Source organism: Variovorax sp. MSC1_012, from assembly GCF_023667525.1.
In the GTDB taxonomy this organism is placed as follows: Bacteria; Pseudomonadota; Gammaproteobacteria; order Burkholderiales; family Burkholderiaceae_C; genus Variovorax; species Variovorax beijingensis_B.
This window is the reverse complement of the sequence record NZ_CM174443.1, coordinates 904,949-1,352,122: the sequence shown is the minus strand read 5'-3', so window position 1 is coordinate 1,352,122 and position 447,174 is coordinate 904,949. Positions and strand designations below refer to the sequence as shown.

Here is a 447,174-nt window from a genome sequence, read left to right as displayed (position 1 = left end):
ATGCAGGCGCCTTCAGGGTCAACGGCAAGCCGGCCGCCATCAGCGTGACGCGGTCGCAAACGGCTGCCACGTCCTGGTTCATGCGGCCCAGCGCATCGACGAAGGCGCGCGTTTCGCGGCCGAGCGGAATCACGCCCAGGCCGATCTCGTTGCCCACCAGCACCACGGGCCCGCGCGCTTCGCGCAGCGCCATGAGCAGCATCGCGGCATGCGCGGCCGGCGTGCGCGTGACCGGCTGCGCGGTCTCGGAGCGCAGCGGCATCAGCAGGTTGGTGAGCCAGAGCGTGAGGCAGTCGACCACCACCAGCGTGTCGGGCGAACTCTGCGTGACGATGGCGCGCGCCAGCTCGACCGGTTCTTCCACGGTCCGCATGGCGGGCACGCGCCGGGCGCGGTCGGCCTGGTGGCGCACGATGCGCTCCTGCATCTCGTCGTCATGCGCCTGCGCAGTGGCAATCAGCACGGCGCGCCGCATGGCAGGCGTCTCGGCCAGCCACTCGGCGGCGCGCTGTTCGGCGCGGCGCGACTTGCCGCTCTTCTGGCCACCGAGGATGAATTCGTGTTCAACGGGCATGCGCATCGGCCTCCGGGGTTTCGCGTTCGAGCTCGATCGGCATCGCACCGAACAGCCTGGCCGTGGCTTCGGGGCTGGACGCGAACCACGCATGAAAATAGCTTGCCCGCACCGGGCCGTGCACATAGAAGGCCTCTCCCGCGCGGGCGTCCACGCCCGGCCTGCCGGTGAAGGCCGCCGGCACCAGCGGCGTTTCGCAACTCGAATAGTGAAAGGTGTGGCCGCGCAAGGTGTGGGCGCCGAGCTTGAGCTGCTGAGGACCAAGGCCCGCGAGCCGCTTGTGCATCGCCACCCGGCCCGGCAGCAAGCCCCAGAGCGCATGCGATGCGCCATCGGCCGTTTCCAGGTGCTCGAACAGCGACATCATGCCGCCGCACTCGGCCCATACCGGCTTGCCCGCGGCGGCATGCGCGGCCAGCGCGATGCGCAACGGGCTGCAGTTGGAGAGCGCCTTCGCATGCAGCTCGGGATAGCCGCCAGGCAGCCAGATCGCATCGCATGCGGGCAGCGTATCGCCGGCGAGCGGAGAGAAGAACACGACCCGCGCGCCGAGCGCCGCAAGCACGTCGAGGTTGGCCGGATAGATGAAGGCAAAGGCCGCGTCGCGCGCGACCGCGATGGTGCGCCCCTGCAATAGCGGATCGATGTGCGCCGGCAGCTCGGCCAGCGCAGCTTCGAAACGCACTTGCGGCCATTCGGCAAGCAGCCGTTGGCCGAGGAGCGTGGCGGCCATCGCGTCGGCAGCCGCATCAAGCCGCGCCGTCGCGTCGCCGAGTTCATGCGCGGCGACCAACCCCAGGTGCCGCTCGGGCAGTTCGAAACCGGGGCCGCGCGGCAGGCTGCCGAGCCATTGCGCCGGTTCGCGCAAGGCCTCTTTCAGCATGCCGGCATGCCGCTCGCCCGCCACGCGGTTGGCCAGCACGCCGGCCCAGGGCAGCGCGGGACGGAAGTTCTGCAAACCGTAGGCCAGTGCGCCGAAGGTGCCCGCCATGGCCTGTGCATCAATCACGGCCAGCACCGGCAGGCCGAAGCGCTCGGCCAGGTCCGCCGCGCTGGGGCTGCCGTCGAACAGGCCCATGACGCCTTCGACGATCAGCAGGTCGGCCTCGGCCGCGGCCGCATGCAGCCGCCGGCGGCAGTCGGCCTCGCCGGTCATCCAGAGGTCGAGCGAATGCACCGGCGCGCCGCTGGCAAGCGCCAGCCAGTACGGGTCGAGGAAGTCGGGCCCGCACTTGAAGACCCGCACGCGCCGACCCTGCCGCGCATGCAGGCGCGCCAGCGCGGCCGCCACGGTGGTCTTGCCCTGGCCCGAGGCCGGCGCCGCCACCAGCACGGCGGCGCAGGTGTGCGCAGCGATCGGTTCGCTGTTGGCGCGGGGCTGGCTTATTGCGGTGTCCACTTCAGGCCGATGTAAGCGTTGCGGCCGCCGGTGGCGTAGCCGCGTGCAAGCGTGTAGTCCTTGTCGCCCACATTGTCGACGCGGGCCACCAGGCCGATGTCGCGCGTGATCTGCGTGCTGGCCACGAGGTTCAGCACGGTGTAGCCGCCCAGCTTGCGGGTGTTGGCCGCATCGTCGAAGCGCTTGCTCGACGATTGCAGCTCGGCGCCCAGCGTCCAGCCGGCAATGCGCCAGTCGGCGCCGAGCGTGCCGTGGCGGCGCGCGCGGCGTGCCAGCAGATGGTCGGTGTCCAGGTCGCGCGGGTCCTGGAAGTCGAGCGATGCGCGCAATGTCACGTCGCCGATGCGGTGGCCGCCCGACAACGTCACGCCCTGGTAGCGGGCGCGAGCGGTGCTGGCATAGCAGCCGAAGCCGGAACGGCAGTTGGTGGCCGAGCCGTCGAACACGATCAGGTTCTCGACGCGGTTCTGGTAGACGACGATGCCAGCATGCGTGCCGCCGTCGGTGTACTGCAGGCCCAGCTCCACGTTGCGGCTCGACTCGGGCTTGAGGCTGGCCACGCCGTATTCGCTGAAGCGCTGGTACAGCGTGGGCGCGCGGAAGGCGGTGCCGGCCGAGACGGTCGCGCGCAGCCGCGGCGTGATCGCGTAGCCGTAGGCGGCGCTGCCGGTGGTCTTGCCGCCGAATTCGCTGTCGTTGTCATGGCGCACATGCAGTTGAAGCGAATGCGCGCCCTGCACGAAGCCGTAGCCGAGCGAGACCGCATCCTGCGAGCGCTTGCTCGAGAACAGGCCGCTGCTGGTGGTGGGCGCATTCTCGAGCGCGTCTTCGCGGCGCTCGAGCGTGGCCGTCACCAAGTGCGGGCCGAAGCGGAACTCGTTCTGAAACAGGTAGCCGCGCAGATTGGTTTCGGTGCGGTAGAACGAAGGCTGGGTCTTGTAGACCGACTGCGAATCGGTGACCTGCACGCGCGTGCTGTAGATGTCGTTCCACTTGGCCGACCACGAGAGCCCGGCCGTGCGCAGCGTGTTGTTCGAGATGTCGTTCTTGAACAGGATCGGCGGCCGGGTCCTGAAGCTCACCGGCGGGTCGTAGCCGGCTTCCATGTCGCTGTACAGCAGTGTGGCTTCCAGCCGCTGGTTCGGCGTGAGCTGGTAGCCCAGCCGCAGATTGCCGGCGTTGCTGCGATAGCCGTCGCGGTCGGGGCTGGTGAAGCCGTCCTTCGAGGGTGTGCGCTTGTCCATCGGCAGCACGTTGAAGCCCCGGCTTTCCTCGTGCGCAACGCCCAGCGAGTAGTCGAAGGCGCCCGACTTGCCGCTCACGCCCGCCTCCGCCTTGCGCAGGCCATGGCTCCCGAAGCCGATGCCCGCGTAGGGCGCCACGCCCTCTTCGCCGCGTTTCGTGAAGAGCTGGATCACGCCGCCCACCGCATCGGAGCCGTACACCGCGGCGGCCGGGCCGCGCAGCACTTCGATGCGGTCGATCTGCGAGAGCGGAATGCTTTCCCAGCCGGCGCCGCCGGTCGATTGCGAATCGACGCGCACGCCGTCGATATAGACGGCCGTGAAGCGCGTCTCGGCGCCGCGGATGTACAGGCTGGTGGTGTTGCCCACGCTGCCGTTGCGCGTGATCTCGATGCCCGGCAGGCGCGCCAGCACGTCGGCCACGCCGACCGCGCCGCTGCGCTCGATGGTCTGGCGGTCGACCACGGACACGTCGCCCACCAGGTCCGACAGCGGCTGCGGCGTGCGGTTGGCGGTGACCACGGTTTCGCCGAGTGCCGGCGCACCCTGCTGCGCATGTGCGACGGCCGGCAGTTGAAGCAGGGCCATGCCGCCGAAAGCGGATGCCAGCGCGAGCGGCAGGCAAGCAAGGCGGCGGCGTGCAGGCGCACGGCCGAGAGAGAGGGAGCCACTGGAAGTCATGAATGGAGCGAACGAACGTCTATGCCCGTTGCCGGCTTCCCCGCCGGCGCTTGGACGCAATGGCTGCCTTGCGCGCCGAATCGAAAATCGATCGCGCATGCGGCAGCCGCCTCGTTGGCCGGTATCCGGGCTGGCAGTGCGACCTCACCGCCTTCCCAGGCGCCTGTTTCAGGGCACCCAGTGGCTTGATGGATGAGGTTGACGCTTGCGGCGTCGACTGCTTGACCGTTGCGGGGGCAGCGCAGGCGGCTTCGGCCTTGTTCCGTTTCCGGGGGGCGTTCACTCCTGCTTCCCGTTGAACCGCGACGTGTGAACCACGCCGCAGGCACCAACGCGCAGGATTTTAGGGCCTGCGCCAACGCAGTAAGCCAAAAGTTGCGCCGCCTGGCGTCCGCCGGGGAAACTACAATCGCCAACCATGCCCGCCTCTAGCCCCATCGACCAGATCGCCGAGCGTGTGGAACGCCTGCTCGTGCGTCATGAAGAGGTGCAGCGCACCAATGCGCTGCTGCAGGAGCAGGTCGAAGCGCTCACGCGCGAGCGCGACGCGCTGAAGTCGCGGCTGGCCGCGGCCCGCACGCGCCTCGATGCGCTGCTCGAGCGGCTGCCGGCCGAACCACCTTCCCAAGATTCCCCCGCATGAAGCAGATTGAAGTTCAGATCATGGGCCAGAGCTATCTGCTCGGCTGTCCCGAAGGCGGCGAGGCGCAGCTGCGCGAAGCCGTCGAGCGCGTGGACTCGGCCATGTGCAAGATCCGCGATGCGGGCAAGGTGAAGGCGCGCGACCGCATCGCGGTGCTCGCTTCGCTGAACCTGGCTTTCGACCTGGCGGCCCAGCAAGCGGCCGCTGCGGCCGCGCCGGCTCCCGTGGCCGCATCGCCCGCGGCAGACGCCGGCGACGCCGATGCCAGGGCCGCCCAACTCATTCAAAAACTCGATCAAGCCCTCGCGGGCGATGACCATTTACTCTGAGCGGAAGCATCCGGCCCGTCCGGGGCGTAAAATCCGAACTGTCTGCGGTGCGCGTCGGGCTTAATATTTCCTTGTTCCAATGCTCTCCGGAGCCGGGCTTGGTACATCGCTTGACGGGTGTGATCATCTCGCGTCAGATGAACCCGAAGTCTTGCTGCCCTCGCCCACCTGAACCCTGGTTCAGGATGCGGGTTCGGCGCCCACTTGCAGACACCTTTTTCCGTTCATACGGCCCCTGCATGCGCTGCACGGGGCCGTTGCTTTTTTTCAAGGCTCCGCTGCGTGACTTCCCTGCTCGACCCCCTCCTGATCGCCGAACTGGCCGCACTCGGCCTGGGGACCGGTTTCCTGGCGGGGCTGCTGGGCATCGGCGGCGGCATGCTCATGGTGCCGTTCATCACGATCATCATGGGGCACCGCGGGGTGGCCTCCGATCTTGCCGTGAAGATGGCGATCGCCACCTCGATGGCCACGATCATCTTCACCTCGGTATCCAGCGTGCGTGCGCATCACAAGCGCGGCGCGGTGCGCTGGGATATCGTGCGGCGCCTGGCGCCCGGCATCGTCATCGGCAGCTTGCTGGGCAGCCTGGGCGTGTTCGCGCTGCTCAAGGGCACGGTGCTCGCCATCGTCTTCGCGCTGTTCGTGGGCTTCTCGGCCACACAGATGTTCCTCGACCGCAAGCCCAAGCCCACGCGCCAGATGCCGGGCACCGCGGGGCAGCTGTCGGCGGGCGGCGCCATCGGTTTCATCTCGGGCCTGGTCGGCGCGGGCGGCGGCTTCGTCAGCGTGCCGTTCATGACCTGGTGCAACATCTCCATCCACAACGCCGTGGCGACCAGCGCCGCGCTCGGCTTTCCGATCGCGGTGGCCAACGTGCTGGGCTACGTGGTGAGCGGACAGTCGGTGCAGGGCCTTCCGGCCGGCGCGTTCGGCTACATCTGGCTGCCCGCGCTCGCGGTCATCGCGGTGTGCAGCGTGCTCACCGCGCCCCTGGGTGCGAAGGCGGCGCACAACCTGCCGGTGAAGAAGCTCAAGCGCGTCTTTGCGAGCATCCTGTATCTGCTGGCGGCCTACATGCTCTGGAAGGGCCTGCAAGGCTGAGAGCAGCGTATTGAAAGCCCCTCGGCTCTGGGGTGAGACCCATTGCGATGCCCGGGCCCCGGTCGTATAACGGGCTCATGAAAATCCTCATCGCCGTCGACGGTAGCGCCTATACGCAAAAGGCGCTCAACTACCTGCTTGCCAACCGCGCCATGTTCGTGGAGGGCCATGAGCTGGTCATCGTGCATGTCTGCACCGGCATCTCTGGCCACGTGGCGCGCCACCTCAGCAAGGAGGTGATCACCGACTACTACGCCGAGGAAAACGCCAAGGTGCTCGACCCCGTGGCGACATTGCTGACGGAGAACGGCGTGAGCAACTACACGATCGACAAGCGCCATGGCCATGCGGCCGAGGAAATCCTCAAGTCGGCGGCCGCCGCGCATGCGCAGCTGATCGTGCTCGGCACCCATGGCCACGGCATCCTGGGCCGCGCGCTGATGGGATCGGTGGCCACCAAGGTGATCTCCGAGACCGACACCTCGGTGCTGCTGGTGCAGTAAGCAGGCCGCAAACTCTCATCCCCTTCTATTGCACGCGCTGCTGCCGCCACTCGCGCGGCGAGCAGCCGAAGCGCTCGCGGAACGCGCGGCTGAAATGCGCCGCATCGCTGAAGCCGCGGCCGTAGGCGATGTCGGCCACGGGCCGGCCGGCCAGGCGCGGCTCGAGCAGATCGCGGCTGCAGGCCTCGAGCCGGCGCTCCCAGATGTACTGCGAAGGCGTGAGCGGCTCGCTCTTGAAGACGCGGTGGATGTGGCTCGCCGAGACGCCCAGCTGCTGCGCGAGGCTTCCCACCGAAAGCGAAGGGTCCGCCAGCTGTTCGTCGATGCGCCGCTTCACGCGGGCCAGGTGATAGGTCGTGAGGCTGCTCAGGCCCGGTGAGCGCGCCGCGGGCAGCGTCTGCAGCCCGGCGACAAGAATGCTCTGCACGCCGTTGGCCACTGCCAGGGCCGAGGCCGGCTGCAAGGTGCCGATGTCCTCGCGCAGCGTGCGGAGCATGCCCAGCAGCAGGTGCCCCGCGCCCTCGCGCCCCGACACGGTGGTGGCCGTCAGCGCTTCGGTGTCGTGGAGTTCGCTGCGCAGGCGTTCGCCCGGCAGCTTGAGCACGATCTGCTCGAAGCTGTCGTCGAACAGCAGCTGGTAGGGCCGCGTGCTGTCGTACAGCGCAAAGTCGCCTGCCGCCAGCACGGCGTCGCGACCGTCCTGCCGCACCACGCCCTGGCCGCGCGCCTGGATGCTGACCAGAAAACAATCGTCGCTCGAACGCGAGATGTGGCCCGGCGTGCGCATCACCTTCTGCGGCCCCGACCTGACCACCGACACGTCCAGGCTCGGCAGCGTGTGCTGGCGGATGCTGCCCTCGAAATTGCCCGTGTCGCCTTCTTCGCGCACCGGGTCGCATCCGAGCTGCACGTAGACGTTGCAGATCATGTCGGTCCAGTAGGCGAGCCGCTGGGCGCGCGGGACGGCGTCGGTGCTGAGCAACGGGGTCATCGGGGTTCCTTCGGAAGTCGGCATGCAACGCTGGAACAAGAACGCCGCAAGTTCGGGTCAAGGCGTTTCGCGGCGGCGAATCTACGCTTGAAGCAACCCGCATGCCACCGCGCAAACCCGGTGCGAGGTGTGCGAAGTTGTTTCTTTCATCACCCCGCTTCTGGAGACCCCGCCATGCCCGCCACCGTTCACCCCAAGCTCCGCGTCGCCGCCGTGCAGGCAGCGCCCGTGTTCCTCGATCTCGACGGCACCATCGACAAGACCATCGACCTCATGGCCCAGGCCGCCGGCCAGGGCGTGAAGCTCATCGCCTTTCCCGAAACCTGGGTGCCCGGCTACCCCTGGTGGATCTGGCTCGACTCGCCGGCCTGGGGCATGCAGTTCGTGCAGCGCTACCACGACAACGCGCTGGTCGTGGGCTCGGCCGAGTTCGACCGCATCAGGGACGCCGCGCGCAAGCACAACATCTGGGTTTCGCTCGGCTACAGCGAAAAGGGCGCCGGCAGCCTCTACATTGCGCAGGCGCTGATCGACGACCAGGGCCGCACGGTGCAGACGCGCCGCAAGCTCAAGCCCACGCACGTGGAGCGCACCGTGTTCGGCGAAGGCGACGGCTGCGACCTGGCGGTGGTCGAGACGCCTATCGGCAACATCGGATCGCTCTCGTGCTGGGAGCATCTGCAGCCGCTCAGCAAGTACGCGATGTATGCGCAGAACGAGCAGATCCACTGCGGCGCCTGGCCCAGCTTTTCGCTCTATCGCGGCGCGGCCTATGCGCTCGGCCCCGAAGTCAACAACGCCGCGAGCCAGGTGTATGCGGCCGAGGGCCAGTGCTTCGTCGTGGCCCCGTGCGCCACGGTTTCGCAGGCCATGAGCGACTTGATGTGCACCGATGCCGGCAAGCAGCAGATGCTGCGCGTGGGCGGCGGCTTCGCGCGCATCTACGCGCCCGACGGTTCGCCGCTGGGCACGCCGCTGGCCGAAGACCAGGAAGGATTGGTGATCGCCGACATCGACCTGGGAATGATCGCGCTCTCCAAGGCGGCCGCCGACCCGAGCGGCCACTACTCGCGGCCCGACGTCACGCAACTGCTGTTGAACAAGACGCGCCGCGAGCCCGTGGTGCTGCAGCGCGCGCCCGAGGTCGAGGGCGGCGCCTTCGAGGCCGTCGTCGCCGCACCCGAGGCGGCAGCGGCGGCCGCGCGCCAGCAGCCGCTGGCGGCCTGAGTACCGGAGCCACGCCATGGAATCCGCCATTGCCGAGCACCTGAAGTGCCACCGCACGCGGCATCGCCGCGTGGAGGACGACTATGCGCCGCCCTACCCCGCCTGGTCGGCGCGCGCACCGGGCGCGGTCCGGCAGGTTGTGATGGGCTATTTCGGCGTGCAGTCGCGCGGCGCCGGGTTGCAGGGCCGCGCATGCGCGGCGCTGATGAAGACCGCAGCCGCTTTCGCCCTGCCCGACGGCCCCGGCCACCACGACCTCGCACACCATGTCGACGCTGCGGGCTACGACAACATGGTCGCCATCGCCTATTGGAACGACCCTGCCGCCCATGCGCGCTGGTGCGCAACGCCCGAGGTCGATGCCTGGTGGCGCTCCGAGGAACGGCTGGCGGACGGCCTCGGACACTTCCGCGAAATCGTTGCGCCGCGCGCCGAGCATTTCGAGACCATGTTCAACACGCCCGACCGCCTCGAAGGCGTGGGCGTGGTGATGGGCGGCGTGAGCGGCGAACTGCAGGAGCATGGCTACTGGGGTTCGATGCGCGACCGCATTCCGCTGTCGCAGACCGATGCGATGGCGCCCTCGGGCACGCGCGCCGTCATTGCCGGCGCGCCGGCACCGGGCCAGCGCGTACGCATCGCGGGCCACGAGAACATCGCGATGATCCGCTCCGGCCAGGAGTGGGCCGACACCACCGGCCAGGAACGCACGCTCTACCTGGGCGAGATGGAACCCGTGCTGCGCGAAGGCATGGACTTCCTGCGCGACCAGGGCCTTCACATCGGCTGCTACAGCAACCGCTACATGCACCACCTCGATGCCAAGGGCGCGCCGCTGGAGAAATCTTTCGGCCTGAGCTTCTGGCGCTCGCTCGCCGACATGGAGCGCTGGGCCGAGTCGCATCCCACGCACGTCGCGATCTTCGGCAGCTTCATGCGCTACGTGCAGGCGCTGAATTTCCAGCTGCAGCTGCGCGTGTACCACGAGGTGTCGGTGCTGAAGGCCGACGAGCAGAGCTACGAGTACATCAACTGCCATGCGGGCAGCGGGCTCATGAACGGACTGGGCCCGGCATAGAAGGAGCGCCTCCGGAATTTGCCTTAGGATGCGCGGCCCAATCCAAAGGCAAGGACCCCAACCATGTGGAGCGATCTCGACCGCCTCGTCGAAGCCTCGATGCAGGAATGGAAAGTACCGGGACTCGCGCTGGCCGTCATCCAGGACGGCGAGATCGCCGTGCTCAAGGGCTACGGCGTACGCGACACCGACACGGGTCTGCCCGTGACCATCGACACGCAATTCCTGCTGTGCTCGATCACCAAGTCGTTCACCGCGGCCGGACTCGGCCTGCTGGTGGACGAACGCAAGCTCGACTGGGACCAGCCGGTGCGCGAGGTGATTCCTGAATTCCGCCTGCATGATCCAGTGGCAACCGAGCGGCTGACCGTGCGCGATCTGCTGTGCCACCACAGCGGGCTCCCGCGGCACGACTGGATCCACATGCCCGGCGACCTGAGCAACGGGCAGATGCTGGCCGCGCTCAGGCACCTCGCACCGAACAAGGACCTGCGCGACACCTTCCAGTACTCGAACCTCGGCTACCTGGTCGCGGGCATGGTCACCGAGCGCATCAGTGGGCAGAGCTACCAGGACTTCACCACCGGCCGCCTGATGAAGCCGCTGGGCTTCAGCCATTTCGGCTTCTCCATCGAGGAGCTTGCGGCCGCCGAAGACGCGGCCCGCCCCCATGCGATGGATGGCGACGAGCGCTACCGCACGCCGCTGTCGCCGATCCGCGCCACGCCGGCCGGCGGCATCAACGCCTCGCTGGCCGATCTTTCGAAGTGGGCGCGCTTTCTCCTCGACGGCAAGGCGCAGGGGCAGCAATTGCTTTCGACCCAGGCGCTGCGCGAAATGACGACTCCGCGCGTGCACATGGGACGCTCCCCCTACGCCGAGATCGGCGACTCCCACTACGGCCTCGGCCTCTTCTGCGAGCAGTACCGCGGCGAACGCACGGTCGCGCACTCGGGCTCGTGGACCGGCTGGAGCACGCTCATGACAATGCAGCCCGAGCGCCGCGCAGGCGTCGTGGTGCTGACCAACCGCACGCCGGGCAGCGTCCACGCGATCCTCACCTATGCGATGCTCGACCGCATCTGCGGCCGCGAGCCGGTCGACTGGTTCGGGCGCCTGGCACCCAAGCGCCGGCAGGCCATCGAACAGCAGGCGCTCGACCGGAAGGCGGGCGCGGAAGTCCGCAGGAGCGGAACCCAACCGAGCCATCCGCTCGATGACTATGTCGGCGACTACGAGCACCCGGCCTACGGGCGCCTGCGCATCGACAGGGAAGCGAACGGGCTTGCCTGGCGCTGGCGCGGTGTCCAGGAGAAGCTCGAGCACCGCCACTACGACGTGTTCATCACCCCCGACCGCCCGACGGTGATGCACCCCAGCAACCGGACACTCACCTTCCGCTACGACCGGCAAGGCCGCATCGATCGCATCGAGATCCCGTTCGAGGAGATGGTGGACGACATCGTGTTCCTCCGCGCCCCGGCCGGCGACGTGCTGGACCCGGCGTTCCGGCAGCTGTGCGCCGGCGACTACCTGCACAGCGGCCGCGTGATCGAGGTCAGGCTCGATGCGCGCGGCGAGCTCGGCATGACGATCCCGGGCCAGCCGAGCTACCGCCTGCTGCCGGCCGATGGACGCAGCTTCCGCCTCGACACGCTCGAGGGTTTTGGCGTGGAGTTCCGCCGGCCTTCGCCCGACGCGGTGGACGCGCTCATCTTCCACGAACCCCGCGTCACCGCGCTCGCGCCAAGGGTGGCAGGGCCCTAGGCGAACAGCCCCTTGTGCTGCTCCCGCAGCAGCGCCTTCTGCACCTTGCCCATGGTGTTGCGCGGCAGCTCGGGCACGACGAAGCAGCGCTTGGGAATCTTGAAGTTCGCGAGCTTCGACTTGAGCTCCGCCACGATGGCATCGGGGTCGAGCGGCCTGCCCGCCTTGGCGATGACGATGGCCACGCCCACCTCGCCGAAGTCGGGGTGCGGCACGCCGACCACCGCACTTTCGGCCACGCCGGGCAGCTCGTTGATGTAGCCCTCGATCTCGGCGGGATAGACGTTGTAGCCGCCGCTGATGATCAGGTCCTTGCTGCGTCCGACGATGGTGACGTAGCCGCGGCCGTCGATCTTGCCGACGTCGCCGGTCTTGAAGAAGCCATCGGCGGTGAACTCTTCCTTCGTTTTCTCCGGCATGCGCCAGTAGCCCGCGAAGACGTTCGGACCGCTGACCTGGATGTTGCCGATCTCGTCGGTGGTGCAGTCGCGGCCGACGTCGTCGCGTACGCGCAGCCGCACGCCCGGCAGCGGGAAGCCGACCGTGCCGCCGCGGCGCTCGCCCTGGGCGGGGCTGTAGGGGTTGGAGGTGAGCATGATGGTTTCGCTCATGCCGTAGCGCTCCAGGATGGTGTGGCCGGTGCGCTCGCGCCATTCGTCGAAGGTCTCGATGAGCAGCGGCGCGGAGCCGGCGATGAAGAGCCGCATGCTGCGCACCGCCTCGCGCGTGAGGCCGGGCTCGGCCAGCAGGCGCACATAGAGCGTGGGCACGCCCATGAACACGGTCGCCTCGGGCAGCTTCTCGACCACGCGTCTGGGGTCGAACCTGGAAAACCAGATCATCTTGCTTCCGTTGAGCAGCGCACCATGGAGCGCAACGAAGAGTCCATGCACATGGAAGATCGGCAGCGCGTGGATCAGCACGTCGCCCTCCGTCCAGCCCCAGTAGTCCTTGAGCACCTCGGCATTCGACAGCAGGTTGCCGTGCGTGAGCATCGCGCCCTTGCTGCGGCCGGTGGTGCCGCTGGTGTAGAGGATGGCGGCCAGGTCGTCTGTGCTCTTTCGCGCCGCTTCATGCCGGTCGCTGCATTGCGCGGCAAGCTCCAGCAGCGTGCCGGTGCGGTCGTCGTCCAGCGTAAACACATGCCGGGTACCCGCCGCACTCGCGATCGGCCCGACCCACGCGGCATTGCGGCTGGTGCACACCACCACGGCTGGCTCGGCGTTGCCGATGAAGTACTCGATCTCCGCGCTCTGGTAGGCGGTGTTGAGCGGCAGGAACACGTAGCCGGCGCGCAGCGTGGCGAGATAGAGGATCATCGCCTCGACCGATTTCTCGACCTGCACCGCGATGCGGGCGCCCTCCTCCAGCCCGAGCGCACCGAACAGGTTGGCCATCATCGCGCTGGCGCGGTCGAGGTCTTGCCACGAATAGAACAGGCCGTTGTCGGTTTCGACGGCCGTGCGGCCGAGGTCGGCGGGAAAGGCCGCGCGCAGGGCGGCGAACAGGTTGGAATTGGCTTTCGTCTTCATCGGGACAGGTACTACTTCGGAAATTCGGTGTGCGCCGGGCGTGCGAGCTTGCGACCGCGCGTTACTCCAGCTTGGCGCCCGAGGCCTTCACCACCGTGGCCCAGCGCTTGATCTCGGAGTTCACGAAGCCGCCGTACGACGCCATCGTGAGGTTCGGGATCTCCGAGCCATTCTGGGCCCAGATGGCCTTGAGCTCGTCGCTCGCAAGGGCCTTCTTCATCTCGTCGACGATGCGCGCCTGCAGGTCGGCCGGCGTGCCCTTGGGTGCCCACAGGCCGTACCAGGTGGTGACCGTGTAGTCCGGCAGCCCGACCTCGGCCGCGCAGGGCACGTCGGGGAACGCCGGGTTGCGCTTGCTGCCGGCAACCATCAGCGCCTTGATGCGCCCGCCCTTGATGTGCTGGGCCGAAGAGCCGAGGCCGTCGAACATCAGGTCGACATTGCCGGCGATCAGGTCGGACAGCGCCGGCCCCGCGCCACGGTAGGGAATGTGCGTGATGAAGGTGCCGGTCTGCAGCTTGAACAGCTCGCCCGCCAGGTGGTGCGAGGTGCCCGCGCCGGCCGAGCCGTAGTTGAGCTTGCCGGGGTTGCGCTTGGCGGCGGCAACGAATTCCTGCAGCGTATTGGCCGTGACGCGGCGCGGATTGACCACCACCACCTGCGGCACGTTCGCCAGCAGCATCAGCGGCACGAAGTCTTTCTCGAGGTCGTAGTCGAGCTTGGGGTAGATCGACGGCGCGATCGCGTGGTGCACCGCGCCCATGAAGAGCGTGTAGCCGTCGGGCTGGGCCTTGGCGGCGATGCTGGCGCCCACGGTGCCGCCCGCGCCGCCGCGGTTGTCGATGACCAGCGTCTGCCCGGCCACCTTGGCGAACTGTGCCGAGAGCGGGCGCGCGAAGGCATCGGTGCCGCCGCCGGCCGGGAACGGCACGACCATGTTGACCGGCCGCGTCGGCCAATTACCTCCCTGCGCGCCCGCGCCGCCGCACAGAACGGCTGCCCCGGCTGCGGCCAGGCGCAGCACGTCGCGTCGCTGAAAACTCTGAGTCATCTGTCATCTCCTGTCGTTGTAGATTGCCGCACCATGCGGGCCGGTGCATCACGCGCCGGACTTCTTTCCAGAACTCAGCCTTTTTTGAAGAACAGGCTTTCCACATCCCCCGAAACCGCCACCTTGCCCTCGGCGATCCATGCCCGATGCTTGTCGAGGCGCTTGAGATCGTAGAGGTAATTGACCATCAGGCCGTACGACTGCTTCAGCCCCTTGGGCGACGGATCGCCGGCCCAGTTGAGGCGCTCCACGCGTGCGCCGTTGCCCAGGTGAAAGCGCGCCACGGGATCGGCCGGCGCGCCGTCGACCAGCGCGTGGCCCAGGTATTCGGCCGCGGCCTGCAGCAGCCACTGGCGCAGCGGCGACCTGGCATCGAGCGTGGCGGGCGCCTCCACCGCGGCGAGCAGCCGCTCGGCGGTCGGCGGCAGCGAGCCGACGAGGCGGCCGAGCTCGGCCTCGCGCTTTTCGTCCAGGCGCGGCAGCAGCTCGGCGGCATTCCTGGCGAGCCAGCTGCGAAAGCCCGGGATCGGCGACAGCGTGGCAAAGGTCTTCAGGCGCGGCAGCTCTTCCTGCAGTGTCTCGACCACGCGCTTGATGAGCGAATCGCCGAAGCTCACGCCGCGCAGCCCATTCTGCGTGTTGCTGATCGAATAGAAGATGGCGGTGGTGGCCTTGGCCGGCTGGATCGGCACCGCGGCCTCGTCGAGCAGCGGCATGATGCCGTCGCTGATGCGGTCGACCAGCGCCACCTCGACGAAGATCAGTGGCTCGTTGGGCAGCCGCGGATGGAAGAAGCCGTAGCAGCGGCGGTCGCTGTCGTCGAGCCGGTTCTTCACGTCGGTCCAGCTCTTGATGTCGTGCACGGCCTCGTAGCGGATCAGCTTCTCGATCAGCGATGCCGGCGAATGCCAGTCGATCCGGCGCAGTTCGAGGAAGGCCACGTCGAACCAGGTGGAAAACAGATGCTCGAGTTCGGCATCGAGCGCGATCAGGCGCTTGTCCGACTTGAGGAATGGCAGCAGCTCGGCACGCAGGTCGACGAGGAAGCGCATGCCCTCGGGTTCGACCGCAAAGCGCTGCAGCAGGCGCATGCGCGGCGACACCAGCGCGCGCCGCAGCCGCAACTCGGCCTGGCCTTCGTCGGGCGTTCCCACGGCGGCCTGGTGCTGGTCGCGCGCCGACTTGAGCTTGTGCGGATCGGCCGCGAAATGCTCGCTCATCAGCGCCCAGTAGTCGCGCCGCTCCTCGGGCGTGGCGGCGGCGTATTCGCGTGCAATGGCATGGGCCCGGCGCCCGCCCTCGACCTCGCTCACGCGCGGATCGATCACCGCCTGCAGCGCCGTGAGCACGCGGCGCAAGGCACGCGGCGACAAGGCTTCGTCGGCCTTGCGCAGCGTGGCCTGCAGCCGCTCGGCGGTCGAGCGCATGCTGGGTTTCGCGGCCGTCCTGGGTGCGCCGCGGGCCGCACCATCGGGTGCCACGGGCACCTTGGCAGCGGACTTTTCGCCGGACTTCTCGCCAGAGCGCAGTCGCGCCTGGAACCACTCGGTCGCACTCATCGACAAACTCCAATGCTGTGGGATGCAGGGATGCCTTCTTCTTTCAGGCCGTTCACGACATCACCCTGGATTTCTGTTGCCGCGCCACCGCGCGCAGCGCCTCGCGCTGCCGTGTCAGGTGGGTACGCATGGCCGCGTCCGCGCCCTCGCTGTCGCGCGCCTTGAGCGCGGCGAACACCGCCAGGTGCTCCGACAGGCTCTGCTCGAGCCGGCCCGGCGCATGCAGCTGCTGAAGCCGCGCCAGCTTGAGAATTTTGCGCAGATCGCCAATCACCTGCGCCAGCCACCTGTTATCTGCCAGCTGGATGATGGCCTCGTGGATCAGGTGGTTGGTGGCGTAGTAGTCGTTGATGCGCTTGGCCTTGGCGTGGCGCACCAGCCGTTCGTGCAGCACGTCGAGCTCGCTCAACTCCGCATCGCTCGCATTGCGTGCTGCCTCGTAGGCGCAGCGGCCTTCGAGCAGCGCGATGACGGGAAATATCTCGTCCAGATCGCGCTCCGTCACCTCGCGCACGAAGCAGCCGCGCCGCGGCTCGTGGCGCAGCAGGCCTTCGGCCGTGAGCACCTTGAGCGCCTCGCGCAAGGGCGTGCGCGAAATCGACAGCCGCTCGCACAGCGCGGCCTCGTCCAGGAAACTGCCCGGCACCAGCGCGCCCGCGAAGATCTGCTCGCGAAGCGTGGCTGCGACTTCGTCGTGCAGGGAGTTGGGGACCAGGCGCATGGCGGCTGAAGGAAATCGATTGCGTAATTTTCTGTAATTACGCGTAATTGTGAGGCGCGCTCGCAGGGGCCGCAAGGCCGCACACCTCGCGTGCGGCCCGTGCTTACCCTGAGGACCCGATGCTCAGGCGCTCGCCGGCCGGCGGCGCTGCGCAGCCCAGATCCACAGGCCGATGCCGAAGATCACCATCGGCACGCTGAGCCACTGCCCCTGGCTCAGGTTCAGCGCGCGCAGGCCCAGGAAGTCGTCGGGCTCGCGGAAATACTCGGCAATGAAGCGCAGCACGCCGTAGCCGATCATGAACACCGCGGCCACCTGCCCTTGCTTGCGTTCCTTGCGGGCGTAGAGCCACATGATGGCAAACAGCAGAAGCCCCTCGAGCAGGAACTGGTACACCTGCGAGGGATGGCGCGGCAGCATCGAGCCGCTCTGCGGAAACACCATGCCCCAGGGCAGGTCGGGGCTGCTGAAGCGGCCCCAGAGCTCGCCGTTGATGAAGTTGCCGACGCGGCCCGCCGCCAGGCCCGTGGGCACGCAGGGCGACACGAAGTCCATCACCTGCCAGAACGGCCGCGCGCGCGAACGTGCGAACCAGACCATCGCGCCGATCACGCCAAGCAGGCCGCCATGGAAGCTCATGCCGCCCTGCCACACGTAGAGGATCTCGAGCGGATGCGAGAGATAGAACTCGGGCTTGTAGAACAGGCAATAGCCGAGCCGCCCGCCCACGATCACGCCCATCACGCCCAGGAAGAGGATGTCCTCGATGTCCTTGCGCTGCCAGGCGCCCTGGCCGACCAGCGAGCGGTACGGTTCGTGGCGCAGCCGGCGCGTGCCGAGAAAATAGAACAGCGCGAACGCGGCCAGGTAGGTCAGGCCGTACCAGTGGATGGCCACGGGCCCGAGCTGCAGGGCGACAGGATTGATCTGCGGATACATGAGCATCCGCGGATTGTGCCCGGCCCAAATGTCGCGGCCGGCGCGGGGACATTCAGGGCGATGTCAGCGCCCGAACTTCCACCACAGCAGTGCCGCCACGACCGCCGGCACGGCAAAGACCAGCAGGAAGATCGGCAGTTCCTCAGCCACCGAATAGCCGGCCTTGATCACGCCCACGGCCATGTTGATGCCGGCGCCGATGAACCATGCCGGAATGAACCACTTGGCGGCCGCGGCCAGCGCCAGCGACGAGCCGTCGCCGATGAAGCGGCCGGCCAACAGAAACACCACCAGCAGCACGAAGCCGCCGCCCATCACCATGATCGTGTGCATATCGCTTGTTCTCCGTCCGGCATCTTGCCCCCTGTTTTTTTCACAGCGCTGTCCCCATGACACCGGCGCAGATCCGCCGCGAAACACCGCGGAACCGACTTTGCCGGGCCGCTGGTGTTGCCCCCGGCGAGGGGGTTGGCGAAGCGACACGAAGTGCGCGGAGCTTGGGGGAGATCCATCTCAGCGGGTGGTGTAGCCGCCATTGGCAAAGATCGTCTGGCCCGTGATCCACCAGCCTTCGGTGACCAGGAAACGCACGATGGGCGCGATGTCCTCGATGTCGGTCAGGCCCTTCTTCGAGAACTTGCTGAGCGCCGCCGCGCTGCTGTGGTATTCGACGGCTTCCTTGCTTTCCTGGCCATAGAAGAACGGCGTGTCCATCGGTCCGGGGCCGATCGCATTGACCGAGATGCCGCGCTCGCCAAACTCCTTGGAGGCTGCGCGCGTGTAGTGCTCCACCGCCGCCTTCGAGGCCGGATAGATCGCATAGAACGGCGTGTAGGCCGCGAGAAGCGAGCTCACCAGCGACACGATGCTGCCGCCATCGGCCAGCGTGCGTCCGGCCTGCTGGATGAAGAAGAACGCGGCCTTGGCGTTGGCGTCGAAGCTCTTGTCGTAGTCGGCTTCGGTGACATCGAGGATCGGCTTCTTGATCACCACGCCCGCGGTGTTGATCGCGATGTCGACCTGCCCGAAGTGCTTCACAGCCTGGTCGAACAGCCTCACGTTGTTCTCCACTACGGCAAGGTCGCCCTGCACCAGCAGCGTGCCGGCGCCCTTGGCCTCGAGCTCGGCGGCGGTCTTCTCGGCATCCTTGCGCGAGGCGTCGCTGTTGTAGTGGATGGCGATGCCGCGGGCGCCGCCGTCGACCAGTTGATGGCCGATGAGCGCGCCGAGGTTCTTGCCGCCGCCGGCGATGACGGCGACCTTGTTCTGGAGAGTGCGTGCGGACATGGAATGACCTCCTGCTGAAGAGCGTTGATGTGAATCGGGAAGCTTCAGTCTATTGATCGCCAGTTCCGGAATAAATCAACAATCCGACGCTAGACTGTTCGTAGAATCACAAACAATCCAGCCACCACGCATGGACCGCATCGATCTTCTCAAGGTGTTCCTGCGCGTGGCCGAAACCGGCAGCTTCACGCGTGCGGCCGATCGGCTCGCGCTGCCGCGTGCCACCATTTCCACGGCGGTGCAGCAGCTCGAGGCGAAGCTGGGCTCGCGCCTCCTGCACCGGACCACGCGGCGCGTCGGCCTTACGCCCGACGGCGAAGTGCTGCTGGAGCGGGCCCGCACGCTCGTGGCCGACATGGAAGACATCGAGCAGCAGTTCCTGCCGTCGCGCAGCCAGGTGAGCGGACGGCTCAAGGTCGATGTGCCGAGCCGCATCGCGCGGCGGCTCATCGCGCCGGCGCTGCCGGATTTCTTCGAGCGCTACCCGGCGATCGAGCTCGAGCTCGGCTCCAGCGACCGTGCCGTGGACCTGGTGTTGGAAGGCGTCGATTGCGCGCTGCGCGTGGGTCCGCTGGCGAGCAGCAGCCTGGTGGCGCGGCCGCTCGGGCATTTCACGCTGATCAATTGCGCGAGCCCGGCCTACCTGGCGCGCCATGGCACGCCGCGCACGCCGGCGGACCTGCCGGAGCACATCGCGGTCAACTACGCCTCGCCGACCAGCGGCCGCGCGGCGCCGTGGGAGTGGCTGCGCGACGGTGAAACCGCAATGCTGCGCATGCGCAGCCAGGTGAGCGCGAACAACGCCGAGACCTACATTGCCTGCGCGCTGGCGGGGCTCGGGCTGATCCAGATCCCGGCCTACGACGTGCGCGAACACCTCGCGGCCGGCAAGCTGGCCGAGGTGCTGCCCGAGGCGCGCGCCCAACCGCTGCCGGTGCACCTGGTCTATCCGCACCGGCGCAATCTTTCGCGCCGCATGCAGGCCTTCGCGGGCTGGCTCGAGATGCTGCTCGCCGCGTCGCTCGATGCGCCCGAAGCACCGCGGCCGGCCGGCGCACGAACGCCGCGCAGGTAGGCGGGCCTACGTCGCCCGCGCCCGCCCCGTGCGCTCGCGCACGAATTCCACGAAGCGCGCCAGCGCCGGATGCGCGGCCTGCGCGGGCCACACGAGGCTGGTTTCGCAGGCCGGCAGCGCCACGCGGCGGCGGCCCGTGCCCTTGAACTCGCCGGCCTGCCGATAGACCACCCCGGCGCGCCGGAATTGCATCACGCTGTGCGGCACCCAGGCCACGCCGATGCCGCCCGAGACGAGGTTGACAATGGTCTGCATCTGGATTGCCTCCTGCGCCACCTGCGGCGTACGGCCCGCCGCGTGATAGAGATCGAAGACGGCATCGTGCAGCGACGGCACGATGCGGCGCGGAAAGATCACGAGCGGTTCGGCCAACACTTCCGCCAGCGGCACGGGCCGCGCACGCGCGAGCCGGTGCTGCGCCGGCAGCGCCAGCACCAGCGCCTCTTCCTCCACCGGCAGGCGCGCCAGTCCGGGCGGTGCGGCGCCCGGCGAGTGCAGCATCAGGCCGGCATCGATCTCGCCGCGCGCGAAGGCCTCGAGCTGCACGTCGCCCGTGGCTTCGACCAGCTCGAGCGCCACCTCCGGGCAGCGCACGCGGAACTCGCGCACCCAGGCCGGCAGCTGCTCGAAACCGACCGTCGAGACAAAGGCGATGCGCACGCGCCCCACCTGCCCCGCCGCCGCCGCGCGCGCCCGTGCCGGCAGCGCCTGGGCGCGCGCCAGCAGTTCGCGCACGTCGGGCAGCAGCGCCTCGCCGGCCGGCGTGAGCGCGACGCGCCGGCGCGTGCGGTCGAACAGCACCACGCCCAGCGTTTTCTCGAGCTGGGCAATGGCCTGCGTCACCGGCGGCTGGGTCATGTGCAGCCGCAGCGCGGCGCGGCCGAAGTGCAGCTCCTCGGCCACGGCCACGAACTGGCGCCAGGCGCGCAGGTCGATCAAGGCATCTTTCATATGCCAAGCATATCAATCGGCGCACGAAAATGGATTGGAATGAATCAATGAGAAGTCCGATACTTGGAATTCCCCTCGATCTCCCCCACGACACAAGAGACACCATGGACACCAAGCCAATCCAGATCAACCGCCGCAGCGCCAACATCGTCGAAGGCAAGAGCCGCGCGCCCAACCGCTCGATGTTCTACGCCATGGGCTACGAAGAGGCCGACTTCAAGAAGCCGATGGTCGGCGTCGCCAACGGCCACAGCACCATCACGCCCTGCAACTCGGGCCTGCAGAAGCTGGCAGACGCGGCCATCGCGGGCATCGAGGAAGCCGGCGGCAACGCGCAGGTGTTCGGCACCCCCACCATCTCCGACGGCATGGCCATGGGCACCGAAGGCATGAAGTACTCGCTGGTGAGCCGCGAGGTCATCTCCGACTGCATCGAGACCTGCGTGGGCGGCCAGTGGATGGACGGCGTGCTGGTGGTCGGCGGCTGCGACAAGAACATGCCCGGCGGCCTCATGGGCATGCTGCGCGCCAACGTGCCGGCCATCTACGTCTACGGCGGCACCATCCTGCCGGGCCGCTACAAGGGGCAGGACCTCAACATCGTGAGCGTTTTCGAAGCCGTGGGCCAGAACGCCGCCGGCAACATGAGCGACGAGGACCTGCACGAGATCGAGAAGCGCGCCATTCCCGGCACCGGCTCCTGCGGCGGCATGTACACGGCCAATACCATGTCCAGCGCGTTCGAGGCGCTGGGCATCTCGCTGCCCTACTCGTCCACCATGGCCAATCCGCACGACGAAAAGGCCAACTCGGCCAAGGAATCGGCCAAGGTGCTGATCGAGGCCATCAAGAAAGACATCAAGCCGCGCGACATCGTGACCAAGAAGGCCATCGAGAACGCGGTGGCCGTGATCATGGCCACGGGCGGCTCCACCAACGCGGTGCTGCACTTCCTGGCCATTGCGCACGCCGCCGAGGTCGAGTGGACCATCGACGACTTCGAGCGCATGCGCAAGAAGGTGCCGGTGCTGTGCGACCTGAAGCCCTCGGGCAAGTACCTCGCGGTCGACCTGCACCAGGCCGGCGGCATCCCGCAGGTCATGAAGGTGCTGCTGAACGCGGGCCTGCTGCACGGCGACTGCATCACCATCACCGGCCAGACGATCGCCGAAGTGCTGAAGGACGTGCCCGACGTGCCGCGCGCCGACCAGGACGTGATCCGCCCGATCGACAAGCCGATGTACGACGAGGGCCACCTGGCCATCCTCAAGGGCAACCTGTCGCCCGAAGGCGCGGTCGCCAAGATCACCGGCCTCAAGAACCCGGTCATCACCGGCCCGGCACGCGTGTTCGACGACGAGCAGTCGGCGCTCAAGGCCATCCTGGACGGCAAGATCAAGGCCGGCGACGTGATGGTGCTGCGCTACCTCGGCCCCAAGGGCGGCCCGGGCATGCCCGAGATGCTGGCACCCACGGGCGCGCTGATCGGCGCGGGCCTCGGCGAAAGCGTGGGCCTGATCACCGACGGCCGCTTCTCGGGCGGCACCTGGGGCATGGTGGTCGGCCACGTCGCGCCTGAAGCGGCGGCCGGCGGCACCATCGCCTTCGTGAACGAAGGCGACTCGATCACCATCGATGCGCACAAGCTGGTGCTCGAACTCAACGTGCCCGAAGCCGAGCTGGCCAAGCGCCGCGAAGGCTGGAAGCCGCCGGCGCCGCGCTACACGCGCGGCGTACAGGCCAAGTTCGCGTTCAATGCCTCCAGCGCCAGCTCGGGCGCGGTGCTCGACAAGTTCTGAAGCCGGTCAAAACATCATCCACGCGCCGTAGCCGAAGGCCAGGAAGCCGAGGCCCACGATCGCGAGGATGCTGCGGAACTCGAACTCCATCGCCGGCGGCAGGCTCTGCACGATGAAGTGCAGCAATGCGCCGGTGCCGATGGTCATGAAGCCCGCGCCGAGCGCCCTTCCCAGGCGTTCGTCCGGGTAGAGAAAGCAGACGGCAAAGCCGGCCACGAACACGAGGTTGGCCAGCACGGTGCCGCGCGTGCACCAGCGCTGCTGGGCAGGCGTGGCCGTGCGCTGCGGCGGCACTGCGCGGCCATGGGGCCGCCCCTCCTTGATCGCCATGCCGGTGAAGAACAGCCCGAACATCATCGGGAACAGGCCGAAGAGGCCCAGGCCCCAGACGGCTCCCCACATGTTCTGGAAATCGGCCACCAGGGCCTGCGCAGGGTCGGCCAGGCTGTAGCGCACCTCCACCGGATCGCCCCACTCCTTGTCCGGCAGCCCGCCGCCGAGCCCCTTGACGCGGCGCTTCTGCCCGTCGGCGGTGGTGTATTCGACGATGGGTGCGCGCGAGACCGTCGTGCGGCCGTTGCTGTCCTTGCTGCGCTCCTCCACGAATTCGACCAGGCTGCCCTGCACGCTGGCGGTGCCCGCGATCGACTGGTAGCGATGCCAGCCGATGGTTGCGGCCGCATAGAGGCCGGCGCAGCCGATCAGCAGGGCTCCGACCCCCACGCCCCAGAAAAGATTCCTGAGCCATCCCGCCAGCCCGCCGATGGCCGGCCCGACGAGCAGCGAGAGCCCGAAGACGAGCATCGCATGGCGGGTCGCTTCCTCGTCCATGTCGCGGCGCCGCGAGGCGTGCGGGCTGGAGGCCGCTAGTTGCGCTGCCGATCAGCGCTTGGGGCGCTGGCCCTTGCTGCCCGGCAGACCCATGTTGCTGCGCTGGCGGTCGATGCGCGCCTGCTTGCGCGCATCCTCGCGCTCGACGACCTTGCGCTTGGTGTAGCCCGACCAGTCGGCCCATGCCCACCATGCCACGGCCATGGCAAAAGGCGACAGCACGATCCACCAGCTCCAGCCGGCCACCATGCCCACCTCGAAGTACTTGAGGCCCACGCCGAGCAGGCCCAACAGCAGAAAAAGCATCGCGAATCCCTCCGGGTTTTGTTGGCAACGCTTCCGGACGCCGGTGCACGGCGCTACCTACAATCGCGTTGCATCGAATGTAACCCAGCCATTACGAATAAAGCCCCATGAAAAGACTCCTGTCATTCGCGGTTCTCGGCCTCGGCCTGGCGGCGCCCGCCTTTGCCGACCTGGCGCTGGCAACCTCGAAGAACTGCATGAGCTGCCACGCGGTGGACCGCAAGGTGCTCGGCCCCGCCTTCAAGGACGTGGCCGCCAAGTACAAGGGCAATGCCGGTGCCGTCGACATGCTGGCGGCAAAGATCATCAAGGGCGGCTCGGGCGTCTGGGGGCCGTTGGCCATGCCGGCCAACAACCAGGTCAGCGAAGCCGACGCCAAGAAGCTGGCGGCCTGGGTGATGCTGGCGCGCTGAGACGAGCGCTCGTCAGATCCGCGGATCGATGTCCGTAGGTAGCGGCTTGCGCTCGATGCGGTCCTCGAGCTGGCCGATGTGCGCGGCCACGGTGTTGTCGGATTGCTCCGAGCGCTGGCGGATCACGCTCTCGACCTGCCCCAGCCGCGTCAGCAGCGCGGCATGCCGATCGGCGTTCTGCGCCATGTGCTTGGTTTCCTGCGCTTCGAGGAAATTGCGCAACTCGGTGAAGCGCGAGGCCTCGGCCTTGTCGGCCAGGTCGCGCTGCACCTGCATTTCCCTGTTGTGGCGCTTGGCGTCGAGCAGCACCGAGCTGTGCAGGTACAGAACGTAGACCAGGAAGAACACGCCGAGGGCCACCGTCAGCCCCAGCATCATGAGGCCCAGCGGCGCCGACACGGTCATGAAGCCCAGCGACACCGGCACCGGTGACGAGAGCGTGCCCCAGTTGAGCGCGGCGAGCGCCGCGATCAGCAACAGGATGACGAACAGGAAAGCAGATCTCACGCCCATGGGGGCCTCCTTCGTAAAGATCGAACACAGTGAACCCGCCATGCACGTCGAGGTGCATGGCAACTGCGCAGGTTTTACCTCAGGCCGCGGGCCGCAATGGCCCCTGCTTCCCGTTAACGGCCATGTCCTACAAATCGAATCAGTTGGTCTGTGACAACTGTTCCAGAATCGCCGGATTTTCCAGCGTGGAGATGTCCTGCGTGATGGCCTCGCCCTTGGCGATGCTGCGCAGCAGGCGCCGCATGATCTTGCCGCTGCGCGTCTTGGGCAGGTTGTCGCCGAAGCGGATGTCCTTGGGCTTGGCGATCGGGCCGATCTCCTTGGCCACCCAGGCGCGCAGCTCGTTGGCGATCTGCCTGGCCTCCTCGCCGCTCGGGCGCGAGCGCTTGAGCACCACGAAGGCGCACACCGCCTCGCCCGTCACGTCGTCCGGCCGCCCCACCACCGCCGCCTCGGCCACCAGGTCGGTCTTGGACACCAGCGCCGATTCGATCTCCATCGTCCCCAGCCGGTGGCCCGAGACGTTGAGCACGTCGTCGATGCGCCCGGTGATGCGGAAGTAGCCGCGGTCTTCGCTGCGCACCGCGCCGTCGCCGGCCAGGTAGATGGTGCCGCCCATCTCCTCGGGGAAGTAGCTCTTCCTGAAGCGCTCGGGGTCGTTCCAGATGGTGCGGATCATCGAGGGCCAGGGCCGCTTGATGACCAGCATGCCGCCCGCGCCGTGGGGCAGGTCCTTGCCGGTCTCGTCCACGATGGCCGCCGCGATGCCCGGCAGCGCCAGCGTGCACGAGCCCGGCACCAGCGGCGTGGCGCCCGGCAGCGGCGTGATCACGTGGCCGCCGGTCTCGGTCTGCCAGAAGGTGTCGACGATCGGACATTTCTCATGGCCGATATTGCGGTGGTACCACATCCACGCTTCGGGGTTGATGGGCTCGCCGACCGAGCCGAGGATGCGCAGGCTGTCCAGGTTCCAGTTCTTCGGGTGCACTTTCTCGTCCGATTCGGCGGCCTTGATGAGCGAGCGGATGGCGGTGGGGGCGGTGTAGAAGACGCTGACCTGGTGGCGCTCGATCATCTGCCAGAAGCGCCCGGCGTGCGGGAAGGTGGGGATGCCCTCGAACACGACCTGGGTGGCGCCGGCGGCCAGCGGCCCGTAGGCCACGTAGGTGTGGCCGGTGATCCAGCCGATGTCGGCGGTGCACCAGAAGACGTCCTCGGGCCGGATGTCGAAGGTCCAGTCCATGGTGAGCCGGGCCCACAGCAGGTAGCCGCCGGTGGCGTGCTGCACGCCCTTGGGCTTGCCGGTGGAGCCGGAGGTGTAGAGGATGAAGAGGGGGTGCTCGGCGTTGACGGGCACGGGCGGACACTCGGTGCTCTGGCCGGCCAGCGCCTCGGCGAAGGTCTTGTCGCGGCCTTCGACGCGGCTCCAGGCGCTGGGGGTGCGCTCGTAGACGAAGACGGTCTGGATCGATTCGCAGCCGCCGAGCGCGATGCCGTCGTCGACGATGGCCTTGAGCGGCAGCTCCTTGCCGCCGCGCAGCTGGTAGTTGGCGGTGATGACGGCCACGGCGCCGGCGTCGATGATGCGCTCCTGCAGGGCCTTGGCGGAGAAGCCGCCGAACACCACGCTGTGGGTGGCGCCGATGCGCGCGCACGCCTGCATGGCGACCACGCCCTCGATGGTCATGGGCATGTAGATGATGACGCGGTCGCCCTTCTCGATGCCGGCGGCCTTCAGGGCGTTGGCGAACTGGCTCACGCGCGCGAGCAGCTCCTTGTAGCTGACGCGGGTGACGGCGCCGTCGTCGGCCTCGAAGACGATGGCGGTCTTGTGTTCGACGGGGGTGCCGATGTGGCGGTCCAGGCAGTTGGCGCTGGCGTTGAGCTCGCCGTCGCCGAACCATTGGTAGAAGGGGGCGTTGGATTCGTCGAGGGTGCGGCTGAAGGGCTTGGTCCAGCTCAGGTTCTCGCGCGCCAGGCGGCTCCAGAAACCTTCGAAGTCCTGTTCGGCCTCCTGGCACAGGGCCTCGTAGGCGGCCATGCCGGCAATGCGCGCGCCGGCGCTGGCGCGGGCGTCGGGGGGGAACACGCGGTTCTCGACCAGGACGGATTCGATGTTCTTCGATGCGCTGCTGCTCATTTTCTTGTCTCCTTGATCTAGGTGCGGCCGTAATGTCGGCGGGCCCACTTACGGGCCACTGACGGTTGCGATGTTAGGGCCTGTTCACCCTGCCAGCGGAGATCGCGTTGTTCGGCAAAGGGGCTGGCTGCAAGGCGCCCGTGCGCAGCAAGGCTTGCGCCTTGCAAGCGCGGGCAACGCCGCAGACGGCCCCTTTGCCGAACAACCCGGAGGGAAGGCATGCCAAAGCGGCCAACTCCGCGTTGCACTCCTTGCGTGTGCCGACGCACACGCCGCGTCGTGCGCCTTGATTTGTCCGCTTTGGCAAGCCTTCGCGACTCCGTTGGCAGGGTAAACAGGCCCTCGCAGGGTTATCACGAGTCGGACATGGGGGCACCTCTAGAATCGCCAGTCGTTTCCAATCATCCTCTCCATGTCCGCTCCCGAATCCTTCGACCGCCCGAATACGCCTGTTCCCGCCCGTGCTTCCCCGCTTCGGCCGCTGCCCAAGCTGATTTTCGCGAGCCGCTGGCTGCAGCTGCCGCTGTACCTGGGGCTGATCGTGGCGCAGGCGGTGTACGTGGTGCACTTCCTGGTCGAGCTGCTGCACCTGGTGGAGGCGGCCTTCGGCAGCAAGGAGGCGCTGCAGGCGCTGATCACCAGCATCGGCTACAAGACGACCGCGCCGGTGGGCACGCTCAACGAAACCGTGATCATGCTGGTGGTGCTGGCGCTGATCGACGTGGTGATGATCTCCAACCTGCTGATCATGGTGATCGTGGGCGGCTACGAAACCTTCGTGAGCCGCATGGACCTCGAAGGTCACCGCGACCAGCCCGAGTGGCTGAGCCATGTGAACGCCTCGGTGCTCAAGGTCAAGCTGGCCACCGCCATCATCGGCATCAGCTCGATCCACCTGCTGAAGACCTTCATCAATGCGGACAACTACACCGACCGCGTGCTGATTGCGCAAACCGTGATCCACATCGCCTTCCTGTTCTCGGCCATGGCCATTGCCTACACCGACAAGCTGATGAACGAGGCGGCCACTACCAGCACCCGTCATTGAGCAAGATCACGCAGCTGTGCCCCGGCGAGGCTGCGACGAGGCATCCCATGCCGGCACCTCGGTGAATCGCCCGGCCAGGAAGTCGAGCATCGTGCGCAGCGTGGCCGGCATGTGCTTGCGCGAGGCGTACACCGCGTACATGCCGACGACCTGCGGCTCGAATTCGGGGAACAGCCGCACCAGTTCGCCCGCCTGCAGCAAGCCGGCGGTCAGGTAGGTCGGCAGCATCGCAATGCCGGCCCCGGCCCGCGCCAGATGCATCAGGCTCGCGGCATCGTTGGTCGACAGGTTGCCGCCGACAGCCACAGAAACGGGCGTGCCGTCTTCCTTGCGCGTGAAATTCCAGAGGCTGCGCCCGAAGTACGAGTGCGTGAGGCAGTTGCGCTGGGCCAGTTCCTCCACGCGCAGCGGCTGCCCATGCTCCTTCAGGTAGGCGGGTGAGGCGCACACCACCGAGCGGCAATCGGTGAGCCGCCGCGCAATGAGGTTGGGATCGATCTCGACCGCCACGCGGATCGCCAGGTCGATGCGCTCGTCCACCAGGTTCACCGCCCGGTCCAGCAGCACCAGGTCGACGGCCACGCCGGGATAGAGCCGCACGTAGTCGGCCACCGCATCGGCCAGCTGCGCCTGTGCAAACGAGGTGCTGGCCGTGATGCGCAACTGGCCGCGCGGCGCCTCGGCCGGCTGCCGCACGGCCTCCTGCATGTCGCCAGCGAGTTCGAGCACCTGGCGGCAGCGCGGCAGCAGTTCCTCCCCCGCCGCCGTGAGGCTCAGCCGGCGCGTCGTGCGGTGCAGCAGGCGCGCGCCCGTCCATTGCTCGAGCTCGGCCACGTAGCGCGTGACCACCGGGCGCGAGAGGTCGAGCTTGTCGGCCGCGGCCGAAAGGCTGCCCGCATCCACCACGGTGACGAACACGCGCATTGCATTCAATCGGTCCATTCGAACGATTTTAGGAACAAACAAGCGCGCAATTCGAGGTATTTCTTTCGAAAGCAGAAACCTAAGATGCGGTTCATCCCAACCACTTTCTGGAGCCATTCAATGAGCCACATCGCCATCATCGGCGCCACCGGACGCGCCGGCGGCCGCCTTCTCGACGAAGCCCTGCGCCGCGGCCACACCGTGACGGCCATCGCGCGCAAGGCGAGCGAAAAACTCTCGGGCCGCGCCAATGTGAAGGCTGTGGACCTCGACGTGCTCGACGGCGCCGCGCTCGAAAAGGCACTGGCCGGCCACGATGCCGTGTTCAGCGCCGCGCACTTCTCCACCGTGCCGCCCGCGGCCATCATCGAACCGGCCAAGCGCGCAGGCGTGAAGCGCCTGCTGGTGGTCGGCGGCGCCGGCAGCCTGTTCGCGGCGCCGGGCCTGAAGGTGATCGACACGCCGAACTTCCCCGAGGCGTACAAGGCCGAGGCCTCGGCCGGCGGCGTGTTCCTGGAGGCGCTGCGCAACGAGAAGGAACTCGACTGGACTTTTCTCTCGCCCTCGGCCGAGTTCGTCGAAGGCGAGCGCACGGGCAAGTTCCGCCTGGGCAAGGACGACCTGCTCGTGAGCGCCGAAGGCCGCAGCTGGATCACCTTCGAGGACTACGCGATCGCGTTCATCGACGAGCTCGAGAAGCCCGTTCACTCGCGCCAGCGCTACACGGTCGGGTACTGATCGCTCAACGGCCCGTCATGTTCTCCGGCACCACCCACTGGTCGAACTGCTCGGCCGTGAGGTGGCCCGAGGCAATCGCGGCTTCGCGCAGGCTGGTGCCCTCCTTGTGCGCCTTCTTCGCGATGTAGGCCGACTTGTCGTAGCCGATGTGCGTGTTGAGCGCGGTCACCAGCATCAGCGAACGCTGAACCAGTTCGGTGATGCGCTCGCGGTTCGGCTCGATGCCCACCGCGCAGTGGTCGTTGAAGCTCACCATGCCGTCGGCCAAGAGGCGCACGCTCTGCAGGAAGTTGTGCGCCACCATCGGACGGAACACATTGAGCTCGAAGTTGCCCGAGGCGCCGCCGATGTTGATGGCCACGTCGTTGCCGAACACCTGCGCGGCCAGCATGGTGACGGCTTCGCTCTGCGTCGGATTGACCTTGCCCGGCATGATCGACGAGCCGGGTTCGTTCTCCGGAATGCTGAGTTCGCCGATGCCGCTGCGCGGGCCGCTCGCGAGCCAGCGCACGTCGTTGGCGATCTTGTTCATGCTGGCGGCAAGTGTCTTGAGCGCGCCGTGGGCATGCACCAGCGCGTCGACGCTGGCCATGGCTTCGAACTTGTTGGGTGCGGTCACGAAAGGCAGGCCTGTAAGCTTTGCGAGTTCGGCGGCCACCTGCTCGGCATAGCCCTTGGGCGCATTGAGCCCGGTGCCGACGGCCGTGCCGCCCAGCGCCAGTTCGCACAGGTGCGGCAGCGCGGCGCGCACATGCGCCTCGCCATGCGCGAGCTGCGCCACGTAGCCCGAGAACTCCTGGCCCAGCGTGAGCGGCGTGGCGTCCTGCAGGTGGGTGCGGCCGATCTTCACGATGTCGGCAAAGTCCTTCGACTTCTGCTCAAGCGTGCCGCGCAGCCTGGCGATGGCCGGTAGCAGCTTGTGCGTGATGGCCTCGACCGCCGCCACGTGCATGGCGGTGGGGAACACGTCGTTGCTTGACTGGCTGCGGTTCACGTCGTCGTTCGGGTGCACGAGGCGCCCTTCCCCGCGTTCGCCGCCCAGCAGTTCGCTCGCGCGGTTGGCCAGCACCTCGTTGACGTTCATGTTGGTCTGCGTGCCCGAGCCGGTCTGCCACACCACCAGCGGAAACTCGCCCGGATGCTTGCCCGCAATGACTTCGTCGGCCGCGGCCACGATGGCCTTGGTTTTTTTCTCGTCCTGCAGGCCCAGCGCGTGGTTGACCACGGCCGAGGCACGCTTGACCTGCGCCAGCGCCTTGATGATCTCGCGCGGCTGCTGCTCGCCGGAGATGTCGAAGTTCTGCAGCGAGCGCTGCGTCTGCGCACCCCACAGCTTGTCGGCCGGCACGTCGATCGGTCCGAAGGTATCGCGCTCGGCACGGGTCTTGGGGGAAGTCGTCATGATGAAAAAAGCTCCGCAGTCTTGGATGATTGCGCCCGCTCGCCGGGCGCGACGCCGAGTATGGCCTTGATAAGAATAGCTCGCATCTGGCGAGGCTTTTGGCTCCGGACGCGCAGCCCACGATAAGCCCCGGGGTTGACGCGCGTCATGTCAAAAAGTTATAATTGCGCTCTTCAGACGACCAACAAGTCATGTTGGTTGCCCTTGCGCTACTCGCGGATCACCGAATCCCGTCGCGGCGCAAGGCTCTCTCCGCCGGGCCCTGCCCGGCAAACCGGCCGGATCTTTTTTTCGGCCCCATTGCCACGTCACGCTCATCCAGGCGGCGCCCCTCGACCAGGCCCGTCGCTCTGCGAATGAAGCATCCGGCGGGCACTGGCTTCGTCGCCATGTCGTCTTCAGTGCCTGCTGGCAGCCCTCGAGGCTCGCCGGGCCATTGCACGCGCCTTTTCATGCGCACTCTGTTCGGCAGTCCCATCGGCTGATGGCGTGGCCGCTGCCGTCCTCCGGGGCGGTGCTGTGTCCAACCTTTACACAAGGAGTCCCGGCGTATGGCCAAAGGAATTCTCATCGACCATGTCTTCAAGGTGTTCGGCGACGCGCCCGAACAGGCGCTCGAACTGGTCCGCCAAGGTTTTTCGAAGAAGGAAATCCTCGCGCAAACGGGCCAGTCGATCGGCGTGTTCGATGCCACCTTCGAGATCCAGGCCGGCGAGATCTTCGTCATCATGGGCCTCTCGGGTTCGGGCAAGTCGACGCTGGTGCGCCTCTTGAACCGCCTCATCGAGCCGACCGCCGGGCGCATCGTGATCGACGGCGCGGACATCAACGAGCATTCCGACGCCAGGCTGCGCGCACTGCGCCGCAAGGACATCAGCATGGTGTTCCAGTCCTTCGCGCTGATGCCGCACATGACGGTGCGCGAGAACACCGCCTTCGGCCTCGAACTGTCGGGCACCAGCAAGAAGGAGCGCCTCGCGCAGGCCGACCTGGCGCTCGCGCAGGTGGGCCTCGCGGGCTGGGGCGACAGCTATCCCGACGAGCTTTCCGGTGGCATGCAGCAGCGCGTGGGCCTGGCGCGCGCGCTGGCCTCGGACCCGTCGATCCTCTTGATGGACGAGGCCTTCTCGGCGCTCGACCCGATCATCCGCACCGAGATGCAGTCGGAACTGCTGCGGCTGCAGAAGGAACAGCGGCGCACCATCGTCTTCATCTCGCACGACCTCGACGAGGCCATGCGCATCGGCGACCGCATCGCGATCATGAAGGACGGCCAGGTGATCCAGGTCGGCACGCCCGACGAGATCCTGCGCAGCCCCGCCGACGACTACGTGCGCAGCTTCGTGCGCGGCGTCGATGCGGCGGCCGTGTTCAAGGCGGCGGACATCGCGCGCAAGTCGCTCACGGTGGTGTGCGAGCACCCCGAGCGCGGCGCACGCGCGGCACTCAAGCTGCTCGAAGACCAGGACCGCGACTTCGCCTACGTGACGAGCCCGAACAAGCGCTTCCTCGGCGTGGTGTCGGCGGACACACTGCGCGGCGCGCTCGACGGGCATTCAGGCTCGCTCGGGCTGCAGCATGCATTCATCGACGACCTGCCGCGCATCGATGCCGAAGCACCGGTGGCAGGCCTGATCGGCCAACTCGCGCAGGCGCCGTGCGCGCTGCCGGTGGTGGCGAATGACGGCCGCTTCTGCGGTGCGATCAGCAAGACGACGCTGCTCAAGTTCCTGGACCGCGACACGCCGCCGATCGAGCCCGTCCTGCCCAACGCCGCACCCGCGCTCGCCGCCGAGCCGCACTGAATTCACGAAGGACGCCTGAACGATGAACGACAACACACTTCCTTCCGACCTGAGCACGCCCGCCACCCCCACCTCCGTCGATCCGTGGGAAGCACTCTCGGCCGCGCCCGACACCTCGACCACCAGCGCCTGGCTCGACGCCCCCGCCGACGCGGCTCACCAGCTGGCCGGCTCAGCCGATGCCACGGCCAGCGGCTTGCAGCTGCACCGCCTCTGGGATGGCTCCCTGCCCGTCGAATCCTGGATCAACCAGGGCCTCGGATGGGTGGTCGAACATTTCCGCCCCTTCTTCCAGACCGTGCGCCTGCCCATCGACAGCACGCTGAACTGGGTCCAGAGCCTGCTGACCGGCCTGCCGACGCTCGCGATGATCGCGCTGATCGGCCTGTTCGCCTGGCAGTTCGCTGGCCGCGCGCTCGCCATCGGCACCACGGTGGCGCTGCTGCTCGTGGCCATGCTGGGCATCTGGCCCGAGGCCATGGTGACGCTGTCGCTGGTGCTGACCTCGCTGGTGTTCTGCATGATCATCGGCCTGCCGCTCGGGGTGCTGCTGGCCAGCAGCGACCGCGCACAGCGCCTCATGCGCCCGGTGCTCGACGCCATGCAGACCACGCCCGCCTTCGTCTACCTGGTGCCGGTGGTGATGCTGTTCGGCATCGGCAACGTGCCGGGCGTGATCGTGACCATCATCTTCGCGCTGGCGCCGCTGGTGCGCCTGACCAACCTGGGCCTGCGCCAGGTGCGGCCCGACCTGATCGAGGCCGCGCGTGCCTACGGCGCCTCGCCCTGGCAGATGCTGGTGAAGGTGCAGCTGCCGCTGGCCATGCCGTCGATCATGGCGGGCATCAACCAGGCGCTGATGCTGTCGCTGTCGATGGTGGTGATCGCCTCGATGATCGCCGTCGGCGGCTTGGGCCAGATGGTGCTGCGCGGCATCGGCCGGCTCGACATGGGCCTGGCGACCGTGGGCGGCCTGGGCATCGTGCTGCTGGCAATCTCGCTCGACCGGCTCACGCAGGCCATGGGCAAGTCGCGCCGCAGCGCCGGGCGCCGCTGGTGGCACACCGGGCCGGCCGGCCTGGCACTGCGCCTGTTGCAGCGCCTCGTCGGCACGCCCTCCCGCAGTGAAGGTGCGAACGAGCCCGTTCCCGCCCTCGCCACGCAAGCGCAATAAGCCGTCACGCAGGAGTTCAACGCATGAAGAAAAGAACCAGTCTCATCATCGCCCGCGGCCTGCTGGCGCTCGGCTTCGTCGCCTTCGGCATGGGCGCACAGGCCGCCAATGACCTGCCCGGCAAGGGCGTCACCGTGCAGCCACTCAAGAGCTCACTCGCCGAAGAGGCGTTCCAGACGCTGCTCGTGATGCGCGCGCTCGAAAAGCTCGGCTACACGGTCGAGCCCATGAAAGACCTCGAACCCGCCACCGAGCACCTGGCCATCGCCAACGGCGACGCCACTTTCATGGCAAACCACTGGAGCCTGCTGCACGCCGACTTCTACAAGAACAGCGGCGGCGAGGCCAAGCTGTGGCGCAAGGGCGTGTACTCGGACGGCGCGGTGCAGGGCTACCTGATCGACCGCAAGACGGCCGAGCAGTACAACATCAGCAACATCGCACAGCTGAAGGATCCGGCCATCGCCAGGCTTTTCGACGCCGACGGCGACGGCAAGGCCGACCTGACGGGCTGCAACCCGGGCTGGGGCTGCGAACTCGCGATCGAGAACCACCTGACGGCCCATCAGCTGCGCGACACCGTCACACACAAGCAAGGCAGCTATGCCGCGCTGATGGCCGACACCATCGCCCGCTTCAAGCAGGACAAGCCGGTGCTGTACTACACGTGGACGCCCTACTGGGTCAGCGCGGTGCTCCGCCCGGGCGCAGACGTGGTGTGGCTGCAGGTGCCCTCCTCGCCTTTCTCGTCTTCCCGGGGCGGCAACGCGGACACCCAGCTCCCCAACGGCAAGAACTACGGCTTCCAGGCCAACCAGGAGCAGATCGTCGCCAACCGGGCCTTCGTCGAGAAGAATCCGGCCGCCGGCAGGCTGTTCGAGGTGATGAAACTGCCGATCGGCGACATCAACGCCCAGAACCTGCGCATGAGCCAGGGCGCCAGCACGCAGCAAGACCTGGAGCGCCACACGGACGGCTGGATCCAGGTGCATCGGCCGCTGTTCGATGGCTGGATCGAGGAAGCCCGGGCCGCCGCAAGGTAGAACGCGGCGGCTGAGATAATCGGGGGGCGTTTCCACACTCCAAAAAAACACCCCCCACCATGACGACCACGATCCAGCAGACCGACCTGATCGAATCGATCAGCGCCGCGCTGCAGTACATCAGCTACTACCACCCCGCCGACTACATCGCCCACCTGGCCCGCGCCTACGAGCGCGAGCAGAGCCCCGCCGCCAAGGACGCCATCGCGCAGATCCTGACCAACAGCAAGATGAGCGCCACGGGCCACCGCCCGATCTGCCAGGACACCGGCATCGTCAACGTGTTCCTCAAGGTGGGCATGGACGTCCGCTGGAGCGGCTTCACCGGCAGCCTGGACGACGCCATCAACGAAGGCGTGCGCCGCGGCTACAACCACCCCGACAACACGCTGCGCGCCTCGGTCGTGGCCGATCCGCAGTTCGACCGCAAGAACACCAAGGACAACACGCCCGCGGTGATCTTCACCGAGATCGTTCCGGGCAACACCGTCGAAGTGACGGTCGCGGCCAAGGGCGGCGGCAGCGAGAACAAGAGCAAGCTGGTCATGCTGAACCCCGGCGACAGCGTGGTCGACTGGGTGCTCAAGACCGTGCCCACCATGGGCGCCGGCTGGTGCCCGCCGGGCATGCTGGGCATCGGCATCGGCGGCACGGCCGAGAAGGCCGCGCTGATGGCCAAGGAAAGCCTGATGGACGACCTCGACATGCACGAGCTGCAGGCCAAGAAGGCCTCGGGCGTCGAGCTCAGCAAGGTCGAGGCGCTGCGCATCGAGCTGTACGAGAAGGTCAACGCGCTGGGCATCGGCGCGCAGGGCCTGGGCGGCCTGGCCACCGTGCTCGACATCAAGATCAAGATGTACCCCACGCACGCAGCCAGCAAGCCGGTGGCGATGATCCCCAACTGCGCGGCCACGCGGCACGCGCACTTCGTGATGGACGGCAGCGGCGCGGTCTACCTCGACCCGCCCTCGCTCGACCTCTGGCCCGACGTGAACTGGGCGCCCGACGAAAAGAAGAGCAAGCGCGTCGACCTCGACAAGCTCACGCCCGCCGAAGTGGCAAGCTGGAAGCCCGGCGACACGCTGCTGCTCAACGGCAAGATGCTCACCGGCCGCGACGCCGCGCACAAGCGCATCCAGGACATGCTGGCCAAGGGCGAGAAGCTGCCGGTCGACTTCACGAACCGCGTCATCTACTACGTCGGCCCGGTCGATCCGGTGGGCGACGAGGCCGTGGGCCCGGCCGGCCCGACCACCGCCACGCGCATGGACGGTTTCACCGAGATGATGCTCGCGCAAACCGGCCTGATCGCGATGATCGGCAAGGCCGAGCGCGGCCCGGTCGCCATCGAGGCCATCAAGAAGCACAAGAGCGCCTACCTCATGGCCGTGGGCGGTGCCGCCTACCTCGTGAGCAAGGCCATCAAGACCGCCAAGGTGGTGGGTTTCGAGGACCTGGGCATGGAAGCCATCTACGAATTCGACGTGGTCGACATGCCCGTGACGGTGGCGGTCGATGCCGGCGGCACCAGCGCGCACATCACCGGCCCGGCCGAGTGGCAAAAGCGCATTGCGAGCGGCGAGTTCAAGACCATCATGATGGAAGAGGCTTGAACAACCCGGTCGGCGTCTTCGACAGCGGCGTCGGCGGGCTCAGCGTGCTCGCCGCGCTGCGCGCCGAGCTGCCGCAAGAGCGCTTCGTGTACTTTGCCGACACCGCTTTCGCGCCCTATGGCGAGCGCGGCGACGGCTACGTGATCGAGCGATCGCGCAAGGTGGCGGAGCAACTGATGGCCGAGCACGGCATCAAGGCGCTGGTGGTGGCCTGCAACACGGCCACCACGGCCGCGATCCACCTGCTGCGCGCCGAGCATCCGGCCTTGCCCATCGTGGGCCTGGAGCCTGCGCTCAAGCCCGCCGTGGCGACCAGCCGAACCGGCCATATCGCAGTGATGGCCACGCGCGGGACGCTGGCCAGCGCCAGGTACGCGGCGCTGCGCGGCTCCTTCGCAGGATTGGCCAATGTGCGCGCCGTGCCCTGCGACGGGCTTGTGAAGGCGATCGAGGGCTTCGACACCGCGGCCATTGCGGAACTCTGCGCCCGCTACATGGCCGAAGCCGGCCCCCTCGGCGATGGACCTGGCCAAGTCGATACCGTGGTGCTCGGCTGCACCCACTACCCGCTCGTGAAAAATGAGCTTCAGCGCCATGCGCCGCCAGCGCTGCGCTTCATCGACACCGGCGCGCCGGTCGCGCAGCAGGCCCGGCGCGTGCTGGCTTCGCTCGGCCGCCTCGCGCAACGCGGCGAAGGCGGGCTGGTCCTGCAAGGCAGCGGCGACGCGGCCGTGCTCGAAGCCGCCGCCGCGCACTGGCTGCAACAGCCCCAAGGCAGCTCGGTGGCCGCCGCAACCGCCGCCTGAAGCCGATCCGACACCATGCATCTTCTTTTGCGCTGCGCCCTGCTGCTGCTCGGCCTCTCGGCAGCGGGCCTCGGCCATGCGGCCTGCGAGAGCGGCCTCGCCGAACGCATGCATGCCAAGCTCTATCCGAGCCGCCTGCTCGACGAGCGGCTGGCCGCCTGCAAGCTCTGGCCGGCATTCCCGGGCCGCAGCATCGTGGTGCTGCCCGTGCCGCGCGAAACCAGCAGCACGGGCGCCAAGGTCTTCGACCTCGAGCTGCTGCTGATCCAGCGGCCCGACAACGGCAACACCGAGCGCGACACGGTGATCGGCCGCATCTTCCAGCCCGAGGCGCTCGACGAAGACGCCGCCACCGCCATCCAGGACATCCGCATCGACACCTCGCGCTATGTGCTGTCATCCGACACGCGCGCCTTCGGGCTGCGCGTGCGCTACCGGGGCACGGCGCCGGGCAGCACGGTGGCAAGCGAAACCATCCGCCTTTACGTGCACCACGGCAGCAAGCTGCGCCAGGTGCTGCAGGAAGTCGAGCTCGACCACGACAGCGGCGAATGGGACAGCAGCTGCACTGGTCGCTTCGAGCAGCTTCGCACGATGCTTTCGGTCGGCAAGTCGGCGAGCAACGGCTATGCCGATCTGCAGCTGTCGCGCACGCTGGTGCAGAGCCGCGCACAGATGCAGGAGGACCAGGGCTGCACCGAAAAGGCCATGCCCGCGCGCTTCAATACCGTGACGCTGCGCTACGACGGCGAGCGCTATCGCGTGCCGAAGTCTCTGCAGCAGCAGATGCCCTGATCTGCTGCGGCGCTTATCGGCTGCGCAGCGCCGCTTCCCTGCCGCGCGCCATGTCGATCGGCAGCAACAGCAGCAGCCCCGCAATGAACAGCGCCGCGGTCGAGAGAATGGCGATGCGCTGGTTGCCGCCCGCGACCCAGGTGATGGCGCCGAACATCAGCGGACCGATGATGCCTGCGAGCCGCGTGGCAAAGGTCCAGAGCCCGAAGAACTCCGCAAGCTGCCGCGGCGGCGCGAGGTAGCCCGTCATCGCGCGGCCGGCCGACTGGCTCGAGCCCATCGAGAGCCCCGCGATGGCGGCGGCCCACCAGAAGGTGCCCTTGGTGGTCGCCATCGCGGCAATCACGCAGACCGCGATCCATGCCACCAGCGTGCCGGCCAGCGAGATCTTGTGGCCGACACGGTCTTGCACGTAGCCGAAGCCGAAGGCCCCGACGGCGGCCGCAACGTTGAGCACGAAGATCAGCACCATGGTCTCGCTCGCCACGAAACCGATGACCTGCTCGGCATAGATGGCCGCGAGCGTGATGGCCACCGCCACGCCGCCCTGGTAGCAGACGGTGCACACCAGCAGCTGCATGAAATCGCGGTAGGCGCGGGCCTGCCTGAAGGTGGTGCGCAATTGCTGCCACGCGCCCACTGCATTGCCGGGCGCGCGAGGCCGGGCGCGCTCGGGCAGGAGCGCAAAGGTGGCGCAGGCGGCACCACCGTAAATGGCCGCCGTGATCAGCATCGTGACCGGAACGAAGTGCGACGCAGCCAGGCCTTTGGCCTGGGCAGACAGCACGTAGGCCAGGCACAGCCCGAGCGCCAGCATGCCGCCGACGTAGCCGAAGCTCCAGCCCCATCCGCTGACCTTGCCCATGCCCTCGGCGGTCGCGAGTTCAGGCAGGAAGGCGCCGGTCAGCGACTCGCCGTAGGAATAGAAGGTGTTGGAGACGATGATCAGCGCCATCGCGACCGCGACGCCCATGGCCCCCGAGAAGCTCGGCGTGAGCGCGAGCGCGGCTGTCGCGACAACGCAGCCCAGGGTCGCCACGGCGAGCACGCGCTTCTTGGCTGCGCGCCGGTCGGCCCAGGCGCCGATCGCGGGCATCGAGAGCATGACAACGGCATAGGACGCGCTGAGCGCCGCAGTCCAGGCGAAGGCGGCCCACGGCGCGCCCTTGGCGATGCCGCCCACGAAATAGGCGGCAAACACGGCCGTGATGACGACCGTGGTGTAGCCGGAATTGGCAAAGTCGTACATGGCCCAGCCGAACACCTCGCGCTTGCGCACGCCGGGATTCAGGGCTGAAGACGAAGACAGCGCCATGCAGCGATGGATGGTCAACCGGGCGCCGGACGCTGCCTTGGCCCGATCGGGTCAGTGCAGGTGGCGTGGGCGGCGGCCGCCGCCATGCCCACCGCCGCTGCCACTGCCGCCGGTGCCGCGCGGGCGCTTGCCGATTTCGAGCGAGTTCACGAGCGCATCGAAGCGGTCGCTGAAGAGGCGGTCGATCTCTGACACCACGCCGCCGAGCTCGGCGCCATCGAAGTGGCGCTCCATCAGGTTGACGACGTCTTCCACCAGCAGGTCGCGCTGCACCTGCATGATCGCGGCCGGATTGGGGCCGACGAACAGCATCAGGAAATCGTCGCGCGACTCTTCGTCAGGATCGCCCTCTTCCTCGTCGAAGTCGGTGTCGTAGAAGGTGACCTCGATCGCGGCACCGCGCTCGGACAGTTCGTTCAAGGCCATGCACATCTCGTCGAGCGCCTGGCGAAAGTCTTCGTCGCCCGGCACCGTCCAGCAGATCTGGAGCATGTGGTCCTTCTGCTCGAAACGGATGCCGGGTTCTTCTTCGTAGGTGCTCGTCGCCCCGTCGGCCAGCGACTTGGCGCCTGCATAGGCCCACAGCGGCTTGAGCGCTTCCTGGATCTGGTCGAAGCCGACGTCGGTACGCAAGGGCACGTCGCCGTGCACATGGATTTCAAATGGAGCGTTATAACGAGGCATGGAGTGCTCCCTTGTCTAAATGTGGTGCCCGGAACGGGGGTCGAACCCGTATGCCCCGATTAAGGAAGCGGCGGATTTTAAGTCCGATGTGTCTACCAATTTCACCATCCGGGCCTCGAGTTGAACATCGACGATAACCCAAACGAAACGGGCCCCGGCAACGCAGGTTGGCGGGGCTGGTTTTTTCGGTGGAGGGTGGATCGAACTTGATCAGAGGGAGAGGGTGGAGGCGCGACCCGGAGTCGAACCGGGCTAGACGGATTTGCAATCCGTTGCATAACCGCTTTGCTATCGCGCCACGCTGCTGAAAACGAAATCGAATTCGCGAAAAAAAGGGAAGCAGTGCTTCCCTTTTTCAAAACTGGAGCGGGAAAAGAGTCTCGAACTCTCGACCTCAACCTTGGCAAGGTTGCGCTCTACCAACTGAGCTATTCCCGCGTTTCGAGCCTCGAATTATAGAACACTTTTTCGGGGCTCGGCAAGTTCTGCCAATCAATGTTTGACGGAACCCTCTGAAGCCGGCGCGCCAGCGCGCTGCTTGGCCAGCTCGGCCACGGCGGCCGCGGAGGCGGCAACCTCCTCGTCCGACAGCGGCTCGGGCATTTTCTCGAGCGCGATCTCCAGGACCTTGTCGATCCACTTCACGGGCACGATCTCGAGTCCATTCTTCACGTTCTCGGGAATGTCCTGCAGGTCTTTCGCGTTCTCTTCGGGAATCAGCACGGTCTTGATGCCGCCGCGCAATGCGGCCAGCAGCTTTTCCTTCAGGCCGCCGATGGCCGTGACCTCGCCGCGCAGCGTGATCTCGCCCGTCATGGCGACGTCTGCACGCACGGGAATGCCCGTGAGCGCCGATACGAAGGCGGTGGTCATGGCGGCACCCGCGCTCGGCCCGTCCTTGGGCGTTGCGCCATCGGGCACGTGGATGTGGATGTCGCGCTTCTCGAACACCTCGTCCTTGATGCCCAGGCGGCGCGAGCGGCTGCGCACCACGGTGCGTGCAGCTTCGACCGATTCCTTCATCACGTCGCCGAGCGAACCGGTGCGGCTGATCACGCCCTTGCCGGGCATGGTGACCGCTTCGATGGTGAGCAGGTCGCCGCCCACCTCGGTCCAGGCCAGGCCGACCACTTGGCCCACCTGATTCTGCTTCTCGGCCAGGCCGAAGCTGTACTTGCGCACGCCGAGGAAGTCGTTGAGGTTGGCGCCGTCGACCACGACCTTGGGCGTCATCTGCTTGAGCAGCAGGCCCTTGACCACCTTGCGGCAGATCTTGGAGAGCTCGCGCTCTAGCGAACGCACGCCGGCTTCACGCGTGTAGTAGCGCACGATGTCGCGCACGGCCTCTTCGGTGACGAGCAGTTCGTCTTCCTTGACGCCGTTGTTCTTCAGCTGCTTGGGCAGCAGGTACTTCAGCGCGATGTGCGTCTTCTCGTCCTCGGTGTAGCCCGAGAGGCGGATGACTTCCATCCGGTCGAGCAGCGCCGGCGGGATGTTCATCGAGTTCGAGGTGGCGACGAACATCACATCGGAGAGGTCGAAGTCGACCTCGACGTAGTGGTCGCCAAAGGTGTGGTTCTGCTCGGGGTCGAGCACTTCGAGCAGCGCGCTCGAAGGGTCGCCGCGGAAGTCGGTTCCCAGCTTGTCGATCTCGTCGAGCAGGAACAGCGGATTGCGCGTGCCGATCTTGTTCAGCCCCTGCAGCACCTTGCCCGGCAGCGCGCCGATGTAGGTGCGGCGGTGGCCGCGGATCTCGGCCTCGTCGCGCATGCCGCCGAGCGCCATGCGGGTGTACTTGCGGCCCGTCGCCTTCGCGATCGACTGCCCGAGCGAGGTCTTGCCCACGCCGGGCGGGCCCACGAGGCACAGGATGGGCGCCTTGACCTTGTCGACGCGCTGCTGCACCGCGAGATATTCGAGGATGCGGTCCTTGACCTTCTCCAGGCCGTAGTGGTCGGCATTGAGCACGGCCTCGGCATTGGCCAGGTCGTGCTTGATCTTGGTCTTCTTGCTCCAGGGCAGGCCGACCAGCACGTCGATGTAGTTGCGCACCACGGTGGCCTCGGCCGACATGGGCGACATCAGCTTGAGCTTCTTGAGCTCGCCCTCGGCCTTCTTGAGCGCCTCCTTGGGCATCTTGGCGAGCTTGATCTTCTTCTCGATCTCCTCGATGTCCGCGCCCTCTTCGCCCTCGCCGAGCTCCTTCTGGATCGCCTTGACCTGCTCGTTGAGGTAGAAGTCGCGCTGGTTCTTTTCCATCTGGCGCTTCACGCGGCCGCGGATCTTCTTGTCGACGTTGAGGATGTCGACCTCGCGCTCGAGCTGGCCGAACAGGTTCTCCAGGCGCGACTTGACGTCGTCCAGGTCGAGCACGGCCTGCTTGTTGTCGAGCTTGAGCGGCAGGTGCGCGGCGATGGTGTCGGCCAGGCGGCCCGGATCGTCGATGCTGGAGATCGAGGTGAGGATCTCGGGCGGGATCTTCTTGTTGAGCTTGACGTACTGGTCGAACTGCTGCATCACGGCACGGCGCAGCGCCTCGACCTCGGTGCCCTTCTCGCCGCTCGCGGCCGCCTCGACGGGCGTCACGTTGGCCGAGAAGTGGGTCTCGCCGTCGTCGATGCGGTTCACGCGGGCGCGCTGCTGGCCCTCGACCAGCACCTTCACGGTGCCGTCAGGCAGCTTGAGCATCTGCAGGATGGTCGAGACGCAGCCCACCTCGAACATGTCCTCGACCGAGGGCTCGTCCTTGGCGGCGGCTTTCTGGGCCACCAGCATGATGCGGCGCTCGGCTTCCATCGCCAGTTCGAGCGCCTTGATGCTCTTGGGGCGCCCCACGAACAGCGGGATCACCATGTGAGGGAACACGACCACGTCGCGCAGCGGCAGCAGCGGCAGGTCGATCGCGTCGGCAGGCAGGGGGGTATGACCGGACATGAATATCCTTTGATTGATCAGGCAAAGATGGATGGGTGTTCGGGCATTTCAAGCCCGCGCACCCGGTCTTTGTCGAAGGCGCCGGACGCCTTGTGGAAAAGAGCCGGCGCCGCGTTCACTCAGGCCTTCTTGGCCGCTTCGCGGTACACGAGCAGCGGCGGCTTGTTTTCATCGATTGTGGATTCCTCGACCACAACCTTGTCGACGTTGGTGGCATTCGGCAGCTCGAACATGGTGTCGATCAGCGACTGTTCGAGAATCGAACGCAGCCCGCGCGCGCCGGTCTTGCGGGCCAGCGCCTTGCGTGCAATGGCCTTGAGGGCCGCCGGGCGGATCTCCAGGTCGACGCCTTCCATCTGCAGCAGCTTGGTGAATTGCTTGACCACCGCGTTCTTGGGCTCGGTCAGGATCTGCACCAGCGCGTCTTCGCTGAGCTCGGCCAGCGAGGCCACCACGGGCATGCGACCCACCAGTTCGGGGATCAGACCGAACTTGATCAGGTCTTCGGGCTCGACTTCGCGGAACACCTCGGTGATGCTGCGCTGCGCCTTGCTCTTGACCGAGGCGCCGAAGCCGATGCCCGAGGCTTCGGTGCGGTTCTCGATGACCTTCTCGAGGCCGGCAAAGGCGCCGCCGCAGATGAACAGGATGTTGGTCGTGTCGATCTGCAGGAAGTCCTGGTTCGGGTGCTTGCGCCCGCCCTGGGGCGGCACGCTGGCCATGGTGCCTTCGATGAGCTTGAGCAGCGCCTGCTGCACGCCCTCGCCCGAGACATCGCGCGTGATGGACGGGTTGTCCGACTTGCGCGAGATCTTGTCGATCTCGTCGATGTAGACGATGCCGCGCTGGGCGCGCTCGACTTCGTAGTTGCAGCTTTGCAGCAGCTTCTGGATGATGTTCTCGACGTCCTCGCCCACGTAGCCGGCCTCGGTCAGCGTGGTGGCGTCGGCCATCACGAAGGGCACGTCGAGCATGCGCGCGAGCGTTTGCGCGAGCAGCGTCTTGCCCGAGCCCGTGGGGCCGATCAGGAGGATGTTGCTCTTGCTGAGTTCGACGTCGTCGCCCTTGGCCTTTTCCTTGTGCCGCAGGCGCTTGTAGTGGTTGTAGACCGCCACCGACAGCATGCGCTTGGCCGGCTCCTGGCCGATCACGTAGTTGTCGAGGTTGGTCTTGATTTCCAGCGGCGTGGGCAGGTCGCTGCGCGCCTCGCGCGCCTCTTCACCGGCCGGGAGCTCGTCGCGGATGATTTCGTTGCAAAGGTCGATGCACTCGTCGCAAATGAAGACCGAAGGGCCCGCGATCAGCTTCTTGACCTCATGCTGGCTCTTGCCGCAGAACGAGCAATAAAGCGTTTTTTCGCTGGAAGAGCCTTTTTTTTCGGCCATGGACAGGTGCCTCGTAACGGGGTGGGGACAATGATAACTAAACAAAAACGGCGTTTCCCGTGTGGAAAACGCCGGTTTTTGCCTTTTTGGCGCCGCCGGCGCCGCGGCACGGGCTCAATTGATCAGCTGCGCTTCGCAATGACCTGGTCCACCAGGCCGTAGTCCTTGGCTTCGTCGGCCGTGAGGAAATAGTCGCGTTCGGTGTCCGACTTGACTTTTTCGAGCGGCTGGCCCGTGCGTTCGGCCAGGATGCGGTTCATCTGGTCCTTGGTGCGCAGGATGTCGCGGGCATGGATCTCGATGTCCGTGGCCTGGCCGCGCGCGCCGCCGAGCACCTGGTGGATCATGATCTTCGAATTGGGCAGCGAGAAGCGCTTGCCCTTTTCACCGGCCGCCAGCAGGAAGGCGCCCATGCTGGCCGCAAAGCCGATGCACATGGTGGAAACGTCGGGCTTGATGAACTGCATGGTGTCGTAGATGGCCATGCCGGCGCTCACGCTGCCGCCCGGGGAGTTGATGTAGAACGAAATGTCCTTGTCCGGGTTTTCGCTCTCGAGGAACAGCAGCTGCGCCACCACGAGGTTGGCAGTCTGGTCGTTCACCTCGCCCACCAGGAAAATGATGCGCTCCTTGAGGAGACGCGAATAGATGTCATAGGACCGCTCGCCGCGGCCCGACTGCTCGATGACCATCGGGATCATGCCGAGGCCTTTGATTTCCTGTGCGCTCATTGAATTGCTCTCCGGAAAAGGGTTCGTTCGCTGTTCGAATTTACTGTACGCCTGAGTGAAATGGGGCTCGTGCCGCAAAGCACAAGCCCCATTGGCATTGCAGGCGGCGGCGGATCAGCCCTGCTGCGCCATCAGCTCGTCGAACGACACCGACTTTTCCTTGACCTTGGCCTTGCCGAGCACGAATTCGGTCACGTTGTTCTCGATGACCACGGCCTCGACTTCGGCCAGGCGGTTGTTGTCGCTGAAATACCAGCGCACAACGTCGGCCGGCTTTTCGTAGCTGGCGGCCAGTTCGTCGATGTGGGCCTTGATCTGCTCGGGCTTGGCCTGCAGGTTGTTGGCGCGCACCAGTTCGGCCACCACCAGGCCCAGGCGCACGCGGCGCTCGGCTTGCGGGCGGAACACTTCGTCGGGAATCGGGGCCTTGTCGGCGTCCTTGATGCCGCGCTGCTTGAGCTCGGCGCGGGCGCCTTCGACCATGCGGTTCACTTCGGACTGCACGCTCGCGTTGGGCAGGTCGAGCTCGGCGTTGGCCACCAGGGTGTCCATCACGGCGTTCTTGTTGCGCGCCAGCAGGCGGAACTTCACTTCGCGCTCGAGGTTCTTCTTGATGTCGGCGCGCAGGCCCTCGACCGTGGCTTCGGCAATGCCGAGCGACTTGGCGAGCTGTTCGTTGACTTCGGGCAGGTGCGAGGCTTCGATCTTCTTCACGGTGACCATGAAGTCGGCCTGCTTGCCGGCCACGTCCTTGCCGTGGTAGTCGGCCGGGAACGAGAGCGGGAAAGTGCGGCTGTCGCCGGCCTTCATGCCGCGCACGGCGTCTTCGAATTCCTTCAGCATCTGGCCTTCGCCGACGATGAACTGGAAGTCTTCGGCCTTGCCGCCCGGGAAGGGCTCGCCATCGATCTTGCCTTCGAAATCGACCGTCACGCGGTCGTCGTCCTGGGCCACGGCGTCCTGCGCGCGCTGCGCGAAGGTGCGGCGCTGCTTGCGCAGGATGTCCAGCGTCTTGTCGATGGCGTCGTCGCCCACTTCGGCCGAGAGCTTCTCGACTTCAGCGCCCGACAGGTCGTTGATCTTGACTTCGGGGAACACTTCGAAGACGGCGTCGAAGGCGAGCTGGCCTTCGGGCGACTCTTCCTTCTCGGTGATGCGGGGCTGGCCGGCCACGCGCAGCTTGGCTTCGTTGGCGGCCTGCGAGAAGGCTTCGCCGACCTTGTCGTTCATGACTTCGTAGTGCACCGAGTAGCCATAGCGCTGGGCCACGACGTTCATCGGCACCTTGCCGGGACGGAAGCCATCCATCTTGACGGTGCGCGCGAGCTTCTTGAGGCGCGAATCGACTTCGGACTGGATGGTGCCGACCGGCAGGGTCAGCGTGATCTTGCGTTCGAGCTTCTCGAGAGTTTCAACGGTCACGGTCATGGTGTCTTCCTTGTGAGGGGTGTGGCTGGTGCGCGGGGCCGGACTCGAACCGGCACGTTCTTGCGAACGTCAGGACCTAAACCTGGTGCGTCTACCAATTTCGCCACCCGCGCTTGCCAAATTTTTCAGGTGAATGCAAAGGCGGACGGCCCTGGTGCCGCGGCCACCCGATTGCCAGATGCCCGCCGCCCAAAGACCGTCCGCCTGAAATCGGTCAACCGCGTATTTTAAGCGCTAATCGGGAGCTCTTTCGGCTCCCGCTTGACGCGGAAGGCAGCGGCGTACATTGCCGGCAGCGCCAGCAGGGTCAATACGGTCGCCACGATCAGCCCGCCCATGATGGCCACTGCCATCGGCCCCCAGAACACGCTGCGGGAGAGCGGAATCATCGCCAGCACCGCCGCGGCCGCCGTCAGCACGATGGGCCGCAGGCGCCGCACGGCCGATTCCACGATCGCATCCCAGGCCGGCACGCCGGCCGCGCGGTCGCTCTCGATCTGGTCGATCAGGATCACCGCGTTGCGCTGGATCATGCCCATCAGCGCGATCACGCCCAGCAGCGCCACGAAGCCGAACGGCCGGTTCAGCAGCAGCAGCGCACCGGCCACGCCGGCAATGCCCATCGGGCCGGTGATGAACACCAGCAGCGAGCGGCTGAAGCTGTGCAGCTGCAGCATCAGCAGCGTGAACACCAGGAACAGCATGATCGGCACGCCCGCCACGATGGACGCCGAGCCCTTGCTGCTTTCCTCGACCGCGCCGGCCACCTCGATGCGGTAGCCGCCCTCGCCGGCCGCATGCCAGCCGGCCTCGAGCTGGCGCAGCTTCGGCAGCAGCTGCTCGGTCACCGTGGCGCCCTGCAGGCCTTCGACCACGTCGCCCTGCACCGTGATGGCGTAGTCGCGGTTCTCGCGCCACATCACGCCGGGTTCCCAGCTGAACACGGGCCGGGCAATCTGCGTCAGCGGAATCGAACGGCCCGAAGCCGTGGGCAGGTAGGCGTTGCCGATGTCCGAGATGGCCTCGCGCTCGTCGGCCGACTGGCGCAGCACGATGTCGATCAGCAGGTCGTTCTCGCGGTACTGGCCCACGGTGGTGCCCGAGAACATCGTCTTGGAAGCCTGGGCGATCGCCTGGCTGGTCACGCCGAGCGCGCGCGCCTTGGCCTGGTCGACCTCGAGACGGATCACCTTGACCGATTCGTTCCAGTTGTCGTTGACGCCGCGCATGTTGGCGTTCTCGCGCAGCACGGCCTTGACCTCGTCGGCATGCGCGCGCAGCTGGGCAGGATCGGTGCCGATCACGCGGAACTGCACCGGGTACGGCACCGGCGGCCCGTTGGGCAGCAGCTTCACGCGGCCGCGCACCTCCGGGAATTCCTGCGCCAGCAGGGCCGGCAGCTTGATGCGCAAGGTCTCCCGCACCTTCAGATCCTTGGCCAGCACGATGAGCTGCGACACGTTGGTCTGCGGAAAGACCTGGTCCAGCGGCAGGTAGAAGCGCGGCACGCCGGAGCCGATCCAGGTACTGACCGTCTTCACGCCCTCTTCCTTCATGATGCGCTGCTCGACGCGCTTGGCAACCTCTTCGTTGGCCGCGAACGAGGTGCCTTCGGGGAACCAGATGTCTACCATGATCTCCGGCCGGCTCGAATCCGGGAAGAACTGCTGCTGCACCTTGCCCATGCCGAAGATGCCGAGCGCGAAGATCAGCACCGTGGCGCCGATGGTCAGCCAGCGGTGCTGCACGCACCAGTTCACCGCGCGGCGGAAGTTGTTGTAGAACGGCGTGTCGAAAAGCTCGTGCGGCGGCGCATCGGGGTCGTGCGGCTTCACCTTGAGCAGCAGCGTGCCCAGGTAGGGCACGAAGTACACCGAGACGATCCACGACAGCACCAGCGCAATCACCGTCACCGCGAAGATCGCAAAGGTGTATTCGCCCGTCACCGACTTGGCGATGCCGATCGGCAGGAAGCCCGCCGCGGTGATGAGCGTGCCGGTCAGCATGGGCTTGGCCGTCACGTCGTAGGCAAAGGTGGCGGCGCGCACCTTGTCGTAGCCCTCCTCCATCTTGCGCACCATCATCTCGACCGCGATGATCGCGTCGTCCACCAGCAGGCCGAGCGCGATGATCAGCGACCCCAGCGATATCTTGTGCAGCCCGATGCCGAAGTAGTTCATGGACAGGAAGGTCACGGCCAGCACCAGCGGGATCGTGATGGCCACCACCAGCCCCGGGCGGATGTCGATGTACCAGCCGAAGCGCCCGCCCTTGTGCAGGCCCAGCGAGATGATGCTCACGGCCAGCACGATGGCCACGGCCTCGATCAGCACGCCGACGAATTCGTTCACCGAGCTGGACACCGACACCGGCTGGTCCTGCACCTGGGCGAGCTTCACGCCGGCCGGCAGGCGCTGGTCGATCTGCGCGGTGGTGGCGCGCAGCGCCTTGCCCAGCGCGATGATGTCGCCGCCCTTGGCCATGGAAACGCCGAGCGCGACGACCTCCTTGCCCTGGTGATGCACCTTGACGGCCGGCGGATCGATGTAGCCGCGGTGGATCTCGGCAATGTCGCCGAGCTTCAGCTGGTTGCCCGAGCTGCCGCGGATCGGCATCTCACGCAGTTGCTCCACGCTGGTGAACTGCCCGCCCACGCGCACCTGCACCACGTCGAGCGGCGACTGGATCGTGCCCGCGCTTTCGATCGCGTTCTGCGAGCCGAGCTGGGCAAGCACCGCGTTGAAGTCCAGCCCCAGCTGCGCGACGCGCTTCTGCGAGATCTCGATGTAGACCTTCTGGTCCTGCACGCCGAACTGGTCGACCTTGGCCACGTCCTTCACGCGCAGCAGCTGCTGGCGCACCTCGTCGGCCAGGGTCTTGAGTTCGGCCTGACTGAAGCCTTCGCTCTCCAGCGCGTAGATCACGCCATAGACGTCGCCGAAATCGTCATTGAAGAAGGGGCCCTGCACGCCCGGCGGCAGCGTGTTGCGCATGTCGCCGACCTTCTTGCGCACCGTGTACCAGACGTTGGCCACGTCGGCGGCCTTGGACGAGTCCTTGATCTGGAAGATGATCTGCGACTCGCCCGGCTTCGAATAGCTGCGGATCTTGTCGGCATACGGTGCCTCCTGCAGCGTGCGCTCGAGCTTGTCGGTGACCTGCTCAGCCACCTGCTGCGCGGTGGCGCCGGGCCAGTAGGTGCGAACCACCATGGCCCGGAAGGTGAACGGCGGGTCTTCATCCTGGCCGAGCTGGAAGTACGCGAAGGCGCCCAGCACCATCAGCACCACCATCAGGTAGCGCGTGAGGGGCGCGTGGTCCAGCGCCCATTTGGAAAGATTGAAGCCGGCGGGCTTGGCGGTGGTTGCTGCGCCTTCCGTCATTTGGAAGCACCTGCAGCGATCTCCTTCTTGGTGGCCGCCACGGCCTCGACCGGCTGCGCCGATTCCTTCGCGTTGGCGGCCGCCGCTGCAGCCTCCTTCGACTGGTAGATGGTGACCTTCTGCCCCGGCGAGAGCACATGCACGCCCGCGGCCACGACCATCATGCCGGGCGTGAGGCCGGCGCCGATCACGGCTTCGTTGCCGTCGGCCGTCGCCACCTGCACCGGTTGCGAGCGCACCGTCATGGTCGACTTGTCGAGCACCCAGACCGCCGTGCCCTTGCCTTCCTGGCGCAAGGCGCTGGTCGGCAGCTTCATGACCGCGCCGCCGGTGCGTGCCAGCGCCTGCGGACGGGCATACACGGTGGCGCCGAGCGCCGGCGAGGTGGCGGCATCGATGGCCACCTTGACCGCGTAGGTGCGCGTGACCGCGTCGGCGCTGGCCGCCACTTCGCGCACCTGGCCCTGCAGCTCGCTGCCGCCCGACCAGCCGCGCACCGTGACCGGCGAGCCGGGCTTGATCAGCGCGGCGCGGTCTTCGGGTACCGCGAACACCACGTCGCGCGCGCCATCCTGCGCAATGCGCACGACGGGCGTGCCCGCCTGCACCACCTGCCCCGGCTCGGCCTCGATGGCGGTGATGATGCCGGCCACGTCGGCCACCAGCGTGGTGTAGCTGGCCTGGTTGCCCTGCGAGGAAAGCTGGGCCTGCGCCTGCTCGAGCTGTGCCTGCGCGGCCTTCCAGGTGGATTCGCGGCGTTCCAGCTCGGCGCCGCTGATGAAGTTTTGCGCACGCAATTCGGTATAGCGCTTGAGATCGGCCGCCGCGAGATCGCGGTTAGTCTGGGCCGCTGCCAGCTGCGCGCGCGCCGCTTCAGCGGCGAGCCGGTAGTCCTGCGGATCCAGCTGGGCCAGCACCTGGCCGGCCTGCACGTGCTGGCCGAGCTCGGCCTGGCGCTTGGTGATCTTGCCCGCCACGCGGAAGCCCAGCCGCGATTCGACGCGCGCCCGGACCTCGGCCGAAAACTCGGGCTGGGCCTCGAAATCGCTGGTGCCCACGGTCACCAGCTTGACCGCGCGCACAGGTTCCTCGGCCGGCTTCGACTGCGAACAGCCGGCCAGGAACAAGGCGGGAAGCAGCAGCCAGGCGGCACTGCGGGCAAGAGGAGAAAAGCCGGAGGAGGCAGTCATGAGACACCCTAGAAAGGTCGAACCCGGTCATTACTGACCCACTGGTTAGTAATTTAGGGTAAACCTCAGGGACTGTCAATCGCGATTCGGGGGTCGTCAGGTCCTCTGCCCCATTTCGACCAGCCGGTTGTCCGGCAGCTCGAAATAGTCCGAGGCCCGGCCCGCATTGCGCTGCAGCCAGCCGAAGAGCGCGCGGCGCACGGGGTTCATGCCGGGCAGGTGCTCCTCCCCCACCGAGGCGCGCGAGACGAAGTAGGAGGTGGTCATCGAGTCGATGGCCAGCGTCTTCTGGTAGGCCAGGATGCGGATGAACTCGGGCACGTCGGGGCGCTCCATGAAGCCGTGGCGCGCCGTGACCACCCAGATACCGTCCATCAGCTGTTCGGCCTCGATGCGCTGGCGCGCGTCCATGCGCGGCGTGTCGCAGGCCAGCACCCGCAGCACGATCACCTGCTCGTGCAGCACCTGGTTGTGCTTGAGGTTGTGCAGCAGCGCGTGGGGCACGGTGGCCGCATCGGCGTTCAGGAACACGGCCGTGCCGCGCACGCGGTGCGGCATGTTGAGCGCCAGCGATTCGAAGAAGATCCTGAGCGGCATGCTTTCGGCCGCGGCCGCCTCCAGGCCCAGCCGGCGGCCCTTGGCCCAGGTGGTGAACAGCAGCATCACGCCCGCGGCCACGGCCAGCGTGAGCCAGCCGCCGTCGGCAACCTTGAGGCTGTTGGCGAGCACGAAGGTCAGGTCCACGGCGGCGAAAGCCGCCACCCCGAGCACCACCGCCACCCTGTTCCAGCGCCAGAGCCCCCAGGCCACGACGCCCGCCAGCAGCGTGGTGGTCACCATCGTGATCGACACCGCGATGCCGTAGGCCGCCGACAGCGCACCCGAACTGCGAAAGCCCAGCACCAGCAGCAGCACGCCCGTCATCAGCATCCAGTTGACGACCGGCACGTAGACCTGGCCGATGGCCGAGCCCGAGGTCTGCACCACGCGCATGCGCGGCAGGTAGCCCATGCGCATGGCGTGGACGGTCAGGGAAAAGGCACCCGAGATCACGGCCTGCGACGCGATGACGGTCGCCATCGCGGCCAGCACCACCATCGGCACGACGCCCCATGGAGGAAAGAGCCGGAAGAAGGGATTGTCGACGGCTGCGGGCTGCGCCAGCACCAGCGCGCCCTGGCCGAAGTAGTTCAGCACCAGTCCGGGCAGCGCGATGAAGAGCCAGGCGAGGCGGATCGAGCGCGCACCGAAGTGCCCCATGTCGGCATAGAGCGCCTCGCCGCCGGTGAAGGCAAGAAACACCGCCCCCAGCACCGCCAGCGACTGCAGCCGGTGCTCGACCAGGAAGCCGATGGCCCGGCGCGGATCGAGGGCCGCCAGCACCTGCGGATGCTGCAGCACCTGCCAGCCGCCCGCGACGGCCAGCACCAGAAACCACAGCAGCATGACGGGCCCGAACACCTTGCCCACCGCGCCGGTGCCCTTGCGCTGCACCGCGAAGAGCCCGAGCAGGATCAGGATGGTGATCGGAATCACCACCCGCTGCAGCACCGGCGCCTGCACCTCCAGCCCCTCGACCGCCGACAGCACCGAGATGGCCGGCGTGATGAGGCTGTCGCCATAGAACATGGCCGCGCCGACCAAGCCGAGCACCCCGATCCCGTTCCACACCCAGGGCCGGGTCCGCGGCCCCGCGACCGCGCTGCGCGCGAGGGCCTGCAGCGCCAGGATGCCGCCCTCGCCGTCGTGGTCGGCGCGCAGCACGAACACCACGTACTTGAGCGTGACCACGAACATCAGGCCCCAGAAGATCAGCGAGAGCAGACCCAGCACCGCATCGGGCGTGAACGCCACGCCGTGGTCCGGGTTCAGCGTTTCCTTGAAGGCATAGAGCGGCGAGGTACCGATGTCGCCGAACACCACGCCCAGCGCCGCGATCGTCAAGCCCGCCCCCGCCGCATGAGGCGCCTCGCCTGGCGCTGGACTCGGAGCGGAGGGAACCTGCGTCGGTGCATTCATGAATGAAAAAGAAGTGGGGTGTTGGCGACGCCACGAGCATAGTCCGCGCCACGCGTCGCGGACAATCGCCGCGTGTCTGCACCACCCCACATTGCCGCGCCACCGGCGCACTACGAGAATTTCCCCGTGGCCTCCTGGCTGTGCCCGCCCCATCTGCGGCCGCCGATTGCCGCGATCTACCATTTCGCGCGCACCGCGGACGACATCGCGGACGAAGGCGATGCCTCGCCCGGCCAGCGGCTGGCCGATCTTTGCGCCTACCGCGAAGAGCTGGCAGCCGCCGCGCGCGGCCAGGTGGCGGCCTCCTCACGCTGGCCCCAGGTGTTCGGCCCGCTCGCCCACAGCATCGCGCAGTTCAAGCTCCCGGAACAACTGCTCGCCGACCTGCTGAGCGCCTTCATGCAGGACATCGAGAAGACCCGCGACGGCGGAAGCTACGCCGACCGCGCCGAACTGCTCGACTACTGCCGCCGCTCCGCCAATCCGGTCGGCCGCCTGCTGCTGCATCTGTATGGCGTGCACGACGCGCAGGCGCTGGCGCAAAGCGATGCCATCTGCAGCGCGCTGCAACTCATCAATTTCTGGCAGGACCCGAGCGTGGACCTGCCGCGCGGGCGCTTCTATCCGCCGCTCGCCGACTGCGCGCGGCGCGGCCTGACGCGCGAGAGCTTCAAGGTCTTCATGCCGCTGGCCGAAGCGCCGCCCCCGCAGGAAGCCATCAACCTGATCGCCGTCGAAAGCGCCTGGGCGCGGGAGCTGATGGCCGAAGGCGCGCCGCTGGTCCATCGCCTGCCGGGCCGCGCCGGCTGGGAGCTGCGCTTCGTCGTGCAGGGCGGCCTGCGCATTCTCGACAAGATCGAGGACCTGGGCTTCGACACCTTTTCGCAGCGCCCGAAAATCGGCAAGGCCGACGCCCCGCTGCTGGTCTGGCGGGCCCTGCGGATGCGGAGACAATTGCCGCCCATGAAAGCGCCCCTCCGATGACTCCCGAGCAATACGTACAGGACAAGGCCGCCGCCTCGGGCAGCAGTTTCTATTACGCGTTTCTGTTCCTTCCCAAGCCGCGGCGCGCCGCGATCACGGCCTTCTATGCCTTCTGCCGCGAGATCGACGACGTGGTCGACGAGGTCAGCGACCCCGGCGTGGCCGCGACCAAGCTGGCCTGGTGGCGCACCGAGGTGGCGCAGTCGTTTGCGGGACCGCCGCGCCATCCCGTGATGCAGGCGCTGGTGCCGCATGCCACCGCCTACGGCATCGAGCCGGCCCAGCTCAACGAGGTGATCGACGGCTGCCAGATGGACCTCGACCAGACCCGCTACCTCGACTTTCCCGGCCTTGCGCGCTACTGCCACCTGGTGGCCGGCGTGGTGGGCGAAGTCGCCGCGCGCATCTTCGGCCAGACCGACCCGCAGACCACCGCCTATGCGCACAAGCTCGGGCTGGCGCTGCAGCTCACCAACATCATTCGCGACGTCGGCGAGGACGCGCTGCGCGGCCGCATCTACCTGCCCGTGAACGAGCTGCAGAAATTCGACGTCAAGGCGCACGAGATTCTCAACCGCGTGCATTCGGAACGCTTCGTCGCGCTCATGAAGTTCCAGGCCGAGCGCGCGCATGCGGCCTACGACGAAGCCCTCGCCCTGCTGCCCGCCGCGGACCGCCGCGCCCAGAAGCCCGGCCTCATGATGGCCAGCATCTACCGCACGCTGCTGCGCGAGATCGAGCGCGACGACTTCCAGGTGCTGAACCAGCGCGTGAGCCTGACGCCGGTGCGCAAGTTCTGGCTGGCATGGAAAGTCCAGGCGCTGGGGAGGATATGACCCGCGCCGAGGCCGTGCGGAAGTCCCGGGCCCGGCAACGGGGCGGCGAGGCGCCGGCATGAAGGTCGCCGTCATCGGCGCCGGCTGGGCCGGGCTTGCCTGCGCCGTCGAAGCCACGCGCCTCGGCCATGCCGTGACGCTTCATGAAGCGGCGCACATGGCGGGCGGACGCGCGCGGCGGGTCGACCACATGCACGGGCTGGTGCTCGACAACGGGCAGCACATCCTGATCGGCGCCTACGCCGCGACGCTGAAGCTGATGCGCGAAGTGGGCATCGATGCCGGCCAGGCGCTGCTGCGGCTGCCGCTCTCGCTGCGCTTTGCCGATGGCGGCGGCCTGAAGCTGCCGCGGCTGCCTGCCCCGCTCGATCTGCTGGCCGGCATCTTCACGGCGCGTGGCTGGACGTGGCGGGACAAGTCCACGCTGCTGCGCACCGCGGTGCAATGGCGCCTCGCCGGATTCCGCTGCGCCGCCGGCACCACCGTGGCCGCGCTCTGCACCGGCCTCACGCCGCGCGTGATGGAGGAGCTGATCGAGCCGCTGTGCGTTTCCGCGCTCAACACGCCGATCGACCAGTCGAGCGGCGAGGTGTTCCTGCGCGTGTTGCACGACGCCCTCTTCAGCGGCAGCGGCGGCGCGGACCTGCTGCTGCCGCGCGTCGACCTGGGCGCGCTCTTTCCCGACGCGGCCCTGGCGTGGCTAGCACAGCACGACGCAACGCTGCGCATCGGCACGCGCGTGCACGCCATCTCGCCCGAGGGCGCGGCATGGCGGGTCGACGGCGAGCGCTTCGACCACGTCGTGCTGGCGTGCGCGCCCTGGGACGCGGCGCGGCTCGTGCGCGCGTCCGGCGCGGCGGCGCAGCGCTGGTGCGAAACCACCGAGGCGCTGCGCTTCGAGGCCATTGCCACCGTCTACGTGCGCGGCGCTTCGCCGCTCGCGCAGCCGATGCTGGCCCTGCGCAGCCATCCCGCCACCGCACCGGCGCAATTCGTTTTCGATCGCGGCCAGCTCGGCGGACCGGACGGCGTGCTGGCCATGGTCGTGAGCGCAAACGAAACGCCGCGCGAAACGCTGGAGCAGCAGGTGCTTGCGCAAGCCGCCGTGCAGCTCGGCCAGAAAGCGCTGCAGATCGTGCAGACCGTGGTCGAGAAGCGCGCCACCTTCGCCTGCACGCCCGCGCTCGCACGGCCGCCGATGCGCATCGCACCCGGCCTGCACGCCTGCGGCGACTACACCGAAGGCCCCTACCCTGCCACACTCGAAGGCGCGGTCCTGAGCGGACTGGCCGCTGCCAAGGCATCGACAACACCATGACCGAACTGCGCTACCTGGATTTCGACTACAGCGAAGACACCGAGGGCCACGGCACCTTCGATGCCATGGCCTCGACCGTGCCTGCAAGAACAGACGAAGTGCTGGCCGAGATCGCGCAGGTGCTTGCCTGGACCGATGCCACCTTTCCCGATGCGCGCGGCGCGCTCGACGACGGGGCGGCCTGGGACTTCGACCTGCAGCAGACCCGCGAGGCGCCGGAGCTGGACACGGTGACCTTCTCGCTCAGCGGCACGCAAGATTTCTGCGCGGCGCTGCGCGCGCGGTTCAGCCTGGACTGACGCCCTCCCTGTCCCTACGGAAAGAACCATGGTCACCTGCTACCTGCGCTACATCGTCGATCCCTACAAGCTCAAGGAATTCGAGCACTACGGCAAGCTGTGGATTCCGCTGGTCGAGAAGTTCGGCGGCCAGCACCATGGCTACTTCATGCCGTCGGAAGGCGCGAACAACGTGGCACTCGCGATGTTCAGCTTTCCCAGCCTGGCCGCGTACGAACAGTACCGCGCCGATTCGATGCAGGACGCCGAATGCCAGGCCGCCTTCAGATACGCCGCGGACACCCGGTGCATCCTGAGCTACGAGCGCAGCTTCTTCCGGCCGGTCTTCTCCTAGCTCAGGCGCCGAGCGCCACGCACAGCGCGTGCAGGTTCGGCACGATCAGCTGCGGCCGCGCGCCATGCACCCACGGGCGCTCGTCGCGCACCAGCCAGGCCGCCTGCATGCCGGCGTTGAGCGCGCCAACCACGTCGAGCTCCGCGTCGTCGCCCACGTGCAGCACGTCCTTCGGCAGCAGGCCGACCGACGCGGCCGCAGCACGGAAGATCGGCGCATGCGGCTTGCCGCTGCCGAAGGCGCGCGCGTTGAACGCGGTGCGGAACCAGCGGCCGACGCCGGTCTGGTGGATGTCCGCATTGCCGTTCGAAACCGCCACCAGCGGATAGCGTTCGCTGAGCCACTTGAGGGCCGGCAGCGCGTCTTCGTAGAGCGTGACGCGCTGGCGTTCGGCAAAGAAGGCGTCGAAGGCCGGATCGGCCAGCGCCGGGTCTTCGCCCGCATGCCTGAGTGCCGCGCGAATCGACTCGCGGCGCAGCGCGCTCAGGTCATGCGCGAGGTCGGAGCGCTCCTTGGCGGTGGCTTCGCGCAGTTCGCGCAGCACGCCCGGCGTGAGCAGCAGCGACGCGGTCTTCGGTGCCTCGCGCAGCAGCCATTCCTGCAGCACGGTCTCCGCGCGCTCGATGGTCGGCCAGATCGGCCAGAGGGTGTCGTCCAGGTCGAGCGAGATCGCCGAGATACGCTTGATGTCGAGAGGCGCGGCGCTTGCCGGTGCCGTGGAAGCGGAGGTCATGCCCGAGAATATCGCATGCCTCAAGACAACGGGAACCGCGGTTCCATCGACCCCGCACGCGCCATCGAACGCACCGCCATCCTCTGGTGCAACCTGGGCTCGCCCGATGCCCCCACCGCGGCCGCCGTGCGGCCCTACCTGGCGGAGTTTCTGGGCGATCCGCGCGTGGTCGAGATTCCCAGGCTGCTCTGGGCGCTGATCCTGCAGGGCATCATCCTGCGCGTGCGGCCCGCCAAGTCGGCCGCCAAGTACGCGAGCATCTGGATGGCAGAGGGTTCGCCGCTGAAGGTGTGGACCCGCAAGCAGGCCACGCTGCTCGCGGGCTGGCTCGGCGAGCGCGGGCACCGCGTGGCGGTGCAGGATGCCATGCGCTATGCGAGTCCGTCGATCGCTTCGCGCCTTGATGCGCTGCAGGCCGAAGGCGCCACGCGCGTGCTGGTGCTGCAAGCCTATCCGCAGTATTCGGCCACCACCACGGCCAGCGTGATCGATGCGGTGAACGACTGGAGCCGCGGCCAGCGCCGCATTCCGGAGTTCCGCTTCGTCAACCAGTACCACGACGACCCGGCCTACATCGAGGCGCTGGCGCTCGGCATCGAAGCGCACTGGAAGCGCGAAGGCCGCGGCGAGCTGCTGCTGATGAGCTTCCACGGCATTCCGGTGCGCAACATTGCGCTCGGCGATCCCTACCAGGCCCAGTGCCTCGAGACCGCGCGCCTGCTCGCGGCGCGGCTGGGCCTCGCGGACGACCGGTACCGCGTGACTTTCCAGTCGCGCTTCGGCCGCGCCAAATGGCTCGAGCCCTACACCGAGCCGACCCTGCGCGAACTCGGCGCAAGCGGCGTGAAGCGCGTCGACGTGGTGTGCCCGGGCTTTCCGGCCGACTGCCTGGAGACGCTCGAAGAAATTGCCATGGAAGGCCGCGAAGCCTTCCTGCATGCGGGCGGCGAAGCCTTCAGCTACATCCCCTGCCTCAACGACAGCCCGGCGTGGATCACCGCGCTGGCGGGCATTGCCGAGCGCAACCTGGCGGGCTGGCCCACCCGGTCCGCCACTACCGCTCAGAACTTGCCCAGGTAGTCCATCTTGCCGATCGGCATGCCCTTGTGGCGCAGCACGCCGTAGGCGGTGGTCACGTGGAAGAAGAAGTTGGGCAGCGCGAACTGCAGCAGGTAGCGCTGCGCGGTGAAATGCGCCTCGCGCTCGCGCACCTTGATGCTCACGGGGCGCTCCTCCTGGCCGTCGACCAGCGCGCGGTCCACGGTCGCGAGAAAGTTCTGCGTCTTCGCGATGCGGGCCAGCAGCTCGTCATAGGTCTTTTCCTCGTCGGGAAAACTCGGCGCCGTGATGCCCGCGATGCGCGCCACGCCGAGCTTCGCGGCATCGCTCGCGCGCTGGATCTGGCCGGCCAGCGTGAGCATGTCCGGTGCGAGCCTCGCGTCCACCAGCGTGGCCGGATCGACGTCGTTGGCCCGGGCATGCGCCAGGCTCTTCTCGAGCAGGTGGGTGAGCTGGCCGAGCCCGCGGGAGAAGACCGGCACGGAGAGGTCGTACATCGAAAGCGCCATGGCGTGGATCCTTGTGGTGGGAAGTCGGCGGCGATTGTCTCGCCGACGCGCGCCTAGCAGCCGGCGGCCCGGATAAACCCTTCGATCAGCTGCAGTTGTTCGGGCACGTTGAGCGCGGGCGCGTGGCCGCACCCCTGGATTTCGACGACCTTCAGCAAGCCGGCGGCGCCCGGCCCCCGCTGCTGCATCTGCTGCGTCACCTCGGGCAGCACCAGGTCCGACTCGGCGCCGCGCAGGCACAGCACCGGCGCCTCGATCACGTCGTAGTGCGGCCAGATCAGGTAGTCGTTGTCGTGCGCGCTGAACTGCCGGACCATCGCCGGGTCGTAGTGCGGCGTCACGCGGCCGTCGGGCAGGCGGCGCGTGGAGCTTTCGGTCAGCCGGCGCCACTGCGCATCGCTGAGCCAGCCATAGGGCTTGTAGACGGTGCGGAAGAACGCCTCCAGTTCGGCCACCGTGTCGAACGCGGGCGGCTCGCCGGCATAGGCGCGGATGCGCTCGATGGCCGCCTGCGCAAGCTGCGGCGCGTTGTCGTTGAGCGTGAGGCTCGCAATGCGTGCTTTCATGCGCGGCTCGAACAGGCCCGACGCGCAGACCGTGCCGATGGCACCGCCCATGGAGGTGCCGACCCAGTGCACGCGGTCCAGGTGCAGTTCATCGCACAGCGCGCCGGCCATGCGCGCATAGAACGAAAGCTGGTATTCGTCGTCGGGCAGCGGGCTCCACTGGCTCAAGCCGCGGCCGATGGTGTCGGGGCAGATCACGCGGAAGCCGCGCGCTGCAAAGTGCTGCGCCAACTCGTCCATGTCGCGGCAGGTGCGCGCGAGGCCGTGCCAGGCAATGACGACCGGCGCGTCGGGCGCGCCCCAGTCGAGCCAATGGATTTCGCGGCCCGCAAGCTGCGCATAGTGGGAAGACGGAACGGGAAGATCGTTGCTCATCGCGCGGCCCTCGCCCTGAGCTTGCCGACGATGCCGGTCGGAAAGTAGTAGACCGAGAGCACGAACAGCACCCCCAGCCACAGCAGCCAGCGGTCCGGCGACAAGAGCGCTGCGAGCCACGGCAGCCCGCTCGCGGCCTCGCTGCCCACGCGCAGCAGGTCCTGCAGATAGCTCTGCGCCACCACGAACAGCACCGCGCCAATGGCCGCGCCGTAGATCGTGCCCATGCCGCCGATCACCACGATCAGCAGCACGTCGATCATGATCTCGAAGCTCAGCGACGTGTCGGGCCCGTTGTAGCGCAGCCAGATCGCGAGCATGGCGCCGGCCAGCGTGGCAAAGAGCGCCGACAGCACGGCCGCCGTGGTGCGGTACACCACCACGCGGTAGCCGATGGCCTCGGCGCGGAACTCGTTCTCGCGGATGGCCTGCAGCACGCGGCCGAAGGGCGAATTCACGATGCGCAGCAGTGCGAGCACCAGCACCACCGCAGCCACGAAAAGCAGGTAGTAGCACAGCAGCCGGCCATCGAGCGAGACGCCGAGGAAGGGCTCCTCGGAGAACTCGAAGCTCGGCGAGATCAGTTCGGGCAGCTTGAAGGTCAGGCCGTCCTCGCCGCCGGTGAAGTCCGACAGCTGCGAGGCCAGCGTCTGGAAGGCCGAGGCCACCGCCAGCGTGATCATCGCGAAGAAGATCGCGCGCACCCTGAGCGAGAACAGCCCGATCGCAAAAGAAAGCACCAGCGAGACCGCGAGCGATGCCGCGAGTCCGAGCAGCACCGCGCCCCAATTGGGCCCGAGCCGCGACGCCGAAATGGCGATGCCATAGGCGCCGATGCCGAAGAACATGGTGTGCGCGAAGCTCACGATGCCGGTGTAGCCCAGGAGCAGGTCGAAGCTCGCGACCAGCACCACGAACACCAGGATCTTGGCCGCCACGCTGAGCGCCTTCACGCCCGGAAAGATGAACGGCGCGAAGGCCAGCGCGATGAACAGCGCCACCAGCAGCAGCGCCAGCAGGCGGCTTCGGGGCATGTCGTTGGAGAGAAGTCGTTTCAGGAACATGGCGTCTTCTTCCTCAACGGTTCGCCACCGGATACACGCCCTGCGGACGCCACAGCAGCACCGCCACCATCAGCAGGATGCTCGCGAACTGCGTGAGCGTGGGCAGCAGGAAGCCGATGTAGTTGGTCATGAGCCCCACCAGCAGCGCACCGATGAGCGCACCGCCCGTCGAGCCGAGCCCGCCGATGATGATCACGATGAAGATCAGCACGTTGACCTGCGCGCCCATCTGCGGCACCAGGTTCTGCTGGAACAGCCCCCACATCACGCCGCCCAGGCCGGCCAGTGCGCTACCCACCACGAACACGCCGACGAACAGCCGGCCGATGCGGTAGCCCAGCGACTCGACCATCTCGCGGTCCTGCACGCCGGCGCGGATCAGGAGGCCGATCTTGGTGCGCGCGAGCGTCCATGCGAGCAACCCGAACACCACCACGCCCACCGCCACCGCGAGCAGCCGGTACTTGCTGATGGCCGCGTCCGCCACGAACAGCGAGCCGCGCAGCGCCTCGGGCAGCGGCAGAGGAATCTGCGCCGGGCCCCAGATCACCTTGATGAGCTCCTCGCCGATGATCATGCCGCCCATGGTGATGAGGATCTGCTTCAGGTGCTGGCCGTACACCGGCCGCACGATGAAGCGCTCGAACGCAAGGCCGACCGCACCGGCCACCGCCATGGCGACCAGCATCGCGGGGAACACGGCAACGAGGTTGCGCCACAGTTCGCCCGAGCCCGTCCAGTCGCCCATCAGGCCGAGCACGCTGCTGGCCACGAAGGCACCGAGCGCGATGAACACGCCGTGGCCGAAGTTGAGCACGTCCATCAGCCCGAACACCAGCGTGAGGCCCGACGCGATGATGAAGATGATCATGCCCATCGCGAGCCCCGCGACCGTGAGCGTGAGCCAGGTCGAGAACGAGCCCGTGAGCGGCAGTGCGACAAGCGCGAGGATCGGGGCGAGGAGCAGCGGCTTCCAGTCGAAGTCCAGTGCCTTCATTGCAGTGCCCCCTTCTCTTGCTCCTTCCCCCTCTGGGGGAAGGCTGGGATGGGGGCTGACGGCACTTGCAAGGCCGCGCTGTATCGAAGGCCGCGAGCCCCCACCCCAACCCTCCCCCGGAGGGGGAGGGAGAAAAACGTCGAATACTTCATAAAGCCAGTCCAAGCAGCGATTGCTGCAGTTGCGCATCCGCGGAGAACGCCGCCATGCCGCCGCTGTGCACCACGCGGCCGTTGTCCATCACCGCGACGTTGTCGCCCAGGCGCTGGGCGAAGTTGATGTTCTGCTCCACCAGCAGGATCGTCACGCCGCTGGCCTTGAGCTCGGCGAAGGCGTCGATCATGTTGTTGATCATCACGGGCGCAAGGCCCTTGCTGGGCTCGTCGATCAGCAGCAGCTCGCGCGGCTCGACGATCGCACGCGACACGGCGAGCATCTGCTTCTGCCCGCCCGAAAGCTTGCCGGCCGGATGGTTCCAGAACTTCTCCACCGCGGGAAAGAGCTTGAAGATCCACTTCAGGCGCGTGTCGTCGATCTCTGCGGCGTTCCTGGCGCCGCGCGCGGCGAGCAGCATGTTCTCCTTCACCGTCAGGTCGGAGAAGATGCCCATGCTCTCGGGCACGTAGGCAATGCCGAGGCCGGCGATCTGCGGCGTCTGCATGGCGGCAATGTCGTTGTCACCAAAGCGCACCCGGCCCTGCGACGCATGCCAGAGGCCCATGATGGTCCGAAGCGTGGTCGTCTTGCCTGCGCCGTTGCGGCCCAGCAGCATGGTGAGCTGGCCCCGGGGCACGGCCAGGTCGACGCCGTGCAGGATGTGGTACGCCCCGATGTGCGTGTGCACGCCTTCGAGGGTCAGCAGATTCTGAGTGCTCATCGGTCTTGCTCCTTCCCCTTCCGGGGGAAGGTTGGGATGGGGGCGAGCGGCGCTTCGAAGGCCGCGGCGATTTGAAGGCCGCCTGCCCCCACCCCTGCCCTCCCCCGGCGGGGGAGGGAGAAATTCATCAACGCCTTCATGCAACCTCCTTCGCAATGCCCAGGTAGGCCTCTTGCACCACCGGCGAGGCAATCACCTCGGCCGGCTCCCCATCCGCCACCAGCGTGCCGTTATGCAGCACGATGATGCGGTCCGCGAGCTCGCGCACCACGTCCATCTTGTGTTCGACCAGGAGGATGGTCTTGGTCTTGTCCTGCTTGAGCTTGCGGATCAGGTCGAGGATGACCGGCGCCTCGGCCGCGTTCATGCCGGCCGTGGGCTCGTCGAACATGAAGACCTTGGGTTCGAGCGCCATCAGCAGCGCCACCTCGAGCTTGCGCTGGTCGCCGTGCGGCAGGCTCGCCACCGTCGCATGCTCGCGCGACTTCAGCGCCACGTCCGCGAGGATCTGGTCGGCGCGCTCGGTCAGCGCCTTGTGGTCGCTCCAGATGCTCCACAGGTTGAGCCCGCGGCGGTGCGCGCCCTCGCGCGTGGCCTGCACCGCCAGGCGCACGTTCTCCAGCACCGTGAGGTTCGGGAACAGGTTGGTGAGCTGGAAGGCCCGTCCCAGCCCCGCGTGCGTGCGCGCCGACGGCGACAGGCCCGACAACAGCTGCCCGTCGAGCGACACCGTGCCCGCGCTCGCCTTGAGCTGGCCCGAGATCAGGTTGAAGTAGGTGGTCTTGCCCGCGCCGTTGGGGCCGACGATGGCTGTCAGCGTGCCCGGCGCGAAGGCGCAGCTCACGCCGTTGACGGCCACGTGCCCGCCGAAGCGGATGGTCAGGTCTTTGGTCTCAAGCATCGTGGGTCATGGCAAATAAAAAAACAGGTACCGATCGGCCTCAGCAGGTGCCGATCACGTAGTAGTTGGGCCCGGTCTGCTTGAGCGTTGTGGTCACGTAGACGTTCCACAGGCCCATCGACTGCCCCGAGCCGTAGGCATAGGTGAGGCCCCACAGCGCGTAGGCGCGGCCCGCCACGGTGTGCGCGTAGTTGCTGGCGGTGAAGCAGGTTCCGCCGCCACCGCTGCCAGCGAGCGTGGTGCCCGTGGCCGCGGCCGACATTGCGCCTTGCGCGTTGCCGGCGTCCAGCGCCGCCACGGTCCAGCTGTAGGTGGTGGACGGGGCCAGGCCGGTGTCGGTGTAGTTGGTGCCGGCCACCGGCGCCGCGTTGACCTTGCTGCCGCCGCGGTAGACGTTGTAGCCGCTCGCACCCGAGACGCCCGCCCAGCCGACCACCATGCTGCTGCTGGTCGCGCCCGAGGTGCCCACGCCGGTGGGCGCCGGCAGCGACGAGCCGCCGCCGGAGCCGGTCACGCGGTCGACCATGGCCTTGAGCGCCGCCATCTGCGGGCCCGACTTCTTCGCGTAGTTCGCGTTGTCGTAGCCCCACCAGTCCCAGCAGCTGTTGGTGGCTGCGGTGCTGGTCTGCGGGTAGATCAGCACGATGTTGTTGGTGTCGGCCCAGCGGTTGTAGCCGGTCTTCTTCACGTACTGGTCGGCCACGTCGGTGTAGTTCTGCTTGCAGCCATGCAGCACCAGGTGCACGCGGCACGACGCTGTGGTGCAGGCCTGCGGCACGTAGATCCAGCCGGTGGCGGCCACGCCGTGGCCAGTGATGAATTCCGACTGGTTGAACTCGGTGAAGCTGCCGCCCAGCGTGCCGTTGTTGCGCGGATTCAGCGGCCCGTAGAGCTGCGTGAGAATCTCGCCCGCCAGATCGAAGCCGCAGTTGTTGATGTAGGGCGCGGCGGTGGTGCTGCAGGCGCCGCCGTAGTCGTCGGTGACCATCGCGTGGCCGGCGCCGATGTTGTTCCTGTAGACCGTGTTGGCCGCGGGCACGAAGCTCTGGTAGTAGGTCTTGAGGTCGTCCATCACCGCCGGCTTGACGGTGTTGTCCGAAGTGCCGGAGAACAGGTAGAGCCTGGAGCCCGTCATGTTCGACACCGGGTCGATCGCACCGCTGGCGGCCCAGCTGTTGGTGGTGTTGACCAGCGTCGACACCGGAATGCTGCTGCCGTGCGCCATGCAGCGCCCGGTGGCATTGAGCACCGAGCCCTCGGCGCAGTAGTACGGCCCGCCGGCCACCACGCCGGCGCCGCGCTTGAAGGTGGCCGAATAGGCCACATGCAGCTGCACGGCCATGAAGCCGCCCGCCGAGAGCCCGGACACGCTCACCTCCGCCGGATTGGCGCCCAGCGCCGGCAGCGGCACTGCCGCCGTCGCGGCCTGCCCCGCCGCCATCATGATCGCCGCAACCGCGGCCCATCCCTTCCAGTTTTTCCATCGCATCGCTGCCATCGCTGTCTCCTTCTGTTGTAGGTGTATCGAACGCTTGCTGGATTGCTGACGAATCGGCCGTCGACTGCGCCCGCCCGCGCCTCGGCGGCGCAGGCTGACGCTTCGCCCGGTGGCCATTCCGGGGCGAAGGAAGTGCGGCCTCAGGGCCGCGGCTGCGGATTGGCGCTCAGCGCTTGTTCTTGATGGGGATGTCCATCTCTTCAGGCTTGATCTCGCGCACCAGTTCCGGCACGCCCCAGGCGAATGCCGGATCGGCCTTGATCTTGAAGTGGTACATCGACTGCATCGCCTGGTGGTCTTCCTTGCGGAAGGTCATCTTGCCCTTGGGCGTGTCGAAGCTCATGCCCTCCATGGCGCCGATGAGCTTGTTGGTGCCGGTGTCGCCGCCCGTCTTCTTGAGCGCGGTGACCACTGCCATCGCGGCCGAGAAACCGCCGGCCGTGAAGAAGTCCGGCGGCGTCTTGAATTCCTTGTAGTGCGCCGACACCAGCGCCTCGTTGACCGGGTTCTTCGGAATGCCGAAGTAGTAGTACGCGGCGCCTTCCATGCCCGGCAGGTTCTTGTAGGCCGCCATGGCCGGCAGGATGTTGCCGCCGGTGGCGATCTCGATGCCGTAGCGCTTCAGGTCGAGATCGACGATCTTGAAGGGGTTGCCCGCGCCGGCCCAGACGATCCAGATGATCTTGCGGCCCGGCTGGTCCTTGAGCTTGTCGATCAGGCGCTGCGCACCCGCCGTGAAGTCGGTGGTGGCGGGCGGCAGGTACTCCTCGTGCACCAGCTTCGCCTTCTTGAGCGCGGCGCCGAAGGCCTTCACGCCGTCGCGGCCGAAGGCATTGTCCTGCGCGAGCGTGGCCACCGTCACGCCGGCCTTGTCGATGGCCACCGCGTTGCTGATCGCGTCCTGGCTCGAATTGCGGCCGGTGCGGAAGATGTATTTGTTCCACTTGTCGCCGGTGATCGAATCGGCGACGGCCGGCTCCACGATCAGGATCTTCTTGTATTCCTCGGCCACCGGCAGCATGGCCAGCGCCACGCCCGAGGCCGTGGGACCGACGGCCAGCGCGGCCTTGTCGTCGGAATACGCGGCGGCGAGCAGCGACTTGCCCAAGTCGGGCTTGCCCTGGTCGTCCTTCTCGATGACCACGAGCTTCTTGCCGTTGACCGTCATCGTGCCGCCGGTGGCGTAGTCCAGGCCCATCATCAGGCCGGTCTGGGTCTGCTTGCCGTAGGCCTCGAGCGGACCGGTCTTGCTGTAGATGTGGGCGATGCGGATTTCGTTGGACTGGGCCCAGGCGGGGGCTGTGGCGGCGCAGGCGGCGAGTGCGGCCAGGGCGACAAGGTGGCGATGGTTCATTCTTTGTCTCCTGAAATAGGTGACTGAATATTGCACACTTCGTGCCATCTGCTAACCCCTTGATACCAAACACTTCTTCATTCGGAAGATGCGTCTATCGACTAAATTCAGAACACTTGACGTGTCTGAATTTCAATCAACTGTCTATTTATCGGTCAGGGTTTTCTCGGAGACCTGGCGCTCCGCGATCCAGTGCTGGAACTGGCGCTCGGCCTGCATGCGGAACTCGTTGCGCGCGTGATTGCAGGCGGCGTGCGCGAGCCGGCGGTGTTTTTGCGAGCGCACGCCGCCGAGCGTCGAATCGATCAGGTGCTCGATGGTCGCGGACTCGGGCCTGCCGTGCGGCTCGTCGAAGTCCATCGCAAGACCGCACCAATGGCAGTTGGGGCCGAAGGTGGAACGCAGGGCGCGCACGCTCACAGGCTCGCTCGCTCCGGGCCGATACGGCACACGAGGCTCGGCGGCTTCACGCCGGCCGCTCCTGGTTCGTCATGCGCTCGTAGAGCGTTGCGCGCGAAATGCCGAGCAGCCTCGACGTTGCCAGCTTGTTGCCGCCCGTGGCCGCAAGCGCCGCGGCAATCGCCTTGCGCTCCAGTTCGGCCACCTGCTGCGCAAGCGGCCGCAGCAGCAAGGCCTTTTCGTCGGCGTCGTGCGCGCTCTGCAGGGTGGCGGGCAGTTCGATCTGCTCCAGCCCCGCTTCGCGCAGGATGCGCTCGAGCTGCGCGGCGTCGATGCGCTGCGAGTCGCTGCGCATCGTGACCTGCTCCAGCACGTTACGCAGCTCGCGGATGTTGCCGCGCCAATGCTGGCCGGCGAGCAGCGCGAGCGCATCGGGCGTGATCTCGGGCGGGGCCTCGCCGCTGCGCAGCGCCATGTCCTCGCCCAGCGCCTCGACCAGCGCCGGAATGTCGCTGCGGCGCTCGCGCAGCGGCGGCACGCGCAAGGGCAGCACGTTGAGGCGGTAGTACAGGTCCTCGCGGAACTGGCCGCGGCGCACCAGCTCGGGCAGGTCGCGCGAGGTGGCGGCAATCACGCGCGCATCGAAGGGCACCAGCTTGTTGGAGCCGAGCGGCTCGATCTCGCCCTCCTGCAATGCGCGCAGCAGCTTGGCCTGCAGGCCGAGCGGCATGTCGCCGATCTCGTCGAGAAAGAGGCTGCCGCCATCGGCCAGCTTGAACTTGCCTTCGCGCCCTCGCCTGTCGGCGCCGGTGAAGGCGCCAGGCGCGAAACCGAAGAACTCGGCCTCCAGCAGCGTGTCCGGCACGGCCGCGATGTTGACGCTGACGAACTGTCCCTTGGCCCGCGCCGAGGCCGCATGGATCGCATGCGCGAGCAGCTCCTTGCCAGTGCCCGTTTCGCCCAGCAGCAGCACCGGGCTCGCGGACTGTGCGGCGCGCCGCGCATGGCGCTTGACCTCCACCGCGGCCGGGCTGCTGCCGATGAAGCTGGCAAAGGTGTACTTGGAGCGGCGCTGCCCGTCGGCCGCGTGCTGGTAGAGCGGGTTGTTGCGCTGGGTGGCGAGCTCGCGCCGCGCGTCGTCGAGGTCGCGCTGCAGCAGCGCGAACTTGCTGATGAGCGGCTGCAACGTGGTTTCCGGCTGGTCGAACAGCACGATGCCGATGGCGCCGATGACTTCTCCCGCCCGCCCCTCGCGCCCCTCGCGCCCATCGCTCTCGGCGCGCAGCGGAATGCGGCTGACCACGAAGGTGCCCGCCTTGTTGTTGAGCAGGTCGACCAGGATCGGCTCGCCGGTCTCGAGCACGCGCCGCATCTGCGTGTTGGGAATGACGTCCTCGACCATGTGGCCCAGGAACTGGTCGATCGACGAAAAACCCAGCGCCGGCAGGAAGCGGCGATAGCCTTCATTGACCCACACGATGTGCCCGCTGCGGTCCACCAGGAACATGCCCTGGCTGATGCTCGAGAACAGATGGAACATCGAACGAGCGGCCAGCGCAAGGATGCCTTCGGCGTCCAGAGGCAGGGCGGGCGATGCGGCGGCAGGCGGAACGGCGGACATGGGCGAATCGTAGCGCGCATCATTCGGCCACCCTTCGAGCCCAGATGCGGCGACCCCGCCGCGAGGGACGCCTAACGAGGCGGGGTCATCCAGTGAAGTGCGAGCAGCGGCACCAGCAGCGCCGGCGCGAACAGCCAGATCCAGAGCAGCGCAGACGGGTGCGGTGCCAGGACCAGGAGACCGACGAGCCAGACCGAAAGCAGTTTCGACATGCGTTTGACTGTACGGCATTGACCAGCCATAGTGCCGCGCTCACTGACGGCGAACACCTGGATTCGGGGCATCAGAAAAATGCTCAAAAAGCACATCCGCCACCGATGCGAAGAAAGCCCTCATGCGGCCATAAGTAAATCAAACGTTTGATTAGCTGCGTGGTCTAATCGCCAGCATGAGCGCCTCCGCCCTGCAAGCACTTTCCGCCCGCGCACCGCGCAGCGACGGCGTCGAAGCACGCCAGCGCCTGCTCTACGCCGCCCTCGCGCTGTTCGCCGCCAACGGCTACGCCAAGACCTCGACCCGCGAGATCGCGCGCGCCGCGGGCGTGAACATCTCGGCCATCAGCTACTACTTCGGCGACAAGGCCGGCTTGTATGCCGCCACCTTCGGCGAGCCGATGGGCGGCAACGCGGGCGATTTCATCTCGCTTTATGCCGCACCCGAGCTGCCGCTGGAAGAGGCGCTGCAGATCTTCTTCACCCGCATGATCGAGCCCCTGAAGCAGGGGGAGATCGTGCGCCAGTGCATCCAGCTGCACCTGCGCGAAATGCTCGAGCCGACCAGCCAGTGGGCCGAGGAGATGGAGCGCGACATCAAGGGCCCGCACAATGCCATCGCCGGCGTGCTGTGCCGGCGCCTGGGCATCGCGCGGCCCGACGACGACGTGCACCGGCTGACCTTTGCCATCACCGGCCTCGCGATGCAGCTTTTCGTGAGCCAGGACCTCGTCGAGGCGATACGCCCTTCCTTGCTGAACACGCCACGCAGCGTGGACACCTGGGCGCAGCGCCTCACCGGCTATGCCGTTGCGCTGGTCGAGGCCGAAGCCCTGCGCCGCCAGGCCACGGCCAGGCCCGCGGCCGCACCTGCCCGTTCCGGGAGAAAGAAGACATGAGACGACTCCGATCGATTGCCACCCTCTGCCTGCCGCTGGGCCTTGGGCTCGGGCTTGCCGGCTGCGGGTTCACGAGGCCGCCCGCCGCCGTCGAGGCGCCCCTTCCCGCAAAGTGGCACGCACCGCTGCCGCACGGCGGCTCGCTCGCATCGCTGGCCGACTGGTGGCGCCAGCTCGACGACCCGCTGCTGGTCGAGCTCATTGCCGCGGCCGAGGCCGCGAGCCCCAATGTCGCGAGCGCCGCGGCCCGCGTGGCCGAGGCGCGCTCCACGCGCATTGCGGCCGGCGCGGCGCTGCTGCCCAACCTGGACGGCACGGCATCGGCAAGCCGCGGCGTCTCGGGCTCTTCGCTCGGCTCGGGCGGCACGAGCGGCTCGTCGAGCGGCAGCAGCCTCTCCGCGATCGCGCCGCTGACCACGCTGCAGGCCGGCCTGCAATCGCAATGGGAAATCGACCTGTTCGGCCGGCTGCGTGCCGATCGCGATGCGGCGCTTCGCCGGCAGGAAAGCGCCGATGCCAAGTGGCACGAGGCGCGCGTTGCGGTGGCGGCCGAAACAGCCAACGCGTACTTTGCAGAGCGCGCCTGCCAGCAGCAGCTGCGCGTATCCGAATCCGATGCCAGGTCGCGCGGCGAAACCGCGCGGCTCACCGACCTGTCGGCGCGCGCCGGCTTCACGGCGCCGGCCGATGCCGCGCTCGCACGCGCCAGCGCCTCCGACGCCTCGGGCCGCCTGACCCAGCAGCGCGCGTTGTGCGCGGTGCAGCGCAAGGCGCTGGTCGCGCTCAGCGGCATCGACGAAGCGGCGCTGGAGCAGAAGCTGGCCGCCTCGCCGACCCAGCGCGCGCTGCCGGCGGTGGGCAGCATCGCAAGCGTGCCGGCACAAGCCATCTCGCAGCGGCCCGACGTCTATTCCGCCGAACTCGGCGTGGCAGCCGCCAGCGCCGACGTGGGCTCGGCCGAGGCCGCACGCTATCCGCGCCTGTCGCTTTCGGGTTCCATCGGCCGCATGCAGATCCGCACCAGCGGCTTCCGCGAATCACTCGACACCTGGACCGTGGGGCCGGTGTCGCTGACCGTGCCGCTGTTCGACGGCGGCACGCGCGCCGCCAACTCCGATGCGGCCAAGGCCCGCTACACCGAAGCGGTGGCGCTCTACAGGGCCAACGTGCGGCTGGCGGTGCGCGAAGTGGAAGAGGCGCTGGTCAATCTGGACAGCACCAACGCGCGCGCCACCGATGCCGATGCCGCCGTGCAGAACTACCAGGCCTCGTTCGACGCTACCCAGGCGCGCTACCAGAGCGGCCTGGCCAGCTTGTTCGAGCTCGAGGATTCGCGCCGCACGCTCTTTGCCGCGCAGACCGCGCGCGTCTCGCTGCAGCGCGAGCGCACCGAAGCCTGGGTGGCGCTCTACCGCTCGATGGGCGGCGGCTGGGCCCGCCCCGAATCGCCCTCAATGACCTCCAACCCGGCCGCCAAGGTCGCGACGTCGCCATGAAAAGAATCAAACGCTCCACCCTTGCCATCGCGCTGCTGGCGCTGGTCGTCATCGTCGCCGCGGCCGTGTGGCTGACCCGCAAGCCCGCGAACGAAGCCGGCACGCCGGCCGCCGCCGCCAAGGGCAAGGACGCCACGCCCGCTTCCCGGCCGACGCTGACAGTGACCGTGGCCAAACCCGAAGCCACCGAGCTGACCCTCACGCTCGCGGCCAACGGCAACGTGGCGGCCTGGCAGGAGGCCAGCGTGGGCTCCGAATCCAGCGGCCTCAAGCTCGCCGAAGTGCGCGTGAACGTGGGCGACGTGGTGAAGAAAGGCCAGCTGCTGGCCGTGTTCTCGCCCGAGACGGTGCGCGCGGACATCGCGCAATCGCGCGCCTCGCTCGCCGAGGCCAGGGCCACCGCGGCCGACGCCGCGGGCAATGCGGCACGCGCCCGCACGCTGCAGGCCACCGGCGCACTGAGCCAGCAGCAGATCAACCAGTACCAGACAGCCGAGCAGACCGCCAAGGCGCGCGTCGAGGCCGCCGAAGCCGTGCTCGCAGCGCAGGAAGTGCGCGGCCGCAACACGCAGGTGCTGGCGCCCGACGACGGGGTGATCTCCTCGCGCACCGCCACCGTCGGCAGCGTGGTGGCTGCCGGCACCGAGCTGTTCCGCCTGATCCGCCAGGGCCGGCTCGAATGGCGCGCCGAAGTCACCTCGGCCGAGCTCAGCCGCATTGCCGTGGGCACCACGGCCTTCGTGGTCAGCGCGAGCGGCGCGCAAGTGCGCGGCAAGGTGCGCAGCATCGCGCCCACGGTCGATCCGCAGACCCGCGCAGCGCTGGTCTATGTCGACCTGCCGAACGTGCAGCAGAACACCGGCATCAAGGCCGGCATGTTCGCGCGCGGCGACTTCGAACTGGGGCGCAGCTCCGCACCGACCGTGCCGCAGAGCTCCATCGTTCCGCGTGACGGCTTCAACAACGTCTTCGTGCTGCAGCCCGACAACCGCGTGGCGCAGCTGAAGGTGCAGACCGGCCGCCGCGTCGGCGAGCGCGTGGAGATCACCAGCGCATTGCCCGAGGGCGCGCAGATCGTGGTGCAGGGCGCCGGCTTCCTGAACGACGGCGACCTGGTGCGCGTCGTGGCGGCAGCGGCCCCCGCAGCTACCGGCGCCCGGCCCGCCGCAGCGCCGGCCTCGGCCGCCGCGGGCGGCCAGGGCAACGGCGAAACGAGGGCGCGCCCATGAACGTCTCCGCATGGTCCATCCGCAACCCGATCCCGGCGGTGATGCTGTTCGTGCTGCTCACCTTCGGCGGGCTGCTGTCCTTCAACGCCATGAAGGTGCAGAACTTTCCGGACATCGACCTGCCGACCGTGACGGTCTCGGCGTCGCTGCCCGGCGCCGCGCCTTCGCAACTGGAGACCGACGTCGCGCGCAAGCTCGAGAACTCCATTGCCACGGTGCAGGGCCTGAAGCACATCACCACCAAGGTGCAGGATGGCGCGGCCACGCTGATCGTCGAGTTCCGCCTCGAGAAGCCGGTGCAGGAAGCCGTGGACGACGTGCGCTCCGCAGTGCAGCGCGTGCGCGCCGACCTGCCGGCCGACGTGCGCGACCCGGTGGTCACCAAGCTCGACTTCGCGGCCCAGCCGGTGCTGGCCTTCACCATCGCCTCGTCGCGCATGGATGGCGAGGCGCTGAGCTGGTTCGTGGACAACGACGTCACCAAGAAGCTGCTCGCGCTGCCCGGCGTGGGCGCGGTGAACCGCGTGGGCGGCGTCACGCGCCAGGTGCACGTCGACCTCGACCCGGCCAAGCTGCAGGCGCTGGGCGCCTCGGCGGCCGACATCTCGCGCCAATTGCGCCAGGTGCAGACCGAAAGCGCAGGCGGCCGCATCGACCTGGGCGGCAGCGAGCAGCCGGTGCGCACCCTGGCCACCGTGCAGTCGGCCGACCAGCTGGCCGACATGCAGATCGCGCTGTCCGACGGCCGCCGCATCCGGCTCGACCAGGTGGCGCGCATCAGCGACACCATCGCCGAGCCGCGCGCCGCGGCGCTGCTCAACGGCAAGCCGGTGGTCGGCTTCGAAGTGGCGCGCAGCCGCGGCGCGAGCGAGGTCGAGGTGGGCCGCGCGATCCAGAAGGCGCTGGCCGAGCTGCGCGCGCAGCGCCCCGACATCGAGCTGACCGAGGCCTTCAATTTCGTCGAGCCGGTGGAAGAGGAGTACGAGGGCTCGCTGCACCTGCTGTACGAGGGCGCGATCCTGGCCGTGATCGTGGTGTGGCTGTTCCTGCGCGACTGGCGCGCCACCTTCGTCTCGGCCGTGGCGCTGCCCATGTCGGTGATACCGGCCTTCATCGGCATGCACCTGCTGGGCTTTTCGGTCAACGTGATCTCGCTGCTCGCACTCTCGCTGGTGGTCGGGATATTGGTGGACGACGCCATCGTGGAGGTGGAGAACATCGTGCGCCACCTGCGCATGGGCAAGTCGCCCTACGAGGCGGCCATGGAGGCGGCCGACGAGATCGGGCTGGCGGTGATCGCCACCACCTTCACGCTGATCGCGGTGTTCCTGCCCACCGCCTTCATGAGCGGCGTGGCCGGCAAGTTCTTCAAGCAGTTCGGCTGGACGGCCTCGCTGGCGGTGTTCGCGTCGCTGGTGGTGGCGCGGGTGCTCACGCCGATGATGGCGGCCTACCTGCTGAAGCCGGTGGTCGGTGCCGAGAAGGAGCCGCGCTGGCTCACGGCCTACATGCGCGCCGTGGAATGGAGCACGCACCACCGCTTCAAGACGATGGTGCTCGCCACCCTCTTCTTCTTCGGTTCGCTGGCGATGATTCCGCTGCTGAAGACCGGCTTCATTCCGCCGGACGACAACTCGCAGACGCAGATCTACCTGTCGCTGCCGCCCGGCTCCACGCTCGCGCAGACCACCGCGGCCGCGGAGGAAACGCGCCACCGCGTGATGAAGATCGACCATGTGCGCAGCGTCTACACCACCGTGGCCGGCGGCAGCGCGGGCGGCGATCCGTTCGCCAACTTCGGCACGCCCGAGACGCGCAAGGCCACGCTCACCATCAAGCTCGATGAGCGCGGCGATCGTCCGCGCAAGCAGGTGATCGAGAACCAGATCCGCGCCGCGCTCGAAACGCTGCCCGGCGTGCGCAGCACCGTGGGCCTGGGCGGCTCGGGTGAAAAATACATCCTCGCGCTCACCGGCGAAGACCCCGCCGCGCTGGCCAGCGCCGCCAGCGCGGTCGAGAAGGACCTGCGCACGGTGCCCGGCCTCGGCAACATCACTTCCACCGCGAGCCTGATCCGCCCCGAGATCGCCGTGCGCCCGGACTTCGCGCGCGCCGCCGACCTGGGCGTGACCAGCTCGGCCATCGCCGAGACGCTGCGCGTGGCTACGCTGGGTGACTACGACCAGGCGCTGGCCAAGCTCAACCTCGCGCAGCGGCAGGTGCCCATCGTGGTGAAGCTCGAGGACTCGGCGCGGCAGAACCTCGACCTGCTCGGCCGCCTCTCGGTGCCCGGCACGCGCGGCCCGGTCATGCTGAGCCAGGTGGCCTCGCTCACGATGGAAGGCGGCCCCGCCGTCATCGACCGCTACGACCGCTCGCGCAACGTCAACTTCGAGATCGAACTGTCGGGCGTGGGCCTGGGCGATGCCAAGACCGCGGTCACGGCGCTGCCCTCGATCCAGAAGCTGCCGCCCGGCGTGCGCGTGACCGAGGTGGGCGACGCCGAGGTGATGACGGAGCTGTTCGCGAGCTTCGGCCTTGCGATGCTTACGGGCGTGCTGTGCATCTACATCGTGCTGGTGCTGCTGTTCAAGGACTTCCTGCATCCGGTGACCATTCTCTGCGCGCTGCCGCTGGCGCTCGGCGGCGCCTTCGTGGGTCTCCTGATCGGGCAGAAGGCGCTGTCGATGCCGTCGCTGATCGGCCTGATCATGCTGATGGGCATTGCCACCAAGAACTCGATCCTGCTGGTGGAATACGCCATCGTGGCGCGCCGCGACCACGGCATGAGCCGCTGGGACGCGCTGCGCGACGCCTGCCACAAGCGCGCGCGGCCCATCATCATGACCACGCTCGCGATGGGCGCCGGCATGCTCCCGATTGCCGTGGGCTTCGGCACCGCCGATTCGAGCTTCCGCTCGCCGATGGCGATGGCGGTGATCGGCGGGTTGATCACTTCCACCGTGCTGAGCCTCCTGGTGGTGCCGGCGGTGTTCACCTACGTGGACGACATCGAGCACTGGATCCGGCGCACCGTGCGCAAGCTGCGCGGGCAGCCGGCCGATCCGCATATCGACGACGACCTGGTCGAGACGCCGCCCCGTCCCGCGGCCTGAGCGGCTGCGAGTCCCTCCTCCTCGCCATCATCGGCAGGAAGAGGGAGCGGGCGGCGAAGGGCTGCCCGTTCGGCCGGGGGAATAGGCTGCATGGTGGATTCCGCCCACGGGCGGCGCTTCGAATAATCCGGTGCCTGTACACACACAAGGCACCGGCATTGCGCGGCGAGACCTCCATGATTCGACCCACCCTGCGATTCGGCTCACACGGCGCCGACGTTTCACTGCTGCAATCGGCCCTGAACCTGTGGACGGCCTCCAGGCTTGCGCAGTTGGTGCCCGACGGGCAGTTCGGACCCAAGACCACTTCGAAGGTCAAGGAGTACCAGGGATTCTGCAAGCTCGTGCCCGACGCCATCGTCGGGCCGAAGACCTGGGGCATGCTCGAAGCGCTGATCGCCCAGCTCATCGGAATGGCGACGCCGCCGCCCGGCGACAAGCCGGCGCCGGCTCTGGGCGACAGCGTGGTCGCGGCGGCGGAGGCGGCGCTGCTCAGGTGGGGATGGACGACCTCGTCCCAGCCCGGCCCGAGCAATGAGCGCATTGCCGCGGCGCTTTGCGCCAATCCGGCGAGCCCGCAGCGTCCGCGCCAGGGCGGCATGGGCCTGCAGAAAATCTTCCAGGACGCGAACGCCGCCGGCGCCTACATCAGCCGCTGCCCCACCATCACCGCGGCGGCCGTGTCGAAGTGGCAGGAAATGGACGCCGGCAATTGGCGCAACGCCAACGACCTGTGCGCCTGGTGCGGCATCTTCTGCATCTACGTGTACCGCACCGCCGGCGTCCATGTGCCGGGCGGCTGGGCCCAGCACGGCAAGAACGTGTTCGACAGCACGGTGTTCCGCCGGATCACCGACTATTCGGCCGTGTTTCCGGGCTGCATCGGCGTGGTGAGCGGCATCGCCCCGGGTGGACGCAACCACCACTTCATCGTCACATCGAACGGCAACGACCGGATGGAGAGCATCGACGGCAATGCCTTCGGCCCCGACCGCAACGACAAGAGCAAGGGCAACAAGAGCGTGATCGCGCGCAACGAGTACAGCTACGCCGCGCTCAGGCAGGAGACGGCGTACTTCCTCGCGCCCGTGTCGGCGGCTTGAAAAAGAAAAAAGCCGCGGGGCCAACAAGGCACCGCGGCATTCCAGCTCAGGCCGCGAGCCTGGCCAGCTTGCGTTCGCTCATGCGCTTGGCAACGCGCGGCAGCACCAGCACGGCCACGATGATCACCACCAGCGCGATAGACATCGGCCGCTGGAAGAACACCGCGGCGCTGCCCTCACCGATGGACATCGCGTTGCGCAGTTGCGCTTCGGCCAGCGGCCCGAGGATCATGCCCACCACCACGGGAGCGGTCGGGAAGTCGAAGCGCCGCATCGCCACGCCGAGCAGGCCGATGCCGTAGAGCAGGAACAGGTCGAATGCGCTCTGGCGCATACCGTAGGCCCCCACCGTCGCAAAGATCAGGATGCCGGCGTAGAGCTGCGGCTTGGGAATCTTCAGCAGCTTGACCCACAGGCCCACCATCGGCAGGTTCAGCACCAGCAGCATCACGTTGCCGATGTAGAGCGAGGCGATCAGCGCCCACACCAGCGCAGCCGAAGTGGTGAACAGCTGCGGCCCCGGCTGGATGCCGTAGTTCTGGAACGCGCCCAGCAGGATGGCCGTGGTGTTCGACGTGGGAATGCCGAGCGTGAGCAGCGGGATCAGCGCCGCCGTCACAGTGGCGTTGTTGGCGGCTTCGGGGCCGGCCACGCCTTCGATGGCGCCCTTGGTGCCGAACTCGGCCTTGGCTTCTGCATCCTTGGCCAGCTTCTTTTCGGTCGCATAGCTCAGGAAGGTCGGAATCTCGGTGCCGCCGGCTGGAATGCAGCCGAACGGCGTGCCGATGGCAGTGCCGCGCAGCCATGCCGGAATCGAGCGCTTCCAGTCGCGTCCCGTCATGTGGACGCGGGTCAGCTTGTTCTGGCCCTCGACCACCTTGCCCTCGTAGAGCACGGCGTACAGCACCTCCGCCACCGCGAACAGGCCCACGGCCACCAGCACGATCTCGATGCCGTCGAGCAGCTCGGGAATGCCGCCGGTGTAGCGGCCCTGGCCCGAGATCTGGTCCAGGCCGATGCAGCCGGCCGCCAGGCCGATGAACAGCGCCGTCATGCCGCGCAGCGTGCTCTTGCCGAGCACCGCACTCACCGTGGTGAAGGCCAGCAGCATCAGCAGGAAATACTCGGGCGGCCCGAGCTTCACGGCGAACTCGGCCACGAACGGCGCGAACAGCGTGACGATCACGGTGGCGATGGTGCCGGCCACGAAGGAGCCGATGGCGGCGGTGGCGAGCGCCGCGCCCGCCCTGCCGCTCTTGGCCATCTTGTTGCCTTCCATCGCCGTCACCATGCTGGCCGTTTCGCCGGGCGTGTTGAGCAGGATGGAGGTGGTCGAGCCGCCGTACATGGCGCCGTAGTAGATGCCCGAGAAGAAGATCATCGAGGCCGTGATGTCGACCTTGCCGGTAATGGGCAGCAGCATGGCCACCGCCACGGCCGGGCCGATGCCCGGCAGCACGCCCACGGCCGTGCCCAGCGCGCAGCCCACCAGGCACCAGAGCAGATTGACAGGGGTGATCGCCGCGGCGAAACCCGCCATGAGTGCGTTGAAGATTTCCATGTCAGATCCAGCCGGTGGTCGTGAGGCCCGGCAGGTTGATGGCCAGGAACTTGGTGAACATCCAGAACACGGGCGCCGAGATGAGTGCGCCGGTCAGGAGGTCGATGGCCCAGGTGCGCGGCTGGCTGGCCGACGGCTGGCCGCCCGCTCGGCGCAGGCCCTGCACCGCCAGCACATAGCACAGCGTGCAGCTCAGGATGAAGCCCAGCGTGGTGATCAGCGCCGCGTTGAGCAGCAGGCCGGCCGATACCCAGACGAAGCCCGGCCAGTAGGCATGCTCTGCGCCCGTAGGTGCATCGAGCTCGCGAAAACCGCCGGTGCGCGCTTCCCAGAGAATCCACGCGCCGCACAGCGTGAGCACGCCCGACACCAGCCAGGGCAGGAAATTGGGACCGACGCCGCCGTAGCCGGCCTCGGAAGAAATGCCGATGGCGCCGAAAGCCAGCGCCAGCCCGGTCAGCAGCACGCCGGCCCCGACCAGGGTTTGCGGCCACGTGGCCGTGGGGGGCGGCGCGGCCAAGGAGTCTGGAGTTGTCATTTTTTCTCCCGGGATGTGGAACTGGATTTGAAAACGGCACGCTGTCGTCTCTTTCGAGGACAGCGCGCCGTGAGGCGGCCAGTGGTGCGAGCCAGGTTCAGATCATGCCGGACTTGGCCATGATGGCGCGCAGGCTCGCGAAGTCGTCATCGACGAACTTGGCAAAGGCCTCGCCCGAAAGCACGGCCGGCGTCCAGTCGTTCTTCTTGAGCGATTCGGCCCACGACGGGCTCTTGAGGGCGGCCAGCACCATGTCGGTCAGCGCCTTGCGCTGCTCTGCGCTGATGCCGGGGGCGCCATACACGCCGCGCCAGTTGCCGATCTCCACGTCGATGCCCTGCTCCTTGAGCGTGGGCACGTTGATGCCCGGCAGGCGCTGGGCCGACGTGACCGCAATGGCCTTCATCTTGCCGGCGGCGATGTATTCGGCGAACTCGCTGTAGCCGCTGCCGCCGATGGTGACGTTGCCGCCCAGGATGGCGGCCGTGGCCTCGCCGCCGCCGCGGAAGGCCACGTAGTTGATCTTGGACGGATCCGCGCCGACCTTCTGCGCGATCATGGCCGCGGCAATGTGCTCGGTGGAGCCGCGCGAACCGCCGCCCCACTTGACGCTGCCCGGGTCCTTCTTGAGCTGCTCGACCACGTCCTTCATGGTCTTGAACGGCGAGTTGGCCGGCAGCACGAACACGTTGTATTCGGTGGTCATGCGCGCGAGCGGCGTGGCCTGCGAGAGATTGACCGGCGGCTTGCCGGTGATGATGCCGCCGAGCATGACGGAGCCCATCACCATGAGTGCGTTCGGATCGCCCTTGGAGCCGTTCACGAACTGGGCCAGGCCCAGCGCGCCGGCGGCGCCGCCCTTGTTGTCGTAGGTGACCGTGTCGGCCAGCTTGGCTTCGGTCAGGGCCTTGCCCAGCGCGCGGCCCGTGGTATCCCAGCCGCCGCCCGGGTTGGCTGGAATCATCATCTTGACGTTGGCTGCGGCGCGTGCCGACAACGGCAGGGCTCCGGCGGCGGCCAGCGCGGCCAATGACTTCAAAAAGGTGTCGCGACGCATCGTTGTCTCCTGAGAACTAAAGAAAACCTGACTTGGACCTGAGCCGCTATCATGCGCCGCCCTGCTGTCAGTTGGCTGTCCACCGGACTGGGGAAAACACCGAAGTACCATTCCCCCACCACACCCCATGAAGCTGCTGCTGGTCGAAGACGATCCCTCGATGCAGGTCACCCTGCAGCGCGCCCTCGCCCGCAGCAAGATCGATGTGCGCATCTGCGGCGACGGCGCCCTGGCCGTCGAGCAATGGCGAGAGCTGGAGCCCGACGTGGTGGCACTCGACCTGAGCCTGCCCAATCTCGACGGCCTGCAGGTGCTGGCCCAGGCGCGCGCCGCGGGGCTGCGCACCCCCGTGCTGTTGCTCACTGCCCGTGGCACGGTCGGCGACCGCATCATGGGCCTGAATGCCGGCGCCGACGACTACCTGCCCAAGCCCTTCGATCTCGACGAACTGGAAGCGCGCATCCGCGCATTGCGCCGGCGCCACCAGAATGCCGGCGCCGACGCGGGCCCGAACCCGCAGGAAGTGGGCGGGCTGCGCTTCGAACCCGAAAGCGGCGCCATCTATCACAAGAGCGGCATCCTGGAACTCACGCCGCGCGAACTCGCGCTGCTCAAGGCGCTGATGATGAAGCCCGGCCATGCGGTGAGCAAGGAGCGGCTCTTCGAACTCGTGTTCCCGGGCGAGACCGAAGTGCAGTACGAGGCCATCGAGGTGGTGGTGTATCGGCTGCGCAAAAAGCTCGCGGGCACCGGCGCTGCGCTGATGACGCTGCGCGGGCTGGGCTACCTGCTGCGCGCCGAGCCATGAAGAAGGCCCTGTCGCTGCGCGCGAGGCTGCTGTTCGGCATTCTCGCGCCGGTGGCGCTGTTCATCGTGATCAACAGCGTGAGCCTGTACCGTCAGAGCCTGGCCGCGGCCACCACGGCCTACGACCGCACGCTGCTCGCGTCGGCCAAGACCATCGGCGAGCAGCTCGACGTGGAAGGCTACGACGAGAACGCGCGGCTGCGCGCCATCGTGCCCTATTCCGCGCTCGAGGCCTTCGAGGCCGACAACCGCAGCCGCCTTTTCTATCGCGTTTCCGCGCTCGACGGCGAGATGGTCTCGGGCTTTGCCGAGCTGCCGTTCTGGCGCGGCCGCATCCCCGACCGCGGGGCCTATGCGGCCCTGGTCGACTTCTACGATGCGCGCTTTCGCGACCAGCCGGTGCGGGTGGCGGTCATGCTGCAGCCCGTCGCCAGCGCGCGCGGCCGCGGCATGGCCGTGGTGCAGGTGGCCGAAACCCTGGAGCTGCGCGAAACGCTGGTGCGCAAGCTGCTGGTGGACATGCTGTGGCGCCAGCTGCTGCTGATGGGCGTGATCGCGCTGGTGACCGTGCTGGTGGTGCAGCGCGCCACGCGGCCGGTGCGTGAGCTCGGCGAAGCCATCGAGAAACGCGCGGCCGACGACCTTTCCCCCATCGACGCGCCCGATGCGCCGCGCGAGCTGCGCCCGCTGGTCGACGCCACCACCGAGGTCATGGGCCGGCTGCAGCGCCTGCTCGACCACCAGAAGCGCTTCGTGCGCGACAGCGCCCATCAATTGCGCACGCCGCTCGCGGTGCTCAAGGCGCAGGTGCAGTCCGCGCGGCGCGGCGACGTGCCGCCCGAGCAGGCGCTGGGCGAGATCAGCCAGACCGTGGAGCGCGCCACCACTCTCGCCAACCAGATGCTGTCGCTTGCCAAGGTCGAGCAGCTGCGCCAGCAGCCGGAGTCGGTGCCGCTGGAACTCGGCGAGGTGGTGCGCCAGATGGCGCTGGACCTGTCGCCGCTGATCGCCGACAAGGCGCTCGACTTCGAACTGGCGATCGACGGGCCCGTCACGGTGCGCGCGCACCGATGGATGCTGCAGGAGCTCACGCGCAACCTGCTGCACAACGCCATCAAGCAGAGCCCGCGCGGCGGCGCCCTTTCGGTGAGTGTGCGCAGCGAAGGCCAGGAAGCCGTGCTGACCGTACGCGATGAAGGGCCCGGCATTGCGGCCGAACTGCGCCAGCGCCTGTTCGCGCCGTTTTCCGCCGGCGACACGGCCAGCGGCTCCGGGCTGGGCCTGGCCATCTGCCGTGAGATCGTGCTCGCGCTCGGCGGGCGCATCAGCCTCGACAACCGCAGTACGCAGGAAAATTCCGCACACGTCATCGGTCTCGATGCTGTCGTGCGGCTGCCTGTCTACCACCACAATCCCTGAACATATGGATCGCCTGCGCATCGACAAATGGCTCTGGGCCGCCCGCTTCTTCAAGACGCGCTCCCTGGCCGCGGATGAAATCGGCAAGAACCGGGTGCAGGTCAACGGCGACGTCGCCAAGGCCTCGCGCGAGGTCAAGCCGGGGGACACGGTGGCCATCCGCCTGGGCGCCGTGACGCGAACTGTCACGGTGCGCGGCCTGAGCGGCCAGCGCGGGCCGGCGCCGGTGGCGCAGCAGCTTTATCAGGAAACGCCGGAAAGCATTGCCGCGCAGGCGGAAATGCGCGAGCAGCGCCGCATGGGCAGCGAGCCGGCGCTGGCCATCGAGCAGGGCCGGCCCACCAAGCGCGACCGGCGCGAGCTCGACGGCGCGGCGCGGCATGCCGAATGGGACAGCCGCTGGAGCGCTTCCATCGATCCGGACGAGAGCGAACGCTGACCGGGCGCCGATCGCGTACGCTGCGTGCTTTTGCACGGAGTCCGGATTCATGGCCAGCTTCAAGAAGTACCGCGTCGACAGCAAGTTCAAACTTTCGCAGGTGGACCCCGGCGAATCTCCGTTCCTGGACGGCGACGAAGCCGCCCAGTTCGCCGAGATCGATACCCTGGCCATCGAACTCGACGAAATGCAGAACCTGCTGCATGCCGAGGGCCGCCGCAAGGTCCTCCTGGTGCTGCAGGGCATGGACACCAGCGGCAAGGACGGCGCCGTCCGCTGGGTCTTCTCGCGCACCTCCCCGCTGGGCGTGCGCGTCACCGCCTTCAAGGTGCCCAGCGACGACGAGCGCGCGCACGACTACCTCTGGCGCTGCCATGCGGTGGTGCCGCGCAGCGGCGAGATCGCGGTGTGGAACCGCAGCCACTACGAGGACGTGCTGGTGCCCGTGGTCGAAGGCTGGATCGACAAGGCCGAGACCCAGCGGCGCTACGCGCAGATCAACGATTTCGAGCGCCTGCTCGTCGAGACCGGCACGGTGATCGTCAAGTGCATGCTGCACATCGACAAGGACACGCAGCGCGAACGCCTGCAGGCGCGCATCGACACGCCCGGCAAGCAATGGAAGTTCAATGTGGGCGACCTCGAGGTGCGCACCAAGTGGAACGCCTACCAGCAGGCCTACGACAAGGCGCTGCGCGCCACCTCGACCGAGCACGCGCCCTGGTACGTGATACCGGCCAACAACAAGCGGCACCGCAACCTGATGATCGCGCGGCTCCTGATGAAGATCCTGCGGCAGATGAAGCTCAAGGCGCCGCCCGCCGACCCGGCCCTCAAGGGCATGCTCATCAAGTGACGAGCGCCGGCCTCAGGAGGAGCGCCGGACGGCCGGGGACTGGCCCAGCACGCGGCACTTGCCGAATTCGCAGCGCACGGCCCAGGCCGTGCCGTTCGAGCAGGGCACGCTGTACGACTCGTAGCCCGGGCCCTTGGCCGTGAGTTCGGCGCGCGGCTGGATGCTGCACTGCCCGGCCCTCGCAAGCACTTCGGCGTTGTAGGTGTCGACCCCGGTCCTGCGCGGCGCCATCGCCACTTCCGGATTGAAGGCATGGCCGTAGAAGGTGTCGCGCACGTTCGGGTCGAGGTTGCGGTAGCCTCGCTTGGCCATGCAGTGCACCACCGCGATCTGCTGGTGCTCGGCAATCAGGTCTGCGCTGGGCCGGTAGGACATGTCGATCACCGCAGCCGAAATGCCGGTATACGAGGCCGCTGCCACGATGCCCTGTCCATGCACCGTGATCAGGCCCAGGCCCAATGCGAGCCACATGGCGTCGCCGGTTTCGCTGCGCGCGGTGATCCGCATCGCCGCCGTGCGGCAATCGGCCACGTCGCTGTCATAGCGGGCCCGGTCCACGCCTTCCATGGCGACCATGGGCACGTACGACAGCCCCGATCCGGTGCCGGGTTGCGTCGGCGTGGGCGGCGTGCTGGCGCACCCTGCCAACGCAACAACGGCGCACACGATGCTCAGCAGCAGCTTCATGGAGATCCCTCGTCCTCTTCGCGATAGTTCAGGCGATTTAACCATACAGATGGTTACTTTTGAGCCTGCTTTGTCGCAAAGTTGCGACGGACGAGTTGCTGAGTGCTTTTTGCTGACAGTGGAACAGAGCCCCTGCTACCTGGACCGCGCGGCCGTGCGGCGCTTGCCGGCCGGCGCGGGGCGAAGCGATTCGAAGGCCTCGGGCAGCGACAGCACGCGGCCGCAGTTCACCGCCTGGTAGCCCGGCAGCCGGTTCACGGCGCTCTGGTAGGCCTCGCTCTGCAGGATGTCCAGCATCCGCCGCACGATGGGCGCGGCGAGCGAGCGCTCCTCGCACAGCAGGAAATAGCGCTCCACCTGGTTGGAGATGAAGTCCAGCTTGAACTGGCGCGCCGGCGTTTCCACACCGTAGCCCGCATCGGCCATGCCACTGGCCACGAAAGCCGCGACCGCGGCATGCGTGAACTCGCACTGCTCGTAGCCCTTGATGGCTTCGGGCGCGATGCCCTGCTCGCGCAGCTGCAGGTCGAACAGGTAGCGCGTGCCCGAGCCCGCCTGCCGGTTGATGAAGCGGACATCGGGACGCGCCAGGTCGGCCAGCGTGTAGATCTTCTTCGGGTTGCCGGGCGCCACCATCAGGCCCTGGTGCCGCGTCGCCATGCCGATGACTTTCTGCGTATCGGCGTTGAGCCACGAACCGTAGTGGGTGACGGCTTCGGCCTCGAACGCGCCGAGCGGCACATGGAAGCCCGCCACGTCGCAACTGCCGTGGTGCAGCGAGGCCACGGCTTCTTCGCTGCCGCAGTAGCGCAGGTCGCCCGGCACTTGCGCCGCAGCCAGGAATCCGTGCAGCGCCTCGATGGCGAAGCCATGGCTGGCGTGGATGCGCAGCAGCGTGGGCGCGGTGGGAATCAGCTTCTCGATTTCCGCGCCCAGTTCGGAGGCCAGTGAATCCAGCAGCGGCGACAGGCGCGCGGTGATGCGGCGGTCGGCCCACACCAGCTTTTCACCGAGCGGCGTGAGGCTGGAGCCCTTGCCGCGCTGCATGGCCACCAACGGCTGGCCGAACATGGCTTCGCCCTGGCGGATGAGCTCCCATGCATGGCGGTAGGACACGCCGGCTTCCGAGCAGGCACTCGACAGGCTGCCGTGCTCCAGCACCTTCACCAGCAGTTCGATCACCCGCGGCGCCAGGGCCGCGCCGTCGGGTTGGCGAATGGTCCATTGCGGCTTGATGTGCACTTCATGCATAAGTTTCGGCTTTTCAAAGCATATTTAGTGTGCTGAACAGCTCATATTGTGGCACTCGATGCTGCTCCATACACTCGCGCAACCACGAGTACGCAACTCCATATTTAGGAGATTGAAAGCATATGACAAACCTGGGCATCGCGGCATCCATCGCCGCCGCGCACAAGGACATGCCGGGCGGGCTGCTTCCCGCACTGCACGGCATCCAGGACGCGCTGGGGCATGTTCCGCCCGACGCGGTCCCGCTCATCGCAGAGCAGTTCAACCTGTCGCGCGCCGAGGTGCATGGCGTGGTCAGCTACTACCACCACTTTCGCTCTGCCCCGGCGGGCCGGCTGCTGGTGCAGGTCTGCCGCGCCGAAGCCTGCAAGGCCATGGGTGCGGACGCGCTGCTCGAGCATGCAAAAAAGCGCCTGGGCTGCGACGTGCACGGCACTTCGGCGGACGGCCAGTGCTCGCTGGAGCCGGTGTCCTGCCTCGGCCTGTGCGCCTCGTCGCCGTCCATCGCGGTGAACGATGAGGTGCATGCGCGCATCACGCCCGCGCTGTTCGACGAAATCGTCGAGGAAGCGCGGAACGCATCATGACCGTCACCCTCTATGTCCCGCGCGACTCCGCGGCACTGGCGGTCGGCGCCGAGCGGGTTGCCAAACAGATCGCGGCGGAGGCCCGTGCGCGCAATGCGGATGTGCGCATCGTGCGCAACGGCTCGCGCGGTCTCTTCTGGCTCGAAACGCTTGTCGAAGTGCAAACACCGCAAGGCCGCGTGGCATACGGTCCGGTTACGCGCGCTGACGTGGCCGGCCTGTTCGACGCGGGCTTTCTTGGCGGCGGCGCGCATGCGCTGAACCTGGGTCTCACGGAAGAGATGGCCTACCTGAAGAAGCAGGAGCGCCTGACCTTCGCCCGCATGGGCGTGACCGACCCGGTGTCGGTGGCCGACTACGAGGCGCACGAAGGCTTTGCAGGGCTGCGCCGCGCGCTGGCCCTGGCACCGGTGCAAATCGTGCAAGAGGTGCTCGACTCCGGATTGCGCGGCCGCGGCGGCGCCGCCTTTCCGGCCGGCATCAAATGGAAGACCGTGCTGGCTGCAGTGGCGCGTCAAAAATACATCGTCTGCAATGCGGACGAAGGCGACTCGGGCACGTTCTCGGACCGCATGACGATGGAAGGCGATCCGCTCATGCTGGTGGAGGGCATGGCCATCGCCGGCATTGCAACGGGCGCGACCGTGGGCTACATCTACGTTCGCTCGGAATACCCGCATTCGATTGCCACCCTGAACGAGGCGATCCGCAATGCGGAGCAGGCAGGCTTTCTGGGAGACGACATCCTGGGCTCGGGCCACAGCTTCCGCCTGATCGTGCGCAAGGCGGCCGGCGCGTACGTGTGCGGTGAAGAGACCGCCCTGCTCGAAAGCCTGGAAGGCCGCCGCGGCATCGTTCGCGCCAAGCCGCCGCTGCCGGCGCTGCAGGGTCTGTTCGGCCAGCCGACCGTGATCAACAACGTGATCACGCTGGCGTCGGTGCCCCTCATCCTGGCGCGCGGCGCGGACTTCTACAAGCACTACGGCGTGGGCCGCTCGCGCGGCACGCTGCCGTTCCAGCTGGCCGGCAACATCAGGCATGGCGGCCTGGTCGAGAAGGCCTTCGGCCTGAGCTTGCGCGAACTGCTCCACGACTTCGGCGGCGGCAGCGCCAGCGGCCGGCCGATCAAGGCGGTGCAGGTGGGCGGCCCGCTGGGCGCCTATGTGCCCGAATCGCAATGGGACCTGCCGCTCGACTACGAGGCCTATGCCGCCGTCGGCGCGGTGGTGGGCCACGGCGGCATCGTGGTGCACGACGACACGGCCGACATGTCGCAGCTGGCCCGCTATGCGATGGAGTTCTGCGCGATCGAATCCTGCGGCAAGTGCACGCCTTGCCGCATCGGCTCCACGCGCGGCGTGGAAGTCATCGACAAGATCACCAGCAACCAGAACCGGCCGCAGCAGGTCATTCTGTTGCGCGACCTGTGCGACACGATGCTGCACGGATCGCTTTGCGCCATGGGCGGCATGACGCCGTACCCGGTGCTCTCGGCCATCAATCACTACCCTGAGGACTTCGGCATCGAAGCCCCCGACCGCGCTGCGGCATGACCGGCAAGACGAACAGCAACCATCTTGTATGACCAACTCAAGCTGCCACCGCAAAGTCGTCGCGCCAAGGTTGCCTGGTTCTGGCAATGGCGTTGAGGATGATGAGCAGCTTGTGCATGCATGCCACCAAGGCGACCTTCTTTGGCTTGCCTGCGGCCAGCAGGGCCGCATAGAAGGCCTTGAGCACGGGATTGAATCGCGTGCCTACCAAAGCGGCGACGTACAGCACGCGGCGCACGTCCGCGCGTCCACCGAAGATGTGACGCTGTCCGCGCAAGGTGCCCGAGTCGCGGTTGACTGGAGCCAGGCCCACCAGGGAAGTGATCTGCTTGCGGTTGAGCTTGCCCAGTTCGGGCAATTGCGCCAGCAGGGTGCTGGCCGTGGTCGGCCCCACCCCCTTGACCGAGGTCAGCAAACGCGCCAGGTCTGCGTGATGTGCGTGCACGTGCTCGCGCAGCTCGCCGTCCATGTCGTGAAGCTGGGCGGCAATGGCATCCATGATCGCCAGGATGCTGGCCTTGGCCTTCGGATGAGCCAGTGCAAGGCGTTGGCGTTCGGCCACGAGCATGGCCACCAGCTGGCGTCGGCGGGCCACCATGGCGGTGAGCTCACGCTGCTGCTCGTCGGCCAGCGCGCGTGGCTCATGGCCCTGGGCGTCCAGCAGTTCGGCGAATCCGCGAAGCATCTGCGCGTCGATTCGATCGGTCTTGGCCAGCTTGCCCATACAGCGCGCGAAGTCGCGCGCCTGTCGCGGGTTAATGACCGACACGCGCAGACCAGCGGCTGCCAGCGCGAGCGCCAGACCCTGCTCATGGCCACCGGTGGCCTCCAACAGGATCAGGCGAGGTGCCAGCGGCACGAGCACCTGACACAACTCGGCATGACCGGCCTCGTCGTTGCCCAGGTTCAAGGTCTGTGTCTCGCCACTGGCGGCCACCTCGAAGCTGGCCTTGGCGATGTCGATGCCTACGTAGACAGGTTCACTCATGACAGTTCTCCGGCTCCCAGCCTTATGAATACGAAATGTGTTCGATCAACCATTCGGGATGCAGCAGAACAAAGAGACCACCACCGCGCGCCCTGTGCTGTAGGTCGAGCTCGGGCTCGCAGGAGACCCAGGCTGCGCGGTGGCGAGTCAACCCGTTCACTGATCGACGTGCTTTGCAGCACCTCGAGCAATGAAGTTTGAACTATTCGAAAGATATAAGGAGACACATCCCATGCTGAACCCATCGCAAGACATCGACTACGGCACGCCCAGACGCGAATCGACCGAAGAAGTCACGCTCGAAATCGACGGCATGCCGGTGACGGTGGCCAAGGGCACTTCGCTGATGCGCGCGGCGGTCGACGCGGGCGTGCAGGTGCCCAAGCTGTGCGCGACCGACAGCCTGGAGCCCTTCGGCTCCTGCCGGCTCTGCCTGGTGGAGATCGACGGACGCAAGGGCTATCCGGCTTCGTGCACCACGCCGGCCGAAGCCGGCATGAAGGTGCGCACGCAGAGCCCGAGGCTGCAGGAGCTGCGCAAGGGCGTGATGGAGCTCTACATCTCCGACCATCCGCTCGACTGCCTCACCTGCGCCGCCAACGGCGACTGCGAGCTGCAGGACATGGCCGGCGTGACCGGGCTGCGCAACGTGCGCTACGGCTACGACGGGGCCAATCACCTGAAAAGCGCCAAGGACGAATCGAACCCGTACTTCACCTACGACCCCGCCAAGTGCATCGTCTGCAACCGCTGCGTGCGCGCCTGCGAGGAAACGCAGGGTACCTTCGCGCTCACCATCAGCGGCCGCGGCTTCGAGTCGCGCGTATCGCCGGGGCAGGACCAGCCCTTCATGGAATCCGAATGCGTGAGCTGCGGCGCCTGCGTGCAGGCCTGCCCCACCGCCACGCTGCAGGAAAAATCGGTGATCTGGCTGGGCCAGGCCGAGCACAGCGCCATCACTACCTGCGCCTATTGCGGCGTGGGCTGCGGCTTCAAGGCCGAGATGAAGGGCAACGAAGTGGTGCGCATGGTGCCGTGGAAGGACGGCAAGGCCAACGAAGGCCATTCGTGCGTGAAGGGCCGCTTTGCCTGGGGCTACGCCACCCACAAGGACCGGGTGCTCAAGCCCATGATCCGCAGCAAGATCACCGACCCGTGGCAAGAGGTGAGCTGGGACGAAGCCGTCAATTATGCCGCCAGTGAGTTCCGCCGCATCCAGGCCAAGTACGGCACCGATTCCATCGGTGGGCTCGTGTCCTCGCGCTGCACCAACGAAGAGGGCTACCTGGTCCAGAAGCTGGTGCGCGCGGCCTTCGGCAACAACAACGTCGACACCTGCGCGCGCGTGTGCCACTCGCCCACCGGCTACGGGCTGAAGCAGACCATGGGCGAATCGGCCGGCACGCAGACCTTCAAGTCGGTCGAGAAGTCGGACGTGATCATGGTGATCGGCGCCAATCCGTCCGACGGCCATCCCGTGTTCGCGTCGCGCATGAAGAGGCGCCTGCGCGCCGGCGCCCGGCTGATCGTGGTCGACCCGCGCACCATCGACCTGGTGAAGTCGCCGCACGTCAAGGCCGACCACCACCTCAAGCTCAAGCCAGGCACCAACGTGGCGGTAATCAGCGCCATGGCGCACGTGATCGTGACCGAAGGTCTGGTCGACGAAGCCTTCGTGGCCGAGCGCTGCGAGCCCAAGTCGTTCAACGAGTGGCGCGAATTCGTTGCGCGCCCCGCCAACTCGCCCGAGGCCATGGAAGCAGTGACCGGCGTGCCGGCGGCCGAGCTGCGCGCTGCCGCGCGGCTGTTTGCCAAGGGCCACGACGGCAAGCGCAATGCCGCCATCTACTACGGCCTGGGCGTGACAGAGCACAGCCAGGGCTCGACCATGGTGATGGGCATTGCCAACCTCGCCATGGCCACCGGCAACGTGGGCCGCGAAGGCGTGGGCGTGAATCCGCTGCGCGGCCAGAACAACGTGCAGGGCTCTTGCGACATGGGATCGTTCCCGCACGAACTGCCGGGCTACCGCCATGTGTCCGACAGCACCGCGCGCGGCAGTTTCGAATCCGCATGGGGCGTGGAACTGCGACCCGAGCCGGGCCTGCGCATTCCCAACATGTTCGATGCCGCCATCACCGGCAGCTTCAAGGGCCTGTATTGCGAAGGCGAAGACGTGGTCCAGTCGGACCCGAACACCCAGCATGTGGCCGAGGCCATGATGGCGATGGAATGCATCGTCGTGCAGGACCTGTTCCTGAACGAAACCGCCAAGTACGCGCATGTGTTCCTGCCGGGCGCGTCGTTCCTGGAAAAAGACGGCACCTTCACCAACGCCGAGCGGCGCATCTCGCGCGTCACCAAGGTGATGCCGCCCAAGGCCGGCTATGCCGACTGGGAGGTGACGCAGCTGCTCTCCAATGCGCTCGGCTATCCCATGAACTATGCGAGCGCCGAAGAGATCATGAACGAGATCGCCGCGCTCACGCCCACCTTCACGGGCGTGAGCTACGCCAAGCTCGCGAAGCTCGGCAGCGTGCAATGGCCCTGCAACGAGGCCGCGCCGGAAGGCACGCCGACAATGCACATCGGTGAGTTCGTGCGCGGCAAGGGCAAGTTCATCATCACGCAGTACGTGCCGACCGACGAGAAGGTCACGCGCATGTACCCGCTGATCCTGACCACGGGGCGCATCCTCTCGCAATACAACGTGGGCGCGCAGACCCGCCGCACCGACAACAACCAATGGCACAGCGAGGACCGGCTGGAAATCCATCCGGCCGACGCCGAGGACCGCGGCATCGCCGAGGGCGACTGGGTCGGCATCAGGAGCCGCGCCGGCGAAACCGTGCTGCGTGCCACCATCACCGAGCGCGTGCAGCCGGGCGTGGTCTACACCACCTTCCACTTTCCCGAATCGGGCGCCAACGTGATCACCACCGACAACTCCGACTGGGCCACCAACTGCCCCGAGTTCAAGGTGACCGCGGTGCAGGTGATGCCGGTGATGCAGCCTTCGCAATGGCAGCAGGAGTACAGCCGGTTCAACGCGCTGCAGGAAGAACTGCTGAGCAAGCGGCTCGGTGAAGCGGCAGAAACAGCGGTGGCCAAATGAACCTGGCCGACATACCGCTGCGGCCGGGAGGCGCCGAGCTGCTGCCCGTGCGCGGCGTGCGCGCGCGGCAGGCTTTCGACAACCGCGACTGGGTGGCCGTGGAGGTGCCGGTGGCGCTGGAGTTCAATGGCATCGCACACGCCGTGATGCTTGCAACACCCACCGACCTGGCCGACTTTGCACTCGGCTTCGCGCTCAGCGAGGGCATCCTGCTTGGCCGCGGCGAGCTCTACGGCATCGAGGAAGAGTACGGGCCCGAGGGCATCACCCTGAAGCTCGACGTCGCAAGCGCGGCCTTCGCCAGATTGAAGGAGCGGCGCCGCTCGATGGCCGGCCGCACAGGCTGCGGGCTGTGCGGCACCGAAAGCCTCGCGCATGTCGCGCGCACGCTGCCGGCTTTGCCGCCGGGCCCCTCGCTCTCGAAGACCGCTGTCGCCCGCGGCATGCGGGAGCTTGCATCGCTGCAGGTGCTGCAAAAAGTGACTGGCGCCGTGCACGCGGCGGCCTGGTGCACAGCAGAAGGCGAGGCCCTGCTGGTGCGCGAAGACGTTGGCCGGCACAACGCGCTGGACAAGCTGGTGGGTGCGCTTGCCAAAAGCGCAGTGGCCGCTTCCACCGGCTTCATCGCCGTGACTAGCCGCGCGAGCTTCGAGATGGTGCAGAAAACCGTTGCCGCCGGCGTGCCGCTGCTGGCCGCGGTGTCGGCCTCGACCTCGCTGGCCACGGCGATTGCGCAGGACGCGGGCCTGACGCTGGCGGGCTTCGTGCGCGGCGACGACCTGGTCATCTACACCCACTCGTGGCGGCTCAACGGCCTGCCCGCCAACGCCTGAGGTTTCTTGCAATGCACGTCGACCAGCTGATCCGCATGGTGAACCAGATGGGCAGCTTCTTCGAAGCCATGCCCAACCGCAGCGAAGCCCTTCACGACCTTGCGCTGCACCTGAAGCGCTTCTGGGAGCCGCGCATGCGGCGCGAGCTGCTGGCGCACCTGGACGCCTGCGGACCGGGCGAGCTGAACCCGGTGTCGGCCGAGGCGATCCGCGTGCACCGGGCGCTGCTCGAATAGCAGCGCCGCACAGCGCCTACTGCAGCGCCGCCGGCTTGATCCGCGACGCCATGCCCGCGGTGCCGAAGGCCTGGAAGCGGTCGATGCAGACGTCGCGCGCGGCCGCGGTCGCCTCCTTCAGGAACTTGCGCGGATCGAATTCGCTGCGGTCCTGGCCCATCGCGCGGCGCATGGCACCCGTCATCGCGAGCCGGATGTCGGTGTCGATGTTGACCTTGCGCACGCCATGGCGGATGCCTTCCTGGATCTCCTCCACCGGCACGCCGTACGTTTCCTTGATGTCGCCGCCAAAGTCGCGGATCACGGCCAGCCATTCCTGCGGCACCGACGAAGAGCCGTGCATCACGAGGTGCGTCTTCGGAATGCGCGCATGGATCTCCTTGATGCGGTCGATCGCGAGGATGTCGCCGGTCGGCTTGCGGCTGAACTTGTAGGCGCCGTGCGAAGTGCCGATGGCAATGGCCAGCGCATCCACGCCGGTGCGCGACACGAAGTCGACCGCCTGCTGCGGATCGGTCAGCAATTGGTCGTGCGACAGCACGCCCTCGGCGCCGCTGCCGTCTTCCTCGCCGGCCATGCCCGATTCGAGCGACCCGAGGCAGCCCAGTTCGCCCTCGACCGAGACGCCCACCGCATGCGCCATCTCCACCACGCGGCTCGTCACGCCCACGTTGTAGTCGTAGCTCGCGGGCGTCTTCGCGTCTTCCATCAGCGAGCCGTCCATCATCACGCTGGTGAAGCCCGACCGGATGGCCTGCATGCACATCGACGGGCTCGCGCCGTGGTCCTGGTGCATCACGATCGGGATCTCGGGGTACATCTCGGCGGCCGCCTCGACCATCTTGCGCAGGAAGGGCTCGCCCGCGTATTTGCGCGCACCCGCCGAGGCCTGCAGGATGACCGGGCTGCCGGTCTTGCGCGCGGCCTGCATGATGGCCTGGATCTGCTCCAGGTTGTTGACATTGAACGCCGGCACGCCGTACTGGTGCTCGGCGGCGTGGTCCAGCAATTGGCGCAGCGAAATCATGGCCATGAGAAGCTCCTGTGGATGTGGGGAATCGGTAGCGAGGGCGTCATTTCCTGCGGTCCTGGAGCGCCTTGACCGCGGGCAGGCTCTTGCCTTCGAGAAATTCGAGGAATGCGCCGCCCGCCGTCGAGACGTAGTCGATGCACTCCTCCACCTCGAACTGGTTGATGGCAGCCACCGTATCGCCGCCGCCCGCGAGCGAGAACGCATCCATCCGCGCGATCGCGTTGGCCAGCGTGCGCGTGCCGTGCGAGAACTGCTCGATCTCGAACACGCCGAGCGGGCCGTTCCAGACGATGGTCCTGCACTGGCCGAGCATCGCGACGAGCTGCGCCACCGACTCAGGGCCGAAGTCCAGGATCATGTCGTCGGGCGCCACGTCGGCCACGGCCTTCACGGTCGCCATCGCGTTTGGCGAGAACTCGGTGGCCGTGACCACGTCGGTCGGCATGAAGAGCCGCGCACCGCGCGCCGCGAGCGCTGCGGCTACGGCGCGCGCGGTGTCCACCATCTCGGGTTCGCACAGCGACCGGCCGACCGGATGGCCCGCCGCGAGCAAGAAGGTGTTGGCCATGCCGCCGCCCACCACCAGCCACTCGACCTGCGCCGCGAGCGATTCGAGAATCGACAGCTTGGTCGAAACCTTGGCGCCGCCGACGATCGCCGCGAGCGGCCGCGCCGGGTTCGCGAGCGCACGGCCGAGCGCATTGAGTTCCGACGCCATCAGCGGACCGGCGCAGGCAATGGGCGCGAGCCGTGCCAGCGCCTCGGTGGTGGCCTCGGCGCGGTGCGCGGTGCCGAAGGCATCGTTCACGTACACGTCGCACAGGGCCGCCATGCGCCGCGCCAGGGCTTCGGCATTGGCCTTCTCGCCGACGTTCGCGCGGCAGTTCTCTAGCAGCGCCACCTGGCCGGGCGCAAGGTCGAAGGGACGATCGAGCCAATCGCCGATCAGCGCCACCGGCGCGCCCAGCAGTTCGCCGAGCCGCTCCGCCACCGGCGCCAGCGATTCGCCCGGTGCAAGCTGGCCTTCCTTCGGGCGGCCCAGGTGCGAAGCGACCATCACGCGCGCCCCTTGCGACAGCGCGTGGCGGATGCCGCCCAGGCTGGCGCGGATGCGCGTGTCGTCGCTGATGCGCCCCGAGGCATCGAGCGGCACGTTGAGATCGCAGCGGATGAACACGCGCTGCCCGCGCAGGTCGATCTGGTCGAGCGTGTTGAAGCTCATGCGGCCTCTTTCAGGCTGGCCAGCGCGGCGTTCGCAAGCAGTCGGCGGGCGCGTTCGGCCACCACTTCGGCCGTGAGGCCGAACAGCTTGAAGAGCGCTCCGGCCGGCGCCGATTCGCCGAAGCGGTCGAGCCCGACCACGTCGCCGTATTCGCCGACGAATTTCCACCACAGGCCCGTGCTGCCGGCCTCCACCGCCACGCGCGGCAGGTGGCGCGGAATCACCGCGTGGCGCCACTCGGCGTCCTGGCGTTCGAACACGTCCATGCATGGCACGGACACCACGCGCGCCTCGATGCCCTGCTGCGCCAGCAGGGCCGCGGCGGCCAAGGCCACGCCCACTTCCGAGCCGCTCGCCAGCAGGCAGACGCACTCGGCCTCCGGGCGGCGCAGCACATAGGCGCCGCGCGCAATCGACTCGATGCGCTCATCGCCGTCGCCGGCATGCGGCAGCGCCTGGCGCGTCAGCAGCAGGCAGCTCGGCCCGTCGACGCGGCGCAGGGCCTGGCGCCAGGCCACGGCCGTCTCGGTGGCATCGGCGGGGCGCCAGACGTCGACATCGGGAATCAGCCGCAGGCTCGAGGCATGCTCCACCGGCTGGTGCGTCGGGCCGTCCTCGCCGAGCCCGATCGAGTCGTGCGTGAAGACGTAGATGACCGGCAGCTTCATCAGCGCCGACATGCGCACGCCGTTGCGCGCGTAGTCGGAAAAAGTGAGGAAGGTACCGCCAAAGGGACGAAAGCCGCCGTGCAGCGCGAGCCCGTTCATGATGGCCGCCATGCCGAACTCGCGTACGCCGTAGTGCACGTGGTTGCCGGTGCCCGTGCCCTTGAGCGCGCGATGGCCCTTCCAGTCGGTGAGGTTCGAACCTGTGAGGTCGGCCGAGCCGCCGATCAGTTCCGGCATCACGGGGCCGACCTCGTCGAGCACCTGCTGCGACGCCTTGCGCGTGGCGACCGATGCCTTGTGCTGTTCCGCGCCGGACGCGGCCGAGGCCAGTGCCGCTTCGGCCTTCGCAGTGAGGGGCGCATCGGTGCGATGGCGCCGCAGCAGTTCGCGCGCGAGCGCCGGATGCTCCTGTGCATAGGCGGCGAAGCGCACTTGCCAGGCCTTGTGCAGCGCGGCGCCCGATTCGCGCGCCGACCAGGCCTGCGCAATATCCGCCGGCAGCTCGAAGGGCGCGGCGCTCCAGCCGAGCGCCTGACGCGTCAGCGCGATCTCGGCATCGCCCAATGCCTCGCCGTGCGCCTTCGCGGTACCGGCACGGTTCGGCGAGCCCTGGCCGATGCGCGTCTTGCAGCACACCAGCACCGGCCGGTTCGAAGCCGTGGCGCTTTCAATGGCTGCATCGAGCGCCGCGGCGTCATGGCCGTCGACGCCGCGCAGCACGGTCCAGCCGTAGGCTTCGAAACGGCCCGGCGTGTCGTCGCTGAACCAGTCGCCGACCTCGCCGTCGATCGAGATGCCGTTGTCGTCGTAGAACGCCACCAGCTTGCGGAGCTGCCAAGTGCCCGCGAGCGAGCAGGCCTCGTGGCTGATGCCTTCCATCAGGCAGCCGTCGCCCAGGAACACATAGGTGCGGTGGTCGATCACCTCGTGGCCGGGCCGGTTGAATTCCTCGGCCAGCAGCTTCTCGGCCAGCGCCATGCCCACCGCATTGCTGATGCCCTGCCCCAGCGGCCCGGTGGTGGTCTCCACGCCGGGCGTGATGCCGACCTCGGGGTGCCCCGGCGTGCGCGAATGCAGCTGGCGGAAGCGCCGCAGCTCCTCCATCGGCAGCGCATAGCCGCTCAGGTGCAGCAGTGCATACAGCAGCATCGACCCGTGGCCGTTGGAAACGACGAAGCGGTCGCGGTTCATCCAGCGCGGATCGGCGGGATCGTGCCGCAGGCGATGCCGCCACAGGGCTTCGGCGATGTCGGCCATGCCCATCGGCATGCCCGGGTGGCCCGAGTTGGCGGCTTGCACCGCGTCCATGGCCAGCGCGCGGATGGCGTTGGCGCACTGCGTGCGCAAGGCGAGGTTTTCAATCGTCATGCGAAGGTCCGGTTGGTTCGTCTTTTGCGTGAGGTGTTGGTTCGGAGCGCCCGCGCCCTAGATCGCGTAGGCCTTCTTGCGGCGCTCCATGAGGCGCAGGATCATCGGCGTGAAGATCAGCTGCATCGCGAGCTCCATCTTTCCGCCCGGCACCACCAGCGTGTTGGCGCGCGACATGAAGGAGTCGTGCAGCATGCTCAGCAGGTACGGAAAGTCGAAGCCGATCGGGTTGGCGAAGCGGATCACCACCAGGCTCTCGTCCGGGCTCGGAATGGTTCGCGCAATGAACGGGTCGGAGGTGTCGACCACCGGCACGCGCTGGAAGTTGATGTGGGTGCGCGTGAACTGCGGGCAGATGTAGTGCACGTACTCGTTCATGCGGCGCAGGATCACGTCGGTCACGGCTTCGGTCGAATAGCCGCGCGTGTTCTTGTCGCGGTGCAGCTTCTGGATCCACTCGAGGTTGATCACCGGCACCACGCCGATCAGCAGATCGACGTGGCGCGCGATGTCGACCTTCCCGGTGGTCACGCCGCCATGCAGGCCCTCGTAGAACAGCAGTTCGCTGTCGGGCAGCGTTTCCCACGGCGTGAAGGTGCCGGGCTCCTGCTTGTAGGGCGCCGCCTCCACCGCGTCGTGCAGGTACTTGCGGCTCTGGCCGACACCCGCTTCGCCGTAGTCGCGGAACAGCGCTTCGAGTTCGGCGAACAGGTTGGCGTCTTCGCCGAAGTGGCTGAAGTTCTGGTTGCCGGCGGCCTCGGCCTCGGCCATGGCCACCTTCATGGAATTGCGGTCGTAGCGGTGGAAGCTGTCGCCTTCCACGATCGCCGCCTTGACGCTCTCTCGGCGGAAGATGTTCTCGAAGGTCCGAGTGACGGACGTGGTGCCCGCGCCGGACGAGCCGGTGATGGCAACGATGGGATGTTTGGCTGACATGGTGGCCTCGGGGAGATGAAGAATTCGTGCGGGCGGCAGGGCCTCGTTGTTCAGGCGGCGGTCGCGAACAGGCCGCGCTTGCCGAACAGCGGCGCCTGGTAGGTGTCCTGCGGCTCCTCGCTGTGGTAGGCCTCCACGCGCGCCACCTCGTCGGACGACCCGAAGACGAAGCCGATGCGCTGGTGGATCGACTCCGGCTCGACCGCCATCAGGCGGCGCCGGCCGGTGCTGGCCATGCCGCCGGCCTGCTCGATCAAGAACGAGATCGGGTTGGCCTCGTAGAGCAGCCGCAGGCGCCCGTCGCGGCCCGATTCCTTGCTGTCGCGCGGGTACATGAAGACGCCGCCGCGCATCAGGATGCGGTGCGTCTCGGCCACCAGCGAGGCGATCCACCGCATGTTGAAGTCGATGCCGCGCGGGCCTTCCTTGCCGGCCAGGCATTCGTCGACGTAGCGCTTCACGGCCGGTTCCCAGAAGCGGCTGTTCGAGGCGTTGATCGCGAACTCGCTGGTCTGCCGCGGAATGCTCAGGTTCGGATGGCTCAGCACCCATTCGCCCAGTTGCGGATCGAGCGTGAAGGCATGCGTGCCGTTGCCCAGCGTCAGCACCAGCATGGTCGAGGGGCCGTAGATCGCGTAGCCGGCGCCGACCTGCTCGGTGCCGGGCTGCAAGAAGTCTTCAGGCTTCGCGTCGGCCTCTGGCGTGGGCGCGCGCAGGATCGAGAAGATGCTGCCCACCGCCACGTTGACGTCGATGTTCGACGAACCGTCGAGCGGATCGAACAGCAGCAGGTACTTGCCGCGCGGGTACTGCTGCTGCGGCGGCAGGTAGGGCTCTTCCATCTCTTCCGAGACCATGCCCGCCACGTGGCCGCCCCACTCGTTGGCGCGCAGGAACATGTCGTTGCTCAGCACGTCGAGCGTCTTCTGTTCCTCGCCCTGCACGTTCTGCGTGCTCGCGCTGCCGAGCACGTCGCCCAGCGCGCCGAGCGCCACCTTGCGCGAGATTGCCTTGCAGGCAAGGGAGACGTCGGTGATGAGCGCGTTGAGCGCGCCCGTGGCACCGGGGTGGCGGCGGCGCTCCTCGATGATGTACTGGGTCAGCGTGGCCTTGCCTGCAATGGGCATGATCGTCTCCTGGTTGAATCAAAAAATCCGGGTCGTCACTTCTTCGTCTCGGCGGACCGCAGCGCGCGACTCGCATGCCCTCAGCAACAGTTGTTGCGGCGTCGAGACGCGCCACGCGCGCGCCGCTTCGCCCACATTCGCTGCTGCATGGCCGCCATAGCCCCAGGCCACCAGCGCCGCCGGACAGCCCGCGGCCTGCGCCGCGAGCAGGTCGGCCGGGCCGTCGCCCACCATCAGCAGCCGCGCGGGTTCCACACCCAACTGGCGCGCCGCGGCCTGCAGCAGGAGCGGCGCGGGTTTGCGCTGTGCCGCGGTGTCGGCGCCATGGACCCCCGCCATTGCCGACAGCAGACCCGCTGCATCCAGCACGGCGCGTGCCAGCGGCGTCGGCTTGTTCGTGACCACCACCATCGGCAGCGTGCGGCGCAGGCCCGCGACGAGTGCGGCAATGCCCTCGAACACGCTGCCGAACTTCAAGGGCGCCGCCAGCGTGGCGGCATCGAAGGACTTGCGCAGCCGGCCACGCAGCGCCTCGCTGCCGCCGAGCCCGTGCTCGCGCAGCGCCTGCAGGATCAGCGCATCGGGTCCGTCGCCGATCCATGCGCGCACGGTGTCCAGCTCGAAGCAGGCCAGCCCGGCTTCCTCGAGCGCGCAGTTCAGCGCCTGCCGGATGTCGGGCGCGCTGTCGACCAGCGTGCCGTCGAGGTCGAAGGCGATCGCATCGATGCCGTGCAGCTCTTCTTTCGTCATGCGGGACGCCCTTCCATCGACTCGCGGCCCTGCAGCGCCTGCGCGCGGATGGCGCTGATGGCTTCGCGGTAGCGGCCGCCGTTGAACACGGCCGAGCCCGCCACCAGCGTGTCGGCCCCGGCGGCGCCGATGCGCGCGGCGTTGTCGGGCTTCACGCCGCCATCGACCTCCAGCCAGATCTCGCGCCCGCTCGCATCGATGCGGCGGCGCACCGCCTCGATCTTCGGCAGCACGCTCTCGATGAAGCTCTGGCCGCCGAAGCCCGGGTTGACCGACATCAGCAGCACCAGGTCAAGCTGGTCCAGCACATGGTCGAGCACCGCGAGCGGCGTGGCGGGGTTGAGCACCAGGCCGGCCCTGCAGCCGCTGTCCCGGATCAGCCGGATGGTGCGGTCGATGTGCTCGCTGGCCTCGGGGTGGAACGAGATGATCGAGGCCCCGGCCTGCGCGAACATCGGGATCAGCGCATCGACCGGCTTGACCATCAGGTGCACGTCGATCGGCACCGTCGCATAGGGCTTGATGGCCTCGCAGACCAGCGGACCGATTGTCAGATTTGGAACATAGTGGTTGTCCATGACATCGAAATGGATCAGGTCGGCACCGGCCTCGATGACCGCCGTGACCTCGTCGCCGAGCCGCGCAAAGTTTGCCGACAGCAGGCTTGGCGCGATGCGCATGGCGTTTTTTGTGTTCTGCATCTAGGAGTTCTCGCGGTAAAGCGCCTGCACGGCATTCAATGGCGGGACCACGGTGGCCATTTGCAGCAGTTCGTCGATGCCGAGCCACGCCGCGGATTCGAGGCGCCCGCCAGGCTCGCCGGCCAGCGGCTGGCCGGGGTCGCCCAGGCTCGGCAGCACCAAGCCGGCGCCGCTGAAATCGCTGCCCTCGGTCCAGAAGGTGGGTGTGACCAGCGTCCAGAGGCCGGCGCCCAGGGCCGAGCGCAGCCCGTTGGGCGAGTCCTCGATGGCAATGGCGCGCTCGGGCGGCACGCCCAGCGTGTCGAGCGCCAGCAGGTAGATGTCGGAGGCGGGCTTCTTCGCGCGCACCTGGTCGCCGCAGGCAATCACGTCGAACATCGTGAGTCCGCGCGGGCCCAGCGTGGCCTGCAGCAGCGCGTCGATGTTGACGGCGGTGGTGGTGCTGGCAATGGCCAGGCGCAGGCCGGCGCGCTGAGCCTCCTCCAGAAAGCGCAGCACGCCGGTGCGCAGCTCGATGCCGCCGCGCCGCGCGATGTCGGTGTAGTGCTGCGTCTTGGCGGCATGGATGGCCGGCACGCGTTCGTGCAGCCGTTTCTTCTCGGATGCGCCCAGCGGCAGCGAATCGATGTAGGCCTTCATGCGCTCCTTGCCGCCCGTGACCGCCAGCAGCGCGCGGTATTCGGCCTGGCTCCAGTGCCAGCCGAGCCCGAGCTGCTCGAAGGCCAGGTTGAAGGCCATGCGGTGCACTTCCTCGGTGTCGGCCAGGGTGCCGTCGACGTCGAAGACCAGGGCTTCGATGCTCATCTTTTTTCTCCTTCGGCCTGCGCGGCTTCCGCTGGCGGATTGAAGACGCGGCTGGCCAGGATGTCCTGCGCCTGCAGCGTGCAAAGCTGCTCGCGCGTCAAGGCCTCTTCGCTGCCGAACAGGCGCGTGGCGTGGCGCAGCCGGATGCGGTCGAGCGCGTTGCGGATCGATCGCGCATTCGCAAAGTGCGGCTGCCGCCGGCGCAGGCTCACGTAGCGCGAGAAGGTGGAGGCCGCGCCGTCGTCGAAGCTGTAGTTCAGCCGCCCCAGCATGAGTTGCGCGATCTGCATCAGCTCGGCCTCGCTGTAGTCCGGAAAGTCGATGTGGTGCGCAATGCGCGAGGCCATGCCCGGGTTGCTGCCGAAGAAGGTCTCCATGCGGTCCTTGTAGCCCGCAAGAATCACGACGAGGTCGTCGCGCTGGTTCTCCATCACCTGCAGCAAAATCTCGATGGCCTCTTGCCCGTAGTCGCGCTCGTTCTCGGGCCGGTAGAGGTAGTAGGCCTCGTCGATGAACAGCACGCCGCCCATCGCCTTCTTGATCACTTCCTTGGTCTTGGGCGCCGTGTGGCCGATGAACTGGCCCACCAGGTCGTCGCGCGTCACCGCCACCAGGTGGCCCTTGCGCACATAGCCCAGCTGCTTGAGCACCTCGGCCATGCGCATCGCCACCGTGGTCTTGCCGGTGCCCGGGTTGCCGGTGAACGACATGTGCAGCGACGGCGGCTGCGACTGCAGCCCCTGTTCCTGGCGCAGCTTGTCGATCAGGAGCAGCGCCGCGATGTCGCGGATGCGGCCCTTGACCGGCGCCAGCCCGATCAGCTCGGCGTCGAGCTGGTCGAGCAGCGCTTTCACGCCCGACGACTCGAAGAGCTGCCTCGGCGCCGTGGCCGTGGCCGTGATGGCGGGGGTTTCGGTGGCGTCCATGCGTGGCTCCGGCATCTCCGTACGGGGTTCGATCAGTAACGGCTGCCTTCGGGCCGCGCCTGCACCGCATAGCTTTCGATGCTGTAGCGGATCGTGCGGCCCGGCTCCTCGGAGCGGATCAGGCGGAAGCCCGGTTCGTTCGACGGCCGGTTGACGATGAAGGACATCACGACCGACTCGGTGCCGTGCGTCGAGTCGAAGGCCGTCACGCGGATGTACTGCTGCGGAAATGTCTTGCGGCAGGCCGCGAGTTCGAGCATGACGCCGGCCGCATCCTTGATGTCGAACATCGGGTTGCCGAACATCTCCCAGAAGGTGTTGCGCGGATGCGGGTCGTCGGTGTATTCGAGGCCGATGGCCCAGCCCTTGTCGAGGCAGTACTCGACCTGGCGACTGATCTGCTCGTCGCTCAGGTCGGGCAGGAAGGAAAAAGTGCCTTGTGTGATTCGCATGTCTGTTGCTCCTGGAACTGGAAGACGGGTTCAGGCCACCGACGGCGTCGGCACGTAGTCCGAGGTATCGGTGGAGGCATAGTTGAATGAGATCTCGCCCCAGGTGTCGAGCGCGGCCGCCAGCGGCGTGCACCACTTGGCCGCGTCGCGCAGGATCTGCGGCCCCTCGTTGGCGATGTCGCGGCCCTCGTTGCGCGCCAGCACCATGGCTTCGAGCGCCACGCGGTTGGCGGTGGCCCCGGCCTGGATGCCCTGCGGATGGCCGATGGTGCCGCCGCCGAACTGCAGCACCACGTCGTCGCCGAACAGGTCGAGCAGCTGATGCATCTGTCCGGCATGGATGCCGCCCGAGGCCACCGGCATCACCTTGCGCAGCGCGCCCCAGTCCTGGTCGAAGTAGATGCCGCGCGGCAGGTCCACCAAGGTGCGCGTGTCGCGGCAGACGTTGTAGTAGCCCTGCACCGTCATTGGGTCGCCCTCGAGCTTGCCCACGGCCGTGCCCGCATGGATGTGGTCCACGCCCGCCAGGCGCATCCACTTGGCGATGACGCGGAAGCTCACGCCGTGGTTCTTCTGGCGCGTGTAGGTGCCGTGGCCCGCGCGGTGCAGGTGCAGGATCATGTCGTTCTGGCGGCACCAGTGGCTCATCGACTGGATGGCCGTGTAGCCGACGACCAGGTCGATCATCACGATCACCGAACCCAGCTCCTTGGCGAACTGCGCGCGGCGGTACATCTCTTCCATGGTGCCGGCCGTGACGTTCAGGTAGCTGCCCTTGACCTCGCCGGTGGCGGCGCTGGCCTTGTTCACCGCGTCCATCACGAACAGGAAGCGGTCGCGCCAGTGCATGAAGGGCTGCGAGTTGATGTTCTCGTCGTCCTTCATGAAGTCGAGCCCGCCGCGCAGGCCTTCGTACACCACGCGGCCGTAGTTGCGGCCCGAGAGCCCGAGCTTCGGCTTGGTGGTCGCGCCCAGCAGGGGCCGGCCGAACTTGTCGAGCCGCTCGCGCTCCACCACGATGCCGGTCGGCGGGCCGGGGAAGGTCTTGACGTAGGCCACCGGGAACTTCATGTCCTCCAGCCGCGCGGCCTTCAGCGGCTTGAAGCTGAAGACGTTGCCGATGATGGAAGCCGTCACGTTGGTGATGGAGCCTTCCTCGAACAGCGAGAGGTCGTAGGCCACATAGCAGAAGTACTGGCCCGGGTTGTTGGGCACCGGCTCGACCTTGTAGGCCTTGGCGCGGTACATGTCGCAGGCGGTGAGGCGGTCGGTCCACACCACGGTCCAGGTGGCGGTGGACGATTCGCCCGCCACCGCAGCGGCGGCCTCGATGGCGTCCACGCCTTCCTGCGGCGTGATGCGGAAGAGCGCGAGGATGTCGGTGTCCTTGGGCACGTAGTCGCCGTCCCAGTAGCCCATCTGCGCGTACTTCAGCACACCGGCCGAGTAGCGCTTCTTGGCGTCGGTGATCTGGATTGCTTCGTTCATGTTGCCCATGGAGTGCCTCTCGAAAAGAAGGGGTTTGGTGCTGTCTGGTGAAGTGAATGTAGGCCGCGTAAAAGATAAAGAAAAATTAAATCTTTTGACATTCACATTTGCGAAACCTAATATCTTCAAATGCCTCTTTCCAAGCATGCGAGCTTTCGCCAGCTCGCCACCTTCCACGCCGTGGCGCGGCTCGGCAGCGTTTCACTTGCTGCAGATGAAATGCACCTGACGCAACCCGCGGTGTCGATACAGATCGGCACACTCGAGGAGTCGGCCGGTACGCCGCTCTTGCAGCGCACGGGCCGCGGCATCCGGCTGACCGAGGCGGGCGAGTTGCTGGCGGGCTATGCCGGCCGCATCCTCGACCTGTGGCGCGAGGCCGGCGACGAAATGGCCATGCTGCAGGGCGTGTTCTCGGGCACCTTGCGCGTGGGCGCCATCACCACGGCCGAGTACCTGCTGCCGCCCATCCTGGTGAACTTCGCCAAGGAACATCCGAAGGTGAAGGTCAAGCTGCAGGTCGGGAACCGCGACGAGATCGTGCGCATGCTCGCGGGCCAGGAGATCGACATCGCCATCATGGGCCGCCCGCCCGCGGAGCTGAAGACCGACTCCAGCGCCTTCGCCAAGCACCCGATGGCCTTTCTCGCGGCGCCGTCGCATCCGCTGATGTCCGCGGCCAAGCCGAGCATCGCCCTGCTCTCGGACACGCGCATGCTGGTGCGCGAGCGCGGCTCGGGCACGCGCACCACGGTCGAACGCTTCTTCAAGGACCACGGGCTGCCGCTACGCATCGGCTCCGAGCTGTCGAGCAACGAGGCCATCAAGCAAATGTGCGCCGCGGGCTTCGGCATTGCGTTCTTGTCGATGCACACCTGCGTGCTCGAGATGAATGCGGGCCTGCTGGGCGTGCTGCCGGTGCCGGGCAATCCCGTGGTGCGCGACTGGTACGTGATGCACCTGGCCTCGCGGCAACTGCCGCAGGTGGCGCTGGCGTTCGAGGAGTATTTGCGCACGCATGGCCAGGCGCAGATCCAGCAGCAGCTCGGCACGCTGCCGGCGCTGCGGGCCGCTACAAAGAAACGCAGCGCGCGGCGCGCGGCCTGAGCCTTCCGGCGCGCTGGTTCAAACGCCCAGCTGCACCCGCATGCCGATCCACACGGCCCGCGGCGCACCGGGCGCCACGAACTGCGCATTGCGCCATGCTTCGGGCGCCGCCACCACGCCGCTCGCATCGAAGCCGTTGCGGCCCAACTGGCCCGCGCTGGCGTAGCGGCGGTTGAAGACGTTCGCCACCTTGGCAAAAAGCTCCACGTTGGGCCCGAGCTTCCAGCGCGTCGTGAGATCGAGCAGCGCGTAGCCGCCGATGCGGCCGCTGCCACTGAAGTCGGCCCCGTCGGGCGCGTGCAGGCCGTTCTCGTTGCCGCGCACCGTCTGCTTCGAGTACACGCGGTACTGGGCACCCAGGGTCCAGTCGGGCGTCACGCGCCAGTCGACGTTGAGCTTGAGCGAATGCGCCGGCAGCCCTGGCAGGCGGTCGCCGCGGCGCACCGCAATCTCGCCCTCGCCCGTGCAGGCGGGGCTGGTTTCGGCGCTGCTGTTCGCTTCGGCCACCAGGCAGGCCGGCGAGTCGTATCTCGCGCGCAGGTAGCTGTACGACAGCGACCAGTCGACACGGTCGGTCTGCTGCGAAAGGCCGAGCTCCACGCCCTGGCGCAAAGTGCGCCCGAAGTTGCTGAAGTAGCCGCGCGAGAGCCCGCTGCTGACGAACAACAGGTCGTCCTTGTTGACGGTGCGGAACACCGAGGCATTCCACCGCATGCCGGACTCGAGCGTGCCGCGCAGTCCGGTTTCGAGCGTCTGCGACACCACCTGCTTGAGCGGCGGATCGGACTGCAGCGCGTTCGGCAGCACGCAGGCGTTGGCCGGATCGGAGCAGCCCAGCTCGATGGGGCTCGGCGCTCGGCTGCCCTGGCTCCAGCCCGCATAGGCCGTGAGCCGCGGCGTCGCCTGCCAGGTGAGCCCGATGGCGGGATTGAACTTCTTGTAATGGCCTTCGCCATCGAGCTGCGTGGAAAGCCCGAGCAAGGCGCGCCCATCGTCGCGGGTGCTCACGCGGGTGTCGTTGTAGCGGCCCGAGAGACTCAGCTGCAGGTTCGGCCGCAGGCTCACCAGGTCGGAAAAATAGATGCTCGCGGTGCGGCTCTTGCCCGCGAGCAGCGCGTCGACTTCGGCCTCTTCCTGCGGCACCACCGCGCGCGTGCTATCGAGCAAGCCTTCGGACTCGGTCTGCCGGAAGTGCGTGCGCGCACGGTCCAGCGAGGCACCGAAGGTCAGCTGGTGAATGCCCGCGGTGTAGGTGGACTGCAGCGCGACGCCTTCGCCATGCTGGCGCGTGTAGGTGCGGTTCTCCACGCCTGTGGCTTCCACTTCAGGCGGCTCGAAATCGTCGTTGAGATCGCCGTTGAGCGTGCTGTAGCGCGAACGCCGCGTGTAGGCCGTCATGGAGATCGTCTGCACGTCGCTCAGGCGGTAGCTGGCATTGAGCGTAAGCATCGACATGCGGTTATCGGTGCGGTCCGGGCGCGTGTACACCTGCTTGCGGTTCTGCATCAGCATCGATTCGGGCAGCAGGCCGTTGCCGATCATCCGGTTGTCGCCATGGGTGAAGCTCAGGTCCCAGGAGAGTTTTCCGCTGTCCTGCCCGACCTTGGCGAACAGCTGGCGCACGCGCGAGGGCGAGAAGTTGCGCCAGCCGTCCTCGTTGAGGCCGCCGAGCGCGAGGAACAGGTGACCGCCTTCGGCCAGCTTGCGGCCATGCGTGAGCTCGGTGCTCACGCGGCCGAAGGACCCGGCCTGCAGCTCCAGCCCGGTGCCGGGATGCGTGTCGCCCCGCTTGGTCTGCAGCGACAGCGCACCGCCGAGCGTGTTGAGGCCAAACAGCGGGTTGGAGCCCGGCAGCAGCGTGATGCTCGAGATGGCGGCCTTCGGGACCAGGTCCCAATTCACCACGTCGCCGAAGGGCTCGTTGATGCGCACGCCGTCCTGGTACACCGACAGGCCCTGCGGCGTGCCCAGCACCGGGCTCGCGGTGAAGCCGCGGTAGTTCACGTCGACCTGGAACGGATTGCCCTGGATCTCGTTCACGTTGACGCTGGGCAGCTGCGTGGCCATGAAGTCCGGCAGGTTCAGGCTCTGCGCGCGGCGCAGGTGCTGGCCGTCGGCGGTCTGCACGTTGGACGGGATCTGGTCCTTCGGCACCTCGATGCCCGGCACGGGCGTGGTGCCGACCACCTCGACGGCCGGCAGGCTGCCCGCCCGGGCCGCGATGGCCTCTTGCGCCTGTCCGGGCATCGGGCAGGCAGCGGCGGCCACGGCAAGGCCGATCAGCCGGCGGGTAGTGGGCGATTTCGGTCGGCTCATAGTGTTCCCCCTCAAGTGCCGGTGCGCGTGAGGCCCAGCTTTTCGACGATGGCGCGCTCCTGCGCGAAGATTTCGCGGCACGACTGCGCATAGGCCTCCGGCCCGAGGTAGTCGACCTCCTGGTCGTACTTGGCGAGTTCGTCCTTGAAGCGCTGGTCGAACATGGCCTTTTTGAAAGCGTCGTGCAGCACCGTCACCACGCCGCGCGACAGGCCGCGCGGACCGGCCAGCCCGTAGGGCGACTTGGCCACGATGTCGAAGCCGAGCTCGCGCAGCACGGGCACCTGGGGCCAGCGCTTCGAACGCTCGCCGGAGAAGATCGCCAGCAGCCGCAGCGTGCCCGCATCGACCGCGGGCCCGAAGCCGGTGGAATTGACGCCGGCCATCACCTGCCCGCCCGCAATCGCGTTGAGCTGCTCGGCCGTGCCCTTGTACGGCACGTGGATGTAGCGCAGGCCGCGCGCCGTGAACAGCTCTTCCAGCACCATGTGCGGCGTGGTGCCGATGCCGTTGGTCGCAATGGTCAGCTCGCCGGGCCGAGCCCGCGCGAATGCGAACATGTCTTCAAGCGACCGCACGGAGCTGCCGGCCGCGACCAGCATGCCGAAGGTGACGCTGGACACCTGGATGATCGGCGTCACGTCGCGGATCGGGTCCCACAGCACCTTCTGCGTGTGCGGCGCGCGGAACACCGGCTGCGGCATCTGGGCGATGGTGTAGCCGTCGGGCCGCGCCTGCTGCAGCACCGGCATGGCCAGCGTGCCGCCGGCGCCGCCGCGGTTTTCGGTCAGCACCGGCTGCCCGAGCGACACCGAGGCCAATTCGGCCAGGATCCGCAGCGAGATGTCAGTGGCGCCGCCCGCGGGCCAAGGTACCCACAGCGTGACGGGCCGCGAGGGAAAGGGTTCGGTCGACGCGGCCGCACGCCCCAGCGGCAACGCACCCGCCACCAGCGCGGCCGCTTCCTGCAGCCAACGGCGCCGGGTGGCAGCGCCCCGCCCATTCATGGCCCGCCTCCGCCGCGCTTGGTCAGGCCGCCGAAGCCGCGCTGCGGGTCGTAGCCCCAGCAGGCCAGCCCGAAGAAAACGACCAGGCAGCCCAGCACCACATAGGGCGCCAGGCCCGGGTCCTTGCCGTAGAGCGCAAAGCGGATCCACTCCACCGCGTAGGTGAAGGGATTGAAGCGCGCCAGCTGGTACACCCATTCGGCGCCCGACTCCTGCAGCTTCCACAGCGGATAGAGCGCGGTCGACAGGAAGTACATCGGAAAGATGACGAAGTTCATCGTGCCCGCGAAGTTCTCCAACTGCTTGATGTGCACCGACAGCAGCAGCCCGAGCGCGCCCAGCATGAGCGCGCCGGCCGACAGCGCCACCAGTGCATGCAGGCCGGAAAGCGACAGCAGCGGCAGCTCGGTGCCGATCAGCGCCGCCACCACCACGAACACCAGCGCCTGCAGCACCGACAGCAGCGCGGTGGCGCAGAGCTTGGAGAACAGCAGCCAGGGCCGCGGCAGCGGCGCGGTGAGCAAGAGGCGCATCAGGCCCATCTCGCGGTCGTAGACCATGGCCAGCGACGACTGCATGCCGTTGAACAGCAGCACCATGCCGACCAGCCCCGGCACGATGTAGACGTCGTATGGGATGTAGGTGTCGTAGGGCTCGACGATCGCCACGCCGAACACATTGCGAAAGCCGGCCGCGAACACGGCCAGCCACAGGAGCGGCCGCACCAGTGCCGACACCAGCCGGCCGGTCTGCTGCGAGAACTTGTAGAGCTCGCGCAGCATGATGGCGCGCATCGCCTGCAGCGCATGGCCCAGCCCGCGACGCGCCAGCGGTTCGGCCTGTTCGCCCGCGGGCTTTTGCGTTTCTAGCGCGCGTTCGGACATAGCTTCTCCGGTGCATCGGCACCCAGCGTGTCGAGCACGTTGCGCGCATGCAGCACGCCTTCGGCCGGCGCCTGCGCGATCACGCCCTGCCCGTCGGTCAGAAGCATGGGCTGGCGCAGCTGGCCGTCCCAGGCGCGGAAGCTCAGGGTGGTGCCCTTGGAGCCGTCGAGCGTGCTCTTGCCGATGGCCTGGGCCCAGGCCGCGTTCGGCCCCTTGGGCGCGGCAATGGCCACGGCCGCCAGGGCCTTGCCGGCCATCCATGCGGCCCAGTCCTGCGCGGTCATCGGGCGTTTCGCGGCCTTGGCGAAACGGCGCGAGACCTGCGGCGCGCCGTAGCGCTCGAACTGCGCATGCCAGGCCAGCGCCACCAGCCCGCCGTCGCCCACCACCGGCCGCGGCAGCACGGTGCGGTAGGGCAGCGTGCGGGCGAATTCGCCGTCGCTGTCGACCACCCACACGGCGTCGTAGCTGTTGCCGGCCGTGAGCAGCAGCGGGTTGGCCAGGTCGCGCTCGCGCGGGTCGGCCGAGAGCTTGAACGGCTTGCTGGCCACCACCTGCAGGCCGTAGCGCTTGATCGACGCCTGCGCGGTGGCCGCGCGCAATGCGTCCTGCGGGCTGCCGCCCACCAGCAGGAGCAGCTTGCTCCATTTGCGCGACACCAGCGTCTGCGCCAGCGCATCACTGCGCATGCGCTCGCTGGGAGCCAGGTGGAACATGCGGGCGCGGCAATCCTGCTGGCGCAGCCGGTCGGAGGCGTCGCTCAGGTTCAGCACCGGCAGCTTCACGGCATCGGCCACCGCCAGCGTCCATGCGGCGGGCAGATCGGTCAGCAGCACCGCCGCGCCGTTCTTCTCGGCTGCCACCGCGGCGGCGCGCGCGGCCTCGACGGACGCAGCCGGCGCGACGGCCAGCGCCACTTCGGCGCCAGCTGCTTCCAGTTCGAACTTCGCCTCCTCGAGCGCGACCTCGAGCCCTTCGGAGAGCGGGCCGCCCGGGTGTCCCAGATAGGAACGCTCCAGGCGGGAGCGCTCCAGGCGCGGATCGTCGTCCGGCGTGATCAGCGTGGCCTTGAGCACGGCCGCGCCCGCCGCCACCGGCGCCACGAGCGCCACGGCCATCAACCACGCGCCCGCAAACCATGAAGCCGTTGCGCGCATCCTCATTCGACGATCACGAGCCCATAGGGCACGCGCCCTACCGGAACACTCTTGATGGCCTTGGCGCCGGCCACGTCGACCACCGTCACGTCGTCGCTCAAGCCGTTGACCACGTAGAGCCGCGCCTGCGCCTTGTCGAGCGTGACGTTCCAGGCCCGCTTGCCGACCAGCACCAGCGAGCCGACCTTGCGGTTCGCCACTTCGATGAAGGCCACGTGGTTGGCGCGGCCAAGGCCCACGAAGGCCCGCTTGCCGTCGCTCGTCATCTGGATGCCCACGGGCGTGATGTCCTCCGCGCGCGCGCCCTTCACCTCGAACTTCAGCGTGTCGATCACCTCGTGGGTGGCGGTGGAGACGATGCTGACGCTCGCGCCCAGTTCGTTGGTGATCCACAGCTCCTTGCCGTCCGGCGTGATGGCCATGCGGCGCGGGCGCTTGCCCGCCTTGATGTTCTTCACGACCTTGCCGGTGGCCGTGTCGATCACATGCACGAGGCTCGCCACCTCCGACGTGACGTACAGCGTCTTGCCGTCGGCGCTGACCTTGACGCCCTCCGGCTCCGCGCCCACCTTGACCGAGCGCAGCTTCTTGCCGCTGGCCGTGTCGATGAAGCTGGCCTCGCCGGCATCCTCGTTGGAGACGTAGATGACCTTGCCGTCCGGCGACAGGTCGAAGGCCTCGGGCTCGTCGCCCAGCGCGATGCGCCGCACCGACTTGCCGCTCGCGGGGTCGATCAGGTCGGCCTGGTTGGAGTCGGTGCAGGCCACCATGATCTGGCGCTCAGGGGTCAGCTGGATGTGGCGCGCGCGCTTGCAGGTCGGGATCGTTCCCTTCACCGCCAGCGTGGCAAGGTCGATCATCGTCAGCGCGTTGTCCTTCTCGCTCGAGACATAGGCGGTGCCCTGCGCCAGCACGCCGCCGCTGGCAGCGGCGAGCACAAAGGCGCCAGCAGCGGCGCGGACCAGCGCGCCAGGCGCGAGGAAAGAAGGTTGCGGCATGCGATGTCTCCATTCTTGTTGGTTCGGATTCGTCACGTATCAAGCGGTGCGGGCGATGAAGCCGGCCTCCAGGCTGGCGCCGCCGAGCTGGCGGCCCACATCGGCCGGCGTGCCATCGGCCAGCAGCGATCCCTTGTGCAGTACCAGCACGCGGTCGGCCTCTTCGGCCTCCTCGACCCGGTGCGTGGCCCACAGCACGCACACGCCGCGCTCGCGCACGTCGGCATGCAGGGCGGCCAGCAGGTCCTGGCGCGATCTGGGGTCGAGGCCGACGGTGGCCTCGTCCATCAGCAGCACGGCCGGCCGGTGCAGTCCCGCGCGCGCCAGTTCGACCTTGCGGCGGTTGCCGCCCGAGAGCTCGCGCACCTTGCGGTCGAGGTCGGCATCGATGTTCAAGCGCTCGCAGGCCGACGCAATGCGCGCGGCCGCGAGCCGCCGCGGCAGGCCATGCAGGTCGGCCTGGAACAGCAGGTTGCGCCGGATGCTCAGGTCCAGGTCGAGCGACATCTGCTGGAACACGACGCCGATGTGCCGCAGCGCCGCGGTCGCCGAGCGGCGCAGCGAATGGCCGGCCACTTCGACCTCGCCTTCGTCGGCCGCGAACATGCCCGTGAGCACCTGGAACAGCGTCGACTTGCCCGCGCCGTTGGGTCCGAGCAGTGCCACGAACTGGCCCGCGGGCAGATGCAGCGACAACGACTGCAGCGCCGTGCGCGTGCCATAGCGCTTGGTTAGGTCGATGGTTCGCAGCATGTAGGACGATGGGGTCTGCCGGGCTTGGGGTGTCTCAATGGTATTTGCCGTTTGCCTTCGATCCGCAAATTCCGTGCCTCTGGCGGTCGAGGGTTTTCACTGTGATGAGTCCCTACTCATTTGCCCGCGCAAGAGCCGCTGCAGCGCGGGGCAAGCCCTGGCCGCTCGACATCCGTGACTTCGCACGAGACACTTTGCGTCAAATTTGATGCGCACACGATGCAGGGCCACGGCAATGGGTGGCGCGCAGCGCCGGACAGCGCATCGCACGCTCGGGATTTCCCTAGGTTCGGATCGCGTCGCGGCACGCCGCCTCGTGCACGCCTCTCCCGAGTGGCGCCACGTGTCCTCGCATGGAGCGCGCATGGGACTTCGAACTGCTCCGCGCTGGAACTGGCAGGCATGGATGTTGCGGACCGCAGCATTCGCCAAGGTGATCGAAAGATCCGCAGGCTGCCGCCATGACCATGTTCAAAACCCACTGAAATGTGAGGAGACATCTATGAAGTTTTCCAGGCAGATCGCCGGCCGTCTCGTACGGCATATCGGCGTCGCGATGTTGGCTCTTCCGGCCTTGGCGCTAGCCAATGCCGACGTCGAGAAAAACATCGCCAACTCGAAGAACTGGGCCACGCAAGCGGGCGATATGTTCAACCAGCGATACAGCAAGTTGAATCAGATCACCAAGAGCAACGTGGGCAAGATGCAGGTCGCGTGGACCTTCTCCACCGGCGTCCTGCGCGGCCACGAGGGTTCGCCCCTGGTGGTCGACGGCGTCATGTACCTGCACTCGCCGTTTCCGAACAAGGTGTTCGCGCTCGACGTGGAAACCCAGAAGATCCTGTGGAAGTACGAACCCAAGCAGGACCAGTCGGTGATCGCGGTCATGTGCTGCGACACGGTGAACCGCGGGCTCGCCTATGCGGAAGGAAAGATCTTCCTGCAACAGGCCGACACCACCCTGGTGGCGCTCGACAGCAAGACCGGCAAGGTGGTGTGGACGGTGAAGAACGGCGACCCGAAGGTCGGAGCCACCAACACCAACGCACCCCACGTCTTCAAGGACAAGGTCATCACCGGCATCAGCGGCGGCGAATTCGGCGTGCGCGGCTTCCTTGCGGCCTACAACATCAAGGACGGCAAGCTGGCGTGGAAGGGCTTCAGCACCGGCCCCGACGAAGAAATGCTGATGGACCCGGCCAAGACCATGACCTGGACCGACGGCAAGCTCGCGCCGGTGGGCAAGGACTCTTCGCTGAAGACCTGGAAGGGCGACCAGTGGAAGATCGGCGGCGGCACCACCTGGGGCTGGTACAGCTACGACAAGGCGACCAATTCCGTGTACTACGGCACCGGCAACCCGTCGACCTGGAACCCCTCGCAGCGGCCCGGCGACAACAAGTGGTCGATGAGCATCTTCTCGCGCGACGTGGACACCGGCAAGGTCAACTGGGTCTACCAGATGACGCCGTTCGACGAGTGGGACTTCGACGGCATCAATGAAATGATCCTGGCGGACATCAACGTCAAGGGCAAGCCGACCAAGGCACTGGTTCACTTCGACCGCAACGGCTTCGCCTACACGCTGGACCGCGTGACCGGTGCGCTGCTGGTGGCCGAGAAGTACGACCCCAAGGTGAACTGGGCCACGCACGTCGACATGAAGACCGGCCGGCCGCAGGTGGTGGCCAAGTACTCGACCGCACAGAACGGGGCCGACGTCAACACCAAGGGCATCTGCCCGGCGGCGCTGGGCAGCAAGGACCAGCAACCGGCCTCCTACGACCCCAACACCAAGCTCTTCTACGTGCCGACGAACCACGTCTGCATGGACTACGAGCCGTTCAAGGTCGAGTACACGGCAGGCCAGCCGTACGTGGGCGCCACGCTCTCGATGTACCCCACGCCGGGCAGCCATGGCGGCATGGGCAACTTCATCACCTGGGACGCAGGCACCGGCAAGATCGTGCAGACCAAGGCCGAGAAGTTCTCGGTGTGGAGCGGTTCGCTGAACACCGCCGGCGGGATCTCCTGCTACGGCACGCTGGAGGGCTACCTCAAGTGCGTGGATGCCAAGGACATCAACAAGGAGCTGTTCAAGTTCAAGACCCCGTCCGGCATCATCGGCAACGTGTTCACCTATGAGCACAAGGGCAAGCAGTACGTCGGCGTGTTCTCGGGCATTGGCGGCTGGGCCGGCATCGGCATGGCTGCAGGCATCGACCCCGAGAAGAGCACCGAAGGCCTGGGCGCCGTCGGCGGCTACAAGGAACTGAGCCAGTACACCGAGCTCGGCGGCTCGCTGACTGTCTTCGCGCTGCCCAACTGAGGCGTTACTACCGAGGCGTCATCGAATAGTTAGACGCAACATGCGAACCGGGAGAGCACTCGCTCGAGGACTCTCCCCCACGCACTTTCAAAAGATATCGGAGACCCAGGAGCCATGAAATTTCGTAAGTCAACGTTGCTGCCTTCCCTCGTTCTGCTCGCCGGCGTGGCCTGCACACTGGCCTTCGCCGCGCCGGACCCAGCGCCCTACAAGGTCACAGAGGGATACAAGGTGGACCCCGAAACCATGAAGGGTTTCCGCACCTGGCGCTCCGCGGCGTGCGACCGCTGCCACGGACCCAACCAGGAAGGCATGGTGGGACCGTCCCTCATCAACAGCCTCAAGACGATGAAGAAGGAAGAATTCATCAAGGTCGTGCGCGACGGCAGGCTGGACAAGGGCATGCAGAGCTTCGGCAACAACCCCGCGGTGATGGACAACATCAACCAGCTCTACGCCTACCTCAAGGGCCGGTCCGACGGCGCCATCACACGCGCACGCGTGGAAGAAAACAAATGACCGCCCGGCCGCGCGCTGGCAGGCCCTTCTCCTTCGGCGCCCGCCTGCGGGCGGGCCTCCTCAGCGCGGCATGCTGCTGCGCGCTGGTTCCGGCCCTGGCCCAGGAGACGCCGCCGCGCAAGGCGCTGCGCGTCTGCCAGGATCCCAACAACATGCCTTTCTCCAACACCAAGGGAGAGGGCATCGAGAACCGCATTGCCGAACTGTTCGGCAAGGCGCTGGGCCTGCCGGTCACGTACTACTCGTTCCCGCAGCGGCTGGCCTTTTTCCGCAACACGCTGCGCTTCAAGCTGCCGGGGCAGGATTACCCCTGCGACATCGTGATGGGCGTGCCCGTCGGGCTCGACGAGGTCTCGGTCACCAAGCCCTACTACCGTTCGACCTATGCGCTGGTCTTTCCCAAGGGCAAGGGCATGGACAACGTGGCCTCGGCGGAAGACTTCCTCAAGCTCGACCCGGCCAAGCTGAAATCGCTGCGCATCGGCATCTACGACCGCTCGCCGGCTTCGCAATGGCTCAACAAGCACGGCCTGCTCGAACAGGGCGTGCCCTACAAGCTCATGAGCGCCGACCCCGCGCAGTATCCGGGCGAAATCGTCGAGAAGGACCTGGCCGAAGGCAAGCTCGATGCCGTGGTCGTCTGGGGCCCGATCGCGGGCTTCTTCGCCCGGCGCGTCAAGAATCCGGCCCTGGTGGTGGTGCCGCTCAAGTCCGAAAAAGGCCTGCGGCTCGACTACCAGATGGCGATGGGCGTGCGCTACGGCGAGCGCGAATGGAAGCAGCAGGTCGAGGGGCTGATCGAGTCCAAGGCGCCCGAGATCCAGGCCATCCTGAAGGAGTTCGGCGTTCCGCTGGTCGACGCATCGTTCGGGGCTCCCACCAACTGAGTTGCCGTTCTTCTTTCCCATGCGCTTCGCCATCGCCGCTTCGCTCTGCGTCCTGCTCTTGTCTTCCCCGGCCCTGAACGCCGAGCCCGACAAGCGCGACTTCTCGCCCGCCGAACGCCTGCTGTTCATGACGCCGCAGCTGAAAGGCCTGCAGGCGCCCATGCTGCTGCGCTACACCTTCGGCAAGACCGGCAGCTTCGAGGAAGCGTTTGCCGACAGCGTGACCGTGTCCCTGAGCACCAAGGACGACGGCCGCTGCTGCGATGCCAAGGGCGTGTTCCTGAGCGGCGCACGCAAGCTGCAGGTGCCCGACGTGCCGGCCGCCGAGGGCAATCCCGTGATCCTCTATTTCCTGGAGCACGACGTGCGCGAGATGAAACGCCTCACGCGCGGCTCCGAGTATCACTTTCGCAAGCGCATCCGCATGGGGATCTACCAGGGCGCCGAAGTGCGCGACGTGTCGCTGCGCTACCAGGGCCGCGCCATCAAGGGCAAGGAAATCGTCTTCAGCCCCTTCCTGGACGATCCGAACCGGCCGAAGTACGAACGGTTCGCGAAGAAGAGCTACCGCTTCACGCTCTCCGACGCGGTGCCGGGCGGCGTCTACGGCATCCGCACCTCCATTCCGGGCGACAGCGCCGCGGCCCAGCCCCTGCTCGTCGAGGAACTCCTGATCGACGGGGCCAAGGCGCCGGCGCGCTAGCGCCGCCTTTCACGAAATTCCAGCGAACGCCATGAAAAAAACAGTCCGCCTTCTCTTTTGTCTTCTGGGCCTTCCGATGGCCGTGCATGGCGCGCCGCACGCGAACGACTTTCCCACGGTGGACCGCGTGCTGTACGTGCAGGAATGCATCGCCGCGCATCCGGACGCAGGCAACTTCGAGATGACCAACAAGTGCTCGTGCGCGCTCGACTCGCTCGCCCGGGAAATCAGGTACGACGAGTACGTGCAGCTGAGCACCGCCGCCAAGGCCACCACCATCGGCGGCGAGCGCGGCGGCTACATCCGCGACTCGGAAAAGCTGCAGGCCGATATCAAGCGCTACAAGGCGCTCCAGGCCAAGGTGACCAAGGGCTGCTTCATCGGCCCTGCCACCGCGCGCTGAGCCGCATCCCGGGCCGATCGATCGCCATGACGGGTATCGCGACACCTGTGCACGCCGGCGTTGCGGCGATGCTGCTGTGCACCGCGGCCTGGGCCTCGCCGTTCGCCTACATCACCAACCAGGGCAGTCACGACGTGTCGGTGATCGACCTGGCCTCGCAGCAGGTGGTGGCCACCGTTGCGGTGGGCCGGTCGCCGGCCGGCGTGGTGGCGTCGAGCCGCGCCGGCCGGGTCTTCGTCTCCAACCCTGACAGCAAGACCATCTCGGTCATCGACATGCGGCAGCAGAAGGTCGTGAACACGCTGTCGGCCGGCGACGGGCCGGTGGGCATCGACATCTCGGCCGACGGCCGGCGCCTGTACGTGGCCGACTGGTACAGCAGCCGGCTGCTGGTGTACGACGCGCAGGCCGGCGATGCCTCCAGGTTCCTGGCCTCGATCACGGTCGGCCGCGCGCCTGCTGGCGTGGCTGCGCATCCCGATGGCACCACCGTTTTCGTGGCCGAGCGCGACGACGACAGCGTGGCCGTGGTCGACACCGCGTCGCGCCGGGTGCTGGCGCGCGTGCGCGTCGGCAGCCATCCGTTCGCACTGCTCTACGACGCGCCGCGCTCGCGGCTCTATGCGCTCAACGTGCAGAGCAACGACGTCTCGGTGGTCGACATGCGCGATGCGCGCCGGCCGGCCGTCATCGACACCGTGAAGGTGGGCAAGGCGCCCTATGGCGCGGCGCTGGCCCGGGGCGGTGCACTGCTCTACGTGACCAACCAGCACGAAGACTCGGTCAGCGTGATCGACGCCGCCTCGCTGAAGCTGCTGCGCACCCTCCCCGGCTTCGCCTACCCCGAAGGCATTGCTGCGCACGGCGACCGCGTCTACGTCGTGAACTGGATGGACGACAACGTGCAGGTGCTGGACGCCGCGAGCGGGCAGAAGCTAAAGACCATTGCCACGGGGCGGAACAGCCGCGGCTTCGGTGCCTTCATCGGCGCGCCGATGGAACCCTGACGCATTCTTCTTTGACCGATCTTTTCTCCACCTCATCACGGATATTTCCATGCTGACACACCCTTCCGGCCGACGGGCGCTCTCCGTTCTTCTCGCATCGATCCTGCTTGCCGCATCGGCGCCGAGCCAGGCCCACGGGCCCACGCGCCAGAAGGTGAGCGAGAAAGTCACCATCGAGGCCCCGGCCGATGCCGTCTGGGCCAAGATCAAGAACTTCAACGCGCTGAAGGACTGGCATCCGGCCGTGGCCGACAGCGCGGCCGACAAGGGCAATGCAGAAGGCTCGGTGCGGACCGTGAAGCTCAAGGCCGGCGGCACGCTGGTCGAGACGCTCGAGGGCTACGACGACGCGAAAATGAAATACAACTACCGCGCCAAGGACGGCGGTGCGCTGCCGGTCACCAACTACACCTCCGTGCTCTCGGTCGTGGCCGACGGCGGCAAGTCGATCGTCGAATGGCGCGGCGCCTTCTATCGCGGCTTTCCCAACAACAATCCCCCGCCCGAGCTCAACGACGAGGCGGCGCTCAAGGCCGTGACCGACGTCTACCGCGGCGGCCTCGCCCACCTCAAGAAGATGATGGAGTCGAAGTAGCCCCCGGCACCGGACACCATCATGGGCACCGAAGAACAACTCGAAGACTGGCGCCGCCTCGCGCTGCGCGTCGAAGGCGAAGTCGCGAAAGCAGTGATCGGCCAGGCCGAGACGATCCGTCTCATCAACGTGGCACTGTTCGCGCGCGGCCACGTGCTGCTCGAGGGCGACGTGGGCGTCGGCAAGACCACGGTGCTGCGCGCCTTCTCGCGCGCCATCGGCGGCGACTTCGAGCGCGTCGAGGGCACGGTCGACCTGATGCCCGGCGACCTGGTCTATCACACCTATGTGGATGCCGAGGGCCGGCCGCGCATCGACCCGGGGCCGCTGCTGCGCCACGGCGAGCGCCTGGTCACATTCTTCTTCAACGAGATCAACCGGGCCCGGCCGCAGGTGCAGTCGCTGCTCTTGCGCGCGATGGCCGAGCGCACGGTGTCGGCCTTCGACCGCGAGTACAGCTTTCCGCACATGACGGTGTTCGCCGACCGCAACAAGGTCGAGCGCGAAGAGACCTTCGAGCTGGCTTCGGCGGCGCGCGACCGCTTCATGTTCGAGCTGAACATGCCCAAGCCGGCCGACCGCGGCATCCGCCAGTCGCTGGTGTTCGACACCGCCTACCACGACACCGAGAGCCTGATCGACAAGGTGGCGCCGGCCATCCTGCCCTGGGACCGGCTCAATGCCATCGCCGCGCAGGTGCAGCGCAGCGTGCGCGCCAGCGAGACCATCGAGCGCTATGTGCTCGACGTGTGGGAGGCCACCGAGGTTCCGCAGAAGTTCGGCATCCGGCTCGACGGCGTGGACATGGACCGCCTGATCCTGGCCGGCGCCAGCCCGCGCGGCATGAGCGCATTGCTGCGCGCGGCGCGCACGGTGGCCTGGCTCGAAGGCCGCTCGCACCTGGAGCCGGCCGATCTGGCGGCGGTGCTGCCCTCGGTGCTCGGGCACCGCGTCTTCTTCACGCCGGTGTACGAGCTGCGCCGCGCAGAACTCTCGGAAGCACTGGTGGCACAGATCATGGACAAGATCGCCGCGCCCTGATGCCATGGACCGGGTCGACGAATTCCACTACCAGCTGCCGCGCCGCTTCGGCGGCTGGCGCCCGGGCGCGCAGCGCGGGCTGAGTCAGGGCAGCGGACAGGAATTCGCCGCGCACCGGCGGCTGTTCGACCATCCCGACCCGCGCCGCATCGACCTGCGCGCGAGCGTGCGCGATGGCCGCGGCGACTGGCTGGTGCGCATCCACCGGCTGCGCGTGGCGATTCCCGTGCACGTGGTGGTCGACGTTTCGGCCTCCATGCATTTCGGCGCCGAGCGGCGCAAGCTCGACGTGGTGGCCGACCTGGTCGAGGCGCTGGGCTACAGCGCCTTTCGCGCCGGCGACACGGTCGGCCTGCTGGCTTTCGACCAGCACGAGCGCGAGGATCTTTTCGTGCCCGCGCGCCACAGCCGCGGCAACGGCAGCCTGATGGCGCGAATGCTGCGCGAATGCGATGCGGCCACCGGTGCGCCGCCCACGGACGACCGCGCGCTGGCGGGCCTGCGCCGTGCCACCGAACGGCTGGTGGGCCGCGGCGGGCTGGTGTTTCTCGCTTCCGACTTTCACTGGCCGATCGGCACACTCGGCGAGCTGCTCGAACAGTTCTCGCCCGCCTGCGTCGTTCCGCTGGTGGTCTGGGACCCGGCCGAAATCGAACCGCCCGACGCCCGCGCGCTGATCGCCCTGCGCGACGCCGAAACCGGCGCGCGGCGCAGCCTTTGGATGCGCGATTCGCTGCGCAAGCGGTGGCGCGAATCGGTCGCGGTGCGCCGCGCCGAACTCACCGCGCTGTTCAACGCGCACGGCATGCCGCCCTTTCACCTGCAGGGCCGCTTCGACGCCGAGGCGCTCACGCGCTACTTCCTGGAGACGGCGACATGAACGCGGCAATGAACCGGGTCCACGCCGCGGTGCTTACGCTGGCACTGGCTGCCATGCACGCCGGTTTTGCGTGCGCCGCCGATCCCGCGGCGCCGGCCGCATCCCCCACCATCGAGCAGCCGCGCAGCTTCGGCCATGTGCTCGGCGATGTGCTCACGCAGCGCGTGCTGCTCGAACGGCAAGGCCGGCCACTCGAGCCCGGCGTGCTGCCCGCTGCGGCGCGCATCGATCTCTGGCTCGAACGCAGGCCATCGCACATCGAAACCGATGCACAGGGTAGGCGCTGGCTCGCCATCGAGTACCAGCTCATCAATGCACCGCGCGCGCTGACCGCCATCTCGCTGCCGGCCCTGACGATCGCCACCGCCTCGGGCCCGGCGATCGCGCTGCCCGCATGGCCGGTCAGCATCGGACCGCTGACGCCGGCGGAAGCCTTCGGCCAGGGCGACCTGCAGCCGCTGCGGCCGGACCGCCCCGTCGCGGCGCTTGCCACCCATCCCATCGAACAGCATCTGAAGCTCTCGCTTCTTGCGCTGCTCGCGGTACTGCTGGCCTGGCTCGCCTGGTGGGCCTGGCGCAACATGCGCGAAGCGCAGCAGCTTCCGTTCGCGCATGCCTGGCGCGAGCTCAAGCGCATCGACGATCCGGCAAGCCCCGAGGCTTGGCGCGTGCTGCACCGCGCGCTCAACCGGAGCGCCGGCCGCGTCGTGCACGGCGCCAGCCTGCCGCAGCTGCTGGCCGATGCGCCCTACCTGCGCCCGCTGCAGCCGCGGCTGGAAGATTTCTACCGCGAGTCGACCCGGCGCTTCTTCTTCGCCGAAAGCGCCGCCGCACCGGCGCAGCCCCAGGCCGCCTATCCGCTCAAGCCGCTGTGCCGCGCGCTGCGCAACGCGGAAAAGCGCCACCGGCATTGACCGACAGGCAGACCGAGCCATGCGCTTCGACCTCGCCCAGCCCTGGATGCTCGTGCTGCTGCCGCTCGCGCTGCTGCCGCTCTTGCGCAAGCGAAGCGACACGCTGGGCTTCTCGTACGTGGCCTGGTTGCCGGCCGACCGCGTCGGCCGCCTGGTCGGCTTTCTGTGGCGCGCGTTCGCGGTCGGCGCCATGGCTTTCACGGTGCTCGGGCTCGCGGGGCCGGGGCAATCGGGTGCCGTGGTCGAGCGCGCCGGGCGCGGTGCCGAGGTGCTGATCCTGATGGACCGCAGCAGCAGCATGGACGCGACGGTGCACACCAACGGCCTGCAGACCGCGGGCCGCATGTCGCAGGAGCCCAAGGCCAAGGTCGTGCGCGACCTGCTGAGCGAGTTCGTGGCCAAGCGGCCCGACAACCGCTTTGCCTTCATGACCTTCAGCACGGTGCCGATCGCAGTGGTGCCGTTCACGCAGAAGACCGACACGGTGCAGGCCGCGCTTGCCGCCTCCGCCATCGGCCGCGGCCTGCCCGAAACCCGCATGGGCGTGGCGCTGCTCGCCGCCATCGAGGAATTCGAAGGCCGCAGCTATTCGGGCAGCCGCGTGATCCTGATCGTTTCGGACGGCGGCGCGCAGCTCGACGAGCCGACGCGCCAGCGCATCCACGCCGGCCTCGCGCGCGAGAAGATCGGCCTGTACTGGATCTACGTGCGCAGTGGCCCGAACTCGCCCAACCTCAACACCGAGACGGTCTCGGCCTACGGCCTGGGCGAGGAACTGGCGCTGCACCAGTTCTTCAAGACGCTGGGCACGCCCTACCGGCTCTACCAGGTCGACGACTCCACCGCGATGGCCGCCGCCATGGCCGAGATCGACCGGCAGCAGAACTTCCCGCTCACCATTCATGAGCGCGTGCCGCGGCGCGACCACGGCGCCGCGTTCTACCTGGCAGCGATGCTGTGCTGCGCGGGCCTGCTCGCCTGCCGCGCCGTGCAGCTGCAAAGCTGGCGGAAAGAAAGCCCATGAAGCGACGCGCGGTTCACCTGGTCTTCGGCGTGCTGAGCCTGTGCTGCGTGGGCGTGGCGCTGGAGCGCGGGTTGCGGCTGCGCCAAACGATGAGCCTCAACACGGAAATCGCGCGCATCGCCGCCGGGCCGATCGGCAAGGAAGCAACGACGGCACCGCTTTCGGCCCCGCGCGAACTGCAGCTGGCACAGGCGCTCGCCCTCTCGAAGGCCGGCGCGCACGATGCCGCCCTCAAGGGTTACGCGAGCCTGATCCAGGCCGGCGAGCGCGATCCCGTCGCGCAGCAGGCGCTGTTCAACCTGGGCAACATGTACCTGCGGCAAGGCATGGCGCAGGACGCCGGCGCGCTGCCGCTGTTCGAACTCGGCAAGCAGCGGTTGCGCGACCTGCTGCGCGCCGCGCCTGAGGATTGGGACGCGCGCTACAACCTGGAGCGCGCGCTGCGGCTCGCGCCCGAAGACCACGAAGCCTTCTCCGCCGAGCAGCAGCCGGCGCACGAGCAGCGCCGGGTCCGCGTGCCGGGCTTCGTCGCCGGAGACCTGCCGTGAGGCCGACGCCGCAGCAGCAGTGGCACGCCGCCTGGCGGCGCATCGGTGGCAGCACCGGCAGCTGGCCGCTGGTGCTGGCCCTGCTGCTGCTGGCGCTCGCGGTCTGGCCGCCGCGCGTGCAGCTGCAGCGCCCGGTGTTCAACTGGCAGGTCAGCTTCGACATCACGCAGAGCATGAATGTCGAGGACGTGGAGCTGGACCGCGCGGCCGTGAGCCGCCTCACGCTCGCACGCGCCGCCATGCGCGAGGTGCTCGGTGCACTGCCCTGCGGCTCCAAGGTGGGCTGGAGCGTCTTCGCGGACTACCGCTCGCTGGTGATCCTCGCGCCCGTCGAGGTCTGCAGCCACTATGAAGAGCTGCTGGCCTCGCTCGAGCGCATCGACGGCCGCATGCGCTGGGCCAATGCCAGCAATGTGAGCAAGGGCGTGACCTGGGCCGTGCGCGGCGCCCGCAGCGTGGGGCCCGACACCCACTTCGTCTTCATCAGCGACGGGCAGGAATCGCCGCCGCTGCGCATCAACGAGACGCCGCCCATGACGGACATCAAGCCCGGCGAGGTCCAGGGCTGGCTGATCGGCGTGGGCGGCGACGTGCCGGTGCCGATTCCCAAGACCGGCAGCAACGGCGAGCCCGCCGGCTACTGGCGGGCCGACGAGGTGGTGCAGGGCTCGGCCATCGGCAGCGCGCTGAACCACGAACACCTTTCCGAATTGCGCCAAGACCACCTGCGTGCACTGGCCGAACTGGTCGGCGTGAACTACCGGCGCCTGAACACGCCCGAGGCACTGAAGACGGCCATGCTCGACCGCCGCTACGCGCAGCATCTGCCGGCCGACACGGATCTCCGGTGGATTCCCGCGCTGCTGGCGCTGTTGCTGCTGTCATGGCGGTTCGCTCCGGATCTGGGCTGGCTGCGCGAACGGCGGCCGAGGAAACGGGAAAAGAAGGCGATCGATCGCACCCTGCCGCCGCGCGGCCTCACGCGTCCGGCGTGACGAGCGCTGCGGAAAGCCGCCGCGAATTGGCGGGATCGCGGAACACCAGCGGATGTTCCGTCGGCGCCGCCGGGTCGCGCGCGGCTGCGCGCTCCACCGCCTCGACCACGCGGTGGTGGTCCGGGCTCTTCGCGCACACCGGATCGGCCGCGGCCGCGTCCTGGGCCAGCAGGTAGGCCTGGCAGCGGCAGCCGCCCAGGTCCTGCTCGCGCTGGTCGCAGCTCGCGCAGGGCTCCTTCATCCAGCCGGTGCCGCGGTAGCGGTTGAAGCCTTCGGAATCGAACCAGATCTCGCGCAGGCTGTGCGCCTTCACGTTCGGGAATTCGAGGCCCGGCAGCATCTTCGCGGTGTGGCAAGGCAGCGCGGTGCCGTCGGGCGCCACGGTGAGGAACATGCTGCCCCAGCCGTTGACGCATTTCTTGGCCTTGCCCTCGTGGTAGTCGGGGGCCACGAAGAAGATCCGCATGCGCTCGCCGAGCCGCTTGCGCCAGGCGTCGGTCACCTCCTCGGCATGGCGCAGCTGCTCGTGCGTGGGCAGCAGCTGGTCGCGGTTGACGAAGGCCCACGAGTAGTACTGGGTGTTGGCGAGCTCGAGGTACTCGGCCCCCATCTCGTGCGCCATCTCGATGATGCGGTCGATGTGGTCGATGTTCATGCGGTGGATCACCACGTTCAGCACCATCGGCCAGCCCTGGTCCTTGATGATCTTCGCCACCCGGTTCTTGAGTTCGAAGGTCTTGGTGTGCGAGAGGAAGTCGTTCATCTCGCGCGTGGAGTCCTGGAACGACAGCTGCACGTGGTCCAAGCCCGCGGCCTTCAGCGCGGCTGCGCGCTGCGCCGTGAGGCCCACGCCCGAGGTCAGCAGGTTGGTGTAGTAGCCCAGGCGCGCGGCCTCGGCAATGATGATCTCGAGATCGTCGCGCAAAAGCGGCTCGCCGCCCGAGAGGCCGCACTGCACCGCGCCGAGCTCGCGGCCTTCGCGCAGCACGCGCAGCCAGTCCTCGGTGCCGAGTTCGTTCTCTTGCTGCGCGAAGTCGACCGGGTTGAAGCAGAACACGCAATGCAGCGGGCAGCGGTAGGTCAGCTCGGCCAGCAGCCAGAGCGGCGGTCCGGGGCGCGGCGGCGCGGTGGTCATGCGGGGTCCCAGCGCAGCCAGTTCTGCTGCGCCGCCAGTTCGACGAAGCCGCGCACCTCGGGTTCGAGCCCGGTGGTGTCGAAGGCCTGTTCCAGGTCGGCCACGATGGCTGCGACGCTGCGCTCGCCGTCGCAGCGCTTCATGATCTCGCCCGCGCTGCCGTTGAGCCGCACCATGCCTTCGGGGTAGAGCAGCACATGGCACTCTTGCGCCGGCTCCCATTGCAGGCGGAAGCCGGGGCCGACGCGAGGTTTGCTGTCGGCGGTGAGCATGGCCTTGTTCGCGGTCATTGGAGTACCTTCGTGCTTCGCACTGCGGTGCGAGCTTGCTTGGGGCGGCCCGGCGCGGCGCTCATGCGCCGTTCACCCCGTAGCGCGTCGCCATCGCATCGTTCATGGCCCACAGGATGTCGAGCTTGAACTGCAGTACCTCGAGCGCGCGCTCCTGCAGCGCGCGGGTGTCGAAGTGGTCGAGCGTGATGGCCAGGCCCTGCTCCACGTCGCGTCGCGCCTGGCTCACCCGGTTGCGGAAGTAGCCGAGGCCCGCCGGCTCGATCCACGCATAGTGCTCGGGCCAGGTGGCCAGGCGCTGCTTGTGGATCTCGGGCGCGAACAGCTCGGTGAGCGAGGAGCACACGGCCTCCTGCCATGGCGCGCGGCGCGCGAAGTTCACGTAGGCATCGACCGCGAAGCGCACCGCCGGCACCACGTGGCGCAGGTCGCGCACTTCTTCGCGCGTCAGCCCCACGGCCTCGGCCAGGCGCAGCCAGGCCTCGACGCCGCCTTCGTCCTTGATCCCGCCGAGCTCGAAGCCGTCGTGGTCGAGGATGCGCTGCACCCAGCCGCGGCGCACCTGCTGGTCGGGGCAGTTCGAGAGCACGGCCGCGTCCTTGATCGGGATCGCGATCTGGTAGTAGAAGCGGTTCGCCACCCAGCCGCGGATCTGCTCGGGCGTGGCCCGGCCGCTGTTGAGCATGACGTTGAACGGATGGTGGATGTGATAGCTGCGGCCGCGCTCGCGCAGCTTGGCTTCGAACTCCTCGCGGCTCCATGCCGGGCCGGTTTTGTCGCTGTCAGCGGCTGGGCGAAGCGGGTCCTGGATCCTGTCGGCATGCATGGTGGGGCTCGGTGCTTTCAGAGTTGGATCGTCATACCGTCCTCGCAGGGCTCGATGCCTGCGCGCCGCAGCGCCGCATGCTCGTCGGAGTCCTCGTCGAGGATGGGATTGGTGTTGTTGATGTGGATCAGCATGCGCCGCGCAGTGGTGGCGGGCAGCTTCGACAGCCACTCGATCATGCCGCCCTCGCCCGACTGCGGCAGGTGGCCGATCTCGCGCGCGCGCTTGCTGCTCACGCCCAGGCGAACCATCTCGTCGTCGGTCCAGAAGGTGCCGTCGACCATGACCGCGTCGGCGCTGGCCATGGCGTCGAACACGGGCGGCGTGATCGCCCCCAGGCCCGGCGCGTAGAACAGGCTCTTGCCGCTCCTGCGGTCGAGGATGGTCACGCCGATGTTGTCGCCCGGCACCTGCTGCTCGCGGTGCGGCGAGTACGGCGCGGCCTTGCCGGTCAGCGCCATCGCGCGGAAGCTCAGGCCGGGCACACCGGGCACTTCGAAGGAATTGCCGTCGAGCGTGATCGCGTGGCGCGCCACGCCGCAGTAGTGCGACAGCACGCGCAGCACGGGATTACCCTCGCTCAGGTCTTCGGCGACCGGGTCGGTGCACCACAGCGGCAGCGGCGTGCCGCGCTCGCGCAGCATGAAGAGGCCTGTGGCATGGTCGACCTGGCCGTCTATCAGCACCACGCCCGCGATGGCGGTGTCGCGCATCGCGCGTGCCGGTTGCAATATGGGGCTGCTGCGGATCTGCTCCAGGATGTCGGGCGAGGCGTTGAAAAGCACGCCGTCCACGCCCTCGTCGGGACGCACGAAGATCGACGACTGCGTGCGCGGCTTGGCGCGCACCGTGCCGTTGCGCACGCCGGCGCAATTGGGGCAGTTGCAGTTCCACTGCGGAAAGCCGCCGCCGGCGGCCGAGCCCAGGACGGTGATGCGCATCGGGAGAGAAGTGGATGACGTGTCGGTCGGATGAAAACAACCCGCCCCGGACGCACCGGGGCAGGCTGTCGAGGAGTTGCCGCGTCGTACGCTTTCCCATCGCCCAAACCCAACGCAACCAGCCCGTTGCACCCGCGGAACTGGCTCTGCCAGGCCGCCGGGTGCGCCCCCCAGTGGGGGGAGGCTGCTACACGAAGTGAGCAAGCAACGGGGGGCGTCCAATCAACGAGCGCTGACGTACATCGTGATCTCGAAGCCGAAGCGAAGATCGGTAGCCGTCGGGGTTTCCCACTTCATAGGGTGTCTCCTGCAAGGTTGCACAGCGCCATATGGCGGCTGCGGGAACTTCGTGTGCTCCGGTACTCATCTTGAACCCATGAACCACCGAGACCCAGCCATGAAATCATGATTCGCACTTCATGATTTTCATGAATAGCGGCAACAGGGCCACCGCGTACCATGGCCCTCGTGCTTCCCACCGGCCTGTACCCCGAACCTCCTCCCTGGCGCACCCACGCATTGGAGGTGCCGCATGGCCATGTGCTGCATGTAGAAGAAGGTGGCAATCCGGAAGGCATCTGCGCCGTGGTCCTGCACGGCGGGCCCGGCTCGGGCAGTTCGCCGCTGCTGCGGCGCTTCTTCGATCCGGCGCGATACCGTGTGATCGGCATCGACCAGCGCGGCTCCGGCCGAAGCCGCCCGCGCGGCGCGACGGCGCACAACCGCACGGCCGACCTGCTCGAAGACCTGCAGCGCGTGCGCGAACAACTCGGGGTGCCGCGCTGGCTGGTGGTCGGCGGCTCTTGGGGCGCCACGCTGGCGCTGGCCCATGCGGTCTTCGAGCCGCAAGCGGTGGCGGCGCTGCTGCTGCGCGCGGTGTTCCTGCCAACTGCCGAAGAGATCGGCGCCTTCTTCCAGGACAGCGCCGGCCGCGCACCCGCCGCGTGGGCGCGCTTCGCGTCCGTGGCGCCGGCCGGCGAGCGCGGCGACATGCTGGGCTTCCTGGCCCGTGGCCTGCAGCAGGCATCGGCCGATAGCGATGCCGCACTGCCCCGTCAGCTCGCGCTCGCCTGGTGGCGCTGGGAGCAGACGCTGGCGCGCGGCGCGGGCGCGGCAACCCGCGAGCCGCCGACCGACGAACCCGACCGCGAAAAGCTCGATGCATTGGTCGACCGCTACCGCGTGCAAAGCCACTACCTGCAGCACCGCTGCTGGCTCGATTCACCCCCGCTGCTGGATCGACTGGCGGCACTGCCCCGCGTGCCTACCCTGCTGCTGCATTCCCGCGACGACCGCATCTGCCCGCCGCACGGCGCACAGGCCGTGCACGATCACATTGCGCACAGCCAGTTGCAATGGGTCGACGGCGCGGGCCACGATCCGGCGCACCCGGCCATGGCCTCTGCCATGGTCGCCGCGCTCGACGGCTACGCGCGGCACGACCATTTCGGCCACGCGCCCGCGCCATGACGCTGCGCCTGAAGATCAACCTGATCGTCAGCCTGCTGACGCTGCTGTTCGTCGCGGCCATGCTCGCGCTGCAGATGCGCGCCATGCGCGAATCGGTGCACGAGGAAGTCGTGGCGGCCAATCGCGTGGCCGCGCAACTGCTGAACCGCACCGCCTGGCTCTATGCGGCCCAGGGCACGCCGGCCATGCTGTCTTTCCTGCAGGGCGTCGGGCGCGTGCGCTCCAACGACATCACGCTGCTCGACAGCGAGGATCGCGTGCTGTACAGCTCGCCGACCTCGGTCTACAAGGCCGGCCGCGACGCGCCGGACTGGTTCGCCGGCCTTGTCTCGCCGCCGCCGTCGCAGCTGTCCATCGCCTTCCCGGGCGGCCGGCTGATGGTGAATTCCAACGCGTCGCGCGCCGTGCTCGACGCATGGGACGACTTCGTTCTGCTGATGCTCAGCGCGCTGGGCCTGTTGGCGGTCGTCAATGCGGGCGTGTTCTGGCTCGTGGGCCGCGCGACGCGCCCGTTCGCGGACATCGTGCATGCGCTGAACCAGCTCGAGAGCGGGCGCTTCGATGTTTCTCTGCGCGCCCTGCCCGGCACCGAGGCGGCGGCCATCGGCGCTGCCTTCAACCGCATGGTCGGCATGCTGCAGCAGCACATCGAGACCGAACGGCGCGCGGTCCGCGCCGAGAGCCGCCTGTCCGAAAGCCGCGAGCTCGGCCGCTGGGTCGACCAGAAGATCGAGCAAGAGCGCCGCCTGATCGCGCGCGAGCTGCACGACGAACTGGGCCAGTCGGTCACCGCAATGCGCAGCATGGCCCTGTCGATCGCGCAGCGCGTGCAGGCACTCGATCCGCAGTCCGAGCAGGCGGCGCGGCTGATCGCCGAGGAGTCGGGGCGGCTCTACACGGCCATGCACGGCATGATCCCGCGCCTGACGCCGCTGGTGCTCGACAAGTTCGGGCTGGTGGCCGCGCTCGAGGACCTGGTCGAGCGAACCCGCAACAGCCATGGCGGCGTGCAGGTCGAATGGCATCTGGAGATCGAGCTCGACCGCCTGCGGCTCGACACCGACACCGCGCTGGTGCTGTACCGTGCCGCGCAGGAAGGCATCACCAACGCGCTGCGGCATGGCGAGGCTCGCCATATCGTGCTGGCCCTGCAGGGCGGCGAACAGACGGTGAAGCTCACGCTGACGGACGACGGACGCGGCCTGCCCGGCCCTGACGCCGCCAGGGAAACCAGCACAGGGCACTATGGCCTGCGCTGGCTGGCCGAGCGCATCGACAGCCTGGGCGGCGACCTGCGCCTTGAACCCGCCGCGCCCAGCGGTGCCCAATTGACGGTGCGCCTGCCCTTGCCGGCGGCCGCCGCGGAGAACACATGACCCAGGCGATTCAGCCGATTCGAGTGATGCTGGTGGACGACCATGCGCTGGTGCGCATGGGCTTTCGCATGCTGCTGGCCGACGCGCAGATCGAAGTGGCGGCCGAGGCCGACACCGGCGAGCAGGCCTGCCAGGACTATCCGCAGGTGCGGCCCGACGTGGTGGTGATGGACCTGTCGATGCCCGGCATGGGCGGCCTGGAGGCGCTGCGCCGCCTGCTGGCCCACGACCCCAAGGCGCGCGTGCTGGCGCTGTCGGCGCACGAGGACACGATCCATCCGCGCCGCGTGCTGCGCGCCGGCGCGCTCGGCTACCTGGCCAAGCGCAGTGCGCCCGATGCGCTGATTGCCGCGGTGAAGGCCGTGGCGCGCGGCGACCGCTACATCGATGCCAACACCGCGCAGGCGCTGGCGACGGCGCAGATCGAGGGCGAGGCCAACCCGGCCGACTTGCTCAGCGAGCGCGAGTTCTCGGTCTTCATCCAGCTCGCGCGCGGCATGACGGTGGCGCAGATTGCCGGCACGCTGAACCTTTCGCTCAGCACGGTGGGCTCGCACCTGTACCGCGTCAAGCAGAAGCTGGGCGCCACCAACCAGGCGGAGCTCACGTGGGTGGCGCTGCGCTGGGGGCTGATCCAGGTCTAGCCGCTCCGCTGCGTTCGTTCGATGATCGGCCAGCCGGCCTCGACGGCCCGGGCGCGCAAGCGATCGTCGGGCGCCACCGCCACCGGATCGGACACGGCGCACAGGAGCGGCAGGTCGCTGGCCGAATCGGAATAGAACCACGACTGCTCGAGTGCTTCGAGCCGCGTGCCGTGCGTGGCGAGCCACTGGTTCACGTGCATCAGCTTGTGGACGCCGAAGCACGGGTCGCCGTCGATGGCGCCATCGAGCGTGTCGTCGATCACCAGGGAGCGCGTCGCCAGCACGTCGGCCACGCCGAACACGCGGCCGAAGGGCTCGGCGATGAAGCGGGTGGTGGCAGTCACGATGGCGCAGACATGGCCCGCATCCTGGTGGCACCGCACCAGCGCGCGCATCGGCTCGGGCACCCGCGGCGCGATCTCGACCTCGAACTCCGCCGCCCATTGGCGCAGCGCAGCCATGCCGAAGCTCGCGAGCGGCGCGACGCTGACCCGGTGCAGCTCGCGGATGTCCAGCGTGCCGTCCACGTACTGCTGGCAGTAGCCCAGATAGACCGTCTCCGCATCGGCCGGCAGCACGCCGCGCGCCACCAGGAAGCGCGTCCAGGCCATGCCGCTGTCGAACGGAATCAGCGTGTGGTCCAGGTCGAACAGCGCCAGCTTCATCGGCAAGCCCGGTCGAGCGAGGCGCGGGCCCTGCTTCTCAAGCGGCGGCCGCCTCGTGCGGCTGCGCTTGCCGAACCAGCTGCGCCGGCAGCACGCCGCGCAGCGCATTGCACACCACCAGCTTCTGTGCGGCCTCCAGGTCTTGCCGGTACAGGCTGCCTTCGGTGGCCTCCCAGATCGAGTCTTCGATCAGCACGCCGCGCATCACGCCCGGCAGCGCGCCGTCGGCAACCGGCGGCGTCCACCAGCGTCCGTCGATGCGCGCGAACACCGTGCTGCGCCCGCCTTCGACGAGCCGGCCGTCCTCAGTGAAGAACAGGCTGTCGAAGGCGCCGGCGCGTTCGGCCGCGCGCACGCCGGCATCGTAGTGCTGGCGCACGGTGGTCTTGTAGGCGGCCAGCGGGTTCGCATTGGGCAACCGCTGGTCGGCAATCAGCAGCTTCACTGCGCCCGGGGGCAAGGGCGGCAGCGGCGAATGCGTCACGCCGATGCGCCCGCCGTGCGCCAGCGCGAGCCGCAGGCGCGAGGGCTGGCCCGGCGCGAGCGCGGGCAAGGCCTCCCGCAGCGCCTGCATCGCGACATCGCGATCGAGCCGGAAGCCCAGCGCGCGCGCGCTGCGCGCCAGCCGCGCGAGGTGGCGGTCCAGGTAGCGGATGCCTTCGCCGGGCGTGGCCAGCATGGTCTCGAAGAGCTCGAAGCCGGGATCGAGCGCGGTGAGAAAACGCGCCTTGAGCAGGCATTCCTCGAATTCGTCGGCCGCAATGCTGTCCTGCACGATGCCGGCGCCAATGCCCAGACGCAGTGGCCGCAGGCCCTTCTGCTGCGCGCCCAGCGTGAGGGTGCGGATCGCCACCGACAGGCAGAAGTCGCCGATGGTCGTGCCTTCAGCCGGCGCATCGATCCAGCCGATCGCGCCGCAGTAGAGGCCGCGCGGCGTGCTTTCGAGTTCGCCGATCCATTCCATGGTGCGGTGCTTGGGCGCGCCCGTGATGGAGCCGCAGGGGAACACCGCGCGCAACAGCTCGGGCATGCCGACGCCTGTGCGCAGCCGTGCCTGTATGGTCGAGGTCATCTGGAACACCGTGGCGTAGGGCTCGATGGCAAACAGCGTCGGCACCTTGACGGAACCGATGCACGCCACGCGGCCGATGTCGTTGCGCAGCAGGTCGACGATCATCACGTTCTCGGCACGGTTCTTGGTGTCGACCGAGAGCCGGCGCGCCATCTCGCTGTCGCCCTCGGGCGCATCGGCGCGGGCCGCGGTGCCTTTCATGGGGCGCGCGGTGAGCACGCCCGCGTCGTGGCGCAGGAAGAGTTCGGGCGAGCACGAGAGCACGTGGGTGACGTCGCCCTCCCCCGTCTTTGAATTGGCTTCGGGCAAGGCGATCAGCGCGCCATAGGCCACGGGCTGCCGCTCGCGCAGGCGCCGGTACAGCGCCACGGGCGAGCCATAGCCCTGGCCCTGCAGCCGGTAGGTGAAGTTGACCTGGTAGGTTTCACCCGCGGCGATGGCGTCGTGGATGCGCGCGATGGCTTCGGTGAAGGCCGGCTCGTCGATGCTGGGCTGCAGGTCCATCACGCCGACGGGCTGCGGCGGATCGGCCTCGCCCGCCTCGAGCTGCTCCAGCCAGCTGGCAACCTCGTCCGCCGAAAGCTTGGCGCAGTCGCGGAACATCAGCACGCGCAGCGCCGAGGCATCGTCAGCCGCAAGCCGTGCATGCCCTGCATGCTGCAGCCTGGCGCCCCATTCGTAGTCGGCCAGCAGCACCGCGTGCAGGCCCTGCCGCAGGTCGGCATCGACCCGCGCCCAGGCCGCATCGAGATCGGCCGGGTCGGCACAGCGGTGCTCGCGCACGAACCCGGTGTGCAGCCGGCTGGTGGGCCGCGCGGGCGTCGAGCCGCAGTCGTCTAGGAGCGCGAACGAAGGCAAGGTCAGCTCCAGTCGTCCATGTCGTGCTTGATGCGGTGGCGGTTGGCGATCAGCTCGTCCACCGACGGCTCGTTGTTCAGCGCGCGCCGGATCGCGAGCCTGGTGGCTTCGTAGTTGGTGCGGTACATGTCTTTCTTGTCGAGGTTCTGGTCCTTGGCGCAGCGCGGATCGATCCACACCAGGCTGATGATGCACAGCGTGTTGGCATGTTCCCGGGGAATGATGCCATCGATCAGGCAGTCGACCACCGCATCGGCGGTTGCGCTCTGCACCACGCCGCCGAACAGGTCGATGTTGGCCACGTCCTTCAGCGTGACCTTGGGCACCATGATGGTCGCGGGCCGCACGAGCTGGTTGCAGGCGCGGATGGCGAACATCGCGGTGTGGCCCTTGCTCTGCGCCATCATGTTGGCGAAGGCCTGGCCCACGGGGCCATCGGTCGCGCCGATCAGGATCTCGGGCATGGCGTCGGTGAACTGGCCTTCCTTGGCAAGGACGGTGGCTTCGCCGGCGTGGAAAAGATGGGGATGCGTCATGGAAAGGAATTCAGGAGTGGTTTGAAGAAAGAAAGAAAGGCCGTGACGAATCACAGGCACATGACGAGTTCGCCTTTGCCGTCGGCCGAAAGATCGCCCAGGTGGCGTTCGATGCGGCGCGCGGGCAAGTCGCTGAACGGTCCGCCGTGCCGTGCCAGATCACGCGACAGCAGGGCCCAGAAGACCGGTGTTGCAGTCCGGTTCGGCACGAAGGTCAGCGCCGCCTCGATGCCTTGCGGCAAGGCGGCATCGGGTCCGGCAAAGACGATGCTGCCGCGGCGCATGCCGTAGCCCGCATGCGCGCCGGCTTTGCCGCCGACCGCAATCGTGCCCGCCACCATGCGCGAGCCCAGGAACGCGCCCGCATCGCCATGGACCAGCGCGGACCCGCGGCGCATGCGGTCGCCGAAGCGCTCGCCCGCATGGCCATGGACCACGAGGGTGCCGCCGCGCATGCCGTCCATGCTGCCGGGCAAGGTGCTGGCCGCGAAGTCGCCGACATCGCCTCTCACCTCGATGCTGCCGCCGGCCATTTCGCAGGCGGCCAGCAGGCCGGCGCTGCCATCGATCTGCAGCGCGCCGCCGCGCATGCAGCCGCCCGCATAGTGGCCCGCGTCGCCTTCGACGCGGATGCGCCCGCTGTCCATCTGCCAGCCGATTCGGTCGAAGCGCCCGAGATCGCCTTCGAAGCGAAGCGCGCCCTCTTCCGTGCCCGGCGCGACATCGAACAGCTCGGCCAGCGCCAGCAGCGCGTTGCCATGGCCCACGCGCAGCTGCCCGACCTGCGCAAGCGAAAGCTCCGCGAGTGCCGCCGGCGTGATGCCGCGCAGATCGACACGCAGCGCCGGCGCCCGCCGCAGCCTGAAGTGCCATCCGCTCATAAGGCAACCTCCGCGCTACGCGCTGCGGTATTCGCCTTGGGAGCGGCCCGGCGGCTCATGGCGCATCTCCCGCCGCGCCCAGCAGCTTGTGCAGATGGAAATGGAACGGCCCGAGCTTGCCGCCGTAGTTGCCGGCCGAAATGCGCAGCAGACCGCCCGCCGGGCCGATGGCAATGGCCGCTTCCATGCCCACGCGCATGGCGGCGCCCACGTCGGCCTCGGTCAGGCCGTCGATCACGATTTCCATCACGCAGCCGATCTCCTGTGGTGCGGACGCGCCGCCCGCCAGTTCGCTGTGCGCCACCAGCCCGACGAGGCTCGGGCAAAAGGCATCGTTGGTCGAGGCGTTGAGGTTCGCGTAGCGGCTGCCGACCTTCGAGCCCGAGCGCACCACGCCGCCCGGAAACGGCATCACCACGTTGGGCAGCCGCTTCATCGCCGCCACCGCGGCCTCGGCGGCGGCCAGTGCGGCATCGGTGTCGCGCGCCAGCAGCAGCAGGTTGCCGCCGCCCACGGCCTTCACCACGGGCGTGTCTTCCTGCGCGACGAATTCGCCGTCCATCACCGGCACGCGCCAGTAGCGCACGCCGTCGATCACCTTCGAGATCTGCCAGCCGTCGCCGAAGAAGCGCAGGTTCTTGCCGAGCGCGGCCACGTCGCTGCCGGGTGCGCCGCGCGGCAGGCCCGCGAACACCGCGGTGGTCGGACAGGTCAGCACGCACTGGCCGACGCGGCGCTCGAGCTGCTTGCCGAGCTCCTTGCCCGACATCGAGAAGATCAGCACGCTCACGCCGGGCCGGCCGTCGGGCGATTCGTCCGGCGCGATCTCGCGCTCGATGCCGGCCTCGCAGCCGCAGGCGATCACCGAAGTTGCAAAGCCGGTGGCCGACACCGCCGCATGGCGCGCCCAAGCCATGTTGTGCGCCGTGATGAGGATGCGCGTGGCCTTCATCGGAAAGGCCTCGGCAAAGGTTTCGTCGATGACGACGCCGTTGCGCTCCAGGGCTTTCACGACGACGACTCCTTGAAGCACTCGGCCGGCAGCAGGCGCCCGCCGTTGCAGCACTGGCACAGCTCGTCGTGCCCGATGGCGATGTGGTCGAAGTTGACCGAGCCCTGCGCCGCAAGATGCCGGCGCAGCCGCTTCTCGATGCCGCGGTCGTAGTCGGGTGCGACGAAGTGCGTGCCGCCCACCGGCGCCGCCGTGACGCGGCCCGCGCGCGAGACCAGCACGCCGTCCTTGAACACATATTCGGGTGTCGCGAACATGGCCTCGCGGTCGGCGTTCTCGCGGTACACCGCGATGTCGGCCGCGGCGCCCGCGCCCAGGTGGCCGCGGTCGCGTAGGCCCAGCAGCCGCGCAGGGCCGGCGCGGGTCATGATCGCGATCTCGTAGAGCGAGAGCTCGCGCGTGATCGAGCGCAGCGCGGCCTGCGCCGCCACTTCTGGATGCAGCTTGGCGAGCTGCTCCTCGCGGAAGCTCCGGTCCATCAAGAGGCGAATCAGGTGCGGGTAGCTCGTGAACGGACCGCCGTTGGGATGGTCGGTGGTCAGCACCACGCGCCATGGGTCGTCCACCAGCAGAAAGATCTCCAGCCCGATCACCCATTGCAGCGCATTCACGTAGCTCTGTTCGCGGTAGCGGAACGGCACCACGCCGCAGCCGGCCTCGCACTCGATGTCGACGCCGATCCACTTGCGCGGATCGGCCAGGCCCGACTGCGCATGCTGGCGCATGGTGTCGCCCGAGGCCGTGACCGTCTGGCCGAACATGATCTGGCCGACGTCGATGCTGACGTTCCTGTTCGCATTCACCACCTCGGCGAGCTGCAGCGCGGCCGAGGAGAATTTCTTCGGCCCCTCGGTGCCATAGGCGTGGAACTGGATGTGCGTCAGGTGCCCGGGCAATCCGTCGAGCGCCGCGATGGTGTCGAGCGTGGACTGGATGTTGCCGGCCACGCCCAGGTTGCTGCCGTGGATGTGCAGCGGATGCGGCACGCCGAGCTCGCGCAGCGCACGCGCCAGCGTGTGCACCACCTGCCGCGGCGTGACCTGCCAGTGCACGTGGTTCTCGTCGACGTCGAGCCTGCGCTGGTTGAACTTGAAGGCCGAGATGCCGCCCGGGTTCACCACCTTCACGCCCATCGCCTTGCTGGCGTTGATGGTCCAGCCCGCATAGTCGCGGATGCGCTCGAAGTCCCAGCCCTCGGCCAGCATGCGCAAAAACAGCTCGTCGTTGCCGAGCATCACGTAGGCGCCGTGGTCGAGGATCGGCGTGTCGCCCATCTCCATGTGCGCGTGGCGCGCGTTGCAGGCCATCATGGCCGGCTCGAAGGCCGCCGTGTAGCCCATCTCGACATAGCGGTAGCCGGTGGCCAGGGTGCCGGGCGTGCAGGTGCCGCACGAGGCGAGCTCGAGCACGTTGTCGGGCAGCGCAATGGGGTTGGCGTTGGCGCGATGGTCTTCGGGCAGCAGCATGCGCGCGAGGTTGACCTTGCCACCGCCGATGTGGGTGTGCATGTCGATGCCGCCGGCCATCACGATGCAGCCGCCAATGTCGATCTCTTCGGTGGCGGCTTCGTTCGGCGCGAGCTCGACCATGCGGCCATCGCGCACGTACAGGTCGCGCACCTCGTCGCGGCCGTTCACGGGATCGATGACACGGCCGCCGCGCAAGCGCAGTGTCGTCGTCATTGCACGCGCCCTTTTTTCAATGCCTGCACCGCCTGCGTCAGTCGCCGGACCACCTCGCCCACGCTCGGCAGCTTGTCTTCGTACACGGGCCACAGCGGCAGCAGCACAGAGCCGTCGGTGCGGAACAGATGGCCTGCGGAGCCGATGCCGGGTGTGGACACGGGAATGAATACCAGCCCGTGCGCATCCCGCGGCAGGGGCATGCCGGGATGGCCGAGCACAATGCGCGGCATGCCTGCGGCTGGCGGCGCCGGCTCGGGGCCGTAGCTCGACACCCACAGCAGCGTGTCGGCCGCGCGATCGGCCAGCAGGCGCTCGGCATCGAAGCACAGCGGCTCATGCTCCAGGCCCATCGGCCCGGCGCGCGAACGCAGCGGCAGGCCCGAGAGCCAGGCGAACACCTGGTTCACGGTGGAGGCACCGTCGCCACCGCCCAGCGGCAGCGAGGCCGCGCGCGTGCTTCGGTTGAGCGTGGCAACGATGCGCTGGATCGCCTCGACGATCAGCGCGCCCTGCGCCGGCAGCCGGCCCGATTCATACACCAGCACCGCATAGCGCGCCGCCTGCAGCCGCGCCGAAAGCGCCGCCAGGTCGGGCGGCACGCGGGCATCGTCCTTGGAAACACGGCCCGCGACGAGCGCCGCGAGCAGCGCCACGGTGTCGAACAGGTCGCCGTGCAGCGGCAGCGTTTCCACGGCCACGCCCTCCCGCTCCGCCACGCCGATGCGGCGGAAGAACTCCGGGTAGTGCGCCGCCGGTTCCTCGGTCATGCAGACGACCAGGTCGGCGCGCGTCTTCGCTTCCGCCAGCGTGGTGCTGAAGCCGCCGCGGTCCTGCAGCGCGCGCAGGCCATGCATCAGCGCCTGCCCCTGGGCGGGGTCGCAGATGGCGCCGGTTTCGCAGGCCAGCGCATAGAGCGCCCGGGCGCCCGCGACATCGGTGCCGAGGCCGCCGAACAGGGGCTGGCGGCTGGCCGCGAGCAGCGAGGCGGCCTTGCCGAGCGCCGTGTCCAGGTCGCACTCTTGGCCGTCGACCCGGGGCTGCGCCGCGCCGGCTGCGGCATCGAAGTTGGCGAGCGCCTTGCGCGCGCGCGGGCAGTCGCTGCCCACGAGCTTGAGCGGCGTGCCTACCTCCACGCCGAAGGTATCGCACAGCAGGGGGCAAAAGGGGCAGGTCCAGGGGGCATTGCCGACTGGTGCGGCAGTGTCGGGTTGATTCATGGGCAGGCCACCACGCAAGCCATGTGCCATTCACCCGCAGGGCCGCCGCGCCTTGGGACCGGGCCCTGTTGACACACACGAAGTGAGACAGAGTGTTGCGCTTTTGGCGGTCAATGCGTGCCGGCAACGGCCGGCAACAGTGCAAGCGAGCCCGCCGGTGGATGGCACGGTTCGTGTGTACAGCGGGCGGATGGCACGCCTCACCCACCCTCGTCGCACCGGCTTCGGCAGATCAGCGGCGTACGCGTGGCAATTGCAGGTCGTGCAGCGCGCTGGCCACCAGCCAGGCATCGGCGCCGGCGGCGCTCGCGCGCGCCAGGTCGTCCTCGCTGCGGATTCCGCCAGCACCGATCACCATGGCGCCCGGCGCCAGGCGCCTCACTTCCTGCAGCGTTTCCAGGTCGGGGCCGGCGCCGGAGCCGACGCGCTCCAGCGTCATCACGATCAGCCGCTTCGGCCACAGTTCCACCGCGTCCCAGCAGCCGGCGGCATCGAGCCGCTGGCCATCGCGCCGGTCCAGCGACAGCGCCGCCCCGGGGTCACCGGCCGTAGCCTCGAAACAGCGCTCCAGCGCCTCGCGCGAACGCAGCGATTCGCTGCCGAACACCAGCACGATGCGCGAGGCGTAGGGCGCCAGCTGTTCGCGCAGCGCCTGGCCGGCCGGTGCATCCGCAAGGCCGGCATCCAGCCAGAGCTCGATGCCCGGCAGTGCCCGCAGCAGATCGGCCAACACGGCGATCTGCACCGCCCCGCCCTGCAAAGCGTCGAGGTCGGCCACATACAGCTGCCGGGCCGCGCAGTGCTCGCACAGGATGCGCGCCACCGTCACCGGATCGCTGCTGGCGCACAGCGCCGAAACGATCGGCCGGTAGGCCTTGCGGTCGCCGCGCACGGCCCGCACCACCTGGCCCTTCAGCAGGTCGACGACAGGGATCAGGTTCAGTTCGGAAGTCATGGGGAAGATGGGGAAGAGCCCGGAAAGTGGATGATGAAATGACGAAACGCGTTTTTGTTTACGAGTATCTCAGCGGCGGCGGCTGGAGCGACTACGGCGACGACGCCGCAGCCGACGAGCTGCTGCCGCTGGGCCTGTCGATGCGCGATGCCATGGTGGCGGACCTGGTGCGCGCCGCCGATTGTTCGGTCTCCGCGGCGGTCTGCGAACCGGGGAACACCCTGCCTGCAGGCGCCGTGCCACTGCGGGCCCGCGCCAACGAATCGGCCTTCGACTTCGTCGCGCGGCAGAGCGCTCTGCATGACCTCGTGTGGCTGGTGGCGCCCGAGACGGACGGCCTGCTCGCGCGTTTCCAGCGCACGGTGGGCCATGCGCGCTGGCTCGGCTGCAGTGCCGAGGCCATCGAACTCACGGCCGGCAAGAACGCCACGCTCGCGCATCTGGCCGCCCACGGCGTGCAGACGCCGCTGGCCTTTGCCGATGCGCCCGATATCACGCGCTGGGTAGTGAAGCCCGACGATGGCGCCGGCGGCGTGGCCACCCACGTGCACACCCGCCACGCCGATGCGCTCGAAGACCAGGCCCTGCGCGCGCAGGCTGGCGCCACCTTGACGCTCGAGCCGTGGATCGAGGGCGAAGCCCTGAGCCTCTCGCTGCTGTGCACGGAGCAGAATGCCGAAATGCTGAGCATCAACCGCCAATGCATTTCGATCGATGCGCACGGCAGGCTGTCCTTCGACGGCGTGAACGTCGACGCGGTGGGCCGCGGCGATCCGCGCCGGCATGACCTGGCTGCGCTGGCCATGCAGGTGGCGCGCGCCATCCCCGGGCTGCGCGGCTTCGCGGGTATCGACCTGGTCTGGCATCCGCAGCACGGGCCGGTGATGATCGAGATCAATCCGCGTGTGACCTGTGCCTATGTCGGGCTCTCGGCGGCGCTCGGCCGCAACCTCGCAGCGGAGCTGCTGGCGGACCGCCTGCACGGCAGCGGCACCCAGGAACGGGAACTTGCGCGTGCCGTCGCCTGAACGCACCACCATCGGCTGGGACATCGGCGGCGCCCATGTCAAGGCCTGCCTGCTGCAAGGCGGCGACGTGGTCGACGTGGCGCAGTGGGGCTGTCCGCTCTGGCAGGGCCTCGACCATCTGGCGCGTGCGCTGCAGGCCGCGGGCACGCGCTGGCCCATGCTTGCGTCCGCACGGCATGCCGTCACGATGACGGGCGAGATGGTCGACCTTTTTCCGGACCGCGAAGCCGGCGTGCGCGGCATTGCCGCGGCACTGGCGGCCGCGCTGCCCACGCGGCCGGGCGCGCTGCATTTCTTTGCCGGCGATGCGGGCTGGTGCACCGCGGCGGATGTCGCGCGGCACTGGGAGCACATCGCCTCGGCCAACTGGCTCGCGACCGCTCGGCATGCCGCGCTCGTTTTCACCGAGGGCGTGCTGGTCGACATCGGCAGCACCACCACCGACCTGATCGCCTTCGGCAACCAGCGCGTGCTGACCACCAGCCGCACCGACGCCGAGCGCCTGGTGAGCGGCGAGCTCGCCTACCACGGCGTGGTGCGCACGCCGGTGTGCGCATTGACGCAGCGCATCGAATGGCGCGGCCAGGCAAGGCACGTGATGAACGAGTTCTTCGCCACCACGGCCGACGTCTATCGCCTGTGCGGCGAACTCGATCCAGCGCACGACCTGCACCCCAGCGCCGACAACGCAGCCAAGAGCCTGCCGGCCACGCGCCAGCGCCTTGCGCGCATGGTGGGACTGGACGAACGCGACGCATCCGCTGAAGAATGGCTGGACCTCGCACACGCCTGGCGCTCGGCGCAGGTCGAAGCCATCGGTGCGCAGCTGCGCCGTGTGCTGGCGGCGCATGCGCTCTCGCGCGATGCCGTGGTGGTGAGCGCGGGCTGCGGCGCCTTCCTGGTGCCCGGCCTGGCCGCCGCCGCGGAGGGCGAAGGCGCGGGCGCCGTGCCGCGCCGCTTTGCCGCCTATGGCGCCGACGTGGCGAACGTGGCCCGCCATGCGCCCGCGGGCACCGCCGGCTGGACGCAGGTGTGCGCACCGAGCGTGGCAGTGGCCGCGCTGTTCGAAAGGGAGCACGACTGATGTGGGTGGTCAAGATTGGCGGCAGCCTCTGTGCCGACCCGGTGCTGCCGCAGTGGCTCGATCTGCTGACGCAGATTGGCGGTGGCCGCGTCACGGTGGTCTGCGGCGGCGGCACCTTTGCAGACGAAGTGCGGCGCGTGCAGGCGCACTGGCAGTTCAACGACCTGGCCGCCCACAACATGGCGGTGCTGGCCATGGCGCAGACGGCCTACCAGCTGCATGCGCTGAACCCGGCGCTGCAGCTTGCCACGCGCAAGACCGAAATCCCCGACCTTCTGCGGCGCGGAAAAACCGCGCTGTGGCTGCCGCTCGAACTGCGGCGCGACAAGCCGGACGGCCGCACCAGCTGGGACGCCACGTCCGACACCATCGCGCTCGACCTCGCCAAGCATCTCAATGCCGAGCAGCTGGTCCTGGTCAAGTCATGCACCATCGATCCACAGATGACGCTCAACGAGCTTGGCGATGCCGGCGTGGTCGACCAGCAGTTTGCCGAACGCTCCGGCGATGCGGCGTTTCCGATCACCCTGCTTCACAAGAACCAGCTGGCGACCATGCGTGCGCTGTTGCTGGGCGAGGCCACCTTCGCCCCGCGCTGAAGTTCAGGCCGGCACAGGCTCCACGGCCTCGCCGTGCAGCAGCGCGGCCAGTGCCGCCAGCCGCTCCGGGCAAAGGGCCGCCTTGCGGTCGCCCACGCAAACGGCGCTGCGAAACCCCGCAAAGTCCGGCGCCAGCGATTGCAGCAGCGGAACATGCGCCGTGCGCAGCGCGCCCGCCACACCGGCCATTTGCCCCGCGGCGCGCACCTGGGCCAGGAAGGCGCGCAGGTCGGCCATCGGCACGGCATCGAACAGGCTGCCGGCCTGCTTGTCGGCGGTGTCGACCATGAGCCCGGGAAAGCCGAGCGTGCAGCCATGCGCGGTCAGTGCGGCATCGAGCCCGTGGTCGCCGATGAAGACCGGTACCACCGGCCAGCCGCAGGCCGCGAGCGCATCGAGCACCGCGAAGGCTTCAGGCCCACGCTCGATGCCGACCTTCACGTAGTCCACGCCGCAGGCACCGACCGCGTCCACCCGCGCCAGGATGGCATCCGGCGCATGCATGGGCAGGTCGCCGATCGTCGCGCTCACGGGCAGGCCGATGCCGTGCCCGCGCAGCGCACTCACGATGGCGACTATGGCTGCCACCGGCAGGCCGCCCAGTGCGCCTTCGTTGGGTTCCTTCAGATCGATGAAGTCGGCGCCGCCGCGGGCCGCGAGCAGGGCTTCGTCCACGCTGCGCACGCTCACCAGCATGCGCGTCGTCATGATGTGCGCTCCCGGGCAGCGGCGCGGTGCTGCGCGACCGCGGCGCGCAGCCACTCCCAGGCCTCGCGTTCCTCGGGGCCGGCTGTCTTGTCGATCGCGATCTGCAGGTAGGTCATTTCGGTTTCCACTTTCTCGGGAGGGAGCATGTGCAGCCGGCTCACCAGCACTGCCCCTTCGACCACCGCGGCCTGCGCGCGGTTGAAGCCGGCAAACGGCGCATGCGTGGCCTCGTGCACGGCCACCATGCGCAGCACCGGCCGCTGCACGTCGTCGCGCTGCTCGGCCAGTTCGAGTTCGACGTGGCGCAGCGCAGCGGCGAGCCGCACGCCTTCGATGCGCTCGGCCGGCAGCGTGGGCCACACCTTGCGGCCCGTGACACAGCCCGCGAACACACGCGTGTCGCAGACGATGTTGAGCACCGCATGGCCGGTGGCCACGATGTTGTCGTGCGTGGTCGAGGGCTTGAACGGCATCAGCAGGATGCCGCCTTCCTGGTAGCGGATTCCCATCGGCGCCACGTGCGGCTTGCCGCCGGGCGCCACGGTGGTCACCACGGCTTCGAAGATCTGGTCGTTCATGTGGGTGATGGCGCGGTGGTGATGGTGGTGCTCGTGGCGTCGCTCTCTGCCGCGCTGTTCTTCTTCGATGTCTTCATGGTGGTTCCCGGCGCGCACCAGCGCGCGAGGTCTTCGGTGACCCGCGGCGTGGCGCAGCCCCAGTCGAGCGGCTGGTCCTGCACGTAGCGCTTGCCGAGCTGCCAGGCGATCTCGGCCCGCGCCAGTTCCACGCCCATGTAGAACGCATGGTCGGCGTCGTCCTGCAATTGGAGCTGCGGCCAGAGTTCGAAGGCGCCCTGCGCGAGCCGCATGCCGTCGCGGTTGTAGACGTGCAGGCCGAGCGGCGAAATCTGCACGCGGAAGTTGGGGTCGCGCACCTGCGAGGCGATCTCGCCGATTTCTTCGGGCGTGTCGGGGAACGGATGCTTGGCGTGCACCGTCATCAGCGCATCGCTCATGCCCTTGGGCAGCGTGGCGTTGCGCGCCGCGGCGTGCATGATGCGGCGCGCCCAGTCGGCCTCGCTCACCGCGCGGCGCGCATGCTGGCTCACCTGCGTGGTCAGCACCGCCGCCACGTTCAGCTCGGCGGCAATGCCGAACAGCACCGCGTTGATGCCGCTGGTGTCGGCCTCGGTGAGCTCGGTGAGGTTGCCCACGCCCAGCATGATCGGCGCGTCGGGAAAGCGCTCGCGCAGCCGGTGGTAGCGCACGATCGAGGCGGTCAGGCCGAAGGGTATCGGGTCGAGGATCGAATCGGCCAGGAAGGCGCGGCCGCGGCGCTGCATCTGCTCGACGGCTGCATACAGCGACGCTTCGTCGGCCGGAACGCGCGGTATCAGCACGGGCGTGGCCGCGACCTCGTCGGCGATCCACAGGGTGTCGAGCGTGAGGCTCAGCAGGTAGTCGGCGCCGGCCTTGCCGCCGAGCAGCAGTTCCTGCGTATCGCTCGAATCGACGCTGACCTGGAAGCCCGCGGCCCTCAGCGCCTGCACGCTTTCGGCCAGGTGGTCGAAGCGCGTCTCGGGCAGGCAGCCCAGATCGATCACGTTGGCGCCGTCGGCCGCGAGCTGCTGCGCGCGCTCGATGATCTGCGCCACCGAGAGCCGCGGCGCGTCGACGATCTCGGCAAAGATCGCGACCTCGTACTCGTCCAGGTCGACCGCGCGCGCGCTGCGGTTGAAGTGGCGCGGCAGGTCTTTCAGCTCTTGCGGGCCGCGTTCCACCGGAACGCCGAAGTGAAGGCTCAGGGCCTCGACGTCGCCGCGGCAGCGGCCCGGCACCATGATGCGGTCGGCGCGGCGAGGCGCGGCGCCCTCGCCTTCGCCCTCGGTGAACACGGGGGCCGCAACGCGGCGGCGGATCATGTCGGCCGTCATCAGCGCCGCCACCTGCAGACCGATCTCGCGCACTTCCCATGTGAACGGTGCCGCCTCGATCCCGGCCAGCACCCGCGTGAGGCTGGCTTGGGCGAGGCGCCCGGTCAGGAAGACGATGTGTTCCATGCGAGAGAAAGTTCCTTCAGGCGCGTGTCGAGCGCGGTCTCCAGTTCGGCCGGTGAACAGACCACCTGGCAAAAATCGATGCCGCGCAGCCGCTCCACGTTGTCCAGTTCGATGCGCCGCGGGCGCAGCGTGACCCAGTCATGCGGCGACTTGGTCACCACCACCGGTTCCGTATCGCATGCAAACACGATGCCAGGAATGCCGAGCTTGCCGGCCTGCGCAAACATGTTGGTCGGCAGCGAGTCGCTGATGCCGAATGCGCACTTGGCCACCGTGTTGCTGGTGGCCGGCGCCACCACCACCGTGTGATAGACGTCGTCGTAGAGCATGCCCACCGGCACGCCGCTGGCGGTCTTGTCGCGGAAGACGCGGAAGCGCGGCTTCAGCGCCTCGATCTGCAGCTTGTAGATCGGCAGCACCTCCTCGGCAGCGGCCGAGAGGAACAGGTCGACCGAGGGCAGCCGCGCCGCAATGGCAAGCGATTCCTCGAGGAAATGGCCCGAGCCCGTGACACACCAGGCCAGCCGCGAGCGCGGCGGCGACGCGGGCAGCGGCGCTTCCCCGTCTTCGGCGGCCAGCGCGGCGCCGCGTGGGTCGATCTTGCCCGTGCCCGTCGGCTCCCCGTTCGTCATGTCTGCGAGCCTTCAGGCTCAATCGGGTGGAGAGATCTCGATGTGAAGCTTGTGGAGTTTTCGGTACAGGGTGTTGCGGCTGACATCGAGCGCCTTGGCGACGTTGCTCACGTTCCAGCGATGCTGCTCGAGCATCTGCAGCAGCACCTGCCGCTCGTTGGCCTGGATCGGGTTGAGTTGCTTGATGGCCGGTGCCGGATCGGACGGCGCTGCATCGGCGGCGGCATCGACCGGTTCGGACGCTGCAGCAGCATGGGCCAGCGCGGGCAATGGCGACGGCGCCGTGCGCACCGCCAGCGAAGGCAGGTGCTCCCGCGTGATGGTCTTGCCGTCGGCCAGCGCAGCGGCGCTGCGCAGTACATGGCGCAATTGCCGCAGGTTGCCGGGCCATGAATAGGCCATGAGCAGGCGCTCGGCCTCTTCGCCGAGCCGGCTGTCGCTGCCGCCTTCGTCCTTGAGCACGTCGTGGATCAGGTCGCGCTTGTCGCTGCGGTCGCGCAGCGCGGGCAGGTCGAGTTCGATGCCGGCCAGGCGGTAGTAGAGGTCTTCGCGGAAGCGGCCTTCGCGCACCAGGCTCGGCAGGTGCTGGTGGCTCGCGCTCACAAGCTGGAAGTCCACCGGATGGGTGTCCTCGGTGCCCAGCGGCGTGACCTGGCGCTCGTCGAGCACGCGCAGCAGGCGGGCCTGCAGCTCCAGCGGCATGTCGGCGATCTCGTCGAGGAACAGCGTGCCGCCATCGGCCTGCAGGATCTTGCCGCGCCGCCCGCTGCGCTGCGCGCCGGTGAAGGCGCCGGCCTTGTAGCCGAAGAGTTCGGATTCGATCAGCGTCTCGGGCAGGCTCGCGCAATTGACCGCGACGAAGGCGCCCTCGGCATGCGGGCTGCTCTCGTGGATGGCGCGCGCGAACACCTCCTTGCCCGAACCCGTTTCGCCGCACAGCAGCACGGGGGTTCGGCGCGCGACCACGCGCCGCGCGGTGTCCAGGTGCGCGACGAGCCGCGCGTCCTTGAAGGTGCGAACGCTCGGCGCACGCGCGGCCGTCGGCCGCAGCGGCGCACGGAAGGCTTCGGCACCCGTCTCCGCCACCATCGAAGCCGTGCCAGCCGCGCCGGCCGCACGCGCACGCGCCGGCGTCGCGGCATCGGAGGCCGGTCGCCGCGCCACAGCGAAGAAGCGCAGCGCCGCATTGGCCCGGTAGGCCACCACCGGATGGAATGAAGAAGAAAGGCTGCGCTGGACGATGTCTTCGAGCGAGGTCTGGAACAGATCGTCGATGCGCTGCGTGCGGATCTCGTCCATCGACTGCAGGCCGAGCTGGAACAAGGCGCTGCGATTGGCCGCAAGAATGCGCCCATCGTCGCCGACCGCAAGCTTGCCCTCGTGCAGCGTGTAGACGAATTCGGGCCGGCTGTGGAAGTGCAGCGGATGCGCATTCGAGAAGCGCTTGTCGATGAGCCGGTTCTCGATCATGCGCGCCGTCATGCCCAGGAGCACCAGCACGTGCTGCTGCATGAGGCTGGAGCGGCTGGTCACGTCGAGCACCGCGATGATCTCGCCGGACGGATCGAACACCGGCACCGCCGAACACGTGAGCTGCGTGAAGTGGCTGAAGAAATGTTCTTCGCGCCGCACGGAGATCGGATGCGCCGCCGCCAGGCAGGTACCCATGCCGTTGGTGCCGGCTTCGGCCTCGCCCCACATGCCACCGGCGCGCAGGCCCATGGGCTCCGCTTCGGCGGCGAACTCGGGCGAGGACACCATGTGCACGATCACGCCGTCGGTATCGGTGAGCACCACGGCGGACTCGGCGTCCGCGAGCTGTTGGTAGAGCGTGGTCATCTCGTAGCGTGCGCACTCGATGACGTCGGCATGCTGGTTACGCCGACTCTGCAGCGCCGACGATGCAATGACCACCGGTTCGCGCGGGCGGCCCGGATCGAGCTGGTACTGGTTCAGGCAGCGGCTCCACGACCGCGTGACCAGATCGTTGCCCTCTTCGTGAAAGCCCCGCCTCACCACGTCGAGCACACGGTCAGCGTGTCGATCGCCCTGCCTCAGCGTCAATGTCATTGGAGTTCTCCGGCGCGTTCCATCGTGTCTCCTTGGTCGGCCCATTGTTGTGCCTGCCGGCTTGCCGCGCACCCGGTGAAACACCAAGCATTGGCAATGCCGGAGCGGGTCCGGTCTCTGGCCTGCATTTTGCGTTGACGAATCTCGCCGGGGTGGGCTTGCATGCCGCCAGACACACTTTCAAACATATTCGATCACCACTGGAGACAGCACTTGAACAACAGCCCGCGTCCTTCCGTCGCCCGCCTTTCCTCCTCGAATGCCTCGCCTGCCTCGAATGCATCGCCCGACGCGGCCGAGGCACCGGCGCCCATGGACCTGATCTTCATCGAGGGCTTCAGCGGCCAGACGGTGATCGGCATCCACGACTCCGAGCTGCATCATCCGCAGCCCCTCTTGATCGACGTGCACGCCGGCGTGCCCCGCGCACGCGCCTGCGACACCGACCGCATCGGCGACACCATCGACTATGGCGTGGTGCGTGAGCGGCTGGTGCGGCTCATGGCCGAGCACCGGCTGCAACTGCTTGAGGCCTTTGCAGAGGCCATCGCCGACATCCTCATCGACGAGTTCGGCGCCAGCTGGGTCCGCGTGAAGGTCGTGAAGCCGCGCAAGTTCGATGATGTGCAGGCCGTGGGCGTGCAGATCGAGCGCCACGCGCCCACGCACCGCGCCTCGAAGCTGGTGCACGGCGCGACCGTGCTGAACTTTCTTGCGAGCGGCATGGTGCCCGCCAAGCACTGAGCGTTCACGCTTGCCGCGCGATGCGGCAGCAAGAAAAAAACCGACGCGGTTCACGCGCCGGTTTTTTGTTTTGCGGCTCAGAGGTGGGCCGCGAACGGGTGTGCCGTGGTGCCCTTCTTGTCGACCACTTCCGCGGCCGTCGGCGAGCCGGCCACGGCGCGCTGGATGGCCTCGCGGGTGGCCTGGTAGTTGTAGTCCTGGATCTTCTTGTCATCGTCGGCAAGCCAGTGGATGAACACGCCGACGCAGATGAACAGGTTGTCCGCCTCCGCCATGGGGATGGTGCCATCCTCGACGCTGTCGGCCACCGCCAGCGCCACGGCGCGCTGCGCCGGCCCGAACATCTGCACCGCCTGCTTGGCGCCCTTGATGGTCACTTTGTTGAACATCACGGTGGCCGGCTTGGTCAGCAGGTTGGGAGCCACGACTGCGAGCAGCGAAGTGAAGCCGTCCTTGTTGTTCGTCAACGCATTCGCGAAGGCGGTCTCGGCAGCGCTGCCGCGCGGTCCGATGATCAGGTCGATATGGGCTACTTCGTTGCCGTCGCCAACGAGCGATTCGCCCACCATCAGTCGATCGATTTTTGCCATGGTTTCGAGTCTCCTCTCAGAGGTCCAAGGTGATTAGGGTCAATACGACACCGGTCAGGAAGACCAGCGCAAAGCCATGGGTATCACGATCCGTGCCATCCATTCGCCCAGCCCGAAAGCAGCAGCGCGGCCACGGTGAAATCGGCGCTGGTCCCGGGGTTGACGCCTGCGGCCTTGAGTGAAAGGTCCCAGGCGGCGAAGCCGGGGTCGGCGTCGAGTGCCACGCCCGCGCCGGCACGCTCCTGCCAGGCCTGCGCCGCCGTCATGACAGTCTGTGCCACGCGCTCGCCGTGTTTTCGAACAATGTGTGAATCAGGAAAGGCGCTCAGACAAGCCAGGTAAAGCCGTTGGACGAAAGCCACAGTGGCGGTATCGGGCGATGCACTGGCATCGGTCGGCGCTTCGCCGCAGCCCGCCGGTTGCACCGGTTCCTGGAACGCGAGCGCGAACAGGTCCGCGAATCCGTCGCGGTACTGGCGCGCGATGAGGTCGCGGTCCGCGGCAAGCGCCATGGCGGCACGCAGGTCGACGCTGGGCGTATCGCGCACGTCCTCGGCCGGCGCGGTGCCCAGGCCACCGGGATGCGCCTGCGCAATCGCGCGATAGGCGGCGCGCGCATCGTCGATGTCGAGCGTGGCCAGCACCGACTCCACCGCCGTGCGCAAGGCTGCGGGGGTTCCGGCGTGCGGGTGCTGCTCCACCGCGAGCGCGATGGGCGCGCACAGCAGCAGGATGCCGAGGTTGGTGTTGCACCCCGCCACCGCCCAGGTGGCCGCCACGGCCGCTTCGATGCGCGCGCCCACGCGCAAGCCGGGCTCGAACAGCGCACCGGCCGCGGCCTCCGCGCTGGCAACGAACATCGAGGCCTCCATGCCGTGGCCCGGCGAAGCCTGGCTCACGTTGCCGGGCTTGCGCACGGCCACGTCGAGCCAGCAGGCCCGCAGGAAGCAGGCCCGCGCGCGCTCGATGGCCGCCTGCCGCGCGTTCGTCATCATCAAGCGCGGCGCTCCGGCAACGGCAGGATCTGCTGCACGAGGCTCCGCGCCTGCGCGAGCTTGCGGTCGAGCAGGTCGTCGACGATGGCGCGCGCGATGTTGAAGCCCGTCGCGCGCTGCAGTCCCTGCCAGGCGGCCACGCCGTTGACCTCGAGCACCTGGATCTTCGGCCCGCTGGCCGCGGCGATGAGGTCCACGCCCGCGTAGTCCATGTCCAGCGCCTGCGCCGCGCCTTCGGCCAGTTGCGCGAGCGCGGGCTCCAGCACGGCCGGCTCGCAGCGCGCGCCCTGGGCCACGTTGTGGATCCAGTGCGTGCTGACGCGCCGCATCGCGGTGACGGCACGCCCGCCCACCACCATCACGCGCCAGTCGAAACCCGGCGAGGCCATGGGCGGGACGAAGCGCTGCAGATAGGCCAGGCCCGCGTAGCGCGCATCGATGTCGGGCATCGGATGATGGACGCCGTCGACCTCGCCCACCAGCTGCAGGTTCTTGCCCTGCGAGCCGAACAAGGGCTTGAGCACCAGCGCATGGCCCGCGGCCATCTCGCGCATGGCGATTCGCCGCGCCTGCGCCGCCGATTCGGTGGCCCAGGTGGCGGGTGCGGGAATGCGCGCGGCATGCAGCAGCAGGCTGGTCATCGACTTGTCGACCGTGCGCTCGATGGCGCGCGCATCGTTGTAGACCGGCACGCCCAGTTCGCGCAGGGCATGCAGCACGCCCAGGCGCTTGGTGACCTGCTCGAAGCTTCCGCCGGCAATGCCGCGCACCAGCACCGCATCGGGCAGCTCGCGGCCGTAGCCGGGAATGACCAGGCCATGCCATGCCGCGGTGGTGTCGATGTTGCAGTCGGCCAGGTCGACGCAGCGCCCCACCGCGCCGCGTGCGCGCAGCGCGGCCTGCAGCTGGCGCGTGTGCCAGCCGATCTCGTCCGTCATGATGGCGATGCGCACGGTCAGGCCTCCTGCAGCCAGAGGCGCTGCAGCAGTGCCATGTCGGGCGCGCCGCCGTGCCAGGTGTTGCCGCTGTCGACATTGCTGACCCACACCTCGGCCGGTGCGAACAAGGCGCCGTCGATCTTGTAGAAGTCGTACTCGACCTCCTTGAAGATCTCGGCGAACGAGCGCCCGTGGTCGCGCGAGTTGCGCGACGGCAGCGCACGCGCCAGCTCGCGTGCCGCGCCGTCGTCGCCGCGGACTGTCAGGTGCACGCGGCCGCCGTACAGGATGGCGTCGTTGGTGCGGCCCATGGCCTCGACGCCATCGGCGCTCGGCGACGGCAGCGGCGCGGTGCCGGCGCCATCGACGATGTTGGCGAGCGCAAAGCCCAGCTCGTGCGCCTTGTGCAGCGCCACCTCGAGCACACGCGCCACCACTTGCGTCGTGCCCGCGAGGCTGGTGGTGGGCGTGAGGATCAGGGTCAGCGCTTCCGCAGCCAGGCCGCAATCGCGCAGCAGCTTGTCGATCACGATCTTCGGCGGCGCGCGATCGACTTCCAGCACCAGCACACCGCATGGCGCATGGTCGCGATAGTCCAGTTCGGCAAAGAGTTTTTCCTTCACCGCCAGCGCGCGCGCCGGCCCCGAGCCGAGCGAAAAGAACTTCTTGCCGCCGGTCTCCTCCTTCGTGGCCGCGAGGCTCCAGCCGGCGTATTGGCTGCCAAGGCAGGCCAGCACCGGCTGCGAGCTGCGCACGTCGAGCCACGTGGGCCAGCCTTCAGCGGCGCTGCCGCTGCGCAGGTTCACATGCCCCAGCCCGCCCATGCAGATCTCGCCGATCTGCAGGCCGGCCGCCACGCTGCCGCGCGTCTCGATGCCGGCATCGACGATACGCGCGCCGCTCTCGTCGCGGCGCACTTGCAGCCCGAACGCATCGGCATCGGCCAGCAGGCGCTCGACCAGCGGGCGGGCCAGCAGGTTGACGCTCAGACCCGAAACGGCCACAGGCGGGGAAGTGTTGCTCATGCCTTGGTCTCCAGTGATTGCAGCAGCCGCTCGCGGCCTTCGTTCAAGCGGGTGCGCACCTGCTGCGCGCTGCTGCCGCTCGCGGTCAGGGTGCACAGCGGGTCGTCGATCTCGAAGCGCTGGCCGGCTTCTGGCAGATCGCGAATGCCGGGCCATGCGGCAAGGCGCTGCGCCGCAGCCGCATCGAGCTGCAGCGGCTGCCGCGCGAACACGATCTCGATGCCTTCGACCTCTTGCGCAGCCGATGGCACCTGCGACGGCAGCTCGCCATGCAGGCAGGCACGCAGATGCGCCTGCATCACGCCCGGTGAACCGGCGCGCGCCTTGTAGAGGCTCATGCTGGCCGGTGGCCTCGGGTTGACCTCCAGCACGCCGATCGCGTCGCCGTCGCGCATGAAGTCGAGGCTGCACAGGCCGCGCAGTTCGAACTCCACGGCCAGCGCGCGCGCGATGGCCGCCACGCGGCGCGCGATGTGCTCTGCCACGGGCACCGGCCCGACGGCGCCGCAGAACACGAAGGGCCGCGTGCCGAAGCGGCGCACGGTCTGCTCGTTGAAGCCGAGCACATGCACGTCGCGGCCATTGGCGATGAAGGTGGCCGACATCGGCAGCCCGGCCATTTCGCGCTGGAAGTAGTGGTGCGAAGACGGCGGCTCGTCGATCGACCACGGCGCATGGCGCACATGCCAGCCGCCGCAGCCGTGCGCGTCCTTCATGAGCCATCCCGCGGGGTCCTCGGGCGGCTGCAGCAGCACTTGCGGAAAGGGGATGACCTGCGCGGTGAGAAAGCCGAAGAAGGCCGCCGGATCGCGCAGGCGGCGCACAGCCGCGGGCGCGGTGCCGATCAGCGGCAGCACGGCCGCGCCCTCTTCCAGCAATTCGGGCTCGCCTTCGAAGCCGCTGCCCGCGATCCAGCCCTGCACCGGTTCGCTGTCCTCTGCGAGCGTGCGCAGCGCGGCCAGCACGTTGGCAGCATCGATCTGCAAACTGCCGGACGCGCCAATCGGCATCCAGCGCGAAGCCGCTCGGCGCGTGTCGACATCGCCGAACAGATCGAGCGCGACCACCTTGAAGCCATCGCTTGCCGCCGCCTCGGCCATGGCGCGCGCGGAGATGGCGGCGACGGCGATCGTCTGCATGGTTCCCGCTGGCTTCAAGCCGTCTTTCCGGCCTGCTCGACCAGGAACGCGCGGGCCACCGCAAAGGCCTCGGGGAAGCTCAGCACCTGGGCTTTTTCGGCCTCGCACATCTGCACCAGCAGCCGATGCTGCGTCTGGTACTTGACGTTGCCCACCGCCAGCGCGCCGATGGCCACGGCCTGCGTGCCGGCCAATGGCTTGGCGTCGTCCATCACGCCGACGCCGGCAATGCCTTCGGGCGGCACGGCGTTCACGTCGGCCGCCACCTTGAGCCGCGTCGCGGCGCCGAGCGCCTCGCTCGATACGACCTGCACGCCCGCGGCCGCACAGGCCAGCAGCACGTCGGCATCGGCGATGGAGCGGCGCACCGCGTCGGGGTCGCCGCCCGAGAGGCCGTGCAGCTTCACGCCGAAGCGCTGCCCGGTTTCGTCGGCCGCTTCCTGCGCCGCGTCGATGCCGTTGCGGCTGGACAGGTACACCTCGGCACCGGCCCCTGCCGCGATCACGCCCGCCACGCGGCCCACCGGCCCCATGCCGCCGAGGATCACCACGCGCTGGCCTTCCAGGCCCTGCCCAAGGTGGCGCTTGAGCGCGGCCTCGACGCAGGCCACCATGGCCGCGGCCGTGGTGTAGGCGCCGCTCGGATCGGCCATCGCCGAGACGATGAAGGGCTTGACCATCGAGGTTCGTGCGCGCTCGAGCATGTCGGCCGCCAGCTGCGCATCGCGCCCGCCGATGAAGATGCCGGTGCGCGCCACGCCCTTGGGTCCGCGCGAGAAGATGGTGTCCTGCGTCAGCCCGGTGATGCGGTCCAGGCCCACTTCGCAGTAGGGCACGATGATCTGGTAGCCGGCGTCCGCTGCCATGTTGATGTCGAACGGGCTCATCTGTTGGCCGGGGGTGAACATGTGAAGGATGCGGGGACGTTCCATGAGGGCCTGCGTTGGTTGATATTGATGTGTGGAAGGTTGAGGGCGGGTGCTCTTCGGCTGCAACGGCTTCAGCGGTTGCGCGGCTCGGCGGCACGACCCCGCACCACCGCCCCGCGGTTGCGGCCCGAGACGATGCGCAGCTCCAACCGCGGATCGAGCTGCCCGGAGGCACGCGCCGCATCGACCAGCATCTCGGCCCGCACGTGCGAAGTCACGATCGCAAAACTCGTTGGGCCCCATGAACTCTGGCCGATGGCCGCGTCGTGCCCGCGGCTCGCATCCGCGAACCAGTGCATCAGCCGCCCGACCGCAGCGCTCGTGTAGATGCCGCCCTGCGCCGGCGCAAAGTGCTCGCCGAGCAGCTGCTGCATGCGGTTGATGCCCGCGGCAAACGGCGCGAACTCCGCACGCGCGGCGCCGGGCAGCACCCGCATCAGCACCTGATGGCAGATCTCGGCCGCGCCCGCCTGCGGCAGGGGCGGCAAGGCCGCGATGGCTTCCTTCTCCGCGCCGCCCGACAGGCCCTTGTGCGTGGGATCCTGGACGACGATGACGCGCCATTCCTCCGGAAACTCGATGCGCGACAGCAGCGGTGCGGGCAGCCCGTCGGCGCCCGGACCGCCATCCAGGAGCAGGCCGCCGCTGTCGAAACCCGCAATGCCGACTCCCGAGCGCAGGCCGCGCCCGAGCCAGTGCGCCAGCGTGCCCGTGTCCAGGTCGAGCCCATGCCATTCGGCAAAGGCCCGCCCGATCGCCGACGCCAGCTGCGTGCCCGAGCCGAAGCCCGCATGCGGCGGCAAGGCGTGGCGCAGCCGCAGCGCCAGCGGCGCGTGGCGGCCGCTGCGCTGCTTCAACACCGCCAGATAGTCCGCCGCGCGGGCCAGTTCCGCCTCGCCGGCCGGCGTGTCGGCCGCCAGCTGGTCCGAGGACGCGGACGCCGACAGCTCGAGGTCGGTGGTGAAGCCGTCGATCACCAGCCCCAGGCTGCCGAACGCGCGCCCCAGCGAGCCCGAGGGGTCCAGAAAGCCCAGGTGCAGGCGCCCGGGCGCGCTCACGCCTACCGTGCGAACGCTCTGGTCGAGCCTGGAAGCAAAGGCGAGGTCGGCGGAGGTCATGGGCGGCGGCGGGCGATGAGGCGAGGTCATGGACCCGCTTGTCATAGCAAGGGCCGTTCCGTCCATGCGCCCAGAGGGGGCACCGGGGCCAGGGCGCGTTCAAGAGGCCGGCGATGTCCCAGGAGCGGGACAATGTGTCACGGCGTGCGGGCCGCGGCGGGGATGGCTGCTGCGATGCAGCGCCCCAAATGAAAAACGCCCCGTGAGGGGCGTTTTTGTTTGCTATCTGGCGGAACCGGAGGGATTCGAACCCTCGATGAGGCTCTACACCCCATACTCCCTTAGCAGGGGAGCACCTTCGGCCACTCGGTCACAGTTCCTGAAAGAAGCCGAGATTATGCCACCATCAGGCGGCCGGTTGGTCCAGATCGAAGGCTTTGTGCAGGGCGCGCACGGCCAATTCCATGTATTTTTCGTCGATCACGACCGAGGTCTTGATCTCGCTGGTGGAAATCATCTGGATGTTGATGCCCTCCTCGCTCAGCACGCGGAACATCTTGCTGGCAACGCCCACGTGGCTGCGCATGCCGATGCCCACGATGCTGACCTTGCAGATCTTGGTGTCGCCCACGATCTCGGTCGCGCCCAGCGAGGGCATGACCTTCGACTGCAGCAGGTCGACCGTCTTCGCATACTCGTTGCGGTGCACGGTGAAGCTGAAGTCGGTCCGGCCGTCCTTGCTGAGGTTCTGGATGATCACGTCGACTTCGATGTTGGCGTCTGCCACGGCACCGAGGATGTGATACGCGATGCCCGGCTTGTCGGGCACGCCGAGCACCGAGATCTTGGCTTCGTCGCGGTTGAAAGCGATGCCGGATACGACGGCTTGTTCCATGTTTTCGTCTTCCTCGAAAGTGATCAGCGTGCCGGACTTGGCCTCTTCATTGATGTCGATGTCCCACGGCGTGAAGCTCGAGAGCACACGCAGCGGCACCTTGTACTTGCCGGCGAATTCCACCGAGCGGATCTGCAGCACCTTGGAGCCCAGGCTCGCCATCTCGAGCATCTCTTCGAAGCTCACGGTCGAGAGGCGGCGCGCATCGGGCTCCACGCGCGGGTCGGTGGTGTAGACGCCGTCGACGTCGGTGTAGATCAGGCACTCGTGCGCCTTCATCGCGGCCGCAATGGCCACGGCCGAGGTGTCGCTGCCGCCGCGGCCCAGCGTGGTGATGTTGCCGTCGTCGTCCACGCCCTGGAAGCCGGTGATCACCACCACCTTGCCGGCGTCGAGGTCGGCACGCACGCGCTCGTCGTCGATGCTCTCGATGCGCGCCTTGGTGTAGGAGTTGTCGGTGCGCACCGACACCTGCCAGCCCGCGTAGCTCACGGCTTCCATGCCTTCGGCCTGCAGCGCAATGGCCAGCAGCGCGGAAGAAGCCTGTTCGCCGGTCGAGGCAAGCATGTCGAGCTCGCGCCCGTGGGCCTCGCTCGGTTTGCTCGGCGCCAGTTCCTTGGCCAGGCCGAGCAGGCGATTGGTTTCGCCGCTCATGGCACTCGGGACCACGATCATCTGGTGGCCGGCGCGCGCCCACTTGGCGACGCGCTTGGCGACATTCTTGATGCGCTCGGTCGAGCCCATCGACGTACCGCCGTATTTGTGAACGATCAATGCCATGGATGAATTCAGAGAAATGGGAAGGGCCGCCGCTGCACTCCCGAGTGCCAGCGCGGCGCCCTGCAAGCCGTCAGCGCGAAGCCTTGGGCGAGGGCCCGGAATTGTACCAATGCAGCAGGTCGCCCCTGCGCTGGGCGAATCCATTGGCCACCTTGAGGTGGATCCGGTGGCCGCGGGTGGTGCAGGCGCGAACCTGGTCCAGCAGCTGGTCGAGCTGGGCCGCGCTGGGCGCGCAGCCGTGCGCCTGCATCAGCCAGTGCCGCAGCACATTGGCCTGCCGCGCGCGCGAAAGCGCCTGCAGCGCGGCGATGCGGGGCGGGCTGCCCACCACGGCCAGGTCTTGCGCCGCGAGTTCGCCCAGCAGCTCCTGCGCCTGCGCGGCATGGCCGATGCTGCGCGCGAAGGTGGCACGGAACTGCGGGAAGGTCCGCTCCAGCGCGGGCAGCAGCACGGCGCGAATCCGGTTGCGGGTGTAGCGCTCGTCCTCGTTGGTCGGGTCTTCGATCCAAGGCAGGTCGACACTTTTGAGCCACGCCCGGATGTCGGCCCCGGGCACGGCCAGCAGCGGGCGGTAGATGTCCAGCCCGTTGCGCCGCGCATGCGCCGGCATGGCCGCGAGTCCCGGCAAACCGGCGCCCCGGGAAAGGGCCAAAAAAAGCGTTTCGACCTGGTCGTCGGCATGGTGCCCGAGGACTATCGATTCGATAGCGCCAAGCGCCGTATCCGTGCACGCCATGGCTGCAAAGGCGTCGTAGCGGGCGCGCCGTGCCGCATCTTCGGGGCTGTCGCCCTGCGCATGGCGCGCGTCCACACGGTGCACCGCGAGCGGCACGCCCAGGCGTTCGCACACGGCCGCGCAATGGCGTTCGAAATCATCGGCCGCGGCCTGCAGGCCGTGGTGCACATGAAAGGCAAGCACCTGTCCGGGCCAGGCCGAGGCGCAAGCGGCCAGCAGCGCCGTGGAATCCGCACCGCCGCTGAAGCCCACCGCCAGCGGCAGATGCGCCGGCTCGAACGCGGCCATGGCGCGTTCGAAGGCTTCGTTCATGGAAGGAGCAGCGCGCTGGCTTGTTTACCTGCCGGTGTCGGCCTTGGTGTCGTTGAAGCGCCCGTAGCTCTGCAGGCGTTCGTAGCGGCGCTCGAGCAGTTCCTTCGGCTTCAGGTCGCTGACCTGGCGGAAGGCGTCGTTGAGCGCGCGCTTGAGGAAAGCGGCCATCTGGCGATGGTCGCGGTGCGCGCCGCCGACCGGCTCGTTCACGATCTTGTCGACCAGGCCCAGCGCCTTCAGGCGGTGCGCGGTGATGCCGAGCGCATCGGCCGCTTCCTGCGCCTTGTCGCTGGTCTTCCAGAGAATGGAGGCGCAGCCTTCGGGGCTGATGACCGAGTAGATTGAATACTGCAGCATCACGAGCTGGTCGCCCACCGAAATGGCCAGCGCGCCGCCGGAGCCGCCTTCACCGATGATGGTGACGATGATCGGCACCTCGAGCTGCGCCATCTCGTAGATGTTGCGGCCGATGGCTTCGGACTGGCCGCGCTCCTCGGCGTCGATGCCCGGATAGGCGCCGGGCGTATCGACGAAGGTGAAGACCGGCAGCTTGAACTTCTCGGCCGTCTTCATGAGGCGCAGCGCCTTGCGGTAGCCCTCGGGCTTGCTCATGCCGAAGTTGCGCGCGGTGCGCTCCTTGGTGTCGCGCCCCTTCTGGTGGCCGAGCACCATGCAGGGCGTGCCGTTGAAGCGGGCCAGGCCGCCCACGATGGAGAGGTCGTCCGAAAAGTGCCGGTCGCCGTGCAGTTCGACGAAGTCGGTGAAGATCTCGTTGACGTAGTCGAGCGTGTAGGGCCGCTCCGGATGCCGCGCGATCTTGGTGATCTGCCAGGGCGTCAGGTCGCTGTAGATGTCCTTGGTGAGCTGCTGGCTCTTCTTGCCGAGCTGGTCGATTTCCTCCGAGATGTCGACCGCCGATTCGGTCTGTACATAGCGCAGTTCTTCGATCTTTGTTTCGAGTTCAGCAATGGGCTGCTCGAAGTCGAGGAAGGTTCGTTTCGCCAACGTCTTCTCCTGTTGTTCAGTATGCGACCGGTACCGGGTCGAGCGATCGCCAAATATACCAAGTCGCCACGCTGCAATACGGGGCCCAGGCCACGGCAACGTCGCGGGCATCGCTGCGGCTCACGGGATCGCCCGAAAAATAATTGACGCTGATGCCGTTGAGCAGGCCCAGGTCGTCGACCGGCAGCACGTTGGGGCGCATCAGGTGGAAGATGAGGAACATCTCGGCCGTCCAGCGGCCGATGCCGCGGATGGCCACGAGTTCATCGATGATGAGCTCGTCGGCCATGTCCTTCCAGGCGTCGACATGCACTGCGCCCGAATCGAAATGAATGGCCAGGTCCACCAGGTACTCGATCTTGCGCGCCGACAGCCCCGCCGCGCGCATGTCGTCGACCTTGAGCTTGAGCACGTTGGCCGGGGTCAGCTTGCGCGGCAGCACCGCGAACTTGTCCCACACGGTCTGCGCGGCCTTTACCGAAATCTGCTGGCCCACGATGCTGCGCGCGAGCGTGGTGAACGCGTCGCCGCGCGACTCGAGGCAGGCATCGCCGAACTTCGGGATCAGCCGCTTCATCACGCGGTCCTTCCTGGACAGGTGCTTGCAGGCCTCTTCCCAATAGTCCGGCGTGAAGATCTGGACCGCCGGATTTTTCGAGGAAGCAGGCATGGGATTCGTGGTTCCGTTCACTGCGCTGCGGCCCAGGTTGTGCCGGTGGGCGAATCCTTGAGCACGATGCCCTGCGCCAGGAGGTCGTTGCGGATGCGGTCGGCCTCGGCGAAGTTCTTGGCGGCCTTGGCGGCCGCTCGCGCATCGATCTGCGCCTGGATGGTGGCCTCGTCCAGCGTGGTGCCTGCGCGCAGGAAGGCACGCGGGTCGCCCTGCAGCAGGCCCAGCGAACCGGCCAGCGCCTTCAGCAAGCCGGCTGTTTCTGCGGACTTGGTGCGGTTGACCTCGCCGGCCAGCTCGAACAGCACGGCGATGGCCTCGGGCGTGCCGAAGTCGTCGTCCATGGCGGCCTTGAAGCGCGCGGCATAGGACTGCGTCCAGTCGATCATTACTGCGGCCGGAGCGACCAGATCGAGCGCGGTGTACAGGCGCTTCAGCGAATTGCGGGCGTCGTCCAAGTGTGCGTCACTGTAGTTGAGCGCGCTACGGTAGTGCGTGCGCACCAGGAAGAAACGCAGGCTCTCGGCGTCGTACTTCTGCAGCACCTCGCGGATGGTGAAGAAATTGCCCAGGCTCTTGGACATCTTCTCGTTGTCCACGCGCACGAAGCCGTTGTGCACCCAGAAGCGCGACAGCGGCTTGCCGTTGGCGCCTTCGCTCTGCGCGATCTCGTTCTCGTGGTGCGGAAACTGAAGATCAGCGCCGCCGCCATGGATGTCGAAGGTTTCGCCGAGAGTGGCGCAGCTCATGGCCGAGCACTCGATGTGCCAGCCCGGCCGGCCGGTGCCGTAGGCGCTTTCCCATTTGGCGTCGGCAGGCTCGGTCGGCTTGGCAGCCTTCCAGAGCACGAAGTCGAGCGGATCCTGCTTGCCGTCGAGCACGGCAACACGTTCGCCCGCATGCAACTCGTCGAGCGACTTGCCCGACAGCTTGCCGTAGCCCGGGAACTTGCGCACCGCGTAGTTCACGTCGCCGTTGTCCGAACGATAGGCCAGGCCCTTTTTCTCGAGCTTCTCGATGATGCCCAGCATCTGCGGCACGTATTCGGTGGCACGCGGCTCGATGGTGGGTGGCTCGATGCCGAGCGCGCCGATGTCCTCGTGCATGGCTGCGATCACTTCGTCGGTCAGCTGACGGATGGTGATGCCGCGCTGCACCGCGCGCGCAATGATCTTGTCGTCGATGTCGGTGATGTTGCGCACGTAGGTCACGGCGTAGTCGCTCGCCCGCAGCCAGCGCTGCACCACGTCGAAGGCCATCATCATGCGGGCATGGCCGATGTGGCAGAGGTCATAGACCGTCATGCCGCACACGTACATGCGCACCCGGCCCGGTTGCAATGGGGAGAACTCCTCCAGTTCACGCGAAAGCGTGTTGTAGATGCGCAGACTCATGAGGCTCGGAAAGCGTCGCTTCGCGCTCGTGCGGCACGGGCGAACGACGGTGTATTTCAGGGGTGACGGGACAGTGGCCACGAGGGGTTGGACATGGCCCCTCGGCTACAATGCACCGCAGTATAAACGGCTGCTGCCGTGTACATTCCGGGTGTTTTCGAAGCCCGCATTTCCCACTCCTGCCGAGGCTTCATGAAGCACGTCGCGTTCTCCAAACTCTCCATCGCCTTTGCACTGCTCTTCAGCCTGTGGGGTTCGGCTGCCTACGCCAACGACTACGACGACGTGAATACCCTGCTGCGCCAGGGCAAGTCGAACGAGGCGCTCGCCAAGGCCGATGCCTACATCGCCGGCAAGCCGCGCGATCCACAGATGCGCTTTCTGCGCGGCGTGATCCTCACCGAGCAGAAGAAGCAGAACGAGGCCATTGCCGCGTTCACGCAGATGACGCAGGATTTCCCGGAGCTGCCCGAGCCCTACAACAACCTGGCCGCGCTCTATGCAGCGCAGAGCAAGTTCGACCAGGCGCGCGCTGCGCTGGAGCAGGCACTCAGGCTCAACCCCAACTACGCCACCGCGCACGAGAACCTCGGCGACGTGTATGCCCGCCTGGCGGCCCAGGAATATGTGCGGGCGCAGCAATTCGCCAGCACCAACGCCAGCGTGGCGCCCAAGCTCTCGCTGATCCGCCAGATCTTCACGCCCAAGGCCGAGGCCGATGCCGCGGCCCTGCCGGCGGCACCGCCTGAAGCCCGCAAGCCGGTCGGCCGCGTCAGCAAGTAGCGACAGCACCCTGGCCGCGGCCGCTTGCATTGCCCGGCCCGCGCCCCACATCATTCGCATTCGGAGCCATCCTTGACGATCCAATCCCCTTCCCTGTCCATTCGCTTCAGCCGCCGCGGCGCGCTCCTGCTGGCCGCCTCGCTCGCACTTGCCGGCGCCGTCCATGCGCAGCCCGGCCCGCGCGTGAAGCTCGCCACCTCGGCCGGCGACATCCTGGTCGAGCTCGACCAGGCCAAGGCGCCCCAGACGGTCGAGAACTTCCTGCAGTACGTCAAGGACAAGCACTACGATGGCACCGTGTTCCACCGCGTGATCGACGGCTTCATGATCCAGGGCGGCGGCTTCACGGCCGACATGCAGCAAAAACCCACGCGCGCACCCATTCCGCTCGAAGCCGGCAACGGCCTGAAGAACGACCGCTACACCATCGCAATGGCGCGCACGGGCAATCCGAACTCGGCCACCTCGCAGTTCTTCATCAACGTGAAGAACAACGATTCGCTCAACGCGCCCAATCCCGACGGCTACGGCTACACGGTATTCGGCCGGGTGGTGGCCGGCACCGAGGTGGTCGACAAGATCCGTGCCGTGCAAACCGGTAACAAGGGCGGCATGCAGAACGTGCCGCTCGAGCCCATCATCATCAAGTCCGCCGCACTGGCGAAGTAATCTCCTCCGAACATCCGAAAGAAGGACTCCCTCATGAGCAACCCCAAAGTCGAACTCCACATCAAGAACTACGGCGTGATCACGCTCGAACTCGACAGCGCCAAGGCGCCGAAGTCGGCCGAGAACTTCGTCAGCTATGTGAAGAACGGTCACTACGACAACACCGTGTTCCACCGCGTGATCCCGGGCTTCATGGTGCAGGGCGGCGGCTTCGAGCCCGGCATGAAGCAAAAGCCCACCGGCGCCGAAATCGAGAACGAAGCCAACAACGGCCTCAAGAACGACAACTACACCGTGGCCATGGCCCGCACGAGCGCACCGCACTCGGCCACCGCCCAGTTCTTCATCAACGTGGCCGACAACGGCTTCCTGAACCACACCGCTCCCTCGGCCCAGGGCTGGGGCTACGCGGTGTTCGGCAAGGTCACCGGCGGCACCGACGTGGTGGACAAGATCAAGGCCGTGAAGACGGGCCGCAAGGGCTTCCACGACGACGTGCCGCTCGAGGACGTCGTGATCGAGAAGGCCGTCCTCGTCGCGGAATAACGCGCGGACCGGCGAACGAACGCGGCGCGGCACGGGCATGGCGGAACATCCGGTTTTCAAGGAACTGCTCGCCCCGCCCGCGTGGCGCACCGTCGACCTGATCTCCGACCTGCACCTGCAGGCTGACGAGCCCGCCACCTTCGAGGCCTGGCGCGGCTATCTGCAGACCACGCCGGCCGATGCGCTCGTCATCCTGGGCGACCTGTTCGAAGTGTGGGTGGGCGACGACGCAGCCGCCCTGCCCGGCTTCGAGGCCGAATGCGCCGAGCTGCTGCGCCGCACGGCCGAGCGGCTGCCGGTGTACTTCATGCACGGCAACCGCGACTTCCTTGTGGGCCCGGCGCTGGCCGCCCAATGCGGCTTCACGCTGCTGGACGACCCCACGGTGCTGGTGCTGCGCGGCGAACGCTGGCTGCTGAGCCACGGCGACATCCTTTGCCTGGACGACACCGACTACCTCAAGTTCCGCGCCCAGGTGCGCACGCCCGAATGGCAGGCCGCGTTCCTGGCCAGGCCGCTGGCCGAGCGCCGCGCGCTCGCGCGCTCCATGCGCGCGCAAAGCGAAGACCGCAAACGCAATCCCTCGGCCGTCTGGGCCGACGTGGACGGCGGCGCCGCGCGCCAGTGGCTGCAGCAGGCGCGCGCAGGCACGCTGGTGCACGGCCACACGCACCGCCCGGCCGATCACGACCTGGGCGACGGCCTCAGGCGCATCGTGCTCAGCGACTGGGACGCCGCGGCCCATCCGCCGCGCGCGCAGCTGCTGTGCCTTTCCACCGCCGGCGCCCAGCGCGTCGACCTGCGCTAGCGCGGGTATGTTCAAGTGGCTGCGCCGGCTGCGCGCCCTGCCCCCCATCCCTGACGACGCCTGGCAGGCCACGCTGGCGCGCTATGCCTTTCTTGGCGAGCTTCCGCACGACATGCAGCTGCGGCTTCGAACCCTCTCGGCCGAGTTCCTGCGCGACAAGGAATTTCATGGCACCCAGGGCTTCGTCATCACCGACGAGGTCGCCCTGGCCATCGCCGCGCAGGCGGTGCTGCCGATCCTCAACCTGAAGGGCGGGCTGGACTGGTACGACGATTTCGTCGGCATCGTGGTGCACTCGTCGGAGGTCGTCGCGCGGCGCAAGATCGTCGACGAAGCGCAGGTGGTGCACGAATACGACGAGGTAGTGGCCGGCGAGGCCATGGACCGCGGGCCGGTGATGCTGAGCTGGCAGGACGTGCTCGCGAGCGGCATCACGACGGGCGGCGGCTACAACGTCGTGATCCACGAATTCGCCCACAAGATCGACATGCGCGCAGGCGACGCCGACGGCTGCCCGCCGCTGCCGCCCGGCTTTGCGGGCAAGCGCAGCGCACGCGAGGCCCGCGCCGCCTGGCTCGCGGTGCTGCAACCTGCTTACGAGGACTTTCGCGAGAAGACGATCCTGGCCGAGCGCTTCGGCGCGGAGCCGCCGTGGCTCGATGACTACGGAGCGGTATCGATCAGCGAATTCTTCGCGGTGGCCTGCGAGGCCTACTTCGTGAACCGCGCGACCTTTGCACGGGATTTCCCCTCGGTGCTCGCGCTCTTCGACGAATTCTTCGGGCGCGGCAAGACCTGATCGCCGCGCGCGGCCGGGCAAAAGAAAAGCGCCCATGGGCGCTTTTCCTTTTTTGGCAGGACGATCCGGCCTACTTGCGCAATAGTGCCTTCAGCGCGTTCTGCAGGCGGCGCGCGCTGGCCGCATCGTGCGCGGCAGCCAACACCTTGCCGGCATCCTGTCCCCAGGTCTGGGCCGGCGCCGGATCGCCGCGCTTGGTCAGCAGCTTGAGCTGCAGCGCGCGGCGCGCTTCGAGCTGCTCGGCCGGCGTTGGCACTTCGGCGGCCATTTCGAGGCGCAGCAGTGCTTCGGCGGCTTCATCGGGCGCAGCCTTGGGCGCCGAGCCGATGGCCTGGGACCAGCCGCTGCGCACTGCGGGCGTGACCGCGCGTCCGAGTTCCTGCACGCTGGGCAGCCGCGAGGCGTCGCGCTGCTCCCATGCGCCAAGCACCTGCGTCAGCGCTTCGCCGTGAGCCTGGGCCGCGAGCTTGCGCAGTGCGAGGTCGGCGCGCTCGAGCGCTTCGCGCTGGGCGCGGAAAGCCGCGTCGCCGAGCCGCGGACCACGGTCCTCGAAGCGCGGCGGACGGTCGCCGAAGCGTCCGGCCGGTGCACCGCGGTCACCGCGGCCATCTGGACGCGGTGCGCCGCGATCGCCTGGGCGGCCAGGGGTGCCCGGTCCCGGACGGGCACCATCGCGCCGGTCGCCGAAGCGGCCGCCTGCACGGCCTGCGGGCATGGCCTCGGCTTTCTTGTTGCCGGGACGGTCGTCGCCGCGCACCGCGACCACGGGCTTGGGAGCGGGCTTTGGCGGTGCGGGCGGTGCCTTGGCTTCTTCGGCCGCGGCAGCTTCGCCGGCCTCATGTGCCGCGCCGTCGGAGCGCGCCGATGCGTCGGCGCCGTCGGCCGGCGCAACGAGGTCCGGGGTGGCCGCGGCATGGGCCGGAGCGGGCGTGCCCGGCTGCGCTTCCGCGTCGCTCGAGCCCGGCGCCTGCTCGGCGCTTTCGCCGAACTCGGCTGCGGCCTGTCCGGGCGCAACCACTTCGGTGGCGCCCACGGCGGGACCGTCGCTGGAGGGCTCAGGCTTCGCGGCAGGTGCCGGCGCAGGCGGAGGCGCTTCGCCACGCAGCGCGGCTTCGAGCCGCGCGATGGCGGCGCGGATCTTCTGCACATCGCCGCCAGCATTGGCCGCGTCCAGCGCCTTGGAGGCCTCGAGCACATGGCGGTCGTGCTCGCTCATTGCAGAGGAGACCTTCTCGCGTTCGGCCGTCTTGCGGTTGAAGGCTTCGTCGATGGGCGCGCGGAACGCGTCCCACAGCTTTTGCTCATGGCGGCGGTCGAGCGGCACGCTCTGGGCCTCGGCCTGCCAGCGCTGCTGCAGCGCCTTGACGGCATCGATGCGCAGCATGGGCTGGGCGCCGAGCTCGGCCGCCTCCGCGATCATGGCCTGGCGCCGTTCGATGCTGGCCTTTTGCGCCGCCTCGAAGGGTGCGCGCGCGGCACCGAAAGCCTCGTTCCACTGCGGCTGCAGCTCGGCAAAGACTTTTTCGCCCACGTGGCCGGCATCGCGCCAGCGGTCGGCAAACTGGTGCAGCGCGCGGTTGTGCGCCTTCAGGTCGGTGGCGCCGGCATGCTCGGCCGCCCAGGCCCGCACCTCTTCGATCAGTGCCACGCGGTGCGCGCGGTGCTCCGCCGCATCGGCACGAACCTTCTCGAGCCAGGCCTCGACCACCTTGTGGGCTTCGTTGCAGGCTTCGTCGAAGCGCTTCCACAGCGCATGGTTGGGTACACCGCCCTGGTCGGCCTGCTTCCACTGGTCGCGCAGCGAGCGCAGCGTTTCCTGCATCTTGCGGCCGCCGAGCGCCTGGCCCTCGGGGCGCTTGAGCAGGCCTTCGGCCTTGGCGACGAGGTCTTCGCGCACCTTGTCGGCACTCCAGCGCTGCCAGCCTTCGAGTTCGCCGGCTGCGACCAGCGCCGCATGCACGCGCGCTTCGAGCGGTGCTTCGACCAGCTTGCCGTGTTCCTTCAGCACCGCGCGCAGTGCGGCGGCCGCGCCGGCGCTGGCCTTGCCGTGGCCTTCGGCAGTTTCCTGCTCGAGCTTGGCCAGGGCCGCCAGCACGGCGTCCTGCGCCGCTGCGCGCACGGCCGGGTCGACCTTGGGTGCGGCAGGCTTGGCGGGCGCCGCCTTGGGTGCGACGACTTCGCCGCGCGCGGCGCGAAGCTCGTCGGCCCACACCGGCACCGGCGGCAAGGGGGCCGCAGCGTCGGCGGCCGCGGCCTGCGCCTGGGCCAGCGCCGCATGGAACGCATCGGAGACGACCAGCAACTGCGCCTTCGACGATTCGAGCTGCGGTGCAAACCTGGCGTCCAGGCTGTTCCAGTTGGCATCGGCCGTGATGTCGGCCGCCTGCTGCTGCCAGTGGGCCACGTCGGCGCGCAGCGATTCCTCGGCGGCCTGGGCGTCCTGCCAGCCCTTGGTCGACAGCACTTCGAAGCGCTGGGCCAGCAGCACGGCGGCCTCGCGGTGCACCTGGGCACGGTGCTGCAGGTCTTCGATGCCCTTGACGCGTTCGGCCAATTGCACCTTGAAACCCGCGAGCGGTTCGCGCGACAGGGGCGCGCCGGCCTTGGCGGCGTCGCGCTGCCAGGCGAGTGCATCGGCGATGTTGAGCTTGGACTGGCCCAGCAGCGCCTCGGCCTTTTGCGCCCATTCGGCGGCAATGGCCTCCTGGCCCTTGGCGCGCTTGAGTTCGTCGAGCTTTTCGCGCAGCAGGCGCGCCGCGCCCTTGTCGCGGCCGCTCAGCTCCTTGAAGACTTCCTGCATCTGCTCGGGCGCGGGGTTGCCCGCGAGCCAGTCGCGGATGCGCGCGGCGCGCTCGCCCGAAGTTGGCGCGGTGAAGGCGCCGCCGGTGAGCGTGTCGAGGGCCTGGAGGTCGTGTGGCTTGGAAGAAGTAGAGGTCACTTGCGCGAAATCGTTGTCTGAAGAGAGAAAGCGAAGGCGCCGGCAAAGGCCGGCGCACATCGACATTTTCACCCAGTTGTGGCGGGCGGTTGAATTCCATGCCGCAACCGCAGCCAAATGGCTGCTGGAAGCGGTCACGGATGGCTATCTATATGGCGAGGCGGGGCGGGAAACCAAGTGAGCGTTTGTCACTTCATGGCCAGGTCGAGCTCGGCGCCGGGCTTCCAGTCGTCACCGCTCGCCTTGGTCTTCACGGCGCCGAGGAACAGGCGCTCGCTCGGCAGCTTCTGGGCCAATAGGTAGTCGCGCACCACGGCGCCGCGCTCCACGGCCAGTTGCCGGATCGACTCCTCGTCGACCGGAATGCTCGCGAGCAGCAGGTTTTCCATTTCCTTCACCGGCAGGTCCTTGGCGAGGCCGACCATGTTGCGCGGCTTGGTGATGTCCGCGCGCTTGTACACGGCGGCCAGCAGCTCGGGGTATTCGGCATCGGTCACCGGCGGCACGTCGGTGCCCGCCTGGCCGCCGCGCACCGCCAGGCGCCGCTTCTCGGCCTGGGCGAGCTGGCGCAGGCGCTGGCGCTGGTAGGCGTCGCGCTCCTTTTCGAGGCTGGCCGTGCCGACCACCGTCATCCGCAGGTTCGGACGCTCCGTCAGCGCCTTGACGACCTTGTCCAGGCTCTCCTTGGCAGTGGCACTGAGCACGGCGCTCCCGGGCTCGAAGGTGATGGTGCTCGACTCGCCGCTGCCACCGCCGAGTCCGCCGGTCAGCAGGCTGAACGGCGAGGTCACGGCCTTGACGATCAGGTTGACCACCGCCTTGAAGATCAGCGGGCCGATGCTGAACTGCGGATCGTTGAGCGAGCCCCTGAGCGGCAGGTCCACGTCGATCACGCCGTTGCGGTCGGCCAGCAGCGCCACCGCGAGCCGCACCGGCAGGCTGTTGGGCGCGCCCTGCACTTCGTCGCCGAATTGCAGCTGGTTGAGCACCAACTTGTTGGAGGCCGTGAGCTGGCCATCGGGTGCGATCTTGTAGTTGACGTCCATGCTCATCTTGCCGCGCTCGATGCCGTGGCCGGCGTAGCGCACCGAGTACGGCGACAGCGGCGCCAGGTCGAGATCGCGCATCTTGGCGGTGATGTCGAGTTCGAGCGGCTTGGCCAGCGGGTTGAGCTTGCCGGTGATTTCCAGCGCGGCGGTCTGCTGCGCCTTGCCCCGCAGTTCCAGGTCGGCCAGCGCGGGGCGGCCGCTTTCGCCCTTGGGCGGGTTCGACGAGAAGGAACTGAGCTTGCCGGTCAGCTCGCTCAGGTCGGCCGAATAGTTGGGCTTCACGAACAGGTCGGTGAAATCGACCCGGCCGTTGACCAGGCTCATCGGGCCGAAGTTGATGACCGGCTTGGGCCCCGAATCGGCCTCGGCCTGCGCGGTTGCGACGGGCGCCGTTGCCGGCTCTGCCGGCTCGGAGCCGCCGCCGACCATGGCCTCGGCCGACACCGGCGCACCGCCGCCGCCCGAAGGCTGCTGCGGCCCGCCGCGCGTCGTGGTGGTGGTTCCGCCAGGGCTGCGGCGGGACTTGACCTCCGCGCTGGCCACGGCGGCGGCATTGGCGTCCGCCTCCCCCTTCTTGGTGAGGTTTACCAGGTTGAGCCGCCCGGTCGGGTCGACGATCACGCGGGCGAAGAAATCGGTCAGCGTGGTTTCCCGCACGTCCACCGCCGGTGCGGCGTTGGGCGCCATGCTCACCTGCAGGCCGCGCAGGCTCAGGGTCTTCCAGCTCAGCAGCTGGTTGGTGTTGCGGTCGAAGCCCGGCGACTGGGTCAGCGAGATGCTGTTGGCGCGGAAGTCGTCCAGCGCCGTGTCCCCGGCCAGCTTGATCGTCATGCCGGACGGCGCGCTTGCATAGCGCACCGTCCCCTTGTAGCTGGCAAAGGCGCGGCGGATGTCGACGTTGAGCGCGTCGGCATAGTAGGCCTTGAAGGCATGGGCCGGGAACGAGGCCACTTCGAGCCGGCCCTCGGCCGAGAGCGGCTTGAGCACCACGTTGCCCTTGTAGTCGAAGCGGCCCGGCTCCGAACGTCGGGAACCGATGCGCCCCGAAACCTGCAAGGGTGAGACCGTGGCGGTTTCGGGCGCGACCTTCTGCGCCTTCAGGCTGAATGCCGTGATCTCGACGGCCACCGGCGTGGCGCTGGCCTTGTCGGCATAGGAAAGCGTGCCGTTGTCGACCGCCAGGGTGCCGATGGTCAAGCCCCAAGGCTTGGTGTTGGCGCCGGGCGGTGCCGTTTCGGGGCCCGAGCCGGCGGGCTTGGGCGCGGCCGCCTTGGCCTGCGCCTTGCCGCCGCCGGCCGGCGTCTTGAGCCAGCGCTCGAACATCCAGCGCTTTTCGCTGTCGCGCTCGACCTGCACCTTCGGGTTGGTGGCGGTGAACGAGGCCACGTCGAGCGTGTGCTTGGTCATGTCGACCTCGGCATCGATCAGTTCGAAGCGGCCGACGCTTGCCAGCGCGGTCTTCGCCTGGGTGAGCGCCAGGCCGTCGACGGCCAGGCGCCGCGCCTTGAACCGGAGGTCGGGCTGGGTCCAGGCGATGTCGATCTGGCCGCTGAGCTTGCCGTCGAGCGTGGGCTCCAGGCTGTGCGCCAGGTAGGGTGCCGCCAGCGACAGCGGCAGCGCGTCGACCTCGGTCTGCACCTCGGCCGCCTTGTCGGTGGCGTTGCCCTGGAACTTGAGCGTGGCGCCGGCAATGGCGGTGCTGCCGCTGAACCGGGCCGGCTTCTCCATGGGCCAGGTGAGCTCGGTCAGGTCGAGGCCGAGCGCGGTCGTCTCGATGGCCGCGGCGGGCTGAACCGTTTCATCGCGCCACCCGATGCGCCCGCCGCTGAGGGCCACCTTGTCGACCCGGACCTTCAACTTCGGCTTTTCGGGGGCCTTGCCGTCCGGAGCGCTTGCGGCGGCGGCAGGAGCCTGCGCCACCTTCTCTGCCGCCCCGGTGGCCGGATCGGTGGCCAGCAGGTTCAGCTGGCCCTTGGCATCGCGCGCCACCGCAAGCTGCGGATTGGCCAGCGCGACCTCGCTCAGGTGAAACACCGCCTCCAGCGGCCGCACGTCGGCCAGCGCCAGCTTGAGCGAATCGAAACCCAGGAGGTCCCGCCCACGGGCATCGCCGAGCTTGGCCTTGTGCGCCTCGACGGTGCCGGTGATCTTGAGACCGGCGGTGGCGGCTCGCTCGAAATCGATCTTCAGGTCGGCATCGAGGCTGCCCGCCTGCAGCTTCACCGGCAGGCCGCCCGGGATGTAGCCCAGGTACGGCGCCAGGTCGAGCCCCTTGAACTGCACATGGGCGTCGGTCTTGCGGCTTTCCGCGAACGGCGTGGTGAGGGCCGCCGAATCGAACTTGCTGCCGTTGAGCGCGAAAGCCAGCTTGGGCTCTGTGTTGATGTCGCGCTTGGAGGCCAGGTTGCTCAGGAACGGGACGTTGAGCACGAAGCCGCGCAGTTCGTGCCTGCGCTTGACGGTCTGGTCGTCGAAATCGACCGCGCCGTCCCTGATCGAGATGTTATAGATGGCAAAGCGCGCCGGCTCGGCCTTGGGATCGGGCGGCGGGCCGGCCGCGAGTTTGGCCAGGATGTCGTCGATGTCGTACTTGCCGTCGGCCAGGTGCGTGAGCAGGATGGCCGGCGCCTCGACCGTCACCGCATCGATCACCGGTGCCAGGCGCAGGATCGACTGCAGTTCGGCGTCGGCATAGATGCGCTTGACCGCCACCTGGGGCCGGCTGCCGTCGGCCGTGGCAATGCGCAGGTCGTTCAGCGCGAGTTCGAGGGTCCAGGGCTTGAAATCGATCTTGCCGACAGTGACCTGCCGGCCCAGCTTCTCGCTTGCGATCTTCTGGAGCTGGCTCTTGGCAATCGGCGGCACCGCCAGCCAGGCGATGATCCAGAGGGCCAGCAGAACCAGCAACGCGACGATCCCACGTCGCACCCATTTATTTTGTTTGAGCGAAGCTACATCCATCGCGGGAGTGTGCCGCAAAGAAGCATGGAGCCAGAAACAAGAAAGCCCGGCAATTCGACGAAATGTCTCATTACCGGGCTTGATGGCGGGCACAAAACCCATGCCATCGTTTCGCGCGACCGGAAGTCAATGGTTCCTGCCGTGCTGGCAGCAAGAGATTGCCGCCATGGATCCTCCATCGTTCCAGCCCTTGACTTGCACCTCGGGCCGTAGGATTTCGGAAAACCGCCTGAGAACTCAGGCGTGTTCAGATTAGGCGCCCCGCCCTTGCATTGCAATGCCGTCTTCCAAGGGTTTTCCCTGATATTTTGTTTAAATATGTAATCACATAAGGGAATAGGTTCTTATACTTGACCGGGTATTTAGCCACGCTAGAATCCCGCCTGCCCCTGGCTGCCCCAGACCCAGCAGGGGCCACCTGAATCCGCTGCCGAGTTCCCCCGGCTTGATCAGGCCACCGCGCTCCTACCCCTACACCTCCATGCGCGGAGCCTGATTCGTACCAATCCAAGCGCCGCTGCCTTCATCCATCGCCCCCGCGGCGCTGCGATCAGGTGCCGCACAGAAAGGAAGAGCGATGAACAAGGCGTTTGATGCCACAGCCCGCGGGCTGAGGACCTTTGTGTCCGACGTGGCAGACGGCTTTTTTGAAATCACCCACAACGGGTTTGCGCTGGTTGGCCTGGCCATCGTGTTCGCGGCCCTCGCGCTCGTGGCGCGGCCCGACCTGCGCAAGACCGGCGAGGAACAGCTCATGGGCTGGCTGCAGTCGCGCAAGCCCGCGCCCGAAGCCACCGACCTGGAGCCGACCGCCATCGTGCGCACCACGGCCGCGAGCCCCGGCGACCTGCCCAAGCAGCAGGCCGCCGTGGCCTATTGGCTCAGCAAGAAGTACCGCGTGGCGGCCGAGCCGCTGAGCGTGCTGGTTGCAGAGGCATACCACCTGGGCAAGCGCACCAAGCTCGACCCGACGCTGATCCTGGCCATCATGGCCGTCGAATCGAGCTTCAATCCCTTCGCCCAGAGCCACGTGGGCGCCCAGGGCCTGATGCAGGTCATGACGCGCGTGCACGGCGACAAGTACGAAAGCGCGGGCGGCACGCTCACCGCCTTCGACCCCGTGACCAACATGCGCGTGGGCGTGAAGGTGCTGCAGGAATGCATCGCCCGCGCCGGCTCGCTCGAAGGCGGCCTGCGCTACTACGTGGGCGCGGCCAATCTCGACGACGACGGCGGCTATGCCGGCAAGGTCCTGGCCGAGCACGAACGCCTGGTGCAGGTGGCCAACGGCCGCAATCCGCCGACAATGCCAACGCCCGCGGCGCCGGTGGTGCGGGCGCAGGCCCAGCCGATTCCGGTTGCCGTGCCGCCCAAGCCGCAGCAGGCGGCCGAGCCGGCAGCGGACCCGCAGAAAGTGGCCCTGCTGTCGGAAGTTTCCTGAGCCCCTGCGCTACACTTCACCCCGTACGCGACTGGCGATAGGCGCAGCACCCCGCACGGTGCCCTGCGCTGACGTGGAATACCACTGGGAAGCGTGCCGCCTGGCATCCATACAGGCGTTCAGCCGTTCGCCTGGGCAGCCCTTGTTTGGTTGAAGAACAAGGACCTCGTCTTCAAAGGACTGCCATGTACCACCGCAACATCCTGGTCGAACAGACCGATCCCGAAATCTGGGCTGCCATCCAGGCCGAAAACGCGCGCCAGGAACACCACATCGAGTTGATCGCGAGCGAAAACTACGCTTCGCCGGCCGTCATGGCCGCCCAGGGCTCGCAACTCACCAACAAATACGCCGAAGGCTACCCGGGCAAGCGCTACTACGGCGGCTGCGAGCACGTCGACGTGGCCGAGCAGTTGGCCATCGACCGCATCAAGCAGATCTTCGGCGCCGACGCCGCCAACGTGCAGCCGCACTGCGGCGCCTCAGCCAACGAAGCCGTGATGCTGGCCTTCTTGAAGCCCGGCGACACCATCATGGGCATGAGCCTGGCCGAAGGCGGCCACCTGACCCACGGCATGCCCCTGAACATGAGCGGCAAGTGGTTCAACGTGGTGAGCTACGGCCTCGATGCAAACGAAGCCATCGATTACGACGCGATGGAACGCAAGGCGCACGAGCACATGCCCAAGCTGATCATCGCGGGCGCCTCGGCCTATTCGCTGCGCATCGACTTCGAGCGCTTCGCCAAGGTGGCCAAGGACGTGGGCGCGATCTTCATGGTCGACATCGCCCACTATGCCGGCCTGGTGGCCGCGGGCGTGTACCCCAACCCGGTGCCGCACGCCGACGTGGTCACATCCACCACCCACAAGAGCCTGCGCGGCCCGCGCGGCGGCATCATCCTGATGAAGTCGCAGCATGAGAAAGCCATCAACAGCGCGATCTTCCCAGGCCTGCAAGGCGGCCCGCTGATGCACGTGATCGCCGCCAAGGCCGTCGCGTTCAAGGAAGCCATGACGCCCGAGTTCAAGGCCTACCAGCAGCAGGTGGTCAAGAACGCCCAGATCGTGGCCGACACCCTTACCGAGCGCGGCCTGCGCATCGTGAGCGGGCGCACCGAAAGCCACGTGATGCTGGTCGACCTGCGCGCCAAGGGCATCACCGGCAAGGAAGCCGAAGCCGTGCTGGGCAGCGCCCACATGACGATCAACAAGAACGCGATCCCCAACGACCCCGAAAAGCCGATGGTCACCAGCGGCGTGCGCATCGGCACCCCCGCCATGACCACGCGCGGCTTCAAGGACGAAGAGGCGCGCATCACCGCGAACCTGATCGCCGACGTGCTCGAGAACCCGCGCGACGCCGCCAACATCGATGCGGTCCGCGCCAAGGTGCACGCGCTGACGAGCCGGTTCCCGGTCTACCGCTGATCCGGCAAGAAGTGGCCGCATGAAATGCCCTTTTTGCGGTCATCTCGAAACGCAGGTCGTCGAGACCCGCGTTTCGGAAGACGCCGACTTCGTGCGCAGGCGCCGCCAGTGCAGCGCCTGCGACAAGCGCTTCACCACCTATGAGCGGCCCGACGTCAACTTTCCGGTGGTCGTCAAGAAGGACGGCAGCCGCGCCGACTTCGAATCGGGCAAGGTCCGCGCCTCGATGATGCTGGCGCTGCGCAAGCGGCCGGTCAGCATCGAGCAGATCGACAACGCCCTGCTGCGTATCGAGCAGAAGCTCCTGGCCAGCGGCCTGCGCGAGATCGATTCGACCAAGGTCGGCGAACTCGTGATGCGCGAACTGAAAAAGCTCGACAAGGTGGCCTACGTGCGCTTTGCCTCGGTGTACCGCAGCTTCGAGGACGTGGACGAGTTCCGGCAGCTGCTGCGCGACATCTGAAGAACCCCGCACTCAGCGGTTCCAGCAGGCCTGCACCCGCGCATTCGAAGCACTGGTCTGGCCGGCCGCCAGCTTGACGCCCTGCTGGTTCACCGTGAGCGTTCCGCACTCGTCGGCTTTCGATGCGCCCTGCGGCTCGGCCCGCAGCGTGTAGGCGGTCGCATTTCTTGCCGCATAGCTGATGGTGTAGTTTGCCGTGCCGGACGATGGCGACTGGTTCAGCCCGGCCGGCAGCGCAACGGTTGACGGCGGATACTGGCCGTTGGCCGTCAGGTAGCGCTCGGTCCATTGGGCCGCCTGCAGCAGCTGCTGCTTGGCATCGGCACGCTTGGCCCGCAGCACGTAGCGCGTGTAGCTCGGGTAGGCAATCGCGGCCAGGATGGCGATCACCGCCGTCACGATCATGAGTTCGACCAGCGTGAAGCCGCGCGGGCGAATCCGCTCTTTGCGGGCCTGCATTTCAGGATATTTGTTCATGGCTTGGGTGCGCCGCGGCTTCATCAATTCCACGAGATCAGGTTGCGCCAGCCGAAGCGGCGCACGGCTTGCGGCAGCTCGGTCTCGTTGCAGCCGCCGGCCGCACTACAGATCACGTGCTTGCCTTTTTCCGCGGCGTTCTGCGGCCGAAAGACGATGTCGTCCCGGCCCGAATGATTCCGGAAGCCGAGATAGGTGCCTGCCGCACTGGTGGATCCGTTGTAGACGATGCCGTCGGGGGCGACGCCGCTGAAGAAGTCGACCACCATCGACCAGCCGTTGTCGCTGGTGCCCGGCGCGCAGTCGAGCGAATTGCTCGCCGAGCCGGGAATGGTGGACGAGAACAGGCCCGCGCTGCCGCTCAGCGCATCGCCCGGATAGACGATGCGTTCGCCGGCGGTTCCCAGCTGGAGGTACCAGCCGCGCTTGCCGCCCGAGCCGCTGTAGCTCACGCCGTGGCTCGACGCGGTGCGGAATTCCACGTCGCCTTCCTTGACCGTGCCGGTCCCGACGGTCTGCGCCATCAGGTCGGCCAGCACCGCGGTGCCCGTGCTGCCGTTGGCGCGGTCCCAGACGCCGTACAGGTACTGCTGGGCGGTGCTGCTTTCGTCGCCCGCGGCAAACAGCCGGCCGGTGCCGAACATCACCATGTAGCCGCCGCGCGGATGGTCGACGACCAGCGGCGCGGCCGTGATCGGCTGTGCGGCACCGGCGGCGAACAGCTGCGCGCCGTCCAGGCTCGATGCGGTGGCGCCGGAGCCCAGGGTGGCCTTCCAGTCGCTGCTCTTGCCGCTGCTCAGGTCGAACTTCCAGAGGTTGCCGAGCAGATCGCCGGCATAGACGTAGTCGACCTTGCCGTCGCCGTTGCGGTCCACCACCTGCGGCGCCGAGAGCCCGTTGCAAGTGCCGGCGGCCTGCGTGGCGGGCGCGGGAATCTTCAGCACGGACTTGTCGCCGTCGAGGTACTGGATCCAGAGCATCGCCTTCTCGTTCGTGCTGTTGTAGCCGTTACCCAGGATCACGGCCCTGCGGCCGTTGTTGAGCGGTGCCACCTGCAGTGCGCGCCTGGAAAAGGAATCGAGCGCGGGTTGCTGGAACTGGTGGCCGAGGTCGTCGTCGGCGACCGCGGTGGTGTCGATCACGGCCACGTCGGCGGCGTTGGTCTCGCCGATGTTCTCGGGCTTGGTGACGTCGAGCACGAAGTAGCCCTTGCCGCCCGGCCCCAGCGTGCCCACGAGGAAGGATTTCCACAGCGCTGCCTTCTTGGCGTCGGTGGCCTTGGCGTCAGCGGTCGACCCCATGTAGATGTCGGCCACGAACGGGCTGCCGTCGACGTAGTACCTGTGCGAGTAGGTGCTCTCGCTGAGCTTCTTGAGCTGGGGCGCCGCCGCCGTGCCATAGACGCCTTCCGGCACATAGGCGAATGCCTCCTGGCCGGTGCCGGCGTTGAAGGCATGCAGCATGCCGTCGTTGGCGCCGACATAGACCATCGGCGTGCGGTCGATGGTCGAGGCGAATGCGGCGTAGCCTTCATGGGTGAAGCCGCTGCTGGGCCGCCCCACGTACTGGACGCTGGAGCCCACGATGTCGCCCAGCACGTGGCCGCGCTTGCGCAGGCCGAGGCCGGTGCCCTCGTTGCTGCGGTCGCCGCGAAGAAAGTCGAGCACGCCCTGGCCGACGCGGTGCTCGCGGCGTCGGTGCTGGTGCTGCCCTTGAGCGCCGCCTTCTGCGCGTCGCTCAGGTTGGCCCATCGGAACGGCACGCCGGCACCGGTGGCCGCGGCGCTGGTGGGCGTTGCCGCAGTGGTGCCAGAGAAGCTCAGCACCTTGCGATCGCTGTCGTGCGCGCCGGCCTTTGCCATGCGCGCATCGAGCAGTTCGCGCGCGGACCATGCGGGCGTGGCGGCCAGCTTGCCGTCGCTGCCGAACGGCGTGGCAATCACCTTGCCCGACCAGTCGGCCGTGTCGTAGCCGCCCTGGTAGGCCGAGGTGGCGCTCGACGCCCTGGAGCCGCTGCCCGAGATCGAGGTCAGCGGGGTGCTGGTGTTGAAAAGGATCTGCGCGAGGATGGATCGGAAGGCATCGCCGAGCGCCTGCGCGTTCGCGGCCGGCGTGAAGGTGCCTCGGCTGTTGAGCGCGGCGTGCCAGAGGTCCATGCGCACGGCGGAGGCGTTGGCGGCGAGCTCGTGGTAGTAGCCATAGGCGCCGCTTGCAGAATGCCATCTCCCCGGCGCCGCCAAGGTGCTCGCCAGCGGGTCCTTCCAGGAGATCGAGCCATCGACCAAGCGCGCATAGTCCCCGCTGTAGGTCGGCTGCGACGCGTCCGCCGAAACGGCCGGCGCGCCCGTCCACGACGAGGCAGCGCCAAAGCCGATGGTGTAGGTATTCAGGTGTTGCCAGGTGGCGGGATCGTTCTTGGGATTCCAGTACTCGGGGACCGTCGCCGTTCCTACAGTCATGTTGCCGGGCTCTGCAACAGTCTTCTTGAGGTTGTTCGACACACCGGGCTGCAGGTCGCTGGCCCAGTAATGAAAAGCCATGTCCGCCAGTGTGGGCCGGTATTCCGCCTTCGGCCACCATCCATAGGCATCTTTCTGCCAGCTGTTGTTGACCGCACCTGCGTCGTCCCTGTAGGGAGCGCGCGGCACGTAGGCCACGGCATCGGGCAGGACGCGGTTCGTTCCATCCGCATTGCCGATGGCCGGCATGCCGAGTGCTGCGGGGTCCGGGTTGAATCCAAACAGGTTGTAGTCGCCGTCGGTCATGAAGATGTGAAAGGACTTGCGGCAGGTCGATTGAGTTGCGCCCTCCACGCCCGAGTCGTCCGAGTACGGGCTGAACCGGCCTGTCGTCTTCATATATTCGCCGGCGCGGGTCATCATGGCGTGCAAGGGTGTTCCGCCTTCCGCCGCCAAGCCATCGACCCAGCTCATGAAATTGGCGCGATGCGTGTCGTCCAGCGAACGCATCAGGTTCGCATTGGCTTGGCCGTTGACGAGGCAACGGCCGGCCTGATAGGTCCCAGCTGAGATGTCGCCGAAAAAGCCGACGCAGTTGTCGTTCTTGGCGTTCTTGTTGTTGTTCATCGCCTGCCAGGAAAGGCGAATCCGGCCGTTGGGGATGTTGGCCGCCGAGAAGTTGGCCCTGAGCGCGGTCTTCAGCGCTTCCATCCGGGTGGGTGTTCCGGCCGACGGATACATTCCTTCCGACGCCCGTGAGGAATACGCCATGCTGCCCGAGTTGTCGACCGACACGATCACATTCGGCGCCGGCTCCTTGACCGCGGTGTTGCGCGGCGCCTGGGCCAGCGGATATTGCGCGGCGTGCCCTGCGGTCTGCGCGAGTACCAGGCCGCACAGCACGGCGTTCCTCGAAAACCGGTGGATGTTCATATCTATTTTTCCAGCCATGCTCAATTCACCTTCCTGACCGCGGCCGGGTCGAAGGACATCTGCAACAGGACCCGCGTGCCGCCGCCCGTGCTGGCCGTGCGGGCGCCGGTGGAAAGCGCGGTGATCCGGTACAGCGGCTCGTCGCTGCGCGCGCGGTCGATCACCTCGATCCAGTACCTGGCGCTGGCCAGGGCCGGATTGCCGGCCTTCGGCGCGCCCGTGAATCGACCGTAGGCGGCGGACTTGTCCGTATACGCGGCACGGGTCCAGAACCGGTAGGCCTCGCTGCCCGAGGCGGCACTCACGGAATCGCTCCCGGCGAAGTAGCAGATGCCCTGAGCGCAGCTGTTGGCGCCCTCGCCCACGTAGGCGGTCACCCAGCCGGTATCCCGATCGGGAAACACGCGGCCATCCGCGACCTTGCGGCAAGGGGAGTCCACGAGCGCGGAACACGCCACGTAGGTCTGGGTCGCGGCATCGAAGGCCAGTTGCCGGATGTCGCGCTCGGCATCCAGCAATGCGGCTTCGGCGGCCTCGAAGGCGCGTTGGTAGTCGCGCTGGTTGCCCGCCATCGATTCGAGCAGTTGGGCCGTCCGCGCACCACCCACCGCGAGCAGCACCGAGAGCAGCAGCATGATGAGCACGATGAACAGCGAGAACCCCCGCTGCTGCGCCAGGTATTTGCCAGAAACACCGCGGAACCGGCTTTGCCGGGCCGCTGGTGTTGCCCCCTGCAAGGGGGGTGGCGAAGCGACACGAAGTGCGCGAAGACTGGGGGTGGTCATAAGTTGCGCAGTGCGAACACCGTCGTGTAGACGCGGCGCAGCCTGCCGTCGCTGCTGGTCCGCGACGAGCCATCGCAATCGACGTAGCTGCCGCCCGGGTTGCTCCTCGACGCGCCGGCAAGCTGCAGGCACACGCGCACCGTGCGAACCCGATCGAAGCTCGCTACGTTCGCTGCCGTCACGTAGCGCACCACCCGTTCGGTTTCGGCATCGCCGATGCCGTACATGACATCGAAGCGTTCGACGCCGTCGATGATCGGCTGCGGCGTGGTATGGCCGCTGCCCATGCACCGCAAGGTGCCGTTGACCACGTAGAACTCGCTGGTGATCAGGCGCACGTTCGCAGGATCCGCGGGATTGCCGGGGGTGTACGCTGCGCCATCCGAGTCCTGGGCCACCTGGCCGAGGCAGTCGTGGAAGAAATCCGGGTTCGGCGCATAGCCGACCTTCAGCGTGTCGTTCACAGAACCGGCGGCCGCCTCCTTCCCCTTGATCGCGAAGAAGGCCGGCTCGCTCTCGAGCTTGGTGCCCGCATTGACGTCGAAGTAGTACAGCGGCCCGGTGGCATCGATCGGGAAATAGCCGGCCTGCCGGATCTGCTGGCCCAGCAGCCTGAATGCCAGCGCCGATGACTGGTGCAGCACATTGACGTCGTCGCCCGTCGCAGCGGTGCTGCGCGTGCCGAGCATGCTGGCCATCGCGGCCAGCACCACCAGCATGCCGATGATCAGCGCGACGAGGATTTCGACCAGCGTGAAGCCGGCCTGGCGCAGGCGGTGAGAGAAGGCTTTGTTGTTCATGGTTGGGGCACCGCGACGACGGCTTCCAGGCAGGCCTCGGTCGGGCAGTTCCAGGCCGAATCCGTTGCGATCGGGTTGACCGCAGCGGGCTCGTCCCAGGCGATGTGCACGAACAGCAGGCCGCCGACGGCCTTCTTGCTCTGCACGTCGGCCACGCCACCCGGCAACGCATTCGCCACCCTGTGTTTCCAGGTCCACAGATCGTGGACGGCCAGTTGGGCAGCGGTGCAACTGGCCTTGGCCCCCGCGCACGAGGGGGTGGGTTCGGTGTTGTCCGCCGCCGACCAGCCGGCCACATAGGGATTGGCCGACGCGGCGCCGCTCACGGGATTCGCGCGGATGCGATCGGCCATGTCGGCGGCCAACTGCGCGGCAATGTTCTGGTTGCTCGCGCCCACGCTGTCCGAGAGCACACGCAACTGGAAGCCGGCCAGCGCGAGCAGGCCGAACGAGAGCACGAGAATGGCCACCAGGGCCTCGATCATCGAGAAGCCCGCTTGGCCGCGCGGCGCGCGAATTGAATTGCTCGGCACGTTCCGCTCCCCCGTCAGCACCGCCGAACGCGCCAGCCGAGGGACACGCACACGACGACGTCGTTGGATGAACTGGCGCTTCCCACCGGATGGAAGCTGATGCGGGCGACGCTGGAAAAATGGCCCATCGGATCGAAAGCCATGGACCCGACCGCGCTTTTCTCGATCGCAACGCGCGTGTCGGGGTCTTGCCGCTGGAGGATTTCGAGCCCGTCGCCGCTGCCGACCACTGTTTCCCAGCCGCAGCTCCAGTCTGCGCCGCTGCACTCCGCGCGCTGCCGGATGGTCACGGCCTGCCCGCGCCGAGCCGCTTCTGCGCGGGCGTGGCTCACGCTCGCCATCAAGGCCGAAACCATGCCCTCGACGCGGTACTTCTCGATCAGGCTGTTGAAGCTGGGCAGCGCCAGTGCCAGCAGGATGGCCATCAGTACGATGACGACCATCATTTCGACCAGCGTGAAGCCGTGCGGCGTTGTGCGCTGGCGGAAATGCGTTCTCGCGGACGCGCAGAATCCGTTTTTCATGTTGTACCGTCCGCCGCCTCGCCGAAGTGGCTATAGCGGCAGACGTTTTCTCCCTGACGGCAATTTTTCCAAAATTCTATTTGTCCAATTCATATTGACCACCCATTGAACGACGGACGGTCGAAATAAACAGATCAATGGATCATCGGCTTCAATTGTTTTTAAATTGATTTACAAATAGATTTGATTTAATAAAAAATGACAAATGCAAATGAAATTGTGAATTTCATGGCCCAGGCCTTGGACCTCGCGCGCCAGGCCGGGCCGGAGACCGACCCCAATCCCCGCGTCGGTTGCGTCCTCGTGGACGCCAACGGCGCCGTGATCGGCCAAGGGCGCACCCAGCAGGTTGGCGGCCCGCATGCCGAGGTCATGGCGCTGCGCGATGCCGCAGCGCGCGGCCATTCGGTTGCCGGCGCCACCGCCTTCGTCACGCTCGAGCCCTGCGCGCACCATGGCCGCACCGGCCCCTGCTGCGATGCGCTGGCGGCGGCCGGCATCGGCCGGGTGGTGGCGTCGTTGGCGGACCCCAACCCGCTGGTGGCCGGCCAGGGCTTCGAACGGCTGCGCGCCGCGGGCGTGGCGGTCGAGGTGGGGCCGGGCGCGGAGGAAGCGCGCGAACTCAACATCGGCTTTTTCAGCCGCATGGTCCGCAAGACGCCCTGGGTGCGGCTCAAGGCCGCGGCCTCGCTGGACGGCAAGACCGGCCTGCGCAACGGCGTGAGCCAATGGATCACCTCCGAATCGGCGCGTGCCGACGGCCATGCGTGGCGGGCGCAGGCCAGCGCGGTGCTGACCGGCGTGGGCACGGTGCTGGAGGACGACCCCCGGCTCGACGTGCGGCTGGTGGAAACCACGCGCCAGCCGCACGTGGTGGTGGTCGACAGCCAATTGCAGACGCCGCCCGGCGCGCGGATCTTCATGGCCGGCCGCCCCGTCTGGATCTACGCCGCCGCGCAGGACGACGCCAAGGCCGCGGCGCTGGAAGCGCGCGGCGCCACCATCGCCTACCTGCCCAATGCGCAGGGCAAGGTCGACCTGGCGGCGATGCTGCGGGACCTGGCCCGCCGCGAGGTCAACGAGCTCCACGTCGAGGCCGGCCACAAGCTCAACGGCTCGCTGCTGCGCGAGGGCCTGGTCGACGAGCTGCTGGTGTACCTGGCGCCCAGGCTCATCGGCGACGGGCTCGACATGGCCTCCGGCATCCACGCCGGCGGGCCGCTGGCCGACCTGGCCGGCGCGCTGCCGCTGGAGTTCAGGACCATCGAGCGGATCGGGCCGGACGTCCGGATCGTGGCCCGGGTCGCCGGAAGGGACGCTTTCTAGCGGGCGAATGCAGGCCCCCGCCGGGCGGACCCAGGATGTCTGCGAAAATGCGCGGATGTTCACCGGAATCATCACCGGCGTGGGGCGCATCGCCGCCATCCACGACCTCGGCCCCTCCTCCTCCTACGGCAAAAGACTCGGCATTGCGGTGCCCGACGGCTATCTCGACGACGTCGGGCTCGGCGACAGCATTGCGCTCAATGGCGCGTGCATGACCGTGACCACGCTCGACCCCGCCCAGCAGCAGTTCACCATCGACATTTCGGCCGAATCGCTCGACAAGACCGCGGGGCTGACCGAAGAAGGCGCCCGCATCAACCTCGAGAAGGCGCTGCGCGCCAGCGACCGGCTGGGTGGCCACATCGTCTCCGGCCATGTGGACGGCATCGGCACGGTCAGCCACTTCGCGCCGGTCGGCGAAAGCTGGGAGCTGCGCGTGGTGGCGCCGCCCGCGCTCGCGCGCTTCCTGGCCTACAAGGGCTCGATCACGATCAACGGCGTGAGCCTGACCGTCAACAGCGTGAGCGACATCGAAGGCGGCGCGGAGGTCAGTATCAACCTGATCCCGCACACCGTCGAAAACACTTCGCTGGGCAGCCTGCAGGCCGGCTCGAAGGTCAATCTAGAAATCGATACCGTGGCGCGCTACGTGGAGCGCATGCTCCAGGCCGGCGTCCTGGTGCCGACTCCTTCCACGTATTCCAAGGACACAGCCGAATGAACGCTTCCGTCACGCCCATCGGCGCTCCCCGCGGCACGCGGTCGCCCGCGCCGATTTCCTCGGTCGAGGAGATCGTGGCCGAGCTCGCCGCCGGTCGCATGGTGATCCTGGTGGACGAGGAAGACCGCGAGAACGAAGGCGACATCGTCATTGCGGCCGACCACATCACGCCCGAGGCCATCAACTTCATGGCGCGCCATGCGCGCGGGCTGATCTGCCTCACGCTCTCGCGCGAGATGTGCGAGAGGCTGCAGCTGCCGCCCATGGTGTCGCGCAACGGCGCCAAGCATTCGACGGCCTTCACCGTTTCCATCGAGGCGGCCGAAGGCGTGACCACCGGCATCTCGGCCGCCGACCGTGCACGCACCGTGCAGGCGGCGGTGGCGCGCAACGCCGTGGCCAGCGACCTGGTGCAGCCCGGCCACATCTTTCCGCTGCAGGCGGTGGACGGGGGCGTGCTGATGCGCGCCGGCCATACCGAAGCCGGCTGCGACCTGGCCGCAATGGCCGGCTGCTCGCCCGCCTCGGTGATCTGCGAGGTGATGAACGAAGACGGCACCATGGCGCGCCTGCCCGACCTGCAGGTCTTCGCGGCCGAGCATGGCCTGAAGATCGGCACCATCGCCGCGCTCATCGAACACCGCAGCCGCACCGAATCGCTGGTCGAGAAGGTCGGCTGCCGCGAGATCCAGACCGCCTGGGGCAGCTTCACCGCCCATGCCTTCACCGACAAGCCGAGCCGCGGCGTGCACCTGGCGCTGGTGCGCGGCCAGTGGGCGCCGGAAGACACGGTGTCGGTGCGCGTGCACGAGCCGCTGTCGGTGCTCGATGCGCTCGAAATCAACCGCTCGCTGCACTCGTGGAGCCTGGACGCCAGCCTCGCGCACATCGCGAACGAAGGCAAGGGCGTGGCCGTGCTGCTCAATTGCGGCGAAACGGCCGGGGAACTGCTCGCGCAATTCGACGGCACCGCGCGCCCTGCGCAAGCACCCGAGCGCGGCCGCATGGACCTGCGCAGCTACGGCATCGGCGCGCAGATCCTGCGCGAATGCGGCGTGCACAAGATGAACCTGCTCGGCACGCCCCGCCGCATGCCGAGCATGGCCGCAGGCTACGGCCTCGAAATTGCCGGCTACCTCACGAAAGACTGACCACCATGCAAGGTGCAAACAAGGGCGCTGACAACAACACGCCGCTCGACGGAAAAGGCCTGCGCATCGGCATCGTGCAGGCGCGCTTCAACGCCGACATCACCGATGCGCTCGCCGCCGCCTGCCTCGCCGAGCTCGAGAAGCTGGGCGTGGCCGCTGACGACATCCATCATGTGCAGGTTCCGGGCGCACTCGAAGTGCCGGTCGCCCTGCAGGCCATGGCCGTGCGCGGCGGCTACCACGCGCTGGTGGCACTGGGCTGCATCATCCGCGGCGAGACCTACCACTTCGAACTGGTGGCCAACGAATCGGGCGCGAGCGTGAGCCGCGTGGCGCTCGACCATCGCCTTCCCATCGCCAACGCGATCCTCACGACCGAAAACCTCGAGCAAGCCGTCGCCCGACAGACCGACAAGGGCCGCGATGCGGCCCAGGTGGCTGTCGAGATGGCGCGGCTGCTGGCCTCCCTCACATGACCGAAGACAACAACAAGGCAGCCGGCGCCAAGCCGCGCCCGGCGCGGCAAGTGCGTACCGGCCTCACCAGCACCGGCGCGCGCAAGGCTTCGGCCAAGTCGAACCGCAGCCGCGCGCGAGAGTTCGCGCTGCAGGCGCTCTACCAGCACCTGGTGGGCCGCAACGACCCGACCGAGATCGACCACTTCACGCGCGACCTCGCGGGCTTCCACAAGGCCGACGCCGCGCACTACGACGCGCTGCTGCACGGCTCGATCGAAGGCGCCGAGCAGCTCGACGCATTGATCCGCCCGCTGCTCGACCGCAAGTTCGAGGAGATTTCGCCGATCGAACACGCCGTGATGTGGATCGGCGTGTACGAGTTCCAGCACTGCCTGGACGTGCCATGGCGCGTGGTGCTCAACGAGTGCATCGAGTTGGCCAAGGAATTCGGCGGCACCGACGGCCACAAGTACGTGAACGCCGTGCTCAATGGCCTGGCGCCGCAACTGCGCCCGCTCGAAGTGGAAGCCGACCGGGCTTCGGGGAAAGCGAAGGCATGAGGATCTCGGCGCGCGCACAGCGCATCGAACCTTTCTACGTGATGGAAGTGGCCAAGGCCGCCGGCGTGCTCGCACGCGAGGCGGCGCACACCGACCGGCCGATGATCTTCCTGAACATCGGCGAGCCCGACTTCACCGCCCCGCCGCTGGTGCAGGAAGCCGCCGCCCGCGCCGTTCGCGCCGGTGCCACGCAATACACCCAGGCCACCGGCCTGGACCTGCTGCGCGAGCGCATCAGCGACTGGTACGCGCAGCGCTTCGGCGTCGACGTGCCGGCGCGCCGCATCGTGGTGACCGCGGGGGCTTCGGCTGCGCTGCAGCTGGCCTGCCTGGCGCTGATCGAATCCGGCGACGAGATCCTGCTGCCCGACCCCAGCTATCCCTGCAACCGCCATTTCGTGAGCGCAGCGGACGGCAAGGCCGTGCTGATACCCACCACCGCCGAAGAGCGCTTCCAGCTCACGGCCGCCAAGGTCGAGGCCGCCTGGACCGAGAAAACGCGCGGCGTGCTGCTGGCCTCGCCCTCCAACCCGACCGGCACCTCGATCGCGCCCGATGAACTGCGCCGCATCCACGAGGTGGTGTCGCAGCGCGGCGGCATCACGCTGATCGACGAGATCTACCTGGGCCTCTCGCACGACGACGCCTTCGGGCAGACGGCATTGGCCATCGACGACAACGTCATCAGCATCAACAGCTTCAGCAAGTACTTCAACATGACCGGCTGGCGGCTGGGCTGGCTGGTGGTGCCCGAGGCGCTGGTGCCGGTGGTCGAGCGGCTGGCACAGAACCTCTTCATCTGCGCGAGCACCGTGTCGCAGTACGCCGCGCTGGCCTGCTTCGAGACCGAGAGCATTGCCGAATACGAGCGCCGCCGCGCCGAGTTCAAGGCGCGCCGCGACTGGTTCATTCCGCAACTCAACGCACTCGGCCTGAACGTGCCGGTGGTGCCCGACGGTGCCTTCTACGCCTGGGCCGATTGCACCGCGGTCGCCGAGAAGCTGGGCATCTCGGGCAGTTGGGATTTCGCCTTCGAAACCATGAAGCGCGCCCACGTGGCCGTGACGCCGGGCCGCGATTTCGGCACGGCCGAGACAAGCAGGTTCGTGCGCTTCTCCACCGCCAGCTCGATGGCGCACCTGCAGGAATCGGTCGAGCGCCTGCGCGCCATGATCGCGAACCCCGCCCGATGACCTACGCGTTTCCGATCCGCGTCTACTGGGAAGACACCGACGCCGGCGGCATCGTGTTCTATGCCAACTACCTCAAGTTCATGGAACGCGGCCGCACCGAATGGCTGCGCTCGCTGGGCGTGGAGCAGCGAAAGCTGCGCGAGGAAACCGGCGGCCAGTTCGTGGTGAGCGAAACGCAGCTCAAATACCATCGCCCCTCCCGGCTCGACGACGAACTGCTGGTTACAGCCGATCTCCGACAACTGGGCACGGCGTCGTTGATAATCGGTCAGCGCGTGCTATCAAAAACAGAGCAAGAACGAACGGGAGCCGCGGCACCCGTTCTGCTGTGCGAAGGCACGATCCGCATCGGCTGGGTGGATGCCTCCACATTGCGTCCTGCGCGCCTACCGGCCCAAGTTGCGGGAACCCTCGAGCGCTGCGGCGGCTCCATGACTCAACCTTTCAAGCCATGAACCAAGACCTCTCCATCATCAATCTCCTGCTCCATGCGAGCTTCGTGGTGCAACTGGTCGTGCTGCTGCTCGTGATCGTCTCGATCGCCAGCTGGGCCGCGATCATCCGCAAGTACTTCGCGCTGCGCCGCATGCGCGCGCTCAACGACGATTTCGAGCGCGAGTTCTGGTCGGGCACCAGCCTGAACGAGCTGTTCGCCTCGGCCGCGCAGAACGCCAAGTTCGCGGGGCCCATGGAGCGCATCTTCGCCTCCGGCATGCGCGAATACCAGAAGCTGCGCGAACGCCACGTGAGCGACGCCCCCACGCTGCTGGACGGCGCCCGCCGCGCCATGCGCGCCAGCTTCCAGCGCGAACTCGACGCGGCCGAGCAGAACCTGTCGTTCCTGGCCACCGTGGGCTCGGTGTCGCCCTACGTCGGCCTGTTCGGCACGGTCTGGGGGATCATGCATGCCTTCACCGGCCTGGCCGCGCTCGCGCAGGTGACGCTGGCCACCGTGGCGCCCGGCATTGCCGAAGCGCTGGTGGCCACTGCCATCGGCCTCTTCGCCGCCATTCCGGCGGTGGTGGGCTACAACCGCTTCGCACGCGAGATCGACAAGATCGCGATTGCCCTCGAGACCTACATCGAGGAGTTCTCCAACATCCTGCAGCGCAACCTCTCGGCCAACCCGGCCGCGGTGGCGTCTGCAACTTCGGCTGCTCCGGCCAACCGCTGAGCGGAGGTTACAGCCCATGCCCGCAGTTTCATCCCGGGGCCGAGGCCGCCGCACGATCAACGAGATCAACATGGTCCCGTTCATCGACGTGATGCTGGTGCTGTTGATCATCTTCATGGTCACCGCGCCGCTCATCACGCCGAGCGTGATCAACCTGCCCTCGGTCGACCGCGCCAACAAGCAGCCCGACAAGCCCATCGAGATCGTCATCAAGAGCGATGACGAAGCGCAGATCAAGAAGGACCCGTCCACCGGCAGCGGCGGCACGTCCGTTCCCATGACCCAGATCGGCTCCGCGGCCAAGACCGCCCAGGGCGGCGACGACCAGCGCCCCGTGGTCATCAGCGCCGACAAGTCCGTGAAGTACGAAACCGTCGTGAAGGCGATGAACCAGCTCAAGCGCAGCGGCATCGAGCGCGTGGGCCTGTCCGTCACCACCACGGGCGGCAAATAAGGCATGTCGCTCGCACTGGATCGCCCCGAGTTCGCACCACCGCCGCAGCGCGGCACGCCGCGCGCGGTGCTGCTCGCGCTGGTTGCGCATGCGCTGCTGATTGCCGCGCTGACGTGGGGCGTGCGCTGGCGCAGCGATGCCGACGAAGGCGCCGTCGATGCGGAGCTGTGGTCTTCCACGGTGCAGCAGGCCGCGCCGCGCCTGTCCGCGCCGCAGGCACCCACGCCGGCTCCCGCGCCTCCGCCGCCTGCGCCTCCCCCGCCACCGCCGCCTCAGGTAAAGGCCCCCGAGCCCGCACCGCCGCCGCGTGCGCCGGACATCGCGCTCGAGCGCGAGAAAAAGCTCAAGGAAGAAAAAGAGCAGAAGGAGCGCGAGCTCGAGCGCCAGCAACAGCAGCGCAAGAAAGAACTCGAGGCCAAGCAGCGCGCCGAGGACGAAGCCGAACGCAAGAAGGCGCAGCAGCAAAAGCTCGCTGAGCAGCAGAAGAAGCAGCAGGAAGCCGAGGCCAAGCAGGCCGAAGCGAAGAAACAGCAGGAAGCCGCAGCCAAGCAGGCCGCGGCCGACCGCGCCGCAACGCTCAAGCGCATGCAGGGCCTCGCGGGCGCGAGCGGCAGCGACGATTCCAAGGGCACGGCCATGCGCTCGTCAGGGCCGTCGAGCGGCTATGCGGGACGCATCGCCGCGGCGGTGCGCCCGAACATCACCTTCCCCGATGCCGAGACGGTCAATGGCAATCCGGCCGCCGAGTTCGAAGTGAACCTGGCACCGGACGGCACCATCGTCGGCGTCAAGCTGACCAAGTCGAGCGGACTGCCCAGCTGGGACGAGGCCGCCGAGCGCGGCCTGCACAAGACCGACAAGCTGCCGCGCGACACCGACGGGCGCATCTTCCCGTCGCTGATCGTCTCGCTCCGGCCCAAGCGCTAGCCGCCAGCGGCGGCGCCCCCACCCTACCTTGCCGCGGCGACGCTCAGGCGCTTGACGTCGAGTTCGGCCTTGTTGCCGACGAGGTCCTTGTCGAACTCGCCCGAGATCTCGACGCGCACCTTGTCGTCGATCTTCACGCCCGGCGGGAAGTGCTTGGCATCGATCTCCACCTTCATGCGGCCGGTGTCGTCGGCAAAGGTGTAGTGCTCGCCGCCATCGTGCGAGACGATGAAGCCGCGCAGCGTGGCGTGCTGGTCATCCTTGCCGGTGTCGAGCAGCTGCTTGACGGTCATTGCCGGCACGCTGCTCGGGCCCGCGTACTGCGCGAACACCGACGACAAGGGCAGCGCCAGCGCAAGCGACATGCCGAGGGCCAGCGCGGTTTTCTTCAGGGTCTTGGTATGGGGCATGGTGATCGTTCCTCCTTCGAACGGGCTGACTAAAGAAAGATGGACAGCCCGAGCCGCCGATTGTTCCCGCTGGAGGAACATTCGGCGCCCCTGGCCGCGCTCACTCGTAGACGACCGAGGCCTTGCCGGCGTCCGCCTGCGCCGTCCAGCTCGCGAGCGCGGCGTCGGTCGGGAAGAACTTGGCGCGCTCGCCCAGCTGCAACTCGACCTGCGCGCCGCCGCGCGCCATCGACAGGCGCACCGGCAGCCCCTGCACGAGGTCGCCGTGCTCGCTCTGCTCGGTGCGCGGCGGAAAGTCTTTCACCAGGCGCGCGATGTCGGGCGCCTTGCCATTGACGGCCACCCGCAGGAATTTTCCGAAGCGGCAGCGTGCGGTGGCCAGGTCCCACACCTGCTGCACCTGGAAGCGGGCTTCGAAGCCGCCGCGGCCCGGCTGCAGCCGGCCGCTCACGATCACCAGTTCGTCGTCCTTCAAGGTGTTGCGGTTCGCATTGATCAACGCCTCGTCGGCAGTGGCGTCGATGGAATCGGACTTGTCGTCGAGCTTGAAGATCGCCAGGCGGCCGCGCTGGCCGTTGATCACGCGGAAGTCGCTCACGATGCCTGCGATCACCTGCTGTTCGCGCGTGTCCATGAGGTCGCCGATCTCGCGCTTGCAGAAGCGCCGCACCTCGTGCGCCACCTCGTCGAACAGATGGCCTGAAAGATAGAAGCCGACGGCCGTCTTCTCGAAGGTGAGCCGCTCCTTCACGCCCCAGGGCGTGGCGTCGACCAGCTCGGGCTCCTGCGTGGCCGAGCCGTGCTCGCTGTCACCGAAGATGTCGACCTGCGCGGCATTCGCCTCGGTGGCGGCCGCGAACTCGAAGGCGCGGTCGACCGAGGCGATGAGCGAGGCGCGGTTCTGCTGGATCGCGTCGAAGGCGCCGGCCTTGATGAGCGCTTCGACCGTGCGCTTGTTGATGCGCTGGCGGTCGATGCGCACGCAGAAATCGAACAGGCTCTTGAACGGCCCGCCCTCTTCCCGTGCGCGCACCACGGCCTCGACCGCGAGCTGGCCCGTGCCCTTGACGGCGCCCAGGCCATAGCGGATCACCTTGTCGGTGACCGGCTCGAAGCGGTAGTTGCCGCGGTTCACGTCCGGCGGTTCGAAGGTAATGCCGAAGTTCTTCTGCGCGTCTTCGAACAGCACCTTGAGCTTGTCGGTGTCGTCCATTTCCACGGTCATGTTGGCGCAGAAGAACTCGGCCGTGTAGTGGACCTTGAGCCATCCCGTGTGGTACGCCAGCAGCGAGTAGGCGGCGGCGTGCGACTTGTTGAAGCCGTAGCCCGCGAACTTCTCCATCAAGTCGAAGATCTCGTCGGCCTTGTCCTGGGGGATGCCGTGCGTCTTGAGCGCGCCCGCGCGGAATTTCTCGCGGTGCTCGGCCATCTCCTCGAGCTTTTTCTTGCCCATGGCGCGGCGCAGCAGGTCGGCGCCGCCGAGCGAGTAGCCGCCCAGGATCTGCGCGGTCTGCATCACCTGCTCCTGGTAGACCATGATCCCGTAGGTCTCGGAGAGCATCTCGGCCACGGCCGGGTGCGGGTACTCCACCTCTTCGCGGCCGTGCTTGCGCGCCACGAAGCTCGGGATCAGGTCCATCGGGCCCGGACGGTACAGCGCGTTGAGCGCAATCAGGTCCTCGAGCCGCGTCGGCCGCGCATCCTTCAGCATGCCCTGCATGCCGCGGCTTTCAAACTGGAACACCGCTTCCGTCTTGCCTTCGGAAAACAGCTTGTAGGTCTCGCGGTCGTCGAGCCTGATGTTCTCGTACGCGAAGTTCTCCTGGCCCTTGTGGCGCTTGACGATGAACTCTTTCGCGATCTCGAGGATGGTGAGCGTGGCCAGGCCCAGAAAGTCGAACTTCACGAGGCCGATAGCCTCCACGTCGTCCTTGTCGTACTGGCTCACGGCCGAGTCGCTGCCGGGCTGCTGGTAGAGCGGGCAGAAGTCGGTGAGCTTGCCGGGCGCAATCAGCACGCCGCCCGCGTGCATGCCGATGTTGCGGGTCATGCCCTCGAGCTTCTGCGCCAGCTCGACCAGCATGCGCACTTCTTCTTCCTTCTCGATGCGCGCCGCGAGCTGCGGCTCCATCTCGATGGCGTAGTTGTTCTTGTCGCCTTCCACCTTCGGGTTGGGCGGATATTGAATGGTGACGGGCTGGCCGGGCTTGTTCGGGATGAGCTTGCTGATGCCGTCGCAGAACATGTAGCTCATGTCGAGCACGCGGCCCACGTCGCGGATGGCGGCGCGCGCGGCCATCGTTCCGAAGGTGGCGATCTGGCTCACGGCGTCGCGGCCGTACTTGTCCTTGACGTAGTCGATCACGCGGTCGCGGTTGCCCTGGCAGAAGTCGATGTCGAAGTCGGGCATCGAGACGCGCTCGGGGTTCAGGAAACGTTCGAACAGCAGCTTGTATTCGAGCGGATCGAGGTCGGTGATCTTCAGCGCGTAGGCCACCAGCGAGCCCGCGCCCGAGCCCCGGCCCGGGCCCACCGGGCAGCCGTTGTTCTTGGCCCACTTGATGAAGTCGCCCACGATCAGGAAGTAGCCGGGAAAGCCCATGTTCAGGATCGTGTTGATCTCGAACTCGAGGCGCTCGACATAGCGCGGCCGCTCGGCATCGCGCCTGGCCGGGTCGGGGTAGAGGTGCGCCAGGCGTTCTTCCAGGCCCACGAACGATTCCTGGCGGAAGAACTCGTCGATCGGCATGCGCACGCCTTCGCTGACGAAAGGCGTCGGAAAGTCGGGCAGCTGCGGCTTGCCGAGCACCAGCGTGAGGTTGCAGCGCTTGGCGATCTCGACCGTGTTGGCCAGCGCGCTCGGCACGTCGGCAAAGAGCGCCTCCATTTCGGCGCTCGACTTGAAGTACTGCTCTTCGGTGAACTTGCGCACGCGGCGCGGGTTGCCCAGGATTTCGCCCTCCGAGATGCAGACACGCGCCTCGTGCGCCTCGTAGTCCTGGCGCTCGGCAAACTGCACCGGATGCGTCGCGACCACCGGCAGGCGCAGCCGGGCCGCGAGCTTCACGGCGGCAATCACATGCGGCTCGTCCTCGGGGCGGCCCGCGCGCTGCAGCTCGATGTAGAAGCGGTGCGGGAACATGCCCGCCAGCTGCAGCGCAACCTCGGCGGCGCGTTCTTCCTGCCCCTGCAGCAGCGGCGCGCCCAGCGGGCCGGCCTGCGCGCCCGACAGCGCGATCAGCCCGCCCTGCAGCTCCTGGAGCCATTCGAGCTTGCAGGCCGCCTGGGACTGGCCCCGGCCCACGTTCTGCGTCCAGGCGCGCGCCAGCAGCTCGGACAGGTGGAGGTAGCCCTCCATGTTCTGCACCAGCAGCACGATGCGGGTGAGCACGCCGGGCTCCTTGCCCAGGCCTTCGACGAAGATTTCAGCGCCGATGACCGGCTTGACGCCCTTGCCTCGCCCCTGCTTGTAGAACTTGACCGCCCCGAACAGGTTGTTCAGGTCGGTGATGGCCAGTGCGGGCTGCTTGTCGGCAGCGGCGGCCTTGACGACTTCGTCGATGCGGTTGGTGCCGTCGACGACGGAAAACTCGGTGTGCAGGCGCAGGTGAACAAACATCCGCCCATTGTAGAAACCGGCACTCCACGATGTGGGTTGGCAATCCCTACAATCGCGCCCCGTGCAAGAGATTTTGAATATTGCGGCCTACAAGTTCGTGGCCATCGACGACAGCCCCGTGCTGCGCGAAGACCTGCGCGAGCGCGCCCAGGCCCTGGGTCTCATGGGCACGATCCTGCTGGCGCCCGAGGGCATCAACCTGTTCCTGGCAGGGCTGCCCGATGCCGTGCGCAGCTTCGTGGCCGGCCTGCGCGCCGATGCGCGCTTCGCCGACCTCGAAACCAAGGAAAGCTGGTCCTCCGCGCAGCCCTTCCGCCGCATGCTGGTGAAGCTCAAGCGCGAGATCATCCGCATGGACCACCCGGCCATCCAGCCGGCGGCGGGCCGTGCGCCGGGCGTGGACGCGCCCACGCTCAAGCGCTGGCTCGACCAGGGCCATGACGACGAAGGCCGGGAAATCGCGCTGCTCGACACGCGAAACGACTTCGAGGTCGACGAAGGCAGCTTCGACGGCGCGATCGACTGGCGCATCACCAAATTCACCGAATTCCCGCCCGCGCTCAAGGCGCATCGCGCCGATTTCGCAGGCAAGACGGTGGTGAGCTTCTGCACTGGCGGCATCCGCTGCGAGAAGGCGGCCATCCTGATGCGCGAGGAAGGCATCGAGAACGTGTTGCAGCTCGAGGGCGGCATCCTCAAATATTTCGAAGAGGTCGGCGGTGCGCACTACCACGGCGACTGCTTCGTGTTCGATGGCCGGCGCGCGCTGGCGCCTGACCTGAGCGCGCGTGCGGCCGATGCCAGTGCGCGCGCATCGGAAGACGTCGACCTGAGTAGCGGCCTGAAGAAATAGCCGGCGGATTGCCGGCCGTGCGCGCCGGAATCAGACCGGCGTGGTGCCCACGTCGGGCTCGCGCACGCCAAAGGGCTTGCCGGGCAGAGGAATGAATTCGGTCTCGCCAGGCACATGTCCCATGCGTTGCGCAGCCCAGTCGGAGCCGGCTTCGAGGATCCGTTCGCGCCGGCTCGAAACGAAATTCCAGGTGATGTAGCGCGGGCCGTCGAGCGGCTCGCCGCCGATCACCATCAGGCGCGCAGCGGTGTCGGAGGTCAGCACCGCGCCCTGGCCGTCAGGCAGCACCGCCATCGTGTGCGCGGGGATCGCTTCGCCATTGACACGCGCATCGGCATCGACGACATAGACGGCCAGTTCGGGTGCCAGCGCGGGCAGCTCGAACCGGCCGCCCGTGGGCAATGCGATGTCGAGGTAGATCGTCTGAGACAGTGTCTTCACGGGCGAATGCGCGCCAAAGGCCTCGCCCACCAGCACGCGCACTGCCACGCCCTGCTCCACCACCTCGGGGATCGCGCTGGCCGGCGTGTGCTCGAAGCTCGGCTCGGTTTCTTCGTGCGCCTGCGGCAAGGCAGCCCAGAGCTGCAGCCCGTGGTTCACGTAGGTGTCGGCCTTGAGGCGTTCGGGCTTGCGCTCGGAGTGCACGATGCCGCGCCCCGCGGTCATCCAGTTGATGGCGCCAGGCAGGATCTCCTGCACGCTGCCGAGGCTGTCGCGATGCATCATCGCACCCTCGAAAAGATAGGTGACCGTGGACAGGCCGATGTGCGGATGCGGCCGTACGTCGTGCTCCGTGCCGGGCTGCTCGGTGGCCGGCCCGAAGTGGTCGAAGAACACGAACGGGCCCACCGAGCGGCGCTGCGCCGCCGGCAGCAGGCGCCGCACCTTGAAGCCGCCGCCCAGGTCCTTGTCGTGTGGTTGAAGCAATTGGGTCTGTGCGGCGGCATCGGTCATCGGGGGCTCCGTGGGTGATTGGGTTTTATCCGCGTGATCTTGCCACTGTGGCAATACGCTCGCCGAATGCCCTTGCAGTGTCGAAGTCGCCCTTGAACATCTCGGCCGGGCTCGCGTCCGAAGGCGACTGCGTCAGCAGGCCGCCGTAACCGCCCACGTAGTTCATCGAATCGCGCGTGGCCGCCTTGTTGTTGGTCGGCAGGATGCCCATGCTGACCCAGAGGCCGCTGTGCTGCATCGCAAGCGTCCACAGGTAGGCGATGGTCGCGACCTTGTCGCCGTTCATGGTGGCGCTGTTGGTGAAGCCCGCGAAGAGCTTGTCCTTCCAGCCCTGCGTGTACCAGACCTTCGACGACGCATCGGCGAACTTCTTGAACTGCCAGCTCACGCCGCCCATGTAGGTCGGCGAGCCGAAGATGATCGCGTCGGCCGCGGCCAGCGTCTCCCAGCCGCCTTCGGGCAGGTTGCCATCGGCGTCGATGGCGAGCAGCTGCGCGTCCGCGCCATCGGCCACGGCCTGCGCCACGCGCTGGGTATGGCCGTAGCCGGAATGAAAGACAACGACGATATTTGCCATGTTCAGGGACTCCTTTGTTCGGGTTGTGGAATCAGCGCTTGTCGATGCTGAAGCGGCCCGGGCCGAAGGCGGCAATGGCGAGCAGGCCACCAGCGATGGCGATGTTCTTGTTGAAGTTGATCTGCTGCATCATCTTCATCGCATCGGGCACGGCCCAGTACTTGTGGAAGAACAGCGCGGTGGCCACGGTGAAGATCGCCATCGCAACGGCGGTCCAGCGGGTCTTGAAGCCCACCAGCAGCGCAATGCCGAGGACGAGTTCGACCAGGATGGCAATCGCGGCCGCCACTTCGGGCAGCGGCAGGCCCGCCGAGTTGATGTAGCCCACGGTGCCCGCAAAGCCCATGAGCTTGCCGATGCCGGCCGGGATGAACAGGTACGCGATCAGGATGCGGCCGACCAGCGCCAGCGTGTCCTGGGCTGCATTGGGGGTGGTGGTGGTGGTTGCAGTCGTTGTTGCCATGGTTGAGAACTCCTCGGGTTGTTGAAATTCAAATAAAAGAAGAGACCGGGCCGCATGCGCCCGGCCAGGGATCATGCCGCCAGGTCGAACACCAGCACTTCGGCATCCTTGCCGGCGCCGAGCGTGAGCTGCGATTCGCCTTCGAGCATCGCGGCGTCGCCGCCTGCGAGCTTCTGGCCATTGACTTCGAGCTCGCCGCGCACCAGGTGCACGTAGCTCTTGCGCCGTGGGTCGAGCGCCAGGCTGGCCTTCTCGTCGCCGTCGAGCAGGCCTGCGAAGAGGCGCGCATCGGCATGCACCGTGACCGAGCCGTCGGTACCGTCGGGCGAGGCCACCAGGCGCAGCTTGCCGCGCTTTTCGGCGTCGCTGAACTTCTTTTGCTCGTAGCCGGGCGCAATGCCGCGCACGTTGGGCTCGATCCAGATCTGCAGGAAGTGCGTGGTCTCGTCGGCCTTGTGGTTGAACTCGCTGTGCATCACGCCGCGCCCTGCGCTCATGCGCTGCACGTCGCCCGGTGGAATGGACTCCACGTTGCCCATGCTGTCCTTGTGCGCCAGTTCGCCGGAGAGCACGTAGCTGATGATCTCCATGTCCTTGTGGCCATGGGTGCCGAAGCCGGCGCCCGCGGCCACGCGGTCTTCGTTGATCACCCGCAGGTTGCCGAAGCCCATGTGGGCCGGGTCGTAGTAGCCGGCAAAGGAAAAGCTATGGAACGAGCGCAGCCAGCCATGGTCGGCATAACCGCGTTCCTGTGATTTACGGACTTGCAACATCGTCAAACTCCTTCGGCCCTGCCCCGTGGGGATGTTCGGGCCTTCTTCGTATGCCGCGCCGGATGCGCAGCGGATGTGAAGAACTTTAGGCCCGCACCTCATCGATAAAAGCGCCTGGTTTTGATGGCATCATTCAAATTTTTTGATCGATCGATTCACCGGTCGAAGGAGCCGCCATGCCCAGTGCCAGAGACGTACTGACCCCCGACGCGCTCGCCATGCTTCAGACCGTGGCCGGCACCGGCAGCTTTGCCGGCGCGGCGCGCGCGCTCAACCTGGTGCCCAGCGCGCTCAGCTACCGCGTGCGCCAGATCGAGGATGCGCTCGACGTGTTGCTGTTCGACCGCAGCGCGCGCCAGGCCCGCATCACGGAGGCCGGCGCCGAGCTGCTGCGCGAGGCGGCGCGGCTGCTCGGCGAGATCGATGCGGTGGCCAACCGCGTCAAGCGCGTGGCCACCGGCTGGGAGCCGATGCTCACCATTGCGGTCGACAGCGTGATCGCGCGCGACCCGCTGCTCGACCTGGCCACGGCCTTCTTCGCGCTCGATCCGCCCACGCGGCTCAAGCTGCGCGACGAGACACTGCTCGGCACCATCGAGGCGCTGACCAGCGGCGAGGCCGACCTGGCCATTGGCGCGGTGCTCGATGCGGCGAGCCTGGCCTTCACCGCCACCGGCATCCGCAGCCGGCCGATCGGCGAGTTGTGTTTCGTCTATGCGGTGGCGCCGCACCATCCGCTCGCGCGCCTGCCCGAGCCATTGACCGATGCGGTGCTGCGCCAGCATCGCGCGGTGGCGGCCGCCGACTCGGTGCGCAGCGGGCCGAGCATGACGGTCAACCTGGTCGGCGGACAGGACGTGCTCACGGTGCCGAGCATGCAGGCCAAGCTGAACGCGCAGCTGCACGGACTGGGCGGCGGCTTTCTGCCCGAGCCGATGGCGCGGCCCTACATCGAGGCCGGCCACCTGGTCGAGCGCAAGACCGAACGCCAGCCGCCGCTGGCCACCATGCACTGCGCCTGGCGCGTGCGCAGCGCGGGCGGGCCGGGCCGCGCGCTCGAATGGTGGCTCGCGCAGTTCGAGCACGAGGCCACGCGGCGGGCTTTGCTGGAGCGGCACCGGGGGCGGTAAGGCTACGTCATAGGGGATTGCCGATCGGATCGAATTCAGTCCAAAATCAGTCCTTGCTCGATCCATCAAGTTGCGGGATTCCGCCCATGAAGTTCTCCACTCAAGTCAAACCCATTAGTTACCTCAAGAGCCACGCCGCCGAGATCGTGAAGACGATCTCCGAAAACCGTGAGCCGATGGTGATCACGCAGAACGGCGAAGCCAAGCTCGTGGTCATGGATGTCCGTTCTTACGAAGAGCAGGAGGAGACGCTTGCCTTGCTGAAAATCCTGGCCCTCGGCCATCGCGAGATCGAGCAGGGCCAGTTCCGCTCCGCGGCGGAAGTCCTTGCAAGGCTGGACGACGAAGACACGCAGTGAAGGTCGTGTTCCTGCGGTCCGCTGAGTCCGACCTGATGGACTTGCGGCGCTACATCGTGAAGAACTTCGGCACTGGCACATGGATGACCAGCTACGGAAAAATCAAGGATTCGATCGCGCTCATTGCAGCCCATCCGCACGCAGGCAGGATCCCCAGCGAACTCGAGAATCTGAACATCGCCCAATACCGGCAGGTCATCTCGGGCTTGAATCGCATCATCTACGAGGTTCGCGAGGACACGGTCTACATCCACGTGGTCTGCGACACGCGGCGGGACTTGAAGAACCTGCTCATGCGGCGCATGACGGGTCCGAGATGACAGCATCAGGACAGGCCGGCGGACCGATGTAGAGTCCAGACACATCCACCCGCATCTCCCTCGAAAAGAAAAGAGTCCCTCATGACCACTCGCGCAACTGCAAAGGCGGCCGACCGCCACCGAACCCCCGCCGCTCCACGCCACTACGCCGTCGTCGGCGCCGGCATTGCCGGAGTCGCCTGCGCCCGGACGCTGGTGCAGGCCGGCCACAAGGTCACGGTGTTCGAACGCGAGGCCGCGCCCGGCGGGCGCATGGCGAGCGTCGACACCGCCTTCGGCCGCTTCGACAGCGGCGCGCAGTACTTCACCGTGCGCGATCCGCGCTTTGCGCTGGCGCTCGAGGCCACGCCCAATCTCTGCCGTCCCTGGAGCGCCAACCTCGTGCGCGTGCTCGATGCGCACGGCCGCGTGGCCGAGGCCGCATTGCCGGGGCGCGAATCGCACTGGGTGGCCCAGCCGGGCATGGACGCCCTGGTGGCCCACTGGGCCGCGCCGCTGGGCGACAGCCTCGTGGTCGACACGCAGGTCACGCAGATCGAAGCCGACGCGCTCGACCCCAGGCGCTGGCAGCTGCGCACCGCCGGTGAAGACGATTCGCAGCACGTGTACTCGGGCTTCGACGCCGTGCTGCTGGCCGTGCCGCCCTCGCGCACGCGCGCGCTGCTGGGCGACGGCAAGCTCTCGGCCGCCATCAGCCAGAAGATCGAGCCGGTGCGCATCGCACCCTGCTGGACGCTGATGATCGCATTCCCGCAGGCCAACCAGGCCAACATGTCGCACCTCGGCCCGCAATGGAATGCGGCGCGCAGCACCCACCACCGCGTGGCGTGGCTCGCGCGCGAATCGTCCAAGCCCGGCCGCGAACGCGTCGAGCGCTGGACGCTGCAGGCCAGCGCAACCTGGTCGCAGGAACACCTGCGCGACGACGCCGCGCGCGTCGAGGCCAAGCTGCTGCGCGCCTTCGCCGAGATCACCGGCATCCATGCCGCGCCGACGCACGCCCGGGCACGCTGCTGGCCCGAAGCCCAGACCCAGGTTCCAGTGGGCAAGAGCCACCTGTGGGACGCCAAGGCCCGCATCGGCGTGGCCGGCGACTGGTGCACCGGGCACCGGGTCGAGGACGCGTTCCTCTCGGGCCTTTCGCTGGCGCTCGCAGTGATCTGATTCCGCGGATGCGGGAGACCGGCCGTTTTGCGCCCTCGCCCACCGGCGCGCTGCATGCCGGCTCGCTGGTGGCTGCGCTCGCAAGCTGGCTCGACGTGCGCGCGCGCGGACCGCAGGCGCGCTGGCTGATCCGCATCGAGGACGCCGACACCGAACGCTGCCTGCCCGGCATGGGCGAGCGCATCCTCCGGCAATTGGCCGACTGCAGCCTGCTGCCCGACGAAGCGCCGGTGTGGCAGACGCAACGCACCGCGCGCTATGAAGCCGCGCTGGCAAGGCTGCAGGCCCTTGGCCTTGCCTACCCCTGCGGCTGTTCACGCAAGGACATCGACGAGGCGCTGGCACGGCTCGGCCGGCCGCACACGCGCCATGGCGAGCGGGTCTATCCCGGCACCTGCCGCGACGGGCTACAGGGCAAACCCGCACGCGCCTGGCGCTTTGCCACCGAGAAGTTCGAATCCGCCCAGCCGGCATTGGCGGCCGGCGAACTCTGCTGGACCGACCGCCGCCTCGGCCGCCAATGCCAGGACGTGAGCCGCGAGGTCGGCGACTTCGTGCTGCGCCGCGCCGATGGCCCGTGGGCCTACCAGCTCGCGGTGGTGGTCGACGACGCGGAGCAGGGCGTGACCGACGTAGTGCGCGGCGAAGACCTGGCTGACAACACCGCGCGCCAGATCCTGCTGCAGCGCGCGCTCGGCCTGCCGACGCCCAGCTACCTGCACACGCCGCTGGTGTGCGGCGCCGATGGCGACAAGCTCTCCAAGCAGAACGGCGCCACCGCCATCGACACCGCAACGCCCGAAGCCGCCCTGGCCGCCCTCGACGCGGCCGCGCGCGTGCTCGGGCTGCGCGCAACCACGGCAGCTTCCTGCGCGCCTGCATTGGCCAGCTGGGTGCCCGAATGGCGCGATCTCTACAATTCGTGGCCGTAATGACCTTTCCCGACACCGTGCCCCACGATTCCCCGCCAAGCGACGACGACGCGGCCGACAGCAACAAGCCGCATCCGCTGCACCGCCGCCTCAAGAGCTTCGTGAAGCGCGCCGGCCGCACCACCGACGGCCAGGCGCGCGCCTTTGCCGAGCTGGGTCCGCTGTTCCTCATCCCCTACAAGCCCGAGCCGCTCGACTTGACGGCGGCCTTCGGCGGCCGCGCCGGCCCGACCGTGCTCGAGATCGGCTTTGGCATGGGCGAGGCCACCGCGCACATCGCCACCGTGCTGCCCGAGACCAACTTCCTGTGCTGCGAAGTGCACGAGCCCGGCGTGGGTGCGCTGCTCAAGCGCATCGGCGAGCAGTCGATCACCAACATCCGCATCTGCGCGCACGATGCGGTCGACGTGCTCGACCACATGCTGCAGCCCGGCTCGCTGGCGGGCGTGCATGTGTTCTTTCCCGACCCCTGGCACAAGAAGCGCCACAACAAGCGCCGCCTGATCCAGCCCGAGTTCGTGAAAAAGCTCGCCGGGCACCTGCAGCCGGACGGCTACATCCATTGCGCCACCGACTGGCAGCCCTACGCCGAGCAGATGCTCGAGGTGCTGTCCGCCGAGCCGCTGCTGCGCAACACGGCCGAAGGCTACGCGCCCAAGCCGGAGTACCGGCCGCTCACCAAGTTCGAGAACCGCGGCATCAAGCTGGGCCACGGCGTCTGGGACCTGGTGTTCCGGCGCGCCTGAAGCCCACGGCGTCCAGACTGCGGGCCGCTGTTACTGCCGCCCGACGCTGATTGAACAGGCGGTACTTTCTCCATCTGCCGAGGCTGGCATGAACCGGGGCAAGACCGCTTGCAGGCGATCGAACGCGTCCGTGACCACCCGGGCCACCGCAACCGCCCTCTCCTTTTCGGTGAGCGCAAGGGACTCGTCATATGCTTTCTGCATGGCTGCTTTCATCACTGCCTTCGGCGCAGTCGCCTTGACAGCCAGCAACTGATCCCAAGGACTGGCAATCGAGATGCGGCCGGTCGCGGACTTGCCTTCGATCTGCTCCAGATCGAGAGTGGCGGCCTCGAACATCGTCGGGTCCGGCCCCCGAAGCGAATAGATCCTGCGATCGTGCTCACGAAGACATGGAAGCCGCTCTGCCGATGGGCTCCATCCCACGCGCACGCTGAAGCAACGCTCGACACCCTCGCCCGGCTGCCAAACGAGCCAGACCACCAAGCCTGGCCGCACCGCGTTCCTGTAGAGCATCGAGCCGACGAAGACTTCACGATCCGGGTCCCCCTTCGGCATCGTGACGCTGCTGAACGAGGGAAGGTGCTCGCGCATGCCGGCCTTCACTTCTGCAACCCAAATCGACTTGTAGGCTTTGTCCACGACAAAAATGGGAACGTAGGGGTGTATGACAAATGGGGGGAGGTGCCCGTCTCGCGGTTTTGAAGCGAAGGCTTCAGCCCGCGCCAGGCTGCAACCACTTCAGGACGCCATCGTTCGACTTGTCCGGCTCCGGCAGGCCCAGCGGCTGAAGTATCGCAAGCAGGTCGCGCATGTGGACCTTGGGCTTGCCGGCGTTCGTCTCGATGATCTCGAGCGAAAACTCCAGGGAATATGGAAAGTCGTCGTAGTTCGTGACCATCGCGTACCGGCGCGACGGCAGCTGAAGCATGAAGTGGCGCCCCGCGCGAGGGGAGCCGATGGTTGCCTTGAACCGCGTGCTTCTGGCCTGAAAAATTTGCAGCGCGGCCTCATAGGAGCTGTTGTCGATGTGACAGGGATGGAGGTTGGGACGCCGCTGCCCACGCATAGCGACCACGATGGGCATGCTTGACGAAGCAGAAGCGAGAGGCATTGGCTGGTGAACGAGGAAGGGGCCGGGCCCATGCTAGCGGAAGCAACTGGCGTAGAACATCCGTCGAGACTCTCTTCTCCACAGGCACCGAACTTGCTACACTTTTTTACTACTGTTAAAAAAGGTGACCCATGGACAGTTCTCGCAGGGAATGGCTGGGCAAGGCGTGCGGGGCGCTGCTGCTGGGCGGCGGCGTCCATCTTCCAGCACTGTCGCAATCGTCGGGCCGGGCCGCGGGCGCACGGGTGGTCGTGCTGGGCCAGTCGGTGCCGCTGACGGGCGCAGCCGGCGAGATCGGGCTGGCCTTCGCGGCCGGCAGCCGGCTCGCGGTGGCCGACTTCAACGAGCGCAATGCCGCGAGCGGCCTGCAGCTCAAGCTGCTGCAGCTCGACGACGGCTACGACGCGGGCCGGGCCGCCGCCAACGCGCGCACGCTGCTCGGCGCCGACAAGGCCGACATGCTGTTCGGCTTCGTGGGCACCGCCAGCAGCGACGCCGGCGCCAACGTGGCGGCGCAGCAGGGCAGCCTGCTGTTCGCGCCCTTTGCCGCCGCCGATGCGCTGCGCGAGGCCAGCCACCCCAACGTGTTCCACGTGCGTCCCGGCATGATCGACGAGGCGCTGAAGATCGTGCGCCAATGCGCCACCGTGGGGCAGACGCGCATCGCACTGGTGGGCGACGATGACGCCATGGGCCGCGCCGGCCTGGCCGCCGTCCAGCAGGCCATCACCGAGCTGAAGCTGCCCGCGCTGGTGGCCTCGGCCATGGTGCCGGCCGGCGCCAACAAGCTCGACGCTGCGCTGAAGACGGTTCTGCAGCAGACGCCGCAGGCCATCGTGCTGGTGTCGCTCTCGGGCACCACGGCCAACGCGATCCGCAAGCTGCGCAAGAGCGGCTACAGCGGCAGCTTCATGGCCTTCTCGATCGTGGGCATCGACCCGCTCTATGCCGAACTGGGCAAGGACATTGGCGGCATCGTGATCTCGCAGGTGGTGCCGTCGCCGCGGCCCTCGGCCATCCCGATCGTCAAGGAGTACCGCGCCGCGGTCGACAACTCCGACCAGACGCCCTCGTACGAAGGCCTCGAGGGCTTCATCGCGGTCAAGGTGGCGGGCGAAGCGGTGCGCCGCGCGGGCCGCGGCTTCACGACCGCGAGCCTGCAGCGCGTAATGACCGCCATGACCGACTACGACGTGGGCGGCTTCCGCGTCAACCTGCGCCCGGGCCTGCGCGATGCCTCGCGCACCATCGACCTGATCAGCATCTCGGCCGACGGCCGCGTACTGCGCTGAGGCGCTATCCGGTGCTCACCAGCGCCTGCAGCGCATCGAGCGACCTGAGCTCGATGCGCCCGTAGCCCAGCGCCAGCACCCCCTCGTCCGCCAGTGCATTGAGCTCCTTCGAGAGCGTCTGGCGCGTGACGCCGAGCATCATCGCCAGCGCCTCCTGCGGCAGCATCAGCGTGCGGCGCAGCTGCACCGACTGCGTGGCGTCGCCGCGCGCCAGCACCAGCAGCCGGTGCGCCACGCGCGCGCGCAGGCTGCGCAGCGTGGCGTCTTCGGTGAGGCCGTAGAGCATGCGCACGCGCGCGGCCAGCATGGCGGCGATCGCATTGGCAAAGACCACGTCGCGCATCTGCTGGGCAAAGGCTTCCGGCGGCACCACCAGCAGGTCGAGCGCCTCCAGCGCGGTGGCGTCGTGCGTGCGCGGCGAGCCGTCGATCAGCGTGATCTCGCCGAACCAATTGCCGGGCTCGAGCACCGCAAGAATGGCCTCGCGCCCGTCCTGCCGCAGCGACGAGATCTTGATCGTGCCCGCCAGCAGGCCATAGAAGCCGCCGCCCGCGGCATGGATCGGATCGCCCTGGCGGAACACCATCGCGCCGCGCCGCACGTGAATGAGTTCGCCCGCGCCTAGCAGTGCTTCGCGCTGCGCGCGCGGCATGCTGGTGAACCATGGATTGCGCTCCATCGCAGCGCGGTGCACAGGGGAAAGACGCGGTTTGGAAGGCGGCATGCGGGGGTTTACCAGAGCCTTGCATTGTCAAATTCTTGACAGTTGAACGTCAAGCCCGGGTCTACAGTGGCCGCTCCCCCCAGGAACACGGAGACAACACGATGAGCGAACGGGCAGGTTTCAGGAGCATGCAGGAGAGCACGCGCGAAGACTGGCAACTGATCGGCGGCGAGTTCAGGCAGTTCGCGGGCGGCCTGCCCGCGCGCGTGATCAGGCACCTGCAGATCCTCGAAGGCGACTACGGCGGCTTTCCGGTCGACCGCTACACCCATTCGCTGCAGACCGCCACGCGCGCGCTGCGCGACGGCCGCGACGAGGAATACGTGGTGTGCGCGCTCCTGCACGACATCGGCGACACGCTCGGCAGCTTCAACCACCCCGACATTGCCGCGGCCATCCTCAAGCCCTTCGTGAGCGAGGCCAACCACTGGATGGTGCAGCACCACGGCATCTTCCAGGGCCACTACTTCTTCCATCACATCGGCCTGGACCGCAACATGCGCGACGGCTTCAAGGACCATCCGCACTACGAGCGCACGGCCGAGTTCTGCGCGCTCTACGACAACCCGGCCTTCGACCCCCGCGCCGAGACGCTGCCCATCAGCGAATTCGAGCCCATGCTGCGGCGCCTGATGGCGCAGCCGAAGCAGAGCATCTACAAGGCCGCCCTGAAGGAGCCGGCCGCGGCCTGACCCCACAAGGAACCAACCCACCATGAACGCAAACTCCCAATCCGAAATCCAGAAGCTCGTCTCCGCCGAAGAATGGCAGCTGCGCGTCGACCTTGCCGCGTGCTATCGCCTGGTGGCGCTCTACGGCTGGAGCGACCTGGTCTTCACGCACATCAGCGCGCGCATTCCCGGGCCCGACCACCACTTCCTGATCAACCCCTACGGCCTGATGTTCGACGAGATCACCGCGTCGAGCCTGGTCAAGGTCGACCAGCAGTGCAACAAGATCATCGACTCGCCCTACCCCGTGAACCCGGCCGGCTTCGTGATCCACAGCGCCGTGCATGCGGCACGCGAAGACATCCAGTGCGTGCTGCACACCCACACCAGGGCCGGCATCGCGGTGAGCGCGCAGAAGAACGGCGTGCTGCCCATCAGCCAGCAGTCGACCTTCGTGCTGGCATCGCTGGCCTACCACGACTACGAAGGCGTGGCCTTCCGCGACGACGAGAAGCCGCGCCTGCAGGCCGACATGGGCAACGCCAATTTCCTGATGCTGCGCAACCATGGCCTGCTGACTTGCGGCAAGACCATTGCCGACGCCTTCCTTTCGATGTACACCTTCGAGAACACCTGTCAGATCCAGATCGCAGCGCAGTCGGGCGGCGGCGAACTCACGCAGGTGAACCCCAAGATCGTCGAGGGCGTGGGCCAGGCGATGAAGGTGCAGACCGGCGGCCTGGGCGGGCAGTTCGTCTGGCCTTCGCTGATCCGCAAGCTCGACCGCATCGACGACAGCTACAAGCAATAAGCAGCGCCGATCCCGGTTTCCACGGCTGCCAGCGCCTGCGCGACGGGTGCCGGCAGCCATTTTTTCAGAAGAACCAGAAAGAAGAGACAACAAGCCATGGACGCTGCGCTCATCGTGACCCGCTTCCTGTTCGGCGCGCTCGCGCTGGTGATGTTCGGGCTCGGGCTGTCGCTTTCGCTGGACGACTTCCGGCGGCTCTTCAAGCACCCCAAGGCGGTAACCATCGCGCTCCTTCTGCAGGTCGTCGGGCTGCCGCTCGCGTGCTACGCGATCATCGTGGGCTTCGGGCTCTCGCCGGTGTTCGCGGTCGGCCTCATGCTGCTTGCGGCATCGCCGGGCGGCATCTCGGCCAACCTGTTCTCGCACCTGTTCGGCGGCAACGTGGCCATGAACATCTCGCTCACGGCCGTGAACACGCTGCTGTCGATCGTCACGCTGCCGCTGATCGCCAACTGGGCCATCGGGCACTTCGCGCAAGGCGGCCAGGTAGTGCCGCTGCAGACGCGCAAGCTGGTGGAGGTGATCGCGATCGTGCTGGTGCCGGTGGCCATCGGCATGTTCGTGGCCTCGCGCAGGCCCGGCTTTGCGGCGCGCATGGAAAAGCCGACCAAGATCTTCAGCGCCATAGTGCTCGCGGTGGTGACGGTGCTGGCCATCGCGAACGAGTGGAAGACCATCACGGCGACCTTCGCGGAGATCGGACTGCCGGTGCTGCTGTTCAACCTGCTGAGCCTGCTCGCGGGCTATTACCTGAGCCGCGCCGCGGGCCTCGACAAGCCGCTGGCCACGGCCATCAGCTACGAGATCGGCATCCACAACTCCACGCTGGCCATCTTCATCGCGGTGAGCGTGCTCGGCAGCTTTCCGCTCGCGCTGCCGGCGGCCATCTATTCGGTGGTGATGTACATCACGGCGCCGCTGTTCGGCTGGCTGCTGCTGCGCCAGCGCCAACCGGTGGCCGTTCCTGCGCGATGATGCGTGCATGGAACTCCGGCAACTGCGCTACTTCGTCAAGGTCTGCGAACTCCGCAGCATGGGCCGCGCGGCCGTCGAGCTGGGCGTGGTCACCTCGGCGCTGAGCCAGCAGATCAGCCGGCTCGAAGGCGAGCTCTCCACGCGGCTGCTGCAGCGCAGCTCGACCGGCGTCGTGCCCACCGATGCCGGCCTGGCCTTCCTGCACCAGGCGCAGCTCACGCTGCGCCATGCCGACGACGCGGTGCGCGCGGCGCAGCAGGCGCGCCTCTCGGGCCATGTGAGCGTGGGCCTCGCGCCCACCACGGCCACCGTGCTCGGTGTGCCGCTGATGCGCGCCATGCAGGAGCGCTACCCGGAAGTGCGGCTGCACATGGTCGAGGCGCTGTCGGGCCATCTCACGACGATGCTGCATGCGCGCCAGCTCGACCTGGCGGTGCTGTTCCAGACCGACACGCCGCGGCGCTGGAGCGTCGCGCCGCTGCTGGCCGAGAAGCTGTTCGTGATCGCATCGCCGACACTGGACGGACGCCCCACGGGCACCCGCGTGCGCCTGTCGCAGCTCGCCGAGGTTCCGCTGATCCTGCCGAGCGGCAGCCACGGCCTGCGCGCCACGCTGATGGCGGCCTTCGCCCGGGCTCGCATCCAGCCGCGCATCGTTGCCGAGGTCGACGGCCTCGCGCTGCTGATGGACGCGGTGCGCGCGGGCTACGGCGCCACCGTGCAGCCCGGCGCCGCCACGGCCCGGCACGACCAGGGCGACCTGGAGCTCACGCAGATCAGCGATGCGCACGTGGGGCGCCGCAACCTGCTCGTGAGCCTGTCCGACGACGAGCTTTCGCCGGCCGCGCTGGCCGCACGCGTGGTGGTTGCCGACACGGCGCGCGCGCTGGTGCGCGAGGGCCGCTGGACCGGCGCAAGTCTTCTCGATCACTGAACACCCGTTGCCTCTTTCGCCCTTTCGCGTGAAGGCCGCACTCCCTAGAGTCCCCTGGATTCAAAGGAGACCCACAAGTGATCGACGTACTGGTTGTCGGTGGCGGCAATGCCGCACTGTGCGCCGCGCTGATGGCGCGCGAGGCCGGCGCTTCGGTGCTGCTGCTGGAAGCCTCGCCCAAAGAATGGCGCGGCGGCAATTCGCAGCACACCCGCAACCTGCGCTGCATGCACGACGCGCCGCAGGACGTGCTGGTCGAGGCCTACCCTGAAGAGGAGTACTGGCAAGACCTGCTGAAAGTGACTGGCGGCCTGACCGACGAGCACCTTGCGCGCCTGGTGATTCGCGCCTCGTCGAATTGCCGCGACTGGATGCGCCGCCATGGCGTGCACTTCCAGCCGCCGCTGTCGGGTGCGCTGCACGTGGCGCGCACCAATGCCTTCTTCATGGGCGGCGGCAAGGCGCTGGTGAATGCCTATTTCCGCAGCGCCGAAAAGCTGGGCGTGCAGATCCGCTACGGCACGCCCGTGGCCTCGGTGGAGCTCGACGGCGAGCGCTTCGTGGCCGTGCGCACCGAGGTCGGCGAGCGCATCGAAGCCAGGAGCTGCGTGCTGGCCGCGGGCGGCTTCGAATCGAACCGCGAATGGCTGCGCGAAGCCTGGGGCCGGAACGAGCGCGGCGAATGGCCGGCCGACAACTTCCTCGTCCGCGGCACGCGCTTCAACCAGGGCGTGCTGCTGAAGTACATGATCGAGGCCGGCGCCGACAGCATCGGCGATCCATCGCAGGGCCACATGGTGGCCATCGATGCGCGCGCGCCGCTCTACGACGGCGGCATCTGCACCCGCATCGACTGCGTGTCCCTCGGCGTGGTGCTCAACCGCGAGGCGCAGCGCTTCTACGACGAGGGCGAAGACTTCTGGCCCAAGCGCTACGCGATCTGGGGCCGGCTCGTGGCGCAGCAGCCGGGGCAGATCGCTTGGTCGGTCATCGACCAGAAGGCGGTCGGGCGCTTCATGCCGCCGGTCTTCACCGGCACGCAGGCAAGCACGCTCGGCGACCTTGCGCAGAAGATCGGCCTCGACGAAGCCACGTTCGTGCGCACCGTGCAGGACTACAACGCCGCCTGCCGCGTCGGCCGCTTCGACCACACTGCCCTCGACGACTGCCGCACCGAAGGCATCGCGCCCGCCAAGACGCACTGGGCGCGCCCGATCGACACCGCGCCCTTCTACGCCTACCCGCTGCGGCCTGGCATTACCTTCACGTATCTCGGCCTGAAGGTGGACGAGACCACGGCCGTGCGCTTTGGCGGCCGGCCCAGCCCCAACCTGTTCGTGGCCGGCGAAATGATGGCCGGCAACGTGCTCGGCAAGGGCTACACGGCCGGCGTGGGCATGAGCATCGGCACGGCCTTCGGCCGCATCGCGGGCACGCAGGCGGCACGCGCAGCAAAGAACCATTCGAAAAAGAATTCCCCGGAGACCGCTCTTGCAGCAACTCACTGACCTGGCCGCACGCGCCCGTGCCGATGCCGACGGCATCGGCAGCGCCTCGGCGCGCGTGATTCCCATCCGCCCGGCCCTGCCGCTCGCCGCCAGCGAAGCCGAGGTCGCGCGCATCCTGCAGATCTGCAACGCCTGCCGGTATTGCGAAGGCTTCTGCGCCGTGTTCCCCGCAATGACCAGGCGGCTCGAATTCGGCAAGGCCGACACGCACTACCTGGCCAACCTGTGCCACAACTGCGGCTCCTGCCTGCATGCCTGCCAATATGCGCCGCCGCACGAGTTTGCGGTGAACGTGCCGCAGGCGATGGCGCAGGTGCGCCTGCAGACCTACCACGACTACGCCTGGCCGCCCGCGATGGGGGCGCTGTACAGGAGGGCCGGCCTCACCGTTGCGCTGGCGCTGGCGGGCGGGCTCGCGCTGTTCCTGGTGCTGGCCGTGGCGATGACGGGCGCGCTGCTGCACGAACCGCTCGCGGGCAACTTCTACGCGATCTTTCCGCACAACTTTCTCGCGCTGGTGTTCGGTGTGGTGTTTGCCTTCGTGGTGTTCGCGCTGGCGATGGGCGTGCGGCGCTTCTGGCGCGAGGTGTCGCCAGCGCAGGAGAACGCGCCGGGCGAAGTGGCCGGCGTGCGCGCCGCCGCCGGCGCCGAGGCCGCGCACGACGTGCTGCGCCTCAGCTACCTGGACGGCGGCCATGGCGAGGGCTGCAACAACGACGACGACCGCTTCACGCTCTGGCGCCGGCGTTTCCACCACTTCACCTTCTACGGCTTCATGCTGTGCTTCGCCTCCACCTGCGTGGCAACGCTCTACCACTACCTTCTTGGCCTGCACGCGCCCTATGCGCTCACGAGCCTGCCGGTGCTGCTGGGCATCGCGGGCGGCGTCGGCCTGGTGATCGGCCCGGTCGGCCTGCTGTGGATGAACCTGCGGCGCAACGCGGCGCATGGCGACGTGGCGCAGCGGCCGATGGACCGCGGCTTCATCGCGCTGCTGCTGCTCACCAGCGTGACCGGCCTGGCCCTGCTCGCCTGGCGCGACACCGCCTTCATGGCACTGCTGCTCGCGGTGCACCTGGGCGTGGTGATGGCGCTGTTCCTCACGCTGCCCTACGGCAAGTTCGCGCACGGCATCTTCCGCTCGGCGGCGCTGCTCAAGTTCGCGATCGAAAAACGCCTGCCCAGCCGTCTGCAGCTGGGCGCCGAGTGAATGAACCGACTCCTCCGATCGAAGAAAGGGAGCGCGCGATGACCATCTTCCTGGACAACCTGCGGCGCTGGGCCCGGGGGCAGCCGCTGCTGAACAGGGTGTAACAGCGTTAAAAGCCCGCCCGTTCCATGCGGCATCGCTTTGGCGTGAGAATGGCGTGCCATGCACGTTCGAATCCCCGCCATGGCGGCGGCCCTGCTGGGCCTGGCCTCTGTTCTCTCCTCCCCCGTCTCCCATGCAGCCCCGGCCGCCGCCGAGGGCGCGGCGGGCGCGGATGCCCGTATCGAATCGCTCATCGCCCGCATGACGGTCGAGGAGAAGGTGGGCCAGCTCAGCCTCTACGGCCCCGCCAACACCAACATTCCCGGCAACCCGCAGGCCGGCCAGCGCAATGCGCAGCAGGAGATCGACGACGTGCGCGCCGGCCGCCTCACGGGCCTTTTCAACAACGAAGGGCTGGAGCGCAAGCGGGTGCTGCAGGAGGTGGCCGTGCGCGAATCGCGCCTGGGCATTCCGCTGCTCTACGGCGCCGACGTGATCCACGGCTTTCGCACCATCTTTCCCATGCCGCTGGCCGAGGCCGCGAGCTGGGAGCCCGAACTCGCCGAGCGCACCGCGCGCGCCGCCGCGGTCGAAGCCAGCGCCGACGGCTTCCGCTGGACCTTCGCGCCGATGGTGGACATTGCACGCGACGCCCGATGGGGCCGCGGCATCGAGGGTGCGGGCGAAGACGTGTATCTGGCCAACCAGTTCGCGGCCGCGCGCGTGCGCGGCTTCCAGGGCAGCGACCTCTCGCGCGCCGATTCGCTGCTGGCCACACCCAAGCATTTCGCGGCCTACGGTGCGGCCGAGGGCGGACTCGACTACGCCGCCACCGACATCTCCGAGCGCACGCTGCGCCAGGTCTACCTGCCGCCGTTCCGCGCCGCGCTGGACGCTGGCGCGCTCTCGGTCATGAGCGCCTTCAACGAGATCTCCGGCATTCCATCGATTGCCAACCCGGCGCTGCTGACGGGCGTGCTGCGCGACGAATGGAAGTTCAAGGGCTTCGTGGTGTCCGACTACACGGCCGACGAGGAACTGATCGCGCACGGCTATGCAGCCGACGGCCGCGAGGCGGCGAAGCAGTCATTCCTGGCCGGCACCGACGTCAGCATGCAGAGCGGCCTGTACATGCGCCACCTGCCCGAGCTCGTGGCCTCTGGCGAAGTGCCGATGGCGCGGCTCGACGATGCGGTGCGCCGCGTGCTGTGGGTCAAGCAGAAGCTCGGCCTCTTCGACCAGCCGCTGCGCGGGCTCGACGCCGCACCGGCGCAGCCCCGGGCCGACAACCCTGCGCACATCGCGCTGGCACGCGAGGATGCGCGCCGCTCCATCGTGCTGCTGAAGAACGAACGCGCGGTGCTGCCGCTGCCCAAGTCAGGCAGGAAGATCGCGCTGATCGGCCCCTTCGCCTCGGGCACGCAGGACCTGCTCGGCGCGTGGAGCCTGTTCCCGGGCCAGTCGGCGCCCGTGGGCATCGACGAAGGCCTGCGCGCCGCATTGGCCGACCCCGGCGCGCTGACGGTGGTGCGCGGCTCGGGCGTCGATGCGCCGCTGGTCGGTGGCATCGAGGCCGCCGTGACCGCCGCGCGCGATGCCGACGTGGTGGTGCTCGCCATCGGCGAGAGCGAGCGCATGTCGGGCGAAGCCCGCTCGCGAACCGACATCGGCATCCCGCAGGCCCAGCAGGACCTGGCCGAGGCCGTGGCCGCCATCGGCAAGCCGGTGGTCGTGCTGCTGAGCAATGGCCGCGCGATGGCGCTCAGGGGCGCGGTGCGCAATGCCGACGCCATCCTCGTCACCTGGTTTCTCGGCGTGCAGACCGGCACCGCCATAGCCGACGTGGTGTTCGGCGACTTCAATCCCTCGGGCCGGCTGCCGGTGAGCTTTCCGCAGGCGTCCGGCCAAGTGCCCTTCTACTACGGCCAGAAGCGCACCGGCCGGCCGCTGCCCGACAACGACCAGGCCATGGCTTTCAAGACCCGCTACGTGGACACCACGAACCAGGCGCTCTACCCCTTCGGCCACGGCATCGGCTATGCGCCGGTGCGCTACGACAGCATGGAGCTGAGCCAGGACCGGCTACCGCTCGGTGGCACGCTGCGCGTGCGCGCCACCGTCACCAACACCGGCCAGCGCCAGGCCGAGGAAGTGGTGCAGCTCTATGCCGCCGAACGCGCCGCGAGCGTGACGCGGCCGGTGCGCGAGCTCAAGAACTTCCGCAAGGTGCGCATCGAGCCCGGGGCATCGAAGGTGGTCGAGTTCACGCTGCGCGCTGACGACCTGCAGTTCGTCGGCCGCGACATGAAGCCGACGGTCGAGCCCGGAGAGTTCGACCTGTGGGTGGCGCCTTCGGCCACGGGCGGCATCAGGAAGAGCTTCGCGCTCACGCGCGAATGATGCGCGGCAGGGAGCGCCGATGAAACCACCCGTGCCCACCGCGCGCCGCCTGGCGCTGGTTTCCGAAACGGCGATCGAGAGCTATCGCTTCGATCCGGGCGGCACCGTCGCCGCGGTCCTCGGAGAAAGGGACGGACCCGCCTGCGCCCCCATATTCCGCTACTGCGCGCTGTCTGCCGACAGCATCGAACTGTCGGACGGCGATGGCGTGTTCGCCACCTGGACGCACATCGAGATCGAGGGCGACGAGCTGCGCGCCCTGTGCAACGGCCGGGCCAAGGTATTCAGGATCGGGTGAGCGGCGCGGGAAAACAAAAAGCGGGCCCCGTCGAGGGCCCGTTCTTCATTGCGCCGATCAAGGGACAGCTGCTGCTCAGAGGCCGGCCTGGCGCGTGAACGACACGCTGGGCTTCTTGTAGGCTTGCGGCACTTCGTCGCGGTAGAACGCGCGGCGGTCGAGGCTTGCGAGCGGGTCATGCGCCTTGGCAACGGCTTCGGCCTGGATCACTGCGCGGTCGGCGGTCGAGGTGAAGGCTTGTGCGCCGGCGCTGGCACCGTCACCGTATTCGTTGCCGGCGCGGGCGGCGGCAACGGCTTGCGGCGCGACTTCGGCGCGCGAGACACCCGAGTTCACGGTCAGCACACCTTCGTAGGTTTCTGCATGCGCACCGGCGACAGCCAGGAGCGAGAGGGCAGCAGCAGCGAGGACTTTCGAGGCATTCATTTCAATCTCCTAATGGGTTGGTTGGTGAAATGAAGTGTGATCCTGAAGCCCCCCAAAAAACCGCCGCAAACGGAATCGCGGCGTTCACGGGATTGAAACAATCGGGCCGGCGCCGAGCCGTTGCTCGCCGCAAATCATTAGCTCGGCATTAGTGCGAAATCATCCAGGGTCGCTTCGACGGCGCCGACTTGGCGCCGTTCGCCCCCGTGACCGTCGCACTGCGCCGCGACGATGAACCCGAGCAGCAGCCGCAGCCCGCCGGATGCTTGAAGCGCGCGTAGTCGCGCGAGCTGCCCGGTTCGTGCCGGGCGCGCTCGTTGGTCTCCATCGCGCGGCGCGTGCCAGAGGCCATCAGCGCGAGCCGCGGCGCGGCCGAAAGCACGCGCGGCGATGCGCAGCCGCAGTCGGGGCACGCGGCGGGATCGTCGCGCTGCCCTGAAGGCCGCAGCGCCTCGAAGCCGCCGCACTGGCCGCAGGCGTAGTCGTAGGTGGGCATGGGCGCGTCCGTCAGGCCAGGTCGTGCGACAGCGGCATGTCGATGCTGCCGTCGATCATCTTCACCGGGCCCGCTGCGTTCGGGTTGATGTCGAAGTCGAAGATCTGCGTGGGCAGCCAGAGCGTGGCGCAGGAGTTGGGCACGTCGACCACGCCGCTGATGTGGCCCTGCACAGGTGCCGTGCCCAGGATCGAGTAGGCCTGCGCGCCCGAATAGCCGAACTTCTTCAGGTACTCGATGGCGTTCAGGCAGGCCTGGCGGTAGGCCACGTTCACATCCAGGTAGTACTGCTTGCCGGCCTCGTCGACCGAGATGCCTTCGAAGATCAGGTAGTCGTTGTACTGCGGCGTGATCACGCTCGGCTTGAAGATCGGGTTCCTGATACCGTACTTGGCCATGCCGCCCTTGATGAGCGTGACCTTCATGTGCACCCAGCCGGCCATCTCGATGGCGCCGCAGAAGGTGATCTCGCCGTCGCCCTGGCTGAAGTGCAGGTCGCCCACGCTGAGGCCTGCGCCGTCGACGTACACCGGAAAGAACACCTTCGAGCCGCGCGACAGGTCCTTGATGTCGCAGTTGCCGCCGTGCTCGCGCGGCGGCACGGTGCGCGCACCTTCGGCCGCCGCCCTGGCGCGCGCCTCGCCGGTCATCTTGCCCATGTGGGCGGTGCCGGCGAACGGCGGATTGGCCAGGCCGGGCACGCGGTCCGGGTCGGTGGCGATGAGCTTGCCCTCGCGCTCGTTCCACATGTCGAGCATCGGCTTGTCGGGCAGGCAGCCGATCAGGCCGGGGTGGATCAGGCCCGCGAAGTTCACGCCCGGCACGTGGCGCGAGCTGGTGAACATGCCCTTGAAGTCCCAGATGGATTTCTGCGCTTCGGGGAAGTGGTCGGTCAGGAAGCCGCCGCCGTTCTTCTTCGAGAAGAAGCCGTTGAAGCCCCAGAGGCTGTCCTGCTTGGCGCCGATGTCGAGCAGGTCGACCACCAGCAGGTCGCCAGGCTCGGCGCCCTTCACGCCCACGGGGCCCGAGAGGTAGTGCACGGTGCTCAGGTCGATGTCGCGCACGTCGTCGGCGCTGTCGTTGTTCTTGATGAAGCCGCCGGTCCAGTCGAAGGTCTCGAGGATGAAGTCGTCGCCCGGGTTGACCCAGCAGGCCATCGGAATGTCCGGATGCCAGCGGTTGTGGATCATCTCGTTCTCGGTGGGCGGCTTGGTCAGGTCGACCTTGATCAGCGTGTCCGTCATTTGCAGTGGCTCCTGGTTGGGTTGTGGTTAAACGGAGAGATAGGCTTTGATGTGATCGACATCGGTCTTGTCGCGCGCCGTTTCGTGCACGAGCCGGCCGCCTTCGATCACGAAGAGCCGGTCGGCGACGTCGAGCGCGAAGCTCAGCACCTGCTCGGACACGACGATGGTGATGCCGCGCAGCTTGCGGATCTCGTTGAGCGCCTTGGCGATGTCCTTGATGATCGAAGGCTGGATTCCTTCGGTGGGCTCGTCGAGCAGCAGCACCTTAGGGTCGGTGACGAGGGCGCGCGCAATGGCGAGCTGCTGCTGCTGGCCGCCGGAGAGGTTGCCGCCCTTGCGGCGCTTCATGTCCCAGAGCACGGGGAACAGCGCGTAGATCTCTTCGGGAATGCGCTTCGTCTTCGAGTTCTCCAGGCCGGTCTGGATGTTCTCTTCGACCGTGAGGGTCGGAAAGATCATGCGGCCCTGCGGCACGTAGGCAATGCCCTTGGCGACGCGTCTGAAGCTCTCGTCGCGCGACACGTCCTGTCCCGCCACCTCGATGCGCCCACTCTTCAGCGGCAGCACGCCCATGAGACTCTTGAACAGCGTGGTCTTGCCCATGCCGTTGCGGCCCATGATGGCGATTGTTTCGTTGGCATGCCCGTCGAAGGAGATGCCATGCAGGGCCTCGCTCTGGCCGTAGGCTACGTGCAGGTCTTCTACCTTCAGCATGATGTTGCTCATTGGGTGGCTCCTTTGATGCTCGTGTTCAGGGCGTGTGCACAGGCCACCGGGTACTTCCCTCCGCGAATGTCCCCCGGGCTTCGCCCTCCTCCTTGATTTCGCTGCGGGAAGCACCCGATGCCCTGTGCACGATGGGCGCGGCTGTGGTGCTGGCCGATCAACGACCGCTGCGCATGACGATCACGTCGATGGGGTGCCTTGCGCAGCGAAATAAAGGAGGAGCCCGAAGGGCGGGGGACATTCGCTTCGCCGTGTACCCCGTCGGCGGGAGCGCGCCCTGAAGAGTGCACTTCAACCACGACGCGATGAATCGAACAGCAAGTCATCAGTGCCCCAGATAAACATCGATGACCTTCGGATCCGCCTGCACCTTCTCCATCGGCCCCTCGGCCAGGATCTTTCCTTGGTGCATCACCGTGACCTTGTGCGCGATCTGCTTCACGAACGCCATGTCGTGCTCGATGACGATCACCGCGCGGTTCTGGCAGATGCGCTTGAGCAGCTCGGCCGTGAGTTCGCGTTCACGTGCGCTCATGCCGGCAATGGGCTCGTCGAGCATCAGCAGCTCGGGCTCCTGCATCAGCAGCATGCCGATCTCCAGCCATTGCTTCTGGCCATGGCTCAACAGGCCCGCCTCGGTACGCAGCCTGTCGGCCAGGCCGATGTCTTCGGCCACCGCCTGTACCTTGGCCTTGACCTCGTCGTCGCACTTGAACGCCAACGCGCCGAGCACCGAGCGGCCCTTGGGGAACGACACCTCCAGGTTCTGGAACACGCTCAGGTTCTCGTAGATCGACGGCGTCTGGAACTTGCGGCCGATGCCCAGCCGCACGCGCTTGTGCTCGGCCATCTTCGTGAGCTCGGTGTTCTTGAACTTGATGCTGCCGGCGCTTGCCTTCGTCTTGCCGCAGATCAGGTCGAGCAGCGTGGTCTTGCCCGCGCCGTTGGGGCCGATGATCACGCGCAGCTCATTTTTGTCGATGTAGAGCGTGAGGTCGTCGATGGCCTTGAAGCCGTCGAACGAGACGCTAAGGTCTTCCACGGCCAGCGCGAAGTCGGTGTTGCTCATGAGGTGGTGGCTCCGGTGTTCTTCAGGCGCGCTGGCTGCCGACACCGTCGGGCAGTTGGGGTTCGGGCGCCGCAGCCGATGCCGGTGCGGCGGGCGGCAGCGGCGTGGAGGCCGGTGGCTGTACCGCGGCTTCGCGCAGCGCCTTGCGGCGCTCCTTCCACCATGGCCGGATCTTTTCATCCCACAGGCCCGCAAGCCCCATCGGGAAGGCCATGGTCACGCCGATGAAGAGGCCGGCCATCAGGAACAGCCACAGGTCCGGAAAGCTCTCCGAGAACAGCGTCTTGCCCGCATTCACCAGCAGCGCGCCGTACACCGCGCCCACCAGGCTCATGCGGCCGCCCACGGCGCAGAAAATCACCATCTCGATCGACGGCACGATGCCCACGAAGCTCGGCGACATGAAGCCCACCTGCAGCGCGAACATCGCACCGCCAATGCCCGAAAGGCCGGCCGCAAGGCAGAAGATGAAAACCTTGAAGTTCGACACGTCGTAACCCGAGAAGCGCACGCGGTCTTCCTTGTCGCGCATGGCGAGCAGCAGCGTGCCGAGCTTGCTGGTCTGGATCCAGCGGCACAGCACGATGCTGCAGATCAGCAGGCCGACGCAAACATAGTAGAGAACGTACTTGGCGCCATCGGTGCGCGTGTCCCAGCCCAGCATCGTCTTCAGGTCGGTCATGCCGTTGACGCCGCCCGTGTAGCCCTGCTGGCCGATGATGAGCACGGTGCAGATCAGCGCCACCGCCTGCGTGATGATCGCAAAGTACACGCCGCCCACGCGGCGCTTGAACATCGCAAAGCTCACCAGCCAGGCCAGCGCCATCGGCGCCAGCACCACCAGCGCCAGGCTCAGCGGCAGGCTCTTGAACGGCAGCCACAGCGCGGGCAGCTCGGTGATCTGGTTCCAGTCCATGAAGTCCGGAATACCGGGCGTCGACTGGATCTTTGTCGTGACGGGGTCGGAGGCTTCGAGCTTGAGGAACATCGCCATCGCATAGCCGCCGATGCCGAAGAACACGCCCTGCCCCAGGCTCAGCACGCCGCCGTAGCCCCACACCATGACGAGGCCCACGGCCACGAAGGCATAGCTGAGGTACTTGCCCACGAGGTTGAGGCGGAAGATGTCGAGCGACAGCGGCAGCACGACCGCCAGCAGCAGCACCAGCAGCAGGAGGCTGCCGAGCTGGTAGCGCAGGATCGAGGCCTTGATGAAATTCATCATCGGAACGTTCTCCAGGAAGGGTTCGGATTCATCAGCGGCGGACCTTGACGGCGAAGAGCCCTTGCGGACGCATCATCAGAATCAGCACGATGAGCGAGAGCGTCAGCACCTTGGCCATCGAGCCGGTCATGAAGAACTCCGAAATCGACTGGGTCTGCGCAATGCCGAAGGCCGAGACCACGGTGCCCAGCAGGCTGGCGGCGCCGCCGAAGGTGACGACCAGGAAGGCGTCGACGATGTAGAGCGAGCCCGAGGTCGGCCCGGTCGAGCCGATGGTGGTGAAGGCCGCGCCCGCCACGCCGGCAATGCCGCAGCCGATCGCGAAGGTCAGGCGGTCGGTCTTCATGGTGTCGATGCCGGTGGCGTTGGCCATGGTGCGGTTGGCCACGGTGGCGCGCACGCGCAGGCCCCAGCGGCTCCTGTGCAGCGCGACCAGCACGCCGCCGGTGACCAGCGCGGTGAGCGCCAGCACGAACAGGCCGTTGATCGGAATGTCCAGGCCTTCATGCGGGGTCCACGAGCCCATGAGCCACTCGGGCAGCGTGGGGCTCACTTCCTTCGGGCCGATGAAGGTGCGAAAGATCTGCTGCAGGCCCAGGCTCACGCCCCAGGTGGCGAGCAGCGTGTCGAGCGGACGCTTGTAGAGATGGCGGATCAGCACCCACTCCACGATCCAGCCGACGATGAATGCGAACACGAAGGCCAGGCCGATCGCGATCGGAAAGTAGTACGGCATGAACGCGGGCGCGAGGCTTTCGGTGACGCGCGCGGCCAGGTAGATCGAATAGGCGCCGATGGTCATGAACTCGCCATGCGCCATGTTGATCACGCCCATCTGGCCGAAGATGATCGCGAGCCCGAGGCCCATCAGCAGCAGCACCGCGAACAGGCTCAGCCCCGCGAAGCCCTGCATGAGGCCGATGTTCATCATGTCCGACAGAGTCATGGCACGGATTCCGGATTTGGATGTTGGGGTTGGCTCCTTCCCCCTCTGGGGAAGGCGGGGATGGGGGCTCGGCGGCACTTGCAGGCACAGCGCGTCGTCAACCGCCGCCGAGCCCCCACCCCAGCCCTCCCCCGGAAGGGGAGGGAGCAAGACAGGGTTATTGGTAGCCTTTGGGGAACGGATCCGGTTTGATCAATTCGCTCGACTCCGCCACCACCTTGAACGTCCCGTCCAACTGGCCCTGCCCGATGCGCGCCTTGCTCCACAGGTGGTGGTTCGCATCCAGCTTCACGTAACCTTCAGGCGCGGTCTTCAGCTCGATGCCCGGCGAGCCGGCCACCACCTTGTCCACGTCGAAGCTGCCGGCCTTCTCCACCGCCGCCTTCCAGAGCCACGGGCCGAGGTAGCCGGCCTGCGTGACGTCGCCGATCACCGCGTCCTTGCCGTACTTGGCCTTGAAGGCGGCCACGAACTTCTTGTTGTTCTCGTTGTCGAGCGACTGGAAGTACTTCATCGACGAATAGAAACCCGCAAAGTTCTCGCCGCCCACGCCGGTCATCTCGTCTTCAGTGACGGCCAGCGTCAGCAGGAACTGCTTGTCGCCCGTGATGCCCGCGGCCTTGAGCTGCTTGTAGAAGGCCACGTTCGAGCCGCCCACCACGGCCGCGAAGATGCAGTCGGGCTTGGCCACCTTGATCTTGTTGATCAGCGAGTTGAAGTTGGTGTGGCCCAGCGGGTAGTACTCCTCGCCCTTGACCGAACCCTTCTGGAAGTTCTCGATGTGCTTGCGCGCGATCTTCATCGAGGTGCGCGGCCAGATGTAGTCGGAGCCCACCAGGAAGAAGGTCTTGGCCTTCTTCTCCTTCGCGCCCCAGTCCAGGCCCCAGATGATCTGCTGCGTGGCTTCCTGGCCCGTGTAGATCACGTTCTTGCTCTGCTCCAGGCCTTCGTAGAAGGTCGGGTAGTACAGGAGGCCGTTCTCCTTCTCGAACACCGGCAGCACGGCCTTGCGCGAGGCGCTGGTCCAGCAGCCGAAGACCGCGGCGCAATGGTCGTTGACCAGCAGCTTCTTCGACTTCTCGGCAAAGGTCGGCCAGTCGGAGGCGCCGTCTTCCTTGATGACCTTGATCTTGCGCCCGAGGATGCCGCCCATCGCGTTGATCTGGTCGATCGCGAGCTGCTCGGCCTGGATCGAGCCGGTCTCCGAAATGGCCATGGTGCCGGAGGAGGAGTGCAGCTGGCCCACCGTCACTTCGGTGTCGGTCACCGCGAGCTTGGTGGTGTTGACCTTGGCCGTGGGGAACTGCGACTGGCCGAAGCTCAGGCCGGAGAGGCCCATCACGGGCAGCGCGGCGGCGCCCTGCAGCAAACGGCGGCGGCGCAATGCCAGGGCATCGAGGGAAAGATCTTCTGAATCACGCGACATCGGGAAACTCCAGGCAGGTTGTTGGAAGGGTGAGCCGCGCACCATCGCAGTGCATCGGACGGTGCCCGAGCACCATGGCTGGTACTTTAGAAATCAGTTGTGCCGGCGCGAATACGTCATTCAACGTAGCGGCCAGGACGCCTGCAGCAGCCAGACTCGCAAGCCGTGCACATGCGGGCCGCACGCAGGGAGCGCTTCTTGCTGTGTCTGCCTGCCATGCCACCGCCGCCCTCGCCGCCAGACCCCACCATGCAACCCGTCACCGGCCAGAAGATCTTCCGCATCCGCCGCGACTACAACGCGTGGGTCGCGAACGAAACGCTGGAAGACTACGCGCTGCGCTACACGCCGCGCAGCTTTCGCAAGTGGTCGGAGTTCCGCGTCGCCAACGCGGCCTTCGGCGCCACCTCGTTCCTGGCGCTGGAGGCCATCGGCGGCGCCATTGCGCTGAGCTACGGCTTCTCGAATGCGCTGTGGGCCATTCTGGTGGTGGGGCTCATCACCTTCCTCACCGGCCTGCCGATCTCCTACTACGCGGCCCGGCATGGCGTGGACATGGACCTGCTCACGCGCGGCGCGGGCTTCGGCTACCTGGGCTCCACCCTCACCTCGCTGATCTACGCGAGCTTCACCTTCATCTTCTTCGCGCTGGAGGCGGCCATCCTCGCGCTGGCGCTGCAGCTGTACCTCGACTGGCCACTGCCACTGCTCTACCTGCTGTCGTCGATCGTGATCGTGCCGCTGGTGATGCGTGGCATCACGCTCATCTCGGGCCTGCAGCTGTGGACGCAGCCGATCTGGATCGTGCTGTTCGTGTGCCCCTTCATCGCGGTGCTGGTGAAGAAGCCCGAGCTGTATGCCGACTTCACCGGCCTGGTGGGCCGAAGCTCCGACAGCAGCAGCTTCGATCCGCTGATGTTCGGCGCCGCCGCCACGGTGGCCTTCTCGCTGGTGGTGCAGATCGGCGAGCAGGTCGACTACCTGCGCTTCCTGCCCGAGAAGACGGCCGCCAACCGGGGCCGCTGGTGGGCCGCGGTGCTGGTGGCGGGGCCGGGCTGGATCGTGCCGGGCATGCTCAAGATGATGGGCGGCGCCTTCCTGGCCTTTCTGGCGCTCCAGCACGAGATTCCGGCGAGACACGCGGTCGAGCCCACGCTGATGTACCTCACGGGCTTTTCGTACGTGCTGCGCGATCCGGCCTGGGTGCTGGCGATCACCACGCTGTTCGTGGTCGTCTCGCAGATGAAGATCAATCTCACCAACGCCTATGCGGGCTCGCTGGCGTGGTCGAACTTCTTCGCGCGGCTCACGCACAGCCACCCGGGGCGCGTGGTGTGGCTGGTGTTCAACGTGGTGATCGCGATCCTGCTGATGACGCTGGGCGTGTTCGCGGCGCTCGAGCACGTGCTGGGCTTCTACAGCAACATCGCCATCGCCTGGGTCGGCGCGCTGGTGGCCGACCTGGTCATCAACAAGCCGCTGGGCTGGAGCCCGCGCACCATCGAGTTCAAGCGCGCGCACCTGTACGACATCAATCCGATCGGCCTGGGTGCGATGCTGGTGGCGGCCGCGCTCGCCATGCTGGCGTACTCCGGCCTGCTGGGCCAGTGGGCGCGCGCGTTCTCGCCCTTCATCGCGCTGGCAACGGCGCTGGTGGTCTCGCCGCTGCTGGCCTGGCGCACGCGCGGGCGCTACTACCTCGCGCGCAGCGACATCCGCCGCTGGACGCCCGGGCAGATCGTGAAATGCTCGGTGTGCGACAACAGCTTCGAGTCCGAGGACATGGCGCACTGCCCGGCCTACAGCGCGCCGATCTGCTCGCTGTGCTGCACGCTCGAATCGCGCTGCCACGACCGCTGCAAGACCGACTCCCGCGCGGCCGAGCAGATGAGCGGCTGGCTCCAGGCGCTGCTGCCACCCGCGCTGTCGGGCCGGCTCAATTTTCGCGTGGCGCACTACCTGATGGTGGCCACTTCGCTGGTGGCGCTGCTGGCCACGGTGATGGGCGTGGTGTATGCGCAGGAGGCCATCGTGGGCGCCGATGCGGTGGACCCGGCTCTGCGCAGCGCCTTCCTCAAGGTGTTCGCGCTGCTGTCGCTGGTGGCGGCGGTGGCCGCCTGGTGGATCGTGCTGGGCAGCGAGAGCCGGCAGATGGCGCAGGAGGAATCGAACCGCCACAACCACCTGCTCACCGTCGAGATCGAGGCGCACCAGCGCACCGACGCCGCGCTGCAGACCGCGAAGGAGGCCGCCGAGGCGGCCAACCAGGCCAAGACCCGCTACGTGGCCGGCATGACGCACGAACTGCGCACGCCGCTCAACAGCATTCTGGGCTACTCGCAGATCCTGCTCAAGGGCGAGGCCGTGGCGCCGCCGCGCGAAGCGGTGCAGACCATCCAGCGCAGCGGCGAGCACATGCTCGGGCTGATCGACGGCCTGCTAGACCTGGCGCGCATCGAGGCCGGCCGCCTGCAGCTGGAGCCCGCGCCGCTCGCGCTGCCCGCCTTTCTGGACGAGGTGGTGCACATGGTGCGGCCGCAGGCCGAGAACAAGGGCCTTGCCTTCGTGTACACCCACAGCGGCCGGCTGCCGCCATGGGTGCATGCCGATGCCAAGCGGCTGCGCCAGATCCTCATCAATCTGCTGGCCAACGCGGTGCGCTTCACCGACAGCGGCACGGTCACGCTGCACGTGGATGCGCGGCGCGAGGTGCTGCGCTTCGACGTGGTCGACACCGGCATCGGCGTGGCGCCGCAGGACCACCAGCGCATCTTTCTTCCTTTCGAGCGCGGGGCCGCCGGGCGCCGGCGCGGCGAGCCCGGCACGGGCCTGGGCCTCACCATCACGGGCCTGCTCACATCGCTGATGGGCGGCGAGCTGGCGCTGGCCGCCACGTCGCCCGCGGGCAGCACCTTCAGCGTGCGGGTGTACCTGCGCGAAGTGGCCGACCCCGGCCCGCAGGCAGAGACACGCCGGCCGGTGTCGGGCTACATCGGCGCACGCCGCACGCTGCTGGTGGTCGACGACCAGCCGGTGCAGCGCCAGATGCTCGCCGGCATGCTCGTGCCGCTGGGCTTCGAAGTGCGCGAGGCCGCGAGCGGCACCGAGTGCCTCGACAGCCTGCGCGAAAACCTGCCTTCCGCCATCCTGCTGGACCTCACCATGGACGACATGGACGGCTGGCAGACCGCGGCGCTGGTGCGCGCCTCGGGCTTCGACCGCCTGCCGATCATCATCGTCTCGGCCAACATGTTCGAGAACCAGGGCGAGCTGCTGCGCGCCGCGGGCTGCCAGGCCTTCGTGGGCAAGCCGGTCATCGAGTCGCAGCTGATCGCCACGCTGGAGCGCCACCTCGGCCTCGAATGGCTGGCGTCGAACGACGCGATGCCGCCCACCGTCGACACGGCGCCGCGGCCGGTGCAGCTCGCGCTCTCGGAAGACGACCGCGCCGAGCTGATGCGGCTGGTGCAGATGGGCCACATGCGCGGCCTGCACCAGGTGCTCGACCGCCTCGCCGCCGCGTCCCCGCCGGCTGCGGCCACCTGCACCTGGCTGCGCGGCATGGTCACCCGATTCGAACTCGACAAGCTCCGCAAGGCACTCGCAGAACAAGATGCAGACACTCTCGCCCCCTGATGAAACCGAACGCCCCGTGGTGCTGGTGGTGGACGACGCCCCCAGCAGCCTCGGCATGCTGTGCGACACGCTCGAATCCAGCGGCTACACCGTGCTGGTCGCGGCCGACGGCGAGGCTGCGCTGCAGCGCCTCGAACTGGTGGTGCCCGACGCGATCCTGCTCGACGGCCTGATGCCCGGCCTGTCGGGCTTCGAGACCTGCCGGCGCATCAAGGCCAATGCGGCGCTCGCGCACATTCCGGTGCTGTTCATGACCGGCCTTTCGGAAACCGCGCACGTGGTCGAGGGCTTCGAATGCGGTGGCGTCGACTACGTGGTGAAGCCGATCCGCGCGCAGGAGGTGCTCGCGCGGCTGCACACGCACACGCGCAACGCACGCATCACGCGCATGGCGCGCGACGCGGTCGACGTGGCCGGCATGGGCGTGGTCTTCGTCGATGCGCGCGGGCGCATCGCATGGCGCTCGCCGCAAGCCGCGCTGTGGCTTCAGGCGCTCGATGCGCCGCCGGCGGCCGGGTTGCTGCCCGCCTCGCTCGAACCCGCGCTTGCGCCCGGCGCGGCCATTGCAGTGGCCACGGCGGCAGGCGCACGCATTTCGGTGCGCAACCTCGGCGCCGCAGCGCTCGGCGAGACCATGCTGCTGTTCGCGGCGCAGCGCGAAGGGGCCGCGGGCACGCCGTCGGCGCGGCTGGCCGAAGCGGCACTCACGCCGCGCGAGACCGAGGTGCTCTCATGGCTTGCCAAGGGCAAGACCAACCGCGACATCGGCGAGATCCTCGGCACCAGCCCGCGCACGGTCAACAAGCACCTCGAGCACATCTTCGAGAAGCTGGGCGTCGAGACGCGCGCTGCCGCGGCGGCACTGGCCAGCGGCCAACTGGCCTGATCGAGCCTCAGCGGGCAGCTCGCCCGTTCCCTATCTCTTCGTTGCCGGCGTTGCAGGCACCGCAGGCGTCGTCGTGGTGCCGTCGGCCTTGGAGCCCGGCACGGCCGGCGTCGCGGGCGTGGCAGACATCGAGGACGATGTGGAGGAAGAAGACTGCGGCGATGGCGTTGCCGGTGTCGCAGGTGTTGCTGGCGTCGCGGGCGAAGTGGCCGTGGCTGGTGTTGCCGGCGTGGCGGGTGTCGCCGGAGTGGCTGCGTTGTCCGAGGCATTGGAGCCGCTGGCCGCGCCCGCGCCGCTGCCGCCTGCGCCCGCACCCACGCCAGAGCCGGCACTGCTGCCGCCCCCGCCCCCGCCCCCACCACCACCGCCGGCACCGCCACCCGCAGCCAATGCGAGCGGGGCCATGCAGGCGCCCATGAGAACCGCCACCAGGGTCGGTGCAATACGTTGTGTCAGCTTCATCGAAATCTCCTTGTTGATGTTTCGACAAGGCCAAGCTAGACGCGGCCGGAAATCCGGCTTGTAGTCCAAAGTCTTCATGGCGGGCCGGTCCAGTCGCCGGCGCTATGCAATGGATAGCTGCGCGGCGCCTGGCTTCGCGGCTTCGCTAGATCGCCGGCAATCCCAGCGCGTCGGCAATGGCGCGCGCAGCGGCCGGCGGCTGCACCGCCGAGGTATCGACAACGACCTGCGCCTGCGGCATGTCGCGTTCGGACGCGGTGAACTGCGCCTGCATCTGCCGCAACAGCTCCAGCGACCGAAGCTTTCCGAACTCGGCCCGGCCCGGCGCCACCAGCCGCTGTTCCTGCTCGGCCACCGGAACGCGCAATTGCACGAAGTCCGTGCTGCCGCCCGCGGCTTCCACCGCGGCAACGGCCCGCTGCGGGAAGCCTTCTGCCACCGATGGTTCAGGCGCGAAGGTGAAGATCAGCGAGCGCTTCGCCTGCGCAGCTTCGCGCATCATGTCGAGCCACATCCTCTCGCGCAGCTGCACGAACTGCTGCGTGCCGAACGGAAACACCGAGGCCACCGCATCGACGACGAGGTGGTTGTGGAAAACCGCAAGACCGGTGAGGCGCCCCAATTCCCTTGCAATGGTCAGCTTGCCCGAGGCGACCGGGCCGTAGATGAAAACGAGCTTCATGCGGCTGATTGTTGCCCATGCACGCGGGCACCGGCATCACCCGCCGGGCTGGGTCGCCTACTTGCCGCTGCGGGGCAGATGAACGGTGAATGCCGTGCCTTCCGCCGCGGACGAGGTCACCGTGATGGTGCCGCCGTGCCCCGTCACGATCTCCCGCGCGATGTAGAGGCCGAGGCCCAGGCTCGTGGCGGGCCGCTCGTGCGGCGCCGATTCGCGTGTCGCAACCTGCACCAGCGGGTTGAAGATGACCTGCATCGAATCGGGAGGAATCGGCCTTCCCTGGTTCTTGACGATCAGGGTCACGTGCACCCCCTCGTCCCGGATCGCCAGCGCCACGGGATGGACGGGGTCTCCATGCTGCACAGCGTTGCTCAGCAGGTTGGTGAGGACCTGGCGCATTCTGGGCGCATCGAACATCAGCACCACATCGGCCGGAAGCTCGGCGACGAGCTCCCGCTTGGGATAGGCCGCGCAAACCTCGTCGAACGCCTCCTGGCACAGGGCGCTCAGGTCGCCTTCCTGCGGAACCACCTCGATGCCGCGGCCGAGCCGGGTGCGCGTGTACTCGAGCAGGTCGGTGACCATGTCGTTGATCGACGCAATACTTCGCCTGGCGATCTGGAGCGTGCGCTCCTTGGGCTTGGCATCGCCTGCCAGCTCGAGAAGATGAATGCAGGAGCTGAGCGCGCTCAACGGGTTTCGCAGGTCGTGTCCCAGCACGGCCAGGAAGGTGTCCCTGGAATTGGCCACATGGTCCGAATAGGTGGCCATGGCCTCGGCAAGGCCCTGGTCGATGCCTTCGTTGAAGCGCATCACTTCTTCCAGGACCACGGCATCGACCGTGCCGACCTGCCCCATCCACAAACGAAGGACCGTGGCCCGCAGCGCGCGGTATTCGGCGCCCAACTGGGAGAGGTCGAAGCCCACCCGCTGGCGCAGGCCTCCATGTTCGGCGGCAAAAGTCTCCTTGAGGAACGGCAGCGCGAGTCCCTTGGACTTTGCCTCGCGCTCCTTTTCCGACTGGGCCGATTCCATTTCGCCGGCAATGGCCAGCAGGATTTCATGCGCATGGTCCCGCAGCTCGACAACGGACATGGTCTCCGCCGGCGGGATCATCGTTCGTGCAAAGGATTCCCACTCGACGAGGATGGGTTCGATGTTGTCTTTGATGAATTGGCTCAGGCGCATGCTGGACGGAGTATGCGCCTGTGTAGGACAACAGGAGCCAGGGCCAACAGCCACTGCCCGGGCGCCGGAGAGAAGGGGTACTCGATGAAGCGTATCCTGAGGCTCCTCCTACCGGAACACATTCCATGTCTGAACAGCCTCTTTCCGGGACGGACCCCGTCGATCCACCCTTCTTCCACGAGGCCTCCGGCACGGTCCGCTTCTGGGTGCTCATCGATGGCCAACACATGGGCGCGAGCATCAGCAAGGACGTCCTGCGCTATCGCTTCCGCCCCGGTGCGCAGGGCGACGACCCGCTGGAAATCTACGCGCAGTACGCGGACCAGCTCGAAGCGGCCGTGCGCCGACGGGTGGCGCAGGGCTCGATCGAGCCGGTGATGCTGCGCGAGTTCGATCTACCCCGCGGTTGATTCCACGCGCACACCGCGCGTGCAGGCACCGCTGGCCAGCGTCACGCCGATCACGGCGCTGGCAATGGCGATCCGGTCGACGCCCGTGACGGGCTCGGCCAGCCACCACCATCCGCCCACTGCGGAGAAAACGGGTGCCAGCCCTCCGAACGCGGCCGCCTGCGACGCGCCAAGACGCGCGACGGCCGCGCCGAAGATCCACAGCCCCAGCAAGCCCGCGACCGCGCCCTGCATCAACGCCTGCCACAGCACGTCTCGCAGCGGCGCATCGACGAGGCCCGTTCCGCCCCGCCACAGCAGCCATGGCACGAGCAGGATCGCCGACCATGCGCTGATGACCGCCGCGCCCTGCCATGCGCCAAGTCCCGCGCGCCTGAACGACAGCGTGAAGCCGGCCCACAGCGCGGCCGCGAGGAGAAAGAGCAGATCGCCGCGCCAGGCGCCCGCATCGACGCCGCGAAAGCTGCCCGCCCCCAGGATGCCGATGCCGGCAGCAAGGAACACCAACCCGAGCGCCCGCGCGCGGTCCGGGCGTTCGCGCCAGAACATCCAGGCCAGGCCCGCGGCAAAGAGCGGGCATGCGCCCGCCATGAAGACACCCATGTGCGCCGAAGGAGCGAACCTTGTGCCGGTCATCGCTACCAGCCCGAAAGGCAGCCCGGCGCCAAGCACCATTCCGATCAGCCACCTGAAGGGCACCCCGCGAGGCAACAGGCCCACGCGCAGCCACACAGGCAGGAGCACGATCGCCGGTATGCCGTAGCGCAGGATCGCCAGGTCGGGCGGAGCGATCGTGCTGGTAGTCGAGTGGCGCGTGGCCACCTGCCAGATGCCCGCGATCAGCGCCGAGGCCACGCCGGCGGCCAGGCCGGCTGAAAGGCGCACATTGACCGTCATCTGCAGGCTCCGTTGAATGCGAAGCCCGCAGTGTTCGGTCAATGCAGGTGGCGCGCTTCCAGATTCGTGCGCATCTGGCTCGGCGCCATGCCAAAAGCGCGCCGGAAGGCCACCGTGAAGTGCGCATGGCTTGCAAAGCCCAGGTCCGCCGCAAGCGCGCTGATGCTGCGCTCGCCTTCGCGCAGGCGATCGAGCGCGAGCGTCATGCGCAGCTGGTTGCGCAGGCCATGCAGGCTCGTTCCCGTGTGCATGCGGAAGCGGCGCGCCAGGTGGAATGCCGAGCAGTGGACCGCCTTCGCGATCTCGTCGAGCGTGTCCCTGCGCTCCGGCGCCGCGGCGATGTAGTCGCGGGCGCGCTCGACCGCGCGGTGGACCCTGGGCGGTGCCGGCCGACCGGCCGGCCGCACGCTCTGGACCAGGCCGGCCAGGTGCTCCTGCACCTCGAGCGCATCGATCGCCTGCAACGCATGCGCCTGCAGGCATCTGCGCAGCAGCAGCTGGCTGCCCAGCGGCAGGTACTCCCTGCCCGCTGGCGCCAGGTCTTCGGCGAGCGTGAGCACCACGCTCCGCTGGCCCGCCATCGGGTGCTTCAACTGGTAGGGCCCATCGGGCGACAGCCACAGCGCAGCCGCGGGATCGCAGACGAAGGCGTCCGCACCCAGCCGGCATTCGAAGCGCTGGCTCAGCGGCAGCAGCAGGCGAGGCCCCTGCACGCGATAAGGCGGGCTCCAGCCGGGCTCGGCCGTCTCCAGCGTGGCCAGCTGGCAGCTGATGGAGCCGCTTTCGAAGAGCACGCTGCGAAGGTAGGTCATGGGTGTGAAAAGCAGCAGTGCCGCCCGCCCAAATTCTGCCAGCCGGACCGCTGCCTTGGTGTTTACCCCGAAAACACTGAAGGCGGATTGACAGCCTCGCTGCCTACGATCGAGGGAAATTCATCAGGAGACAACACCATGAAGACCCATCCCTTCTCGCTCAACCGCCTGACCCGCCGCGCCAGCCTGCTGGCCGCAGCGTCCGTTCTTGCCGCATGCGGCAGCCTCGGCAGCCGGCCGCCCGCGGCCGGCGACATCCACGTGATGACCTCGGGCGGTTTCACGGCCGCGTACAACGAGCTGCGCCCCGGCTTCGAACGCAGCAGCGGCCGCACGGTCAAGACCGCGTATGGCGCCTCCATGGGCAATGCCGAAGATTCCATTCCAAGCCGGCTCTCGCGCAACGAGCCGGCCGACGTGGTGATCCTCGCGCGGCCCGCGCTCGATGCGCTGGTGGCCCAAGGCAAGGTGGTGCCGGGCAGCCAGGTCGACCTGGTGCGCTCGTCGATCGGCTTTGCGGTGCGCAAGGGCGCGCCCAAGCCCGACATCTCGACGGTCGATGCGCTCAAGCGCACCTTGCTGGCGGCGCCGTCCATCGCCTATTCGGCCAGCGCCAGCGGCACCTACTACGAGACCGAACTGCTCAAGAAGCTCGGCATCGAGGAGCGGGTCTTGCCCAAGAGCAAGCGCATCCTCAGCGAGCGCGTGGGCACCGTGGTGGCACGCGGCGACGCGGCGCTGGGGCTGCAGCAGGTGAGTGAGCTGCTGCCGATCGCGGGCATCGACTACATCGGGCCGCTGCCCGCGGAAGTGCAGCGCGTGACGGTGTTCTCGGCGGGCATTGCCACGGCGTCCAGGCAGCCCGATGCGGCGCGCCAGCTGATCCGCTATCTCAACTCGCCCGAAGCGGCGCCGACCATTGCGAAGACGGGGCTGGAGCCGCTGACGGCGCGCTGAAACAACGGCTCAGTAAACTGGCGCCCATCATCTTTCCCGGACGATGCACGCCATGAACCAAGCCGTTGCCCCCGCCCTTGTCTCCGCCTTCGCGCCCGGCGGCATGCTGCGCGCATCCATCAACCTCGGCAATCCGATCCTCGCGAACAAGGATGCGGCCACCGGCGAACCGGTGGGCGTGTCGATCGATCTCGCGCGCGAGTTCGCGCGCAGGCTTGGCGTGGGCATCGAGCTCGTGGTGTTCGAGAAGGCGGCGGCCTCGGTCGACGCGGTAAGGAACGAGAAGGCCGACATCGGCTTCTTCGCGATCGATCCGGCGCGCAGCGAAGGGCTGCTGTTCACCGCGCCTTATGTGCTGATCGAAGGCAGCTACCTCGTGCGCGAATCGTCGCCGCTCACCGACAACACGCAGGTCGATGCCAAGGGCCACCGCATCTCGGTCGGCGCGGGCAGCGCCTACGACCTGTTCCTCACGCGCGAGATCGAGCAGGCCGAGATCGTCCGGCTCCAGGGCGCGGCCGCCGCGTTGGCTGCGCTGCGTTCAGGCGCGGTCGAGGTGGCCGCCGGCATTCGCCAACTGCTCGAGGCCGAGGCACGGCGCGAGCCGGGTGTGCACGTGCTGCCCGGCCGCTTCATGGTGATCCAGCAGGCCATGGGCACGCCCGCGAGCCGCGGTTCCGAGGCGCAGGCGCTGCTGTCTGCCTTTGTCGAGGAGATGAAGGCGAGTGGCTTTGTCGCCGACGCGCTTCAGCGTCATCGCATTGAAGGTGCGATCGTGGCGCCGGGTTCAAGTAGTCCTGCGTTGTAGTTCAGGACGCTGCTTTTCAGGGCGCGTGCACAGGCCAACGGGTACTCCCCTCCGCGAATGTCCCCCGGCCTGCGGCCTCCTCCTTGATTTCGCTGCGGGGAGCACCCGATGCCCTGTGCACGGGGCACGCTGCGAATGACCCGTGCCCTCGTCCTGGCGCTAGCGGGGCATCACAGCTTGTGGGCTTCCACCGGCCCCTGCGAATAGAACAGGAAGTAGCCGGTCTCCGTCTTGAAGCTGTTCTTCTGCCACCCCGGCGGCACCTTGAAGATCGCGAGCTGGTCGCTCGACACGCCGACGAAGGCGGTGTTCTCGCTGTCGGTGGTGATCCGGTTCCAGCGCTCGCGCGTCACCGGCTGCATCTGCATCTTCGGTTCGCTCCACTCGGGAGTGCGCACCTTGTCGCGCATGATGTAGCGGCCGCCCTGGCGCTCGATCTTGACCAGTTCGCGCAACGCGCCGTTCTTCTTCACGGCATAGACGCCGACCAGCTGCGCCTCGGGCTCGCCGCGCGGGCCGCAGCCGGCCAGCAACAGCAGCGACGACAGCCCGGCCGCAAGGCAGTTGAGTGACTTTTTCATGATGCTCCGTCCTCAGCGCTTCTCGTTGCCGCGCAGCTTCATGCTGCCCTGGTAGCGCAGCGCGTGCGGATAGTCTTCCTTGCCACCGGCCTCCTGCGCCATCATCTTCTGCTGGCTTGCCTCGGTCTTCGCGAGCAGCGTCGTCGGCAGGTTGAGAACGCCCTTGATCTGGTCGTACTGCCCCTGCGTGATGCGCCCCACCGACAGCAGGCGGAACGCGTCGCGCTCGATGTTGAGCAGGAGCGGCTTGTTGTCGGCAAAGTTCTGCGCCTTGGCCAGCAGGTCGCTCCACGACTGGGTGCTGTAGTTGCTCACGTAGTAGTCCTGCCCCGTGGGCCCGGCCAGCACCGCGGTGCAGCCTGGAAGATCCAGCTGCGTGGTGCTGGTGGCCATGACGAAAGTCTTGCGCTGCTCCATCGCATCGCCGTAGGCCAGCGTCACGGGAATGGTCCATGCCGAGGCCGGATAGGCGTTCTGGTTCGGGAACGACTCCTGGCTGATCGACACGTAGGTGCGGTCGCCCGCGCATTGCGCATCCACCGTCAGCAGCGGCACGCCGGTCTGGCGGATGAAGCTGTCGCCGATGTCCGCCACCTTCTTGCCGCCGCTCGCCTTCTCGATGGAGGTCCACAGCCGCGACGGCGTGGCGTTGCCGAACGCATAGTCCTTCAGGTAGATCTGCAGGCCCTTCTGCATCGCCTCCTCGCCGATGTAGTTCTGCACCATCTCCAGCACATGGCTGCCCTTGTTGTAGACGAAGATCGACGGGCTGATGAAGCCGAACGAACCCGCGTCGTTGAGGTTGCGCTGCACCGGCACCGCCGTGTCCTTCAGGTCGGCCACGATCACGGCGTGCTTGTCCAGCACATAGTCGGAGAAGCTGTAGTAGTTCGGGTGGAATTTGATCGTGGTGCGGCGGTCGAACCAGCGCGCGAACGATTCGTTGAGCCACACGTTGTCCCACCAGTCGAGCGTGACGAGGTCGCCGAACCACTGGTGCGCGATCTCGTGCGTCACCACCGTCACCGAATACAGCGTGGGCGTGTCGCCCGGCTTGGTCAGCACGCGGTCGGCAAACTCGAAGATGGAACCCCAGTTCTCCATGCCGCCGAAGCCGGTGTTGGGCTTGTTGTCGTAGCTGTCGTTGGCCGCCACGGTGTCGAACTTCTTGAACGGCAGTGGAATGCCGGTGTAGTTGTAGTAGTAGTCCATCGCCACCTTGGTCCACTCCATCGCAAAGGTGGCCCAGGTGGAGCGGCCCGGCGGCGTGAACCAGCGCAGCGGCATCTCGCTGCCGTCGAGCGGGTTCTTGAAGGTGTCCGAGAGAATGTCGAACTTGCCGCCCCCGAAGAACGCGAGATACATCGGCATCGAAGGCGTCTTCTCGAACGCCACCTGCTGGTAGCCGTCGGGCAGCTTGACGGCCGACTTCTGCGCGGCGTTCGACACGGTCTGCCAGTCGCCCGGCACCTCGGCGGAGATCTCGAAGGTGTGGCGGAAGGCCGGCTCGTCCCAGCCCGGGAACCACTGCCGCGCAAAGTTGGTTTCGCCCTGCGTCACGATCGCATCGCTGCTCACGCCCTCGGGCGTGGAAAGTCCCACCTTGAAGATGCCGGTTGCGGCCGAGCAGAACGGATTGCGCGCCATCTCGTCGGGCGGGCAGTACTCCGCATCGGAGAACTGGATCTTGCCGTCCCACTCCATGTGCAGCAGGTACTTGCCCTTGGCGATCTGTCCGTCGTTGCGCCGCAGCTGGACGAAGTCGCCCAGCGTCTGCGGCGTGGGCACCAGCGCAATCACCTCCGAAGGATTCGACAGCTTGCGCAAGGTGGTGCGGCCATTCGCAAACTTGAGGTCGTGCGCGGCAACCACGATGGCATCGACCGGCTTGAGCACCTCGATCTCCACGTCGCCGCGTCCCACGAAGGTCTTCAGCGCCGCGTCGGGCCTGAACCACAGCTTGTAGTTGATGGGCCAGACGGTGTCGGGCAGCTCCATCGGCTTCACGGAGCGGTCGACCTGAGCCACCGACGACTCGGGCGCGAGCGCAGGTCCGTCGTTGGGCGCCGGGGACGAGGCAGGGCTGTCGAGCGAGGGCGCGGACGCGCTCAGCCCGGCGCCGCCCAGGGAAGCGTCGCCGCCGCCCCCTCCGCCACCGCATGCCGCGAGCACGGCAAGGGTCACGGCGGTGATGGCAAGATGGCCGACGACTGGCTTGGCAAGTTTCTTCATGATGATCGCCTCTTGGTAAGGACAACAAGCGCCGCCCCGCTTGCGCCGGCGGGTAGCCGGCAGTGCGCGGACGCGCGCAGGAATGGATGAACAACACATCGAACGGGCAGCACCGCGCCCTCCCGCCGAACCAGAGGTTCGCCAGGAAACACGACACGGCAATGCCTTTTTTTCAGCCGGCGCGGCGCGAATGCGCCGCATCGGACCGCAGCGCAATCGATGCGGGCGGTCCCAGGATGCGGGGAGTGATGGGTTCCATTCCCGTCGAGTGCGAGGGCGATGGAATGCCGGGCAGGGCTGGATGCCTGGGCGGTGGGCTTAGCGCAAGCGCGCCGGCGCTGCGGCTTCATGCGCCGCGGCGGCGATTGAAGGGGCGGCCGCTACGGCAAGTTCTCTTGTAGCTGTTGTGGGTAGCTTCACGTGCGCTCTCCCTCCTTGGAAGTGCGCACATTTTTAGCTGATCGAAGATGACAGCGTCAACGAAGCACGGAACTTTTCCCTCTCAAAATGTTCGCGCGCCATACGACAAATGGAGTCATCGAACACACGCGCGCAAGGCACTACGAAGATGGTTCTTTCTTCATGCGGCGCGCGCTGCACCAAACGGAAAAGCGGAACGCATTCGGTGTGACCCCACAGCCACACCGAATGTGCAAACAGGCCCTAGAAGATGTGGCGCATGCCGAACTCCGTGCCGCTGGAGGCGCGGTTCGGCATGGTGATGGCGCCTGCGAGTGCTTGTGCCGCGCCGTTGCGGTTGCCGATGCGCGCGAAGGTGGCGTACAGCGCGGTGCGCTTCGAGAGGTTGTGCACGTAGCCGATCGCGAACTTCGACGTGGTCGGCTTCACTGCGGCACCGGCAGGCTCGAGCCGGTAGCGCGCATACGAACCCTTGATCTCGCCCGGGCCGACCGGCAGCTGGAAGCCGATCAGCGCGCCCTTGCCGTCGGTGCTTCCCTTCGACTCGGTGTAGAGCTCGCCCGTGAGCTTCAGGCTCATCAGCGAGGGGCCGAAGGTGTAGGAAGCGCCGAGGTTGGTCACGCGAAGGTCGCCGCTCGCGTAGCGCGTCTTGCCGGTGGCCAGCGCTATGTTGAAGCCGCCCTGCAGGTAGCCGAAGCGAAAGCCCACGTGGCTGCCGTCGCGGCGGTTCGAGCGCAGAGTGCCCGGCAGCACCGAGGTCGAGTCGTTCTCGCCCATGGCGTACATGGCCTGTCCGTAGAAGCCGCCCAGGTTGCCCGGCAGGAAGTAGCCGATGCTGTTCGACGCGCGCGTGCCGGTGGGCGCGGGCAGGCCGCCAAGGCCCGAGAAATAGATCTGGTTGGCGCCGATGCCGCCGCCGGTTCCGAACGGATCGAAGATCGCCGTGTTCCAGAAGGCCGGTACGTAGTCGCGGCCCAGGCGCACTTCGCCGAACGGGCCCGCGAGGCTCAGCGTCGAGCGGCGGTTGAAGCTCAGCACGCCCGGCGTGCCGTTGCCGCTGGCCTGGTTGTTCGTGTTCGAGGGAAAGCCCGAGCCGCTGTCGTTCTGCAGGCCGGCCTCGAGCCAGAAGCCCGCCGAGAGGCCGCCGCCCAGGTCCTCGGTTCCGCGAAAGCCGATGCGGCTGAACATGTTGCCGCTGTTGGTCAGCTGCGTCTTGTGGGCCGATCCGTCGCCGCTGCCGCGCGTGTGGGTGACGGCCGCGTCGACCACGCCGAACAGCGTGACGGAAGATTGGGCCAGCGCTGCGCCAGCCGCGCCGGCCGAAGCCAGCGCGAACACGTACTTTTTCATGGGATGTCTCTCTCTTCGCTTTCTTGCTTGGTGGGGGAATCTCAGATGTCGAGCACCAGCCGCTCGCCCTTGCAGCGAGAGACGCAGATCATCATGGTCTTGTTGGACGCGCGTTCGATCTTGGTGAGGATGCCGTCGTGGTGGTCGATCTCGCCTTCGAGCACGGCTGTTTCGCAAGCGCCGCAGACGCCTTCCTTGCAGCTGTGGTCGGGGTTCAGGCCGGCATCGATCAGGCTGTCGAGGATCGACTTGCCGGGCGGCACCTCGACGCTCCTGCCGCTCTTCGCGCACTCGACCACGCAGCCCTGCGTGGCGCTCGGTGCCTCCACGTGCACCGCGGCAAAGCGCTCGATGTGGGCATTGGCATAGCCCAGCGTCTCGCAGCTCTTCTCGAAGGCATCGAGCATCGGCGTGGGACCGCAGCAGTAGTAGTGGCTCGCGGCGCCCTTGCCGGCCAGCAGCGCGGCCAGGTCGGGCGGCGCGCCCTTCTCGTCGTCGAAGTGCCAGGTGATCGGTACCGCTCGCTCGCGCGCGAGGGCTTCGATCGCATCGCAGAAGGCGGCCTCCTTGCGCGCGCGCGCGCAGTAGACCAGTTCCACCGGCTTGCCCAGGGCCGCGAGCCGCTGCAGCATGCACCAGATGGGCGTCACGCCGATGCCGCCTGCCACCAGCACCGAATGGTCCGCGCCCTCTTCGAGCTTGAAGTTGTTGCGCGGCGCCGAGATCGGCAGTGTCATGCCCACGCGCAGCTGCTGGTGCACGTAGCGCGAGCCGCCGCGGCTCTTGCGGTCGTTGAGCACGCCAACCACGTAGCGCTGCCGGTCGCTCGCCGGGTTGCACAGCGAGTAGCTGCGCACCAGCCCGTTGGGCAGGTGCAGGTCGATGTGGGAGCCGGCCTCGAAGGCGGGAAACTCCGTGTCGGACGAAGCCGGCCGGAACTCGACACTGACGATGCCGTCGGCCTCGTAGCGCATCGTGTGCACCAGGGCGTTCAGCGTGGGGGAAGACATGGCAAGGCTTTCTATGGATCAGGCCGTGGCCGCGGCAGGTTCCGCGAGCTGTGCTTGCGCCAGGTTGCGCATGTGGCGGCGCAGGCGCACGATGCCCAGGTCGTGCTGGTACAGGTTCTCGTGCTGGTTGGCGTCGGGCTCCATCTCTTCGAGCATCACGCGGTCCTGCTCGAGCACGTGCCAGTGGCGCGCCTCGAGGCGGTTCTTGTAGAGGAAGCGCCAGGTGTCGCGCTCCCAGCCCGGCGGCAGCTTGCGCACACGCCAGAAGAAGGTGGCCGTCATGCCCTTCACGATCGGAGAGAAGGCGCCGATGATGATGAAGTTGCCGCCGGGGCCGCCGGTCTTCGGGTACGGAATTTCCAGCCGCATCCAGTGGATGCCGGTGTCGGCCCATTCGGTCCAGTCGAAGTTGACGTTGCGCTGGCCTTCCTTCTCGAAGACGAAGCCGGTGTCGGTCTGGCGGATGCCGAACTTGGCCGTCGAATCGCCCTCGGCCATCGAATGCGACTGCTTGTGCAGGTAGGTGCCGTGCATCGGGTCCATCACGTTGTCGAGCACGTAGCGGTAGTCGCCCTTCCATTCGGTGTAGCAAAGGAAGCTCGAATACTCGGCATCGTCCGTGAGCTGCTCGGGCAGCACCAGCGGCGGCGGCACGTCGACCGATTTCTTCCCGTTGTAGAGGAAGACGGCGCCCGCACGCTCCTGCACATGGAAGTGCCGCGTGGCCTGCGAGCCTTCGAGCTTGCAGCCCGGGCTGCCGGGCACGCGCGTGACGACGCCGTCATGGCGCACCTCCACGCCGTGGTAGGGGCACGAGAGCCGGTCGCCCAGCACGACGCCCTGCGACAGCGGCGCGCCGCGGTGCGGGCAGCGGTCTTCCAGCGCGTGCAGCACGCCTTCGCCGTCGCGCCACAGCGCGATCTTGCGGCCCAGGCGGCGCAGCGAGACGGGGTTCTCCCTGATGAAGTGCGAGGGGCAGATCGGGTACCAGAGGTCCTTCAGTCCGATCTCGAGCAGGTGGTCGACCGGGTCTGCGGCAACGGGGTTGATGGCGATGGTCATGGTGTGATGCTCCTCAGGCGGCCAGCGTGGCCATTTCCTTGCGGTACAGCGCCTCGGTCCACGGCTGCCCCGCGGGGGTGGCCAGGCCGCTGTCGTTGAGCCGCTGCACGAGGCCGGGCAGGTCGTGGATGCCGTCGGCAAAGGCACGCTCGATCACGTCCCCCAGCAGGTCTTCATAGGTGGTCGCGGGGCGCTGGCGCGCCTGGTGCGGTTGCAGGTAGCGGTCTTGTTGCATGGTGTGCCTCCGTGGGGTGAGGTGGATGTGAATCGGGCGGAAAAGAATGGCGGCAGGCGCGCGGGTCCGCGCTCACTCGGCCACGATGTTGCGGGCCTTGATGACCTTGGCCCACACGGCCGTCTCGTCGCGGATATGCGCGGCAAAGGCGGCCGGCTTCATGGCGGCGTCGGTCATGCCCTGCGCCTTGAGGCGCTCGCGCACGTCGGGCTGGGCCAGCATCTCGGCCGCGTCCTTCGCGAGCTGCTCGACCACCGCGGGCGGCGTGCCTTTGGGTGCCAGCAGGCCATACCACGAGGTCACGGCCACGCCCTGGATGCCCTGCTCCGCCAGCGTGGGAATGTCGGGCGCGGCGGGGCTGCGCGCGGCCTCGGTCACGCCCAGCGCCACCAGCTTGCCGTTCTTGATGAAAGGCATGGTCGCCGGCAGGTTGCTGAACATCAGCGGCACCGAGCCGCCGAGCACGTCGTTGAGCGCGGGCGCGGTTCCCTTGTAGGGCACGTGCAGCAGGTCGATGCCGGCCTGCTGCTTGAACAGTTCGCCCGCCAGGTGCAGGCCGCTGCCCACGCCCGGCGATGCATACGACAGCGTGTTGGGCTTGGCCTTGGCCTGCGCCACCAGATCCTTCGCGCTCCTGATGCCCGACGACGGCGAGGCCACCAGCACGTTGGGCGCCTTGGCCAGCATGGTGACGGGCACGAAGTCCTTCTCGACGTTGAACGGGAAGTTCGGCATCAGCGTGGGGTTGATCGTGAGGTTGCCCGCCGGGACCACGAGCAGCGTGTGGCCGTCGCCCTTGGCGCGCTTGACCTTGTCGATGCCGATGTTGCCGGCCGCGCCGACCAGGTTCTCGACCACCGCGGCCTGGCCATAGCGCTTGGCAAGCCCCTCGGAAAGCACGCGCGCCAGCGTGTCGACCGGGCCGCCGGGCGGGAACGGCGAGACGATGGTGAAGCGGTCGCTCGAGAGCTGCTTCTGCGCATCGCCCTGGGCATGCGCGGGCGAAGCGATGGCAAAGGCCGACAGAGCGGCGAACGCAAGGGAAAGGGAGAGGCGTCGTTGCATGGTGATGGTTATCGGGTTCACTTTTTTTCTGTGAGGAAGGCGCCCTTCGGGCCTTCCGCGTTCTTCTGGCGGCGCGTGTTGCCGTCCAGGCCGCCGTCGACCGCCCATTCGGCGAACACCGTCGGGCCCGGCTCGAACTCGCGCGGCTGCCAGTCGGCGGTGAGCTGGTCTTCGTCCGCGTAGTACTCGATCAGGCCGCCGGCCGGATTCTTGAAGTACCAGAAGTACGCGGAGGACACCGGATGCCGCCCCGGGCCCAGCTGCGTTTCCCAGCCGCGGCGTGAAAAGTGCAGGCCGCCGCCGAATACCTCGTGGATGTCGCGCACTGTGAAGGCCACGTGGTTGAGCCCGCGCTTGCCCGAAGGGATCTGCAGCAGGAACAGGTCGTGGTGGCCGCCTTCCGGCGCACAGCGCATGAACGCGCCGCGGTTCGGATAGCTGTCGGACGAAATGAAGCCGAAGCGCTGTGCGTAGAACGCGCTGGTGGCCGCCACGTCGCTCACGAAGAACACCACGTGGCCGACCTCGATCGGCGTCGCACGTTCGTAGACCGGTGCCGGCTGGTTGATGCGCGGCTTGGCGTTCCAGGTGTTCATGGCGCCGCAGTCGACCTCGACCGCATGCTTGCGGCTGACCTGCAGGCGCACCGCGAGGCCGTTGGGATCGATGCAGCCGATGCGGCGCGCGCCTTCGACCGTGCCATCGAAGAAGGCCGGGTCCTGGGCGATGGCTGCGGCGTAGCGGTCGAGGTCCGTTTCGCTTTCCACGCCCCACACCACTTCGCGCAGCGTCGGGCCCTCTTCCATCGCGCTCGGCAGGTCCGCCTTGTCCAACGCAGCGACGACCACCTTGCAGCCGTTGAGGCATTCGAAGACGAGCTCGTCGGCCGCTTCCGACTTCAGCGCAAGGCCCCAGTCCTCGAAGAAACGGCGGCAGGTGGGCAGGTCGTCTGCCCCGTAGGTGATCTGGTCGATGCCAAGTACGCTCATGTCAGTGCCCAGGGCAGAGGTTGTTCGTTGGTGCCCCAGTACATGCTCTTTTGCTCCATGTACTGGAAGATGCCTTCGCGGCCCTTTTCACGGCCCAGGCCGCTGTCGCGCCAGCCGCCGAACGGCGTGGAGACCGAGAACTGCTTGTAGGTGTTGACCCATACCGTGCCGGCCTGCACCGCACGGCCGAGCTTCCAGGCGCGCTTGAAGTCGCGGCTCCAGACACCCGCGGCCAGCGCGTAGACGCTGTCGTTGGCCTGCGCGACCAGCGACTCCTCGTCGTCGAAGGGCATCGCGACCAGCACAGGGCCGAAGATCTCTTCCTGGCTGATGCGCGCGCTGTTGTCCAGGCCCTCGATGATGGTCGGCCGGTAGAAGTAGCCCTTGTCGTACGCACCGCCATGGGGACGCACGCCCCCGGTGCGGATGCGCCCGCCCTCGGACACGCCCAGTTCCACGTAGCGCTCGATGCCCTCGCGGTGCCTGGCGGTGATGAGCGGTCCCATCTGCGTGCGCTCCGAGGCCGGATCGCCCACGCGCAATGCATTGGCGCCTTCGGCCAGCCGCGTGAGGAACTCGTCGTAGATGCCGCGCGCCACGAAAAGCCGCGAGCCCGCGATGCACGACTCGCCCGACGAGCTGAAGATGCCGTAGAGCACGCCGTTCACCGCATGGTCGAGGTCCGCATCGTCGAGCACCATGGTGGGCGACTTGCCGCCCAGCTCCAGCGACACCGGCATCATCTTGTCGGCCGCGATGTGCGCAATGTGCTTGCCGGTGGTGGTGCCGCCGGTGAACGATACGCGCTTGACCAGCGGATGCTTCGTGATCGCATCGCCGATGACCGAGCCCTTTCCCGGCAGCACGCTGACGATGCCCTTGGGCACGCCGGCCTGCTCGCAGATGCGCGCCAGCTCCAGCGCCATCAGCGGCGTGACCTCGGCGGGCTTCACGACCACCGCGTTGCCGGCCGCCAGCGCGGGCGCCAGCTTCTGTGCTTCGCTCGCGATCGGAGAGTTCCACGGCGTGATGGCGGCGACCACGCCCATGGGCTCGTGCACGCTCATCGTGACGAAGGCGCCGCGCGAAGGGGTGATGGTTTCTTCGAGCGTCTCCAACGCAGCCGCGAAGAACTGGAAGGTGCCCGCGGCGCTGGCCACGAGGTTGCGCGTTTCGTTGATCGGCTTGCCGTTGTCCAGGCGCTGCTTCTGCGCAAGGCTTTCGCCCTCTTCGCGGATCAGCTGCGCCACGCGGTGCAGCACCGCGGCGCGCTCGTGCGGCAGGCGCTGGGCCCAGCCGCTGGTGCGAAACGCGTGGTCGGCGCGCGCGATGGCCTCCTCGACGTCGGCCAGGCTCGCGGCCTTCAGGCGCGCGATCGGCTCGCTCGTGGCGGGATAGAGGCTCTCGTACACGTCGCCGCCGCCCAGACGCCATTCGCCGGCAATGCAGATCGGAAGAAGTTCGGAAGAAATCATGGGAAATGACTCAGATGGCGAGCGCCGCGGCCCGGTTGCGCAGCGCGCGCACCGCGCTGTACACGGTGAGCGCGGAGGTCTTGGGGTTGGCCGCGAGCGGCTTGTTGCGCATGGTCAGCTCGAAGCTGCCGAAGGCACCCTCGGCTTCGACCGTGTGCACGTTCTCGGCAATGGCCGGGTCGGCGACGAGCCGCACGAGCGTCTTGTCGAGCCCCAGCCCCGCGAGCGACACGGTGGCCGCAACGTTGGCGTTCTTGGGATAGAGCTGCGCCGCCTCGCGTGCGCTGCCTTCGAAGATCACGGTCTCTTGCGTGAGCGCATCGAGGTCGCGGCCCTGCTCGGCCGGCGTGCCTTTCCAGGCCTGCGGGGGCTTGCGACCCGTGTAGCGCACGCTGTCGAGCCCGCCGATGCGGGCGGCGGCCAGTGCGTCGATGGCGCCGATGGCGCCTGCGATCAGCTGCACCTGGGTGCGGCCGGCAGTGGCGGCGGCTTCGAGCCTTTCGGCGAGGCCCGCGGCCGACAGCGCGCCCACCGAGGCGACGATGCACGGCGTGCCGCGTGCGAGCGCCGGCAGCACATGCTCCTCGATGGCCGCATGGCCCGCCGTCTCGACCACGAGGTCGATGCCTGAAGCCGGCACGCGGCTTGCGACCGGCACGCCGGGCACCAGCTTCTGCGCCGCGGCCACGCCTTCGACCGGCACGACGATGGCCACCACCGCCAGGGCCGTGTCGCCCTTGAGCAGTTCGAGCACCGAGGTGCCGATGGCACCGCAGCCGATGAGTGCAATGCGCAACGCGGTCATGCCCTTCACTCCACCGACGCAGCGGCAGCCTTGCCGAGCGCCGGAATCTGCGTCACGGTGTTGGTCGGCGGGCCGGCGAAGGCGCTCTTGAACTCGCCGATCGACAGCATGTCGATCTCGAGCAGGAACGGGCCCTTCTTTGCCAGCGCCTCGCCGAGCTTCGCCTTCAGCTCGTCCATGCGCTGCACGCGCGCATGCGGCAGGGCCAGCGAGGCGCACAGCATCGCGTAGTCGGGCGTGTGCAGGTCGGCATAGCAGCGGCGGCCGCCGTACTGCGCGTCCTGGATGTTCTTGATGACGCCGTAGCCTTTGTCGTTCATGAGCACGATCACCATGTCGGCCTGCTCCTGCACCGCGGTGGCGAGCTCGCCGAGGTTCAGGATGAAGCCGCCGTCGCCGGCCAGGCAGAAGGTCTTGCGGCCCGAGCCCGTCTCGGCCGCGCCAATGGCCGCACCGATGGCCATCGGCATGCCCTGCCCGATGCCGCCGCCCGTGGCATGCACGCCCGCGCTCGGCTCGAAGATGCGCAGCTCGCGGTTGCCCCAGGTGCTGTTCGACACCGTGACGTCGCGCACCCAGTTGAAGCTGCGGCCGGCTGCGGCCTGCAGTTCCTTCACGAGCGCGGCGTAGGGGCCGAGGCCGTCGGTCAGCGAGGCCACGGCCTGCGCGTGCGCGGCACGCAGCTCGGCAAGCAGCACCGGGTCGGCGCTGTACTTCGCGGCCTCGAGGCGGTCGGCCAGGCCTTCGAGCGCCAGCGCGGAATCGCCGCAGACGAACAGGTCGGTGGCGTAGCCGCGGCCTTCGGCGGCGGCGTCGGCATCGATGCGCAGCAGCGGGCGCGGCAACTTCAGTTCGTACTTGAGCGTTTCGTTGCCGCGCAGGCGCGAGCCGACGACCAGCATCGCATCGCAGCGCTGGTACAGCGCCTCGACCGGCTTGTGGATGTTGTAGGAGCCGAGCGAACCCGCATCGTCTTCGGGCACCGTGCCGCGGCCCTGGGTGGTCGTGACCACGCCGAAGCCGAGCTTCTGCAGCCGGCGGATGGCAGCGCCCGCATGGCGCGCGCCGCCGCCGACCCACAGCATCGGACGCCTGGCGGCTGCAAGGCGCGCGGCCAGCGCGTCGAGCGAGGCCGCGGAAGGCACGGGCCGTTCGATGGGCAGCGGCGACAGGTCGGCCGGCATGGTCGTGAGCGCGGACTGGATGTCGATCGGAATCTCCACGCTGACCGGCCCGGTGGGCGCCGTCAATGCGAGCTGCACCGCGCGCTTGAGCGTGCCGATCACGGTTTCCACGCTGCGCACGCGCAGGGCCGCCTTCGACACCGCCTTGAGCATGGTGAGCTGGTCGGGCGCTTCATGGATGTACGACATGCCCTTGTCGAGGTACGGCGTCTCGATCTGCCCCGTGATGTGCAAGAGCGGCGCACCGGCCGTCAGCGCCTCGACCATGCTGCCCGCGATGTTGCCGGCCGCCGGGCCCGTGCTCGTGAGGCACACGCCCAGGCTGGCCGTGGAGCGCGCATAGGCGTCGGCCATGTTGCCGGCCCCGGCCTCGCCGCGCGCGGGCACGAAGCGGATCGCGCCGCGCTGGGCGAAGGCATCGAGGATCGGCATGTTGTGGATCGAGATCACGCCGAAGGCCACCTTGACGCCGCACTGCTCGAGAAAAGCCGCGACGACTGCGCCGACCGTGACTGTGTTGTTGTTCGGGTTATGCATGGCGCGAAAGGCCTCCGGAAATATCGATATGGCTGCCCGTCGTGTAGGACGCGAGAGGCGAAGCAAGGAAAAGAATGGCACGCGCGGCTTCGGTCGGAAGCCCCAGGCGGCCCAGCGGGATGTGCTTGTCCTGCGCGAGCCGGCCGCTCCATGCGGCCCAGTCCTGCGACTTGTCTTCGCGCGCCTCGAAGCGGCGGCGCCACTGGCCCGACTCGACCAGGCCGATCAGGATGCCGTTCACGCGCACGCCCTGCGGCGCGAACTCGGTGGCCATCGAGCGCACGAGGTTCAGCAAGCCGGCGCGCGCGGCCGAGGTCGCGACCATGTGCGGCTCGGGCTGGCGCGCCAGCAGCGAGTTGGCGCAGACGATGGCGGCGTCGCCCAGCACGGCACGCTGCGCCGCGAGCTGCGGCAGGAAGGCGCGCGTGGGGTTGATGACCGAGAAGAACTTCAGGTGGAGTTCCTCGGTCCAGGCCGCATCGTCGGTATCGGCGAAGGTGGAAACGCGCCCCTGCCCCGCGTTGTTGACCAGCATCGAGGCGGGGCCGAGCGCGGCCTCGCTGGCGGCCGCAAAGGCGCGCACCGAGGGGCCGTCGAGCACATCGCAGGGTTGCGCGAAGAGCCGCGCGCCCGCGTGCCTTGCGCGCAGGCCGGCCACCGCGCTTTCGAGCCGCCCGGCGTTGCGGCCGCACAGCGCCACCGCGGCGCCGCATTCGAGCAGCAGCTCGACCGCGGCCAGGCCGATGCCCGAGGAACCGCCCGTGACCACGGCCACGCGGCCCGCCAGTGCATCGGCGGCAAGGAAGGAAGAAGAAGACAGCTGTGTCATGGCGTGGTTCATGCGCTGCGAAGCGGCACCACCTTCTGCGCGCGGGCGGGCGAGTAGTTCAAGAGGCCCGAAATTTCTTCGGCGGTGGCGCGCACGCGCTGCACCATCTCGTCCATGCGGTTCTCCTCGATGTGGCCCGAGGTGATGGTGGCGCCCAGCGCCGCCACGATATGGCCGCTGTGGTCGCGCACCGGCGCCGCGATGCTGGAGATGTTCGATTCGAAGAAGCCTTCGCCCAGCACGTAGCCGCGCGAGCGGTCGGCCTGCACCATGTCGAACAGCTCGCTCACGGTCTTGGGCGTGCTCGGCGAGAAGGTCTCGAGCCTGTCTTCCGGGTAGAGCGCGCGCAGCTGCGGCAGCGTGAGGTCTTCGAGCAGCACGCGGCCGAGCACCGTGGCATGGGCCGGCAGGCGCGTGCCCACGGTGACCGAGCTTGCGAAGGGCGTGGGCGGCGCCACCTTGGCCACATAGACGATGGAGCGGCCGTCGCGCACCACCAGGTTGCAGGGCGTGCGCAGCTCGTCGCACAGGCGGTTGAGCAGCGGCGCGCCCAGCTGCGTGAGCTCGAGCGAGGCCAGGTATTCGAAGCCCAGGCGCAGCACCGCCAGGCCCAGGCGGTAGTCGCGCCCGCCTTCGGCGCGCTCGAGAAAACCCATGTTCTCCAGCGTGGTGAGCAGCCGGAACACGGTCGAGCGCGGCAGGTCGAGGCGGCGCGCCAGCTCGGGCGCGGAGAGCGTGCGGCTCTCGCGGCTGAACTCGCACAGCACGCGCAGGCCGCGTTCGAGCGCCGGCACGTTGTAGCGCTCGCCGCCCTCTTCCATTGTCTCGTTGTCGTTGGTGGCCATGGTGGTTCGTTCTTCCCTTTGGTTGTCTTGTGGTGTGTCTTCTGTCAGGCGGCGAGCACTTCACGCAGCAGCGCGGCAACGGCCTGCGGCTGCTCCACGTAGCTCGCATGCCCGGCATCGGCAATCGATTCGAGCGGCACGCCGCAGCGGCGCGCGACTTCGGCGCAGGCTTCGGGCGTGGTGACGGCATCGAGCGCGCCGCAGGCCACGCGCACCGGCATGGCGGGCGGCAGGTCGGCCAGCAGGTCGGCGTTGCACAGCAGCTCGACGGCCTGGCGGTAGCCGCCGTCGTTGAGCTGCGCCATGTTCCACTGCACCCACTGGCGCGCGAGTTCGCTGGCACTGCCGGACACGAGGCGGCCCGCGCGCTTCGCGGCCATGCCGGCGATGCCGAGCTCGTCGAGCGTGGCGAGCCGCTCGGCGCGCACCTTGCGGCGGGCTTCCTCGCGATGCGTGGCGCCATAGCCGGCCGCGGGGCTGACCAGCACGAGGCGCCGGATGCGCGAAGCCAGGGCCGAATCCTTGCGCGCGGCAGACGCGGCAGTGAGCGCACCGAGCGAATGGCCGACCAGCACGCAGGACTGGATGTCGAGCGCATCGAAGAGGCCGTGCAGCCGCTGCGCGTAGTCGGCCGCGGAAGGCGCCGCGGCCGCGAGCGGCGTCGAGGCGCCATAGCCCGGCGCATCCCACGCGACCACACGGGCCTGCGGCGCCAGCAGCAAGGCGACGTTGAGCCACGAGGCCGCACCCGAGCCGATGCCGTGCAGGCAGACGATGGCCGGGCCCGCGCCGCGCTCGCGCACCGACACCACGGCACTGCCGCCCACCGGCACGGCGCGCGCCGGAAAGCGGGCCTCCAGCAGCGCCAGCTCGGAAGCGGGCAAGGCGGTCAGCACGTCGGTGGCGATGGCGTCGTTCATGGCCTGCTTCTTCTTCAGCGCTTGATCTTCGCGAGCGGATGGTCGGCCGGATAGGTCGGCGTCACGGGCTTCTTCGCGCCGAGCATCACGCACATCAGCGCGTCTTCGTCGCCGATGTTGATCTCTTCGCGGTACACACCCGGCGGCACCGAGATCAGGTCGCGGTCGGTCATGATGGTTTCGAAGCGCTCGCCGTCCTTTTCGATCACCACCTTGAGCTTGCCGCGGATCAGGAAGAACACCTCTTCCACGTCGGTGTGCAGGTGCGGCGGGCCTTCATGGCCAGCCGGGATCACCATGGTGGAGAAGGTGAAATGCTCGGCCGGCACGGTGTTGACGTCCTTCGCAACGCCGGTGCCGCCGGTGCCCACGTAGCGCATCTGCGCGCGGCGGAACTTGGGGTCGAGGTCGGCCTGGAACTTGAGCGCATCCCAGTCGTACTTGCGGGTCTCGTAGCGCGCGATGCGGCTGTTCATCCACTCGGCCAGGCTGCTGCCTTCGGGCTGCGCCAGCGTGCTGCCGGCGGTATCGGTGATCTTCTGCTGTTCGGACAAATCGCTCATCGGGTTCACTCCATTCGTCGGAAAAATTTGATTCAGTGCATCGCAAAGCCGCCGTTGACGGCCAGCAGCTGGCCCGTCACGAAGCGCGCGAGGCCGGAAAGCAGGTACAGCGTGGCGCCGCACACGTCGGCTGCCTGCTGCTCGCGCGGAATGGCGCGGCCTTCGAGGTACTTCTGGTGGCGCGCCATCGGCACGTACTCGGTGGCTTCCACCAGCGTGAGGCCGGGCGCCACGGCGTTGACGGTGATGTTGTCGCCGCCCCATTCGCGCGCCAGCGAGCGCGTCATGGCAATGACGGCGCCCTTGCTCGACGCATAGGCCAGCAGGTTGGGTGCGCCCCACAGCGCGGTGTCGGACGCAAGGTTGACCACCGCGCCGCGCCCGCTGGCCGCGAGCGCGGGCCGGCAGGCCCGGCCCATGAGCCAGGTACCGCGCACGTTGACGTCCATCACGCGGTCCCAGGTGTCGACGTCGAGCTGGTGCGCATCGCGTCCGCCCGAGTTGGTGATGGCCGCGTTGTTGACGAGGCCGTCGAGCCCGCCGAGCAGGCGAAGCGCCTCCGCGGCGCAGGCATCGATGGAGGCCGGCTCCGACAGGTCGACTTCAAGCGCATGCGCCTGGTGGCCGGCATCGCGCAGCGCCCTGGCCTCGCTCCCGGCCAGCTCGCCGAGGATGTCGGCCAGCACCACCTGCGCACCGGCCGCGGCGATGCACTGCGCAAACGCAAGCCCCAGCCCGCGCGCGCCGCCGGTCACGAGGATGCGGCGGCCCGCCAGCAAGTTGGCGGGTAGCTCGGCCAGCAAGGCTTGCAGGCTCGAGGGATCGGGAAGGGCCTTGAGTTCGGTCATGCTATTTCAGTCGGCCTGGATGCCGATCTCCTTGATGACCTTGCCGAAGCGCTCGAAGTCCGCGGCATTGGTCTTGCCGAGCACGTCGGAGCCGCCGCCCACCGGCGTGGTGCCGAGAACGGCCATGCGCGAGACGACGTCCGGCATCTTGAGGATCTCGTTGAAGTGCGCGTTGAGCGTCTTCACGGTTTCGGGCGGCAGGTTGCGCGGGCCCCAGAGGCCGTTCCAGGCCGTGACCTCCACGTCCTTGTAGCCGAGCTCCTGCAGCGTCGGCACCTTCGGCGCAAGAGCCGAGCGCTCGCGCGATGCCACCGCGAGCGGCAGCATCTTGCCGTTGGTGAGGTGCGGCGCCACCGGGCCCAGCGTGATGAAGGTGGCGGGCACGTGGCCGCCCAGCACGTCGTTGACCGCGGGCGCCACGCCCTTGTAGGGCACGTGCGCGAGGTTCACGCCCGCGGCGCGGTTGAACATCTCGCCCAGGATGTGCATCGGCGAGCCGCTGCCCGGGCTCGCGTAGGTCAGCTGCTTGCCGCCCTTGGCCGCGGCCACCAGCTCCTTCGCGCTCGCCATGCCGCTGGCGCCGCTCGCCACCAGGAACAGCGGCTGGCTGCCGGTCTGCACGATCGGCGTGAAGCCGTTCAGCACGTCGTAGCTTGAGGTGCCGCCCGTCTTGAGCACCAGCTGCGCGATCGAGAAGGTGCTGGGGGAAAGCAGCAGCGTGTAGCCGTCGGGCTGCGCCTTCGAGACATGGGCGCTGCCGATGATGCCGCTGGCGCCGGGGCGGTTGTCGACCACCACGGGCTGGCCCACGCGCGTCGACAGCTTCTCGGCGAAGAGCCGCGCCAGCGCGTCGGTGTCGCCGCCGGCCGGATAGGCGACGACCAGCGTGATCGGCTTGCTCGGATAGCTGTCGGCCCGGGCGAGCCCGGTGGCGCAGGCGGCGCCCAGTGCGACGGCGGCTGCAATGGCTTGTCGACGTGTGGATGGCATGGCGTTCGTGGGTTGATCTGTTTGTTTCACTAATGAAACAATGATTTATTAATGGAACGAGACGAAGAATACCGAGTACGAATGGCTTCGTCAATCTAAGTACAAACCCTTAAATCCAGCGCGCACGGCCGCGGCCCGCCGTACGGACGGCGGGTGGTATCAGGCGGGTTGTCCGGCTGCTCGGCTCAGGCGCCGTAGCGCGCCACCGTCAGCCCTTCCATGTCGATGGCGGGGCTTCGGCCATCGATCAGGTCGGCCATCACGCGGCCGGTGCCGGCCGCCATGGTCCAGCCGAGCGTGCCGTGGCCGGTGCTCAGCATGAGGTTGGGAATGCGCGTGGCGCCAATCACCGGGGTGCCGTCGGGCGTCATGGGGCGCAGGCCGGTCCAGAAGGAGGCGTCGCGCACACTGCCGCCCTTCGGAAAGAGATCGGTCACGACGTGCTCGAGCGTGTCGCGCCGCTTCGCATCGAGCCGCAGGTCGAAGCCCGAGAGCTGCGCGGTGCCGCCCACGCGGATGCGCTCGCCCAGCCGCGTGACGGCCACCTTGAAGGTCTCGTCCATCACGGTGGATTCGGGCGCGCCGCTGGCGTCGGAGATGGGCACGGTGATCGAGAAGCCCTTGACCGGGTACACCGGCAGGTCGATGCCCAGCGGCTTGACCATGGCCGGCGAGTAGCTGCCGAGCGCCACCACGTAGCGATCGGCCGAGAAGCGGCCGGCGTCGGTGCGCACGGCCGTGACGCCGCCGGCGTCGTGCTCGATGGCCTGGATGGCCACGCCGAAACGGAACTTCGCGCCGGCCGCCTCGGCCAGCACCGCCAGCGCCTGCGTGAACTTGAAGCAGTCGCCGGTCTCGTCGCCCGGCAGGCGCAGCCCGCCGACGAACTTGTTCTTCACGGCCGCAAGCGCCGGCTCGTACTGCACGCAGCCTTCGCGGTCGAGCACCTGGTAGGGCACGCCGGAGGCCTGGAGCACTTCGACGTCCTTGGCGATGCCGTCGAGCTGCTTCTGGGTTCGAAAGAGCTGCAGGGTACCGAGCGCGCGTTCGTCGTAGCGGATGCCGGTGTCGGCGCGCAGCGCCTTCAGGCAGTCGCGGCTGTACTCGGCAAGCCGGACCATGCGGCCCTTGTTGAGTTCGTAGCGCGCCTGCGTGCAATTGCACAGCATCGACAGGCCCCAGCGCCACATGGCCGGATCGAGCATGGGCTTGATCACGAGCGGGCTGTGCTGCATGAGCATCCACTTGATGGCCTTGAGCGGCACGCCGGGCCCGGCCCATGGCGCCGAATAGCCGGGCGACACCTCGCCGGCATTGCCGAAGCTGGTTTCGAGCGCGGGCGCGGGCTGGCGCTCGAGCACCGTCACGTCATGGCCGGCGCGTGCCAGGTAGTACGCCACCGAGGTGCCGATGACACCGCTGCCGAGGATCAGAACCTGCATGAGAACACTCCCTTGAAACCATGCGCACCGATGGCCCCCAGAGGGTACAGCGTCCGCGCTACAGGCCCAGTGCGTCTTGCAATTGCCGTGCCGTCCAGCGCCGGGGCTGCGCGGGCCACTCCTCGAGCAGCGCGAACATCCTTGCATTGCGCGGCGCCTCCAGGTCCTGGTCCTGCGCGAGGCGCACGACCTCGCCGCTGAGCGCATCGATCTCGGTGCGGCGTCCGAGCGCCAGGTCGTCGGCCATGCTCGAGCGGGCCTTGGCGTCGATGCGCAGCATGCGCGCCGCGACGATGCGAAACAGCCAGTCGGGCAGCCGCAGCACCGCCGACAGCCGCTGGGCCGGCACCGCGGCCACCTGCGCGGGCGCGATGCCGGCGCTGCCCAGCACACCCAGCGCTTCGTCGATCAGCGCCGCGAAGCAGCGCCGGTAGCCGCGCTGCAGCAGCTCGTCGCGCAGCGGCAGGCCCGAGAGCGCATTGACCGGATTGTTGAGGTTGAGCAGCAGCTTGCCCCATTGCACGGGCAGCAGGTCAGGGTAAAGGTCGAGCGGCACGCCGGCCCGCGTGAAGACCGGCAGCCAGGGCCGCAGCGCCGCAGCGCCGCATCGTCCTGCGCCGCCAGCCGGCCGGCGGTTCCGCGGTGGAAGGCACCGGGCCCGATCTCGGCCACGTTGTAGGGCACCATGCCCGGCAGCACCTGGAGCGTGGGGCCCACGCGGGACGCCGCGGCGCAGTTCGAGATGCCGTTCTGCAGCGAGACGACCAGCGTGCCCGCGGGCAGCGCAAAGGCGAGCTCCGCGGCAGCCTCGGCCGTGGCGCCGCTCTTCACGCACAGCAGCACCAGCGCCGGCATCGCGCCGACGGGCACCTGCTCGCTCAGCCGAAGGCTCGCAGCCGGCAGGCGATGCGTGCCGCCTTCCAGATCGGTGAGCGCCAGGCCGTGTTCGGCCAGGCCCTGCAGCACGCGCGGACGGCCGACGAAAGTGACCGGCACACCGGCCGCCGCCAGGCGGCCGCCCACGAAGCAGCCGATGGTGCCCGCCCCCATCACCAGCACTTCGCCGGGAGGCCGGTCGGGCACCTCGGCTCGGGCCATCAGGTGCGTTCCGCCACCCAGGCTTGCACCGATTGGAGCGCCGCCGGCAGGCCCGCGGCGTCGGTGCCGCCGGCCATGGCCATGTCGGCCTTGCCGCCGCCCTTGCCGCCCACTTGCTGCGCGACAAAGTTGACCAGTTCGCCGGCCTTGATTTTGCCGACCGTGTCGCTCGTGACGCCCGCAGCCACCTGCACCTTGGCGCCGTCGACCGCGGCCAGCACGATCACGGCCGTCTTGAGCTTGTCCTTGAGCTTGTCCATGGTGTCGCGCAGCGTCTTGGCGTCGGCGCCATCGAGCTTGGCGGCGAGCACCTTGATGCCGTTGACGTCCACCGCCTGCGCCACGAGCTCGTCGCCCTTGGACGATGCGAGCTTGCCCTTGAGCGAGCCCACCTCGCGCTCCAGCGCCCTCACCTGCTCCAGCACCTGCGTGAGCCGGCCCTGCAGCTCGGCAGCGGGCGACTTGAGCGTGGCAGCCACGCTCTGCACCGTGGCCTCGAGCTCCTGCAGGTAGCCGAGCGCATTGGCGCCGGTGACGGCTTCGATGCGGCGCACGCCGGCGGCCACGCCGCCTTCGCTCACGATCTTGAACAGGCCGATATCACCCGTGCGGCCCACGTGGGTGCCGCCGCAGAGCTCGCGGCTCGAGCCGATGTCGAGCACGCGCACGCTCTCGCCGTACTTCTCGCCGAACAGCATCATGGCGCCGGTCTTCTGGGCCGACTCCATGTCCATCACGCGCGCATGCGTCTCGGTGTTGGCCAGGATCTCGGCGTTCACGCGCTTTTCGATTTCCAGGATCTGGTCGTGCGTGACAGCCGCGTTGTGCGCGAAGTCGAAGCGCGTCTTGTCCGCATCGACCAGCGAACCCTTCTGCTGCACGTGCGCGCCCAGCACTTCGCGCAGGGCCTTGTGCATCAGGTGCGTGACCGAGTGGTTGCGCATGGTGGCGGCGCGGCGCGCGGTGTCGACCGCGGCCTTGATCGTGTCGCCCACCTTGAGCGTGCCCTGGGTCTGCGTGCCGTGGTGGCCGAACACGTCGGCCTTGATCTTCTGCGTGTCGTCCACGCCGAACTGCACGCCCTCGGCCACCAGCACGCCCTGGTCGCCGACCTGGCCGCCGCTCTCCGAATAGAAGGGCGTGGTGTCGAGCACCACGATGCCAGGCTGGCCTTCCTTCAGTTGCTGCACGGCCGCGCCTTCGAAGTACAGCGCCACGACCTTGGCCGTTTCCTCGAGGTGTTCGTAGCCCGTGAAGACGTTGCCCGCGCCGCCGTAGTCGACGTTGCGGTCCATCTTGAACTTGCCGGCGGCGCGGCCTGCGGCCTTCTGCTTTTCCATGGCGGCGTTGAAGCCGGCTTCGTCCACGCTCACGCCGCGTTCGCGGCACACGTCGGCCGACAGGTCCAACGGGAAGCCGTAGGTGTCGTGCAGCTTGAAGGCGACCTCGCCCGGCAGCGTCTTGGCGTCGCCGGCCAGCGCCGCGTCGAGAATTTCCATGCCGTTGGCCAGCGTCTCGAAGAAGCGTTCTTCCTCGGCCTTGAGCGTGTCGGTGATGCGCTTCTCGTCGGCCACCAGCTTGGGGTAGGCCTCGCCCATGAGCTTCACGAGGTCGGGCACCAGCTTGTGGAAGAACGGCTTCTTCTGGCCCAGCTTGTAGCCGTGGCGGATTGCGCGGCGCACGATGCGGCGCTGCACGTAGCCGCGGCCCTCGTTCGACGGAATGACGCCGTCGGCCACCAGGAACGAGGTGGCGCGGATGTGGTCGGCAATCACGCGCAGCGAGTTGTTGCCCAGGTCCTTCTCGCCGGTTTCGCGCGCGGCGGCCTTGATGAGCGCGTCGAAGATGTCGATCTCGTAGTTGCTGTGCACGTGCTGCAGGATCGCGGCCAGGCGCTCCAGGCCCATGCCGGTGTCCACGCAGGGGGCAGGCAGCTTCTTGACCGAGCCGTCGGGCTGCATGTCGAACTGCATGAACACGTTGTTCCAGATCTCGATGTAGCGGTCGCCGTCTTCGTCGGGCGAACCGGGCGGGCCGCCGGGGATCTCGGGGCCGTGGTCGTAGAAGATCTCGGAGCACGGGCCGCAGGGGCCCGTGTCGGCCATCATCCAGAAGTTGTCGGACATGTAGCGCCCGCCCTTGTTGTCGCCGATGCGCACCACGCGCTCGGGCGGCAGGCCGATTTCCTTGGTCCAGATGTCGTAGGCCTCGTCGTCCTCGATGTAGACCGTGGCCCAGAGCTTGTCGGCCGGCAGCTTGTAGACCTCGGTCAGCAGCTCGAAGGCCCACTTCAGCGAGTCGCGCTTGAAGTAGTCGCCGAAGCTCCAGTTGCCCAGCATCTCGAAGAAGGTGTGGTGGCGCGCGGTGTAGCCCACGTTCTCCAGGTCGTTGTGCTTGCCGCCGGCGCGCAGGCACGCCTGGACCGAGGCGGCGCGAACGTAGGGCCGCTTGTCTTCGCCGAGGAACACGTCCTTGAACTGCACCATGCCCGAGTTGGTGAACATGAGCGTGGGGTCGTTGCCCGGCACCAGCGAGCTGGAGGCCACCACCGTGTGGCCCTTGGAAGCGAAGAAATCGAGAAAGGTCTTGCGGATGTCCGCGACCGTGATTGTGGGCTGGCTCATCTTTGGATTTCGTCTTCTGTCGAGGGCGGCCTGGCGATGGCGACCCTCTCGTCGAAACCACTGCGGCGAGCCGACCTGACTGCTTGATTTGCTTGAACGATCGATTATAGGTTTCGCTTGCGGGCCGCGCCTGCGCCAAGAGACGCCCGCGCCACGCGGACGCCAAAGCTAATATGGGAATTAGCGCGCAGAACCAAATACGCGCGGCTTCGTCCCATTCATTTCAACGTGAATCAAGGAGCATGCATGGCAGGCCAAGAGGCGGCACACTGGAAGATCGAGGACCTGGATTTCTCCCGCATCGCGCGGCAGGAGGTCCGCCGGGACGAAAATCTCTTCTACCTCGTGGCCTGCGCCTCGTTCATCGAAAGCGGCTCGGACCTGTACACGCAGAACCTGGTCGACTTCTTCCGCGGCGACGACGAAGTCACCGCCTGGCTCACCCAGCAATGGGAAGCCGAGGAACTGCAGCATGGCAGGGCCTTGCGCGCCTACGTGTCCCACGTCTGGCCCGAGTTCGACTGGGAAGGCGCCTATCGCGGCTTCCTGGAGGAATACGCCACCTACTGCAAGGTGGAGCTGCTCGCGCCCACGCGCGGGCTCGAGTTGACCGCGCGCTGCGTCATCGAGACCGGCACCGCCAGCTACTACCGGGCGCTCGCGCGCAGCTCGGCCGAACCGGTGCTGTGCGACTTGGCGAGCCGCATCGCGGCCGACGAGGTCAGCCACTACAAGCACTTCTACCGCTTTTTTCGGCGCTACCGGCAAGAGGAAGGGCTGAGCCGCTTCCGCGTGCTGGGCACCATCGGCCGGCGCACGCTGGAACTCAAGAGCGAGGACGCCGACTGCGCCATCCGCCACGTGGTGCGCGCCCGCACGCCCGAGCGGGCCGCCGACACCGCCTACGTCCAGCAGCTGAGCACGCGCATGAACAGCACCGTGCGCACCCATCTGAGCCCGGGTGCCACGCTCAAGATGCTGATGCGGCCGCTGGAACTGCCGGCCGGCGTGCAGGCCGTGGTGCAGTACCCCATCAGGCAGTTCATGGAGCACGTCTTCCTGCGCTGACGGGTTCACAAGTGCAAACTTTTTTGCAATTCGTGAAAAAATTCACACTTTTGACCTCTTAAATATCTTCACTTGCGGGCCCGGGAAAGGGATGCTTCGCCCTTTGCCAACCAATGTGAGCGGAGAAATGGTCCATCAGGTCATTCACAACGCAACAGTCACGTTGCAGTTGTCCTTCTACTTGAGCGTCGGCGAGAGGGTCGAGGCGCTTCGGGCAGCCGGCATACCGGTCGATGAAACGGGAAACGCGACAGCGGGCTACCTGTTCGTGCGAACCACGGGCCGCGTCGGCAAACGCAAGAATACCTACCGCTGGTTTGCCGCCGGCATCGGCGAAGAGGCCCATGCCGGGGACATGCCGCCCAAGCCGGCATGGGCCGAGGAACAGTTCGCGCATGCGGATGAGATCGACATCGGCGCCACCCCCGCCCCGGTTGCCCGGGCTGCATCGGAGCTTGTGCCCGCCACCGTTGCGTACCTGCGGCTGTGGAAGGAACTGGAGCAGCGCTCCCGCGACGCGGCGAGCGACCTGCACCGGAAACAGATCGCCTACTTCCGCGACCTCGGGCCCGCACCCGATGCACTCGATCAGGAACTGATGCAGGAGGCGACGGAGGCGGCAAGCAAGTGCCTTGCTGCGGCAAGGGGGCAGAACGAGCCTTCGGTTTTTCGAAGGTAGTTTTCGGCGGCCGTCGGGCACCCCCACTGACGGTAGAATCCGCGCCTGCTGCGGGTGTAGTTCAATGGTAGAACGGCAGCTTCCCAAGCTTCATACGAGGGTTCGATTCCCTTCACCCGCTCCACAAGCCCCGCACTCCTGCGCGGCCTGCACGCCGCTCACAGCCGCCGCGCAAGCTTCGACCGGCTCTCCTCCGTCCGCATCCTGTTGATCTCGGCGATCCCCTCCTTAGTGATGCGTGTCACGATGGCGTTGCGCGCGTTCTTGTATTTGCCCGAGCCGTCCAGCGCCGGCGCTATTTCCGCTTCGATCAGACCCGTTGCCTTGAGGACCGATACGTGTCGAACGTCTTCGGGAGTCACTACTTTCTTGGGCAGCGGTACGTGCTGGAGGCTCATCAGGAAAGTCAGAGGCATGCGGATCCCTCGATTGGTGTTGTTGCCGGAATGTTCCTTCGCGTGAATTTCGAAAAAAGTATTTCCCTGCCGCGTTGGCTTGTCGGACGCAAGCCAGCCGCGGTGTAGCGAAGACGCCAACTTAAGCACTAAAGCAAGGAAGCCTTCCGAGGCGGAAGGCCGGGGACTCGGGCCGCCGAGGCTGGCGTAACCACGGGGCCGAGTACCAGATGGTACCTAGGTACCCACTATCCTGCCAGATCGAAGCAGCAGCCCGCGTAGTAGGGCTTGTCGCCGCCCTCGACGAACGGCACCTCGATGGGCTTGCCTTCGTTGCGCCAGGCATCGCGGCGCTTGTAGCCGGCATCCCTGAGTTCGGCCCACAACTCCTCGACATGCTGGATGCGGTAGGGGCAGAACGCGATGCCGATGCTGTTGATCGTGTAGATGGTGCGGTCGGGGTGCACGGCCGTCGTGTTCAGCACGATGCGCTTCGGCTTGACCGCAAGTCCCGCCAGGATCTCGGCGATGCGCTGCGGCAAATACTGCAGACTGCCCGAGGCATAGAGCACGTCGCAGCCGCTCGCGTCCTGGCAGTCGGTGGTGAAGTCCAGTTGCGCCGTGGCGTCGCGCTGCACGGCCAGTTCCTTGCCTGACTGCACCACCCCGGGCACATCGCAGACCGTCCAGCGCAGGGCGTCGGGGTACGGCAGGACGCGGCGGAATGCGTAGTACTTGATGCCCACGTGGCCGCCCAGGTCGAACACGCGCCGCATGCCCTCGTCGAACGATCTCCCGAGCCAGAAAAGCCCGGGGTAGTCATAGAAGTAGATCTGGTGGGTGTAGAGCTCGCCCGCCGCCTTGGCGTTGCTGTAGCCGACGGCCTTCGACTCCGGCGCGCCGGCCTCGGCGGCCGCAAAGCTCTCGAACGATCCCATGAAGAGGTTCTCGGTCTCGTTGACCAGGAACTTGCGCCGATAGGCTTCGGCGCGGTGACGCAAGGGCAGCAGGTTGGGAAGCATGAGCTGGTTTCCTCTTTGGCTGAAATGCGCACCTGACGATTCGGTGCCGCACGGACGAAGTTCCGGCAAGAGCCGGCGCTTTTCGGATTTGCTGCGGACCTCCAGGCCCTGAATTGCTATCAAAACACCACAAACCCGATTGATTTTATTAAATTTAAAAAAAACGGCCTGAATCCTGTCAATCAACGAGGCAGCCGGCCATCCCGGAGTTACACAATTCCGGCGCCCCCTCAGTGAATATCTTCATATTCACCCATAGCCAAGTCAATCAATAGCTACCTTGCCCCGCGCGGGTAGCGATTACATCCATTGCGCTTCGCAGCCCCGCCAAATCTGCTTCCGGCCGACAAGCTGCAGTATCCAGCGCAGGGAATGCCGGGCAGCCGGCACTCCCCTGTCTCGCCTCTACCCCGCCTCCCCATTTTGCAGATGTATTCGGCTTGCGCAGCAGCGGTTTGCCATGTTTTCGGCAGGCGCTTTGTCATGGTCGCAAGCAGTGCGGCCGGGGGCGCTTGTCTCCCTCTGGAGGGGGCGCATTGCTCATGCGCGGCAGCGGCGTAATTCCTACAGTGGGTTCCCTGGGCCAATGCCTTCCGTGAAAACGCCTACTCCTCAGTTCGAGCGGAATCGGGGAAAGGCGTCCGAAATTGGCGCTGGTTACCCTGTTCGAGCGATATGAGGTAGTACGAATATGTAACGAATGATTCGGAAATGTAACTCGACAAACTTTGATCAACACCGCGCCGAACAAAGCCTCTAGGATTACCGCGAAATACAAACTAACGTACTAATGAATTTTTATTGGCTAATTGCCAATCCATGAACCCTCATCTATTGCATGCATTCTTTCTTCTGTTTTTTCTATGAAAATTCAATTAGCCGATCCGGCGCAATCCGCGCCCCCCCGACTTTCATTGGATGATCTGTTCGTTTCGCGCCTCAATTCGGACAGGCCGGGCGAACGGGTCCAGGGCTCGGTGGCACTCGGGGAGCAGGGCGCGCAGCACTGGACGCAATGGCTCGGCGCCGCCGGCCAGTTGCCCGACACCCCCTTCGCGGCCGCGTGGCTGCTGCTCCAGGCGCGCTGGCTCGGCGAGCAGCAGCCGGATCCGGCCCAATCGGCCCGCACCTGGCTCGCCTCGCTCGACCAGGAACGGTGCCAGGCAGCAACGGCAGGCTCGCCGGAGCCCTCACCGAAAGCTCTCTGGCTGCGCGGCGACCCTGGGATCGATAGCGCCCAGGCCCCCCTCCTCCTCTGGCTGAGCACCACCGCATCGGACGCGCCACGCCTTCACGCCAGCGCGGCAGCGAGCCTGCTGGACGCGGCATCGGTGCAACAACTGCTCGCGGCCATTGCCGACACCGCCGCCGATCTGCTCGACCGGCCCGACAGCCCGCTCGGCGACATCCGCACCCTGCCCCCCGCCGACCGCGAGCACCAGCTCGCCGACTGGAACACGGCCCCCGCTCCCCTGGACCGTCGCCTCACCGTGGTGGGCATGTTCGCCCGCCAGGCCGCGGCCGCACCCGATGCCATCGCGCTCGCGCAAGGCGATGCGCAGATGAGCTACGGCGAACTCGAGTGCCAGTCGGGCCAGCTCGCGCACCGGCTGCAGCACCTGGGCGTGCGTGCCGGCGACAACGTGGGGCTGGTGCTCGACAGGTCGATCGAGGCCGTGGTGGCACAGCTGGGCATCCTCAAGGCGGGCGCGGCCTATGTGCCGGTGCCGACGGATTTCCCGCCCGAGCGCATCGCCTTCATGCTCGACCAGGCGAACGCGCAGCAGGTGGTCAGCACCTCGGCGCTGCGCCATCTGGTGCCCGAGTCCCGTGCGCTGCTGCTGTTCGACGAAGCCGGGGACACCGAACCCGCGCCCTGGAGCGCTCCCGCCATCGACGGCGAATCGGTGGCGTACGTGATGTACACCTCAGGCTCCACGGGCACGCCCAAGGGCATCGAGATCTGCCACCGCGCGATCCTGCGCCTGGTCGTCGGCATCGACTATGCAGACCTGGCGCCAGGCCGCAGCGTGCTGCATGCCGCGCCGCTCGGCTTCGATGCCGCGACCTTCGAGATCTGGGGACCGCTGCTGAGCGGCGGCTGCTGCGTGGTGCATGGTGAGCGCGTGCCCACGGGCGCCGGCCTGGCCCGCACCGTCGCGCGCCACCATGTGCACACCGCCTGGCTCACGGCGGCGCTGTTCAACGCGGTGGTCGACAACGACCCGGCGCACCTCGCGGGCCTACGGCATCTCATCACCGGCGGCGAAGCGCTCTCGGTGCCGCACGTGCGGCGCGCGCTGGCCGCGCTTCCGGCGCTTGCGCTCAGCAACGGCTACGGGCCGACCGAGTGCACCACCTTCGCGGCCATCCACCGCATTCCGGCCGCACTGCCCGCCGAGCTGCGCTCGGTGCCGCTCGGCCGGCCGATCAAGGACACCGTGCTGCGCGTGCTGAGCCCTTCGATGGACCTGCTTCCGACCGGGCTGGTGGGCGAGCTGTGCATCGGCGGGCACGGGCTCGCGCGCGGCTACCTGCGGCAGCCCCAATTGACCGAGGAACGCTTCGTGCCCGATCCGTTCGGCGCACCCGGCGAGCGCCTCTACCGCACCGGCGACCTCGCGCGCTGGCTGCCCGATGGCACGATCGAATTCATCGGCCGGCGCGACGGCCAGGTCAAGATCCACGGCCACCGCATCGAGACTGGCGAGGTCGAGGCGGCCATCCTCTCGCACGCCGCGATCCAGGCCTGCGCCGTCGATGCGCGGCCCGATGCCGACGGGCAGCTGCGGCTGGTGGCCTACCTCGTCGCGCGCTCGCACAGGCTCTCATGGGATGCGCTGCGCGCGCACCTGGCCGCGCGCCTGCCCGCGGCGCTGCTGCCCTCCGCGCAGGTCTGGCTCGCGCAGCTGCCGGTCACGCCCAACGGCAAGCTCGACCGCCGCGCGCTGCCCGAACCGGCGGCCGAGCGGCCCGATCTTGCGCAGCCCTTCGAGGAAGCGCGCAGCGCCGCCGAGCAGCGCGTGTGCGAAGCCTTCGCGCGCGCGCTGCACATCGAGAAGGTGGGACGCCACGACAACTTCTTCGACCTGGGCGGCGACTCGCTGCGCGTGCTGCAGGTGCTGGCCGAACTGCAGCAGGACAACGCACAGCCGCTTTCGACCAATCTCTTCTTCCGCCATCCGACGCCGAGCGCCATCGCGGCCGAGCTGGAGACCGCTGCCGACGATGCGGCGCCCGCACCTGCCGCCGCGCCGCGCGCGGCGCGCGAGCAGCAGCCGCCGCTCGCCGAGCCCGACGCCCACATGTCGGATGCGATTGCGCTGATCGCCACCGCGGGCCGCTTCCCGGGCGCGGCGGATGTCGAGCAGTTCTGGGAGAACCTCGTTGCCGGCCGCGACACCATCAGCTTCTTCGACGACGACACGCTCGATGCCGGCGTGAGCGAAGCGCTGCGCAAGGACCCGGCCTACGTGCGGGCCCGCGGCGTGATCGAGGGCATCGAGAACTTCGACGCTGCCTTCTTCGGCATCGGCCCGAAGGACGCCGCGCTGATGGACCCGCAGCAGCGCGTGTTCCTGGAGATCTGCTGGGAATGCCTGGAGCGCGCGGGCTACGTGCCCGATGCCGCGCCGGGCCCGGTCGGCGTGTATGCCGGCATGTACAACGCCAGCTACTTCCAGCGCCATGTCGCCACCCGGCCCGACCTCATCGAAGCGGTGGGCGAGTTCCAGGTGATGCTGGCCAACGAGAAGGACTACATCACCACGCGCGTAGCCAACCGGCTCAACCTGACGGGGCCGGCGGTGAGCATCCATACCGCCTGCTCGACCTCGCTGGTGGCCGTGGCCCATGCCTTCCACGCACTGCGCACCGGCCAGTGCTACATGGCGCTGGCCGGCGGCGCCTCCGTCACCTGCCCGCCGCGCAGCGGCTACCTGTACCAGGAAGGCTCGATGCTCTCGCCCGACGGGCACACGCGCAGCTTCGACGCGCAGGCCCAGGGCACGGTCTTCAGCGACGGCGCCGCGGTGGTGCTGCTCAAGCGCCTGGCCGACGCACAAGCCGACGGCGACACCATCTACGCGGTGCTGCGCAGCGCCTGCGTCAACAACGACGGCGGCACCAAGGCCAGCTTCACCGCGCCCAGCGTGGACGGCCAGGCCGCGGTGATCCGCGCGGCGCTGGCGGCGGCCAACGTGGACGCGCGCAGCATCTCCTACGTCGAGGCGCATGGCACCGCCACGCCGATGGGCGACCCGGTCGAGGTCGAGGCGCTGACCTGCGCCTATGCCGAACACACCGGCGCGCTCGGCTACTGCACGCTCGGCTCGCTCAAGAGCAACGTGGGCCACATGGTGACGGCCGCGGGAGCCGCCGGCCTCATCAAGGCGGCGCTCTCGCTGCACCATGAAGCGATTCCGCCGACCGCGCACTTCAGCGCGCCGAACCCCGCGATCGACTTCGCGCGCACGCCCTTCTACGTGAGCGGCAGCCTGCAGGCCTGGCCGCGCACCGGCCAGCCGCGGCGCGCCGGCGTCAGCGCCTTCGGCGTGGGCGGCACCAACGCACACGTCATCCTCGAGGAAGCACCCGCGCGGCCCGCCACGGCCAGCGCCGCGGGGCCGCAGGTGCTGCCGATCTCGGCCCGCTCGGAAGCTGCGCTGGCCGTTGCCACGGAGCAGCTTGCCGCGCATCTCGACGCCACGCCCGGCGTGCCGCTGGCCGATGTCGCCTACACGCTGAGCGTCGGGCGCAAGGCCCATGCCTTCCGCCGCGCGGTGGTGGCCGGCGATGCGGCCGAAGCCGTGGCCGCGCTGCGCGCAGGCGACAGCCCGTGGCGCGCCAGCGGCCGCGTCGACGCGCGCGCGCCGCAGCCGGTGCTGATGTTCCCGGGCCAGGGTGCGCAGTACGCCGGCATGGGCAAGATCCTGCACGCCAACGATCCGGTGTTCGCAGCCGCCTTCGACACCTGCCTGAAAGCCTTCGGAAGCGCGGTGGATTTCGACCTGCGCGAGCGCATGTTCGGCGACGACCCGCAGGCGCTGCTGCCCACCGCCGTCACGCAGCCCGCGATCTTCGCCATCGAGTACGCGCTGGCGCGCCGGCTGCTCTCGCTGGGCGTGCGGCCGCATGCGCTCATCGGCCACAGCGTGGGCGAGTTCGTGGCCGCGGTGATCGCCGGCGTGATGCGGCTGGAAGACGCGGCCCGGCTGGTGGCCCGCCGCGGCGCGCTCATGCAGGCGCAGCCCGCGGGCGCGATGCTGTCGGTGCGCCTGGGCGCCGCCGAACTCTCGGCCCGGCTCGGCCCGCTGCTCTCGCTGGCCGCGGACAACGGCCCCACGGCCTGCGTGGTGGCCGGGCCTTTCGACGCGATCGAAACCCTGCGCGCCTCGCTGCAGGAAGAAGACATCGCGAGCCGCCAGCTGCAGACCTCGCACGCCTTCCATTCCTCGATGATGGATGGCGCCGTCGCGCCCTTCGAGGCGTTGGTCGGCGAAGTGGCGCTGCACCCGCCGACGGTGCCGATCTTCTCGACGCTCACGGGCCGCCTGCTCGAGGACGCCGAGGCCACCAGCCCCGCCTACTGGGCCCGCCACCTGCGCAGCACCGTCCAGTTCTCGCCCGCCGTACGCAGCGCCATGGCGCAGGCAGCGCGCCCGCTCTTCATCGAGGCGGGCCCCCGCAACACGCTGGCCACGCTGGTGCGCCAGCACGGCGCGGCCGAAGTGATGCCGCTGCTGCACGGCGAGCCGGCCGACGAGGCCCGCACGCTGCGCCTGGCACTGTCCCGCCTCTGGACATGCGGCGCGGACGTGGAGCTGTCGCGCCTTTCCGTTCGTACCGGCGCACAGCGCGTGCGCCTGCCCACCTACCCCTTCGAACGCAAGCGTTTCTGGGTCGACATCGCAGCGGCCGCGGCGAGCCCGGCCATCCCCTCGCCGGTTTCGCCGCCGGCCCTGCTGCCCGTTGCCCCACCCACGCCCGCGCTCTTCGTTCCACCCACCTTCTTGGAGCCGACCGTGACAGCTGCAGTGCCCCCGCCACTTCCATCTCCCGCGTCCACTGTCTTTCCTGCGCCCACCGAGTCCATGGACGCGCGGCTGCGATCCCTGTTCGAGGACATCTCCGGCATCGACATGATGCAGGCCGAGGGACACGCCGCCTTTGGCGAGCTGGGCCTGGATTCGCTCACGCTGACGCAGGTCGCCACGCAGATCAAGAAACGCTTCAAGGTGAACCTGAGCTTTCGCCAGCTCATGGAGAACTACCGCAGCTTCGACACCCTGTCCGCATTCCTGCGCGAGAGCCTGCCGGCCGAGCCCGTGGTTGCGGCCGCGCCGGCATCCACCGCTGCGGTGCCGCTGACCGTGGCGGCACCGGTGCAGGCGGCCGCCGCACAGCCGCCGGCCGCGTTCCTGCCGGCGGTGAACGCACCGGCCGCGAGCACCGACATCGGCAGCGGGCCGATCGTTCAGTTGGTCGCGCAGCAGATGGAACTGATGCGGCGCCAGCTCGCGCTGCTGTCGGGCGCGGGCATCGAGACGCTGCCCGTTGCGTCCGCCGTGCCGGCCGCCCCCGCAAGCACCGCGGCCGTGGCGGCGCAGCCCGCCGCCGACGAACCCGCCCCGGCCAGGGAGCCGCAGCGCTACGACGTCGCCAAGGCCTTCGGCGCCATCGCGCGCATCCACACCCAGCGCACCGCCGAACCGAGCGGCCGGCAGAAGGCCCGGCTGGCTGCCTTCACGCGGCGCTACGTGGAGCGCACGCAAAAGAGCAAGCAGTTCACCCAGGCCAACCGCCCGCACATGGCCGACCCGCGCGTGGTCAACGGCTTCCGGCCGCTGACCAAGGAGATCACCTACCAGATCGTCATCGAGCGCTCCAAGGGCTCCAAGCTCTGGGACCTGGACGGCAACGAGTACGTCGATGCGCTCAACGGCTTCGGCATGAACATGTTCGGCTGGCAGCCCGACTTCGTGCAGGAAGCGGTGCGCAAGCAGCTCGACGCGGGCTACGAGATCGGGCCGCAGCATCCGCTGGCGGCCGACGTCACCGCCCTCATCTGCGAGCTCACGGGCTGCGACCGCGCGGCGCTGTGCAACACCGGCTCCGAAGCCGTGATGGCCGCGCTGCGCATCGCGCGCACCGTCACCGGCCGCAGCACCGTGGTGGTGTTCACCGGCTCCTACCACGGCACCTTCGACGAGGTGCTGGTGCGCGCCGGCAAAGGCGGCCGTGGCCTGTCGGCCGCGCCGGGCGTGATGAGCGGCATGTTCGGCGACATCCGCGTGCTGGACTACGGCACGGCGGAGGCACTGGCCTTCATCCGCGAGAACGCCGACGACCTGGCCGCCGTGCTGGCCGAGCCGGTGCAGAGCCGCCGGCCAGACTTCCAGCCGCGCGAGTTCCTGCAGGAAGTGCGCGCCATCACCGAGAAGAGCGGCACCTGCTTCATCTTCGACGAGGTCATCACGGGTTTTCGCGTCGGCCTTGGCGGAGCGCAGGAGCTGTTCGGCGTGCGCGCCGACCTCGCCACCTACGGCAAGGTGATCGGCGGCGGCTTTCCGGTGGGCGTGATCGCCGGCAAGCGGGCCTTCATGGACGCGCTCGACGGCGGTGCCTGGCAGTACGGCGACGACTCGATCCCGGGCGTCGGCGTGACCTACTTCGCCGGCACCTTCGTGCGGCACCCGCTCGCGCTGGCCGCGGCCAAGGCCTCGCTCACGCACTTGAAGGAAGCCGGCCCGTCGCTGCAGGCCGGCCTCACGGGCAGCACCGCCGCCATGGCCGACGAACTGACCGCCTGGTGCGTGGAGGTGGGCGCGCCGATCGCGATCCGCCAGTTCGCCTCGCTCTGGCGCGTGAGCTGGCTCGAGGAGCATCCGCTGCAGGACCTGCTGTTCGCCATGATGCGCAGCCGCGGCGTGCACATCCTGGACAACTTCCCCTGCTTCCTTACCAGCGCGCACAGCGCCGAGGACATCGCCACCATCCAGCGCGTCTTCAAGGAGTCGGTGGCCGAGATGCAGGAATCCGGCTTCCTGCCGCGCCGCGCGACGGTGGTCACGGGTTTCGACTACCGCAAGCGCTGCGAGGAAGACGGCTCCGTCCTCGCCCGCGACGTCGACGGCCAGCCCTTCTGGTACGTGCCCGACGCCGCCAGCCCCACCCCCCTCATCAATGGAAAGGCCGCAGCATGAACGCCGTTCTCCGCCCCGCCGCCACCGGCGGCCTCATCGAATGCGTCATACCGACAACCGAATCGCAGCGCGAGATCTGGCTCGGTGCGACGATGAGCACCGACGCCTCGCTGGCCTACAACGAATCGGTGCTGCTGCGCCTGCGCGGTCCGCTGGACACCGCCGCCATGGCACGTGCCGTGGCCCGGCTGGTCGAGCGCCACCAGGCGCTGCGCGCCACCATCTCGCCGGACGGCAGCTGCATGCTGGTCGGCCGGCCCGGCGAAGGCCTGCTGGAGCAGCAGGACCTCAGCGGCCTGTTGCCCGACGCCCGCGAGCAGGCGCTGAAGGCCGTGCACGACGACGCGGTGTGCACGCCCTTCGCGCTGGAGCACGGCCCGCTGTTCCGGGCGGTGCTCTGCAGGCTGGGCGACGCCGAGCATGAGCTCGTCATGTCGGCCCACCACGTGGTGTGCGACGGCTGGTCCTGGATGGTCATCACCGAGCAGCTCGGCCACCTCTATGCAGAGCAGACCGGCAACGGGCAGCCGCTGAAGGCGGCGCCCACCTATGCGGACTTTGCCGCGCAGGAAGCCGCCGAAGCCGCGCATCCCGACATGCAGCCGCATGTGGACTACTGGCTGGAGCGCTTCGCCGGCGGCACCCTGCCCGTGCTCGAACTGCCGGTAGACCATCCGCGCCCGGCCACGCGCACCTTCCATTCGCTGCGCACCGAACGCCTGCTCGACCGGCGGCTCGTGAGCGCCCTGCGCTCCGTGAGCGCGAAGACCGGCGCGAGCCTGTTCGCGGGCCTTTTCAGCGGCTTCATCGCCACGCTGCACCGCCTCACGGGGCAGGACGACATCGTGATGGGCATTCCGGCATCGGGCCAGGTCGCGCGCGACATGCCCGGCCTGGTCGGCCATTGCGTGAACCTGCTGCCGCTGCGCATCGCCGCGCATGGGCAGCTTCGCTTCGACGCCCTGATGAGCGAATGCAGCACCGCCGTGCTCGATGCCTTCGAGCACCAGGCGCTCACCTATGGCGCGCTGCTGGGCAAGCTGTCGCTGCAGCGCGACCCGAGCCGGCTGCCGCTGGTGAGCGTGGCGTTCAACGTCGACCCCGATGTTGCGAGCAGCGCGCAGACTTTCCCGGGCCTCGAGGTCGCGCAGGACACGATCGCGCGCCAGTACGAGAACTTCGAACTCTTCCTGAACCTTCGTCCGCTCGACGGCGGCCTGCAGATCGAGGCGCAGTACAACACCGACCTGTTCGACGAAGCCAGCGTGCAGCGCTGGCTGGACATCTACGAATGCGTGCTTCGCTCGGCCGCGCGCAACCCCGGCGAGGCGATCGGCCGGCTCGAGGTGCTGTCGCCCGAGGCGGTGCAGGCCCTGGTCGCGCTGCAGCCGCCGGCCACGGAGCTGGAAGGCGCGCCGCATGCGCTGGCCCGATTCCGGGCGCGCGTGCCGATGCAGCCCGAGCGCCCGGCGGTGCGCGATGGTGCGCGCATCTGCAGCTATGCCGAGCTCGATGCGCAGTCCAACCGGCTGGCGCGGGCGCTGCGCGCGCGCGGCGTTCGCCGCGGCGAGCGCGTGGGCCTGTGCCTGGAGCGCAGCATCGAGATGATCACCGGGCTATTGGCCGTGCTCAAGGCCGGCGCCGCCTACGTGCCGCTCGACCCGGCGTTTCCGCAGGCGCGGCTCGAACACTACGCCAGGGACGCCGGGCTCTGCCTGCTGCTGACCTCGTCGGACATTGCGGCCGCCCCGCGCAACTGGCGCGGCGAAGCGGGCGGACAGGTGTTCGAGATCGACCGCGAAACGGCCTGGCAGCAGGACAGCGGCGAGCCCCTGCCGCCCAGCGGCGACGACGCCGGCCCCGACGACGGCGCCTATGTGATCTACACCTCGGGCTCGACCGGCCTGCCCAAGGGCGTGTGCGCGCGGCACCGGTCGGTGGCCAACCTGCTGCAATGGATGCAGCGCAAATCGGGCATGACCGCAAGCGACCGGATCGCCGCGGTGACGACGCTCTCTTTCGACATGGCGGTGCCGGACCTGCTGCTGCCGCTGTCGACCGGAACCGAGATCGTGATGGTGCAGCGCGAACTGGCCATGGACGGCATCCGCCTGTGCCGGCTGCTCCAGGAAGAACGCATCACCTTCCTGCAGGCCACGCCCGGCATGTGGCAGATGCTGCTCGACGCCCAGTGGCCTGGCGCCCCGGGCTTTCGCGGCTGGATCGGCGGCGAGCCGCTGCGGCCCGCCCTGGCGCTCGCGCTGTGCGAGCGGCTGGACGAGCTCTGGAACGGCTACGGGCCGACGGAAACCACCGTGTATTCCACCGCCTGGCTGGTGCGCACCGACGTCGTCGCCTCGCGCGGCGTGTCCATCGGCCACCCGGTCGACAACACCGAGATCTGGATCCTCGATGGCGACCTGCAGCCCTGCCCGATCGGCGTGCCGGGCGAGATCTGCATCGCGGGCGAAGGCCTGGCCCTGGGCTACATCGACCGCCCCGAACTCACGGCCGAGCGCTTCGTCGCCGCCCGCATCTTCGGCAGCCCGAAGACGGTGTACCGCACCGGCGACCGCGGCCGCTGGCGCAACGACGGGCTCATCGAGCACCTGGGCCGGCTCGACTTCCAGCTCAAGGTGCGGGGCTACCGCATCGAGCCCGGCGAGATCGAGGCGCGCTGCTGCGAGGTGGCCGGCGTGTCGCGCTGCGTGGTGGTGGCGCGCGAAGACAGCCCCGGCGACGTCCGGCTGGTGGCCTATCTTGCGCTGACGCCAGGCGTCGACTTCGAGCTCGACGCGCTGATGGCGCACCTGCGCGAGCACCTGCCGGCCTTCATGCTGCCGCAGCACGTGGTGGCGCTGAATGCGCTGCCCACGCTGCCCAACGGCAAGGTCGATCGCATCTCGCTGCCCGCGCCGCAGGCGGTGTCGCGCGACGAGGCGCGGCGCGGCGCCGGCCCGCGCACCGAATGCGAACGCAAGGTGCTCGTCACCATGGAAAAGGTGCTGAGCCTGCCGGGCCTGGACATGCGCGACGACTTCTTCACGATGGGCGGGCATTCGCTGCTGGCCTCGCGCCTGACCACGCTTTTGAGCCGCGAGTTCCAGATCACGCTGCCGCTGCGCTCGCTGTTCGAGGCGCCCACGGCCGAGAAGCTGGCCGCCGTGGTCGAGGGCCTGCAGCGCGCGGGCGCTGGCGCGCAGGCACCACTGCCCTGCCGCATCGATCGCAAGACGGCGCCGCTCACGCCCGCGCAGGAGCGCATCCGCTTCATGGAAGACCTGCACCCGGGCCGCTCGGTCTACAACGCGCCCGCGGCCCAGCGCCTGACCGGCGTCTTCGATGCGGAGCGCTTCGAGGCCGCGTTCAAGGAAATCATCCGCCGCCAGCCCGCCATGCGCACCCGCATGGGCACCGATCCGCACACCGGCCAGCCGGCTCAGCTGATCGCGGAGTCGGTGGATTTCTCGCTGCCCTTCATCGACCTGCGCGAGCTGCCGGCCGACCAGCGCGAGGCCGAGCTGGCCGAGCGCATGCAGGAGCTCGCCGACCGGCCGATCGACATCCACCGCGCGCCGATGCTGCATGCCGCGGTGTTCCAGCTCGACGTGCACGAGCATGTGTTCGTCTTCGTGCCGCACCACCTGATCTGGGACGGCTGGTCCTTCGACCTGCTCCAGCGCGAACTCTCCGCCATCTACGACGCAGCGGAGCGCGGCCGGCCGCACGCGCTGGCGCCCATCGCCACCACGCAGGGCGACTATGCCGAGTGGCTGGCCAACTGGATGAAGGAGCCGTCGTTCCAGGACCAGCTCGACTTCTGGCTCAAGCGCTTCGCGAGCGCGCCGATGCCGCGCCTGCCCAACACCGACATGCCGCGGCGCGCCGGCAAGAGCGGCCAGGGCGGCGCCCACTGGATCCGCGTCGACCTTGCCACCACGCAGCAGCTGCGCAAGGTGGCGCGCGACATGGACGTGACGCTCAGCATGCTGACTTTCGGCGTGTATGCGTTTGCCATGAGCAGCATCATCGGCTCCGAGACCATCGTCATCGCCAACCCGGTGCGTGGCCGGCAGCAGCCCGAGACCGAGGACGTGATGGGCTTCTTCAACAACGTGCTGCCGGTGTCGCTGCAGGTCGGCCTGGAACAGCCGCTCGCGGAGTTCATGCGCTACGTGAAGCGCGAGCTGCTCGCGCTCATGAACTACCAGCAGGTGCCGTTCGAGCGCCTGATGGCGGAGCCCGCGCTGGGGGCGCGCATCCGGGCGGTCGGTCCCTACCAGTCGATGTTCTCGTTCCAGGATGCGCGCGACCGTGCGCGCCGGCTCGGCAGCCTGCAGACGCGGCAGCTGCACCTGATGCAGCGCGGCGCCACCGACGACATCGGCCTGTGGCTGATGGACAAGCCGCACGGGCTGGAAGGCGCGCTGATCTACAACGCCGACATCTACGTGCGCGAGACCGGGGCGCAGCTGCGCGACCGCTATCTCGAACTGCTGCAGAAAGTGGCCGATCGTCCCGAGGCCTCGCTGGCCGAGCTCGCGAGCGAAGAAGGCTCGGCGAGCGCCGTCTACCTGCGCAGGCTCGCCGCCGTCGATCCGCTCAGGCCCGCGGCGCCGGTGGATGCGCCGGCCGCGGCCGCGGCGGAAAGCACCATCCTGAACCCCGAGCATGCGCGGCTCGCGCAGATCTGGGCCTCGGTGATCGGGATCGACGTCAACGACATCCGCTCGAGCGACAACTTCTTCGACCTCGGCGGAGATTCGCTGCTCGTGCTGCGTGCAATCCAGCAGGCCGAGAAGACGCTGGGCTACCACGTGCATTCGCGCCGCTACCTGTTCGAGAACCTCGGGCAGATCGCCTCGTCCGCGCACCAGGCCGCGGAGGACGCCGAACTCTCGGATCTGGGCAAGCTGCCGCTCGGCAACCTGAAGGGCACGGTGCGCGGCGACGGCCTGCTGAGCCGCGCCTTCGGCAGCTGGCTGCGCAAGGAGTGATCCATCATGGGCTCCGCAGCTTTCTCCCTGACTTCCGTCGATGCGCCGGTCTGCCGGTATCTCGAACTGGACGACGAACCCGGCCCCGAGGCGCAGCGGTTCCTCTGCGGCGAGGAACTGGAGCGCGCCGCGCAGTTCCGGTTCGCGGCCGACCGGCAGCGCTTCGTGGCCGCGCATGTTGCGCTGCGCTGCGCGCTGGCTGCGCAGACGGGCGAGCGCCCCGAAGCGCTGCGCTTCACCCGCAGCGCATTCGGCAAGCCTTCGCTGTCGGGCTGGCCACGGGTGCGGTTCTCGCTGAGCCACAGCCTGGGGCTGGGACTGCTGGCCATCGGTGAACGCGGTCCGCTGGGAGTCGACGTCGAGGTGTTGCGCCCGGTGCCCGATGCGCTCGCGCTTGCCGCGCAGCATTTCACGGAGAGCGAGAACGAGGCGCTCGCGGCCCTGCCCGCCAGCGAGCGCGAGCACGCCTTTCTGACCTGCTGGACGCGCAAGGAAGCCTGCCTCAAGGCCATCGGCCTCGGCCTGATCGTGCCGACGGAGCGCTTCGAGGTGGGGCTGGAGTCCGACTGCCGGAGCGTGGAAGTGCCGGTGGCCGGCCGGATCCTGTGGCTCGTGCTGCAGCCCGCGCCGCTGCGCGTGGACAGCGTGGGAGCGATTGCGGAATGGCGGCAGACGCACGTGCGCGCCAGCATGCCGAGTTTTGCGGCGCAGACCTGCGCCCGCTCCCGCTCGGCGGAAAGGCGCGCAGCGCAAAGGGTGCCGCAATGAACGCACACCCCTTCATGTTCGGACCGGCATCGCGCCAGATCTTCGGCGTGTTCCATGCCGCCGGCGACGGGCGGCCCGGAAGTACCGCAGTGCTCGTGTGCCCTCCTTTCGGCCAGGAGGGCCTGCGGACCCACCGCTTCTTCAAGGTGCTGGCCGAGCGCCTCGCGCGCTCGGGCATTGCCACGCTGCGCTTCGACTTCCATGGCGCGGGCGACTCGCCCGGCGATGAAAGCGAAGGAGAGCTCGACGGCTGGCGCCGCGACCTGTGCTCGGCCCACGAGGAGCTGCGCCGCAGGGTTCCAGGAAGCCGCATCGTCTGGGTGGGCGCGCGGCTCGGCGCCACCCTGGCCGTGCTGGCGGCGCGCAACGGACGCTGCGACCCGGCGCGGCTCGTGCTGTGGGAGCCGGTGATCGACGGCCGGCGCTATGCGCGCCTCCTGCGCGAGCAGCATGTGGTGGCCATCGACACGACCTTCTGCATTCCAGACCTGGTGTGGCGCCGCAACCTTGCGCACGACCCCGACGCGCTGCCCGAGGAAGCGCTGGGCACCCTGCTCTCGCCCGCGCTGCGCACGCAGCTCGGCGCGCTGGCGCCCGAATCGCTGCCGCTCACCGCCCTGCACGACACGCTGGTGCTGACCTCGCCCGACGACGAGCACACCGCGCAATGGGCGGCCGAGCAGCAGTCGCGCCACATGCCGGTGCGGCTCGCCTATTTCCAGCACCGGCTCGACTGGACCGCCGATCCCTATCCCAACAGCGCCATGGTTCCGGCCGACGCGCTCAACCGCTTGCAGGGTGCCCTCCATGAATGACATGACGCAATGCCCCGTCCGGTTCGGACCGCAAGACGCACTGATGGGCATGATCACCATTCCCATGTACCGGGCGCCGGCCGACGTCGCCTGCCTGATGCTCAACATGGGCGCCAACCACCGGGTCGGGCCGCGCCGCATCAACGTGAAGCTGGCGCACGTGCTGGCCGCGCGCGGCGTGGCCAGCCTGCGCTTCGACCTTGGCGGCCTGGGGGACAGCGACGCATCCGATGCGTCGTCCGACCTGCAGGCCCGCGCGGTGCGCGACCTGCGCGCCGGCATGGATCTTCTTGAGAACATGCTGGGCATCCGCAAGTTCGCGATCGTGGGCATGTGCTCGGGCGTGGAGCACGCCATGACCGCGGCCGCGACGGACACGCGCGTGGTGGCGCTCTCGCTGTTCGACGGCTTCGCCTTTCCGGACCGGCGCTCGCGCTGGGAACGCACGCTGCGGCGCGCGCTGGCGGCGCCCGCACATCCGTCGTTCGCGGGCAAGGCCAAGCGCTGGCTGCAGCGCCACCTGCTGCCCAGCCATTCGACCAAGCCGCTGCCCGGCTTCTTCGCGGAACGCAAGCCGCCCGAGGTCAACGCCGTGTGGTTCGGCGCCACCATGAGGCGCCTGGTCGAGCGCAAGGTGGCGGTGCAGCTGCTCTATTCGGGTTCGCTGCATGTCTGCGACCACGACCGCGACCAGCTCGGCCCGTTCCGCAGCGAGCCGTTCGCACAGGCCGTGCAGTACGAATTCATGCGCGACGCCGACCACACGCTGTGCACGGCGCGGGGACAGCAGCTGTTCCTGCGCTCCGTCGGCGGCTGGGTGGCCGCCTGCGCCATCAGCGCCGGCCCGGAACGCCGCAGCCCCAGCACCAGCCCGAGCCCGCTCGCACCCGTCGTGGAGCGCCCCGAGCACGGCGCCTACGTCCCGCAGTGAACCGATTCCCCAGGAAGAAAGGACACACCCCATGGCACACCTCGATCCGGCCAGTTCCTTGCGCATCGCCCGCGCCGTTCCCGCCCGCGCCCGCGCCCGAATCCGCATCCGATCGGCGGCGCTGCTGCTGCTGCCGCTGTGCCTGGCCGGCTGCGGGGTGCCGGGCTTCGGCCCGCCCGACAGCGGCAACTGGGGCGCCTACCGCTCGAGCGGCAGCGACGCGCGGGGCGAGCCGAAGATCGTCTCCATCACGCCCGAACTGATCCGCACGATGGCAACGCGCAACCCCGCCGCGCTGCCGGCCGATGTGCGGCAGCTGTTCGGCAAGGCGCCGGCCTACACGATCGCCCCGGGCGACGTGGTCGGCATCGTGGTCTATCGCCATCCCGAGCTGATGCCCAATGCGGGCGCCGTCATCTCGCAGCAGTCGGATCCGACGGGAGTGAGCGTCGCGCCCGGCTTCATCGTCGATGCCGAGGGCGAGATCAGCTTTCCCTACATCGGCCGCACAAAGATCGAAGGCATGACGGAGAGGTCCGCCGCCGAGATGATCTCGGGCAAGATCAAGCCCTTCGTCAAGGATCCGCTCGTGAGCGTCAGGATCCAGTCGTTCCGCAGCCGGCGCGTCTATGTGGAAGGCGAGGTCCGCACGCCGGGCCTGCAGATCTTCACCGACGTGCCGATGACGCTGGCCGAGGCCATCAACCGCGCCGGCAGCATCACGCAGGCCGGCGATCGTTCGCGCGTGATGCTGACGCGCGCGGAGCGCACGATGGTGATCGACCTGCCGCTGCTTCGGCGCCTGGGGCTGGACCCGACCCGCATCCCGCTGCAGAACGGCGACATCGTGAACGTGGGCAGCCGCGACGACAGCCGCATCTATGTGATGGGCGAGATCCAGCGCCCCACCGCGCTGCCGATGCGCGACGGCCGGCTGAGCCTGAACGAGGCGCTGGGCGATGCGGGCGGCCCGGCGCTGCAGACCGCCTCGACCGACCAGATCTACGTGGTGCGCAACTCGAGCGGCGACGTGCCCGAGGTGTTCCACCTCGATGCGAAGAACCCGGTGGCGCTGGCCCTGGCCGACCGCTTCGAGCTGCAGCCGCGCGACGTGGTCTACGTCGACCCCGTGCCGCTGGCGCGCTGGAACCGGGTGATCAGCCTGATCCTTCCCGCCGCGCAGGTCGTGAACCTCGGCGGCACCACCAGCCGCCGCTGAAGCCGCACCTCCACTCGTCCAGGCAACACACAAAGGTGATTCTCATGAATGCGCACTGGCAACCTGCACTTCCCGCTCCCTCGGCCCCCGATACCGCGGCTTCCGACAACCCTCCTTCCAGGCTCAGGGAGCACGTCGACCTGCTGCTGGACAGCCGATGGAAGATCGCGGGCATCACCGCCGTCGCGCTGCTGCTGGGCGCGGCCTACGCCATGTTCGGGCCGCGCGTGTACGAAGCCAACGTGCTGATCCAGGTCGAGGACCCGGACCGCTCGGGCGGCACGCTGGTCGGCGACTCCGCGAGCAACGCGCTCAACGCCAAGACGCCGACCGCGGGCGAGGCCGAGATCCTCAAGTCGCGCCTGGTGCTCGAGCAGGCGATCGAGAACACCAAGCTCTATATCGAGGCGCAGCCGATGTACGTGCCGATCGTCGGCGCCTGGCTGGCGCGCCGCGCCAAGACGCTCTCCGAGCCGGGCTTCGCGGGCCTGTCGGGCTACGTGAGCGGCAAGGAGCAGATCGTGGTCGCGCAGATGAACGTGCCGGCCGACCTGGAGGGCAAGCGATTCCTGCTGACCGCGGGCGCGAACGGCGCGTACACGCTGACCCACCCCAAGCTGGACAAGCCGCTCGCCGGCACCGTAGGCGTGCCCCTCGATGCGCAGACCCCGCTCGGCCCGATCCATCTGCTGGTGGGCTCGATCTCGGGCCTGCCCGGCGCGGCCTTCGAGCTGGTGCGCCAGTCCAAGCAGCTCGTGCTGCTCGAACTGCAGCGCGAGCTGCGTGTGATCGAGAAGGGCAAGCAGTCCTCGGTCGTGGAAGTGAGCTGGCGCGACGGCAACCGGACGCAGCTGGCCAACCTGCTCAACGAAGTCGCACGGCTCTACGTGCGCGTGAACATCGACCAGAAGACAGCGCAGGCACAGCGCGCCCTCAACTTCCTGGGCTCCGAGCTGCCCAAGCTCAAGCTGCAGCTGGAGCAGTCCGAGGAAATCTACAACCAGTACCGCAACCAGAACGGCACCATCAGCCTGGACGACGAGGCGCGCAACGCGCTGTCGCAGAACCTGGAACTGCAGACGAAGCTGTTCGATGCCACGCAAAAGCGCATCGAACTCTCCGAGCGCTTCACGTCCAGGGACCCGAGCGTGATGACCATCGACGCACAGATCGCGTCGCTCAGGAAAGCCCTCGGGGGCGTGGAGCAGCGCATCCGCCGCATGCCCATGCTGCAGCAGAACTCGCTGCGCATGCAGCGGGACATCAAGGTCAACACCGACCTGTACGTGTCGCTGCTCAACAGCTCGCTGCAGATGCGCCTCGCCAAGGAGGGGCGCATCGGCAACGTGCGCGTGCTCGACCAGGCGCTGCTCCCGGAAAAGCCGATCCGGCCCAAGGCCTCGATCGTCATGGGCATCGCGCTGATCGCGGGCCTTTCGTTCGGGGCGGGTTCGGCGTTCCTGCGCAGGTCGTGGCGCAAGACCATCGCCAGCCCGGCCGAGATCGAGAGCCACACGGGCCTGGACGTCTACAGCACCGTGGCGCTCAGCGCGCACCAGCCCCTGCTCGACCGCGCCGTTCGCCACGGCAAGCCCGGCGTGCACCTGCTGGCGGCGCAGCATCCGAACGACCCGGCGCTGGAGGGCTTGCGGCGGCTGCGCACGGCGCTGAAGTTCGCCATGCCCAAGGCATCGAACAACCGCGTCATGATCTCCAGCGCCACGCCGGGCGCGGGCAAGACCTTCGTGTCGTCCAACCTCGCGGCCGTGCTCGCCTCGACCGGCCGCCGCGTGCTGCTGATCGACGCCGATCTGCGGCGCAGCAGCCTGGCGGCCGTGTTCGGCCTGAAGCGCCGCGGCGGACTGTCGGAACTGATCCAGGGCGCCATCGAATTCCAGAACGCCGTCCACACAGGCGTGCTCGGGCACCTGGACGTGATGACCACCGGGGCGCTGCCCACGGACCCGAGCACGCTTCTGACGAGCGACGCCTTTGCCAGGGTGCTCGAGAAGGCCTCGGAACGCTACGACGTGGTGATCGTGGACACGCCGCCGATGCTGCTCGCCTCGGAGACGGCCGAGCTGGCGACCTGCATGGGCACGCTGCTGATGGTGGCTCGCGCCGGCGACAACGAGCTGGGCGACCTGTCGGAAAGCGCGCATCAGCTGCGGCATGCCGGTGCGCAGTTCCAGGGCGTCGTGCTGAACGCGATGGACACCAGCCGGCGCTACTACGGCAAGCTGGCTTACCGCTATGGCGGCTACCAGCCGCGGGTGCACGAGTACCCGAGCGCGGTTGCCGAGCTTCCCCAGCCTGCCCGTGCGAGCGCCGCATCATGAACACGCTGCGATCGGATGCCGCTGTCCATTCGCCTGGCAATTCACGGCTGCTGATGGGCACCAAGCGGGCCGTGGACGTGCTGCTGGCAGGTGGCTTCTTCCTTCTGCTCGGGTGGGCGTTCGCGCTGGTCTGGATCGGCGTGCTGCTGACTTCCGGCAAGCCGGGCATCTACAAGCAGCCGCGCTACGGCCGGGACGGGCGCGTCTTCAGCTTCTACAAGTTCCGCACCATGGTGCCCGATGCCGAGGCCGTGCTGGAGCGCTACCTGCGCGGCAACGAAGCAGCCCGGCGGCAGTGGGAGATGTACCAGAAGCTCGACCGCGATCCGCGCATCACGCGCTTCGGTGCGGTGCTGCGCAAATACAGCCTGGACGAACTGCCCCAGTTCTGGAACGTGCTCAAGGGCGACATGAGCGTAGTCGGCCCGAGGCCCTGCATGTTTGCCCAGAAGGAACTGTACGGCGTCTATTGGAGCAGCTACTGCGCCGTGCGGCCCGGAATCACCGGACTGTGGCAGGTGAGCGGGCGCAACGAGGTCAGCTACCGGCGCCGCGCGGCAATGGATGCGGACTATGTCGCCACCCTCTCGATCCGCCAGGACATCGCGATCCTCTTGAAGACCTTTCTCGTGGTGGCCGGAGCGCGCGGCTCGCGCTAGGCGCCACAACCCACAACCCACAACCCTCAACCCTCAACCTTTAACCGAAAGAACATATGCGTATCTACGTTGCTGGTCATCGCGGCATGGTGGGGCAGTCGCTCATGAAGCGCCTGGGCAGCCTCGGGCACGAGGTCGTCACGCGCAGTCACGAGGAACTCGATCTGCTCGACCAGGAGGCCGTTCGCCGCTTCTTCGCCACCGAGCGCGTCGACCAGGTGTACCTGGCGGCGGCGAAGGTCGGCGGCATCCACGCCAACATGACCTATCCGGCGGAGTTCATCTACCAGAACCTGCTGATTGCCGCCAATGTCACGCACCAGGCCTTCCTTGCGAACGTCAAGCGCCTGCTGTTCCTCGGCTCGAGCTGCATCTATCCGCGGCTGACCGAGCAGCCGATTCGCGAGGACGCGCTGCTGGGCGGCCAGCTCGAGCCGACCAACGAGCCCTACGCCATCGCCAAGATCGCCGGCATCAAGCTGTGCGAGAGCTACAACCGCCAGTACGGCGCCTCGCACGGCATCGACTATCGCAGCGTGATGCCCTGCAACCTGTACGGCCCCGGGGACAACTACCACGCCGAGAACAGCCACGTGGTGCCGGCACTGATCCGCCGCTTCCACCTTGCCAAGACCACCGACGCGCCCGAGGTGCTGATCTGGGGCACGGGGCAGGCCAGGCGCGAGTTTCTCTACGTCGACGACATGGCCGAAGGCTGCACCACCGTGATGGGCCTGAGCCGCGCGGGCTACGAGCAGCACACCACGCCGATGTGCGCCCATATCAACCTGGGCATGGGCGAGGACCAGTCGATCACCGAGCTGGCGCAGCTGGTCGGCGAGGTCGTGGGCTACCGCGGCCGCATCCGCTTCGACCCCTCGCGGCCGGACGGCGCGCCCCGCAAGCTGCTCGACGTGTCGTGCGCGGCCGCCATCGGGTGGCACCCCACGGTGTCGTTGGCCGAGGGCTTACAGCGCACCTATGCGGACTACCAGAAGTCGCTGCAGCCCGCCGCGCAGGAACTGGCGCACGCCTGAGCCCGCGCCGGCTCCACACGCAACACAAGCACAAGGCCTCCCATGAGAGCGCTCTCCTTCTGGTCAGGCATCGCCATCGCCTTCCTGTGCGGCTCGCTCGAGCCGGCCTGGGGCTATGCGGTGGTGTGCGCGCTGTCGCTGGTCCAGCTGTCGATGCTCCGCGCGCCGGGGGCCAGCGTCTTCCTGCTGATCCACTACGCCACGATCCTGACCTACTTCTCGGTGGCGCCAGCGATGCAGATCGCCGCCGACGTCTCGTTCTGGGACACGGGTGTGATCGGCCCGGTCGCGCACATGCAGGCGCTCACGCTGCTGCTGCTGTACATGGCGGGTGTCGAGGCGGCCCGCCTCGGCCTGCCGGATGCGTCGGCGCCGGTGCGCACCGACGCGGGCCCACAGGTTCCGTCGGCCGGCGTGGCCCACCCGGCGCTGCTGCTCCTGAGCGGCGCGATCTCGGCGTTTGCCTCGCTGTTCATCCGCCCCGACCTGAACTTCATCGCGCGCGGCATTCCGGGGGCCGACGACAACGTGCCGGTCGACTTCATCGTCTACTCGACGCTGCCCAAGCTGATCGTGCTGGTCTGCTTCGTGGCATTGGCGATCCATGCCATGCGCCGCGGCACGTTCTGGTCATGGTGCGCCGCGGGCCTTGCATTGGCAATGGCCGCCTTCGCCGCGAACCCGGTCAACACGGCGCGGCAGGTATTGCTGATCGGCCTGCTGCCTCTTTTCATCCATCTCTTCGGCCGGGGCCGGCGCTGGATGCTGGCCTTGCTGATCTTCGGCGCCATCGCGGGCCTCGGCCCGGTGCTCAACCTGGTGTCGCGCGGCAGCTTCTGGGGCGAGACGCTCACCACCTTTCCCTACAGCCCGGACTTCGACGCGATGTACGTCGTGGCCGGCATCCTGGAGCGCGCATCCGAGCCCGAGCTCGGATGGGGGCGCTACCTGCTGTCGGCTTTCTCGTTCTTCCTGCCGCGCGATTTGAAGCTGTTTCCGGAATTCGATCCGCTGGGATGGCCCGCCATCCTGGGCAACTTCTCGCAGGCCAACCTGTCGCTGCCGCCCTTCACCACCGCGTACTTCGACTTCGGGCTGGCCGGGCCCGTGATGTTCGGCCTCGCGATCTCGGCCGGCTTCCGGACGCTGGACCGGATGGTCGATCCGCGCGCCGCGCTGTCCGGCAGCTACCTGTGCGCGCTGGTGCTGCTGGCCGCCTACGTGCCGTTCTTGCGCGGGCCGATCCTCGGCTGGGGGCCGTTCGCGGCATCGGGGCTGATTGCCGCGCTGCTCGCCGGCCTGCTGAGCTCGCGCTTCCGCCCGGCACGCCGCGGCGCGGCGCCCTATGCCCCCCGCGCGGCCTGAGGTCCGGCATGTACAAGTACCTGTTCTACGACACGATCCGCCTCAACCGCGGCGCGGGCGGCGTGCTGAACGTGTCCGACCTGCTGCTGCGCAGGATGCGCCTGTGCAAGGGCGACCACATCCAGCCGGTCAGCGAACTGCATCCGCGCCTCTTCGCCGCGGCGCGGCTCCTGCGCATCAGCCGGTTCCTGGTCGAGATACTGCTCTACAACTACCACCGGCTGCGGGCGCTGGCATCGGGCGAGCGGGTGTTCTCGCTGTTCCCGAACTACTTCCTGCCGTTCACGCTCTTCGGGCGCCACCGGGATTCGATCGTGATCGTCCACGACCTGCAGTACCGGTACTACCCCGCGTACTTCAGCCGCACCAAGCGCCTGTGGCTCGACTGGAGCCTCAGGCGCGTAGCCCGCAGCGCGGCCGACGTGGTGTTCATCAGCAGGAGCAGCCAGCAGGATTTCGAGCGGCACTTCGGATGCTGCGAGCATGCGAGCGTCATCTTCAATCCGGTGGAGGCCACGCGCACAGCCGGCTCGGCCGGCGCGGCCGGGCCGTCCCGCGAACCACCCGTTGGCGAGCGCTACCTGATCGCGTCCTACCACTACTACCCGCACAAGAATTTCGGCGCCGCGCTGAAGCTCTTCGAGCGCATGAAGCGCGAAGGGCTGGTCGACTGGCTCGACATCACGGGCAACGGCGCGGCAGAAGTGGAACGGATGGTCGCGAGCATGGCCCCCGAGCTCGGCAGCTGCGTGCGACACCGCGGGCTGGTCTCGCGCCAGGAACTGACACGGCTTTATTGCGGCGCGACGGCCTTCATCTCGCTGTCGGCCTTCGAGGGCTTCAATCTCTCGGCCGCCGAAGCCGCCACGCTGGGCGTGCCGCTGCTGCTCTCGGACATTCCGGCGCACCGCGAGCTGTTCGGCGGCTACGCCTTCCTCATCGGCAGCGAGCCATGCGACATGGGCCAGCTGTCGCGGTACCTGGACGAGCACCGGGACACGCAGCCGGCCTGGCTGCATGCCGAGGCCTGCGCGCCCGGCGCGGTGGCCAGGCGCTATCTCATGCTCAAGCGCGAGGCCGTCTCGCTTGCCGGAGCCATGCAATGACGCGCGCCGCGGGCGTTCTTCGGCAGCTGCTCTCGGCCTGGCTGCTCGGTGCGGCCTGCGCGGCTTCTGCAACGGCGGCCACCGGCTTCGGCGTGATGGTGCACTACCTGCCCGACAGGCAGTCGATTGCCGATGCCGCCCGCTTCGACGTCGAAGCGTTTGCGGCATCGCTCGCGCAGATGCGCGCCTCCCACCTCATCCTGACGCTCGGGCAGAACAACGGCCAGTACATTGCGCCGAATGCAGCACTCGAGGCGCTGTGCCCGCACACTGCCGCGAACCGGCCGCCGCGCGACCTGCCGCTGGAGATCGGCCGCGCGCTGCGCAGCCGCGGCATCGCCATGGTGCTCTACCTGCCGTTTCGCGCGCCGCAGGCAGACCCCGAGCTGATGAATTGCCTGGGCGACATCTCCGAGCAGAAGCCGCCGCCGGCGGATTTCATCGCCGCATGGACCGCGGTGATCCGCGACTGGTCGCAGCACTACGGCGCGCTGGCCAGGGGCTGGTGGTTCGACGGCGTCTACAACACCCGGGGCATCTCTCCGGCCGGCTGGGATGCGCTCTGCGCCGCGGCGCGCAGCGGCGCCCCCGACCGCTGGCTGGCCTTCAATGCCGGCGAAGGCCCGGCGCGCTTCAGCGCCAAGGCCGCGCCGTGCCAGAACCTGATGGCCGGCGAATTCATGCAGCCTCCCGCGCAGTTGAGCGCACCGCGCTCGGAGCTGAAGTTCCATCTGCTGACGCCGCTCGGCGCCTCCTGGGGCCAGCCGACGGCGCCGCGCTTCACGGCCGCCCAGTTGCGCGGCTGGATCGCGCAGGCGAACGCGCGCGGCGGGCTCTTCACGCTCGACCTGCCGCTGGACGACGACTTCCGGTTTCTTCCCGCGCACATCGCGCTGGTCCGCAATGCGACGGCGCCCCGGCCCTGACACATGACCATGACCAATTCCCTTGCCTTCATCGTGGTGGAAGACCGCCAGAACAAGCCCCTGCTGCTGTGCCGCGAATCGGCGGCGCGTGCCGGGGAGCCGCTGATCGTGCTGTCGGACACCGACGCCGGGCCCGGCTACGAGCGCCTGTGCCGCAGCTACGTGCACCTGTCGAGCAATCCGCCGGAGTTCGAGAAGATCTGCTTCCGGCGCTACTTCCTGCTGTCGGAATACCTGCGCGCCCACCCCGAGCACCGCGAGTTCGTGCTGATCGACAGCGACGTGCTGCTGTTCCGCGGCGTCGGCGCGCACATCCGGCGCGTGGCCGGCAAGGCGGATTTCTCGGGCTCCTACATGCGCCCCGAGGATGGCTGGGACCCCTGCCAGATATCGCCGCACGTCAGCTACTGGACCGCGGCGGGCCTGCAGCAGTTCATCGCCTTCCTGCTCAACACCTACGCAACGTCGAGCGGCCGCAGGAAGCTGCGCTCGATCGCGGCCCGGTTTGCCGCCAGGGGCGTGCGCGGCGGCGTGTCGGACATGACCCTGCTGCACCTCTGGGCCCATGCGAGCGGCAACGCGGCGCCCATCAACCGGGTGTTCGGCGGGCGCATGATCGACCACAACATCAACGGCGGGCGCAACCTGCTGGCGAACGAATTCCAGGGCCGCGGAGGCGCCAAGCGCCTCGTGTTCGTCGACGGCCAGCCCTGCGTGGTCACGCCCGCGGGCGACATGGTGAACGTGATGGCGCTGCACTTCCAGGGCAGCGCAAAGATCGCGATGGCGCACGTGCTGCACGGCCGGGTGCACACGGTCGCCGCGCTGACCTATGGGCTGCTGCTGGCGCGCCGGGCCAAGAACTGGGCCTTCGGCGTGCGCCTGCTGGGGCAGCGCGCCGTGAACGGCGGACGCTTCGCCGGCGCCGCCGGGCCGAAATGAGCCCGCAGGCAACGCACACCCGGGCACGCCATGAACATCCTCCACCGCACCGCCCAACTCACCGGCATGCGCGCGGTGCAGCTCCACGGCCTGGGCGCGCTGGCATCGAGGCTCTATGTATACCTCTCGGGCTTCCTTGCCCTGTTCCTGATGGCCGCGTATGTCTCGCCATCGGACTTCGGCGAGTACTCGATCTACCAGTCGGTGCTGGAGGTGGCGCTGGTGGTTGCCACGCTGGGCAGTTCACTGCTCTTCGCGCGCAATGCCGCCACCGTGCCACCGGGCGTGCGGCGCGGCGACGTGGTCCGCACGCTGGCCATCGGGCTTCCGCTGGCCGCGCTGCTGAGTGCCGCCGTGCTGCACATCCAGCACCTGCCGGTGGTGGGCGCGCCCTTCGTGCTGCTGATGGCGGCGCTCGTGGTCTTCTCGCTCATGAGCCTGCGCCTGTCGTACAGCCGCGGACTGGGCCTTGCCGGGCTGCTCAACCTGGAGGGCGGCATCCGGTCGACCATCCTGGTCATCGGGGTGGCGGCCTTCGCCGCATGGGGCGCCGAGCTGCGTGCGACGCAGCTGCTGCTCATCAACCTGCTGGCCTTCCTCCTGGTGGGCGCGGTCTGCATGCACAGCCGCTGGGCCGCGGGCCCGCCGGCCGGACGCCCCGCGCTCGGCCTGGCCTCGCAGGGCAGCGCCACCGTCTATTCGCTGCTGATGTTCCTGCTTCGCAAGTCGGACCTGCTGGTGGTGGCCTTCTTCATGCCGCTCGGCTACGTGGGCGCTTTCAAGATCGCCTTCCTGCTGGCGGAGGCACCGTCGCAGTTCGTGCAGGCCTTTCTCTACACGAAGACACGGCCCATGCTGGGCACCGACGCCGCCCACGCCGACGGCCCGGAGCTGCGGCTGGCGAAGCACTCGTTCCTGCTGGGCTGCGCGCTCTTCGCGGCGCTCGCCGTGGTGATCGCAGCCGCCGCGCCGCTGCTGAAGGTCGGGCGCGACGCGCTCGAGATCTTCCTGTGCATGGCGCCCTACTTCCTGCTGCGCACCTACACGGTCCATCACGAGATGCTGCTCGCGCTCAAAGCCTCGATGGCCTCGCTGGGATGGTGGGCGCTGGCCGAGGTGCTGCTGCGGCTCTTGTCGTACGGCGCCGTGGTCGCGGTCTTTCCCGGCAAGCCGCACTACGTGTTCTTCATTGCCGCCGTGTCCGACCTGCTCCTCTACGAGGTGCGGATGCGTGCGCTGCTCGGCTTCTTTCCGCTCGCACGGCTGGTTCGCGGTTCCTTCCAGAGACCTTCATGAAAATCCTGCTCTATTCGATGAACTTCACGCCGGAGCTCGTGGGCATCGGCAAGTACTCGGGCGAGATGGCCCAGTGGCTGCATGCCAAGGGCCACGCGGTCCGGGTGATTGCCTCGCCGCCGTTCTTTCCGCACTGGGCGCCGTTCGAAGGGCACTCGGCCTGGGCGTACCGCAAGACGGACTGGAACGGCATCACGGTCTGGCGCGCCCCCACCTGGGTGCCCGCGCGGCCGCGCGCGCTGGCGCGCATGGTGCACCTGTTCTCCTTCATGCTGTCGAGCATGCCGCTGCTCTTCGGGCAGATCCGCTGGAAGCCGGACCTGGTCTTCGTCGTGGAGCCGCCTCTTTTCTGCGCGCCGGCGGTGCTGTTCTTCTCGCGGATGCTGGGCATCAAGTCGTGGCTGCACATCCAGGACTACGAGGTGGACGCGGCCTTCGACCTGGGCCTGGTGCGCGGCGCGCGGGTGCGGCGCTTCGCGCTATCGGCCGAGCGCTGGCTGCTGAGCCGCTTCAGCCGGGTGTCGACCATCTCTGCCGCAATGCTCGACAAGGCCAGGAACAAGGGCATCGACGAGACCCGGCTGGTGCTTCTTCCCAACTGGGTGGACGTGCGCTCGATCTACCCGCACGCGGCCGCCGCCCCGGGCACGGGCGACGGCGCCCAGGGCTACCGGGCCATGCTCGGCATTCCGGACGATGCGGTCGTGGTGCTCTATGCGGGCAGCCTGGGCAACAAGCAGGGCATCGAGGTGCTGGCCGAAGCGGCGGGCCGGCTGGCGGCCGCCAGGCACATCCATTTCGTGCTCTGCGGCAACGGGCCGAGCCGCGAGCCGCTGAAGGCTGCATGCGCAGGCCTGGACCACGTGCACTTTCTCGACCTGCAGCCGGCCGAGCGGCTCAACGAGCTGCTGGGCATGGCCGACATCCACGTGCTGCCGCAGCGCGCCGACGCCGCCGACCTGGTGATGCCCTCGAAGCTGGGCGGCATGCTCGCGAGCGGCAAGGCCGTGATCGTCACGGCCCATGCGGGCACCGAGCTGAGCAACGTGGTGTCGGGCCGCGGCCTGGTGGTTGCGCCCGGCAACGCCGATGCGCTGGCCGAGGCCATCGCGCAGCTCGCCACCTCGCGCCCGCAGCGCGAAGCCATGGGGGCGGCCGCCCGCTCCTTCGCCGAAACGGAGCTGGACCAGAACGCCATCCTGCAGCGCCTGGAGCGCGAGCTGATGCGCTGCCTTGCCGACTGACACCACCTCACACACCACCCACGACATCCACTTCCTCCAACTCCAACCTGGGGATCCACATGTCCGACACCACTCCTCCTTCCGACACGCCGGATTCCGGCCGCCCGCCGGAGCGCCGGAAAGCCAGCCCGCCGGGCCTGTGTCCACCGCCCGAACCGCTGTGGCCGCACTTCCTCACCGGGCAGGAAGACGCGCCGGTGCGCGTGCTGCTGATCGACGACGATGAATTCATGCGGCGCGTGATCGCCCAGGAACTGCTGTCGGACATGCGCATCCAGCTCGAAGGGCAAGGCAGCAGCGTGCGCGACGGCCGCCGCCTGCTGGCAACCCATGAGTTCGACGTGCTGATGGTCGACCTGCGGCTGGGCGACGGCTCGGGCTTCGACCTGATCCGCGAGGCGCGCAAGCTGCACCGCTACTGCGAAATCATCGTGATCTCCGCGCTGGAGGACGATGCCCACGTGATGCACGCCTTCGAGCTCGGCGCCACCGGCTACCTGCTCAAGCACGCCTGGCTGCAGAGCTTTGCCGAGGCCGTGCTGCAGGTGGTCAACGGCGGCGCGGCCATCACACCCAAGCTGACGCGCCGGCTGCTCACGCGCATGAACCTGCAAGGCAGCGGCGAACGGCCGGCCACGGAAACGCCGCTGCGCGAAGCCACCCTGACCGCGCGCGAACGCGAGGTGCTGCGCTTCGTGGCGCGCGGCTGCGTCTCCAAGGAGATCAGCATCCGGCTCGGCATCTCGGGGCAGACCGTCAACGCCCACATCAAGAACATCTACAAGAAGCTGCATGTGCATTCGCGCGCGCAGGCAGTGAGCCTGGCCACCCACACCGGCCAGCTCTGACCGAAAGAAGCGCCCACCACCCTTCACGAGGATGACGCCATGACCACCCCCACCATCCACCCCGTCGTGCTGTGCGGCGGCAGCGGCACGCGCCTGTGGCCTCTTTCGCGCAAGACCCTGCCCAAGCAGTTCGCGCCGCTGATCGGCGACAAGAGCCTGCTGCAGCTGACGCTGGAGCGCCTGTGCAGCCTGAACCGCAACATCACCTGCGTGGCATCGGAAGACCATCGCTTCCTGGTACGCGAGGCGGTCGACAAGGCTGGCGCTACCGGCCGCCAGATCCTGGAGCCGGTGGCGCGCAACACGGCGGCCGCCATGGCCGCCGCGGCGCTGCGTGCCGGCCCGGACGACCTGCTGCTGTTCGCGCCGGCCGACCATCACATTCCCGACACCGCGCTTTTCGCGCAGACGGTGCGCAGCGGCGTCGAGGCAGCGCTGGCCGGGCGGATCGTGACCTTTGGCGTGGCGCCCAGCTTCGCGAGCACGGCCTATGGCTACATCGAGGCCGGCGCGCCCTCGGCCGACGGCCACAGCCACGCCGTGGTGCGCTTCGTGGAAAAGCCCACGGCCGCCGTGGCCGAGTCGCTCATCCTGCACGGCGGCTACTGCTGGAACGCCGGCATTTTCCTGGCGCGCGCCGACATCCTCGTTGCGGCGCTGCGCGCGCATGCGCCCGACATCCTCGAGGCCTGCGAACGCGCCACCGCCGCCACCTCGGCCGACGGCAGTTTCGACAGGCTGGACCGCGAGGCCTTCGAGGCCTGCCGCAGCGACAGCATCGACTACGCGGTGCTCGAAAAGCACGAAGCCATCTCGGTCGTCAAGTTCAACGGCAACTGGAGCGACGTCGGCAGCTGGAACGCGGTGGCCATGCTGCATCCGCAAGACGGCAGCGGCAATCACCTGAGCGGCAACGCCAGCACGCTGCGTTCGAGCGACACCTTCATCCACGCGCCGCACCGCCGCGTGGTGGCGCTGGGCACCCGCGGCCTGATCATCGTGGACACGCCCGACGCCGTGCTGGTGGCGGGCGCGGACTGCGCCGAGCAGGTCGGCGACGTGGTGCGGATGCTCGCGGCCGAAGGCCAGGCCGAGGCCACCGAACACCGGCGCGTGGTGCGGCCCTGGGGCGCCTACGACAAGCTCGACTTCGGCGAGCGCTTCCAGGTGAAGCGGCTCACCGTGAAGCCCGGCGCCAAGCTCTCGCTGCAGATGCACCACCACCGCGCCGAGCACTGGATCGTGGTCCAGGGCACGGCCAAGGCCACTTGCGACGGGCAGGTCACGCTAGTGCGCGAGAACGAATCCATCTACCTGCCGCTGGGCGCCATCCACCGGCTGGAGAACCCGGGCAAGACGATGCTGGAAGTGATCGAGGTGCAGACCGGCGGCTACCTGGGCGAGGACGACATCGTGCGCTTCGACGACACCTACGGCCGCTGCCCTTCGACCAAGGCGCGCGGCGGCGATGCGCAGGCGCTGCCGCTGCAGGATGCCGCGGCGGCCGCCGTGCCCGTGGCCGCGCCGCAATTGGCCCCTGCCCCGTAGCTGCCGCAAACCCTTGCGCAGTATCCGCCGTGACGAAGCTCTGGCCTGCGCTGCTGGCCGCCGCCCTGCTCTCGGGCTGCGCGGGGCCCACCGCCACGCCGCCAGCCGCGCCGGTGGCGGCTGCGCCCGCGGCCGGCACGGTGGCATGGCAGTACGTGCGCTCGACCTGGCACGAGGCGCGGCAGCCGGGCCTGGGCATCAGCCACCGCTACCAGAGCCGCGTGGGCTGGATCGACGTCTACCTGTACGACATGAAGCAGGGCCACTGGCAGGCCGGAGTCGGCGATCCACGCTTCGAGGCGCAATTCCAGTCTTCCGTGGAAGAGGTCCGGCTCGCGGGTGCGAGGGGCCTCTACGCCGAAGTGGAAGTCGGCCCCATCAGCGACGTGCGGATCGAGGGGCAGGACTTTCGCCGCGTGAGCCTTCGCATCGTGCATGCCGTCACGCGCAAGGCCTACGAGTCGTTCACCTTTCTCACGGCGCGCAACGGCCGGCTGCTGAAGTACCGCATGTCGTTCGACGCGCCGGCACCGGCCGACGTGGATGCCATTGCGCGCGAGTTCATCGAGCGCAACCTGCGCAGCGGGCCAGACATGCCGAGGGCGGCGCATCCGCTCTTCGATACCTGAGCGTCCAGGGCCTTGAAGCACTGCAAAAATACTGTTCTTTTGTACAGTGTTTCCTCTAGAATTACTCGTCTCCAAGAGCAAACATTCAAGGCGACACCATGACCACCGCCAGCCCGCCGGCGTCCTCAGCGCGAATCCTGTTTTTCTCGCCGCTGCGGCGTTCGCAGCCGCGCCAGCCCGTGGGCCGGATCTCGACCTGGCCCTTTCGCGTGGCCACGGAAAAAGACCGCGACGGCGGCAGCCTCCCGGGCGATGGCAATGACGTGCGCCTGCATGCGGCGCGCGTGCTGCGCACCACGGCCGAGCACTGGTGGCCGCCGGCCGGCTGAATGGAAATTGCCTAGGCGCTGTCGCCTGCGCCGGGCTCGCCGAGCAGATCCTGCGCGTCGTCGTCGAAGCCCGCGATGGGCTGGGCCTTGGCAAGCGCGAGCCACACGCCGAACGGAATGCGGTCAAAAGCGCGGTGCACGGCGGCGCGCGCCACCACCAGCCGTTCGCCTTCGAGCACAAGCACGCCGCACTCCGGCGGAATCTCGTCGGGCGATGCGATGCAGCGGCCGCGCGCATCGTTGCCCAGCACGTACCAGCATTCGCCGCCCAGGTCGAGGTAGGCCGCGCGCTTGTCGGGCTTGCGCAGGTCGCCCAGCAGATCGGCGCGGCTCACCTTCACCTCGTGCACGACCGGATGCGCATAGGCCTCGACGCTGGTATTTCGGATCGAGAACACGTCGGGCCTGGCGATGCACCAGCGCGGCTTGCCGCCCTCCTCGAGCGGCGGCAGGCGCGCCCGCAGGCCGAGGCCGCGCCAGGCAATGCGGCCGCCGCGCGTCATCTCGCGCGCCACGCGCTCGACCAATGCCTCGTGCGGCGAGAGCGCCGCGCGGTTGATGGTGAGCGTGGTGGCAATGCGCGCAATGCCGGCGTCGGTCACGCGCAGGGTCTCATGGCCATGCGGCGTGCGCACGCGTTCGAGGAATCCGCCCGCGAGCAGCTCGACCTCGATGGCATCGCAGCAGGGCCAACCCGCCGAACGGTAGATCTCGCGCAGCCGCCGCGCATGCAGTTTTCCGAACGGCACTTCGCCGGTCCGCTGCATCGGCGGCGGAGGATCGATCACGGGCGGCGGAAAACCGGGATCTGTGAACGGCGGCTCCACGGGTGGCGGATCGCCCTCGGGCGGAGGCCCCGGCGGCGGTGGCGGCGGCACGGGAATGGGCACGTCGGGCGCAGGCGGCGGCGGGCCGATCGGCGTGTCGACGACGGGATCGAGGGCGAGTGCGAGTGCGGGCATGGGAGAAACAGGTTAGCGAAAAGCCGTGGGGTGCGCGAGACATGGAACGATCGGTTGCATTCGATGCCCTGCCCTCAATGGAAGTCGCGGCTGGTGTTGCTCTGCGCCAGCCGGCCCATCAGCGGCGTCAGGTCCTTGAAGCCGGTGGCGATCAGGTGCTGCACCTTGCCGCCGCTGTCGTCGTCGCGCTGCCAGGTGCCCTGCACCGCGAGCAGGTGCGACTTCAGGAGCGGCTCGCGCCAGGCCTCGATGACATGGCTCCAGACGATGACGTTGACGTTGCCGGTCTCGTCTTCGAGCGTGACGAAGATGGTGCCGTTGGCGGTTCCCGGGCGCTGGCGGCCCTTGACGATGCCGCAGGCACGCACGGTCTGGCCGCTGGGCTGCGCGCGCAATTGCTCCGCGCTCATGAGCTTCATGCGCGCAAGGCGCGGGCGCAGCAGCGCGAGCGGATGGCGGCGCAGCGTGAGGCCGAGCGCGGCATAGTCGCCGACGATCTCCTCGCCCTCGGGCGCCGCAGGCAGTTGCAGCAGCTGCTCGTTGATCGGCACACCCTTGAGCAGGGCCGGCGAGCGGTGCTGCGCGGTGGCGTCCCACACCTGCTGGCGGCGGTGGCCCGAGAGGGACATCAGCGCATCGGCCGCGGCCAGCGCCGCCATGTCCTTGCCGTCGAGCTCGGCGCGCAGTGCGAGGTCTTCGGTGCTGGTGAAGGGTGCTTGCGCGCGCGCTTTCAGCAGGCGTTCGGCGCCTTCCTTGGAGAGACTGGAAATGCGGTTCAGGCCGAGCCGCACCGCAGGCTGGTTCTCGCGGCCGAGGCGATCGGCATAGCGCGCATCGGTGCCCGGCGGCATGCGCGGCGCATCGGGGGCCCGGGCTTCGAGCGTGGTGTCGATGTCGCTGCAGGTCACATCGGCCGGCCGCACCTCGACGCCATGCCGGCGCGCGTCCTGCACCAGCTGCGAGGGGCTGTAGAAACCCATGGGCTGCGAGTCGAGCAGCGCCGCGAGGAAGCAGGCCGGCTCGTAATTCTTGAGCCAGCTGCTCACGGTGACCAGCAAGGCAAAGCTCGCGGCGTGGCTTTCGGGAAAGCCGTAGTCGCCGAAGCCCAGGATCTGCTTGAAGATGGCCTCGGCGAACTCGGCCTTGTATTTGTTGTCGACCATGCCCTTCACGAGCTTGTGGTGGAACTTCTCGAGGCCGCCCTTGCGCTTCCATGCCGCCATGGCGCGGCGCAGCTGGTCGGCCTCGTCGGCCGTGAACCTGGCCGCGATCATCGCGATCTGCATCACCTGCTCCTGGAAGATCGGAATGCCCAGCGTGCGCTCCAGCGCGGGCTTCAATTCTTCCTTCTCGTAATGGATCGCCAGGCCCTTGGCCACCCGCTCGCGCTGCTTGAGGTAGGGGTGCACCATGCCGCCCTGGATGGGCCCGGGCCGCACGATCGCGACCTCGATCACCAGGTCTTCGTAGGTGCGCGGCTTCAGCCGCGGCAGCATCGACATCTGTGCCCGGCTCTCGATCTGGAACACGCCGATGGTGTCGGCGTCGCAGATCATGTCGAATACCTTCTGGTCGTCGTTGGGGATGTGGTGCATCTGCACCATCGAGCCGCGCCAGCGGTTCATGTGGTCGAGCCCGCGCCGTATCGCGCTGAGCATGCCGAGCGCGAGAACGTCGACCTTGAGCATGCCCATGGCTTCGAGGTCGTCCTTCTCCCACTGGATGACGGAGCGGTCCTTCATGGACGCCTTCTCGACCGGCACCAGCCGCGTGAGCCGGGTGTGCGTGAGCACGAAGCCGCCCACGTGCTGGCTCAGGTGACGCGGAAAGCCCTTGAGCCGCCGCGTCATCTCGATCCACTGCACCAGCTTGAGTTCGTCTTCCTCCACGCCGACGCGCGCGGCCGCCTTGAACAGCTGCTCGCCCAGCACGGTGTCGTCGAACCAGTAGTGGTCCTTGGCGAATTCGTCGATCAGCCGTTCGTCGATGCCCATGGCCTTGCCGACGTCGCGCAAGGCGCTGCGTGCGCGGTAGCAGATGACGACAGCCGCGATGGCTGCGCGGTCGCGGCCGTACTTCTCGTAGATGTACTGGATGACTTTCTCGCGCTGCTGGTGCTCGAAGTCGACGTCGATGTCGGGCGGCTCGTGGCGATGCCGGCTCAGGAAGCGCTCGAACAGCAGATGACCTTTTTCGGGATCGACCGCGGTGATGCCGAGGCAGTAGCAGACGACCGAATTGGCCGAGGAGCCGCGGCCCTGGCAGAGGATGTGCTCCGAACGCGCAAAGCGCACGATGTCTTCCACCGTGAGGAAGAACATCTCGTACTTCATCTCGACGATCAGCGCGAGTTCCTTCTCGACCTGCGCACGCACCTTGCCGGGAATGCCCTCGGGATAGCGAAGCGCCGCCCCCTCCCACGTCTTGCGCACCAGCGTCTCGGCCGGCGTCTCGCTGCTGCCCACGGTTTCGAGCGGGTACTTGTAGTTCTCCCGGATCACCTCGGGATCGAACCGGCAGCGTTCGGCCACCGCCAGCGTGTTCGCGAGCATATGGGGCAGATAGAGCTCGGCCAGCCGCACCCGCTGCCGCAGGTGCCGCTCGGCATTGGGCTGCAGCGCAAAGCCGCACTCGGCCACCGTCTTGCCTTCGCGTACGGCCGTCAGCACGTCGTGCAGCGGCTTGCTGGAACGCGCGTGCATGTGCACGTCGCCGGCCGCCACCAGCGGCACGCCGGCCTGTTCGCTCGCCTGCATCAGCGCGGCGAACCAGAGGTCGTCGTCGAGTTCGTTGAGCATTTCCACCGCCAGCCACAGGTTGCCTGCGTAGAGCGCCTTGGCGGCCAGCAGGTCTTCATGCAGCGTGGCCGCGTCCACGGCGGCGCCGGGTTCGCGGTGCGGCACGAAGAGAACCTGGCAGTCCTGCAGAGAGGCCACGTCGCCGTGCTCCCAGCTCACGCGGTACTCGCCCTTGGGCAGCTCGGTGTTGCGCGCGGCGGTGATGAACTCGCACAGGTTGCCCCAGCCCTCGGTGCCGTTCGCGAGCACCACCAGCCTGAAGCGCTCGAAGCGAAACTCGCTGCCGAACAGCAGCCGGAAACCAGGATTGCGCGGGATCGCCGCTTCATCGGGATGCTCGCGCTCGTATTCGTCGAGCTTGGCCGGCAGGTCGCGCAGGCAGACATGGGCGCGCACGATGCCCGCCACAGAGCATTCGTCGGTGATGGCCAGCGCCGTGTAGCCGAGCTGGTAGGCACGCTCGACCAGTTCCTCGGGCGTGGAGGCGCCGCGCTGGAAGCTGAAGTTGCTGAGGCAGTGCAGCTCGGCATAGTCGGGCAGGCCCGGAGCCGGCCGCGCCCGCTGCGGCAGCGCATGCACCTTGGCCGAGTTGCGCCCGCGCAGCTGCTTGTCGCTCAGGTCAGGCATAGAACCCCTGCAGGTACCAGCGCACCTCGGCCGGAGAAAAGCGCGCCGAGGGCCGCTCGCGAAAGATCCACACCAGGCCGGCCTCGGGGCTTTCCGCCACGTAGTAGTCGCGCATCGCGGGCTGGCCGCCGTCTTCCTTGCCGCCCCACCAGCCCGCCTCGATGCGCTGCGGTCCGACCAGCTTGCGCAGCGGGCCGCGATAGCACGGGCGCTCGCCATCCATCTCGAGCAGCAGGGGCTCGGGCAGCAGCCACGGCGGGTAGATGGCATCGGGCTGCGCAGCCGCGGCCTTCGCTTGCTTGCCGGCCTTGTCCGTCGGTGCCTTGTCCTGCTGCAGCGCGGGGCGCCAGGCCTGCTTGCGCTCGGGCCGGTGGTCGGCCTGCGCCCCGGGCACCACCACCTGGTGCGCTCCGAGCCGCACGCTGAGCCGCTCGACCATCTCGTGCAGCTTGTCGCCCTTGCGGTTGTCCTCGGGCAGGAAGCTGGTGCTGGCGCCGGCCCATGGATCGGTTTCGAGCGTGCGCAGCGCGAGCCAGCTTGCGGGCGCCGCGAGCGTGGTGAGAGCCAGCTTTTCGGACAGCAGGCGGCGCAGGTGCACCATGTCCTGCGTGGGCTCGGCCGTGCGCACGGTGACCTGCTGGTGCGGCGGCAGGTTCACGCCGTTGAAGCGCTTGAGATCGAGCGTCCATCGCAACTCGAGCGCACGCGCGCCGCGCTGGCGCGCGCGCAGCCAGATCTGCAGCGCCGTGAGCAAACGGTTGGCCGACCACATCAATTCGGGCGCGGTCTCGGCCAGCGCGGGCAGCTCCAGCTTCTGCTCGAACACGTCGGGCAGCGTGAGCCAGTCGTGGCTTTCGGGGGAGAGGCCCCAGGCAATGTCGAGCGCTTTGCGCAATTCCGCGCCGAAGCGCCGCGTGAGGCCGCCGCGCGGCAAGGCGGCCACCTCGCCCCAGGTGCGGCAGCCCAGGCGCGCGAGCAGGTCGAGGTGGGGCTGCGCGGCCGTCAGCGTGTCCAGCGGCAGGCCGACGGGAATGTCCTTGGGCCGGTTCTCGTTACGCTCGAACAGGCGCAGCCGCGCCAGCGCGATGAGGCTCGTGGCGCCCTGCGCGCCCAGCATGCGGACGTCCGGCGCCGGGTTGTCGGCCAGCAGTTGGCGCATCAACTGCAGCCGCCCGCCCCACAGGCGCTCGCAGGCCGAGGCCTCGAGCATCAGCGCCTCGTCCTGCCAGGCGACGTGCGGCGTGTAGTGCAGTGCCCACCAGCCCAGCGCCTCAGGCGTGGGCAGGGTCGGCGCTTCGGACGCGTCGGATTCAGGCAACCACCGCAATGCGATCCAGTGCATTGGAGCCTCCCTTCCACGCGTCGATGTGCACCACCGTGGCCGACGCTGCCGCTTCGCCGGCCGGCACCGTGCCCTGCTGCTGCAGCCGCAGCTTGCGGCGCAGCCGGGCGGCGGCCAGCAGCGCGCTCATGCGCTCGTTGCGCGCCGGCAGCATCACGGGTGCGGCCAGCGGCGGGCCGCGGCGCTTCAGGATGCGCAGTTCGATCTGCGACGCATCGGCCGCGCAGCTTTCCACCTGGAGGCGCAGCCGCGCCGGCGATGCGCCCTGCGCGGCCGCTGCGGGCCGGCACACGAAGAGCAGCACGTCGTGCTGGGCGGCCGCCAGTTGCAGCCGCCGCAGCTCGCCCACCCGGGCCTGCGGCAGCCAGGCCAGCACGGCCGCCACGTCGGCGCAGCGCAGCGCCTGCTCGCAGGCCCACAGCCGCGCGGCCGGCGCATCGCTTCGGACCCACATCAGCGCTTCCACCGGCAGTCCCTGCGCCGCGAGCGACGGCCCGCAGGGTTCGTAGGGCGCACCAATCAGCACCACCGGCCCGCCGCGCGCGGCCACCGCCTGCGCCAGCGCGGGCAGCAGCAGCCGCCAGACATGCGCTTCGGGCGCGGTCTGCAGCAGCTCCGTCATGGCGCCGACCGGCCAACCGCCGCCCGGCAGCTGCGCGTCGAGCGCGGCATGGCCGGTGGCAACCACCTGCGCATCGGCCAGGCCGAGCTCGTCGGCATGCCAGACGCCGCGGCCGGCGGCAGTGGAAAAGGAGTCGAGGAAAGGGAGGCCCATGATTCAACCGTTAACTGTATTTTTATACAGTATTCCATGCATCGCAACCGGAAAGCCGGCTGGAGGGGCTTTCCTTGCGCAGTGGCCCTCCGCGCCGTCCCGGCCGATACTGGAATCCGGAACGGCAAAGCCACCCCTGAAGGACTTTTTCTCCCGTGACCCTGCCGGCAAACGGTCTTTTTCTCACGCGCGCCCGGCTGCTGCGGCTGGGCATGGCGCTGTGCGCCGGCGCGGCGCTTCCCCCCGCCTCCGCGCAGCAAGGCAGCCTGAAGATGAACACCCGCCCCATCCCCTCCACCCGCGAAGCCCTGCCGGTGGTCGGCTGCGGCACCTGGATCGGCTTCGACCAGCGGCCCGGCAGCGACGAATACAAGCGCCTGCCCGGCGTGCTCGACGCCCTCTTCGCAGCCGGCGGCACGGTGATCGACAGCTCGCCGATGTACGGCCGCTCCGAGGAAACCACCGGCGAGCTGCTGGCCGCCGCATCGAAGCAGCGCGAGAACAAGGCCTTTCTCGCCACCAAGGTCTGGACCTCGGGCCGCGAGGCCGGCATTGCGCAGATGGAGCAGTCGTTCGCGCGGCTGCGCACCCAGCGCATGGACCTGATGCAGGTGCACAACCTGATGGACTGGAAAACCCACCTCGCCACCCTGCGCGGCTGGAAGGACAAGGGCCGCGTGCGCTACATCGGCATCACGCACTACACGGCCTCGGCCTACGGCGAGGTCGAGGCCGTGCTGCGCGCCGAGAAGCTCGACTTCCTGCAGATCAACTATTCGCTCGACGCGCGCGAGGCCGAAGAGCGCCTGCTGCCGCTCGCGGCCGAACGCGGCGTGGCGGTGATCGTCAACATGCCCTTCGGCGGCGGCGGCCTCCTGCGCCGGCTGCGCGGCAAGCCGCTGCCCGCCTGGGCCGGCGAGATCGGCTGCACGAGCTGGGCGCAGGTGCTGCTGAAGTTCGTGCTGAGCCACCCGGCCGTGACCTGCACGATTCCCGGCACCAGCCGCGCCGAGCACATGGCCGACAACGCCGCGGCGGGCGCCGGCACGTTCCCGGATGCGGCGTTCTGGCGCCGCAACGCGGAATCGATCGGGCTCTGAGCCGCCACCGCGGCTATTCGAACTTCACGCTGTGCTGCCGCACGGTGGCGCCGAAGGCCTCGTACTGCGCGCGGAAGAATTCGGCGAACTTCGCGGGGCTCATGCCATAGCCCTCGAAGCCCTGCTGCACCAGCTGCGCATGCACGTCGGGCCGCTTGAGCGTGTTCTGCAGCTCCTGCGACAGCTTGTCGGTGATGGCCTGCGGCAGCCCCGGCGGCCCGAAGAAGCCGGCCCAGGGCGTGATGGTGAGCTTGCCCAGTCCGAGCTCGCCGCCCGTGGGCACGTCGGGCAGCAAGGCGCTGCGCTGCGGCAGCAGCGTGACCAGCGCGCGGATGCGCCCTTCCTTCACGAAGCCCGGCGCCAGCGTGCCGGTGGTGAACATCATGTGGATCTGCCCGCCCAGCAGATCGGTCATGGCCTGCATGTCGCCCTTGTAGCGCGCGTTGACCACCTTGCGCTCGCCCAGCAGCTGCAGCATGGCCAGTTCCGACGCGCTGTTGCTCGATGCCGAGTTGTAGGCGCCAGGCCTGGCCGCCACCATGGCCAGCAGCTCGTTCACGCTCTTTGCCGGCAGGCTCGATGGCACCACCAGAAACATCGAGAACTGGCCGGCCGAGCTGATCGGCGTGAAGGCCTTGAACGGGTCGTACGGCGGCGTCGGCCGCAGCGTGGGCGCCGCCACCATCGCGGTGTTGGTGCCCATCAGCAAGGTGTAGCCGTCGGGCTTGGCCGACGAGGTGGCCTGGGCCGCCAGCACGCCGTCGGCGCCGGGGCGGTTCTCCACGATCACCTGCTGGCCGAGCTGCTTGGACAGACCCTCCGCGATGATGCGCGTGAGCGCGTCGGCGCCGCCGCCGGGCGCAAAGCCGACGATCAGGCGCAGCGGCTTGTCCGGATAGCTGCTTTCGGCGCCCCATGCTGCCGTGCCCGGCAACATGGCCAGCGTGCCGCCGGCCGCAAGGGCCGCCAGCGTCAGGTTTCTGCGTCGCATGTCGTTGCTCCTTCTCAAAAGAGATGCCGCACACCGAACTCCCAGCCCGACGAGCGGCGCCCGCCCGCCGGCGCCACGCCGCCGCTCACCACGTAGCGCGCCTGCCCGCCGTTCATGAGCCGCGCATAGGTGCCGTAGAGCGCGGTGCGCTTCGAGAGGTTGTGCACGTAGCCGATGCCGAACTGGCGCGCGTCGTCGCGGTTGCGCGGCATGCCGTTGGCGTTGCGCAAGCTCTCGTCGCTGCGGTCGTCCAGGTAGGCGTAGCTCAGGCGGATGCGGCCGACCTCGAAGGCCGGAATGTGCGCGCCGATCTCGGCGGTGTTCTTGCGCACCGTGCCGGCGGCGAGCTTCACCGTCACCTTGTTGTAGAGCGCGAAGAACTTCGCAAAGCCCGCGTCCCAGGTGCCGCCGATGTTGGCATGCGTGTAGTTGCCGATGGCGGCGGTGGCGTTGAAGTGCGAGCGCGTGACGGCCGCCGCAATGTCGAACGCGCCCGAGGCAAAGCCGAAGCGCGCGCCGGCAAAGTTGCCGTCGTCGCGGTTCGGCGCGGTGGAGTCGTTCTCGCCGGTGCCGATCATCGCCATGCCGTAGAAGCCGCCGAGCCCGGCTGGCAACCAGTAGCTCACGGTATTGCTGCCCGTGATGCCGGTGGGCAGCGGCCCGGTGCCCGCGCCCGCGAACGTGAGGTTGCCCGCGCGCGCCACGCCGTTGGCGTTGAAGGGATCGAAGTAGATGCTGTTGTAGTGCGTGGGAATGAAGTCGCGGCCCAGGCGCAGCTCGCCGAACTTCTGGTGCGACAGGCTCACGAAGGACATGCGGTCGAAGGTGATCGGCCCCGCCGTGCCCGCGCCGCTCGCCTGGTTGTTGCTGTTGCTCGGCCTGCCCGTGCCGGTGTCGGGGTTCAGGCTGCCTTCGAGCCAGAAGCCCGCGCGCAGGCCACCGCCCAGGTCTTCGGTGCCGCGGAATCCGAGCCGGCTGGTCGAAAGACCACCGTTCGACAGCGCCTTGACCGAGCCGCCGCCCTCGCCTTTCGTGTATTGCACGCCGAGGTCCACCACACCGAACACGGTGACGCTGGATTGCGCGTGCGCCGCGCCGCTGCTGGCCAGCGCCAGCGCCGACCCCATCAAGAATCTTTTCATGTTTTCTTGTCTCCTGCTTCTTCTCTTGGTTGAAAAACTCGGGAACGCGCGCAGGGCTGCGCCACCGGGTGCGCGCGGGGGTGCGCGCCGGTTGGCGAAGGCCGGGTGAAAAAGGCCTAAGGCTCGGGGCGTTCGGTGCGCACGAGCACGGCGCCCTTCGAGAGCGGACTCACGTTGCGCCGGTACTGCTGCAGCCAGCCGGTGTCGAAGGCCGGCGGCGGCGCCTGCCAGTCGGCGCGGCGGGCAGCGAGTTCGACGTCGGTCAATGCGATGTCGAGGCGGCGCGCATCGAGGTCGATGGTGATCGTGTCGCCATCGCGCACCAGCCCGAGCGGCCCGCCGAGCGCGGCTTCGGGCGACACCTCGGCCACCACCAGTCCCTTGCAGACCAGGCCCGAGAGATGCCCGTCGGTCAGGATCGCGACCTGGTCGCCCAGGCCCGCACCATCGATCGCGAACACCACGCGCGAGGCACCGCCGCCCATGGCAGGGCCGCCGCAGGCGCCGGCGCCGCGCATCACGACCACCTGGCCCGGCAGGATCTCGCCCTTCTTGAGCGCCGCGATGGCCGCATCGGATGTCCAGAAGCACACGGCCGGCCCCATGAAGCTGCGCACCTTGCGCTCCACGATGCCGGTCTTGATGAGGCCCGACTCGGGCGCGAGATTGCCGCGCAGCAGCACGATGGCGGGATGCGGCGCGACCGGGCGCTCGATGGGGCGGATCACCTCGGCGCTGGCGACTTCGGCGCCGCGCAGGTTGTCCGCCACGGTGCCGCCCGTGACGGTCAGCGCGCCGGTGTCGAGCAAGGGCGCGAGCTGCTTCATCAGCGCGCGGCAACCGCCCGCCGCTTCGAAAGCCTCGATGCTGTGCTCGCCGATCGGCCGCACGCCGGCCAGCACCGGCGTCGTCGGGCCGAGGCTTTCGAAGAGGCCGTACACGTCGACGCCGCACTCCCCTTCGGTCGACACGGCCTGCAGGTGCTTGGCCGTGTTGAGCGAGGCGCCGATGGCCAGCACCGCGCGCACCGCGTTGGCAAAGGCGCCCGGCGTGAGGATGTCGCGCGGCTTCAGGTCGTCCCACACCATCTGCACGATGCGCGTGCCGGCGGCGCGCACGTCGGCCATCATCTTCGGGCTCAGCGCGGCCACCGGCGCGCTGCCCGGCAAGGCCATGCCGAGCGCCTCGCAGACGATGTGCATCGAGTTGGCCGTGCCCAGGCCCGAGCACACGCCCGGCCCGCGGATCGCCTCGCGGCTCATGCCCACGAGTTCTTCCACCGGCAGGTTGCCGGTGACCGCATGCATCGCGCCGATGAACACTTCCTCGATGTCCATGTGCCGGCCCTGGTACTCGCCGCTGGGCTGGTAGCCGCAGGGCACGAGCAGGGTCGGAATGTTGAGCCGCGCGGCCGCCATGAGCTGGCCCGGCACGGTCTTGTCGCACGAGGTGAGGCACACCATGCCGTCGAGCTGCGCGCCTTCGACCGCCACCTCGATGTCGTTGGTCACGAGGTCGCGCGCGCCGAGCATGTAGGCGCCGCGTGCGCCGGCGCCGGTGATGAAGTCGCTGGGTGCAGCCGTGCGGATCTCGAAGGGCACGCCGCCCGCGGTGCGGATCGCGGTCTTGATTTCCGCCGCCACCTTGTCGAGGTGGCTGAAGCAGGCGGCCAATTCCGACGAGCTGTTGACGATGGCGATCTTCGGCTTCTCGCAATCCTCTTCCGGAATGCCGAGTGCGCGCCAGTGCGCATTGCGCACCGACCAGAGGTACGAGCCGCGCGGGAAGTTGCTGCGCAGGGGACGGGTGGTCATGGGCGGTCTCCGGGCTTGTTCTTTTTGGTGATCTCGATCACGCCGCGGTCGGCGTCCACGCGCACCCAGTCGCCGGTCTCGATGCACTCGAGCGGGTCGCGCTCGAAGTCGGTCATCGAGGGCGCGTGCGTGACCACGGCGCCGAGCGCCATCTTGGTGGTCATCTCGTTGAAGAGGAACGCCGCGGGCGCCGAGTTCATGAGCCGGGTCATGTGGAACATGGCCGACCAGCCCGACGAGCCCTTGGCCCCTGGAAACACCAGCACCTTGCCCGCGAAGCTCTGGCCGCGCAGCTCGTGCCGCGTCTCGATGACGGTGCCGGTGCGCGGATCGATGCCGCCCCAGCCCGAGATGCGGTCGCGCGTGACGAGCGCCTCGCCTTCGGCGATGCCGCCGACCACCTTGCGGCCGCGGATGACCAGGGTGGATGTGTTGTCGCGTGCATTCATGGTTTTGCTCCTTCCCCAGACGGGGCTGAGGGCTGCGGCTCCAGTTCCGCCTGCGCGGAACTGGACAGCCCGAAGAGCGGCAGCCTCTGGCTGCCTGCACCGAGGTAGGGATGGGGGCAGGCAGAGCGCTCGATGGATGCGCCGCATGCCCCCACCCCTGCCCTCCCCCGGAAGGGGAGGGAGAAAGACAACGCAAGCCTGAAGCTCATTGCATGCCTCCATTCCACCGCCCCGTACACGCCGCATCGATGCACTCCGCCGTGCTGCCGAACCAAGCCTGCACACCGAGGATCGCGGGCAGGTAGTGCGCCTGCTTGGCCGAATCGAGCGCCACGGTCTTCGTGCCCTTGGGCACGGCGCGGCTCATGGCGGAGCAGCTGTCGGTCATGAGGATGCCGCCCGCGTCTTCGATGATCTTCGTGTAGCCGTTGCGGTCGGCCAGCGACTTGATGGCGCGCGGCGTGAAGATCCACAGCTCGCAATCCGCGTGCACCTTGCGGCCCTCGATGAGCTGCGCGGCTTCCCAGATCTGCTCGATGGTGTAGTGCGGGCAGCCGAGCATCACGTACTGCACCTCGGCGTCCTTGCCGGTCGCGTTGATCTTCTCGTAGGTGGCGCGGCGCTCGGCTTCGCCAAAGCGCAGCACCTCCACCGGCGCACGGCCGCCGAGCGCCTGCTCGAGCGTCAGCGCCTCGGGCGTGATGCCAGCGATGTGGTACATCTCCACGCCGCCCGACGACGATGCCGCCGCACCGAAGTGCTTGAGCCGCGGCAGGTTGGGCACACGGCCGATGCCGCGCCGGCTGTGCACCACCGGCACGCGCTCCTGCACATGCTCGCCAATGTAGTAGCCCAGCAGGCCCCAGTCCTGCACCGACTCGACTTCGACGTCGAGTTCGACCACGTGCGTGGCGCGCCGGTTTTCGTCGAGGTGGTAGCCCCAGTACGGAATGCGCCCCGTGAGCATGGCAGCACCCGTGCTCTCGCGGCCTTCGGTGTTCGTGCGCGCGCCAAGCACCGAGTTGCAATACACCACGGCCGACGATTCCATCCACGCGCAGTGCTCGCCGCGCGTGGGAATGTTGCCCACCTGATAAGGCGTGCAGGTGTTCATGATCTGCGCGCCCAGGCCCGCCGCATGGCGCTCGCTCTTGTTGTAGAACTGCACGATCTCCTCGCTGACGCCCATGCGCTCGGGCTGGCCGGGGTCGAAGCCCAGCTGCAGGTGGCTCGTGAAGACCTTGAACTTCGGGATCTCGACGGTCTCCTGGCTGTCGAGGCTGAACTCGGAGAACACTGCGTCCATGCCGCCGCCCTTGGCCAGCGCGAAGTCGCGCTGGAACGGCGTGGTCGAGGTGATGGTGGCGCAGACGTTGCGCGTTTCCACCAGCCGCTCGGCGCCCAGCGCTTCGCCGTAGCGCATCAAGAGGTCCATCGCCTTCTGCACGGCCGGTCCATCGCAGCCGTCCATCATGGCTTTTTCTTCATCGCTCAGGTGCATGGCCCTGTGTCTCCGTTTTTATGGGTCGTGGGGTGGCCGGAGCTAGCCCGGCAGGGGCGTCGGCACATGCCCGCCGATGTCGCGCGCGATGGTCAGCGCAATGTCGTGCAGGCGCGGTGCCAGTTCGTTGCGCAGGCGCTCCTCGGTGAACACGAAGGCCGCGCCGCCGCCGTTGAGCGCCATCACTTCGCCGTCGGGCCCGATGAGGGGCACCGACACCGAGTTGATCTCGCGGTGGAACTCGCCGAGCGAAAGGCAGTAGCCCAGCCGCCGGGCTTCGCCGATGGCGCGCGTCATGCCGGGCGCGATGCTGTCCCACTCGGGGCCGCGCAGGAGGCGCATCGAATCGACCAGCTGGTTGCGCTGCGCCTCGGGCAATGCCGAAAGATAGGCGCGGCCCAGCGCCGAGTTGGCCAGCGGCGCGCGCGAGCCCACGTCGAGCCGCGCCGAGAGCATCGACGAGCGCGGCCGGCAGGCCTCGATCAGCACCATCTCCATGCCGTCGCGTATGGCCAGGTAGACCGAGGCGCCCACCTCCTCCGCCATCGCCTGCATGCTGGGCCGCGCGGCGGCGCGCACGTCGAGGCTGCCGAGGAACACGCGCGACAGCGACACCACGCCCGGCCCGAGCATGAAGCGGTCGGCCACCTGCGCGGCCTTGAGCATGCCCAGCGAGAGCAGCGTGGCGACGAGCCGGTTGACGGTCGGCCGCGGAATGCCGGTCATGCGCGCGATGTCGGCATGGCCCAGCACGGGGCGCGCCTCGCTGAAGCAGCGCAGCACCGAGATGCCGCGCTCCAGCGCGCTCACGGTGTCGGCGCGGTCGCCGCGCGCATCGGCGGCATCGGCAGGAGAAAAGGAGGTGTCGTTTTTGTCAGTGGACATGGAGGAACCCTTTGCAAGACTCTGCAATGTAGAGGCTGGCGAAAGCGCGTCGGCCGGGTTCATGCGATTCAGATGCCGGCTTCGGCCGCGGCCCGCGCCTGCGCGCCCTGCCCGGCGCCGGCACGCAGGTACACGCCCTGCGCGAGCAGCGCCGCCTGCAGCGCGCCCACGTCGATGAAGCGCGGTTCGATGCCGCTCCGCGACGCCAGCGCCGCCGCCACGCCCGCGGCCTGGCCGGTGATCCAGCATTGCGGAATCTCGCGCATGAAGCCGTGCGAGTTGCGGTCGCACGAGATGTGGCGCCCGCAGGCCAAGAGGCCGTCGAGCTGCTGCGGCACCAGCGCGCCGTACGGAATGGAGATGTTCGGAAACTTCGGCGACACCGCGGGCGTCACGCCCACCTCGTCGGCCAGCGCCACGCCGTCGGGCCACTGGCTGCGCAGCACCGCGCCCACGCCAGAGAGGCGCCGCGCATGGCGCACGCCGATCTGCGGTGCGCTCAGCATCAGGTAGGCCTCTTCGAAGCCCGGCGCATGCGCCTTGAAGTAGTCCAGGTGCGCGGCCATGGCGCGGTGCGAGCGCACTTCGACGGCCGTGAGGTCGTCCACGTCGAGCGCGGAATAGCCCGACTGCCGTGGCCCCATGAACAGCGCCACGTCGTTGCGCCACGAGACGAAGGGCCGCTCGAACAGGCCGCACACCTCGCGCCCGCGCGCCATGAAGGCGCTGAACGCCTCGGGCTGGCCGGCCTTGAACTCGATCCAGCGGTTCATGTCCACGCCGCCGAACAGCCACGAGGTGTTCATGCAGTGGTGCACGTCGGCCTCCTCGATGTCGTTCACGAAAGCCGCGCCGGCCCGCGCGAACAGGTCACCGTCGCCGGTGGCGTCGACCACCACGTCGGCCATGATCGCCATGCGGCCTTCCTTGCTCTCGAACACCACGCCCTTCACCGCGCCGTCCTGCACGATCGGAATCGCCGCCCACGAGTGGTAGATGAGCTTGACCTTGCGCTCCAGCACGATCTCCTGCGAGAGCAGCTTGAGGCGCTCGGGGTCGATGGTGGGCGACCAGGTGACCACGCCGTGGTAGGCGGCCGTGCGCTGCGACCAGTGGGCGGCCTTGGCCGCGTCCTGCGAGCCCCAGTCTTCGCGCGCCGGGCCGGCGATGGCGTCGGCCGGCAGGCGGTCGAACAACTCTTCGGCAAAGCCGCGGATCACCAGCTGGCCTTCCCAGTCGGTCATGCGGTCGATCCAGATCACGAGGCCGCCGGTGGAAAGCCCGCCCAGGTGGTTGTAGCGCTCGAGCAGCGCGACGTCGGCGCCGGCGCGCGCGGCGGCCGCGGCGGCCGCGGTGCCCGAAGGCCCGCCGCCCACCACCAGCACGCCGCAGCGGTGGTAGACCGGAATGTCCTTGCCGGGCTCGGCCCAGCTGCCGTGGTCAGGCCGCTTGACGCGGCTGTCGCGGTCGAAGATGTCGGAGGACAGGATGCGCTCGTCGGTGCGGACGACAGTTTTCATGGATGAGTGTCTTGGATGGGCTGTTTCATCGTATTTTGATTTCAATGTTCATTTTGTCAAATGCAAAAGCCTGAAAATGGCATTTCTTCGGGGTATTCCCTAGTCAATATGGATTTTTATGGTTTTCTAAACCAATATAAGAAGAACATTCCAAACGGAGACATCGATGAAGAAACCCTGCGGCACCCGCCGCGCATTCGGCGCGGCGCTCGGCGCGGCCGCCCTCCTGGGCATGGCGCCCCTGGCGCTGGCACAAGACTTTCCCGTGCGCGGCGGCAAGCCGATACGCATCGTGGTGGGCTTCACGGCCGGCGGCGGCACCGACGCGCAGGCGCGCATCGTGGCGCAGAAGCTCGGCGAGGTGCTGGGCACCGGCGTGATCGTCGACAACAAGCCCGGCGCCAGCACCATGCTGGCCGCGAGCGAGGTGGCGCGCGCGCTGCCCGACGGCTACACCCTGCTCTATGCGCCCTCCTCGACCATGGCGCAGAACCCGCACACCTTCTCGCAGGTGCCCTACGACCCGTTCAAGGACTTCACCGCCATCTCGATGGGCGGCCGCGGGCCGCTGGTGCTGTCGGTGAGCACCACCGTGCCAGCCGGCAACGTGAAGGAACTCATCGCCTACGTGAAGGCGAACCCCGGCAAGGTGAGCTATGCCTCGTTCGGCGCGGGCACCTCGTCGCACATCTACGGCGAGGCCTTCGTGAAGAAGGCCGGCATCGACGCGGTGCACATTCCCTACAAGGGCGGCTCGGACGCGGCCAAGGACCTGATCGGCGGCCGCGTGCAGTACATGTTCGATTCGGCCTCCTCGGCCATCATCACCTCGGGCACCGGCAAGGTGAAGATCCTGGCGATTGCCGCGAACGCACGCATTGCCGCGCTGCCCGAGGTGCCAACCTTCGCGGAGCAAGGCCTGGCGGGCCTCGACCTGCCGAGTTGGCTCGGCTTCTACGGCCCCGCGCACATGCCCGCGCCGGTGGTCGCCAGGCTCAACGCGGCGCTTACGCAGGTGCTGGCGATGCCGCAGGTGCGCGACTTCTACCGCAGCGGCGGCTACGAAGCCGGGGCCAGCACGCCCGAGGAATTTGCCGGCGTCACGCGCTCGACCTACGAGCGCTGGGGCGCGATGGTGCAGCAAGTCGGGTTGGCCAAGCAATGAAGGCCTGGCCGCATTCCTTCATCGGCCGCCGGCGCGTTGCCGCGTGGCTCGGGCTGGTGTCCGCACTCGGCGCGGCCGCGCTGCCGTGTACCGCGCTCGCAGCCGAGCCCGCGGCCTTCCCCGAGAAGGGCCGCAGCATCCGCATCGTGCTCGGCTTGGCGGCCGGCGGCGCCTCGGATGCGCAGGCGCGCTTCGTCGCCAACAAGCTCGGCGAAGTGCTGCAGACGCCGGTCATCGTGGAGAACCGGCCGGGTGCGAGCTTCATCCTGGCCACCGAGGAAGTGATTCGCGCCGCGCCCGACGGCTACACGATGATGTACGCGCCCTCTTCCGTGGTGGCGCAGAACCCGCAGACGCTGGCGCAGGTGCGCTACGACCCGTTCAAGGATCTGACGCCGATCTCGCTCGGCGCGCGCGGCCCGCTGGTGCTCACGGTGCACGCGAGTGTGCCGGCGCGCACGGTGCAGGAGCTGGTGGCCTACATCAAGGCCAACCCCGGCAAGATGAGCTATGCCTCCTTCGGCACCGGCACCTCCTCGCACATCTACGGCGAGGCCTTCGCGAAGCAGGCGGGGCTGGACGTGGTGCACGTACCCTACAAGGGCGGCGCCGATGCCGCGAAGGACTTTCTCGCAGGCCGCGTGCAGTACTACTTCGATGCGGCGCCCAACGCGATCCAGAACACGGCCACCGGCAAGGTCCGCATGCTGGCGGTGGCGGCGCCCAGGCGCAGCGCGATGCTGCCCGACGTGCCCACGATGACCGAGCAGGGCGTGAGCGGGGTCGACATGCCGAGCTGGCTCGGCTTCTTCGGTCCGGCGCGCATGCCGGCGCCTGTGGTCGCCAGGCTCAACGCCGCACTCGCGCAGGTGCTCGCGATGCCCGCCACGCGCGACTTCTTCCGCCAGGGCGCCTATGAAGCGGAGTCGTCGAGCCCCGCGCAACTGGCCGAGCTCACGCGCGCGACCTACGAGCAGTGGGGCGACATCATCCGCAAGCTCGGGCTGGTGAAGCAATAGCGAAGCTCGGGCTTAAAGAGATATTAAAAACTCTGAGGCATCATCCGCACTGCTTCCCGCGCGCCACACCCCACACCCACCCCCATGCACCTGCTCCTGGTCGAAGACGATGCCATGCTGGGAGAGGCGGTGTGCGACGGCGCGCGCCAGGGCGGCTGGACCATCGACCATGTCTGCGACGCGCCCGCGGCCCGGCTCGCGCTGATCGACCATGCCTATGCTGCCGTGCTGCTCGACATCGGGCTGCCCGGCGAGTCCGGGCTTTCGGTGCTGCGCGCGATGCGCGGCCGCTACGACCCGACACCCGTGCTGATGCTGACCGCGCGCGGCCAGCTCAGCGAGCGCATCCACGGGCTCGACGCAGGCGCCGACGACTACATCGTCAAGCCCTTCCAGTTCGACGAGCTCTGGGCGCGCGTGCGCTCGGTCATCCGTCGCAGCCAGGGCCGCGTGATCCCGGTGTTCTCGCACGGCGACATCGAGGTCGACCGCAGCCGCCGCGTGGTGTCGAAGGCCGGCGTCGAGGTGACGCTGAGCGCGCACGAATACCGCACCTTGCTGGCACTGCTCGAGCGGCCCGGCCACGTGGTCACGCGCGACCATCTGCAGGACGCCGTCTACGGCAGCGCGAGCGCGGTCGAGAGCAACACCATCGCGGTGTTTATTCACCAGCTGCGCCGCAAGCTCGGCGACGACCTGATCCGGACCGTGCACGGGCACGGCTACGTGGTGGGCCAGCCGCGTCCATGAGGCTGAACTCGCTGCAGGCGCGGATGATCATGGTGATCGCCGCGACCATCGCGCTGTGCTGGGCGGTGGCGCTCACGGTGCTGTTCGTCTACCTCACGCACAACAGGAACAGCATCTGGGACGACAAGCTCCAGACCGTCGCCACGCGCATCCTGCTGACCATTCCCGGCGAAGACAAGCTCAAGAGGCTGCAGCCGCGCGCCAACGGCCTTCAGCTGCGCGACGAGGCGCTGCCCGAGAGCGACGCGTTCGCGTTCCAGATCTGGCTCGACGGCGACCGCTTGCTCGTGCGCTCGCCCGGCGCGCCCGACACCCCGCTGCGGCCGGGCTTCGTCGGAGGCGCGGCCACCAGCGTGATCGCGGGCGCGCGATGGCGCGTCTACTCCGCCTCGGACAAGACTGGCCGCGTGCATGTGCAGGTGGGCAACCTGCACAGCGTGGTGGACGCCGAACTGCGCGAGGACGCGATGACCGCGCTGGTCATCAACACGCTGTTGCTGCTGCTCGTGGGCGCACTGATGTGGTTCGTGGTGCGCCGTTCGCTCAAGCCGGTGCTGGCGCTGGGCGAGCAGATGCGCCAGCGGCGCAGCTTCGACCTCACGCCGCTGTCTCCGGCGCCGCTGCCGCGCGAACTGCATCCGCTGGTCGCGTCGTTCAACCATGCGCTGCGGCAGCTCGACGAGGCGGTCGAGGGCGAGCGCCGCTTCATCGGCGATGCGGCGCACGAACTGCGCACGCCGCTCTCGGCACTGCAGGCGCAAGCCCAGATCGCGCTGCGCGCACCCACCGCGGCCGAGAAGGACATCGCACTCGCCAAGCTGCTCGCCGTGGCCGAGCGCAGCACGCGCCTGTCGGAGCAGCTGCTCGATCTGGCGCGCCTCAATGCGGGCGCCAATGCGCCGCAGCATGCGCCGGCCGACCTGGGCGCGCTCGTGATGCACGTGGCGAACGAGTACGACGTGCATGCGCTCCAGCACGCGCGCACCATCCTGCTCGACGCGCGGCCGTGCACCATCCGCTGCGACATCGACGAGATCGGCATCCTGCTGCGCAACCTGGTCGACAACGCGCTGCGCTACACGCCCAAGGGCGGCCGCGTGCGCGTGAGCTGCGGCCACGCGGCGGGCACCCAAGCCGACGAGGCCCGGCGCGTCTACCTCGAGGTGGCCGACGACGGCCCGGGCGTGCCGGCCGCGGAGCGTGCCGCGATCTTCAAGCGCTTTCACCGCGTGGCCGGCACGCCGTCGCGCGGCAGCGGCATCGGGCTGTCGCTGGTGGCGGGCATCGCCGAGGTGCATCGCGCGGCGATCGAGACCGGCGCCGGGCTCGACGGCCGCGGCCTCGGCATTCGCGTGCTGTTTCCGGCGCTGGGCTCCGCCGGGACTCCTTCGCTTCAGAATCTGTAGAGGTAGCCGACGCGCACGCCGGTCTGGCTCGATCGGCCGACCAGCGGGCTGTTCTTGATGCCGCTGCCGAGGCTGGTGCCGCTGAGGTCCAGGAACAGCGTCTGCTTCGGCGCCACGGCGTAGTCCACGCGCAGGCCCAGTTCGACGTTCGCGGCGGATTCGCCGTCGTACTGAGTGCGGTCCGCGCGCGATTCCGCTGCGCGTACGCCGTAGTAGTAGTCCACATACTTGCGGTCGGCCCAATGCACCGCGAGCCGCGGCGTGAAGCTGAAGGCACCCGAGGTGAAGCGGCGGTCGGCCTGCAGCTTGAACCGGGTGCCCTTGCTGTGCCCGGAAGCGTCGGCCAGCAGCTCCGCCGACAGGTTGGCGAACTCGTTGCGCCAGATCGCAGCGCCCCCGAGCCAGATGCTGGCCTTGCGTTCATCCATGCCGGTCAGGTAGGGGGAGTCTTCGGCCTCGTAGCCGTCGGACGCGTAGCGCGCGCGCAGCCGGAACGACACCGGGCCGGCGGAAGGGAGCTTCAGGTCGAGGCTCGGGCCGGCAACGCTGACCCACCGGTTCTCATAGGTGACCATTGGGATGACGACCGCCTTGTCGTCGAATTCACGGTAGGGCTTGCGATCCATGCCGGCCGCGATACCGAGGCCCCATTGGGAGCCCCCGGCCTGGAATTTTTCTTCGTCGGACTGTGCCCATGCAGGTGCCAGGCAAGTGGCGGAGACGACGCCAACGGCAATTGCCGTGAAGGCCGGGCGGCCATGAAAACGGGGGCCTCGGGCGGCAAGGCGGGTTTGCTTCTTCATCAGGATCCTCAGGGTGGAAAGTCGAAGGTTCGAAGCGGCATGGCCGCCTCGCCGCCGGATGCTGACCCTGAGGCTTTAATAACTCTTTAGGCTTTTTAAGATTCGATGAATGGCCCGACGCTCAGCCCAGGAAGCGCAGCAGCAGCCGGTTGAATTCATCGGCGCGCTCGTACTGCGCCCAATGCCCTGCCCCGTCGATCACCACGCCTTCGCGCTGCGGATGGCCGGCCGTGAGCCGCGCCACCAGCGGCCGCGGATCGGCGGTGACGTCGTACTCGCCCCAGAGCAGCAGCTGCGGCCCGCCGAGCGTGTCGAGCGCGGCCTGCAGACCGCCCGCCTGCGACACCTCCTTGCTGCGAAAGCGCGTGCCGTGGCAGGAGATGTCGTGGATCTCGAAGGCCACCGGGTCGATCGCGGCCTTGTCGTGCAGCATCAGCGCGGCCAGGTTGTGCAGCAGCGCGGCGCGTTCCTGTTCGCGATCGGGCGCGGCGCGCCAATTGATCATCTCCACCGCCATGCGCCGCATCGTGCCGTGGCCGCCGCTGCCCACGAGCGCCAGGCGCCGGATGGCGCCGCGCCGCACCGCGAAGCGCGCGGCGGTGAGCCCGCCGAAGGAGAAGCCGCCCAGGTCGATGGGCGTGCCCGCGCCGATCAGCTGGTCGAGCGATCCGCCCAGCGCATCGAGCAGCGGGCCGAGTGGATCTTCGCCGGGCGCGGCGCGCGGCGGCGCATCGGAATCGTTGAACCCGGGCATGTCGGGCAGCCACAGCGTGCGCCCGGCCGAGAGCGCCTCGACGTTGCGCAGCCAGTGCATCCAGCTGCCGTGGCCGCCGTGCAGCAGCACCAGCGGCGCATGGGCGCTTTCACCGCCGAAGCGGCGCCAGCAAACGCGGACGCCGCCGTGCACCACGTCGTGGCGCGTGCCGCTCGCGGCGATGCGTTCGATCAAGAGGCGGGCTTCTGTATTGAGATCTGAGTCGGGAATGGAAGGCATCACCCGATTTTGCCAACGCGCCGCCTTTTCAGCTGGCGCCAGCCCCGAAGCGGTAGCTCGACACCACCAATCCGCCCATGAACGCGTCTTCGTGATAGACGCGCTCGCCCGGCTCCTGCTCGGCCGCACCGACCGCCACCATCAGCGGAATCAGGTGCTCCTCGCGCGGATGCGCCACGCGCGCCGAAGGGGCCGCCGCCCAATCCGCGAGGCGCTGCACGCGCTCCTGCGGCGGCGACTGCACTGCCGTGTGGTCGAGCCAGTCGCCGAAGGCCTTGGACGCGCCGTGCGCCTGCGGGCCGAAGTTGCGCAGGTTGTGGTAGCTCAGGCCGCTGCCCACGATGAGCACGTTCTCATCGCGCAGGGGCGCAAGCGCGCGGCCGAGCGCCAGGTGCTCGGCCGGATCGAGCCCGCGGCGCAGCGACAGCTGCACCACCGCCACGCCGGCATCGGGGTACATCGCCTTCATGGGCGAGAACATGCCGTGGTCGAAGCCGCGCTCGGGGTCGATGGCCGCGGGCAGCCCGGCCGCTTCGAGCAGCGATTGCACGCGCCGCGCCAGTTCGGGCGAGCCCGGCGCGTCGTAGCGCACTTCATAAGTGTGGGCGGGAAAGCCGCCGTAGTCGTAGATCATCGCCGGGTGCGGGTTGCCCTGCACCGTGAAGACCGGTGCCTCCCAATGGGCCGACACCATGAGGATGGCATCCGGCGTGCGGCCGATCTGGCGCGGCATGTCGGCCAGCGCGGCAGCCAGCTGGTCGTAGGTGGAGCCCATTTCCTTCTTCATCCAGGGCCAGGGACCGCCGCCGTGCGAGATGAAATACGTGGGCAGGCGCGAGGTGGTGTTGTCGTGGGTCAAGCCGATGCTCCTTGAAGGCGTTGCATCGACTGTAGCTGCAGGCATTTCCCATCAGGGAATCGATAGAGCAGGAAACCCTCACAGTGCGGGGGGAAGGCATCGCCGGCGGGCTTCGTACGCTTCCCATTCACGCATGCGGTTCTCGAGATCTTCAGGATTGACCGATTGCGAGAGATAGCGTTCCCGCGGATCGACCGCTTCGGCGGCGCAGCGCCGCACAAGAGCGGAGGCAGCACGCGTGAAAGTGCCGTGCACGGACGGGCTGGGCACCTTGGCTGCGTCGGTCGACAGCGGAAGCGGGAAGATTCGGCTCGTGTTCATGGTCAACTCCTGGGTTGGAATCGCGTGTGACGCCTTTCCACGCGGAACGGCGAGGTCCCGAGCCTAGGGAGATCGCACGCTCAAGGAGTCATCGGAAACAATGACGCGCGGGATCACCGCGCCATCGATCGATGTTCGATCAGCGGGCTTCGGGCAGGCGCCCGAGCCAGAGGGAAGTCAGCGCCGACCGGTTATGGACGCCGAACTTGGCATAGATCGACTTCACGTGGATGTGCGTCGTATTCGGGCTTTGGCCCAGGATGGCTGCGATCGCTTTCTCCGCCTTGCCCTCGAGCAATCCCAGCAAGACCCTGCGCTCCATGGCGGTGAGCGGCGCGTTCGCGATGAGGAGCCCGTGGCTCAGCAATTGCTGACGATAGAACCAGCGCAGCCCGCGAAGCGCCAGGCCGAAAGGATTCTTGTCCGCTGATGAGAACCGGGGACTTTCCGTGCTTCGAAAAATGAAAAGGTGCACCCGCACATCGTCGTTGATCGCGCAACGCATCGACATGCTGTCCGCGTGTCCGATGGCCAAATAGTGGCGCTGGTAGTGCGGACCGCTGAACCACTCGGGAGGCAGCGCTTCAAACAGGAGCTGGACGCGGAACGGTTCCTCGCCGGACACGGCAAGGATCTGTGACAGGTCGACGGACGGCGACCACAAGGTGTCGAACTGCTCCTGGACCGAAGCGGCAATCGGCGGCAAAGGCCGCAGGAGCCGGACGAACAGCGGACGCCAGCCGTTCAACGCGTCGCCCACCGCGGGGCTCGGCAGCCGCACGACCACCGACCAAAGTGCGTTCTGCGCGCCGAAGATCGAACAGAGGCTGCAGAGCAGGTGCTCGAGCGCTTCATCGCCGTCGCCGATGCGGTAGTTCGCGAGCTTGTCCCACAGCGCGTAGATTGGCTCGGTGCCATCGTTCATTGAAGGCTGGGCGGGGGACGCAACTCCTGCATTCAATGGATCACCTGTTTAGGTTATTACGCGACGCAGCCCGCCTGCCTACGATTCGTCGATGAATCAGCCCCGCATCGTATGGCATTCGGCGGACCTTGTGCCCCCGGTTCGGGTATCGTTTCGGGACCGTGTGCAATGACGGCCCCGGAACAGATTCCCGCCGCCGAGCTGTCGGAACTGATCGGTGCGATCTACGACTGCTCCCTCGACCCGCAGCGGTGGGCTGCAACATGCCGGATGATCGCGGCGCGTTGCGACAGCATCGGCGGCGGCATCTGCGTGCACGACCTGAGGCAGCTGCAGAACGACCAGTTGTACGTCTTCGGCTACGAGCCGGAGTTTCTGCAGAAACTCGGCGCCGGGTATGCCGAAAGCCCGATGGCCGCGGCAGACGTGCTCTCGAACCTCGGAGACGTGAGCGCGCTGTCGATGGAGCGCTTCCATCTGCACGACACCGGTTTCTACCGCGATGTCATGCAGCCCTACGGCCTGCGCGACATCATCTGGTTTCCAGCGCTGCGCACCGGCGGGCGCATGGCGTCGCTGCACGCGTCGCGCAGCGACAAGTCGCAGGCCTACCAGCAGAGCGACCTTGCTCTGTTCAGGCTTCTTGCGCCGCATGTCTGCCGCGCTCTGGCGATTTCCGATGCGCTCGATATCCAGGTGCTGAATTCCGAGGTGCTGAAGAGGACCCTCGATGGGCTGGCAGCCGGTGTTTTCCTGGCGGCGCGCGACGGCCGCGTCGTCTACATGAACACTGCGGCCGAGCGACAGGTCCGGTCGGGCACGGCGATGCGCCTGGTCGACAACCGGTTGTCCCCGGTTTATCCGGCGGCTCGTGCCGCGCTGACGCAGGCGATCCAGGATTCAGGCCGTGAGGGTGCCGACATGCGCACCAGGGACCATGCGATCGGAATCCCCGATGGAACCGGCGGGGGCTACGTCGCCACCTTGCTGCCGGTTGCCGATGGCCGGCGTGCCGGGATCCTCGCGCCGTTCGCGGCAAGTGTGGCCGTGTTCATGCAAGACCCCGTGCAGCCGCCGCCAATGCCTGGCGAGGCATTCGGACGGCTGCATGGGCTCACCGGCGGCGAACTGCGCGTGCTGATGGCGCTGTCGCAAGGCCTCGGCGGCACCGAGGCCGCGGGCATGCTGGGCGTGGGCGAACCGACCATCCGCACCCACCTGCAGAGGATCTACTCCAAGACCGGCACGTCCAGGCAGGGGGATCTGCTGCGCCTGCTGCACCACTCGACACCTCCGACGCGGCACCAGGCGCGCCTGGCGGATTGAGCGGCCGCACGCCAGCGTCATCGCTTCCGATGACGCCGCGGCTGCGGTGGTCGCCTACGCTCGCGCACCAATATCTACAACAAGAAGGTTTGCCATGTTCAACCGCACCATTCGATGCCTGTCCGCAGCAAAAGCCGCAGTCATGCTTCGGCTCTCGAAGCGGACGCAGCTCATCGGGTCCTTCGCCACGGGGGCAGTTGTCTCCGGCGTTCTCCTGACCTTCGCAATGAACAGTCCGGCCGTCAGTGTCACGCCACCGGGCAAAGCTGCGCGGGCAGCCGCGGCAGACCCGTTCATTGCCGTGGCGCAGTCCAGGCTCGATCTGCTGCGCAACCAGGCAGCGAGCGGCGACGAATTTTCAAACTGGGCACTCTCCAATGCCCTGCTGGACAAGTTCGACCTGACTGGCGACTCGGATGACCTCTACGAGGCCATGGTCTGGGTCGACAGGCGTTCGGACATGTACGCCAACCAGGAACTGGCTGCGCGCGTCGTCGACCGCTACTGCGGGCACCGCGTGGTGCGCTGGCACTGGTTCTGTGTTCTGGGCGAATGACGCCGGAACGCACCCTTTCGGGGCAAGGACATACCGCCCCGGGCTAAAGTCGCGGCTTCCCCTGGAGACCGCACGCCTTGTTCCGTTTCTTCGAAAAACTCCTCCATCCCTATCCCGCAGCCGAACCGGCGCCTCCGCCGACGGGATTCTTCGCCTTCCTGTGGGCCTGCACCCAGGGCCTGCGCCTCAAGATGGCCGTCATGGCGGCGCTCACCGCGGCCATCTCGGGCTTCGAGGCCCTGCTGTTCGCGATCCTCGGGCGCATCGTCGACTGGCTCGGCGGCCAGGTGCCGTCGCGGCTGTGGGCCGAGCGCGGCGACACGCTGGCGTGGCTGGCCGCGCTGCTGGTGATCAGCATCGGCGTGGTCGCGTTGCAGACCATCGTCAAGCACCAGACGCTGGCGGTGAACCTGCCGATGCGCCTGCGCTGGAACTTCCACCGGGTGATGCTGGGCCAGAGCATGGCCTTCTACCAGGACGAGTTCGCGGGCCGCATCACGGCCAAGGTGATGCAGACCGCGCTCGCGGTACGCGACACCCTGTTCGTGCTGGCCGACGTGGTGGTGGCGATGGGCGTGTACGTGGTGACCATCATCGTGCTGGTGACCGTGCTCGACGTGCAGCTGGTACTGCCCTTCATCGTCTGGCTGGTGCTCTATGCGGGTGCGCTGATGTACTTCGTGCCGCGCCTGGGCAAGGTGGGCAAGGCGCAGGCCGATGCGCGCGCGCTGATGACCGGTCGCGTGACCGACGCCTACACCAACATCGCCACCGTCAAGCTGTTCTCGCACACCCAGCGCGAGGCCGGTTTCGCGCGCGAGGCGATGCGCGAGTTCATGTACACGGGCTACGGCCAGATGCGGCTGGTGAGCGCCTTCGAGATCGTCAACCACACGCTCAGCATGGGCCTGACCGCGGGCATGGCCGGCACCGCGCTGTGGCTCTGGTCGAACGGCACGGTGGGCGTGGGCGCGGTGGCCGCGGCCACCGCGATGGCGCTGCGCCTGCAGGGCATGTCGCACTGGATCATGTGGGAGATGACCAGCCTGTTCGAGAACATCGGCACCGTGCAGGACGGCATGAAGACGCTGTCGCGCCCGCGCACCGTGCTCGACGCGCCCGATGCCGGCACGCTCGAAGTGCCGCGCGGCGAGGTGCGCTTCGAGCATGCGAGCTTCCGCTATGCGGATGCCGGCCGCCGCGTCATCGACGACCTGAACCTGGTGGTGCGCCCCGGCGAGAAGATCGGCCTGGTCGGCCGCTCGGGCGCGGGCAAGTCGACGCTGGTCAACCTGCTGCTGCGCTTCCATGACCTGGAGAGCGGCCGCATCCTGATCGACGGGCGCGACATCGCGCAAGTGACGCAGGATTCGCTGCGCAGCCACATCGGCATGGTCACGCAGGACACCTCGCTCATGCACCGCTCGGTGGCCGACAACATCGCCTATGGCCGGCCCGATGCCACGCCGGCCCAGATCGAAGCGGCCGCGCGGCGCGCCGAGGCGCATGACTTCATCCAGACGCTGGGCGACGCCAGCGGCCGGCGCGGCTACGAGGCGCACGTGGGCGAGCGCGGCGTGAAGCTCTCGGGCGGCCAGCGCCAGCGCGTGGCCATTGCGCGCGTGATGCTCAAGGACGCGCCGATCCTGCTGCTCGACGAGGCCACCAGCGCGCTCGACTCCGAGGTGGAGGCCGCCATCCAGCAGAGCCTCTACCGGCTGATGGAAGGCAAGACCGTGATCGCGATCGCGCACCGGCTGTCGACCATCGCGGCGATGGACCGGCTCATCGTGCTCGACGAGGGCCGCGTGGTGGAAGAAGGCGACCACCGCACGCTGATGGCGCAAGGCGGGCTCTATGCACGGCTGTGGGCGCACCAGAGCGGTGGCTTCCTGGGCGACTCGCTCGAAGAAGAGGACGACGAAGCCCTGCGGGCCTGAGCAGCAGGGGCCTAGGCTGGAAGTGCGCCGGCCTCGTAGAGCCTGGCGAACTCCGCGCTCGGCGGGATCGGCTTGACGATGTCGATCAGCACGCCGTTCGGATCGCTGGTGATGAAGTGGCGCTGGCCGAAGTCTTCGTCGCGCAGCGGCAGCAGGATCGGCAGGCCCGCGGCCGCGAGACGGTCGTGCACCGCGTCGGGGTCGTCCACCTCGAAATTGAGCAGCAGGCCGCCCGCCACCTGCCCGCGCGCGGCGGCGGGAATCGTCTCGTGCCGGCCATCCAGTACCGCCAGGCTGACCGAAGGCTCGCCTTCGAGCTGCAGATGCACATACCAGTCGCTTGCGAACAGCGGCACAAAGCCGAAGTGCGACTGGTAGAAGCGGGCCGTGGCGGCCACGTCGTTGGTCATGATCACCGGGTAGTAGCTCGTCACTTTCATGGCATCGGTCCTTTCAGTTCACATACAGTCTGCATGTAAGCCTCCATATTAATCTACAGACAGCCTGTATGTAAATGACCAAGACAGCCGCCACCCCTCTGTCCAGGACCAACCGTGAACGCACGGAAACCACCCGGCTCGCCTTGATCGAGGCGGCGCGGGGCCTCTTTGTCAGCAAGGGTTACGGCGACACGTCGACGCCCGAGATTGCCGCGGCCGCCGGCATCACGCGCGGCGCGCTGTACCACCACTTCGTGGACAAGCGCGACCTGTTCAGGCAGGTGCTGCTGCGCGAGGCCGAGGCCGTGGCGGCCGGCATCGAGGCGGCCGCGCCCGGGCAACTCACGCCGCGCGAGGCGCTCATCGAGGGCAGCAAGGCCTACCTGGACGCCATGACCGTGCCGGGCCGCACGCGGCTGCTGCTGATCGAGGGCCCGGCCGTGCTGGGCCTCGCGGAAGTCATGGCCATCGACGAGGCCACCTCGGCGAACTCGCTGCGCCAGGGTCTGGAAAGGGCCAGGGCGGGCAAGGCAGAGGTGCCGCTCGATGCGCTCGCCCGGCTGCTTTCGGCCGCGTTCGACCGGGCCGCTCTCGAGATCGATGCCGGCGCAGACGGGCAGGACGTCCGCGCGGCGATGCTCTGGCTGCTCGAGCAGGCGCTGGGCTCCGAGCCTCGCCGCAAGCCGGCTGCATGAGGCGCACCGGCACGGCGCATGCGGTCGAACGGGCCTTGGCGAGTCCTACAGCACGGGCCGCCACTCGCCGACAGCAGCCGGACACCCCGGGCGCGATGCTGAAGCTGTCGTCAACAACGAGGAGTCCTCGCGTGAATTCCATCATTTATATCGTCGGTCTGGTCGTCGTGGTCGTGGCCGTGCTTTCGTTCTTCGGCCTGCGCTGAAACCGGGCACGCGTTTTCGACTCGCCTGCTGAACAAGAACGGGGCCGTCCGCGCGGCCCCGTTTCTCATGGGTCGCCCAAAGCGCGCCGGGCATAATTCGCGCGCCCCGGCACTTGCGGGGCACCACTTGCTGCGAAGGGACCCTGTTGACCAACACCGCGTTGCGCGAACCTGCCTTTCCGGACGCGGTCGTCACCGAAGCGATCCGATGGACCGAGGAGAAAGGTCCGCTCGATGATGCAGAGGTCCTGCGCGCCGCCCTCTCCCGCAACTCCGGCGCACCGGCACGGATCACCGCACGCGCGCTCCTGCTCGGTGAACGCATCGGGCTGCAATCCGAACTGGCACGCGCCCGCCAATGGGCGCCATGGGTGCTGCTCGGGCTGGTGGCGCTCATCGTGGTGGCCGGCCTGGGCCTCGCGGGCAACGTGGTCGGCGGCGGCGAACGGCATATCAACGTGATCGTCGCGCTCGCGAGCCTGCTCGGCCTGCACGCGCTCACGCTGCTGCTCTGGCTGGCCGGCCTGTGGCTGCCGCTGGGCGCGTTCAACACGAGCTCGCTGGGATGGATCTGGCTTTCGCTCACCGCGCGCGTGGCCGGCGGCAAGCGCGGTCAGGCGCCGGTGCTGGTGCGGGCGGCCACCGGGCTGCTCGCACGCGCCAGGCTGCTGCCCTGGGCGCTGGGGCTGGTGAGTCACGGCATCTGGTCGCTCTCGTTCGCGGTGGTGCTGGCCGCGCTGCTGTTCGCGCTGGCGTTCCGCAGCTACACGCTGAGCTGGGAGACGACGATCCTCGATCCGGCCTTCTTCGTGCACGCCGTACAGGTGTTGGGCTGGGCACCGTCGCAGATCGGCTTTCCGGTTCCCGATGCCGCGACCGTGCTCTCTGCTTCGCCCGGCGCCGCCGGCCAGCGCAGCTGGGCGCTGTGGCTGACCGGCTGCATCGTGGTGTACGGGCTGCTGCCGCGCCTGGCGCTGGTGCTGCTGAGCGCGGCGGTGTGGCACCGGCGCCGCGCCGCGCTGCGGCCCGACTGGAGCGAGCCCTACTACCGCAAGCTCGCGGCGCGCTTCGCCGCGCTTGCGCCACCCGCCATCGTCGATGTCGATCCGGGGCGTGCGCCGGGCTCGGCGCCTGCGGGCCTTGCGCCTTCGGAGCTGCGCGACACCCTGTTCGTTATCGGCTTCGAGCTGCCTGCGGATACGCCGTGGCCACCCGAGGGCCTGCCCGCCATCACCCCGGCCCAGGTGCAGCGCATCGACGGCAGCGCCCCCGCGCGCCGCGCCCTGCTCGACCGGCTGGCGCAGGCCCGTCCGCGTGCCGTGCTGCTGGTGTGCCACGCCGCATCGAGCCCCGACCGCGGCACCGAACGCTTCCTGCGCGAGGTGCTGGCCCATTGCGGCGAATGCCGACTCTGGCTGGCACCGGCTGCCAAGGACACGCCCGACACCAACGCGCAGCGCTGGATCGATTGGCTGCAGGGCACCGGCTTGCAGCGCGTCGCGGCCACGCCCCGGCTCGAAGACGCATTGCAAGGCCTCGGCACCACCCCATGACGCAGCAGCATCAAGCCATCCGCATCGCCGTTGTCGGCCACACCAACGCGGGCAAGACCTCGCTGCTGCGCACGCTGACGCGGCGCGCCAATTTCGGCGAGGTGTCGCAGCGGCCCGGCACCACGCGCCATGTCGAATCGGTCGATCTGGACGTGAACGGCCAGGCCGCGGTGCGCTTCTTCGACACGCCAGGCCTGGAGGATGCGGTGGCGCTGCGCGAGCACCTGGCCGGCCTCGATGATGCGCAGGCCACGCCGCCCGAGCGCATCCGCCTGTTCCTGCAGGGCCCCGAGGCCCACGGCGTGTTCGAGCAGGAAGCCAAGGTGCTGCGCACCATGCAGGACATCGATGCGGCCTTCCTCGTGATCGATGTGCGCGAGCCGGTGCTGCCCAAGTTCCGCGACGAGATCGAGCTGCTCAACTCCTGCGCGCGGCCCGTGCTGCCGGTGCTCAACTTCGTGCGCGATGCAGCCAGCCGCGAGCCCGACTGGAAGGAACTGCTCTCGGCCTACGGCCTGCACGTGCAGGTGCGCTTCGATGCCGCCGCGCCCTTCGTGGGGGCCGAGCGCGAGCTCTACGGCGACCTGTCGACACTGCTGCGCGACCGGCGCGAGCAACTGCGCGCGGTGGCGGATTCGCTCGCCGCCGAAGCCGCCGAACGCCGCCGTGCGGCCTGCACGCGCATCGCCGAACTGCTGGTCGACGCCGCGGCGCTGCGCCGTACGGTGCCGGCCGAGGAGTTCGCCGATACGGCGCGCCGCAAGGCCTTCGTCGCGGCCTTGCAGAAGGACGTGTTCGACAAGGCACAGCGCTGCACCGACGACCTGCTCGCGCTCTACGGCTTTCGCCAGGACGATGCGGGCGAGGCGCCGCTGCCACTCATCGAAGGCCGCTGGACGCTGGACTTCTTCAGCCCCGAAGCCATGAAGGACGCGGGCCTGCGGCTCGGCAAGGGCGCTGCCATCGGCGCGGCCGTGGGCGTGGTGGCGGACCTGGCGGTGGCCGGCATTTCGCTGGGCACGGGCGCGGCGGTGGGCGGCGCCATCGGCGGCGCGGTGTCGCAGAGCTGGGGCCCGTTCGGGCGCAAGCTGGCGAACCGGCTGCGCAACGTGCACGAGCTCACGGTGGAAGACGGCGTGCTGTTTGCGCTGGTGGCATGGCAGCTGAAGCTCACGCGCGCACTGGAGCAGCGCGGACATGCGGCCACCGGGCGCATCGCGGCCGAAACGAGCGCGACGCAGGACGCGCCGACACGCGCCACGGCCGCCGCCGTGCGCGCGGCGCGGCCCGCGCGCAGCCACCCCGAATGGGGATCGGCGGGCCTGGCCACGCGCGGCTTCTGGCGCCCCGCTCCGCAGCGCGACGCGCTCGCGGCCGATCTCGCGCGCACGCTGCAGGGCGCCTTCGAACCCTGAGCGCCGCTCCTGCCTTCGCTTGCAGGCAGAGGCGACCGATTCCTACGCGTCGGCGCTGCCTCGCGCTCCACTCTTTTTTCGAGGACATCGACGGCACGCGGGGTGCCGTTCGTCTTTTCGTCTTCATCGAAAAAGGAGCACCCATGGCCGTCGAATGCAAACTGCTCGCCACTCCCTTGATCGGACGTGTGTGGCAAGGCCGCACGCCGATTGCGCGGGCCGACGAATACCTGCGCTACAGCTTCGAGCATGGCATCCAGGAGATCGCGAAGAAGCCCGAATGCCTGGGCGTGCAGTACTTTCGCAAGCTGAACGGCGACACGGCCGAGTTCAGGACCGTCTCCTACTGGCAATCGATCGAGCACATGCATGCGATGCACGCGCAGCGCGGCGATCCGCTGCGCGTGGCGCCGCTGGCGCGCGACCCCGAATTCCTGCTCGAACTGCCGGAATTCGTGGACATCGTCGAGGTGCACGTCAACTCGTTCGGCACCGGCAGGTAGCCTCCGGTCCTAGCTTTCGAGCAGGTCCTCCAGCCGCAGCGGCAGCCGGCGCAGGCGCTTGCCGGTGGCATGGAACACCGCATTCACGATGGCGGGCGCCACGCCCACCATGGCCACTTCGCCCAGGCCTTTCACGCCCATGGCGTTGAGCCGCGTGTCCGGCTTGCCGATGAAGTCGATATCGATGCGGCCGATATCCGCCGCCACGGGCAGCACGTATTCCGCCAGGTCCGCGTTGAGGAAGCCGCCGTAGCGCGCGTCCACCTCGCTCGCCTCGCGCAGGGCGGCGCCAATGCCCCAGACCACGCCGCCTTCGACCTGGCTGCGCGCGGTGCGCAGGCTGGCCACCGTGCCGCAGTCGGCCACGCTGAGCACGCGCGGCACGCGGATGCGCCGCGTGGTGGGTTCGATGCGCACCTCGACGAAATGCGCGATGAAGCTGAAGGCGACGAAATCCGGATACACCGGCCCCGCCGCGGCGGGCAGGCCGCCCGTGAGCCGGCCGAAGACCTGCTCGGGCTGGCCCGGCGCGCGCATCCGGCTCTCGGCCTCGGCAAAGGGACGGCCCGAGGCACGCAGCAGCGCCACGGCCGTGGCGCCGTTCGCATCGCCTTGCGCGCCCGCGTTCTGCCGCAGGTCCTCCATGAGCCGCTGCGCGGCTTCCTGCACCGGCGGCAAGGCGGTGGCCGTGCCCCAGGAACCGGCGGTCAGGTGCTGCGGCGCGGCGGCGGTGTCGCCGACCAGGATCTCCACCGCGGCCACCGGCGCGCCGAGCACGCGCGCCACCGTCAATGCAATGGCGGTGCGAATGCCCTGCCCCATCTCGTGGCCGCCGACCGCCACCCGCACCGTACCGTTCGCGTCGAGGCGCACCTTGGCCACGGCCGGTGCAATGGCCGCCTTGTAGGCACCGGCCGCCACGCCCCATCCGATGAAGCTGCCGTCGGGCGCGCGCATCGAGCGCGGCGCCATCGTGCGGCGCGCCCAGCCGAACGCGCTGCTTCCCTTGGCAAGGCACTCGGCCAGATGGCGCGACGAAAAGGGCTTGCCGCTGAGCGGATCGACCGCCGCGTCGTTCCCCAGCCGGAACGCAACCGGATCGCGGCCGAGCGCGTAGGCCATCTCGTCCACCGCGCTTTCGAAGGCGAAGGCGGCCGGATGCTCGAACGGCGCGCGCATGTAGCCGGGCGTCTGCACGTCGGTGCGCACGAGCCGCTCGCGGCCGAGGAAATTGCCGATGCCGTAGAGCCGCGAAGTGATCTCGGTGCCGCTCGATGGAAACAGGTCGTGGCGCGAGGTCTGCTGGTCGATCTCGTGGATGGCGGCGACCAGCTTGCCGCCGCGGTCGGCGCCCAGGCGCACGCGATGGCGGCTTGCCGGCCTGAAGCTCGCGTTGTGGAACAGCTGGCTGCGCGACAGCACGAGCTTGACCGGCCGGCCCAGCGCACGCGCCGCCATCGCCACCAGCGCGGTATGCGACTGCAGCGAATTCTTCTGGCCGAAACCGCCGCCCACCGTGGGCGACAGCACGCGCACCCTGACCGGCTCGATGCCGAGCTGCTTCGCCAGGCCGTGGCGCACGCTTTCGGCATTCTGGGTCGGCTCGTGGATGGTGAGCACGCCGTCGGCGCTCCACTCGGCCACGGTCGCGATGATTTCCATCGGGTTCTGGTGCTGGATCGGCAACTCGTAGGCCGCGTCCACCGTGAAGGCCGCGCCCTGTAGCGCGGCCTCGGCATCGCCCGCGCGGCGGTCGGCGAACACGGGCTGCGGCAGCAGGGCCGATTGCGCCTGCGGCTGGGCGTCGGGTGCATCGATGGTCGCCACGAAAGGAATGGCGGCGTAGGTCACGACCACCAGCGCCGCGGCCTCGCGCGCTGCCTCGGGCGTGTCGGCCACCACCATGGCCACGGTCTGGCCGCGGTAGGCGACCTGCGGCGAGCGCAGCGGATAGAAGCTCTGGAAGCCGAAGCCGCCGCCCATCAGGAAGCCGCCGGTGTCGAAGCTGCCGATGTTCTCGTGCGTGAACACCGTGCGAACGCCGCGCACACGCTGCGCCGCCGCGGTGTCGATGGCGGTGACGCTGCCGCGTGCAATGCGCGACGGCACCAGCGCGGCATGCAGCAACCCGGCGCGCGCATCGTCCGCCGCATAGCGCGTGGCGCCGCGCACCTTGTCGCGCGCATCGACGCGCTCGGCACCCGCGCGAGGCGCGCGCTTCGCCATCACTGTCTTGAGGCTCGTTGCCATCTTCAGCTCCTTTCCCTGGCCAGCATCAGCGCATCGGTCACCGTTTCGATGCCGAGCGCCACCTTGAACGCGTTGTGCTCGAGCGGCTTCGCGCCCTCGAAGGCAAGCTCGGCGGCGCGCCGTGCGGCCGCGCGCGTGAACGGCTGGCCGACCAGGCTGCGCTCGGCCTCGGCCGCGCGCCACGGATGCGTTGCCACGCCGCCGAGTGCAATGCGCGCGTCGGCCACGCGGTTGCTCCTGAGCTCCAGGGCCACAGCCGCCGAGGCGAGCGCAAAGGCGTAGGACTCGCGGTCGCGGATCTTGTGGTACGTGGAGCCCCGCCCGATCGCCCCGCGCGGCACGCGAATGCGCACGATCAGCTCGTCGGCCGCGAGCACCGTTTCCAGGTGCGGCGTGGCGCCCGGTGCGCGGTGCAGTTCGCGCACCGGCAGCGTGCGCTCGCCGCGCGGGCTGACGGTGTCGACCAGCGCATCGAAGGCCACCAATGCAACAGCCCAGTCGCCGGGATAGACGGCCACGCAGGCATCGCTGCCGCCAAGCACCGCATGGCCGCGGTTCTGGCCGCCCACCGCCGAGCAGCCGCTGCCGGGCACGCGCTTGTTGCAGGCGAATTCGGGTCCACCGCGAAAATAGGCGCAGCGCGTGCGCTGCAGCAGGTTGCCGCCCACCGTTGCCATGTTGCGCAGCTGCTGCGAGGCGGCCTTCCAGAGCGACTCCGACAGGGCCGGGAATTCGCGCTGCACCACGGCGTTGTCCGCCACGTCGCTCATGGCCGCGAGCGCGCCGATGCGCAGCTCGCCGCGGCTCCCGGTGTCGACGTCGCGCAGGCCTTCGATGCGGGTGATGTCGATCACCGTGGCCGGCGCTTCCACGCCGAGCTTCATCAGGTCGAACAGCGTGGTGCCGCCCGCGAAGTAGCGCGCGCCGGGCTGGTTCTGTGCGAGCAGCTGCACGGCTTCGCCGGTGCTGCGCGGACGCAGGTAGGCGAAGTCATGCATGGCGGCTGCCCTCCATGCGACGCACATGCGGCGCGGCCTCGCGGATCGCTTCGAGGATGCCGGCGTACGCGCCGCATCGGCAGATGTTGCCGCTCATGTATTCGCGGATCTGCGCGTCGCTGGTGGCATGGCCTTCGCGCACGCAGGCAATGGCCGCCATGATCTGGCCGGGCGTGCAATAGCCGCACTGCAGCGCGTCATGGTCGACAAAAGCCTGCTGCATCGGATGCAGCGTGCCGTCGGGCGACTCGATGCCCTCGATGGTGGTCACGGCGCAGCCGTCGGTCTTCACCGCCAGCGTGAGGCACGAGGCCACGCGGCGGCCGTCCACGTGTACCGTGCAGGCACCGCACTGGCCGTGGTCGCAGCCCTTCTTGGCGCCGGTCAGGCCGAGCTGTTCGCGCAGCACGTCGAGCAGCGAGGCGCGCGGCTCCAGCTTCAGTTCGTGGAGCCTGCCGTTGATGGTGACGCGGGTCTCCTGGGAGCCCGTGCCGGGGCTGGGTGCCGCGCTGCCGGCTTCCGCGGCCGCGCTTGCGCCGGCCGAAGCCGCGGCGCCCGCACCGGCCGCCGTGGTCATCATGAACATGCGGCGGTTGAGAGCAGGCAACGCGCCTGTCGCGCTCTGCAGGGGTGGGTGGCTCATGGGGCTTTCCTTTTTTCTTGCTTCTTCAGAACTCGCGGCCGAGGCGCGCATCGACCGACGCAGGGCCGCTGCCGCGCGCCGCGATGCACAGCGCGACGAAGACCAGCATCAGCGGGTATTCGTAGCCGCGGTCGATCCAGGGGAAGGTCGGTGCCAGCAGGTAGCTGATGACCAGCATCTGCACCACCACCATCGGCGCGACGATGCGGGTCAGGAAACCCAGTGCCAGCATCAGCCCGCCAACGCCTTCGAGCAGCGCGATGAACCAGCCGATCAGCGGTGCGGCGGGCAGGTGCAGCACGTTGGCGATCAGGTTGACCGAACCGGCCATCGGATCGGCCATGCTGCCGTGGCTGCGGCCCAGCAGCTTGGGGATGCCGTGGGTCATGAGCATCAGGCCGAACGCGATGCGCAGCAGCGCATGGCTCAGCGGCTCCAGCCGGTCATAGAGGCTGCGCAGCCGTGGAAAGATCAGTTGCATGGGGATCGCTCCTGGGTCGAAGGGGTTGCGGGAAGCGCCTTCGAAGATGGCGCGAGAGAAAGTCTCTCTGTTCTCCCCGTGCGAATAAATACGCAAATCTCGCCAATACAATTCAATGAGGCTCAACAATCGAGAAGACCCATGGACCGCTTCGACGCCATGCAACTGTTCACCCGCATCGTCGATCTGGGCAGCTTCACCCAGGCCGCGGCCGCACTCGACATTCCGCGCGCCACGGCCACGCATGCCATCAAGGAACTGGAGGCCAGGCTGCACGTGAGGCTGCTGGAGCGCACGACGCGCCAGGTGCGCACAACCGTCGACGGCCAGGCCTTCTACGAGCGCTGCCGCCATCTGCTGCGCGAGCTCGAGGACGCCGAGTCTTCGCTGGCGGAGCTGGCGGTCAATCCGCGCGGGCGCCTGCGCATCGACATCCACGGCGCGCCCGCCCAGGCGATCGTGCTGCCGCGCATCCAGGAGTTCCATGAGCGCTATCCGCACATCGAGCTGGTCGTGGGCAGCGGCGACCGGCTGGTGGACCTGGTGCGCGAAGGCGTCGACTGCGTGGTGCGCGCGGGCGAGCCCAAGGATTCGTCGCTGGTCACGCGCCGCCTGGCGCTGCTGCCGCAAGTGACCTGCGCGAGCCCGGGCTACCTGGCCGCGTACGGCACGCCCACGCGGCCGTCCGACCTGGCCCGGCACCTGGCGGTCAACTTCTTCTCGGCCTCGCGGCCCGAGGTGTTTCCGTACGAGTTCATGGTGGACGGCAAGCTCGAGACCTACATGCTGAAGGACTGGATCAGCGTCAACAACGCCGATCTCTACAAGAGCTGCGCCGAGCAGGGCTGCGGCATCATCCAGGTGCCGCGCTTCAGCGTGGAAAGCCAGTTGCGCGAGGGCTCGCTGGTCGAGATCCTGCAGCACACGCCCTGCCCGCCGATGGTCTATTCGGTGCTGTACCCGCACCACCGCCAGCTCTCGCCGCGCGTGCGGGTGTTCATCGACTGGATCGCGCAGCTCTATGCGGAGCGCTTCGGCAGCGCGGCCGCATAGGCGCCGGCGCGGTGGTCACCGCTCGGTCATGCGGCGCACCTAGCATCCGCAGGCCCTTCCGCCCCTCCCCTCAGACTGCACACCATTCCACGCGATGTACCCCGGCGAACGGCTCAACGGATACAGCCATCTGCTGGGCCTGTTGCTCGCACTCGCGGGCACCGCGCTGCTGCTTGCTAAGACCCTGCCCACCGGCGACGCCGCGCGGATTGCCGGTGCGCTGGTGTTCTCGCTTTCGGCGGTGGTGCTGTATGCGGCGTCCACTTTGTTCCACAGCACCCGGGGGCCGCGCAAGCGCTTCTGGGAGCGCGTGGACCACTGCGCCATCTACCTGCTGATCGCGGGCACCTACACGCCGTTCGCGCTGGTCACGCTGCACGGGCTCTGGGGCTGGCTGCTGATGGCCGCCGTGTGGGGCGCGGCCTTCTTCGGCATCGGGCGCGAGCTGCTGCAGGCAAGCAGCGAGGCCTCGAAGCCGCCGCTGGCGCTCTACATCGCCATGGGCTGGCTCGGCGTGCTGGCCGCGGTGCCGCTGGCCGCGCGGCTCGACAGCGGCGGGCTTGCGTGGCTGCTGGCCGGCGGCGTGCTCTACACCGTGGGCACGGTGTTCTATCGAAACCGGCGGGGCTTCCGGCATGCGCATGGCACCTGGCACCTGTTCGTGCTCGCGGGCACCGCGAGCCACTTCGTGGCCGTGGGCTGGTTCGTGCTCTGATCCGCTGTAAGCGCCTGTTACCACCTCTCGCGGAGTTTCGCGTCGTGGGATGTGCACAATGCGCCCCATGCCAAATATCGCCTCCATCCTGAAATCCGAGATTTCCCGTGTCGCCCGCAAGGAAGTTCGCGCGGAGATCGAAACGCTCAGAAAAGCCTCCACGCTCCACCGCGCCTCGATCGCCGCATTGCGCCGGCAGGTCGAAAAGCTGGAGAAGGAACTGCGCCGCGCCACCAGGACCGTGGCGCGCGCCGCTCCCGCGGGCGATGCCGACGAAGCTGCCGAGTCGGGCCCGCACCGGCGATTCAGCGCGAGCCGGCTGGCCGCGCACCGCGTCAAGCTCGGCCTCTCGGCGGCCGCCTACGGCAAGCTGGTGGGCGTCACCGGCCAGACCATCTACAAGTGGGAGCAAGGCAAGGCCAGGCCGCGCAAGGCCCAGCTCGAAGGCCTGGCCGCCGTGCGGGGCCTCGGCCGGCGCGAAGTGGCCGAGCAGCTGAACGGATAAACCGGCCGCGCTCCTTCATGTCCAGCCTCATCGTGCACGGCGGCACGCCGCTTCGTGGCCGCATCATTCCTTCCGCCAACAAGAACGCCGTGCTGCCCGTGCTGTGCGCCACGCTGCTCACGCGCGAGCCGCTGCGCCTGCACGGCGTGCCCGACATCACCGACGTGCGCAAGATCCTCGACATCTTCCGCAGCCTGGGCAGCGAGGCGCGCATGGACCACGCCACCGGCACGCTGGAGCTGCACCACCGCGACACGGTCTTCGATGCCGCGCGCGACCGGCTGCCCGAGGAAATGCGATCGTCGATCATGCTGGTGCCGCCGCTGCTCGCGCGCTTCGGCATTGCGCGGCTCGAAGACAACGTCAAGGGCTGCACGCTGGGCGTGCGCGAGATCGATCCGCACGTCGATGTGTTCCGGCGCTTCGGCGGCGAGGTGGAGCGCGCCAGCGGCTCGCTGCTGGTGCGCTGCGCCGGGCCGCTCGTGCCGGCGCAGCATTGGCTCGACTACGCCTCCGTCACCACCACCGAGAACTTCGTGCTGTGCGCGGCTGCGGCCAAGGGCAGCTCCACGCTCACCAATGCCGCCTCCGAGCCGCATGTGCAGGAGTTCTGCCGCTTCATGGCCATGCTCGGCGTGCGCATCGAGGGCATCGGCACCTCGCGGCTCACGGTGCACGGCGGCGGCGCGCTGGGCGGCGGGGAATTCCGCTTCGACGAGGACTTCCACGAGATCACCACTTTTCTCGCGCTGGGTGCCATCACAGGCGGCGACGTGGTCGTGCGCAACAGCGCGCCCGAGAACTTTCCGCTGATCGACCGCACCTTCGACAAGTTCGGCGTCACGGTCACGCACGCAGACGGCTGGTCGCGCGCCAGCAGCAACGGGCCGCTCAAGGTGCAGACGCCTTTCACCAGCAACGTGCTCACCAAGGTGGAAGCGGCGCCCTGGCCGTACTTTCCAGTCGACCTGCTTCCGATCTTCATTGCGCTGGGCGTGCGCGCCCAGGGCAATGCGATGTTCTGGAACAAGGTCTACGACGGCGCGCTGGGATGGACCGGCGAGCTGTCGAAGTTCGGCGCGCACGTCTTCTCCTCGGACCCGCACCGGCTCATCAGCTTCGGCGGCAGCCCGCTGACGCCGGCCGTTGTCGAGAGCCCCTACATCATCCGCGTGGCGATCGCGCTCTTCATGGTGGCGGCGAGCATCGAAGGCCGCTCCGAAATCCGCAACGCCGCGCCGATCCGCCGCGCCCACCCGCGCTTCGCCGAGAACCTGCGCAGCCTGGGCGCGCAGGTGGAGTGGACGAGCGAAGAGTGAGCCCAAGCGAACGCGGGGCGACTCAGCCCCGCAGCGCATCCGCCGCGATGCGCGCCGCCGATGCGATGACGTCGTTGCGGCCCGGCGCATCGGGCTTGGGGAAGGTCAGGTAGACCGCCATCACCAGCGGCGCGCCGGCCGGCGGCCACAGCACGGCAATGTCGTTCACCGTGCCGTAGGAGCCGGCGCCGGTCTTGTCGCCCACCTTCCAGTCGGCCGGCACGCCCGCGCGAATGCGCGTGGCGCCCGTGGTGTTGCCCAGCAGCCAGGCCTCGAGCTGGCTGCGCTGCGCCGCAGCCAGCCCGTCGCCCAGCACCAGCCGCTGCAGGCTCACGGCCATGGCCTCGGGCGAGGTGGTGTCGCGCGGATCGCCCGGAATGGCGCTGTTGAGCTCGGTCTCCCAGCGATCGAGCCTGAAGACCGGGTCGCCGATGGAGCGCGCGAACGCGGTCACCGCGGACGGGCCGCCGAGAATCTTCACCAGCAGGTTGGCCGCGGCGTTGTCGCTGTACTGGATGGTGGCGGCGCACAGCGCGGAGACCGTCATGCCCTGCCCCAGGTGCTTCCCGGTGATGGGCGAGTGGGAAAGAATGTCGCTCCTCGCGTAGCTCACGCGCCGCTCCAGCAGGCCGGATTCCCGGGTGCTGCGATCCAGGATGGCGGCGGACGCCATCATCTTGAAGGTGCTGCACATCGGGAAGCGCTCGGCGGCGCGGTGCTGCACGCGCGCGCCGGTGGTGGTGTCGAAGGCCACCACGCCGAGCCGCCCGCCCACGGAGCGTTCGAGGGCCGCGAGCTGCGCTTCGGCACTTGAAAGCGTGGCGGCCTGCGGCCCCTTGGCGGACCATGCGGTGCAGGCGCCGGCCAGGGGCAAGGCGGACGCGGCAAGCAGGAAGGTGCGGCGATTGGCGGAGGATTTCATGGGTCTTTTGTCTGCGAGTGGATGGAACGGAGCGAATCGTAGGAGCGCCATCGCGCAGGCTCCAGCGCCGGGCGGCGCAGCCGCGTCTCGCCTGTATCGGGTGTAACCGGAAAAATCATTCAACTTATCGGTTGAGTAATTTTCGCGGCACGACTATATTCAACCTCATGGTTGAACTAGACGACGAGCGGCTCGATGCCGTGTTCCATGCCCTGGCCGACAGCACCCGCCGCACGATGCTGCAGCTGCTGGCCCAGGGCGAATGCAGCGTGGGCGAGCTCGGCGCACCGTTTCGCATGTCGTTCGCGGGCGCGTCGAAGCACGTCAAGGCGCTGGAGCGTGCCGGGCTGGTTTCCCGCACGGTGCAGGGCCGCGCGCACGTCTGCCGGCTGGAGCCGGCAGCGCTCGCATCGGCCAACGCATGGCTGCGCTACTACGAAGGCTTCTGGAGCAACCATCTGGACGCGCTGGAGAAGGAACTGCGGCGCGAAGCATCCCGCGGCAAGTGAAGTCCCTTTTTTTCAAGGAGCAAGCCATGGCCAAGAGCCACCTCGGAACCCTGATCGAACCCGGCACCCTGCGCATGGAGCGCACCCTGCCCGCCCCTATCGAGCGCGTGTGGGCCTATTTCGTCGACCCCGGCAAGCGCGCCGCCTGGCTGGCCGGCGGCACCATGGCCGAGGAGCCCGGCAGCGTGTTCGAGCTGCGCTTCGACCACACCCGGCTTTCCGGCGAAGTGGCCCCCGAACGCTTCAGCGCCTGCCGCAGCCCCATCCTCCAGAAATCGCGGATCGTCGAGTTCGAACCCCTCAAGCGCCTGACCATCAGCTGGGGCAGCGAAAGCGCCACCGCCTCGCAGGTCAGCTTCGAGTTCACGCAAGAGGGCGATGCCACCCACCTCGTGCTCACGCACCGGCGCCTGCCGGATCGCAAGGAAACCCTCAGCGTCTCCAGCGGCTGGCACGCCCACCTCGACGTACTCGACGACGTGCTGCACAGCCGCAAGCCTCGGGGGTTCTGGACCAACCACGCGGCGCTCGAAAAGGCCTACGACGAGCGGCTTCCGGCCTGAGCGGGCGAAAGGCCGGGCCGTCCCATCCGGCGCGGCCGGCCCCCTTGCGGAGTCGGATGGCGACTACAGGCAAGCGCCCGCGCTTGCGTTAAGGTGCGGAGCATCCGCCGACTCCGAAGCACCCCATGGCCACCACTCCTTCCCCCGTACCGGTCCGCAAGCATTTCTCGATGATCCGCGGCTTTCACCTGGCCGATGCATTCACGCTCGGCAACGCGGCATGCGGGGTGGGTGCGGTGTTCCTTTCGATGGCCTTCATGGCGAGCCAGTCGCTCGCGCAGTTCCTCTGGGCCGCCGCACTCGCACCCGCGGCCTTCGTGTTCGACGTGTTCGACGGCCGCATCGCGCGCTGGCGGCAAACGCATTCGGCGCTGGGGCGCGAACTCGACTCGCTGGCCGACGTGATCTCCTTTGGCGTGGCGCCGGCCGCCCTGGCCTTTGCCGCGGGCCTGGACGGCGGCTGGGACTGCGTGCTGCTGATCTATTTCGTCGGCTGCGGCGTGAGCCGGCTCGCGCGCTACAACGTCACGGCCGAGGCGCTTTCCGCGGGCGCCGACAAAGTCAAGTACTTCGAAGGCACGCCCATCCCGACCAGCGTGGTGCTGGTCGGCGTGCTGGCCTGGGCCGCCTGGCAGGGCCGCATCGGCGACGCGGTGTGGGGCGGCGCCTGGATGCTCGGGCCCTGGCAGCTGCATCCGCTCACGCTGCTCTTCGCGCTCTCGGGCACGCTGATGATCAGCAAGACGCTGCGCATTCCCAAGTTCTGATCGTCCATCCACTCCTCCTAGGAACCCCGTGAAATGATGAAGCTGTATTTCGATCCACAGAGCCGCTCGCAGGTCGCGAAATGGATGCTCGACGAAGCCGGCGTGGACTATGAAATCGTGCCCACCCTGATCCACGAGAAGGCGCACAAGAAGCCCGACTACCTGAAGATCAATCCCTCGGGCAAGCTGCCGGCGCTGGTCGACGGCCGCACCCGCGTCTTCGAGAATGCGGCCATCTGCATGTACGTGGCCGAGAAGTTTCCGCAGGCCAGGCTGGCGCCACCGGTAGGTTCGCCCGAGCGCGGCCGCTACCTGTCGCTCATGGTCTACTCGACGGCGCAGCTCGAACCCGCGATGGGCGACAGCCTGCTGGGGGTGCGCAGCAACAACAGCGCGCGTGGCTGGACCAACTTCGAGCAGGCCAAGGATGCGGTGGAGCGCGAGCTGGGTGAAGGCCCCTATCTCTTCGGTGCGCGGTTCACCGCGGCCGACGTGATGATCGGCTCGATGTTTATCTGGCATCGTGCGTTCGGCGGGCGCTCCAACCGGCCGAAGATCGATGCCTACATCAACCGGCTCCAGGCCCGGCCCAAGGGCATGAAGTTCGGCTGAACCGCACCCATGCCACACGCCCCCTTCCCCCATGGCGCAACCGCTGGCCTCGACCAGCTGGTCCGCATCGCCGCCGAGCAGCCGCTGGCACCGGCCTGCGACCACTTCTACTTCCTGCGGCATGGCCAGACCGGCCGCAATGCGCAGCGCATCTTCCAGGCCGTGGACGAGCCGCTGAGCGAGCTCGGCCTGCAGCAGGCCGCACGCGCCGCCCAGCTGCTGGCGGGCGAGCCGATCCGCACCATCGTCTGCAGCGACGCCCGCCGCGCGCACGACACGGCGCATGCCGTGGCCACCGTGCTGCGCCTCGTGCCCACGCCGCAGGCGGGCCTGCGCGAGCGCAACTTCGGTGCGCTCATCGGCACCTCGTCGGCCGAGATCGACTGGGCCTGCGAGCCCGAGGGCGGTGAAACGCTGGCGCAGTTCGTGGCCCGCAAGCGGCTGGCGCTGGACGCTGCGCTGGCGCAGCCCGCGCCGGTTCTGGTGGTGGCGCACGGGGGCACGCTCTATGCGCTGGCGGCGCTGATCGGCCTGCCCATCGACCTGGCCCTGCTCGGCAATGCGCAGCCATTGCGTTTTTCGCGCAGCGGCCCCACATGGGCCGTGACGCCGCTGCTGCGGCATGCCGACGGCGATTCGAGCCTGGCCTGAGGCGGCCGGCAGGCGTTCCGTCCGGCATCTACACCACCGAAAAGCATGGAATTCAAGGACTACTACAGCGCCCTGGGCATCGACCGCAACGCGTCCGACGACGACGTGCGCAAGGCCTACCGCAAGCTCGCGCGCAAGTACCACCCCGACGTCAGCAAGGAGCCCGACGCCGAGAAGCGCATGCGCGACATCAACGAAGCCAACGACGTGCTGCGCGACAAGGAAAAGCGCGCCGCCTACGACGCGCTGGCCGACCGCGTGGCGCGCGGCGGCCGTCCCGAGGGCGACTTCCAGCCGCCGCCGGGCTGGGACGCCGGCTTCGAGTTTCACCGTGGGCCGAACCACGGCCCGGCCGACCATGCCGAATTCAGCGAATTCTTTTCATCGCTGTTCGGCGAGGCCGAACGCCGCGGCGCGGCAAGGCGCAACTACCGCGCACGCGGCGAAGACCATCACGCGGCCATCGAGATCTCGCTCGAAAATGCGCTCAACGGCGCCGAGCGCGAGATCACGCTGCGCGCGCAGGAGCTCGACGCGCAGGGCCGGCCCACCTTCAAGACGCGCACGCTCAGCGTCAAGATTCCGCCCGGCGTGCATCCGGGGCAGTTCATCCGGCTCGCCGGCCAGGGCATGCCTGGCCATGGCGGCGAACCCGCGGGCGATCTCTATCTGGAGGTGCGCATCGCGCCGCACAGGCTCTATCGCATCGAGGAACGCGACCTCTACATGACCTTGCCCGTCACGCCGACCGAAGCCGCGCTCGGCGCGCAGGTCAAGGTGCCGGTGCCCACCGGCGGCGTGGTCGAGGTGACCGTGCCGCGCAACGCGCGCAGCGGCCTCAAGCTGCGGCTCAAGGGCCGCGGCCTGGCCGGCAAGCAGCCCGGCGACCTCTACCTGCTGCTCGAGATCGCGCTGCCATCGGCCGACAGCGAAGCCGCGCGCAAGGCTTACGAGCAGCTGGCGCAGGCCTGCGCTTCGTTCAACCCACGCCAGCATCTGGGAGTGTGAGCATGGCGACCGTTTCCGTGACAACAGCGATCAGTGCGTCGCAGCCGCTCGCCGCCAGCGAGCTGGCCCATGCCTGCGGCGCCGATACCGAATGGGTGGTGCAGCTCGTCGAGGTGGGCATCGTGCAGATATCCACGGCCGAGGCGCCGCCCGAGCACTGGCGGTTCTCGAGCACCGACCTGCAATGCGCGCTCGAGGCGCGCCGCCTGGAGCGCGACTTTGGCGTGGGCCTCGATGCCGCGGCGCTGATCCTCGATCTGCAGCACGAGGTGCGGCGGCTCAAGGCCGTGATCCGGGCGCACGGGCTTCGCTAGCCGCTGCGAAGCAGGAGCCGCAGTTCAGCCCGGCTTGCCGCGCGTTGTTTTCTTCTGGCCTTCGGCGCGCGGCGCGTTCGCGGCAGCCGCCGGGCCGGTGCTGGCGTTCAGCTGATCGACCCACAGCAAGGTGTCGACGTACGACATGAACCGGTTGAGGTATTCGGGCGACAGCTCGTGCATCAGCATGAGGGACCGGTGCACCAGGTGGTGCGAGTTGAGCGGGCCCGCGTTCTCCGGCACCTTGGCCAGCGACTGCGTCAGCCGCCGGTCGGCGCTGAGCCGCGACCAGGTGCTCCTGAAGTAGCGCAGCGTCTTGAGCTCGGGGGTGGTGGGTGCGGCGTCGTCATCGCCTTGCAGCGGCACCTGCCGCGCCATGTGCTCGACAAGCTCCGCGAGCGGGCCGCGGGGAAGACGGGCTGCGTGTTTCGTGCTGGTGTCCGCAATGGCCGCAGCACTCTCAACGCACTGGGCCTCTTCAAGCTTCTCGCGATAGGCCGCGAGCAGCGCGGCCAGCCGCTCGTCGAGAATGCGCCGCGCATCGCCCTCATGGGCTGCCGCCCGCCTCGCGAGCGCCTCGATGAAGCGAAAGCGCACGGGATCCCGGCGATGCCCGCCCTGCGCGCGCCAGGCGTCGAGCACTGCGGCGGGATCGATGCCGCTGCTACTCACGGGACTTGGTGCCGGCGCCAGCCTGCCGCGGCGTGGGCGCCATCTCGACGCGGCGGTTCTTCGCGCGCCCTTCGGCATCGGCATTGGATGCCACCGCCTGCTCGGAGCCGAAGGCCGCGGCAAACACCGAGGACGATGGAACGCCCTCTTCGATCAAGGCCCGCGTCACGGTCAATGCGCGCTGGGCCGAGAGCTCCCAGTTGTCGGCGAAGGGCCGGTTGCCGTCCTTCGACTGGCGCATCTGCCGGTCGTCGGTGAAGCCGCTCACCATCAGCACCTCGTCGCGCGCGCGCAGGTAGGTGGCCACGGGCGTGGCCAGGCTCTTGAGCACCTGCCGGCCTTCGGGCTGCAGCTCGGCCGAGTTGAAGGCGAACAGCACGCTGCCGCTGATGCCTATGCGCCCGTTGTTCAGCGTGACGCGGCCCGCCGCGAGCGGCCCGGCCAGTGCCTGTTCGAGCGCCTCGCGCCGCTGCGTCTCGGCCTGGCGCTGCTGCACTTCGGCCTGCAGCCTGGCCGCCAGGTCCAGTTGCATGCCGAGCGCGCCCACGAGAATCAGCACGAAGGCGCCGACCAGCCCCGACATCAGGTCGCCGAAGACCGCCCACACCGGCACGCTCGGCTCCAGGCCGGCGTCGAGATCGTCGCGCATCACGCTTCGCTGCCCACGGCGGCCTGCCGGCCCGCGATCTGCTGCAGGTCTTCGACGATCTGCTTCTGCGACATGATGCTCAGGTCGATGACTTCCCTCGCCTGCGCCACGTAGTAGGCCAGCTGCTCGTCGCTGCGCGCAATGGACTTGCCGAGCGCACCCTCGACGCGCTGCAGATGGGCCACCAGCTTGTCGTTCGATTCGCTGAACAGCTGCACGGCAAAGCCGAAGGCCTCGCCAAGGCTTGCCACTTCGACGGCACTGCCGGCGATCTGCGCGGCGATCGCGGCCATCTTGCCGGTTTCCTCGTCGACCTTGTCGGTGAAGCGGCTGCCCACGCGGTCCAGCACGTCCGCCGATGCACCGACCAGCGCATCGACCGCCGAGCGCTGCTCGGTGGAGGCGTGGTTCACGGCATCGAGCAGGGTTCCCAGCGTTTCCATGATGCGGCTGCGTTCTTCCAGCATCGCGTTGTCGCGCGCCATGCTGTCGGACAGCTTCTGGCGCAGCTCGGCCACCACTTCGGCGGCCACCCGAGGCGCTTCCGACGCGGCCTGCAGCAGCCGCGCGATCTCGCCGACCGTGTTCTTCGCATGAGCTTCGGCCTGGGTGGACATGTCGCGCGCGGTCTGCGCGAGCGCATCGAAGAGCTGCTGCTGCTGGCTTGCCGTGTGCGCGCCCGCCTGATGCCACTCCTGCTGCAGCGACGTGGACACCGTGGCCAGCGCCTGCGTCCAGGCCGACAGGCGCTGCTCGTCGCGCGCCGCGATGTCGGCCTGCAGCGTGGCGTGCGCCTGCTCCACGGTGCGCAGCAGCGATGCCGCGTGCTGCTCGAAGCCGGCCGCCGCCGCCGCGAGCGACTGCTGCGCCTCCTGCGACAGCTTTTCGCTGACGCGCTGGTGCTGCGCGAGCGCGCTGCCCCAGGTGTCGGACACGCCGGCCGCCGTGCTTTCGAGGCGGGCCGAGACGCCCTCCACCAGCGAGGCCGAGCGCTGCTCGAAGGTTTCGGCAAAGCGGTCATGCGAAGCGCGCAGGTCGCTCGACAGCGCCTCGGAGGTGCGCTGGTGCTCGGCGAGCGCTGCCTGCCAGGTGCCCGCCACGCTGGCGGTGGCGGCCTCGAAGCGGCTCGAGAGGCCATCGAGCTGCTGCTGCACGGTGCGCGCGACGGTGTCGTGCAGCGAGGCCGTCTCGCGCGCGATGCCCGCCATGGTCGCCTCGACCACCGGCTGGATCGTCGCGCCGGCGATGCGCGCGCTTTCGCTCAGGCTCTGCTTGAGCGACTGGTCGACCGAGGAAGCCAGCCCGGCATACACCGCCTCGGCCTTGGTGTGGAACTGCGCCTGGCCGGCGGCAAGGCGCTCGTTCAGGGCCTGGCTCTGCCGCTCCATCGCCGCCATCATGGCCTGCAGCTGGTCGACCAGCCGCGGCATCTGGTGGGCCTGCTGCTCGAGCAGCTGGAACGAGGCCTCGCGCTGATGGGCCAGCGAGTAGGCGCGCAGCGTGGTGGCGATCTTGCTGTCGAGCATCTGCCCGGCCTGCAGCCGCTCTCGCCGGCACAGCGCCGAGGCCAGCCCCAGCATCGCGGAGGCGGCCACGCCAGCCACCGAGGTGCCGAATGCCAGCCCCAGGCCCTTCACGGGCGCCGACAGCGAGGCGCGGATGGCCGGCAGGTCCGTCGCGCTTTCCAGCGCCATGCCGGTGCCGTTCAGCGTGACCACCATGCCGAGGAAGGTGCCCAGCATGCCCAGCAGCACCAGCAGTCCGGCCAGGTAGGGCGTGAGCGCCGGGCCCGGCAGGCCCACGCGCTCGCCCTCGATGCGAAGGCGCACGGCGTTGCGCAGCGTGGGATGCAGCCGGTCGAGCCAGCCGCCCAGGCTCGCGGGCGGGTCGGAAAGATCTGCCACGGCACGTGACAAGGTGGAGGTGGCCTGCTGAAAGCGGTGCAGTTCCAGCGCCCCCATCAGGTAGAACGCGCCGACCAGCATCGTGACGGCAAGCGCCAGCGTGTACGAGCCGATGTATCCGGCCCCGACCCAGCAGACGACGGCCAGGCCCGCGGCAAAAACAGCGTAGTGAAGAAATCTATTCATGGCACTCTGGTTGCCTCATGCGAAGGGCTTCGAGCAGCCCTTCGATCGGTTGGAATCGGAAATCGAGTTCGGCGAGCAGCACGTTCTTCATGTCCTTGCGGAACACATGCAGCCACTCGCCGGCCTCTGCCTCGCCCTCGGGTTCACCCGTCGTCTCCGGGCTGGCCTGGCGCAGGCGCGTGAAATGCTTTTCGAGCAGCACGGGCACGGCCGCGAGCAGGCTGTGTTCGCGCGCCGCCAGAACCTGCTCCATCACCACGTCCACCGCCGCAAGCCGGGCCATGGCCGGCGACCTGGCCGCCAGCAGCGCCCGCAAACGGCCGCGCAACGGGCCGATGCCCGCCTCCATGGCCTGTTGCAGCGTGAGATGGCGGCGGCGAAACGGCGTGAAGTCGACGGCTGCCGCCGAAGCTACAGCGCCGTCTTCGGCCACGGCCTTTGCCAACGCGGCTCGCGCACGGACGCATTCGCGCTCTTCGGCGCTCGCGGAAGCCCGCGCGCGCGAAGGCGCTGCCGCCGCCACGGCGCCGTCCAGCGCGGCCGACAGCGAGATGGCGTCGGTCCAGCCGAACCATTGGCTCAATCGGTCCGCGGTGGCCTGCCGGGGTTCGCGCACGTCGATGTCGGTCAGCCGAGAAAGCAAGCGAACAAGCGCCGAGCCGTTGAAAACTGTGCGCTGTGAAACTTGCGCCATACCCGCCAGAACGAAAAACCTGGCAGTCTACACCGGCAGCTCCCCTTGGCCTCGCCGCTCCACAGCTGCTACCGGGAGGGAAAGTTCAAGCAAACGTTCCAGGCGGTAACCAGGCGTTCCGCTGGATTCAGACCGCCGCTTCCGCGGGCCACCCCGAGCGCGCCGCGCGTTCGAGCGCAGAACGCACCACCAGCCGATGGAACGGCGCGATCAGCCGGATGTAGTTGCGGCCGAAGAGGTTGTGGCAGTGCACCACCGTGACGGCAGTGAGCGAATCCCCCGCCACGGAGCGCATCACCGAGACGCGGAAATCCAGGTGCCGGTCGTCCTCGCCAAGCACCACCTCGTCCGCATGCGTTTCGTAAATGCGAAAGAAGCCCACGCGCGGCACATCGCCCGGCGTGCCGGCACGCAGCGCACTGGCCGTCTTGAGGCCGAAGCCGCCGACCAAGCGGTCGCGCAGCGCCAACAGCGCGTTGACCCAGGGAGCGGGACGCTCGAACGCGAAGCGCGTAAGCGCCATCACGTCGCGGGTGGCGCCCGGCGGCAGGTCGATGGCAAAGGCGTCGGCCAGGAAGGCGCCACGGTAGAGGCCGGCCACGCACACGCCCGAGGGCAGCGCCTCGCGGCGGGACTTGTGCAATCGATGGTTGTTTGTCATTGGAAGATCTCGAAGACATCGCCGTTGGTCGGCGTCGCCTGCTCGTGATAGATGTCGTAGAGATACTGCGAAAGCTCGCCGCGGCTGAGGTCGGATGGAATTGCCAACTGGATCTTGCAGCGCTTCCCATCCGCCCCCTTCAAGTAGCTGATCCAGCGGTCTTCGACCCTTTCGATGGCCACGATCCGGCCGAACACATTGAACAGGTAGCGCTCGCCGCTCATGGGTATTCACGCTGGACCGCGTGCGAGAAGACCAGCGGATCGGCCGCGAGCGAAGCTGGAAGGAAGGTCGGACGCAGGTTGACGGCGGTCAGCTCCGTGATGGGAAACCAGCGGAATTCCAGATCCAGGTGGCTCTCGATTCCCCGGTAGCTTCGCGCCTTGTCGAGGTGCGGCGAATCCTCGGGCAGCGAGACGAGAAAATAGAACCCGATCTCGTGGTTCCGCCGGCCCGCAAGGTCGAAGAAATTCTCGGCCACATGAAGAAGCCGGCCGCATTCGACTTCTTCGCCAAGCTCCTCCCGCATCTCCCGCACGATCGTGGCCGAGGCCTCTTCGCCGACTTCGACCCTGCCGCCCGGCAAGGCCCAGTAGTCGTCGCCCGGCGCCCGGTGAAGCAGCGCGTGGCCCGCATGAAGAATGACCGCGGCAGCCCGCACCTGAAAGCGCTGGCCGTGGAGATGGACTGAGATCATGAGGGCTCGAGTATCGGTGGTTAAAGTCCGAACCATCCCGCGTAGAAGATGAACCCAACCCACCACCCGATGCCTCCCGAAACCAAGCCCCGCTGCACCTGGGCCCAGAGCGATCCGCTGCTGGCCTCCTACCACGACGCCGAATGGGGCGTGCCCGAGCGCGACAGCCGCGCGCTGTGGGAAAAGCTCATGCTCGACGGCTTCCAGGCGGGCCTGTCGTGGCTCACGATCCTGCGCAAGCGCGATGCGTTCCGTGCTTCATTCGAGGACTTCGTGCCCGAAAAGGTGGCACGGTTCACCGCGGCCGATGTCGACCGGCTGATGCTGGACGCGGGCATCGTGCGCTCGCGCGCCAAGATCGAGGCCACCATCGGCAACGCCCGCGCCTACCTGGCGATGCAGGCCGCGGGCGAGGATTTTTCGGAATTCGTCTGGGGCATGGCCGGCGGCAAGCCCATCGTCAACAGGACCGGCGCGGTGCCGACGAAGACGCCGCTTTCGGAACAGATGTCGGCGGCCCTGAAGAAGCGCGGCTTCAAGTTCGTGGGACCGGTGATCGTCTATGCATGGATGCAGGCCACCGGCATCGTCGACGACCATGCGCCCGACTGCTTCTGCCACCACGCCGCGCCTCGGCAGCGCTGAAAACGCAAAAAGCCGGACGGCACCTGGGGCGCCGTCCGGCTTTTTTTATTGCAGAGGAAAGACGCGCGGCCCGATGCCGCGGTCTCTTCTCTTCTGCCCGCCTTCTTACAGGCCGGCTTGGCGCGTGAAGCTGCGTGCTTGCGAGGGAACCACGCTGCCGGCGAAAGCTTCGCGGCGCAGGTTCTGGCCGGGCGCGTGAGCGGCGGCAACGGCTTCGCTGCGAACCGCGGCGCGGTCGGCCGAGGCAGCCAGCACGGGAGCGACGGTGGCCGAAGCGGCGTCGCTGTAGACGTTGCCTTCGCGGGCAGCGGCAGCGGCCTGGGGAGCCACGTCGGCGCGGCTGTAGCCGGAGGTCAGGGGCTGCACGCCTTCGTAGGTTTCTGCATGGGCGCCGGCAGCGGCGAGCAGGGACAGAGCGGCGGCGGCGAGGATGTTCGAGGTCTTCATTTCAATTTCCTTCTTGATTGGGCTTTGGATACCCTGAAGTTTGCACCACGATGACAAGGGAAAACCCTAGCCAATCGAATCGCAGTGTTCATGAAACTGAAACAATGACGGGGAACTTTTTGATGTGAGCGCCAAAGTGCACACTTTGTTTAAGAAATTCGGCCCAATTGGCGTATTTTTTCTCTAGCCCCGCCGGGCGGCGAGTATCGCGCAAGATGGCCCCTGCATGTTGCATGCCAGTCACCGCGGTCTCAGGAACGCGGCCAGCCGCGCACCAGCGTCCGGATCGCCACGGCGCCGCTTCCCTTGACCTCGGCGCGGTAGCTGCCCACCAGCGCTTCGCGCTCGGCCGCGGCCTGTGGGTCGTGGCGCCAGGCCAGCAAGGCGGCCACGTCCGCATCGGGCAGCGCCGCGAGCAGCGCCTGCGTGACCTGCCTTTCGAACTCGCGCGCCACCGTCAGCAGGTTGCGCGGACGCGGCGAGGTAATGCCGCGCGACCACAGCGTGTCGACGGCCATGTCGAGCGTGCGGTCCGGCAGCGAGGTGAATTGCCCGGCATTGCCGCGCGCCAGTTGCTTGGCAACGGAACTCAGCAGCAACTGGCTAGAGAAATCGACCTCGCGCAGGTCGGCCACGGCCATGCGCTCGAGCAGTTCGGTGCGTGCGGGATCGGCCGGCTTCGCGCGTTCGCGGTTGAAGAACGCCTGCTTGCCCGCGTCGTCCATGGCGGCGTAGTCGGCACGCAGCTTCGAGAACCGGGCTACCGCGGCCTGCACCTGCGCATTCGGCGCCGCGCCGCCCTTGCCGGCAGCCGCGACTTCCTGCTGGATGGCGGCGACGGAGGCGGCCACGTCGAAGGACCGCGCAGCGGCCGCGTCCAGCGCCTGGAGCGCCTTGCCGGCAATGGCCTGGTCGGCCGGCTCGAGCAGCTGGTGCGCGTCGCGCGACACCGCCCCTGGCGCATAGGCCGCCTGGTAGCGCGCCTGCACGCCCTCGAACTGCAGCAGGGACTGGGCGCGGTCTTGCGCCCAGCCCATGACGGGTGCGAACAACAGCGGCAGCAGCAGGAGAAAAGGCGCGAGAAGGAGACGTCTCGGTGAAACTGGAATGGCAAGCATGGCGCCATTATTGGCGCCCTCCATGACCGCCCCTCCGCTTCAGGCCGCCGCCAGTTCCCTGCGCAGCAGCTTCGCGGCCGCCACCATGTTCGACAGCGCGGCCTCGGTCTCCGGCCAGCCGCGAGTCTTCAGTCCGCAGTCGGGATTGATCCAGAGGTTCTCGGGCGGCACCACGCCGGCGGCCTTGCGCATCAGGCGCACGATCTCGTCCACCGAGGGCACGCGCGGCGAATGGATGTCGTACACGCCCGGGCCGATCTCGTTCGGGTAGCGGAAGCCGCCCGCGCTGTTCTCGCCGCCCAATCCGCCGAACGCGCGCAGCAATTCCATGTCGGAGCGGCTGGTCTCGATGGTGATCACGTCGGCGTCCATGGCCGCGATCTCGGGCAGGATGTCGTTGAACTCCGAATAGCACATGTGGGTGTGGATCTGCGTCTGGTCGCGCACGCCCGAGGCGCTGATGCGGAAGGCGCGCGTGGCCGACTTCAGGTAGGCCGGCCAGCCGGCGCGGCGCAGCGGCAGTCCTTCGCGGATGGCGGGCTCGTCGATCTGGATGATGCCGATGCCGGCGGCCTCAAGGTCCACCACCTCGTCGCGGATCGCCCAGGCGATCTGCTCGCAAGTGATGCTGCGCGGCTGGTCGTCGCGCACGAAGGACCATTGCAGGATGGTGACCGGGCCGGTCAGCATGCCCTTCATCGGCAGCTTCGTGAGGCTCTGCGCATAGGCGGTCCATTCGACCGTCATCGGCGCAGGGCGCGCCACGTCGCCGAAGATGACCGGCGGCTTCACGCAGCGCGAGCCGTACGACTGCACCCAGCCATTGGCGGTGAAGGCAAAGCCGTCGAGCTGCTCGCCGAAGTATTCGACCATGTCGTTGCGCTCCGCCTCGCCATGCACCAGCACGTCGATGCCCAGTTCTTCCTGCTTGCGCACGGCCAGCGCGATCTCGGCACGCATCTTCTCCCGGTAGCCCGCGGCATCGAGCTCGCCGCGCTTGCAGGCGGCGCGCGCGGCGCGGATTTCCGTGGTCTGCGGGAACGAGCCGATGGTGGTGGTGGGCAGCGCGGGCAATGCGAAGCGCGCGCGCTGCAGCTGCTGCCGCTGGCCGAAGGGGGATGCGCGCTGGTCGTCGCCGGCCACGCTGCGGGCGAGCCGCAGCGCTACGTCGGCGCGGTGCACGCGCGGGCTGCCGCGCCGTGCGGCCGCGGCGGCGCGCGCGGCTTCGAGTTCTTGCGTGACCGAGTCCTCGCGGCCGTCGAGCACGGCGCGCAGCACGCGCAGTTCGCCGAGCTTTTCCACGGCGAAGGCGAGCCACGACTTGAGCTCCGCATCGAGGTTGTCTTCCGCGGCCAGGCTGAACGGCACGTGCAGCAGCGAGCACGATGGCGCGATCCACAGCTCCCCGCGCTTCTTGTCGACCACCGGGCGCAGCGTCGCAAGCGCGGCGTCGGGGTCGGTGCGCCAGATGTTGCGGCCATCGACGACGCCGACGGACAGCACCTTGTGCGCCGGGAGCCAGTCGGCCACGCCGGTCAGCTCCTGCGGCGCGCGCACGGCGTCCACGTGCAGGCCGGCCACCGGCAGCTGGCAGGCCAGGCGCAGGTTGTCGGACAGCGGTGAGAAGTAGGTGGCCAGCAGCAGCTTGGGCGCACTGCGGGCCAGCTGCCAGTAGGCGCGCTCGAAGGCGTTGCGCCAGGCATCGGGCAGGTCGAGCCCGAGGATGGGCTCGTCGATCTGCACCCATTCCACGCCCTGCTGCTTGAGGCGGTTCAGCACCTGCTCGTAGACGGGCAGCAGCGCATCGAGCAGCGACAGGCGATCGAAGCCCTCCTGCTTCTCCTTGCCAAGGTACAGGAAGCTCAGCGGCCCCAGCAGCACCGCCTTGACCGCATGGCCGGCCTGCTGCGCCTGCGCAACCTCGTCGAAGAGCCGCGTCGAGGCCAGCTTGAACTGCGTGGCCGCGGTGAACTCGGGCACGAGGTAGTGGTAGTTGGTGTCGAACCACTTGGTCATTTCCAGCGCGAAAGTGCCCTCTGCGCCGTGCTTGCAGCTGGCATCGTGCACATGGCCAGCCTCGTCTTCCACGCCGCGCGCCATCTTGAAATAACGCGACAGCTCGGGCTCGTCGCCCTTGAAGCCGAAGCGCGCCGGCTCGCAGCCGAAGAGCTGGATGTGGTTGGCCACATGGTCGTAGCAGGCGAAGTCGCCGACCGTCACGTAGTCGAGCCCCGCGTCGCGCTGGGCCTGCCAGTGGCGCTCGCGCAGCTGTTCGCCAACTTCTTCCAGTGCAGCGTGGTCGATCTCGCCGCGCCAATGCTTTTCGAGGGCGAACTTGAGTTCCCGGTGGGCGCCCATGCGCGGAAAGCCGAGGATGTGGGTACGGGTGGTCATACAGGTATTCCGGTCGCTGAATCTTTGAGAATCGGCAATGGTCGGTCTTTGGGGTCTATGATTCAAACGAAACCTTTTGCCCATTCACTTGAAATTCACTCATGTTGCAGTCGATCCTCGAGATACGCCACCTGCGCACGCTGGTTGCGCTGCGCGACACCGGCAGCCTGGTGCGCGCGGCGCAATTGCTGAACCTCACGCAGTCGGCGCTGTCGCACCAGATCAAGCTGCTCGAAGACCGCTACGGCGCGCAGCTCTTCGAGCGCAAGTCGGTGCCGCCGCAGTTCAGCACCACCGGACTGCGGCTCTTGCAGCTGGCCGATGCCGCGCTGCCGCTGATCGAAGAAGCAGAGCGCGACGTGGCGCGGCTGGCGCTGGGCCGCAGCGGGCAGCTGCGCATCGTGGTCGAGTGCCACACCTGCTTCGACTGGCTGATGCCGGCCATGGATGCCTTCCGCCAGCGCTGGCCCGAGATCGAGCTGGACATCGTCTCGGGCTTTCATCCCGACCCGATCGCGCTGGTGATGCAGAACCGCGCCGAGGTGGCGATCGTCTCCGAGCAGGACCCCGACGAGACCGTGGACTACCACGCGCTGTTCCGCTTCGAGATCGTGGCGCTGCTCGCCAACGACCATGCGCTCGTCGCCAAGCCGCATCTGACGGCGCGCCACTTTGCCGACCAGACGCTCATCACCTACCCCGTGCCCGACGAGATGCTCGACATCGTGCGCCAGGTGCTGGCACCGGCCGGCGTGGCGCCCGCGCACCGTCGCACGACCGAGCTCACGGTGGCGATGCTGCAGCTGGTCGCGAGCGGCCGCGGCGTGGCCACCCTGCCGCTGTGGGCGGTGCAGAACTACCTGGACCGCGGCTATGTCACGGCGCGGCGCGTCGGCGCCCGGGGCCTCACGGGGCGGCTGTACATGGCCTGCACGCAGGGCACGTCCGATCAGCCGTGGCTGGCGGACTTCGTGCGCATCACGCGCGAGAGCTGCTTCAAGAGCCTGCCCGGGATCGAGCTGCTTTGACCGGGGTCTTCCTGCGCGGCCTGGCGGCTTTTCTGCTGGCCTCGGCAGCGATCCATTCGCGGAAGGCCGCGACCTTGGGCCGGTCGCGGCTGCCTTCCGGACAGACGAGGTAGTAGGCAAAGTCTTCGAGCCAGCTCGCATCCGAGAGCTGGACGAGCCGGCCCTCTGCCAGGTCGTCGGCCACCACCGCAGCGGGCAGCAGGGCCGCGCCCTGCCCTGCGAGCACCGCCTTCAGCAGCAGGCCCGAATCGTCGAACGACGGGCCGCGTGCCGGCCTTGCATCTTCGATGCCCTGCGCCTCGAACCACAGCTGCCAGGCCTTGCGCTCGGCATCGTTCACGCGCGGCCAGCGCATCAGATCGGACGGCGATGTAGGGATGCCGAGCTGCCTGACCAGGGCTGGCGTTGCAACGGGAACGATCTCCACCGTCAGCACGCGCTGGCTGCTCAAGCCGGGATAGCGGCCGAGGCCGTGGCGAATGGCGACGTCCACGCCATCGCGCGAAAAATCGGCCAGTGCGGTGCTGCTCACCACCTGCAGATCGATGTCCGGATGTGCGTCCTGGAAGCCCTTCAGGCGCGGCACCAGCCATGCGGACGCGAAGAACGGCGTGGCGCTCACCGTGAGGATGCCGGTTTCCGCGGGCAAGGCGACGCGGCGCGTGGCGTCGCTGATCTGCCGGAACGCATTGCGCACCGGCGGCAGGTAGGCCTGCCCCGCATCGGTCAGAAAGATGCCGCGGTTCGCGCGCCGGAAGAGCGCAATGCCCAGGTGCAGCTCCAGCGACTTGATCAACTGGCTCACGGCGCCGGCGGTGACACACAGTTCGTCGGCCGCGTTCTTCACCGAGAGATGACGGGCGGTCGCCTCGAAGGCGCGGAGCGCGTTGAGCGGCGGAAGTTGATGCTCCATATTTTAGTTTATCTAATCTGAATTCTTCAGAATATCCCATTTGCCTAGCTTTACACGAAAAACGATCATCCAGATCCGCCTAGTCTAGCCATTAGATATTCTGAGCAAACATGCACAATCGATTCTTCAAACCCATCTTCCGAGGCTGGTTCGTGGTGGCCGGCGCCTTTGCCGTCACGCTCGTGGGCTTCGGCAGTGCCTACACCTTCAGCGCCTTCCTCGAATCGCTGCAGCGCGATTTCGGCGCCTCGCGCGGCTCTGTGTCGCTGGTGTTCTCGCTCGCGGGCTTTCTCTACTTCGGGCTCGGCGTGGTCAGCGGGCCACTCGCGGACCGGTGGGGTGCACGGCGGCTCGCGGTCGCGGGCATGGTGCTGGTCGGCCTGGGCCTGGCCGCCGCGGGACAGGCGCGGAGCCTGACCGAGGCTTGCCTGGCCTACGGCCTGGGCGTCGGGCTCGGCGTCGGTGCGTCCTATGTGCCGGTGCTGGGCGCGGTGCAGCGCTGGTTTGTCAGGCGGCGCGGATTCGCCTCGGGGCTGGCGGTGAGCGGCATCGGCGTGGGCACGCTGGTGATGCCGCCGCTGGCGTCGCTTCTCATCGAGGCGCTGGGATGGCGCCACGCCTACCTGGCGCTGGGCGCAATGGCCGTGGTGGTGGGCGCCGGCATGGCGCTGCTGATCGAGGACGATCCGCGCCACCGCGGGCTCGGGCCCGACGGCGATCCGCCGCAGCCGCGAGCGCCGTCAGTCGTGCCCGCAGGCTCCGCGTTGCGGGACGCGGTAAGGTCGCGCCGCTTCGCCGGGCTCTATGCGGCGTGCCTGATCAGTTCGTTCGGGCTGTTCGTTCCCTTCGTCCACCTGGTGCCCTACGCGCTCGACCACGGCCTGCCGCCCGGCTCGGCCGTGCTGCTGCTGGGAGCGATCGGCATCGGCAGCACGGCGGGGCGCTTTTTTCTTGGAGGACTGGCCGATCGGCTGGGCCGCCAGCTTGCGCTGCCGCTGATGTCGGCCGGCATGGCGCTTTCGCTGGTGGTGTGGGCGGTGTCCAGCGGGTTCTGGGGGCTGGCCGCGTTCGCGTTTGCCTACGGCGTGTTCTACGGCGGCTTCGTCGCGCTGCTGCCCGCGCTGGTCATGGACTACTTCGGCGGCCGCAGCATCGGCGCGATCCTCGGCGTGCTGTACACCAGCGTCGCCTTCGGCACCCTGGTCGGGCCGAGCGCGGCAGGCTTTGCGTTCGACATCAGCCGCAGTTACCTGCTGCCGATCCTGGCCGGCATCGGCGCCAATCTGGTCGCGGCCGGGGTGCTGTTGGCCATGTCGAAGACGCGTGCGGCGGCAAAAGCGGGCGCGCGGGGTACAGTCGGGAATGAACCCACACACGCCCAGCGCTCCTAAGCCGCCCGAAACGGCTCCCGTCGAAGTCACAGAGACGCAGGCGTTCACCCGCGCATGGGCCGTGTTCCTGCTGCTGTTCCTGGGCGTGCTGGGTCTTCTGTGGGCCAGCGACGCCCTGTTCGGCTAAAGGCTGAAAAGCTAGGACGAAGCCTTCTGCAGCAGCTTCAGCACGCTCGAGAAATCGAGCGCGCCATGGCCCGCCAGGCTGTGCGCGGCATAGAGGCTGCGCGCCAGTCCGCCCAGCGGCGTGGCGGCGCGCACGGCGGTGGCGTTTTCCTGCGCCAGGCCCAGGTCCTTGAGCATCAGGTCGGTGCCGAAGCCGCCCGCATAGTTCTTGGATGCGGGCGCTGTTTCCATCACGCCGGGCATCGGGTTGTATTTTTCGAGGGCCCAGTTGCCGCCCGAGCTGCGCCGCATGATTTCGGACAGCACCTTGGGATCGAGCCCGTTGGCCACGCCCAGCGCCAGCGCCTCCGAGGTGCCGATCATCAGGATGCCGAGCAGCATGTTGTTGCAGATCTTCGCGGTCTGGCCCGCGCCGATGCCGCCCGCGTGAAAGATGTTGGCGCCCATCTTCTCGAGCACGGGGCGCGCACGTTCGAGGTCGTCGGTCTCGCCGCCGACCATGAAGGTCAGCGTGCCGGCAATCGCGCCGCCCGTGCCGCCGGAAACCGGCGCATCGATCATTGCAATGCCCTTGGCGGCGGCCGCCTCGGCCACCTTGCGCGACGTGGCGGCGGCGATGGTACTGCTGTCGATCACGAGCGTGCCGGCACGGATGCTGTCGAGCAGGCCGGGCTTGCTGCCACCGCTGCCGAGGAACAGGCCCTCCACGTGCGCACTGGCCGGCAGCATGCTGATGACCACGTCGGCATCGGCCACCGACTCGGCGGCCGACGAAGCAATGGTCAGGCCTTCGGCCGCGTATTTCTTGCAGGCCTCGTCCGACAGGTCGAAGGCCTTGACCGCAAAGCCCGCCTTGCGCAGGTTCAGGGCCATGGGTCCGCCCATGTGGCCGAGGCCGATGAATGCGATTTTCATTTGATGTCTCCGTTGTATGTATGGAAGAGCCTCAGGCCAGCGCAGCCAGCTCCGAGGGCATCTCGCCGCGCGGGCGCAGGTGGTCCTCGATGAAGGCGGGCGTGATCTCTTCGATGGTGGCGGGGTTCCAGCGCGGATTGCGGTCCTTGTCGATCAGCACCGCGCGGATGCCCTCGGCAAAGTCCTTGTGCGCGCAGAAGCCGAGCGAGGCCCAGTATTCGAGCCGGAACACCTCGGCCAGCGACATGCGGTGCACGCGCTGCCAGAGCTCGAAGCTCAGCGCGGCCGAGCTCGGAGCGCCCTTGGCGAAGGTCTTGGACGCGGACTGCAGCCAGGCATCGTCGCTCTGGAGGCTGCGCAGGCGCTTGGCAATGTCGAGCAGATCGTCGCCGGCCATCAGCGTGTTGATGGTGTCGTAGTGCTCGCGCACCTTGGAGGGCGGCAGCTCGGCGCCCTCGCCGGCGCGCGCAAGAATGCGCGAGAGTTCGGCACGGTCGGCCTTTTGCTCGCCGCGCCAGTTGGCGGCGGCAATCGCTTCGAGCACCTGGCCCTTGCGTTCGTGCGGCACCAGCACGTCGGCCAGGCCGCAGAAGATGGCGTCGGCCGCATTGAGGTTGGCGGCCGTGAGCGCCAGGAACAGGCCCGTACGACCGGGGGTGCGACGCAGGAACCAGCTGCCGCCCACGTCGGGGTACAGGCCGATGCTGATCTCGGGCATGGCAACGCGGCTCTGCGCGGTGACCACGCGGTGCGAGCAGCCCGCCATCAGCCCCACGCCCCCGCCCATCACGATGCCGTGGCCCCAGCAGAGAAATGGCTTGGGAAAGGTGTGAATCAGATAGTCGAGCTCGTATTCCTCGCGGAAGAAGTCTTCGGCGTAGGTGTTGCGCGCAGGGCCGCACTCGAGCAGCGTCTGGTACAGCTGGCGCAAGTCGCCGCCGGCGCAGAAGGCCTTCTCGCCGGCTGCCTGCAGCAGCACGCCGACGATGCCGTCGTCCTTTGCCCATTCGCGCAGCCTGGGCGTGAGCAGGCGCACCATGTCCACCGACAGCGCGTTGAGCGAAGCGGGTGCATTGAGCGTGGCGGTGGCAAAGCGCTTGCCGCCGGCGGTCTTGATTTCGTCGAAGAGAACTACGGAGTCGGTCATTGTCTTGAGAGGTTCTGGGTGCGGGGCTTCAGCGGATATCGCTGTCCCCTTCCAGCAATTTTCGCGCAACGATCACGCGCATGATCTCGTTGGTGCCTTCGAGGATCTGGTGCACGCGGGTATCGCGCACCAGCCGCTCGAGCGGGAATTCGCTCAGGTAGCCGTAGCCGCCGTGCAATTGCAGCGCGTCATTGCACACGTTGAAGCCCGCATCGGTCGCAAAGCGCTTGGCCATGGCGCAGTAGGTGCTGGCATCGGCATGGCCCGCATCGAGCTTGCTTGCCGCGAGCCGCACCATCTGCCGCGCCGCGACCAGTTCGGTCGCCATGTCGGCCAGCTTGAACTGCAGCGCCTGGAAGCTCGCGATCGGCTTGCCGAACTGCTGGCGCTCATGCAGGTAGCGGCGCGCCGCATCGAGCGCGCCCTGCGCTGCGCCCACCGAGCAGGTCGCGATGTTGATGCGCCCGCCGTCGAGCCCCTTCATCGCAATGCGAAAGCCCTCGCCTTCCTTGCCCAGCAGGTTCTCGGCCGGCACGCGCACGTTGTCGAAGCTGATGGTGCGCGTGGGCTGGCTGTTCCAGCCCATCTTGTGCTCCTTCTTGCCGTAGCTCACGCCCGGCGCGTCGGCCGGCACCGCAAAGGCCGAGATGCCGCCCGCGCCGCCACCGCCCGTGCGCGCCATGAGCACCAGCACGTCGGTCGACCCGGCGCCGGAGATGAAGGCCTTGCCGCCGTTGATCAGGTACTCGGCGCCCTGCAGTTCGGCGCGCGTCTTGAGCGAGCCCGCGTCCGACCCGGCGCCCGGCTCGGTGAGGCAGTAGGAAGCCAGCTTGCGCCCGCTCGTGAGGTCTTCGCCCCATTGCGCGGCCACTGCATCGGTCGCCCAGGTGCCGAGCATCCAGGTCGCCATGTTGTGGATCGTGATGAAGGCCGTGGTCGAGGGGTCGACCGCGGCCATCTCCTCGAACACCAGCGTCGAATCGAGCCGCGGCAGCCCGAGGCCGCCGATGCGCTCGGGCGCATAGAGCCCGCAGAAGCCCAGTTCGCCTGCCTTGGCGATGGCTTCCTTCGGAAAGATGGCCTCGGCGTCCCACCGCGCCGCATGGGGCGCGAACTCGGCCTGTGCAAAATCGCGCGCGGTCTGCGCAAAGGCGTTCTGCTCTTCAGACAATTCGAAGTTCATTGTTCGCGACCCTTCCAGCGATCCAGTTCGGCAGTCCGCTTCCGGGTCGATTCCTCCAGACATGAATTGAACACCAGCGGCCAGATGGAGCCGCCTTCGTTCGCTTTCGAGGCCCGTTTGCAGGAGGGGTCGCGGCCCTTGAGCCAAGTGCGCTGCTCGGTGCGCAGCGCGACGCGCATCTGCGGCGAGAGCGTCTTCATCACCTCGCCGTAGCGGATGTTGAGCGCGGCGTCGGCGGCGCGAAAGTCGCGCACCGCGCAGGCGTTCATCTGCTGCTGGTTGCCGTCGGGTCTGCAATCCAGCGGGTTTGCATCATCGGCCGCATGCGCGCCGGCGGCGAGCAGCAGCACGGCCGATGCCGCGACACCGTGAAACGCGTGGCTCACTTGAGGCTGATCGTGGTGTTGACGCCGTGCGAGACGGTGCTGTCGTCGAACCAGCGTGCCGTCACGGTCTTGGTCTGCGTGTAGAACATGATGACCTGCTTGCCGTACGGACCCAGGTCGCCGAGCTTCGATGCACGCGAACCGGTGAACGAGAACATCGGCACCGGCACCGGGATCGGCACGTTGATGCCGACCTGGCCCACGTCGATGTCTTCCTGGAAGCGGCGCGCCGCGGCACCCGACTGCGTGAAGATCGCCGTGCCGTTGCCGTTCGGGTTGCTGTTGATCAGCTCGATGGCCTCGTCGATGTTCTCGGCATCGGCCACGCACAGCACCGGACCGAACACTTCCTGGTCATAGATCGTCATGCCGGGCTTCACGCCCGAGAAGATCGTCGGGCCCACGAAGTTGCCCTTCTCGTAGCCCGGCACGGTGGGCTTGCGGCCGTCGAGTTCGAGCTTGGCGCCATCGGCCACGCCGCGTTCGATGAGGCCGTTGACGCGTTCGTAGGCGGCGCAGGAAACCAGCGGCCCCACGTCCACGCCCTTCTCGGTGCCCGCGCCGATCTTCAGCGTCTTCGCCTTCTCGATGAGTTCGGGCACCCAGTTGCGCGCCTCGCCCACCAGCACCGCCACCGACACCGCCATGCAGCGCTGGCCCGCCGCGCCAAAGCTCGCGCCGGCCAGTGCGTTGAGCGTCTGCTCCTTGTTGGCGTCGGGCATCACGATGGCGTGGTTCTTCGCGCCCATCATGCATTGCACGCGCTTGGCCGTAAGCGTGGCGCGGTTGTAGACGTGCGTGCCGACCTTGGTCGAGCCGACGAAGCTGATGGCCTTGATGTCCTTGTGGTCGCAGATGCCGTTGACCACCGCTTCACCGCCATGCACCACGTTCAGCACGCCGGGCGGAATGCCGGCCTCGAGCGCGAGTTCGCACAAACGCATGGTGACCATCGGGTCCTGCTCCGAGGGCTTCAGCACGAAGGTGTTGCCGGTGACGATGGCCATCGGGAACATCCACAGCGGGATCATGGCCGGGAAGTTGAACGGCGTGATGCCGGCGCACACGCCCAGCGGCTGCAGCAGCGTGTAGGTGTCGACCCCGTTGGCCACGTTGTTGGCGAGCTCGCCGAGCTGCAGGTTGCCGATGTTCGAGGCGTGCTCGACCACCTCGAGGCCGCGGAACACGTCGCCCTCGGCGTCCGGCAGCGTCTTGCCCTGCTCGGCGGTGAGGATGGCAGCCAGCTCGCCCATGTTCTCGCGGATGAGCTGCTGGTACTTCAGGAAGATGCGGGCGCGCGCGCCGATGGGCGTCTTGCGCCACGTCTTGAAGGCGTCCTTGGCGGAGGCCACGGCGGCGTCGAGTTCGGCCTGCGTGGCAAACGGCACGCGGGCCAGCACTTCCTGCGTGGCCGGGTTGACGATGTCGCGCCATTCGGTGGTCTTGGACTCGACGAACTTGCCGCCGATCAAGAGCTTGACGGTGGCGACCTGGGTCTTGGGGGTGGTGGTGGCGTCCATGGGTTTTGTCTCCTGTGAATAGGGGCCTGCATGGCAGGTTCAACACGCATCCTAGCTTTGCAGATTTGCCATGACAATAGACAAATATGCGCTATCACTTTGCAAAAATGCAGAGCCAACCCGAGGGAACGCGAGCACATGGACTGGGACAACCTTCGCTACTTTCTGGAGCTGGCCCGCTCGGGCACGCTGATGAGCGCCGCGCGCCGGCTCGAGGTGGACCACACCACGGTGGCGCGGCGCATCCAGGCCCTTGAAAAGGAAGTGGGCGCGCCGCTTTTCTCGCGCGAGTCGGGCGGCCACCGGCTCACCGAGGCGGGTCGCAAGCTGCAGCCGCAGGTCGAGGCCATGGAAAGCGCGTTCCAGGCGGTGGAAAGCACCGCGCCGGCCTCGCAGGAAGGCTTGTCGGGGCTGATCCGCATCGGCGCCACCGAGGGCTTCGGCACCGTGGTGCTGGCACCGCAGCTGGCGCTTTTCGCGCAGCAGCATCCCAAGCTCACCATCGACCTGCTCGCGATGCCGCGGCTGGTGCACCTGTCGCGGCGCGAGGCCGACATCGTGATCTCGCTCGAACGCCCGGCGCGCGGGCCCGTGGTCGTGAGCAAGCTCACCGACTACACGCTCAGGCTCTATGCATCGAAGAAGTACCTGGCCGCCCACAAGCCCATCAAGACGCGCGAAGACCTGCGCGGCCACACCTTCATCAGCTACGTGGACGACCTGCTCTTCAGCAAGGAGCTGCAGTACCTCGACGAACTGCACCGTCCCGATGCCTTTGCGCTGCGCAGCACCAGCGTGCTCGCGCAGCACCGCGCGGTGGCGGCGGGCGCGGGCATCGCGGTGCTGCCGGCCTTCATCGCGGAAAACGACAACGCGCTCAAGCCCGTGCTGCCGGGACAGGCGAATTTCACGCGCACGTTCTGGATGTCGATGCCCGCGGAGACGAAGCACCTGGTGCGCATGCAGGCGGTGTGGGAGTTCCTGCGCGAGACGGTGCAGGCACAGCGGCAGCTGCTGCTGCCTGCACCCGCATGAGGCCGAAGGCTCAGCGCCGCGGCGGAGCCAGGTCCGGAAAGTTCAGCGCCACGAACTCGATCACGAACTCCTGCGGGTCCGCGCGAAGCTGCTGCTCTTCTGCACGGTCGAGGTAGCTGCGCCAGAACTGCCGGATCTGGTCCTGCACGTCGTCGGCAAAGCCCATCTGGGTGCCGACCATCTCCTGCCAGGTGCCGCTCGCACTGAAGGTCTGCGCGAGCGTGGGCTCCAGCGCCTCGAGCTTGGCGCGCTTGGCGTCGTCGAGCTGGTCGATGGCGTCCAGCACCAGGCAATCCACCAGCCGCAGCAACGGCCTTCCTTCGTATCTGTTCGTCGTCTGCATGCGCCAAGTTTCTCACTGCGCGGGGTCGCTGGGCCAGGCCGGCGGATGGCTGCCCGGCGGCATCGACGGGCGCGGCCATGCGGCCGGCGTGCGCGACAGCTGCGCGCTGTGGCGCAGCGCAGTCAGTTCGCCGAAGCCCGAGGCCGATGTCTCGAGATAGGGCTTCAGGTCGGGCCTGGCGATCGACAGCCCGCCGGGCACGCGACCGAGCCCGCGCAGCCACTGCCCCGTCTGCGCCAGCGACACCTGCACATGCCAGCTGCCGCCCTCCTGCTGCTGACGCCAGAGCGCCGCGGCGGCGCCGAAGGCGATCAGGTAGCCCGTGGCCTCGTCGAGGATCTGCATCGGCAGCGGCCTGGGCTTGCCGTCGCCGGCCCCTTCGCCTTCGCCCTCGCCCTCGCCTTCGGCATGGTTGAAGCCCATGGCGGTCTGCACCAGCGAATCGAATCCGCGGCGATGCGCCCACGGGCCTCGCGTGCCATAGGCCGTGAGCGACACGCACACGATGCCGGGCGCGAGCCGCGCGAGTTCCGCAGGCCCGAAGCCCAGCGCCTCGATGCCGCCGGGCCGGTAGCCCTGCACGAAGACATGGGCCTGCGCGGCGAGTTGCCGCAGCGTGGCGCGGTCCGCTTCGGTGCGCAGGTCCACATGCGCCGACAGCTTGCCGCGGCTGGTTTCGGCAATGGATTCGATGTTCGGCAGATGCGGCGAATTGACGAGCATCACGTCGGCGCCATAGGCCGCGAGCGCGCGGCCTCCCACGGGGCCCGCGAGGATGCGCGTCAGGTCGAGCACGCGCACGCCCTCGAGCGGCCGCTGGTCTTCGCGCAGCGGCGGCAGCACGAGCGGCGGTGCATCGCCGATGCGCTTGATCGTGAAGAGCGGTTGTGCCGCAATGGCTTGGCCTTGCGGCGTGGCGCCCCATTCGTCGAAGCGGCGCAGCGCGCTCGCCACCAGGCCTTGCGCGGCGGCGGCGTCTTCGAAATCGCGGGCGCGCCAGGTGGCCATGGCAGCCTCGGCCTCCGCGCGCGTAGCGGCGGCCGGATCCAGCGTCATCAGCCGCAGCGCGCCGTCGCGGTGGTGCGCGAAGTTGGCGTGGATACGCACCCAGCCGTCGGCGCAGCGGTACAGCCCCGAGAAGCTGTCCCACAGGTCGGGCACGCGCCCGTCGAGGCTGAACCAGCCGGTGCAGTCGAGCGCCGCGTGCCGCATGTCGACGGCGACTTCCTGGCGCCCGGCGCCGCGCAAATGCCCCAGTTCGCAGGCCGCAAGAGCCGCCGCCGCGATGGTGCTCTGCGCGGCCGCGCCCACCGCGAAGGACGACGGCAGTACCGGGTCTTCGCCCGTGAGCCGCGCATGCGGCAAGGCCTCGACCGGCAGGCCCGCCTGCCGCCAGAGGCTGTCCAGGGCTTCGCTCGCATTCATTTCATTTCTCCAGAACGTCCAAAGCAAAAAGGCAGGGCCCGCTTTCGCGGCCCTGCCCTTCGTCGCCGTTGCGCCGCCGCCCTACTGAATCAGCTTGGCGCCGGTCTTGGCCTGCAGCGCGTCGAAGCTCACGCCCGGCGCGAGCTCGACCACCTTGAGGCCTTCGGGCACCACGTCCATCACGGCCAGGTCGGTGATGATGCGGTCGACCACGCCCACGCCCGTCAATGGCAGCGTGCACTTCTCGAGGATCTTGAGGTCCTCGGTGCCGTCCTTCTTCTTCGCGACGTGCTCCATCAGCACGATCACACGCTTCACGCCGGCCACCAGGTCCATGGCGCCGCCCATGCCCTTGACCATCTTGCCGGGGATCATCCAGTTGGCGAGGTCGCCCTTCACGCTGACCTGCATGGCGCCCAGGATCGACAGGTTGATCTTGCCGCCGCGGATCATCGCGAAGCTGTCATGGCTGCCGAAGATGGCCGAGCCGGGGATGGTGGTCACGGTCTGCTTGCCGGCGTTGATCAGGTCGGCGTCGACCTGGTCTTCGGTCGGGAACGGGCCGATGCCGAGCATGCCGTTTTCGCTTTGCAGCCACACTTCCTTGTCGCCGACGAAGTTGGCCACCAGCGTGGGAATGCCGATGCCCAGGTTCACGTAGAAGCCGTCTTCGAGTTCTTGCGCCGCACGCGCGGCCATTTGGTCTTGGGTCCAGGGCATCTCAGGCTCCTTTGTTGTTCTTGACGGGGGCAGGCACTTCGCTGCCGGCGGCGGCCTGCGCAATGGCGGCCTGGGCTTCGACCTTGGCGGCCGCGGCGTCGGTCGGCGCGGCCGCGCTCACGGTGCGCTTCTCGATGCGCTTCTCGGGCTTGGCGTTGAGCACGATGCGGTGCACGTAGATGCCCGGCAAGTGGATGTCGTCAGGGGCCAGTTCGCCCACCTCGACGATCTTCTCGACCTCGACGATGCAGATCTTGCCGGCCATGGCGGCGGCCGGGTTGAAGTTGCGCGCCGTGAGGCGGAAGCGCAGGTTGCCCGACTTGTCGGCCACGTCGGCCTTCACCAGCGCCACGTCGGGCACCAGCGAGCGCTCCATCACGTAGGTTTCGCCGTCGAACTCGCGCAGTTCCTTGCCTTCGGCCACCTGCGTGCCGACACCGGTCTTGGTGAAGAAAGCCGGAATGCCCGCGCCGCCCGCGCGCAGCTTCTCGGCCAGCGTGCCCTGGGGCGTGAATTCGAGCTGCAGCTCGCCCGCGAGGTACTGGCGCTCGAACTCCTTGTTCTCGCCCACGTAGGACGCGATCATCTTCTTGATCTGGCGCGTCTCGAGCAGCTTGCCAAGGCCGAAGCCGTCGACGCCCGCATTGTTGGAGATGCAGGTGAGATCCTTGACGTCCGAGTCGCGCAACGCGTCGATCAGCGCCTCGGGAATGCCGCACAGGCCGAAGCCGCCGACCGCGAGCGTCTGCCCGTCGGCCACGACCCCCTTGAGTGCCGCGTCTGCGGAGGGATAAATCTTGTTCACTCGGGCTCCTTGATGGATGGTGGAGAGTTGGCGAAAACCTTGAAGAGCCTTGAACGATACTACGTAGTCGCATACGTAGTATTTCGTAATGGTGACCCCCGATGCCCGAGATCGATTACCGGCTGGCTTTTGAACAGGCGCCCGTCGGCATGGTGGTGTCGAGCAACCGCACGATCGTGGCCTGCAACGAGCGGGTGTGCGAGATTTTCGGTGCAACGCCCTCCGCGCTGGTCGGGCATTCGTTCAGCATCCTGTACCCGAGCGTGGCCGAGTTCGAGCGCATCGGCAAGCGCATGGAGCCGTTCCTGAACGCCAGCGGCCGCTATGCCGACAACCGCATGATGAAGCGCCTGGGCGGGCTGCACGGCGCCATCGCCGGCGAGACCTTCTGGTGCCACGTCACGGGACACGCCATGAACCGCGCCGCGCCGCACGAAGCCGGCATCTGGACCTTCGAGGACCTGGGATCGCGCCGCGCCGTGAAGGCCGAGCTCACGCCGCGCGAGCGCGAGGTGGCGGCGCAGGTGATGCGCGGGCTCACGTCCAAGGAGATCGGCAAGGCGCTGGGCATCAGCCACCGCACGGTGGAACTGCACCGGGCGCGGCTGATGCGCAAGTACGCGGCGGCGACCACGGCGGAGCTGGTGCAGAAGCTCATTGCGGGCTGATCGTTGCAAAAACGGAAACGCGGTGTCTTCGAAAGCCCCGTGCCGCTGCCCCTGCAGAGGTCTATCTTCGAGGCCATGCGAACAGATCGTTCGCGTTCATTCAGGAGCAGATGCCATGTCCACAGCCCTTCATTCCGAAAAGAACCTCCTTCAGCAAACCAGGCTGTCGGTGGCGCAGGCCCACGCGATTGCCACGCACCGGCTGCCGGTGACGCTGACCCTCGCGGCGATCATCCTGTCGGTGCTCGGCGTCAAGCCCTGAGCCCCGCGAGAGGCATTGGCCGGGCTCAGTCCGGCTTGATATCCGCCGCCTTGATCACCTTCGCCCAGGCCGCCAGTTCCTGGTCGACGAACTTGCCCAGCGCCGCCGGGTCCATGTAGGTGGCGAAGGCGCCCTGCTCGTCCACCTTCTTGCGGAACGACTCGCTCTCGACGATCTTCCTGATCTCGGCGCTGAGCTTGTTGACGACCTCGGGCGGCGTCTTGGCCGGCGCGAACACCGCGAACCACGACTCCACCTCGTAGCCCGGCAGCCCCGCCTCGGCCGAGGTCGGCACATCGGGCATCGACGGATGGCGCTTGCTGCCCGTGTAGGCCAGCGGCTTGATGCGGCCGCCCGCGAAATGGCCGATGACCGAGGGCGGCGTGGTGATGAACATGTCGACGTTGCCCGCGATCAGGTCGTTGATGGCCGGGCCCGAGCCCTTGTAGGGCACGTGCGTCATCGGCTGCCTGGCCTGCCGCGACAGCAGCTCGCCCGCGATGTGCTGGATCGAGCCGTTACCCGACGAGGCGAAGAACAGGCCACCCTCTTTCTTCTTCTTGCCGTACTCGATCAGCTCCTTCATCGAGTTCACGGGCAGCTTGCCGCTCACCGCGACCACGTGCGGCGCGCGCATCACCAGCGCCACCGGCACGAAGTCCTTGGTGGGGCTCCACTTGATCTGCGGAAAGAGCGCGGGGTTGCCGACGTGGTAGCCCGAGTACTGCATCAGCAGCGTGTAGCCGTCGGGCGCGGCGCGCGCCACCGCCTCGGTGCCGATGTTGCCGCTGGCGCCGGGCTTGTTGTCGACCACGATGGGTTGGCCCAGTGCGCGCTGCAGCGGCTCGGCCACCATGCGCGCCATGATGTCGGTGGACCCGGCAGGCGCGGTGGGCACGATGAAGGTGATCGGTTTCGAGGGCCAGGTGTCGGCGCTGGCCGCGGTGGCCGCCAGTGCGAGGCCGAGGCCTGCCATCAGAAGGCGATGAGTGGGTTTCATGATTTGTCTGTCTCCGGTGTTTTTAGGGTTGCATTCGAAGCCAGCCCATCAGGGCGCCAGCTCGGATATCTCGATGAGATTCAGGTCAGGGTCGCGCACGTAGACCGATCTGATGCGCGACGTGGCGCCGGTCCGCATCACCGGGCCTTCGAGGATCGGAACGCCCTTGTCTTTCAGCCGCGCGATCACGTCCTCCAGCGGCACGCTCGCGATGAAGCACAGGTCCAGCGAGCCCGGCGTCGGCACCTGCGCCTTGGGCTCGAACTCGTGGCCCTTCACATGCAGGTTGATCTTCTGGTTGCCGAAGCGAAAGGCCTTGCGGTCGGCACCGAAAGTCTCCAGCGCCATGCCCATCACGTCGACGTAGAAGCGGGTGCAGGCCTCCTCGTGGGCGGTGGTGAGCACCAGGTGGTCCAGATGGTCGATCATGGGTGCAGCTCCTTGGCGCGGCGCGCATGCGCACGCGCCGCGATGTCGTTGAAATCCGCCGGCGGTGCATGCCGCGTGAGCCGATGGCCGGCGCGGGAAACCTGGCTCGGCAAGTCGTGCTGCACCAGCGCTTCGAGTTCCGAGGCGGCATCGATCAGGCCGCCCAGATCCATGCCCGTGTCGTAGCCCATGCATTGCAGCATGTGCACCACGTCCTCGGTGGCGACGTTGCCGGTGGCGCCGGGTGCGTACGGGCAGCCGCCGATGCCGCCCAGCGACATGTCGAGCCGCTCGATGCCCGCCTCGACCGCCGCCATCGTGTTCGCCAGCCCCATGCCGCGCGTGTTGTGGAAGTGCGCCGTCCATTGCAGGCCGGGATGCCGCGCCATCGCGGCCTCGCAGACGGCCTGCACCTGCGTGGGAAAGGCCATGCCCGTGGTGTCGCACAGCGTGATGCCCTGCATCTGCAGCGCCGCGAAGCGGTCGATCCACTCCAGCACGGCGGCCAGCGGCACCTCGCCTTCCATCGGGCAGCCGAAGACGCAGGAGAGCGACACATTCACCGGCACGCCGGCCCGCCTGGCCAGCGCGATGACCTCGGCCAGCTGCGCGAACGACTGCTCGCGCGTCATGCGCAGGTTGCTGAGGTTGTGGGTCTCGCTGACTGACATGACGATGTTGAATTCGCCGATGCGGCTCTCCAGTGCACGCTCGGCCCCGCGCAGGTTCGGTACCAGCGCGGTATAGACCACGCCCGGCCGGCGCACGATGCGCTGCATCACTTCCTCGCCATCGCGCAGCGCCGGAATCGCCTTGGCGGAGGTGAACGAAGTCACTTCGATCTTGGCGTAGCCCAGGGTGCCCAGGCGATCGATGAGCGCGATCTTGTCGTCGGTGGGAATGAAGCGGCTCTCCATCTGGAAGCCGTCGCGCGTGGCCACTTCGTTGATGAAGAGCCGCTTGCCCTTGCCTTCTTTCATACGGCCTCGCTTTCTTCGGTGCGGCGCGCCGGCCAGCCCGCGCCCTGCAGCTCATCGGTGTGTTCGCCGAGCCGCGGCGCGGGATGCGCAATGCGCCCCGGAGTGGCGCTGAGCTTGGGCACCACGCCCGGCACCTTGAGCATTTCGCCGTCGGCGGTGGCCGTCTCGACGATCATCTGGCGCGCCAGGTACTGCGGATCGGTGGCGATGTCGGCCACCGTGTAGATGCGCCCGACCGGCACGCCGGCCGCATCGAGCACCGCCAGCACCTCGTCGCGGCTGCGCTGCAGCGTCCAGGCCTCGATGGCGGCGTCGATCTCTTCCACCCGCTGCACGCGGCCGTCGTTGTGCACGAGCTGCGGATCGTTTTCCAGGTCCGCGCGGCCGATGGCGCGCATCAGCCGCCTGAAGATGCTGTCGCCGTTGCCCGCCACCAGCACATAGTGGCCGTCGCTGCACTTGTAGGCATTGGTCGGCGCAATGCCCGGCAGGGCGCTGCCGGCGCGCTCGCGCACCGCGCCGAACGCGTCGTACTCGGGCAGCAGGCTTTCCATCACATTGAAGACCGACTCGTAGAGCGCCACGTCGATGAACTGCCCTTGCCCGCCATGGGCCGTGCGGTGGTGCAGCGCCGTGAGCACGCCGATCACGCCGTGCAGCGCCGCCAGCGTGTCGCCGAGCGAGACGCCCACACGCACCGGCACCCGACCCGGCTCGCCGCTCAGGTAGCGCAGCCCGCCCATCGATTCGCCGAGCACGCCGAAGCCCGGCTTGTCGCGGTACGGGCCGGTCTGCCCGTAGCCCGAGATGCGCAGCATGATGAGCCGCGGGTTCAGCGCATGCAGCTGCTCCCAGCCCAGGCCCCAGCCTTCGAGCGTGCCGGGCTTGAAGTTCTCGATCAGCACGTCGGCCTCCAGCGCCAGCGCGCGCACGGCCTGCTGGCCTTCGGCGCTGCGCAGGTCGAGGCACACCGAGCGCTTGTTGCGCGACTGCACCTCCCACCACACCGAGGTGCCCTCGCGCAGCAGCCGCCACTTGCGCAGCGGATCGCCGACGCCAGCGGGCTCGACCTTGATCACGTCGGCGCCGAAGTCCGCGAGCGTCTTGCCCGCGAACGGGCCGGCGATGAGCTGGCCGAGCTCCAGCACCTTGAGGCCTTCGAGTGCATTCATCTTGCGTCTGTCTCCTTATATCTTTCGAATAGTTCAAACTTCATTGCTCGAGGTGCTGCAAAGCACGTCGATCAGTGAACGGGTTGACTCGCCACCGCGCAGCCTGGGTCTCCTGCGAGCCCGAGCTCGACCTACAGCACAGGGCGCGCGGTGGTGGTCTCTTTGTTCTGCTGCATCCCGAATGGTTGATCGAACACATTTCGTATTCATAAGGCTGGGAGCCGGAGAACTGTCATGAGTGAACCTGTCTACGTAGGCATCGACATCGCCAAGGCCAGCTTCGAGGTGGCCGCCAGTGGCGAGACACAGACCTTGAACCTGGGCAACGACGAGGCCGGTCATGCCGAGTTGTGTCAGGTGCTCGTGCCGCTGGCACCTCGCCTGATCCTGTTGGAGGCCACCGGTGGCCATGAGCAGGGTCTGGCGCTCGCGCTGGCAGCCGCTGGTCTGCGCGTGTCGGTCATTAACCCGCGACAGGCGCGCGACTTCGCGCGCTGTATGGGCAAGCTGGCCAAGACCGATCGAATCGACGCGCAGATGCTTCGCGGATTCGCCGAACTGCTGGACGCCCAGGGCCATGAGCCACGCGCGCTGGCCGACGAGCAGCAGCGTGAGCTCACCGCCATGGTGGCCCGCCGACGCCAGCTGGTGGCCATGCTCGTGGCCGAACGCCAACGCCTTGCACTGGCTCATCCGAAGGCCAAGGCCAGCATCCTGGCGATCATGGATGCCATTGCCGCCCAGCTTCACGACATGGACGGCGAGCTGCGCGAGCACGTGCACGCACATCACGCAGACCTGGCGCGTTTGCTGACCTCGGTCAAGGGGGTGGGGCCGACCACGGCCAGCACCCTGCTGGCGCAATTGCCCGAACTGGGCAAGCTCAACCGCAAGCAGATCACTTCCCTGGTGGGCCTGGCTCCAGTCAACCGCGACTCGGGCACCTTGCGCGGACAGCGTCACATCTTCGGTGGACGCGCGGACGTGCGCCGCGTGCTGTACGTCGCCGCTTTGGTAGGCACGCGATTCAATCCCGTGCTCAAGGCCTTCTATGCGGCCCTGCTGGCCGCAGGCAAGCCAAAGAAGGTCGCCTTGGTGGCATGCATGCACAAGCTGCTCATCATCCTCAACGCCATTGCCAGAACCAGGCAACCTTGGCGCGACGACTTTGCGGTGGCAGCTTGAGTTGGTCATACAAGATGGTTGCTGATGGGTTGCCCCAACTCTAGGAACAGATCGCGGCGAACGGAATTGCTTTGATGGCAGGAGGCCTTCGCAAAATGCGAAGGCTTTCTAGAATGGAAGGATGGCCGTCCCCATCAACCCTGCCCGCGTCGATTTCGTCACGCTGCGCCTGTTCTGCGCCGTGGCGCAGTCGGGCAGCATCACCAAGGGCGCGGAAGCCTGCCACCTGGCGCTCTCGGCCGCCAGCCGGCGGCTTTCGGACTTCGAGGCGGCCACGGGCTCGAAGCTGCTGGAGCGCAGCTCGCAAGGCATTGCGCTGACCCCGGCCGGCCACGTCGCCATGCAGCATGCGATGCGGCTGTTCCAGGGCTTCGAGCAGTTCAGCAACGAACTCGGCGACTACTCGAGCGGGGTGCGCGGCCATGTGCGGCTGTGGGCCAACATGTCGGCGCTCACCGAGTTCCTGCCGGCCACGCTCGCCGCCTTCCTCGGCCAGCACCCGGACATTCGCGTGGAGGTCGAGGAGCAGCTGAGCGGCGACATCGTGCGCGCGCTGGTCGATGGCCTGGCCGACGTGGGCGTGTTCGCCGAGAACACGCCGGCCTATGGGCTCGACGTGGCGCCGTTCCAGACCGACGAGCTGGTGGTGCTGTGCGCCCGGCAGCATCCGCTCGCACGCACCCGCCGGACCGACTTCAAGACCTGCCTCGCGCACGAGTTCGTGGGCCTGAACCGCAGCAGCTCGCTGCTCGAACTCACCTCGCGCGCGGCCGAGCAGGCCGGCATTCCGATGCGCCTGCGCGTGCAGGTGCGCAGCTTCGATGCGATGTGCCACATGATCGCGGCCAACCTCGGCATCGGCGTGGTGCCGCTCGCGGCCTGCAAGGCGCAGGTGAGCGCGCTCGGCCTCAAGGTGGTGCGGCTCAGGGATGCCTGGGCCGTGCGCCGGCTGCTGATGGCCACCAAGACCGGCGAGACCTTGTCGCCGGCGGCGCAACTGCTGGTTGGGCAGTTGATGGCGTCGTCCAACTGAAAACGAGACCGGAACGGTCTCCTTGAGGCATCAGCCTAAGGCAGCTCGAACCCCGCCTTCAGCGTCTCGCGCAGATGGCTCACGAACAGGTTGACCGCACGCGGAATGTGCAGCGAATACGGCCGTATGGCGTAGATCTGGTCGGCGAAGGCGCCCGTCGGCTGCCAGTCGGGGAGCACCTCGACCAGCTTGCCCGCCTGCAGGCCCGACTGCGCGCTGAAGTCAGGCAAGAGCGCAATGCCCAGCCCCGCCTGGGCCGCGTCGCGCAGCGCCTCGCTGTTGTTGGCCGCCAGCGGACCGGCGATGGGCACGGTCACGCGCTCGGCCTGGCGCGCGCGGCCGCCGCGCCGCTCGAACGACCACACGTTGGTTTCCTGCCCGCGCGGATAGTGCAGGCAATCGTGCTCGGTCAGCATGGGCGGCGCCAGCGGGGTGCCGCGGCGGCGCAGGTAGGCCCGGCTGGCCACCAGCACCGAGCGCGTCTCGCACAGGCGCCAGGCCACGTGCGTGTCGGGCGGCGATGCCGCATGCCGCACCGCCAGGTCGAAGCCTTCCGTGGCCAGCGAGCTCAGCCGGTCGGAAAGCTCCATCTCGATGCGGATCGACGGATGCGCCAGCAGAAAGTCGGCGAGCCTGGGCAGCAACTGCTGACGCCCCAGCGCCACCGGCGCGGTCACCCGCACCAGGCCGCGCGGTTCGCCCGCATGGTCCCGCGCCTCCAGGAAGCTGTGGGCGATCCGCTCGAAGGGCTCGCGGGTCTGGTCGACCAGCTGCTGACCAGCCTCGGTCAGCCGCATGCTGCGGGTGGTGCGGCGCACCAGCGTGACGCCCACGGCGCGCTCCAGCTCGGCGATGCGCTGGCTCATGGCGGCCTTGCTCACGCCCAGGCGCGCCGCGGCGGCGGTGTAGCTGCCCTGCTGGCCGAGCACGATCAGCCAGTGCAGGTGCATCCAGAGCGATTCAGCTTTTTGCAGATCCATGGTGGGATTGTTCACTATAGCGAACAAACAGTTCAACTTTTGCGTCTAGGCAGGGACCCTTCCCCTTTCTAGACTGGCACACCACTTCACCCTTGGCAGCACCCCATGACCCAACAGATTGCTCATTTCATCGGCGGCCGGCACGCCGCCGGCAGCTCCGCCCGCACGCAGGACGTCACCAACCCCGCCACCGGCAAGGTCACGGGCAAGGTGGCACTCGCCGCCCAGGCCGACGTCGACGCCGCGGTGGCCGCCGCACAGGCCGCCTTCCCCAAGTGGGCCGACACGCCGCCGATCCGCCGCGCCCGCGTGATGTTCAAGTTCCTGGAGCTGCTGAACCTGCACAAGGACGAGCTCGCGCACATGATCACCGCCGAGCACGGCAAGGTGTTCACCGATGCGCAGGGCGAGGTCTCGCGCGGCATCGACATCGTCGAGTTCGCCTGCGGCATCCCGCAGCTGCTCAAGGGCGACTTCACCGATCAGGTCTCCACCGGCATCGACAACTGGACGCTGCGCCAGCCGCTCGGCGTGGTCGCCGGCATCACGCCCTTCAACTTCCCGGTGATGGTGCCGATGTGGATGTTCCCGGTGGCCATTGCCGCGGGCAACACCTTCGTGCTCAAGCCCAGCCCGACCGACCCGACCCCGTCGCTTCGCATGGCCGAACTGCTGAAGGAGGCGGGCCTGCCCGACGGCGTGTTCAACGTGGTACAGGGCGACAAGGTGGCGGTCGACGCACTGCTCGAGCATCCGGACGTCAAGGCGATCAGCTTCGTGGGCTCCACGCCCATTGCCAACTACATCTACGAAACCGGCGCGCGCAACGGCAAGCGCGTGCAGGCGCTCGGCGGCGCGAAGAACCACATGGTGGTGATGCCCGACGCCGACATCGACCAGACGGTGGACGCGCTGATCGGCGCGGGCTACGGCTCGGCCGGCGAGCGCTGCATGGCGATCAGCGTGGCGGTGCTGGTGGGCGACGTGGCCGACAAGATCATTCCCAAGCTCGTGGAACGCACGAAGACGCTCAAGGTGCTCGACGGCGAGAACCTCGCGGCCGAGATGGGCCCGATCGTCACGCGCGCGGCACATGAACGCATCACGGGCTACATCGCCCAGGGCGAGAAGGAGGGCGCGAAGCTGCTGGTCGACGGCCGCAGCTTCGACGGCAGCCAGGCCGGTACCGGCTGCGGCGACGGCTTCTGGATGGGCGGCACGCTGTTCGACCACGTCACGCCCGGGATGCGCATCTACAAGGAAGAGATCTTCGGCCCGGTGCTCTCCTGCGTGCGCGTGGCCAGCTTCAAGGACGCGGTCGACCTGGTCAACGACCATGAATTCGGCAATGGCGTGAGCTGCTTCACGCGCGACGGCAACGTGGCGCGCGAGTTCAGCCGCCGCATCCAGGTGGGCATGGTCGGCATCAACGTGCCGATCCCGGTGCCCATGGCATGGCACGGCTTCGGCGGCTGGAAGCGCAGCCTGTTCGGCGACATGCATGCCTACGGCGAGGAAGGCGTGCGCTTCTACACCAAGCAGAAGTCCATCATGCAGCGCTGGCCCGAGAGCATTGGCAAGGGCGCCGAGTTCGTAATGCCCACAGCCAAGTAAGGATGGAGCGATGGCGGCCGGCACGAGCCGCCAGGCTAACCAAAGGCTGACTTGCTCCGCGGCGTGGGAGCAGCCAGACTTGCGCATGACCCGCTGCCTGCGCCCATGACAACAAGCAAGAGAGCCGCGCGAGGCCTGTCGGCCGTGCCGTCGACCCTGCGGATTCCGCTCGCCGCGCGCGCTTCCGGCGACGCGATGTTTCCGCAGATGGCCGTGCGGGACGCCTATGCCGCGTCGATCCTCGAGAAGATTCGCGACGAAGGCCATCCGCTGCCCGAGGACCGGACCACCATCTACAGCATCCTGAGCCGCACGCGGCGCTTTCGCAGCCTCGCGCAGGAATTCCTCAAGCAGCATCCGGGCGGCCGCGTGGTGAACATGGGCTGCGGCCTGAGCCACTATTTTCAGTGGCTGGACGACGGAAGGTCGCGCATGACGGATGCCGACCTGCCCGAAGTGATGGCGCTGCGCCGCGAGCTGATTCCCGAGACCCACCCGCGCCACGATGCGCGCGACCTCGACCTCACCTCGCCCCGCTGGTGGGACGCGCTCGAGCTGCCGCGCAAGCGCCAGGCACAGCCGGTCTTCCTCTTCACCGAAGGCGTCCTGATGTACCTGCAGCCGCAGCAGGCGCAGGCCGTGCTCGCGACCTTCGGCGAGCGCGCACCCGCGGGTTCGGTGCTGGCCTTCGACGCCGTCTGCTGGCTCGCGGTGGGCCGCGCCGCGCAGCATCCGTCGCTGCGCGCCACCAGGGCGGAGTTTCATTGGGGGCTGCGCAAGACCGCCGAACTGACGCAGCCCCATCCGCGCCTGCGCCTCGAGGCCACTTATCGGGTGCTCGAAGGCGTCGGGCTGGCCTACGCCCTGTTCGCGCCGCTGGCGCTGATGCTGCTCGGCGTGCCGCTCTATGCCGTCTACGCGCTGGGCGTGGCGGACCACGCCGATACATAAACGCACAAATTTCTCAAATCCCGGCCTTGTCCGGCGCGCAGCGCGCAGCTTGGCTGACGCGCCCGGCCCCGCGGCCGCGGCATGCTCGCCGCTCTTGTGCGCGGAAAATTCCTGGCGCCGGCTGCATTAGGATGGTTTCTCCAGCCGCATCGCATTCCGCGCATTCCTTTTCGTACTCCACGACGTACTCCCAAGACCGCAACCCTCAAGAAACACATGCTTGATCGCCGATCCTTCCTTGCCGCAGGTGGTGCCGCCGCCGCACTCGCCGCCCTTGGACTGCCCGAAGAGGCACTGGCCGCCAACGGCCTGAAGCTGAGCCAGCCTTCGCCCTTCTCGTTCGACCGCCTCGTGGCGCAGGCCAGGCGCCTGGCCGGGCAGCCCTATGCCGCCGCCGCGCCGCTCGCGCCCGAGGTGCTCGAGAAGATCGACTACGACGCGCACGGCAAGATCAAGTTCGACCCGGCCAACGCCCTCTTCCGCGACGGTCCGGGCGCCTTTCCCGTCACCTTCTTCCATCTCGGCCGCTTCTTCCAGACACCGGTGCGCATGCACGTGCTCGAGAATTCCGATGGCGATGCCTTCGCACGCGAGGTGCTCTACAGCCCTTCGTACTTCTCGATGCCGCCCGACAGCCCGGCGCGCGCGCTGCCGGCCGGCGCGGGCTTTGCGGGCTTTCGCTTGCAGGAAAGCCGCCTGGGCGACCAGGGCAAGCTCGACTGGCAGAAGAACGACTGGGTGGCCTTCCTGGGCGCCTCCTACTTCCGCGCGATCGGCGAGCTCTACCAGTACGGCCTGTCGGCCCGCGGCCTTGCGCTCGACGTGGCGGTGCCCGACAAGCCCGAGGAGTTCCCGACCTTCACGCGCTTCTATTTCGAGACGCCGGCCGCGAACAACACCACCTCGATGACCGTCTACGCACTGCTCGAAGGGCCGAGCGTCACGGGCGTGTTCAAGTTCGTGATGCAGCGCGGCAAGGCCGTGATCATGGACATCGACTCGCGCCTGTTCCTTCGCCGCGACGTGTCGCGCCTGGGCCTGGTGCCGCTCACCTCGATGTACTGGTACTCGGAAACCATCAAGCCCACCGCCATCGACTGGCGCCCCGAGGTGCACGACTCCGACGGCCTGGCCATCTGGAACGGCGCGGGCGAGCGCATCTGGCGCCCGCTCAACAACCCGACGCAGACGCGCGCCTCGGCCTTTGCCGACACCCGGCCGCGCGGCTTCGGGCTGCTGCAGCGCGACCGTGCGTTCGACAACTACCAGGACGGCGTCAACTACGAAAAGCGCCCGAGCCTCTGGATCGAGCCGCTGGGCGACTGGGGCGAAGGCTCGGTGCAGCTGATCGAGATCCCGACCGACGACGAGATCCACGACAACATCGTCGCCTTCTGGGTGCCCAAGGCCGATGCCAAGGCCGGTGCGAGCTACAGTCTGCAGTACCGGCTGCACTGGACCGACCAGGAGCCCTTTCCCTCGCCGCTCGCGCGCTGCGTGGCCACGCGCATCGGACGCGGCGGACAACCGGGCCAGCCGCGCCCGCCGGGCGTGCGCAAGTTCATGGTCGAGTTCGTCGGGCAGCCGCTCACCACCGTGCCCTTCGGCGTGAAGCCCGAGCTGGTGCTGACGGCACCGCGCGGCAAGTTCTCCTACGTCTTTGCCGAGGCCGTGCCCAACGGCGTGCCGGGCCACTGGCGCGCGCAGTTCGACTTCACGCCCGAAGGCAACGAGCCCATCGACATGCGGCTTTACCTGAAGACCGGCGACAAGACACTCACGGAAACCTGGCTGTTCCAGTTCCAGCCAAGTTGAGTTCTCGGGATCTGCCGGTCAGCGCTTCTTGACCGACACCAGCTCGACTTCGAAGTTGAGCGTGGCGTTCGGCGGGATCACGCCGCCCGCGCCGCGCGAGCCGTAGGCAATGGCCGGCGGGCAGGTCAGCTTGGCCTTGCCGCCCGGCTTCATCTTCTGCACGCCTTCGGTCCAGCAGGGGATCACGCCGTTGAGCGGAAACTCGGTCGGCTCGCCACGGCTGTAGGAGCTGTCGAATTCCTTGCCGCTGTCGGGGAAGGTGCCGCGGTAGTGCACCTTGACCACGTCGGTGGCGGCGGGCGATGCACCGCTGCCTTCCTTCAGCGACTGGTAGACCAGGCCGCTCGGCGTGGTGACGGGCGCCGACTGCGCCCAGGCGCCGGACACCGCGCACAACGAGACCAGGGCGGCACAGAAGAGAGACGAAGAAGAGGAAGACTTCACTGAACACCTCGGGAGATTGGAAAGGCACGATTATGGCCAGCGTTGGAACGGGCCTTGCTTTGCCGGATACGCACTGTCAACATCCGCAAAAAGAGGAAGTCCCATGCATTCCACCGCAGTCACGCCGGCCGCAGCTGCTGCTCCCGCAGGCACCGGCCATCTGAAGAAGGTCCTCGGCCCTGTCCAGCTCTGGGGCATCGCAGTGGGCCTGGTCATCTCGGGTGAGTACTTTGGTTGGAGCTACGGCTGGAACACCGCCGGCACGCTCGGCTTCCTGGTGGCCACGGTGCTGGTGGCCACGATGTACACCACCTTCATCTTCAGCTTCACCGAGCTCTCCACCGCCATCCCGCATGCGGGCGGCCCCTTCGCCTATGCGCGGCGCGCCTTCGGGCCGACCGGCGGCTTCGTGGCGGGCTTTGCGACGCTGATCGAGTTCGTCTTTGCGCCGCCGGCCATCGCGCTGGCCATCGGCGCCTATCTCAACGTGCAGTTCCCGGGCATCAATCCGAAGTGGTTCGCGCTGGGTGCGTACGTGATCTTCATAGCGCTCAACTGGATCGGCATCGGCATCGCGGCGGCCTTCGAGCTGTTCGTGACGGTGCTCGCGATCTTCGAGCTGATCGTGTTCATGGGCGTGGTCACGCCAGGCTGGTCGATGGCCAACTTCGTCGCCAACGGCTGGGCCGGCGGCAGCGTGCTCAACGGCGCGGCCATCTCGGGCATCTTCGCTTCGATACCGTTCGCGATCTGGTTCTTCCTGGCCATCGAGGGCGCGGCCATGGCCGCAGAGGAAGCGCGCGATCCGCACCGCACCATTCCCATCGCCTACACCACGGGCATCGTCACGCTGGTGGTGCTGGCCTTCGGCGTGATGATCTTCGCGGGCGGCGTGGGCGACTGGCGCAAGCTCGCCAACATCAACGACCCGCTGCCCCAGGCCATGAAGGCGGTGGTGGGCGACAACAGCGGCTGGCTGCACATGCTGGTGTGGATCGGCCTCTTCGGGCTGATCGCCTCGTTCCACGGGATCATCATGGGCTATTCGCGCCAGATCTTCGCGCTGGCGCGCGCCGGCTACCTGCCGCGCTACTTCGCGGGCCTGAGCCCGCGCTTCGACACGCCGCACCGCGCGCTGCTGGCGGGCGGCGTGATCGGCGTGGTGGCCATCTTCAGCGACGAGTGGGTGCAGTTCGGCGGCCAGACGCTCACCGCCAACATCGTGACCATGGCCGTGCTCGGCGCCATCGTGATGTACCTGATCTCGATGGCTGCGCTCTTCAAGCTGCGCAAGAGCGAGCCCGGCCTGCTGCGCACCTACTGCGCGCCGTTCTATCCGGTGTTTCCGGCCATTGCGCTCGGGCTCGGCGTGGTCTGCCTCGGCGCCATGGTCTGGTTCAACGCCATGCTCACGCTCCTGTTCCTGGTGCTGATGGCGGCGGCCTATGGCTACTTCCTGCTGACCTCGGCACAACGCAAGGCGGCGGCGCCCGACGAAATGCTTTCCTCGACGCGCACTCTGTGAAGAAGAAGGAAAGATGCGCTACCGCACCACCATCGCCGGCCAGGTCTTCGCCTTCGACGACCTGAAGCAGGTCATGGCCGTGGCCAGCCCGGCGCGCTCGGGCGACTACCTCGCGGAAATCGGCGCGGCCACCGCGCAGCAGCGCATGGCGGCGCGCCACGTGCTGGCCGAGACACCGCTCAAGCAGTTCCTGAACGAAGCGCTGATTCCCTACGAGAGCGACAACATCACGCGCCTCATCATCGACACCCATGATGCAGAGGCCTTTGCGCCGGTGGCCCACCTCACGGTCGGCGACTTCCGCAACTGGCTGCTCTCGGAACAGGCCACCACCGAGGCGCTGACGGCGCTGGCGCCCGGCCTCACGCCCGAGATGGTGGCGGCCGTGTCCAAGCTCATGCGCAACCAGGACCTGGTGTCGGTCGCCAAGAAGTGCAGCGTGGTCACGCGCTTTCGCGACACCATCGGCCTGCCCGGCCACCTGGCCGTGCGCCTGCAGCCCAACCATCCGACCGACGACCTGCGCGGCGTGGCGGCCTCCACGCTCGACGGACTGCTCTACGGCGCGGGCGATGCGGTGATCGGCCTCAACCCGGTGTCCGACAGCATGCAGGTGCTCGGCCGCCTGCTGCACATGCTCGACGAGGTGATCCAGCGCTTCGAGATTCCCACCCAGAGCTGCGTGCTCACGCACGTGACCAACACGCTCAGGCTCGCGGAGGCCGGCGCGCCGGTGGACCTGGTGTTCCAGTCGATCGCGGGCACCGAGAAGGCGAACCTGTCCTTCGGCGTCACGCCCGAGCTGCTGGACGAAGCCCATGCCGCGGCACTGGCACTGAACCGCGGCACCGTCGGCAACAACGTCATGTACTTCGAGACCGGCCAGGGCAGCGCGCTCTCGGCCAATGCCAACTTCGGCGTCGACCAGCAGACCTGCGAGGTGCGCGCCTATGCGCTGGCGCGGCGCTACAAGCCGCTGCTCATCAACACGGTGGTCGGCTTCATCGGGCCTGAATACCTGTATGACGGCAAGCAGATCATCCGCGCCGGCCTCGAAGACCATTGCTGCGGCAAGCTGCTGGGCCTGCCCATCGGCTGCGACATCTGCTACACCAACCATGCCGAGGCCGACCAGGACGACATGGACAACCTGCTGGTGCTGCTGGGCACCGCGGGCATCAGCTTCATCATGGGCATTCCGGGCGCCGACGACGTGATGCTCAACTACCAGAGCACCTCGTTCCACGACGCGCTGTTCCTGCGCCAGACGCTGGGCCTGAAGCGCGCACCCGAATTCGAGGCCTGGCTGCAGCGCATGCAGATCACCGATGCGGCGGGGCAACTCGCGCCGCCCTCGGCCAACCGCCTGCTGGCGGACATGAGCGGCCTGGCCGCGCTCGCGCCATGAGCAAGGACGCGGTCACACCGAATCCCTGGGCGCAGTGGCGTTCGGCCACGCCCGCGCGCCTCGCGCTGGGCCGCGCCGGCGCCGGCATGCCGACCGACGAGACGCTGCGCTTCGGCTGGGCCCATGCCATGGCGCGCGATGCGATCCATGCGGCGCTCGACGTCGATGCGCTCGAAGCCACGCTGCGTGCGCAGCATTGGGATGTGGCGCGGGCACGCAGCCGCGCCGAAGACCGCACCACCTACCTGCGCCGCCCCGATCTCGGACGGCAACTCGACCCCGCGGATGCGCAGCGCCTGCGGGCCACCGCGAAAGGCGATTGCGATGTGTGCCTTGTCATCGGCGACGGCCTTTCCTCGCTCGCAGTGGCGCGCCATGCCGCGCCGCTGCTGGCCGCACTGCGCCCGCAACTACCGCCAGAGACGCGCTTCTCTCCCGTGGTCATCGCCACCCAGGCGCGCGTCGCCCTGGCCGACGAGGTGGGCGAGCTGCTCGGCGCGGCGCTCTCGGTGATGCTGATCGGCGAGCGTCCGGGGCTCAGCTCGCCCGACAGCCTCGGCATCTACCTGACCCATTCGCCCCGGCGCGGCCGCCACGATGCCGAGCGCAACTGCATCTCGAACGTGCGCCCCGAGGGCCTGCCCTGCGATGCTGCGGCGTTCAAGCTGGCATGGCTGATGCGAGAGTCCCTCCGCCGGGGGCTGACCGGCGTCGGGCTCAAGGACGAGAGCGATCTCGCGCTGCTCGATCCCGGCCGCCCGGCACCTTCCCTGCCTGGCTGACCGCAGTTTTGCAGTGATCAAAAATAGTCAATACAATGGTTATTAAGCCACTTAATGGCCATTTTATTGATGACAAGAAGCAGCAACAGCCTTTCCGCCCTGCCCCAGCAGACCGCTGAGCCCCTGAGGAATCTCGGCCTGCGCCTTCGTGCGAACCGGGTGCATCGCGGCTGGACGATCGCGGAAATGGCCGAACGCCTGCTGTGCTCGCCCACCACCTTGCGTTCGCTCGAATCGGGCAAGCCGGCGACCAGCATCGGCTTGCTGGCCCACGCGCTGTGGCTGTTCGGCGAGATCGATTCGCTTGACGCATTGGCTCCCGCACCCGCGGGCCTGGCCGCCAGGCGCCGCGTCCGCAGGTCTGTGGCACGCAGGCCCGCCGGGGTGATCGCCGAGGACGAGCGTGATTTCTGACGAGGCCGGGGACGAACGGCGCATCTACGTCGGGCTCGCGCGCCACACGGGCGACGAGGTGCAGCCTGCCGGCCTGATGAAGCTCGTTCGCCGGGGGGTCGTCGAGTCGGGCGAATTCGCCTATGGCCGGCGCTACCTCGAGGATCCCGCGGCCGTGCCGCTCAATCCCGAGCACCTGCCGCTGCGCGATGCCGCTTTCGCGCTTGCGGAGCGGCGCATCCGCGAGGGCGGCGCCATGCCGCTCACGCTGCGCGATGCCCTGCCCGACAGCTGGGGACGCAAGGTGCTCGAGATCCGGCACCGCAAACCCCTGTCGGACGTCGACGCTCTGCTGCTGACCAACGAGGACCGCATCGGCGCGATGGTGTTCGCCGAGGCATTGCCCATCCAGAGCGAAGAACCGCCCTCCATGCTCTGGTCGCTGGAGGAACTCGCCGAAGCGTCGCGCCGCGTCGAGGAAGGCATGGAGATCGGCCCCGACATGCATCTGCTGCTGCGCGGTGGCAGCCTCGGTGGCGCGCGCCCCAAGGCGGCCTTTGCGCACGAAGGGCGGCGCTACATCGCCAAGTTTTCCTCGCGCGGCGACGACCACGATGTGGAGGTGATCGAGGCCGCCACCCTGTGGCTGGCCAGCGCCTGCGGCATCCGCGTGCCTGCCTTCCTGCTGCAGCCCCTGGCCGCCGGCCACGCCCTGCTGGTGGAGCGTTTCGATCGCACCGGCCCAGTGAACGACGAGCAGCGCCATCACTACCTGTCGGCCTCGGCACTGCTCGATGTGCCCTATGAATCCAGCCGCGGCAGCTATGTCGAACTCGCACAGCTGCTGCGGCGCATCTCGGGGCGGCCCCAGGAAGACCTGACCGAGCTGTTTCGCCGCCTGGTGTTCAACCTGGCGGTGGGCAACAGCGACGACCACGTCAAGAACCATGGCGCCCTGCGGCAGGGCGACGGCCTCTGGCGCCTGGCCCCAGCCTTCGATCTCGTCATGCAGCTGGGCAGCCATACGGGCTACCAGGAACTTGCCATCCTTCCGGGGCAGCACGCATCGAGCCTGGCGCTGGCGCGCCGCGCGGCGCCCCACTTCGGCCTGGCAGCGGCAGAGGCGGACGACATCATCGACCGGACCGAAGAAACCGTTTCGGTGCAGGCCGCGGCCAGCGTCGAGGCGGCCGGCGGAAACCGCGAACTCGTGCGCCGCGTGGCGGCCTTCATCGAACAGCAGTACGACCGCATCCGTGCCCAGGGCCTGTGAACCGGCCCCAGGCTGGCATGGCTGATGCGTAGGCCTCTGCCGAAGTGTCACGGGCGTTCACTACGCTCGGCCTTCCGTTCAACGCCGCACAACAACAGGAACTCAATGCAACGCCGTCTGATTCTTCTCACGCCGCTCGCCGCCGCGCTCGCCGCCACGGGCTGCGCCAGCCTGGCCCCCTCTGCGTCCACGGCGCTTTCGCCCGGCCACTGGGACGCCTTCAACCGGGCACAGATCGAAGGCCTGATCGCCAGCCTCGGCAAGTCGAGCCCGGGCTACAGCGCCACCAGGCCGCCCTACGTGGTCTTCGACTGGGACAACACCAGCGTGTTCCTCGACATCGAAGAAGCCTCGCTGATCTACCAACTCGAGAACCTGGTGTTCGGCGCCACGCCGGCGCAACTCGAGGTGGCGTTGCGCAAGAACATCCCGAAGAAGGACTTTCTTCCCGCGCACAACAATGCGGCCGGCCAGCCGGTCAACATCGACCGCGTGGTGCCCGACATCGTGGCCAGCTACACCTGGCTCTACCAGAACTACAGCGGACTCAAGGGCAGCCAGCCGCTGGCCGCGGTGAAGCTGAGCCCGCACTACATCGCATTCACCACCAAGGTGCGCTATCTCTACGAAGCCATCGGCGACACCTTCGACCACGACACCGCCTACCCGTGGGTGACCTACCTCTTCGTCGGCATGACCGAAGCCCAGGTGCGCAAGCTCACGGCCGCCACCGTGGCCTGGCAGCTGAAGGAGCCCGTGGCCAAGGTGAAATGGACCTCGCCGGCCGCACTGCCGGGCCAGGCCGGCGTGGTCTCGGTCAGCTGGAAGAACGGCCTGCGGCTGCAGCCCGAGATGCAGGAGCTTTATGCCGCGTTCCGCAACGCAGGCTTCGACGTGTGGGTGTGCTCGGCGTCCTTCGTCGACGTGATCAAGGAGATTTCGTCCAACCCCGCCTTCGGCTACAACAACCCGCCCGAGCGCGTGCTGGCGATGGAACTGGAGCGCGACGCCAATGGCGTGATCCAGCCCGAGTACCGGCGCGGCTACGACCAGACGCAGGGCCCCGGCAAGACCAAGAACATCCAGCGCTTCCTGGTCAGCAAATACGGCTACGGGCCCTGCTTCATTGCAGGCGACAGCGAGGGCGACCAGAACATGATGGCCGACTTCGCCGACACGAGGAAGGTGCTGATCGTGAACCGCCTGCGCGACCCGAAGACCGACATCGGCAAGTTCTCGGCCATGGCGGTGCAGAACCACGGCAAGCCCGACACGCGCTACCTGCTGCAGGGCCGCGACGACAACACGGGACAGTGGGTGGCTTCGCAGCTGCACACGCCGCTGGGCGCAACCCAGGGCAAAGCACTGAAGTAGGCATCGGCCCCGCGGGCGGGCAGTTGCCTATGATCCTGGCATTGCCACCCAGGAGACAGAACATGGCCGACCGCTACCCCCTCGCCGAGCTCAAAGACCTGCCGGAAGACATCCGCACCGCCATCCTCGCGGTGCAGGAAAAGGCCGGCTTCGTTCCCAACGTGTTCCTCGCGCTGGCGCGCCGCCCGGCCGAGTGGCGCGCCTTCTTCGCCTACCACGACGCGCTGATGCTGAAGGAGGAAGGTTCGCTCACCAAGGGCGACCGCGAGATGATCGTCACCACCACCAGCGCGGCCAACCAGTGCCTCTACTGCGTGGTGGCGCACGGCGCGCTGCTGCGCATCTACGAGAAGAAGCCGCTGGTGGCCGACCAGGTGGCGGTGAACTACCGCAAGGCCGACATCACGCCGCGCCAGCGCGCCATGCTCGACTTTGCGATGAAGGTCTGCGAACGCTCGCATGAAGTCGAGGACGCGGATTTCGCCGCGCTGCATGCCCACGGCTTCGACGACGAGGACATCTGGGACATCGCCTCCATCACCGCCTTCTTCGGCCTGAGCAACCGCCTCGCAAGCTTCAGCGGCATGCAGCCGAACACCGAGTTCTTCCTGATGGGGCGGCTGCCCCGCGAGAAGAAATAAGTAGCGCGCACTGCGGTTCAGGCCCTGCTTCTGCAGGACGCGAGCGCGTCCAGCGCGGGCTTGTAGGTGGGATTGCTCACGTCCATGAGCCCCAGCACCGTGTGGTAGAGGTTGTCGTGCGTGAGCGGCGCATCGAGCTCTGCTTCCATGCACGGGCGCGATAGCCGGCGGCGCTCGCTCATGCCGGGGCTGAACCAGGTGACCATCGGAACGTACTTCTGCGCCTCGGGTGCGAAGCTGTAGGGCACGCCATGCAGGAACAGGCCGTACTCGCCGAGCGATTCGCCATGGTCGCTCACGTAGAGCAAGGCCGGGTCGTACCGGCCGGACTGCACCTTGAGCCAGTCGATGGTCTGGCCCAGGAAATGATCGGTCTGCGCAATGGAGTTGTCGTAGACGTTCTCCAATTCCGCATGGCCGCACTCGGCCAGCGAGTTGGTCCTGCACTCGGGCAGGAAGCGCTTCATCTCCGGCGCGGAGCGCTTGTAGTAGGCCGGCCCGTGGCTTCCCATCTGGTGCATGACCAGCACCACGCCCTTCGCGCGGCGCTCGGCGGGCAGCGCGGCAATGCGCGCGTCCAGCCCCTTGAGCATCACGTCGTCCAGGCATTCCTCACCGTCGCACAGCGCGCTCTTCTGCGCGGGCGTGAGAGTGTCGAAGGCGGAGGCGTTGGGAATGCGCGTGCACACATCCTTGCAGCCGGCCTGGTTGTCGAGCCACAGCACCGCCAGCCCGGCGGCCTGCAGCACGTCGACCAGGTTCTCGTAATCGTCGCTGCGCGATTCGTAGCCCTGCTTGCCCAGCGGCGAGAACATGCACGGCACCGAAGCGAGCGTGTTGGTGCCGCACGAATGCACGTCGTGCCAGCTCAGCACGCCGCGCGCCGCCAGCTCGGGCGTGGTGTTGCGCGCATAGCCGTTGAGGCCGAAGTGGTCGGCCCGCGCCGTCTCGCCCACCACCAGCACGAACATCGGCGGCCGCGCCTGCCCCGCGTAGCTCGCGCCCAGCGCCGTTCCGGCAGTGATGGGAATCAGCTTGCGGCTGCGCTTGAACATCGGCCTGAGGACCACCGAGCCGGCCGAGTAGAGGCTCGCGACCGGATTCATCATGTAGCGCAGGTGGACGTTGTTGCGCATCAGCGGCGCGAGCTGCCGGTTCATCGACACCGCGGCCACCAGCGCCACCACCACCGAAAGCAGCAGCAGCGCCGCGTTGCGCCAGAGCTTGGAGGCGAAGCGCATCGGCACGATGCGCGCGCGCCAGAGCGCCAGCCCCGGCAGCAGCGCCACCAGCAGCACGTGGTAGGCCATGCGCCAGCTCATGAGGTCGCGCGCCTCGTTCGGGTCGGTCTGCAGCACGTTGGCGATCATGGTCGGGTCCATCACCACGCGGTATTCGAGCATGTAGTGCTGCACGAACGCGGCCAGCAGCGCCACCGCGAACCACAAGGGCTTCATCCAGCGCGACCAGGCCGTGAAGGACAGCAGCGCCACCGTGGCGCACACCATGAGCACCGCCATGGCGGCGCTCGTGGGCAGGTAGGCGCTGGGTGCGCCGCCGATGCGCGCGAGCTCGTTCCAGAGCGGCCAGTTGGCGGCCACGGCAAGGTAGATGGCGAGCCACACGACCACGCGCTGTGCCGATCGGGGCCGCGCCAGCCACAGGTCGATGCGCGCCCAGAGCGCACGTGCGGACGCCAGTTGCGGCGCGCCGGTTGCAGACAGCCCCACGCCCCGCACGGGCGCGGGTTCGATTCTTGAAAATGACATGCACCGACTGTAGGAAGCGCAACTGAAGGCAGCCTGAATTGCGCGTTCAGCCGGTGTTCAGATTCGCGCCTTTCTCGCCCTCAGCCGGGGCCGCATGAAGGCCCTGAGCGCCAGGTTGAGCGGCCGGCTCACGCCGCGCTCCACCACGATCGACACCAGCGCGGCGAGCATCGCCCCCACGACCACGTCGAGCGGAAAGTGCAACCCGAGGAACACGCGGCTCCACCCGACCACCGCGGCCACCGCCAGCGCGGCAAGCATGGGCGCGCGCCACGGCAGGCACCACAGCGAGAACGCGGCAGCGAAGGTGCAGGCGGCATGCAGGCTGGGGAAACCCGGCCGCGGCCCCTGCGGCGCCCACTGGATGCCGAGGCCGTAGAAGGCCGGCCGCTGGAACGGCATGGCCGAGCGGAACACGTTCACGAAGACCCAGACCGCCAGCACGCTGACCAGCGCGGTGAAGCAGGCATAGCGCAGCCGGCGGTCGAGCGCCGCGGCGCCGATGATCGCGGTGGCCAGCAGGGCCGGCAGCACGTCGGAGGCAAAGCGCGCGAAATAGATGCTCCACGCCGGTGCCGCGGCACTGGCGTTGATCAGCGCGAACAGGGCGGTATCAAGGGCCTGCATGCAACACCGTGGTTTGGGCTGCGGACAACCGGGAGGCGCGGGGTGCAACGGCCAGGTCGATGGCAAAGCCCACCACCCAGCAGATCCAGGCGGTCCAGAGCGTATGGCTCATGTAGTGCGCTCCACGCAATTGCTGCGACAGGCCGAGCGCCAGCCCCGCGGCCAGCGACGCGCAGAGCCAGAGGATGGCGGCGCGCGGCGACACCCGGCGCAGCACGAAATAGCCGCCTGCGTAGGCAAAGGCCGCGGAGGCATGGCCCGCCGGAAAACACCCGCCCGAGCCGCCGTCGTAGACCTTCCATGCCCAATGCGACACATGGCTTGCCACGCCGCCGAATTCCTTGAGGTCCCAGGGGCAGCTCGTGTGGCTCGCATGCTTGATGAGGCTGATGGCAACGACCGAGAGCAGCACCGTGAATGCCAGCTGCGCCCGGGCGCGAACGGGCAGCCGCCGCAGGATGCCGAGCGGCCAGCGGATGCCGGCGAACAGCGCCATCACGAACAGCCAGCTCAGGTTCTTCGCGCCCTCGTGCATCACGTGCACCAGGAAGGCGTTGTCGCGCCACGGAAAGCCCATGGGCGTGCCCGCCAGGCGCGCCAGCGCGAGATCGCCGCCGGTGGCGTCCCACGCCAGCAGCAAGGCCAATGCAAGGAGGGTCAGCCCTCCCAGGCGGAGATTCGAGGGATTCGGAAGATTCGGGACACGCGTCATGAGCAGAAGGAAAACCAGCAAGCCTGAAACCCCCTGAGCCTACGTTCGCGGCCTGAACCGAGCCTGAAGCGGCCCTGAACGGGAACTGACGCCGCCCGGACCCGCGACAGTCGGCGCTAGACTGCGTTTTTTTGGAAAGACCACATCGCGTGCGCATATTGCTCGTCGAAGATGACAGTGCGTTGGCAGACGCCGTCTGCAGCTACCTGCTTGCGAAGGCATTCGTGGTCGACGTGGCGTCCAGCCTCGCCGAGGCACGCGGCGCGCTGCTTTCGGTGCAATACGCCGCCGTGCTGCTCGACCTGCACCTGGGCGACGGCGACGGCCTTTCGCTGCTGCCCCAGGTGCGCGCGCTGCGCGAGCCGCCCATCGTCATCGTTCTGACGGCGCGCGACCAGGTCACCGACCGCATCCGCGGCCTCGACGCCGGCGCCGACGACTACCTCATCAAGCCCTACGACCCGGCCGAACTGCTGGCGCGGCTGCGCGCGGTGGAGCGGCGGCGCAGCGCCGGCAGCTCGCCGGTGCTGCATCTGGGCACGCTGGAGATCGACCTGGCCCAGGACCGGGTCCGCAAGGACGGCAACCCGGTCGTCCTCACGCAGAAGGAATGGGCCCTGCTGCGCGTGATGGCCACCCGGCCCGAGCGCATCCACACCCGCGAGAACCTGGCCGACGCGCTCTATGGCTTCGGCGACGAAGCCGACAGCAACACGCTCGAAGTGTTCATCAGCCGCCTGCGGCGCAAGCTGGGCAAGAGCCACATCCAGACCCTGCGCGGCCTCGGCTACCGGCTGTCGACCTCGGCTGACGACGACGAATGAACGCGGCAAGCCCGAAGGGCGGCCGCGACACGCTGGCCGGCCGCCTGACTCGCACCCTGATCCTCTGGGTCGGCGGCGTGTGGCTGCTGTGCGTGCTGGCCGTGGTCTGGTATGTGGACCGCGAGATCAACCACAACTTCGACAACGAGCTGGTCGAGGTGTCGCACCGCATGTTCGACATGGCGCTGCAGGAGCTCGGCAAGCTGCAGCATCCGGGCGCGGCACCGGACACGCCGTTGATCGCGCCCAAGCAATTGTTCTCGGAAGACGCTGTGATGTACCAGGTGGTGGACATCCACGAGAAGGTGCTGCTGCGCTCGGCCGAGGCGCCCATCGATGCCTTCGACGTGCCGCTGGCCGCGGGTTTCGCCAACAACCAGACCTGGCGCATCTATACGGTGCGGCATCCCACGCTGGGCCTGTATTTCCAGGTGGCCGATCCGCTCGACGAGCGGCGCTCGGCGCTGAACCGCACGCTGTTCGGGCTGATCATTCCGCTGGGCGCCGTGCTGCCGCTGCTGGCGCTGGTGCTGCGCAAGGTGGCGCGCAACGAGCTGCGCGTGCTGCAGCAGCTCGCGGGTGAGATCGAGAAGCGCAGCGGCTCCGACCTGCGCCCCATCACGCTGCCCGGCCTGCCGCGCGAGCTGCGCTCGGTCGGCGACCACGTCAACAGCCTGCTGGAGCGCCTGTCGCACTCGCTCGACGTCGAGCGCGCGCTGGCCGCCAATGCGGCGCACGAGCTGCGGACACCGCTGGCCGCGGCACGGCTGCGGCTGCAGACCGCGCTCGAGCACGACCTGCAGCGCAACGACGTGCAGGCGGCGCTCGACGCGCTGCAGCTGCTCAGCCACCGCACCGAGAAGCTGCTGCAGCTCTCGCGTGCCGAGTCGGGCGCCTCGCTCGCACGCGCACGGGTCGATCTGGTGCAGCTGGCAGGCGCCGTGGCGCAGGACTTCTGGAACGACCCGCAGATCAGCGAGCGGCTCGCGCTCAAGGTGCCCGACGACGCCGCGCCCGTTGCCTCGGGCGACGTCGACGCACTGGCGATCGCGCTGCGCAACCTGGTCGAGAACGCGCTGCGCTACGGCGGCAGCGGCCGGGTGGTGATCGAGGTGATGGCGCCCTGCACGCTCGCGGTGCGCGACTTCGGCGCGGGCGTCAGCGCCGGGCAGCTCGCCACGCTGCAGCAGCGCCACGTGCGCCACAGCTCCGATCGCGCGGGTTATGGCCTGGGGCTGTCGATCGTGGGCACCATCGTCGAGAAGCACGGCGCCAGGCTCGAACTGGCATCGCCGCCGCCCGGCGCCGCCAGCGGCTTCGAGGCGCGCATCGTGCTGCGGCCCGCCTAGTCGCTCACCACCGCGCGCAGCCAGTCGGGCAGGGGCAGCGCCTTCTGCTTCGGAAAATCGACCCAGATCGTGGTCGCTCCGCCGGCCGCGCAGATCACCTCGGGCGCCTCGGCGCGCGCCATGGTGGCCCAGCTCTCGAAAGTGGTTCGCGCCGGGTCGCTCACGTACATCTTGAGCAGCACGTCACCCGGGTATTCGATCTGGCGGTAGAAATTGCAGAAGGCGTTGACGATCACCATGCCTTCGCCGCCCGGTTCAGGCGCGATGCCAAGCGAACGGATCCAGTCGATGCGCGCGGTTTCCAGGTAGCGGAAGTAGGTGCCGTTGTTGAGGTGGCCCATGGCGTCCATGTCGCCCCAGCGGATGGGGATGGACATCTCGAACACGAACTTTTTCTTCTCGGGGATTTCGATTCTCATCGGTGGGCTTTGATGGAGAGGATCAGAGCGCGAACCCGTCGTCGGCCGCAATGACCGCGCCGTTCACGAAATGGCTCTGGCCGCTGGCCAGCAGCACGATCAGACCGTCGAGGTCTTCGGGCTTGCCCACGCGCTTGCGCGGCAGCATGTTCACGAGCTTGGCGCCGCCTTCGGAGGCCCAGTGGTCCTGGTTGAGCTCGGTCGTGATGTAGCCCGGGCACAGCGCGTTCACGTTGATGCCGAAGCGGCCCCATTCGAGCGCCATGGCCTTGGTCATCTGCACCACCGCGGCCTTGCTCATGCAGTAGGTGCCGATCTGCGGCAGCACCTTGAGCGCCGCCACTGAGGCGATGTTGATGATGCGCCCGCCGATGTAGGTGCCCGGCGCCGAACCGTCGGCGCGTGCCAGCATGCGCTTGCCCACCTCCTGCGCGACGAAGAAGGAGCCCTTCACGTTGGTGTCGAAGATGTAGTCGTAGTCGTCGGGCGTGACGTCCGAAAGGCGCTGGGTGGTGCTCACGCCCGAGTTGTTGACCAGGATGTCGATGGGGCCGACCTCGGTTTCGGCGCGCGCCACCGCGGCCTTGATGCTGCCGATGTCGGTGACGTCGAGCTCGACCGCGTGCGCGTCGCCGCCCTCGCCCTCGATGCGGGCGCGCAACTCCTTCAATTTCTCGAGCCGGCGGCTCGCGAGCACGACCGCGGCGCCGGCGCGCGCCAGCGTCTTGGCAAACTGCGCGCCCAGCCCGCTGGAGGCGCCGGTGATGAAGGCCACGCGGCCCGAAAGATCGATGCTGTAAGCCATGGGAAGGGGGTCCTGTTGAGCCGTTGCCGAGTCGCCGAGGCGACGCCCGGCACTCCACATAAAATGTTTCGCGCCCTCGAAGCGTCCGAGCCTCAAATCATTATCGACGAGACCCACATGACCCACGACGAAATCCTCGCCCAGTTCGGCCCCCGCGAATCCATGGAATATGACGTGGTGGTCGTCGGCGGCGGCCCGGCCGGCCTCTCGACCGCCATCCGGCTCAAGCAGCTGGCGGCCCAGCACGACAAGGAAATCTCGGTGGTGGTGCTCGAGAAGGGCTCCGAGCCCGGCGCGCACATTCTCTCGGGCGCCATCATGGACCCGCGCGCGCTCAACGAGCTGCTGCCCGACTGGAAGGAACAGGGCGCCCCGCTGAACCAGCCCGTGACCGACGACGCCATGGTGTTCCTCGGCGAGAAGTCGGCCCTGCGCACGCCCAACCTCTTCCTGCCGGCCTGCTTCCAGAACCACGGCAACTACATCATCAGCCTGGGCGCCTTCACCAAGTGGCTGGCGCAGCAGGCCGAGAACCTGGGCGTGGAGATCTTCCCGGGCTTTCCGGCGGCCGAGGTGCTCTACAACGAGAACGGCTCGGTGCGCGGCGTGGCCACCGGCAACATGGGCGTGGGCAAGGACGGCGAACCCACCGAGAACTTCCAGCTCGGCATGGAGCTGCTGGGCAAGTACACGGTGTTTGCCGAAGGCGCGCGCGGCCACCTGGGTCGCCAGCTCATCAGCAGGTTCAAGCTCGACGAAGGCAAGGACCCGCAGACCTACGGCCTAGGCGTGAAGGAAGTGTGGGAAATCGACCCCAAGCGCCACCAGCCCGGCTTCGTGCTGCACACGGCCGGCTGGCCGATGAAGAGCGACACCTATGGCGGCGCCTTCCTCTATCACATGGAGGACAACAAGGTCACGATGGGCTTCATCACGGGCCTGGACTACAGCAACCCGTACCTGAGCCCGTTCGAGGAAATGCAGCGCTGGAAGCTGCATCCCAACATCCGCTGGTACCTCGAAGGCGACGAGGCCCAGGGCATCAAGCCCGGCAAGCGCATCGGCTACGGCGCGCGCGCCATCACGGCCGGCGGCCTGATGTCGCTGCCCAAGACGGTGTTCCCGGGCGGCGCGCTGGTCGGCTGCGAGGCGGGCTACCTCAACGTGAGCCGCATCAAGGGCAGCCATGCCGCCATCAAGACCGGCATGCTGGCCGCCGAAGCGGCCTTCGACGCGGTGCAGGCCGGTCGCCAGCACGACGAGCTCACGGCCTACCCGGCCGCGTTCGAGAAGAGCTGGCTCTACGCGGAGCTGAACAAGGCACGCAACTTCAAGGCCTGGTTCAAGAAGGGCCTGGGCATTGCCACCTTCATGAACGGCATCGAGCAGTGGCTGCTCAAGGGCCATATTCCATGGACCCTGCGCCGCAACAAGCCCGACCACCTGTACCTCAAGCCCGCGGCGGAGTGCAAGCCCATCGCCTATCCGAAGCCGGACGGCAAGCTGACCTTCGACCGCCTCTCGAGCGTGTTCATCAGCAACACCAACCACGAGGAGCAGCAGCCAGCGCACCTGACACTCAAGGACGCGTCGGTGCCGGTGAACATCAACCTGTCGAAGTTCGCGGGCCCCGAAAGCCGCTACTGCCCGGCCGGCGTGTACGAGTTCGTGCCCGACGAAGCCAAGGCCGGCAAGGAGCGCCTGCAGATCAACGCGCAGAACTGCGTGCACTGCAAGACCTGCGACATCAAGGACCCGACGCAGAACATCGTGTGGGTCACGCCCGAAGGGGGCGGCGGGCCGAATTACGTGGGGATGTAGTTCTTCTCGGAGCGCTGTTGTTCCTGGCGCTCTTGTTCGGGGCGCGTGCACAGGTCACCGGGTACTCCCCTCCGCGAATGTCCCCCGTCGGCGGGAGCGCACCCCAGGACAGAACGCAGTTCAGCGCCCGTTTTCGCCCCACCCGCCCCCACCAGGCGTCTCGATCACGAACACATCGCCCGGCCGCATCTGCACCTGCCCGATGTGGCCAAGTTCCTCGATGCTGCCGTCGGCCCGCTCGACACGGTTGATGCCCACCGCGCCGGCCTCGCCGCCCGCACCGCCGAACGCGCCGTGGCGGCGGCCGTTGCTGAGGATCGACGCCGTCATCGGCGCCAGGAAACGCACGCGCCGCACGCCGCCGTCGCCGCCGCGCCAGCGCCCCGCCCCACCCGAGCCGGTGCGCAGACGATAGCTGTCGAGCCGCACCGGATAGCGGAACTCGAGCACCTCGGGGTCCGTCAGGCGCGAGTTGGTCATGTGGGTCTGCACCACGCTCGTGCCGTCGAAGCCCGGGCCCGCGCCCGAGCCGCCCGAGATGGTTTCGTAGTACTGGTGCTCGCCGTCGCCGAAGGTGAAGTTGTTCATGGTGCACTGGCTCGCAGCCATCACGCCGAGCGCGCCGTAGAGCGCATTGGTCACGCAGCTCGAAGTTTCGACGTTGCCCGCCACCACCGCGGCCGGCGGCAGCGGATTGAGCATGCAGCCGTCCGGCACGATCACCTCGATGGGCTTGAGGCAGCCCGCGTTGAGCGGAATGTCGTCGTCCACCAGCGTGCGGAACACGTACAGCACGGCCGCCATGGTGATGGCGCGCGGCGCGTTGAAGTTGTTGGCCAGCTGCGCGCTGGTGCCTGTGAAGTCGACCGAGGCCGAGCGCCTGACGGCATCGACCGTGACCCGCACGCGGATCTGCGCACCGTTGTCCAGCGGCAGCGTGAACTCGCCGTTCTTCAGCGCCGTGATGACGCGGCGCACCGACTCCTCGGCGTTGTCCTGCACGTGGCCCATGTAGGCCGCCACAGTCTCGCGGCCGAACTGCGCGACCATGGCCTGCAGCTCCTGCACGCCCTTCTCGTTGGCGGCGATCTGCGCGCGCAGGTCGGCCAGGTTCTGCTCGATGTTGCGCGACGGATGGGTGCCGCTGCCCAGCAGCGCGCGCAGCTCGGCTTCGCAGAGGCGCCCGCCCTCCACCAGCTTGAAGTTGTCGATCAGCACGCCCTCGTCGCCGATGGTGGCCGAGAACGGCGGCATCGAGCCCGGCGTGATGCCGCCCACGTCGGCATGGTGGCCGCGCGACGCCACGTAGAACGACGGCCGCGCATCGCCCGGCGCCAGGTACACCGGCGTGACCACCGTGATGTCGGGCAGGTGCGTGCCGCCGTGGTAGGGGTCGTTCAGCACGAAGACATCGCCCGGCTTCATGCCGGGGTTGCCGTCGATCACGATCTTGATCGACTCGCTCATCGAGCCCAGGTGCACCGGCATGTGCGGCGCATTGGCGATCAGCTTGCCCTCGACGTCGAACAGCGCGCAGGAGAAGTCGAGCCGCTCCTTGATGTTCACCGAGTAGGCCGTGTTCTGCAGCCGCAGGCCCATCTGCTCGGCAATGTTCATGAAGAGGTTGTTGAACACCTCGAGCATCACCGGATCGGCGCTGGTGCCCAGGGCCTGCGTGGCCACGCGCGGGCGCACGCGGTGCAGCTCGATGCCGGCCGCGGTGGCGCGCGCCTGCCAGCCGGGCTCGATCACCGTGGTGGCGTTGCGGCCCGCGAGGATGGCGGGGCCTTCGAGGGACGCACCGGGCTTGAGCGCCGCCTCGTCGAACAGCGCGGCATCACGCCAGCCCGCGGCCTTCTCGTCGGCTTCGCAGTACATGCGCACAGCGGCCAGTGGTTCGGGTGCATGAGTGGCCGCATCGCCTTGTGCGGCTGCGGGCGCCGCACGCTCGCCGGCGCCCACTGCTTCGACCGTCACCGCCTCGATCACGAGCGCGCGCTCGGCCATCAGGAAGGCGAAGCGGCGGCGATAGCCGGTTTCGAATTCTTCGCGCATGGCCGCGATCGCGTCGTCGGCCGAACCCGCCATGGGCAGCGCGCAGGCCAGCGCGGTGTCGGTTCCCTCGTAGCGCAGCTGCACGCAGTGCACCGCGGCAATGGCCGCATCGGCCACGCCCTGCTCGCGCAGTTCTCCTTTGGCCTGTGCCGACAGCGAAGCTGCCGCCTCGCGCGCCGCCGCCAGCCCCTGGCCATCGAGCCGGCGCTCCAGCGCCAGCTCGCGCATCGCGAGCTGGTCGGCCAGCCCCATGCCGAAGGCCGAGAGCACGCCCGCGAGCGGATGCAGGTAGACGCTGCGCATGCCGAGCGCATCGGCCACCAGGCAGGCATGCTGGCCGCCTGCGCCGCCGAAGCACTGCAGCGTGTACTGCGTGACGTCGTAGCCGCGCGCCACCGAGATGCGCTTGATGGCATTGGCCATGCTGGCCACCGCGATGCGCAGCGCACCGCTCGCCACCTCCTCGGCGCTCACGGTGCGGCCCGTGGCCTCCGACATGCGGCGCGCCATGGCATCGAAGCCGTGCCGCGCGGCCGCCAGGTCGAGCGGTTCATCGGCGTTCGGCCCGAACACATGCGGAAAATGCGAGGGCTGGATCTTGCCGAGCAGCACGTTCGCATCGGTGGTGGTCAGCGGACCGCCGCGCCGGTAGCTGGCCGGCCCCGGGTTGGCACCGGCCGACTCCGGCCCCACGCGCAGCCGCGCGCCGTCGAAGGCGACGACCGAGCCGCCGCCCGCGGCCACCGTGTGGATGCTCATCATCGGCGCGCGCATGCGCACGCCCGCCACTTGCGTTTCGAAGGAACGCTCGAACTCGCCGACGTAGTGCGACACGTCGGTGGAAGTGCCGCCCATGTCGAAGCCGATCACGCGCGCGTGGCCCGCGTCGAGCGCGGTGCGCGCCATGCCGACGATGCCGCCGGCCGGGCCCGAGAGAATCGCGTCCTTGCCCTGGAAGCGGTCGGCCTGCGTGAGCCCGCCCGAGCTCTGCATGAAGAACAGCGGCACGCCCGGCATCTGGTGCGACACCTGCTCCACGTAGCGCCGCAGGATCGGGCTCAGGTAGGCGTCGACCACCGTGGTGTCGCCGCGCGGCACCAGCTTCATGAGCGGGCTGGTCTTGTGCGACACCGACACTTGCGTGAAGCCGATGGCGCGCGCGATGCGCTCGGCCGCCAGTTCGTGCGCGGCGTAGCGCCAGCCGTGCATGAACACGATGGCGCAGGCGCGCAGGCCGGCATCGAAGGCATCCTGCAGCGCGGTGGTCAGCGCGTGCTCGTCCAGCAGCTGCACGACGCCGCCCTGCGCATCCATGCGCTCGCCGGCCTCGATCACGCGCTGGTAGAGCAGTTCGGGCAGCACGATGCGGCGGTCGAACAGCCGCGGCCGCGCCTGCGTGGCGATGCGCAGCGCATCGCGAAAGCCCGTGGTAGTGACCAGCACCGTCGGCTCGCCCTTGCGCTCCAGCAGCGCGTTGGTGGCCACGGTGGTGCCCATCTTCACGCATTCGACGCGCTCGGGCGTCACGGCCTCGCCGGGCGCGAGCTTCAGCAGGCGGCGGATGCCTTCGACGGCGGCATCCTTGTACTGCTCGGGGTTCTCCGACAGCAGCTTGAGCGTGTGCAGGCCGCCCTCGGGGTCGCGGCCGACCAGGTCGGTGAAGGTGCCGCCGCGGTCGATCCAGAACTGCCAACGGGACGGGAGAAGGGAATGCGTAGTCATGAAAAAAATCGGCTTGGAAAAAAACGATACGGATCAGTTCTGGCGCAGGTCGCGCCCGCGCGTCTCGGGCAGGCAGAGCGCCACGATCACCACCATGGCATAGGCCACCGCGGCGCATACGCCGATGGCCGTGCCCAGCGAAAGATGCATCCGGTCGCTCAGCACGCCGACCAGCGCCGGAAAGGTGGCGCCGATGCCGCGCCCGAAGTTGTAGCAAAAGCCCTGCCCGGAGCCGCGCAGCTCATTGGGAAAAAGCTCGGCCAGGAAGGCGCCCGCGCCGCTGAAGATGCCCGACATGAAGAAGCCGAGCGGAAAGCCGAGCAGCAGCATCAGGCCGTCTGTGATGGGCAGCAGCGTGTAGGCATAGACCAGCGATCCGGCGCCCACAGCGAACAGGATGAAGGCCCGGCGGCGTCCGAGCCGGTCCGACAGGTAGGCGCCGCACAGGTAGCCGATGAAGGCGCCGACGATGAACATGAACTGGTAGCCGCCCGAACCCAGCACCGTGAGGTGGCGTTCGTTCTTCAGGAAGGTGGGCAGCCAGACGCCGATCGCGTAGTAGCCGCCCTGCATGCCGGTGAACAGCAGGCTCGCGAGCACCGTGGTGCCCAGCATGCCGGGCTTGAAGATCGCGAGGAAATTGCCGCTGCGATCGCCGCGCGCCACGGCGGCGCGGCTCTGAACGTAGATCTCCGGGTCGCGGATCGAGCGGCGGATGAACACGATCAAAAGCGCCGGCAGCAGGCCCAGCATGAACATCGCGCGCCATGAATACTCCGGCGGCAGGAACGAGAACAGCGCCATCGACACCAGCACTGCCGCGCCCCATCCGACGGCCCAGCTGCTCTGCACCAGCCCCACCGCCTTGCCCCGGTAGGCGGGCCGGATCATCTCGGCGATGAGCACCGAGCCCACCGCCCATTCGCCGCCGAAGCCCAGGCCCTGCAGCGTGCGGGCGACCAGCAGTTGCTCGGGCGTTTGCGCCAGGCCGCAGGCAAAGGTGAAGATCGCGAACACCAGGATCGTGAGCTGCAGGATGCGCACGCGGCCGTACCTGTCGGCCAGGATGCCGGCCGTCCAGCCACCGATGGCCGAGGCCACCAGCGTGGCGGTGCCGATCAACCCCACCTCGGTCTTGCTCATGCCCCACAGCGACAGCAGGATGGGAGTGACCAGCGGCAGCGTGTAGTAGTCGAAGGCATCGACCGCGTAGCCGCTGAAGGATGCGGTGAGCGTGCGTTTCTCGTTCGGGTTGAGCGTGCGCAGCCAGCTGCCTCCGGCTTGCGTGTCGTCGCCCGCCTGGGCGGCGTCGAGGGTGGTCTTCATGGGGTTGTCTCCTTGCGTTTTGAATGGGTGGACAGCGCCGCGACTAGAACGCGGCCAGCTGGTGGTGCAGCAGGTCGGTCACGAGCATCGAGCCCGGCGCGTGCGTGATGGCGAACGGCAGCCTGGCGGCGGCCAGCGCGGCCTGGGGCGTGACCCCGCAGGCCCAGAACACGGGCAGCTCGTCAGGCATCACCTCGACCGCATCGCCATAGTCGGGATCGGTGATCGAGCGGATGCCGATCAGCGCCGGGTCGCCGATGTGCACCGGCGCGCCGTGGACGGCCGGAAAGCGCGAGGTGATCTGTACCGCGCGAATGGCATCGGCCGCGCGCAGCGGGCGCATCGACACCACCATCGGCCCATGGAAAGCGCCGGCCGGCTCGGTGGCCATCGCGGTGCGGTACATCGCCACGTTGCGGCCTTGCTCGACGTGGCGCAGCACGATGCCCTCGGCCATCAGCGCGTGCTCGAAGGTGAAGGAGCAGCCGATGACGAAGCTCACCAAGTCGTCGCTCCAGAGCGCGCGCACGTCGGTGGGCTCTTCCGCCAGCACGCCGTCCTGCCATACGCGGTAGCGCGGCAGGTCGGTGCGGATGTCGATGTCCTCGCCAAGCGCCGGCAGCCCCGGGTCACCGGCTTCCGACACGCCGAGCAAGGGGCACGGCTTGGGATTGGCCTGGCAGAAGCGCAGGAAGTCGGCCGCATGCGCCCGCGGCAGGATCACGAGGTTGCCCTGCACATGGGCGCTCGCGAGCCCGCTGGTGTGGGAGCTCAGCGCACCGCTGCGGCAGGCTTGGCGCACGGCCAGCGCGCTGCTGCCTGCGCCGGGCTGTTCTGCGAAGGATGGACGGTTCGACATTTGGCGTTTCCGATGCCCGAAGCATCGCTGTGGTGTGATGCGCCGGATTGTGGGAATCCGCGCTCACGAACGCCAACGCAAAGTTTCTTTCTCAAGTCATCGATTTTTTCGATGACCCCATGCGGTGCGAAGCATGCACCACGGCGGAGCCGAGCGCGGCCTCCGGCAGCGGCGACGAGGGGTCGTCGCGGTAGCTCGCGTAGATGGGCAGCGGCTCCAGCGTCACGTCGCAAGGCAGCACGCGCAGCGGCAGGCGCCGCGCCAGCGGCTCGACCACCGCGCGCGGCAGCGCGGCCACGCCGAAGCCCGCCTCCACCAGCTGCGCCATCGCCGAGATCGACGAGATCGCATGCACCCGCGGCGGCGGGCTGCCGGCCTCGCGGAACAGCTCGAGCAGCGCCACGTGCGGCTGCGAGCCGCGCTGGAAGGTCAGCAGGTCGAGCGAGAGCAGGTCCGGCAGGCGGTAGCGCCGCTTCAGGTGCAGCTCGCGGTGGCCGACGAAGCACATGGGCATCGGCGGCACGGCGCGGGTGCGCACGCCGTCGCCGGTGGCCGGCAGCGCGGCAAACACCAGGTCCTGCTTGCCGCGCTGCAGCTGGTCGACCAGCACCGGCGTGGTTTCGACGGTGAGTTCCAGCTCGAAGTCCGGATGCGTGGCCTGCATGTGCTTGAGCCAGCCGGTCAGCCAGCTGTGCACCACCGATTCGATGGCGCCCACGCGCAGCACGGCCTCACGCACCGTGCCCGAACCCATCTCGGCCTTGATGTGCATCTGCATCTCCAGCAGCTTCTGCGCGAAGGCATGGAAGCGCTGCCCCGCCACCGTGAGGCGGAACTGCTTGTCGCGCCGGTCGAGCAGCAGAACGCCGAGCTCGCGCTCGAGCGCGGCAATGCGGCTGGACAGCGCCGACTGCGTGAGGTGCAGCTTCTCGGCCGCACGGGTGACGCTCTTGAGCGCCACGGCCCAGTGGAAGGCTTCGACGAATCGCAGGTTCATCGTGCGAGTGTCGCCTGAGCCGCGCATTCCGCTGCGCTATGCTCGTTGGCGAAGGAGACAAGACCACCATGCAGATCGTCATCACGGGCGGCGCCGGCTTCCTGGGCGCACGCCTTGCCCGCACCCTGCTCAAGCAGGGCGAGCTTTCGCTGGCCGGTGCGCCGGCACGCGCCATTTCCCGCATCACGCTGGTCGACCGGGCCGCGCCGCCGGCCGACCTGGCGGCCGACCCGCGCATCAGCGCTGCGCTCGGCGACCTGAACGAACAGCTGGCCTCGCCCGACGCCTCGCTCTGGACCGGGGCCGACGCCATCTTCCACCTGGCCGCCGCGGTCAGCGGCGAATGCGAGGCCGACTTCGACCTGGGCATGCGCAGCAACTTCGCCGCCACGCATGCGCTGCTCGACAAGGCACGCGCCGTGGGCACCCGGCCGCTGCTGGTGTTTGCCAGCTCGCTCGCGGTGTTCGGCGATTCGCCCGAGCAACCGCTGCCGCCGGTCATCGAGGACCACACGCTGCCGACGCCGCAGACCAGCTACGGCATCCAGAAATTCATCGGCGAGCAGCTGATGGCCGACTACACGCGCAAGGGCTTCGTGCGCGGGCGCAGCGTGCGGCTCATGACGGTGAGCGTGCGCCCCGGCCGGCCCAACGGCGCGGCCTCGGGCTTTTTCAGCGGCATGATCCGCGAGCCGCTCGCGGGCATTCGCGCCGCCTGCCCGGTGCCCGACGAGACGCCGGTGGCCATCGCGTCGCCGGCGCGCACGGTCGAAGGCATCATTCGCGCCGCCCAGGCCGGCGATGCCGAATGGGGCCCGCGCACCGCGCTCAACCTGCCCTCGCTTTCCACCACCGTGGGCGAAATGGCCGCTGCGCTCGAACGCGTGGCCGGCAAGGCGGCCACCGACCTGCTCGACCGCACACCCGATCCGGCGATCCAGCGCATCGTGAAAACCTGGCCCGGACGCATCGAGGCCGCTCGGGCCAAGGGCCTGGGGCTGTCGGCCGACGCCAGCTTCGAGACCGTGATTCGCGACTACGTCCGTGAAAATCCCGACGCGGTCAAACTGGTTATTGCGGCATAGTTATCGGTTGCGCGCAAAGCCGACGCTTTGCGACTCCCCCTTTCCATCTCAGGAGACAGAAGAATGAAATTGACCCGACTGGCCGCCGGCCTGGTTCTGGGCATGGGCATGGCCTGCACGGCCTTTGCGCAGACCACCATGAAGATCAGCATTTCCACCGCGCAGAACTCGCACCAGGGCGTCGCGATCGACGTCTTTGCCAAGGAAGTCGAGAAGCGCACCACGGGCCGCTACAAGGTCCAGACCTTCTACAACGGCTCGCTGGGCGGCGAGCGCGAATCGATCGAGGCGGTGCAGCTCGGCACGCAGGAGCTGGCGCTGTCCTCGACCGGCCCGGTGCCCAACTTCGTGCCGGAGACCAAGATTCTCGACGTGCCCTTCCTGTTCCGCGACAAGGCCCACGCGCGCGCCGTGCTCGACGGCCCGATCGGCCAGGACCTGCTGACCAAGTTCGATGCCAAGGGCTTCAAGGCGCTGGCCTGGGCCGAGAACGGCTTCCGCCACATGACCAACAGCAAGCGCGACGTGAAAGGGCCGGAAGACCTCAAGGGCCTGAAGATGCGCACCATGGAAAACCCGGTGCACATCGCGGCCTACAAGACCTTCGGCATCGTCACCACGCCAATGGCCTTCCCCGAAGTGTTCACCGCCCTGCAGCAGGGCACGGTCGATGGCCAGGAGAACCCGCTGTCGGTCATCATCGCGGCCAAGTTCGACCAGGTGCAAAAGCACCTGTCGCTCACCGGCCATGTCTACTCGCCGTGCATCTTCCTGATGAACAAGGCCTCGTTCGACAAGCTCAGCGCGGCCGACAAGCAGGCCTTCCTCGATGCAGCCAAGGAAGGCACCCGGGCCAACCGTGCGCGCGTGGACGAAGACGATGCCAAGGGCGTGGCCGACCTGCGCGCCAAGGGCATGACCGTGATCGACAACGTCGACAAGACCCGGTTCGTCGCAGCGTTGGCACCGGTGAACGCCCAGTTCGAAAAGGACTTCGGCAAGGCCAACCTCGACAAGATCCGCAACTTCAAGTGATCCCTCGGTGCTATCTTTTAGGTAGCATCGTCCGCCCGTTCAGTTGCATCTGACGGGCTTTTTTGTTTTCAACATCACGATTGCAGATGAAAGAAAAATTTCTTGGCATCGAGCGCTGGACCACCGGCGTCTCGATGATCGCCGCCTGCGTGATGCTGGTCATCGCCTCGGGCCTGGGCGTGTTCCAGATCGTCACGCGTTTCGTGCTGGAGCAACCCGCCGAATGGAGCGAGATCCTGATCCGCATGAGCCTGATCTGGATGGTGTTCCTCGGCATCCCGATGGCTTTTCGCCAGGGTGCGATGGTGAGCGTCGATGTGCTCTACCGCTGGAGTCCGCCGCGCGTCAAGCGCGTGCTCGACGCCGTGGTCAGCATCGCGGCGCTGGCGCTGATGCTGGTCATTCTCTGGTGGGGCTGGGACTACGCGATGCGCGGCCGCGTGCAGTCGATGGCGGGCCTTGAAAGCGTGTCGATGATGTGGTCGTACCTGGCGCTGCCGGTCGGTTCGGGTTTTTGCCTTTTTGGCATTGTTGGCAATTTTCTCGATCCCAAGCGGCTCGAACTGGAGACCGCGCAATGACCCCTGTGATGGTTGCAACGATGGTGCTGTGTTTCGCACTGTCGGTTTCGGTGGCAGTGTCCATCGGGCTCGCGTCGATCCTGGGTATCCAGGTGGCCAACGTCAACATGCTGATCTCCGTGAAGGAGATGTTCAATTCCATCAACAAGTTTCCGCTGGCGGCGATTCCGTTCTTCATCCTGGCGGGCAACCTGATGGAAACCGGCGGCATCTCGCGGCGGCTGGTCGAATTTGCCAAGAGCATCGTGGGCGGTGTGCAGGGCGGCCTGCCGATGACCTGCGTGCTCACCTGCATGATCTTCGCGGCGGTGTCGGGCTCGTCGGTGGCGACCACCTTTGCCATCGGTGCGATCCTGATTCCGGCGCTTATCAAGCATGGCTATCCCACCGCGTACGCGGCTGCGCTGCAGGCCACGAGCGCCGAGCTGGGCGTGATCATTCCGCCCTCGATCCCGATGATTCTCTATGGCGTGAGCGCCGAGGTGTCGATCGGCGAGCTGTTCATTGCGGGCTTCGGGCCGGGCATTCTGATCAGCCTGGCGCTCATGCTGTTTGTCTGGGTCTACTGCAAGTGGCGGGGCTGGGGCAAGAACGACGGCGACGGCCGCATGCCTTTCTTCAAGGCGGCGTGGCAGGCCGGCTGGGCGCTGCTGATGCCCGTCATCATCCTGGGCGGCATCTACGGCGGCATCTTCACGCCCACCGAAGCCTCGGCGGTGGCGGTGTTCTATGCGCTGGTGGTCGGCATGGTGATCTACCGCGAGATCAAGCCCAAGGACCTGTACCTCATCCTGCGCAAGTCGGTGCTGTCGTCGGCGGTGATCATGTTCATCATCGCCAACGCGGGCCTGTTCGCGTTCCTGATCACCCGCGCAGGGGTGCCCGACGCCATCGGCCACTGGCTGCAGGAAGTGCTGAAGTCGCCCGCGATGTTCCTGCTGGGCGTGAATGCGGCGCTGTTCGTCATCGGCATGTTCATCGAGACCAGCGCGGCCATCATCGTGCTCGCCCCCATCCTGGCGCCGGTGGCGATGCACTTCGGCATCGACCCTGTGCACTTCGGGCTGATCATGGTGGTGAACCTCGCGCTCGGCATGATCACCCCGCCCTTCGGCGTGAACCTGTTCGCGGCCTGCACGGTGGCGCGCATCTCGCTCGACCGGATCGTGAAATACCTCGTGCCCTTCGTGCTGGTGATCCTGGCCTGCCTGATGGTAATCACGTACGTGCCGTGGGTATCGCTCGCGCTGCGCGACCTGGTGTACGCCAAGTAGCGGAAACAACGCGAAAAAGAAGAAACGGCAGCCTGTTCGCAGGCTGCTTTTTTTTGCGCGGCAATGTCCCCTGTAAGGCAAACGTTTCACGAAGATGTCACCGCTTGCAACGATGCTGCAGCCTCGATTCCCGAAAGCTGTGGCGCCATGTTTCCCACCAAGACCGACAAGGCACGCGACGAACTCCAGGGCGGCCAGCGCACGCTGAGCCAGCGCGAGCGCGCGCTGCTGCTGATGGCCGACGGCCGGCGTTCGCTGACCGACTTCAGCCCGCTGTTCGCGAGCCGCACCGAAGCCGAGCAGGCGATCCAGGCGCTGGTGCTGAAAGGCTATCTGCAGGACGCGAAGCCGGTCGCGGCCGCAGCGGCCGCAAAGCCCGGCGCCGCGCCTGCGCAGCCCGTCCCGGTGCCCGCGGCCGACCCGATCCAGATCCAGACCGCGGCCGACAATTTCGACGGCAAGCGCTCGCTGGCCACCACGCGCATGTTCCTGTTCGACATCTGCGAGCGCATGTTCGTGCGCCGCGACCCCAAGTTCGCGCTGCAGATGCGCGACGCCCTGCGCGAGGCACGCGACCGCGGCGCGATGCTGACCATTGCCGCGCTGATGCTCACCGAGGTCGAGAAAACCGCCGGCGCCGAGCGGGCCGAGTCGCTGCGCGAGCGCATCGACCGGCTGCTGCCGCCGGCCGAGACCGTGCACTGAGCCGCAGACCGGGCGACCGCGATCCACTACACTCCCATGGTCAGGAGAGAGCCCCGCCAGCCGGGGCCGCCGAAGGCGCAGGGGTTTCCCGAACGCTCAGGCAAAAGGACTGACACAGCGTTGGCGCATGCCGGCGCTTCCTTGCTGGAGAGAGGCCGTTGCAATCATGCGGCGGCCCACCGAAGGAGCAAACCCCGATCGTGGGGCGAATCTCTCAGGTAAAGCGGACAGCAGGGGTGGCCCATGGCTCGCGCCATGGAATTCGTCTGCCCCTTTGGAGTGCCCCGTGGCCGCTTCCTCCGACTCCTCTTCCGCCGAACAACTCCTGAAGACCCCGCTGTACGGCCTGCACGTGGAGCTCGGCGCCCGCATGGTGCCCTTTGCGGGCTATTCGATGCCGGTGCAGTATCCCACCGGCCTCATGGCCGAGCACAGGCACACGCGCGATGCGGCCGGCCTGTTCGACATCTCGCACATGGGCCAGCTACGCCTGGTCGGCCCGGACGCGGCGGCCGCCTTCGAGACGCTGATGCCGGTCGACGTGATCGACCTCGCCGCCGGCAAGCAGCGCTACGGCCTGCTGCTGAACGACGAGGGCGGCATCCTCGACGACCTGATGTTCTTCAACGAAGGCCACGGCTCGATCTTCGTGATCGTCAACGGCGCCTGCAAGGTGGCGGACATCGCCCACATCCAGCAGAAGATCGGCGAACGCTGCGAGGTGCAGCCGCTGCCCGACCACGCGCTGCTCGCGCTGCAGGGGCCGCAGGCGGCCGCGGTGCTGGCGCGGCTGTCGCCCGGCATCGAGCGCTTCGTGTTCATGACGGGCGGCGCGGTGCAGATCGGCGGCATTCCGGCCTTCGCCACGCGCAGCGGCTACACCGGCGAGGACGGCTTCGAGATCTCGGTGGCCGGCCAGAATGCCGACGCGCTGGCCCGCCTGCTGCTGGCGCAGCCCGAGGTCAAGCCCATCGGCCTGGGCGCACGCAATTCGCTGCGGCTGGAAGCGGGGCTGTGCCTCTACGGCAACGACATCGACACCACCACCACGCCGGTCGAGGCCTCGCTCAACTGGGCGATCCAGAAGGTGCGCCGCACCGGCGGTGCGCGCGAAGGCGGCTTCCCCGGCGCGGCCAAAGTCCTGGCCCAGCTCGCCGCCGCCACGGCCGGCGCCGCGGGCCACACCGACCACGACACGCTGAAGCGCAAGCGCGTCGGCCTCGTGGCCCTGGAACGCATTCCGGTGCGCGACGGCACCATGCTGCAATCCTTCGAAGGCAAGGACATCGGCTTTGTCACGAGCGGCCTGCTCGGCCCGACGGCCGACCGCCCGATTGCCATGGGCTATGTGGCCACCGCCTTTTCCGAGCCCGGCACGCGCGTGCAGGCCATCGTGCGCGGCAAGCCGGTGCCGATGGAAGTCTCGACCCTGCCTTTCGTGCCCACGCGCTACTACCGCGGCTAGGCGCTGCTGCGTTCCAACCATCATTTTTTCCACGAGGAGTTATTCACCATGAGCATCAAGTACACCAAGGACCACGAATGGGTCTCGGCCGAAGGCAGCGCAGCCACCGTCGGCATCACCGTGCATGCGCAGGACGCGCTCGGCGATGTGGTCTTTGTCGACCTGCCTGAAGTCGGCAAGACCTTTGCCCAGGGCGAGGTGGCCGGTGTCGTCGAATCGGTCAAGGCCGCGGCCGATGTGTTCATGCCCGTGTCGGGCGAGATCACCGAAGTGAACGAAGCCCTGCGCGCCGATCCCTCGCTCGCCAACACCGACCCGCTGGCCGCGGGCTGGTTCTTCAAGGTCAAGCTCAGCGAACCCGCGCAGCTCGACGCGCTGCTCGACGCCGCCAGCTACGACAAGTTCGCTGCCGAGTCCTGATCCGTCGAGTTCGCACGCCGCCTTTTCCTCATCCCCGAGCCTTCACCCGCCATGCCGATTCCCGCCCTTCCCTCTTTGCAACAACTGGAGAACGCCGAAGAGTTTCTCGCCCGCCACATCGGGATCGATGCGGCGGACGAGGCGCGCATGCTGCCGGTGATCGGCTCGGAAACGCGCGCCGAGCTCATCGACGGCATCGTGCCCGCAGCCATCCGCCGCGCCAAGCCGATGCGGCTGCCGGCGCCCGCCACGGAGGCCGATGCGCTGGCCGAACTGAAGGCGATCGCTGCAAAGAACAAGGTCTTCAGGAGCTTCATCGGCCAGGGCTACTACGGCACGCACACGCCGGGCGTGATCCTGCGCAACGTGCTCGAGAACCCCGCCTGGTACACGGCCTACACGCCCTACCAGGCCGAGATTTCGCAAGGCCGCATGGAAGCCCTGCTCAACTTCCAGACCATGGTGTGCGACCTCACAGGCATGGCCATCGCCAATGCCTCGATGCTCGACGAAGCCACGGCCGCCGCCGAGGCCATGACGCTCGCCAAGCGCAGCGTCAAGTCGAAGAGCAACGTGTTCCTGGTGTCGGGCGACTGCCATCCGCAGACCATCGAGGTCATCAAGACGCGCGCCGCGCCGCTGGGCATCGAGGTGAAGGTGAGCACCGTCTCCGAGACTCTGCCGCACCTGATGGTGAGCGGCGAATTCTTCGGCGTGCTTGCGCAGTACCCCGCCACCACCGGCCACGTGCACGACCTGCGCCCGCTCGCGGGCCATGCGCACCAGTGCGACGCCGCCTTCTGCGTGGCCGCCGACCTGCTGGCGCTCACCTTGCTCGCGCCGCCGGGCGAATGGGACGCCGACATCGTCTGCGGCACCACGCAGCGCTTCGGCATGCCGATGTGCAACGGCGGCCCGCACGCCGCCTACCTGGCCTGCCGCGACGAATTCAAGCGCTCGCTGCCGGGCCGCCTGGTGGGCGTGAGCGTCGACACCCACGGCCAGCCCGCCTACCGCCTCGCGCTGCAGACGCGCGAGCAGCACATCCGCCGCGAGAAGGCCACTTCCAACATCTGTACCGCGCAGGTGCTGCCGGCCGTGGTGGCCAGCATGTACGCCGTGTACCACGGCCCCGACGGCCTCACGCGCATCGCGCAGCGCGTGGCCGCGCTCACGGCCATCCTCGCGCAGGGCCTCGCGCAAATGGGCCGCGAGCCGGTCAACGCCACCGCCTTCGATTCGCTGACCATCCGCACCGGCGACGACACGCCGAAGATCATCGAGCGCGCCCAGGCCGCGGGCGTCAACCTGCGCCAACGGCTGCAGCAGCACCTGGGCATTTCGCTCGACGAGACCACCACGCGCGCCGACATCGAGACGCTCTGGGCGCTGTTCGTGCCCACCGGCACTCCGATGCCGCGCTTCGACGACCTGGCCAACGCAGCGCCGCGCCTGCCCGAGGACCTGCGCCGCACCAGCGCCTTTCTCACGCACCCGGTGTTCAACACCCACAAGAGCGAAACCGCGATGCTGCGCTACATCCGCAGCCTGTCGGACAAGGACCTGGCGCTCGACCGCAGCATGATCCCGCTCGGCAGCTGCACCATGAAGCTCAACGCGACCAGCGAGATGATCCCGATCACCTGGCCCGAGTTCGCCAACATCCATCCCTTTGCGCCGGCCGAGCAGCTGGTGGGCTACGCCCAGCTCGACGCGCAGCTGCGCGCCTGGCTCTGCGAAGCCACCGGCTACGCGGGCATCAGCCTGCAGCCCAACGCGGGCTCGCAGGGCGAATACGCGGGCCTGCTGGCCATCCGCTCCTTCCATGAGGCCAACGGCCAGGGACACCGCAACATCTGCCTCATTCCTTCGTCGGCGCATGGCACCAACCCCGCGAGCGCACAGATGGTGGGCCTGCAGGTGGTGGTGACGGCCTGCGACGCGCAGGGCAATGTCGACATGGACGACCTGAAGCGCGCCTGCGAGAAGCACAGCGACAAGCTCGCGGCTGTAATGATCACCTACCCGAGCACGCACGGCGTGTTCGAAACCCGCGTGAAGGAACTCTGCGAGCTCGTGCACGAGCACGGCGGCCGCGTGTACGTCGATGGCGCCAACATGAATGCGCTGGTCGGCGTGGCCGCACCGGGCGAATTCGGCGGCGACGTGAGCCACCTGAACCTGCACAAGACCTTCTGCATTCCGCACGGCGGCGGCGGTCCGGGCGTGGGCCCGGTGTGCGTGGTGGAAGACCTCGTGCCGTACCTGCCGGGCCATGCGACGGCCGGCGTCGCATCGAACGGCGTGGGTGCTGTCTCGGCCGCGCCGCTCGGCAATGCGGCCGTGCTGCCGATCAGCTGGATGTACTGCCGCATGATGGGTGCCAAGGGCCTGCAGGCGGCGACCGAAACCGCGATCCTGAGCGCCAACTACATCAGCGCGCGCCTCAAGGACCACTACCCCACGCTGTACGCGAGCCCCAACGGCCACGTCGCGCACGAGTGCATCCTCGACCTGCGCCCGCTCAAGGACAGCAGCGGCGTCACCGCCGAGGACGTGGCCAAGCGGTTGATCGACTACGGTTTCCATGCGCCGACGCTGAGCTTTCCCGTGCCCGGCACGCTGATGGTGGAGCCCACCGAAAGCGAACCGCTGGCCGAGCTCGACCGCTTCATCGACGCGATGATCGCGATCCGCGGCGAGATCCGCCGTGTCGAGGAAGGCGTCTGGCCGAAGGACGACAACCCGCTCAAGCATGCGCCGCACACCGCGGCCAGCCTGCTCGGAACGGAATGGCCGCACCCCTATTCGCGCGAACTCGGCGCGTTTCCGCTGACGGAACTCAAGCAGGCCAAGTACTGGCCGCCGATCGGCCGCGTCGACAACGTGTATGGCGACCGCAACCTGTTCTGCAGCTGCGTGCCGGTGGGCGACTACAAGGAAACCGAAGAGGCCTGAAAAAAGCCCCTCAGGCTTCGCGGCGGTACATCGCCCATTTCACGGTGAGGATGTCCGCGGCGATCTTCGCGGCATTGACGCCTGCGTAGCTTTCGGACGGATCGAATTCGAAGCCTTCCTTGTAGCACCTGACATACGCGAAATCGCGGTCGAAGGTCATCGGACCCATGAGCTCGGCGGGGTCGGTGCCCGCGGGAAGCGCCAGGAATTTCTCGGGATCGGTGGCACTCTGGTAGAGGTCGACGCTCATCAGGTTCATACGGGTGTCCTCGAAATCTTGGGATTCCGCGAATCATCCCCGGCATCCGCGCCGCATGCAATCGGCCCGCGCCTACACGGCGCATCCAGTCAGCGCTGCTGCTGCTGTTTCTTCTTCATCAACTCGCCCGTGGCGATCTGCTCGCGGAAGCCGCGCAGGCTGGCCTTGAGCTTGCGCTCGTTCTCCAGTCCCACGCGCACCATGATCTTCTGGCCCGACGAGAGCGACTCGAGCTGCGGATCGGCGTACTCGTAGCGCACCCACGGCCGCTGCGACGGCACGTTGCTCTTCACCTCGACCAGGCGCACCTGCACCGGGCCGGCGGGCTCGGGCGCCTGCAGCAGATGGTCGATCACGGCGACGAGCCGGTCGTTGAAATAGCGCCCCGGATAGCCGAGCTCCTCGTAGGCCTGCTGGAACAGCGGATAGAGCCGCGCATACACCTTGGCCGCCTTCGCCGGATCGATCGACTCGGCCAGCATCACGATGGGGTTGTAGCGCGCGGCATTGGTGGGTGCGATGGTTTCCTTCTCGCCCTTGCCCTGGGTGGTGAAGCGCTGCTTCGTCGGCTGCACCGGCCAGGTGCTCGCGGGCGACTGCTCGCGCGCGAGGTTGTCGACCGTGGCCACGAAGCGGCGCACGATGCCTTCGAACTGCAGGAAGTCCGCCACGTTCTTGCTGCCCATCAGGTCGACGAGCGCCTTCATCACGCGCGAATCGGAATCGGCGACCTTGGGCAGCCCCGATTCGGGCAGCGCGATCGCATCGATGGGGTTCTGCGGCTCCGGGGATTCGGGCAGCGCCGGGGGCGGTGCGGGCGCAATCCCGTCGTTCGGGGCGGCGGCCACAGGCGGTTCGACCGGCAGCGGCTGTTGCTGCTGGTACCAGCGCCAGCCCAGGAATCCGGCCGCGATCGCCAGCAGCACGATGACGATGATGGTTCCGGTCGATGTCTCGCGCCGCGGCCTGTACGCGGGCGCATCGCGCGGATCGTGCGCGTCGGGAATTTCGGGGATGTCTCGGTCGGACATGTCTGCGGTTTCCTTTTTCGAGGATTGCAATGGGAGACGAGCGGCTATGGTGCACCAGATCGGCACCCGGCCGCGGCTTCGTCCCGTAACGCCCTGTGACGCGTCCCCGGCGAGAAAGTTCGCCCGCTAGGACGCGCCCGCCACCGAACCGAGCGACTGCAGCCAGGCCAGCGCGCCTTGCAGTTCGGCCGGGCGGATCTCGTGGCCGCCCGGAAAATCGGCGCCCGACAGGGCCAGCGGCAGGCCGCGCGCCAGCTCGCGCGAGGCCTGCGCGGCGCCTGGCGGAATCACGTTGTCGGCGCTGCCGTGGCTCACCCACAGCGCCTTGCCTTCGAAAGCCTCGGGCGCCGCGATGTGCGCCGCCACCTCCGGCAGCAGCCGGCCGTGCCACACCATTGCGGCGCGCACTTTCGCGGGCTGTGTCAGCAGCAGCGACAGCGCCATGATGCCGCCCTGGCTGAAGCCGCCGACCACCACGCGCTCCGGCGGCACGCCGAGCTGCTGCGACGCCGAGGCCACCATCTCGCCCACCAGGAAGCGGCTTTCGCGCTCCTGCGCCTCGTTGATGCGCCGCTCGCCATCGGCCAGCACCTGGAACTCGAACCACGCATAGGCATCGGGCGACAGTACATACGGCGCGCGCAGGCTCAGCACGTGAAACTGCGGCGGCATGAGCCGAGCCAGGCCGAACAGGTCTTGCTCGTTGCTGCCGACGCCGTGCATCAGCACCAGCAGCCAGGGCTCGCGCACGTTCGGCCCTGCGGCCTGCTCGAGAAACTTGAAAGGCAGGTGGAGTTGGGTCATGGCGTCAGGCCATAAGAGATTGAAAACCTTGCGCCAATGCGCGCGTGATCTCGGCGGCCGGCAGCTCGCGGCAGCCGGTGGCGTTCTGCCCCGACCACAGCGGAGAAAAATCGCCGCTGCCTTGCGCCTCGGCCTTGGCGCGCAGCGGCGCAATGCCCGACGTGGCCAGCGGAAACTCGGGCGCCGCCGCACCGATCGGGCCCAGTTCGCGCATCACGCGGTTGACGATGCCGCGCGCGGGGCGGCCCGTGAAGAGATTGGTCAACGCCGTGTGGCGCGCGGCATCGCTCTTCAGTGCTGCGCGGTGCACTGCGCTGGTGGTGGCTTCGGGCGCCAGCAGGTAGGCCGTGCCCACCTGCACGCCCGCGGCGCCCAGCGCCATGGCGGCGGCCACGCCGGCTGCATCGGCAATGCCGCCGGCCGCGATCACCGGGAGCCGCACCGCGCGCACCACTTGCGGCAACAGCGCGAAGGTGCCGGGCTGCATGGTCAGGTCGTGCGACAGGAAATGGCCGCGATGCCCGCCGGCTTCCAGCCCCTGCGCAATGACCGCATCGACGCCATGCGCTTCGAGCCACAGCGCCTCCTCGACCGTGGTGGCCGAGGCCAGCACCTTCGCGCCCCAGCCGCGCACCTGCGCCATCAGCACCTCCGAAGGCAGCCCGAAATGAAAGCTCACCACCGCCGGACGGAACTCGGCCAGCAGGTCAGCCACTTCGGCGCTGAACGGGTTTCGCCCCGGGCCAGTGGGGATGCTCGCGGCATCGATGCCGAACTCGGCGTAGTACGGTGCCAGCGCGCTGCGCCATGCCGCCTCGCGCTCGGCGCTCGGCTCCGGCGGCGTGTGGCAGAAGAAGTTGACGTTGTAAGGTCTGCCGGTGCCGGCGCAGATCGCGGCGAGCTCGCGGCGCATGGTGTCGGCATTCAGCATGGCGCAGGGCAACGAGCCGAGCCCGCCCGCGTTGCTGACCGCAATGGCCATGGCGCTGCCCTGCACGCCCGCCATGGGTGCCTGGATCAGCGGCAGTTCGATGCCAAGGAGTTGCTGCAATGAAGTGGTCATTGGTGGATGTTCCTTTTTTGGATGTGACGCGCATGCCAGCGCCTATTCTGCGGCGGGCCCAAAGCCCCTGCGCTCAGCCTGCAGGCGCTGCGGGAAGTGCCGCAAGCCGAGGCTAGACAATGAGCGCGGGCAAGTTCGACGACATTAGGTCGACGGCCGGATGGACACCTCGCGCAGCCGCCGATGCGCCGCATCATCCCAGGCAATGGGCTGCTGGTTCTTCGCACGCAGATAGTGGTGCGTGAACACCGCGAGGTACGCCTCCAGCGCCTGTTCGGCAAGGTTTTCGCCCGCCAGGCTCATGCACATCGCGGCCACCTCGCTGGTGCAGAAGTGGTCGTCGCGGCCGGAGTTGCGCAGCCTGTATTGCGTGATCCGCTCCGGCTGCAGGCTCAGCACCGGCAGCCGGTCGAGGTAAGGGCTTCTGCGGAACATCTTGCGCGCCTCGGCCCATGTCGCGTCGAACAGGATGAAGAGCGGCCGTTTGCCGGTGCCACTGCCGTCCGGACCAGGCGCTGGAACGGCCTGGACCACGCGCTCGGGCGCCGCATATTGCCCCGGGAACACCACGTAGGGCTGCCATTGCGGATCGTTCAGCAGCGCCAGCAGCGCGGGATCGGTTTCGGTGCGGGCCCAGCCGAAGGCAAAGGTATCGGCCACCACGTCGGCGACCAGCCAGCCGGTGTTGGTGGGCTTGAGCGGCTCGATGTCGGCCATGAGCAGGCACACACCCGCGCGCGTCGCCACCGAAGGGCGCACGGCGCACATGCAATGGCTGGGAACCAGGCGGCAGCCCGCGCAGCGTTCGCGCTTGAAGCCGCCACGGGCCAGAAAGGGTTTGGCGCTTCGCGCCAGGCGCGCGGCGCGAAGGAAGGAGACGGCGTGAGGCATGCACCGATTCTCGGCGGCTCCTGAGCGCCCGGTGCGCCGGACAGCTAGACCAGCTGCAGATCCTTCGGCGCCACCCCCTCGAACACCCGCGCAAGCTGTGCCGGCGAAAGGCCGTACATCCGCTTGAACAGCCCGCCAAACACCGCGCGGTATTCGTTGAGCACCGGATAGTCGCGGTTCTGGAACAGCGTGGCCTGCGCCACTTCCTGCTGCTCGCCCACGATGCGCCCGCCGGCCCGCGCCGAGAGGCTGCCGCCGAGCACCCAGTACACGCTGCCGTGCCCGTGGTCGGTGCCCCGGTTGCCGTTCTCGCGGAAGGTGCGGCCGAACTCGCTGATGACGACCACCACGGTCTGGCGCCAGGCGTCGTCGCCCATCTCCTCTGCGAAACCGGCCACGCCGCGGCCCAGTTCCTCGAAGCGGTTGGCAAGGTAGCCGGTGGCGCCGCCCTGCCCCACGTGCGTGTCCCAGCCGCCGACGTCGACGAAGCCGATGTCGAAGCGCTCGCGCATGAGCCGTGCCATGCGGCGTGCGACGAGTTCGAAGCCCTTGGCCGTCATTGCGTCGCGGCTGGCCGCGTCCATCTCGGCCTGCATGGCGCGCACCACCTCGTCGCGCACCTGAAAGCCCTCGGCCACCGGCCGTGCCAGCGCCGTGTTGCGGTACATCGCCGAAATCACCTCGCTCTGGCGCGCGTCGATCGAGGGACGCGCGCTGCCCGCGAGTGCCATGTTGGCGGCCTTGGCGCTGCCGCGCATCGCGATCGGCAGCTGGTTGGTGAACGCCATGGGCGACACGCCGGCCAGCGGTCCGGCACCGAGTACGGAGGCCAGGCGGTTGAGAAAGCCCGAGCCATAGTCGCGGCGCTTGTCGAGCGCCTGGCCCAGTTCGATGGAGTCCTGCGTCTCGAAGTGGCTGCGCGAGAGGTCGTCGGTGCCGGCGAAGGCGATGAAGGAGGCCTGCTTCTGCTCGAACATCGGCATCACGCTTTGTGCCAGCGCGGGGTGCAGGCCCCAGTTGCCGTCCAGCGGCAGCGCGCCGCCGGGCATGCCGGGCCGGGCGATGGCGATGTTGGGGCGCGAGGCATAGTAGAAGTCGCTGCCCGTGGGCACGAGCAGGCTGGCGCAGTCGTAGGCGCCGCGCAGGAACACGACCAGCAGCTTGGCGCCTTCGGCAGCGGGGGCGGCCACCAGCCGGCCGGCGGCGCCCGCGAGTGGCGCGCCGGCCAGGAGCTTCAAGAGTTCTCGACGTTGCATGAGGTATGTCCTTTCTTCTGCCTTGCCCCTTCCCCTTCCGGGGGAAGGTTGGGATGGGGGTCCGGCGGCGCTTGTCTCGCCTTGTGCGGCATCGAACGCCGCTTGCCCCCACCCCTGCCCTCCCCCGGGGGGAGGGAGAAAAACCTCGATCAGCGGCGCATCAGCTCGGGCGACGCCAGCAGGAAGGTGTTCCACTCCTGCGGGTTCTTCGCCTGTGCCAGCGCCTCGCGCGTGTCCGCGCCCAGGCCCGCCTGCATGGCGCGCACCGCGTGCGAATCGGCCAGTGGCGGGAATGCGGGTTTCTCCAGCGGCGCCTTGTCGTCCGTGCGGAACAGCACGGCGCCGTTGGCGCCGATGGCGCGCGCGATCTCGAAGCGCGTGTTCATCTGCCCCGCGCTGGCCCAGGCGGCTTCGTTGAGCGGATAGCCGTCGGGCGTCTCGTGGCCGTACAGCGGTTCGCCCATGCGGTTGATCCAGGCGAGCATCGGATTCGGATTCGTCACCACCCGCTCGTCGTATGCGAGCCGCACGCCGGCGATCACGTAGTGCACCGGGTCGCGGAACTTGCGCCCGAGCGAGGCGGCGAATTCGGGCGACTCGAACATCGCCTTGAGCGTGAGGGCGATGTCGCCGTCGCTGTGCGTGAAGGCCGCGGCCATGCGCTCGACCAGTGCCTGCGGCGGATCGTCGGAGATAAAGTACACGGCGAGCTTGCGCGAGATGAAGCGCGCGGTGGCCGGCGCGCGCGCCAGCCGGTCGAGCGCCTCGTCGGCCTCGGCCAGTCCGCGGCTCTGGATGGGCTGGCCCAGCAGCGTTTTCGGCCCGTAGTCGTGCCGGTTGGGGTTGAACTCGAACAGGCCCCGGCGCACGTAGTCGGCGCGCAGGGCCGGCCGCACGTTGGGCGGCGGCGCGTCGAGCGGCTGGTAGCTCACGCCCACGCCGGTAAGCACGCGCGCGAGTTCCTGCACGTCGGCTTGCGAATAGCCGCCGCCCACGCCCATGGTGTGCAGCTCCATCAGCTCACGCGCATAGTTTTCGTTGATGCGGTTGGCGGCGTTCTGCGCGTTGTCGAGGTAGCGCAGCATGGCGGGGTGGTGCAGCGTGGCGCCGAGCAGGTCGCGGAACCTGCCGAGGGCATGCGGGCGGACCGCGTTCTCTTCGTAGTCGCCCACCATCGCGCGGATGTTGTCCTTGCGCAGGTTGACGTTGAAGTGGTTCATCCAGAACCAGGTCATCTGCTCCTGCAGCTGGTTGGGCGAATAGAGCGCGCGCAGCACGAAGCGCTGCTGCGCCTCGCGCGCCAGCTCGTTGAGCCGCCGCTGGTAGGCCTGGCGCGCGGCCTTCTTCTGGTCTTCGTCGGGCAAGGCATCGGCGGTCTTGCGCTGCGCGTCGAGTCCGGTGACGAGCTGGTCGAGCGGCGTGCGCGAAATGGCCATGGCATCGATCTGCGCCTGAGCGGCGGGCGGCAGCGGCGCGGGCCGCGGATTGAGCTGGTCGCGCATCCAAAGCGGCAGGCCGCGCCGCGCCAGCTGCGCTTCGCTGCTCGCATTGGCACCCCAGCCCACGCGGTCGAGCCAGCGCAGCCGCGCGGCTTCGTTCATGGGTGCAGAAGGCAGGGACACCGACACCAGCGGCCGATGCTCCTCCGGCGCGCCCGCACAGGCCGCGAGCAGGGCCAGTGCGCATGCAGCCAGCGCCATCGACACGCGTCGCGGGGAGAACAACCACTGCGAAGCGGCGGCCGCCACCGCATTCACTCCGTGCGCAGGTCGTGGCGGCGCACGTCGCCGATGGCGTGCTGCGCGGTGCCGAGCGCCGCGTCGACATGCGCGAGGCCGCGCTGCTGGAACGGCCGCGAGCGCGGGTCGTCTTCTTCGCGCGCCACGTCGGAGCGCACCTTGCGCAGCAGGTCGACCGCCGCATGCAGACGGCCCTGGCGCGGCAGCCACGCGTCGGTGGGCTCGCGCCATTCGACGGGCTTGCCGTCGAGCCACGCCGCGTGCTGCAGGTCGCCGATGGCGGCGTGGATCTCGTCGAGCACCACCTGCTCGTCGCGCGAGACCTGCCCGTCTTCGGGGCGGCGGTGCTCCACCTTCCAGGCGGCCGTGCGCAGGTCGGACAGGGCGTGCAGGTAGAACGGGTGCCTGCCGTATTCGTCGGCCAACGCGGGCAGCGAGGCGGCGGCCATGAGAACGAATGCGGCGATGAGGCTTTTCTTCTTCATCTTCGGAGCTCCTGTGAGTGACGGCGGTTCGAGAACGCTTCCTCAACCGCCGTGCCCCGCTCCGCGTTGACGCACTTTACCTTCGCGACCCCTTGCCTAGTGTGAACAGGCCCTAAGCCCCGGCTAAGTCAGGCAACCGCCACGCTAGCAGGTGCAGCGCCCGCAATCTGGCGCAAGGCGCGCTCGAACACCTCGACCGGCTGGCCGCCCGAGATCAGGTGCTGGTCGTTGATGATGATCGCGGGCACCGAATGGATGCCGGCGTCGATGTACATGCGTTCGCGCTCGCGGGTTTCGCGCGCGAACTCGCCGCTGGCCAGAATCTCGCGGGCCCGCGCCGCATCGAGCCCGGCCTCGGCGGCCAGGCGCACCAGCACCTCGTGGTCGGAGGGGTTCTGGCGGTCGGTGAAATAGGCCTTCAGCAGCAGCTTCTTGAGCGCTGCCTGCCGGGCCGGGCTTTCGAGCTCGGCCCAGTGCAGCAGGCGGTGGGCGTCGAAGGTGTTGTAGATGCGCGGCCGGCCCTCGGGGCTGAACTCGAAGCCCACCTCGGCCCCGCGCTGGCGAATCATCTCGCGCGACTGCGCCTGCTGTTCACGCGTGGAGCCGTATTTCTGGCTCAGGTGCTCGAAGGTGTCCTGGCCTTCCGGCGGCATCTGCGGGTTCAGCTCGAAAGGCTGGAAATGCAGTTCCGCCGTGACCTCGGGCGCGAGGCGCCGCAGCGCCGCCTCGAGCGAGCCCAGGCCGACGGCACACCAGGGGCAGGAAACATCGGAAACGAAATCGATCTTGAGATGGGAGGTCATGCCCGCCATTTTTCATCGCCCCGACGCCCTTGGTGCGCGCAAGGTCTTCAGGCCGCGGCCTTGGCGGCCATGCGTGCGGTGGCGAGCGTTTCTTCGCGCAGCCGGTCGTATTCGAGCTTGTCGACCGGCACCGCATCGGGGTTGCCGAGGTCGTTCATGTGCACGCGGTAGGTTTCGCGCGCGCTCAGGGCCGAGACTGCGGCAATGGCGCAGATCGCCAGCGTGATGGCGCCGACGGTCAGCGGGATGTTGGCGGCGCCGGGGGGCGCGACCGCCACGAACAGCGCCGGCAGCAGCGCCGTGATGGCGGTGCCGATGTTCTGCGAGATCGCCATGCCCGAGACGCGGGTGCGGGTGGGGAACATCTCCGGATAGAAGCTCGGGAACACGGCGTTGTAGCCCTGGTAGACCACGCCCCACATCAGCAGCGACATCACGATGGCCAGCGGCACGTTGTGGATGCTGATGGCATACAGGTAGCCGAACGACAGCAGGCCCGAACCGATGGCGCCGACGGCGATCGGCAGGCGGCGGCCGACCTTGTCCGACAGGTTGCCGACGAACGGGATCACGATCACGGCCAGGATGTTGCCCATCACCGGAATCCAGAGGTAGATGTCCTTCTCGAAGTTGATGCCGTAGCCCGGCTGCACCGCGTAGGCGGCGCCGAAGATGGTCGCGACCACCGGGATCACGTTCATCAGCGAGCACAGCAGCACGCGCAGCATGTCGCCCCAGCTCTCGGTCACGGCCTGGATCACCGGCGCCTTCGGCTTTGTGCTCTTCTCGACTTCGGCAAAGGCGGGGGTCTCGTCCACTTCCTTGCGGATGATGTAGCCGGCCACGATGACGATGAAGCTCAGCAGGAACGGAATGCGCCAGCCCCAGGAATTGAAGGCCTCCTTGTCCATGTAGTGCGCGAGCGGCAGGAACACGGCGGCCGCCATGATCTGGCCGGCCTGCACGCCCTGCAGCGTGAAGCTCGCGAAGAAGCCGCGGCGCCCGAACGGCGCGTGCTCCAGGATCATCGAGCTTGCACCCGAAATCTCGCCGGCCACGGCGAAGCCCTGGATCAGGCGCAGCACCACCAGCAGCGCAGGTGCCCACAGGCCGACCTGGTCATAGGTCGGCAGCAGGCCGACGGCGATGGTGGAAAAGCCCATCAGGAACATGCACAGGATCAGCACCGTCTTGCGGCCGTGCGTGTCGCCCCAGTGGCCCAGCAGCAGCGCGCCGATCGGCCGTGCGACGTAGCCCACCCCGTAGGTCGCGAGCGACGCGATGATCGCGATCTGCGGGTCGCCCTTGGGAAAGAAGATCTGCGGAAAGATCAGCGCCGCCGCGGTGGCGTAGATGAAGAAGTCGTAGTACTCCAGCGCCGAGCCGATCCAGCCGCTCGCGGTGGCCTTCTTCGACTGGTGCTTGCCTTTCGGCTCGTGGGCCGTGATGGTTGCCATGGTTTGTCTCCGGGTTGACGAAAAAATTATTTATTGCTGCGCCTGCGATGCCATGCGCGCGGGTGCGTTGAGCGCGCCGTAGGCGTCGTAGCCCGCGGTGCGCTGTGCCAGTTCGAAGAAGAGTCCGCCTTCGATGTTCTCGGTGTAGATGTGCAGGTAGTCGCCCGCGGGCGAACGGTCGAACAGCACGCCCGCCGCGCGCAGCCGTGCGAGCAGCGCCGGGTCCAGGTCGATGCGCGTGGCCAGGTCCTCGTAGTAGTTGTCCGAAATGGGCACGAAGCGCGTGCCCGCGGCGCGCAGCCGCGCCACGCTCTCGAAGATGTCGTCGCAGCGCAGCGCGATGTGGTGCACCGCGCCGCCGCCGGTCACGCTCAGCGTGCGCGCGGTGCGGGTGCGCTGGCTCAGCGACACGTTGAGCACCAGCCGCACGCTGCGATCGGCGTTGGCCACGCCGCGGCTGCGGATCAGGCCGAAGGGGTCGGCCAGCTCCAGGCTTTCGCCGGGCTCCAGCCCCAGCACGGCGCGCGTGAACAGCACCCAGGTGTCGAGCTGGTCGAGCGCAAGGCCCAGCGCCACGTGGTCGACCTGCGCGAGGCCGGCGCCGCGGACATCGGCCGCAGCGTCTTCCTCGAGGATGAAGTCGGCCTCGTACAGGCCGTTGGTGCCCAGGGCCTCGGGCACGAAGTTGATCAGGTTGCCGCCCGGCGCCACGATGGCCGGCACGCGCAATTCGTTCGGGCCGACCGGGCTGTCGTGGCGCTGCGAGCGCATGGCCGTGGCACGCTCGACGGCGGCCAGCGGATCGGCGCAGCGCACGCCCAGCGCACATACCGAGGTGCCGTGCGCCTCGAAGCGGCTGCGCGCGAACGAATCCGGCTGCGCGTTGACGATCAGGTTGATCTCGCCCTGGCGGTACAGCGCCACGGCCTTCGAGCGGTGCCGGCCGACGCGGCGGAAGCCGAGCTGCTCCAGCAGCGCGCCGAGCGTGCCGGCCGAGGCCTCATCGGCCGCGAACTCGATGAACGACAGGCCCGAGAGCGCCGGCACGGGCGGCGGGCTGAACAGCTCGATCTGTGGTTTCAGCGCCGGCACATCGGCAGAGGAAGCCAGCCGCCGCTGCGCCTCGCTTTCGAGGTACAGCAGCGAGCGCATGGCGTCCACCGCGGTGCGGCGGTTGGGCGTTTCGCGGAACAGGTCGTTGAAGATTTCCAGCGACAGCGGGCCGGTGTAGCCCGCGCGCAGCACCTGCTCGAAGAAGCCGATCACGCCGAGATCGCCCTGCCCCGGGAACGAGCGGTGGTGGCGCGCCCACTGCAGCACGTCCATCGACAGCAGCGGCGCGTCGGCCATCTGCAGGAAGAAGATCTTGTCGCCCGGGATGGCGGCGATGCCCGTGGCATCGTCCTTCAGCGACAGCGTGTGGAAGCTGTCGAGGATCAGCCCGAGCTGCGGGTGGTCGGCCTGCTTCACGATGTTCCAGGCCTGGCCATACAGCGAGGTGTGGCGGCCCCAGGCCAGCGCCTCGAAGCCCACGCGCAGATTGCGGCGCGCGGCACGTTCCGCGAGCTCGTGCAGCTGCGCGGCGGCCAGCGCGGGGTCGTTCACCGAGAGCGGCGAGGTGTTCGAGCAGCACAGCATCAGCGGCGCGCCCATGGCCTCCATCAGGTCGAACTTGCGCTCGGCGCGCTCCAGGCTGCGGCGGAACTGCGCCTCGGGCATGCCCTCGAAATCGCGGAACGGCTGGTACAGGTCGATCGAGAGGCCGAGGTCCGAGGCAATGCGGCGCAGCTCGGCGGCGCTGCCCTTGAAGTTGACGAAGTCGGCCTCGAACAGCTCGATGCCCTCGAAGCCTGCGGCTGAAACGGCTTCGAGCTTCTGGCGAAGCGTGCCGCTGAGGGAGACGGTGGCAATGGAGCGATGCATGGGGGTGACTGTAGGAACACCCGCCGTCGCCTACAACGCTCTGCGCGCACTCAGTGTTCGATCATCGAACGCATGCGTGCACTATTCGCACGAAATAGGGGTTAGACCTAGGCCGGACCCAGGCGTCCGAAGCCGCATTTCTCAAAGGCTGCGCCAGTAATCGATCAGCAGCTGGGTGAACTCGACCGGCCGCTCCACCGCGCTCAGGTGCGCCGCATCGATGGTGGCCAGGCGCGCGCCGGGAATGGCGGCCGCGATGGCTTCGGACATCGCCAGCGGCGTGGCCTCGTCCTGCAGCCCCGCGATCACCAGCGTGGGCACGGCGATGCGGCGGTTGCCCTCGCGGAAATCGATGGCCGCCACGGCGTTGCAGCTTTCGATGTAGCCCTGCGCATCGGTGCGCACCAGCACGTCGTGCAGCGCCTCGGCCGCAGCCTTGCCCTCCTGCGTGGTGACATAGCCGTGCGTGAGCCAGCGCGCCACCGCGCCCGGTGCGATGGCGGCCACGCCCTTGGCGGCCACCGTCTCGGCGCGCGCGCGCCACGGCGACTGGTCGGGGTAGTGGGCCGACGAATTCGCGATCACCACGCTGCGCAGCAGCTCGGGATGGCGCACCGCCAGCGCCTGCGCGGTCATTCCGCCCATCGACAGCCCGACGAAGTGCACCGGCTCCCCGCCGCCTTCGCGCTGGATGAGCTCGGCCGCGTCCTGCGCCAGCGTCTCCACGCGCAGCGCACCCGACACCACCTGCGAGCCGCCGTGGTTGCGGTGGTCGTAGCGGATCACGGTGTGGGCACGCGCAAGCTGCTCGGCCACGCCGTCCCACATGTGCAGGTCGCAGCCCAGCGCATGGCTCAGCACGACAAAAGGACCGCTGCCTTCGCGGACGACGTTCAAACGGGTCATGGTGATTCCTTTTCTTTCATCGGATGTTGAAGACGCGGCAGCCAGAGGAACGCGATGGTCAGCAATCCGCAGCCCGCGAGCAGCATCGGAACGACCATCGGCCAGGCGCCGTTCGAAAAATCGGTGTCGACGAACTGCGCCGCCATCTGCCCGACGCTGAACGCCACCATCATCATGCCGAAACCCGACCACGACACGGCCCGCCCCGCGAGGTGCGGCAGGTCGCCCACGGCGCCGGCCTGGCCGCAGGGCTGGTGGATGCCGTGGCCCAGGCAATAGACCGCGTGGCCCGCGAGCAGCGGCAGCGCGCTGTGCGGCGCCAGCCAGCAGCCGAGCGCCTGGATCGCCGCGCCGGCCATGCTCAGCGTGGCGCCCAGCTGCACGGTGCCCACCGGGCCGTACCTGCGCAGCAGGCGCCGGCACAGGGTGGTGCTGAAGATGTAGACCAGCGAGCCGCCGGCCGGGATCCAGCCGTACATCGCGGGCGACCAGCCCAGGTAGCCGATGTAGACCATCGGCGACAGCAGCAGAAAGCAGAAAAGGCCGCCGTAGGTGGTTGCGGCCACCGAGGCCCAGGCCCGAAAGCTGCGGCTCGCGAACACGGCGCGGGTGCTGCCGCGCGGTGCCGAAAGCTCGCCCGCCAGCGGCCGCCGCGTCTCCGCGAACGAGCGCCAGCAGAGGGCAAGCAGCACCAGCGCGTAGAACGCCATCGACGCCATCACCCAGCGCCAGCCGGCGCCTTGCACCAGCCATGCGCCCAGGAGCGGCGCCAGCAGCCCCACCACGCCCAGGCCCGTGAGCCCGCGCGCCATGACGTGCGGACCTTCGTGCGCGGGATAGAGGTCGCGCACCGCGGCGCGTGCGCACACCAGGATGGCCGCCATCGAAAAGCCCTGCAGCGTGCGCCAGCCCGCGAGCACCGCCACGCTGCCGGCGAAGGCGCCGCCCAGCGCCGCGATGGCGTAGCAGCCAAGCCCCGCCAGCAGCACCGGCCGGCGGCCGAAGCGGTCGGCCAGCGGGCCGCACAGCAATTGCGCAAAGCCGAAGGCCAGCACGAACAGCGTAAGGCTGGTGCTGGCCGAGCCCAGCTCCTTCGCGATGGCGGGCAGCGCGGGCAGGTAGCTGTCGGTGGCCACGGGCTGCGCCGCCAGGAGCAGCGGCAGCAGCAGGCCGAAGCCGGGTTCGAACCGGTCCTTGCGGATGCGCGGCCCGGTCACTGCGCGGCCGCGGCCAGCAAGCCCTTCTCGCGCAGGATGCCGGTCGCAATGCCGAAGGCGTGGTTCGCCACCGGCACGCCGCAGTAGATGGCCGCCATCATGATGACTTCCTTGATGTCCTCGGGCGTCAGGCGCGACTCGGGCGGACCGTCGAGCGCCGCGCGCACGTGCATCGCGAATTCTTCATAGGCGTGGATGCCCAGCATCATCGACAGCACCATGAAGCGGCGCGTCTTGTCGCCGAGCGCGGGCCGGCCCCAGATGTCATTCCAGGCATGGCGGGTGATGAGTTCCTGGAACTCGGCGTTGAACGCGTTGCGGTTGGCGAGCGACTTGTCGACCCAGGCGTCGCCGAGCACGCGGCGGCGGTTGACGAGGCCGGCTTCGTAGTCGTTCGGGGGTGTGGTGCTTGCTTTGTCGGTCATCAGGGGGTGTCTTTCGCAGTCAGTTGGGCGCGCAGTGCCGCGACTTGCCGCAGCGCGGTCTCGCCGGCGGGGCCGGCCAGCGCGGGGTCGAACCATTCGTCCGCAGCCTCGCGCGGCAGCTCCGCGCGCAGGGTGTCGATGTTGGCCCGCATGCGGGCCGCGTCGACCTGCAAGCCCGGCAGCGCACTGGCCAGGGCACGCGCGCTGCCGTGCGCCGACATCAGCAGTTGCGGCCATTCGGCCAGCTCGGCCTGCCAGCCGCCGAGTGCGCGCTCGTGTTCCTGCGGCATCGCGGCCAGCAGCGCGGCCACGCGCTGCGGTGCACGCTGGGCCGCGGCCAGGGCAACCATCGCCGCCACCGGGTTGCGCTTGTGCGGCATCGCGGAGGAGCCGCCGCGGCCCGGCTCGGTGGGCTCGGCCACCTCGCCGACCTCGTACTGGCCCATGAGCGCGATGTCGCGCGCGATCTTGCCCAGGCTGCCCGTGAGCAGCCCCAGTTCGCAGCCGAGCGCGACCCATTCGTCGCGCTGCGTGTGCCAGGTCGCACCGGCATTGCCGAGGCCGAGCTCGTCCGCCACGCGCTGCACGACGGCCGGGCCCTGCCCCTTCATCTGCGAGAGCGTGCCGACGGCGCCGCCGAGCTGCACGCTCAGCGCATGGCGCGCGGCCTCGCGCAGGCGGGCGCGGCTGCGCACCAGCGGCGCGGCCCAGCCGGCGCACTTGAGGCCGAAGCTCGTGACCGACGCGGGCTGCATCAGCGTGCGCGCAAGGATCGGCGTGGCGGCATGCTGTGCGGCGTGCTGCAGCAGCGCCTCGATGGCGCGGTCGACGTCGGCTTCGATCAGCGCGATGCCTTCGCGCGTGACCAGCGCCATCGCGGTGTCGATCACGTCCTGGCTGGTGCTGCCGAAATGCACGAAGGGCACGGCGGCGGGATTGAACAGGCCCACGGCCTCCTTCAGGGCCTTGACCAGCGGAATCGCGACGCTGCCGGCGCGGCCGCTGTCGCGCACGATCTTGGCCACGTCGAACAGCTCGACCTTGCAGCTGCCGACGATCGAATGCGCGGCCGCCTCCGGCACCAGTCCGAGCGCGGCCTGCGCGCGGGTCAATGCGGCTTCGAAGCGCAGCATCGCGTCGACGAAATTGTGGTCGCTGAAGGCGGAAAGCGTCTCGGACGTGGAAAGAAAGCCTTCAAAAATGCTCATGGTGAATGTCTTCTTGCGTCAAAAAAATCGAGTGAGCGCAACAGCATTACACCGCGTCTTCTCTCGCCCCGCACAGCGCAGGGCCGGCGTTGCACACTGTTCAGTAGCTGATCTTCGCCTCGGCACGCAGCGCATCGGCCGTCGCCGTGCCGAAGCCGAAGAACTCGAGGTACGCGGGAATCATCTCGAACAGCATGTCGGTGCCCACCTGCACGGCACAGCCCTTGTCCCGGGCGGCACGCAGCAGCGGCGTGTATTCCGACTTCATGACCACTTCGCCGACGAAGGTCGAGGCCGCGATGCGGTCCACGTCGAAAGGCAGTGGATCGCCTTCCTTCATGCCCAGCGGCGTGGCATTGACGATGAGGTCGAAGCCGGCCGGATCGTTCGAGCCGGTGGACACGGCCAGCGCCGGATAGTGCGTGCGCAGGCGCCCGGCCAGCGCTTCGGCCGAAGCCGCGTAGGCATCGAAGAGCGCAATCTGCGCAACGCCGGCCGCGGCCAGCGAGGCCGCAATTGCCGAGCCGACACCGCCGCTTCCGGAGACCAGCACGCGCGCGCCCTCGAGCGCGCAGCCCTTGCGCAGCACACCGCGCACGAAGCCGGCGCCGTCGAACTGGTCGCCCACCAGCGTGCCGTCGGCGCGCTTGAGCACCGCGTTGCAGGCGCCGGCAATCTTTGCGGTGGGCGTGACCTCGTCGACCAGGCCCATGGTCGTGATCTTGTGCGGCATGGTCACCAGAGCGCCCCGGATGTTGGTGAGCCGGAACAGCGCGGCGAAAGCCGCGGGATAGTCCTCGGGCTTCACGCCCATCGGCACCACGACGGCGTCGATGCCCTGCTTCTCGAACCAGGGGTTGTAGATCATCGGCGCCTTGAAGCTTTCGGTGGGAAAGCCCAGGTGCGCGACGAGGATGGTCTTGCCGGAAATCATGTCGGTCAGCCGTCCTTACTTGCGAACCTTGGCGATCTCCGCCATCAGTTCCTTGACGGTCGCCTCGCCTACCGTGGCCGTGTACTTGTCGATCACCGGCTTGACCTTGTCGCGCAGCTTGGCCATCTCGGCCGGCGGGAGTTCGGTCACGGTCATGCCGGCCTTCTTGAGCGTGTCGAGCGCGGTGTCGGCCGCGGCGCGGGACGCCTGGCGCTGGAACTTGGTGGCTTCGGCGGCGGCGTCGCCGATGATCTTCTTCTCCTCGGCGCTCATGCCGTCCCAGGCCTTCTTGCTGATGATCAGCGCCTGCGGGTTGTAGATGTGGCGCGTCTGCGTGATGTGCTTCTGCACTTCGGCGAACTTCGACGATGCGATCACGGTGTTGGGGTTCTCTTGGCCATCGACCGCCTTCTGGTCCAGCGCCGAGTACAACTCCGGGAAGGGCATCGGCGTGGCATTGGCGCCGAGCGTGCTGAACAGGTCGATGTAGATCGGCGACTGGATCACGCGGATCTTCAGGCCCGCGATGTCCTCGGCCTTGGCGATCGGGCGCTTGCTGTTGGTCAGGTTGCGAAAGCCCAGGTCCCAGTAGCCCAGGCCGTGCAGGTTCTTCTCGTCGAGCTTGGCGAGCAGCTTCTGGCCGAAGGGGCCGTCGGTGACGGCGTCGGCTTCCTGCGCGTTGTTGAACAGGAACGGGAAGTCGTAGGCCGCAAACTCCTTGACCTGCGCGGTCAGAATGCCGGCGTTGAGCACCGTCATCTCGACGGTGCCGCCCTGCAGCGCCGAAACCGTCTGCAGGTCGCCGCCGAGCGTGCCGCCCGGGAACAGCTTGACGGTGATCTTCTTGCCCGACTTCTCGGCGACGAGATCCGCGAACTTCTGCGCGCCTTGTGCCTGCGGGTGGCCGGTCTGGTTCTGGAACGCGAACTTGAGCGTGCGTTCCTTCACCTGGGCCGCGGCGCCGCCCATGGCCGCGAGCGCGACGACGGCGACCAGTGTGCGCTTGAAAAAGTTGTTCATTGTGAAAGTCTCCTTGGGTTGATCTGGGAAAAAAGAAAGGGCGAATGTCAGCCGCTCAGCAGCCGGGCCGGCCAGATGACGAGCTGAGGGAACATCACCATCAGGAACATCATTCCGAACTCGGCCAGGGCAAAGGGCCACACGCCGCGCGTGAGTTCGTCCATCTTCATCCGGCCGACGCCGGCCACCACGTTGAGCACCGTCCCCACCGGCGGCGTGATGAGGCCGATCGAGTTGTTGATGATGAAGAGCACGCCGAAGTAGACCGGATCGATCCCCGCGGCCTTGATGACCGGCATCAGCACCGGCGTGAGGATCAGGATGGTGGGCGTCATGTCCATCGCGGTGCCGACCGCCATCACCAGCACCATGATCACGATCATCAGCAGCATCGGGCTCGCGATCAGCGGCTCGAGCAGCGCGACCAGCTTGGCCGGCAGGTCGGCCACGGTGATGAGCCAGGCCGAGACCATGGCCGCTGCAACCAGGAACATCACGATCGCGCTGGTCTTGGCGGCCGAGACGAACATGGCGTAGAACTGCGAGGGCTTGAGCTCGCGGTAGACGACGGTGGCCACGAAGATCGCGTAGACCGCGGCCACCACGGCCGCCTCGGTGGGCGTGAAGATGCCGAAGCGCAGGCCCACCAGGATGATCAGCGGCAGCAGCAGCGCCCAGGTCGCTTCGCGCAGCGCGGTGAGCATCTCGCCCCTGGACTTGCGTGGTGGCGGCAGCACTTTTTCCTTGCGCACCAGCCACCACCACGTGAACCAGAGCGAAGCGCCGATCAGGATGCCCGGGAAGATGCCCGCAAGAAAGAGCTTCGAGATCGACACGTTGGCGGCAACGCCGAAGATCACGAACCCGATCGAGGGCGGGATGATCGGGCCGATCACGCCCGAGGCCGCGATCAGGCCGCCCGAGCGGGCCTTGTCGTGGCCGGCGGCCACCATCATGGGAATCAGCAGCGCCGACAGCGCGGCCGCGTCGGCCACCGCCGAACCCGAGAGCGCCGAAAGGATGCAGGCCGCCACGATCGCCACGTAGCCGAGGCCGCCGCGCACGTGGCCGACCACCGCCAGCGCCAGGTTCACGATGCGCCGCGACAGCCCGCCCTGGTTCATGGCCTCGCCGGCCAGCATGAAGAAGGGCACGGCCAGCAGCGGAAAGCTGTCGGCGCCGTTGATCACGTTCTGCGCCAGGATCTGTGCATCGAAAAGGTCGAGGTGCCACATCAGCGCGACACCGCACAGCAGCAGCGAATAGGCGATCGGCACGCCGATGGCCATGGCGCCCAGCAGGGCACCGAGGAAGATGGCGATCGTCATGTCAGCGGCCCCGCGTATCGTTGCCGCGGCCCTGGCGGGCGCGTGCCTCTTCTTCGGCATCGCGGCGCGCCAGTTCGGCGTTGATGCGGTCGATGTCGCCCTGCTCTTCCGACTCGTGCACCATCACGAGCTCGGCGTCGCTGAGCTTTCCGCTCAGCGCCAGCCACAGGTCGTACAGCAGAAACACGATGGCCGAGACGCCGAACACCACGCCGACGAAATAGAAGATCCCGACCGAGGTGCCGGTGGTGGGCGCGCTCACGTCCCAGTTGATCAGCGTCTGCTGCCAGCTGCCCGTGAGCAGCAGGTACGAGGCGAACAGCATCAGCCCGTGCGACAGGTACAGGCACAGCTTCTTGCCCCAGGTGGGCAGCTTCGAGATCAGCATGTCGGTGCCCAGGTGGCCGTGCTCGCGCACCGCGACGATGGCGCCGAGAAAGGTCATCCAGACGAAGAGCCAGCGCGACACTTCCTCCGACACGGTGATGCCCGAATTGAAGCCGTAGCGCAGCACGACGTTGCCGAACACCATGGCCACCATGAGGGCCAGCATCAGCGCCATGAGCCCTTCGAGCCCCCGGCAGTACCACGAGAAGATCCTTGTCATTGTTTGCCTCCTGTTGAAATTGTTCTGATCGGTTCTGTCGGGCTCGCGCTTTCAGGCGACGTTGTCGGAGTGATAGCGCAAGGGGGCTGCAATCTCCGCGGCCATGGCGGCCGGATAGATCAGTTCGCGCAGGAAATCCGAGTCCTTGCGCAGCGCTTCGGCCGCATCCTTGTGGCCGAAGTACCCGAAGTAGTGCGGCATCTGCTGGATCAGCATCTCGAAGCCGGCCTGCGCATTGAGGCCGCGCGCGCGTGCCGCGCGCACCAGCGGCGTCGGCTGGTTGCGCAGCAGAATGTCGAACAGCGCGGCATGGGGATCCATGCGCGCGACATCGACGGGCAGCGCGTCGGCCTCGTCCAGGCCCAGCGGCGTGGCATTGATGACGAGGTCGTAGCCTTCGGGCGCATTGCTGTCGACCGCCACTACGTTGGCATCGAAGAAGGCGTCGAGCTTGGCCGCCACGCCGGCCGCCCTGCCGGCCGAGGTGTCGTAGAAGGCGATGTGCTCGGCGCCATCGACCGTGCCGCCTTCGGCCAGCGCCACGCCGATGGCCGCGGCGCTCACGCCGGCGCCCAGGATCAGCACCCGCTTGCCGCGGAACGGAATTTTGAAGTGGTCCAGCGCGCCCAGCAGGCCTTCGCCGTCGAACAGGTCGCCCTCCAGCTCGCTGTTCTCGATGCGGCGCACCACGTTGACCGAGCCCGCCACCCGGCCGAACAGGCCGCAGCCATCGAGCAGGTCGACCGCCAGCGGCTTGTGCGGCGGCGCAATCACCATGCCGCGCACGTTGCGCGCGAGGAATGCCGACTTGAAGAACACCGCGAAATCGCGCAGCGGCACCTGCACGGGCACCAGCACGGCGTCGATGCCGAAGCGCTCGAAGGCGGCGTTGAACATCCGGGGCAGGCGCACGTTGCGCACAGGGTCGCCGGGAATCAGGTACGCCAGGGTGCTGCCGCTGATGGAGGTGGTCATGTCTTGCCTCTTTTTGTACGGCAATCGCTCCAGGGCCACTGCCAAGGCGAACTTTAGCCACCTCGCTGTGGATTTCGCTCAGGAATCAAGCCACGATCGATCGACAATCGTCCTTATTCGTTCGATGATCGTACATAAACAGGGTTTGTCCTGATCCGGCCGGGCCGCCGCGCCGCCCGCTGCACGGCACACTTCGGGCCATGAGCACCGATGCCACCGATCCATCTCCAGCGCCCGCCGGCCTCGACAAGCGCGACTGGATCGCCGGGCTGGAACGCGGCGTGAGCATCATCGAAGCCTTCGACGATGCCCATCCGCGCCTCACCGCCAGCCAGGCCGGCGAACGCACCGGCATGACGCGCACGGCCGCGCGCCGCTACCTGCTGACGCTGCAGCACATGGGCTATGTGGCGAGCGACGGCAAGCTGTTCTGGCTCACGCCGCGCGTGCTGCGGCTGGGCCAGTCGTACCTCGACTCGGCCCGGCTGCCGCGCATCGTCCAGCCCTTCCTGCAGCGCGTGGCCGCCGGCACCAGCGAGATCGCCTACCTGAGCGTGATGGACGGCGACGAGGTGGTCTACATCGCGCGCAACGGCCCCAATCGCAGCATGAGCACCGGCTACGTGCTGGGCGCGCGGGTGCCGGCGCAGGTCACGGCCGCGGGCATGCTGATGCTCGCGCTGCGCGGCGACGCCGAGCTGTCCGAATGGCTCGCCACGCGGCAGCTGCAGGTGTTCACCTCGCACACCATCGCGAGCATGGAGCGCATGAAGCTGGAGCTCGCACGCATCCGCGCCCAGGGCTGGGCGCTGTCGGAGCAGCAGCTCGACCTCAATTCGCGCGGCATTGCGGTGCCGCTGCGCGACCGGCACGGCACCCTGGTGGGCGCGCTCAACATCACCATGCCGATGGGCCACGAAAGCTCCGAGGACGCGGTGGCGCGCGTGCTGCCGGTGCTGCGTGAAACCGCGCAGGCGATGCGCAACCTGATCTGACCGACAGCTTTCCGACAGCATCCCTGCGGCAGGATGCGGGCTTTCTTTCACACGAGCGATGGAGACAAGCATCATGTCCAATGACTTCCCGAACGACCCGCAGTCCACGCGCCGCCAGTGGCTGCAGGGCGGCGGCGCCCTGGCCCTGGGCGGCCTGCTGCCTTCGCTGGCCTCGGCGCAGGCCGGCTGGCCCAGCAAGTCGGTGCGCTTCGTCGTGCCCTTTGCGCCGGGCGGCAGCTCGGAGATCGTCGCGCGCTCCACCGCCGCCGAGCTTTCGCGCACGCTGGGCCAGAGCGTCTTCGTCGACAACAAGCCGGGCGCGGCCGGCAACATCGCGATGAGCGAGGTGGCGCGCAGCACCGACCAGCACACGCTGATCCTCGGCCACATCGGCACGCTGGCGGTCAACCCGTACATCTTCGCCAAGCTGCCCTACGACGCGAACAAGGACTTCAAGCCCGTGAGCCTGCTGGCCAAGGTGCCCAGCCTCTACGTGGTGCATCCCGACGTGCCGGCCAAGAACCTCAAGGAGTTCATCGCCTACGCCAAGTCGAATCCCGGCAAGCTGAGCTACGGCTCCGCGGGCAACGGCAGCGCAGGCCACCTGGCCTTCGAATACCTGAAGATGACCGCCGGCGTGTTCATGCTGCACGTCCCTTACCGCGGCACCGGGCCGATGGTGACCGACCTGCTCTCTGGCCGGCTCGATGCCTCGGCCATCGGCGCCGCGGCAATCCTCCCGTTCATCAAGACCGGCAAGGTGCGCTGCATTGCCACCGGCTCGGCCAGGCGCCTGGCGCAGCTGCCCGACGTGGCCACGGTGGCCGAGCAGGGCTTTCCGGGCTTCGAGATGACCCAGTGGTACGGCATGCTCGCGCCGGCCAGCATCGAGCCCGCGCAGCTGGCCAGGCTCTCGGCCGAAACGATGAAGGCCGTGAAGTCGCCCGATTCGATGCAGCGGCTCACGGCCGATGCGGCCGAGGCCGTCGGCGGCACGCCCGAGCAGTTCGCGCAGTTCATCGTGGCCGAGCAGTCGCGCTGGCAGAAGGTGATTGCAAGGGCCAACATCAAGCCCGACTGACGCCGCAGCCCCTAGCATCGCGCCATGCGCATCCTGCTGGCCGAAGACGAACACACCCTGGGCACCTGGCTGTGCAAGGCGCTGGAGCATGCGGGCATCCAGGTCGAATGGGTGGACGACGGCCGGCTCGCCGACCGCGCGCTGCAGCAGCGCGACCACGATGCGCTGGTGCTCGACCTCGGCCTGCCGGGCATGGACGGCCACACAGTGCTGCAGCGGCTGCGCGAGCGCGACCAGCGGCTGCCCGCGCTGATCCTCACTGCGCGCGATTCGCTCAACGAGCGCGTGGCCTCGCTCAATGCGGGCGCCGACGACTTCCTGGCCAAGCCCTTCGCGCTGGCCGAACTCGAGGCGCGGCTGCATGCGCTGGTGCGCCGCGCGCGCGGCGTGGAGCATCCGCGCCTGGCCTGCGGGCCGCTCGCGTACGACGGCGCGCGCCGGCAGTTCGTGCTGGGCGGCGAAGCGCTGGCACTGTCGCCGCGCGAACAGGCGGTGCTGCGCGTGCTGGTGCAGCGCAGCGGCGAGCCGCTGTCCAAGCAGCAGATCCTCGACCGTGTGTTCTCCGACGACGAGGGGGTGCACCTCGAAGCGGTCGAGGTGCTGGTCTACCGGCTGCGCAAGCGGCTCGACGGCAGCGGGGTACGCATCGTCACGCTGCGCGGCCTGGGCTACGTGCTGGAAGCCGACTGAGTGAGTGCGCCGCGCCCATTCGCACAGCGCCTGCGGCGCGCGAGCCTGTGGCGGCGGCTCGCGCTGCTGCTGTTCCCCGCCCTGCTGCTGGTGACCGGCATCGAGCTGTGGATGACGCGGCACGACGCGCTGGCCGCCGCCAACGCGGCCTACGACCGCTCGCTGCTCGGCGCGCTCAAGTCGATCGACGCGAACATCTCCACGGCCTCGGGAGGCCTCTCGGTCGAACTGCCCTACACGATGTTCGAGTTCTTCGAGCTCACGGCCAGCGGCCAGGTGTTCTTTCGCGTGGCGACCTCCGACGGCCTGGTCGAACTCGGCAGTGCCGACCTGCCCGCGCCGCCCGCCGAGCTGCGCACGGGCGTGCCGGCCTTCTACGACGCAAGCTATTTCGGCGAGTCCGTGCGGCTTGCGGCCTACCGGCGCGACCTCGACCGCGCGCCGGCCGGCAGCACCGGGCGCAGCGTGCTGATCCAGGTGGGCGAGAGCACGCGCTCGCGGCAGGAGTTCAGCGCGCGCTTTGTCCGCAGCGCCGCGCTGCGCGACGGACTGGTGCTCGCACTGCTGCTGTGCAGCACCTCGTTGGCGCTGGCCGCGGCGTTGCGGCCGCTGTCGCGGCTCGCACGCGAGGTGCAGGCCCGCGCGCCCGACGACCTGACCCGCATCGCGGACGCAGACCTGCCCGCGGAAGTGCGCCCGCTGGTCGCCGCCGTCAACCAGCAGAGGTCGCGCACGCAGGAACTGGCGGCGCAGCAGCGCCAGTTTCTCGACGATGCGTCCCACCAGCTGCGCACGCACCTCACCACGCTGCAGATGCAGGCCGACTACGCCAGGCGCGAGGAAGACCCGGCGCAGGTGCAGGCCGCGCTCGACGCGCTCGGCACCGAGATCGGGCGCGCGACGCGCAGCGCGCAGCAGCTGCTGGCACTGGGCCGCAGCGACACGGTGGCGGTGGAGCCCGCCGAGTTCGACCTGGCGGCGCTGCTGCGCGAAGTGGCGGTCGACCTGCTGCCGCTCGCGCGTGCCAAGCGCATCGACCTTGGCATCCATGCGCCCGCGGCCGAGTTCTTCGCGGTGGCCGACCGGGCACTGCTGCGCGAAGCATTGAGCAACCTCGTGGCGAACGCCATCGCCTACACGCCGGCCGAAGGCACGATCACCCTCTTCGCGGCGGGCGATGCGGCGGGCTGGAGCCTCAACGTCGAGGACGACGGCCCCGGCCTGAGCAATGAGGAGCGCACCGCGCTGGGCCAGCGCTTTCGCCGCGGGGCCCGCGCGGGCAAGGGCGGCTTCGGGCTCGGCCTGGCCATTGCGCGCTCCATCGCGCAGCGGCACCGCGGGGAGTTGCGGCTCGAGGCACGCGAGTCCGGCACCGGGCTGCATGCGATCATCTGGTGGCCCCGTCCGGCGGCCAGCTAGCCGAAACGCCGCGCCGCCCAACGCTTCCATGCCGATTCCTTTCGCCACCCGCCGCCATGCGCTCAGCGCGCTGTCTGCGCTGCTGATGCCCGGCATCGCCCGCACGGCCATGGCGCAGAGCACCACCGATCCGTCGTTGGCCGCGGCCGAATGCGTGATCCCGGCCAAGGCCGGCGGCGGCTTCGACCTGACCTGCGCGCTGGCGCGCGATGCGCTGCAGGCCGTGCGCTCCGCGCGGCCGCCGCTCGGCCTGCGCTACCTGCCGGGCGGCATCGGCGCGGTGGCCTTCGACCGCATCGCCACCGGTCGGCTCGGCGGGCCGGGCACGCTGGTGGCGTTCTCCAGCGGCTCGCTGCTCAACCTCGCGCAGGGCCGCTTCGGTCCGCATGCGCCCTCGGCCGTGCGCTGGATTGCCGCGCTCGGCACCGACTACGGCGTGATCGCCGTGCACCGCGACTCGCCCTACAGGCAGTTGCAGGACCTGATGGCCGCACTGCGCCAGGACCCCTCGCGCGTGGCCTTTGGCGCGGGCGGTACGGTCGGCAGCCAGGATTGGGTGAAGGCCGCGCTGCTGGTGCGCGCCGCCGGCCGCGACCACCGCGCCATGCGCTTCGTGTCCTTCGAAGGCGGCGGCGACGCGCTGGGCGCGCTGCAGGGCAGGCACGTCGATGCGTTCCCCGGCGACGCCGCCGAGGCGCTGCAGGCCATCGCGGGCGGCGCAGCGGTGCGGCTGCTGGCCGTGCTCTCGCAGGCGCGGCTGGGCGGTGCGCTCGACGGTGTGCCGACCGCGCGCGAGCAACGCGTGGACATCGTCTGGCCGACCGTGCGCGGCCTGTACCTGAGCGCGAACGTGCCCGATGCCGTGGTGCGCGCATGGACCGCCGCGTTCGCCGAAGCCACGGCCGCGCCCGGCTATGCGGCGCTGCGCGAACGGCATGGCCTCTATCCTTTCGCACTGACCGGCGCCGCGCTCGACGACTACGTGCAGGCCCGCATCCAGGCCTACCGGGCGCTCGCGGACGAACTCGGACTGCGCCGCTGGAAGCCCTGAAGAACCCCGGTGAGCGAAGCCCCGCAGCGGTCCTTTCCACGGCATCGACGCGGCGGATTCCGTAGCGCCACATGGCGCAGGCCTACAGCAGCGCCCGACAGACGCCGGTAAGAACGGCTGAAGACAACCAAGGAGCTTCAGCCATGAGCCCGGAACACACGATCGACCCGTCCAGGCACCCGGGTGCTGCGCGCCGATCCGGCTCGCAACGGTACTGGGCGCCTTGCCTGGCCGTGGCGCTGCTGGCGACATCCCTTTTCTATGTGGCCTTGAAAGACCTGGTGCACGAAAGCACCGCGCGCGCGCCGGCCTTGCCGGCAGCGACCATGCCGGCCCATGTCGAGCCTCCGGTGCCGGCCAGGGAAGCGTCTACCCCGCCGGTGCCTTTTCGCGCGCCGCTCGTGAACGCCGTCATCGAAAGCCCGACGGTCGCTCCCGCAGAGCCGCCCGCCTTCGTCGAAGTGCAAAAGTGTGTCATGCCCGAGGGCGACGCCCTCTATTCCGATGGGCCCTGCCCCGAAGGCGCACGCGCAAGCACGCTGCGATTGCCACGCAACCTGCACGCAGCAGCGGCGCGGCTATAGGCGGTGTGATTCAGAAGCGGACCGGAGCCGCGCCTCAGGCCGCCTTCAGGAACACATCGTGGTCCGGTGCGAAGTTGGCGTGCAGCGGCAGCATCGCGCCGCCCAGCGCACACGCCTGTGCACCCACCCGGCCCCCATGCAGCTGCGGCGCCCACAAGCCCTCCCAGTTGCACCGGGCCAGCGCGGCACGGGTCTGCTCGAGCAAGGCTTGCAGCAGCGAGCGCGACATCGAGCCGTCCATCACCACGTCCGCCAGGTCGAGCACCGCCGTGCTGCTCACGATGGCATGCGCCAGCGCCAGCGATGCGGAGCCGAGCCAGGCCTGCGTGGCGGCGGCAAAGGGCGCCTGCAGCGCGCGGTCGTCGTAGGCCGCGGTGGTATCCAGGCCCTGGGCCTGCAGCCGCTGTTCCAGTTCCCACAGCGAGGCCTCGGCCATCACCTGCGGCGGCAGCGCCCCGCCCGCACCAGCCTGCACCGGCTGCATCGGCAGCGAAGCCAGCGCGCCCGCGTTGCCGTGCGCGCCGGTGTGCAGGTGCGAATTGATGACCAGCCCGCCGCCCACGAAGGTGTCGACGAAGATATAGAGAAAGCTCTTCAGGTCATGGCCACGCCCGCCCACCAGTTCGGCCACGCAGGCCGCCACGGTGTCGCGCGCAAAGCTCACGGGCACCTCGGTGCGCGCGCGCACCTCGGCCGCCAGGTCCATCTGGTTCCACAGGTCGGCCTGCGCCTTCGACAGGCCCAGCGTGCGGTGCCAGCCGCCAAGCTGGAACGGCGCGGCCAGCCCCGCGCCCACGTTGCGCGCGGCCAGCGACCCGAGGCCATCGCGCAGCCGGTGGATGTGCTGCGCGATGGCGGGCAGCAGCTCGCCCGCATCGGGAAAGTCGTAGCTGATCGCATGCCGCTCGCGCACCTTCGCGGTGAAGTCGATCAAGAGCCATTCGGCGCCGCGCCGGCCCACCTTGATGCCGATGGCAAAGGCCCCGTCCGGGTTCAAGGCAAGCGGCACCGAAGGCTGCCCGATGCGGCCGCGCACGCGGCCCTGCTTGACGATGAGCCCGTCTTCCTCGAGCCGCGCGGTGATGAGCCCGATGGTCTGCGCGCTCAGCCCCGTGAGCCGCGCGAGGTCGGCCTTGGGCAGGCTGGTGTGAACGCGCAGCGCCTGCAGCACCGTGCGCTCGTTGAACTGGCGCATGCCGACCTGGTTGGACCCGCGGGGCCGCAGCAGGTCGGGCGAGCGCGCAGGGGCTTGTGCATCAGGCATGCGCCTCCGCGGGCAGCTGGTCGGCGGTCATGGCGCCGGTCATCACGGCCACCGTGTCACTCATGCTGATCTTCTTCGGGTTGAGCACCGCCGCGCGCTTTCCCAGCCGCGCCACGTGGATGCGGTCGGCCACCTCGAACACATGCGGCATGTTGTGGCTGATGAGCACCACCGGCAGGCCGCGGTCGCGCACGCGGCGGATCAGCTCCAGCACCATGTTGCCCTCCTTTACGCCAAGCGCTGCGGTCGGCTCGTCCATGATGACCACGTGCCGTGCGAAGGCCGCGCTGCGCGCCACCGCCACGCACTGGCGCTGGCCGCCCGAGAGCGTTTCCACCGCCTGCGTCATCGACTGGATGCCGACCTTCAGGTCTGCCATGCGGGCCGCGCTCTCGTGCAGCATCTTCTTCTTGTCGAGCATGCGCAGCACATTGCCCAAAAAGCCGGGGCGGCGCAGTTCGCGGCCGAGAAAGAGGTTCTCGTAGATCGTCATGGCGGGTGCCACGGCCAGGTCCTGGTAGACCGTCTCGATGCCCGCGCGCCGTGCATCGAGCGGATTGCGAAAGTGCACCGGCGCGCCGTCGAGCAGGATCTCGCCCTCGTCGGGAACGGTGGCGCCCGACAGCGCCTTGATCAGCGACGACTTGCCCGCGCCGTTGTCGCCGATCACCGCGAGGATTTCTCCTTCGCGCAGTTCGAAGTCGACACCGTCGAGCGCCGTGACCTGGCCGTAGCGCTTCACCAGGCCCCGCGCCTGCATCACGATCTTCGGGTTTGCGACGGTGTTCATCAGCGGGCTCCCCGGCGCGACAGCTGGTCTGCCGCCACCGCCAGAATCACGAGCACGCCCGTCACCAGCACCTGGTAGATCGACGACACGCCCATCAGCGTGAGCCCGTTGCGGAACACGCCCACAATCAGCACGCCGATCAGCGAGCCCAGCACCACGCCGCGGCCGCCGAACAGGCTGGTGCCGCCGAGCACCACGGCCGTGATGGCGTCGAGGTTCTCGGTCTGCCCCGCGTTCGGGTCGCCCACGCCGGTGCGCGCCACCGACAGCAGCGAGGCGATGCCGTAGAGCGCACCCGCCGCCACGTAAACGCCCAGCAGCACGCGCTGCGTCGGAATGCCCACCAGGCGCGTGGCCTCGGCGTTGTTGCCCACCGCGTAGATGTGCCGCCCCGCCGCCGTCTCGCGCAGCACGAACCACGCGAACGCATAGAGCACCAGCATCAGCACCGCACCCCAAGCCACCGCGGCGCCGCCAACGGCGAAGGTGGTGCCCAGCCCCGTGAGGCCGGCGGGCAGGTCGGTGATGGTCTGCGAGGACGAATACAGCTGCGTGATCGCGAACGCGATATTCAGCGTGCCCAGGGTCACGATGAAGGGCGGCAGCTTGATGCGCGTGACCAGCAGGCCGTTGACCAGCCCGAACAGCGTCGTCACGCCCACGCCGCACAGAATGGCCACCGGCACCGGCAGGCCGAGCTCGGTCGCGAACTTGCTCATGATGATGCCGCCCAGCGCCATCACCATGCCGCACGACAGGTCGATGCCCGCCGTGAGAATGATCAGCGTCTGGCCGATGGCGATCACTCCGACCACCATCACCTGCTGCAGGATCAGCGAGAGATTGTCCCCCGTCAGAAAACGGTCGGACTGGGTCGCAAAGAAGATGCACGCGCCAAGCAGGGCCAGCCACGGCCCCAGGGCGCCCCACGGAATGTGGTGCGTTGGAGATTTCGCCATCAGGATGCTCCGGGCCGGATTACTTCTTGCCCCAGCACAGCTCGGCGCCGGTCTTGGTGTCCTTGCTGTCGACGCCGGCCACGCTCTTGCCCGCGATCAGGGTCACGCCCGTGTCGACGTAGCCCGAGGCCTTCTTGCCCGTCTTGGCAAACTCCACCCCCGCGGCCACGCCCATCGCGGCCATCTTGAGCGGGTACTGCTGCGAGGTGGCGGCGATGATGCCGGCGTTGGTGTCCTTGATGCCCTGGCAGCCGCCGTCCACCGAGACGATCAGCACGCCCTTCTCCTTGCCCGCGCGCTTGAGCGCGTTGTAGGCACCGGCCGCGGCGGGTTCGTTGATGGTGTAGACCAGGTTCACTTCGGGCGCCTTCTGCAGGCAGTTTTCCATCGCCGTCTGCGCCTTGGCCTGGTCGCCGAAGCTGTCGGCCATGCAGACGATCTCGGGCGCCTTCGACAGCTCGTTCGACTTGGCATCGTTGGCCGGCAGGCCGAAGCCCTTCATGAAGCCGTTGTGCCGCTGCGCGCCCACCGGGTGGCCCGGCAGCAGGTCGAGCGCGACGATCTTCGGCGGCTTGCCGGCCATCGCGGCCTTGGCGTATTCGCCGATCAGCACGCCAGCCGTGTAGTTGTTGGTGGCGAAGAGCGCATCGGTCGCATCCGGCGGATCGGCCGGGCTGTCGAGCGCGATCACCATCACGCCCTTGTCGCGCGCCTTCTTGATGGCCGGCACGATGGCCTTGGCATCGCTCGGCGTGATCAGGATGGTCTTGGCGCCCGCGGCGATCATGTTTTCCATGGCGGTGATCTGGCCCGCGTTGTCGCCGTCGGCCTTGCCCGAGCCCGAGAGCAGCTTGGCGCCGAGCTTCTTGGCCTCTTCCTGCGCGCCCTCCTTCATCTTGACGAAAAAGGGGTTGGTCTCGGTCTTGGTGACCAGGCCGATGACGGGCTGGTCGGCGGCGAAGGCGGCGGACGATGCGGCCAGGGACATGGCCGCCATGGCCAGGATGGAGCGGGAGCTGAACATGGTTTGTCTCCGTACGTTCGTTGGCGGGCGGCGAGCGCCCGCAGGGCTGGATAACCGGCAACGGCCCTTGTGTGGAAGGAGCGCGGCGGCCGGACGCAGGGAGACTATCGGCGAGCGAAGCGACTAAATCAAGTGGTTTTAGTTATCGAAAACCCGAGGAGGTGCAAGTTCGCGTCGAGCCCTCCTTGGCCCTCACGAGGTGATCTCGCACACGTTTTCGATTGGAAGGTCCTGAAGGCGCTTCGACCGAGGGCCGAGGCAATACAAATTAATAATATTCTTTATTTCAATTTGAAATTCACTAAACCTTAAATCATATTTTAATTATTTATATATTTCTTTATCGTAAGCGCCATAAAAAATAATTGACTTGTGGGCTCCATGAGCCGAACACCGGTCGGGGCCCTACGTCCTTCATTTCGGCTATCCAGGAAACCGAGGCGGAAGGACAACACTCGGGATATCCCGGTGCTCATAAATTCTTACATTTTCATGTATTCATTTACGATCAAAGCGTCGAGTGGCCTGTCTCCCGACAGGCAGCGACTTCAATCAAAAATGGAAAAAACGTAATGAAATGGTTTTATATTTCCGCCGCGGCCGCTTTGGTCGGGGCGTTGGGGGGATGCGGAGGCGGGGGTGGTGGCGGAGGCGGCGGCGTGCCATTTCCGATCCTGCCCGCCGCGACATTGAGCGTGACCGTTCAGGTCAATGGCAGTTCGGCAATGGCCAATGGAGACGGCAAGTATTCCGTCAAGCCGGGCGATGTGATCACCGTCACCCCCAACCTGGGATCCGACTGGACCAGCACGTCCGACCCCGCCGGCTCCGTGAGCCTGCGCAACCCGGACATTTCCAGCACCAAGTGGTCGGCGCAGATTGCGAACAACACCAATTCCGCAAGCTTGTTCACCGTCAGCGCCAAGGCGACATCCAATGCAGCCCTGACCAAGGACACGGTCTTCAACGTTGCCGCAGGCGATGCCCGGAACCTGTCTTACAAGGTGTTCGCAACGAACGGCAGCCAGCAGACGCTCGCGCTCAACTTCGACACGATGTCGTACGTGATGACCGATGAAACCGGCGTCGCCGCATCGGACTCGTTCAGCGCCGATGCTTCGCAGCCGGGAAGCTATGTCTTCAAGAGCTCGCGCAATACGGCGGCGGCAAACAACAGCCGGTTCCGGCTGGCCGCGGACACCGTGGTGGGCTCGTTCCCGTTCCAGGTGGCACAGGTTCCGGGGAGCTACGCCGTCCAGCCGTTCATTGGGGCCCGCGCCACGGTGACGACGCAAAGCGCACTCGATGGGGTCTACAACCGCCTCGGCATCAACCTGCGGCCCGGTGTGCTCGATTCGCAGATCCGCCAGGTTCAAGTGACTGGAGGTGGCACGTCGCTGCTGCTGTGCAATGAAGTCGGCATCACCTCCATTGCAGCCTGCCCACCGGCCTCGATCGCAACCTACAGCATTTCGGCTGGCTCGTCCGCCGGATCATGGAGCACGGTGAACGTGACCAACGCGAACGACAGGGGTGCTTTCTCGGTCATCCTCGTGGGCGGAAAGAATGTCTACCTCTCGGCGGGCATCAATTCCGTCGCGCCTAACGACTCGATCTTCCGCATCGGCCTGATCGATTCGCCGACGTGGCTCAACACCACGGCACGCGGTGGAGACAACAACGGCACCTGGGGCACCTTCGGCTTCGACGCGACGACCTATACCGCAGCGCTGACCAAGGCCGATGGCACCGTCTCCAACGTGAGTTATGGCCTCAATGCGGCGAGCGCCTCGATTCCGGCGCTGAAACTCATCAATAGTGCAGGCACCGACCGCTATTTCGCGGTCCAGGACGGCACGCTATCGGTCGTCGTGGGTGCACGCAGCAACCCGGCCAGCGGCTATCTCCAGATCGGACTGGTGCCCTGATCGTGCGGCGCCGGCACTTGTTGCTGGCGCCGTTCACATTCGCGCACGCCGCGTTGCGCCGCATTTGCGGTGCAACGCGGCTTTCTTTTGCATGAACGCCAGCGCAAACATCGTCCAGTCGCATGGCCTCGGCGATGGGCGGCGCGCACAGGAAACCCGAAAAGGCGGGACGGAAGCAGCAGCCCCCGCCTTTATCTACTCCTGCTCAGCCCGCGCGCGCTGTCAACCACTGCCCAGGCGCCAGCGCAGCGCCCACCACGCGCACTTCCCCGATGTTGCCGAAGAAGCCGTCGACGCGGGCGCCGTCCCATGAGCCGCCGCCCACCACCCAGGGCGAACTGGCCGAGAGCGTGGCCAGTCCGGGTGCGTTGCCGATGTTGCGCAGCACCGGCGCACCTTCGACATACATCGTGGTGTCGTGCGACACCGGGTCGCTGACGATGGCGATATGCACCCAGCGGTCGGCAATCACCTCGCCGGACCAGTTGGTCTTGGGAGAGCGCGCGCCGGCCGCGCTCGGCACCACTTCCCACTGCACTTCGCGCAGGCTCGAGATCGCGAACAGCATCGGCGGCGCTTCCGGGTCTCCGCCCTGGTAGTCGGCAAGGTCGCCGCGCCGGCCGTCGCGCGTCATGATGTTCATCCACGCGTGCTTGTCGCTGGTCCAGCTCTTGTCGATCTTCACGAAGGCCTCGACGGTGTAGCCGTTGTCCAGCGTCTGGCCGTTGATCGGTGCCGCTGCCTCGGTCAGGAAGTAGCTCAGGCGCGGCAGCTTCTTGTCGGTGTTCAGGAAGCGCACCGAGCCCGGCGCCGCCGAGAGATGGTGGCGGTCGTCGGTCCAGACGATGTCGCCGTCCGCCGCGCCCTGGATGCCGCCCTGGTTCAGCGCGTCGCGGTGCAGTGGATTGGCGCCGGCCACATCCGCAATGACGGTCCCAGGCAGCACCGGCTGGTTGGCAGCGCCGCCGAAGAAGCGCCAGTGCGCGAGCGTGTTCGCAACCTTGGGATAGTCGTCCGGATTCGAGGCCGGCCGCTGTGCGAGCACCTCGGGCTCGGTGTAGTTCGCGAGGATCAGGGCCCTGGCCTGGTCGACCAGCGAACCATCGATGGTGGCGCTGCCCATGCCGAAGCCCTTGTTGAAGCCCGCGAAACGCTGCGCAAAGTCCATCTCGATGGTGAAGGCCTCGTTGGGCGTGGCGAGCACGGCCTGGTCGAAGGACGTCAGCGTGGCGGCCGGCTTCTGCGGCACCCAGGGCGAGAACGACAGCACCTTGATCTGCTTGCGGGTCAGGTCGAATTCATAGAGGCGCATCAGGCCGTTGCCGCCCTGGTAGGCCATCTGGTAGTCGACCACCATCTCCTCGACCTGATGGCCGAAATCGTTGGTCTTCGTGAGGTGCGCAGCGCCGTGGTGATGGCCGTTGAGCGTCATGAAGATCTGGTCGTTGTCGCGGATCAGCTTCTCCCACAGCATCCTGCCGTAGTCGGTCTCGAGCGGGCTGGTGCCGTCGGCAGCGATGTTGAGCAGTTGGTGGTTGACCAGGATCACCGGCAGCGTGGGGTTCTTCGCGATCACCTGGCGCGCCCAGGCAATGCCGGCATCCGAGATGCGCCACGACAGCGACAGCACCATGAACTTCTGGCCCTGCGCCTCGAACACGTGGTATTCGTGGAAGCCGCTGGCGTCGCGCGCACCGAAGGTCGCCTGCTTCTTGGCGCGCTCGGTGCCGAACCATTGCAGGTAGGGCTCGTTGGCAAGGATGCGGGTCGCATCGGTGCCGCTGTTCGGGTCGACGCTGTAGTCCACGTCGTTCAGCACGTCGTGGTTGCCGGCGAGCACGCTGTAGGGCAGCCTGGCGTCTTCGAGCACCTTCATCGCGGCATCGGCCACCTTCCACTGGTCGGGCTTGCCGACCTGGTCGACCACGTCGCCGAGGTGGATGGTGAAGGGGATGTTCAGCGCCTTGGCATTGGCTGCGATCCATTTCGTCTGGGCGGCGAAGGGTGCGCTGCCGAAGCGCTTGTCGTATTGATCGTTCTCGGCGGCCGTGGCATAGCGCGCATAGAACTGGGTGTCGGGCATCACGGCGAGCGCGAAGCTGGAGACCTTGGTATCGGCCGGCGCCGCGGGCGGTGGTGGTGCAGGCGCCGGAGCAGGTGCAGGGGCCGGCAACGGTCCGAAGCCGGGCGCACCGCCGCCTCCTCCGCCGCCGCAGGCGGCCAGCATGGCACCGCTGCCGCCGACGGCCAGCAGGGATGCGCCGAGCTTGAGGACCTGGCGGCGCGGCGGGGTCGCCGGTTCGCCATGGGATTCGGGCAGGGAAGGATGGCTCGGAGTGCGCGCACCGCGCGGATCGTCGGACACAGACATGGGAATGGCAAAGCGTTGGAAAGCGCGCAGCGTAGGCAAGCCCGATGACGCGGGCATTTAGGGCCCGTGACACTTTGTTTGTCGCGCGATCTCCGCGCGCCGGCCGCGAGAAGCTAGGCCTTGCCCACCCGCTCCAATCTCATCACCCGCCACGCACACAAGCTCCCCACCGCCGCCAGCACGGCCGCCAGCGCAAACATGGTGCGGTAGCCCAGTTCCTGCGCCACCGCACCGCCGAGCAGCACGCCCAGCACACCGCCGAACCCGTAGCCGATCACCGTGAAGAGCGCCTGCCCCCGCCCGCGCAGCCGGCCGGGAAAGCGGCGCGACACCACGGCGATGCAGGTCGTGTGGTGCGCCGCGAAGCTCAGCGCATGCAGCCATTGCGCGACGACGAGCGCCGCAATCGAGCCGCCCAGCCCCGCGGTGAGGCCCAGCCGCGCCACGGCGGCAATGCCGCACACCAGCATCCAGCGCGGCATCGACAAGAGGCCGATGAGCCGCCCCTGCAGGAAGAACCAGACGATCTCGGCCACCACCGACAGCGCCCACAGCAGGCCGATGACGCTCTTGCCGTAGCCCAGCGAATCGAGGTACAGCGAGAAAAAAGCGTAGACCGAGAAGTGCGACATCACCTGGAAGAACAGCGATGCGAAGAACCACCGCACCGCCGGAATGCGCAGCACCGGTCCGATCGGCTCCTTGACCGCGTCATGCGCCGCCACCGGCTCGCGGATGTCGGGCAACTTCATGGTCGCGATCAGCACGATGGCCAGCGTGCCCGCGGCCCAGGCCGGAAAGTGCTTCATGCCGAAGTGCTCGAACCACTCGCCCGCAAAGAACACGGTCACCAGGAAGCCGGCCGAGCCGCAGAGCCGGATGCGCCCGTAGCGCCCCCAGTCGCCCGCCACCAGCTGCGCCATGGCGGCCTCGGTGAGCGACATCATCGAGCTGGTGTGGGTGAACATCACCAGCAGCACCAGCGCCAGCCACCAGGCGCCGCCATGCCACCAGAGTCCGAACGAGCTGGCGAGCGCCACCGCGGCGCTGAAGCGCAGCAGCTTCACGCGCTGCCCCGTGTGGTCGCTTAGCGCGCCCCAGGCATAGGGCGCGAACACGCGCGTGATCGACTGCACCGAGGCCAGCAGGCTGATCGTGAAGATCGGCAGCCCCAGGTCCTTGAGCCACAGCGGCAGATAGGGGTTGAAGAAACCGATGTGCGCGAAATAGCTGGCCGACAGACCAGCGAACGCCAGCAGGTGGCCGCGCCCGGCGGCCACGGGCGGCGCGGGGGACACTAGAGAAAGGACGCCTGTGGCGACGCGGCTTCGGTCTTCTCGGCTTGCGTTTGCACATCACCGCACTGCGCGCGGTTGCGCAGCACGTGCTCCATGACCACGAGCGCGAGCATGGCCTCGGCGATGGGCGTCGCGCGGATGCCGACGCACGGATCGTGGCGGCCCTTGGTGACCACCTCGACCGGGTTGTTGTGGATGTCGATGGACTGGCGCGGGCTGATGATCGAGCTGGTGGGCTTGATGGCAATGCTCACCTCGAGGTCCTGGCCCGAGCTGATGCCCCCGAGGATGCCGCCCGCGTTGTTGGTGACGAAGCCGGTGGGCGTGATCGAGTCGCCGTGCGTGGTGCCGCGCTGCGTGATGCTGTCGAAGCCGGCGCCGATCTCCACCGCCTTCACGGCGTTGATGCCCATCATCGCGTAGGCGATCTCGGCGTCGAGCTTGTCGAACAGCGGCTCGCCCAGGCCGATGGGCACGTTGCTGGCCGTCACGCGGATGCGCGCGCCGCAGGAATCGCCGGCCTTGCGCAGGCGGTCCATGTAGGCCTCGAGCTCGCTCACGTCGGCCATCGGGGCGAAGAAGGGGTTGTTGGGCACGTGGTCCCAGCTCTCGAACGGAATGGCGATCTCGCCGATCTGCGTCATGCAGCCGCGAAACACCATGCCGTATTTTTCGGCCAGCCACTTCTTGGCGACCGCGCCCGCGGCCACCATGGGCGCCGTGAGCCGCGCCGAAGAGCGCCCGCCACCGCGCGGGTCGCGGATGCCGTATTTCTTCCAGTAGGTGAAGTCGGCGTGGCCGGGGCGGAACTGCTGGGCGATCTGGCCGTAGTCCTTGCTGCGCTGGTCGGTGTTCTGGATCAGCAGCGCAATCGGGGTGCCGGTGGTCTTGCCTTCGTAGACGCCGGAAAGGATCTGCACCGCGTCGGGCTCGTTGCGCTGGGTGACGTGGCGGCTGGTGCCGGGACGGCGGCGGTCGAGGTCGCCCTGGATGTCGGCCTCGCTCAGTGCCATGCCCGGGGGGCAGCCGTCGATGACGCAGCCGATGGCCGGGCCGTGCGACTCGCCGAAATTGGTGACCGCGAAGAGAGTTCCGAAGGTGTTGCCGCTCATGGTGGGGGATTATCCCTACAAAGCGGCGGCCACTCAGTCTGTCGTGTTTTCCATGCGCCTGGTGAGCGTGCCCAGCTGCAGTTCGATGGCAAAGAGCCGTTCGTTCAGCACGGCCGTCTGAAGCCGTATGGCCTCGACGATGGCCTTGGTCTGCGGGTCCGGGGTGTTGTCGACCAGTTCCGCCAGGTCGTGCAGCTTCTTGCGAAGTTCGTTGCTCATGGGAGGCTCCGTTCGTCGTCTCGTCGTGAAGCCTGCAGTATGGGTCTTCGTCAGCGCTCCGGCAATGCATCCGACGGCGCCTTGGGCTGCGCGGCCTCTCCGGCGCTGCGCAGCCGCACAGCCACCAGCGCGCCCACCGCAAGCAGCACCGCCGCGCAAATCCCGGCCGTCAGCCGCATGCCATGCAGCAAGGCGGCCCGGCCGGTGTCGAGCAGTTCGACGCCAGCAGTACCTCCGAGTTGTCCTGCCAGGGCCACCGCCCCGCCGAGCGTGCTGCGCGCAGCCTCCACTTCGGCAGCACCCGCCAAACCGGCCGGAACGACCTCGGCCATCGTGCTGCGGTAGATGGCCGCACCGATGCTGCCCAGAATCGCGATGCCGAGTGCACCGCCAAACTCCGAACTCGTTTCCGAAATGGCCGAGGCCACGCCGGCGCGCTCAGGCGGCGCGCTGCCCACCACCAGATCGGTGGCCAGCGTGAACACCGGCGCCAGGCCCAGGGAGGAAATGACGGTGCTGGTCACCATCCACGCCAGGCCGCCGTCCGCGGGGAGCATCACGAGCATCGCGAATCCCAAGGCAGCAACGCCCAAGCCGCCGCCCATCACAAAGGCCGGCCGCATGCGGCGCACCAGCACAGACACGACCATGGAGCCGGCGATGAAAGCAGCCGCGCTCGGCACGCTCCAAAGGCCCGCATGCAGCGGCGACAGGCCGAGCACCAGCTGCAGGTACTGCGCGTTGTAGAGAAAGATGCCGAACATCACGAAGCAGGCCAGCATGTAGGCCGCCAGCGAGACGCTGAAGGCAGGCAGCCGGAACAGGCGCAGATCGATCATCGGGTCGGCGAGCCGCCCCTGCCTGCGCGCGAACGCCCACCCGAGCGCCCCTCCCGCCACGATGGCCAGTGCCGACATGGCATCGGGCCCGTGCTCCGCCACCTGCTTGATGCCGTAAATGGCCGCCAGCACCGCGCCGAGCGAAAGCGCCACGCTGGCCAGGTCGAGCCGCCCCGCTTCCGGGTCGCGGTATTCGGGCAGCAGGATGGGCCCGAGCACCAGCAGCAGCACCATCACCGGCACGCCGATCAGAAACACCGAGCCCCACGGAAAGAACTGCAGCAGCACACCACCCAGCACCGGGCCGATGACCGCACCGGCCGAATAGCTGGAAATCCAGACGCCGATAGCCACCGTGCGCTGCCCCGGATCGAGAAACATGTTGCGGATGAGCGAGAGCGTCGACGGCGCGAGCGTCGCGCCCGCCACGCCAAGCAGCGCCCGCGTGGCAATGAGCATGTTGGCGCTGGTGGAGAACGCAGCCAGCACCGAGGCGATGCCGAAGGCCGCCGCGCCAATGAGCAGCAGCCGACGCCGGCCGATGCGGTCGCCCAGCGTGCCCATGGTGACCAGCAGCCCGGCGACGAAGAAGCCGTAGATATCGACAATCCACAGCAACTGCGAGGCGGTGGGCTTGAGGTCTTCGCTGATCGAGGGAATCGCCAGGTTCAGCACCGTGAGATCCATCGAATACAGCATGCACGGCAGCGCGATGACGGCCAGGCCCGTCCATTCGCGCACCGTGGCGCGGGCGGGTGGCAGTCTGCCGACAACCTTGTCGCGCCGGCCAGTCATTCGACCGCTTTCACCAGCCATTGCTCCAGCTTGACCATGGCGCCGGCCCAGCCGTGGCTGTGCCCGTCGCGCGCGGCCTCGTCGAAGAACTGCTCGTGCAGCAGGACCAGTTCGCAGCCATTGCCGTCGGGCTCGATGCGCACCGTGACGCGCGACTCGCGCTCCGGCGTGCTGCGCCAGGCCCAGCTGAAGACCAGCTTGCGGTTGGGCACGAGTTCCAGGTAGGTACCGCTCACGTCGTGCGTCTCGCCGTCGGCCGCGCGCATGGCCACGCGGAAGCGGCCACCCACGCGCAGGTCGACTTCGGCCAGCGGCACGGAAACGATTTCTTCAGGGCCGAACCAGGCCTTCAGCGCTTGCGGGTCGGTCCACGCGCGCCAGACTTTTTCGGGGGCGACGGGGTAGTGCCTGCGGAGGGTGAGCGAAGGTCGCTCGGTGGCGGGGGCGGCAGCTTTTGCCATTCGGTCTCCTCTTGTTGGTAGAGAAAGCGCGCCAGTGCATCGAGGCGCCCGGTCCAGAATTTCTCATAGCGCGACAGCCACACGGCGGCCTCCTGCATGGGACGCGGCGAGAGCTCGCAGCGCACGATGCGGCCCTCTTTCGTGCGCGAGATGAGCCCGGCGTCCTCCAGCACCCGCAGGTGCTTCATGAAGCCGGTCAGCGACATGCCATGCGGCTCGGCCAGCTCGGTCACGCTGAGGCTGCGCTCGCCCAGGGTTTCCAGCACCGTGCGGCGCGTGGGGTCGGAGAGAGCGGCAAAGACGGCGTCGAGCGTGGCATTGTCTGAGTGAACCATGTGGTTGAGTATCCTGGCGCGCCGCGGAGGCGTCAAGCGATGCCCGCATCAGCCCTTCGCGGCAGATGCCTTTGGGAACGCTTTATGCGTGCCGCGCCATCACCACCACCTGCTGCGAAGGAGCGCCCCATGCCGGACCGAACCGCCACCCAGTTCTCCCACGTCAAGCCCGGCGACACCGAGTACGTCTCGGGCGGCCTGCGCGATTTCTTCCTCTACCGCGACCTCGGCATTGCCGAGGCCACCAACGGCAAGGTCATCGCGCACCTCGTCAAGGCCAACATGGCACCGGAAACAGGCACCGGCTGGCACCGCCACGAGGCCGACTTCCAGATCGTGATCATGCTCAAGGGCTGGGCCCGCTTCATGTACGAGGACAAGGAAACGCTGGTCGAGGCCGGCGACGTGGTGCACCAGCGGCCCGGCATTCGCCACTACCTGTTCGACTATTCGCCCGACATGGAATATTTGGAGATCGTCTCGCCGGCGGACTTCAAGAGCATCGACGTCGAGCCGGTGTGCGAGATTCCGCTGCCCACGCCGTGGGCGTAGGGGCACTCCTCTCGAAAGGGGCGATGCGGCAACGGATGGATCAGGAATTCACCTTGGAGGGACGAAGCAGGTCCTCGTGCGCCGGAAAGCTTCAGTCTTTCTTGAAACTACAGCAATTCGCAACGAAAATCTGCCGATGCCCACCGCCACCCTTCCCCCGCTCAACCGCCAGTTCGTCGCCCACTTCGGCGAGATGGGCAGCAAGTGGGGCATCAACCGCACCGTCGGCCAGATCTACGCGCTGATCTTCATTTCCGAACGTGCGCTCAATGCCGACGAGATTGCCGAACTGCTCGAGTTCTCGCGCTCCAACGTGAGCATGGGCTTGAAGGAACTGCAGGCGTGGCGGCTGGTGCAGCTGCGCCATCAACCGGGCGACCGGCGCGAATATTTCGAGGCGCCGGCGGATGTGTGGGAGATCTTCCGCGTGCTGGCCGAAGAGCGCCGCCGCCGCGAGATCGAGCCCACGCTCTCGATGCTGCGCAGCGCGCTGCTCGAATCGCCGGCCAGCGACGCCGAGCGCCACGCGCAGGAGCGCATGCGCGAGATGCACGACCTGATCGACCGGCTCATGAAGTGGTTCGACGACGTCCAGCGGCTCGCGCCCGAAACCGCGATGCAGCTGATGGGCATGGGCGCCACCGTGACCAAGGTGCTGAGCCTCAAGGACCGCATCACCGGCAGTGCGCCCAAGAAGAAGAAAAAGCCGGCCGCCGGCTGAGCGGCTTCGTCAGAGCCGCTCCTGCCCCTGCGGCGCTTCGGGCAGTGCGAGCTTTTCCTTGCGGATGGCGTCGTCGTCCATGAGTTCGTACCACATGGCGTTGAGCACGGCGAAGGCGGCCGCCAGCGGCAGGCCGAGGATCCAGGCGAAGTACCACATATTTTTTCTCCGTTCAGTACGCGTGTCCGCTCTCGTCGCGGATGGCTTCTTCGTCGACCTTGCCCCACAGCACGTGGTAGACCCAGGTGGTGTAGGCCACGATGATGGGGATGAAGAAACCCGTGACCACCAGCATGATGAAGAGCGTGAGGTGGCTCGACGATGCGTCCCACACCGTGAGGCTCGCGCGCGGGTCGATCGACGACGGCAGGATGAACGGGAACATCGATGCGCCCACGCTCAGGATGATGCCGGCAATGCCGAGCGCGGCCGCCAGCAGCGCCAGCACCGGCCGGCGCAGCAGCAGGCCCGCGAGCGCACCCAGCAGGCCGGCGAAGCCCGCCGCCGGCGCGGCCATGGTCCAGGGATGGGCCGCATAGTTGGCAAGCCATGCGCCCGCATGCAGCTCGACGGTCTTCAAGAGCGGATTCGACGGCCCCGTCATCTCGATGGCGCTGGTGATGCGGTAGCCGCCGATGGCCGAGGCCATCCACGCGCCTGCCAGGGCATACAGCACGATGCCCGCCGCGGCGGCAACGCTCCCATAGAGGCGCGCGCGCTCCGCCACCGGGCCCGCGGTCTTGAGCTGCAGCCATGCCGCGCCGTGGGTGACCATCATCGCGACCGAGACCAGGCCGCACAGCAGCGCGAACGAATTGAGCAGCGCGAAGAAGCTGCCGTCGTAGTGAATATGCATGTCGGTCGCGAAGCGGAATGGCACGCCCTGCAGTACGTTGCCCACGGCCACGCCGAAGATCAGCGCGGGCACCAGGCCGCTGAAGAACAGCACCCAGTCCCAGCGCGCGCGCCATTGCGGCTCCTCGCGCTTGCTGCGGAACTTGAAGGCCACGGGCCGCAGGATGAGGGCCGTGAGAATCACGAACATCGCCAGGTAGAAGCCCGAGAACGACACCGCGTACAGCTGCGGCCAGGCCGCGAAGATCGCGCCGCCGCCAAGGATCAGCCACACCTGGTTGCCCTCCCACACCGGCCCCACGCTGTTGATGACCACGCGGCGCTCGAGATCGGTGCGCGCGGCGAAAGGCAGCAGGATGCCGCTTCCCAGGTCGAATCCGTCGGTGACCGCAAAGCCGACCAGCAGCACGCCGATCAGCGCCCACCAGATGATTCGAAGCGTGTCGTAGTCGATGAGTTGATGCAGGATCATGAGGAACTCCCTGGCGCCGCCATGGCGCGAACTGGCGGAACATGGGACCGGGCTTCGCCGACATCGGGCGCATGCTCGGCCTCCGGCCCCTTGCGTATCACCTTGAGCAGCAGCTTCATCTCGATGATGAAGAGCGTGGTGTAGATCGCGATGAAGCCGCCGAGCGTGATCAGCAGCGTCTTCACGCCCAGGTTCGACACGGCCACCGCGGTCGGCAGCACGCCTTCGATCACCCAGGGCTGACGGCCGAACTCGGCCACCAGCCAGCCGGACTCGATGGCGATCCACGGCAGCGGTATGGCCAGCACCGCGGCCTTCAGCAGCCAGCGGTGGCGGTCGAGCCGGCGCCGCGCCGAAAGCACGAAGAAGGTGGCCGTCAGCACGATCAGCAGCATGCCGATGCCCACCATGATCCGGAACAGCCAGAACAGCGGCGCCACCTGCGGCACGGTGTCCCATGCGGCCTTGGTGATCTGCTCGGGCGTGGCGTTGCGCGGATCGTCGACGTAGCGCTTGAGCAGCAGCGCATAGCCCATGTCGGCGCCGCCGTTCTCGAAGGTGTCGCGCACGCCCTGCGGCACGGCCTGCGTGCTGCCGGCGGCGCGGATCTGCTGCAGCGCGTCGTAGGCCTTGACGCCTTCGCGGATGCGCACCTCGGCGCGCTTCACGAGCTCGTCGATGCCGGGGATCACGGTGTTGAGCGAGCGCGTGCCGATCAGCCCCATCACCGCCGGAATATGGATGGCGTAGTGCGTCTCGCGCGCTTCCTGGTCGGGGAAGCCGAAGGCGGTGAAGGCCGCGGGCGCGGGGTGCGTTTCCCACATGGCTTCGATGGCGGCGAGCTTCATCTTCTGGTGCTCGGTCGACAGGTAGCCGCTCTCGTCGCCCAGCACCACCACCGACAGCGAAGCCGCCAGGCCGAACGAGGCCGCCACCGTCATCGAGCGCTTGGCCAGTTCCAGGTGGCGGCCCTTGAGCAGGTACCAGGCCGATACGCCCAGCACGAACACCGCCGCGCACACGTAGCCCGCCGACACGGTGTGCACGAACTTGGCCTGCGCCACCGGATTCGTCAGCACCGCGAAGAAGTCGGTCACTTCCATGCGCATGGTCTGCGGGTTGAAGGCCGCGCCCACGGGGTTCTGCATCCAGCCGTTGGCGATCAGGATCCACAGCGCCGAGAAGTTGGAGCCGATGGCCACGGCCCAGGTCGCGACCAGGTGCCCCACCTTGGAGAGCTTGTCCCAGCCGAAGAAGAACAGGCCCACGAAGGTGGCTTCCATGAAGAAGGCCATCAGCCCCTCGATGGCCAGCGGCGCGCCGAAGATGTCGCCGACATAGTGGCTGTAGTAGCTCCAGTTCATGCCGAACTGGAACTCCATCACCACGCCGGTGGCCACGCCCATCGCAAAGTTGATGCCGAACAGCACGCCCCAGAACTTGGTCATGTCGCGCCAGATCACGCGGCCCGTCATCACGTAGACGGTTTCCATGACCGCCAGGATGATCGA

Annotated in this window: 421 protein-coding genes, 6 tRNA genes and 4 riboswitches (3 of these 431 cut by a window edge); of the genes, 185 read left to right on the top strand and 242 right to left on the bottom strand. The window is 68.1% G+C overall.

All coding sequences use genetic code 11. The features are described 5' to 3' along the window. Positions 1-2: a 2-nt sliver of a helical backbone metal receptor gene (locus tag L1081_RS06310; protein ID WP_489415684.1), read on the bottom strand. 868 nt of this gene lie to the left of the window's left edge; a 2-nt sliver of its 870-nt coding sequence is all that appears in the window; the start codon is cut by the window's left edge — 2 of its three bases fall inside, at positions 1-2; its stop codon lies beyond the left edge, outside the window. Continuing rightward, on the bottom strand, positions 1-574 hold the 5' portion of the coding sequence (locus L1081_RS06305) for a bifunctional adenosylcobinamide kinase/adenosylcobinamide-phosphate guanylyltransferase (RefSeq protein ID WP_489415683.1). 2 nt of this gene lie to the left of the window's left edge; the window shows 574 of its 576 coding nt (coding positions 1-574); its start codon is at positions 572-574; its stop codon straddles the left edge of the window (only 1 of its three bases is visible, at position 1). Before L1081_RS06305 ends, L1081_RS06310 begins: the two co-directional genes overlap by 4 nt. Next, on the bottom strand, positions 564-1,973 hold the full coding sequence (locus L1081_RS06300; RefSeq protein WP_489415682.1) for a cobyrinic acid a,c-diamide synthase CobB: 1,410 nt from the start codon (positions 1,971-1,973) through the stop codon (positions 564-566). Before L1081_RS06300 ends, L1081_RS06305 begins: the two co-directional genes overlap by 11 nt. Further along, positions 1,958-3,898 (bottom strand): TonB-dependent receptor domain-containing protein, encoded by a 1,941-nt coding sequence (locus L1081_RS06295; RefSeq protein ID WP_489415681.1) that lies wholly within the window; start codon positions 3,896-3,898, stop codon positions 1,958-1,960. The genes L1081_RS06300 and L1081_RS06295 overlap by 16 nt, the downstream gene beginning before the upstream one ends. A gap of 99 nt (positions 3,899-3,997) precedes the next feature. Next, positions 3,998-4,246, bottom strand: a riboswitch (cobalamin riboswitch). 70 nt (positions 4,247-4,316) lie between these two features. Here L1081_RS06295 and L1081_RS06290 point away from each other — a divergent pair. The 4 genes from L1081_RS06290 to L1081_RS06275 all read left to right on the top strand — a co-directional run bounded on the left by L1081_RS06290 (position 4,317) and on the right by L1081_RS06275 (position 6,477). Then, positions 4,317-4,541 carry a hypothetical protein gene (locus tag L1081_RS06290; RefSeq protein WP_012747655.1) on the top strand — a complete coding sequence of 75 codons (225 nt, stop codon included), beginning with the start codon at positions 4,317-4,319 and terminating at the stop codon, positions 4,539-4,541. Further along, positions 4,538-4,870 (top strand): cell division protein ZapA, encoded by a 333-nt coding sequence (locus L1081_RS06285; protein WP_489415680.1) that lies wholly within the window; start codon positions 4,538-4,540, stop codon positions 4,868-4,870. Before L1081_RS06290 ends, L1081_RS06285 begins: the two co-directional genes overlap by 4 nt. A gap of 282 nt (positions 4,871-5,152) precedes the next feature. Then, on the top strand, positions 5,153-5,974 hold the full coding sequence (locus L1081_RS06280; RefSeq protein ID WP_124960495.1) for a sulfite exporter TauE/SafE family protein: 822 nt from the start codon (positions 5,153-5,155) through the stop codon (positions 5,972-5,974). A 77-nt stretch (positions 5,975-6,051) separates the two neighbouring features. Further along, positions 6,052-6,477: a universal stress protein gene (locus tag L1081_RS06275; RefSeq protein ID WP_489415679.1), complete on the top strand. Its 426-nt coding sequence runs from the start codon at positions 6,052-6,054 to the stop codon at positions 6,475-6,477. A 25-nt stretch (positions 6,478-6,502) separates the two neighbouring features. On the opposite strand, the gene L1081_RS06270 is transcribed toward L1081_RS06275, so the two are convergent. Beyond that, positions 6,503-7,468, bottom strand: coding sequence for an AraC-like ligand-binding domain-containing protein (locus L1081_RS06270; protein WP_489415678.1), 966 nt, complete (start codon positions 7,466-7,468; stop codon positions 6,503-6,505). A 174-nt stretch (positions 7,469-7,642) separates the two neighbouring features. Between L1081_RS06270 and L1081_RS06265 the strand changes: the two genes are divergently transcribed. The 3 genes from L1081_RS06265 (at position 7,643) to L1081_RS06255 (ending at position 11,540) form a co-directional block, all read left to right on the top strand. After that, complete coding sequence (locus tag L1081_RS06265; protein ID WP_489415677.1) at positions 7,643-8,695, top strand: nitrilase-related carbon-nitrogen hydrolase; 1,053 nt, start codon at positions 7,643-7,645, stop codon at positions 8,693-8,695. Between the two features lie 16 nt (positions 8,696-8,711). Continuing rightward, positions 8,712-9,773, top strand: coding sequence for a phenylacetaldoxime dehydratase family protein (locus L1081_RS06260; RefSeq protein ID WP_489415676.1), 1,062 nt, complete (start codon positions 8,712-8,714; stop codon positions 9,771-9,773). Between the two features lie 63 nt (positions 9,774-9,836). Continuing rightward, complete coding sequence (locus tag L1081_RS06255) at positions 9,837-11,540, top strand: serine hydrolase (protein WP_489415675.1); 1,704 nt, start codon at positions 9,837-9,839, stop codon at positions 11,538-11,540. Here L1081_RS06255 and L1081_RS06250 read toward each other — a convergent pair. The 7 genes from L1081_RS06250 to L1081_RS06220 all read right to left on the bottom strand — a co-directional run bounded on the left by L1081_RS06250 (position 11,537) and on the right by L1081_RS06220 (position 18,629). Next, positions 11,537-13,072, bottom strand: a complete 1,536-nt coding sequence (locus L1081_RS06250; RefSeq protein ID WP_489415674.1) for an AMP-binding protein — start codon at positions 13,070-13,072, stop codon at positions 11,537-11,539. The two genes, L1081_RS06255 and L1081_RS06250, sit on opposite strands and share 4 nt — an antisense overlap. Positions 13,073-13,133: 61 nt before the next feature. Continuing rightward, positions 13,134-14,123, bottom strand: coding sequence for a tripartite tricarboxylate transporter substrate-binding protein (locus L1081_RS06245; RefSeq protein WP_489415673.1), 990 nt, complete (start codon positions 14,121-14,123; stop codon positions 13,134-13,136). 74 nt (positions 14,124-14,197) lie between these two features. After that, positions 14,198-15,682, bottom strand: a complete 1,485-nt coding sequence (locus L1081_RS06240) for a malonyl-CoA decarboxylase domain-containing protein (RefSeq protein ID WP_489415672.1) — start codon at positions 15,680-15,682, stop codon at positions 14,198-14,200. A gap of 52 nt (positions 15,683-15,734) precedes the next feature. Then, positions 15,735-16,403: a GntR family transcriptional regulator gene (locus L1081_RS06235; protein ID WP_319426290.1), complete on the bottom strand. Its 669-nt coding sequence runs from the start codon at positions 16,401-16,403 to the stop codon at positions 15,735-15,737. A gap of 123 nt (positions 16,404-16,526) precedes the next feature. After that, entirely contained in the window at positions 16,527-17,348 is an 822-nt protein-coding gene (gene lgt, locus L1081_RS06230) for a prolipoprotein diacylglyceryl transferase (RefSeq protein WP_489415671.1), read from the bottom strand. 57 nt (positions 17,349-17,405) lie between these two features. Further along, positions 17,406-17,675: a hypothetical protein gene (locus L1081_RS06225; protein WP_489415670.1), complete on the bottom strand. Its 270-nt coding sequence runs from the start codon at positions 17,673-17,675 to the stop codon at positions 17,406-17,408. 180 nt (positions 17,676-17,855) lie between these two features. After that, positions 17,856-18,629 carry an SDR family oxidoreductase gene (locus tag L1081_RS06220; RefSeq protein WP_489415669.1) on the bottom strand — a complete coding sequence of 258 codons (774 nt, stop codon included), beginning with the start codon at positions 18,627-18,629 and terminating at the stop codon, positions 17,856-17,858. A gap of 130 nt (positions 18,630-18,759) precedes the next feature. Between L1081_RS06220 and L1081_RS06215 the strand changes: the two genes are divergently transcribed. After that, on the top strand, positions 18,760-19,704 hold the full coding sequence (locus L1081_RS06215; RefSeq protein WP_489415668.1) for a LysR substrate-binding domain-containing protein: 945 nt from the start codon (positions 18,760-18,762) through the stop codon (positions 19,702-19,704). 6 nt (positions 19,705-19,710) lie between these two features. Here the strand turns inward: L1081_RS06215 and L1081_RS06210 are convergent, their stop codons facing one another. Further along, on the bottom strand, positions 19,711-20,655 hold the full coding sequence (locus tag L1081_RS06210; protein ID WP_489415667.1) for a LysR substrate-binding domain-containing protein: 945 nt from the start codon (positions 20,653-20,655) through the stop codon (positions 19,711-19,713). A 104-nt stretch (positions 20,656-20,759) separates the two neighbouring features. On the opposite strand from L1081_RS06210, the gene ilvD (L1081_RS06205) reads away from it, so the two are divergent. Next, a complete protein-coding gene (gene ilvD, locus L1081_RS06205) occupies positions 20,760-22,454 on the top strand; it encodes a dihydroxy-acid dehydratase (protein WP_319438237.1) in 1,695 nt (564 codons plus the stop codon). Positions 22,455-22,460: 6 nt separating this feature from the next. On the opposite strand, the gene L1081_RS06200 is transcribed toward ilvD (L1081_RS06205), so the two are convergent. Beyond that, positions 22,461-23,285: a DUF3592 domain-containing protein gene (locus tag L1081_RS06200; protein ID WP_489415666.1), complete on the bottom strand. Its 825-nt coding sequence runs from the start codon at positions 23,283-23,285 to the stop codon at positions 22,461-22,463. Positions 23,286-23,336: 51 nt separating this feature from the next. Beyond that, positions 23,337-23,591 carry a TIGR04438 family Trp-rich protein gene (locus tag L1081_RS06195; RefSeq protein WP_319426299.1) on the bottom strand — a complete coding sequence of 85 codons (255 nt, stop codon included), beginning with the start codon at positions 23,589-23,591 and terminating at the stop codon, positions 23,337-23,339. 107 nt (positions 23,592-23,698) lie between these two features. Between L1081_RS06195 and L1081_RS06190 the strand changes: the two genes are divergently transcribed. Next, on the top strand, positions 23,699-24,004 hold the full coding sequence (locus L1081_RS06190) for a c-type cytochrome (RefSeq protein ID WP_489415665.1): 306 nt from the start codon (positions 23,699-23,701) through the stop codon (positions 24,002-24,004). A gap of 12 nt (positions 24,005-24,016) precedes the next feature. On the opposite strand, the gene L1081_RS06185 is transcribed toward L1081_RS06190, so the two are convergent. Together L1081_RS06185 and acs are read right to left on the bottom strand one after the other, a co-directional pair. Then, positions 24,017-24,517: a LapA family protein gene (locus tag L1081_RS06185; protein WP_145746520.1), complete on the bottom strand. Its 501-nt coding sequence runs from the start codon at positions 24,515-24,517 to the stop codon at positions 24,017-24,019. A gap of 139 nt (positions 24,518-24,656) precedes the next feature. Continuing rightward, positions 24,657-26,657, bottom strand: coding sequence for an acetate--CoA ligase (acs, locus tag L1081_RS06180; RefSeq protein ID WP_489415664.1), 2,001 nt, complete (start codon positions 26,655-26,657; stop codon positions 24,657-24,659). A 412-nt stretch (positions 26,658-27,069) separates the two neighbouring features. Here acs and L1081_RS06175 point away from each other — a divergent pair, with 412 nt between their 5' ends. Then, positions 27,070-27,705: a YqhA family protein gene (locus tag L1081_RS06175; protein ID WP_489415663.1), complete on the top strand. Its 636-nt coding sequence runs from the start codon at positions 27,070-27,072 to the stop codon at positions 27,703-27,705. Between the two features lie 6 nt (positions 27,706-27,711). On the opposite strand, the gene L1081_RS06170 is transcribed toward L1081_RS06175, so the two are convergent. Next, positions 27,712-28,647 (bottom strand): LysR substrate-binding domain-containing protein, encoded by a 936-nt coding sequence (locus L1081_RS06170; RefSeq protein WP_489415662.1) that lies wholly within the window; start codon positions 28,645-28,647, stop codon positions 27,712-27,714. Positions 28,648-28,749: 102 nt separating this feature from the next. Here L1081_RS06170 and L1081_RS06165 point away from each other — a divergent pair, with 102 nt between their 5' ends. Continuing rightward, on the top strand, positions 28,750-29,367 hold the full coding sequence (locus L1081_RS06165; RefSeq protein ID WP_489415661.1) for an NAD(P)H-binding protein: 618 nt from the start codon (positions 28,750-28,752) through the stop codon (positions 29,365-29,367). A gap of 4 nt (positions 29,368-29,371) precedes the next feature. Here L1081_RS06165 and fumC read toward each other — a convergent pair whose 3' ends face one another. Beyond that, complete coding sequence (fumC, locus tag L1081_RS06160) at positions 29,372-30,769, bottom strand: class II fumarate hydratase (RefSeq protein ID WP_018907286.1); 1,398 nt, start codon at positions 30,767-30,769, stop codon at positions 29,372-29,374. A gap of 551 nt (positions 30,770-31,320) precedes the next feature. On the opposite strand from fumC, the gene proV reads away from it, so the two are divergent. Genes proV through L1081_RS06130 form a run of 6 tightly spaced genes read left to right on the top strand, consistent with a single transcriptional unit; the run spans position 31,321 to position 38,005 of the window. Beyond that, a complete protein-coding gene (gene proV / locus L1081_RS06155) occupies positions 31,321-32,574 on the top strand; it encodes a glycine betaine/L-proline ABC transporter ATP-binding protein ProV (protein ID WP_307597103.1) in 1,254 nt (417 codons plus the stop codon). Between the two features lie 22 nt (positions 32,575-32,596). Further along, positions 32,597-33,748, top strand: coding sequence for a glycine betaine/L-proline ABC transporter permease ProW (gene proW / locus L1081_RS06150; RefSeq protein WP_489415660.1), 1,152 nt, complete (start codon positions 32,597-32,599; stop codon positions 33,746-33,748). A gap of 23 nt (positions 33,749-33,771) precedes the next feature. Then, on the top strand, positions 33,772-34,791 hold the full coding sequence (proX, locus tag L1081_RS06145; protein WP_489415659.1) for a glycine betaine/L-proline ABC transporter substrate-binding protein ProX: 1,020 nt from the start codon (positions 33,772-33,774) through the stop codon (positions 34,789-34,791). Positions 34,792-34,850: 59 nt separating this feature from the next. Beyond that, a complete protein-coding gene (locus tag L1081_RS06140) occupies positions 34,851-36,404 on the top strand; it encodes a Fe-S hydro-lyase, tartrate dehydratase alpha-type (RefSeq protein ID WP_489415658.1) in 1,554 nt (517 codons plus the stop codon). After that, complete coding sequence (gene murI / locus L1081_RS06135) at positions 36,401-37,210, top strand: glutamate racemase (protein WP_489415657.1); 810 nt, start codon at positions 36,401-36,403, stop codon at positions 37,208-37,210. Before L1081_RS06140 ends, murI begins: the two co-directional genes overlap by 4 nt. Positions 37,211-37,225: 15 nt before the next feature. After that, positions 37,226-38,005 carry a PA3715 family protein gene (locus L1081_RS06130; RefSeq protein WP_489415656.1) on the top strand — a complete coding sequence of 260 codons (780 nt, stop codon included), beginning with the start codon at positions 37,226-37,228 and terminating at the stop codon, positions 38,003-38,005. Positions 38,006-38,018: 13 nt separating this feature from the next. On the opposite strand, the gene L1081_RS06125 is transcribed toward L1081_RS06130, so the two are convergent. From L1081_RS06125 to L1081_RS06065, 13 genes are all read right to left on the bottom strand, one after another. After that, positions 38,019-39,320, bottom strand: coding sequence for an MFS transporter (locus L1081_RS06125; RefSeq protein WP_489415655.1), 1,302 nt, complete (start codon positions 39,318-39,320; stop codon positions 38,019-38,021). Positions 39,321-39,371: 51 nt separating this feature from the next. Next, positions 39,372-40,004: a DUF6806 family protein gene (locus L1081_RS06120; protein ID WP_489415654.1), complete on the bottom strand. Its 633-nt coding sequence runs from the start codon at positions 40,002-40,004 to the stop codon at positions 39,372-39,374. Between the two features lie 22 nt (positions 40,005-40,026). Next, positions 40,027-40,118 (bottom strand) — tRNA-Leu (locus L1081_RS06115). A 110-nt stretch (positions 40,119-40,228) separates the two neighbouring features. Then, positions 40,229-40,302: transfer RNA gene (locus L1081_RS06110), tRNA-Cys, on the bottom strand. Between the two features lie 64 nt (positions 40,303-40,366). Further along, positions 40,367-40,442: transfer RNA gene (locus L1081_RS06105), tRNA-Gly, on the bottom strand. A gap of 54 nt (positions 40,443-40,496) precedes the next feature. Further along, on the bottom strand, positions 40,497-42,938 hold the full coding sequence (gene lon, locus L1081_RS06100) for an endopeptidase La (protein ID WP_489415653.1): 2,442 nt from the start codon (positions 42,936-42,938) through the stop codon (positions 40,497-40,499). A 119-nt stretch (positions 42,939-43,057) separates the two neighbouring features. Further along, complete coding sequence (gene clpX / locus L1081_RS06095) at positions 43,058-44,323, bottom strand: ATP-dependent Clp protease ATP-binding subunit ClpX (RefSeq protein ID WP_012747621.1); 1,266 nt, start codon at positions 44,321-44,323, stop codon at positions 43,058-43,060. Positions 44,324-44,445: 122 nt separating this feature from the next. Next, positions 44,446-45,054: an ATP-dependent Clp endopeptidase proteolytic subunit ClpP gene (gene clpP, locus L1081_RS06090; protein ID WP_012747620.1), complete on the bottom strand. Its 609-nt coding sequence runs from the start codon at positions 45,052-45,054 to the stop codon at positions 44,446-44,448. A gap of 114 nt (positions 45,055-45,168) precedes the next feature. Then, positions 45,169-46,482, bottom strand: coding sequence for a trigger factor (gene tig / locus L1081_RS06085; protein WP_489415652.1), 1,314 nt, complete (start codon positions 46,480-46,482; stop codon positions 45,169-45,171). 26 nt (positions 46,483-46,508) lie between these two features. Next, positions 46,509-46,595 (bottom strand) — tRNA-Leu (locus tag L1081_RS06080). 114 nt (positions 46,596-46,709) lie between these two features. Further along, positions 46,710-49,865 carry an efflux RND transporter permease subunit gene (locus tag L1081_RS06075; RefSeq protein WP_489415651.1) on the bottom strand — a complete coding sequence of 1,052 codons (3,156 nt, stop codon included), beginning with the start codon at positions 49,863-49,865 and terminating at the stop codon, positions 46,710-46,712. After that, entirely contained in the window at positions 49,862-51,055 is a 1,194-nt protein-coding gene (locus tag L1081_RS06070) for an efflux RND transporter periplasmic adaptor subunit (protein WP_489415650.1), read from the bottom strand. Before L1081_RS06070 ends, L1081_RS06075 begins: the two co-directional genes overlap by 4 nt. A 96-nt stretch (positions 51,056-51,151) precedes the next feature. Then, positions 51,152-53,074, bottom strand: a complete 1,923-nt coding sequence (locus L1081_RS06065; RefSeq protein ID WP_489415649.1) for a KUP/HAK/KT family potassium transporter — start codon at positions 53,072-53,074, stop codon at positions 51,152-51,154. Positions 53,075-53,146: 72 nt separating this feature from the next. Between L1081_RS06065 and hpnC the strand changes: the two genes are divergently transcribed. Genes hpnC through L1081_RS06040 form a run of 5 tightly spaced genes read left to right on the top strand, consistent with a single transcriptional unit; the run spans position 53,147 to position 56,845 of the window. Then, on the top strand, positions 53,147-54,058 hold the full coding sequence (hpnC, locus tag L1081_RS06060; RefSeq protein WP_489415648.1) for a squalene synthase HpnC: 912 nt from the start codon (positions 53,147-53,149) through the stop codon (positions 54,056-54,058). After that, positions 54,055-54,894, top strand: a complete 840-nt coding sequence (hpnD, locus tag L1081_RS06055; RefSeq protein ID WP_489415647.1) for a presqualene diphosphate synthase HpnD — start codon at positions 54,055-54,057, stop codon at positions 54,892-54,894. Before hpnC ends, hpnD begins: the two co-directional genes overlap by 4 nt. Positions 54,895-54,952: 58 nt before the next feature. After that, positions 54,953-56,212, top strand: a complete 1,260-nt coding sequence (gene hpnE, locus L1081_RS06050; RefSeq protein WP_489415646.1) for a hydroxysqualene dehydroxylase HpnE — start codon at positions 54,953-54,955, stop codon at positions 56,210-56,212. Further along, positions 56,209-56,511 (top strand): hypothetical protein, encoded by a 303-nt coding sequence (locus tag L1081_RS06045; RefSeq protein WP_489415645.1) that lies wholly within the window; start codon positions 56,209-56,211, stop codon positions 56,509-56,511. The genes hpnE and L1081_RS06045 overlap by 4 nt, the downstream gene beginning before the upstream one ends. Before the next feature lie 28 nt (positions 56,512-56,539). Beyond that, on the top strand, positions 56,540-56,845 hold the full coding sequence (locus tag L1081_RS06040; protein WP_489415644.1) for an NIPSNAP family protein: 306 nt from the start codon (positions 56,540-56,542) through the stop codon (positions 56,843-56,845). Position 56,846: 1 nt separating this feature from the next. Here the strand turns inward: L1081_RS06040 and L1081_RS06035 are convergent, their stop codons facing one another. Next, entirely contained in the window at positions 56,847-57,578 is a 732-nt protein-coding gene (locus L1081_RS06035; RefSeq protein WP_125964832.1) for an HAD family hydrolase, read from the bottom strand. A gap of 15 nt (positions 57,579-57,593) precedes the next feature. On the opposite strand from L1081_RS06035, the gene hemH reads away from it, so the two are divergent. Next, positions 57,594-58,658, top strand: a complete 1,065-nt coding sequence (hemH, locus tag L1081_RS06030) for a ferrochelatase (RefSeq protein WP_489415643.1) — start codon at positions 57,594-57,596, stop codon at positions 58,656-58,658. On the opposite strand, the gene L1081_RS06025 is transcribed toward hemH, so the two are convergent. The 11 genes from L1081_RS06025 to L1081_RS05975 all read right to left on the bottom strand — a co-directional run bounded on the left by L1081_RS06025 (position 58,640) and on the right by L1081_RS05975 (position 69,010). After that, the gene (locus tag L1081_RS06025) at positions 58,640-59,146 is read right to left on the bottom strand and encodes a DUF1993 family protein (RefSeq protein ID WP_489415642.1); all 507 of its coding nucleotides are present in this window, start codon (positions 59,144-59,146) and stop codon (positions 58,640-58,642) included. The two genes, hemH and L1081_RS06025, sit on opposite strands and share 19 nt — an antisense overlap. 53 nt (positions 59,147-59,199) lie before the next feature. Further along, on the bottom strand, positions 59,200-60,087 hold the full coding sequence (locus tag L1081_RS06020) for an alpha/beta fold hydrolase (RefSeq protein ID WP_489415641.1): 888 nt from the start codon (positions 60,085-60,087) through the stop codon (positions 59,200-59,202). Next, the gene (locus L1081_RS06015) at positions 60,084-61,151 is read right to left on the bottom strand and encodes a branched-chain amino acid ABC transporter permease (RefSeq protein WP_436035905.1); all 1,068 of its coding nucleotides are present in this window, start codon (positions 61,149-61,151) and stop codon (positions 60,084-60,086) included. The genes L1081_RS06020 and L1081_RS06015 overlap by 4 nt, the downstream gene beginning before the upstream one ends. Before the next feature lie 13 nt (positions 61,152-61,164). Then, the gene (locus L1081_RS06010; protein ID WP_489415640.1) at positions 61,165-62,148 is read right to left on the bottom strand and encodes an ABC transporter permease subunit; all 984 of its coding nucleotides are present in this window, start codon (positions 62,146-62,148) and stop codon (positions 61,165-61,167) included. Between the two features lie 148 nt (positions 62,149-62,296). Beyond that, the gene (locus tag L1081_RS06005) at positions 62,297-63,025 is read right to left on the bottom strand and encodes an ATP-binding cassette domain-containing protein (RefSeq protein ID WP_489415639.1); all 729 of its coding nucleotides are present in this window, start codon (positions 63,023-63,025) and stop codon (positions 62,297-62,299) included. A 136-nt stretch (positions 63,026-63,161) separates the two neighbouring features. Continuing rightward, complete coding sequence (locus L1081_RS06000; RefSeq protein ID WP_489415638.1) at positions 63,162-63,926, bottom strand: ABC transporter ATP-binding protein; 765 nt, start codon at positions 63,924-63,926, stop codon at positions 63,162-63,164. A gap of 40 nt (positions 63,927-63,966) precedes the next feature. Continuing rightward, positions 63,967-65,424 (bottom strand): extracellular catalytic domain type 2 short-chain-length polyhydroxyalkanoate depolymerase, encoded by a 1,458-nt coding sequence (locus L1081_RS05995; protein WP_489415637.1) that lies wholly within the window; start codon positions 65,422-65,424, stop codon positions 63,967-63,969. A gap of 166 nt (positions 65,425-65,590) precedes the next feature. Beyond that, positions 65,591-66,778, bottom strand: coding sequence for an ABC transporter substrate-binding protein (locus L1081_RS05990; RefSeq protein ID WP_489415636.1), 1,188 nt, complete (start codon positions 66,776-66,778; stop codon positions 65,591-65,593). Between the two features lie 144 nt (positions 66,779-66,922). Continuing rightward, on the bottom strand, positions 66,923-67,198 hold the full coding sequence (locus L1081_RS05985) for a hypothetical protein (protein WP_489415635.1): 276 nt from the start codon (positions 67,196-67,198) through the stop codon (positions 66,923-66,925). 46 nt (positions 67,199-67,244) lie between these two features. Beyond that, the gene (locus tag L1081_RS05980) at positions 67,245-68,798 is read right to left on the bottom strand and encodes a sigma 54-interacting transcriptional regulator (RefSeq protein WP_489415634.1); all 1,554 of its coding nucleotides are present in this window, start codon (positions 68,796-68,798) and stop codon (positions 67,245-67,247) included. Between the two features lie 71 nt (positions 68,799-68,869). Next, positions 68,870-69,010: a hypothetical protein gene (locus L1081_RS05975; RefSeq protein WP_489415633.1), complete on the bottom strand. Its 141-nt coding sequence runs from the start codon at positions 69,008-69,010 to the stop codon at positions 68,870-68,872. A 176-nt stretch (positions 69,011-69,186) separates the two neighbouring features. Here L1081_RS05975 and L1081_RS05970 point away from each other — a divergent pair, with 176 nt between their 5' ends. The 5 genes from L1081_RS05970 (at position 69,187) to L1081_RS05950 (ending at position 76,853) form a co-directional block, all read left to right on the top strand. Next, complete coding sequence (locus L1081_RS05970) at positions 69,187-69,909, top strand: CerR family C-terminal domain-containing protein (protein WP_489415632.1); 723 nt, start codon at positions 69,187-69,189, stop codon at positions 69,907-69,909. Further along, positions 69,906-71,405: an efflux transporter outer membrane subunit gene (locus L1081_RS05965; protein ID WP_489415631.1), complete on the top strand. Its 1,500-nt coding sequence runs from the start codon at positions 69,906-69,908 to the stop codon at positions 71,403-71,405. Before L1081_RS05970 ends, L1081_RS05965 begins: the two co-directional genes overlap by 4 nt. Further along, positions 71,402-72,634, top strand: coding sequence for an efflux RND transporter periplasmic adaptor subunit (locus L1081_RS05960; protein ID WP_489415630.1), 1,233 nt, complete (start codon positions 71,402-71,404; stop codon positions 72,632-72,634). The genes L1081_RS05965 and L1081_RS05960 overlap by 4 nt, the downstream gene beginning before the upstream one ends. After that, positions 72,631-75,750 carry an efflux RND transporter permease subunit gene (locus tag L1081_RS05955; RefSeq protein WP_489415629.1) on the top strand — a complete coding sequence of 1,040 codons (3,120 nt, stop codon included), beginning with the start codon at positions 72,631-72,633 and terminating at the stop codon, positions 75,748-75,750. Before L1081_RS05960 ends, L1081_RS05955 begins: the two co-directional genes overlap by 4 nt. 176 nt (positions 75,751-75,926) lie before the next feature. Next, positions 75,927-76,853 (top strand): peptidoglycan-binding protein, encoded by a 927-nt coding sequence (locus L1081_RS05950; RefSeq protein WP_489415628.1) that lies wholly within the window; start codon positions 75,927-75,929, stop codon positions 76,851-76,853. A 46-nt stretch (positions 76,854-76,899) separates the two neighbouring features. Here L1081_RS05950 and L1081_RS05945 read toward each other — a convergent pair whose 3' ends face one another. The 3 genes from L1081_RS05945 to L1081_RS05935 all read right to left on the bottom strand — a co-directional run bounded on the left by L1081_RS05945 (position 76,900) and on the right by L1081_RS05935 (position 80,009). Beyond that, positions 76,900-78,414: a tripartite tricarboxylate transporter permease gene (locus L1081_RS05945; RefSeq protein WP_489415627.1), complete on the bottom strand. Its 1,515-nt coding sequence runs from the start codon at positions 78,412-78,414 to the stop codon at positions 76,900-76,902. A gap of 1 nt (position 78,415) precedes the next feature. After that, a complete protein-coding gene (locus L1081_RS05940) occupies positions 78,416-78,952 on the bottom strand; it encodes a tripartite tricarboxylate transporter TctB family protein (RefSeq protein WP_489415626.1) in 537 nt (178 codons plus the stop codon). A 97-nt stretch (positions 78,953-79,049) separates the two neighbouring features. Continuing rightward, positions 79,050-80,009, bottom strand: a complete 960-nt coding sequence (locus L1081_RS05935; protein WP_489415625.1) for a Bug family tripartite tricarboxylate transporter substrate binding protein — start codon at positions 80,007-80,009, stop codon at positions 79,050-79,052. 127 nt (positions 80,010-80,136) lie between these two features. Between L1081_RS05935 and L1081_RS05930 the strand changes: the two genes are divergently transcribed. Genes L1081_RS05930 through L1081_RS05915 form a run of 4 tightly spaced genes read left to right on the top strand, consistent with a single transcriptional unit; the run spans position 80,137 to position 83,530 of the window. Then, positions 80,137-80,817, top strand: coding sequence for a response regulator (locus L1081_RS05930; protein WP_489415624.1), 681 nt, complete (start codon positions 80,137-80,139; stop codon positions 80,815-80,817). Next, positions 80,814-82,235: a sensor histidine kinase N-terminal domain-containing protein gene (locus L1081_RS05925; protein ID WP_489415623.1), complete on the top strand. Its 1,422-nt coding sequence runs from the start codon at positions 80,814-80,816 to the stop codon at positions 82,233-82,235. Before L1081_RS05930 ends, L1081_RS05925 begins: the two co-directional genes overlap by 4 nt. A gap of 4 nt (positions 82,236-82,239) precedes the next feature. Further along, on the top strand, positions 82,240-82,674 hold the full coding sequence (hslR, locus tag L1081_RS05920; RefSeq protein ID WP_489415622.1) for an Hsp15 family ribosome-associated heat shock protein: 435 nt from the start codon (positions 82,240-82,242) through the stop codon (positions 82,672-82,674). 49 nt (positions 82,675-82,723) lie between these two features. After that, entirely contained in the window at positions 82,724-83,530 is an 807-nt protein-coding gene (locus tag L1081_RS05915; protein WP_489415621.1) for a PPK2 family polyphosphate kinase, read from the top strand. A 12-nt stretch (positions 83,531-83,542) separates the two neighbouring features. On the opposite strand, the gene L1081_RS05910 is transcribed toward L1081_RS05915, so the two are convergent. Together L1081_RS05910 and L1081_RS05905 are read right to left on the bottom strand one after the other, a co-directional pair. After that, a complete protein-coding gene (locus L1081_RS05910; RefSeq protein ID WP_489415620.1) occupies positions 83,543-84,217 on the bottom strand; it encodes a hypothetical protein in 675 nt (224 codons plus the stop codon). 135 nt (positions 84,218-84,352) lie between these two features. After that, positions 84,353-85,468, bottom strand: a complete 1,116-nt coding sequence (locus L1081_RS05905; protein WP_489415619.1) for a substrate-binding domain-containing protein — start codon at positions 85,466-85,468, stop codon at positions 84,353-84,355. Between the two features lie 122 nt (positions 85,469-85,590). Here L1081_RS05905 and L1081_RS05900 point away from each other — a divergent pair, with 122 nt between their 5' ends. Further along, positions 85,591-86,055, top strand: coding sequence for a formate dehydrogenase subunit gamma (locus L1081_RS05900; RefSeq protein WP_489415618.1), 465 nt, complete (start codon positions 85,591-85,593; stop codon positions 86,053-86,055). Further along, positions 86,052-87,608: an NADH-ubiquinone oxidoreductase-F iron-sulfur binding region domain-containing protein gene (locus L1081_RS05895; RefSeq protein ID WP_489415617.1), complete on the top strand. Its 1,557-nt coding sequence runs from the start codon at positions 86,052-86,054 to the stop codon at positions 87,606-87,608. Before L1081_RS05900 ends, L1081_RS05895 begins: the two co-directional genes overlap by 4 nt. Positions 87,609-87,645: 37 nt before the next feature. Here the strand turns inward: L1081_RS05895 and L1081_RS05890 are convergent, their stop codons facing one another. Beyond that, positions 87,646-88,596: an IS110 family transposase gene (locus L1081_RS05890; RefSeq protein WP_209503614.1), complete on the bottom strand. Its 951-nt coding sequence runs from the start codon at positions 88,594-88,596 to the stop codon at positions 87,646-87,648. A 232-nt stretch (positions 88,597-88,828) separates the two neighbouring features. On the opposite strand from L1081_RS05890, the gene fdhF reads away from it, so the two are divergent. From fdhF to L1081_RS05875, 3 genes are read left to right on the top strand one after another with little or no spacing between them, the layout of a single operon-like run. Then, on the top strand, positions 88,829-91,711 hold the full coding sequence (gene fdhF / locus L1081_RS05885) for a formate dehydrogenase subunit alpha (RefSeq protein ID WP_489415616.1): 2,883 nt from the start codon (positions 88,829-88,831) through the stop codon (positions 91,709-91,711). Then, positions 91,708-92,544, top strand: coding sequence for a formate dehydrogenase accessory sulfurtransferase FdhD (fdhD, locus tag L1081_RS05880; RefSeq protein ID WP_489415615.1), 837 nt, complete (start codon positions 91,708-91,710; stop codon positions 92,542-92,544). The genes fdhF and fdhD overlap by 4 nt, the downstream gene beginning before the upstream one ends. An 11-nt stretch (positions 92,545-92,555) precedes the next feature. Continuing rightward, entirely contained in the window at positions 92,556-92,780 is a 225-nt protein-coding gene (locus L1081_RS05875) for a formate dehydrogenase subunit delta (RefSeq protein ID WP_489415614.1), read from the top strand. A gap of 16 nt (positions 92,781-92,796) precedes the next feature. Here the strand turns inward: L1081_RS05875 and fba are convergent, their stop codons facing one another. Genes fba through L1081_RS05820 form a run of 11 tightly spaced genes read right to left on the bottom strand, consistent with a single transcriptional unit; the run spans position 92,797 to position 104,264 of the window. Continuing rightward, positions 92,797-93,813, bottom strand: a complete 1,017-nt coding sequence (gene fba / locus L1081_RS05870) for a class II fructose-bisphosphate aldolase (protein ID WP_489415613.1) — start codon at positions 93,811-93,813, stop codon at positions 92,797-92,799. Between the two features lie 40 nt (positions 93,814-93,853). Next, positions 93,854-95,035: a phosphoglycerate kinase gene (locus tag L1081_RS05865; RefSeq protein WP_489415612.1), complete on the bottom strand. Its 1,182-nt coding sequence runs from the start codon at positions 95,033-95,035 to the stop codon at positions 93,854-93,856. Beyond that, complete coding sequence (gene tkt / locus L1081_RS05860; RefSeq protein ID WP_489415611.1) at positions 95,032-97,071, bottom strand: transketolase; 2,040 nt, start codon at positions 97,069-97,071, stop codon at positions 95,032-95,034. Before tkt ends, L1081_RS05865 begins: the two co-directional genes overlap by 4 nt. A 57-nt stretch (positions 97,072-97,128) precedes the next feature. Next, positions 97,129-98,007, bottom strand: coding sequence for a phosphoribulokinase (locus L1081_RS05855; RefSeq protein ID WP_489415610.1), 879 nt, complete (start codon positions 98,005-98,007; stop codon positions 97,129-97,131). A gap of 50 nt (positions 98,008-98,057) precedes the next feature. Continuing rightward, the gene (locus L1081_RS05850; protein WP_047782866.1) at positions 98,058-99,134 is read right to left on the bottom strand and encodes a class 1 fructose-bisphosphatase; all 1,077 of its coding nucleotides are present in this window, start codon (positions 99,132-99,134) and stop codon (positions 98,058-98,060) included. Positions 99,135-99,152: 18 nt separating this feature from the next. Next, entirely contained in the window at positions 99,153-99,884 is a 732-nt protein-coding gene (locus L1081_RS05845) for an HAD-IA family hydrolase (protein ID WP_489415609.1), read from the bottom strand. Continuing rightward, positions 99,881-100,585 carry a ribulose-phosphate 3-epimerase gene (rpe, locus tag L1081_RS05840; protein WP_489415608.1) on the bottom strand — a complete coding sequence of 235 codons (705 nt, stop codon included), beginning with the start codon at positions 100,583-100,585 and terminating at the stop codon, positions 99,881-99,883. Before rpe ends, L1081_RS05845 begins: the two co-directional genes overlap by 4 nt. Beyond that, a complete protein-coding gene (locus L1081_RS05835) occupies positions 100,586-101,389 on the bottom strand; it encodes an HAD-IA family hydrolase (RefSeq protein WP_489415607.1) in 804 nt (267 codons plus the stop codon). It abuts the gene before it with no gap. Then, on the bottom strand, positions 101,386-102,315 hold the full coding sequence (gene cbbX, locus L1081_RS05830) for a CbbX protein (RefSeq protein ID WP_489415606.1): 930 nt from the start codon (positions 102,313-102,315) through the stop codon (positions 101,386-101,388). The genes L1081_RS05835 and cbbX overlap by 4 nt, the downstream gene beginning before the upstream one ends. A 32-nt stretch (positions 102,316-102,347) precedes the next feature. Beyond that, entirely contained in the window at positions 102,348-102,767 is a 420-nt protein-coding gene (locus L1081_RS05825) for a ribulose bisphosphate carboxylase small subunit (protein WP_124958015.1), read from the bottom strand. Positions 102,768-102,797: 30 nt separating this feature from the next. Beyond that, entirely contained in the window at positions 102,798-104,264 is a 1,467-nt protein-coding gene (locus L1081_RS05820) for a ribulose-bisphosphate carboxylase large subunit (RefSeq protein ID WP_489415605.1), read from the bottom strand. A 120-nt stretch (positions 104,265-104,384) separates the two neighbouring features. On the opposite strand from L1081_RS05820, the gene L1081_RS05815 reads away from it, so the two are divergent. After that, entirely contained in the window at positions 104,385-105,362 is a 978-nt protein-coding gene (locus L1081_RS05815; protein WP_489415604.1) for a LysR substrate-binding domain-containing protein, read from the top strand. Between the two features lie 18 nt (positions 105,363-105,380). Here the strand turns inward: L1081_RS05815 and L1081_RS05810 are convergent, their stop codons facing one another. The 6 genes from L1081_RS05810 to pedB are packed head-to-tail and all read right to left on the bottom strand — an operon-like array spanning position 105,381 to position 112,477. Continuing rightward, a complete protein-coding gene (locus tag L1081_RS05810) occupies positions 105,381-107,678 on the bottom strand; it encodes a TonB-dependent receptor domain-containing protein (RefSeq protein WP_489415603.1) in 2,298 nt (765 codons plus the stop codon). Positions 107,679-107,689: 11 nt separating this feature from the next. Further along, complete coding sequence (locus L1081_RS05805) at positions 107,690-108,685, bottom strand: tripartite tricarboxylate transporter substrate-binding protein (RefSeq protein WP_489415602.1); 996 nt, start codon at positions 108,683-108,685, stop codon at positions 107,690-107,692. Continuing rightward, entirely contained in the window at positions 108,682-109,569 is an 888-nt protein-coding gene (gene pedC, locus L1081_RS05800) for a lanthanide ABC transporter permease protein PedC (RefSeq protein WP_489415601.1), read from the bottom strand. The genes L1081_RS05805 and pedC overlap by 4 nt, the downstream gene beginning before the upstream one ends. Continuing rightward, positions 109,551-110,732: a type 1 periplasmic-binding domain-containing protein gene (locus L1081_RS05795; RefSeq protein ID WP_489415600.1), complete on the bottom strand. Its 1,182-nt coding sequence runs from the start codon at positions 110,730-110,732 to the stop codon at positions 109,551-109,553. The genes pedC and L1081_RS05795 overlap by 19 nt, the downstream gene beginning before the upstream one ends. Continuing rightward, positions 110,729-111,724, bottom strand: a complete 996-nt coding sequence (locus L1081_RS05790; RefSeq protein ID WP_489415599.1) for a PQQ-dependent catabolism-associated beta-propeller protein — start codon at positions 111,722-111,724, stop codon at positions 110,729-110,731. Before L1081_RS05790 ends, L1081_RS05795 begins: the two co-directional genes overlap by 4 nt. 39 nt (positions 111,725-111,763) lie before the next feature. Next, entirely contained in the window at positions 111,764-112,477 is a 714-nt protein-coding gene (pedB, locus tag L1081_RS05785; protein ID WP_489415598.1) for a lanthanide ABC transporter ATP-binding protein PedB/LutE, read from the bottom strand. Positions 112,478-113,033: 556 nt separating this feature from the next. Between pedB and L1081_RS05780 the strand changes: the two genes are divergently transcribed. The 13 genes from L1081_RS05780 (at position 113,034) to L1081_RS05720 (ending at position 124,322) form a co-directional block, all read left to right on the top strand. Further along, positions 113,034-114,806 carry a methanol/ethanol family PQQ-dependent dehydrogenase gene (locus L1081_RS05780; protein WP_489416742.1) on the top strand — a complete coding sequence of 591 codons (1,773 nt, stop codon included), beginning with the start codon at positions 113,034-113,036 and terminating at the stop codon, positions 114,804-114,806. A 114-nt stretch (positions 114,807-114,920) separates the two neighbouring features. Next, entirely contained in the window at positions 114,921-115,325 is a 405-nt protein-coding gene (locus tag L1081_RS05775; protein WP_489415597.1) for a c-type cytochrome, read from the top strand. After that, entirely contained in the window at positions 115,322-116,212 is an 891-nt protein-coding gene (locus L1081_RS05770) for a quinoprotein dehydrogenase-associated putative ABC transporter substrate-binding protein (RefSeq protein ID WP_489415596.1), read from the top strand. Before L1081_RS05775 ends, L1081_RS05770 begins: the two co-directional genes overlap by 4 nt. A gap of 19 nt (positions 116,213-116,231) precedes the next feature. Continuing rightward, on the top strand, positions 116,232-116,915 hold the full coding sequence (locus L1081_RS05765; protein WP_489415595.1) for a hypothetical protein: 684 nt from the start codon (positions 116,232-116,234) through the stop codon (positions 116,913-116,915). A 31-nt stretch (positions 116,916-116,946) separates the two neighbouring features. Further along, a complete protein-coding gene (locus L1081_RS05760) occupies positions 116,947-117,318 on the top strand; it encodes a hypothetical protein (RefSeq protein WP_489415594.1) in 372 nt (123 codons plus the stop codon). 26 nt (positions 117,319-117,344) lie between these two features. Further along, a complete protein-coding gene (locus tag L1081_RS05755) occupies positions 117,345-118,325 on the top strand; it encodes a YVTN family beta-propeller repeat protein (protein ID WP_489415593.1) in 981 nt (326 codons plus the stop codon). Positions 118,326-118,374: 49 nt separating this feature from the next. Then, the gene (locus L1081_RS05750; protein WP_489415592.1) at positions 118,375-118,920 is read left to right on the top strand and encodes an SRPBCC family protein; all 546 of its coding nucleotides are present in this window, start codon (positions 118,375-118,377) and stop codon (positions 118,918-118,920) included. Positions 118,921-118,941: 21 nt separating this feature from the next. Beyond that, positions 118,942-119,961 (top strand): AAA family ATPase, encoded by a 1,020-nt coding sequence (locus tag L1081_RS05745; RefSeq protein WP_489415591.1) that lies wholly within the window; start codon positions 118,942-118,944, stop codon positions 119,959-119,961. A 4-nt stretch (positions 119,962-119,965) separates the two neighbouring features. Next, on the top strand, positions 119,966-120,841 hold the full coding sequence (locus L1081_RS05740) for a DUF58 domain-containing protein (RefSeq protein WP_489415590.1): 876 nt from the start codon (positions 119,966-119,968) through the stop codon (positions 120,839-120,841). An 8-nt stretch (positions 120,842-120,849) separates the two neighbouring features. Continuing rightward, positions 120,850-121,755, top strand: coding sequence for a calcium incorporation protein MxaA (locus tag L1081_RS05735; protein WP_489416741.1), 906 nt, complete (start codon positions 120,850-120,852; stop codon positions 121,753-121,755). Positions 121,756-121,774: 19 nt separating this feature from the next. After that, entirely contained in the window at positions 121,775-122,779 is a 1,005-nt protein-coding gene (locus L1081_RS05730) for a VWA domain-containing protein (protein WP_489415589.1), read from the top strand. Beyond that, the gene (locus tag L1081_RS05725) at positions 122,776-123,327 is read left to right on the top strand and encodes an MxaK protein (RefSeq protein ID WP_489415588.1); all 552 of its coding nucleotides are present in this window, start codon (positions 122,776-122,778) and stop codon (positions 123,325-123,327) included. Before L1081_RS05730 ends, L1081_RS05725 begins: the two co-directional genes overlap by 4 nt. Then, the gene (locus L1081_RS05720) at positions 123,324-124,322 is read left to right on the top strand and encodes an MxaL protein (protein WP_489415587.1); all 999 of its coding nucleotides are present in this window, start codon (positions 123,324-123,326) and stop codon (positions 124,320-124,322) included. Before L1081_RS05725 ends, L1081_RS05720 begins: the two co-directional genes overlap by 4 nt. Here L1081_RS05720 and pqqE read toward each other — a convergent pair. The 5 genes from pqqE to pqqA form a co-directional block, all read right to left on the bottom strand. Next, positions 124,306-125,457 (bottom strand): pyrroloquinoline quinone biosynthesis protein PqqE, encoded by a 1,152-nt coding sequence (pqqE, locus tag L1081_RS05715; protein WP_489415586.1) that lies wholly within the window; start codon positions 125,455-125,457, stop codon positions 124,306-124,308. The two genes, L1081_RS05720 and pqqE, sit on opposite strands and share 17 nt — an antisense overlap. After that, entirely contained in the window at positions 125,454-125,747 is a 294-nt protein-coding gene (gene pqqD / locus L1081_RS05710) for a pyrroloquinoline quinone biosynthesis peptide chaperone PqqD (RefSeq protein WP_489415585.1), read from the bottom strand. The genes pqqE and pqqD overlap by 4 nt, the downstream gene beginning before the upstream one ends. Before the next feature lie 61 nt (positions 125,748-125,808). Continuing rightward, the gene (gene pqqC / locus L1081_RS05705) at positions 125,809-126,573 is read right to left on the bottom strand and encodes a pyrroloquinoline-quinone synthase PqqC (protein WP_489415584.1); all 765 of its coding nucleotides are present in this window, start codon (positions 126,571-126,573) and stop codon (positions 125,809-125,811) included. A gap of 17 nt (positions 126,574-126,590) precedes the next feature. Continuing rightward, positions 126,591-127,514, bottom strand: coding sequence for a pyrroloquinoline quinone biosynthesis protein PqqB (pqqB, locus tag L1081_RS05700; protein ID WP_489415583.1), 924 nt, complete (start codon positions 127,512-127,514; stop codon positions 126,591-126,593). 222 nt (positions 127,515-127,736) lie between these two features. Then, positions 127,737-127,811, bottom strand: a complete 75-nt coding sequence (pqqA, locus tag L1081_RS05695; RefSeq protein ID WP_010100094.1) for a pyrroloquinoline quinone precursor peptide PqqA — start codon at positions 127,809-127,811, stop codon at positions 127,737-127,739. 162 nt (positions 127,812-127,973) lie between these two features. Here pqqA and L1081_RS05690 point away from each other — a divergent pair, with 162 nt between their 5' ends. The 3 genes from L1081_RS05690 to L1081_RS05680 are packed head-to-tail and all read left to right on the top strand — an operon-like array spanning position 127,974 to position 131,004. Continuing rightward, positions 127,974-128,984: an alpha/beta fold hydrolase gene (locus tag L1081_RS05690; protein WP_489415582.1), complete on the top strand. Its 1,011-nt coding sequence runs from the start codon at positions 127,974-127,976 to the stop codon at positions 128,982-128,984. Then, positions 128,981-130,360, top strand: a complete 1,380-nt coding sequence (locus tag L1081_RS05685; protein ID WP_489415581.1) for a histidine kinase — start codon at positions 128,981-128,983, stop codon at positions 130,358-130,360. Before L1081_RS05690 ends, L1081_RS05685 begins: the two co-directional genes overlap by 4 nt. Then, positions 130,357-131,004, top strand: a complete 648-nt coding sequence (locus tag L1081_RS05680) for a response regulator (protein WP_489415580.1) — start codon at positions 130,357-130,359, stop codon at positions 131,002-131,004. Before L1081_RS05685 ends, L1081_RS05680 begins: the two co-directional genes overlap by 4 nt. On the opposite strand, the gene L1081_RS05675 is transcribed toward L1081_RS05680, so the two are convergent. The 8 genes from L1081_RS05675 to L1081_RS05640 all read right to left on the bottom strand — a co-directional run bounded on the left by L1081_RS05675 (position 131,001) and on the right by L1081_RS05640 (position 139,885). Then, positions 131,001-131,669 (bottom strand): HAD-IB family hydrolase, encoded by a 669-nt coding sequence (locus tag L1081_RS05675; protein WP_489416740.1) that lies wholly within the window; start codon positions 131,667-131,669, stop codon positions 131,001-131,003. The two genes, L1081_RS05680 and L1081_RS05675, sit on opposite strands and share 4 nt — an antisense overlap. Before the next feature lie 37 nt (positions 131,670-131,706). Continuing rightward, a complete protein-coding gene (gene pabB / locus L1081_RS05670; RefSeq protein WP_489415579.1) occupies positions 131,707-133,599 on the bottom strand; it encodes an aminodeoxychorismate synthase component I in 1,893 nt (630 codons plus the stop codon). A gap of 2 nt (positions 133,600-133,601) precedes the next feature. Continuing rightward, positions 133,602-134,135: a formaldehyde-activating enzyme gene (gene fae, locus L1081_RS05665; RefSeq protein WP_489415578.1), complete on the bottom strand. Its 534-nt coding sequence runs from the start codon at positions 134,133-134,135 to the stop codon at positions 133,602-133,604. 50 nt (positions 134,136-134,185) lie between these two features. Then, complete coding sequence (locus L1081_RS05660; RefSeq protein WP_489415577.1) at positions 134,186-135,016, bottom strand: formylmethanofuran dehydrogenase subunit C; 831 nt, start codon at positions 135,014-135,016, stop codon at positions 134,186-134,188. Positions 135,017-135,071: 55 nt separating this feature from the next. Further along, positions 135,072-136,028: a formylmethanofuran--tetrahydromethanopterin N-formyltransferase gene (fhcD, locus tag L1081_RS05655; protein WP_489415576.1), complete on the bottom strand. Its 957-nt coding sequence runs from the start codon at positions 136,026-136,028 to the stop codon at positions 135,072-135,074. Then, the gene (locus L1081_RS05650) at positions 136,025-137,710 is read right to left on the bottom strand and encodes a formylmethanofuran dehydrogenase subunit A (RefSeq protein ID WP_489415575.1); all 1,686 of its coding nucleotides are present in this window, start codon (positions 137,708-137,710) and stop codon (positions 136,025-136,027) included. Before L1081_RS05650 ends, fhcD begins: the two co-directional genes overlap by 4 nt. Further along, positions 137,707-138,930, bottom strand: coding sequence for a molybdopterin-binding domain-containing protein (locus L1081_RS05645; protein ID WP_489415574.1), 1,224 nt, complete (start codon positions 138,928-138,930; stop codon positions 137,707-137,709). The genes L1081_RS05650 and L1081_RS05645 overlap by 4 nt, the downstream gene beginning before the upstream one ends. A gap of 232 nt (positions 138,931-139,162) precedes the next feature. Then, complete coding sequence (locus L1081_RS05640; protein WP_489415573.1) at positions 139,163-139,885, bottom strand: HisA/HisF-related TIM barrel protein; 723 nt, start codon at positions 139,883-139,885, stop codon at positions 139,163-139,165. Between the two features lie 38 nt (positions 139,886-139,923). Between L1081_RS05640 and L1081_RS05635 the strand changes: the two genes are divergently transcribed. The 3 genes from L1081_RS05635 to L1081_RS05625 are packed head-to-tail and all read left to right on the top strand — an operon-like array spanning position 139,924 to position 142,596. After that, the gene (locus L1081_RS05635; protein WP_489415572.1) at positions 139,924-140,913 is read left to right on the top strand and encodes an ATP-grasp domain-containing protein; all 990 of its coding nucleotides are present in this window, start codon (positions 139,924-139,926) and stop codon (positions 140,911-140,913) included. Next, positions 140,900-141,997 carry a hydantoinase/oxoprolinase family protein gene (locus L1081_RS05630; RefSeq protein ID WP_489415571.1) on the top strand — a complete coding sequence of 366 codons (1,098 nt, stop codon included), beginning with the start codon at positions 140,900-140,902 and terminating at the stop codon, positions 141,995-141,997. The genes L1081_RS05635 and L1081_RS05630 overlap by 14 nt, the downstream gene beginning before the upstream one ends. Next, a complete protein-coding gene (locus L1081_RS05625) occupies positions 141,997-142,596 on the top strand; it encodes an amino acid kinase family protein (RefSeq protein ID WP_489415570.1) in 600 nt (199 codons plus the stop codon). The genes L1081_RS05630 and L1081_RS05625 overlap by 1 nt, the downstream gene beginning before the upstream one ends. Before the next feature lie 3 nt (positions 142,597-142,599). Here L1081_RS05625 and L1081_RS05620 read toward each other — a convergent pair whose 3' ends face one another. From L1081_RS05620 to L1081_RS05600, 5 genes are read right to left on the bottom strand one after another with little or no spacing between them, the layout of a single operon-like run. Further along, entirely contained in the window at positions 142,600-143,304 is a 705-nt protein-coding gene (locus L1081_RS05620) for a (5-formylfuran-3-yl)methyl phosphate synthase (RefSeq protein WP_489415569.1), read from the bottom strand. Further along, positions 143,301-143,882, bottom strand: coding sequence for a DUF447 domain-containing protein (locus L1081_RS05615; RefSeq protein ID WP_489415568.1), 582 nt, complete (start codon positions 143,880-143,882; stop codon positions 143,301-143,303). Before L1081_RS05615 ends, L1081_RS05620 begins: the two co-directional genes overlap by 4 nt. Beyond that, a complete protein-coding gene (locus L1081_RS05610; RefSeq protein ID WP_489415567.1) occupies positions 143,879-145,363 on the bottom strand; it encodes a DUF6513 domain-containing protein in 1,485 nt (494 codons plus the stop codon). Before L1081_RS05610 ends, L1081_RS05615 begins: the two co-directional genes overlap by 4 nt. Then, the gene (locus L1081_RS05605; RefSeq protein WP_489415566.1) at positions 145,342-145,995 is read right to left on the bottom strand and encodes a flavoprotein; all 654 of its coding nucleotides are present in this window, start codon (positions 145,993-145,995) and stop codon (positions 145,342-145,344) included. Before L1081_RS05605 ends, L1081_RS05610 begins: the two co-directional genes overlap by 22 nt. Positions 145,996-146,013: 18 nt before the next feature. Next, complete coding sequence (locus L1081_RS05600) at positions 146,014-148,065, bottom strand: sigma 54-interacting transcriptional regulator (protein WP_489415565.1); 2,052 nt, start codon at positions 148,063-148,065, stop codon at positions 146,014-146,016. A 312-nt stretch (positions 148,066-148,377) separates the two neighbouring features. Here L1081_RS05600 and L1081_RS05595 point away from each other — a divergent pair, with 312 nt between their 5' ends. Beyond that, complete coding sequence (locus L1081_RS05595) at positions 148,378-148,809, top strand: dihydroneopterin aldolase (RefSeq protein WP_124958301.1); 432 nt, start codon at positions 148,378-148,380, stop codon at positions 148,807-148,809. Positions 148,810-148,886: 77 nt separating this feature from the next. Here the strand turns inward: L1081_RS05595 and fae (L1081_RS05590) are convergent, their stop codons facing one another. From fae (L1081_RS05590) to cysS, 13 genes are all read right to left on the bottom strand, one after another. Continuing rightward, on the bottom strand, positions 148,887-149,399 hold the full coding sequence (gene fae, locus L1081_RS05590) for a formaldehyde-activating enzyme (protein WP_012748178.1): 513 nt from the start codon (positions 149,397-149,399) through the stop codon (positions 148,887-148,889). Between the two features lie 83 nt (positions 149,400-149,482). Continuing rightward, a complete protein-coding gene (locus tag L1081_RS05585; protein WP_489415564.1) occupies positions 149,483-150,397 on the bottom strand; it encodes a triphosphoribosyl-dephospho-CoA synthase in 915 nt (304 codons plus the stop codon). Further along, positions 150,394-151,347, bottom strand: coding sequence for a RimK family alpha-L-glutamate ligase (locus L1081_RS05580; RefSeq protein ID WP_489415563.1), 954 nt, complete (start codon positions 151,345-151,347; stop codon positions 150,394-150,396). The genes L1081_RS05585 and L1081_RS05580 overlap by 4 nt, the downstream gene beginning before the upstream one ends. A gap of 2 nt (positions 151,348-151,349) precedes the next feature. Continuing rightward, a complete protein-coding gene (gene mch, locus L1081_RS05575) occupies positions 151,350-152,357 on the bottom strand; it encodes a methenyltetrahydromethanopterin cyclohydrolase (RefSeq protein ID WP_489415562.1) in 1,008 nt (335 codons plus the stop codon). Then, a complete protein-coding gene (locus L1081_RS05570) occupies positions 152,354-153,496 on the bottom strand; it encodes an ATP-grasp domain-containing protein (protein WP_489415561.1) in 1,143 nt (380 codons plus the stop codon). Before L1081_RS05570 ends, mch begins: the two co-directional genes overlap by 4 nt. Positions 153,497-153,510: 14 nt before the next feature. Next, positions 153,511-154,428: a methylene-tetrahydromethanopterin dehydrogenase N-terminal domain-containing protein gene (locus L1081_RS05565; protein WP_489415560.1), complete on the bottom strand. Its 918-nt coding sequence runs from the start codon at positions 154,426-154,428 to the stop codon at positions 153,511-153,513. 68 nt (positions 154,429-154,496) lie between these two features. Further along, a complete protein-coding gene (locus tag L1081_RS05560; RefSeq protein ID WP_489415559.1) occupies positions 154,497-155,543 on the bottom strand; it encodes a beta-ribofuranosylaminobenzene 5'-phosphate synthase family protein in 1,047 nt (348 codons plus the stop codon). Positions 155,544-155,770: 227 nt separating this feature from the next. After that, positions 155,771-155,863 (bottom strand) — tRNA-Ser (locus tag L1081_RS05555). Between the two features lie 26 nt (positions 155,864-155,889). Then, complete coding sequence (locus L1081_RS05550; protein ID WP_145745019.1) at positions 155,890-157,158, bottom strand: aspartate kinase; 1,269 nt, start codon at positions 157,156-157,158, stop codon at positions 155,890-155,892. Positions 157,159-157,228: 70 nt separating this feature from the next. Continuing rightward, positions 157,229-158,206: a tRNA lysidine(34) synthetase TilS gene (tilS, locus tag L1081_RS05545; protein WP_489415558.1), complete on the bottom strand. Its 978-nt coding sequence runs from the start codon at positions 158,204-158,206 to the stop codon at positions 157,229-157,231. 24 nt (positions 158,207-158,230) lie between these two features. Beyond that, on the bottom strand, positions 158,231-159,211 hold the full coding sequence (locus tag L1081_RS05540; RefSeq protein ID WP_012748187.1) for an acetyl-CoA carboxylase carboxyltransferase subunit alpha: 981 nt from the start codon (positions 159,209-159,211) through the stop codon (positions 158,231-158,233). Between the two features lie 16 nt (positions 159,212-159,227). Then, positions 159,228-159,881: a DNA-3-methyladenine glycosylase family protein gene (locus tag L1081_RS05535; protein ID WP_319438336.1), complete on the bottom strand. Its 654-nt coding sequence runs from the start codon at positions 159,879-159,881 to the stop codon at positions 159,228-159,230. A gap of 17 nt (positions 159,882-159,898) precedes the next feature. Then, positions 159,899-161,275 carry a cysteine--tRNA ligase gene (gene cysS, locus L1081_RS05530; protein WP_489415557.1) on the bottom strand — a complete coding sequence of 459 codons (1,377 nt, stop codon included), beginning with the start codon at positions 161,273-161,275 and terminating at the stop codon, positions 159,899-159,901. 192 nt (positions 161,276-161,467) lie between these two features. On the opposite strand from cysS, the gene L1081_RS05525 reads away from it, so the two are divergent. From L1081_RS05525 to L1081_RS05505, 5 genes are all read left to right on the top strand, one after another. Further along, positions 161,468-162,058, top strand: coding sequence for a tetratricopeptide repeat protein (locus tag L1081_RS05525; protein ID WP_489415556.1), 591 nt, complete (start codon positions 161,468-161,470; stop codon positions 162,056-162,058). 72 nt (positions 162,059-162,130) lie between these two features. Further along, positions 162,131-162,727: a peptidylprolyl isomerase gene (locus tag L1081_RS05520; RefSeq protein ID WP_489415555.1), complete on the top strand. Its 597-nt coding sequence runs from the start codon at positions 162,131-162,133 to the stop codon at positions 162,725-162,727. A gap of 33 nt (positions 162,728-162,760) precedes the next feature. Then, complete coding sequence (locus L1081_RS05515) at positions 162,761-163,273, top strand: peptidylprolyl isomerase (protein ID WP_489415554.1); 513 nt, start codon at positions 162,761-162,763, stop codon at positions 163,271-163,273. Positions 163,274-163,310: 37 nt separating this feature from the next. Next, entirely contained in the window at positions 163,311-164,081 is a 771-nt protein-coding gene (locus L1081_RS05510; RefSeq protein ID WP_489415553.1) for a UDP-2,3-diacylglucosamine diphosphatase, read from the top strand. A gap of 7 nt (positions 164,082-164,088) precedes the next feature. Beyond that, entirely contained in the window at positions 164,089-164,880 is a 792-nt protein-coding gene (locus L1081_RS05505; RefSeq protein WP_489415552.1) for a zinc-dependent peptidase, read from the top strand. A 70-nt stretch (positions 164,881-164,950) separates the two neighbouring features. Here L1081_RS05505 and L1081_RS05500 read toward each other — a convergent pair whose 3' ends face one another. Next, positions 164,951-167,878, bottom strand: coding sequence for a DUF349 domain-containing protein (locus L1081_RS05500; RefSeq protein ID WP_489415551.1), 2,928 nt, complete (start codon positions 167,876-167,878; stop codon positions 164,951-164,953). Positions 167,879-168,006: 128 nt separating this feature from the next. Beyond that, a complete protein-coding gene (locus L1081_RS05495; RefSeq protein WP_489415550.1) occupies positions 168,007-171,828 on the bottom strand; it encodes a DUF748 domain-containing protein in 3,822 nt (1,273 codons plus the stop codon). A gap of 577 nt (positions 171,829-172,405) precedes the next feature. On the opposite strand from L1081_RS05495, the gene L1081_RS05490 reads away from it, so the two are divergent. From L1081_RS05490 to nrdR, 3 genes are all read left to right on the top strand, one after another. After that, a complete protein-coding gene (locus L1081_RS05490) occupies positions 172,406-173,269 on the top strand; it encodes a lytic transglycosylase domain-containing protein (RefSeq protein ID WP_319426417.1) in 864 nt (287 codons plus the stop codon). A 17-nt stretch (positions 173,270-173,286) separates the two neighbouring features. Beyond that, positions 173,287-173,413: riboswitch (ZMP/ZTP riboswitch) on the top strand. A gap of 41 nt (positions 173,414-173,454) precedes the next feature. Continuing rightward, complete coding sequence (gene glyA, locus L1081_RS05485; protein WP_369655787.1) at positions 173,455-174,699, top strand: serine hydroxymethyltransferase; 1,245 nt, start codon at positions 173,455-173,457, stop codon at positions 174,697-174,699. A gap of 19 nt (positions 174,700-174,718) precedes the next feature. Further along, the gene (gene nrdR, locus L1081_RS05480) at positions 174,719-175,162 is read left to right on the top strand and encodes a transcriptional regulator NrdR (RefSeq protein WP_012748200.1); all 444 of its coding nucleotides are present in this window, start codon (positions 174,719-174,721) and stop codon (positions 175,160-175,162) included. A 12-nt stretch (positions 175,163-175,174) separates the two neighbouring features. On the opposite strand, the gene L1081_RS05475 is transcribed toward nrdR, so the two are convergent. Together L1081_RS05475 and L1081_RS05470 are read right to left on the bottom strand one after the other, a co-directional pair. Further along, positions 175,175-175,621, bottom strand: coding sequence for a type IV pilin protein (locus tag L1081_RS05475; RefSeq protein WP_489415549.1), 447 nt, complete (start codon positions 175,619-175,621; stop codon positions 175,175-175,177). A 41-nt stretch (positions 175,622-175,662) separates the two neighbouring features. Further along, positions 175,663-177,306 carry a PilC/PilY family type IV pilus protein gene (locus tag L1081_RS05470; protein WP_489415548.1) on the bottom strand — a complete coding sequence of 548 codons (1,644 nt, stop codon included), beginning with the start codon at positions 177,304-177,306 and terminating at the stop codon, positions 175,663-175,665. Between the two features lie 15 nt (positions 177,307-177,321). Between L1081_RS05470 and L1081_RS05465 the strand changes: the two genes are divergently transcribed. Next, positions 177,322-177,609, top strand: coding sequence for a hypothetical protein (locus L1081_RS05465; protein WP_489415547.1), 288 nt, complete (start codon positions 177,322-177,324; stop codon positions 177,607-177,609). A gap of 1,059 nt (positions 177,610-178,668) precedes the next feature. After that, a complete protein-coding gene (locus L1081_RS05460; protein ID WP_489415546.1) occupies positions 178,669-179,067 on the top strand; it encodes a hypothetical protein in 399 nt (132 codons plus the stop codon). Here the strand turns inward: L1081_RS05460 and L1081_RS05455 are convergent. The 4 genes from L1081_RS05455 to L1081_RS05440 form a co-directional block, all read right to left on the bottom strand. Continuing rightward, complete coding sequence (locus L1081_RS05455) at positions 179,051-179,665, bottom strand: PilX N-terminal domain-containing pilus assembly protein (protein ID WP_489416739.1); 615 nt, start codon at positions 179,663-179,665, stop codon at positions 179,051-179,053. The genes L1081_RS05460 and L1081_RS05455 overlap by 17 nt on opposite strands. Positions 179,666-179,811: 146 nt before the next feature. Next, on the bottom strand, positions 179,812-180,615 hold the full coding sequence (locus L1081_RS05450) for a PilW family protein (RefSeq protein WP_489415545.1): 804 nt from the start codon (positions 180,613-180,615) through the stop codon (positions 179,812-179,814). Beyond that, complete coding sequence (pilV, locus tag L1081_RS05445; protein ID WP_489415544.1) at positions 180,612-181,148, bottom strand: type IV pilus modification protein PilV; 537 nt, start codon at positions 181,146-181,148, stop codon at positions 180,612-180,614. Before pilV ends, L1081_RS05450 begins: the two co-directional genes overlap by 4 nt. A 14-nt stretch (positions 181,149-181,162) precedes the next feature. After that, a complete protein-coding gene (locus L1081_RS05440; protein ID WP_489415543.1) occupies positions 181,163-181,672 on the bottom strand; it encodes a GspH/FimT family pseudopilin in 510 nt (169 codons plus the stop codon). 198 nt (positions 181,673-181,870) lie between these two features. Between L1081_RS05440 and ribD the strand changes: the two genes are divergently transcribed. The 10 genes from ribD to L1081_RS05390 are packed head-to-tail and all read left to right on the top strand — an operon-like array spanning position 181,871 to position 189,636. After that, positions 181,871-182,998 carry a bifunctional diaminohydroxyphosphoribosylaminopyrimidine deaminase/5-amino-6-(5-phosphoribosylamino)uracil reductase RibD gene (ribD, locus tag L1081_RS05435; protein WP_489415542.1) on the top strand — a complete coding sequence of 376 codons (1,128 nt, stop codon included), beginning with the start codon at positions 181,871-181,873 and terminating at the stop codon, positions 182,996-182,998. 55 nt (positions 182,999-183,053) lie between these two features. Beyond that, the gene (locus tag L1081_RS05430) at positions 183,054-183,719 is read left to right on the top strand and encodes a riboflavin synthase (protein ID WP_489415541.1); all 666 of its coding nucleotides are present in this window, start codon (positions 183,054-183,056) and stop codon (positions 183,717-183,719) included. Next, positions 183,716-184,870 carry a bifunctional 3,4-dihydroxy-2-butanone-4-phosphate synthase/GTP cyclohydrolase II gene (gene ribBA / locus L1081_RS05425; protein ID WP_489415540.1) on the top strand — a complete coding sequence of 385 codons (1,155 nt, stop codon included), beginning with the start codon at positions 183,716-183,718 and terminating at the stop codon, positions 184,868-184,870. The genes L1081_RS05430 and ribBA overlap by 4 nt, the downstream gene beginning before the upstream one ends. 5 nt (positions 184,871-184,875) lie before the next feature. Further along, complete coding sequence (gene ribH / locus L1081_RS05420) at positions 184,876-185,346, top strand: 6,7-dimethyl-8-ribityllumazine synthase (RefSeq protein ID WP_489415539.1); 471 nt, start codon at positions 184,876-184,878, stop codon at positions 185,344-185,346. Then, positions 185,343-185,888 (top strand): transcription antitermination factor NusB, encoded by a 546-nt coding sequence (nusB, locus tag L1081_RS05415; RefSeq protein WP_145744978.1) that lies wholly within the window; start codon positions 185,343-185,345, stop codon positions 185,886-185,888. The genes ribH and nusB overlap by 4 nt, the downstream gene beginning before the upstream one ends. Beyond that, positions 185,885-187,081 carry a pyridoxal phosphate-dependent aminotransferase gene (locus L1081_RS05410; RefSeq protein WP_489415538.1) on the top strand — a complete coding sequence of 399 codons (1,197 nt, stop codon included), beginning with the start codon at positions 185,885-185,887 and terminating at the stop codon, positions 187,079-187,081. Before nusB ends, L1081_RS05410 begins: the two co-directional genes overlap by 4 nt. Continuing rightward, complete coding sequence (locus L1081_RS05405) at positions 187,078-187,536, top strand: YbgC/FadM family acyl-CoA thioesterase (RefSeq protein ID WP_489415537.1); 459 nt, start codon at positions 187,078-187,080, stop codon at positions 187,534-187,536. Before L1081_RS05410 ends, L1081_RS05405 begins: the two co-directional genes overlap by 4 nt. Then, positions 187,533-188,255, top strand: a complete 723-nt coding sequence (gene tolQ / locus L1081_RS05400; RefSeq protein WP_012748214.1) for a protein TolQ — start codon at positions 187,533-187,535, stop codon at positions 188,253-188,255. The genes L1081_RS05405 and tolQ overlap by 4 nt, the downstream gene beginning before the upstream one ends. A 16-nt stretch (positions 188,256-188,271) precedes the next feature. Further along, a complete protein-coding gene (locus L1081_RS05395) occupies positions 188,272-188,709 on the top strand; it encodes an ExbD/TolR family protein (RefSeq protein ID WP_012748215.1) in 438 nt (145 codons plus the stop codon). Positions 188,710-188,712: 3 nt separating this feature from the next. After that, positions 188,713-189,636 carry a TonB C-terminal domain-containing protein gene (locus tag L1081_RS05390; RefSeq protein ID WP_489415536.1) on the top strand — a complete coding sequence of 308 codons (924 nt, stop codon included), beginning with the start codon at positions 188,713-188,715 and terminating at the stop codon, positions 189,634-189,636. A gap of 23 nt (positions 189,637-189,659) precedes the next feature. On the opposite strand, the gene L1081_RS05385 is transcribed toward L1081_RS05390, so the two are convergent. Both L1081_RS05385 and dnaE read right to left on the bottom strand, forming a co-directional pair. Continuing rightward, entirely contained in the window at positions 189,660-190,046 is a 387-nt protein-coding gene (locus tag L1081_RS05385) for a NirD/YgiW/YdeI family stress tolerance protein (RefSeq protein ID WP_489415535.1), read from the bottom strand. Between the two features lie 100 nt (positions 190,047-190,146). After that, positions 190,147-193,665: a DNA polymerase III subunit alpha gene (dnaE, locus tag L1081_RS05380; protein WP_489415534.1), complete on the bottom strand. Its 3,519-nt coding sequence runs from the start codon at positions 193,663-193,665 to the stop codon at positions 190,147-190,149. Between the two features lie 61 nt (positions 193,666-193,726). Between dnaE and L1081_RS05375 the strand changes: the two genes are divergently transcribed. After that, the gene (locus tag L1081_RS05375; protein WP_489415533.1) at positions 193,727-194,518 is read left to right on the top strand and encodes a sulfurtransferase; all 792 of its coding nucleotides are present in this window, start codon (positions 193,727-193,729) and stop codon (positions 194,516-194,518) included. A 30-nt stretch (positions 194,519-194,548) separates the two neighbouring features. Here L1081_RS05375 and L1081_RS05370 read toward each other — a convergent pair whose 3' ends face one another. From L1081_RS05370 to L1081_RS05355, 4 genes are all read right to left on the bottom strand, one after another. Next, entirely contained in the window at positions 194,549-195,472 is a 924-nt protein-coding gene (locus tag L1081_RS05370; RefSeq protein WP_489415532.1) for a pirin family protein, read from the bottom strand. A 25-nt stretch (positions 195,473-195,497) separates the two neighbouring features. After that, a complete protein-coding gene (locus L1081_RS05365) occupies positions 195,498-196,049 on the bottom strand; it encodes an NAD(P)H-dependent oxidoreductase (RefSeq protein ID WP_489415531.1) in 552 nt (183 codons plus the stop codon). A 31-nt stretch (positions 196,050-196,080) separates the two neighbouring features. Then, positions 196,081-196,512: a DoxX family membrane protein gene (locus tag L1081_RS05360; protein WP_489415530.1), complete on the bottom strand. Its 432-nt coding sequence runs from the start codon at positions 196,510-196,512 to the stop codon at positions 196,081-196,083. Positions 196,513-196,583: 71 nt separating this feature from the next. Beyond that, positions 196,584-197,285 carry a pirin family protein gene (locus tag L1081_RS05355; protein WP_489415529.1) on the bottom strand — a complete coding sequence of 234 codons (702 nt, stop codon included), beginning with the start codon at positions 197,283-197,285 and terminating at the stop codon, positions 196,584-196,586. A gap of 176 nt (positions 197,286-197,461) precedes the next feature. Here L1081_RS05355 and L1081_RS05350 point away from each other — a divergent pair, with 176 nt between their 5' ends. From L1081_RS05350 to trmB, 6 genes are all read left to right on the top strand, one after another. Next, positions 197,462-198,415: a LysR family transcriptional regulator gene (locus tag L1081_RS05350; RefSeq protein WP_307592466.1), complete on the top strand. Its 954-nt coding sequence runs from the start codon at positions 197,462-197,464 to the stop codon at positions 198,413-198,415. Positions 198,416-198,501: 86 nt separating this feature from the next. Continuing rightward, on the top strand, positions 198,502-198,774 hold the full coding sequence (locus tag L1081_RS05345; RefSeq protein ID WP_489415528.1) for a type II toxin-antitoxin system prevent-host-death family antitoxin: 273 nt from the start codon (positions 198,502-198,504) through the stop codon (positions 198,772-198,774). After that, entirely contained in the window at positions 198,771-199,094 is a 324-nt protein-coding gene (locus L1081_RS05340; RefSeq protein WP_489415527.1) for a type II toxin-antitoxin system RelE/ParE family toxin, read from the top strand. The genes L1081_RS05345 and L1081_RS05340 overlap by 4 nt, the downstream gene beginning before the upstream one ends. Positions 199,095-199,175: 81 nt before the next feature. Beyond that, positions 199,176-200,258 (top strand): FAD-dependent oxidoreductase, encoded by a 1,083-nt coding sequence (locus tag L1081_RS05335; RefSeq protein WP_489415526.1) that lies wholly within the window; start codon positions 199,176-199,178, stop codon positions 200,256-200,258. Between the two features lie 8 nt (positions 200,259-200,266). After that, positions 200,267-201,190 carry a tRNA glutamyl-Q(34) synthetase GluQRS gene (gene gluQRS / locus L1081_RS05330; protein WP_489415525.1) on the top strand — a complete coding sequence of 308 codons (924 nt, stop codon included), beginning with the start codon at positions 200,267-200,269 and terminating at the stop codon, positions 201,188-201,190. Further along, the gene (trmB, locus tag L1081_RS05325) at positions 201,190-201,936 is read left to right on the top strand and encodes a tRNA (guanosine(46)-N7)-methyltransferase TrmB (protein ID WP_489415524.1); all 747 of its coding nucleotides are present in this window, start codon (positions 201,190-201,192) and stop codon (positions 201,934-201,936) included. The genes gluQRS and trmB overlap by 1 nt, the downstream gene beginning before the upstream one ends. A gap of 30 nt (positions 201,937-201,966) precedes the next feature. On the opposite strand, the gene L1081_RS05320 is transcribed toward trmB, so the two are convergent. Beyond that, a complete protein-coding gene (locus L1081_RS05320) occupies positions 201,967-202,578 on the bottom strand; it encodes a hypothetical protein (RefSeq protein ID WP_489415523.1) in 612 nt (203 codons plus the stop codon). A 73-nt stretch (positions 202,579-202,651) separates the two neighbouring features. Beyond that, on the bottom strand, positions 202,652-203,023 hold the full coding sequence (locus L1081_RS05315) for a hypothetical protein (RefSeq protein WP_489415522.1): 372 nt from the start codon (positions 203,021-203,023) through the stop codon (positions 202,652-202,654). Between the two features lie 158 nt (positions 203,024-203,181). On the opposite strand from L1081_RS05315, the gene L1081_RS05310 reads away from it, so the two are divergent. Beyond that, positions 203,182-204,342 carry an ABC transporter substrate-binding protein gene (locus L1081_RS05310; RefSeq protein ID WP_489415521.1) on the top strand — a complete coding sequence of 387 codons (1,161 nt, stop codon included), beginning with the start codon at positions 203,182-203,184 and terminating at the stop codon, positions 204,340-204,342. Between the two features lie 4 nt (positions 204,343-204,346). Here L1081_RS05310 and L1081_RS05305 read toward each other — a convergent pair whose 3' ends face one another. Beyond that, positions 204,347-205,066 (bottom strand): cyclic nucleotide-binding domain-containing protein, encoded by a 720-nt coding sequence (locus L1081_RS05305; RefSeq protein ID WP_489415520.1) that lies wholly within the window; start codon positions 205,064-205,066, stop codon positions 204,347-204,349. Positions 205,067-205,167: 101 nt separating this feature from the next. Between L1081_RS05305 and L1081_RS05300 the strand changes: the two genes are divergently transcribed. The 8 genes from L1081_RS05300 (at position 205,168) to L1081_RS05265 (ending at position 213,915) form a co-directional block, all read left to right on the top strand. Beyond that, the gene (locus tag L1081_RS05300) at positions 205,168-205,758 is read left to right on the top strand and encodes an HD domain-containing protein (protein ID WP_489415519.1); all 591 of its coding nucleotides are present in this window, start codon (positions 205,168-205,170) and stop codon (positions 205,756-205,758) included. A 22-nt stretch (positions 205,759-205,780) separates the two neighbouring features. Beyond that, complete coding sequence (locus L1081_RS05295) at positions 205,781-206,548, top strand: class II aldolase/adducin family protein (protein ID WP_489415518.1); 768 nt, start codon at positions 205,781-205,783, stop codon at positions 206,546-206,548. 96 nt (positions 206,549-206,644) lie between these two features. Next, entirely contained in the window at positions 206,645-207,523 is an 879-nt protein-coding gene (locus tag L1081_RS05290) for a bile acid:sodium symporter (protein ID WP_489415517.1), read from the top strand. A gap of 7 nt (positions 207,524-207,530) precedes the next feature. Continuing rightward, positions 207,531-208,457 (top strand): LysR substrate-binding domain-containing protein, encoded by a 927-nt coding sequence (locus tag L1081_RS05285; RefSeq protein WP_489415516.1) that lies wholly within the window; start codon positions 207,531-207,533, stop codon positions 208,455-208,457. A gap of 77 nt (positions 208,458-208,534) precedes the next feature. Then, positions 208,535-209,965, top strand: coding sequence for an FAD-dependent tricarballylate dehydrogenase TcuA (gene tcuA, locus L1081_RS05280; RefSeq protein WP_489415515.1), 1,431 nt, complete (start codon positions 208,535-208,537; stop codon positions 209,963-209,965). Next, positions 209,949-211,175, top strand: a complete 1,227-nt coding sequence (gene tcuB, locus L1081_RS05275; protein WP_489415514.1) for a tricarballylate utilization 4Fe-4S protein TcuB — start codon at positions 209,949-209,951, stop codon at positions 211,173-211,175. Before tcuA ends, tcuB begins: the two co-directional genes overlap by 17 nt. Before the next feature lie 162 nt (positions 211,176-211,337). Next, positions 211,338-213,617, top strand: a complete 2,280-nt coding sequence (gene bglX, locus L1081_RS05270; RefSeq protein ID WP_489415513.1) for a beta-glucosidase BglX — start codon at positions 211,338-211,340, stop codon at positions 213,615-213,617. A gap of 19 nt (positions 213,618-213,636) precedes the next feature. Further along, positions 213,637-213,915 (top strand): hypothetical protein, encoded by a 279-nt coding sequence (locus L1081_RS05265; protein WP_489415512.1) that lies wholly within the window; start codon positions 213,637-213,639, stop codon positions 213,913-213,915. Between the two features lie 75 nt (positions 213,916-213,990). Here the strand turns inward: L1081_RS05265 and L1081_RS05260 are convergent, their stop codons facing one another. The 8 genes from L1081_RS05260 to urtA all read right to left on the bottom strand — a co-directional run bounded on the left by L1081_RS05260 (position 213,991) and on the right by urtA (position 221,476). After that, positions 213,991-214,341, bottom strand: a complete 351-nt coding sequence (locus tag L1081_RS05260) for an alpha/beta hydrolase (protein WP_489415511.1) — start codon at positions 214,339-214,341, stop codon at positions 213,991-213,993. Positions 214,342-214,489: 148 nt separating this feature from the next. Beyond that, positions 214,490-214,837 carry an FmdB family zinc ribbon protein gene (locus tag L1081_RS05255; RefSeq protein WP_489415510.1) on the bottom strand — a complete coding sequence of 116 codons (348 nt, stop codon included), beginning with the start codon at positions 214,835-214,837 and terminating at the stop codon, positions 214,490-214,492. 11 nt (positions 214,838-214,848) lie between these two features. After that, the gene (fmdA, locus tag L1081_RS05250; protein ID WP_489415509.1) at positions 214,849-216,081 is read right to left on the bottom strand and encodes a formamidase; all 1,233 of its coding nucleotides are present in this window, start codon (positions 216,079-216,081) and stop codon (positions 214,849-214,851) included. A 27-nt stretch (positions 216,082-216,108) separates the two neighbouring features. Then, positions 216,109-216,798, bottom strand: coding sequence for an urea ABC transporter ATP-binding subunit UrtE (gene urtE, locus L1081_RS05245; protein ID WP_489416738.1), 690 nt, complete (start codon positions 216,796-216,798; stop codon positions 216,109-216,111). A gap of 337 nt (positions 216,799-217,135) precedes the next feature. Further along, on the bottom strand, positions 217,136-217,879 hold the full coding sequence (gene urtD / locus L1081_RS05240; protein WP_489415508.1) for an urea ABC transporter ATP-binding protein UrtD: 744 nt from the start codon (positions 217,877-217,879) through the stop codon (positions 217,136-217,138). Positions 217,880-217,901: 22 nt separating this feature from the next. After that, complete coding sequence (urtC, locus tag L1081_RS05235) at positions 217,902-219,101, bottom strand: urea ABC transporter permease subunit UrtC (protein WP_489416737.1); 1,200 nt, start codon at positions 219,099-219,101, stop codon at positions 217,902-217,904. A gap of 34 nt (positions 219,102-219,135) precedes the next feature. After that, on the bottom strand, positions 219,136-220,050 hold the full coding sequence (gene urtB, locus L1081_RS05230; protein ID WP_489415507.1) for an urea ABC transporter permease subunit UrtB: 915 nt from the start codon (positions 220,048-220,050) through the stop codon (positions 219,136-219,138). Between the two features lie 157 nt (positions 220,051-220,207). Continuing rightward, the gene (urtA, locus tag L1081_RS05225) at positions 220,208-221,476 is read right to left on the bottom strand and encodes an urea ABC transporter substrate-binding protein (RefSeq protein ID WP_489415506.1); all 1,269 of its coding nucleotides are present in this window, start codon (positions 221,474-221,476) and stop codon (positions 220,208-220,210) included. A 249-nt stretch (positions 221,477-221,725) separates the two neighbouring features. On the opposite strand from urtA, the gene L1081_RS05220 reads away from it, so the two are divergent. Then, entirely contained in the window at positions 221,726-225,112 is a 3,387-nt protein-coding gene (locus L1081_RS05220; protein WP_489415505.1) for an ATP-binding protein, read from the top strand. Further along, positions 225,090-225,998 carry a response regulator gene (locus tag L1081_RS05215; protein ID WP_489415504.1) on the top strand — a complete coding sequence of 303 codons (909 nt, stop codon included), beginning with the start codon at positions 225,090-225,092 and terminating at the stop codon, positions 225,996-225,998. The genes L1081_RS05220 and L1081_RS05215 overlap by 23 nt, the downstream gene beginning before the upstream one ends. A 30-nt stretch (positions 225,999-226,028) precedes the next feature. On the opposite strand, the gene L1081_RS05210 is transcribed toward L1081_RS05215, so the two are convergent. The 3 genes from L1081_RS05210 to L1081_RS05200 form a co-directional block, all read right to left on the bottom strand. Beyond that, positions 226,029-226,460 (bottom strand): hypothetical protein, encoded by a 432-nt coding sequence (locus L1081_RS05210; RefSeq protein WP_489415503.1) that lies wholly within the window; start codon positions 226,458-226,460, stop codon positions 226,029-226,031. 145 nt (positions 226,461-226,605) lie between these two features. Continuing rightward, a complete protein-coding gene (locus L1081_RS05205) occupies positions 226,606-227,142 on the bottom strand; it encodes a P-loop nucleotide/nucleoside kinase family protein (protein WP_489415502.1) in 537 nt (178 codons plus the stop codon). Between the two features lie 57 nt (positions 227,143-227,199). After that, on the bottom strand, positions 227,200-228,330 hold the full coding sequence (locus L1081_RS05200) for an ATP-binding protein (RefSeq protein ID WP_489415501.1): 1,131 nt from the start codon (positions 228,328-228,330) through the stop codon (positions 227,200-227,202). 125 nt (positions 228,331-228,455) lie between these two features. Between L1081_RS05200 and L1081_RS05195 the strand changes: the two genes are divergently transcribed. Continuing rightward, positions 228,456-228,740, top strand: coding sequence for a DUF1488 family protein (locus L1081_RS05195; protein ID WP_489415500.1), 285 nt, complete (start codon positions 228,456-228,458; stop codon positions 228,738-228,740). Here the strand turns inward: L1081_RS05195 and L1081_RS05190 are convergent. Next, entirely contained in the window at positions 228,726-229,637 is a 912-nt protein-coding gene (locus L1081_RS05190) for an EamA family transporter (protein ID WP_489415499.1), read from the bottom strand. The two genes, L1081_RS05195 and L1081_RS05190, sit on opposite strands and share 15 nt — an antisense overlap. Before the next feature lie 38 nt (positions 229,638-229,675). After that, entirely contained in the window at positions 229,676-230,449 is a 774-nt protein-coding gene (locus L1081_RS05185) for a helix-turn-helix domain-containing protein (protein ID WP_489415498.1), read from the bottom strand. A 138-nt stretch (positions 230,450-230,587) separates the two neighbouring features. On the opposite strand from L1081_RS05185, the gene L1081_RS05180 reads away from it, so the two are divergent. Together L1081_RS05180 and L1081_RS05175 are read left to right on the top strand one after the other, a co-directional pair. Next, positions 230,588-231,406, top strand: coding sequence for a substrate-binding domain-containing protein (locus tag L1081_RS05180; RefSeq protein ID WP_489415497.1), 819 nt, complete (start codon positions 230,588-230,590; stop codon positions 231,404-231,406). Between the two features lie 52 nt (positions 231,407-231,458). Then, positions 231,459-232,214: a transporter substrate-binding domain-containing protein gene (locus L1081_RS05175; RefSeq protein ID WP_489415496.1), complete on the top strand. Its 756-nt coding sequence runs from the start codon at positions 231,459-231,461 to the stop codon at positions 232,212-232,214. A gap of 170 nt (positions 232,215-232,384) precedes the next feature. On the opposite strand, the gene L1081_RS05170 is transcribed toward L1081_RS05175, so the two are convergent. The 21 genes from L1081_RS05170 to alaS form a co-directional block, all read right to left on the bottom strand. Then, positions 232,385-232,795 (bottom strand): hypothetical protein, encoded by a 411-nt coding sequence (locus tag L1081_RS05170; RefSeq protein WP_489415495.1) that lies wholly within the window; start codon positions 232,793-232,795, stop codon positions 232,385-232,387. Positions 232,796-232,807: 12 nt separating this feature from the next. Continuing rightward, positions 232,808-235,027: a M1 family aminopeptidase gene (locus L1081_RS05165; protein ID WP_489415494.1), complete on the bottom strand. Its 2,220-nt coding sequence runs from the start codon at positions 235,025-235,027 to the stop codon at positions 232,808-232,810. Positions 235,028-235,690: 663 nt separating this feature from the next. Continuing rightward, positions 235,691-236,797, bottom strand: a complete 1,107-nt coding sequence (locus tag L1081_RS05160; protein WP_489415493.1) for a porin — start codon at positions 236,795-236,797, stop codon at positions 235,691-235,693. A 41-nt stretch (positions 236,798-236,838) separates the two neighbouring features. After that, entirely contained in the window at positions 236,839-237,807 is a 969-nt protein-coding gene (locus L1081_RS05155; protein WP_489415492.1) for a 2Fe-2S iron-sulfur cluster-binding protein, read from the bottom strand. Between the two features lie 18 nt (positions 237,808-237,825). After that, entirely contained in the window at positions 237,826-238,869 is a 1,044-nt protein-coding gene (locus tag L1081_RS05150; protein WP_489415491.1) for a Rieske 2Fe-2S domain-containing protein, read from the bottom strand. 13 nt (positions 238,870-238,882) lie between these two features. After that, the gene (locus L1081_RS05145) at positions 238,883-239,104 is read right to left on the bottom strand and encodes a recombinase-like helix-turn-helix domain-containing protein (RefSeq protein WP_489415490.1); all 222 of its coding nucleotides are present in this window, start codon (positions 239,102-239,104) and stop codon (positions 238,883-238,885) included. Between the two features lie 72 nt (positions 239,105-239,176). Continuing rightward, entirely contained in the window at positions 239,177-240,169 is a 993-nt protein-coding gene (locus L1081_RS05140; protein ID WP_489415489.1) for a tripartite tricarboxylate transporter substrate-binding protein, read from the bottom strand. A gap of 17 nt (positions 240,170-240,186) precedes the next feature. Further along, complete coding sequence (locus tag L1081_RS05135) at positions 240,187-241,158, bottom strand: VOC family protein (RefSeq protein ID WP_489415488.1); 972 nt, start codon at positions 241,156-241,158, stop codon at positions 240,187-240,189. After that, positions 241,155-242,633, bottom strand: a complete 1,479-nt coding sequence (locus tag L1081_RS05130; protein ID WP_489415487.1) for an aldehyde dehydrogenase family protein — start codon at positions 242,631-242,633, stop codon at positions 241,155-241,157. The genes L1081_RS05135 and L1081_RS05130 overlap by 4 nt, the downstream gene beginning before the upstream one ends. 10 nt (positions 242,634-242,643) lie before the next feature. After that, entirely contained in the window at positions 242,644-243,438 is a 795-nt protein-coding gene (locus L1081_RS05125; RefSeq protein ID WP_489415486.1) for an aspartate dehydrogenase, read from the bottom strand. A 5-nt stretch (positions 243,439-243,443) separates the two neighbouring features. Continuing rightward, the gene (locus L1081_RS05120) at positions 243,444-245,159 is read right to left on the bottom strand and encodes a thiamine pyrophosphate-binding protein (protein WP_489415485.1); all 1,716 of its coding nucleotides are present in this window, start codon (positions 245,157-245,159) and stop codon (positions 243,444-243,446) included. Next, complete coding sequence (locus L1081_RS05115; RefSeq protein ID WP_489416736.1) at positions 245,152-245,988, bottom strand: SDR family oxidoreductase; 837 nt, start codon at positions 245,986-245,988, stop codon at positions 245,152-245,154. Before L1081_RS05115 ends, L1081_RS05120 begins: the two co-directional genes overlap by 8 nt. Positions 245,989-245,996: 8 nt before the next feature. Continuing rightward, complete coding sequence (locus L1081_RS05110; protein ID WP_124958134.1) at positions 245,997-246,833, bottom strand: IclR family transcriptional regulator; 837 nt, start codon at positions 246,831-246,833, stop codon at positions 245,997-245,999. Positions 246,834-246,877: 44 nt separating this feature from the next. Next, complete coding sequence (locus L1081_RS05105) at positions 246,878-247,753, bottom strand: alpha/beta fold hydrolase (RefSeq protein ID WP_489415484.1); 876 nt, start codon at positions 247,751-247,753, stop codon at positions 246,878-246,880. A 14-nt stretch (positions 247,754-247,767) separates the two neighbouring features. Further along, on the bottom strand, positions 247,768-248,316 hold the full coding sequence (locus L1081_RS05100; RefSeq protein WP_012748269.1) for a cupin domain-containing protein: 549 nt from the start codon (positions 248,314-248,316) through the stop codon (positions 247,768-247,770). Positions 248,317-248,348: 32 nt separating this feature from the next. Continuing rightward, positions 248,349-249,164, bottom strand: coding sequence for an SDR family oxidoreductase (locus tag L1081_RS05095; RefSeq protein ID WP_489415483.1), 816 nt, complete (start codon positions 249,162-249,164; stop codon positions 248,349-248,351). Positions 249,165-249,170: 6 nt separating this feature from the next. Next, a complete protein-coding gene (locus L1081_RS05090) occupies positions 249,171-250,154 on the bottom strand; it encodes a tripartite tricarboxylate transporter substrate-binding protein (RefSeq protein WP_489415482.1) in 984 nt (327 codons plus the stop codon). A gap of 185 nt (positions 250,155-250,339) precedes the next feature. After that, complete coding sequence (locus tag L1081_RS05085; RefSeq protein WP_489415481.1) at positions 250,340-251,596, bottom strand: D-amino acid dehydrogenase; 1,257 nt, start codon at positions 251,594-251,596, stop codon at positions 250,340-250,342. Between the two features lie 58 nt (positions 251,597-251,654). Continuing rightward, the gene (locus L1081_RS05080; RefSeq protein ID WP_489415480.1) at positions 251,655-252,119 is read right to left on the bottom strand and encodes a ketopantoate reductase C-terminal domain-containing protein; all 465 of its coding nucleotides are present in this window, start codon (positions 252,117-252,119) and stop codon (positions 251,655-251,657) included. Then, positions 252,005-252,694 (bottom strand): 2-dehydropantoate 2-reductase N-terminal domain-containing protein, encoded by a 690-nt coding sequence (locus L1081_RS05075; protein WP_489415479.1) that lies wholly within the window; start codon positions 252,692-252,694, stop codon positions 252,005-252,007. The genes L1081_RS05080 and L1081_RS05075 overlap by 115 nt, the downstream gene beginning before the upstream one ends. Beyond that, on the bottom strand, positions 252,694-255,318 hold the full coding sequence (gene alaS / locus L1081_RS05070) for an alanine--tRNA ligase (protein WP_489415478.1): 2,625 nt from the start codon (positions 255,316-255,318) through the stop codon (positions 252,694-252,696). The genes L1081_RS05075 and alaS overlap by 1 nt, the downstream gene beginning before the upstream one ends. Before the next feature lie 246 nt (positions 255,319-255,564). On the opposite strand from alaS, the gene L1081_RS05065 reads away from it, so the two are divergent. The 3 genes from L1081_RS05065 (at position 255,565) to L1081_RS05055 (ending at position 257,189) form a co-directional block, all read left to right on the top strand. Beyond that, entirely contained in the window at positions 255,565-256,386 is an 822-nt protein-coding gene (locus L1081_RS05065; protein ID WP_489415477.1) for a ferritin-like domain-containing protein, read from the top strand. 127 nt (positions 256,387-256,513) lie between these two features. After that, positions 256,514-257,065, top strand: a complete 552-nt coding sequence (locus L1081_RS05060; protein WP_489415476.1) for a hypothetical protein — start codon at positions 256,514-256,516, stop codon at positions 257,063-257,065. A gap of 50 nt (positions 257,066-257,115) precedes the next feature. Beyond that, positions 257,116-257,189: transfer RNA gene (locus L1081_RS05055), tRNA-Gly, on the top strand. Between the two features lie 34 nt (positions 257,190-257,223). Here the strand turns inward: L1081_RS05055 and L1081_RS05050 are convergent. Together L1081_RS05050 and L1081_RS05045 are read right to left on the bottom strand one after the other, a co-directional pair. Continuing rightward, a complete protein-coding gene (locus tag L1081_RS05050) occupies positions 257,224-257,481 on the bottom strand; it encodes a hypothetical protein (protein ID WP_489415475.1) in 258 nt (85 codons plus the stop codon). Positions 257,482-257,708: 227 nt separating this feature from the next. Continuing rightward, positions 257,709-258,482 carry a methyltransferase, TIGR04325 family gene (locus L1081_RS05045; RefSeq protein WP_489415474.1) on the bottom strand — a complete coding sequence of 258 codons (774 nt, stop codon included), beginning with the start codon at positions 258,480-258,482 and terminating at the stop codon, positions 257,709-257,711. Between the two features lie 863 nt (positions 258,483-259,345). Between L1081_RS05045 and L1081_RS05040 the strand changes: the two genes are divergently transcribed. The 19 genes from L1081_RS05040 (at position 259,346) to L1081_RS04950 (ending at position 289,684) form a co-directional block, all read left to right on the top strand. Beyond that, positions 259,346-266,686, top strand: a complete 7,341-nt coding sequence (locus tag L1081_RS05040; RefSeq protein ID WP_489415473.1) for an amino acid adenylation domain-containing protein — start codon at positions 259,346-259,348, stop codon at positions 266,684-266,686. Next, the gene (locus L1081_RS05035; protein ID WP_489415472.1) at positions 266,683-271,683 is read left to right on the top strand and encodes a non-ribosomal peptide synthetase; all 5,001 of its coding nucleotides are present in this window, start codon (positions 266,683-266,685) and stop codon (positions 271,681-271,683) included. Before L1081_RS05040 ends, L1081_RS05035 begins: the two co-directional genes overlap by 4 nt. 6 nt (positions 271,684-271,689) lie before the next feature. Further along, positions 271,690-272,451: a 4'-phosphopantetheinyl transferase superfamily protein gene (locus L1081_RS05030; RefSeq protein ID WP_489415471.1), complete on the top strand. Its 762-nt coding sequence runs from the start codon at positions 271,690-271,692 to the stop codon at positions 272,449-272,451. Then, a complete protein-coding gene (locus tag L1081_RS05025) occupies positions 272,448-273,266 on the top strand; it encodes a serine aminopeptidase domain-containing protein (RefSeq protein WP_489415470.1) in 819 nt (272 codons plus the stop codon). Before L1081_RS05030 ends, L1081_RS05025 begins: the two co-directional genes overlap by 4 nt. Before the next feature lie 49 nt (positions 273,267-273,315). Continuing rightward, positions 273,316-274,197 (top strand): alpha/beta hydrolase family protein, encoded by an 882-nt coding sequence (locus tag L1081_RS05020; protein ID WP_489415469.1) that lies wholly within the window; start codon positions 273,316-273,318, stop codon positions 274,195-274,197. Positions 274,198-274,228: 31 nt separating this feature from the next. Beyond that, a complete protein-coding gene (locus L1081_RS05015) occupies positions 274,229-275,416 on the top strand; it encodes a polysaccharide biosynthesis/export family protein (RefSeq protein WP_489415468.1) in 1,188 nt (395 codons plus the stop codon). A 44-nt stretch (positions 275,417-275,460) separates the two neighbouring features. Further along, entirely contained in the window at positions 275,461-277,755 is a 2,295-nt protein-coding gene (locus L1081_RS05010; RefSeq protein WP_489415467.1) for a succinoglycan biosynthesis protein ExoP, read from the top strand. Next, positions 277,752-278,414, top strand: coding sequence for a sugar transferase (locus L1081_RS05005; RefSeq protein WP_489415466.1), 663 nt, complete (start codon positions 277,752-277,754; stop codon positions 278,412-278,414). The genes L1081_RS05010 and L1081_RS05005 overlap by 4 nt, the downstream gene beginning before the upstream one ends. A 56-nt stretch (positions 278,415-278,470) precedes the next feature. Then, the gene (locus L1081_RS05000) at positions 278,471-279,451 is read left to right on the top strand and encodes an NAD-dependent epimerase/dehydratase family protein (RefSeq protein ID WP_489415465.1); all 981 of its coding nucleotides are present in this window, start codon (positions 278,471-278,473) and stop codon (positions 279,449-279,451) included. A gap of 42 nt (positions 279,452-279,493) precedes the next feature. Further along, complete coding sequence (locus L1081_RS04995) at positions 279,494-280,816, top strand: hypothetical protein (RefSeq protein WP_489415464.1); 1,323 nt, start codon at positions 279,494-279,496, stop codon at positions 280,814-280,816. Between the two features lie 8 nt (positions 280,817-280,824). Beyond that, positions 280,825-281,922 carry a glycosyltransferase gene (locus L1081_RS04990; RefSeq protein ID WP_489415463.1) on the top strand — a complete coding sequence of 366 codons (1,098 nt, stop codon included), beginning with the start codon at positions 280,825-280,827 and terminating at the stop codon, positions 281,920-281,922. Further along, a complete protein-coding gene (locus L1081_RS04985) occupies positions 281,919-282,848 on the top strand; it encodes a hypothetical protein (protein ID WP_489415462.1) in 930 nt (309 codons plus the stop codon). The genes L1081_RS04990 and L1081_RS04985 overlap by 4 nt, the downstream gene beginning before the upstream one ends. Positions 282,849-282,857: 9 nt before the next feature. After that, positions 282,858-283,790, top strand: coding sequence for a hypothetical protein (locus L1081_RS04980; RefSeq protein ID WP_489415461.1), 933 nt, complete (start codon positions 282,858-282,860; stop codon positions 283,788-283,790). A gap of 30 nt (positions 283,791-283,820) precedes the next feature. Continuing rightward, positions 283,821-285,086, top strand: a complete 1,266-nt coding sequence (locus L1081_RS04975; RefSeq protein ID WP_489415460.1) for a polysaccharide biosynthesis protein — start codon at positions 283,821-283,823, stop codon at positions 285,084-285,086. Next, a complete protein-coding gene (locus L1081_RS04970; RefSeq protein ID WP_489415459.1) occupies positions 285,083-286,330 on the top strand; it encodes a WcaI family glycosyltransferase in 1,248 nt (415 codons plus the stop codon). The genes L1081_RS04975 and L1081_RS04970 overlap by 4 nt, the downstream gene beginning before the upstream one ends. Positions 286,331-286,389: 59 nt before the next feature. Next, positions 286,390-287,178, top strand: coding sequence for a LuxR C-terminal-related transcriptional regulator (locus L1081_RS04965; RefSeq protein WP_489415458.1), 789 nt, complete (start codon positions 286,390-286,392; stop codon positions 287,176-287,178). Between the two features lie 39 nt (positions 287,179-287,217). Beyond that, positions 287,218-288,726, top strand: coding sequence for a mannose-1-phosphate guanylyltransferase/mannose-6-phosphate isomerase (locus L1081_RS04960; RefSeq protein WP_489415457.1), 1,509 nt, complete (start codon positions 287,218-287,220; stop codon positions 288,724-288,726). 29 nt (positions 288,727-288,755) lie between these two features. Beyond that, entirely contained in the window at positions 288,756-289,355 is a 600-nt protein-coding gene (locus L1081_RS04955) for a hypothetical protein (protein ID WP_489415456.1), read from the top strand. Positions 289,356-289,453: 98 nt separating this feature from the next. Next, positions 289,454-289,684, top strand: coding sequence for a hypothetical protein (locus tag L1081_RS04950; RefSeq protein WP_489415455.1), 231 nt, complete (start codon positions 289,454-289,456; stop codon positions 289,682-289,684). A gap of 11 nt (positions 289,685-289,695) precedes the next feature. Here L1081_RS04950 and L1081_RS04945 read toward each other — a convergent pair whose 3' ends face one another. The 4 genes from L1081_RS04945 to imuA form a co-directional block, all read right to left on the bottom strand. Further along, positions 289,696-290,646, bottom strand: a complete 951-nt coding sequence (locus tag L1081_RS04945) for a hypothetical protein (RefSeq protein ID WP_489415454.1) — start codon at positions 290,644-290,646, stop codon at positions 289,696-289,698. Between the two features lie 74 nt (positions 290,647-290,720). Continuing rightward, complete coding sequence (locus L1081_RS04940) at positions 290,721-294,071, bottom strand: error-prone DNA polymerase (RefSeq protein WP_489415453.1); 3,351 nt, start codon at positions 294,069-294,071, stop codon at positions 290,721-290,723. Further along, a complete protein-coding gene (locus L1081_RS04935) occupies positions 294,064-295,413 on the bottom strand; it encodes a Y-family DNA polymerase (protein WP_489415452.1) in 1,350 nt (449 codons plus the stop codon). Before L1081_RS04935 ends, L1081_RS04940 begins: the two co-directional genes overlap by 8 nt. Next, positions 295,382-296,188 carry a translesion DNA synthesis-associated protein ImuA gene (imuA, locus tag L1081_RS04930; protein WP_489415451.1) on the bottom strand — a complete coding sequence of 269 codons (807 nt, stop codon included), beginning with the start codon at positions 296,186-296,188 and terminating at the stop codon, positions 295,382-295,384. Before imuA ends, L1081_RS04935 begins: the two co-directional genes overlap by 32 nt. 212 nt (positions 296,189-296,400) lie before the next feature. Between imuA and L1081_RS04925 the strand changes: the two genes are divergently transcribed. Beyond that, positions 296,401-297,288 carry an aldo/keto reductase gene (locus L1081_RS04925; protein WP_489416735.1) on the top strand — a complete coding sequence of 296 codons (888 nt, stop codon included), beginning with the start codon at positions 296,401-296,403 and terminating at the stop codon, positions 297,286-297,288. A 13-nt stretch (positions 297,289-297,301) separates the two neighbouring features. On the opposite strand, the gene L1081_RS04920 is transcribed toward L1081_RS04925, so the two are convergent. From L1081_RS04920 to L1081_RS04890, 7 genes are all read right to left on the bottom strand, one after another. After that, positions 297,302-298,279, bottom strand: a complete 978-nt coding sequence (locus L1081_RS04920; protein ID WP_489415450.1) for a tripartite tricarboxylate transporter substrate-binding protein — start codon at positions 298,277-298,279, stop codon at positions 297,302-297,304. A 14-nt stretch (positions 298,280-298,293) separates the two neighbouring features. Then, the gene (locus tag L1081_RS04915; protein ID WP_489415449.1) at positions 298,294-299,421 is read right to left on the bottom strand and encodes a porin; all 1,128 of its coding nucleotides are present in this window, start codon (positions 299,419-299,421) and stop codon (positions 298,294-298,296) included. 116 nt (positions 299,422-299,537) lie between these two features. Next, positions 299,538-301,235, bottom strand: a complete 1,698-nt coding sequence (ilvD, locus tag L1081_RS04910) for a dihydroxy-acid dehydratase domain-containing protein (protein ID WP_489415448.1) — start codon at positions 301,233-301,235, stop codon at positions 299,538-299,540. Then, positions 301,232-301,684, bottom strand: coding sequence for an aconitase X swivel domain-containing protein (locus L1081_RS04905; protein WP_489415447.1), 453 nt, complete (start codon positions 301,682-301,684; stop codon positions 301,232-301,234). The genes ilvD (L1081_RS04910) and L1081_RS04905 overlap by 4 nt, the downstream gene beginning before the upstream one ends. Before the next feature lie 205 nt (positions 301,685-301,889). Continuing rightward, positions 301,890-303,185, bottom strand: coding sequence for an aconitase X (locus L1081_RS04900; RefSeq protein WP_489415446.1), 1,296 nt, complete (start codon positions 303,183-303,185; stop codon positions 301,890-301,892). 42 nt (positions 303,186-303,227) lie between these two features. Continuing rightward, on the bottom strand, positions 303,228-304,070 hold the full coding sequence (locus tag L1081_RS04895; RefSeq protein ID WP_489415445.1) for an IclR family transcriptional regulator domain-containing protein: 843 nt from the start codon (positions 304,068-304,070) through the stop codon (positions 303,228-303,230). Between the two features lie 68 nt (positions 304,071-304,138). Continuing rightward, entirely contained in the window at positions 304,139-305,590 is a 1,452-nt protein-coding gene (locus L1081_RS04890; protein ID WP_489415444.1) for an FAD-dependent oxidoreductase, read from the bottom strand. A 166-nt stretch (positions 305,591-305,756) separates the two neighbouring features. Here L1081_RS04890 and L1081_RS04885 point away from each other — a divergent pair, with 166 nt between their 5' ends. The 4 genes from L1081_RS04885 (at position 305,757) to L1081_RS04870 (ending at position 309,930) form a co-directional block, all read left to right on the top strand. Beyond that, a complete protein-coding gene (locus tag L1081_RS04885) occupies positions 305,757-306,755 on the top strand; it encodes a tripartite tricarboxylate transporter substrate-binding protein (protein WP_489415443.1) in 999 nt (332 codons plus the stop codon). Continuing rightward, positions 306,752-307,774 (top strand): tripartite tricarboxylate transporter substrate-binding protein, encoded by a 1,023-nt coding sequence (locus tag L1081_RS04880; protein ID WP_489415442.1) that lies wholly within the window; start codon positions 306,752-306,754, stop codon positions 307,772-307,774. The genes L1081_RS04885 and L1081_RS04880 overlap by 4 nt, the downstream gene beginning before the upstream one ends. An 84-nt stretch (positions 307,775-307,858) precedes the next feature. Then, positions 307,859-308,524: a response regulator transcription factor gene (locus tag L1081_RS04875; RefSeq protein WP_125964762.1), complete on the top strand. Its 666-nt coding sequence runs from the start codon at positions 307,859-307,861 to the stop codon at positions 308,522-308,524. Then, positions 308,521-309,930 carry an ATP-binding protein gene (locus tag L1081_RS04870; protein ID WP_489415441.1) on the top strand — a complete coding sequence of 470 codons (1,410 nt, stop codon included), beginning with the start codon at positions 308,521-308,523 and terminating at the stop codon, positions 309,928-309,930. Before L1081_RS04875 ends, L1081_RS04870 begins: the two co-directional genes overlap by 4 nt. On the opposite strand, the gene L1081_RS04865 is transcribed toward L1081_RS04870, so the two are convergent. From L1081_RS04865 to L1081_RS04845, 5 genes are all read right to left on the bottom strand, one after another. Next, entirely contained in the window at positions 309,918-310,733 is an 816-nt protein-coding gene (locus tag L1081_RS04865) for a MipA/OmpV family protein (RefSeq protein ID WP_489415440.1), read from the bottom strand. The genes L1081_RS04870 and L1081_RS04865 overlap by 13 nt on opposite strands. Before the next feature lie 121 nt (positions 310,734-310,854). Next, positions 310,855-311,727 (bottom strand): alpha/beta fold hydrolase, encoded by an 873-nt coding sequence (locus tag L1081_RS04860; protein ID WP_489415439.1) that lies wholly within the window; start codon positions 311,725-311,727, stop codon positions 310,855-310,857. Between the two features lie 28 nt (positions 311,728-311,755). Next, the gene (locus L1081_RS04855) at positions 311,756-312,586 is read right to left on the bottom strand and encodes a DODA-type extradiol aromatic ring-opening family dioxygenase (protein WP_489415438.1); all 831 of its coding nucleotides are present in this window, start codon (positions 312,584-312,586) and stop codon (positions 311,756-311,758) included. 78 nt (positions 312,587-312,664) lie between these two features. Next, entirely contained in the window at positions 312,665-312,907 is a 243-nt protein-coding gene (locus tag L1081_RS04850) for a hypothetical protein (protein WP_489415437.1), read from the bottom strand. A 139-nt stretch (positions 312,908-313,046) separates the two neighbouring features. Then, the gene (locus L1081_RS04845; protein ID WP_489415436.1) at positions 313,047-313,832 is read right to left on the bottom strand and encodes a LuxR C-terminal-related transcriptional regulator; all 786 of its coding nucleotides are present in this window, start codon (positions 313,830-313,832) and stop codon (positions 313,047-313,049) included. A 168-nt stretch (positions 313,833-314,000) separates the two neighbouring features. Between L1081_RS04845 and L1081_RS04840 the strand changes: the two genes are divergently transcribed. The 3 genes from L1081_RS04840 to L1081_RS04830 all read left to right on the top strand — a co-directional run bounded on the left by L1081_RS04840 (position 314,001) and on the right by L1081_RS04830 (position 317,654). Beyond that, complete coding sequence (locus tag L1081_RS04840; RefSeq protein WP_489415435.1) at positions 314,001-315,158, top strand: PAS domain-containing protein; 1,158 nt, start codon at positions 314,001-314,003, stop codon at positions 315,156-315,158. A 94-nt stretch (positions 315,159-315,252) separates the two neighbouring features. Next, positions 315,253-315,714 carry a hypothetical protein gene (locus L1081_RS04835; RefSeq protein ID WP_489415434.1) on the top strand — a complete coding sequence of 154 codons (462 nt, stop codon included), beginning with the start codon at positions 315,253-315,255 and terminating at the stop codon, positions 315,712-315,714. A 77-nt stretch (positions 315,715-315,791) separates the two neighbouring features. Then, positions 315,792-317,654, top strand: a complete 1,863-nt coding sequence (locus L1081_RS04830) for an ATP-binding cassette domain-containing protein (RefSeq protein WP_489415433.1) — start codon at positions 315,792-315,794, stop codon at positions 317,652-317,654. A gap of 11 nt (positions 317,655-317,665) precedes the next feature. On the opposite strand, the gene L1081_RS04825 is transcribed toward L1081_RS04830, so the two are convergent. Then, positions 317,666-318,094, bottom strand: coding sequence for a VOC family protein (locus L1081_RS04825; protein WP_489415432.1), 429 nt, complete (start codon positions 318,092-318,094; stop codon positions 317,666-317,668). A 74-nt stretch (positions 318,095-318,168) separates the two neighbouring features. Between L1081_RS04825 and L1081_RS04820 the strand changes: the two genes are divergently transcribed. The 5 genes from L1081_RS04820 (at position 318,169) to L1081_RS04800 (ending at position 322,466) form a co-directional block, all read left to right on the top strand. Beyond that, a complete protein-coding gene (locus L1081_RS04820) occupies positions 318,169-318,789 on the top strand; it encodes a TetR family transcriptional regulator (protein ID WP_489415431.1) in 621 nt (206 codons plus the stop codon). Further along, positions 318,786-318,995, top strand: coding sequence for a hypothetical protein (locus L1081_RS04815; protein WP_489415430.1), 210 nt, complete (start codon positions 318,786-318,788; stop codon positions 318,993-318,995). The genes L1081_RS04820 and L1081_RS04815 overlap by 4 nt, the downstream gene beginning before the upstream one ends. Before the next feature lie 146 nt (positions 318,996-319,141). Next, positions 319,142-320,548, top strand: a complete 1,407-nt coding sequence (locus tag L1081_RS04810) for a DUF2868 domain-containing protein (RefSeq protein ID WP_489415429.1) — start codon at positions 319,142-319,144, stop codon at positions 320,546-320,548. Continuing rightward, positions 320,545-321,963, top strand: a complete 1,419-nt coding sequence (locus L1081_RS04805; protein WP_489415428.1) for a DUF3482 domain-containing protein — start codon at positions 320,545-320,547, stop codon at positions 321,961-321,963. Before L1081_RS04810 ends, L1081_RS04805 begins: the two co-directional genes overlap by 4 nt. A 143-nt stretch (positions 321,964-322,106) precedes the next feature. Beyond that, entirely contained in the window at positions 322,107-322,466 is a 360-nt protein-coding gene (locus tag L1081_RS04800; RefSeq protein ID WP_489415427.1) for a hypothetical protein, read from the top strand. A 9-nt stretch (positions 322,467-322,475) separates the two neighbouring features. On the opposite strand, the gene L1081_RS04795 is transcribed toward L1081_RS04800, so the two are convergent. Genes L1081_RS04795 through L1081_RS04780 form a run of 4 tightly spaced genes read right to left on the bottom strand, consistent with a single transcriptional unit; the run spans position 322,476 to position 326,838 of the window. Further along, complete coding sequence (locus tag L1081_RS04795) at positions 322,476-324,716, bottom strand: molybdopterin cofactor-binding domain-containing protein (RefSeq protein ID WP_489415426.1); 2,241 nt, start codon at positions 324,714-324,716, stop codon at positions 322,476-322,478. A gap of 2 nt (positions 324,717-324,718) precedes the next feature. Then, positions 324,719-325,714 carry an FAD binding domain-containing protein gene (locus L1081_RS04790; RefSeq protein WP_489415425.1) on the bottom strand — a complete coding sequence of 332 codons (996 nt, stop codon included), beginning with the start codon at positions 325,712-325,714 and terminating at the stop codon, positions 324,719-324,721. Beyond that, entirely contained in the window at positions 325,707-326,357 is a 651-nt protein-coding gene (locus L1081_RS04785; RefSeq protein WP_489415424.1) for a 2Fe-2S iron-sulfur cluster-binding protein, read from the bottom strand. Before L1081_RS04785 ends, L1081_RS04790 begins: the two co-directional genes overlap by 8 nt. Before the next feature lie 25 nt (positions 326,358-326,382). After that, complete coding sequence (locus tag L1081_RS04780) at positions 326,383-326,838, bottom strand: DoxX family membrane protein (RefSeq protein ID WP_489415423.1); 456 nt, start codon at positions 326,836-326,838, stop codon at positions 326,383-326,385. A 141-nt stretch (positions 326,839-326,979) separates the two neighbouring features. On the opposite strand from L1081_RS04780, the gene L1081_RS04775 reads away from it, so the two are divergent. The 4 genes from L1081_RS04775 (at position 326,980) to L1081_RS04760 (ending at position 330,430) form a co-directional block, all read left to right on the top strand. After that, positions 326,980-327,891: a LysR substrate-binding domain-containing protein gene (locus tag L1081_RS04775; RefSeq protein WP_489415422.1), complete on the top strand. Its 912-nt coding sequence runs from the start codon at positions 326,980-326,982 to the stop codon at positions 327,889-327,891. A gap of 94 nt (positions 327,892-327,985) precedes the next feature. Further along, positions 327,986-328,606, top strand: coding sequence for a PAQR family membrane homeostasis protein TrhA (gene trhA, locus L1081_RS04770; RefSeq protein ID WP_489415421.1), 621 nt, complete (start codon positions 327,986-327,988; stop codon positions 328,604-328,606). Between the two features lie 67 nt (positions 328,607-328,673). Beyond that, a complete protein-coding gene (locus L1081_RS04765) occupies positions 328,674-329,111 on the top strand; it encodes a helix-turn-helix domain-containing protein (RefSeq protein ID WP_489415420.1) in 438 nt (145 codons plus the stop codon). A 17-nt stretch (positions 329,112-329,128) separates the two neighbouring features. Then, positions 329,129-330,430 (top strand): UDP-N-acetylglucosamine 1-carboxyvinyltransferase, encoded by a 1,302-nt coding sequence (locus tag L1081_RS04760; RefSeq protein WP_319426545.1) that lies wholly within the window; start codon positions 329,129-329,131, stop codon positions 330,428-330,430. Positions 330,431-330,452: 22 nt separating this feature from the next. Here the strand turns inward: L1081_RS04760 and bla are convergent, their stop codons facing one another. After that, on the bottom strand, positions 330,453-331,352 hold the full coding sequence (gene bla / locus L1081_RS04755; RefSeq protein ID WP_489415419.1) for a class A beta-lactamase: 900 nt from the start codon (positions 331,350-331,352) through the stop codon (positions 330,453-330,455). A 167-nt stretch (positions 331,353-331,519) separates the two neighbouring features. On the opposite strand from bla, the gene L1081_RS04750 reads away from it, so the two are divergent. From L1081_RS04750 to L1081_RS04720, 7 genes are all read left to right on the top strand, one after another. Beyond that, the gene (locus L1081_RS04750) at positions 331,520-331,861 is read left to right on the top strand and encodes an ArsR/SmtB family transcription factor (protein ID WP_018905655.1); all 342 of its coding nucleotides are present in this window, start codon (positions 331,520-331,522) and stop codon (positions 331,859-331,861) included. A 26-nt stretch (positions 331,862-331,887) separates the two neighbouring features. Next, on the top strand, positions 331,888-332,424 hold the full coding sequence (locus L1081_RS04745) for an SRPBCC domain-containing protein (protein WP_489415418.1): 537 nt from the start codon (positions 331,888-331,890) through the stop codon (positions 332,422-332,424). 125 nt (positions 332,425-332,549) lie between these two features. Further along, positions 332,550-333,191, top strand: a complete 642-nt coding sequence (locus L1081_RS04740; protein WP_124958198.1) for a CDP-alcohol phosphatidyltransferase family protein — start codon at positions 332,550-332,552, stop codon at positions 333,189-333,191. Between the two features lie 33 nt (positions 333,192-333,224). Further along, positions 333,225-333,803 (top strand): glutathione S-transferase N-terminal domain-containing protein, encoded by a 579-nt coding sequence (locus L1081_RS04735; RefSeq protein WP_489415417.1) that lies wholly within the window; start codon positions 333,225-333,227, stop codon positions 333,801-333,803. A 9-nt stretch (positions 333,804-333,812) separates the two neighbouring features. After that, positions 333,813-334,454, top strand: coding sequence for a histidine phosphatase family protein (locus tag L1081_RS04730; protein WP_489415416.1), 642 nt, complete (start codon positions 333,813-333,815; stop codon positions 334,452-334,454). Positions 334,455-334,499: 45 nt separating this feature from the next. Continuing rightward, positions 334,500-335,462, top strand: coding sequence for a DnaJ C-terminal domain-containing protein (locus tag L1081_RS04725; protein ID WP_489415415.1), 963 nt, complete (start codon positions 334,500-334,502; stop codon positions 335,460-335,462). A 2-nt stretch (positions 335,463-335,464) separates the two neighbouring features. Beyond that, positions 335,465-335,776, top strand: coding sequence for a chaperone modulator CbpM (locus L1081_RS04720; protein ID WP_185738289.1), 312 nt, complete (start codon positions 335,465-335,467; stop codon positions 335,774-335,776). Between the two features lie 24 nt (positions 335,777-335,800). Here the strand turns inward: L1081_RS04720 and L1081_RS04715 are convergent, their stop codons facing one another. The 7 genes from L1081_RS04715 to L1081_RS04685 all read right to left on the bottom strand — a co-directional run bounded on the left by L1081_RS04715 (position 335,801) and on the right by L1081_RS04685 (position 341,239). Then, positions 335,801-336,448, bottom strand: coding sequence for a DUF2894 domain-containing protein (locus L1081_RS04715; protein WP_489415414.1), 648 nt, complete (start codon positions 336,446-336,448; stop codon positions 335,801-335,803). Then, positions 336,441-337,097, bottom strand: coding sequence for an OmpA family protein (locus tag L1081_RS04710; RefSeq protein WP_319438467.1), 657 nt, complete (start codon positions 337,095-337,097; stop codon positions 336,441-336,443). Before L1081_RS04710 ends, L1081_RS04715 begins: the two co-directional genes overlap by 8 nt. After that, positions 337,097-339,187, bottom strand: coding sequence for a DUF802 domain-containing protein (locus L1081_RS04705; RefSeq protein WP_489415413.1), 2,091 nt, complete (start codon positions 339,185-339,187; stop codon positions 337,097-337,099). Before L1081_RS04705 ends, L1081_RS04710 begins: the two co-directional genes overlap by 1 nt. Beyond that, the gene (locus L1081_RS04700) at positions 339,180-339,881 is read right to left on the bottom strand and encodes a DUF3348 family protein (protein ID WP_489415412.1); all 702 of its coding nucleotides are present in this window, start codon (positions 339,879-339,881) and stop codon (positions 339,180-339,182) included. Before L1081_RS04700 ends, L1081_RS04705 begins: the two co-directional genes overlap by 8 nt. Before the next feature lie 127 nt (positions 339,882-340,008). Further along, positions 340,009-340,542 carry a DUF2867 domain-containing protein gene (locus tag L1081_RS04695; RefSeq protein ID WP_489415411.1) on the bottom strand — a complete coding sequence of 178 codons (534 nt, stop codon included), beginning with the start codon at positions 340,540-340,542 and terminating at the stop codon, positions 340,009-340,011. Continuing rightward, positions 340,539-340,766 (bottom strand): DUF7661 family protein, encoded by a 228-nt coding sequence (locus L1081_RS04690; protein ID WP_489415410.1) that lies wholly within the window; start codon positions 340,764-340,766, stop codon positions 340,539-340,541. Before L1081_RS04690 ends, L1081_RS04695 begins: the two co-directional genes overlap by 4 nt. Further along, positions 340,763-341,239, bottom strand: a complete 477-nt coding sequence (locus L1081_RS04685; protein ID WP_489415409.1) for an NUDIX domain-containing protein — start codon at positions 341,237-341,239, stop codon at positions 340,763-340,765. Before L1081_RS04685 ends, L1081_RS04690 begins: the two co-directional genes overlap by 4 nt. A 69-nt stretch (positions 341,240-341,308) precedes the next feature. Here L1081_RS04685 and L1081_RS04680 point away from each other — a divergent pair, with 69 nt between their 5' ends. Further along, entirely contained in the window at positions 341,309-341,884 is a 576-nt protein-coding gene (locus L1081_RS04680) for a DNA-3-methyladenine glycosylase I (protein ID WP_489415408.1), read from the top strand. A 105-nt stretch (positions 341,885-341,989) separates the two neighbouring features. On the opposite strand, the gene L1081_RS04675 is transcribed toward L1081_RS04680, so the two are convergent. The 3 genes from L1081_RS04675 to metE all read right to left on the bottom strand — a co-directional run bounded on the left by L1081_RS04675 (position 341,990) and on the right by metE (position 345,843). Beyond that, the gene (locus tag L1081_RS04675; RefSeq protein WP_124958208.1) at positions 341,990-342,331 is read right to left on the bottom strand and encodes an alpha/beta hydrolase; all 342 of its coding nucleotides are present in this window, start codon (positions 342,329-342,331) and stop codon (positions 341,990-341,992) included. Between the two features lie 251 nt (positions 342,332-342,582). Next, positions 342,583-343,449 (bottom strand): hypothetical protein, encoded by an 867-nt coding sequence (locus L1081_RS04670; RefSeq protein ID WP_489415407.1) that lies wholly within the window; start codon positions 343,447-343,449, stop codon positions 342,583-342,585. 39 nt (positions 343,450-343,488) lie between these two features. Then, a complete protein-coding gene (metE, locus tag L1081_RS04665) occupies positions 343,489-345,843 on the bottom strand; it encodes a 5-methyltetrahydropteroyltriglutamate--homocysteine S-methyltransferase (protein ID WP_489415406.1) in 2,355 nt (784 codons plus the stop codon). A 101-nt stretch (positions 345,844-345,944) separates the two neighbouring features. On the opposite strand from metE, the gene L1081_RS04660 reads away from it, so the two are divergent. Then, the gene (locus L1081_RS04660) at positions 345,945-346,871 is read left to right on the top strand and encodes a LysR substrate-binding domain-containing protein (protein ID WP_489415405.1); all 927 of its coding nucleotides are present in this window, start codon (positions 345,945-345,947) and stop codon (positions 346,869-346,871) included. Here the strand turns inward: L1081_RS04660 and gcvA are convergent. After that, the gene (gcvA, locus tag L1081_RS04655; protein ID WP_489415404.1) at positions 346,840-347,784 is read right to left on the bottom strand and encodes a transcriptional regulator GcvA; all 945 of its coding nucleotides are present in this window, start codon (positions 347,782-347,784) and stop codon (positions 346,840-346,842) included. The genes L1081_RS04660 and gcvA overlap by 32 nt on opposite strands. Positions 347,785-347,894: 110 nt before the next feature. Here gcvA and L1081_RS04650 point away from each other — a divergent pair, with 110 nt between their 5' ends. Both L1081_RS04650 and L1081_RS04645 read left to right on the top strand, forming a co-directional pair. Beyond that, complete coding sequence (locus L1081_RS04650; protein ID WP_489415403.1) at positions 347,895-349,175, top strand: MFS transporter; 1,281 nt, start codon at positions 347,895-347,897, stop codon at positions 349,173-349,175. Beyond that, positions 349,147-349,302: a hypothetical protein gene (locus tag L1081_RS04645; protein WP_278873909.1), complete on the top strand. Its 156-nt coding sequence runs from the start codon at positions 349,147-349,149 to the stop codon at positions 349,300-349,302. The genes L1081_RS04650 and L1081_RS04645 overlap by 29 nt, the downstream gene beginning before the upstream one ends. An 11-nt stretch (positions 349,303-349,313) precedes the next feature. Here the strand turns inward: L1081_RS04645 and mmsB are convergent, their stop codons facing one another. From mmsB to L1081_RS04620, 5 genes are read right to left on the bottom strand one after another with little or no spacing between them, the layout of a single operon-like run. Beyond that, positions 349,314-350,216, bottom strand: a complete 903-nt coding sequence (mmsB, locus tag L1081_RS04640) for a 3-hydroxyisobutyrate dehydrogenase (protein WP_489415402.1) — start codon at positions 350,214-350,216, stop codon at positions 349,314-349,316. A 31-nt stretch (positions 350,217-350,247) separates the two neighbouring features. After that, positions 350,248-351,363: a 3-hydroxyisobutyryl-CoA hydrolase gene (locus tag L1081_RS04635; protein ID WP_489415401.1), complete on the bottom strand. Its 1,116-nt coding sequence runs from the start codon at positions 351,361-351,363 to the stop codon at positions 350,248-350,250. Positions 351,364-351,391: 28 nt separating this feature from the next. Continuing rightward, on the bottom strand, positions 351,392-352,546 hold the full coding sequence (locus L1081_RS04630; protein ID WP_489415400.1) for an acyl-CoA dehydrogenase family protein: 1,155 nt from the start codon (positions 352,544-352,546) through the stop codon (positions 351,392-351,394). Next, entirely contained in the window at positions 352,543-352,932 is a 390-nt protein-coding gene (locus L1081_RS04625) for a lysozyme inhibitor LprI family protein (RefSeq protein ID WP_489415399.1), read from the bottom strand. The genes L1081_RS04630 and L1081_RS04625 overlap by 4 nt, the downstream gene beginning before the upstream one ends. After that, entirely contained in the window at positions 352,929-354,452 is a 1,524-nt protein-coding gene (locus L1081_RS04620) for a CoA-acylating methylmalonate-semialdehyde dehydrogenase (protein ID WP_489415398.1), read from the bottom strand. The genes L1081_RS04625 and L1081_RS04620 overlap by 4 nt, the downstream gene beginning before the upstream one ends. Before the next feature lie 138 nt (positions 354,453-354,590). On the opposite strand from L1081_RS04620, the gene L1081_RS04615 reads away from it, so the two are divergent. Next, entirely contained in the window at positions 354,591-355,487 is an 897-nt protein-coding gene (locus tag L1081_RS04615) for a LysR substrate-binding domain-containing protein (protein WP_489415397.1), read from the top strand. Positions 355,488-355,497: 10 nt separating this feature from the next. On the opposite strand, the gene L1081_RS04610 is transcribed toward L1081_RS04615, so the two are convergent. The 4 genes from L1081_RS04610 to L1081_RS04595 all read right to left on the bottom strand — a co-directional run bounded on the left by L1081_RS04610 (position 355,498) and on the right by L1081_RS04595 (position 358,780). Continuing rightward, on the bottom strand, positions 355,498-355,830 hold the full coding sequence (locus L1081_RS04610) for a hypothetical protein (RefSeq protein WP_012748357.1): 333 nt from the start codon (positions 355,828-355,830) through the stop codon (positions 355,498-355,500). Between the two features lie 12 nt (positions 355,831-355,842). Beyond that, on the bottom strand, positions 355,843-357,255 hold the full coding sequence (locus tag L1081_RS04605; RefSeq protein WP_489415396.1) for a CoA transferase: 1,413 nt from the start codon (positions 357,253-357,255) through the stop codon (positions 355,843-355,845). Positions 357,256-357,336: 81 nt separating this feature from the next. After that, positions 357,337-357,975 (bottom strand): 3-oxoacid CoA-transferase subunit B, encoded by a 639-nt coding sequence (locus L1081_RS04600; RefSeq protein ID WP_012748359.1) that lies wholly within the window; start codon positions 357,973-357,975, stop codon positions 357,337-357,339. Position 357,976: 1 nt separating this feature from the next. Further along, positions 357,977-358,780, bottom strand: a complete 804-nt coding sequence (locus tag L1081_RS04595; RefSeq protein WP_489415395.1) for a 3-oxoacid CoA-transferase subunit A — start codon at positions 358,778-358,780, stop codon at positions 357,977-357,979. Positions 358,781-358,881: 101 nt separating this feature from the next. Between L1081_RS04595 and L1081_RS04590 the strand changes: the two genes are divergently transcribed. Next, complete coding sequence (locus tag L1081_RS04590) at positions 358,882-359,448, top strand: LuxR C-terminal-related transcriptional regulator (protein ID WP_012748361.1); 567 nt, start codon at positions 358,882-358,884, stop codon at positions 359,446-359,448. Between the two features lie 115 nt (positions 359,449-359,563). After that, positions 359,564-359,710, top strand: coding sequence for a hypothetical protein (locus L1081_RS04585; protein ID WP_489415394.1), 147 nt, complete (start codon positions 359,564-359,566; stop codon positions 359,708-359,710). A gap of 25 nt (positions 359,711-359,735) precedes the next feature. Here L1081_RS04585 and L1081_RS04580 read toward each other — a convergent pair whose 3' ends face one another. Genes L1081_RS04580 through L1081_RS04565 form a run of 4 tightly spaced genes read right to left on the bottom strand, consistent with a single transcriptional unit; the run spans position 359,736 to position 363,291 of the window. Then, a complete protein-coding gene (locus L1081_RS04580) occupies positions 359,736-360,710 on the bottom strand; it encodes a tripartite tricarboxylate transporter substrate-binding protein (protein WP_489415393.1) in 975 nt (324 codons plus the stop codon). Between the two features lie 48 nt (positions 360,711-360,758). Continuing rightward, positions 360,759-361,139: a VOC family protein gene (locus L1081_RS04575; protein WP_489415392.1), complete on the bottom strand. Its 381-nt coding sequence runs from the start codon at positions 361,137-361,139 to the stop codon at positions 360,759-360,761. Next, positions 361,136-362,119, bottom strand: coding sequence for a hydroxymethylglutaryl-CoA lyase (locus L1081_RS04570; RefSeq protein ID WP_489415391.1), 984 nt, complete (start codon positions 362,117-362,119; stop codon positions 361,136-361,138). The genes L1081_RS04575 and L1081_RS04570 overlap by 4 nt, the downstream gene beginning before the upstream one ends. Further along, on the bottom strand, positions 362,116-363,291 hold the full coding sequence (locus L1081_RS04565; RefSeq protein WP_489415390.1) for a CoA transferase: 1,176 nt from the start codon (positions 363,289-363,291) through the stop codon (positions 362,116-362,118). Before L1081_RS04565 ends, L1081_RS04570 begins: the two co-directional genes overlap by 4 nt. Before the next feature lie 234 nt (positions 363,292-363,525). Between L1081_RS04565 and L1081_RS04560 the strand changes: the two genes are divergently transcribed. Next, a complete protein-coding gene (locus L1081_RS04560; RefSeq protein ID WP_209503614.1) occupies positions 363,526-364,476 on the top strand; it encodes an IS110 family transposase in 951 nt (316 codons plus the stop codon). A gap of 121 nt (positions 364,477-364,597) precedes the next feature. Continuing rightward, a complete protein-coding gene (locus L1081_RS04555; RefSeq protein WP_489415389.1) occupies positions 364,598-365,509 on the top strand; it encodes a LysR substrate-binding domain-containing protein in 912 nt (303 codons plus the stop codon). Between the two features lie 35 nt (positions 365,510-365,544). Here L1081_RS04555 and L1081_RS04550 read toward each other — a convergent pair whose 3' ends face one another. Then, a complete protein-coding gene (locus tag L1081_RS04550; RefSeq protein WP_489415388.1) occupies positions 365,545-366,489 on the bottom strand; it encodes a LysR substrate-binding domain-containing protein in 945 nt (314 codons plus the stop codon). A gap of 105 nt (positions 366,490-366,594) precedes the next feature. Here L1081_RS04550 and L1081_RS04545 point away from each other — a divergent pair, with 105 nt between their 5' ends. The 3 genes from L1081_RS04545 to L1081_RS04535 all read left to right on the top strand — a co-directional run bounded on the left by L1081_RS04545 (position 366,595) and on the right by L1081_RS04535 (position 370,869). Then, positions 366,595-368,103 (top strand): CoA-acylating methylmalonate-semialdehyde dehydrogenase, encoded by a 1,509-nt coding sequence (locus L1081_RS04545; protein WP_489415387.1) that lies wholly within the window; start codon positions 366,595-366,597, stop codon positions 368,101-368,103. Positions 368,104-368,208: 105 nt separating this feature from the next. Continuing rightward, entirely contained in the window at positions 368,209-369,054 is an 846-nt protein-coding gene (locus L1081_RS04540) for a class I SAM-dependent methyltransferase (RefSeq protein WP_489415386.1), read from the top strand. Between the two features lie 216 nt (positions 369,055-369,270). Beyond that, complete coding sequence (locus tag L1081_RS04535; RefSeq protein WP_489415385.1) at positions 369,271-370,869, top strand: glucan biosynthesis protein; 1,599 nt, start codon at positions 369,271-369,273, stop codon at positions 370,867-370,869. An 18-nt stretch (positions 370,870-370,887) separates the two neighbouring features. On the opposite strand, the gene L1081_RS04530 is transcribed toward L1081_RS04535, so the two are convergent. Beyond that, positions 370,888-371,313, bottom strand: a complete 426-nt coding sequence (locus L1081_RS04530; protein ID WP_489415384.1) for an FKBP-type peptidyl-prolyl cis-trans isomerase — start codon at positions 371,311-371,313, stop codon at positions 370,888-370,890. A gap of 103 nt (positions 371,314-371,416) precedes the next feature. Between L1081_RS04530 and eat the strand changes: the two genes are divergently transcribed. From eat to L1081_RS04495, 7 genes are all read left to right on the top strand, one after another. Continuing rightward, a complete protein-coding gene (gene eat / locus L1081_RS04525; RefSeq protein WP_489415383.1) occupies positions 371,417-372,838 on the top strand; it encodes an ethanolamine permease in 1,422 nt (473 codons plus the stop codon). A 13-nt stretch (positions 372,839-372,851) separates the two neighbouring features. Beyond that, positions 372,852-374,246, top strand: a complete 1,395-nt coding sequence (locus tag L1081_RS04520) for an ethanolamine ammonia-lyase subunit EutB (RefSeq protein WP_489415382.1) — start codon at positions 372,852-372,854, stop codon at positions 374,244-374,246. Continuing rightward, a complete protein-coding gene (gene eutC, locus L1081_RS04515; protein WP_489415381.1) occupies positions 374,243-375,028 on the top strand; it encodes an ethanolamine ammonia-lyase subunit EutC in 786 nt (261 codons plus the stop codon). The genes L1081_RS04520 and eutC overlap by 4 nt, the downstream gene beginning before the upstream one ends. Before the next feature lie 54 nt (positions 375,029-375,082). Continuing rightward, positions 375,083-375,442: a helix-turn-helix domain-containing protein gene (locus tag L1081_RS04510; RefSeq protein ID WP_489415380.1), complete on the top strand. Its 360-nt coding sequence runs from the start codon at positions 375,083-375,085 to the stop codon at positions 375,440-375,442. After that, the gene (locus L1081_RS04505) at positions 375,432-376,694 is read left to right on the top strand and encodes a HipA domain-containing protein (RefSeq protein ID WP_489415379.1); all 1,263 of its coding nucleotides are present in this window, start codon (positions 375,432-375,434) and stop codon (positions 376,692-376,694) included. Before L1081_RS04510 ends, L1081_RS04505 begins: the two co-directional genes overlap by 11 nt. A gap of 105 nt (positions 376,695-376,799) precedes the next feature. Then, the gene (locus L1081_RS04500) at positions 376,800-378,068 is read left to right on the top strand and encodes an HAD family hydrolase (protein ID WP_489415378.1); all 1,269 of its coding nucleotides are present in this window, start codon (positions 376,800-376,802) and stop codon (positions 378,066-378,068) included. A gap of 62 nt (positions 378,069-378,130) precedes the next feature. Next, positions 378,131-378,709 carry a peroxidase-related enzyme gene (locus tag L1081_RS04495; RefSeq protein ID WP_489415377.1) on the top strand — a complete coding sequence of 193 codons (579 nt, stop codon included), beginning with the start codon at positions 378,131-378,133 and terminating at the stop codon, positions 378,707-378,709. A 17-nt stretch (positions 378,710-378,726) separates the two neighbouring features. Here the strand turns inward: L1081_RS04495 and L1081_RS04490 are convergent, their stop codons facing one another. The 3 genes from L1081_RS04490 to L1081_RS04480 are packed head-to-tail and all read right to left on the bottom strand — an operon-like array spanning position 378,727 to position 381,817. Continuing rightward, the gene (locus tag L1081_RS04490) at positions 378,727-380,478 is read right to left on the bottom strand and encodes a phosphoethanolamine--lipid A transferase (RefSeq protein WP_489415376.1); all 1,752 of its coding nucleotides are present in this window, start codon (positions 380,476-380,478) and stop codon (positions 378,727-378,729) included. A gap of 57 nt (positions 380,479-380,535) precedes the next feature. Beyond that, positions 380,536-381,105, bottom strand: coding sequence for a phosphatase PAP2 family protein (locus L1081_RS04485; RefSeq protein ID WP_489415375.1), 570 nt, complete (start codon positions 381,103-381,105; stop codon positions 380,536-380,538). Next, positions 381,092-381,817, bottom strand: a complete 726-nt coding sequence (locus L1081_RS04480) for a phosphatase PAP2 family protein (RefSeq protein WP_489415374.1) — start codon at positions 381,815-381,817, stop codon at positions 381,092-381,094. Before L1081_RS04480 ends, L1081_RS04485 begins: the two co-directional genes overlap by 14 nt. 149 nt (positions 381,818-381,966) lie before the next feature. On the opposite strand from L1081_RS04480, the gene L1081_RS04475 reads away from it, so the two are divergent. Both L1081_RS04475 and L1081_RS04470 read left to right on the top strand, forming a co-directional pair. After that, a complete protein-coding gene (locus L1081_RS04475) occupies positions 381,967-382,641 on the top strand; it encodes a response regulator (protein WP_489415373.1) in 675 nt (224 codons plus the stop codon). After that, positions 382,638-383,990, top strand: coding sequence for an ATP-binding protein (locus tag L1081_RS04470; protein ID WP_489415372.1), 1,353 nt, complete (start codon positions 382,638-382,640; stop codon positions 383,988-383,990). The genes L1081_RS04475 and L1081_RS04470 overlap by 4 nt, the downstream gene beginning before the upstream one ends. On the opposite strand, the gene L1081_RS04465 is transcribed toward L1081_RS04470, so the two are convergent. Beyond that, positions 383,987-384,409, bottom strand: a complete 423-nt coding sequence (locus L1081_RS04465; protein ID WP_489415371.1) for a thioesterase family protein — start codon at positions 384,407-384,409, stop codon at positions 383,987-383,989. The genes L1081_RS04470 and L1081_RS04465 overlap by 4 nt on opposite strands. Before the next feature lie 22 nt (positions 384,410-384,431). Then, positions 384,432-385,214, bottom strand: a complete 783-nt coding sequence (locus L1081_RS04460; RefSeq protein WP_489415370.1) for an SDR family oxidoreductase — start codon at positions 385,212-385,214, stop codon at positions 384,432-384,434. A gap of 117 nt (positions 385,215-385,331) precedes the next feature. Between L1081_RS04460 and L1081_RS04455 the strand changes: the two genes are divergently transcribed. After that, a complete protein-coding gene (locus L1081_RS04455) occupies positions 385,332-387,035 on the top strand; it encodes a 4Fe-4S dicluster domain-containing protein (RefSeq protein WP_489415369.1) in 1,704 nt (567 codons plus the stop codon). A gap of 120 nt (positions 387,036-387,155) precedes the next feature. Here the strand turns inward: L1081_RS04455 and L1081_RS04450 are convergent, their stop codons facing one another. From L1081_RS04450 to L1081_RS04435, 4 genes are all read right to left on the bottom strand, one after another. Continuing rightward, positions 387,156-390,812: a hydantoinase B/oxoprolinase family protein gene (locus L1081_RS04450; protein ID WP_489415368.1), complete on the bottom strand. Its 3,657-nt coding sequence runs from the start codon at positions 390,810-390,812 to the stop codon at positions 387,156-387,158. 33 nt (positions 390,813-390,845) lie between these two features. Continuing rightward, on the bottom strand, positions 390,846-392,138 hold the full coding sequence (locus L1081_RS04445) for an MFS transporter (protein ID WP_489415367.1): 1,293 nt from the start codon (positions 392,136-392,138) through the stop codon (positions 390,846-390,848). A gap of 43 nt (positions 392,139-392,181) precedes the next feature. After that, entirely contained in the window at positions 392,182-392,997 is an 816-nt protein-coding gene (locus L1081_RS04440) for a putative hydro-lyase (RefSeq protein ID WP_489415366.1), read from the bottom strand. A 91-nt stretch (positions 392,998-393,088) separates the two neighbouring features. Beyond that, on the bottom strand, positions 393,089-393,994 hold the full coding sequence (locus L1081_RS04435) for a LysR family transcriptional regulator (RefSeq protein ID WP_319438511.1): 906 nt from the start codon (positions 393,992-393,994) through the stop codon (positions 393,089-393,091). 68 nt (positions 393,995-394,062) lie between these two features. On the opposite strand from L1081_RS04435, the gene denD reads away from it, so the two are divergent. From denD to gcvP, 8 genes are all read left to right on the top strand, one after another. Next, on the top strand, positions 394,063-395,079 hold the full coding sequence (gene denD / locus L1081_RS04430) for a D-erythronate dehydrogenase (RefSeq protein ID WP_489415365.1): 1,017 nt from the start codon (positions 394,063-394,065) through the stop codon (positions 395,077-395,079). Positions 395,080-395,142: 63 nt separating this feature from the next. After that, positions 395,143-396,114, top strand: coding sequence for a DctP family TRAP transporter solute-binding subunit (locus L1081_RS04425; protein WP_489415364.1), 972 nt, complete (start codon positions 395,143-395,145; stop codon positions 396,112-396,114). Between the two features lie 86 nt (positions 396,115-396,200). Next, positions 396,201-396,695 carry a TRAP transporter small permease subunit gene (locus tag L1081_RS04420; protein WP_489415363.1) on the top strand — a complete coding sequence of 165 codons (495 nt, stop codon included), beginning with the start codon at positions 396,201-396,203 and terminating at the stop codon, positions 396,693-396,695. After that, entirely contained in the window at positions 396,692-397,969 is a 1,278-nt protein-coding gene (locus tag L1081_RS04415; protein WP_489415362.1) for a TRAP transporter large permease subunit, read from the top strand. Before L1081_RS04420 ends, L1081_RS04415 begins: the two co-directional genes overlap by 4 nt. A gap of 147 nt (positions 397,970-398,116) precedes the next feature. Beyond that, complete coding sequence (locus L1081_RS04410; protein WP_489415361.1) at positions 398,117-398,674, top strand: hypothetical protein; 558 nt, start codon at positions 398,117-398,119, stop codon at positions 398,672-398,674. Between the two features lie 31 nt (positions 398,675-398,705). Continuing rightward, positions 398,706-398,796, top strand: a riboswitch (glycine riboswitch). A 12-nt stretch (positions 398,797-398,808) separates the two neighbouring features. Further along, positions 398,809-398,915, top strand: a riboswitch (glycine riboswitch). A gap of 45 nt (positions 398,916-398,960) precedes the next feature. Next, positions 398,961-400,139, top strand: coding sequence for a glycine cleavage system aminomethyltransferase GcvT (gene gcvT / locus L1081_RS04405; RefSeq protein ID WP_489415360.1), 1,179 nt, complete (start codon positions 398,961-398,963; stop codon positions 400,137-400,139). 48 nt (positions 400,140-400,187) lie between these two features. Then, positions 400,188-400,559: a glycine cleavage system protein GcvH gene (gcvH, locus tag L1081_RS04400; RefSeq protein WP_012748398.1), complete on the top strand. Its 372-nt coding sequence runs from the start codon at positions 400,188-400,190 to the stop codon at positions 400,557-400,559. A gap of 51 nt (positions 400,560-400,610) precedes the next feature. Then, the gene (gene gcvP, locus L1081_RS04395) at positions 400,611-403,517 is read left to right on the top strand and encodes an aminomethyl-transferring glycine dehydrogenase (protein WP_489415359.1); all 2,907 of its coding nucleotides are present in this window, start codon (positions 400,611-400,613) and stop codon (positions 403,515-403,517) included. A 10-nt stretch (positions 403,518-403,527) separates the two neighbouring features. Here the strand turns inward: gcvP and L1081_RS04390 are convergent, their stop codons facing one another. From L1081_RS04390 to L1081_RS04295, 20 genes are all read right to left on the bottom strand, one after another. Then, complete coding sequence (locus tag L1081_RS04390; RefSeq protein WP_489415358.1) at positions 403,528-403,776, bottom strand: hypothetical protein; 249 nt, start codon at positions 403,774-403,776, stop codon at positions 403,528-403,530. 89 nt (positions 403,777-403,865) lie between these two features. Next, complete coding sequence (locus L1081_RS04385) at positions 403,866-404,807, bottom strand: DUF3014 domain-containing protein (protein ID WP_489415357.1); 942 nt, start codon at positions 404,805-404,807, stop codon at positions 403,866-403,868. Between the two features lie 126 nt (positions 404,808-404,933). Beyond that, complete coding sequence (locus tag L1081_RS04380; RefSeq protein WP_489415356.1) at positions 404,934-405,611, bottom strand: dienelactone hydrolase family protein; 678 nt, start codon at positions 405,609-405,611, stop codon at positions 404,934-404,936. A gap of 4 nt (positions 405,612-405,615) precedes the next feature. Further along, positions 405,616-406,674, bottom strand: a complete 1,059-nt coding sequence (locus tag L1081_RS04375) for a DUF561 domain-containing protein (protein ID WP_489415355.1) — start codon at positions 406,672-406,674, stop codon at positions 405,616-405,618. A gap of 144 nt (positions 406,675-406,818) precedes the next feature. After that, entirely contained in the window at positions 406,819-407,565 is a 747-nt protein-coding gene (locus L1081_RS04370; protein ID WP_489415354.1) for a DTW domain-containing protein, read from the bottom strand. A gap of 44 nt (positions 407,566-407,609) precedes the next feature. Continuing rightward, positions 407,610-408,821, bottom strand: coding sequence for a DUF1501 domain-containing protein (locus tag L1081_RS04365; protein ID WP_489415353.1), 1,212 nt, complete (start codon positions 408,819-408,821; stop codon positions 407,610-407,612). Between the two features lie 149 nt (positions 408,822-408,970). Then, positions 408,971-410,521, bottom strand: a complete 1,551-nt coding sequence (locus L1081_RS04360) for a DUF1800 family protein (protein WP_489416860.1) — start codon at positions 410,519-410,521, stop codon at positions 408,971-408,973. 53 nt (positions 410,522-410,574) lie between these two features. Beyond that, complete coding sequence (locus tag L1081_RS04355; RefSeq protein WP_489415352.1) at positions 410,575-411,045, bottom strand: hypothetical protein; 471 nt, start codon at positions 411,043-411,045, stop codon at positions 410,575-410,577. 128 nt (positions 411,046-411,173) lie between these two features. Further along, entirely contained in the window at positions 411,174-411,857 is a 684-nt protein-coding gene (locus L1081_RS04350; RefSeq protein ID WP_489415351.1) for a DsbA family protein, read from the bottom strand. Between the two features lie 38 nt (positions 411,858-411,895). Next, entirely contained in the window at positions 411,896-413,305 is a 1,410-nt protein-coding gene (locus L1081_RS04345) for an MFS transporter (RefSeq protein WP_489415350.1), read from the bottom strand. Between the two features lie 30 nt (positions 413,306-413,335). Continuing rightward, positions 413,336-415,228, bottom strand: a complete 1,893-nt coding sequence (locus L1081_RS04340) for a TIM barrel protein (RefSeq protein ID WP_489415349.1) — start codon at positions 415,226-415,228, stop codon at positions 413,336-413,338. 141 nt (positions 415,229-415,369) lie between these two features. After that, complete coding sequence (locus L1081_RS04335) at positions 415,370-416,134, bottom strand: alpha/beta fold hydrolase (RefSeq protein WP_489415348.1); 765 nt, start codon at positions 416,132-416,134, stop codon at positions 415,370-415,372. Next, entirely contained in the window at positions 416,131-417,351 is a 1,221-nt protein-coding gene (locus L1081_RS04330; protein ID WP_489415347.1) for an MFS transporter, read from the bottom strand. Before L1081_RS04330 ends, L1081_RS04335 begins: the two co-directional genes overlap by 4 nt. Next, positions 417,348-417,776, bottom strand: a complete 429-nt coding sequence (locus L1081_RS04325) for a carboxymuconolactone decarboxylase family protein (protein WP_489415346.1) — start codon at positions 417,774-417,776, stop codon at positions 417,348-417,350. The genes L1081_RS04330 and L1081_RS04325 overlap by 4 nt, the downstream gene beginning before the upstream one ends. Continuing rightward, complete coding sequence (gene pcaB, locus L1081_RS04320) at positions 417,776-418,984, bottom strand: 3-carboxy-cis,cis-muconate cycloisomerase (RefSeq protein ID WP_489415345.1); 1,209 nt, start codon at positions 418,982-418,984, stop codon at positions 417,776-417,778. The genes L1081_RS04325 and pcaB overlap by 1 nt, the downstream gene beginning before the upstream one ends. A gap of 100 nt (positions 418,985-419,084) precedes the next feature. After that, on the bottom strand, positions 419,085-419,918 hold the full coding sequence (locus tag L1081_RS04315) for a shikimate dehydrogenase family protein (protein WP_489415344.1): 834 nt from the start codon (positions 419,916-419,918) through the stop codon (positions 419,085-419,087). A 15-nt stretch (positions 419,919-419,933) separates the two neighbouring features. After that, entirely contained in the window at positions 419,934-420,938 is a 1,005-nt protein-coding gene (locus L1081_RS04310; RefSeq protein ID WP_489415343.1) for a DctP family TRAP transporter solute-binding subunit, read from the bottom strand. Between the two features lie 47 nt (positions 420,939-420,985). Then, a complete protein-coding gene (locus L1081_RS04305; RefSeq protein WP_489415342.1) occupies positions 420,986-422,266 on the bottom strand; it encodes a TRAP transporter large permease subunit in 1,281 nt (426 codons plus the stop codon). 1 nt (position 422,267) lies between these two features. Beyond that, the gene (locus tag L1081_RS04300) at positions 422,268-422,873 is read right to left on the bottom strand and encodes a TRAP transporter small permease subunit (protein ID WP_489415341.1); all 606 of its coding nucleotides are present in this window, start codon (positions 422,871-422,873) and stop codon (positions 422,268-422,270) included. A 51-nt stretch (positions 422,874-422,924) separates the two neighbouring features. Continuing rightward, a complete protein-coding gene (locus L1081_RS04295) occupies positions 422,925-423,848 on the bottom strand; it encodes a shikimate dehydrogenase family protein (protein WP_489415340.1) in 924 nt (307 codons plus the stop codon). Positions 423,849-424,048: 200 nt separating this feature from the next. On the opposite strand from L1081_RS04295, the gene L1081_RS04290 reads away from it, so the two are divergent. The 6 genes from L1081_RS04290 (at position 424,049) to L1081_RS04265 (ending at position 429,668) form a co-directional block, all read left to right on the top strand. Next, positions 424,049-424,843 (top strand): IclR family transcriptional regulator domain-containing protein, encoded by a 795-nt coding sequence (locus L1081_RS04290; RefSeq protein WP_489415339.1) that lies wholly within the window; start codon positions 424,049-424,051, stop codon positions 424,841-424,843. Between the two features lie 73 nt (positions 424,844-424,916). Next, positions 424,917-425,924: a tripartite tricarboxylate transporter substrate-binding protein gene (locus L1081_RS04285; RefSeq protein ID WP_489415338.1), complete on the top strand. Its 1,008-nt coding sequence runs from the start codon at positions 424,917-424,919 to the stop codon at positions 425,922-425,924. Between the two features lie 24 nt (positions 425,925-425,948). Beyond that, on the top strand, positions 425,949-426,614 hold the full coding sequence (locus L1081_RS04280; protein ID WP_489415337.1) for a response regulator: 666 nt from the start codon (positions 425,949-425,951) through the stop codon (positions 426,612-426,614). Further along, positions 426,615-428,033, top strand: a complete 1,419-nt coding sequence (locus L1081_RS04275) for a sensor histidine kinase N-terminal domain-containing protein (protein ID WP_489415336.1) — start codon at positions 426,615-426,617, stop codon at positions 428,031-428,033. 28 nt (positions 428,034-428,061) lie between these two features. Further along, positions 428,062-429,084 carry a tripartite tricarboxylate transporter substrate-binding protein gene (locus tag L1081_RS04270; protein WP_489415335.1) on the top strand — a complete coding sequence of 341 codons (1,023 nt, stop codon included), beginning with the start codon at positions 428,062-428,064 and terminating at the stop codon, positions 429,082-429,084. Positions 429,085-429,227: 143 nt separating this feature from the next. Next, the gene (locus L1081_RS04265) at positions 429,228-429,668 is read left to right on the top strand and encodes a hypothetical protein (protein ID WP_489415334.1); all 441 of its coding nucleotides are present in this window, start codon (positions 429,228-429,230) and stop codon (positions 429,666-429,668) included. A gap of 34 nt (positions 429,669-429,702) precedes the next feature. Here the strand turns inward: L1081_RS04265 and L1081_RS04260 are convergent, their stop codons facing one another. From L1081_RS04260 to L1081_RS04245, 4 genes are read right to left on the bottom strand one after another with little or no spacing between them, the layout of a single operon-like run. Continuing rightward, complete coding sequence (locus L1081_RS04260) at positions 429,703-430,932, bottom strand: ROK family protein (RefSeq protein WP_489415333.1); 1,230 nt, start codon at positions 430,930-430,932, stop codon at positions 429,703-429,705. Further along, the gene (locus L1081_RS04255) at positions 430,925-431,722 is read right to left on the bottom strand and encodes an ATP-binding cassette domain-containing protein (RefSeq protein ID WP_489415332.1); all 798 of its coding nucleotides are present in this window, start codon (positions 431,720-431,722) and stop codon (positions 430,925-430,927) included. The genes L1081_RS04260 and L1081_RS04255 overlap by 8 nt, the downstream gene beginning before the upstream one ends. Continuing rightward, positions 431,722-432,681 (bottom strand): ABC transporter permease subunit, encoded by a 960-nt coding sequence (locus L1081_RS04250; RefSeq protein ID WP_489415331.1) that lies wholly within the window; start codon positions 432,679-432,681, stop codon positions 431,722-431,724. The genes L1081_RS04255 and L1081_RS04250 overlap by 1 nt, the downstream gene beginning before the upstream one ends. A gap of 19 nt (positions 432,682-432,700) precedes the next feature. Continuing rightward, entirely contained in the window at positions 432,701-433,705 is a 1,005-nt protein-coding gene (locus tag L1081_RS04245; RefSeq protein WP_489415330.1) for a sugar ABC transporter substrate-binding protein, read from the bottom strand. Positions 433,706-434,277: 572 nt separating this feature from the next. Here L1081_RS04245 and L1081_RS04240 point away from each other — a divergent pair. Further along, positions 434,278-435,633: a hypothetical protein gene (locus tag L1081_RS04240; protein WP_489415329.1), complete on the top strand. Its 1,356-nt coding sequence runs from the start codon at positions 434,278-434,280 to the stop codon at positions 435,631-435,633. A gap of 205 nt (positions 435,634-435,838) precedes the next feature. On the opposite strand, the gene L1081_RS04235 is transcribed toward L1081_RS04240, so the two are convergent. The 7 genes from L1081_RS04235 to L1081_RS04205 all read right to left on the bottom strand — a co-directional run bounded on the left by L1081_RS04235 (position 435,839) and on the right by L1081_RS04205 (position 443,063). Beyond that, on the bottom strand, positions 435,839-438,004 hold the full coding sequence (locus L1081_RS04235) for a LamG-like jellyroll fold domain-containing protein (protein ID WP_489415328.1): 2,166 nt from the start codon (positions 438,002-438,004) through the stop codon (positions 435,839-435,841). 113 nt (positions 438,005-438,117) lie between these two features. After that, complete coding sequence (locus tag L1081_RS04230; RefSeq protein ID WP_489415327.1) at positions 438,118-439,302, bottom strand: MFS transporter; 1,185 nt, start codon at positions 439,300-439,302, stop codon at positions 438,118-438,120. Further along, positions 439,302-440,414, bottom strand: a complete 1,113-nt coding sequence (gene aroC / locus L1081_RS04225) for a chorismate synthase (RefSeq protein ID WP_489415326.1) — start codon at positions 440,412-440,414, stop codon at positions 439,302-439,304. Before aroC ends, L1081_RS04230 begins: the two co-directional genes overlap by 1 nt. A gap of 33 nt (positions 440,415-440,447) precedes the next feature. After that, positions 440,448-440,633 carry a hypothetical protein gene (locus L1081_RS04220; RefSeq protein WP_489415325.1) on the bottom strand — a complete coding sequence of 62 codons (186 nt, stop codon included), beginning with the start codon at positions 440,631-440,633 and terminating at the stop codon, positions 440,448-440,450. 50 nt (positions 440,634-440,683) lie between these two features. After that, entirely contained in the window at positions 440,684-442,267 is a 1,584-nt protein-coding gene (locus L1081_RS04215) for an MFS transporter (RefSeq protein WP_489415324.1), read from the bottom strand. Then, positions 442,264-442,728 carry an SRPBCC family protein gene (locus L1081_RS04210; protein ID WP_319426655.1) on the bottom strand — a complete coding sequence of 155 codons (465 nt, stop codon included), beginning with the start codon at positions 442,726-442,728 and terminating at the stop codon, positions 442,264-442,266. Before L1081_RS04210 ends, L1081_RS04215 begins: the two co-directional genes overlap by 4 nt. Beyond that, complete coding sequence (locus L1081_RS04205) at positions 442,617-443,063, bottom strand: metalloregulator ArsR/SmtB family transcription factor (RefSeq protein ID WP_489415323.1); 447 nt, start codon at positions 443,061-443,063, stop codon at positions 442,617-442,619. Before L1081_RS04205 ends, L1081_RS04210 begins: the two co-directional genes overlap by 112 nt. A gap of 129 nt (positions 443,064-443,192) precedes the next feature. Between L1081_RS04205 and L1081_RS04200 the strand changes: the two genes are divergently transcribed. Then, complete coding sequence (locus tag L1081_RS04200; protein WP_489415322.1) at positions 443,193-443,615, top strand: cupin domain-containing protein; 423 nt, start codon at positions 443,193-443,195, stop codon at positions 443,613-443,615. Between the two features lie 136 nt (positions 443,616-443,751). Then, entirely contained in the window at positions 443,752-444,336 is a 585-nt protein-coding gene (locus L1081_RS04195) for a GbsR/MarR family transcriptional regulator (protein WP_319426661.1), read from the top strand. Between the two features lie 9 nt (positions 444,337-444,345). Here L1081_RS04195 and cydX read toward each other — a convergent pair whose 3' ends face one another. The 3 genes in view from cydX to L1081_RS04180 are tightly spaced (at most 13 nt apart) and all read right to left on the bottom strand, a layout consistent with a single transcriptional unit that may run on beyond the window. Further along, positions 444,346-444,495, bottom strand: a complete 150-nt coding sequence (gene cydX / locus L1081_RS04190) for a cytochrome bd-I oxidase subunit CydX (RefSeq protein ID WP_012748462.1) — start codon at positions 444,493-444,495, stop codon at positions 444,346-444,348. 13 nt (positions 444,496-444,508) lie between these two features. Then, positions 444,509-445,663 carry a cytochrome d ubiquinol oxidase subunit II gene (gene cydB / locus L1081_RS04185; protein ID WP_489415321.1) on the bottom strand — a complete coding sequence of 385 codons (1,155 nt, stop codon included), beginning with the start codon at positions 445,661-445,663 and terminating at the stop codon, positions 444,509-444,511. Beyond that, positions 445,660-447,174: the 3' portion of a cytochrome ubiquinol oxidase subunit I gene (locus L1081_RS04180; protein WP_489415320.1), read on the bottom strand. It continues 90 nt past the right edge of the window; only the last 1,515 of its 1,605 coding nucleotides appear in the window; its start codon lies off the right edge, out of view — the gene reads right to left on this strand; it ends in the stop codon at positions 445,660-445,662. Before L1081_RS04180 ends, cydB begins: the two co-directional genes overlap by 4 nt.

Coding starts and splice junctions, on each gene's coding strand:
- L1081_RS05925 (WP_489415623.1), top strand. CDS start 80,814: ATGAAGAAGGCCCTGTCGCTGCGCGCGAGGCTGCTGTTCGGCATTCTC.
- L1081_RS04970 (WP_489415459.1), top strand. CDS start 285,083: ATGAAAATCCTGCTCTATTCGATGAACTTCACGCCGGAGCTCGTGGGC.
- L1081_RS05680 (WP_489415580.1), top strand. CDS start 130,357: ATGACCCAGGCGATTCAGCCGATTCGAGTGATGCTGGTGGACGACCAT.
- L1081_RS05195 (WP_489415500.1), top strand. CDS start 228,456: ATGTCTGAACAGCCTCTTTCCGGGACGGACCCCGTCGATCCACCCTTC.
- L1081_RS05200 (WP_489415501.1), bottom strand. CDS start 228,330: ATGCGCCTGAGCCAATTCATCAAAGACAACATCGAACCCATCCTCGTC.
- L1081_RS05995 (WP_489415637.1), bottom strand. CDS start 65,424: ATGGCAGCGATGCGATGGAAAAACTGGAAGGGATGGGCCGCGGTTGCG.
- L1081_RS05255 (WP_489415510.1), bottom strand. CDS start 214,837: ATGCCCACCTACGACTACGCCTGCGGCCAGTGCGGCGGCTTCGAGGCG.
- L1081_RS05975 (WP_489415633.1), bottom strand. CDS start 69,010: ATGTCGAAACTGCTTTCGGTCTGGCTCGTCGGTCTCCTGGTCCTGGCA.
- ribBA (WP_489415540.1), top strand. CDS start 183,716: ATGAACGCTTCCGTCACGCCCATCGGCGCTCCCCGCGGCACGCGGTCG.
- L1081_RS04795 (WP_489415426.1), bottom strand. CDS start 324,716: ATGGCAACGAGCCTCAAGACAGTGATGGCGAAGCGCGCGCCTCGCGCG.
- L1081_RS05115 (WP_489416736.1), bottom strand. CDS start 245,988: ATGACACAGCTGTCTTCTTCTTCCTTCCTTGCCGCCGATGCACTGGCG.
- L1081_RS06235 (WP_319426290.1), bottom strand. CDS start 16,403: ATGCGCCTGGTCCCCAACTCCCTGCACGACGAAGTCGCAGCCACGCTT.
- cydB (WP_489415321.1), bottom strand. CDS start 445,663: ATGATCCTGCATCAACTCATCGACTACGACACGCTTCGAATCATCTGG.
- fae (WP_012748178.1), bottom strand. CDS start 149,399: ATGGCAAAAATCGATCGACTGATGGTGGGCGAATCGCTCGTTGGCGAC.
- L1081_RS04235 (WP_489415328.1), bottom strand. CDS start 438,004: ATGTCTGTGTCCGACGATCCGCGCGGTGCGCGCACTCCGAGCCATCCT.
- L1081_RS06130 (WP_489415656.1), top strand. CDS start 37,226: ATGCATCTTCTTTTGCGCTGCGCCCTGCTGCTGCTCGGCCTCTCGGCA.
- L1081_RS05295 (WP_489415518.1), top strand. CDS start 205,781: ATGAACGCAAACTCCCAATCCGAAATCCAGAAGCTCGTCTCCGCCGAA.
- L1081_RS06200 (WP_489415666.1), bottom strand. CDS start 23,285: ATGGACGAGGAAGCGACCCGCCATGCGATGCTCGTCTTCGGGCTCTCG.
- L1081_RS04590 (WP_012748361.1), top strand. CDS start 358,882: ATGCCCGAGATCGATTACCGGCTGGCTTTTGAACAGGCGCCCGTCGGC.
- L1081_RS04985 (WP_489415462.1), top strand. CDS start 281,919: ATGACGCGCGCCGCGGGCGTTCTTCGGCAGCTGCTCTCGGCCTGGCTG.
- L1081_RS04440 (WP_489415366.1), bottom strand. CDS start 392,997: ATGTCGAACCGTCCATCCTTCGCAGAACAGCCCGGCGCAGGCAGCAGC.
- L1081_RS06140 (WP_489415658.1), top strand. CDS start 34,851: ATGACGACCACGATCCAGCAGACCGACCTGATCGAATCGATCAGCGCC.
- L1081_RS04555 (WP_489415389.1), top strand. CDS start 364,598: ATGGCCGTCCCCATCAACCCTGCCCGCGTCGATTTCGTCACGCTGCGC.
- L1081_RS05140 (WP_489415489.1), bottom strand. CDS start 240,169: ATGCAACGACGCCTCTCCCTTTCCCTTGCGTTCGCCGCTCTGTCGGCC.
- L1081_RS06255 (WP_489415675.1), top strand. CDS start 9,837: ATGTGGAGCGATCTCGACCGCCTCGTCGAAGCCTCGATGCAGGAATGG.
- L1081_RS05030 (WP_489415471.1), top strand. CDS start 271,690: ATGGGCTCCGCAGCTTTCTCCCTGACTTCCGTCGATGCGCCGGTCTGC.
- L1081_RS04965 (WP_489415458.1), top strand. CDS start 286,390: ATGTCCGACACCACTCCTCCTTCCGACACGCCGGATTCCGGCCGCCCG.
- L1081_RS04465 (WP_489415371.1), bottom strand. CDS start 384,409: ATGAGAATCGAAATCCCCGAGAAGAAAAAGTTCGTGTTCGAGATGTCC.
- L1081_RS04375 (WP_489415355.1), bottom strand. CDS start 406,674: ATGACCACTTCATTGCAGCAACTCCTTGGCATCGAACTGCCGCTGATC.
- L1081_RS05635 (WP_489415572.1), top strand. CDS start 139,924: ATGACGAAACGCGTTTTTGTTTACGAGTATCTCAGCGGCGGCGGCTGG.
- gcvH (WP_012748398.1), top strand. CDS start 400,188: ATGAGCATCAAGTACACCAAGGACCACGAATGGGTCTCGGCCGAAGGC.
- L1081_RS04545 (WP_489415387.1), top strand. CDS start 366,595: ATGACCCAACAGATTGCTCATTTCATCGGCGGCCGGCACGCCGCCGGC.
- L1081_RS05355 (WP_489415529.1), bottom strand. CDS start 197,285: ATGTTGCAAGTCCGTAAATCACAGGAACGCGGTTATGCCGACCATGGC.
- hemH (WP_489415643.1), top strand. CDS start 57,594: ATGCCTCAAGACAACGGGAACCGCGGTTCCATCGACCCCGCACGCGCC.
- clpX (WP_012747621.1), bottom strand. CDS start 44,323: ATGGCCGAAAAAAAAGGCTCTTCCAGCGAAAAAACGCTTTATTGCTCG.
- L1081_RS06290 (WP_012747655.1), top strand. CDS start 4,317: ATGCCCGCCTCTAGCCCCATCGACCAGATCGCCGAGCGTGTGGAACGC.
- L1081_RS04565 (WP_489415390.1), bottom strand. CDS start 363,291: ATGAATGCACTCGAAGGCCTCAAGGTGCTGGAGCTCGGCCAGCTCATC.
- L1081_RS05430 (WP_489415541.1), top strand. CDS start 183,054: ATGTTCACCGGAATCATCACCGGCGTGGGGCGCATCGCCGCCATCCAC.
- L1081_RS06240 (WP_489415672.1), bottom strand. CDS start 15,682: ATGAGTGCGACCGAGTGGTTCCAGGCGCGACTGCGCTCTGGCGAGAAG.
- L1081_RS04960 (WP_489415457.1), top strand. CDS start 287,218: ATGACCACCCCCACCATCCACCCCGTCGTGCTGTGCGGCGGCAGCGGC.
- L1081_RS05535 (WP_319438336.1), bottom strand. CDS start 159,881: ATGCCTGCTTCCTCGAAAAATCCGGCGGTCCAGATCTTCACGCCGGAC.
- L1081_RS05685 (WP_489415581.1), top strand. CDS start 128,981: ATGACGCTGCGCCTGAAGATCAACCTGATCGTCAGCCTGCTGACGCTG.
- L1081_RS04895 (WP_489415445.1), bottom strand. CDS start 304,070: ATGTCCACTGACAAAAACGACACCTCCTTTTCTCCTGCCGATGCCGCC.
- L1081_RS04935 (WP_489415452.1), bottom strand. CDS start 295,413: ATGCACTGGATCGCATTGCGGTGGTTGCCTGAATCCGACGCGTCCGAA.
- L1081_RS05970 (WP_489415632.1), top strand. CDS start 69,187: ATGAGCGCCTCCGCCCTGCAAGCACTTTCCGCCCGCGCACCGCGCAGC.
- L1081_RS04365 (WP_489415353.1), bottom strand. CDS start 408,821: ATGCAACGTCGAGAACTCTTGAAGCTCCTGGCCGGCGCGCCACTCGCG.
- L1081_RS05790 (WP_489415599.1), bottom strand. CDS start 111,724: ATGCCGCAACCTTCTTTCCTCGCGCCTGGCGCGCTGGTCCGCGCCGCT.
- fae (WP_489415578.1), bottom strand. CDS start 134,135: ATGACGCATCCCCATCTTTTCCACGCCGGCGAAGCCACCGTCCTTGCC.
- L1081_RS05745 (WP_489415591.1), top strand. CDS start 118,942: ATGGGCACCGAAGAACAACTCGAAGACTGGCGCCGCCTCGCGCTGCGC.
- L1081_RS06010 (WP_489415640.1), bottom strand. CDS start 62,148: ATGAAGGCACTGGACTTCGACTGGAAGCCGCTGCTCCTCGCCCCGATC.
- L1081_RS05935 (WP_489415625.1), bottom strand. CDS start 80,009: ATGCGTCGCGACACCTTTTTGAAGTCATTGGCCGCGCTGGCCGCCGCC.
- rpe (WP_489415608.1), bottom strand. CDS start 100,585: ATGCAGAACACAAAAAACGCCATGCGCATCGCGCCAAGCCTGCTGTCG.
- L1081_RS05040 (WP_489415473.1), top strand. CDS start 259,346: ATGAAAATTCAATTAGCCGATCCGGCGCAATCCGCGCCCCCCCGACTT.
- L1081_RS04255 (WP_489415332.1), bottom strand. CDS start 431,722: ATGAACACCGTCGCAAACCCGAAGATCGTGATGCAGGCGCGGGGCCTG.
- L1081_RS04380 (WP_489415356.1), bottom strand. CDS start 405,611: ATGACCCAACTCCACCTGCCTTTCAAGTTTCTCGAGCAGGCCGCAGGG.
- L1081_RS05145 (WP_489415490.1), bottom strand. CDS start 239,104: ATGCAACAAGACCGCTACCTGCAACCGCACCAGGCGCGCCAGCGCCCC.
- L1081_RS06075 (WP_489415651.1), bottom strand. CDS start 49,865: ATGACGGAAGGCGCAGCAACCACCGCCAAGCCCGCCGGCTTCAATCTT.
- L1081_RS04600 (WP_012748359.1), bottom strand. CDS start 357,975: ATGCCCTGGACCCAAGACCAAATGGCCGCGCGTGCGGCGCAAGAACTC.
- L1081_RS04685 (WP_489415409.1), bottom strand. CDS start 341,239: ATGATCTCAGTCCATCTCCACGGCCAGCGCTTTCAGGTGCGGGCTGCC.
- L1081_RS05810 (WP_489415603.1), bottom strand. CDS start 107,678: ATGAGCCGACCGAAATCGCCCACTACCCGCCGGCTGATCGGCCTTGCC.
- L1081_RS04450 (WP_489415368.1), bottom strand. CDS start 390,812: ATGACTACGCATTCCCTTCTCCCGTCCCGTTGGCAGTTCTGGATCGAC.
- L1081_RS04470 (WP_489415372.1), top strand. CDS start 382,638: ATGAACGCGGCAAGCCCGAAGGGCGGCCGCGACACGCTGGCCGGCCGC.
- L1081_RS05690 (WP_489415582.1), top strand. CDS start 127,974: ATGGCCCTCGTGCTTCCCACCGGCCTGTACCCCGAACCTCCTCCCTGG.
- L1081_RS06065 (WP_489415649.1), bottom strand. CDS start 53,074: ATGAATGCACCGACGCAGGTTCCCTCCGCTCCGAGTCCAGCGCCAGGC.
- L1081_RS05335 (WP_489415526.1), top strand. CDS start 199,176: ATGACCACTCGCGCAACTGCAAAGGCGGCCGACCGCCACCGAACCCCC.
- L1081_RS05605 (WP_489415566.1), bottom strand. CDS start 145,995: ATGACGAACGGGGAGCCGACGGGCACGGGCAAGATCGACCCACGCGGC.
- L1081_RS06015 (WP_436035905.1), bottom strand. CDS start 61,151: ATGTTCCTGAAACGACTTCTCTCCAACGACATGCCCCGAAGCCGCCTG.
- L1081_RS04480 (WP_489415374.1), bottom strand. CDS start 381,817: ATGACGCGTGTCCCGAATCTTCCGAATCCCTCGAATCTCCGCCTGGGA.
- L1081_RS04520 (WP_489415382.1), top strand. CDS start 372,852: ATGCGCTACCGCACCACCATCGCCGGCCAGGTCTTCGCCTTCGACGAC.
- L1081_RS05265 (WP_489415512.1), top strand. CDS start 213,637: ATGAAACCACCCGTGCCCACCGCGCGCCGCCTGGCGCTGGTTTCCGAA.
- L1081_RS04835 (WP_489415434.1), top strand. CDS start 315,253: ATGTTCAACCGCACCATTCGATGCCTGTCCGCAGCAAAAGCCGCAGTC.
- L1081_RS05960 (WP_489415630.1), top strand. CDS start 71,402: ATGAAAAGAATCAAACGCTCCACCCTTGCCATCGCGCTGCTGGCGCTG.
- L1081_RS05775 (WP_489415597.1), top strand. CDS start 114,921: ATGAAATTTCGTAAGTCAACGTTGCTGCCTTCCCTCGTTCTGCTCGCC.
- ribH (WP_489415539.1), top strand. CDS start 184,876: ATGCAAGGTGCAAACAAGGGCGCTGACAACAACACGCCGCTCGACGGA.
- L1081_RS05550 (WP_145745019.1), bottom strand. CDS start 157,158: ATGGCATTGATCGTTCACAAATACGGCGGTACGTCGATGGGCTCGACC.
- L1081_RS04425 (WP_489415364.1), top strand. CDS start 395,143: ATGAAATTGACCCGACTGGCCGCCGGCCTGGTTCTGGGCATGGGCATG.
- L1081_RS05110 (WP_124958134.1), bottom strand. CDS start 246,833: ATGGCCACCAACGACAACGAGACAATGGAAGAGGGCGGCGAGCGCTAC.
- L1081_RS05510 (WP_489415553.1), top strand. CDS start 163,311: ATGGCGGAACATCCGGTTTTCAAGGAACTGCTCGCCCCGCCCGCGTGG.
- dnaE (WP_489415534.1), bottom strand. CDS start 193,665: ATGTTTGTTCACCTGCGCCTGCACACCGAGTTTTCCGTCGTCGACGGC.
- L1081_RS05405 (WP_489415537.1), top strand. CDS start 187,078: ATGACCTACGCGTTTCCGATCCGCGTCTACTGGGAAGACACCGACGCC.
- fumC (WP_018907286.1), bottom strand. CDS start 30,769: ATGACGACTTCCCCCAAGACCCGTGCCGAGCGCGATACCTTCGGACCG.
- L1081_RS06270 (WP_489415678.1), bottom strand. CDS start 7,468: ATGACCCCGTTGCTCAGCACCGACGCCGTCCCGCGCGCCCAGCGGCTC.
- L1081_RS05100 (WP_012748269.1), bottom strand. CDS start 248,316: ATGAGCGATTTGTCCGAACAGCAGAAGATCACCGATACCGCCGGCAGC.
- L1081_RS05135 (WP_489415488.1), bottom strand. CDS start 241,158: ATGAGCGTACTTGGCATCGACCAGATCACCTACGGGGCAGACGACCTG.
- L1081_RS05060 (WP_489415476.1), top strand. CDS start 256,514: ATGGTCCATCAGGTCATTCACAACGCAACAGTCACGTTGCAGTTGTCC.
- L1081_RS05795 (WP_489415600.1), bottom strand. CDS start 110,732: ATGAGGATGCGCGCAACGGCTTCATGGTTTGCGGGCGCGTGGTTGATG.
- L1081_RS05915 (WP_489415621.1), top strand. CDS start 82,724: ATGGCCAGCTTCAAGAAGTACCGCGTCGACAGCAAGTTCAAACTTTCG.
- L1081_RS04195 (WP_319426661.1), top strand. CDS start 443,752: ATGCCCACCGCCACCCTTCCCCCGCTCAACCGCCAGTTCGTCGCCCAC.
- L1081_RS05660 (WP_489415577.1), bottom strand. CDS start 135,016: ATGAGCGGATGGCACTTCAGGCTGCGGCGGGCGCCGGCGCTGCGTGTC.
- L1081_RS05905 (WP_489415619.1), bottom strand. CDS start 85,468: ATGCATGAAGTGCACATCAAGCCGCAATGGACCATTCGCCAACCCGAC.
- proV (WP_307597103.1), top strand. CDS start 31,321: ATGGCCAAAGGAATTCTCATCGACCATGTCTTCAAGGTGTTCGGCGAC.
- pqqE (WP_489415586.1), bottom strand. CDS start 125,457: ATGACCACCGCGCCGCCGCGCCCCGGACCGCCGCTCTGGCTGCTGGCC.
- L1081_RS05515 (WP_489415554.1), top strand. CDS start 162,761: ATGAGCAACCCCAAAGTCGAACTCCACATCAAGAACTACGGCGTGATC.
- L1081_RS05990 (WP_489415636.1), bottom strand. CDS start 66,778: ATGAACCATCGCCACCTTGTCGCCCTGGCCGCACTCGCCGCCTGCGCC.
- urtE (WP_489416738.1), bottom strand. CDS start 216,798: ATGCTGAAGGTAGAAGACCTGCACGTAGCCTACGGCCAGAGCGAGGCC.
- L1081_RS04260 (WP_489415333.1), bottom strand. CDS start 430,932: ATGCCTGATGCACAAGCCCCTGCGCGCTCGCCCGACCTGCTGCGGCCC.
- L1081_RS05735 (WP_489416741.1), top strand. CDS start 120,850: ATGAACCGGGTCCACGCCGCGGTGCTTACGCTGGCACTGGCTGCCATG.
- pedC (WP_489415601.1), bottom strand. CDS start 109,569: ATGTCCGAACGCGCGCTAGAAACGCAAAAGCCCGCGGGCGAACAGGCC.
- L1081_RS05170 (WP_489415495.1), bottom strand. CDS start 232,795: ATGAAAAAGTCACTCAACTGCCTTGCGGCCGGGCTGTCGTCGCTGCTG.
- L1081_RS04680 (WP_489415408.1), top strand. CDS start 341,309: ATGCCTCCCGAAACCAAGCCCCGCTGCACCTGGGCCCAGAGCGATCCG.
- L1081_RS04990 (WP_489415463.1), top strand. CDS start 280,825: ATGTACAAGTACCTGTTCTACGACACGATCCGCCTCAACCGCGGCGCG.
- L1081_RS06045 (WP_489415645.1), top strand. CDS start 56,209: ATGACCGAACTGCGCTACCTGGATTTCGACTACAGCGAAGACACCGAG.
- L1081_RS04645 (WP_278873909.1), top strand. CDS start 349,147: ATGAACCCACACACGCCCAGCGCTCCTAAGCCGCCCGAAACGGCTCCC.
- L1081_RS04200 (WP_489415322.1), top strand. CDS start 443,193: ATGCCGGACCGAACCGCCACCCAGTTCTCCCACGTCAAGCCCGGCGAC.
- L1081_RS05600 (WP_489415565.1), bottom strand. CDS start 148,065: ATGACATTGACGCTGAGGCAGGGCGATCGACACGCTGACCGTGTGCTC.
- L1081_RS04290 (WP_489415339.1), top strand. CDS start 424,049: ATGAGCACCGATGCCACCGATCCATCTCCAGCGCCCGCCGGCCTCGAC.
- gcvA (WP_489415404.1), bottom strand. CDS start 347,784: ATGGAGCATCAACTTCCGCCGCTCAACGCGCTCCGCGCCTTCGAGGCG.
- L1081_RS05770 (WP_489415596.1), top strand. CDS start 115,322: ATGACCGCCCGGCCGCGCGCTGGCAGGCCCTTCTCCTTCGGCGCCCGC.
- imuA (WP_489415451.1), bottom strand. CDS start 296,188: ATGGGCCTCCCTTTCCTCGACTCCTTTTCCACTGCCGCCGGCCGCGGC.
- L1081_RS06040 (WP_489415644.1), top strand. CDS start 56,540: ATGGTCACCTGCTACCTGCGCTACATCGTCGATCCCTACAAGCTCAAG.
- L1081_RS05895 (WP_489415617.1), top strand. CDS start 86,052: ATGACCGTCACCCTCTATGTCCCGCGCGACTCCGCGGCACTGGCGGTC.
- trhA (WP_489415421.1), top strand. CDS start 327,986: ATGTACCCCGGCGAACGGCTCAACGGATACAGCCATCTGCTGGGCCTG.
- L1081_RS06225 (WP_489415670.1), bottom strand. CDS start 17,675: ATGCACACGATCATGGTGATGGGCGGCGGCTTCGTGCTGCTGGTGGTG.
- L1081_RS04735 (WP_489415417.1), top strand. CDS start 333,225: ATGATGAAGCTGTATTTCGATCCACAGAGCCGCTCGCAGGTCGCGAAA.
- tilS (WP_489415558.1), bottom strand. CDS start 158,206: ATGAACGAAGCCTTCGAACGCGCCATGGCCGCGTTCGAGCCGGCGCAT.
- L1081_RS05595 (WP_124958301.1), top strand. CDS start 148,378: ATGGACCTGATCTTCATCGAGGGCTTCAGCGGCCAGACGGTGATCGGC.
- L1081_RS05065 (WP_489415477.1), top strand. CDS start 255,565: ATGGCAGGCCAAGAGGCGGCACACTGGAAGATCGAGGACCTGGATTTC.
- L1081_RS04220 (WP_489415325.1), bottom strand. CDS start 440,633: ATGAGCAACGAACTTCGCAAGAAGCTGCACGACCTGGCGGAACTGGTC.
- L1081_RS05845 (WP_489415609.1), bottom strand. CDS start 99,884: ATGACGAAAGAAGAGCTGCACGGCATCGATGCGATCGCCTTCGACCTC.
- L1081_RS05010 (WP_489415467.1), top strand. CDS start 275,461: ATGAATGCGCACTGGCAACCTGCACTTCCCGCTCCCTCGGCCCCCGAT.
- pqqC (WP_489415584.1), bottom strand. CDS start 126,573: ATGCATGCCGACAGGATCCAGGACCCGCTTCGCCCAGCCGCTGACAGC.
- L1081_RS05525 (WP_489415556.1), top strand. CDS start 161,468: ATGAAGCACGTCGCGTTCTCCAAACTCTCCATCGCCTTTGCACTGCTC.
- L1081_RS04300 (WP_489415341.1), bottom strand. CDS start 422,873: ATGACAAGGATCTTCTCGTGGTACTGCCGGGGGCTCGAAGGGCTCATG.
- L1081_RS05730 (WP_489415589.1), top strand. CDS start 121,775: ATGCGCTTCGACCTCGCCCAGCCCTGGATGCTCGTGCTGCTGCCGCTC.
- L1081_RS05565 (WP_489415560.1), bottom strand. CDS start 154,428: ATGGAACGTCCCCGCATCCTTCACATGTTCACCCCCGGCCAACAGATG.
- L1081_RS04490 (WP_489415376.1), bottom strand. CDS start 380,478: ATGTCATTTTCAAGAATCGAACCCGCGCCCGTGCGGGGCGTGGGGCTG.
- L1081_RS06210 (WP_489415667.1), bottom strand. CDS start 20,655: ATGAAAGATGCCTTGATCGACCTGCGCGCCTGGCGCCAGTTCGTGGCC.
- L1081_RS05650 (WP_489415575.1), bottom strand. CDS start 137,710: ATGACGACGACACTGCGCTTGCGCGGCGGCCGTGTCATCGATCCCGTG.
- L1081_RS04630 (WP_489415400.1), bottom strand. CDS start 352,546: ATGAACTTCGAATTGTCTGAAGAGCAGAACGCCTTTGCGCAGACCGCG.
- L1081_RS04580 (WP_489415393.1), bottom strand. CDS start 360,710: ATGAAACCCACTCATCGCCTTCTGATGGCAGGCCTCGGCCTCGCACTG.
- L1081_RS05750 (WP_489415592.1), top strand. CDS start 118,375: ATGCTGACACACCCTTCCGGCCGACGGGCGCTCTCCGTTCTTCTCGCA.
- L1081_RS04210 (WP_319426655.1), bottom strand. CDS start 442,728: ATGGCAAAAGCTGCCGCCCCCGCCACCGAGCGACCTTCGCTCACCCTC.
- L1081_RS05460 (WP_489415546.1), top strand. CDS start 178,669: ATGTCGCCGAAAAAGCCGACGCAGTTGTCGTTCTTGGCGTTCTTGTTG.
- L1081_RS05125 (WP_489415486.1), bottom strand. CDS start 243,438: ATGACCGCGTTGCGCATTGCACTCATCGGCTGCGGTGCCATCGGCACC.
- L1081_RS04660 (WP_489415405.1), top strand. CDS start 345,945: ATGTTGCAGTCGATCCTCGAGATACGCCACCTGCGCACGCTGGTTGCG.
- L1081_RS04315 (WP_489415344.1), bottom strand. CDS start 419,918: ATGATTTCCGGCAAGACCATCCTCGTCGCGCACCTGGGCTTTCCCACC.
- L1081_RS05155 (WP_489415492.1), bottom strand. CDS start 237,807: ATGTCTTCCCCCACGCTGAACGCCCTGGTGCACACGATGCGCTACGAG.
- L1081_RS04245 (WP_489415330.1), bottom strand. CDS start 433,705: ATGTTCAGCTCCCGCTCCATCCTGGCCATGGCGGCCATGTCCCTGGCC.
- L1081_RS06005 (WP_489415639.1), bottom strand. CDS start 63,025: ATGAGCACTCAGAATCTGCTGACCCTCGAAGGCGTGCACACGCACATC.
- L1081_RS06220 (WP_489415669.1), bottom strand. CDS start 18,629: ATGTCCGCACGCACTCTCCAGAACAAGGTCGCCGTCATCGCCGGCGGC.
- L1081_RS05215 (WP_489415504.1), top strand. CDS start 225,090: ATGCAGACACTCTCGCCCCCTGATGAAACCGAACGCCCCGTGGTGCTG.
- L1081_RS04285 (WP_489415338.1), top strand. CDS start 424,917: ATGTCCAATGACTTCCCGAACGACCCGCAGTCCACGCGCCGCCAGTGG.
- L1081_RS04745 (WP_489415418.1), top strand. CDS start 331,888: ATGGCCAAGAGCCACCTCGGAACCCTGATCGAACCCGGCACCCTGCGC.
- L1081_RS05620 (WP_489415569.1), bottom strand. CDS start 143,304: ATGACGACGCGCATGCTGGTGAGCGTGCGCAGCGTGGACGAAGCCCTG.
- L1081_RS05370 (WP_489415532.1), bottom strand. CDS start 195,472: ATGACCGATGCCGCCGCACAGACCCAATTGCTTCAACCACACGACAAG.
- L1081_RS05505 (WP_489415552.1), top strand. CDS start 164,089: ATGTTCAAGTGGCTGCGCCGGCTGCGCGCCCTGCCCCCCATCCCTGAC.
- L1081_RS04825 (WP_489415432.1), bottom strand. CDS start 318,094: ATGAAAGTGACGAGCTACTACCCGGTGATCATGACCAACGACGTGGCC.
- L1081_RS05955 (WP_489415629.1), top strand. CDS start 72,631: ATGAACGTCTCCGCATGGTCCATCCGCAACCCGATCCCGGCGGTGATG.
- L1081_RS04620 (WP_489415398.1), bottom strand. CDS start 354,452: ATGGACGCCACCACCACCCCCAAGACCCAGGTCGCCACCGTCAAGCTC.
- L1081_RS04410 (WP_489415361.1), top strand. CDS start 398,117: ATGTTTCCCACCAAGACCGACAAGGCACGCGACGAACTCCAGGGCGGC.
- L1081_RS05285 (WP_489415516.1), top strand. CDS start 207,531: ATGGAACTCCGGCAACTGCGCTACTTCGTCAAGGTCTGCGAACTCCGC.
- L1081_RS05385 (WP_489415535.1), bottom strand. CDS start 190,046: ATGCCCCATACCAAGACCCTGAAGAAAACCGCGCTGGCCCTCGGCATG.
- L1081_RS05645 (WP_489415574.1), bottom strand. CDS start 138,930: ATGAATCAACCCGACACTGCCGCACCAGTCGGCAATGCCCCCTGGACC.
- L1081_RS04860 (WP_489415439.1), bottom strand. CDS start 311,727: ATGCCTTCCATTCCCGACTCAGATCTCAATACAGAAGCCCGCCTCTTG.
- L1081_RS05780 (WP_489416742.1), top strand. CDS start 113,034: ATGTTGGCTCTTCCGGCCTTGGCGCTAGCCAATGCCGACGTCGAGAAA.
- L1081_RS05675 (WP_489416740.1), bottom strand. CDS start 131,669: ATGAAGCTGGCGCTGTTCGACCTGGACCACACGCTGATTCCGTTCGAC.
- L1081_RS05095 (WP_489415483.1), bottom strand. CDS start 249,164: ATGACCGAACTCAAGGCCCTTCCCGATCCCTCGAGCCTGCAAGCCTTG.
- pqqD (WP_489415585.1), bottom strand. CDS start 125,747: ATGACCGCGAACAAGGCCATGCTCACCGCCGACAGCAAACCTCGCGTC.
- L1081_RS06020 (WP_489415641.1), bottom strand. CDS start 60,087: ATGAGCAACGATCTTCCCGTTCCGTCTTCCCACTATGCGCAGCTTGCG.
- L1081_RS05105 (WP_489415484.1), bottom strand. CDS start 247,753: ATGAACGACGCCATCGCCACCGACGTGCTGACCGCCTTGCCCGCTTCC.
- L1081_RS04535 (WP_489415385.1), top strand. CDS start 369,271: ATGCTTGATCGCCGATCCTTCCTTGCCGCAGGTGGTGCCGCCGCCGCA.
- L1081_RS05175 (WP_489415496.1), top strand. CDS start 231,459: ATGAACCAAGCCGTTGCCCCCGCCCTTGTCTCCGCCTTCGCGCCCGGC.
- L1081_RS05725 (WP_489415588.1), top strand. CDS start 122,776: ATGAAGCGACGCGCGGTTCACCTGGTCTTCGGCGTGCTGAGCCTGTGC.
- urtD (WP_489415508.1), bottom strand. CDS start 217,879: ATGAGCAACACCGACTTCGCGCTGGCCGTGGAAGACCTTAGCGTCTCG.
- metE (WP_489415406.1), bottom strand. CDS start 345,843: ATGACCACCCGTACCCACATCCTCGGCTTTCCGCGCATGGGCGCCCAC.
- tkt (WP_489415611.1), bottom strand. CDS start 97,071: ATGACGATTGAAAACCTCGCCTTGCGCACGCAGTGCGCCAACGCCATC.
- L1081_RS05625 (WP_489415570.1), top strand. CDS start 141,997: ATGTGGGTGGTCAAGATTGGCGGCAGCCTCTGTGCCGACCCGGTGCTG.
- L1081_RS05015 (WP_489415468.1), top strand. CDS start 274,229: ATGGCACACCTCGATCCGGCCAGTTCCTTGCGCATCGCCCGCGCCGTT.
- urtC (WP_489416737.1), bottom strand. CDS start 219,101: ATGAATTTCATCAAGGCCTCGATCCTGCGCTACCAGCTCGGCAGCCTC.
- L1081_RS04370 (WP_489415354.1), bottom strand. CDS start 407,565: ATGCCTCACGCCGTCTCCTTCCTTCGCGCCGCGCGCCTGGCGCGAAGC.
- L1081_RS06175 (WP_489415663.1), top strand. CDS start 27,070: ATGTCCGCTCCCGAATCCTTCGACCGCCCGAATACGCCTGTTCCCGCC.
- L1081_RS05815 (WP_489415604.1), top strand. CDS start 104,385: ATGCCTCTTTCCAAGCATGCGAGCTTTCGCCAGCTCGCCACCTTCCAC.
- L1081_RS05160 (WP_489415493.1), bottom strand. CDS start 236,797: ATGAAAAAGTACGTGTTCGCGCTGGCTTCGGCCGGCGCGGCTGGCGCA.
- L1081_RS04730 (WP_489415416.1), top strand. CDS start 333,813: ATGCCACACGCCCCCTTCCCCCATGGCGCAACCGCTGGCCTCGACCAG.
- pqqB (WP_489415583.1), bottom strand. CDS start 127,514: ATGCGCATCACCGTCCTGGGCTCGGCCGCCGGCGGCGGCTTTCCGCAG.
- fba (WP_489415613.1), bottom strand. CDS start 93,813: ATGGCCATGATTTCGCTGCGCCAATTGCTGGACCACGCCGCCGAGCAC.
- L1081_RS05005 (WP_489415466.1), top strand. CDS start 277,752: ATGAACACGCTGCGATCGGATGCCGCTGTCCATTCGCCTGGCAATTCA.
- L1081_RS04765 (WP_489415420.1), top strand. CDS start 328,674: ATGCCAAATATCGCCTCCATCCTGAAATCCGAGATTTCCCGTGTCGCC.
- L1081_RS04905 (WP_489415447.1), bottom strand. CDS start 301,684: ATGAATGCACGCGACAACACATCCACCCTGGTCATCCGCGGCCGCAAG.
- L1081_RS06035 (WP_125964832.1), bottom strand. CDS start 57,578: ATGACCTCCGCTTCCACGGCACCGGCAAGCGCCGCGCCTCTCGACATC.
- L1081_RS04585 (WP_489415394.1), top strand. CDS start 359,564: ATGTCCACAGCCCTTCATTCCGAAAAGAACCTCCTTCAGCAAACCAGG.
- L1081_RS04720 (WP_185738289.1), top strand. CDS start 335,465: ATGGCGACCGTTTCCGTGACAACAGCGATCAGTGCGTCGCAGCCGCTC.
- L1081_RS04900 (WP_489415446.1), bottom strand. CDS start 303,185: ATGCACCTGAGCGATGAAGAAAAAGCCATGATGGACGGCTGCGATGGA.
- L1081_RS04800 (WP_489415427.1), top strand. CDS start 322,107: ATGGCCGTCGAATGCAAACTGCTCGCCACTCCCTTGATCGGACGTGTG.
- fdhD (WP_489415615.1), top strand. CDS start 91,708: ATGAACCTGGCCGACATACCGCTGCGGCCGGGAGGCGCCGAGCTGCTG.
- L1081_RS05130 (WP_489415487.1), bottom strand. CDS start 242,633: ATGATTTCTTCCGAACTTCTTCCGATCTGCATTGCCGGCGAATGGCGT.
- L1081_RS05350 (WP_307592466.1), top strand. CDS start 197,462: ATGCCCAGTGCCAGAGACGTACTGACCCCCGACGCGCTCGCCATGCTT.
- L1081_RS04740 (WP_124958198.1), top strand. CDS start 332,550: ATGGCCACCACTCCTTCCCCCGTACCGGTCCGCAAGCATTTCTCGATG.
- L1081_RS04710 (WP_319438467.1), bottom strand. CDS start 337,097: ATGCGCGACGATCTCGACGCCGGCCTGGAGCCGAGCGTGCCGGTGTGG.
- hpnE (WP_489415646.1), top strand. CDS start 54,953: ATGAAGGTCGCCGTCATCGGCGCCGGCTGGGCCGGGCTTGCCTGCGCC.
- fdhF (WP_489415616.1), top strand. CDS start 88,829: ATGCTGAACCCATCGCAAGACATCGACTACGGCACGCCCAGACGCGAA.
- L1081_RS04335 (WP_489415348.1), bottom strand. CDS start 416,134: ATGACCCGTTTGAACGTCGTCCGCGAAGGCAGCGGTCCTTTTGTCGTG.
- L1081_RS05395 (WP_012748215.1), top strand. CDS start 188,272: ATGCCCGCAGTTTCATCCCGGGGCCGAGGCCGCCGCACGATCAACGAG.
- aroC (WP_489415326.1), bottom strand. CDS start 440,414: ATGAGCGGCAACACCTTCGGAACTCTCTTCGCGGTCACCAATTTCGGC.
- L1081_RS05190 (WP_489415499.1), bottom strand. CDS start 229,637: ATGACGGTCAATGTGCGCCTTTCAGCCGGCCTGGCCGCCGGCGTGGCC.
- hpnD (WP_489415647.1), top strand. CDS start 54,055: ATGACTCCCGAGCAATACGTACAGGACAAGGCCGCCGCCTCGGGCAGC.
- L1081_RS05025 (WP_489415470.1), top strand. CDS start 272,448: ATGAACGCACACCCCTTCATGTTCGGACCGGCATCGCGCCAGATCTTC.
- lon (WP_489415653.1), bottom strand. CDS start 42,938: ATGTCCGGTCATACCCCCCTGCCTGCCGACGCGATCGACCTGCCGCTG.
- L1081_RS04605 (WP_489415396.1), bottom strand. CDS start 357,255: ATGAATGCGAGCGAAGCCCTGGACAGCCTCTGGCGGCAGGCGGGCCTG.
- L1081_RS05440 (WP_489415543.1), bottom strand. CDS start 181,672: ATGAAAAACGGATTCTGCGCGTCCGCGAGAACGCATTTCCGCCAGCGC.
- L1081_RS06125 (WP_489415655.1), bottom strand. CDS start 39,320: ATGGCGCTGTCTTCGTCTTCAGCCCTGAATCCCGGCGTGCGCAAGCGC.
- L1081_RS04690 (WP_489415410.1), bottom strand. CDS start 340,766: ATGAGCGGCGAGCGCTACCTGTTCAATGTGTTCGGCCGGATCGTGGCC.
- L1081_RS04495 (WP_489415377.1), top strand. CDS start 378,131: ATGGCCGACCGCTACCCCCTCGCCGAGCTCAAAGACCTGCCGGAAGAC.
- L1081_RS06070 (WP_489415650.1), bottom strand. CDS start 51,055: ATGACTGCCTCCTCCGGCTTTTCTCCTCTTGCCCGCAGTGCCGCCTGG.
- L1081_RS06185 (WP_145746520.1), bottom strand. CDS start 24,517: ATGGGCGTGAGATCTGCTTTCCTGTTCGTCATCCTGTTGCTGATCGCG.
- L1081_RS04775 (WP_489415422.1), top strand. CDS start 326,980: ATGGACCGCTTCGACGCCATGCAACTGTTCACCCGCATCGTCGATCTG.
- L1081_RS05835 (WP_489415607.1), bottom strand. CDS start 101,389: ATGAGCATCGAAGCCCTGGTCTTCGACGTCGACGGCACCCTGGCCGAC.
- L1081_RS05865 (WP_489415612.1), bottom strand. CDS start 95,035: ATGAGCTTCAACACGCTCGACCAGATCGACCTGCGCGGGCAGCGCGTG.
- bla (WP_489415419.1), bottom strand. CDS start 331,352: ATGAAATCCTCCGCCAATCGCCGCACCTTCCTGCTTGCCGCGTCCGCC.
- L1081_RS05900 (WP_489415618.1), top strand. CDS start 85,591: ATGACAAACCTGGGCATCGCGGCATCCATCGCCGCCGCGCACAAGGAC.
- L1081_RS05875 (WP_489415614.1), top strand. CDS start 92,556: ATGCACGTCGACCAGCTGATCCGCATGGTGAACCAGATGGGCAGCTTC.
- L1081_RS05000 (WP_489415465.1), top strand. CDS start 278,471: ATGCGTATCTACGTTGCTGGTCATCGCGGCATGGTGGGGCAGTCGCTC.
- L1081_RS05075 (WP_489415479.1), bottom strand. CDS start 252,694: ATGGCCCGAGCCGAGGTGCCCGACCGGCCTCCCGGCGAAGTGCTGGTG.
- L1081_RS04950 (WP_489415455.1), top strand. CDS start 289,454: ATGACCACCGCCAGCCCGCCGGCGTCCTCAGCGCGAATCCTGTTTTTC.
- L1081_RS04460 (WP_489415370.1), bottom strand. CDS start 385,214: ATGGCTTACAGCATCGATCTTTCGGGCCGCGTGGCCTTCATCACCGGC.
- ribD (WP_489415542.1), top strand. CDS start 181,871: ATGACAAATGCAAATGAAATTGTGAATTTCATGGCCCAGGCCTTGGAC.
- L1081_RS06250 (WP_489415674.1), bottom strand. CDS start 13,072: ATGAAGACGAAAGCCAATTCCAACCTGTTCGCCGCCCTGCGCGCGGCC.
- L1081_RS06275 (WP_489415679.1), top strand. CDS start 6,052: ATGAAAATCCTCATCGCCGTCGACGGTAGCGCCTATACGCAAAAGGCG.
- L1081_RS04215 (WP_489415324.1), bottom strand. CDS start 442,267: ATGACTGGCCGGCGCGACAAGGTTGTCGGCAGACTGCCACCCGCCCGC.
- L1081_RS04485 (WP_489415375.1), bottom strand. CDS start 381,105: ATGCAGGCCCTTGATACCGCCCTGTTCGCGCTGATCAACGCCAGTGCC.
- L1081_RS05165 (WP_489415494.1), bottom strand. CDS start 235,027: ATGAAGAAACTTGCCAAGCCAGTCGTCGGCCATCTTGCCATCACCGCC.
- L1081_RS05615 (WP_489415568.1), bottom strand. CDS start 143,882: ATGAACGACCAGATCTTCGAAGCCGTGGTGACCACCGTGGCGCCCGGC.
- L1081_RS05850 (WP_047782866.1), bottom strand. CDS start 99,134: ATGCCCATTGCAGGCAAGGCCACGCTGACCCAGTACATCATCGAGGAG.
- glyA (WP_369655787.1), top strand. CDS start 173,455: ATGTACCACCGCAACATCCTGGTCGAACAGACCGATCCCGAAATCTGG.
- L1081_RS05305 (WP_489415520.1), bottom strand. CDS start 205,066: ATGCCGCCTTCCAAACCGCGTCTTTCCCCTGTGCACCGCGCTGCGATG.
- L1081_RS05120 (WP_489415485.1), bottom strand. CDS start 245,159: ATGCATAACCCGAACAACAACACAGTCACGGTCGGCGCAGTCGTCGCG.
- L1081_RS04880 (WP_489415442.1), top strand. CDS start 306,752: ATGAAGGCCTGGCCGCATTCCTTCATCGGCCGCCGGCGCGTTGCCGCG.
- L1081_RS06170 (WP_489415662.1), bottom strand. CDS start 28,647: ATGGACCGATTGAATGCAATGCGCGTGTTCGTCACCGTGGTGGATGCG.
- L1081_RS04945 (WP_489415454.1), bottom strand. CDS start 290,646: ATGCCCGCACTCGCACTCGCCCTCGATCCCGTCGTCGACACGCCGATC.
- L1081_RS05760 (WP_489415594.1), top strand. CDS start 116,947: ATGAAAAAAACAGTCCGCCTTCTCTTTTGTCTTCTGGGCCTTCCGATG.
- L1081_RS04890 (WP_489415444.1), bottom strand. CDS start 305,590: ATGAAAACTGTCGTCCGCACCGACGAGCGCATCCTGTCCTCCGACATC.
- L1081_RS04575 (WP_489415392.1), bottom strand. CDS start 361,139: ATGATCGACCATCTGGACCACCTGGTGCTCACCACCGCCCACGAGGAG.
- L1081_RS04350 (WP_489415351.1), bottom strand. CDS start 411,857: ATGGCGGGCATGACCTCCCATCTCAAGATCGATTTCGTTTCCGATGTT.
- L1081_RS04650 (WP_489415403.1), top strand. CDS start 347,895: ATGCACAATCGATTCTTCAAACCCATCTTCCGAGGCTGGTTCGTGGTG.
- L1081_RS04550 (WP_489415388.1), bottom strand. CDS start 366,489: ATGGATCTGCAAAAAGCTGAATCGCTCTGGATGCACCTGCACTGGCTG.
- L1081_RS05315 (WP_489415522.1), bottom strand. CDS start 203,023: ATGCCCATCGTGGTCGCTATGCGTGGGCAGCGGCGTCCCAACCTCCAT.
- L1081_RS05765 (WP_489415595.1), top strand. CDS start 116,232: ATGCGCTTCGCCATCGCCGCTTCGCTCTGCGTCCTGCTCTTGTCTTCC.
- L1081_RS05150 (WP_489415491.1), bottom strand. CDS start 238,869: ATGACCATCGCCATCAACCCCGTTGCCGCAGACCCGGTCGACCACCTG.
- L1081_RS06195 (WP_319426299.1), bottom strand. CDS start 23,591: ATGCTTTTTCTGCTGTTGGGCCTGCTCGGCGTGGGCCTCAAGTACTTC.
- L1081_RS04695 (WP_489415411.1), bottom strand. CDS start 340,542: ATGACAAACAACCATCGATTGCACAAGTCCCGCCGCGAGGCGCTGCCC.
- L1081_RS04435 (WP_319438511.1), bottom strand. CDS start 393,994: ATGAACCTGCGATTCGTCGAAGCCTTCCACTGGGCCGTGGCGCTCAAG.
- L1081_RS04635 (WP_489415401.1), bottom strand. CDS start 351,363: ATGACCGACTCCGTAGTTCTCTTCGACGAAATCAAGACCGCCGGCGGC.
- L1081_RS06265 (WP_489415677.1), top strand. CDS start 7,643: ATGCCCGCCACCGTTCACCCCAAGCTCCGCGTCGCCGCCGTGCAGGCA.
- L1081_RS04875 (WP_125964762.1), top strand. CDS start 307,859: ATGCACCTGCTCCTGGTCGAAGACGATGCCATGCTGGGAGAGGCGGTG.
- L1081_RS05475 (WP_489415549.1), bottom strand. CDS start 175,621: ATGCAGGCCCGCAAAGAGCGGATTCGCCCGCGCGGCTTCACGCTGGTC.
- L1081_RS04390 (WP_489415358.1), bottom strand. CDS start 403,776: ATGAACCTGATGAGCGTCGACCTCTACCAGAGTGCCACCGATCCCGAG.
- L1081_RS06000 (WP_489415638.1), bottom strand. CDS start 63,926: ATGCTTGAGACCAAAGACCTGACCATCCGCTTCGGCGGGCACGTGGCC.
- acs (WP_489415664.1), bottom strand. CDS start 26,657: ATGAGCAGCAGCGCATCGAAGAACATCGAATCCGTCCTGGTCGAGAAC.
- L1081_RS04385 (WP_489415357.1), bottom strand. CDS start 404,807: ATGTCCGACCGAGACATCCCCGAAATTCCCGACGCGCACGATCCGCGC.
- L1081_RS06165 (WP_489415661.1), top strand. CDS start 28,750: ATGAGCCACATCGCCATCATCGGCGCCACCGGACGCGCCGGCGGCCGC.
- L1081_RS04840 (WP_489415435.1), top strand. CDS start 314,001: ATGACGGCCCCGGAACAGATTCCCGCCGCCGAGCTGTCGGAACTGATC.
- L1081_RS05805 (WP_489415602.1), bottom strand. CDS start 108,685: ATGAATGGGCGGGGCGCTGCCACCCGGCGCCGTTGGCTGCAGGAAGCG.
- pcaB (WP_489415345.1), bottom strand. CDS start 418,984: ATGAGCATTTTTGAAGGCTTTCTTTCCACGTCCGAGACGCTTTCCGCC.
- L1081_RS04820 (WP_489415431.1), top strand. CDS start 318,169: ATGACCAAGACAGCCGCCACCCCTCTGTCCAGGACCAACCGTGAACGC.
- L1081_RS04920 (WP_489415450.1), bottom strand. CDS start 298,279: ATGCGACGCAGAAACCTGACGCTGGCGGCCCTTGCGGCCGGCGGCACG.
- tolQ (WP_012748214.1), top strand. CDS start 187,533: ATGAACCAAGACCTCTCCATCATCAATCTCCTGCTCCATGCGAGCTTC.
- L1081_RS05610 (WP_489415567.1), bottom strand. CDS start 145,363: ATGGAACACATCGTCTTCCTGACCGGGCGCCTCGCCCAAGCCAGCCTC.
- L1081_RS06245 (WP_489415673.1), bottom strand. CDS start 14,123: ATGACTCAGAGTTTTCAGCGACGCGACGTGCTGCGCCTGGCCGCAGCC.
- L1081_RS04455 (WP_489415369.1), top strand. CDS start 385,332: ATGACCCACGACGAAATCCTCGCCCAGTTCGGCCCCCGCGAATCCATG.
- cbbX (WP_489415606.1), bottom strand. CDS start 102,315: ATGGACGCCACCGAAACCCCCGCCATCACGGCCACGGCCACGGCGCCG.
- L1081_RS05755 (WP_489415593.1), top strand. CDS start 117,345: ATGACGGGTATCGCGACACCTGTGCACGCCGGCGTTGCGGCGATGCTG.
- L1081_RS06295 (WP_489415681.1), bottom strand. CDS start 3,898: ATGACTTCCAGTGGCTCCCTCTCTCTCGGCCGTGCGCCTGCACGCCGC.
- L1081_RS04915 (WP_489415449.1), bottom strand. CDS start 299,421: ATGAAAAGATTCTTGATGGGGTCGGCGCTGGCGCTGGCCAGCAGCGGC.
- L1081_RS04865 (WP_489415440.1), bottom strand. CDS start 310,733: ATGAAGAAGCAAACCCGCCTTGCCGCCCGAGGCCCCCGTTTTCATGGC.
- L1081_RS05365 (WP_489415531.1), bottom strand. CDS start 196,049: ATGGCAAATATCGTCGTTGTCTTTCATTCCGGCTACGGCCATACCCAG.
- L1081_RS05035 (WP_489415472.1), top strand. CDS start 266,683: ATGAACGCCGTTCTCCGCCCCGCCGCCACCGGCGGCCTCATCGAATGC.
- bglX (WP_489415513.1), top strand. CDS start 211,338: ATGCACGTTCGAATCCCCGCCATGGCGGCGGCCCTGCTGGGCCTGGCC.
- fmdA (WP_489415509.1), bottom strand. CDS start 216,081: ATGACGGACACGCTGATCAAGGTCGACCTGACCAAGCCGCCCACCGAG.
- L1081_RS05090 (WP_489415482.1), bottom strand. CDS start 250,154: ATGCCATCCACACGTCGACAAGCCATTGCAGCCGCCGTCGCACTGGGC.
- L1081_RS04345 (WP_489415350.1), bottom strand. CDS start 413,305: ATGGCAACCATCACGGCCCACGAGCCGAAAGGCAAGCACCAGTCGAAG.
- nrdR (WP_012748200.1), top strand. CDS start 174,719: ATGAAATGCCCTTTTTGCGGTCATCTCGAAACGCAGGTCGTCGAGACC.
- L1081_RS05345 (WP_489415528.1), top strand. CDS start 198,502: ATGAAGTTCTCCACTCAAGTCAAACCCATTAGTTACCTCAAGAGCCAC.
- L1081_RS04850 (WP_489415437.1), bottom strand. CDS start 312,907: ATGAACACGAGCCGAATCTTCCCGCTTCCGCTGTCGACCGACGCAGCC.
- L1081_RS04265 (WP_489415334.1), top strand. CDS start 429,228: ATGAGCCCGGAACACACGATCGACCCGTCCAGGCACCCGGGTGCTGCG.
- L1081_RS06215 (WP_489415668.1), top strand. CDS start 18,760: ATGGACCGCATCGATCTTCTCAAGGTGTTCCTGCGCGTGGCCGAAACC.
- L1081_RS05940 (WP_489415626.1), bottom strand. CDS start 78,952: ATGACAACTCCAGACTCCTTGGCCGCGCCGCCCCCCACGGCCACGTGG.
- lgt (WP_489415671.1), bottom strand. CDS start 17,348: ATGCTCATGTATCCGCAGATCAATCCTGTCGCCCTGCAGCTCGGGCCC.
- L1081_RS05290 (WP_489415517.1), top strand. CDS start 206,645: ATGGACGCTGCGCTCATCGTGACCCGCTTCCTGTTCGGCGCGCTCGCG.
- L1081_RS04250 (WP_489415331.1), bottom strand. CDS start 432,681: ATGGCGAAATCTCCAACGCACCACATTCCGTGGGGCGCCCTGGGGCCG.
- hslR (WP_489415622.1), top strand. CDS start 82,240: ATGGATCGCCTGCGCATCGACAAATGGCTCTGGGCCGCCCGCTTCTTC.
- L1081_RS04510 (WP_489415380.1), top strand. CDS start 375,083: ATGGCCATTTTATTGATGACAAGAAGCAGCAACAGCCTTTCCGCCCTG.
- L1081_RS05965 (WP_489415631.1), top strand. CDS start 69,906: ATGAGACGACTCCGATCGATTGCCACCCTCTGCCTGCCGCTGGGCCTT.
- L1081_RS04500 (WP_489415378.1), top strand. CDS start 376,800: ATGCAACGCCGTCTGATTCTTCTCACGCCGCTCGCCGCCGCGCTCGCC.
- L1081_RS06260 (WP_489415676.1), top strand. CDS start 8,712: ATGGAATCCGCCATTGCCGAGCACCTGAAGTGCCACCGCACGCGGCAT.
- L1081_RS05220 (WP_489415505.1), top strand. CDS start 221,726: ATGCAACCCGTCACCGGCCAGAAGATCTTCCGCATCCGCCGCGACTAC.
- L1081_RS04700 (WP_489415412.1), bottom strand. CDS start 339,881: ATGGCGCAAGTTTCACAGCGCACAGTTTTCAACGGCTCGGCGCTTGTT.
- L1081_RS05020 (WP_489415469.1), top strand. CDS start 273,316: ATGATCACCATTCCCATGTACCGGGCGCCGGCCGACGTCGCCTGCCTG.
- eat (WP_489415383.1), top strand. CDS start 371,417: ATGCATTCCACCGCAGTCACGCCGGCCGCAGCTGCTGCTCCCGCAGGC.
- alaS (WP_489415478.1), bottom strand. CDS start 255,318: ATGAGCCAGCCCACAATCACGGTCGCGGACATCCGCAAGACCTTTCTC.
- L1081_RS04270 (WP_489415335.1), top strand. CDS start 428,062: ATGCCGATTCCTTTCGCCACCCGCCGCCATGCGCTCAGCGCGCTGTCT.
- L1081_RS05570 (WP_489415561.1), bottom strand. CDS start 153,496: ATGCAGACGATCGCCGTCGCCGCCATCTCCGCGCGCGCCATGGCCGAG.
- L1081_RS04560 (WP_209503614.1), top strand. CDS start 363,526: ATGAGTGAACCTGTCTACGTAGGCATCGACATCGCCAAGGCCAGCTTC.
- clpP (WP_012747620.1), bottom strand. CDS start 45,054: ATGAGCGCACAGGAAATCAAAGGCCTCGGCATGATCCCGATGGTCATC.
- L1081_RS05360 (WP_489415530.1), bottom strand. CDS start 196,512: ATGGCAACAACGACTGCAACCACCACCACCACCCCCAATGCAGCCCAG.
- L1081_RS04310 (WP_489415343.1), bottom strand. CDS start 420,938: ATGAACAACTTTTTCAAGCGCACACTGGTCGCCGTCGTCGCGCTCGCG.
- L1081_RS04340 (WP_489415349.1), bottom strand. CDS start 415,228: ATGCATCGCTCCATTGCCACCGTCTCCCTCAGCGGCACGCTTCGCCAG.
- L1081_RS04305 (WP_489415342.1), bottom strand. CDS start 422,266: ATGACGATCGCCATCTTCCTCGGTGCCCTGCTGGGCGCCATGGCCATC.
- L1081_RS05210 (WP_489415503.1), bottom strand. CDS start 226,460: ATGAAGCTGACACAACGTATTGCACCGACCCTGGTGGCGGTTCTCATG.
- L1081_RS05390 (WP_489415536.1), top strand. CDS start 188,713: ATGTCGCTCGCACTGGATCGCCCCGAGTTCGCACCACCGCCGCAGCGC.
- L1081_RS04415 (WP_489415362.1), top strand. CDS start 396,692: ATGACCCCTGTGATGGTTGCAACGATGGTGCTGTGTTTCGCACTGTCG.
- L1081_RS04925 (WP_489416735.1), top strand. CDS start 296,401: ATGGCGCTGTGCGCCGGCGCGGCGCTTCCCCCCGCCTCCGCGCAGCAA.
- tig (WP_489415652.1), bottom strand. CDS start 46,482: ATGACCGTGACCGTTGAAACTCTCGAGAAGCTCGAACGCAAGATCACG.
- L1081_RS04295 (WP_489415340.1), bottom strand. CDS start 423,848: ATGACCACCTCCATCAGCGGCAGCACCCTGGCGTACCTGATTCCCGGC.
- ilvD (WP_319438237.1), top strand. CDS start 20,760: ATGGACACCAAGCCAATCCAGATCAACCGCCGCAGCGCCAACATCGTC.
- mmsB (WP_489415402.1), bottom strand. CDS start 350,216: ATGAAAATCGCATTCATCGGCCTCGGCCACATGGGCGGACCCATGGCC.
- L1081_RS04995 (WP_489415464.1), top strand. CDS start 279,494: ATGAGAGCGCTCTCCTTCTGGTCAGGCATCGCCATCGCCTTCCTGTGC.
- L1081_RS04675 (WP_124958208.1), bottom strand. CDS start 342,331: ATGAAGACCTCGAACATCCTCGCCGCCGCCGCTCTGTCCCTGCTCGCC.
- L1081_RS04885 (WP_489415443.1), top strand. CDS start 305,757: ATGAAGAAACCCTGCGGCACCCGCCGCGCATTCGGCGCGGCGCTCGGC.
- eutC (WP_489415381.1), top strand. CDS start 374,243: ATGAGCAAGGACGCGGTCACACCGAATCCCTGGGCGCAGTGGCGTTCG.
- L1081_RS04355 (WP_489415352.1), bottom strand. CDS start 411,045: ATGAAGAAGAAAAGCCTCATCGCCGCATTCGTTCTCATGGCCGCCGCC.
- L1081_RS05740 (WP_489415590.1), top strand. CDS start 119,966: ATGGACCGGGTCGACGAATTCCACTACCAGCTGCCGCGCCGCTTCGGC.
- urtA (WP_489415506.1), bottom strand. CDS start 221,476: ATGTCGCGTGATTCAGAAGATCTTTCCCTCGATGCCCTGGCATTGCGC.
- L1081_RS04780 (WP_489415423.1), bottom strand. CDS start 326,838: ATGCAACTGATCTTTCCACGGCTGCGCAGCCTCTATGACCGGCTGGAG.
- L1081_RS04790 (WP_489415425.1), bottom strand. CDS start 325,714: ATGCATGACTTCGCCTACCTGCGTCCGCGCAGCACCGGCGAAGCCGTG.
- L1081_RS04360 (WP_489416860.1), bottom strand. CDS start 410,521: ATGGCGCTGGCTGCATGCGCACTGGCCCTGCTCGCGGCCTGTGCGGGC.
- L1081_RS04570 (WP_489415391.1), bottom strand. CDS start 362,119: ATGAAAGAAGGCAAGGGCAAGCGGCTCTTCATCAACGAAGTGGCCACG.
- L1081_RS04785 (WP_489415424.1), bottom strand. CDS start 326,357: ATGAGCCACCCACCCCTGCAGAGCGCGACAGGCGCGTTGCCTGCTCTC.
- L1081_RS05085 (WP_489415481.1), bottom strand. CDS start 251,596: ATGCAGGTTCTGATCCTCGGCAGCGGTGTCATCGGCACCTCGGTGGCG.
- L1081_RS04975 (WP_489415460.1), top strand. CDS start 283,821: ATGAACATCCTCCACCGCACCGCCCAACTCACCGGCATGCGCGCGGTG.
- proW (WP_489415660.1), top strand. CDS start 32,597: ATGAACGACAACACACTTCCTTCCGACCTGAGCACGCCCGCCACCCCC.
- L1081_RS05910 (WP_489415620.1), bottom strand. CDS start 84,217: ATGAAGCTGCTGCTGAGCATCGTGTGCGCCGTTGTTGCGTTGGCAGGG.
- L1081_RS04205 (WP_489415323.1), bottom strand. CDS start 443,063: ATGGTTCACTCAGACAATGCCACGCTCGACGCCGTCTTTGCCGCTCTC.
- L1081_RS05950 (WP_489415628.1), top strand. CDS start 75,927: ATGATTCGACCCACCCTGCGATTCGGCTCACACGGCGCCGACGTTTCA.
- trmB (WP_489415524.1), top strand. CDS start 201,190: ATGACCTTTCCCGACACCGTGCCCCACGATTCCCCGCCAAGCGACGAC.
- L1081_RS04420 (WP_489415363.1), top strand. CDS start 396,201: ATGAAAGAAAAATTTCTTGGCATCGAGCGCTGGACCACCGGCGTCTCG.
- L1081_RS05980 (WP_489415634.1), bottom strand. CDS start 68,798: ATGTCCGCCGTTCCGCCTGCCGCCGCATCGCCCGCCCTGCCTCTGGAC.
- L1081_RS04980 (WP_489415461.1), top strand. CDS start 282,858: ATGACCAATTCCCTTGCCTTCATCGTGGTGGAAGACCGCCAGAACAAG.
- proX (WP_489415659.1), top strand. CDS start 33,772: ATGAAGAAAAGAACCAGTCTCATCATCGCCCGCGGCCTGCTGGCGCTC.
- L1081_RS05825 (WP_124958015.1), bottom strand. CDS start 102,767: ATGCGAATCACACAAGGCACTTTTTCCTTCCTGCCCGACCTGAGCGAC.
- L1081_RS04325 (WP_489415346.1), bottom strand. CDS start 417,776: ATGACCGACAAAGCAAGCACCACACCCCCGAACGACTACGAAGCCGGC.
- L1081_RS05945 (WP_489415627.1), bottom strand. CDS start 78,414: ATGGAAATCTTCAACGCACTCATGGCGGGTTTCGCCGCGGCGATCACC.
- L1081_RS05490 (WP_319426417.1), top strand. CDS start 172,406: ATGAACAAGGCGTTTGATGCCACAGCCCGCGGGCTGAGGACCTTTGTG.
- L1081_RS05180 (WP_489415497.1), top strand. CDS start 230,588: ATGAAGACCCATCCCTTCTCGCTCAACCGCCTGACCCGCCGCGCCAGC.
- L1081_RS05640 (WP_489415573.1), bottom strand. CDS start 139,885: ATGACTTCCGAACTGAACCTGATCCCTGTCGTCGACCTGCTGAAGGGC.
- mch (WP_489415562.1), bottom strand. CDS start 152,357: ATGAGCAACACTTCCCCGCCTGTGGCCGTTTCGGGTCTGAGCGTCAAC.
- L1081_RS06120 (WP_489415654.1), bottom strand. CDS start 40,004: ATGCCTCGTTATAACGCTCCATTTGAAATCCATGTGCACGGCGACGTG.
- L1081_RS04540 (WP_489415386.1), top strand. CDS start 368,209: ATGACAACAAGCAAGAGAGCCGCGCGAGGCCTGTCGGCCGTGCCGTCG.
- L1081_RS05410 (WP_489415538.1), top strand. CDS start 185,885: ATGAGGATCTCGGCGCGCGCACAGCGCATCGAACCTTTCTACGTGATG.
- L1081_RS05045 (WP_489415474.1), bottom strand. CDS start 258,482: ATGCTTCCCAACCTGCTGCCCTTGCGTCACCGCGCCGAAGCCTATCGG.
- L1081_RS04615 (WP_489415397.1), top strand. CDS start 354,591: ATGGACTGGGACAACCTTCGCTACTTTCTGGAGCTGGCCCGCTCGGGC.
- cysS (WP_489415557.1), bottom strand. CDS start 161,275: ATGAGTCTGCGCATCTACAACACGCTTTCGCGTGAACTGGAGGAGTTC.
- L1081_RS04240 (WP_489415329.1), top strand. CDS start 434,278: ATGAAATGGTTTTATATTTCCGCCGCGGCCGCTTTGGTCGGGGCGTTG.
- L1081_RS05450 (WP_489415545.1), bottom strand. CDS start 180,615: ATGAACAACAAAGCCTTCTCTCACCGCCTGCGCCAGGCCGGCTTCACG.
- L1081_RS04610 (WP_012748357.1), bottom strand. CDS start 355,830: ATGCAGACGACGAACAGATACGAAGGAAGGCCGTTGCTGCGGCTGGTG.
- L1081_RS05855 (WP_489415610.1), bottom strand. CDS start 98,007: ATGTCAGCCAAACATCCCATCGTTGCCATCACCGGCTCGTCCGGCGCG.
- denD (WP_489415365.1), top strand. CDS start 394,063: ATGCAGATCGTCATCACGGGCGGCGCCGGCTTCCTGGGCGCACGCCTT.
- L1081_RS06025 (WP_489415642.1), bottom strand. CDS start 59,146: ATGGCGCTTTCGATGTACGACCTCTCCGTGCCGGTCTTCTCCCGCGGG.
- L1081_RS04670 (WP_489415407.1), bottom strand. CDS start 343,449: ATGCTTGCCATTCCAGTTTCACCGAGACGTCTCCTTCTCGCGCCTTTT.
- L1081_RS05205 (WP_489415502.1), bottom strand. CDS start 227,142: ATGAAGCTCGTTTTCATCTACGGCCCGGTCGCCTCGGGCAAGCTGACC.
- urtB (WP_489415507.1), bottom strand. CDS start 220,050: ATGACTCTGTCGGACATGATGAACATCGGCCTCATGCAGGGCTTCGCG.
- L1081_RS05185 (WP_489415498.1), bottom strand. CDS start 230,449: ATGACCTACCTTCGCAGCGTGCTCTTCGAAAGCGGCTCCATCAGCTGC.
- L1081_RS04815 (WP_489415430.1), top strand. CDS start 318,786: ATGAGGCGCACCGGCACGGCGCATGCGGTCGAACGGGCCTTGGCGAGT.
- gcvP (WP_489415359.1), top strand. CDS start 400,611: ATGCCGATTCCCGCCCTTCCCTCTTTGCAACAACTGGAGAACGCCGAA.
- L1081_RS04750 (WP_018905655.1), top strand. CDS start 331,520: ATGGTTGAACTAGACGACGAGCGGCTCGATGCCGTGTTCCATGCCCTG.
- L1081_RS04845 (WP_489415436.1), bottom strand. CDS start 313,832: ATGAACGATGGCACCGAGCCAATCTACGCGCTGTGGGACAAGCTCGCG.
- L1081_RS05495 (WP_489415550.1), bottom strand. CDS start 171,828: ATGGATGTAGCTTCGCTCAAACAAAATAAATGGGTGCGACGTGGGATC.
- L1081_RS05310 (WP_489415521.1), top strand. CDS start 203,182: ATGGACAGTTCTCGCAGGGAATGGCTGGGCAAGGCGTGCGGGGCGCTG.
- L1081_RS05260 (WP_489415511.1), bottom strand. CDS start 214,341: ATGAATGCCTCGAAAGTCCTCGCTGCTGCTGCCCTCTCGCTCCTGGCT.
- nusB (WP_145744978.1), top strand. CDS start 185,343: ATGACCGAAGACAACAACAAGGCAGCCGGCGCCAAGCCGCGCCCGGCG.
- L1081_RS04940 (WP_489415453.1), bottom strand. CDS start 294,071: ATGCCTGACCTGAGCGACAAGCAGCTGCGCGGGCGCAACTCGGCCAAG.
- L1081_RS04870 (WP_489415441.1), top strand. CDS start 308,521: ATGAGGCTGAACTCGCTGCAGGCGCGGATGATCATGGTGATCGCCGCG.
- L1081_RS04805 (WP_489415428.1), top strand. CDS start 320,545: ATGACGCAGCAGCATCAAGCCATCCGCATCGCCGTTGTCGGCCACACC.
- L1081_RS05560 (WP_489415559.1), bottom strand. CDS start 155,543: ATGACCTCCGCCGACCTCGCCTTTGCTTCCAGGCTCGACCAGAGCGTT.
- L1081_RS04445 (WP_489415367.1), bottom strand. CDS start 392,138: ATGAAGACCACCCTCGACGCCGCCCAGGCGGGCGACGACACGCAAGCC.
- L1081_RS05050 (WP_489415475.1), bottom strand. CDS start 257,481: ATGCCTCTGACTTTCCTGATGAGCCTCCAGCACGTACCGCTGCCCAAG.
- L1081_RS06190 (WP_489415665.1), top strand. CDS start 23,699: ATGAAAAGACTCCTGTCATTCGCGGTTCTCGGCCTCGGCCTGGCGGCG.
- pedB (WP_489415598.1), bottom strand. CDS start 112,477: ATGCTGCGAACCATCGACCTAACCAAGCGCTATGGCACGCGCACGGCG.
- L1081_RS05455 (WP_489416739.1), bottom strand. CDS start 179,665: ATGCTGCTGCTCTCGGTGCTGCTCGCGGTGGGTGGTGCGCGGACGGCC.
- L1081_RS05890 (WP_209503614.1), bottom strand. CDS start 88,596: ATGAGTGAACCTGTCTACGTAGGCATCGACATCGCCAAGGCCAGCTTC.
- L1081_RS04760 (WP_319426545.1), top strand. CDS start 329,129: ATGTCCAGCCTCATCGTGCACGGCGGCACGCCGCTTCGTGGCCGCATC.
- L1081_RS04705 (WP_489415413.1), bottom strand. CDS start 339,187: ATGAATAGATTTCTTCACTACGCTGTTTTTGCCGCGGGCCTGGCCGTC.
- L1081_RS05820 (WP_489415605.1), bottom strand. CDS start 104,264: ATGGGCAACATGAACGAAGCAATCCAGATCACCGACGCCAAGAAGCGC.
- ilvD (WP_489415448.1), bottom strand. CDS start 301,235: ATGACCACCCGTCCCCTGCGCAGCAACTTCCCGCGCGGCTCGTACCTC.
- gluQRS (WP_489415525.1), top strand. CDS start 200,267: ATGCGGGAGACCGGCCGTTTTGCGCCCTCGCCCACCGGCGCGCTGCAT.
- L1081_RS05930 (WP_489415624.1), top strand. CDS start 80,137: ATGAAGCTGCTGCTGGTCGAAGACGATCCCTCGATGCAGGTCACCCTG.
- cydX (WP_012748462.1), bottom strand. CDS start 444,495: ATGTGGTACTTCGCCTGGATCCTCGGCCTGCCGCTGGCGGCCGCCTTC.
- L1081_RS05500 (WP_489415551.1), bottom strand. CDS start 167,878: ATGTGCGCCGGCCTTTGCCGGCGCCTTCGCTTTCTCTCTTCAGACAAC.
- L1081_RS04280 (WP_489415337.1), top strand. CDS start 425,949: ATGCGCATCCTGCTGGCCGAAGACGAACACACCCTGGGCACCTGGCTG.
- L1081_RS04725 (WP_489415415.1), top strand. CDS start 334,500: ATGGAATTCAAGGACTACTACAGCGCCCTGGGCATCGACCGCAACGCG.
- L1081_RS06285 (WP_489415680.1), top strand. CDS start 4,538: ATGAAGCAGATTGAAGTTCAGATCATGGGCCAGAGCTATCTGCTCGGC.
- L1081_RS05300 (WP_489415519.1), top strand. CDS start 205,168: ATGAGCGAACGGGCAGGTTTCAGGAGCATGCAGGAGAGCACGCGCGAA.